Source organism: Streptomyces sp. DvalAA-43 (genome assembly GCF_900091725.1).
In the GTDB taxonomy this organism is placed as follows: Bacteria; Actinomycetota; Actinomycetes; order Streptomycetales; family Streptomycetaceae; genus Streptomyces; species Streptomyces pulveraceus.
This window is the reverse complement of sequence record NZ_FMBW01000044.1, coordinates 57672-512227: the sequence shown is the minus strand read 5'-3', so window position 1 is coordinate 512227 and position 454556 is coordinate 57672. Positions and strand designations below refer to the sequence as shown.

The 454556-nt window shown below is 71.3% G+C and carries 413 protein-coding genes, 8 tRNA genes, 1 other RNA gene, 5 pseudogenes and 1 riboswitch (2 of these 428 cut by a window edge); of the genes and pseudogenes, 161 read left to right on the top strand and 266 right to left on the bottom strand.

The genetic code is table 11. The annotated features are described in order from the left end of the window. Nucleotides 1-978: the 3' portion of an MFS transporter gene (locus GA0115234_RS19155; protein WP_093543206.1), read on the top strand. 324 nt of this gene lie to the left of the window's left edge; only the last 978 of its 1302 coding nucleotides appear in the window; its start codon lies beyond the left edge, outside the window; it ends in the stop codon at nucleotides 976-978. A gap of 42 nt (nucleotides 979-1020) precedes the next feature. Here the strand turns inward: GA0115234_RS19155 and GA0115234_RS19150 are convergent, their stop codons facing one another. Beyond that, nucleotides 1021-1251, bottom strand: coding sequence for a hypothetical protein (locus GA0115234_RS19150; RefSeq protein WP_093543204.1), 231 nt, complete (start codon nucleotides 1249-1251; stop codon nucleotides 1021-1023). A gap of 58 nt (nucleotides 1252-1309) precedes the next feature. Here GA0115234_RS19150 and map point away from each other — a divergent pair, with 58 nt between their 5' ends. Beyond that, on the top strand, nucleotides 1310-2167 hold the full coding sequence (gene map, locus GA0115234_RS19145; RefSeq protein ID WP_093543202.1) for a type I methionyl aminopeptidase: 858 nt from the start codon (nucleotides 1310-1312) through the stop codon (nucleotides 2165-2167). A gap of 264 nt (nucleotides 2168-2431) precedes the next feature. Next, nucleotides 2432-3094, top strand: a complete 663-nt coding sequence (locus GA0115234_RS19140; RefSeq protein ID WP_093543200.1) for a biliverdin-producing heme oxygenase — start codon at nucleotides 2432-2434, stop codon at nucleotides 3092-3094. A gap of 47 nt (nucleotides 3095-3141) precedes the next feature. Here GA0115234_RS19140 and GA0115234_RS19135 read toward each other — a convergent pair whose 3' ends face one another. From GA0115234_RS19135 to GA0115234_RS19125, 3 genes are all read right to left on the bottom strand, one after another. After that, nucleotides 3142-3828 (bottom strand): PhzF family phenazine biosynthesis protein, encoded by a 687-nt coding sequence (locus GA0115234_RS19135; protein WP_370804529.1) that lies wholly within the window; start codon nucleotides 3826-3828, stop codon nucleotides 3142-3144. Nucleotides 3829-3907: 79 nt separating this feature from the next. After that, entirely contained in the window at nucleotides 3908-5491 is a 1584-nt protein-coding gene (locus GA0115234_RS19130; RefSeq protein WP_093543197.1) for an HtaA domain-containing protein, read from the bottom strand. A 45-nt stretch (nucleotides 5492-5536) separates the two neighbouring features. After that, nucleotides 5537-6931: an HtaA domain-containing protein gene (locus GA0115234_RS19125; RefSeq protein ID WP_093543195.1), complete on the bottom strand. Its 1395-nt coding sequence runs from the start codon at nucleotides 6929-6931 to the stop codon at nucleotides 5537-5539. A 133-nt stretch (nucleotides 6932-7064) separates the two neighbouring features. On the opposite strand from GA0115234_RS19125, the gene GA0115234_RS19120 reads away from it, so the two are divergent. The 7 genes from GA0115234_RS19120 to GA0115234_RS19090 all read left to right on the top strand — a co-directional run bounded on the left by GA0115234_RS19120 (nucleotide 7065) and on the right by GA0115234_RS19090 (nucleotide 14578). Then, entirely contained in the window at nucleotides 7065-8144 is a 1080-nt protein-coding gene (locus tag GA0115234_RS19120) for a heme/hemin ABC transporter substrate-binding protein (RefSeq protein WP_093543193.1), read from the top strand. Between the two features lie 92 nt (nucleotides 8145-8236). Continuing rightward, nucleotides 8237-9244, top strand: coding sequence for a FecCD family ABC transporter permease (locus GA0115234_RS19115; RefSeq protein ID WP_370804532.1), 1008 nt, complete (start codon nucleotides 8237-8239; stop codon nucleotides 9242-9244). Further along, nucleotides 9241-10080, top strand: a complete 840-nt coding sequence (locus tag GA0115234_RS19110; protein WP_093543192.1) for a heme ABC transporter ATP-binding protein — start codon at nucleotides 9241-9243, stop codon at nucleotides 10078-10080. Before GA0115234_RS19115 ends, GA0115234_RS19110 begins: the two co-directional genes overlap by 4 nt. A gap of 191 nt (nucleotides 10081-10271) precedes the next feature. Further along, nucleotides 10272-11408, top strand: a complete 1137-nt coding sequence (gene efeO, locus GA0115234_RS19105; protein ID WP_093543190.1) for an iron uptake system protein EfeO — start codon at nucleotides 10272-10274, stop codon at nucleotides 11406-11408. Between the two features lie 20 nt (nucleotides 11409-11428). Continuing rightward, the gene (gene efeB / locus GA0115234_RS19100; RefSeq protein ID WP_093543188.1) at nucleotides 11429-12703 is read left to right on the top strand and encodes an iron uptake transporter deferrochelatase/peroxidase subunit; all 1275 of its coding nucleotides are present in this window, start codon (nucleotides 11429-11431) and stop codon (nucleotides 12701-12703) included. 32 nt (nucleotides 12704-12735) lie between these two features. Beyond that, the gene (efeU, locus tag GA0115234_RS19095) at nucleotides 12736-13707 is read left to right on the top strand and encodes an iron uptake transporter permease EfeU (RefSeq protein ID WP_093543186.1); all 972 of its coding nucleotides are present in this window, start codon (nucleotides 12736-12738) and stop codon (nucleotides 13705-13707) included. After that, nucleotides 13640-14578, top strand: coding sequence for a hypothetical protein (locus GA0115234_RS19090; protein WP_093543184.1), 939 nt, complete (start codon nucleotides 13640-13642; stop codon nucleotides 14576-14578). Before efeU ends, GA0115234_RS19090 begins: the two co-directional genes overlap by 68 nt. 82 nt (nucleotides 14579-14660) lie before the next feature. On the opposite strand, the gene GA0115234_RS19085 is transcribed toward GA0115234_RS19090, so the two are convergent. After that, entirely contained in the window at nucleotides 14661-15407 is a 747-nt protein-coding gene (locus GA0115234_RS19085) for a bifunctional DNA primase/polymerase (RefSeq protein ID WP_093543182.1), read from the bottom strand. A 107-nt stretch (nucleotides 15408-15514) separates the two neighbouring features. Next, nucleotides 15515-16165 (bottom strand): TetR/AcrR family transcriptional regulator, encoded by a 651-nt coding sequence (locus tag GA0115234_RS19080; RefSeq protein WP_093543408.1) that lies wholly within the window; start codon nucleotides 16163-16165, stop codon nucleotides 15515-15517. 169 nt (nucleotides 16166-16334) lie between these two features. On the opposite strand from GA0115234_RS19080, the gene ddaH reads away from it, so the two are divergent. Next, complete coding sequence (ddaH, locus tag GA0115234_RS19075; RefSeq protein ID WP_176729201.1) at nucleotides 16335-17150, top strand: dimethylargininase; 816 nt, start codon at nucleotides 16335-16337, stop codon at nucleotides 17148-17150. Between the two features lie 15 nt (nucleotides 17151-17165). Here the strand turns inward: ddaH and GA0115234_RS19070 are convergent, their stop codons facing one another. Continuing rightward, the gene (locus tag GA0115234_RS19070; protein ID WP_093543178.1) at nucleotides 17166-18161 is read right to left on the bottom strand and encodes a small ribosomal subunit Rsm22 family protein; all 996 of its coding nucleotides are present in this window, start codon (nucleotides 18159-18161) and stop codon (nucleotides 17166-17168) included. Between the two features lie 141 nt (nucleotides 18162-18302). On the opposite strand from GA0115234_RS19070, the gene GA0115234_RS19065 reads away from it, so the two are divergent. Beyond that, nucleotides 18303-19610, top strand: coding sequence for a hypothetical protein (locus tag GA0115234_RS19065; RefSeq protein ID WP_093543176.1), 1308 nt, complete (start codon nucleotides 18303-18305; stop codon nucleotides 19608-19610). A 136-nt stretch (nucleotides 19611-19746) separates the two neighbouring features. Here the strand turns inward: GA0115234_RS19065 and GA0115234_RS19060 are convergent, their stop codons facing one another. Then, the gene (locus GA0115234_RS19060) at nucleotides 19747-21069 is read right to left on the bottom strand and encodes a multidrug effflux MFS transporter (protein ID WP_093543175.1); all 1323 of its coding nucleotides are present in this window, start codon (nucleotides 21067-21069) and stop codon (nucleotides 19747-19749) included. A gap of 88 nt (nucleotides 21070-21157) precedes the next feature. Between GA0115234_RS19060 and GA0115234_RS19055 the strand changes: the two genes are divergently transcribed. Then, nucleotides 21158-22162: a Gfo/Idh/MocA family protein gene (locus tag GA0115234_RS19055; RefSeq protein WP_093543173.1), complete on the top strand. Its 1005-nt coding sequence runs from the start codon at nucleotides 21158-21160 to the stop codon at nucleotides 22160-22162. A 26-nt stretch (nucleotides 22163-22188) separates the two neighbouring features. Here GA0115234_RS19055 and GA0115234_RS19050 read toward each other — a convergent pair whose 3' ends face one another. After that, entirely contained in the window at nucleotides 22189-23817 is a 1629-nt protein-coding gene (locus GA0115234_RS19050) for an alkaline phosphatase D family protein (RefSeq protein WP_093543171.1), read from the bottom strand. A gap of 262 nt (nucleotides 23818-24079) precedes the next feature. Between GA0115234_RS19050 and GA0115234_RS19045 the strand changes: the two genes are divergently transcribed. From GA0115234_RS19045 to GA0115234_RS19025, 5 genes are all read left to right on the top strand, one after another. After that, complete coding sequence (locus GA0115234_RS19045; protein WP_093543169.1) at nucleotides 24080-24868, top strand: SDR family oxidoreductase; 789 nt, start codon at nucleotides 24080-24082, stop codon at nucleotides 24866-24868. A gap of 149 nt (nucleotides 24869-25017) precedes the next feature. After that, entirely contained in the window at nucleotides 25018-25485 is a 468-nt protein-coding gene (locus GA0115234_RS19040) for a lamin tail domain-containing protein (RefSeq protein ID WP_093543167.1), read from the top strand. Nucleotides 25486-25568: 83 nt separating this feature from the next. Then, a complete protein-coding gene (locus tag GA0115234_RS19035) occupies nucleotides 25569-26477 on the top strand; it encodes a PhzF family phenazine biosynthesis protein (RefSeq protein WP_093543166.1) in 909 nt (302 codons plus the stop codon). A gap of 203 nt (nucleotides 26478-26680) precedes the next feature. Further along, nucleotides 26681-27583 (top strand): glycosyltransferase family 2 protein, encoded by a 903-nt coding sequence (locus tag GA0115234_RS19030; RefSeq protein ID WP_093543164.1) that lies wholly within the window; start codon nucleotides 26681-26683, stop codon nucleotides 27581-27583. A 60-nt stretch (nucleotides 27584-27643) separates the two neighbouring features. Further along, nucleotides 27644-28009 carry a VOC family protein gene (locus GA0115234_RS19025; protein WP_093543162.1) on the top strand — a complete coding sequence of 122 codons (366 nt, stop codon included), beginning with the start codon at nucleotides 27644-27646 and terminating at the stop codon, nucleotides 28007-28009. On the opposite strand, the gene GA0115234_RS19020 is transcribed toward GA0115234_RS19025, so the two are convergent. Then, entirely contained in the window at nucleotides 27987-28892 is a 906-nt protein-coding gene (locus GA0115234_RS19020) for a metallophosphoesterase family protein (RefSeq protein ID WP_093543160.1), read from the bottom strand. The two genes, GA0115234_RS19025 and GA0115234_RS19020, sit on opposite strands and share 23 nt — an antisense overlap. Nucleotides 28893-29073: 181 nt before the next feature. Between GA0115234_RS19020 and GA0115234_RS19015 the strand changes: the two genes are divergently transcribed. Then, the gene (locus GA0115234_RS19015; protein WP_256088748.1) at nucleotides 29074-31500 is read left to right on the top strand and encodes a SpoIIE family protein phosphatase; all 2427 of its coding nucleotides are present in this window, start codon (nucleotides 29074-29076) and stop codon (nucleotides 31498-31500) included. Nucleotides 31501-31739: 239 nt separating this feature from the next. Then, complete coding sequence (locus tag GA0115234_RS19010; protein WP_093543156.1) at nucleotides 31740-34178, top strand: polysaccharide lyase 8 family protein; 2439 nt, start codon at nucleotides 31740-31742, stop codon at nucleotides 34176-34178. Nucleotides 34179-34479: 301 nt separating this feature from the next. Here GA0115234_RS19010 and GA0115234_RS19005 read toward each other — a convergent pair whose 3' ends face one another. Beyond that, the gene (locus GA0115234_RS19005; protein WP_237541508.1) at nucleotides 34480-35928 is read right to left on the bottom strand and encodes an MFS transporter; all 1449 of its coding nucleotides are present in this window, start codon (nucleotides 35926-35928) and stop codon (nucleotides 34480-34482) included. A 241-nt stretch (nucleotides 35929-36169) separates the two neighbouring features. Between GA0115234_RS19005 and GA0115234_RS19000 the strand changes: the two genes are divergently transcribed. From GA0115234_RS19000 to GA0115234_RS18940, 13 genes are all read left to right on the top strand, one after another. After that, nucleotides 36170-37096 carry an NADP-dependent oxidoreductase gene (locus tag GA0115234_RS19000; RefSeq protein ID WP_093543152.1) on the top strand — a complete coding sequence of 309 codons (927 nt, stop codon included), beginning with the start codon at nucleotides 36170-36172 and terminating at the stop codon, nucleotides 37094-37096. 176 nt (nucleotides 37097-37272) lie between these two features. Further along, complete coding sequence (locus GA0115234_RS18995; protein WP_093543150.1) at nucleotides 37273-37614, top strand: ArsR/SmtB family transcription factor; 342 nt, start codon at nucleotides 37273-37275, stop codon at nucleotides 37612-37614. A gap of 68 nt (nucleotides 37615-37682) precedes the next feature. Then, nucleotides 37683-39326: a SulP family inorganic anion transporter gene (locus tag GA0115234_RS18990; protein ID WP_237541548.1), complete on the top strand. Its 1644-nt coding sequence runs from the start codon at nucleotides 37683-37685 to the stop codon at nucleotides 39324-39326. Beyond that, nucleotides 39323-39766 carry an ATP-binding protein gene (locus GA0115234_RS18985; protein WP_093543146.1) on the top strand — a complete coding sequence of 148 codons (444 nt, stop codon included), beginning with the start codon at nucleotides 39323-39325 and terminating at the stop codon, nucleotides 39764-39766. Before GA0115234_RS18990 ends, GA0115234_RS18985 begins: the two co-directional genes overlap by 4 nt. A gap of 56 nt (nucleotides 39767-39822) precedes the next feature. After that, a complete protein-coding gene (locus GA0115234_RS18980) occupies nucleotides 39823-40173 on the top strand; it encodes a zinc ribbon domain-containing protein YjdM (RefSeq protein ID WP_305123102.1) in 351 nt (116 codons plus the stop codon). A 200-nt stretch (nucleotides 40174-40373) separates the two neighbouring features. Continuing rightward, complete coding sequence (locus GA0115234_RS18975) at nucleotides 40374-40730, top strand: ArsR/SmtB family transcription factor (protein WP_093543143.1); 357 nt, start codon at nucleotides 40374-40376, stop codon at nucleotides 40728-40730. A 486-nt stretch (nucleotides 40731-41216) separates the two neighbouring features. Beyond that, nucleotides 41217-42440, top strand: coding sequence for an aminotransferase class V-fold PLP-dependent enzyme (locus GA0115234_RS18970; RefSeq protein ID WP_237541506.1), 1224 nt, complete (start codon nucleotides 41217-41219; stop codon nucleotides 42438-42440). Continuing rightward, the gene (locus tag GA0115234_RS18965; RefSeq protein ID WP_093543139.1) at nucleotides 42425-43753 is read left to right on the top strand and encodes an ABC transporter substrate-binding protein; all 1329 of its coding nucleotides are present in this window, start codon (nucleotides 42425-42427) and stop codon (nucleotides 43751-43753) included. Before GA0115234_RS18970 ends, GA0115234_RS18965 begins: the two co-directional genes overlap by 16 nt. 5 nt (nucleotides 43754-43758) lie before the next feature. Then, on the top strand, nucleotides 43759-44715 hold the full coding sequence (locus GA0115234_RS18960; RefSeq protein WP_093543137.1) for a carbohydrate ABC transporter permease: 957 nt from the start codon (nucleotides 43759-43761) through the stop codon (nucleotides 44713-44715). Continuing rightward, nucleotides 44712-45527 carry a carbohydrate ABC transporter permease gene (locus GA0115234_RS18955; RefSeq protein WP_093543135.1) on the top strand — a complete coding sequence of 272 codons (816 nt, stop codon included), beginning with the start codon at nucleotides 44712-44714 and terminating at the stop codon, nucleotides 45525-45527. The genes GA0115234_RS18960 and GA0115234_RS18955 overlap by 4 nt, the downstream gene beginning before the upstream one ends. Nucleotides 45528-45532: 5 nt before the next feature. After that, nucleotides 45533-47386, top strand: coding sequence for a glycoside hydrolase family 36 protein (locus GA0115234_RS18950; protein ID WP_093543133.1), 1854 nt, complete (start codon nucleotides 45533-45535; stop codon nucleotides 47384-47386). A 58-nt stretch (nucleotides 47387-47444) separates the two neighbouring features. Then, a complete protein-coding gene (locus tag GA0115234_RS18945) occupies nucleotides 47445-48473 on the top strand; it encodes a LacI family DNA-binding transcriptional regulator (protein WP_093543132.1) in 1029 nt (342 codons plus the stop codon). Nucleotides 48474-48587: 114 nt separating this feature from the next. Then, nucleotides 48588-49115 (top strand): GNAT family N-acetyltransferase, encoded by a 528-nt coding sequence (locus GA0115234_RS18940; protein ID WP_093543130.1) that lies wholly within the window; start codon nucleotides 48588-48590, stop codon nucleotides 49113-49115. A 148-nt stretch (nucleotides 49116-49263) separates the two neighbouring features. Here the strand turns inward: GA0115234_RS18940 and GA0115234_RS18935 are convergent, their stop codons facing one another. The 8 genes and pseudogenes from GA0115234_RS18935 to GA0115234_RS18895 form a co-directional block, all read right to left on the bottom strand. After that, nucleotides 49264-49620, bottom strand: coding sequence for a hypothetical protein (locus GA0115234_RS18935; protein ID WP_093543129.1), 357 nt, complete (start codon nucleotides 49618-49620; stop codon nucleotides 49264-49266). 201 nt (nucleotides 49621-49821) lie between these two features. After that, nucleotides 49822-51030, bottom strand: a complete 1209-nt coding sequence (locus GA0115234_RS18930) for an NAD(P)/FAD-dependent oxidoreductase (protein WP_093543127.1) — start codon at nucleotides 51028-51030, stop codon at nucleotides 49822-49824. Continuing rightward, the gene (locus GA0115234_RS18925) at nucleotides 51027-51236 is read right to left on the bottom strand and encodes a ferredoxin (protein WP_093543126.1); all 210 of its coding nucleotides are present in this window, start codon (nucleotides 51234-51236) and stop codon (nucleotides 51027-51029) included. The genes GA0115234_RS18930 and GA0115234_RS18925 overlap by 4 nt, the downstream gene beginning before the upstream one ends. Nucleotides 51237-51271: 35 nt before the next feature. Further along, nucleotides 51272-52510, bottom strand: coding sequence for a cytochrome P450 (locus GA0115234_RS18920; protein WP_093543124.1), 1239 nt, complete (start codon nucleotides 52508-52510; stop codon nucleotides 51272-51274). A gap of 173 nt (nucleotides 52511-52683) precedes the next feature. Continuing rightward, nucleotides 52684-53166: a MarR family winged helix-turn-helix transcriptional regulator gene (locus GA0115234_RS18915; RefSeq protein WP_093543122.1), complete on the bottom strand. Its 483-nt coding sequence runs from the start codon at nucleotides 53164-53166 to the stop codon at nucleotides 52684-52686. A gap of 381 nt (nucleotides 53167-53547) precedes the next feature. After that, nucleotides 53548-53808, bottom strand: a pseudogene (locus GA0115234_RS18905) (hypothetical protein); the annotation flags it as partial. Between the two features lie 175 nt (nucleotides 53809-53983). Further along, nucleotides 53984-54385, bottom strand: an RNA gene (rnpB, locus tag GA0115234_RS18900) — RNase P RNA component class A. Between the two features lie 55 nt (nucleotides 54386-54440). Further along, entirely contained in the window at nucleotides 54441-55010 is a 570-nt protein-coding gene (locus GA0115234_RS18895; protein ID WP_093543119.1) for a Uma2 family endonuclease, read from the bottom strand. Nucleotides 55011-55189: 179 nt separating this feature from the next. Here GA0115234_RS18895 and GA0115234_RS18890 point away from each other — a divergent pair, with 179 nt between their 5' ends. Next, a complete protein-coding gene (locus GA0115234_RS18890) occupies nucleotides 55190-55945 on the top strand; it encodes a MerR family transcriptional regulator (protein ID WP_093543117.1) in 756 nt (251 codons plus the stop codon). After that, a complete protein-coding gene (locus GA0115234_RS18885; protein WP_093543116.1) occupies nucleotides 55942-56565 on the top strand; it encodes a hypothetical protein in 624 nt (207 codons plus the stop codon). Before GA0115234_RS18890 ends, GA0115234_RS18885 begins: the two co-directional genes overlap by 4 nt. Here the strand turns inward: GA0115234_RS18885 and GA0115234_RS18880 are convergent. Next, nucleotides 56510-57952, bottom strand: a complete 1443-nt coding sequence (locus GA0115234_RS18880; protein WP_237541504.1) for an RNB domain-containing ribonuclease — start codon at nucleotides 57950-57952, stop codon at nucleotides 56510-56512. The two genes, GA0115234_RS18885 and GA0115234_RS18880, sit on opposite strands and share 56 nt — an antisense overlap. A 177-nt stretch (nucleotides 57953-58129) precedes the next feature. Between GA0115234_RS18880 and yaaA the strand changes: the two genes are divergently transcribed. Next, nucleotides 58130-58930, top strand: a complete 801-nt coding sequence (yaaA, locus tag GA0115234_RS18875) for a peroxide stress protein YaaA (protein WP_093543114.1) — start codon at nucleotides 58130-58132, stop codon at nucleotides 58928-58930. Between the two features lie 97 nt (nucleotides 58931-59027). Next, the gene (gene eda / locus GA0115234_RS18870) at nucleotides 59028-59648 is read left to right on the top strand and encodes a bifunctional 4-hydroxy-2-oxoglutarate aldolase/2-dehydro-3-deoxy-phosphogluconate aldolase (RefSeq protein ID WP_093543113.1); all 621 of its coding nucleotides are present in this window, start codon (nucleotides 59028-59030) and stop codon (nucleotides 59646-59648) included. 134 nt (nucleotides 59649-59782) lie between these two features. On the opposite strand, the gene GA0115234_RS18865 is transcribed toward eda, so the two are convergent. From GA0115234_RS18865 to GA0115234_RS18850, 4 genes are all read right to left on the bottom strand, one after another. Continuing rightward, a complete protein-coding gene (locus GA0115234_RS18865; RefSeq protein WP_093543111.1) occupies nucleotides 59783-61051 on the bottom strand; it encodes a bifunctional RNase H/acid phosphatase in 1269 nt (422 codons plus the stop codon). Next, nucleotides 61051-61794: a zinc ribbon domain-containing protein gene (locus GA0115234_RS18860; RefSeq protein ID WP_202553893.1), complete on the bottom strand. Its 744-nt coding sequence runs from the start codon at nucleotides 61792-61794 to the stop codon at nucleotides 61051-61053. Before GA0115234_RS18860 ends, GA0115234_RS18865 begins: the two co-directional genes overlap by 1 nt. Beyond that, entirely contained in the window at nucleotides 61791-62633 is an 843-nt protein-coding gene (locus tag GA0115234_RS18855; protein ID WP_093543108.1) for a Nif3-like dinuclear metal center hexameric protein, read from the bottom strand. The genes GA0115234_RS18860 and GA0115234_RS18855 overlap by 4 nt, the downstream gene beginning before the upstream one ends. A 143-nt stretch (nucleotides 62634-62776) precedes the next feature. After that, complete coding sequence (locus GA0115234_RS18850) at nucleotides 62777-63817, bottom strand: ABC transporter substrate-binding protein (RefSeq protein WP_093543107.1); 1041 nt, start codon at nucleotides 63815-63817, stop codon at nucleotides 62777-62779. Between the two features lie 210 nt (nucleotides 63818-64027). Between GA0115234_RS18850 and GA0115234_RS18845 the strand changes: the two genes are divergently transcribed. Next, nucleotides 64028-65281: a hypothetical protein gene (locus GA0115234_RS18845; RefSeq protein ID WP_093543105.1), complete on the top strand. Its 1254-nt coding sequence runs from the start codon at nucleotides 64028-64030 to the stop codon at nucleotides 65279-65281. A gap of 373 nt (nucleotides 65282-65654) precedes the next feature. On the opposite strand, the gene GA0115234_RS18840 is transcribed toward GA0115234_RS18845, so the two are convergent. From GA0115234_RS18840 to GA0115234_RS18830, 3 genes are all read right to left on the bottom strand, one after another. Continuing rightward, entirely contained in the window at nucleotides 65655-66596 is a 942-nt protein-coding gene (locus GA0115234_RS18840) for a 3-oxoacyl-ACP reductase (protein WP_093543104.1), read from the bottom strand. Nucleotides 66597-66631: 35 nt separating this feature from the next. Continuing rightward, on the bottom strand, nucleotides 66632-67714 hold the full coding sequence (locus GA0115234_RS18835; RefSeq protein ID WP_093543102.1) for a Zn-dependent alcohol dehydrogenase: 1083 nt from the start codon (nucleotides 67712-67714) through the stop codon (nucleotides 66632-66634). Between the two features lie 118 nt (nucleotides 67715-67832). Beyond that, entirely contained in the window at nucleotides 67833-68705 is an 873-nt protein-coding gene (locus GA0115234_RS18830) for a MaoC/PaaZ C-terminal domain-containing protein (RefSeq protein WP_093543100.1), read from the bottom strand. A 274-nt stretch (nucleotides 68706-68979) separates the two neighbouring features. Here GA0115234_RS18830 and GA0115234_RS18825 point away from each other — a divergent pair, with 274 nt between their 5' ends. The 4 genes from GA0115234_RS18825 (at nucleotide 68980) to GA0115234_RS18810 (ending at nucleotide 73259) form a co-directional block, all read left to right on the top strand. Then, nucleotides 68980-69933, top strand: a complete 954-nt coding sequence (locus tag GA0115234_RS18825; RefSeq protein WP_176729200.1) for an ABC transporter ATP-binding protein — start codon at nucleotides 68980-68982, stop codon at nucleotides 69931-69933. Beyond that, nucleotides 69930-70652 carry an ABC transporter permease gene (locus GA0115234_RS18820; RefSeq protein WP_093543097.1) on the top strand — a complete coding sequence of 241 codons (723 nt, stop codon included), beginning with the start codon at nucleotides 69930-69932 and terminating at the stop codon, nucleotides 70650-70652. The genes GA0115234_RS18825 and GA0115234_RS18820 overlap by 4 nt, the downstream gene beginning before the upstream one ends. Before the next feature lie 47 nt (nucleotides 70653-70699). Beyond that, complete coding sequence (locus GA0115234_RS18815; protein ID WP_093543404.1) at nucleotides 70700-71938, top strand: sensor histidine kinase; 1239 nt, start codon at nucleotides 70700-70702, stop codon at nucleotides 71936-71938. A gap of 61 nt (nucleotides 71939-71999) precedes the next feature. Continuing rightward, nucleotides 72000-73259 carry a M48 family metallopeptidase gene (locus tag GA0115234_RS18810; RefSeq protein ID WP_093543095.1) on the top strand — a complete coding sequence of 420 codons (1260 nt, stop codon included), beginning with the start codon at nucleotides 72000-72002 and terminating at the stop codon, nucleotides 73257-73259. Between the two features lie 96 nt (nucleotides 73260-73355). On the opposite strand, the gene GA0115234_RS42345 is transcribed toward GA0115234_RS18810, so the two are convergent. Continuing rightward, complete coding sequence (locus tag GA0115234_RS42345) at nucleotides 73356-73502, bottom strand: hypothetical protein (RefSeq protein ID WP_161275614.1); 147 nt, start codon at nucleotides 73500-73502, stop codon at nucleotides 73356-73358. Nucleotides 73503-73831: 329 nt separating this feature from the next. Here GA0115234_RS42345 and GA0115234_RS18805 point away from each other — a divergent pair, with 329 nt between their 5' ends. Further along, nucleotides 73832-74473 (top strand): response regulator transcription factor, encoded by a 642-nt coding sequence (locus GA0115234_RS18805; RefSeq protein ID WP_176729199.1) that lies wholly within the window; start codon nucleotides 73832-73834, stop codon nucleotides 74471-74473. Nucleotides 74474-74519: 46 nt separating this feature from the next. On the opposite strand, the gene GA0115234_RS18800 is transcribed toward GA0115234_RS18805, so the two are convergent. From GA0115234_RS18800 to GA0115234_RS18790, 3 genes are all read right to left on the bottom strand, one after another. Then, nucleotides 74520-75953: an MFS transporter gene (locus tag GA0115234_RS18800; protein ID WP_176729198.1), complete on the bottom strand. Its 1434-nt coding sequence runs from the start codon at nucleotides 75951-75953 to the stop codon at nucleotides 74520-74522. Between the two features lie 41 nt (nucleotides 75954-75994). Next, on the bottom strand, nucleotides 75995-77206 hold the full coding sequence (locus GA0115234_RS18795; RefSeq protein ID WP_093543402.1) for a lipid-transfer protein: 1212 nt from the start codon (nucleotides 77204-77206) through the stop codon (nucleotides 75995-75997). Between the two features lie 69 nt (nucleotides 77207-77275). After that, nucleotides 77276-79456 (bottom strand): acyl-CoA dehydrogenase, encoded by a 2181-nt coding sequence (locus GA0115234_RS18790; protein ID WP_093543091.1) that lies wholly within the window; start codon nucleotides 79454-79456, stop codon nucleotides 77276-77278. A gap of 260 nt (nucleotides 79457-79716) precedes the next feature. Here GA0115234_RS18790 and GA0115234_RS18785 point away from each other — a divergent pair, with 260 nt between their 5' ends. Further along, nucleotides 79717-81513, top strand: a complete 1797-nt coding sequence (locus GA0115234_RS18785) for an MFS transporter (RefSeq protein WP_093543090.1) — start codon at nucleotides 79717-79719, stop codon at nucleotides 81511-81513. Here GA0115234_RS18785 and pepE read toward each other — a convergent pair. Both pepE and GA0115234_RS18775 read right to left on the bottom strand, forming a co-directional pair. Then, complete coding sequence (gene pepE / locus GA0115234_RS18780; RefSeq protein ID WP_093543089.1) at nucleotides 81476-82204, bottom strand: dipeptidase PepE; 729 nt, start codon at nucleotides 82202-82204, stop codon at nucleotides 81476-81478. The genes GA0115234_RS18785 and pepE overlap by 38 nt on opposite strands. Nucleotides 82205-82230: 26 nt before the next feature. After that, on the bottom strand, nucleotides 82231-83061 hold the full coding sequence (locus GA0115234_RS18775; RefSeq protein WP_093543400.1) for an IclR family transcriptional regulator: 831 nt from the start codon (nucleotides 83059-83061) through the stop codon (nucleotides 82231-82233). Between the two features lie 151 nt (nucleotides 83062-83212). Between GA0115234_RS18775 and GA0115234_RS18770 the strand changes: the two genes are divergently transcribed. From GA0115234_RS18770 to GA0115234_RS18740, 7 genes are all read left to right on the top strand, one after another. Then, nucleotides 83213-84166, top strand: coding sequence for a DUF1177 domain-containing protein (locus tag GA0115234_RS18770; protein WP_093543087.1), 954 nt, complete (start codon nucleotides 83213-83215; stop codon nucleotides 84164-84166). Beyond that, entirely contained in the window at nucleotides 84166-85557 is a 1392-nt protein-coding gene (locus tag GA0115234_RS18765) for a cytosine permease (protein WP_093543086.1), read from the top strand. Before GA0115234_RS18770 ends, GA0115234_RS18765 begins: the two co-directional genes overlap by 1 nt. Continuing rightward, complete coding sequence (locus tag GA0115234_RS18760) at nucleotides 85554-86885, top strand: M20/M25/M40 family metallo-hydrolase (protein WP_093543084.1); 1332 nt, start codon at nucleotides 85554-85556, stop codon at nucleotides 86883-86885. Before GA0115234_RS18765 ends, GA0115234_RS18760 begins: the two co-directional genes overlap by 4 nt. A gap of 213 nt (nucleotides 86886-87098) precedes the next feature. Further along, nucleotides 87099-87686, top strand: coding sequence for a class I SAM-dependent methyltransferase (locus tag GA0115234_RS18755; protein ID WP_202553892.1), 588 nt, complete (start codon nucleotides 87099-87101; stop codon nucleotides 87684-87686). 35 nt (nucleotides 87687-87721) lie between these two features. Continuing rightward, entirely contained in the window at nucleotides 87722-88660 is a 939-nt protein-coding gene (locus GA0115234_RS18750; RefSeq protein ID WP_093543399.1) for an N-acetylmuramoyl-L-alanine amidase, read from the top strand. Between the two features lie 190 nt (nucleotides 88661-88850). After that, nucleotides 88851-89675, top strand: coding sequence for a DUF5336 domain-containing protein (locus GA0115234_RS18745; protein ID WP_093543081.1), 825 nt, complete (start codon nucleotides 88851-88853; stop codon nucleotides 89673-89675). Nucleotides 89676-89798: 123 nt separating this feature from the next. Then, entirely contained in the window at nucleotides 89799-90806 is a 1008-nt protein-coding gene (locus GA0115234_RS18740) for an LLM class F420-dependent oxidoreductase (RefSeq protein ID WP_093543079.1), read from the top strand. Here GA0115234_RS18740 and GA0115234_RS18735 read toward each other — a convergent pair. From GA0115234_RS18735 to GA0115234_RS18705, 7 genes are all read right to left on the bottom strand, one after another. Beyond that, a complete protein-coding gene (locus GA0115234_RS18735) occupies nucleotides 90799-91362 on the bottom strand; it encodes a VOC family protein (RefSeq protein WP_093543077.1) in 564 nt (187 codons plus the stop codon). The two genes, GA0115234_RS18740 and GA0115234_RS18735, sit on opposite strands and share 8 nt — an antisense overlap. A gap of 4 nt (nucleotides 91363-91366) precedes the next feature. After that, nucleotides 91367-92443: a PHP domain-containing protein gene (locus GA0115234_RS18730; protein WP_093543075.1), complete on the bottom strand. Its 1077-nt coding sequence runs from the start codon at nucleotides 92441-92443 to the stop codon at nucleotides 91367-91369. A 122-nt stretch (nucleotides 92444-92565) separates the two neighbouring features. Continuing rightward, complete coding sequence (locus tag GA0115234_RS18725) at nucleotides 92566-93345, bottom strand: maleylpyruvate isomerase family mycothiol-dependent enzyme (RefSeq protein ID WP_093543073.1); 780 nt, start codon at nucleotides 93343-93345, stop codon at nucleotides 92566-92568. A 40-nt stretch (nucleotides 93346-93385) separates the two neighbouring features. Then, on the bottom strand, nucleotides 93386-93952 hold the full coding sequence (locus GA0115234_RS18720) for a hypothetical protein (RefSeq protein WP_093543071.1): 567 nt from the start codon (nucleotides 93950-93952) through the stop codon (nucleotides 93386-93388). A gap of 179 nt (nucleotides 93953-94131) precedes the next feature. Further along, complete coding sequence (locus tag GA0115234_RS18715; protein WP_093543070.1) at nucleotides 94132-95205, bottom strand: prenyltransferase; 1074 nt, start codon at nucleotides 95203-95205, stop codon at nucleotides 94132-94134. Beyond that, on the bottom strand, nucleotides 95202-95957 hold the full coding sequence (locus tag GA0115234_RS18710; protein WP_093543068.1) for a class I SAM-dependent methyltransferase: 756 nt from the start codon (nucleotides 95955-95957) through the stop codon (nucleotides 95202-95204). The genes GA0115234_RS18715 and GA0115234_RS18710 overlap by 4 nt, the downstream gene beginning before the upstream one ends. A 62-nt stretch (nucleotides 95958-96019) precedes the next feature. Then, on the bottom strand, nucleotides 96020-97351 hold the full coding sequence (locus GA0115234_RS18705) for a glycosyltransferase family 4 protein (protein ID WP_093543066.1): 1332 nt from the start codon (nucleotides 97349-97351) through the stop codon (nucleotides 96020-96022). A 231-nt stretch (nucleotides 97352-97582) separates the two neighbouring features. Here GA0115234_RS18705 and GA0115234_RS18700 point away from each other — a divergent pair, with 231 nt between their 5' ends. The 8 genes from GA0115234_RS18700 to GA0115234_RS18665 all read left to right on the top strand — a co-directional run bounded on the left by GA0115234_RS18700 (nucleotide 97583) and on the right by GA0115234_RS18665 (nucleotide 104600). Continuing rightward, nucleotides 97583-98194 (top strand): TetR family transcriptional regulator, encoded by a 612-nt coding sequence (locus GA0115234_RS18700; RefSeq protein WP_093543064.1) that lies wholly within the window; start codon nucleotides 97583-97585, stop codon nucleotides 98192-98194. A gap of 129 nt (nucleotides 98195-98323) precedes the next feature. Next, entirely contained in the window at nucleotides 98324-98674 is a 351-nt protein-coding gene (locus GA0115234_RS18695) for a DUF4190 domain-containing protein (protein WP_237541503.1), read from the top strand. 224 nt (nucleotides 98675-98898) lie between these two features. Next, entirely contained in the window at nucleotides 98899-100140 is a 1242-nt protein-coding gene (locus GA0115234_RS18690) for a substrate-binding domain-containing protein (protein ID WP_093543061.1), read from the top strand. A 3-nt stretch (nucleotides 100141-100143) separates the two neighbouring features. Then, nucleotides 100144-100935, top strand: a complete 792-nt coding sequence (locus GA0115234_RS18685; protein ID WP_218107184.1) for an ABC transporter ATP-binding protein — start codon at nucleotides 100144-100146, stop codon at nucleotides 100933-100935. Further along, nucleotides 100932-101678, top strand: coding sequence for an ABC transporter ATP-binding protein (locus tag GA0115234_RS18680; RefSeq protein ID WP_093543059.1), 747 nt, complete (start codon nucleotides 100932-100934; stop codon nucleotides 101676-101678). The genes GA0115234_RS18685 and GA0115234_RS18680 overlap by 4 nt, the downstream gene beginning before the upstream one ends. Next, entirely contained in the window at nucleotides 101678-102565 is an 888-nt protein-coding gene (locus tag GA0115234_RS18675) for a branched-chain amino acid ABC transporter permease (protein ID WP_093543057.1), read from the top strand. The genes GA0115234_RS18680 and GA0115234_RS18675 overlap by 1 nt, the downstream gene beginning before the upstream one ends. Then, complete coding sequence (locus tag GA0115234_RS18670; RefSeq protein WP_256088747.1) at nucleotides 102562-103716, top strand: branched-chain amino acid ABC transporter permease; 1155 nt, start codon at nucleotides 102562-102564, stop codon at nucleotides 103714-103716. The genes GA0115234_RS18675 and GA0115234_RS18670 overlap by 4 nt, the downstream gene beginning before the upstream one ends. Then, nucleotides 103713-104600, top strand: a complete 888-nt coding sequence (locus GA0115234_RS18665) for an alpha/beta hydrolase (protein ID WP_093543055.1) — start codon at nucleotides 103713-103715, stop codon at nucleotides 104598-104600. The genes GA0115234_RS18670 and GA0115234_RS18665 overlap by 4 nt, the downstream gene beginning before the upstream one ends. 40 nt (nucleotides 104601-104640) lie before the next feature. On the opposite strand, the gene GA0115234_RS18660 is transcribed toward GA0115234_RS18665, so the two are convergent. From GA0115234_RS18660 to GA0115234_RS18650, 3 genes are all read right to left on the bottom strand, one after another. Next, nucleotides 104641-106617, bottom strand: a complete 1977-nt coding sequence (locus tag GA0115234_RS18660; RefSeq protein WP_093543053.1) for a helix-turn-helix domain-containing protein — start codon at nucleotides 106615-106617, stop codon at nucleotides 104641-104643. Between the two features lie 30 nt (nucleotides 106618-106647). Then, complete coding sequence (locus tag GA0115234_RS18655; RefSeq protein WP_093543051.1) at nucleotides 106648-107454, bottom strand: 3-hydroxybutyrate dehydrogenase; 807 nt, start codon at nucleotides 107452-107454, stop codon at nucleotides 106648-106650. Between the two features lie 109 nt (nucleotides 107455-107563). Continuing rightward, on the bottom strand, nucleotides 107564-108550 hold the full coding sequence (locus GA0115234_RS18650) for an aldo/keto reductase (protein ID WP_093543049.1): 987 nt from the start codon (nucleotides 108548-108550) through the stop codon (nucleotides 107564-107566). A 235-nt stretch (nucleotides 108551-108785) separates the two neighbouring features. Here GA0115234_RS18650 and GA0115234_RS18645 point away from each other — a divergent pair, with 235 nt between their 5' ends. Further along, nucleotides 108786-110255 (top strand): extracellular catalytic domain type 1 short-chain-length polyhydroxyalkanoate depolymerase, encoded by a 1470-nt coding sequence (locus tag GA0115234_RS18645; RefSeq protein ID WP_093543047.1) that lies wholly within the window; start codon nucleotides 108786-108788, stop codon nucleotides 110253-110255. Between the two features lie 49 nt (nucleotides 110256-110304). Here GA0115234_RS18645 and GA0115234_RS18640 read toward each other — a convergent pair whose 3' ends face one another. The 7 genes from GA0115234_RS18640 to GA0115234_RS18610 all read right to left on the bottom strand — a co-directional run bounded on the left by GA0115234_RS18640 (nucleotide 110305) and on the right by GA0115234_RS18610 (nucleotide 116233). Beyond that, nucleotides 110305-111246 (bottom strand): urease accessory protein UreD, encoded by a 942-nt coding sequence (locus GA0115234_RS18640; RefSeq protein WP_370804528.1) that lies wholly within the window; start codon nucleotides 111244-111246, stop codon nucleotides 110305-110307. Then, nucleotides 111243-111884, bottom strand: coding sequence for an urease accessory protein UreG (ureG, locus tag GA0115234_RS18635; RefSeq protein WP_093543392.1), 642 nt, complete (start codon nucleotides 111882-111884; stop codon nucleotides 111243-111245). Before ureG ends, GA0115234_RS18640 begins: the two co-directional genes overlap by 4 nt. A gap of 142 nt (nucleotides 111885-112026) precedes the next feature. Next, nucleotides 112027-112725 carry an urease accessory protein UreF gene (locus tag GA0115234_RS18630; protein ID WP_093543045.1) on the bottom strand — a complete coding sequence of 233 codons (699 nt, stop codon included), beginning with the start codon at nucleotides 112723-112725 and terminating at the stop codon, nucleotides 112027-112029. Between the two features lie 55 nt (nucleotides 112726-112780). Next, entirely contained in the window at nucleotides 112781-114505 is a 1725-nt protein-coding gene (gene ureC, locus GA0115234_RS18625; RefSeq protein WP_093543043.1) for an urease subunit alpha, read from the bottom strand. Further along, nucleotides 114505-114918, bottom strand: a complete 414-nt coding sequence (locus tag GA0115234_RS18620; protein WP_093543042.1) for an urease subunit beta — start codon at nucleotides 114916-114918, stop codon at nucleotides 114505-114507. Before GA0115234_RS18620 ends, ureC begins: the two co-directional genes overlap by 1 nt. Before the next feature lie 18 nt (nucleotides 114919-114936). Continuing rightward, a complete protein-coding gene (locus GA0115234_RS18615) occupies nucleotides 114937-115242 on the bottom strand; it encodes an urease subunit gamma (protein ID WP_093543040.1) in 306 nt (101 codons plus the stop codon). 4 nt (nucleotides 115243-115246) lie between these two features. Next, complete coding sequence (locus GA0115234_RS18610; RefSeq protein WP_161275613.1) at nucleotides 115247-116233, bottom strand: urea transporter; 987 nt, start codon at nucleotides 116231-116233, stop codon at nucleotides 115247-115249. Nucleotides 116234-116744: 511 nt separating this feature from the next. Between GA0115234_RS18610 and GA0115234_RS18605 the strand changes: the two are divergent. From GA0115234_RS18605 to GA0115234_RS18595, 3 genes and pseudogenes are all read left to right on the top strand, one after another. Further along, a pseudogene (locus tag GA0115234_RS18605) lies at nucleotides 116745-117476 on the top strand (alpha/beta hydrolase); the annotation flags it as partial. Nucleotides 117477-117899: 423 nt separating this feature from the next. After that, on the top strand, nucleotides 117900-119663 hold the full coding sequence (locus tag GA0115234_RS18600; RefSeq protein ID WP_256088746.1) for an FG-GAP repeat domain-containing protein: 1764 nt from the start codon (nucleotides 117900-117902) through the stop codon (nucleotides 119661-119663). Nucleotides 119664-119785: 122 nt separating this feature from the next. Next, nucleotides 119786-120523 (top strand): formylglycine-generating enzyme family protein, encoded by a 738-nt coding sequence (locus tag GA0115234_RS18595; RefSeq protein ID WP_093543034.1) that lies wholly within the window; start codon nucleotides 119786-119788, stop codon nucleotides 120521-120523. Here GA0115234_RS18595 and GA0115234_RS18590 read toward each other — a convergent pair. The 3 genes from GA0115234_RS18590 to GA0115234_RS18580 form a co-directional block, all read right to left on the bottom strand. Continuing rightward, nucleotides 120477-120710: a ferredoxin gene (locus GA0115234_RS18590; protein WP_093543033.1), complete on the bottom strand. Its 234-nt coding sequence runs from the start codon at nucleotides 120708-120710 to the stop codon at nucleotides 120477-120479. The genes GA0115234_RS18595 and GA0115234_RS18590 overlap by 47 nt on opposite strands. Continuing rightward, nucleotides 120710-122170, bottom strand: coding sequence for an aldehyde dehydrogenase (locus GA0115234_RS18585; protein WP_093543031.1), 1461 nt, complete (start codon nucleotides 122168-122170; stop codon nucleotides 120710-120712). The genes GA0115234_RS18590 and GA0115234_RS18585 overlap by 1 nt, the downstream gene beginning before the upstream one ends. A 229-nt stretch (nucleotides 122171-122399) precedes the next feature. Further along, complete coding sequence (locus GA0115234_RS18580; protein ID WP_093543029.1) at nucleotides 122400-122912, bottom strand: hypothetical protein; 513 nt, start codon at nucleotides 122910-122912, stop codon at nucleotides 122400-122402. Nucleotides 122913-123129: 217 nt separating this feature from the next. Here GA0115234_RS18580 and GA0115234_RS18575 point away from each other — a divergent pair, with 217 nt between their 5' ends. After that, nucleotides 123130-124239: an MBL fold metallo-hydrolase gene (locus GA0115234_RS18575; protein ID WP_237541502.1), complete on the top strand. Its 1110-nt coding sequence runs from the start codon at nucleotides 123130-123132 to the stop codon at nucleotides 124237-124239. A gap of 60 nt (nucleotides 124240-124299) precedes the next feature. Here the strand turns inward: GA0115234_RS18575 and GA0115234_RS18570 are convergent, their stop codons facing one another. After that, on the bottom strand, nucleotides 124300-124860 hold the full coding sequence (locus GA0115234_RS18570) for a DinB family protein (protein WP_093543386.1): 561 nt from the start codon (nucleotides 124858-124860) through the stop codon (nucleotides 124300-124302). A 140-nt stretch (nucleotides 124861-125000) separates the two neighbouring features. Next, nucleotides 125001-125135: riboswitch (cobalamin riboswitch) on the top strand. A 109-nt stretch (nucleotides 125136-125244) separates the two neighbouring features. Between GA0115234_RS18570 and GA0115234_RS18565 the strand changes: the two genes are divergently transcribed. The 7 genes and pseudogenes from GA0115234_RS18565 to GA0115234_RS18535 all read left to right on the top strand — a co-directional run bounded on the left by GA0115234_RS18565 (nucleotide 125245) and on the right by GA0115234_RS18535 (nucleotide 132558). Next, nucleotides 125245-126519 (top strand): hypothetical protein, encoded by a 1275-nt coding sequence (locus GA0115234_RS18565; RefSeq protein WP_093543027.1) that lies wholly within the window; start codon nucleotides 125245-125247, stop codon nucleotides 126517-126519. A 20-nt stretch (nucleotides 126520-126539) separates the two neighbouring features. After that, the gene (locus GA0115234_RS18560; protein ID WP_093543025.1) at nucleotides 126540-127211 is read left to right on the top strand and encodes an SCO2322 family protein; all 672 of its coding nucleotides are present in this window, start codon (nucleotides 126540-126542) and stop codon (nucleotides 127209-127211) included. Then, nucleotides 127208-128365 (top strand): energy-coupling factor transporter transmembrane component T, encoded by a 1158-nt coding sequence (locus GA0115234_RS18555; protein ID WP_093543024.1) that lies wholly within the window; start codon nucleotides 127208-127210, stop codon nucleotides 128363-128365. The genes GA0115234_RS18560 and GA0115234_RS18555 overlap by 4 nt, the downstream gene beginning before the upstream one ends. Then, a pseudogene (locus tag GA0115234_RS18550) lies at nucleotides 128362-130090 on the top strand (ABC transporter ATP-binding protein). Before GA0115234_RS18555 ends, GA0115234_RS18550 begins: the two are co-directional and overlap by 4 nt. Before the next feature lie 11 nt (nucleotides 130091-130101). Further along, nucleotides 130102-130905: an ECF transporter S component gene (locus tag GA0115234_RS18545; protein WP_176729211.1), complete on the top strand. Its 804-nt coding sequence runs from the start codon at nucleotides 130102-130104 to the stop codon at nucleotides 130903-130905. A 320-nt stretch (nucleotides 130906-131225) separates the two neighbouring features. Then, nucleotides 131226-131666, top strand: coding sequence for an aggregation-promoting factor C-terminal-like domain-containing protein (locus tag GA0115234_RS18540; RefSeq protein ID WP_093543020.1), 441 nt, complete (start codon nucleotides 131226-131228; stop codon nucleotides 131664-131666). Nucleotides 131667-131859: 193 nt separating this feature from the next. Continuing rightward, nucleotides 131860-132558 carry a hypothetical protein gene (locus GA0115234_RS18535; RefSeq protein WP_141718444.1) on the top strand — a complete coding sequence of 233 codons (699 nt, stop codon included), beginning with the start codon at nucleotides 131860-131862 and terminating at the stop codon, nucleotides 132556-132558. Between the two features lie 94 nt (nucleotides 132559-132652). Here the strand turns inward: GA0115234_RS18535 and GA0115234_RS18530 are convergent, their stop codons facing one another. Both GA0115234_RS18530 and GA0115234_RS18525 read right to left on the bottom strand, forming a co-directional pair. Beyond that, a complete protein-coding gene (locus tag GA0115234_RS18530; RefSeq protein WP_093543016.1) occupies nucleotides 132653-133954 on the bottom strand; it encodes an alpha/beta hydrolase in 1302 nt (433 codons plus the stop codon). 149 nt (nucleotides 133955-134103) lie between these two features. Beyond that, entirely contained in the window at nucleotides 134104-135273 is a 1170-nt protein-coding gene (locus tag GA0115234_RS18525) for a steroid 3-ketoacyl-CoA thiolase (RefSeq protein ID WP_093543014.1), read from the bottom strand. A gap of 292 nt (nucleotides 135274-135565) precedes the next feature. Here GA0115234_RS18525 and GA0115234_RS18520 point away from each other — a divergent pair, with 292 nt between their 5' ends. Both GA0115234_RS18520 and GA0115234_RS18515 read left to right on the top strand, forming a co-directional pair. Beyond that, a complete protein-coding gene (locus tag GA0115234_RS18520) occupies nucleotides 135566-136846 on the top strand; it encodes a cytochrome P450 (protein ID WP_093543013.1) in 1281 nt (426 codons plus the stop codon). A 130-nt stretch (nucleotides 136847-136976) separates the two neighbouring features. Further along, complete coding sequence (locus GA0115234_RS18515) at nucleotides 136977-138011, top strand: AEC family transporter (protein WP_237541501.1); 1035 nt, start codon at nucleotides 136977-136979, stop codon at nucleotides 138009-138011. Nucleotides 138012-138127: 116 nt separating this feature from the next. Here the strand turns inward: GA0115234_RS18515 and GA0115234_RS18510 are convergent, their stop codons facing one another. After that, complete coding sequence (locus GA0115234_RS18510; RefSeq protein ID WP_093543385.1) at nucleotides 138128-140125, bottom strand: bifunctional glycosyltransferase 87/phosphatase PAP2 family protein; 1998 nt, start codon at nucleotides 140123-140125, stop codon at nucleotides 138128-138130. Between the two features lie 402 nt (nucleotides 140126-140527). Here GA0115234_RS18510 and GA0115234_RS18505 point away from each other — a divergent pair, with 402 nt between their 5' ends. Both GA0115234_RS18505 and GA0115234_RS18500 read left to right on the top strand, forming a co-directional pair. Continuing rightward, nucleotides 140528-141622: a DUF2330 domain-containing protein gene (locus GA0115234_RS18505; RefSeq protein WP_093543383.1), complete on the top strand. Its 1095-nt coding sequence runs from the start codon at nucleotides 140528-140530 to the stop codon at nucleotides 141620-141622. 43 nt (nucleotides 141623-141665) lie between these two features. After that, the gene (locus GA0115234_RS18500) at nucleotides 141666-142202 is read left to right on the top strand and encodes a GNAT family N-acetyltransferase (RefSeq protein WP_093543381.1); all 537 of its coding nucleotides are present in this window, start codon (nucleotides 141666-141668) and stop codon (nucleotides 142200-142202) included. 21 nt (nucleotides 142203-142223) lie between these two features. Here GA0115234_RS18500 and GA0115234_RS18495 read toward each other — a convergent pair whose 3' ends face one another. Continuing rightward, nucleotides 142224-144272 (bottom strand): MFS transporter, encoded by a 2049-nt coding sequence (locus tag GA0115234_RS18495; RefSeq protein ID WP_093543010.1) that lies wholly within the window; start codon nucleotides 144270-144272, stop codon nucleotides 142224-142226. A gap of 153 nt (nucleotides 144273-144425) precedes the next feature. Here GA0115234_RS18495 and GA0115234_RS18490 point away from each other — a divergent pair, with 153 nt between their 5' ends. Next, nucleotides 144426-145469, top strand: a complete 1044-nt coding sequence (locus GA0115234_RS18490) for a peptidoglycan-binding domain-containing protein (RefSeq protein ID WP_237541500.1) — start codon at nucleotides 144426-144428, stop codon at nucleotides 145467-145469. A 243-nt stretch (nucleotides 145470-145712) separates the two neighbouring features. Next, entirely contained in the window at nucleotides 145713-146375 is a 663-nt protein-coding gene (locus GA0115234_RS18485; RefSeq protein WP_093543007.1) for an HAD-IA family hydrolase, read from the top strand. A gap of 90 nt (nucleotides 146376-146465) precedes the next feature. On the opposite strand, the gene GA0115234_RS18480 is transcribed toward GA0115234_RS18485, so the two are convergent. Then, entirely contained in the window at nucleotides 146466-147200 is a 735-nt protein-coding gene (locus GA0115234_RS18480) for an ABC transporter permease (RefSeq protein WP_093543005.1), read from the bottom strand. A gap of 267 nt (nucleotides 147201-147467) precedes the next feature. Between GA0115234_RS18480 and GA0115234_RS18475 the strand changes: the two genes are divergently transcribed. From GA0115234_RS18475 to GA0115234_RS18465, 3 genes are all read left to right on the top strand, one after another. Continuing rightward, nucleotides 147468-148112: an HNH endonuclease family protein gene (locus GA0115234_RS18475; protein WP_093543003.1), complete on the top strand. Its 645-nt coding sequence runs from the start codon at nucleotides 147468-147470 to the stop codon at nucleotides 148110-148112. Between the two features lie 921 nt (nucleotides 148113-149033). Next, nucleotides 149034-149489, top strand: coding sequence for a DoxX family protein (locus tag GA0115234_RS18470; protein ID WP_093543001.1), 456 nt, complete (start codon nucleotides 149034-149036; stop codon nucleotides 149487-149489). A gap of 319 nt (nucleotides 149490-149808) precedes the next feature. Further along, nucleotides 149809-150480 (top strand): DedA family protein, encoded by a 672-nt coding sequence (locus tag GA0115234_RS18465; RefSeq protein WP_093543000.1) that lies wholly within the window; start codon nucleotides 149809-149811, stop codon nucleotides 150478-150480. On the opposite strand, the gene GA0115234_RS18460 is transcribed toward GA0115234_RS18465, so the two are convergent. The 3 genes from GA0115234_RS18460 to GA0115234_RS18450 form a co-directional block, all read right to left on the bottom strand. Then, on the bottom strand, nucleotides 150467-150691 hold the full coding sequence (locus GA0115234_RS18460) for a DUF2277 domain-containing protein (RefSeq protein WP_093542998.1): 225 nt from the start codon (nucleotides 150689-150691) through the stop codon (nucleotides 150467-150469). The genes GA0115234_RS18465 and GA0115234_RS18460 overlap by 14 nt on opposite strands. A gap of 86 nt (nucleotides 150692-150777) precedes the next feature. Beyond that, nucleotides 150778-151254: a DUF7144 family membrane protein gene (locus GA0115234_RS18455; protein ID WP_237541498.1), complete on the bottom strand. Its 477-nt coding sequence runs from the start codon at nucleotides 151252-151254 to the stop codon at nucleotides 150778-150780. Between the two features lie 141 nt (nucleotides 151255-151395). Next, complete coding sequence (locus tag GA0115234_RS18450; protein WP_141718443.1) at nucleotides 151396-152010, bottom strand: hypothetical protein; 615 nt, start codon at nucleotides 152008-152010, stop codon at nucleotides 151396-151398. A gap of 279 nt (nucleotides 152011-152289) precedes the next feature. Between GA0115234_RS18450 and GA0115234_RS44350 the strand changes: the two genes are divergently transcribed. Continuing rightward, nucleotides 152290-152364 carry a 50S ribosomal protein bL37 gene (locus tag GA0115234_RS44350; RefSeq protein ID WP_015034725.1) on the top strand — a complete coding sequence of 25 codons (75 nt, stop codon included), beginning with the start codon at nucleotides 152290-152292 and terminating at the stop codon, nucleotides 152362-152364. A gap of 87 nt (nucleotides 152365-152451) precedes the next feature. On the opposite strand, the gene GA0115234_RS18445 is transcribed toward GA0115234_RS44350, so the two are convergent. Then, nucleotides 152452-152523 (bottom strand) — tRNA-Val (locus GA0115234_RS18445). Between the two features lie 274 nt (nucleotides 152524-152797). Here GA0115234_RS18445 and GA0115234_RS18440 point away from each other — a divergent pair. From GA0115234_RS18440 to GA0115234_RS18425, 4 genes are all read left to right on the top strand, one after another. Then, a complete protein-coding gene (locus GA0115234_RS18440; RefSeq protein ID WP_161275615.1) occupies nucleotides 152798-153514 on the top strand; it encodes a DUF4097 family beta strand repeat-containing protein in 717 nt (238 codons plus the stop codon). 71 nt (nucleotides 153515-153585) lie between these two features. Next, nucleotides 153586-154953 carry a hypothetical protein gene (locus GA0115234_RS18435; protein WP_093542992.1) on the top strand — a complete coding sequence of 456 codons (1368 nt, stop codon included), beginning with the start codon at nucleotides 153586-153588 and terminating at the stop codon, nucleotides 154951-154953. A 238-nt stretch (nucleotides 154954-155191) separates the two neighbouring features. Next, nucleotides 155192-155782 carry a DUF4383 domain-containing protein gene (locus GA0115234_RS18430; RefSeq protein ID WP_093542991.1) on the top strand — a complete coding sequence of 197 codons (591 nt, stop codon included), beginning with the start codon at nucleotides 155192-155194 and terminating at the stop codon, nucleotides 155780-155782. 136 nt (nucleotides 155783-155918) lie between these two features. Further along, nucleotides 155919-156143: an FmdB family zinc ribbon protein gene (locus GA0115234_RS18425; protein WP_093542989.1), complete on the top strand. Its 225-nt coding sequence runs from the start codon at nucleotides 155919-155921 to the stop codon at nucleotides 156141-156143. Between the two features lie 79 nt (nucleotides 156144-156222). Here the strand turns inward: GA0115234_RS18425 and GA0115234_RS18420 are convergent, their stop codons facing one another. The 4 genes from GA0115234_RS18420 to GA0115234_RS18405 all read right to left on the bottom strand — a co-directional run bounded on the left by GA0115234_RS18420 (nucleotide 156223) and on the right by GA0115234_RS18405 (nucleotide 161648). Then, a complete protein-coding gene (locus tag GA0115234_RS18420) occupies nucleotides 156223-156882 on the bottom strand; it encodes an O-methyltransferase (RefSeq protein WP_093542988.1) in 660 nt (219 codons plus the stop codon). A gap of 77 nt (nucleotides 156883-156959) precedes the next feature. Continuing rightward, nucleotides 156960-157775, bottom strand: a complete 816-nt coding sequence (locus GA0115234_RS18415; RefSeq protein ID WP_093542986.1) for an HAD family hydrolase — start codon at nucleotides 157773-157775, stop codon at nucleotides 156960-156962. A 74-nt stretch (nucleotides 157776-157849) separates the two neighbouring features. Then, complete coding sequence (locus GA0115234_RS18410; protein ID WP_093542985.1) at nucleotides 157850-160441, bottom strand: phosphoribosyltransferase; 2592 nt, start codon at nucleotides 160439-160441, stop codon at nucleotides 157850-157852. A 43-nt stretch (nucleotides 160442-160484) separates the two neighbouring features. Beyond that, nucleotides 160485-161648, bottom strand: coding sequence for an HpcH/HpaI aldolase/citrate lyase family protein (locus tag GA0115234_RS18405; protein WP_093542983.1), 1164 nt, complete (start codon nucleotides 161646-161648; stop codon nucleotides 160485-160487). Between the two features lie 220 nt (nucleotides 161649-161868). On the opposite strand from GA0115234_RS18405, the gene GA0115234_RS18400 reads away from it, so the two are divergent. After that, entirely contained in the window at nucleotides 161869-162753 is an 885-nt protein-coding gene (locus GA0115234_RS18400; protein ID WP_093542982.1) for a TerD family protein, read from the top strand. Between the two features lie 139 nt (nucleotides 162754-162892). Here GA0115234_RS18400 and GA0115234_RS18395 read toward each other — a convergent pair whose 3' ends face one another. The 6 genes from GA0115234_RS18395 to GA0115234_RS18370 form a co-directional block, all read right to left on the bottom strand. After that, the gene (locus GA0115234_RS18395; RefSeq protein ID WP_093542980.1) at nucleotides 162893-163627 is read right to left on the bottom strand and encodes a TerD family protein; all 735 of its coding nucleotides are present in this window, start codon (nucleotides 163625-163627) and stop codon (nucleotides 162893-162895) included. 168 nt (nucleotides 163628-163795) lie between these two features. Further along, nucleotides 163796-164935, bottom strand: coding sequence for a DUF475 domain-containing protein (locus GA0115234_RS18390; protein WP_093542978.1), 1140 nt, complete (start codon nucleotides 164933-164935; stop codon nucleotides 163796-163798). A 67-nt stretch (nucleotides 164936-165002) separates the two neighbouring features. Continuing rightward, nucleotides 165003-165578 (bottom strand): TerD family protein, encoded by a 576-nt coding sequence (locus GA0115234_RS18385; protein WP_093542977.1) that lies wholly within the window; start codon nucleotides 165576-165578, stop codon nucleotides 165003-165005. A 208-nt stretch (nucleotides 165579-165786) separates the two neighbouring features. Continuing rightward, the gene (locus tag GA0115234_RS18380; protein WP_093543377.1) at nucleotides 165787-166362 is read right to left on the bottom strand and encodes a TerD family protein; all 576 of its coding nucleotides are present in this window, start codon (nucleotides 166360-166362) and stop codon (nucleotides 165787-165789) included. 146 nt (nucleotides 166363-166508) lie between these two features. After that, nucleotides 166509-166967, bottom strand: a complete 459-nt coding sequence (locus GA0115234_RS18375) for a peroxiredoxin (RefSeq protein WP_093542976.1) — start codon at nucleotides 166965-166967, stop codon at nucleotides 166509-166511. A gap of 255 nt (nucleotides 166968-167222) precedes the next feature. Further along, a complete protein-coding gene (locus tag GA0115234_RS18370; protein WP_093542974.1) occupies nucleotides 167223-167645 on the bottom strand; it encodes a DUF3052 domain-containing protein in 423 nt (140 codons plus the stop codon). Between the two features lie 471 nt (nucleotides 167646-168116). Between GA0115234_RS18370 and aceE the strand changes: the two genes are divergently transcribed. Further along, nucleotides 168117-170849, top strand: coding sequence for a pyruvate dehydrogenase (acetyl-transferring), homodimeric type (aceE, locus tag GA0115234_RS18365; RefSeq protein ID WP_093542972.1), 2733 nt, complete (start codon nucleotides 168117-168119; stop codon nucleotides 170847-170849). A 91-nt stretch (nucleotides 170850-170940) separates the two neighbouring features. On the opposite strand, the gene GA0115234_RS18360 is transcribed toward aceE, so the two are convergent. After that, complete coding sequence (locus tag GA0115234_RS18360; protein WP_093542970.1) at nucleotides 170941-171318, bottom strand: peptidase inhibitor family I36 protein; 378 nt, start codon at nucleotides 171316-171318, stop codon at nucleotides 170941-170943. A 184-nt stretch (nucleotides 171319-171502) separates the two neighbouring features. Further along, complete coding sequence (locus GA0115234_RS18355; protein WP_093542968.1) at nucleotides 171503-173113, bottom strand: MFS transporter; 1611 nt, start codon at nucleotides 173111-173113, stop codon at nucleotides 171503-171505. Between the two features lie 117 nt (nucleotides 173114-173230). Here GA0115234_RS18355 and GA0115234_RS18350 point away from each other — a divergent pair, with 117 nt between their 5' ends. From GA0115234_RS18350 to GA0115234_RS18330, 5 genes are all read left to right on the top strand, one after another. Next, nucleotides 173231-173896: a TetR family transcriptional regulator gene (locus tag GA0115234_RS18350; RefSeq protein WP_093542966.1), complete on the top strand. Its 666-nt coding sequence runs from the start codon at nucleotides 173231-173233 to the stop codon at nucleotides 173894-173896. Between the two features lie 288 nt (nucleotides 173897-174184). Next, the gene (locus GA0115234_RS18345) at nucleotides 174185-175396 is read left to right on the top strand and encodes an alpha/beta hydrolase (protein WP_093542964.1); all 1212 of its coding nucleotides are present in this window, start codon (nucleotides 174185-174187) and stop codon (nucleotides 175394-175396) included. A gap of 85 nt (nucleotides 175397-175481) precedes the next feature. Beyond that, nucleotides 175482-176435, top strand: coding sequence for a DUF4429 domain-containing protein (locus GA0115234_RS18340; protein WP_093542962.1), 954 nt, complete (start codon nucleotides 175482-175484; stop codon nucleotides 176433-176435). 118 nt (nucleotides 176436-176553) lie between these two features. Next, a complete protein-coding gene (locus tag GA0115234_RS18335; RefSeq protein WP_176729196.1) occupies nucleotides 176554-177903 on the top strand; it encodes a sensor histidine kinase in 1350 nt (449 codons plus the stop codon). Next, complete coding sequence (locus GA0115234_RS18330; protein ID WP_093542958.1) at nucleotides 177900-178583, top strand: response regulator; 684 nt, start codon at nucleotides 177900-177902, stop codon at nucleotides 178581-178583. Before GA0115234_RS18335 ends, GA0115234_RS18330 begins: the two co-directional genes overlap by 4 nt. A 24-nt stretch (nucleotides 178584-178607) precedes the next feature. Here GA0115234_RS18330 and GA0115234_RS18325 read toward each other — a convergent pair whose 3' ends face one another. The 3 genes from GA0115234_RS18325 to GA0115234_RS18315 form a co-directional block, all read right to left on the bottom strand. Next, nucleotides 178608-178988, bottom strand: a complete 381-nt coding sequence (locus GA0115234_RS18325) for a hypothetical protein (RefSeq protein ID WP_256088745.1) — start codon at nucleotides 178986-178988, stop codon at nucleotides 178608-178610. A gap of 69 nt (nucleotides 178989-179057) precedes the next feature. Further along, nucleotides 179058-180074, bottom strand: coding sequence for an aldo/keto reductase (locus tag GA0115234_RS18320; protein ID WP_093542955.1), 1017 nt, complete (start codon nucleotides 180072-180074; stop codon nucleotides 179058-179060). Further along, complete coding sequence (locus tag GA0115234_RS18315; RefSeq protein WP_093542953.1) at nucleotides 180074-180535, bottom strand: MerR family transcriptional regulator; 462 nt, start codon at nucleotides 180533-180535, stop codon at nucleotides 180074-180076. The genes GA0115234_RS18320 and GA0115234_RS18315 overlap by 1 nt, the downstream gene beginning before the upstream one ends. Before the next feature lie 494 nt (nucleotides 180536-181029). Between GA0115234_RS18315 and GA0115234_RS18310 the strand changes: the two genes are divergently transcribed. After that, nucleotides 181030-181851, top strand: a complete 822-nt coding sequence (locus GA0115234_RS18310; protein ID WP_093542951.1) for a serine hydrolase domain-containing protein — start codon at nucleotides 181030-181032, stop codon at nucleotides 181849-181851. On the opposite strand, the gene GA0115234_RS18305 is transcribed toward GA0115234_RS18310, so the two are convergent. Next, nucleotides 181811-182278: an ATP-binding protein gene (locus GA0115234_RS18305; protein WP_093542949.1), complete on the bottom strand. Its 468-nt coding sequence runs from the start codon at nucleotides 182276-182278 to the stop codon at nucleotides 181811-181813. The genes GA0115234_RS18310 and GA0115234_RS18305 overlap by 41 nt on opposite strands. Nucleotides 182279-182363: 85 nt before the next feature. Between GA0115234_RS18305 and GA0115234_RS18300 the strand changes: the two genes are divergently transcribed. Together GA0115234_RS18300 and GA0115234_RS18295 are read left to right on the top strand one after the other, a co-directional pair. Then, nucleotides 182364-183212: a helix-turn-helix domain-containing protein gene (locus GA0115234_RS18300; protein ID WP_093542948.1), complete on the top strand. Its 849-nt coding sequence runs from the start codon at nucleotides 182364-182366 to the stop codon at nucleotides 183210-183212. Next, nucleotides 183172-183435, top strand: a complete 264-nt coding sequence (locus GA0115234_RS18295; protein WP_093542946.1) for a DUF397 domain-containing protein — start codon at nucleotides 183172-183174, stop codon at nucleotides 183433-183435. Before GA0115234_RS18300 ends, GA0115234_RS18295 begins: the two co-directional genes overlap by 41 nt. Before the next feature lie 77 nt (nucleotides 183436-183512). Here the strand turns inward: GA0115234_RS18295 and GA0115234_RS18290 are convergent, their stop codons facing one another. Continuing rightward, nucleotides 183513-184796: an eCIS core domain-containing protein gene (locus GA0115234_RS18290; protein WP_093542944.1), complete on the bottom strand. Its 1284-nt coding sequence runs from the start codon at nucleotides 184794-184796 to the stop codon at nucleotides 183513-183515. 190 nt (nucleotides 184797-184986) lie between these two features. On the opposite strand from GA0115234_RS18290, the gene GA0115234_RS18285 reads away from it, so the two are divergent. Further along, complete coding sequence (locus GA0115234_RS18285) at nucleotides 184987-185577, top strand: GNAT family N-acetyltransferase (RefSeq protein ID WP_093542942.1); 591 nt, start codon at nucleotides 184987-184989, stop codon at nucleotides 185575-185577. A gap of 34 nt (nucleotides 185578-185611) precedes the next feature. Here the strand turns inward: GA0115234_RS18285 and GA0115234_RS18280 are convergent, their stop codons facing one another. Both GA0115234_RS18280 and GA0115234_RS41850 read right to left on the bottom strand, forming a co-directional pair. Next, nucleotides 185612-186181, bottom strand: coding sequence for a type 1 glutamine amidotransferase domain-containing protein (locus GA0115234_RS18280; protein ID WP_093542940.1), 570 nt, complete (start codon nucleotides 186179-186181; stop codon nucleotides 185612-185614). Between the two features lie 126 nt (nucleotides 186182-186307). Then, the gene (locus tag GA0115234_RS41850) at nucleotides 186308-186463 is read right to left on the bottom strand and encodes a DUF6131 family protein (RefSeq protein ID WP_093542938.1); all 156 of its coding nucleotides are present in this window, start codon (nucleotides 186461-186463) and stop codon (nucleotides 186308-186310) included. Nucleotides 186464-186712: 249 nt separating this feature from the next. On the opposite strand from GA0115234_RS41850, the gene GA0115234_RS18270 reads away from it, so the two are divergent. The 3 genes from GA0115234_RS18270 to GA0115234_RS18260 all read left to right on the top strand — a co-directional run bounded on the left by GA0115234_RS18270 (nucleotide 186713) and on the right by GA0115234_RS18260 (nucleotide 188641). Continuing rightward, nucleotides 186713-187675, top strand: a complete 963-nt coding sequence (locus GA0115234_RS18270; RefSeq protein WP_093542936.1) for an iron-containing redox enzyme family protein — start codon at nucleotides 186713-186715, stop codon at nucleotides 187673-187675. 92 nt (nucleotides 187676-187767) lie between these two features. Next, entirely contained in the window at nucleotides 187768-188451 is a 684-nt protein-coding gene (locus tag GA0115234_RS18265; RefSeq protein WP_093542934.1) for a HemK2/MTQ2 family protein methyltransferase, read from the top strand. Between the two features lie 19 nt (nucleotides 188452-188470). After that, nucleotides 188471-188641, top strand: coding sequence for a CDGSH iron-sulfur domain-containing protein (locus GA0115234_RS18260; RefSeq protein ID WP_093543375.1), 171 nt, complete (start codon nucleotides 188471-188473; stop codon nucleotides 188639-188641). Between the two features lie 31 nt (nucleotides 188642-188672). Here GA0115234_RS18260 and GA0115234_RS18255 read toward each other — a convergent pair whose 3' ends face one another. Further along, complete coding sequence (locus tag GA0115234_RS18255) at nucleotides 188673-189329, bottom strand: pirin family protein (RefSeq protein ID WP_093542932.1); 657 nt, start codon at nucleotides 189327-189329, stop codon at nucleotides 188673-188675. Nucleotides 189330-189585: 256 nt separating this feature from the next. On the opposite strand from GA0115234_RS18255, the gene GA0115234_RS18250 reads away from it, so the two are divergent. From GA0115234_RS18250 to fabF, 5 genes are all read left to right on the top strand, one after another. Then, a complete protein-coding gene (locus GA0115234_RS18250) occupies nucleotides 189586-190785 on the top strand; it encodes a PucR family transcriptional regulator (protein ID WP_093542930.1) in 1200 nt (399 codons plus the stop codon). Between the two features lie 89 nt (nucleotides 190786-190874). Next, nucleotides 190875-191789, top strand: coding sequence for an ACP S-malonyltransferase (locus GA0115234_RS18245; RefSeq protein WP_093542928.1), 915 nt, complete (start codon nucleotides 190875-190877; stop codon nucleotides 191787-191789). Nucleotides 191790-191802: 13 nt separating this feature from the next. Then, nucleotides 191803-192804: a ketoacyl-ACP synthase III gene (locus GA0115234_RS18240; RefSeq protein WP_093542926.1), complete on the top strand. Its 1002-nt coding sequence runs from the start codon at nucleotides 191803-191805 to the stop codon at nucleotides 192802-192804. A 63-nt stretch (nucleotides 192805-192867) separates the two neighbouring features. Then, nucleotides 192868-193116 carry an acyl carrier protein gene (locus tag GA0115234_RS18235; RefSeq protein WP_093542924.1) on the top strand — a complete coding sequence of 83 codons (249 nt, stop codon included), beginning with the start codon at nucleotides 192868-192870 and terminating at the stop codon, nucleotides 193114-193116. Nucleotides 193117-193193: 77 nt separating this feature from the next. After that, nucleotides 193194-194456: a beta-ketoacyl-ACP synthase II gene (fabF, locus tag GA0115234_RS18230; protein ID WP_093542922.1), complete on the top strand. Its 1263-nt coding sequence runs from the start codon at nucleotides 193194-193196 to the stop codon at nucleotides 194454-194456. A 72-nt stretch (nucleotides 194457-194528) separates the two neighbouring features. On the opposite strand, the gene GA0115234_RS18225 is transcribed toward fabF, so the two are convergent. After that, the gene (locus GA0115234_RS18225) at nucleotides 194529-195023 is read right to left on the bottom strand and encodes a DUF3145 domain-containing protein (protein ID WP_093542920.1); all 495 of its coding nucleotides are present in this window, start codon (nucleotides 195021-195023) and stop codon (nucleotides 194529-194531) included. 350 nt (nucleotides 195024-195373) lie between these two features. Here GA0115234_RS18225 and GA0115234_RS18220 point away from each other — a divergent pair, with 350 nt between their 5' ends. Continuing rightward, nucleotides 195374-196282, top strand: coding sequence for an SGNH/GDSL hydrolase family protein (locus GA0115234_RS18220; protein ID WP_093542918.1), 909 nt, complete (start codon nucleotides 195374-195376; stop codon nucleotides 196280-196282). An 11-nt stretch (nucleotides 196283-196293) separates the two neighbouring features. Then, nucleotides 196294-197286: an aldose epimerase family protein gene (locus tag GA0115234_RS18215; RefSeq protein WP_093543373.1), complete on the top strand. Its 993-nt coding sequence runs from the start codon at nucleotides 196294-196296 to the stop codon at nucleotides 197284-197286. Between the two features lie 62 nt (nucleotides 197287-197348). Here GA0115234_RS18215 and GA0115234_RS18210 read toward each other — a convergent pair whose 3' ends face one another. Then, nucleotides 197349-199820 (bottom strand): glycoside hydrolase family 3 protein, encoded by a 2472-nt coding sequence (locus tag GA0115234_RS18210; RefSeq protein WP_093542916.1) that lies wholly within the window; start codon nucleotides 199818-199820, stop codon nucleotides 197349-197351. A 151-nt stretch (nucleotides 199821-199971) separates the two neighbouring features. Between GA0115234_RS18210 and GA0115234_RS18205 the strand changes: the two genes are divergently transcribed. After that, complete coding sequence (locus GA0115234_RS18205; RefSeq protein WP_093542914.1) at nucleotides 199972-200568, top strand: TetR/AcrR family transcriptional regulator; 597 nt, start codon at nucleotides 199972-199974, stop codon at nucleotides 200566-200568. A gap of 120 nt (nucleotides 200569-200688) precedes the next feature. After that, complete coding sequence (locus tag GA0115234_RS18200; RefSeq protein ID WP_093542912.1) at nucleotides 200689-202680, top strand: flavin monoamine oxidase family protein; 1992 nt, start codon at nucleotides 200689-200691, stop codon at nucleotides 202678-202680. A 22-nt stretch (nucleotides 202681-202702) separates the two neighbouring features. Here the strand turns inward: GA0115234_RS18200 and GA0115234_RS18195 are convergent, their stop codons facing one another. The 3 genes from GA0115234_RS18195 to GA0115234_RS18185 form a co-directional block, all read right to left on the bottom strand. Next, nucleotides 202703-203542: an EI24 domain-containing protein gene (locus tag GA0115234_RS18195; protein WP_093542911.1), complete on the bottom strand. Its 840-nt coding sequence runs from the start codon at nucleotides 203540-203542 to the stop codon at nucleotides 202703-202705. A 114-nt stretch (nucleotides 203543-203656) separates the two neighbouring features. Next, complete coding sequence (locus GA0115234_RS18190; RefSeq protein WP_093542909.1) at nucleotides 203657-204085, bottom strand: organic hydroperoxide resistance protein; 429 nt, start codon at nucleotides 204083-204085, stop codon at nucleotides 203657-203659. Between the two features lie 89 nt (nucleotides 204086-204174). Beyond that, nucleotides 204175-205194, bottom strand: coding sequence for an NADP-dependent oxidoreductase (locus GA0115234_RS18185; RefSeq protein ID WP_093542907.1), 1020 nt, complete (start codon nucleotides 205192-205194; stop codon nucleotides 204175-204177). A 151-nt stretch (nucleotides 205195-205345) separates the two neighbouring features. Between GA0115234_RS18185 and GA0115234_RS18180 the strand changes: the two genes are divergently transcribed. The 4 genes from GA0115234_RS18180 to GA0115234_RS18165 all read left to right on the top strand — a co-directional run bounded on the left by GA0115234_RS18180 (nucleotide 205346) and on the right by GA0115234_RS18165 (nucleotide 209169). Continuing rightward, nucleotides 205346-205825, top strand: a complete 480-nt coding sequence (locus tag GA0115234_RS18180; protein WP_093542905.1) for a MarR family winged helix-turn-helix transcriptional regulator — start codon at nucleotides 205346-205348, stop codon at nucleotides 205823-205825. Then, nucleotides 205822-206382, top strand: a complete 561-nt coding sequence (locus tag GA0115234_RS18175; protein ID WP_093542904.1) for a hypothetical protein — start codon at nucleotides 205822-205824, stop codon at nucleotides 206380-206382. Before GA0115234_RS18180 ends, GA0115234_RS18175 begins: the two co-directional genes overlap by 4 nt. 151 nt (nucleotides 206383-206533) lie before the next feature. Continuing rightward, nucleotides 206534-207571 carry a rod shape-determining protein gene (locus GA0115234_RS18170; RefSeq protein ID WP_093542902.1) on the top strand — a complete coding sequence of 346 codons (1038 nt, stop codon included), beginning with the start codon at nucleotides 206534-206536 and terminating at the stop codon, nucleotides 207569-207571. Nucleotides 207572-207591: 20 nt separating this feature from the next. Then, entirely contained in the window at nucleotides 207592-209169 is a 1578-nt protein-coding gene (locus GA0115234_RS18165; protein ID WP_093542900.1) for a GAF domain-containing sensor histidine kinase, read from the top strand. Here the strand turns inward: GA0115234_RS18165 and GA0115234_RS18160 are convergent. Beyond that, nucleotides 209147-209578 carry an Lrp/AsnC family transcriptional regulator gene (locus tag GA0115234_RS18160; protein WP_093542898.1) on the bottom strand — a complete coding sequence of 144 codons (432 nt, stop codon included), beginning with the start codon at nucleotides 209576-209578 and terminating at the stop codon, nucleotides 209147-209149. The genes GA0115234_RS18165 and GA0115234_RS18160 overlap by 23 nt on opposite strands. 148 nt (nucleotides 209579-209726) lie before the next feature. On the opposite strand from GA0115234_RS18160, the gene GA0115234_RS18155 reads away from it, so the two are divergent. The 3 genes from GA0115234_RS18155 to GA0115234_RS18145 are packed head-to-tail and all read left to right on the top strand — an operon-like array spanning nucleotide 209727 to nucleotide 213768. Next, nucleotides 209727-210935 carry an MFS transporter gene (locus GA0115234_RS18155; RefSeq protein WP_176729195.1) on the top strand — a complete coding sequence of 403 codons (1209 nt, stop codon included), beginning with the start codon at nucleotides 209727-209729 and terminating at the stop codon, nucleotides 210933-210935. 36 nt (nucleotides 210936-210971) lie between these two features. Continuing rightward, on the top strand, nucleotides 210972-212426 hold the full coding sequence (locus GA0115234_RS18150; protein ID WP_093543369.1) for an acyl-CoA synthetase: 1455 nt from the start codon (nucleotides 210972-210974) through the stop codon (nucleotides 212424-212426). Beyond that, on the top strand, nucleotides 212419-213768 hold the full coding sequence (locus tag GA0115234_RS18145; RefSeq protein ID WP_093542896.1) for a carboxyl transferase domain-containing protein: 1350 nt from the start codon (nucleotides 212419-212421) through the stop codon (nucleotides 213766-213768). The genes GA0115234_RS18150 and GA0115234_RS18145 overlap by 8 nt, the downstream gene beginning before the upstream one ends. 45 nt (nucleotides 213769-213813) lie before the next feature. Here the strand turns inward: GA0115234_RS18145 and GA0115234_RS18140 are convergent, their stop codons facing one another. The 52 genes and pseudogenes from GA0115234_RS18140 to GA0115234_RS17880 form a co-directional block, all read right to left on the bottom strand. Further along, nucleotides 213814-215079 carry an MFS transporter gene (locus GA0115234_RS18140; protein ID WP_093542894.1) on the bottom strand — a complete coding sequence of 422 codons (1266 nt, stop codon included), beginning with the start codon at nucleotides 215077-215079 and terminating at the stop codon, nucleotides 213814-213816. 57 nt (nucleotides 215080-215136) lie between these two features. Beyond that, nucleotides 215137-217023, bottom strand: a complete 1887-nt coding sequence (locus tag GA0115234_RS18135; protein ID WP_370804527.1) for an ABC transporter ATP-binding protein — start codon at nucleotides 217021-217023, stop codon at nucleotides 215137-215139. Nucleotides 217024-218211: 1188 nt separating this feature from the next. Then, nucleotides 218212-218799: a DUF6349 family protein gene (locus GA0115234_RS18120; protein WP_093542888.1), complete on the bottom strand. Its 588-nt coding sequence runs from the start codon at nucleotides 218797-218799 to the stop codon at nucleotides 218212-218214. 51 nt (nucleotides 218800-218850) lie between these two features. Then, entirely contained in the window at nucleotides 218851-220500 is a 1650-nt protein-coding gene (locus GA0115234_RS18115) for a DUF4192 family protein (protein ID WP_093542886.1), read from the bottom strand. After that, entirely contained in the window at nucleotides 220497-221021 is a 525-nt protein-coding gene (locus GA0115234_RS18110; protein ID WP_093542884.1) for a hypothetical protein, read from the bottom strand. Before GA0115234_RS18110 ends, GA0115234_RS18115 begins: the two co-directional genes overlap by 4 nt. After that, nucleotides 221018-222025, bottom strand: a complete 1008-nt coding sequence (locus GA0115234_RS18105; protein ID WP_093542882.1) for an N-6 DNA methylase — start codon at nucleotides 222023-222025, stop codon at nucleotides 221018-221020. Before GA0115234_RS18105 ends, GA0115234_RS18110 begins: the two co-directional genes overlap by 4 nt. An 87-nt stretch (nucleotides 222026-222112) precedes the next feature. Then, complete coding sequence (locus GA0115234_RS18100; protein ID WP_093542880.1) at nucleotides 222113-222415, bottom strand: hypothetical protein; 303 nt, start codon at nucleotides 222413-222415, stop codon at nucleotides 222113-222115. A 62-nt stretch (nucleotides 222416-222477) separates the two neighbouring features. Beyond that, the gene (locus GA0115234_RS18095) at nucleotides 222478-223116 is read right to left on the bottom strand and encodes a hypothetical protein (protein WP_093542878.1); all 639 of its coding nucleotides are present in this window, start codon (nucleotides 223114-223116) and stop codon (nucleotides 222478-222480) included. Between the two features lie 299 nt (nucleotides 223117-223415). Then, nucleotides 223416-224045, bottom strand: coding sequence for a hypothetical protein (locus tag GA0115234_RS18090; RefSeq protein WP_256088743.1), 630 nt, complete (start codon nucleotides 224043-224045; stop codon nucleotides 223416-223418). Then, a complete protein-coding gene (locus GA0115234_RS18085) occupies nucleotides 224042-224869 on the bottom strand; it encodes a phosphoadenosine phosphosulfate reductase family protein (protein ID WP_256088742.1) in 828 nt (275 codons plus the stop codon). The genes GA0115234_RS18090 and GA0115234_RS18085 overlap by 4 nt, the downstream gene beginning before the upstream one ends. Then, complete coding sequence (locus tag GA0115234_RS43455) at nucleotides 224866-225366, bottom strand: hypothetical protein (RefSeq protein ID WP_237541496.1); 501 nt, start codon at nucleotides 225364-225366, stop codon at nucleotides 224866-224868. Before GA0115234_RS43455 ends, GA0115234_RS18085 begins: the two co-directional genes overlap by 4 nt. A 61-nt stretch (nucleotides 225367-225427) precedes the next feature. Continuing rightward, the gene (locus GA0115234_RS18080; protein WP_161275612.1) at nucleotides 225428-225775 is read right to left on the bottom strand and encodes an HU family DNA-binding protein; all 348 of its coding nucleotides are present in this window, start codon (nucleotides 225773-225775) and stop codon (nucleotides 225428-225430) included. A 160-nt stretch (nucleotides 225776-225935) separates the two neighbouring features. Continuing rightward, on the bottom strand, nucleotides 225936-226745 hold the full coding sequence (locus GA0115234_RS18075) for a hypothetical protein (RefSeq protein WP_093542872.1): 810 nt from the start codon (nucleotides 226743-226745) through the stop codon (nucleotides 225936-225938). A gap of 33 nt (nucleotides 226746-226778) precedes the next feature. Next, nucleotides 226779-227186, bottom strand: coding sequence for a hypothetical protein (locus GA0115234_RS18070; protein ID WP_093542871.1), 408 nt, complete (start codon nucleotides 227184-227186; stop codon nucleotides 226779-226781). A gap of 19 nt (nucleotides 227187-227205) precedes the next feature. Then, entirely contained in the window at nucleotides 227206-227934 is a 729-nt protein-coding gene (locus GA0115234_RS18065) for a hypothetical protein (RefSeq protein ID WP_093542869.1), read from the bottom strand. 31 nt (nucleotides 227935-227965) lie between these two features. Continuing rightward, nucleotides 227966-229456: a DNA cytosine methyltransferase gene (locus GA0115234_RS18060; protein ID WP_093543364.1), complete on the bottom strand. Its 1491-nt coding sequence runs from the start codon at nucleotides 229454-229456 to the stop codon at nucleotides 227966-227968. A gap of 214 nt (nucleotides 229457-229670) precedes the next feature. Continuing rightward, on the bottom strand, nucleotides 229671-230291 hold the full coding sequence (locus GA0115234_RS18055; protein ID WP_093542867.1) for a hypothetical protein: 621 nt from the start codon (nucleotides 230289-230291) through the stop codon (nucleotides 229671-229673). 90 nt (nucleotides 230292-230381) lie between these two features. Then, nucleotides 230382-230708 (bottom strand): hypothetical protein, encoded by a 327-nt coding sequence (locus tag GA0115234_RS18050; protein WP_093542865.1) that lies wholly within the window; start codon nucleotides 230706-230708, stop codon nucleotides 230382-230384. A 60-nt stretch (nucleotides 230709-230768) separates the two neighbouring features. Then, nucleotides 230769-231680: a helix-turn-helix domain-containing protein gene (locus tag GA0115234_RS18045; RefSeq protein WP_093542863.1), complete on the bottom strand. Its 912-nt coding sequence runs from the start codon at nucleotides 231678-231680 to the stop codon at nucleotides 230769-230771. An 84-nt stretch (nucleotides 231681-231764) separates the two neighbouring features. Beyond that, nucleotides 231765-232907 carry a PD-(D/E)XK nuclease family protein gene (locus GA0115234_RS18040; RefSeq protein ID WP_093542861.1) on the bottom strand — a complete coding sequence of 381 codons (1143 nt, stop codon included), beginning with the start codon at nucleotides 232905-232907 and terminating at the stop codon, nucleotides 231765-231767. Nucleotides 232908-232967: 60 nt separating this feature from the next. Continuing rightward, nucleotides 232968-233951 (bottom strand): recombinase RecT, encoded by a 984-nt coding sequence (locus GA0115234_RS18035; protein WP_093542859.1) that lies wholly within the window; start codon nucleotides 233949-233951, stop codon nucleotides 232968-232970. 15 nt (nucleotides 233952-233966) lie between these two features. Beyond that, nucleotides 233967-234311, bottom strand: coding sequence for a hypothetical protein (locus GA0115234_RS18030; RefSeq protein WP_093542857.1), 345 nt, complete (start codon nucleotides 234309-234311; stop codon nucleotides 233967-233969). Between the two features lie 110 nt (nucleotides 234312-234421). After that, the gene (locus tag GA0115234_RS18025) at nucleotides 234422-234625 is read right to left on the bottom strand and encodes a hypothetical protein (protein WP_093542855.1); all 204 of its coding nucleotides are present in this window, start codon (nucleotides 234623-234625) and stop codon (nucleotides 234422-234424) included. An 86-nt stretch (nucleotides 234626-234711) separates the two neighbouring features. After that, entirely contained in the window at nucleotides 234712-235284 is a 573-nt protein-coding gene (locus GA0115234_RS18020) for a hypothetical protein (RefSeq protein ID WP_093542853.1), read from the bottom strand. A gap of 154 nt (nucleotides 235285-235438) precedes the next feature. Then, nucleotides 235439-235885, bottom strand: a complete 447-nt coding sequence (locus GA0115234_RS18015; protein WP_093542851.1) for a tyrosine-type recombinase/integrase — start codon at nucleotides 235883-235885, stop codon at nucleotides 235439-235441. Nucleotides 235886-235967: 82 nt separating this feature from the next. Continuing rightward, a complete protein-coding gene (locus GA0115234_RS18010; protein WP_093542849.1) occupies nucleotides 235968-236213 on the bottom strand; it encodes a hypothetical protein in 246 nt (81 codons plus the stop codon). A gap of 325 nt (nucleotides 236214-236538) precedes the next feature. Then, a pseudogene (locus tag GA0115234_RS18005) lies at nucleotides 236539-237471 on the bottom strand (peptidoglycan-binding protein); the annotation flags it as partial. 148 nt (nucleotides 237472-237619) lie between these two features. Next, nucleotides 237620-238054, bottom strand: a complete 435-nt coding sequence (locus tag GA0115234_RS18000; RefSeq protein WP_093542844.1) for a hypothetical protein — start codon at nucleotides 238052-238054, stop codon at nucleotides 237620-237622. After that, nucleotides 238055-239161: a hypothetical protein gene (locus tag GA0115234_RS17995; protein ID WP_093542842.1), complete on the bottom strand. Its 1107-nt coding sequence runs from the start codon at nucleotides 239159-239161 to the stop codon at nucleotides 238055-238057. It abuts the gene before it with no gap. Further along, entirely contained in the window at nucleotides 239161-240087 is a 927-nt protein-coding gene (locus tag GA0115234_RS17990) for a hypothetical protein (RefSeq protein WP_141718442.1), read from the bottom strand. The genes GA0115234_RS17995 and GA0115234_RS17990 overlap by 1 nt, the downstream gene beginning before the upstream one ends. 13 nt (nucleotides 240088-240100) lie before the next feature. Beyond that, on the bottom strand, nucleotides 240101-241048 hold the full coding sequence (locus GA0115234_RS17985; protein WP_093542838.1) for a phage tail domain-containing protein: 948 nt from the start codon (nucleotides 241046-241048) through the stop codon (nucleotides 240101-240103). Beyond that, nucleotides 241048-245316, bottom strand: a complete 4269-nt coding sequence (locus tag GA0115234_RS17980; protein ID WP_093542836.1) for a phage tail tape measure protein — start codon at nucleotides 245314-245316, stop codon at nucleotides 241048-241050. Before GA0115234_RS17980 ends, GA0115234_RS17985 begins: the two co-directional genes overlap by 1 nt. Before the next feature lie 34 nt (nucleotides 245317-245350). Next, entirely contained in the window at nucleotides 245351-245578 is a 228-nt protein-coding gene (locus tag GA0115234_RS43450) for a hypothetical protein (protein WP_237541492.1), read from the bottom strand. A 113-nt stretch (nucleotides 245579-245691) separates the two neighbouring features. After that, on the bottom strand, nucleotides 245692-246246 hold the full coding sequence (locus tag GA0115234_RS17970) for a hypothetical protein (protein WP_093542833.1): 555 nt from the start codon (nucleotides 246244-246246) through the stop codon (nucleotides 245692-245694). 2 nt (nucleotides 246247-246248) lie between these two features. Then, nucleotides 246249-246905, bottom strand: coding sequence for a phage tail tube protein (locus tag GA0115234_RS17965; RefSeq protein WP_093542831.1), 657 nt, complete (start codon nucleotides 246903-246905; stop codon nucleotides 246249-246251). A gap of 134 nt (nucleotides 246906-247039) precedes the next feature. Then, nucleotides 247040-247483 carry a hypothetical protein gene (locus GA0115234_RS17960; RefSeq protein WP_093542829.1) on the bottom strand — a complete coding sequence of 148 codons (444 nt, stop codon included), beginning with the start codon at nucleotides 247481-247483 and terminating at the stop codon, nucleotides 247040-247042. After that, entirely contained in the window at nucleotides 247480-247908 is a 429-nt protein-coding gene (locus tag GA0115234_RS17955; RefSeq protein WP_093542827.1) for an HK97 gp10 family phage protein, read from the bottom strand. The genes GA0115234_RS17960 and GA0115234_RS17955 overlap by 4 nt, the downstream gene beginning before the upstream one ends. Continuing rightward, nucleotides 247908-248339 (bottom strand): DUF6093 family protein, encoded by a 432-nt coding sequence (locus GA0115234_RS17950; protein WP_141718441.1) that lies wholly within the window; start codon nucleotides 248337-248339, stop codon nucleotides 247908-247910. The genes GA0115234_RS17955 and GA0115234_RS17950 overlap by 1 nt, the downstream gene beginning before the upstream one ends. Further along, nucleotides 248329-248700, bottom strand: a complete 372-nt coding sequence (locus GA0115234_RS17945) for a hypothetical protein (RefSeq protein WP_141718440.1) — start codon at nucleotides 248698-248700, stop codon at nucleotides 248329-248331. The genes GA0115234_RS17950 and GA0115234_RS17945 overlap by 11 nt, the downstream gene beginning before the upstream one ends. A gap of 41 nt (nucleotides 248701-248741) precedes the next feature. After that, nucleotides 248742-249848 carry a hypothetical protein gene (locus GA0115234_RS17940; RefSeq protein ID WP_093542821.1) on the bottom strand — a complete coding sequence of 369 codons (1107 nt, stop codon included), beginning with the start codon at nucleotides 249846-249848 and terminating at the stop codon, nucleotides 248742-248744. 1 nt (nucleotide 249849) lies between these two features. Next, complete coding sequence (gene fxlM / locus GA0115234_RS17935; RefSeq protein ID WP_093542819.1) at nucleotides 249850-251940, bottom strand: methyltransferase, FxLD system; 2091 nt, start codon at nucleotides 251938-251940, stop codon at nucleotides 249850-249852. A gap of 18 nt (nucleotides 251941-251958) precedes the next feature. After that, a complete protein-coding gene (locus GA0115234_RS17930) occupies nucleotides 251959-253218 on the bottom strand; it encodes a lanthionine synthetase C family protein (protein WP_093542817.1) in 1260 nt (419 codons plus the stop codon). Then, entirely contained in the window at nucleotides 253205-256306 is a 3102-nt protein-coding gene (locus GA0115234_RS17925) for a lantibiotic dehydratase (protein WP_093542816.1), read from the bottom strand. The genes GA0115234_RS17930 and GA0115234_RS17925 overlap by 14 nt, the downstream gene beginning before the upstream one ends. Before the next feature lie 82 nt (nucleotides 256307-256388). Continuing rightward, the gene (locus GA0115234_RS17920) at nucleotides 256389-256568 is read right to left on the bottom strand and encodes an FxLD family lanthipeptide (protein ID WP_093542814.1); all 180 of its coding nucleotides are present in this window, start codon (nucleotides 256566-256568) and stop codon (nucleotides 256389-256391) included. A 37-nt stretch (nucleotides 256569-256605) separates the two neighbouring features. Further along, entirely contained in the window at nucleotides 256606-256737 is a 132-nt protein-coding gene (locus tag GA0115234_RS17915; RefSeq protein WP_093542812.1) for an FxLD family lanthipeptide, read from the bottom strand. Nucleotides 256738-256845: 108 nt separating this feature from the next. Beyond that, nucleotides 256846-257025, bottom strand: coding sequence for an FxLD family lanthipeptide (gene fxlA, locus GA0115234_RS17910; protein ID WP_093542810.1), 180 nt, complete (start codon nucleotides 257023-257025; stop codon nucleotides 256846-256848). A gap of 200 nt (nucleotides 257026-257225) precedes the next feature. Then, nucleotides 257226-257708, bottom strand: a complete 483-nt coding sequence (locus tag GA0115234_RS17905; RefSeq protein ID WP_093542808.1) for a DUF6082 family protein — start codon at nucleotides 257706-257708, stop codon at nucleotides 257226-257228. A gap of 3 nt (nucleotides 257709-257711) precedes the next feature. Continuing rightward, on the bottom strand, nucleotides 257712-258086 hold the full coding sequence (locus GA0115234_RS17900; RefSeq protein WP_093542806.1) for a hypothetical protein: 375 nt from the start codon (nucleotides 258084-258086) through the stop codon (nucleotides 257712-257714). Beyond that, the gene (locus GA0115234_RS17895) at nucleotides 258083-258577 is read right to left on the bottom strand and encodes a DUF6624 domain-containing protein (protein WP_176729194.1); all 495 of its coding nucleotides are present in this window, start codon (nucleotides 258575-258577) and stop codon (nucleotides 258083-258085) included. The genes GA0115234_RS17900 and GA0115234_RS17895 overlap by 4 nt, the downstream gene beginning before the upstream one ends. A gap of 246 nt (nucleotides 258578-258823) precedes the next feature. Next, nucleotides 258824-259216 (bottom strand): hypothetical protein, encoded by a 393-nt coding sequence (locus tag GA0115234_RS42340; RefSeq protein ID WP_176729193.1) that lies wholly within the window; start codon nucleotides 259214-259216, stop codon nucleotides 258824-258826. Beyond that, entirely contained in the window at nucleotides 259213-259737 is a 525-nt protein-coding gene (locus tag GA0115234_RS17885; protein ID WP_141718439.1) for a hypothetical protein, read from the bottom strand. The genes GA0115234_RS42340 and GA0115234_RS17885 overlap by 4 nt, the downstream gene beginning before the upstream one ends. Continuing rightward, the gene (locus GA0115234_RS17880; protein WP_093542803.1) at nucleotides 259734-260183 is read right to left on the bottom strand and encodes an ATP-binding protein; all 450 of its coding nucleotides are present in this window, start codon (nucleotides 260181-260183) and stop codon (nucleotides 259734-259736) included. The genes GA0115234_RS17885 and GA0115234_RS17880 overlap by 4 nt, the downstream gene beginning before the upstream one ends. 284 nt (nucleotides 260184-260467) lie before the next feature. On the opposite strand from GA0115234_RS17880, the gene GA0115234_RS17875 reads away from it, so the two are divergent. Further along, nucleotides 260468-261433: a helix-turn-helix domain-containing protein gene (locus tag GA0115234_RS17875; protein WP_141718438.1), complete on the top strand. Its 966-nt coding sequence runs from the start codon at nucleotides 260468-260470 to the stop codon at nucleotides 261431-261433. Then, nucleotides 261430-261690: a DUF397 domain-containing protein gene (locus GA0115234_RS17870; protein WP_176729192.1), complete on the top strand. Its 261-nt coding sequence runs from the start codon at nucleotides 261430-261432 to the stop codon at nucleotides 261688-261690. Before GA0115234_RS17875 ends, GA0115234_RS17870 begins: the two co-directional genes overlap by 4 nt. 157 nt (nucleotides 261691-261847) lie before the next feature. Here GA0115234_RS17870 and GA0115234_RS17865 read toward each other — a convergent pair whose 3' ends face one another. The 6 genes from GA0115234_RS17865 to GA0115234_RS44345 form a co-directional block, all read right to left on the bottom strand. Beyond that, nucleotides 261848-262186 (bottom strand): hypothetical protein, encoded by a 339-nt coding sequence (locus GA0115234_RS17865; protein ID WP_093542799.1) that lies wholly within the window; start codon nucleotides 262184-262186, stop codon nucleotides 261848-261850. Between the two features lie 68 nt (nucleotides 262187-262254). After that, complete coding sequence (locus GA0115234_RS17860) at nucleotides 262255-262548, bottom strand: hypothetical protein (protein WP_093542797.1); 294 nt, start codon at nucleotides 262546-262548, stop codon at nucleotides 262255-262257. Beyond that, nucleotides 262548-263597: a major capsid protein gene (locus GA0115234_RS17855; protein ID WP_093542796.1), complete on the bottom strand. Its 1050-nt coding sequence runs from the start codon at nucleotides 263595-263597 to the stop codon at nucleotides 262548-262550. Before GA0115234_RS17855 ends, GA0115234_RS17860 begins: the two co-directional genes overlap by 1 nt. 15 nt (nucleotides 263598-263612) lie before the next feature. Further along, nucleotides 263613-264029, bottom strand: a complete 417-nt coding sequence (locus tag GA0115234_RS17850; RefSeq protein WP_093542794.1) for a K structural protein — start codon at nucleotides 264027-264029, stop codon at nucleotides 263613-263615. Between the two features lie 103 nt (nucleotides 264030-264132). Then, nucleotides 264133-264840, bottom strand: coding sequence for a hypothetical protein (locus GA0115234_RS17845; RefSeq protein WP_093542792.1), 708 nt, complete (start codon nucleotides 264838-264840; stop codon nucleotides 264133-264135). Nucleotides 264841-264906: 66 nt separating this feature from the next. Next, the gene (locus GA0115234_RS44345) at nucleotides 264907-265443 is read right to left on the bottom strand and encodes a transglutaminase domain-containing protein (protein WP_161275611.1); all 537 of its coding nucleotides are present in this window, start codon (nucleotides 265441-265443) and stop codon (nucleotides 264907-264909) included. Nucleotides 265444-265541: 98 nt separating this feature from the next. Here GA0115234_RS44345 and GA0115234_RS17835 point away from each other — a divergent pair, with 98 nt between their 5' ends. After that, nucleotides 265542-266594 carry a nitrilase-related carbon-nitrogen hydrolase gene (locus GA0115234_RS17835; protein WP_093542788.1) on the top strand — a complete coding sequence of 351 codons (1053 nt, stop codon included), beginning with the start codon at nucleotides 265542-265544 and terminating at the stop codon, nucleotides 266592-266594. 29 nt (nucleotides 266595-266623) lie between these two features. Here GA0115234_RS17835 and GA0115234_RS17830 read toward each other — a convergent pair whose 3' ends face one another. The 10 genes from GA0115234_RS17830 to GA0115234_RS17785 form a co-directional block, all read right to left on the bottom strand. Continuing rightward, complete coding sequence (locus GA0115234_RS17830; RefSeq protein WP_093542786.1) at nucleotides 266624-268381, bottom strand: hypothetical protein; 1758 nt, start codon at nucleotides 268379-268381, stop codon at nucleotides 266624-266626. A gap of 40 nt (nucleotides 268382-268421) precedes the next feature. After that, nucleotides 268422-268793 (bottom strand): hypothetical protein, encoded by a 372-nt coding sequence (locus GA0115234_RS17825; RefSeq protein ID WP_093542784.1) that lies wholly within the window; start codon nucleotides 268791-268793, stop codon nucleotides 268422-268424. Continuing rightward, a complete protein-coding gene (locus GA0115234_RS17820; protein WP_141718437.1) occupies nucleotides 268775-269170 on the bottom strand; it encodes a hypothetical protein in 396 nt (131 codons plus the stop codon). The genes GA0115234_RS17825 and GA0115234_RS17820 overlap by 19 nt, the downstream gene beginning before the upstream one ends. Nucleotides 269171-269589: 419 nt before the next feature. Beyond that, a complete protein-coding gene (locus GA0115234_RS17815) occupies nucleotides 269590-271083 on the bottom strand; it encodes a terminase large subunit domain-containing protein (protein ID WP_093542780.1) in 1494 nt (497 codons plus the stop codon). Beyond that, entirely contained in the window at nucleotides 271080-271613 is a 534-nt protein-coding gene (locus tag GA0115234_RS17810) for a hypothetical protein (protein WP_093542778.1), read from the bottom strand. Before GA0115234_RS17810 ends, GA0115234_RS17815 begins: the two co-directional genes overlap by 4 nt. 25 nt (nucleotides 271614-271638) lie before the next feature. Then, nucleotides 271639-272541: a ParB/Srx family N-terminal domain-containing protein gene (locus GA0115234_RS17805; RefSeq protein WP_093542776.1), complete on the bottom strand. Its 903-nt coding sequence runs from the start codon at nucleotides 272539-272541 to the stop codon at nucleotides 271639-271641. Between the two features lie 2 nt (nucleotides 272542-272543). Beyond that, a complete protein-coding gene (locus tag GA0115234_RS17800; protein ID WP_093542774.1) occupies nucleotides 272544-273878 on the bottom strand; it encodes a putative antirestriction adenine methyltransferase in 1335 nt (444 codons plus the stop codon). A gap of 131 nt (nucleotides 273879-274009) precedes the next feature. Beyond that, entirely contained in the window at nucleotides 274010-274423 is a 414-nt protein-coding gene (locus GA0115234_RS17795) for a hypothetical protein (protein ID WP_093542772.1), read from the bottom strand. Nucleotides 274424-274573: 150 nt separating this feature from the next. Then, on the bottom strand, nucleotides 274574-274867 hold the full coding sequence (locus GA0115234_RS17790; protein WP_093542770.1) for a hypothetical protein: 294 nt from the start codon (nucleotides 274865-274867) through the stop codon (nucleotides 274574-274576). A 217-nt stretch (nucleotides 274868-275084) separates the two neighbouring features. Beyond that, the gene (locus GA0115234_RS17785) at nucleotides 275085-276254 is read right to left on the bottom strand and encodes a ParB/RepB/Spo0J family partition protein (protein WP_093542768.1); all 1170 of its coding nucleotides are present in this window, start codon (nucleotides 276252-276254) and stop codon (nucleotides 275085-275087) included. Between the two features lie 838 nt (nucleotides 276255-277092). On the opposite strand from GA0115234_RS17785, the gene GA0115234_RS17780 reads away from it, so the two are divergent. Then, nucleotides 277093-277626 carry a hypothetical protein gene (locus tag GA0115234_RS17780; RefSeq protein ID WP_141718436.1) on the top strand — a complete coding sequence of 178 codons (534 nt, stop codon included), beginning with the start codon at nucleotides 277093-277095 and terminating at the stop codon, nucleotides 277624-277626. Nucleotide 277627: 1 nt separating this feature from the next. Further along, the gene (locus tag GA0115234_RS17775; protein WP_093542764.1) at nucleotides 277628-278410 is read left to right on the top strand and encodes a hypothetical protein; all 783 of its coding nucleotides are present in this window, start codon (nucleotides 277628-277630) and stop codon (nucleotides 278408-278410) included. Here the strand turns inward: GA0115234_RS17775 and GA0115234_RS17770 are convergent. Then, entirely contained in the window at nucleotides 278407-279372 is a 966-nt protein-coding gene (locus GA0115234_RS17770; protein ID WP_176729191.1) for a zinc ribbon domain-containing protein, read from the bottom strand. The two genes, GA0115234_RS17775 and GA0115234_RS17770, sit on opposite strands and share 4 nt — an antisense overlap. A gap of 516 nt (nucleotides 279373-279888) precedes the next feature. Between GA0115234_RS17770 and GA0115234_RS17760 the strand changes: the two genes are divergently transcribed. Further along, on the top strand, nucleotides 279889-281778 hold the full coding sequence (locus GA0115234_RS17760) for a tyrosine-type recombinase/integrase (RefSeq protein WP_161275610.1): 1890 nt from the start codon (nucleotides 279889-279891) through the stop codon (nucleotides 281776-281778). Between the two features lie 151 nt (nucleotides 281779-281929). Here the strand turns inward: GA0115234_RS17760 and GA0115234_RS17755 are convergent. From GA0115234_RS17755 to GA0115234_RS17740, 3 genes are all read right to left on the bottom strand, one after another. Further along, nucleotides 281930-282003: transfer RNA gene (locus GA0115234_RS17755), tRNA-Ile, on the bottom strand. 233 nt (nucleotides 282004-282236) lie between these two features. Then, nucleotides 282237-282309, bottom strand: a tRNA-Asn gene (locus GA0115234_RS17745). Between the two features lie 5 nt (nucleotides 282310-282314). Continuing rightward, a tRNA-Asn gene (locus tag GA0115234_RS17740) sits at nucleotides 282315-282387 on the bottom strand. A gap of 193 nt (nucleotides 282388-282580) precedes the next feature. Here GA0115234_RS17740 and GA0115234_RS17735 point away from each other — a divergent pair. The 4 genes from GA0115234_RS17735 to GA0115234_RS17720 all read left to right on the top strand — a co-directional run bounded on the left by GA0115234_RS17735 (nucleotide 282581) and on the right by GA0115234_RS17720 (nucleotide 288238). After that, nucleotides 282581-282886 carry a hypothetical protein gene (locus GA0115234_RS17735; protein ID WP_093542754.1) on the top strand — a complete coding sequence of 102 codons (306 nt, stop codon included), beginning with the start codon at nucleotides 282581-282583 and terminating at the stop codon, nucleotides 282884-282886. A gap of 73 nt (nucleotides 282887-282959) precedes the next feature. After that, nucleotides 282960-284405 carry an FGGY family carbohydrate kinase gene (locus tag GA0115234_RS17730; RefSeq protein WP_093542752.1) on the top strand — a complete coding sequence of 482 codons (1446 nt, stop codon included), beginning with the start codon at nucleotides 282960-282962 and terminating at the stop codon, nucleotides 284403-284405. A gap of 168 nt (nucleotides 284406-284573) precedes the next feature. After that, entirely contained in the window at nucleotides 284574-286307 is a 1734-nt protein-coding gene (locus GA0115234_RS17725) for an ABC transporter ATP-binding protein (protein ID WP_093542750.1), read from the top strand. Further along, entirely contained in the window at nucleotides 286307-288238 is a 1932-nt protein-coding gene (locus GA0115234_RS17720) for an ABC transporter ATP-binding protein (protein WP_093542748.1), read from the top strand. The genes GA0115234_RS17725 and GA0115234_RS17720 overlap by 1 nt, the downstream gene beginning before the upstream one ends. 62 nt (nucleotides 288239-288300) lie before the next feature. Here the strand turns inward: GA0115234_RS17720 and GA0115234_RS17715 are convergent, their stop codons facing one another. The 5 genes from GA0115234_RS17715 to GA0115234_RS17695 all read right to left on the bottom strand — a co-directional run bounded on the left by GA0115234_RS17715 (nucleotide 288301) and on the right by GA0115234_RS17695 (nucleotide 294638). Next, nucleotides 288301-289386: an RNA polymerase sigma factor gene (locus tag GA0115234_RS17715; RefSeq protein ID WP_093542747.1), complete on the bottom strand. Its 1086-nt coding sequence runs from the start codon at nucleotides 289384-289386 to the stop codon at nucleotides 288301-288303. A 191-nt stretch (nucleotides 289387-289577) separates the two neighbouring features. Further along, complete coding sequence (gene dnaG, locus GA0115234_RS17710; protein ID WP_093542745.1) at nucleotides 289578-291485, bottom strand: DNA primase; 1908 nt, start codon at nucleotides 291483-291485, stop codon at nucleotides 289578-289580. A gap of 68 nt (nucleotides 291486-291553) precedes the next feature. Further along, complete coding sequence (locus GA0115234_RS17705) at nucleotides 291554-292813, bottom strand: NAD(P)/FAD-dependent oxidoreductase (RefSeq protein ID WP_093542743.1); 1260 nt, start codon at nucleotides 292811-292813, stop codon at nucleotides 291554-291556. A 223-nt stretch (nucleotides 292814-293036) separates the two neighbouring features. After that, nucleotides 293037-294347: a deoxyguanosinetriphosphate triphosphohydrolase gene (locus tag GA0115234_RS17700; protein WP_370804526.1), complete on the bottom strand. Its 1311-nt coding sequence runs from the start codon at nucleotides 294345-294347 to the stop codon at nucleotides 293037-293039. A gap of 75 nt (nucleotides 294348-294422) precedes the next feature. Continuing rightward, nucleotides 294423-294638, bottom strand: coding sequence for a hypothetical protein (locus tag GA0115234_RS17695; protein ID WP_093542740.1), 216 nt, complete (start codon nucleotides 294636-294638; stop codon nucleotides 294423-294425). A gap of 216 nt (nucleotides 294639-294854) precedes the next feature. On the opposite strand from GA0115234_RS17695, the gene GA0115234_RS17690 reads away from it, so the two are divergent. Further along, complete coding sequence (locus tag GA0115234_RS17690; RefSeq protein ID WP_093542738.1) at nucleotides 294855-295565, top strand: SanA/YdcF family protein; 711 nt, start codon at nucleotides 294855-294857, stop codon at nucleotides 295563-295565. Nucleotides 295566-295612: 47 nt separating this feature from the next. On the opposite strand, the gene GA0115234_RS17685 is transcribed toward GA0115234_RS17690, so the two are convergent. Beyond that, complete coding sequence (locus GA0115234_RS17685; RefSeq protein WP_093542736.1) at nucleotides 295613-296245, bottom strand: NADPH-dependent FMN reductase; 633 nt, start codon at nucleotides 296243-296245, stop codon at nucleotides 295613-295615. Nucleotides 296246-296331: 86 nt separating this feature from the next. Between GA0115234_RS17685 and GA0115234_RS17680 the strand changes: the two genes are divergently transcribed. Next, nucleotides 296332-297132 carry an aminotransferase class IV family protein gene (locus GA0115234_RS17680; protein ID WP_093542735.1) on the top strand — a complete coding sequence of 267 codons (801 nt, stop codon included), beginning with the start codon at nucleotides 296332-296334 and terminating at the stop codon, nucleotides 297130-297132. Between the two features lie 57 nt (nucleotides 297133-297189). Here GA0115234_RS17680 and GA0115234_RS17675 read toward each other — a convergent pair whose 3' ends face one another. The 4 genes from GA0115234_RS17675 to GA0115234_RS17660 form a co-directional block, all read right to left on the bottom strand. Beyond that, nucleotides 297190-298872 (bottom strand): ABC transporter family substrate-binding protein, encoded by a 1683-nt coding sequence (locus tag GA0115234_RS17675; protein WP_176729190.1) that lies wholly within the window; start codon nucleotides 298870-298872, stop codon nucleotides 297190-297192. A gap of 95 nt (nucleotides 298873-298967) precedes the next feature. Then, nucleotides 298968-301049: a dipeptide ABC transporter ATP-binding protein gene (locus GA0115234_RS17670; RefSeq protein ID WP_093542733.1), complete on the bottom strand. Its 2082-nt coding sequence runs from the start codon at nucleotides 301047-301049 to the stop codon at nucleotides 298968-298970. Further along, nucleotides 301046-301942: an ABC transporter permease gene (locus GA0115234_RS17665; protein ID WP_093542731.1), complete on the bottom strand. Its 897-nt coding sequence runs from the start codon at nucleotides 301940-301942 to the stop codon at nucleotides 301046-301048. The genes GA0115234_RS17670 and GA0115234_RS17665 overlap by 4 nt, the downstream gene beginning before the upstream one ends. A 61-nt stretch (nucleotides 301943-302003) precedes the next feature. Continuing rightward, nucleotides 302004-302987: an ABC transporter permease gene (locus GA0115234_RS17660; RefSeq protein ID WP_093542729.1), complete on the bottom strand. Its 984-nt coding sequence runs from the start codon at nucleotides 302985-302987 to the stop codon at nucleotides 302004-302006. Nucleotides 302988-303587: 600 nt separating this feature from the next. Here GA0115234_RS17660 and GA0115234_RS17655 point away from each other — a divergent pair. Both GA0115234_RS17655 and GA0115234_RS17650 read left to right on the top strand, forming a co-directional pair. Continuing rightward, nucleotides 303588-304379 (top strand): hypothetical protein, encoded by a 792-nt coding sequence (locus GA0115234_RS17655; protein WP_141718434.1) that lies wholly within the window; start codon nucleotides 303588-303590, stop codon nucleotides 304377-304379. Nucleotides 304380-304478: 99 nt separating this feature from the next. Further along, nucleotides 304479-305102, top strand: a complete 624-nt coding sequence (locus GA0115234_RS17650; protein WP_093542725.1) for a class F sortase — start codon at nucleotides 304479-304481, stop codon at nucleotides 305100-305102. Between the two features lie 24 nt (nucleotides 305103-305126). Here GA0115234_RS17650 and GA0115234_RS17645 read toward each other — a convergent pair whose 3' ends face one another. After that, complete coding sequence (locus tag GA0115234_RS17645) at nucleotides 305127-305915, bottom strand: sulfite exporter TauE/SafE family protein (RefSeq protein WP_093543358.1); 789 nt, start codon at nucleotides 305913-305915, stop codon at nucleotides 305127-305129. Nucleotides 305916-306076: 161 nt separating this feature from the next. On the opposite strand from GA0115234_RS17645, the gene GA0115234_RS17640 reads away from it, so the two are divergent. Further along, on the top strand, nucleotides 306077-307006 hold the full coding sequence (locus GA0115234_RS17640; protein WP_093542723.1) for an oxidoreductase: 930 nt from the start codon (nucleotides 306077-306079) through the stop codon (nucleotides 307004-307006). 56 nt (nucleotides 307007-307062) lie between these two features. Here the strand turns inward: GA0115234_RS17640 and GA0115234_RS17635 are convergent, their stop codons facing one another. The 4 genes from GA0115234_RS17635 to dusB all read right to left on the bottom strand — a co-directional run bounded on the left by GA0115234_RS17635 (nucleotide 307063) and on the right by dusB (nucleotide 313577). Continuing rightward, nucleotides 307063-307476 (bottom strand): VOC family protein, encoded by a 414-nt coding sequence (locus tag GA0115234_RS17635; RefSeq protein ID WP_093542721.1) that lies wholly within the window; start codon nucleotides 307474-307476, stop codon nucleotides 307063-307065. A gap of 153 nt (nucleotides 307477-307629) precedes the next feature. After that, entirely contained in the window at nucleotides 307630-308604 is a 975-nt protein-coding gene (locus tag GA0115234_RS17630) for an ArsR/SmtB family transcription factor (protein WP_093542719.1), read from the bottom strand. A gap of 451 nt (nucleotides 308605-309055) precedes the next feature. Then, nucleotides 309056-311803 carry a pyruvate, phosphate dikinase gene (ppdK, locus tag GA0115234_RS17625; protein WP_093542717.1) on the bottom strand — a complete coding sequence of 916 codons (2748 nt, stop codon included), beginning with the start codon at nucleotides 311801-311803 and terminating at the stop codon, nucleotides 309056-309058. Nucleotides 311804-312428: 625 nt separating this feature from the next. Then, nucleotides 312429-313577 (bottom strand): tRNA dihydrouridine synthase DusB, encoded by a 1149-nt coding sequence (gene dusB / locus GA0115234_RS17620; RefSeq protein WP_093542715.1) that lies wholly within the window; start codon nucleotides 313575-313577, stop codon nucleotides 312429-312431. A gap of 70 nt (nucleotides 313578-313647) precedes the next feature. Between dusB and GA0115234_RS17615 the strand changes: the two genes are divergently transcribed. Continuing rightward, nucleotides 313648-315132, top strand: a complete 1485-nt coding sequence (locus GA0115234_RS17615) for an MFS transporter (RefSeq protein ID WP_093542713.1) — start codon at nucleotides 313648-313650, stop codon at nucleotides 315130-315132. Here the strand turns inward: GA0115234_RS17615 and GA0115234_RS17610 are convergent. Continuing rightward, the gene (locus tag GA0115234_RS17610; RefSeq protein ID WP_370804525.1) at nucleotides 315105-316022 is read right to left on the bottom strand and encodes an MmyB family transcriptional regulator; all 918 of its coding nucleotides are present in this window, start codon (nucleotides 316020-316022) and stop codon (nucleotides 315105-315107) included. The two genes, GA0115234_RS17615 and GA0115234_RS17610, sit on opposite strands and share 28 nt — an antisense overlap. A gap of 101 nt (nucleotides 316023-316123) precedes the next feature. Here GA0115234_RS17610 and GA0115234_RS17605 point away from each other — a divergent pair, with 101 nt between their 5' ends. After that, nucleotides 316124-317593, top strand: a complete 1470-nt coding sequence (locus tag GA0115234_RS17605; protein ID WP_370804524.1) for an MFS transporter — start codon at nucleotides 316124-316126, stop codon at nucleotides 317591-317593. An 89-nt stretch (nucleotides 317594-317682) separates the two neighbouring features. Here the strand turns inward: GA0115234_RS17605 and GA0115234_RS17600 are convergent, their stop codons facing one another. Further along, nucleotides 317683-317910 carry a DUF6243 family protein gene (locus tag GA0115234_RS17600; RefSeq protein WP_093542708.1) on the bottom strand — a complete coding sequence of 76 codons (228 nt, stop codon included), beginning with the start codon at nucleotides 317908-317910 and terminating at the stop codon, nucleotides 317683-317685. Nucleotides 317911-318159: 249 nt separating this feature from the next. After that, complete coding sequence (locus GA0115234_RS17595) at nucleotides 318160-319542, bottom strand: glycine--tRNA ligase (protein ID WP_093542707.1); 1383 nt, start codon at nucleotides 319540-319542, stop codon at nucleotides 318160-318162. A gap of 209 nt (nucleotides 319543-319751) precedes the next feature. On the opposite strand from GA0115234_RS17595, the gene GA0115234_RS17590 reads away from it, so the two are divergent. From GA0115234_RS17590 to GA0115234_RS17575, 4 genes are all read left to right on the top strand, one after another. Further along, on the top strand, nucleotides 319752-320705 hold the full coding sequence (locus tag GA0115234_RS17590) for a metal ABC transporter substrate-binding protein (protein ID WP_093542706.1): 954 nt from the start codon (nucleotides 319752-319754) through the stop codon (nucleotides 320703-320705). Between the two features lie 38 nt (nucleotides 320706-320743). Next, nucleotides 320744-321526, top strand: coding sequence for a metal ABC transporter ATP-binding protein (locus tag GA0115234_RS17585; RefSeq protein WP_093542704.1), 783 nt, complete (start codon nucleotides 320744-320746; stop codon nucleotides 321524-321526). 2 nt (nucleotides 321527-321528) lie between these two features. Further along, entirely contained in the window at nucleotides 321529-322422 is an 894-nt protein-coding gene (locus tag GA0115234_RS17580) for a metal ABC transporter permease (protein ID WP_093542702.1), read from the top strand. Between the two features lie 65 nt (nucleotides 322423-322487). Then, the gene (locus tag GA0115234_RS17575; RefSeq protein ID WP_093542700.1) at nucleotides 322488-322922 is read left to right on the top strand and encodes a Fur family transcriptional regulator; all 435 of its coding nucleotides are present in this window, start codon (nucleotides 322488-322490) and stop codon (nucleotides 322920-322922) included. Between the two features lie 34 nt (nucleotides 322923-322956). Here GA0115234_RS17575 and GA0115234_RS17570 read toward each other — a convergent pair whose 3' ends face one another. The 4 genes from GA0115234_RS17570 to leuA form a co-directional block, all read right to left on the bottom strand. After that, nucleotides 322957-323778, bottom strand: coding sequence for an isoprenyl transferase (locus GA0115234_RS17570; protein WP_093542698.1), 822 nt, complete (start codon nucleotides 323776-323778; stop codon nucleotides 322957-322959). Nucleotides 323779-323813: 35 nt separating this feature from the next. Then, nucleotides 323814-324560, bottom strand: a complete 747-nt coding sequence (gene recO, locus GA0115234_RS17565) for a DNA repair protein RecO (protein ID WP_093542696.1) — start codon at nucleotides 324558-324560, stop codon at nucleotides 323814-323816. Nucleotides 324561-324604: 44 nt separating this feature from the next. Beyond that, nucleotides 324605-325282 (bottom strand): TerB family tellurite resistance protein, encoded by a 678-nt coding sequence (locus tag GA0115234_RS17560; RefSeq protein WP_093542694.1) that lies wholly within the window; start codon nucleotides 325280-325282, stop codon nucleotides 324605-324607. A 209-nt stretch (nucleotides 325283-325491) separates the two neighbouring features. Continuing rightward, nucleotides 325492-327279, bottom strand: a complete 1788-nt coding sequence (leuA, locus tag GA0115234_RS17555; RefSeq protein ID WP_093542692.1) for a 2-isopropylmalate synthase — start codon at nucleotides 327277-327279, stop codon at nucleotides 325492-325494. A gap of 294 nt (nucleotides 327280-327573) precedes the next feature. Here leuA and GA0115234_RS17550 point away from each other — a divergent pair, with 294 nt between their 5' ends. Further along, the gene (locus GA0115234_RS17550; RefSeq protein ID WP_093542690.1) at nucleotides 327574-328650 is read left to right on the top strand and encodes a M4 family metallopeptidase; all 1077 of its coding nucleotides are present in this window, start codon (nucleotides 327574-327576) and stop codon (nucleotides 328648-328650) included. Between the two features lie 46 nt (nucleotides 328651-328696). Continuing rightward, complete coding sequence (locus GA0115234_RS17545) at nucleotides 328697-328963, top strand: protealysin inhibitor emfourin (RefSeq protein ID WP_093542688.1); 267 nt, start codon at nucleotides 328697-328699, stop codon at nucleotides 328961-328963. A gap of 18 nt (nucleotides 328964-328981) precedes the next feature. Here GA0115234_RS17545 and era read toward each other — a convergent pair whose 3' ends face one another. The 9 genes from era to GA0115234_RS17500 form a co-directional block, all read right to left on the bottom strand. Further along, nucleotides 328982-329956, bottom strand: coding sequence for a GTPase Era (era, locus tag GA0115234_RS17540; protein ID WP_093542687.1), 975 nt, complete (start codon nucleotides 329954-329956; stop codon nucleotides 328982-328984). A 62-nt stretch (nucleotides 329957-330018) separates the two neighbouring features. After that, complete coding sequence (locus GA0115234_RS17535; RefSeq protein WP_093543356.1) at nucleotides 330019-330963, bottom strand: WxL protein peptidoglycan domain-containing protein; 945 nt, start codon at nucleotides 330961-330963, stop codon at nucleotides 330019-330021. Between the two features lie 83 nt (nucleotides 330964-331046). After that, entirely contained in the window at nucleotides 331047-332402 is a 1356-nt protein-coding gene (locus GA0115234_RS17530) for a beta-xylosidase (RefSeq protein WP_176729188.1), read from the bottom strand. A gap of 242 nt (nucleotides 332403-332644) precedes the next feature. Continuing rightward, entirely contained in the window at nucleotides 332645-332998 is a 354-nt protein-coding gene (locus GA0115234_RS17525; protein ID WP_093542682.1) for a cytidine deaminase, read from the bottom strand. Nucleotides 332999-333039: 41 nt separating this feature from the next. After that, entirely contained in the window at nucleotides 333040-333393 is a 354-nt protein-coding gene (locus GA0115234_RS17520) for an MmcQ/YjbR family DNA-binding protein (RefSeq protein WP_093542680.1), read from the bottom strand. Next, entirely contained in the window at nucleotides 333390-334682 is a 1293-nt protein-coding gene (locus GA0115234_RS17515; protein ID WP_093542678.1) for a hemolysin family protein, read from the bottom strand. The genes GA0115234_RS17520 and GA0115234_RS17515 overlap by 4 nt, the downstream gene beginning before the upstream one ends. Next, a complete protein-coding gene (ybeY, locus tag GA0115234_RS17510) occupies nucleotides 334679-335176 on the bottom strand; it encodes an rRNA maturation RNase YbeY (RefSeq protein ID WP_072483570.1) in 498 nt (165 codons plus the stop codon). The genes GA0115234_RS17515 and ybeY overlap by 4 nt, the downstream gene beginning before the upstream one ends. Before the next feature lie 9 nt (nucleotides 335177-335185). Beyond that, nucleotides 335186-336217 (bottom strand): PhoH family protein, encoded by a 1032-nt coding sequence (locus GA0115234_RS17505; RefSeq protein ID WP_093542676.1) that lies wholly within the window; start codon nucleotides 336215-336217, stop codon nucleotides 335186-335188. Nucleotides 336218-336359: 142 nt separating this feature from the next. Then, nucleotides 336360-337484 carry a carbohydrate kinase family protein gene (locus tag GA0115234_RS17500; protein WP_093542674.1) on the bottom strand — a complete coding sequence of 375 codons (1125 nt, stop codon included), beginning with the start codon at nucleotides 337482-337484 and terminating at the stop codon, nucleotides 336360-336362. A gap of 338 nt (nucleotides 337485-337822) precedes the next feature. Between GA0115234_RS17500 and GA0115234_RS17495 the strand changes: the two genes are divergently transcribed. Continuing rightward, on the top strand, nucleotides 337823-339178 hold the full coding sequence (locus GA0115234_RS17495; RefSeq protein WP_093542672.1) for an MFS transporter: 1356 nt from the start codon (nucleotides 337823-337825) through the stop codon (nucleotides 339176-339178). Here GA0115234_RS17495 and GA0115234_RS17490 read toward each other — a convergent pair. The 9 genes from GA0115234_RS17490 to hrcA all read right to left on the bottom strand — a co-directional run bounded on the left by GA0115234_RS17490 (nucleotide 339142) and on the right by hrcA (nucleotide 349962). Beyond that, a complete protein-coding gene (locus GA0115234_RS17490; protein ID WP_093542670.1) occupies nucleotides 339142-340134 on the bottom strand; it encodes an adenosine deaminase in 993 nt (330 codons plus the stop codon). The genes GA0115234_RS17495 and GA0115234_RS17490 overlap by 37 nt on opposite strands. 57 nt (nucleotides 340135-340191) lie before the next feature. Continuing rightward, nucleotides 340192-341100 (bottom strand): ribonuclease Z, encoded by a 909-nt coding sequence (locus GA0115234_RS17485; protein ID WP_093542668.1) that lies wholly within the window; start codon nucleotides 341098-341100, stop codon nucleotides 340192-340194. An 18-nt stretch (nucleotides 341101-341118) separates the two neighbouring features. Further along, complete coding sequence (locus GA0115234_RS17480) at nucleotides 341119-341478, bottom strand: histidine triad nucleotide-binding protein (RefSeq protein WP_093542666.1); 360 nt, start codon at nucleotides 341476-341478, stop codon at nucleotides 341119-341121. 328 nt (nucleotides 341479-341806) lie between these two features. Further along, nucleotides 341807-345052 carry a S41 family peptidase gene (locus GA0115234_RS17475; RefSeq protein WP_093543354.1) on the bottom strand — a complete coding sequence of 1082 codons (3246 nt, stop codon included), beginning with the start codon at nucleotides 345050-345052 and terminating at the stop codon, nucleotides 341807-341809. An 80-nt stretch (nucleotides 345053-345132) separates the two neighbouring features. Beyond that, nucleotides 345133-345615 carry a hypothetical protein gene (locus GA0115234_RS17470; protein ID WP_093542664.1) on the bottom strand — a complete coding sequence of 161 codons (483 nt, stop codon included), beginning with the start codon at nucleotides 345613-345615 and terminating at the stop codon, nucleotides 345133-345135. Nucleotides 345616-345840: 225 nt separating this feature from the next. Next, nucleotides 345841-346587 (bottom strand): 16S rRNA (uracil(1498)-N(3))-methyltransferase, encoded by a 747-nt coding sequence (locus tag GA0115234_RS17465; protein WP_093542662.1) that lies wholly within the window; start codon nucleotides 346585-346587, stop codon nucleotides 345841-345843. Next, nucleotides 346584-347660 (bottom strand): nitronate monooxygenase, encoded by a 1077-nt coding sequence (locus GA0115234_RS17460; protein WP_093542660.1) that lies wholly within the window; start codon nucleotides 347658-347660, stop codon nucleotides 346584-346586. Before GA0115234_RS17460 ends, GA0115234_RS17465 begins: the two co-directional genes overlap by 4 nt. Before the next feature lie 148 nt (nucleotides 347661-347808). Continuing rightward, a complete protein-coding gene (gene dnaJ / locus GA0115234_RS17455; RefSeq protein ID WP_093542658.1) occupies nucleotides 347809-348945 on the bottom strand; it encodes a molecular chaperone DnaJ in 1137 nt (378 codons plus the stop codon). Further along, nucleotides 348946-349962: a heat-inducible transcriptional repressor HrcA gene (gene hrcA, locus GA0115234_RS17450; protein WP_093542656.1), complete on the bottom strand. Its 1017-nt coding sequence runs from the start codon at nucleotides 349960-349962 to the stop codon at nucleotides 348946-348948. It abuts the gene before it with no gap. 199 nt (nucleotides 349963-350161) lie between these two features. Here hrcA and GA0115234_RS17445 point away from each other — a divergent pair, with 199 nt between their 5' ends. After that, nucleotides 350162-350884, top strand: coding sequence for an MBL fold metallo-hydrolase (locus tag GA0115234_RS17445; RefSeq protein WP_093542654.1), 723 nt, complete (start codon nucleotides 350162-350164; stop codon nucleotides 350882-350884). Nucleotides 350885-350916: 32 nt separating this feature from the next. Next, complete coding sequence (locus GA0115234_RS17440; RefSeq protein WP_093542652.1) at nucleotides 350917-351735, top strand: DUF3097 domain-containing protein; 819 nt, start codon at nucleotides 350917-350919, stop codon at nucleotides 351733-351735. A gap of 188 nt (nucleotides 351736-351923) precedes the next feature. Here GA0115234_RS17440 and hemW read toward each other — a convergent pair whose 3' ends face one another. The 4 genes from hemW to lepA all read right to left on the bottom strand — a co-directional run bounded on the left by hemW (nucleotide 351924) and on the right by lepA (nucleotide 359454). Then, the gene (gene hemW, locus GA0115234_RS17435; protein WP_093542651.1) at nucleotides 351924-353165 is read right to left on the bottom strand and encodes a radical SAM family heme chaperone HemW; all 1242 of its coding nucleotides are present in this window, start codon (nucleotides 353163-353165) and stop codon (nucleotides 351924-351926) included. Between the two features lie 70 nt (nucleotides 353166-353235). Next, the gene (locus GA0115234_RS17430; RefSeq protein ID WP_093542649.1) at nucleotides 353236-355161 is read right to left on the bottom strand and encodes an ATP-binding SpoIIE family protein phosphatase; all 1926 of its coding nucleotides are present in this window, start codon (nucleotides 355159-355161) and stop codon (nucleotides 353236-353238) included. A 186-nt stretch (nucleotides 355162-355347) separates the two neighbouring features. Then, nucleotides 355348-357237, bottom strand: coding sequence for an AMP-dependent synthetase/ligase (locus GA0115234_RS17425; protein WP_093542647.1), 1890 nt, complete (start codon nucleotides 357235-357237; stop codon nucleotides 355348-355350). Between the two features lie 342 nt (nucleotides 357238-357579). Next, on the bottom strand, nucleotides 357580-359454 hold the full coding sequence (gene lepA, locus GA0115234_RS17420) for a translation elongation factor 4 (RefSeq protein ID WP_093542645.1): 1875 nt from the start codon (nucleotides 359452-359454) through the stop codon (nucleotides 357580-357582). Nucleotides 359455-359669: 215 nt separating this feature from the next. Between lepA and rpsT the strand changes: the two genes are divergently transcribed. After that, entirely contained in the window at nucleotides 359670-359936 is a 267-nt protein-coding gene (gene rpsT / locus GA0115234_RS17415) for a 30S ribosomal protein S20 (RefSeq protein WP_072483588.1), read from the top strand. Between the two features lie 373 nt (nucleotides 359937-360309). Here the strand turns inward: rpsT and holA are convergent, their stop codons facing one another. After that, nucleotides 360310-361296, bottom strand: coding sequence for a DNA polymerase III subunit delta (gene holA / locus GA0115234_RS17410; protein WP_093542643.1), 987 nt, complete (start codon nucleotides 361294-361296; stop codon nucleotides 360310-360312). Nucleotides 361297-361529: 233 nt separating this feature from the next. Between holA and GA0115234_RS17405 the strand changes: the two genes are divergently transcribed. Both GA0115234_RS17405 and GA0115234_RS17400 read left to right on the top strand, forming a co-directional pair. Continuing rightward, nucleotides 361530-362534 (top strand): aldo/keto reductase, encoded by a 1005-nt coding sequence (locus GA0115234_RS17405; RefSeq protein ID WP_370804523.1) that lies wholly within the window; start codon nucleotides 361530-361532, stop codon nucleotides 362532-362534. A 47-nt stretch (nucleotides 362535-362581) separates the two neighbouring features. Beyond that, nucleotides 362582-362827, top strand: coding sequence for a hypothetical protein (locus tag GA0115234_RS17400; RefSeq protein ID WP_093542640.1), 246 nt, complete (start codon nucleotides 362582-362584; stop codon nucleotides 362825-362827). A gap of 109 nt (nucleotides 362828-362936) precedes the next feature. Here the strand turns inward: GA0115234_RS17400 and GA0115234_RS17395 are convergent, their stop codons facing one another. The 9 genes from GA0115234_RS17395 to GA0115234_RS17355 form a co-directional block, all read right to left on the bottom strand. Further along, a complete protein-coding gene (locus GA0115234_RS17395; RefSeq protein ID WP_093542638.1) occupies nucleotides 362937-363821 on the bottom strand; it encodes a YceI family protein in 885 nt (294 codons plus the stop codon). A gap of 187 nt (nucleotides 363822-364008) precedes the next feature. Continuing rightward, nucleotides 364009-366663 carry a ComEC/Rec2 family competence protein gene (locus GA0115234_RS17390; protein WP_093542636.1) on the bottom strand — a complete coding sequence of 885 codons (2655 nt, stop codon included), beginning with the start codon at nucleotides 366661-366663 and terminating at the stop codon, nucleotides 364009-364011. After that, a complete protein-coding gene (locus tag GA0115234_RS17385; RefSeq protein WP_093542634.1) occupies nucleotides 366660-367850 on the bottom strand; it encodes a ComEA family DNA-binding protein in 1191 nt (396 codons plus the stop codon). Before GA0115234_RS17385 ends, GA0115234_RS17390 begins: the two co-directional genes overlap by 4 nt. Before the next feature lie 142 nt (nucleotides 367851-367992). Continuing rightward, nucleotides 367993-368838, bottom strand: coding sequence for a DegV family protein (locus GA0115234_RS17380; RefSeq protein ID WP_093542632.1), 846 nt, complete (start codon nucleotides 368836-368838; stop codon nucleotides 367993-367995). A 179-nt stretch (nucleotides 368839-369017) separates the two neighbouring features. Continuing rightward, a complete protein-coding gene (locus GA0115234_RS17375) occupies nucleotides 369018-369755 on the bottom strand; it encodes a hypothetical protein (protein ID WP_093542630.1) in 738 nt (245 codons plus the stop codon). A gap of 160 nt (nucleotides 369756-369915) precedes the next feature. Further along, a complete protein-coding gene (gene leuS, locus GA0115234_RS17370) occupies nucleotides 369916-372789 on the bottom strand; it encodes a leucine--tRNA ligase (protein WP_093542628.1) in 2874 nt (957 codons plus the stop codon). A gap of 370 nt (nucleotides 372790-373159) precedes the next feature. Then, nucleotides 373160-373232, bottom strand: a tRNA-Ala gene (locus GA0115234_RS17365). Nucleotides 373233-373377: 145 nt separating this feature from the next. Continuing rightward, nucleotides 373378-373611, bottom strand: a complete 234-nt coding sequence (locus tag GA0115234_RS17360; RefSeq protein WP_073723092.1) for a hypothetical protein — start codon at nucleotides 373609-373611, stop codon at nucleotides 373378-373380. Nucleotides 373612-373786: 175 nt separating this feature from the next. Continuing rightward, nucleotides 373787-375238, bottom strand: a complete 1452-nt coding sequence (locus GA0115234_RS17355) for an MFS transporter (RefSeq protein WP_176729187.1) — start codon at nucleotides 375236-375238, stop codon at nucleotides 373787-373789. A 102-nt stretch (nucleotides 375239-375340) separates the two neighbouring features. On the opposite strand from GA0115234_RS17355, the gene GA0115234_RS17350 reads away from it, so the two are divergent. Then, nucleotides 375341-376216, top strand: coding sequence for a helix-turn-helix transcriptional regulator (locus GA0115234_RS17350; protein ID WP_161275609.1), 876 nt, complete (start codon nucleotides 375341-375343; stop codon nucleotides 376214-376216). A gap of 42 nt (nucleotides 376217-376258) precedes the next feature. Here the strand turns inward: GA0115234_RS17350 and GA0115234_RS17345 are convergent. The 7 genes from GA0115234_RS17345 to GA0115234_RS42330 form a co-directional block, all read right to left on the bottom strand. Then, nucleotides 376259-376331: transfer RNA gene (locus GA0115234_RS17345), tRNA-Ala, on the bottom strand. 128 nt (nucleotides 376332-376459) lie between these two features. After that, on the bottom strand, nucleotides 376460-377113 hold the full coding sequence (locus GA0115234_RS17340) for a histidine phosphatase family protein (RefSeq protein WP_093542626.1): 654 nt from the start codon (nucleotides 377111-377113) through the stop codon (nucleotides 376460-376462). Then, entirely contained in the window at nucleotides 377110-377541 is a 432-nt protein-coding gene (gene rsfS, locus GA0115234_RS17335; RefSeq protein WP_093542624.1) for a ribosome silencing factor, read from the bottom strand. Before rsfS ends, GA0115234_RS17340 begins: the two co-directional genes overlap by 4 nt. 114 nt (nucleotides 377542-377655) lie before the next feature. Next, a complete protein-coding gene (locus GA0115234_RS17330) occupies nucleotides 377656-379413 on the bottom strand; it encodes an LCP family protein (protein ID WP_093542622.1) in 1758 nt (585 codons plus the stop codon). A 19-nt stretch (nucleotides 379414-379432) separates the two neighbouring features. Then, entirely contained in the window at nucleotides 379433-380050 is a 618-nt protein-coding gene (gene nadD, locus GA0115234_RS17325; RefSeq protein ID WP_093542620.1) for a nicotinate-nucleotide adenylyltransferase, read from the bottom strand. Nucleotides 380051-380088: 38 nt separating this feature from the next. Beyond that, nucleotides 380089-380253 (bottom strand): hypothetical protein, encoded by a 165-nt coding sequence (locus GA0115234_RS42335; RefSeq protein WP_093542618.1) that lies wholly within the window; start codon nucleotides 380251-380253, stop codon nucleotides 380089-380091. A gap of 84 nt (nucleotides 380254-380337) precedes the next feature. Next, nucleotides 380338-380490 carry a hypothetical protein gene (locus GA0115234_RS42330; protein ID WP_176729186.1) on the bottom strand — a complete coding sequence of 51 codons (153 nt, stop codon included), beginning with the start codon at nucleotides 380488-380490 and terminating at the stop codon, nucleotides 380338-380340. A 111-nt stretch (nucleotides 380491-380601) separates the two neighbouring features. Between GA0115234_RS42330 and GA0115234_RS17315 the strand changes: the two genes are divergently transcribed. Then, nucleotides 380602-381750 (top strand): M48 family metallopeptidase, encoded by a 1149-nt coding sequence (locus GA0115234_RS17315; protein ID WP_093542617.1) that lies wholly within the window; start codon nucleotides 380602-380604, stop codon nucleotides 381748-381750. On the opposite strand, the gene GA0115234_RS17310 is transcribed toward GA0115234_RS17315, so the two are convergent. The 5 genes from GA0115234_RS17310 to proB all read right to left on the bottom strand — a co-directional run bounded on the left by GA0115234_RS17310 (nucleotide 381659) and on the right by proB (nucleotide 386969). After that, entirely contained in the window at nucleotides 381659-382804 is a 1146-nt protein-coding gene (locus GA0115234_RS17310; protein ID WP_093542615.1) for an SCO2583 family membrane protein, read from the bottom strand. The two genes, GA0115234_RS17315 and GA0115234_RS17310, sit on opposite strands and share 92 nt — an antisense overlap. Before the next feature lie 336 nt (nucleotides 382805-383140). Beyond that, nucleotides 383141-383755, bottom strand: coding sequence for an SCO2584 family spore wall biosynthesis protein (locus tag GA0115234_RS17305; RefSeq protein ID WP_093542613.1), 615 nt, complete (start codon nucleotides 383753-383755; stop codon nucleotides 383141-383143). 67 nt (nucleotides 383756-383822) lie between these two features. After that, complete coding sequence (locus GA0115234_RS17300; RefSeq protein ID WP_093542612.1) at nucleotides 383823-385106, bottom strand: glutamate-5-semialdehyde dehydrogenase; 1284 nt, start codon at nucleotides 385104-385106, stop codon at nucleotides 383823-383825. Between the two features lie 134 nt (nucleotides 385107-385240). After that, nucleotides 385241-385741, bottom strand: a complete 501-nt coding sequence (locus GA0115234_RS17295; protein ID WP_093542610.1) for a hypothetical protein — start codon at nucleotides 385739-385741, stop codon at nucleotides 385241-385243. A gap of 142 nt (nucleotides 385742-385883) precedes the next feature. Next, entirely contained in the window at nucleotides 385884-386969 is a 1086-nt protein-coding gene (gene proB / locus GA0115234_RS17290) for a glutamate 5-kinase (protein WP_370804531.1), read from the bottom strand. Between the two features lie 379 nt (nucleotides 386970-387348). On the opposite strand from proB, the gene GA0115234_RS17285 reads away from it, so the two are divergent. Next, a complete protein-coding gene (locus GA0115234_RS17285) occupies nucleotides 387349-389388 on the top strand; it encodes a glycosyltransferase family 2 protein (RefSeq protein WP_093542606.1) in 2040 nt (679 codons plus the stop codon). Nucleotides 389389-389462: 74 nt separating this feature from the next. Next, the gene (gene rfbC / locus GA0115234_RS17280) at nucleotides 389463-390062 is read left to right on the top strand and encodes a dTDP-4-dehydrorhamnose 3,5-epimerase (RefSeq protein WP_093542604.1); all 600 of its coding nucleotides are present in this window, start codon (nucleotides 389463-389465) and stop codon (nucleotides 390060-390062) included. Between the two features lie 73 nt (nucleotides 390063-390135). On the opposite strand, the gene GA0115234_RS17275 is transcribed toward rfbC, so the two are convergent. From GA0115234_RS17275 to GA0115234_RS17165, 23 genes and pseudogenes are all read right to left on the bottom strand, one after another. Further along, entirely contained in the window at nucleotides 390136-390930 is a 795-nt protein-coding gene (locus GA0115234_RS17275) for a methyltransferase type 11 (RefSeq protein ID WP_093542602.1), read from the bottom strand. A 155-nt stretch (nucleotides 390931-391085) separates the two neighbouring features. Continuing rightward, nucleotides 391086-391970 (bottom strand): dTDP-4-dehydrorhamnose reductase, encoded by an 885-nt coding sequence (gene rfbD / locus GA0115234_RS17270; protein ID WP_093542600.1) that lies wholly within the window; start codon nucleotides 391968-391970, stop codon nucleotides 391086-391088. Continuing rightward, nucleotides 391967-392953, bottom strand: a complete 987-nt coding sequence (rfbB, locus tag GA0115234_RS17265; protein ID WP_093542598.1) for a dTDP-glucose 4,6-dehydratase — start codon at nucleotides 392951-392953, stop codon at nucleotides 391967-391969. The genes rfbD and rfbB overlap by 4 nt, the downstream gene beginning before the upstream one ends. Continuing rightward, the gene (locus GA0115234_RS17260; RefSeq protein WP_093542596.1) at nucleotides 392950-394020 is read right to left on the bottom strand and encodes a glucose-1-phosphate thymidylyltransferase; all 1071 of its coding nucleotides are present in this window, start codon (nucleotides 394018-394020) and stop codon (nucleotides 392950-392952) included. The genes rfbB and GA0115234_RS17260 overlap by 4 nt, the downstream gene beginning before the upstream one ends. Nucleotides 394021-394157: 137 nt before the next feature. Further along, entirely contained in the window at nucleotides 394158-395330 is a 1173-nt protein-coding gene (locus tag GA0115234_RS17255; protein WP_202553836.1) for a glycosyltransferase family 2 protein, read from the bottom strand. A 195-nt stretch (nucleotides 395331-395525) separates the two neighbouring features. Beyond that, nucleotides 395526-397571 carry a hypothetical protein gene (locus GA0115234_RS17250; RefSeq protein WP_093542593.1) on the bottom strand — a complete coding sequence of 682 codons (2046 nt, stop codon included), beginning with the start codon at nucleotides 397569-397571 and terminating at the stop codon, nucleotides 395526-395528. Between the two features lie 132 nt (nucleotides 397572-397703). Next, nucleotides 397704-399203 (bottom strand): bifunctional cytidylyltransferase/SDR family oxidoreductase, encoded by a 1500-nt coding sequence (locus GA0115234_RS17245; RefSeq protein ID WP_093542591.1) that lies wholly within the window; start codon nucleotides 399201-399203, stop codon nucleotides 397704-397706. Between the two features lie 277 nt (nucleotides 399204-399480). Continuing rightward, a complete protein-coding gene (gene obgE / locus GA0115234_RS17240) occupies nucleotides 399481-400917 on the bottom strand; it encodes a GTPase ObgE (protein ID WP_093542589.1) in 1437 nt (478 codons plus the stop codon). 161 nt (nucleotides 400918-401078) lie between these two features. After that, on the bottom strand, nucleotides 401079-401336 hold the full coding sequence (gene rpmA / locus GA0115234_RS17235) for a 50S ribosomal protein L27 (protein WP_018103204.1): 258 nt from the start codon (nucleotides 401334-401336) through the stop codon (nucleotides 401079-401081). Nucleotides 401337-401350: 14 nt separating this feature from the next. Next, nucleotides 401351-401671, bottom strand: coding sequence for a 50S ribosomal protein L21 (gene rplU, locus GA0115234_RS17230; protein WP_030921216.1), 321 nt, complete (start codon nucleotides 401669-401671; stop codon nucleotides 401351-401353). A gap of 386 nt (nucleotides 401672-402057) precedes the next feature. Next, nucleotides 402058-406105 (bottom strand): annotated as a pseudogene (locus GA0115234_RS17225) (Rne/Rng family ribonuclease). Between the two features lie 231 nt (nucleotides 406106-406336). Next, on the bottom strand, nucleotides 406337-407119 hold the full coding sequence (locus GA0115234_RS17220; RefSeq protein WP_093542587.1) for a TIGR03936 family radical SAM-associated protein: 783 nt from the start codon (nucleotides 407117-407119) through the stop codon (nucleotides 406337-406339). A 122-nt stretch (nucleotides 407120-407241) separates the two neighbouring features. Next, nucleotides 407242-408432: a hypothetical protein gene (locus GA0115234_RS17215; RefSeq protein WP_093543348.1), complete on the bottom strand. Its 1191-nt coding sequence runs from the start codon at nucleotides 408430-408432 to the stop codon at nucleotides 407242-407244. An 83-nt stretch (nucleotides 408433-408515) separates the two neighbouring features. Then, on the bottom strand, nucleotides 408516-410441 hold the full coding sequence (locus GA0115234_RS17210; protein WP_093542585.1) for a TIGR03960 family B12-binding radical SAM protein: 1926 nt from the start codon (nucleotides 410439-410441) through the stop codon (nucleotides 408516-408518). Nucleotides 410442-410491: 50 nt separating this feature from the next. After that, nucleotides 410492-412012 (bottom strand): CYTH and CHAD domain-containing protein, encoded by a 1521-nt coding sequence (locus tag GA0115234_RS17205; RefSeq protein ID WP_093542583.1) that lies wholly within the window; start codon nucleotides 412010-412012, stop codon nucleotides 410492-410494. Nucleotides 412013-412063: 51 nt separating this feature from the next. After that, nucleotides 412064-413254: a rod shape-determining protein RodA gene (rodA, locus tag GA0115234_RS17200; protein WP_093542581.1), complete on the bottom strand. Its 1191-nt coding sequence runs from the start codon at nucleotides 413252-413254 to the stop codon at nucleotides 412064-412066. Further along, nucleotides 413254-415419 carry a penicillin-binding protein 2 gene (mrdA, locus tag GA0115234_RS17195; protein WP_093542579.1) on the bottom strand — a complete coding sequence of 722 codons (2166 nt, stop codon included), beginning with the start codon at nucleotides 415417-415419 and terminating at the stop codon, nucleotides 413254-413256. The genes rodA and mrdA overlap by 1 nt, the downstream gene beginning before the upstream one ends. A gap of 61 nt (nucleotides 415420-415480) precedes the next feature. Beyond that, entirely contained in the window at nucleotides 415481-416143 is a 663-nt protein-coding gene (mreD, locus tag GA0115234_RS17190) for a rod shape-determining protein MreD (protein ID WP_093542577.1), read from the bottom strand. Between the two features lie 11 nt (nucleotides 416144-416154). After that, complete coding sequence (mreC, locus tag GA0115234_RS17185) at nucleotides 416155-417207, bottom strand: rod shape-determining protein MreC (RefSeq protein WP_093542576.1); 1053 nt, start codon at nucleotides 417205-417207, stop codon at nucleotides 416155-416157. Nucleotides 417208-417387: 180 nt separating this feature from the next. Next, nucleotides 417388-418407, bottom strand: coding sequence for a rod shape-determining protein (locus tag GA0115234_RS17180; RefSeq protein ID WP_093542574.1), 1020 nt, complete (start codon nucleotides 418405-418407; stop codon nucleotides 417388-417390). Nucleotides 418408-418695: 288 nt separating this feature from the next. Next, entirely contained in the window at nucleotides 418696-419109 is a 414-nt protein-coding gene (gene ndk, locus GA0115234_RS17175; protein WP_072483627.1) for a nucleoside-diphosphate kinase, read from the bottom strand. Between the two features lie 96 nt (nucleotides 419110-419205). After that, the gene (locus tag GA0115234_RS17170; RefSeq protein ID WP_093542573.1) at nucleotides 419206-419565 is read right to left on the bottom strand and encodes a DUF4233 domain-containing protein; all 360 of its coding nucleotides are present in this window, start codon (nucleotides 419563-419565) and stop codon (nucleotides 419206-419208) included. Nucleotides 419566-419568: 3 nt separating this feature from the next. Continuing rightward, nucleotides 419569-421101 carry a bifunctional tetrahydrofolate synthase/dihydrofolate synthase gene (locus GA0115234_RS17165; RefSeq protein ID WP_093542571.1) on the bottom strand — a complete coding sequence of 511 codons (1533 nt, stop codon included), beginning with the start codon at nucleotides 421099-421101 and terminating at the stop codon, nucleotides 419569-419571. A 118-nt stretch (nucleotides 421102-421219) separates the two neighbouring features. Between GA0115234_RS17165 and GA0115234_RS17160 the strand changes: the two genes are divergently transcribed. The 3 genes from GA0115234_RS17160 (at nucleotide 421220) to GA0115234_RS17150 (ending at nucleotide 424674) form a co-directional block, all read left to right on the top strand. Next, complete coding sequence (locus tag GA0115234_RS17160; RefSeq protein WP_161275608.1) at nucleotides 421220-421936, top strand: response regulator transcription factor; 717 nt, start codon at nucleotides 421220-421222, stop codon at nucleotides 421934-421936. A 202-nt stretch (nucleotides 421937-422138) separates the two neighbouring features. Next, nucleotides 422139-423278 (top strand): non-hydrolyzing UDP-N-acetylglucosamine 2-epimerase, encoded by a 1140-nt coding sequence (wecB, locus tag GA0115234_RS17155; RefSeq protein ID WP_093542567.1) that lies wholly within the window; start codon nucleotides 422139-422141, stop codon nucleotides 423276-423278. A 49-nt stretch (nucleotides 423279-423327) separates the two neighbouring features. Beyond that, nucleotides 423328-424674, top strand: a complete 1347-nt coding sequence (locus GA0115234_RS17150; RefSeq protein WP_093542565.1) for a glycosyltransferase family 2 protein — start codon at nucleotides 423328-423330, stop codon at nucleotides 424672-424674. Nucleotides 424675-424747: 73 nt separating this feature from the next. Here GA0115234_RS17150 and GA0115234_RS17145 read toward each other — a convergent pair whose 3' ends face one another. Next, the gene (locus tag GA0115234_RS17145; protein ID WP_093542564.1) at nucleotides 424748-427369 is read right to left on the bottom strand and encodes a valine--tRNA ligase; all 2622 of its coding nucleotides are present in this window, start codon (nucleotides 427367-427369) and stop codon (nucleotides 424748-424750) included. Nucleotides 427370-427522: 153 nt separating this feature from the next. Between GA0115234_RS17145 and GA0115234_RS17140 the strand changes: the two genes are divergently transcribed. Continuing rightward, a complete protein-coding gene (locus GA0115234_RS17140; RefSeq protein WP_093542562.1) occupies nucleotides 427523-428566 on the top strand; it encodes a hypothetical protein in 1044 nt (347 codons plus the stop codon). A gap of 74 nt (nucleotides 428567-428640) precedes the next feature. On the opposite strand, the gene clpX is transcribed toward GA0115234_RS17140, so the two are convergent. The 5 genes from clpX to GA0115234_RS17115 all read right to left on the bottom strand — a co-directional run bounded on the left by clpX (nucleotide 428641) and on the right by GA0115234_RS17115 (nucleotide 433411). Further along, nucleotides 428641-429939: an ATP-dependent Clp protease ATP-binding subunit ClpX gene (gene clpX / locus GA0115234_RS17135; protein WP_093542560.1), complete on the bottom strand. Its 1299-nt coding sequence runs from the start codon at nucleotides 429937-429939 to the stop codon at nucleotides 428641-428643. 157 nt (nucleotides 429940-430096) lie between these two features. Further along, a complete protein-coding gene (locus GA0115234_RS17130) occupies nucleotides 430097-430777 on the bottom strand; it encodes an ATP-dependent Clp protease proteolytic subunit (RefSeq protein WP_093542558.1) in 681 nt (226 codons plus the stop codon). Nucleotides 430778-430857: 80 nt separating this feature from the next. Continuing rightward, nucleotides 430858-431463: an ATP-dependent Clp protease proteolytic subunit gene (locus tag GA0115234_RS17125; RefSeq protein WP_176729207.1), complete on the bottom strand. Its 606-nt coding sequence runs from the start codon at nucleotides 431461-431463 to the stop codon at nucleotides 430858-430860. A gap of 265 nt (nucleotides 431464-431728) precedes the next feature. Next, nucleotides 431729-433123, bottom strand: a complete 1395-nt coding sequence (gene tig / locus GA0115234_RS17120; RefSeq protein WP_161275607.1) for a trigger factor — start codon at nucleotides 433121-433123, stop codon at nucleotides 431729-431731. Between the two features lie 211 nt (nucleotides 433124-433334). Next, nucleotides 433335-433411: transfer RNA gene (locus tag GA0115234_RS17115), tRNA-Pro, on the bottom strand. 165 nt (nucleotides 433412-433576) lie between these two features. On the opposite strand from GA0115234_RS17115, the gene GA0115234_RS17110 reads away from it, so the two are divergent. Next, a tRNA-Gly gene (locus GA0115234_RS17110) sits at nucleotides 433577-433650 on the top strand. Between the two features lie 108 nt (nucleotides 433651-433758). Here GA0115234_RS17110 and GA0115234_RS17105 read toward each other — a convergent pair. Beyond that, nucleotides 433759-433953: a hypothetical protein gene (locus GA0115234_RS17105; RefSeq protein ID WP_093542552.1), complete on the bottom strand. Its 195-nt coding sequence runs from the start codon at nucleotides 433951-433953 to the stop codon at nucleotides 433759-433761. A 480-nt stretch (nucleotides 433954-434433) separates the two neighbouring features. On the opposite strand from GA0115234_RS17105, the gene GA0115234_RS17100 reads away from it, so the two are divergent. Next, nucleotides 434434-435585 (top strand): acyltransferase family protein, encoded by a 1152-nt coding sequence (locus tag GA0115234_RS17100; protein WP_093542550.1) that lies wholly within the window; start codon nucleotides 434434-434436, stop codon nucleotides 435583-435585. Between the two features lie 63 nt (nucleotides 435586-435648). Here GA0115234_RS17100 and GA0115234_RS17095 read toward each other — a convergent pair whose 3' ends face one another. Genes GA0115234_RS17095 through GA0115234_RS17085 form a run of 3 tightly spaced genes read right to left on the bottom strand, consistent with a single transcriptional unit; the run spans nucleotide 435649 to nucleotide 439481 of the window. Then, entirely contained in the window at nucleotides 435649-436155 is a 507-nt protein-coding gene (locus GA0115234_RS17095; RefSeq protein ID WP_093542548.1) for an HD domain-containing protein, read from the bottom strand. 9 nt (nucleotides 436156-436164) lie between these two features. Further along, nucleotides 436165-438639: an ABC transporter permease gene (locus GA0115234_RS17090; RefSeq protein WP_202553811.1), complete on the bottom strand. Its 2475-nt coding sequence runs from the start codon at nucleotides 438637-438639 to the stop codon at nucleotides 436165-436167. Continuing rightward, entirely contained in the window at nucleotides 438639-439481 is an 843-nt protein-coding gene (locus GA0115234_RS17085; protein WP_093543344.1) for an ABC transporter ATP-binding protein, read from the bottom strand. Before GA0115234_RS17085 ends, GA0115234_RS17090 begins: the two co-directional genes overlap by 1 nt. A 328-nt stretch (nucleotides 439482-439809) precedes the next feature. On the opposite strand from GA0115234_RS17085, the gene GA0115234_RS17080 reads away from it, so the two are divergent. After that, on the top strand, nucleotides 439810-441006 hold the full coding sequence (locus GA0115234_RS17080; protein WP_093542546.1) for a cation:proton antiporter: 1197 nt from the start codon (nucleotides 439810-439812) through the stop codon (nucleotides 441004-441006). A 228-nt stretch (nucleotides 441007-441234) separates the two neighbouring features. Here the strand turns inward: GA0115234_RS17080 and GA0115234_RS17075 are convergent, their stop codons facing one another. Next, nucleotides 441235-442380 carry a PP2C family protein-serine/threonine phosphatase gene (locus GA0115234_RS17075; RefSeq protein WP_093542544.1) on the bottom strand — a complete coding sequence of 382 codons (1146 nt, stop codon included), beginning with the start codon at nucleotides 442378-442380 and terminating at the stop codon, nucleotides 441235-441237. A 104-nt stretch (nucleotides 442381-442484) separates the two neighbouring features. On the opposite strand from GA0115234_RS17075, the gene GA0115234_RS17070 reads away from it, so the two are divergent. Then, a complete protein-coding gene (locus tag GA0115234_RS17070; protein ID WP_093542543.1) occupies nucleotides 442485-443717 on the top strand; it encodes a GNAT family N-acetyltransferase in 1233 nt (410 codons plus the stop codon). A 43-nt stretch (nucleotides 443718-443760) separates the two neighbouring features. Here the strand turns inward: GA0115234_RS17070 and GA0115234_RS17065 are convergent, their stop codons facing one another. Continuing rightward, on the bottom strand, nucleotides 443761-444570 hold the full coding sequence (locus tag GA0115234_RS17065) for an Fpg/Nei family DNA glycosylase (RefSeq protein WP_093542541.1): 810 nt from the start codon (nucleotides 444568-444570) through the stop codon (nucleotides 443761-443763). 96 nt (nucleotides 444571-444666) lie between these two features. After that, entirely contained in the window at nucleotides 444667-445155 is a 489-nt protein-coding gene (locus GA0115234_RS17060) for a ribose-5-phosphate isomerase (protein ID WP_072483643.1), read from the bottom strand. Nucleotides 445156-445426: 271 nt separating this feature from the next. Here GA0115234_RS17060 and GA0115234_RS17055 point away from each other — a divergent pair, with 271 nt between their 5' ends. Further along, entirely contained in the window at nucleotides 445427-446908 is a 1482-nt protein-coding gene (locus tag GA0115234_RS17055) for an amino acid permease (RefSeq protein ID WP_093542539.1), read from the top strand. Between the two features lie 71 nt (nucleotides 446909-446979). After that, on the top strand, nucleotides 446980-448290 hold the full coding sequence (locus GA0115234_RS17050) for an FAD-binding oxidoreductase (protein ID WP_093542537.1): 1311 nt from the start codon (nucleotides 446980-446982) through the stop codon (nucleotides 448288-448290). On the opposite strand, the gene GA0115234_RS17045 is transcribed toward GA0115234_RS17050, so the two are convergent. Continuing rightward, nucleotides 448271-448867, bottom strand: a complete 597-nt coding sequence (locus GA0115234_RS17045) for a biotin transporter BioY (RefSeq protein WP_093542535.1) — start codon at nucleotides 448865-448867, stop codon at nucleotides 448271-448273. The two genes, GA0115234_RS17050 and GA0115234_RS17045, sit on opposite strands and share 20 nt — an antisense overlap. Nucleotides 448868-449298: 431 nt before the next feature. Between GA0115234_RS17045 and GA0115234_RS17040 the strand changes: the two genes are divergently transcribed. Further along, complete coding sequence (locus tag GA0115234_RS17040; protein ID WP_093542534.1) at nucleotides 449299-450717, top strand: amino acid permease; 1419 nt, start codon at nucleotides 449299-449301, stop codon at nucleotides 450715-450717. On the opposite strand, the gene GA0115234_RS17035 is transcribed toward GA0115234_RS17040, so the two are convergent. Both GA0115234_RS17035 and GA0115234_RS17030 read right to left on the bottom strand, forming a co-directional pair. Then, complete coding sequence (locus GA0115234_RS17035) at nucleotides 450707-451411, bottom strand: histidine phosphatase family protein (RefSeq protein ID WP_093542533.1); 705 nt, start codon at nucleotides 451409-451411, stop codon at nucleotides 450707-450709. The genes GA0115234_RS17040 and GA0115234_RS17035 overlap by 11 nt on opposite strands. Before the next feature lie 61 nt (nucleotides 451412-451472). Then, complete coding sequence (locus GA0115234_RS17030; protein ID WP_093542531.1) at nucleotides 451473-452900, bottom strand: FGGY-family carbohydrate kinase; 1428 nt, start codon at nucleotides 452898-452900, stop codon at nucleotides 451473-451475. Between the two features lie 153 nt (nucleotides 452901-453053). Here GA0115234_RS17030 and GA0115234_RS17025 point away from each other — a divergent pair, with 153 nt between their 5' ends. After that, the gene (locus GA0115234_RS17025) at nucleotides 453054-454478 is read left to right on the top strand and encodes an ABC transporter substrate-binding protein (protein WP_093542529.1); all 1425 of its coding nucleotides are present in this window, start codon (nucleotides 453054-453056) and stop codon (nucleotides 454476-454478) included. Between the two features lie 3 nt (nucleotides 454479-454481). Next, nucleotides 454482-454556, top strand: partial view of a carbohydrate ABC transporter permease gene (locus GA0115234_RS44135; RefSeq protein WP_305123101.1) — the beginning only. It continues 903 nt past the right edge of the window; 75 of the gene's 978 nt are visible here — the first part of the coding sequence; the start codon lies at nucleotides 454482-454484; its stop codon lies off the right edge, out of view.

Genomic DNA, 454556 nt, shown 5'->3' with positions numbered 1-454556 from the left:
GTCAACGCGGCGCTGCCCACCCCGCTGCTCTGGCCGCTCTATCTGGTGGCGGCCGGGGTCTCCGCGCTCTCCGGGCTCCAGCGGCCCGCGCTGGACTCCCTGATGGCCCGGATCGTGCCGCACGAGCAGCTGACCGCGGCCGCCGCGCTGAACTCGTTGCGCTGGCAGTTCGGCGCGATCACCGGCCCGGCGGTGGCGGGGCTGGTGGTCGCCTACGCCGGGCACGCCACGGCGTACACGGTCACGGTGGCCACCTTCGCCGCCTCCGTGCTCCTGTGTCTGCGTCTGGCGCCCGCGCCGCCCGCCCGGGACAACACGAAACCGTCGCTGCGCGGCATCGTGGAGGGCGCGAAGTACGCCTGGAGCCGGCCGGTGCTGCTGGGGACGTACGCGGTCGACATGGCCGCGATGTTCTTCGCCTTCCCGAACGCCATCTTCCCGTTCCTGGCGGACGACCTGGGCGCCGACTGGTCGCTGGGCCTGATGTACGCCGCGGACTCGGTCGGCTCGCTGGTGCTGGGGCTGACCAGCGGCTGGACGTCGCGGGTGCGGCGGCACGGGCTGTTCGTGGTGTTCGGGGCCGCGGTCTGGGGGCTGGCGATCGCGGCGGCCGGGTGGTTCGGCAATGTGTGGCTGGTGCTGGTCTGCCTGGCGGTGGCGGGCGCGGGCGACATGCTCAGCGGCCTGGGCCGCTCCACGATCTGGAACCAGACGATCCCGGAGGAACTGCGAGGCCGGCTGGCGGGCATCGAGGTGCTCTCGTACAGCGTCGGCCCGCAGCTGGGTCAGGTGCGGGCCGGTGCGATGGCGGGCTGGACGGGGACCAGGGCGGCGATCTGGAGCGGGGGCGTGGCCTGTGTGGCCTCGGTCGCGCTGCTCACGGCAGCGCTCCCGAAGCTGCTCACCTACGACTCCGCGACGGACGAGGACGCGCTGCGCAGGCGGGAGGCCAGGGAGTCCCGGCCGTCCGCCGCCTGAGGAGCGGGCCCCCGGGGCGGGGGCCCGGTGCCGCGCCCCCGGTCACTCCTCCGGGTCGCGCGGTGTGCCCCCGTCGTGCCACTTGGGGTCGTTCTCCCACTCCAGGTTCCGCTCCTTGGCGGTGTCCATGGCGTGCTGCGCCTCCTCACGGGAGGTGTACGGCCCGAAACGGTCCTTGGCCGGGCACTCGGGGCCCTCCTCGACCTTGTGATGTTCCAGGCAGTAGTACCACTCGCCCGGCTTGCCGACCGTGCGCTTCTTGAACAGGGCCATCAGCGGCTCCTTCCCTCGGGGCCATGCTGCCCCAAGCGCGCTGGTTAGACTCGCTGACATGTCTGGCCAGTCGCTGCTCGTACCCGGGGAGATCACTCCCGTCCGCTCCGTGCCCGGAAAGATCCGGCGCCCCGAATACGTGGGCAAGCCGGGACCCACCCCGTACACCGGTCCGGAGGTCCAGGACTCCGACACGGTCGAGCGGATGCGCATCGCCGGCCGGATCGCCGCGCAGGCGATGGCGGAGGCCGCGAAGCACATCGCCCCCGGCGTCACCACGGACGAACTCGACCGAATCGCCCATGAGTTCATGTGCGACCACGGCGCGTACCCGTCGACGCTCGGCTACCGCGGGTTCCCCAAGTCGCTCTGCACCTCGCTCAACGAGGTGATCTGCCACGGCATCCCGGACTCCACGGTGCTGCGCGACGGCGACATCGTGAACCTCGATGTCACGGCGTACATCAACGGTGTGCACGGCGACAACAACGCCACGTACCTCTGCGGCGACGTGGACGAGGAGTCCCGGCTGCTGGTGGAGCGCACCGAGGAGTCGCTGAACCGGGCCATCAAGGCGGTCCGGCCGGGGCGGCAGATCAATGTGATCGGGCGGGTCATCGAGTCGTACGCCAAGCGCTTCGGCTACGGCGTGGTGCGGGACTTCACCGGGCACGGGATCAGCACCTCGTTCCACTCCGGCCTGATCGTCCCGCACTACGACAGCCCGCACGCGACCACCGTGATGCAGCCCGGGATGACGTTCACCATCGAGCCGATGCTGACGCTGGGCAGCCATGACTACGACATGTGGGACGACGGCTGGACCGTGGTGACGAAGGACCGCAAGCGCACCGCGCAGTTCGAGCACACGCTGGTGGTGACGGAGACGGGCGCCGAGATCCTGACGCTCCCGTAGCCCGCGCCCCCGAGCAGTTCCTCCCCGAAAGCGGCCGCCCACCGGGCGGCCGCTTTCGCGTACCCACCGTCACCCCCACTGCCCCGCGCGGAGACGGAAGCAGGCGTATCGTTTTTACCGACAGAGCGTCGGGAAGCAATTGACTTAGGTAAGCCTAAGTAGGAGGATCGAGGTGGTCGACAGCCTCCGCGGTCCCCGCGGTCGCTGCCGATATTTCCGTCTCTTTCCGGACATCCCGTCCCCCTCGGTCCCCGGAGGCCCGCCTTGGACGCAACCGCCACCACTCCCTTCTCGACGCTCATCCGCACCGCGTCGCACGAGCAGCACACCGAGGCGGAGACCTCGACCTTCATGAGCGACCTGCTGGGAGGGCGGCTCGGAGTGGACGCGTACACGCGCTACACCGAGCAGCTGTGGTTCGTGTACCGCGCCCTGGAGGAAGGGGTGCAGGCCCTGCACGACGACCCGGTCGCCGGTCCCTTCATCCGGCGCGAACTGCTGCGCACCGCCCAGCTGGAGCGCGATCTGGCCCATCTGCGGGGTGCGGACTGGCGCGAGGGCTTGGAGCCGCTGCCCGCCACGGCCGCGTACGCCGCCCGGGTCGCCGAGTGCGCCCGCGACTGGCCGGCCGGTTATGTCGCGCACCACTACACCCGCTACCTCGGCGACCTCTCCGGCGGCCAGATCATCCGTGACCGGGCGGAGAAGGCCTGGGGCTTCGCGCGCAAGGGCGACGGGGTCCGGTTCTACGTCTTCGAGGAGATAGCCAACCCCGCCTCGTTCAAGCGGGGTTACCGCGAGCTGCTGGACGCGGTGGACGCGGACGACCTGGAGAAGCAGCGGATCGTCGACGAGTGCAAGCGCGCGTTCGCGCTGAACACGGCGGTCTTCCGGGAGCTGGGCGAGGTGTTCCCGCTCAGCGCGTGACGCCTTGCGCGGCGCAGCGGGGTGACCGGTCCACCGGTCACCCCGCGTCAGCGCCGGGCGCGGACGGCGGCGAGTGACACGCGGCCCCCGACCTCCACCGTGCCGTCGGGCGCGGGAGCGGTGAGGATCTGGGAGCCGCGTCCTTGCGTGATGTTGAGGGCGCGCCCCAGCTCCGCGCTGAGCAGCAGCGCCGCCGCCCCCGTCGCCTCGTCCTCCACGATGCCGTCGTCGCGCCGGGGGAACGCCCGCGCCCTGACCCGGCCGGCCGCCTCGTCCTCCCAGGCCCATACGTACAGCCAGCCCTCCCCCGGGGGCGGCCCGGTGAGCGCCTCGACCTCGGCGGCGGAGCCGTACCGCTCCAGCGTGCGCGGGGGCGCCCACTCGGGGCGGGCGGTGATCCAGGTGAACTCGCCGTCCTGACGGGCGAAGACCTCCCCGACCGGCAGCTCCAGGACCTCCAGGTCGAGCAGCCAGGCCGCGCCGACGAGCGGATGCCCGGCGAACGGGAGGCGGAGCCCCGGGGTGTAGATCTCGACGTGTCCGCGCTCGGGGTCGTCGACGAACACCGTCTCGCTGAAGCCCAGCCTGGCGGCCAGCGCCTGCCGGGACGCCCGGTCCGGGTGGGCCCGGCCGTCGCGCACCACGCCGAGGGCGTTGCCGTGCCGGCCGTCGGGGCCGCAGAACACGCGCAGTACGTCGATGCCGGCGGTTACGTCGAAGTCGCTCTCGCTCACAGGGGGCATTCAAGCACCGCCCGGGTGGTGGCCGTTCGGCCGGTCCACCCGGGCGGTGCCGTCCCGGGACGCGGACGGGTCAGGCGGTACGGCGGCGGCGGGCCGCGATCACCACTCCGGCACCGGCCGCCACGACCACGCCCGAGGCGGCGATCAGGGCGCCCGTGGGGAGGTCGGAACCGGTGGCGGCGAGGGAGCCCGCGCCGCCGACGGAGCCGCCACCGACCGAGCCGCCCACGCTGCCGCCGGTGGCCGTGGAGCCGCCCGTCGAACCGGTGGTGCCCGCGGTGCCGGAACCGCCCGCGGCGCCCGGGAGTTCGGCGTCCTTGTCGAGGGCGACCGCGACGGTCAGCGCGTCGAGCTGCTCACCCGCCGGGTACATGCCGCCGAAGGCCTTGGTGCCGTCGGCGGTGAGGGCCGCCGGGACGGCCGAGAGGTTCACCACGCCATTCTTGGCGGCGAGCCGCCCCTTCGGCAGCTTCAGGTCCGCGACGGCCAGATTGGTGTACGTGGAGACCTTCTTGGTCGCGCGGTCCTTGGTGGAGACGTCGGCGATCAGGGTGCCCCGGGCGCCGTTCACCTGGATCTCCAGGCCGGTCAGGGAGAGGTCGAGGGTGTACGCGCCGTTCTCCTCGTGGCCCAGGAAGCGGACCTTGCCGTCGAATTCGGCGTTCAGGGTCTGCTTCGCGGCGTCGAAGTGGCCGGTCGCGTCGGGGAACCGGTAGCCGTCGCCGGACGCGGTGGCACCGGCCGTCGTCTCGATCCTGCCGTGGGCGATCGGGCCCGTGACGTACGAGCGGAAGGACTTCTTGACGCCCCAGTCCAGGGTGCCGCCGACGATCTCGCCGCTGTCGACGGCCGGTTCGTCGGTGGTGCTGTCCGAGGGGGACGTGGTCGAGGTGGGCTTTCCGGTCGGGTGGGTGGTCGGCTCGGTGGGCTTCGTGGTGGGCTTGCCGGTGGGCTCGGTGGTCGGCTCCGTGGAGGGCTTTCCGGTCGGTTCCTCGGTCGGCTTCCCGGTGGGCTCGGTGGTCGGGGCCGATACGGCCTTCACCGAGAGGGTGGCCGGGTCGAGCGCGTCGCCCTCCTTGTACTGGCCGTCGAACGCCTCGGAACCGGCCTTCGTCAGCGTCGCCGGGATGTCCTTGAAGACCATCGCGCCGCCCTCGCCCCGGCCCGGCTTCACCGCCGAGAGGTCGAGGTCCGCGAACCTCACGTCGTCGCGGGTGCCCTTGGGGGTCGTGACGTCGACGGTGATCGCGCCGCCGGTACCGGTCGTGGCGAGCTTCACGTCGGAGAGCGTGATGTCGAGAACGCCCCCGTGGGCGTAGAAGTTGACGCCGCCGCCGAAGGCGGTGTCGGTGCCGTGCGTGGCCGTGTCGTACGTGCCCTTGCCGTCGGCGAAGGTGAACACCCCGTTGCCGGGCGCCTGGACGGCACCGTCCTTGACGGTGATCTTCCCGCCGGAGAACGACGAGGCGAGGTACTTGCGGAAGGACTCCTTGACACCCCATTCCAGCGTGCCGTCCTTCAGCTCCAGCTCGGGCGCCGCGGTGGGCGCGCCGCCGTCGGCGGCGAGCGCCGGAAGGGCGAACACGGTGGCGCCGAGGGCGGCCGCCGTGGCGACAGCGGCGGTGAGGGCTATGGGACGGCGGGTGGCTGCCATGGTCGTTGATCTCCTCAGGAAACGGGGGGGGGGTGGGACGGGGGTCTATTCGGTGGTCCGGCGGGTGCCGCGGCGACGGGCGAGGTACAGCGCGCCCGCCGCGGCGACGAGCACGCCGCCGCCGAGGCCCAGGTACAGGCCGGTGCTGGAGTCGGCCGCCGCGGCCGCGGCGGGGGTGGCCTTCTCCGTGGCCGGGGCGGACGGCTCGGACGAGGGGTCGGGGGCGCTGCCCAGGTCGGGCAGGGCGGGCAGTTCGGCCCCGGCGTCGACGGCGACGGCCAGCGAGACCGGGTCCATCGCGGTGCCCGCCCGGTAGAGCGAGCCGAACGCCTTCGCGCCGTCGGCGGTGAGGGTGGCGGGGGCTTCGGTGAGGACGGCGAGACCGTCCTTCGGCGCGAAGTCCCTCGCGGTGAAGGTGATGAGTGGGACGCCCTCGCGCCGGTCGCCGTCGCTGTGGACGTCGGCCGAGAGCGTGCCCTTGCCCGCCTTCACCCGGACCGCGACGGACGACAGCTCCAGATCGAGCCCGTCGGCGCCGGTGAACCGGACGCTGCCCGCGAATCCGGCGTCCAGGCTCTGCTCCTCCGGGTCGTAGGTGCCCTTGCCGCGCGGGAAGCGGAAGAGTGCCCCGCCGTCCTGGGCTCCGTCGGCGAGGGTCCACTTCCCCTTGCCGATGGAGCCGGTGACGTACTCGCGGAAGGTCCGGCGGACCCCCCAGTCGACGGCGGCGTCCTCGAAGCGCCCGGCGGCCGCCGCGGTCTTCTTCGGCTGCGGCTTCTTCCCGGGGGACTTCGAGGGGGCCGGCTTCCCGGCCGGGGCAACGGTGTCCACGGAGAGGCTGACCGGGTCGAGCGGGGTGCCGGCCGTGTAGTAACCGGCGAACGCCTTGGCGCCCTGCGCGGTCAGGGTCGCCGGGATGTCGCGGAGGGCGACGGGGGTGGTACCGCCCTTCATCTCGATCCCGGACAGGCCGAGCGTCGCGAGCGGCACCTGGGCGGCCGAGGTCACCCGGCCGCTCCCCCGGTCCTTGCCGACCATGTCGGCGTACAGGGTGCCGCCGCCGCCCGCGATGCGGACGGTGGGGCGGCTGATGGTGAGGTCCAGTTCATGGCCGCCGTCGGACTTGCGGTGGCCGAGGAAGTGGACCCCGCCGCTGAAGGCCGAGGTGAAGGCCCCGGTCGCCGGGTCGTAGGAGCCGGTGGCGGAGTGGAACCGGAACTGGCTGCCGCCGACCGTGGCGGCTCCGCCGGTCAGGCTCCAACTGCCGTTCGCGATCGGGCCGGTGACATAGCTCTGGAAGGAGGACTTGATGCCCCAGTCCAGCCTGCCGCCCTGCACCGTACGGCTCGCCGCCTGCGCGGAAGCGACCGGGAGCAGGGCTCCCAGCACCGCCGTCAGAAGCATGACGGCAAGTGCGCGGGCAGGTCTGGACGGCAGCATGGAACCCCTCCGGAATCGAGAAACTGAGGTAAGGCTAACCTAAGCACTACGCGACATGTGGAGGGACCCCTTCCGCCACATTCTTCGCGGACCGTGACGAACCACCGCCGCACAACGACAGGAAGGTGCCCCCGTGCGCTTCTCGCAGGACTTCGCCCCACCGGGGCAGGCCGGCCGGCGGCCAGGGCGCGGGCGGGCCGGGGCCCGTCGGCCGCTCGGCGCCCTGACCGCCGCCCTCGCCCTGGCCCTCGTCCTGACCGGCTGCGGCGGCAACACGGACACCAAGGCCCCCGCCGCCGCTGCCGGTACCACCGCCGACCGGATCGAACCCCTCGCCACCACGCCGAAGCCGCGACTGCCCGTCACGGTGAAGTCGGCGGACGGCGCCGAGGTCACCGTCGCCTCGACGGACCGGATCGTTCCGCTGACCGGAGGGCTGAGCGAGATCGTCTTCACGCTGGGCCTCGGCAAGCAGGTCGTGGCCCGGGACATCACCGCCACCTTCCAACAGGCCGCGAAACTCCCCGTGGTGACCCGCGCCCATGACGTCTCGGCCGAGAGCGTGCTGTCGCTGAAGCCGACCCTCGTGCTCGCCGAGTCCACGACCGGCCCGGCGGAGGCCATCGACCAGATCCGGGATGCCGGTATTCCGCTCGTCGTCGTCGCACCGGCCAAGCAGCTCTCCGACGTCGGCCGCCGGATCGACACCGTGGCGGCGGCCCTGGGCGTACCGGACTCGGGCACCGAACTGAAGTCGCGCACCGAGTCACGTATCGACGCCGCACAGAAGTCCGTGCCCGCCCCGGCGGACGGACGGAAGAAGCCCCGGGTCGCCTTCCTCTATCTGCGCGGCTCGGCCTCGGTCTATCTGCTGGGCGGCCGGGAGTCCGGCGCGAGTTCGCTGCTCGAAGCGGCCGGGGCCGTCGACGCGGGCAAGGCGTCCGGGCTGAAGAAGGACTTCACCGCCATCACCAGCGAGGCACTCGCCAAGGCCGCCCCCGACGCCATCCTGGTGATGAGCAAGGGGCTCGAATCGGTGGGCGGTGTCGACGGTCTCGTGAAGATCCCGGGGGTCGCCGAGACCCCGGCCGGGATGGACCGGCGGATCGTCTCCGTCGACGACGGGGTACTGCTGAACTACGGCCCGCGCACGGACCGGGTGCTGAGCGAACTGATCGCACGGCTCTACCCGGAGGACGGGGCCGAGAAGTGACCACCGCCTCCACGGAACGGACCCGGGCCGACGACACCGCCGAGCCGGACCGGCCGACGACACCGAAACCCCGGCGCTCCTCGTCCTTCGCCCTGACCGCCGGACTGCTCGCCGCCCTCCTGGTGTGCTGCCTGCTCTCCGCCGGGCTCGGCGCGTACAGCATCCCGCTCGGCGACGTCCTCTCCTCCGTCCAGCACCGGCTGGGCCTCGGCGGGGCCGCGCTGGACCGGGTCGGCGAGAGCGTGCTGTGGAACGTACGGCTGCCGAGGGTCGTCCTCGCCCTGCTGGTCGGGGCGTCGCTGGGCTGCGCGGGCGCCCTGATGCAGGGGGTGTTCGGCAATCCGCTCGCCGAGCCCGGGGTGATCGGGATCTCCTCCGGTGCCGCGGTCGGCGCGGTCGCCTCGATCGCGCTCGGGCTGAACTTCTTCGGCAACTGGACCGTCACCGTCTGCGCGTTCGCCGCCGGACTCGCGACCGTGCTGCTGGTGTACGCGCTGTCGCGGTCGGGCGGGCGGACCGAGGTGGTGACCCTGATCCTCACCGGGATCGCGGTCAACGCCTTCGCGGGCGCGCTGATCGGACTGTTCATCTTCTTCGCCGACAACGCGCAGATCTCGCAGATCACCTTCTGGCAGCTGGGCTCGCTGGCCCAGGCGACCTGGCCCAAGGTGCTCGCGGTGCTGCCATGTGCGGTACTCGGACTGCTCGTCGCGCCGTTCCACGCCCGGAAGCTGGACCTCCTCGCGCTCGGCGAGCGGCCCGCCCGGCATCTGGGGGTCGATGTCGAACGGCTCCGGATCGTGCTGGTGCTCGTCGTGGCGCTGCTGACCGCCGCCGCGGTGGCGGTCGCCGGGATCATCTCGTTCGTGGGGCTGCTGGTGCCGCATCTGCTGCGGATGGCCAACGGCCCCGGTCACCGCTTCCTCGTCCCCGCCAGCGCGCTCGGCGGCGCCCTGGTCCTGGTGGTGGGCGATCTCGCGGCCCGGACCGTCGCCGATCCCGCCGAGCTGCCGCTCGGTGTGCTGACCGCGCTCTTCGGCAGCCCGTTCTTCTTCTGGCTGCTGCGCAGGACCCGTCGCAAGCAAGGTGGTTGGGCATGAGGGCCCTGAAGAATCCGTTCCGGGCACGGGGGCGGCTGCTGCCCTCCCCCGTCCCTCCCGGCTCCCCCGTCGCCGAGGCGCGCGGGCTGCGGGTGCTGCTGGGGCAGCGGCCGGTGCTCGACTCCATCGACCTGGCCGCGCACGCGGGCGAGGTGCTGGCGCTGGTGGGGCCCAACGGGGCGGGGAAGTCGACCCTGTTGGCGGCGCTGGCCGCCGATCTGCCCGCGGACGGCGGTGAGGTCCGGATCGACGGACGCCCGGCCTCCGGCTGGTCGGCCGCCGAACTGGCGCTGCGCCGGGCCGTGCTGCCGCAGTCCGCCGCGCTGTCGTTCCCCTTCCCGGTGGAGGACGTCGTACGGATGGGGCGGGCGCCGTGGGCCGGTACGGACCGGGCGGACGAGGACGATCCCGCCGTCGCCGCGGCGATGGCCGCGACCGAGGTCACCGAATTCGCCGCACGCCCCTTCTCCGCGCTGTCCGGCGGCGAGCGGGCCCGGGTCGCGCTGGCCCGGGTGCTGGCGCAGCGCGCCCCGCTGCTGCTGCTCGACGAGCCGACGGCCGCGCTCGATCTGCGCCACCAGGAGCTGGTGCTGAGGATCTGCCGGGAGCGGGCCGCCGCCGGGGACGCGGTCGTCGTGGTGCTGCACGACCTGGGCCTCGCGGCGGCGTACGCGGACCGGGCGGCCGTGCTGCGCGACGGGCGGATCGCGGTGGCCGGGCCGCCCGCCGGGGTGTTCACGGGCGAGCTGCTCGGCGCGGTCTACCGGCAGCCGGTCGAGGTGTTCCCGCACCCGCGGACCGGGGCGCCGCTCGTCGTACCGACCAGAGATCCTTGACCATCACTTGACCCTTCCATAGGAAGTCCATGGGTCGTCCGTGATCAGCCCGTTCCCGGGCCGCCGGGATGAGAGCTGAATCACTGCACGGGTGGGTATCGCTGAGGTAAGCCTCGGTTAAGTTAGGTCCGCCTCACCTGCCTTTGTCCCGATCTTCTCCCTCTTCTCCTTCGTCCTCATGTGGAGCCCGTATGCGAGCCGTTCGTTTCTCCGTCGTCACCGCTGCCGCCACGGTGGCCGCTCTGACCGCCGTCACGGGCTGCGCGCAGAAGAGCGACGGCAAGGGCGACGGCGCCGTGCAGGTCGTCGCGAAGGACGACTCCTGCGAGGTGTCGAAGAAGAAGCTGCCGGCCGGTCACATCGAACTGGCCGTGCAGAACAAGGGCTCCAAGGTCACCGAGGTCTACGTCCTGTTCCCGGACGACCGCATCGTCGCCGAGCGCGAGAACATCGGCCCCGGCACCAAGGCCACCATCACGGCCGAGATCAAGGCCGGTTCGTACGAGGTCGCCTGCAAGCCCGGCATGAAGGGCCACGGCATCCGGCAGAAGCTGGAGGTCACCGGCGCCAACGCGGCCAAGCGCAGCCCCGGGATGGACAAGGCCGTCGCGGAGTACCGCACCTACGTCCAGGCCCAGGCCGACGAGACGCTGCCCAAGGCCAAGAAGTTCACGGACGCCGTCGCCGCCGGTGACATCGAGGCCGCCAAGAAGATCTACGCGGACTCCCGGCTCGGCTGGGAGCGCACCGAGCCGGTCGCCGAGTCCTTCGGCGACATCGACCCGAAGGTCGACATCCGCGAGGACGGCCTGGAGGACGGCCAGAAGTGGACCGGCTGGCACCGCCTGGAGAAGGCGCTGTGGCAGGACAAGAAGCTGGGCGCCGAGGAGAAGGCCCTCGCCCCGGTCCTCTACAAGGACCTGGTCGACTGGCAGAAGCGGGTCGGCACGGCCGACATCACCCCGACCTCGATGGCCAACGGCGCCAAGGAGCTTCTCGACGAGGTCGCCACCGGCAAGGTCACCGGTGAGGAGGAGCGCTACAGCCACACCGACCTGATCGACTTCAAGGGCAACGTCGAGGGCGCCGAGAAGTCCTACGAGCTGCTGAAGCCGATCGCCTCGAAGAACGACGCGGCGCTGACCACCACCCTGGACAAGCGGTTCGCGGAGCTCAACACGCTGCTGGACAAGTACCGCGAGGACAAGGGCTCCTACGCGTTCACCTCGTACGAGAAGGTCGGCAAGGCGGACCGCAAGGAGCTGTCGGACGCGGTCAACGCGCTGGCCGAGCCGCTCTCCCGGCTCGCCGCCGCGGTGACGAAGTAACGAGCGGAAGGGCTTCGGGCATGTCCGATCAGACGCGGGCCGACGAGACCCCGCAGCAGACCTCCGGTTCCGCCCCGTCCCGCCGGGCACTGCTCGGCTGGGGCGGCGCGGGCCTCGCGCTGGGCGCCGTCGCGGCCGGTGGCGCGGTCGCCGCGGTGCACACGGGGAACGACCCGGTCCCGGCCGCGGACAGCGGTGCGGCCGTGCCGTTCCACGGCGCGCACCAGGCCGGTATCGCCACCGCCGTACAGGACAGGCTGCACTTCGCCGCGTTCGACGTGACGACCAAGGACCGCGCCGAGCTGATCGCGCTGCTCAAGGAGTGGACGCGGGCGGCGGAGCGGATGACGGCCGGGCACGCGGTCGGCGACGGGGCGTACGGCGGTCTCGCCGAGGCCCCGCCGGACGACACGGGCGAGGCGCTGGGGCTCAAGCCGTCCCGGCTCACCCTGACCATCGGCTTCGGCCCCTCGCTCTTCGCCAGGGGCCGGTTCGGCCTGGAGGACAAGCGGCCCGAGGCGCTCGTCGAGCTGCCGAAGTTCCCGGGCGACAACCTCGACGCGGCCCGCAGCGGCGGCGATCTCTGCGTCCAGGCGTGTGCGGACGACCCGCAGGTCGCGGTGCACGCCATCCGCAACCTCGCCAGGATCGGCATGGGCCGCACCGCGATCCGCTGGTCCCAGCTGGGCTTCGGCAAGACGTCCTCGACGACGCCGGACGCCCAGACCCCGCGCAACATGATGGGCTTCAAGGACGGCACCCGGAACATCGCCGGCACCGACACCGCCGCCCTGGACAAGCACGTGTGGGTCGGCGCGAAGGACGACGCGGGCTGGATGACCGGGGGTTCGTACCTGGTGGCCCGCCGCATCCGGATGCACATCGAGACCTGGGACCGCGCCCCGCTCCAGGAGCAGGAGGACGTCTTCGGCCGCGACAAGGGCGAGGGCGCCCCGGTCGGCAAGGCCAAGGAGCGCGACGAGCCGTTCCTGAAGGCGATGCTGCCGACCGCGCATGTGCGGCTCGCCCACCCGGACAGCAACGGCGGTGCGACGATCCTGCGCCGCGGCTACTCCTTCACCGACGGCACGGACGGCCTCGGCCGGCTCGACGCCGGGCTGTTCTTCATCGCCTACCAGCGCGATGTGCGCAAGGCGTTCATCCCGCTCCAGCGGCGCCTCGCCGCGCACGACGCACTCAACGAGTACATCCAGCACGTGGGTTCGGCGCATTTCGCCGTCCCGCCGGGCGTCCGCGACAAGGACGACTGGTGGGGCCGGGCGCTGTTCTCGTAACGGGACTCGAAGCAGAAAAGGAGAACCGAGACGTGTTCAGCAACTTCCTGATCGGCCTGCGCGAGGGCCTTGAGGCCAGCCTGGTCGTCTGCATCCTCATCGCCTATCTGGTGAAGACCGGCAACAAGAACAAGCTGGTACCGATCTGGACCGGTGTCGGGATCGCGATCGTCGTCAGTCTCGCGTTCGGCGCCGGGCTCGAATTCGGTTCGCAGGAGATGACGTTCAAGGCCCAGGAGGCGCTCGGCGGTTCGCTGTCGATCGTCTCCGTCGGTCTGGTCACCTGGATGGTCTTCTGGATGCGGCGCACCGCGCGCCACCTGAAGACGGAGCTCCACGGCAAGCTCGACGCGGCGCTCGCGATGGGCACCGGTGCGCTGGTCGCCACGGCGCTCCTCGCGGTGGGCCGGGAGGGCCTGGAGACCTCGCTGTTCGTGTGGCGTGCGGTGCACGCGGCGGACGACGGCTGGCACCCGATGATCGGCGCACTCCTGGGCATCGCGGCCGCCGTCGTGCTGGGCTGGCTGTTCTACCGGGGCGCGCTGCGGATCAACCTGTCGAAGTTCTTCACCTGGACCGGCGGCATGCTGGTGATCGTCGCGGCGGGCGTGCTCGCGTACGGCGTCCACGACCTCCAGGAGGCGGAGTTCATCGGGGGCCTGCACAACCAGGCGTTCGACATCAGCGCCACGATTCCGCCGGACAGCTGGTACGGCACGCTGCTGAAGGGCACCTTCAACTTCCAGCCCGACCCGACCGTTCTCCAGATCACGGTGTGGGCGCTGTATCTGATCCCCACCCTCGCGCTGTTCCTCGCCCCGGTAGGGTTCGGACGGTCAGAAAGGGCGACGGATCAGAAGGCGCGGAAAGCAACGGATGAGAAGTCTGAGGCCGGTTCGGCTGGTGACGGGGCTCGCGACGGCGACGGTGCTGTCGATGACGGCGAGCGGTTGCGTGACGGTGCACGGCGAGCTGGAAGTGGTGCCGGGGGCAACCAGGTCTGAGGCCGCGAAGGCCCTCTCGGATTTCACCACCGCGTACAACGCGGCGGACAAGGCCTACGACCCGGCCCTGGACGCGGGCCGGGTCACGGGCGCGCTCGGTGCGATCAACCAGGCCGGGCTGAAGGCGCGGCAGAAGAACCATCCGGACGGCAACCCGGACCACTCGCCGCTGGAGCTGACCGACGCCAGGTATCTCATCCCGAAGAAGGCCGGCTGGCCGCGGTGGTTCCTCGCGGACACCGACTCCAACCGCGACCAGGACCACGGGAAGCTGGACACCCGCTGGCTGCTCGTCTTCGTCAAGTCCGGGCCCGATGCCGGGTGGAAGGTCTCCTATCTGTCGGTCGTGGCCACCGCCCAGCTGCCCGCCTTCGCGAAGGACGGCGACGGCGGGGCCAGGCCGGTGGCCGCGGACAGCGCCGAACTGGCCGTGGCCCCGAAGGACTTGAGCACCCAGTACACCCAGTACCTGCAGAAGGGCACCCCGGACGTCTTCGCCCCCGGCACCGCCACCTCGGGCTGGCGGGAGGAGCGCCGGACCACCCGGCGGGCGGGCTTCTCGTACCAGTACATCGACCAGCCGCTGGACAGCGGCGCGTTCGGTCCGCTCGGCCTGGAGACGGAGGACGGCGGGGCGCTGGTCTTCTTCAGCAGCAAGCACTTCGAGCGGCAGACCGCGGCGAAGGGGCTGCGCCCGCCGCTCAACCCGGACGTGGAAGCGCTCCTGTCCGGTGAGGTGAAGTCCACCCTCACCAAGGAGCGGGTCTCCGGCGAGCTGGTGTACGTCCCGAAGAAGGGCTCGTCGAAGGGCGGCGGCAAGGTGGCCGTGCTGAACCGGCTGCCGGGCCTGACGGCGGCCAAGGGCTCATGACGGCGGCGCAGAACTCATGACGGAGCCGGGGCCGCCCCGGCTTCGGGAACGGCCCCGGTCATGACCGGTCGGGCGGGCGGCCTCAACGGCTCAGCGGCCACGCCACCGAGTCGTGGTCGAGCTCGCTCTGGTCCGCCGCGTCCGCGTACTGGGCGCAGGCGTCGGTGAGCGTCTCCAGCAGGGTCAGCGGATCGGGCAGCGGGTTCTCCGGCCCGCGCACCCACCGCACGTCCAGTTCACCGGGGAGCCGGGCCGGCGGCAGGAGCGCATAGCTGCCGCGGCAGTGCCAGCGCAGCCCGGGGTGCTCGTCCATGGTCTCGGGGTGGCAGTCCAGCTCGCACGGCCACCACTCGTCCTCGTCCTCGGGCGTGCCGCGGGTGGCGGTGAAGAAGAGCATCCGGTCGTCGCCGGAGCGGGCGACGGGGCCGACGTCGATGCCCGCGGCGAGGAGGCGTTCCAGCGCCTGGCTGCCCGCGGAGAGCGGCACGTCGAGAACGTCGTGGATCATGCCGGTCGCGGTGATGAAGTTGGCCTGCGGCTGGCTGCGGGCCCAGCGCTCGATCTGCGCCCGGTCGGTGGTGGACTGCGTCTGCCAGGCGAAGGAGATGGGGTGCCGGGCGGGGGTGGGACAGCCGATGCGTTCGCACGAACATCGGTATCCGACCGGATGGGCGGCCGGCGCGATCGGCATTCCGGCCTCGGCGACGGCCAGGAGCAGTGCCTCCCGGGCGGTGTCGTCGACCTCGCTCTGGTGCGGTTTGGGTCGGCGGCGAAGCCATTGGGAAAATTTGCTCTCTGAGCCGCGATAACGGCCGAAATCGGCGCCCATCTATCCCCTTACCTCAGCGTTGCCCTTGCCCATGGTCCCACCATCCTGCGCCTCGGGGGGCCGGACTTCCGAAGCGGGGTGCGGGCGACGCCGCCTTGAGCTGGACACTATGCACCTTCTTGTCGTGAAATGACGGGTGCGTCTCGGGGTGCCAGTCCGCGCACGGCATGGTCGACGATCGCGTCCGCGTACGCATGGGTGAGCGGGAGGGTGCGCAGCAGCCAGCGGTGGGTGAGCGGGCCGACGAGCAGCTCCGCGGCGGTGCGCGGGTCGATGTCGGCGCGCACCTGGCCCGCCTCCTGGCCGGCCCGCAGCCGGGCGGTGTACAGCTCGAACGAGGGGTCGAGCAGCTTCTCGACGAATACGGCGCCGAGCCGCGGGTCGACGATCCCCTCGGCCGCGAGCGCCCTGGTCGGCGCCTCGAAGGCGGGGTCGTTCAGCTCGTCGACGGTGGCCCGCAGGACGGCCTTGAGGTCGGCCGCGAGGTCGCCGGTGTCCGGGATCCCCTGCGCCGCGTCCGCGCCGCTCCGCCCGGCGGTCCGCTCGCCGAGGCCCAGGAAGGCCTCCAGGAGGACGTCCGCCTTGGACGGCCACCAGCGGTAGATCGTCTGCTTGCCGACACCGGCCCGCGCGGCGATGGCCTCGATGGTGGTCCTCGGGTAACCCACCTCCGCGACCAGGGCGAGCGCCGCGTCGTGGATCGCGCGGCGGGAGCGCTCGTTCCGTCGGCTGGCATCGGGCTGCCGGTTCTCTACCATGCCGGCCAATCTAGCAGCGGGACGAGGCGGTACGTATCGTCTCCCGGCCGCAGGGAACCACCCGTTCGGATCACTGCGCGCGGGGCCCCGGAGAGCGGACCATGGGCTCACGCACACACCCGTGCGATGTCCCCGGCAGGCAACCCCTGCCTTTCGTGAGGAGCCCTTCTTGCCTCGTGAAGCCGTTTCCCGCCGCTACCTGATGTGCGCGCCCACGCACTTCAGGGTGACGTACTCCATCAACCCCTGGATGGACCCCAGCAAGCCCGTGGATCTCCCCCTGGCCCAGACCCAGTGGGAGGACCTGCGCGACCGGTACCGCGCCCTCGGGCACACCGTGGAGCTGCTCGACCCCCGCCCCGACCTGCCCGACATGGTGTTCGCCGCCAACGGCGCCACCGTCATCGGCGGCCGGGTGCTGGGCGCCCGCTTCGCGTACCGGGAGCGGTACGAGGAGGCCGGGGCCCACCGCGCGTGGTTCCGGGCGAACGGCTTCACCGAGATCCATGAGCCGGACCACGTCAACGAGGGCGAGGGCGACTTCGCGGTCACCGCGTCGTACGTCCTGGCCGGGCGGGGCTTCCGGTCCAGTCCGCTCTCGCACGGCGAGGCGCAGGAGTTCTTCGGGCGCCCGGTGATCGGACTCGATCTGGTCGACCCGCGCTACTACCACCTGGACACGGCGCTGTCCGTGCTCGACGACGCGGGCGACGAGATCATGTACTACCCGGGGGCCTTCTCGCCGGGCAGCCGGTCGGTGCTGGCCCGGCTCTTCCCCGACGCGCTGATCGCCGGGGAGGCGGACGCCGCGGCGCTGGGCCTGAACGCGGTGAGCGACGGGCGCCATGTGCTGCTGCCGCAGGCCGCGACGGGGCTCTTCGATCCGCTGCGGGCGCGGGGCTTCGAGCCGGTGCCGATGGACCTGGGCGAGCTGCTCAAGGGCGGCGGCAGCGTGAAGTGCTGCACGCAGGAGCTGCGGGGGTGACCCGGCGGGTGGCCCTCAGGCGTTCCCGCCGGGCGGCCACTCGTCGCCCCACGCGACGTCCCGGGCGGCCCGGTACAGCTCGCCGTGCCGCTTGGTGACCGTGGCCCGCCGCAGGGCCTCGTCGCGGGTGCACAGGTCCAGCAGCACCTGTCCCTTGCGGATCTGCGGCTTGCGGATGACCCGCGCCCCGACGGGCTGGGCCAAGAAGCGGGTCGCCACCACATAGCTGAACTTCTCGTCCTCGTACGGCAGCGAGCCGCCCTTGACCTGCCGGTGCAGCGAGGAGCGGCTGACCCGGGCCGAGAAGTGGCACCAGTCCGTGCCCGGCTCGATCGGGCAGGCCTCGCTGTGCGGGCAGGGCGCGGCGACGCTCAGCCCGGCGGCGATCAGCCGGTCGCGGGCCTCGATGATCCGGGCGTAGCCGTCGGGGGTGCCCGGTTCGACGACCACGACCGCCTGGGCCGCCGCGGCGGCGGTGTCGACGAGGGCTGCCCGGACGTCCGCCGTCAGCTCCTTGAGCACGTAGGAGACGGTGATCAGGTCGGTGGGGGCGAGTTCGAGACCCGCGCCGATCCGGGCCCGGCGCCACTCTGCGGCGGTCAGGGCGGGAATGCCGGAGAGACCGGCCAGCTCACGGCCGAGGGCGAGTGCGGGCTCGGCCCAGTCCAGCACGGTCGTCCGGGGCCCCTCCCAGGCCCCCGCCACGGCCCAGCTCGCCGCTCCGGTGCCGCCGCCGATGTCGGTGTGGGTGGCGGGCGCCCAGTCGGGGGCGGCTTCCCGGAGCGCGGCGAGGGCGGACCGTACCGCCTCGAAGGTGGCGGGCATCCGGTACGCGGCGTACGCGGCGACATCGGAGCGGTCGCGGAGCACCGGCGCGTCGGTCGGGGTGGTCCCGCGGTAGTTGGCGATGAGCCGGTCGACGGCCTGGGCGGCCTGCTTGGGCGGCAGCCCGTCGAGCAGTCCGGCCAGCGTCGCGCGCAGGGCTTCCGCGGTGGGGAGGGTGGCGTTCACCGACGAATTGTAGGCAAAGCCGACCGAGTCGCCGCCGCCCCGGTATCCGCGCCGAACCGCACGGAATCCGAACTGCCGCGATGCCCGCGCCAGTTGCTACGCTGACCGCCGCGAGGTCGGGATTGCCCATCGAGGGGAACCATGAGACAGAAGATCGTGCGCCTGGTTCTGGTCGGCGGAGTGCTCGTGCTTGCTCTGCTTCTTCTCCTCGCCACCTGCGGCAGCGGTGAGAAGGCCGCGGACAAGCCGAAGAAGCAGGCCAGGAAGAGCGAGACCGGGGTGACCCAGCTCACCGTTCCCTCCGCGTACGCCACGGAGCGCGGCTGGGAGCTCATCGGGACCTCGCCCGACTACGCCATCTCCCGGACGACAGGCCGCCTCGCCTACCTGGTGCGGGAGTCGGAGACCAAGTACCAGCTGCGGACCATCGACTCCAAGACGGGCCGGGCCGGCTGGCACGGCGAGAGCTGGCGGCCCCCGTCGCCGCACCAGTTCCCGAGGCTCCTCCAGGTCACCGTCGACGACCACGAGTACTTCGTGACGTGGGCGTACGGGAAGGTCGGCGAGAACGCGCTGACCCCCGCCGACACCATCGTCTCGCTGGACGTCTACGACGTGGAGGACGGCTCCCGTCGACGGGTCGAGGTGCCGTGGAACTCCGTCCCGACGGTCTCCACCACCGGCCCCGGCATCCTCATCAGCGACGGCCGGACGAACAGCGCGGTGGTCGACCCGGTGACCGGCCGGGTGACGAACGTCACGGCGCCCGCGCTCAAGTACCCGAAGGACTGCAAGACCTGCAAGCAGCTCACCGAGGTGTGGGGGCTGACGCAGAAGGGTCTGCTGGTCAGCGGGTCCAAGGAGTTCTGGGTGCAGGGCGGCTGGTTCAGCCGCGATGTCGCCCCCAAGGGCACGGACAAGTTCAGCGGCATCCCGACGTCGGTGGTCCCGGGTCTGATCCTGGCGAAGTGGCAGCTCGCGAAGGGCGCGAAGCGTGCCACCACGCACGACATGTGGGCGGTGCACGACGCGGAGACCGGCAAGCCGCTGGCTTCGGTGGAGTGCAGCAAGCCCGCGATAAAGCCGGGCCAGTACCCGCAGCTCGTCTCAGCGCCCTCGGGCTCCTACCTGGTGGCCGGGCCGCTCGCGTTCGACCTGGCCACGAAGCGGGGGTTCTGCTTCGAGGGCGCGGACGGCACCAAGCCGCTGACGCTGGCGTCGGTGAACGACGAGGGCACCGCGTACGGCGCGGCGAGCGCACGCAACGCGGCGGATGTGCTGGCCGGCGGCGGCGCCCCGGTCGCGGTCGCCGTCCGGAGCGGCTCCACGGGCGCCCTGCCCTCGAACGTGATGGTCCCGGGCATGGAGACGTCGGACGGGGTCGGCCTGTTCCGCTGGACCGACGAGAAGGACCGGCCGCATCTGATCGGGTACCCGAGGTCGTCGTAGCGGCGCGCGGGCATCGCGGAGAGCGCCGAGAGGTGTCGCGGGGTCCGGGGCGGGGCGTCGGGGAAGCTCGTTCGGCCGGACCCGGTAAGCGGCGGGACCTGGGGCTGAACCACGGCCCCCGGTCCCGCCGCCCGTGTCACGAAGTCCGCTGCCAGGGCCGGCACAGGCCGAGGAAGCAGGCCATCGCGCCCACCGCGCACACCAGCTGGACCAGGGCCATCGGGACGGCCGTGTCCTCGCCCGCGATCCCGACGAGCGGGGAGGCGATGGCGCCGATCAGGAACGAGGAGGTGCCGAGCAGCGCGGAGGCGGACCCCGCGGCGTGCTTCGTACGCATCAGTGCCTGCGCGTTCGTGTTCGGCATCGCCAGCCCCATCGCCGACATCAGCACGAACAGCCCGGCCGCGACCGGGACCAGGCCGACCTTCCCGAAGACCCCGGACGTCATCAGCAGCAGCGCGGACGCGGCCAGCACGATGACCGAGAGCCCGAAGGCGAGCGCCTTGTCCAGGCTGATCCGGCCGACCAGCACCTTGCCGTTGATCTGGCCCACGACGATCAGGCCGACCGAGTTGATGCCGAAGAGCAGGCTGAACGTCTGCGGCGAGGCGCCGTAGATCTCCTGCATGACGAACGGCGACGCGCTCACGTAGGAGAAGAGGGTGGCGAAGGCGAGGCTGCCCGCGATCATGTAGCCGGTGAAGACGCGGTCGGCGAGCAGTCCGCGCATGGTACGCAGCGCGTCGCCGACCCCGCCGGTGTGCCGGTCCTGCGGCGGCAGCGTCTCGTGCAGCCACTTCCAGACGACGAGGGTGAGCAGCAGGCCCACGAGGGTGAGGACGGCGAAGATGCCCCGCCAGTCGGTGAAGCGCAGCACCTGTCCGCCGATCAGCGGGGCGACGATCGGTGCGACGCCGGAGATGAGCATCAGGGTGGAGAAGAACTTGGCCATCTCCACGCCGTCGTACATGTCGCGCACCACCGCACGGGCGATGACGATGCCCGCCGCACCGGCCAGGCCCTGGAGCAGGCGGAAGCCGATGAGGAGCCCGGCGGTGGGGGCGAAGACGCAGATCGCGGTGGCGGCGACGTAGATGATCATGCCGAGGAGCAGCGGCCTGCGCCTGCCCCACCGGTCGCTCATCGGCCCGACGACGACCTGTCCGAGCGCCATGCCGGTGAGGCAGGCGGTGAGGGTGAGCTGAATGGTCGCGGCGGGGGCGTGCAGGGACTCGGTGACCGCGGGCAGGGCCGGGAGGTACATGTCCATGGAGAGCGGCGGCAGTGCGGTGAGGCCGCCGAGGACGAGGGTGACGAGGAGTCCGGTGCGCCTGGCCGCCTGGGCGGCGGCCGGTTTCCCGGAGGGGGTGCCGGTGGCTCCGGGCTCGGTGGCCCCGGTCCCGGCGGTCGGTATGTCTGGGCGTTCCTGCTGGGCCGGGCTTGCGCCGCTCTCCGGCATTTGTCATCTCCATGTCGTTGAATCCGCATCTATGCTCTCAGCTCAGCCGGACTGGTCGGGACCTCTGTGGGGAGCAGGCATGACAGGCATGAGTGGCACTGTGCGGTGGGGTGTACTGGCGACCGGCGGTATCGCCGCGGCGTTCACCGAGGATCTCCGGTCGATGCCGGACATGGAAGTGGTGGCCGTCGCTTCTCGGACAGACGCCTCGGCGCAGGCGTTCGCGCAGCGGTTCGGGATACCCCGGGCGTACGGCAGCTGGGCCGCGCTCGCCGCCGACGAGGAGGTCGACGTGGTGTACGTCGCCACACCGCACTCGGCGCACCGGGAGGCGGCCGCGCTCTGTCTGGAGGCCGGGAAGCACGTGCTGTGCGAGAAGGCGTTCACGCTCAACGCCCGGGAGGCGGACGAGCTGGTGAAGCTCGCCCGGGACCGGGGCCTCTTCCTGATGGAGGCGATGTGGACGTACTGCAACCCGGTGATCCGGCGCATGACGGAGCTGGTGCGGGACGGTGCGATCGGCGAGATCCGCTCCGTACAGGCCGACTTCGGGCTGGCGGGCCCCTTCGGCCCCGGGCACCGGCTGCGCGACCGGGCGCTGGGCGGCGGCGCGCTGCTGGACCTCGGGGTCTATCCGGTGTCGTTCGCGCACCTGCTGCTGGGTGAGCCGGACCGGGTGCAGGCCGACGCGGTGCTCTCCCCCGAGGGTGTCGATCTGCACACCGCGATGGTGCTGGGCTGGTCGGAGGCGGGCGCCTCGGCGCTGCTGAACTGCTCGATCGTCGCGGACACCCCGCAGACCGCCGCGGTCACCGGCACGAAGGGCCGGATCGAGTTCCCGCGCGGCTTCTTCTACCCGGAACGGTTCGTGCTGCACCGGGCGGGACACGAGCCCGAGGAGTTCACCGCGGGGGCGGCCGGTGCGGGGCTGCGGGGCCTGCAGTTCGAGCAGGCCGAGGTGGTGCGGGCGCTGCGGGCGGGCGAGACGGAGTCGCCGCTGGTGCCGCTGGACGGCTCGCTCGCCGTGATGCGGACGCTCGACGCGGTACGTGACCGCATCGGCGTCCGCTACCCGGCCGACGACCTCGGCTGACCGGGACCGGCCGTCCGGGAGGGGCCTCACGCAGGGGTGAGGCCCTGGTTCCCGACCTCGGTGACGAAGGAGCCGGCCGTCGCGAGGGGCGCGCCGGGCGTGGTGACGGCGGACACCGTGCGGAAGTCGGCGCGCGCCCGCTCCCGGCCCAGGGTGACGACGGCGTATCCGCGCCGGCCGTTGAAGAACTTCATGTGCGGGTTGGCCTTCATCTGGTTGTTCCAGCTGCCGGGCTTGTCCGAACCGTCCTTGCCGCTGGTGATGGAGGTGGCGACGATCTCCGTGCCGACGGTGCGGGAGGCGGGGTCGTCGAAGTCCTTCTTCAGGTCGAAGCCGTAGCCGACGTGCACATCGCCGGTGAGCACCATCAGGTTGTCGACCCCGGCGGACTCGGCGCCCTTCAGGATGCGGCTCCGGGAGGCGGGGTAGCCGTCCCAGGCGTCCATGGACAGCTTGAAGGCGTCGGTGGGTACGTCGCGCCGCTGGGCGAAGTTGACCTGCTGCGGCACGACGTTCCAGGTGGCCTTCGAGGCCCGCCAGCCGTCGATCAGCCAGCGCTCCTGGGTGGCGCCGGTCATGGTGCGCGCCGGGTCCTGGGACTCCGGTCCGGGCGTCTGCCAGCCGTCGCCGTACGCCTGGTCGCTGCGGTACTGGCGGGTGTCGAGGATGTCGAACTGGGCGAGCCGGCCGAACTGCAGGCGCCGGTAGAGCCTCATGTCCGGTCCGGTGGGGCGCTGCGGGGCGCGCAGCGGCTGGTTCTCCCAGTACGCGCGGTACGCGGCGGCGCGGCGCAGCAGGAACTCCTCGGGCGGGACGTCGTTCTCGGGGATGTCGCCCGCGTAGTTGTTCTCGGTCTCGTGGTCGTCCCAGGTGACGACGAAGGGGTGCGCGGCGTGGGCGGCGCGCAGATCGGGGTCGGACTTGTAGAGGGCGTACCGCAGCCGGTAGTCCTCCAGCGTGACCGTCTCCCGGTTGTAGTGGGCGGGGAGCCTGCGGTCGGTGTACTTACGGGCTCCGCCGGTCGCGTCGACGGCGTACTCGTACAGGTAGTCGCCGAGGTGAAAGACGACGTCGACGTCCTCCTCGGCAAGGTGCTTGTACGCGGTGAAGTAACCGTCGTGGTACGCCTGGCAGGAGACGGCGGCCAGGCTCAGCTCGCTGGTGCGGGCGAAGCGGGCGGGCGCGGTGCGGGTCCGGCCGACGGGGCTGGTCCAGGTCCCGGTGCGGAAGCGGTAGTAGAAGACGCGGCCCGCGTCGAGGCCCTTGACCTCGACGCGGACGCTGTGGTCGAACTCCGGGTGGGCGGTGGCCGATCCGCGCCGCACGATGCGGGTGAAGCGCTCGTCGCGGGCGAGTTCCCAGCGCACCTGGACCCGGGCCCGGGGCAGTCCGCTGCCGGCCTCGTAGGGGCGCGGTGCGAGCCTCGTCCACAGCAGGACCGAGTCGGGCAGCGGGTCGCCGGAGGCGACGCCGAGGGTGAACGGGTCGTCGCCGATCTTCCTGACGTCCAGCTCGGCGGCGCTCGCGGTGCCCGCGGCGGGCAGGTTGACCGAGAAGGCGAGCGCGGCGGCGGCTCCGGTGACGGTGAGGAAGCGGCGGCGCCCGACCTGCCTGGCGGCCTCGCGCATCTCCTGCTGGTGCGATGAGTCTGTCATCTGACCCTCCCCTGGCTGGTGGTGTACGTGGGCAGTTCACCGGCTCAGCACATCGAGCGGCTGTCGTGCTCGCGTCGCTCGGGCGTCGCGTGGATGAGGATTGCGGCAGCAATGGGTCCGCGGGGACAAAGCACGCATCCGCGACGGGAGCCATGATCGTCCCCGGTGGCCGCCCGGAGGGTGAACGCGCCGCCCCACACGCCGCCTTGACCCCATGTGGCCTCACTCGCACCGCCGGAGGAAGGGCGTACGCTGCGGCCCCATGAGCAACAAAGTGTTGAATTCCGATGGGTTGGATTCCGGCGCGAGGACGGCCGTCGTGACGGGCGCGGGCTCCGGGATCGGCCGCGCGATGGCGCTCGCCCTGACCGGCGCCGGCTGGTCGGTGGCGCTCGCGGGCCGGCGCCCGGAGCCGCTCGCCGAGACCGCCGCGCTGGCCGGGGAGAACGCCCGGGTGATCACCGTCCCCGCCGATGTGTCACGCCCCGACGACGTGGCCGCGCTCTTCTCCTCGGTACGGGAGTGCTTCGGCCGCCTCGATCTGCTCTTCAACAACGCCGGTACGTTCGGCCCGCGTTCCGTCCCCGTGGAGGACCTCTCGGTGCAGGAGTGGCGCGCGGTGGTTGATGTGAACGTGACGGGCGCGTTCCTGTGCGCGCAGGCGGCGTTCCGGCAGATGAAGGAGCAGGACCCGCAGGGCGGCCGGATCATCAACAACGGCTCGGTCTCCGCCCACGCGCCGCGCCCCCACTCGGTCGCCTACACGACGACCAAGCACGCCATGACGGGGCTGACGAAGTCGCTCTCGCTGGACGGGCGTCCGTACCGGATCGCCTGCGGGCAGATCGACATCGGCAACGCGGCCACGGACATGACGGAGCAGATGCGGACCGGCGTCCTCCAGGCCAACGGCGCACTCGCGGTCGAGCCGGTGATGGCGGCGGCGGACGTGGCCCGGACGGTGCTGCACATGGCGGAGCTGCCGCTGGAGGCGAACGTGCAGTTCGCGACGGTCCTGGCCACGGCGATGCCGTACGTGGGGCGCGGCTGACGAGGCGGCCCGACGGACCGCCCGCCGGGGGGCGGTCGCCACCCGGACCACCGGATCCCGGGCGGAAGGCGCCCACCCGCATCCCGGAGTGCCGTGCGCTGCCCTTATGCTGACAGGCCTTCACCGGAACTCCACAGAAGGAACACGGCATGCGCATACGCACCGCGGCCCCCCTCGCCCTGGCGGCCGCCACCGCCCTGGCCGGCTCCCTGCTCGTCGTGGCCCCCGCCTCGGCCGCCGCGCACCAGGGCGGGCTGCACCTCGGCAAGATCCAGTACGACAGCCCCGGCAAGGACACCCGCAGCAACACGTCCCTCAACGCCGAGTGGGTGGACATCCACAACAACGGCAAGTCCAAGCTCCAGCTCAAGGGCTACAAGCTCAAGGACAACACCGGTTACACCTACACCTTCGGCAGCTACACCATCGGCGCGGGCAAGACCGTCAAGGTCCACACCGGCCGGGGCAAGAACACGTCGAGCAACGTGTACTGGAACCGCGGTTCGTACGTCTGGAACAACACCGGCGACAAGGCCCGGCTGATCAAGCCGAACGGCAAGCTCCAGGACTCCTGCTCCTGGACGAAGTCGAGCAAGGGCACCAAGAACTGCCACTGAGCGGGACGGCGGCGGCCGGGGCGCCGCCCCGGCCGAGCCCCGGGGCGGGAATGTCCCGGGGCTCGGCCGGGTTGACCTGCGGCATGAGCCAGAATTCAGGTGCCGAGGTCCTGCGCTACACCGCGTTCTCCGCCGATCCGGAGGGCGGCAATCCGGCCGGTGTCGTGCTGGACGCGTCCGGTCTCGACGACGCCGCCATGCTCGCCGTCGCGGCGGAGCTGGGCTACAGCGAGTCGGCGTTCCTGACCGGGCGGGACGAGCCGGGCAACGAGACCTCGCGGGTCGAGCCGGTCGGCGAGGGGGCACCCGCCGCCCGCCCGTACACCATCCGCTACTTCAGCCCGAAGGCCGAAGTCCCGTTCTGCGGCCACGCCACGGTCGCGACGGCGCTCGCGCTCGCCGAGCGCGACGGCCCCGGCGACCTGGTGTTCCGCACCCGCGCGGGCACCGTCCCGGTCACCGTCGCCCGGGAGGGCACCGAGCTCCGTGCCACGCTCACCAGCGTCGCACCGCACGTCCTGGACATCGCCCCCGGCGACCTGGCGGAGGCGCTCGCCGCCCTGGACTGGCCCGCCGCCGGTCTCGACCCGGCCCTGCCGCCCCGGATCGCCTTCGCGGGCGCCCGCCATCTGGTGCTGGCCGCCGCGACGCGTGAGCGGCTCGCCGACCTCGACTACGACTTCACTCGCCTCGAAGCGCTGATGCACCGGCTGGACCTGACGACCCTGCAACTGGTCTGGCGGGCGGCGCCGACGGTCTTCCACGTCCGCGACCCGTTCCCGGTCGGCGGTGTCGTCGAGGACCCCGCCACCGGCGCGGCGGCGGCCGCCTTCGGCGCCTATCTGCGCGCCGAGGGCCTCGTTCCCGACGCCGCGGTCCTCACCCTCCACCAGGGCGAGGACATGGGCCGCCCCGGCACGCTCACGGTCGAGCTGCGGGCGGGCGACGACCGGGTCCGGGTGAGCGGGACGGGCACCCGCATCGAGGGCTGACGGGCCGGGTGCGGCCGGCAGGCTGAGCATCGCGGACCAGCCGTTCCCGGCCGGGACGCGCGCGGCGCCGCGGCGCGCCCGCGCGCCCCGTCCCGGCCAAGGATCACGGGGCATGGCGGGGCGGCAACGGGTGGCTGAATAACGGGCGACCATCCCTTGCGACTACGATCACGGGCACCGCAGCGAGACCAGGAGTGCCGACCGTGTCCCAACCGCGCATCGCCGTATCCATCGTCACCATGGGCGATCGCCCGCAGCAGGTCGAGGCCCTGCTGGCCTCGGTGGCCGGGCAGGATGTCCGTCCGGCCCGCCTCGTCGTCGTGGGCAATGGATCGCCCCTCCCGGACTTCGGCGCGTTTCCCGGCCTGTCCGATCTGCCCGGCGGTGTGACGACGATCGAGCTGCCGGAGAACCTGGGCTGCCCCGGGGGCCGCAACGTCGCCCTGGCCAAGCTGGCGGAGTTCGGCGACGTGGACGTCGTCATCGAACTCGACGACGACGGGCTCCTGGTCGACGACGGGGTGTTCCGCAAGGTACGGGAGCTGTTCGCCGCCGATCCCCGGCTCGGCATCGTCGGCTTCCGGATCGCCGACGAACACGGCGAGACCCAGCGCCGTCACGTGCCGCGCCTGCGCGCCACCGACCCGATGCGGCGCGGACCGGTCACCGCGTTCCTCGGCGGCGGCCACGCCTTCTCGATGGAGATGCTCGCCCAGACGGGGCACTGGCCCGCGGAGTTCTTCTTCACCCACGAGGAGACGGACCTGTCCTGGCGGGCGCTCGACGCGGGCTGGAAGATCCTCTACGAGCCCGATCTGCTGCTCCAGCACCCCAAGACCTCCCCGGCCCGGCACTCCGTCTACTACCGGATGACGGCCCGCAACCGGGTCTGGCTGGCCCGCCGGAACCTCCCCCTCCCCCTGGTCCCGGCCTATCTGGGCATCTGGACCCTCCTCACCGTGGCCCGCACCCGGTCGGCGACGGGTCTGCGCGCCTGGGCCGGCGGCTTCGCCGAGGGCGTCCGTACCCCGTGCGGGCGAAGGCAGCCGATGCGGTGGCGCACGGTGTGGCAGATGACGAAACTGGGACGGCCGCCGGTCATCTGATCCGCGTCGGGTCCGCCGGTGGCGGGCGGCACGAAGTCAGTCCCGCGACAGGAGTTTCCGATGTCCGTCAGCAGAATCGTCCCCAACATCCGGACCGCCGACGGCCCCGCCGCCGAAGGGATGGAGCGGAGCGCGGAGTTCTACGGTCTGCTGGGCCTCCAGGAGGTCATGAACCACGGCTGGATCATGACGCTCGCCTCCGCGTCCGACCCCGCCGTCCAGCTCAGCATCATGGGGGCCGACGCCACCGCCCCGGTCACCCCGGACCTGAGCATCGAGGTGGCGGACGTGGACGCGGCCCACGCGGCGATGCGGGCGGGCGGCGCGGAGATCGTGTACCCGCTGCGCGACGAGGAATGGGGCGTACGCCGCTTCTTCGTCCGCGACCCCAACGGCCGGGTCGTCAACGTGCTGGGCCATCGCTGACGGACCCCGGACCGATGGCACCCCCGCCCTCGCCGTCGTACGGGAGGATCTGCCGCAGCAGCCCCCTGGGGTGGCCCCGCTTGCGCCATTCCCGCGGGTAGCCGATGGAGACCTCCTCGAACCGCACTCCGTCGTACCAGGTCGTCCGGGGAATGTGCAGATGCCCGTAGACCATCGCCGCCACGTTGAAGCGCCGGTGCCAGTCCGCGGTGAGCTCCGTGCCGCACCACTGGGCGAACTCGGGGTACCACAGGACGTCCATCGGCTCACGCACCAGGGGCCAGTGGCCGGCGACGACCAGCGGGATCTCCGGGTCGTGTGCCGCCAGGCGCCGTTCGGTCTCCGCCACCCGGGCCCGGCACCAGTCGTCGCGGCTCGGGTACGGGTCGGGGTGCAGCAGGTACTCGTCGGTGCACACCACCCCGGTGCGGCGCGCGTACGCCAGGGACTCCTCCTTGGTCGTCGTGCCCGGCGCCCGGAAGCTGTAGTCGTACAGCACGAACACGGGCGCGACGGCCACCGGCCCGTCGGGGCCGGGCCACAACGCGTACGGGTCCTCGGGGGTGGCCACCCCGAGGCTCCGGCACAGCTCGACCAGGTGCGCGTACCGCTCCTGGCCCCGCAGCCGGACCGGATCGCGCTCGGGCGTCCACAGCTCGTGGTTCCCGGGGGTCCAGATCACCCTCGCGAACCGGTCCGCGAGCAGCCGCAACGCCCATTCCACGTCCGCCATCCGCTCCGCGACGTCACCGGCGACGATCAGCCAGTCCTCGTCCGAACCGGGCCGCAGGGACTCCAGGATGGGGCGGTTGTCCGCCATACCCACATGGAGGTCGCTCACCGCCAGCAGCGAGCCGCGGCTTCCATCGGTGCGATCGGACATGAAGAACCTTCCCGCCGGGTGCCTGAACGAAATACTGCCCCACCGAGGGCCCGTCCGGTCGGTGCGCGGCGAGATCCCGGCCGTCGGAACTGGCGGCCGGGGTGAGCGGAGGCATGATGGAGACGTCCGCGGGCGCGGCGCGGGGCCGCCGGCAGGGCCGGGAAAGGGAGCTGAGGACCAGGTGGACGGCAAGACCCTCCCGGGCGTTCCCGGACACAGCGGGCTCCCGTTCGCGGACAGCGCGGCCGGGGCCCTGCTCGACGCGGACGGAGTGATCATCGGCTGGACGGCCGCGGCGGCGGAGCTGTTCACGCTCCCGGCCGAGCAGGTCTGCGGCCGTCCCGCCCTGGAGCTGCTCGCGGCCCCGGCCGTCGGTGGCGAACCACCGGCCGGACACCCGGAGGCCGCCTGGTCCGGCGAGGCCGTGGTGCGCACCGGCCGGGGCGAGGACATGGGCGTCGTCTTCCATGTGCTGCCGCTGGCGGCCGCCGACGGCGCGGGCCGGTACTTCGTGCTCTGGGCCCCGGCCGGGACGGTCGACCGCTGGCGGCAGGACCAGGCGTTCACCCGGGAACTCTTCCTGCAGGACCGGCTGGGGCTCGCCGTGTTCGACGCGGATCTGCGGCTGGTCAGGACCAACACCCATCTGCTGCCGTACACCGGGCTCCTGCCCGACCTGCGCCACCGGAGCCTGGGGGACTTCCTCCAGCCCGAGGGCGCCGCGGCGGTCGAACGACGGCTGCGCGAGGTGCTGCGGACCGGCCGGCCGCTGATCCTGTCGGAGGAGACGGTACGGACCATCGAGGATCCCGGCGACGGGGTGGTGATGGCCGTCTCGGCGTTCCGGCTCCAGTCGCCGGACGGGCAGGTCTTCGGCGTCACCGCGCTGTTCACGGACGTCACCGAGCAGCGCCGCTCCGACGAGCGCCTGGCGATCCTGCACCACGCCACCGCGGCCGTAGGCGGCTCGCTGTCGGTCGCCGGGACCGGCGAGGAACTGGCCGCCGTGCTGGTGCCCCGGCTGGCCGACCTCGCCGTGGTGGAGATCGCGGAGGCGGTGTTCAGGGGCGAGGAGCCGGCCCCCGGCGAGGACGGGCTGCTGCCGCTGCTCCGGACCGCGGCGGCCGGGGAGCGGGCGGCGGAGGTGCCGACCGGCTCCGTGGTCCCGGCCGATGCCGGCTGCGCCCCGGCCGTCGGGCACGCCCCGGCGTCGATGACCGCCCCGCTGCGGGCCCGGGGCATCTTCCTCGGCCGGGTGACCGTCCGGCGCGGCCCCGACCGGTCCGACTACACACCGGCCGACCTGGACCTCCTGTGCGAGATCGCCGCCCGCGCGGCGCTCGCCCTGGACAACGCCCGCCGCTACACCCGGGAGCACCGGGCCGCCGTCGGCCTGCAACGCAGTCTGCTGCCGCCCGCGCAGGCCGAGACCGCCGCCGTGACCACCTCCGGCTTCTATCTGCCGGCCGACACCGCCACCGGCGTCGGCGGCGACTGGTTCGACGTGATCCCGCTGTCCTCCGCCCGGGTCGCCCTGGTCGCCGGGGACGTGGTGGGCCACGGTCTGGCGGCCACCGCCACCATGGGGCGGCTCCGTACCGCCGTCCGCACCCTCGCCGATCTCGACCTGGAGCCGGACGAGCTGATGGTCCATCTCGACGACCTGGTCTCCCAGCTCCGCGACGAGCCCAACGAGCCCGGGGAGCCGGGCGGACCCACCGGACCCGGCGGACCCGTTCGGCCCAGCCGCCTCACCCGGTCGGACGGGGCGGACGGGGACGGGGCGGACGGCGGCCACCGGGCCGACCCGGTCGGCGCCACCTGTCTGTACGCGGTCTACGACCCGGTCTCCCGGAGCTGCGCGATGGTCTCCGCCGGACACCCGCCGCCCGCCGTCGTGGATCCGGACGGGACCGTCTCGTACGTGCCCCTGAACCCCGGCCCGCCGCTGGGCGTCAACGGCCTGCCCTTCGAGGTGGCCGAGGTCCGACTGACGCCCGGCAGCCTCCTCGTGCTCTACACCGACGGGCTGATCGAGGGACGCGACAGCGACCTCGACGAGGGCATGGCCGAGCTGCGCCGCCGGCTGTCCCGGCCCGGCGCCGCCAGCGCACCGCTGCGGGAGCTCGGCCAGGAGATCATCTCCACCCATCCCCCGCACCAACTCGCGGACGACGTCACGCTGTTGCTGGCCCGCACCCATGCGGTGCCGCCCGGGAACACCGCGGCCTGGCCGGTGGACGCCGACCCGGTCGCCGTCGCCCGGGTCCGGCAGGAAGCGGCCCGGCAACTGCGCGAGTGGGGGCTGGAGGAGCTCGTCTTCACCACCGAACTGGTGCTGAGCGAACTGGTCACCAACGCCATCCGCCATGCCGGCGGCCCGGTCGAGGTACGGCTGATCCGCGCCGGACAACTGACCTGCGAGGTCTCCGACCCCAGCGCCACCCAGCCCCGCATGCGCCGGGCCCTGCTCACCGACGAAGGCGGGCGCGGTCTGTATCTGGTCGCCCAGCTCACCAGCCGCTGGGGCAGCCGCTACACCCGGCGCGGCAAGACGATCTGGGCCGAGCAGCCGCTCCCCGACGCCCCGCACGGCCAGAGCGGCTGATCCGTCCGGGCCCTCGGTGACGCCGTACTCGCCGGCCTGGTCGCGGACGGACTCGTTCCGGCACCGGCCGACCAGCCGGGGCGGTCCCCCCGCGCAGCCTCGTCCAGCACGTCGTACTCCCCCGCCGGAAGGATGGGCCAGGGCTCGGGCGACCCCTTGAGTCCCCCAGCGCCCCCATGCTAGAAAACGCTTACCACTCTGGCATTCCCGCATGGGCTCACTCTTCCTCCGGAGCTTCGATGACAACTGCCTGGTCCCGTCGTGCCCTGCTGGCCACGGGCGGCGGTGCGGCGCTCGCCCTCGGCCTGCCGGCCGCCGCGTCCGCATCCGACTCCGCCTCCCCCTCGGCCCTCCCGAACGCCGCCGCTGCCGCCGACGCCGCCGACGAATTCGCCGCTCTGCGTGCGAAGTGGCGCGATCTGTATCTGGGAACCGGTTTCAGCCCGACCGCCGAGCCCTTCAAGTCCAAGCTCGCCGATCTCGGTACCCAGGCAACCGGTTACCACGCCACGATGGCCCCCGCGCGCGGCTCCCTCTGGCCGGACCTGGTCTACCTGGACCCCGATCCGGACACCGACACGGAGTCGTTCGGCTTCTCCGCCAACATGAACACCGGCTACAACCGGCTGCGCACCATGGCGGAGGCGTACTCCCAGCCCGGCACCGGGGTCACCGGCGACACCGGCCTGCGGGACGCGGTCATCACCGGCCTCGACCACCTCCACGCCGATGTCTTCAACGAGACGACCACGCGCTACGGGAACTGGTGGAACTGGCAGATCGGTGCGCCCCAGGCCCTCATGGACACCTGCGTACTGCTCCACGACGATCTGACGGACGCCCAGCGGGCCGCCTACTGCAAGGCGGTCGACACGTTCCTGCCCGACTCCGCCGTCGGTTCGTACACCGGCACCAGCACCGGCGCCAACCGGGTCGACCTGTGCCGCGGCATCATCCTGCGCGGCATCGTCGGCGCCGATGCCGCCAAGATCGCCCTGGCGGTCGCCGCGCTCTCGCCGGTCTTCCCGTACGTCACGACGGGCGACGGCTTCTATCCGGACGGCTCCTTCGTCCAGCACACCTCCATCCCGTACATCGGCGGCTACGGCGCGGTCCTCAACGACGGGCTCGGCCGGCTCTTCGCCCTGCTGCGCGGCTCGACCTGGGAGATCACCGATCCGGGCAGCCGTCAGTTCCTCGACACCATCGACGCGGCCATCGCCCCGTTCATCTACGACGGCCTGATGATGGACAACGTCTCGGGCCGGGGCATCACCCGCGTCGGGTCCAGCGACCACACCCGCGCCCACGGCGTCATGGCTTCCATCGTGCTGCTCGGCATGGGCGCCGGACCCGAGGAGAACGCCCGCTGGCGCGCCATGGTCAAGGGCTGGCTGAAGCGCGACTACCACGCCCCGGCGCTGAAGTCCGGCTCCCTGAGCCTGGTCAACACCGCCCGGTTGCAGACCCTGCTGGACGACACGGCCGTCACCGCGTCCCCGGAGCCGTCCGCGCACCACGTCTTCCACAACATGGACCGGGTCACCCACCGCCGCCGCGGCTGGGGCGCCGGTCTCTCCATGGCCTCGGCCCGGATCGCCCACTACGAGTTCGGCAACGGGGAGAACAAGCGCGGCTGGCACACCGGCTCGGGCTGGCTCCAGTGGTGGGGCGACGGCGCGGGTCTGGAGCAGTACTCGGACGCGTACTGGCCGACCGTCGACCCGTACCGGCTGCCCGGCACCACCGTCTCCCGGAAGAAGCTCACCGACGGGCAGGGCGGCGCCTGGGCCAACCCGAAGCCGGGCACGAAGTGGGTCGGCGGCACCGGGGACGGCGAGTTCGGCACCAGCGGCCAGCACCTCCAGGGCCTGGCGAGCACGATGCACGCCCGCAAGTCGTGGTTCTGGCTGGACGACTGCGTGGTCTGCCTCGGCTCCGGCATCACCTCCGCCGACGGCGCCGGTGTCGAGACGGTCGTCGACAACCGCTGCCTCGGCGCGAGCGGCACACCGCGGCTGCTGCTCGACGGCCGGGCCCAGCCCACCACCCAGGGCTGGACCACCACCCGCACCACCACCTGGGCCCATCTCGACCGGCACGCCGGATACGTCTTCCCCGGCGGCACCGAACTGCACGCGCTGCGCGAGGAGCGCACCGGGGCCTGGAAGGACATCAACGACGACGGCACCACCGCGCCCAACACCCGCCGCTACGTCACCCTCTGGCAGGATCACGGCACCGACCCGGCGGACAGCGGTTACGCGTACATCCTGCTGCCGGGCGCGAGCAGCGCACGCACCGCCGCCCGTGCGGCGGACACCGGCTGGCTCCAGATCCTCGCCAATGACGCCCGGCGCACCGGAATCCGCGTCCCCTCCCTCGGATTCACCGGCGTCAACTTCTGGGAGGCGGGCACGGCGGGCAAGGTCACGGCGAGTGCGCCGGTCTGCGTGCAGATCCACGAGAAGCGCGACGGCACCGCCACGATCTGCGTCTCCGACCCGTCCCGTACCGTCACCGGCCTCACCCTCACCTGGCGGCGGCCCGTCAAGTCCGTGCTGTCCAAGGCGGACACGGTGAGCGCCGTCCGGACCGGCTCGTCGGTGACCCTGACCTACGGCGACCTGAGCGGAAGCCGCGGCGCCACGCACACGGTGCGCGTCCGGGTGCGGTGATCGAGGGCGGGGCACGGAGCACGGGGTACGGGCCGGGCGTCGCCGGGAGATCCCGGACGCCGGGGTTGCGGTTGCCGCAGCGGCAGCTTCTACCGTCCTGACCAGGGCCGGCCCGGCGCAGGCTCGTCGGTCTCCCGCGCCCCCACGAGCGGCAGGGAGCGCTCAGGCTGCTCACCACCGCTCTGCCGGTCACCGCCCGACGGCCGGATGACGGGCGGGCGGCGTCCGCTGCCGGGGCGGACGCCCGCCCTAGGCGGCGGGCGCCGACCGGCCCCGGTCATCGGCGAACCGCCGCCCCCTTTCAGGCCGTGGCCCCTTCCGACGCGTCCCCGCCGTCCGCGCCCTCGGCTGCGGGTGCGGTGCGCAGGGTCAGCAGGGCGGCGAGGCCACCGGCCACGGCGAGGGCCGCGGCTCCGAGGAAGGCGGCGGAGAAGCCGTTGGTGAGGGCCACCGGGTCCCCGGGCTCACGGGCGCCCTGCGCGGCGGCGATCGCGGTCATGGCGGCGAGGCCGAGGGCGGAGCCGACCTGGTAGCTGGTGTTGACGATCCCGGAGGCGAGGCCGCCCTCCTCCGGACGGGCGCTGGAGAGCGCGGTGCCGAGCGACGGGATGAACGCCAGCGACATGCCCACCGCCGAGAGCAGCGAAGCGGGCAGGACGTCGACGAGGAAGTTCCCGTCCGGGCGGGCGAGCGAGAGCCAGAACATGCCCGCGCCGAGCGCGAACAGCCCGATGACGATGAGCGGCTTGGGGCCGAACCGGGAGATCAGGCGCGGCGCCAGCACGATCATCATGATCATGATGGCGACGGTCATGGGCAGCAGCGCGGAGCCGGAGGCGAAGGCGCCCAGTCCCAGGACCTGTTGCAGGTAGAGGTTGAGGAAGAACCACATGGGTATCCACGCGGCGGCCATGAGGAGCTGGGCGATGTTGGCACCGGCCAGGTTGGGCGCCCGCCAGATACCCAGCCGCATCAGCGGTTCGCGCCGCCGGGACTGGATCGCGACGAACGCGCCGATCAGCGCCGCGCCCGCCAGCAGAACCAGCCAGGTCTCGGCGGAGCCCCAGCCGGTCTCGGGGGCACGGACCACGGCGTAGACGGCGGCGGCCAGCCCCGCCGTGACGGTGACCGCGCCGGCCAGGTCGATCGAGCCGCGCCGTCCGGCGCCCGAAGGCATGACGGCGGGCGTGAGGGCCAGGACGATCAGGGCGACGGGGATGTTGATGTAGAACACCCAGGGCCAGCTGGCGTACTGGGTGATGACCCCGCCGAGGAAGACTCCGGCGGTGCCACCGGCCGGGGCAGCCGCGCCGTACAGCGCGAAGGCCTTCCCCAGCTCCTGGGGCCGCGAGCCGAAGAGCGTCATCAGCAGGGTGAGGGCGGACGGGGCGATCAGCGCGGCGCCCACGCCCTGCAGGGCCCGCCCGGTCAGCTCGACCCAGACCTCACCCGCGAGGCCCGCGGTCAGCGAGCCCGCGGCGAGGACGACCCATCCGGCGCTGAACAGGCGCCTGGCGCCGAGCAGGTCCGACAGCCGTCCGCCGAGCAGCAACAGCCCGCCGAAGGCGACGACATAGGCGTTGAACACCCACGACAGGTTCTCCTGGGAGAAGCCCAGGTCGGTCTGCATCTCGGGCAGGGCCACACCAATGATCGACGTGTCCATGATGACGATGAACTGGGCCAGAGCGATCAGCGCGAGCGCGGACCATCTCCGCGAATCGGTTGACGCGGCGGGTGGAGCCGACATGGCCATAGCAGGCGCTCCTATACGGGAGGGGGGTATCTATGGATCGCGAATATACCCCCTAGGGGTATCAATGGCCAGCACTCGGCAGCACCCGGCGGCGCCCGGCGGCACGGGACGGGCGAAGGAATCCGGCCGAAGTCGAATGACCCGCCGACCCTCCGTTCGATAGCCTGGCCACAGGAGTTGACAGAACGTCAGATACTCCGGCAATCAGATGCAACCCGTACGGAAAAGGGCAGTCATGACAGAGACGTATCGCGCCGTGGAGTTCTCGGAGTACGGAGGCCCCGAGGTCTTACGCGTGGTGGACCGCGAGATGCCCCGCCCGGGTCCCGGGCAGGTGCTGGTGGAGGTCCGCGCCGCCGGGGTGAATCCGCTGGACTGGCAGCTGCGCAGCGGGGCCGTCGCGGCGATGATGCCGGTGGAGTTCCCCTCGGTGCCCGGCGGTGACGTGGCCGGTGTCGTCGCGGAGACCGGTCCGGACGTGACCGACTTCGCCGCGGGCGACGAGGTCTTCGGTTCGATCGGTTCCGGCGGCTACGCCGCGTTCGCACTGGCGCCCGCGGCCCAGCTCGCGCGGAAGCCCGAGGGCGTGCCCTGGGAGGTCGCGGCCGGGCTGCCGGTGGCCGTCAACACGGCGTACCAGGTCCTCGCGGACCTCGGGGTGAAGGCCGGGGAGACCGTGGTCGTGGACGGGGCGGCCGGTGGCGTCGGTTCGGTGGCCGTACAGATCGCCAGGCATCTCGGCGCGACCGTGATCGGTACCGCCGGCGAGCACAACCACGCCTATCTGCGCTCGCTCGGCGCCGAGCCCGTGACGTACGGCGAGGGGCTGGCCGAGCGGGTTCGCGCCATCGCCGCGCAGGGTGTGGACGCGGCGTTCGACGCCGCCGGGAAGGGCTCGCTGCCCGCGCTCGTCGAGCTGACCGGCGGACCGGAGCGCGTGGTCACCATCGCCGATCACCGGGCGGCGGAACACGGAGCGCGCTTCTCCTTCGCGGGCCCCGACGCGATCCGCGAGCGCCTTGAGCGGGCGGCCGCACTGGTAGTGAGCGGCGGACTCACCCTGTCCGTGGCCCGGACGTACCCCCTGTCCCGGGCGGCCGACGCCCACCGGGAGAGCGCGGGCGGCCACGTGCGCGGCAAGCTGATCATCGTGCCGGACTGACACCGGTACGTCACGCACCGCACAACAGGCAGCACACAGCGGACCTCTCCATGAATCCACTAATTGCGAAATTCTGCAATTCACTACATGCTGTGGGTGGTCGCGCCCACAGGTAGCCGTGGGCGCGACCACCAGGGCGCCCCGGGAACCGGGGTGGTGAAGGGAGTCCGAGGACCGTGCCGGTTCCGCTGTACCAGGCCAAGGCCGAGTTCTTCCGGATGCTCGGACACCCGGTCCGCATACGCGTGCTGGAGCTGTTGCAGGACGGCCCGATGCCGGTACGGGATCTGCTGGCCGCGATCGAGGTGGAGCCGTCGACGCTCTCCCAGCAACTGGCCGTGCTGCGCCGCTCCGGCATCGTGACCTCGGTCAGGGAGGGCTCGACCGTGCTGTACGAGCTGTCCGGCGGGGACGTGGCGGAGCTGATGCGGGCCGCGCGCCGGATCCTGACCGAGATGCTGGCCGGACGGAACCAGCTCCTGGCCGAACTGCGGGAAGCCGAGGTCGCGACGGCGTGAGTACCGTGCTCGCCCGGTCATGGGACCGGGTCGCTTCCCTGCTGCCGGCCCGCGCCGACCTCGTGGTCATGGGCCGCGATCCGCGTCGGGATCTGCTCGCCGGTCTGACCGTGGCGATCGTCGCGCTGCCGCTCGCGCTGGGCTTCGGGGTCTCCTCCGGGCTCGGCGCCGAGGCGGGGCTGGCGACCGCCGTGGTGGCGGGCGCGCTGGCGGCCCTGTTCGGCGGCTCCAACCTCCAGGTGTCCGGGCCGACCGGGGCGATGACGGTGGTGCTGGTCCCGATCGTGGCCCAGTACGGGCCGGGCGGGGTGCTGACGGTCGGACTGATGGCCGGCGCCCTGCTGATCGTGCTCGCGCTGCTGCGGGCCGGACGCTGCATGCGCTACATCCCGGCGCCGGTGGTGGAGGGCTTCACGCTCGGGATCGCCTGTGTCATCGGTCTCCAGCAGGTGCCGAACGCACTGGGGGTGGCCACGCCGGAGGGCGACAAGGTCCTGGTGGTGACCTGGCGCGCGGTCGAGGAGTTCGTACGCGCCCCGAACTGGACCGCCGTCGCCCTCGCGGCGGGCGTGGCGGCCGTGATGCTGCTGGGCGCCCGGGTGCGGCCCACCGTGCCGTTCTCCATCGTCGCGGTGGTCGCCGCCACCCTCGCGACCCAGCTCTTCGACCTGCGCCGGGCCGCCCCGATCGGTGAGCTGCCCGCCGGGCTGCCCGCGCCCTCCCTCGGCTTCCTCGACCTCTCCGCGCTGGGGTCCCTGCTGGCCCCGGCCGTCGCGGTCGCGGCGCTGGCCGCGCTGGAGTCGCTGCTGTCGGCGACCGTCGCGGACGGCATGACGGTCGGTCAGCAGCACGACCCGGACAAGGAGCTGTTCGGGCAGGGCATCGCGAACCTGGCGGCCCCGCTGTTCGGCGGGGTGCCCGCCACCGCGGCGATCGCCCGTACCGCCGTCAACGTCCGGACCGGCGCGGGATCGCGGCTCGCCGCCCTCACCCACGCCGCCGTCCTGGCCGTGATCGTCTTCGCCGCCGCCCCGCTCGTCTCCAGGATCCCGCTGGCCGCGCTCGCCGGGGTGCTGCTGGCGACCGCGATCCGGATGGTGGAGGTCGGTTCGCTGCGGGCGATGGCCCGTGCGACCCGCTCGGACGCGATCGTGCTGGTGCTGACGGCCGCCGCCACGCTCGTGCTCGACCTGGTGTACGCGGTGATCACCGGCCTGGTCGTGGCGGGCGCCCTGGCGTTGCGGGCGGTCGCCGCTCAGGCCCGGATGGAGCAGGTCGACTTCAGGGCGGACCTGCCGGGCGAGCACAGCGAGGAGGAACACGCGCTGCTGGCCGAGCACATCGTCGCGTACCGGATCGACGGGCCGCTGTTCTTCGCCGGTGCCCACCGCTTCCTGCTGGAGCTGAGCGAGGTCGCCGACGTCCGGGTGGTGATCCTGCGCCTGTCGCGGGTGTCGACGATGGACGCCACCGGCGCCCTGGTCCTCAAGGACGCCGTGGAGAAGCTGAACCGGCGCGGCATCGCCGTGCTGATCTCCGGCCTCCGCCCCGGTCAGCGCCAGGCCCTGGAATCGGTCGGCGCACTGGACGTGCTCCGGCGGGAGGGCCGGGAGTACGCCACCACGCCCGAGGCCATCGCCGGGGCCCGCGCCCATCTGCGCCGGGCCGGGGTCCTGCCCGGCGCCCCTGATGCCGCGGAGGCCGTCCGGTGAGCGGTCGGCTCGACGCCCTGCCCCTGCGGCACGTGCTGACCCTGCCCGCGATGGGCCCGGCCGTACGGATCGCCCGCGAGACCACCGAGCAGGTCCTCACGGAGTGGGGCATCGTCCGGCACCATCCCGCCGTGGATCCGGCGCTGCTGATCCTCTCCGAGCTGGTCACCAACAGCGTCCGGCACGCGGCCCCGCTGTCCCCCAACCTCACCGTGATCTACGCGGCGGGCCAGGACACCTTCGCGTTCGCCGTCCACGACCGCCACCCGTACCAGCCCCCGTTGCTGTCGGCGGTCACCCGGACCGGCGGCGGACTGGGCACCGTCATGGAGCTCACCCTCGGCCTGGGCGGCACCGCGGTCGTCCGGGGCGACGCGGACGGCAGGGGCAAGAGCATCTGGATCACCCTCCCCCTGCGAACGCCCTCGCACAAAGCCTGATACGAACACCACACAGCACCGACCGCACACCTGAAACAAGGAAAACCATGAACGACGTGACCGAGACGCCGCCGCCGTGCCCCGAGTGCTCCGGCGTGTACACCTACGAGATGGGTGCGCTCCTGGTCTGCCCCGAGTGCGGCCATGAGTGGTCGCCCGCCGCCGAGCCCGCGGGCGAGGGCCCGGCCGCAGGCATCAAGGACGCCGTCGGCAATGTGCTCGCCGACGGCGACACCGTCACCGTGATCAAGACCCTGAAGGTCAAGGGCAGCCCGAGCGGCATCAAGGCAGGCACCAAGGTGCGCAACATCCGCCTCGTCGACGGTGTGGACGGCCACGACATCGACTGCAAGGTCGACGGGTTCGGCCCCATGCAGCTCAAGTCCAGCGTGGTGAAGAAGGCCTGACCCGCGTCTCCGGCCCGCCAGGGGCTGACGAGGACGGTTCCCGCGTTGATAATCTTGGCAATTCCCGAAGTCATCACGCCGGTGTGAGGGCGCGAGGATGTCCTCATGGTGAAGAGTCTTGGGTGGATGCGATGCACGGTGCACGCACGACAGCGGCCGTCCGGCATCCCGGCGGCCCTCGTGGGCGCGGGGCGGGTGCGGTGAGTACGCCGCTGTACCAGCTGAAGGCCGAGTTCTTCAAAACGCTGGGTCACCCGGTACGGATCAGGGTGCTTGAGCTCCTGAGCGAGCGGGAGCACGCCGTCTCCGAGATGCTGACCGAGATCGGCGTGGAGGCGGCCCACCTCTCCCAGCAACTGGCCGTCCTGCGTCGCGCCAACCTCGTCGTCCCCCGCCGGGAGGGCTCGGCCGTCTACTACTCGATGACCGATCCGCAGGTGGCGGAGCTGTTGCGGGTCGCCCGGAGCATCCTGTCCGGCGTACTGGCCGGTCAGGCCGAACTACTGGCCGACCTCAAGGCCGCCGAATCCGCCACCGGACGCCCCGAGACGTCCTGAGGCTGTCCCGCCGTCCCTGACGCCGCCCGCCCGCCAGGGATTCCAGGGCAGCCCTTGGACGACCCACGCCTCCGAAAGACCGGAAAGGGCTCTCCGACCCACGTCGGAGGGCCCTTTTCCGCGGGGCCGATCGAGCCGCGGCATGTCCGGAGTGCCGGCTCTCCGACCTGGGCCGACGATCCGGCATCTGCCGGGTGAAGCGCCGCAGGACGGCAGCGCTCGGCTCCCGTCGACGCGGAGCCCGTACCGGTGGACTGCCCGCCGCCCGCCGCCGGACCCCGCGCGCGGTCCGTGCGCGCGCGGTCCGTGCGCCGCCCGCCCGCGCAGGGTCTGCCCGCCCGCGCAGGGTCCGCCCTCCCCCGCAGGGCCGGCAGAGTCGTCGGAAAGCAGTTGTGTCCAACCTCTTGCCGGGTCCACCCGATCTCCCTAATGTGAACCTTCAAATTCCCAGGAAGCACGTACAGCACGCTCCGTTAGGGCAGATTTTTGAACGATCAAATCCATCAGCTCCCCGAAGCCGCCACCCATGCGGCTCCCGGTCCGACCCCCGGACCGGCTCCCGCCCGCGGTCCGATGGCGGGTTACCTCGACTACGCCAGGGTCGGCCCGCTCTCCCGCCCGGCCGCCGCCGCACTCGCCGACGCGACCGCGCTCGCCGCACGCGTCGACCCCGCCGACCTCGACCGGATGTTCGCCCTCGGCGACGCCGCCCTGGCCTCGGCGGCCCGGCTGCTCGACGCCCGTCCGCACGAAATCGCCCTCGCCCCGTCCACCAGCAACGGCCTGTTCACCGTGGCCGCCGCACTCCAAGGCCCCGGCACCGTCCTGGTGCCCCGTGGCGAGTTCCCCGCCAACCTCTACCCCTGGCTCCGCTTCTCCGGCCGCGGCGGGCCCGCCGTCCGTCTCGTCGACCCGGCCGGGCAGCGCCAGATCACACCCGACCTCCTGCGCCGCCACCTCACGCCCGATGTCACCGCCCTCACCGTCAGCGCCGTCGACTCGCTCACCGGCCACCTGGCACCGCTCGCCGCCCTCAAGGAGGTCCTCGGGCCCTCCCGGCTGCTGATCGTCGACGCCATCCAGGGCCTGGGCGCCGTCGCGCTCGAAGCGGATGCCGCCGACATCCTCGTCAGCGGCGGCCAGAAGTGGCTACGGGCCGGCTGGGGAGCCGCACTGCTCCTGATCCGCGACCGGTGCGCCGACCGCCTCGTTCCCGGACTCGGCGGCTGGGCCGGCGTAGCGGATCCCTTCGCGCCGCGGCATCCGGCGCCGCCGCTGCCCGGGGCCGCCGCCCACCTCGCCACCAACCCGGACTTCCCGGCCGCCGCGGCCCTCGGCGCGGCGATCGACGCCCTGGTCGGCCAGGGTGGACCGGCCGTCGTCGGCGGCCGCATCCGCGCCGTCCTCGGCGAACTGCTCGACCGTGCGCGCCGGGCCGGTGCCGAGGTCCTGCTGGACGGGCTCGGGCCCCAGGAGCGCGGCGGCATCGGCGCTTTCCGGCTGCCCGGTCATGATCCCGCCTCCGTCCACCGCGCCCTCGAAGCGGGCGGGGTCATCACCACCCGCCGCGACGAGTGGATCCGGCTGTCCCCCCACGCCTCGACCCCCGACGCCGCGGCGGACCTGCTCACCGAGGCGCTGCGCGCCGTCACCCGCCCCACGTCCCACTCCACGTCCCACTCCCAGGAGCCCATATGTCCCACCAACTGAGCCGCCGCCGTCTGCTCCAGCTCGCCACCGCCTCCGTCGCCGGACTCGGCCTCACCGCCTGCGGCGACAACGGATCGGGCAGCGCCGGAGACGACGGCGACAGCGGCAGGATCACCGTCTGGAGCTGGACCACCGCGGCCAAGGGCCTGCGCAGCGTCGTCCCCTCCTTCGAGCGGGACAACCCCGGCATCGAGGTCGACGTCCAGGACGTCGGCAACCCGGCCATCTGGGACAAGATCACCGTCGGCCTCGCCTCGGGCGGCAAGGGCCTCGCGGACGTCCTGCACATCGGCGTCGACTACCTGCCCGGCTACCTGGACAAGTTCCCCGACGGCATCGCCGACCTGTCCAGGCTCGGCGCCGACACGTACGAGGACGCCTTCGCCAAGGGGCTGTGGCCGACCGTCATGGGCAAGGACAAGGCCGCCCACGCCCTCCCGTGGGAGGTCAACCCGCTCGGTCTCTTCTACCGCCACGACCACTTCGAGAAGGCCGGTGTCGACCCCGACGGCATCGGCGACTGGAACGACATGATCGCCGCGGGGTCGAAGATCCTCGACGCCACCGGTGTCCGGCTGCTCGGGCTCGACAAGACCGGCGCCACCCAGGACATGGACTTCTTCCAGAACCTGATGCAGCTCCAGGACGTCTTCTACTTCGACCAGGACGGGAAGATCACGCTCGCCTCGCCGGCAGCCGTCGAGGCCCTCACCCTCATCAAGCGGCTCAACGACGCCGGTCTGATCGCCGACACCGCGGGCCAGGGCACCGAGAAGCGCCTGCTCGGCCAGGGGAAGCTCGCCACCTACGCGGAGGCGGCCTGGGCCGTGGAGTATCTGGCCTCCACGTTCCCCGAGCAGAAGGGGAAGTGGCGCTCCATGCAGCCGCCCGCCGCCGTTCCCGGGGGCAGGCGCAACGCCATCGTCAACTCCACCTACCTGGCCGTCTCCGGCTCCAGCACGCGCCGCAGGGCCGCCTGGCGATTCATCGAGTACGCGCTCACCGAACCCGCCCGGATCAACCGGATGTTCGCCTCCGGCGGTGTCTTCCCCGCCCTCAAGGCGGCGTACGACGACCCGAGGTTCAGCGCGCCGCACCCCTTCTACGGTGGCCAGAAGGTGCTGAAGCCCTTCGTCGCATCGCTCTCCGCCGATGCCCGGCCCACCAACTTCACCGGCGACTACGCCCGCGCCCTCAAGTTCGCCAGCGACGCCCAGAGTCAGGTGCTCATCAAGGGCGCCGACCCGGCCGACGCCCTCAAGAAGGCCGCCGAGCAGCTTGCCCAGCAGACCGGTCGGCAGCAGGCGGTCTGACCACCATGTCCCTCGCCCCGTCCGAACCCGCTCCCGCCACCGCCGCCCCGGCCGGCCGCGGCACCACCGACCGGCCCGGCCGCACCCGCCCGGACCGCCGTCGGCTGCTGACCCGTACCTCCGTCCCGTACCTGCTGATCATGCCCGCCGTGCTGGGTTTCGCGATCTTCAAGGCGTACCCCATCGTCGCGTCGCTCTGGATCAGCCTCACCACCGGCAACGGCGCCGGCCGGCACTTCACCGGGCTCGACAACTACCAACGCCTGCTGAACGACCCGCTGTTCTGGACCGCGCTGAAGAACACCGCGCTGATCCTGGTCGTCCAGGTGCCGCTGATGCTCGGCCTCGCCCTGCTCGTCGCCCTCGGCCTCGACTCCACCAAGGTCTGGCTGCGCCCGCTCTGGCGGCTCGGCGTCTTCGTCCCGTCGCTGACCGGTCTGGTCGCCGCGGGCGTGATGTTCTCCGTGATCCTCAACCGCGACGCCGGACTGCTGAACTGGGTCCTCTCCCTGTTCGGCATCGACCGGGTGAACTGGCTCGGCAGCCCCTTCTGGGCCCGCGTCGGCGTCGTCCTCGTCATCACCTGGCACTACACCGGCTACAACGCGGTGATCTACCTCGCCGGCCTCCAGGGCATTCCCCAGGAGCTGTACGAGGCCGCGAAGGTCGACGGCGCGGGACCGGTCCGCCGCTTCGTCTCCCTCACCCTCCCCCAGCTGCGCCCGATCCTGCTCCTCACCGTGGTGCTCTCCACCATCGGCACCCTGCAGCTCTTCGACGAGCCGTACGTCCTCACCGGCGGCGGCCCCGACAACGCCACCTTGACGGTCACCATGTACCTCTACAACAACGGCTTCAAATACTTCGACTTCGGCTACGCCTCGGCTCTCGCCTACGCGCTCGCGCTGATCGTGGCCGTGCTCGGCTTCCTGCAGGTCCGCCTGATGGGAGAGCGCAAGTGAAGCGCCGCAGCGTCCTTTTCACCCTGCTCCTCGCGGGCGCCTTCGGGCTCTGCGTCGGCCCGTTCTACTGGCTGGCCATGGCCGCCACGCAGAAGAACAGCGACGTGTTCTCCTGGCCGCCGAAGCTGCTGCCCGGCGGTCACCTCATGGAGAACCTCCAGGGGCTCCAGGATTCCATCGGGCTCACCCGCGTCCTGTTCAACACCGTGCTGGTGGCGGGCGTACAGACGGCGGGCGCGGTCGTCGTCTCGGTCCTCGCGGGCTACGCCTTCGCCAAGTTCGAGTTCCGCGGGCGCAATCTCTTCTTCGTCCTGCTGCTCAGTACCCTCGTCCTCCCCGACACGGTGATGCTCATCCCGATCTTCGAGATGATGATGAAGCTGGGCCTGATCGACTCCTACCAGTCCGTCATCCTCCCGGGCCTGGTCACCCCGTTCGGCATCTTCCTGATGCGGCAGGCGCTGCGCTCCATGCCCGACGAACTCCTGGACGCGGCCCGCGTCGACGGCGCGGGCGAACTGCGGGTGCTGTGGCGGATCGTCATCCCGGTCAACCGGCCGGTCATCGCGGCGCTCGCGCTGTTCGTCTTCCTCGGCGGCTGGAACCAGTTCGTCTGGCCGCTGATCGCGCTGCGCAGCCCCGACATGTACACGCTGCCCGTGGCCACCGCCACCCTTCAGGGCCTTGCGACCACCAACTACGCACAGGTCCTGCTCGCCGCCGCCATCGCCGCCATTCCCGTGATGGCCCTCTTCCTCGTCCTGCAACGCCAGTTCATCTCCGGCCTGCTGGCCGGGGCCACCAAGGAGTGACCACCATGACCACCGGAACACCCGCGGTCCCGCAGCAGCCCGTCCCGGCCTGGCGCCCGAACACACCGGCCGCGGCGGCCCCCGGCCCCGTCGTCCACCGGCAGCTCGCCACCGGGCTGCGCCACTCCGCCGGCACCCCGCTCACCGTCCACCTCACCGGGCTCGGCTGCGACCGGCTGGAGACCGCCGTCACCCCGGTCGGCGACGGCGTGGCCCTGATCGAGGTCACGGCGTCGGCAGCGGCCACCGTCCACGCCGAGTGGCGGATCCCCTGCGTCGGGGCCACCGCCTACTGGACCCCGGACACCAACGCCTCCCGCTGGCTGCCGCCGTCCTGGATCGCCCCCCGGACCGTCTCGCTCGCCCTGGGAGCCCCCGTCGCCAGTCTGGTCGGCGCCGACGACCGCGCCCTGTGCACCGCGGCCGCCGGCGAGACCGCCGCGCCCGTGCGCGTCGGTGCCGGTGTGGTGGAGGAGAGCGGCGAATTCGCCTTCTCCGTCGAACAGGACCTCACCCCGGGCGGGCCGCCGCTGCGGCTGCGGATCGACCTCGGCGGCCGCCACTTCGCCGCCACCCTGCGGGCCGTCACCGCCTGGTGGGCCGAGGGCCTGGACCACCCCGGCACCGCCCCCGCCGCCCGGATGCCCGCCTACTCCACCTGGTACAGCCTCCACCAGAACGTCGACACCGCCGCCGTCGAACGCCAGGCCGCCCTCGCCGCGGACGTCGGCTGCGAGAGCATCATCGTCGACGACGGCTGGCAGACCACCGACCGTGCCCGCGGCTACGGCCACTGCGGCGACTGGGAGCCCAACCCGGAGGCCTTCCCCGACCCCGCGGCCCACGTCGCCGAGGTCCACCGGCTCGGCCTCGCCTACCTCCTCTGGTACGCGGTGCCGTTCATCGGCCGGCACAACGACGCCTGGGACCGCTTCCAGGGCATGATCCTGCGCGAGGAGCCCCATCTGGACGCGGCCGTGCTCGACCCCCGCCACCCCGAGGTCCGCGCCTACTTGATCGAGAAGGTCTCCCGTGCCGTCGAACAGTGGGACATGGACGGTCTGAAGCTCGACTTCATCGACCGCTTCGCCGTCACCGACCCCCCGCCCGCCCCGGCCGGCGCCGACCGCACCGCCGTCCACGAGGGCGTGCTCCAGCTGCTCGCCGACCTCGACACCCGTCTGCGCCGCACCCGGCCGAACGTGATCGTCGAGCACCGGCAGCCGTACGTCAGCCCGGGGCTGTGGCCGTACGCCACCATGGTCCGCGCCACCGACTGCCCGCTCAGCCCCGCCGAGAACCGCCAGCGCACCGTCGACTGCCGACTCACCGCGGGCCCGCTCGCCGTGCACGCCGACATGATCACCTGGCACCCCGCCGAGACGCCCGAGTCCATTGCCGTCCACCTCGTCAACGCCCTGTTCTCGGTGCCGCAGATCTCCGTCGACCTCGCCGCCCAGAGCACCGACCAGCTCGCCACCCTGCGCTTCTGGCTCGGCGTCTTCCGCCGGTACGCCGATGTCCTCCAGCTCGGCACCCTGGAACCCGTGCGCCCGGACCTCGGCTACCCCCTGGTCGTCGCCCACGACGACCGCACCACCGTGGTCGCACGCTACGCGCCGCTGCCCGTCGCCCTTCCGGACCAGCACGCCGCGGACGGTCCGCGGACCCTGCTCGTCGCCAACGCGGACGGCGATCCCGTGGTGCTGCTGACCGCCACCCGACCGGAACGGACCCTCGCCCGCGTCCAGGACTGCCGTGGTGAGATCCTGTCGGAGACCGTGCTCGACCTCGTCGCCGGTGTGAACTCGGTGACCGTGCCGACCGGTGGCCTGCTCACCCTGACCCGCGAGCACTGACGACCGGGGGCCGGGGGCGGCCACCGGCCGTCCCCAGCCCGCCGACCACAGAGGAACGATGACCGCTCGCCAGGTGACCATCGAAGATGTCGCACACGCGGCCGGAGTCTCCCGCCAGACCGTCTCGAACGCCCTCAACGCACCCCACCGGCTGCGCGCCACCACCCTCGCCCGGGTCACCGCCGCCATCGACGAGCTCGGGTACCAGCCCGACCAGTCCGCCCGCAGTCTGCGCACCGGAACCCGCAAGGTCATCGGCTACCCCGCCCCCGCCGACAACCCCGCCGACCCCAACCCCCTGATGGGCGGCTTCCTCCAGGCGCTGGTGACCGCCGCCGACGCCGTGGGCCACCGCATCCTGGTGTTCCGCTCCGACCCCCAGCAGGGCGCCGGAGCAGTCGCCAGGTCGTTCAACGGCCTGATCGCGGCCCGCCAGGTCGACGGGTTCGTCCTCTCCGACGTCGTCCACGACGACCCCCGCGTCGATGTGCTCGCCGAGGCCGGTTTCCCGTTCGCCGCCTTCGGCCGTACCGCACCCGGCCGCCCGCAGAACTGGGTGGACATCGACTCCACAGCCGCCACCGCCGCCCTGACCGGACTCCTGCTCGACCAGGGCCACCGCCGGATCTGCTACCTCAACTCCGCCGCGTCCCTGCCCTGGCTCGCCGACCGCAGGGCCGGCTTCCTGCAAGCCGCGGCCGCCGCCCCCGACGGCGCCTTCGAGGTCGGTGTCCCCGACGACGACCCTGCCGCACTCTCCCATGCCGTGCAGCGCCTGCTCACCGGCCCCGACCGCCCGACCGCCCTGGTCTGCGCGACCGACTGGCTCGCCGTGACCGCCTACCAGGCCGTCCGCGCCGCGGGCCTCGCCGTCGGCGACGACGTCGCCGTCACCGGCTTCAACGACATCCCGCTCTGCGGGCTGCTCCAGCCCACCCTCACCAGCGCCCGCCTGCCCCTGGCCGCCATCGCCCACACCCTCGTCGACCGGCTGATCACCGCCGTCGAGGACCCCGCCGCCGTCCCGGCGAGCGGCCTGCTGCTTCCCGCGGAGCCGGTCGTACGCGGCAGCACACCAGAGCGGTAGCGGCAGCCGCCGACCGTCACCCGGCCCGGCGGCCCTGCGAGGGGCAGTACGGCCGACCACACCACTCGTCCGAGCCGTGCGAGATGCTCCCGGGCATCGTCGAGGAAGGCCGCCATGACCCATGTGATCGAAGCCCCCCGCGCCGAGGACGCCGAGTCCCTGGGGTCCGTGCAGTTGAGGGCCTGGCTGCAGACGTACCCCAACGAGGAGGCGGGGATAGACGAGAGATGGATACGCGAACACCGGGGCTCCGCCACCGCCGCGGAAGGGATCGCTCGGTGGCGGGAGTTCATAGCGGCAGCGGAACAACAGCCGGACCTGCTGTTCTGCCGAGTCGTCCGCACCGGAACGGAGATCGTCGGCTTCCTCTGCGGCCGCCGGGACGACGTGGTCACGCTCGGGCCGATGTATCTGCTGAACGAGGCACAGGGCGAAGGGGTCGGGGGGCGGATGATGAGCGAATTCCTGGCCTGGGCAGGAAGCGCACCCATGCGCCTGTGGGTCACCGAGTACAACGAGCGCGCGGTCCGCTTCTACGAGCGCCACGGATTCAAGGCCACAGGTGAACGGGAGATGTGGCGAGGACGGCTGCCCAACGTACGCATGGCCCGCAACTCCACGCCGGGTGACGACCTCGGCTGAGCCGCCCGGTCCCGGACTCGCTGCGACGTGGGGAACAGGACGGACGGCTTCGACCGGATCGGGATCGTCCGCGCACACGCACATATACACGTACACGTCATCGTGCATCTCCGGATCGAGGAGCGGACGTCCCGTGGAGGGCCAGCGGTCAGGTAACGGTCCATGGAACACGGCAGAGATGAGGCGCCATGCCCTCCGGACACAGATCCCTGATCACGGCCTTGCGGATCGCCCGCCATGTCTTCAAGGAGCACTCCAGCCGAACGCAAAGCTCGACCGGTTCCCGTGCACCGCTGCTCTCCCCGGGATGCTCCCAGGCCCACTGTTCCACCAGGAAGTCATATGCGTAGGCGGTCGTCATCCCACCCCCGAAGACCGTGTGCCCGACGGTCTCCCTGACGATCCGGGCGCTGCGGCACCCCACGGCCTCCTCGACGAGCCGCCTGGCCCACGCCAGCCCCTGCTCGTCGGCGTACAGGCCGAATCTCAAGGTGCGCGTCCTCATGGCATCAGCCCTTCACGGTCTTCTTCTCGGTGCGACGCTCCGCACCGTAGCCCTGGGGCATCCGGGCACGGCCGCGTTCCACCTGTTCACGAGGGACTTTGCGCGTACGGAGACGCTCTGCCCGGAACGCCCCCGCGACTTCGCCTGCCGGAGGGGCACGCGAGCCCGGCATGATCCAAACGAAGGGCCCCTGGAAGGGCCCTAGTTGTTCACGGTCGCCGGTCGGGGCGCGGGTGTGTCCGTGATGGCTGTCCACGACGCGTGTTCGGCGACCAGGCGGCGCAGCGTGCGTACTTGGCGGGGGGTGTTCCAGCCGAGTACGCCGACCACCTTCCCGTGGTGGCCGTAGGCGGCGGCGAAGCGTCCGTCGGCCGGGTTGCCGTGGAGGATCCGCATGTCCGCGTCGGGTGGGAAGATGCCGTACGCCTGGATCCTGGTGTCGTACTGGTCCGTCCAGAAGTAGGGCACGGGAGCGAATGGTTCGGTGTCGCCGAGCAGGTTGCCGGCTGCGGCCAGGGCCTGTTCGGTGGCGTTCATCCGGTGTTCCAGTCGCATGCGGGTGCCGAAGTGCGGGTTGTACCAGGAGGCGATGTCGCCGGCGGCGTAGATGCCGGGTGCGGCCTGGCACGATGCGTCGCACACCACGCCATCTCCCAGGCGCAGGCCCGAACCGGTCAGCCAGCCGGTCGCGGGCGTGGAACCGAGGGCCAGGACGACGACGTCGGCCGGCAGCGTGGTGCCGTCGCCGAGTTCCACTCCGGTGACGCGGCCGTCTGCGCCGCGCAGCCGGGTGACGGGCACGCCGCAGCGCAGGTGCGTGCCGTGGTCGCGGTGCAGGTCGGCGACGAGCGTGCCGATGCGGTCTCCGAACGGTCGGCGCACCGGGACGGGCTCCGGCTCGACCAGGGTCACCTCCAGGTTCATGGTCCGGGCTGCCGCGGCGACTTCGGTGCCGAGGAATCCGGCGCCGACCACGACCACCCGGGGCCCGGTGAGCAGGGCGGCACGCAGGCCGAGGGCGTCGTCGAGTGTGCGCAGGACGTGGACCCCGGCCAGATCGCTGTCGGGCAGGCGCCGGGGGGTTACGCCGGTGGCGATGACGAGTCCGTCGAAGCCGATGGTCTCGCGGTTGTCCAGGCGTACCTGGCGGCCCTCCGTGTCGAGGGCGGTGGCGCGCTCTCCGAGCCGCAGGTCGGCCTCCAGCCCCGCCAGGTCCTGCGGGGAGCGCAGGGTGGTCTGTTCGGGTTCCCAGGCGCCGGTGAGGATCTGCTTGGACAGCGGTGGCCGGTCGTACGGCGGAGGGGACTCCTCGCCGATCAGGGTGAGGTGGCCGCCCCAGCCCCGGCGGCGGAGGGTCTCGGCCGCGGTCAGGCCCGCGGCCGAGGCTCCCACGACGACGATCCGCTTCATTCCTCCTGCTCCTGTTCTTCCACCCAGATCACCTGGGCCGGACAGAGGACGGCGGCCTGGCGGACGTCGTCGGCCAGTTGCTCGGGCGGATGCTCGGTGAGCAGGACGACGATGCCGTCCTCCTCGCGCTGGTCGAACACGTCGGGCGCGCTCAGCACGCACTGGCCGGAGGCCACGCACTTGTTCTGGTCGACGGTCACCTTCATCGGATCCTCCTTCCCTGGGCGGCACTTGGCCGCTTTCACCAGGTCACGGGCAGTTCGTAGACGCCGTAGACGAGCCCGTCGTGTTTGAACGGGATCTCGTCGAGGTCCACCGCCAGTTGCAGGGCCGGGATGCGGCGGTACAGGGTGCTGTAGACGACCTGCAGTTCGACCCTGGCCAGCGGCTGGCCCAGGCACTGGTGGACGCCGAAGCCGAAGGCCACGTGATGGCGGGGGTTGCGGGCGATGTCGAGCCGGTCGGGGTCGGGGAAGCCGGCGGGATCGCGGTTGCCGATGTCGTTGGCGAGGATGACGCCGTCGCCGGTGCGGATGGTCCGGCCGCCGATCTCGATGTCCTCCAGGGCCACGCGGCGCCGTCCGCTGTGCACGATCGTCAGGTGGCGCAGGAGTTCCTCGACCGCCGAGGCCACGAGCCGCGGATCGCCGCTGTCGCGCAACTGGGCCAGCTGGTCGGGGTGCTGCAACAGGGCCAGGGTGCCCAGCGCGATCATGTTCGCCGTCGTCTCGTGCCCGGCGATCAGCAGCAGCATCCCCGTGTCGACCGCTTCACGCCGGGAGAGTTCACCGGCGCGGACCCGTTCGGCCAGCGTGGAGAGCAGGTCGTCTGCCGGGTGGGCGAGCTTGTCGCCGATTATCCCGTCCAGGTAGTCGACCAGCCGCTGGGTGGCGGCCCGCGCCTGCTCGGGTGTGGTGTCGCGCTTGATCAGCATCCTGCTGTTGGCCTGGAAGAAGCCGTGGTCGGCATACGGGACACCCAGCAGCTCGCAGATCACCAGCGAGGGCACAGGCAACGCGAACGCCTGGACGAGGTTCACCGGCTTCGGTCCGGCGAGCATGGCGTCGATCAGGCCGTCGACGATCTTCTGGATCGCCGGCCGCAGCGCCTCCACGCGCTTGATGGAGAAGGACGCGGTGACCATCCGGCGCAGCCGGGCGTGCTCCGGATCGTCCATCGCGATGAAGGCCCGCGACTGCGTCCGGCGCTCTTTCTGGCCCGGGCCTTGGTAGGGGTAGTGCGGGCGGGTACTGTCCGAGCTGATCCGCGGATCGCCCAGCAGCGTCCGCATGTCCTCATAGCGAGTGACCAGCCACGGGGTACTGCCGTCCCACAGCCGCACGCGGCTGATCGGAGCCTGGGCCTGAAGTGCGTACAAGTCCGGTGGCGGGTCGAACGGGCAGCCTGCCGCCCGGGGCATGGGGTAGTCCGGTAGCTCCGCCGACCGCGCATCAGCGCCGGGTGCCGAGGTAGTGCTCATACTTCTCCACCCTCTCCGGAAACTCGATCCATCCGATATCCGATAGATCTATCCGATATCCGATATGGGAGCAGGCGCCGGGACCGGGGCCCTGCACGCGTGAGGCGCGACGAGGCGGCGGAGCAGGTCGTCCTGCCTGTAGGACGAGACGCCCAAGAACACATCCCCGGGTTTCAGGAAGCCGTACCGCCACGAGTGGTGCGCAACTGCGGGGCTTCCCGGAGCGCGCGCCGGACGATGGGCAGGGCCGTGTGCATGGCCTCGCTCAATGCCCTCACGTCCTGCTCGGGCAACGCGGCCAGCAGTCCGGCCACCCGGGCATCCCCCGCCCTGCGACGCTCGGCCAGCAGCTCACGCCCGGCCTCCGTGATGCCGACGAGCCGGACGCGCCCGTCCTGGGGGTCGGCCACTCGCGACGCCAGGCCCTGGGCTTCCAGCCGCTGCACCAGCACGGTCATCGACGGCTGGGCGAGGCCCTCCGCCGCAGCCAGCACGGTCAGCCGGATCGGACCTTCCCGCTCCAGCCTGCTGAGCGTCGCGGCCGTGGTCAGACTCATGCCCTGCCAGCTCGACGAGAGCTGCCAGACCATCCCGGTGACCAGCTCGTGCAGCGCCGCCGCCACCTCCTGGGGACCCTCCTCAGAAGTCTCATCCATACCTCAATACATAGCACTCTCTATATAGAGAAAGCTATATACAAATGTCAGGACCGCCCGGAATTCTGGTCGGAACCCGGCGCCGAATCCGCAACACAACGTGCCCGCCCCGGCACCGAACCGGCCGACGGGGCTCCGTCGCTTCCGGGTCAGCCGGTCACCGGCGTGCGCACCATCACCGCGTACACGGGAGAGTCGTCGGAAGGCCTGGCCTCGTCCCGCTTCTCGTACCCCCCACCTCTCGTACAGGGCTTGCACCTTGGTGTGGGTGGAGTCGACGAGGAGCGTCACGAAGTCGATGTCGACCGACTGAATCAGTGCGTCACGCCCGCTCTGGAACGGCCTGGATACCAGGCGTCGTCGTGCTCGGCGCCGGACGGCTCAGACGGTCTGCTCAATGCCCTCGAAGATGTCCGAGTCCGTCTCCTGCCGCCAGGACGGCAAGTCGGCCCAGTCGGCGACGTACCCGGGCTTCGGTTCCTTGAAGTGCTTGAACATCTGAGCGGTCCAGCAGATCGCGACGAAGCGGCCCTTCTGCTCACGGGTGAGCCGTGCGGCGTGCCCTTCGCTGATCCTGATGAAGTCGCGCACCTGTCCGCACACAGCGGCGGCAGCCTCGCGCTCCTCCCAGGCGGGCGGCTGAACCGGAGCTCTCCCCGGTCCCGCCAACGCCCGACTCCGGAGCCACGGAACACGGCTGCCTTCGCATCCGTGAGGTCCGGTTCGAACCGGCACGACAACGGGGTGAGGCAAGGCCGGCCGATCCATACGAAAGGGCCCGCGATCTGCGAATACGCAGGTCATGGGCCCTGAGCGGCAGACGAGTCGGGCTATACGCCGGGTTCTGTCGCCCGGTCGCCTCGCGGCGGCCGGGGAGACGGCCATCCATCTAGGACCGGCATTGCTGCCGGTCTCGTGCGGTCTACCCGCGAACTTGGGCGGGCAGCCCTCGATCATTCGCGCAGGGCCGTCTTGCGACGGCCCCTCTTGACCTTGCTCCGGGTGGGGTTTACCTAGCCGCCTGAGTCACCTCAGGCGCTGGTGGTCTCTTACACCACCGTTTCACCCTTACCGAGGACCGAAGTCCCCGGCGGTCTGTTTTCTGTGGCACTGTCCCGCGGGTCACCCCGGGTGGCCGTTAGCCATCACCCTGCCCTGTGGAGCCCGGACGTTCCTCGGGGAGATCCGAGGATCCCCACGCGGCCGTCCGCCCGGCTCGTCTGCCGTGCCGACCATGCTACCCGTCCGGCGGGGGCGGCCGATCGGGGCCGGGTTCAGATGAGTTCCTCGGTCTCCAGGTCGAAGGCGAACGGTGCCGGGAGCGCGAGCCGCTTGCCGAACGGGACCGTGCAGTGCTGGCGGTAGTCATCGCCCTCCGGGTCGCTGAACAGCGTCAGCGAGGACTGCTCCCGGTCGACCAGGAGGTAGAGCGGGATGGGGCCGCGGGCGTAGCAGTGGCGCTTGTCCGCGCGGTCTGCCCGCGGCTTGGTCGAGGTGACCTCGACGACGAGGGCCACCCCGACACACGGCATCCAGGGTTCCGCTCCCCGGTACAGACGCAGCTCGGTGGGGGCGAAGGTGCCGCCGGGGATGACGTGGTTCTTGGGACAACGTCCGCCGCTTACCAGCTTCAGCCCCTTGTTCCCGGAAAAGTCCATATCGGTCCGGGCCAGCCTGATCACCTGCTTCATGATCAGGCTGATGCAGTCCTCGTGGTCCCCGTCCGGCGGCGGCGTCACGACAATTTCCCCCTCGATCAGCTCGGCCCGGAAGCCCTCCGGCGGATCCAGCGCCAAGAAGCCCTCCAGCAGGACGTCCGCCTGCGTGAGCAGCTCATGCGGCATGGCAGTCATGTCACGCCCCTTCCTCGGTCGCTCGCCGGATTGCGACATCGATGGACCCGCCGTCCGTGAGATGGGAGTACGCGCCTCGATCGTGGCACAGACGGGTGCGGAGTTGTCGGATACGGAGAGGCGCGGTGCGCGCTTGACCCTGCCGCAGCGTCAAGGTTTCTACTGGCTCCATGCGCATCGGAGAGATAGCCGCGCTCGTCGGGGTCACCTCGCGGGCGATCCGGCACTACCACCACATCGGGCTGCTGCCCGAGCCCGGACGCCGGGCCAACGGCTACCGCGTCTACAGCGTGCGGGACGCCGTGGTGCTGGCCCGGATCCGGCGGCTCACGGAGCTGGGGCTCGGGCTGGACGAGGTGCGGGACGTGCTCGCCGACGCGGCGGGGCACGAGCTCATGGAGGTGCTGGCCGGGCTGGACGCGGATCTGGCCCGGCAGGAGCGCGGGATCCGGGAGCGGCGGCGTCGGCTGGCGCGGTTGCTGGACGGGCCGGTCTGCGCCGAGGGGCCCGTGTCGCCCGCCCTCGCGGAGTTGCTGGGTACGGCGCCGGTGACCGGGTCTCCCATGGCTGCCAAGGACCGTGAGCATCTCGTACTGCTGGACACCACCGGTGTCGGCGGCGAGGTCTACGCCGCCCTGGCGCCGCTGGCCGCGGACCCGGCGCTGCACGCGTTGTACGAACGGCTGGACGCGCTGGCGGGGGCGGCCGTGGACGATGCCCGGATCGCTCCGCTCGCCGCCGAGCTGGGGGCTGCCGTGCCGGACGAGGTGCTGGCGGCGATCCCCTCGGACGGGCCGGTGATGACGGGACTGGGTGAGGCGCTGCTCGACGACTACGCGCCCGCGCAGGCCGAGGTGGTGCGCCGGGTGATGGCGGCCCTGGCGGAACGCGTGGCGGAGAGGACGGCGGGGAGGGCGGCGGGATGAGTGCGCGGCGTTTCGTCCGGCACGAGGCGCGTGCCCTGCACAGTCTCGGGCTGTGGGTGCTGCGGCGGCGTCACGCCGTACCCGAGGGAGCGCTCGCCGTCCCGTACACCGGGCCGCAGACGGCGATGATGTACGGGCTGCTGTTCGTCTCCGTGGTCGAGACGGTGATGCTGGCGCTGCTGGTCCCGTGGCCGGTCGTGCACGGGGTGCTGCTCGTACTCGATGTGTACGGGGTGGTGTTCGTCCTGGGAATGCAGGCCGCGTGCGTGACCCGGCCGCATGTGGTGGACGCCGACGGCGCGCTGCGGATCCGCTACGGCGGGCTGTTCGATCTGCGGATTCCCGCCGGTACCGTCGTCGGGGCGCGGGTCGAGCGGCGCTTTCCCGAGGGCGGTCCGGTGCGGCCGGGCGCGGACGGGGTGCTCGATGTCGTCGTCGGCGGGCAGACCACCGTGACCGTGGAGCTGGCCGCTCCGGTGGAGTTCGTGCGGCCGCTGGGGAAGCGGGGGCGGGCGCGGGTGGTCCGGTTCCACGCCGACGATCCGGGCGCGGCCGTGGCCGCGCTCACACGGGGGCGAAGAGCACCTTCGCCGAACCAGGATCCGCGCGGGCCAGCCTGACCCGCAGCCGCTCCCCCAGCGGGAGCCTCGCGTCGCCGCTCTCGATCCGGGCGACGACGGCCGGATCGTCGATGTGGACGGTGCCGGTGGTGGGTTCCCGCTCCGACACGTCGACCACGTAGGCGTCGAAGATCTCGCCGACCCGGTCCTTGAGCAGTGCGGCCTCGACCAGGTCGACGCACTCGCGCTCGACGGTGTTGGCCCGCCCGGTCCCCTCCGCCATCTCCTTCGGCAGGGCGGGCAGCGCGGCGCGTACCCACTCGGGCGGGTCCTGCTCCGCCACGGCGGCGAGGCACAGCTCGGCCGCGTACCGGTCGACGAGCCGGCGCAGCGGGGCGGTGCAGTGCGTGTAGAGGTCGGCGACGGCGGCGTGGACGGCGAGGGTGGGGAGTTCGCCGTGGCCGAAGACGGTGTAGCCGGCGCCGCGCAGCAGGGTGGTGCACTCCTGGAGGAACGCGGCGTGGTCGGCCCGCCTCGGGTCGAGGGAGCGGACGACCTGGGCGTACGGGACATGGTGCGGCCAGTCGATGTGCAGCGCCTCGGCGGAGCGGCGGAGCCGGGCCACGGCGCCGTCCGGGGCGACCGGCAAGGTGCGCAGGATACCGGTGCCGGTCTCGGCCATGAGGCGGGCGGCGGCCATGCCGGTCAGCAGGGAGAGCTGGGCGTTCCAGCCGTCGGCGGGCAGCGGGGCGCGGTATTCGAGGCCGTAGCCGCCGTCGCGTTCGACGATCTCCTGCTCGGGCACGTTGAGGGAGATGCCGCCGCGGGCGATCTCCTGTTCCTCGCGGAGCCGTCCGATCTCGCGGAGCAGGGCCAGGGGTTCCTCGGCCGTGCCGGTGTCGATCTGCCGCTGGACGCCCGCGTAGTCGAGTTTGGCGCGGCTGCGGACGAGGGCCCGGCGCACCGAGGTGGCGACGGCGGCGCCCTCGGGGTCGAGGTCGATCCGCCAGAGCACGGCTGGGCGGGTCCGCCCCGGCAGGAGGCTGGCGGCGCCCTCGGAGAGCAGGGTGGGGTGGAGCGGCACGTTGCCGTCGGGGAAGTAGAGGGTCGTCACCCGGCGGTGGGCCTCGGTGTCGAGCGCGCCGCCGGGGCGTACGAAGGCGGCGACGTCGGCGATGGCGTAGTGGACCCGGTAGCCGCGTCGGCGGCGTTCCAGGTACATGGCCTGGTCGAGGTCGGCCGAGGCGGGCGGGTCGATGGTGAGGAACGGCAGGTCCGTCGCGTCCTCGTGGTCCGCCACCGCCGGGTCCTTCGCCGCCCGCTCCGCCTCGGCGAGGACCTCGGGCGGGAAGGCGTCGCGGAAGCCGAGCCCGGTGCGCAGGGTGCGCAGGGACGCCCTCAGCGGGGTGTCGGCCGGCCCGGTCATACGGAGATGGCGGCGGGGCATGGACCGAGCGTATGGCGGGGCGGGGCGGGCGGCATCCCGGGCGGTCGGGTGGGGGCGGGTGGCGGTCCGGCCGGTCCCGGTCGCGGTCCGGGTGGCGGTCCGGCCGGTCCCGGTGTGCCCGTACGCTGGCGCGGGGGCCTGGTCCTGCCCCTCCTGTGCGTACGAAGGAGAACCACCGTGCTCGTGCTGTTGCCGCCCTCCGAAGGCAAGGCCGCCTCGGGGCGGGGGGCGCCCCTGAAGCCGGAGTCGCTCTCGCTGCCGGGGCTGGCCGGGGCGCGGGCGGCGGTCCTCGACGAGCTGGTCGAGCTGTGCGCGGCGGACCAGGAGAAGGCCCGCGAGGTGCTCGGGCTGAGCGAGGGGCTGCGCGGCGAGATCGCGAAGAACGTGGAGCTGCGCACGGCCGGGACGCGTCCGGCCGGGGAGATCTACACGGGGGTGCTGTACGACGCGCTGGACCTGGCCTCCCTGGACGCGGCGGCCAAGCGGCGGGCCGGGAAGTCGCTGCTGGTCTTCTCCGGGCTGTGGGGCGCCGTGCGGGTGGGCGACCGGATTCCTTCGTACCGCTGCTCGATGGGGGTGAAGCTGCCGGGTCTGGGCGCGCTCGGGGCGTACTGGCGCGACCCGATGGCGCGGGTGATGCCGGAGGCGGCCGGGGACGGGCTCGTCCTGGATCTGCGGTCCTCCGCCTACACGGCGGCCTGGAAGCCGAAGGGCGAGCTGGCGCAGCGCACGGCGAGCGTGCGGGTGCTGCACTCCCAGCTGGTGGACGGGGTGGAGAAGCGGTCGGTGGTCAGCCACTTCAACAAGGCGACGAAGGGGCGGATGGTCCGCGATCTGCTGGTCTCCGGCGCACGGCCGAAGGGGCCGGCGGAGCTGGTGGAGACCCTGCGCGGGCTCGGGTACGTGGTGGAGGCCGAAGCTCCGGTACGGGCCGGCCGGCCGTGGGCGCTCGATGTCGTGGTGACGGAGATCCACTGAGCCGTCGGCGGGCCACGGCCGGGGCACCGAGCCCCTCACGTTGCACCATACGCAACGCTCGTTGCGTACGGTGCATGCGTCGCGGCAAGATGAGCCCATGACCTCCTCTGTGCTGGACCTCGCCCCCGTCGTGCCCGTAGTCGTCCTGGAGGACGCAGCCGACGCGGTGCCGCTCGCGCGGGCCCTGGTCGCGGGCGGGCTCCCGGCCATCGAGGTGACGCTGCGCACCGCCGCGGCGCTGGACGCGATCGCGGCGATCGCCGCCGAGGTGCCGGACGCGGTGGTCGGGGCCGGCACGGTGATCTCCGTACGGAATGTCACCGACACCGTCGCCGCGGGGGCCCGGTTCCTGGTCAGCCCCGGCTGGACGGACAGCCTGCTGGAGGCGATGAAGGCGTCGGGGGTGCCGTTCCTGCCGGGGGTCTCCACGACGTCCGAGGTGGTCGCGCTGCTGGAGCGCGGGGTCACCGAGATGAAGTTCTTCCCGGCCGAGGCGGCCGGCGGCACGGCGTATCTGAAGGCGCTCTCCGCACCGCTGCCGCAGGCCCGCTTCTGCCCGACGGGCGGCATCTCCCCGGGCTCCGCCCCGTCCTATCTGGCACTGCCCAACGTCGGCTGCGTGGGCGGCAGTTGGATGATCCCGGCGGACGCGGTCGCGGCGAAGGACTGGGCGCGGGTGGAGCGGCTGGCGGGCGAGGCGGCGGCGCTGCGCGGCTGACGCCCCCGCCCGGCCCCGGCGGCCCCGGTCCGCCGGGCAGGTCCGGCGATGCCGCGAGCGTGCGGACCGGACGTCGCGCGGCGGACGGCAGCCCGGCGAACGGCCCTACCGCGGGCACGATCCGACGACCGGCCCTACCGCAGGTGCGAGGTGTCGTTCAGCACGCGGACCGACGCGTTGCCGTCCGCGTAGTACGCCACCGCCGAGACCGAGGCCGCCGAGAGCTCCATCCGGAACATGGCTTCCGGCGGGGCGCCGAGGGCCAGGCGGACCAGGGTCTTGATCGGCGTCACATGGGTGACCAGGAGGACCGTACGGCCCGCGTGGCGGGCGGTGAGGCGGTCGCGGGCGGCCGCCACCCGGCGGGCGACCTCGGCGAAGCTCTCGCCGCCGCCGGTGGGGGCCGCCTTCGCGGAGGCCAGCCAGGCGTCCAGGTCGGGGCCGTAGCGCTCACGCACCTCGGCGAAGGTCAGGCCCTCCCAGGCGCCGAAGTCCGTCTCGCGCAGGCCGTCCTCGATCCGGACCTCCAGGCCGAGCCGGGCCGCCACCGCGGCCGCCGTCTCGCGGCAGCGGCGCAGTGGGGAGCTGACGATCTCCTCGATCGTGCCGCGCTCGGCCAGCGACCGGGCGATGCGGTCGGCCTGGTGGCGGCCGGCCGCGGAGAGTTCGGGGTCGCTGCCGCCGCTGCCCGAGAACCGCTTCTCGGGGGTGAGGGCCGTCTCACCGTGCCGGAGCAGGACGAAGGTGGCGGGCGCGCCGAGATCGGGCGCCGCGCCCCAGCCGACCTGAGGCGCCGTCTTGGGGGCCTTGGCGGCCGCTCCCGGCCGGGAGGCCAGGGCCGCGCGGGCCTTCGCCGCGCCCGCCGCCGCGTCGCCGGGCGGGCCGGACACCGGAGGCAGGCCGGCGGTGGCCGAGGGCCGGGGGGTGTCGAGGGCGGCCGTGGACGCGGACGGCTCCCACTGCTCGCCGCGCTTGCCCGCGTCCATCGCCTCGTTGGCGAGCCGGTCGGCGTGCTTGTTCTTCTCGCGCGGGATCCACTCGTACGTGACGGCGGAGGCCGGCAGGATCCTGGCGGCCTCCGCGGCGAGCGGCTTCATGTCGGGGTGCTTGATCTTCCAGCGGCCCGACATCTGTTCCACGACCAGCTTGGAGTCCATCCGGACCCGTACCCGGAGCGCGCCGTCGGCCGAGGCGTCCGGCACCAGCGCCTTCGCCGCCCGCAGGCCCGCGATGAGGCCCTTGTACTCGGCGACGTTGTTCGTCGCGACGCCGATGTACTCGGCGGCCTCGGCGAGGGTCTCGCCCGTCACCGGGTCGATGACGACCGCTCCGTATCCGGCGGGTCCGGGGTTGCCCCGGGATCCGCCGTCGGCCTCGATGACGAACTGGCGCGGCTGGGTCATTACAGGCCCGACTCCGCCGTACGGACCAGGATGCGACGGCAGTTCTCGCAGCGCAGGACGGTGTCCGGGGAGGCCGCCTTCACGTCGTTGACCTCGGTGATGTTCAGTTCGAGGCGGCAGCCCTCGCAGCGGCGCTGGTAGAGGCGGGCGGCGCCGACCCCGCCCTGCTGGACGCGGAGCTTGTCGTACAGCTTCAGCAGGTCCGCGGGGACGGAACCGGCGACGACCTCGCGCTCCTTGGTGACGGTCGCGGCCTGCTCGTCGAGCTCCTTGGTCGCGGCGTCGCGGCGGGCGGTCGCGTCGTCGGCCTTGGCCTGGACGGCGGAGACCCGGTCGGACAGCTCGGTGACGCGCTCCTGGGCGGACTCGCGGCGCTCCATCACTTCGAGGACGACGTCCTCCAGGTCGCCCTGGCGCTTGGCCAGCGAGGTGATCTCGCGCTGGAGGCTCTCCAGGTCCTTCGGCGAGGTGACCGCGCCGGAGTCGAGACGCTGCTGGTCGCGGGCGGCGCGCTGGCGCACCTGGTCGACGTCCTGCTCCGCCTTGGTCTGCTCGCGGGCGGTGTCGCTCTCCTCGGTCTGCGAGGCGACCAGCAGGTCGCGCAGTTGCGCGAGGTCGCTGGTGAGCGACTCGATCTCGGCGTGCTCGGGCAGCGACTTGCGCCGGTGCGCGAGCTGCGACAGGCGTACGTCGAGGGCCTGGACGTCGAGAAGTCGGATCTGGTCGGCGGGCGCGGCGTTCAGTTGGGGGCTCCAGAAGAGTGGTGGGTGGTGGTGGTCCAGGGGTCGGTGACCTGCTTCGAGACATGGACCCGCAGGTCCCATCCGTGGCGGTCGGAAATCGCGTCGAGCTGGGCCGCGGCCTGTTCGCACCAGGGCCACTCGGTGGCCCAGTGCGCGGCGTCGATCAGGCCCAGCGGGGATTGCTGGACGGCTTCGGAGGCCGGGTGGTGGCGCAGGTCGGCGGTGAGGAAGGCGTCGACGCCCGCGGCGCGCACCGCGTCGAAGAGGCTGTCGCCGGAGCCGCCGCTGACGGCGACGGTGCGCACCGTCGCCGAGGGGTCGCCGGCGAGCCGGATACCCTGCGCGGTGGCGGGCAGCCGGGCGGCCGCGCGGGCGGCGAACTCGGCCAGGGTCTCGGGGTGGTCGAGCACGCAGATCCGGCCGAGGCCGCGTCGGCCCCCGGGGTCGGACGGGTCCGGTACGAGCGGGCCCTCGACGCGCAGGTCGAGCGCGCCGGCCAGGGCGTCGGAGACGCCCGGGTCGGCGGTGTCTGCGTTGGTGTGGGCGACGTGCAGCGCGATGTCGTGCTTGATGAGGGTGTGCACGACGCGGCCCTTGAAGGTGTCGGCCGCGACCGTCGTCGTACCCCGCAGATAAAGGGGGTGGTGGGTGACGATCAGCTGGGCGCCGAGCCGGATCGCCTCGTCGGCGATCTCGTGGACGGGGTCGACGGCGAAGAGCACGCGGTCGACGACGGCGTCCGGGTCTCCGCAGACGGTACCGACCGCGTCCCAGCCTTCGGCCCGCTCGGGCGGCCAGAGAGCGTCGAGCTCGGCGAGGACATCAGACAGACGGGGCACAAGCAAAGGCTACCTGCCCGCCGTACCCCGTCGCCCAGGGCTGTGGCAGTCCGTGCGGACCGCCACAGCCTGCTCGGCACCCGTCGCTTCACGAGGCCGGCCACGGCCCGCTCGCGACCGTCGCTTCACGAGGCCGCCGAGGACTACTTCACGAGGTCGGCGCGGAGGTCGTCGAGGACCAGGTCGGCCGCCGTGACACCGAGGCCGAGGTACCAGGTCTCGTCGGAGACGTCCTTCGCCCGGCCCTCCTTGACGGCCTTGAGGTTCTTCCACAGCGGGTTGGCCTGGGTGGTGTCGCGCTTGGTGGCCTTCACGTCGCCGTAGACGCCGGTGAAGATCCAGTCGGCGTCGGCCTCGTCGATCTTCTCCGGGCTGATCTCGGCGGCGAGGTCGTCGATCTGCTGGTTCTTGGGCCGGGGCAGACCGGTGTCCTCAAGGATGGTGCCGATGAAGGAGGCCTTGGCGTAGAGGCGGATGCGGTCCGGCAGGTAGCGGACCATGGAGATGGTCGGCTTCTTCGGGCCGATGTCCTCGCCGAGCTTCTTGGCCTTCGCCTCGTATGCGCCGAGCTCGCTCTCCGCCTTGGCCGTCCGGTCCAGCGCGGCGGCGTTGAGGAGGTAGTTCTCCTTCCAGGTGAAGCCCGGACGGATGGAGAACACGGTCGGCGCGATCTTGGAGAGCGCGTCGTACTTGTCGGCGGCGCGCAGCTGGCTGCCGAGGATCAGGTCGGGCTTCAGGCCGGCGATCGCCTCAAGGTTGAGGTTGTTGATCGTGCCGACGTTCTTGGGGTCGCCCGCGTCCTTCTTCAGGTACGAGGGAATGGCCGCGTCGCCCTCGGAGGGGGCGTAGCCGACCGGCTTCACACCCAGCGACACGACGTTGTCGAACTCGCCGACGTCCAGCACGACCACACGCTTGGGGGCGGACTTGATCTCCGTCTTGCCCATGGCGTGGGTGAGAGTGCGGGGGAACTGTCCGGCCTTGGCGTCCGTCCCGTACGCCGCCGTCTTCTTCGCGGCGTCACCGAAGTCCTTGCCGCCCGTGGCGACGGCCGCCTTCTTGTCGCCGCCGTCGGACTTGGCCGAGCCGCCGGAGCCCCCGTCGTCGCTCCCGCAGGCGGAGAGGGAAAGGGCGGCGGCCACCGCCAGGCCGACTGCGGCGGTACCGCGGCGACGAAGGGACATCTCTTGCTCCAGTTGTGACGAAGGTTGCGACGAACACACCAATAGTGCTTAGGGCTGCCTAACCTTACTCATTGGTCTCATGACCAGCACAGCCACCCCCTCCCCCACAGGCGAACCCGGGCATCGCCACCCTTATGTGTGAAGTGGTGGGTCTCGCGTTGTCCGGCAGGAAGTGCGAAAACTACCTTCGGTTACCGGAGGTGACCAGCCATGACTGCCTGTGCCATCGAGAACGGGACCGCGGGGGCGACCGGGACCGCCGGGGACGGCCTGCCGGACGGACCGGACGGCCCCGCCACGCCCCTCGGGGCGCCCCCCGTCGCGCCCGTGTTCACGATCGCCGCGGACGGTTCGTACGCGGCCCGGCTCGCGCTCGCGGACGTGGCGGCGGAGGCGTCCGACGAGGGCGGCGGGGCGTGGTTCGTGGAGCGCTGGACGCTCGACGGGCCCGAGCCCTACGCCGTACCGCTCCCCCTCGACCAGCCGGAGGAGCCGGACTCCGAGGTGCTGCCGCTGGCCGACGGGCGGGTGCTGATCCGGCGCCGGGTCGCGGACCGGCACACGGTGTCGCTGCTCTACCCGACCGGCCCCGGGACCGGTGAACTCCCGCTCGGCGCCGTGGCCTGCCCGGATCTGACCCTGCTGCCGCCGTCGCCGGACGGGGTGAGCGCGTACGCGCTGTCGGCCGGTGCGCACTCCACCTCCGTCTGGCAGGTGGCGGGCGGCGCCTTCGGCCCCGAGCCGGTCGCGGAGGTTCCGGGGCGCTGCTCCGGTGGCGTCTGGCTGGACCGGGCGGGCCGGATGCTGGCCCTGGACCGGGAGATGCCGGGCGGCGGCCCGGTCAAGGCGGTCGCCGTGGACCTGGAGCGGGGCGGCGAGGTGACGCCGCTCCTCCAGATCGCACCGGACAGCAACGACCGGCTGCTGCTCGCCGACCCGGACAGCGGACTGCTGCTGCTCCGCTCGGACGCGCCGGGGCACGACCGGCTGGGGTGGGGTGTGCTCGGCAGCTGTCTGCCGGTGCGCTTCCCGGAGTGCCTGCGCCCGGCCGATGTGGCGGTGACGCCGTTCGCCGTGCAGCCGGGCCAGGTGCTGACGCCGGAGAGCTGCGCGGTGGCGCTGCGGATCGACGGGGCGGCGGGCAGCTGGGTCGGGGTGTGGCGCCCGGCGGGGCGGCGGCTGCATCAGTTCGCCGCCCCCGAGGGGTGGCAGGCCGGCCGCGGGGTGTGGGCCCGGGACGGTGTGCTCAGGCTGCCGTACGCCGACGGGAACGTGGCGTGCGGGGTGGCGCTGCTGGAGGCGCCGGTGGACGACGAACCCTGCGTACCGGCGTCGGCGGAACCCGGCGCGGAAGCCGGTGCGGAAAGCGGTATGCAACCGTCCGGCGCCACCGCGCCTCTATCCGTGTGCAAGCCGGTTCCACTGGGACAGGCGCCTCTCACGGGGCGCATGACGCCTGGTTAAAATCTGGACCCGGGCTACGCAGCCGTACCCGGCGGTCGCCTGCGGTGACCGCTCCGTGTCGCGGTTGGCGATCGGCCTGGTGACACACACGTAAGCGATCGCAACGGGGTGACTTCCCACATGTCTCAAGCCCGAACCGACCCGACCCAGACGCGTCCGCAGGACGCGGACCGGGCCGAAGCCGGCGGCTACGGAAAGCACCGAGGGGGTGAGTCGATGGACGACACGTCTGCAGAGCCGCACGGCCGCCACCGCCGCCCCTCCGAGGGGGACCGCCGGGCGGCCTGACCGCGCGGTACAGCGACGGGGGACGGGTGGGCCCCGGCAGCCGGAAACGGCCGCCGGGGCCCGCCCGTTTCCCCCGGCGTCCTCGTCAGCCCCGCTTGAGCCCGAGCACCTCCGCCGCGGCGAAGGTCTCGTTCGGCGGGCGGTCCTCGTAGTACGGCGAGACCAGCTCGTCCAGTTCGTCGAAGGAGAACGTCTCCTTCGAGGAGTCGAACTTCGCCACGACCCTGGGGCGTTCGACGATCGCGACCATCCCGCCGTGCACCACGAGCAGCTGCCCGTTGACCTTGGCGGCGGCAGGCGAGGCCAGATAGCCGACCAGCGGCGCGACATGCTCGGGGGCGAGCGCGTCGAGCCGGCCGTCCGCAGGCTCCTGGAAGCCCGCGAAGACGTCCTCGGTCATCCGGGTGCGGGCCCGCGGGCAGATGACGTTGGCGGTGACCCCGTACCGGGCCAGGGCCAGGGCCGTGGAGGTGGTGAGGCCGACGATGCCGCCCTTGGCCGCCGCGTAGTTCGGCTGGCCCGCCGAACCGGCCAGGAACGCCTCCGACGAGGTGTTGACGATCCGGCCGTGAACCGGGCCGCCGGACGCCTTGGAGCGGGCGCGCCAGTGGGCGGCGGCGAAGTGCGTGGTGTTGAAGTGACCCTTGAGGTGGACCCTGATGACGGAGTCCCACTCGTCCTCCGTCATCGAGAAGATCATCCGGTCGCGCAGGATGCCCGCGTTGTTGACCAGGATGTCGAGCTTTCCGTAGGTGTCGACGGCCAGCTCCACCAGGGCGCGGGCCTGTTCGTGGTCGGAGACGTCGCCGAGGTGGGCGATCGCCCGGCCGCCCGCGGCCCGGATCTCCTCGGCGACCTCCTCGGCGGGAGTCGCGGACGCCTCGCCGGAGCCGTCGCGGCCCGGCTGCCCGTAGTCGTTGACGACCACGGACGCGCCCAGCCGCGCCAGTTCCAGCGCTTCGGCGCGGCCGAGGCCGCGGCCCGCACCGGTGACGATCGCGGACCTGCCGTCCAGGGGAAGTGACATCGGAATCTCTCCAGTCCTCTCGGGAGGGGCGGTGGTCAGAGCTCGATGCAGGTGCGCAGCGACTCGCCGGTCCGCATCTGGTCGAGTGCGTCGTTGATCCCGTCGAGCCGCACCCGGTGGGTGATCATCGATTCGAGGTCGATCCGGCCGGCCCGCCAGAGCGCGATGGCCCGTTCGTACGAGCGGAGCACATCGCCTCCGCCGTACATGGAGGGCAGGATCCGCTTCTCGTCGAAGAACAGCTCGAACATGTTGACCTGGAAGTTGTCGTCCATCGCGCCCGCGCCGACGATGCACAGGGTGCCGCCGCGCCGGGTGTTCTCGTACGCGGTGCGTGCGGTGGCCGACTTGCCGACGACCTCGAAGACGTAGTCGAAGCCCTCGCCCGCGGTGACCCGCTGTTTGGCGTCGGCGAACTCGTCGGGCGACACCGCCTCGGTCGCGCCGAACCGCAGGGCCGCCTCGCGCCGGGAGGCGACCGGGTCCACGGCCACGATCTGGGCGGCGCCCTGCACCCTGGCGCCCTGGATCGTGGAGATGCCGACGCCGCCGCAGCCGATCACGGCCACCGACGAACCCGCCTCCACCTGTGCGGTGTTGATGGCCGCGCCGAGTCCGGTGGTCACCCCGCAGCCGATCAGCGCGGCGATCTCGAACGGCACGTCGTCGGGGATCGGCACCGCGCAGCCCGCGCCGACGACGACCTCCTCGGTGAAGGTGCCGGTGCCCGCGAAGCCGAATACGTCGGAACTTCCGCCGGAGCGCTTGAAGTTGGGGGTGCCCGCGTTCATGAAGCCCGCCAGGCAGAGCTGGGTCTGGCCACGCTTGCAGGACGGACACGCCCCGCAGGCGGGCAGCCAGCAGACCAGCACCCTGTCCCCCGCGCTCAGCCCGGTGACGCCGTCACCGACGTCCAGGACCTCACCGGCGCCCTCGTGGCCCGGGATGAACGGGGCGGGCTGTGGCAGTACCCCGTTCATCGCGGAGATGTCGGAGTGGCAGAGCCCGGTGGCCCTGATACGGAGCCTGACCTTGCCGGGGCCGAAGCCCACCGCCTCGACGTCGTCGAGGACCTCCAGTTTGTCCTGGCCGATCTCGTGCAGTACGGCTGCGCGCATGGTGCGGCTCCCCTCATGGGCCGGTGGAACGTGGGCCGGTGGTCCTCTTGGTGTCGGTTCTCGTTCTTTTTCAGGCGTGTTCGAGTTCAGGAGAGGTCGGGGTCAGGAGAGGTCAGGTTCAGGAGTGGTCGACGAAGGTGTCGCCGAGGACCATGGCGTTGTCCCGCTCCACGGCCCTCACTTCGACCCGTACCTGGTTCTCCGCGGTCCACATCCCGATGCTCAGGGTCTCGCCGGGGAAGACGATCCCGGCGAACCGGGTGCGGTAGGAGCGGATACGGGTCACATCGCCGCCGAGGACCGTGTCGGTGACGGCCTTGAGCGTGATGCCGTAGGTGCACAGTCCGTGCAGGATCGGCCGGTCGAAACCGGCGCGCGCGGCGAATTCCGGGTCGGCGTGCAGCGGGTTCCAGTCCCCGGAGAGGCGGTACAGCAGCGCCTGGTCCGGCCGGACGGGCCGCCGCACGCTGTGGTCCGGGGCGGTCTCGGGATACGCGACCCGCTCGGAGGGTCCGCGTTCACCGCCGAAGCCGCCCTCGCCCCGGACGTAGATCTGGGCGTCGTTGGTCCACAGCGGGCCCTCGTCGTCGGCGGCCTCGCTGCGCAGCACCAGCACGGCCGCCTTGCCCTTGTCGTACACCGCGGCGATCTTCGAGGTCTGTACGGCGCTGCCCCGCACCGGGATCGGCCGGTGCACCCGTACGCTCTGCCCGCCGTGCAGGACGGCGGCGAGGTCGATGTCGATGCCGGGCGCGGCGAGTCCGCCGAAGCCGCCCATGCCCGCGCCCGCGACGGTGGCGAAGGAGGGCAGCACCTGGAGCCGGGACTCCAGTGTGTAGCGCAGCTCGTGGGGGTCGACGGCGGGGTCGGCACGGTCCGGGTCGGAGCCGGCGCCGATCCCGAGGTGGTAGAGCTGGACATCCTTGTGGTCCCAGCCGATCCGGGTGGAACGGGGTTCGGCGGCGAGAGCCTTTTCGGCATCAATGGGCATGGGAGAGCCGCTCCTTGATGGTGGGGAGACCTCGGCGCGGCCGTCCGCACCGTCGGCCGCACCGAGGTCGCGCGGGACCGGCCGCGACGCCTGTTCTAGAACGCGTTCTAGCCGATGAACCCATGTATAACGCAGCGCCCAGCCGTTGTGAAGACTGCTGCTGACGTGGCGTCAGATTCCTCCGTGGGGCGGTACCCGGCCATGACATATGTCATGACGAAGTCCGTACACACACCTCTGCCCGGTCCCCCGGCGCCCTCGTAGCGTCGTTCCCATGAGACGGACAACGGGGAACGAAGCCGCGGTGGTCCTCACCGGGGCGGTCAAGACCTTCGGCCGGGCGGGGGGTGTCGTGCGGGCCGTGGACGGGATCGACCTGTCCATCGGACGCGGCGAGACCGTCGCCCTGCTCGGCCGCAACGGCGCGGGAAAATCCACCACCATCCGGCTGCTGCTGGGCCTCGACCGGCCGGACTCCGGCACGGTGCGGGTGCTGGGCCGGACCGCCGAGCGCGCGGTACTGGACGGCCTGGTCGGGGCCATGCTCCAGGACGGGCGGCCCATCCAGCGGGTCACCGTCCGCGAGCTGATCGCCTTCGTCGCCTCGACCTACCCGAGGCCGATGCCGGTGGCCGAGGCGCTCGCCCTGGCGGGTGTGAGCGCATACGCGAACCGGCGCATCGACAAGCTCTCCGGCGGCCAGACCCAGCGCGTCCGCTTCGCCGTCGCGCTGGCCGGCAATCCGGAGCTGATCGTCCTGGACGAGCCGACCGCCGCCCTGGACGTGGAGGCGCGCCGCACGTTCTGGGAGTCGATGCGGGCCTACGCCCGGCGCGGCAACACCGTCCTGTTCTCCACCCACTACCTGGAGGAGGCCGACGAGAACGCCGACCGGATCGTCGTCGTCGACCGGGGCCGGATCGTCGCGGACGGCTCCGGCGACGCGATCAGGGGTTCGGCCGGCAGCAGCCTCGTCTCCTTCGACCTGGCGGGCGGGCCGGCCGAGGGCCTGGAGCTGCTGCCCGGCGTCATCGCCGTGGAGGTCTCCGGGGACCGGGCGCTGCTGCGCACCGACGACTCGGACGCCACCGTGCGCGAGCTGGCCCGCCTCGACGCGATCCGCGGCCTCCAGGTCTCCCGGGCCACGCTGGAGGACGCCTTCCTCGCCCTCACGGCTCCGGCCGCCGCCGTGCCCGTACCCGCTTCCGAGACGGAGACCGTCCGATGACCCGCTACATCGTGCTCGAAATCCGCCGGACCCTGCGCGACGGCTCCTTCCTGATCTTCGGGACCGGGATGCCGGTGATGATGTACCTGCTCTTCACCAACATCGGCGGCGGCGGGGGCGTCGACGGCTGGAAGACCGCCTCGATGGTCGGCATCGCCGCGTACGGGGCGCTGAGCTCCGCCATGTCGATCGGTACGGGTGTGGCCTCCGACAAGCAGCTCGGCTGGCTGGAACAGCTGCGGGTCACCCCGCTCGCCCCTTCGCGGGCGGTCGTGGGCCGCGCGATCAGCGGTTCGGTGACGGTCCTGCCGACGATCCTGACGGTGCTGCTGGCCGGCGGGCTGGTCAACGGGGTGCGACTGGACGTCTGGCAGTGGATCACGCTGGTGCTGCTGTTGTGGATCGGCGCGCTGCCGTTCACCCTGCTCGGCCTCGGCAACGGCTACCGGCTGACCCCGCAGAGCACCGGCGTGGTCAACGTGGCCTGTCTGATGGGCTTCGCGATCGTCGGCGGGCTGTGGTTCCCGCTGGAACTGCTGCCCGGGTGGCTGCGCTCCATCGGCAGGTTCACCCCGGCCAACCGCTTCGCCGACCTGGGCTGGGCGACCACCGAGGGACACGCACCCGGCACCGGCACCATCGCGGTGCTCTGCGGATGGCTCCTGCTGTTCGGTGCGTACGCCGTGATCTCGTACCGTCGGTCCGCAAGGACCGTGTGACGGGGGAGGACCGAGTGACGGCAGAGGACTGTGTGATGGGAGAGGACATGGCCGGCAACCGGACGGGCGCGCGGCCGGGCTTCCGGTGGAGGCGCCGTCGCAAGGGGCGCGAGGAGCGGCGCCCCGGCCCGCCCGGCCCGTACGCCCTGCTGCCCTGGCTGCTGATGGGCCTGGGTTCCTTCTCCAACCTCTTCCAGGGCGAGGCACCCAACCCCTGGCTCGGCGGTCTCGGGCTCTTCGCCTTCAACTCCCTGTACGTCTCCGTGGTGTTCCGCGGCTTCGACAAGCGGAAGCGCGAGAGCCCGGTGTCGTACTGGCTGCTCGCCGCGATGGCCGCCGTCACACTCGCGCTGGCGATCGGTTACGGCGGGAGCTGGCTGCTGTTCTTCCCGCTGCTCTCGCTGGCCTGCGGCACCATCCTGCGCAACCGGCAGCTGGCGGTCGGCATGCTCTCGGTCGCCGCGGTCGCCACCGCCGTGGCGGTGTGGCGCGGCGAGGGCGGCACGGATCCGTGGACGATCGGTTACGGCACCTTCATCTCGGGTGCGGTGACCGCCGCGATCCTCACCCTCGCGGAGACCGTGATGGAACTGCGCGCCACCCGGCAGGAGCTGGCCCGTAGCGCCGTCGAGAAGGAGCGGCTGCGCTTCTCCCGCGATCTGCACGATCTGCTGGGCCACACACTCTCCGTGATCGTGGTCAAGTCGGAGGCCGCGCGCCGGCTCGCGCCGCACGACATGGACGCGGCGCTCACCCAGGTCGCCGACATCGAGTCCGTCGGCCGCCAGGCCCTCACCGAGATCCGGGAGGCCGTCACCGGCTACCGCGAGGGGAGCCTGGCCACCGAGCTGGACCGGGCCCGGTCCGCGCTGACCGCCGCCGGGATCGAGCCGGTGCTCCGCCGCTCGGGACCACCGCTCGCCCCGCAGACGGAGGCGCTGCTGGGCTGGGTGGTGCGGGAGGCCGTCACCAATGTCGTACGCCACTCCCGTGCGACCACCTGCTCGTTCGTGCTCGAAGGCACGGCCGAACGGGTCCGGCTGACCGTCACCGACGACGGCAGCGGCCCCGATCCGGACGCCCCGGCCACCCCCGGCATCGGCGGCACCGGGCTGACCGGGCTCACCGAGCGCCTGGCCGCGTCGGGAGGCAGCCTCAGGGCGGGCCCGGCGCCGGGGCGCGGCTTCGTGGTCACGGCGGAGCTGCCGGTGGACGGGCCGGGCCCGGCGGAGGAGGAGACCGGGACGCCGCAGTATCACCGGCCGGTCCGGATGCCGGGGGCATGAGCGGGCAAGGACCGGGGACGGGGCTGTCCCCGGAACCGGGAGCGGGGCATGATCGCCCCTTGTGAAGGACGACTCGGACGCCAACTGCCCCCGGTGCGACGCCGTGCTGACGACACCCGACGACCGGTTCAGCACCTGGTGCGCGGCCTGCGACTGGAACGTCGATCCGCTCGGCCGCGAAGGGCCCAAGAGCCGGGCACGTGAACTGGCCCGCCACGCAAGCGTGTTCCGCCGGACCATGGCGGACGGACCGGACGTCGCGCCCTCGGGTGCCGCCGCGTACGGCGCACTCGTGCTCGCCACCGCCGTCAATCTGGCCACCGCGGCCCTGGTGGTCACGGGGGTGTGGCTGCTGTTCACCGGCACCCTTCCGCAGCGGGTCCTGGGTGCCGTCGAGCTGCTGGCCGCGGTGCTGCTGTTCCCGCGCCCGGCGCGGCCGCCCAGGCACACCGCCGGCCCGGCCACCGCACCCGCGCTGCACGCGGTCGTCGGGCGGATATGCGCCGAACTGGGCACCCGGCCACCGGATTTGATCGCCTTCGACGCTGGGTACGGGTCCCGCTGGACGGCCGTCGGACGGCGTCGCCGCCGGGCACTCGTCCTGGGCCTGCCGCTCTGGGAGACCCTCACGACGGATCAGCGGCTCGCCCTGCTCGTCCGCGAACTCGCCCATGTGGCGGACGAGAGGCTGCCACGCGCCCGCTGGATCCGTTCGGCCCTGGACTCGCTCACGGGCTGGGAGGACCTCCTCAGGCCCGATCCCGCGCGCTCGGGCGCGGCGCCGGACCCGCGCCATTCCCTCGCCTCCGGCGGGCGGGCGAGCAACATCGCCCATGTGGGCGAGATGTTCGCCCGCCCGCTGCTGGGGCTGCTCGCCCAGGGCGCGCACCTGCTCCATGCGCTCCTGCGAACGCTGGACGGCCGCTGCGTCGACCAGGCGTACCGGGCGGACCGGACGGCCGCCCGGATCGCCACGGCCGCTTCTACCGAGGGGCTGTTGCAGGCCCTGTTGCTGGAGGAACCGGCCGCCCTCGCGCTGCAGCGCCTCGCCCGGCGCGGCGACGACCCGTGGGAGGCGCTGCGCGACTACCTCGCCTCGGTACCGGACAGCGAGCGGGCACGTCGGCTCCGTCTCTCGGAGCTTCGGGGCGACGCGTCCGGCAGCAGGTACCCGCCCACCTGCCTGCGCATCCGGTTCGTCCGCGCACTCCCCCGCACGGAGCCGACCGTCACCATGAGCGGCGCCGAGGCCCGGACGGTCGATCTGGAGCTGGCCGCCATCCGGTCGTCGATCGGCAGGGAATGCCGGCAGAACGCGTAACGGCCCGGCTCGTCCGGGACATCGGCCGGCTCGGGTCGCGCGCCACAGGTGCCCGCGTTTCCCGAGACGCTGCGAGCATGCGGCGAAGCCTTGCGCTCATCGACTGGTCCACCATGCGGTGCCACTGCCGATTGCCGTGGTCGTCAGGGTGATCAGCCAGGCGGGGATGCGCTGGACGGTCACGTGCAGGGGCCCCAGACGCAACTCGAAGTAGGGCGGCGGGACGGGCCGACGGCTGTTCACCTGGTCTCCCCATGTGCGGCGCGGGTGGGCGGTGCTCACATATTCAAGTGCCCGTAGGGGTGGCGTACTACCTGGCGCACCCTGGCGTAAGAGGGCTGGCGTTTTGGTACGACTGTCCGCTTATCTGCTTGCCATGGAATTCCGCGTCGCGGAGATCCCCCCGCTCCCCATGCCGGGGGGCGTGACGGTCGTCCTGTCCTCCCGCGGCGCTGCGGTGGCCCTGCGGATCGCGGTCCGGGCTGTTCGGTCCGGGAGGCCGGGCAGGACTTCTGCCTGTCCGCGAGCCGCGGAACGCGCCCCAACAAGCCGTCCGTCCTACCCTCTTACCCATGACCGAGATGCCGCAGGACCACCGCCCGGTAAAGTCCGTGAGAGTCCTCCTCGCCGAGGACCAGGGCATGATGCGGGGCGCGCTCGCGCTGCTGCTCGGCCTTGAGCCGGACATCGAGGTCGTGGCGCAGGTGGCCGCCGGGGACGAGATCGTGGACGCCGCGCTGCGCTCCCGCCCCGATGTGGCGCTGCTGGACATCGAACTGCCGGGCCGCAGCGGTCTGGACGCCGCCGCCGATCTGCGCGAGGAGGTGCCGGACTGCCGGGTGCTGATCCTCACCACGTTCGGCCGCCCCGGCTATCTGCGCCGGGCGATGGAGGCCGGGGCGGCGGGGTTCCTGGTCAAGGACGGCCCGGTCGAGGACCTCGCCACCGCGATCCGCCGGGTGCTGGGCGGGGAGACGGTGATCGACCCAGCGCTGGCCGCCGCCGCGCTCAGCGCCGGGCCGAGCCCGCTGACCGCGCGGGAGCGGGACGCGCTGAACGCCTCGGTGGACGGGGCGACGGTCGCCGACATCGCGGCGAAGCTGCATCTGTCCGAGTCGACGGTGCGGAACTATCTGTCGTCGGCGATCGGCAAGACGGGGACCCGCAACCGGATGGAGGCGGTGCGGGCGGCGCGGCAGCAGGGGTGGTTGTAGCGCCCGCGGGCGCCGGGTCTCAGCGCCGGGCCCGCGGCCCCGTGTCTCAGCGCCGGTCCGACCGGTGGCGGGGCAGCCAGAGCGCCATCAGCAGCAGTCCGCCGAGCAGGACCGCGCCGGACGTCCGGAAGGCGAGCGCGAAACCGGCCGTGAGCTCCTCCGGGCCGGTGCCGCCCGCGGTGCGGGCCGCCGCGACGGTGGAGAGCACGGCGAGACCGAGCGCACCGCCCATCGTGCGGGAGGTGTTGACGAGGCCGGAGACCAGGCCGGATTCGCCGGGGGCCGCGCCGGCGAGGGCCTGCGAGGCGAGCGGGGTGGACGCCAGCCCCGTACCGGCCGTCATCAGGACACCGGGCAGACAGACCGAGGTGAGGTACGCGCCGTCGGCGCCCATCGTGGACTGCCAGCCGAAGCCGGCCGCGGCGATCGCCGTGCCGATGAGCGCCAGGTTCTTCGTGCCGGTCACGGCCATCACCCGGGGGGCGCACTTCGAGCCGAGGACGATCGCCAACGACGTGGGCATCAGGGCGAGTCCGGCCTCCAGCGGGCTGTAGCCCAGTACGGCCTGGGCGTACACGGTCATGAAGTACCACATCGAGAACGTCGCCGAACCGATCACGAGCATCGCCGCGTTGGCCGACGCCACCGCCCGCGCCCCGAGCGCCCGGAGCGGCATCAGCGGCACCGCTGTCCGGGCCTCCACCACCACGAAGACGCCCAGCAGGGCCACCCCGCCGAGCAGCGGGGCCAGGGTCGCCGTCGCGGTCCACCCCGAGGCCTCGGTCTGCACGATGCCGTAGGCGACGCAGGCGAGGCCCGCCGTGACGAGCACCGCGCCGGGGAGGTCGATCCGCCGCCGCTCGCCGGTCCGGCCCTCCGAGAGCCGGACGGCGGCACCGGCCAGTACGAGCACTCCGATGGGCACATTGATCAGCAGGACCCAGCGCCAGGAGAACAGATCGGTGAGCACCCCGCCGATCAGTCCGCCGGCCGCACCGCCGCCCGCACCGACGGCCATCCAGGTGCCGATCGCCTTCGTCCTGGCCGGGCCCTCGGGGACGGTACCGGTGAGCAGGGTCAGGGTGGCGGGGGCGAGCACGGCGGCGCCGAGTCCCTGCGCGGCGCGCGCGGCGAGCAGCTGCCAGCCATCCTGGGCGAGCCCGCCGGCCAGGGAGGCGGCGGTGAACAGGCCGAGGCCTATGAGGAACATCCGCTTGCGGCCGTATATGTCGGCGGCGCGCCCGCCGAGGAGCATGAATCCGGCGAAGGCGATCGAGTAGGCGTTGAGCACCCACTGGAGTCCGGCGGGGCTCATCCCGAGGTCGGAACGCATGGACGGCAGAGCGACGTTGACGACGGACACATCGAGCACGACGAGGAACTGACCAGTACAGGCGGCGAGCACCGCCGCCCAGGTGTGGGTCCTGGTCTTCCGCTGTCGCGGCGGCGCGGGGGTCGTGACGTCGGTCATGCCCGTCATACTCGCACCCGCGCCCCGCCGCCTCGCATCGATATTCGGGCCTACCTGCGCAGCAGCGTCACCACCGCCGCTCCGCCGAGCCCGATGTTGTGGGCCAGGCCGGTCCGGGCGTCCTTCACCTGCCTGTTCCCCGCCTCGCCCCTGAGCTGCCAGGTGAGTTCGGCGGTCTGGGCGATGCCGGTGGCGCCGAGCGGGTGCCCCTTGGAGATCAGCCCGCCGGACGGGTTGACCACCCAGCGGCCGCCGTACGTGGTGGCGCCGGACTCGACGAGCTTCCCGGACTCGCCCTCGCCGCACAGCCCGAGCGCCTCGTAGGTGAGGAGTTCGTTGATGGAGAAGCAGTCGTGCAGTTCGATGACGTCCAGATCGGCGGCCGAGAGCCCGGAGGCCTCGTACACCTGCCGGGCGGCGTCCCGCGACATCGGCAGGCCCACCGCGTCGATGCAGGTCCCCGAGGCGAAGGAGTCGCCGGTGTCGGTGGTCATGGCCTGGGCGACGATCTCCACCGCCCGGTCGCCCAGTCCGTGGCGCTCGACGAAGCGCTCCGACACCACGACGGCGGCGGCCGCGCCGTCGGAGGTGGGTGAGCACTGGAGCTTGGTCAGCGGGCGGTGGATGGTCTTCGCGGCGAGTATCTCCTCGACCGTGTACGGGTCCTGGAACTGGGCGTACGGGTTGTTCACCGAGTGCCGGTGGTTCTTGGCACCGACGGCGGCGAGCTGCGCCTCGGTCGTGCCGTACCGCGCCATGTGCTCGCGGGCCGCGTTGCCGAAGATCTGGGCGGTGGGCGGGCTCATCTCGAAGCCGTGGGCGGCGGCCATGATCCCGTAGTGCCGGGCCACCGGCGATGTCTTGAAGTCGGCGGCACCACCGTCCGCGCCACCGCCGCCGAGGGCGCCGCGCGTCATCTTCTCGAAGCCGAGCGCGAGGACGCAGTCGCTGCCGCCGCCCTCGACGAACTGCCGGGCCATCATCAGAGCGGTGGAGCCGGTGGCGCAGTTGTTGTTGACGTTGTAGACGGGGATACCGGTCAGGCCGAGTCCGTAGACCGCGCGCTGGCCGGCGGTGGAGGGCTGGAAGCAGTAGCCGACGACGGCCTGCTGGATCTGCTCGTACGCGAGAGGGGCACCGGCGAGGGAGGCATCGGCGAGCGCGGCCGTCCCGGCCTCCTTCGCCATGTCCCAGTACTGCCAGTCGCGTGTCTCGGGCTTCTCGAACTTCGTCATCCCGACGCCGACGACGTACGCCTTCATGAGCTTCATGGGCTTCGCGTGCTGGGTGGGCTTCATGACACGTCCCTTCGATTCGGTCGCGCGGGAGGCTCAATCGCGCGGGAGGCCGAGGATGCGCTCGGCGACGACGTTGAGCTGTACCTGGGTGGTGCCGCCCGCGATGGTCAGGCAGCGGGACATCAGGAAGCCGTGCAGGACCCTCTCCCCCGGCCCCTCGCCGGCCGCGCCCGCCGGGCCGAGCAGTTCGAGGGCGAGTTCGGCGACCTTCTGCTGGTGGGTGGTCTGGACGAGCTTGCGGACGGAGGCCCCGGCGCCGGGTTCGAGCCCGGAGACCTGCCGCATCGTGGTCCGCAGTCCGATGCAGCCGAGCGCGTGGGCCTCGGCGGCGAGTGCTCCGATGCGGGCGCGGCAGGCGCCGTCGAGTTCGCCGGAGCGGGCGATCAGCGCCTCCAGGCCGGTGTCGAAGGTCATCTGGTCGGCCATGTGGACGCGTTCGTTGCCCAGGGTGTTGCGGGCGACCCGCCAGCCGCCGTCGGGCTCGCCCACCACGGCGTCGGCGGGCAGCAGCACGTCGTCGAAATACACCTCGTTGAAGAGGGAGTCGCCGGTGATCTCCTTCAGCGGCCGGATGTCGATGCCGGGGGTGTTCTTCATGTCGACGAGGAAGTAGCCGATCCCCTGGTGCTTGGGGGCGTCCGGGTCGGTCCGGGCGAGCAGGATGCCGTGGTCGGCCCATTGGGCGGCGCTCGTCCACACCTTCTGGCCGTTGATCCGCCAGCCCTCCTCGGTCCGCTCCGCCCGGGTGCGCAGCGAGGCGAGGTCGGATCCCGCGCCGGGCTCCGAGAACAGCTGGCACCACAGGAGTTCGCCGCGCAGGGTGGGCAGGAGGTAGCGCTCCTGCTGCTCGGCCGTGCCGTGGGCGAGGAGCGAGGGCACCACCCAGGTGGCGATCCCGAGGTCGCTCAGCTTCACCCCTTGTTCGGCCAACTCCTGCTGGATGGCGAGTTGTTGTACGGGGTCGGCGTCCAGACCGTAGGGGGCGGGGAGGTGCGGGGCGGCGTAGCCGGTCGGGGCGAGGGCGCGGCGGGCGGCCTTCGGGTCGAGGCCGCGGGCGGTGGCGACGGCGTCGCGTGCCGCGGTCCGGTGGGCGGCGGCCCCGGCGGGGAGTTCGAGGGCGAGGGCGCGGCGCGCGCCGCCCTCGGCGAGCCGGACGGCCCGCAGCCGGTGGCTGTCGCCGGTCCCGAGCAGCTGCCGGGCCACCAGGGCCCGGCGCAGATACAGATGGGCGTCGTGCTCCCAGGTGAAGCCGATGCCGCCGAGGATCTGGATGCAGTCCTTGGCGCAGCCGTACGCGGCGTCCAGGGCGTCCGAGGCGGCGAGGGCGGCGACCATGGACCGTACGTCCGGGTCCTTCTCCTCGTCGGCGGCGCGGGCCGCGTCCCACACCAGCGCGCGGGCCCGTTCGACCCGTACGAGCATGTCGGCGCAGAGGTGCTTGACGCCCTGGAACTGCCCGATGGGGCGGCCGAACTGTTCGCGGACCTTGGCGTGTTCGGCGGCGGTGTCCAGCGCCTTGGCCGCGGTTCCGCAGGCTTCGGCGGCGAGGAGGACGGCGGCGAGGTCACGGACGCGCGCGGTGTCGGTCCGTACCAGGCGGGCGGCGGGAACGAGCACCGCCTCGGCGTGGATCTCGGCGGTGGGCCGGGTCGGGTCTGCGCCCTGGTGCGGGCGGGCGGTCAGCCCTTCGGTGGCGGCGTCGACGGCGAACCAGAGGGTGCCGGTGGCCGATTCGGCGGGGAGGAGGAGCAGGTCGGCGTCGGCGCCGGAGAGGACGGGCGGTGCGGTGCCGTCGAGCAGATGGCCGTCCTCGTGCTCGACGGCGGTGAGGGTGCCGGGGCCGAGCGCGACGGCGCCGACGCGCGTACCGGCCGCGAGGTCGCGCACCAGTCCGTGCGGTCCCGCGCCGTGCAGTACGGCGGAGGCGAGGGAGCTGGACAGGCAGGGGCCGGGGAGCGTGGCCCGGCCCGCCTCTTCGAGGACCACGGCCAGGTCGAGGAGGCGGCCGCCCCCGCCGCCGTGTTCCTCGGGCAGATGGACGGCGAGCAGGCCCTGTTCCGCGAGCCCGTCCCAGTACCCGGGGCGCACGCCGGGCGTGGCCGGGACATCCGCGTCGAGCAGTGCGCGGATCTCCTGCGGTGGTACGGCGCGCGCCAGCCAGCCTCGTACGGCGTGCGCCAACTCCCTGTGTTCTTCGGTGATTCCGATGCCCATGCGGATCCTCGCCGGTCGCAGCCACTGGAACGGCGCAAGAGTAGAACACGTTCCATTCTGACGGAAGGTCAGATGCTGTCCGGATCTCCGCGCGTTCCGGGCCGAGTGCGCCGTCGTGCCCCGTTCGTACGGCGTTCACCGGAATACCGTGGGCGCACGGAAGGTTTCACCCTGCACACACTTGGCGGTCGGCGCTGTCCGCCCGCGCCGCCCGCATGCCTCTTCCAGAATCTCGATCACGCCGCCCGGAGGCCGCACGCATGCCACAGACGACGAACGAACAGCACGCCGGGGAGCTGCCCGATCCGCGCCCGCGCAAGGCGGGCGGCGGTGTCGTCCCCGTCCTCGCCTTCGCGGGTATCACCGTCGCGGTGATGCAGACCCTCCTCGTCCCCGTCATCAAGGATCTGCCCGCCCTGCTGCACACCGATCCGTCCGACGCCACCTGGGTGATGACCGCGACGCTGCTCGCCGGGGCCGTCTCCACCCCGATCATGGGGCGGCTCGGTGACCTCAACGGCAAGCGGAAGATGCTGCTCGCCAGCCTCGCCGTGATGGTGATCGGCTCCTTGATATGCGCCTTCACCGACGATCTCGTGATCATGATCGTGGGACGCGCCCTCCAGGGCTTCGCCATGGGCGCCATCCCGCTGGGCATCGGCATCATGCGCGACGAGCTGCCGCGCGAGAAGCTCGGCTCGGCGATGGCCCTGATGAGCTCCTCCATCGGGGTCGGCGGCGGCCTGGCGCTGCCCGCCGCCGCGCTGGTCGCCCAGCACTCCGACTGGCACACCCTGTTCTTCGGCGCGGCCGGTCTCGGTGTGCTGTCGATGGCGCTCACCGTCCTGTTCGTCCCGGAGACCACGCTGCGCGCCCCCGGCCGCTTCGACCTCGTCGGCGCGCTGGGGCTCTCGCTCGGCCTCGTCTGTCTGCTGCTGCCCATCACCAAGGGCAGCGACTGGGGCTGGACCTCGGGCAGCACGCTCGGACTGATCGCCACCGCGCTGGTGATCCTCGTCCTGTGGGGGCTGTTCGAGCTGCGCAGCCCGGCCCCGCTGGTCGATCTGCGGACCACGGCCCGGCGCGAGGTGCTGCTCACCAACCTCTCCTCGATCATGGTCGGGGTCGCCTTCTACGCCGTCTCGCTGGTCCTGCCGCAGCTGCTCCAGCTCCCCGCGTCGACGGGGTACGGTCTCGGGCAGTCGATGGTGGTCGCGGGGCTGTGCGTGGCGCCGCTCGGTCTGACGATGATGCTCGTCGCCCCGCTGTACGCCCGGCTGTCCGCCCGCCGGGGCCCCAAGGTCTCGCTGATGCTCGGCATGCTGATCATCGCGATCGGCTACGGGGCGGGGCAGGGGCTGATGAGCGCCCCCTGGCAGACCGTGGTGATCGCGGTCATGCTCGGGGCCGGCATCGGGCTCGCGTACTCCTCGCTGCCCGCGCTGATCATCGGGGCCGTCGACCCCTCCGAGACCGGTGCGGCCAACGGTCTGAACACCCTGATGCGGTCGATCGGCACCTCGGTGTCGAGTGCCGTGATCGGCATGGTGCTGGCCAACACCTCGGTGCGCACGGGCGGGGTGTCGCTGCCCTCGATGGAGGGGTTCCGGATCTCGTTCCTGATCGCGACGGGTGCGGTGCTGATCGGGCTGGTGCTGGCCGCGTTCCTGCCGTCGCAGCGCGACGCGATGCGCCCGGCGCTGCTGGCGAGCAGTGACGACGACGCCCCGGCCCCGGTGCCGGGCGCCTCCCGCCCGGTCGCCGGTTCGGGCGGCTTCCGCGGCCGGGTGCTGGACGCGGACGGCGCCCCGGTGGCCCGCGCCAATGTCACGCTGATCGACCACCGGGGCCGGCAGGCCGGTCTCACCGTGGCGGACGCGGACGGCCGCTACACGCTGACCGCCCCGCACGGAGGCGCCTATGTGCTGGCCGGGTCGGCCACCGGCTACGCGCCGTGCGCCCGCCCGGCCTCCTACCTCGGCGACGGCCTGCCGGTCGACGCCGATCTGGTGCTGGCCGTCAGCGCACCGGAGCGTCGAACCGCGGTGCCGTCGTGAGCAGATGAGAGACGTCCGAGCCCACCGGAAGCTCCTGCGGCAGCGCGCCGCGGGTGAAGAGCCGGGCGGGCCGGGCACCCTGGACCCGGGCCTGTCGTCCGTCGACCCGCAGCCATGAGCCCTCGCGCAGGCCGAGCACCGGCACGTCGTTCTCCTCCAGGAATTCGGTGAGCCGCTCCTCGCGGGTCTCGCCCTTGTGGGTGCTGTCCGGGTCCGGGTCCAGATAGTGCGGGTTGATCTGGAACGGGACGAGGCCGAGCGTCTCGAAGGACGGCGGCTGCACGATCGGCATGTCATTGGTGGTGCGCAGGGTGGGCGCCGCCATGTTGGTCCCCGCGCTGGCCCCCATGTACGGCAGCCCGTCGCGTACCGCCTCGGTCACGGCGTCCCGCAGACCGGTCCGGTACAGGGCGCTCAGCAGCCGGAAGGAGTTGCCGCCGCCGATGAACACGGCGTCGGACGCGGCGAGTTCGGCGACCGGGTCGGCGTTCTCATGGACCCCGCGGACGGTGATCCCGGACGGTTCGAGGGCCTCGCGGACGCGCGCGGTGTAGGCGGTGTAGTCGGCGAGCGCGTAGGGCACGAAGGCCAGCCGGGCGCCGGAGGGCAGGAACGCGGTGACGGTGTCGAGGGCGTGTTCCAGGTAACCCCGGCCGTACTGGGTGGAGTTGGAGAGCAGCAGCAGATTCATCGGGTTCCTCTTGGTTCTCTTCCTGGTCATCGGTCGGTACGGGGACGTCGGGCGCGGGACTTCGGGCGCTGCGGAGGGTGGGTGAGCCGCCGCTCCAGCAACTGCGCCGCGTGGCGCAGCGCGTCGAGCCGGTCGTCCGGCGCCTCCCGGAACAGCTCTTCGGCGCCGCCGAGGCTGAGGCTGCCGTACGGTTCGCGCCCGAGGAAGACCGGTACGGCCACGGTCGCGATGCCGGTGTCGTACTCGCCGACCGTGAAGGCGTACCCCTGGGCGCGGACCTTGAGGAACTCCTCCTCCAGCCGGTCCGGGTCGGTGACCGTCCGGTCGGTGAAGCGGGCCATCGGGCGGCCCCGGAAGAGCCGGTGGCGCTGTTCGTCGGGCAGGTACGCGTAGTACGACTTGCTGGTCGCCCCGGCGTGCGCCGGGTAGAGCTCGCCGACCAGCGGGTAGTAGCGCAGCGGCCCGGCCTCGCCCTCCTCGGCGGCGACGCACCGCATGTGGAAGCTGTCCGGCAGGCAGAACAGCACGGTGTCGCCGGTGACCCGGCGCAGCTCCTCCAGGACCGGGCCGGCCAGCAGCTCCAGCGATCCGGAGCGCTCCCAGAGCCGGCCCAGGCGCAGCACGGCGGGACCGATCCGGTAGCGGCGGGTGACCGGGTCGGAGACCAGGAAGCCGCGCCCGGCGAGGGTGGCCAGCAGCCGCTGGGCCACCGAGGTGTCCCAGCCGAACTCCTCGGCGACCTCGGTGACGCCCCAGTCGGGCCGGGTCCGCTCGAAGGCGAGCAGCACGAGGAGCGCCCGGTCGACGGTTTGCAGGGCTCCGGCGGGGGTGCGCCGGTCCAGATCGAAGTCCGCCATCGTCATCTCACCATTCAGACCTGAATTGCAAATAACGGGAAACAGTTGCGTTCAACGCTATCCGATCCCGAATGTGGCCTCAGCACCCCGCCCCGCGCTTCCCCCCGTCGAGCGCCGGCCCGGGTGCCCGGATGAGCGAGAAAGGCCCCCCATGTTGAAGTACGTGCTGGACATCGTCGATCTGCTGGACGATCCCCAGGTCAATGGCAAGACGGTGGTCGAGTACCTCGACTCCGTGAGCGGGACCGAGGGCTCGTCCGCACAGGTCACCACGGTCGTCGGCGAGCAGGGCTCGACCGACTTCGTCATGGTCCGCATCCCGGGCGCCCGAGGGCGTACCTCCGGGGGCGACGCCCGCACGCTGGGCGTGGTGGGCCGGCTCGGCGGCATCGGTGCCCGGCCCGAGGTGACCGGCCTGGTCTCCGACGCCGACGGCGCCGTCTCGGCGATCGCCACCGCCGCCAAGCTGCTCGACATGCGCCGCCGCGGCGATGTGCTGCCCGGCGATGTGATCGTCGCCACCCACATCTGCCCGAACGCGCCGACCGAGCCGCACGACCCGGTGCCGTTCATGGGCTCGCCCGTGGACATCGCCACCATGAACCGCCACGAGGTGACCGGCGAGATGGAGGCCGTGCTCTCCATCGACACCACCAAGGGCAACCGGATCATCAACCACAAGGGCCTCGCCCTGTCGCCCACCGTCAAGGAGGGCTGGGTGCTCCGGGTCAGCGAGCGGCTCGGTGAACTTCTGGCCGTGGTGACCGGTGAGCCGTTGGTCACGTACCCCGTGACCACGCAGGACATCACCCCGTACGGTAATGGGGCACACCACATCAATTCGATCCTTCAGCCCGCCACCGCGACGGCCGCCCCGGTCGTCGGCCTGGCCATCACCTCGGCCGCCGCGGTGCCGGGCTGCGGTACGGGCGCGAGCCACGAGGCGGACATCGCGTCCGCCGCCCGCTACGCCGTGGAGGTCGCCAAGGCCTACGGCAGCGGCCACCTGGACTTCCACGACGCGGTGGAGTTCGACAACCTCGTCAGCCGTTACGGGTCGCTGGCTCACCTCCAGACCCTCGGCCGCACACCCCAGGAGTCCTGATGGCAGCCACCCCGCAGGCCGAGACCGTGGCCCCCGAGACCAAGGCCATCGGCAGCGACGACTACGCGCTCTCGCGCGTCCCGCGCGACAAGCGGTTCGGCTTCTGGTCGATGCTGCTCCAGTGGCTGGCCCAGTCCGGCTCGATCTCGCAGTTCACCCTCGGCGCCACCATCGGCGTCGGCATGACCTTCGGGGACGCCTTCCTCGCCTTCACGCTCGGCGCGGTGATCCTGGAGATCGTGATCTTCGCGATCGGCCTGGCCGGTATGCGCGAGGGCCTGGCGACTCCGATGCTGACCCGCTGGGTCGGCTTCGGCCGCAACGGCTCGGCGCTGGTCAGCTTCGTCATCGCGGTCAGCCTGGTCGGCTGGTTCGGCGTCCAGAACACGATCTTCGGCAACAGCGTCTCGGCGCTGGTCGGCGGCCCGTCCTGGATGTGGTGCGTGCTGGCCGGCATCGCCATCACCGCCCTGGTGATCTTCGGCTTCAAGTACATGGCCGTCTTCGCCAAGATCGTCACGCCGCTGTTCTTCGCGATGGTCGCCTGGTCGATCGTCTCGACGCTGAAGGACCACTCGCTCAGCGAGCTGATCCACTCGCCGCCGCCCGGCCAGACGATCCCGCTCGCCGTCGCCGCCACCGCCATCGCGGGCGGCTACATGACCGGCGCGATCGTTTCCCCGGAGATGACCCGGTACAACCGCAAGGGCTCGCACGTCTTCCTGCAGAGCGCCTCGTCGATGATCCTCTCCGAGTACATCGTCGGCCTGACCGGTGTGCTCCTGGGTCACCTGGTCAAGAGCAACGAGGTCTCGCACATCGTTCTCTCCACCTCCGGCGCCTTCGGCGTCATCGTGGTCCTGATGTCCACCGCCAAGATCAACGACTGGAACCTGTACGGCTCCTCGCTCGGCGTCGTCAACTTCTTCCAGGTCGTCTTCGGCAAGCGGATCCACCGCGGCGCGGTCACGATCGTCCTCGGCATCGCGGGCACCGTCCTGTCCGCGGTCGGGATCATGACCCACTTCACCGAGTTCCTCTCCATCCTCGGCGTCGCGATCCCGCCGATCGGCGGCATCATCGTGGCCGAGTACTGGGTCGTGAAGAAGATGCGCAAGCCGCTGGACGAGACCCGGGAGTCCGAGACCCTGCCGAGGACCTCGCCCACCTGGGTGCCGATGTCCATCGCCATCTGGATCGCGGCGTTCTGCGTCGGCAAGTTCTACGACGGCGGCATACCGGCCCTGAACTCGCTGGCCACCGCCTTCATCCTGTACAGCGTCCTCGGCCTGCTGGGCTGGGTGAAGCCGTACGGCACCTCCACCCTGGACGACGAGGACGACGCCTCCGCCCCCGCCGCCCCCGCCACGACCCCTGTGGGAGCAGCATGAGCACCCCCGACCCCACCACCCCCTCCCTCGTCCCGGCGTCCGCCGAGGCCCAGGAGGAGGTCATCGAACTCTGCGCCGAACTGATCAGGTTCGACACCTCCAACCCCACCAGCAACGAGCGCGCGAGCGCCGACTGGGTGGTGGGCCGGCTCGCCGAGGTGGGCATCGACTCCGAGCTGGTCGAGTCCGCCCCGGGCCGCGCCAGTGTCATCGCCCGGATCGCGGGCGCCGACCCGGAGCGCGGCGCCCTCCTGGTCCACGGCCACCTGGACGTCGTCCCGGCCGACGCCTCCGAGTGGCAGGTCCCGCCGTTCTCCGGCGAGATCCGCGACGGCTACCTCTGGGGCCGGGGCGCGATCGACATGAAGGACACGGTGGCCGTCATGCTGGCCACCGCCCGCCACTTCGCCCGCACCGGCACCAGGCCCTCGCGCGACCTGGTCCTCGCCTTCCTCGCCGACGAGGAGGCGGGCGGCAAGTTCGGCGCCCACTGGCTGGTCGAGCACCGCCCGGAACTGTTCGCCGGGGTCACCGAGGCGATCGGCGAGGGCGGCGGCTTCTCCTTCGCCATCGACGACACCCGCCGCCTCTACCCGATCGAGAACGCCCAGCGCGGCATGGCCTGGATGGAGCTGACCGCGACCGGCCGGGCCGGCCACGGCTCGTCCCCCAACGACGAGAACGCGGTCACCGACCTCGCCGAGTCGCTCACCCGCATCGGCCGCGAGACCTTCCCGATCCGGCTGATCGAACCGGTCCGCGCGCTGCTGGAGGAGGCCGCCCGGCTCTACGGTGTCGAGTTCGACGAGAACGACATCGAGGGCAGCCTCGCGAAGCTCGGGCCCGTCTCCGACTTCATGCAGGTGGTACTCCGCAACTCCGCGAACCCCACCATGTTCAACGCGGGCTACCAGACCAACGTCATCCCCGGAAAGGCGACCGCCCGGGTGGACGGCCGCTTCCTGCCCGGCCACGAGCAGGAGCTGATCGACACCATCGACAAGCTGCTCCTCCCCTCGGTCACCCGGGAGTGGGTCAACCACGACATCGCGCTGGAGACGACCTTCGACGGCCCGCTGGTCGACGCCATGTGCGCGGCCGTGCGCGCCGAGGACCCGGACGGCCACCCGGTCCCGTACTGCAACCCGGGCGGCACCGACGCCAAGGCCTTCACCCACCTCGGCATCCGCTGCTTCGGCTTCAAGGGCCTCAAGCTCCCGCACGACCTGGACTACGGCCGCCTCTTCCACGGCGTGGACGAACGCGTCCCGCTGGAGGGCCTGCGCTTCGGCGTCCGCGTCATGACCCGACTCTGGCAGAGCTGCTGACCTCCACGTCACCCCCTGCCAGGGGCGCCCCGACCCGGGCTCACCCCACGTACGCCCCCGCCGACACCTTCGGCGGGGGCGTACGGCACGATGGGGCGCCGCCGAAACGCGTAGTCCCGAAACCGTTCCCACCAGGAGGAACCCGTGCCCGCCGAGTCCGCCGTCGAGCCGTCGCCCGAGATTCTCGCCGCCTTCCAGGCCGCCAAGGGCTTCATGCCGGTGGGCGAGGGGCTCGCCCTGTACGCGGCTGCCGCCGGGGCCGCCGCTCTGGGGCTGCCGGTCCTGGAGGTCGGCACGTACTGCGGGCGCTCCACGATCCTGCTCGCCGACGTGGCGCGGGCGGCCGGTGTGACGGCGCTCACCGTCGACCACCACCGCGGCAGCGAGGAGCAGCAGCCCGGCTGGGAGTACCACGACCCGACCGTGGTGGACCCGGAGGTCGGCCGGATGGACACGCTGCCCACCTTCCGCAGGACCCTGCACGCGGCGGGTCTGGAGGACCACGTCGTGGCACTGGTCGGGCGGTCTCCGCAGGTCGCGGCCGTCTGGGGCGGGAAGCTCGGCTTCGTCTTCATCGACGGCGGTCACACCGACGAGCATGCGAACGGTGACTACGAGGGCTGGGCGCCGCATGTCGCCGAGGGCGGGCTGCTGGTGATCCACGATGTGTTCCCGGACCCCGCGCACGGCGGCCAGGCCCCGTACCGCGTCTATCTGCGGGCCCTGGCCTCCGGTGCGTTCACCGAGGTCTCGGTGACGGATTCGCTGCGGGTGCTGCGGCGGACCGGCGCAGGGATCTGAGGCGGGCCGTCCGGAGGCCCGGATAGCATCGCGTGGTGCCGTACGACGAGAGTGTTCCCCCCACCCGGCGCCGCCGGACCCTGCTCGCCACCACCGCGCTCGCGGCCGTCTGTCTGAGCGCCGCGGGCTGCGGTGCGGGCGATGTCGGTGCCGGAGCGCCGGCCCGGCCCGGTCCGGGCGGCGACGCCGCCGCATCACCGTCGGCCCGGCCCTCGGACCCGCCCTCGAAGAGCGCTCCGGCGCCGGAGCGGACGTCGCCCTCCCCCACCCGGTCCACCCCGCCCGCGGGCGGCAACTCCGGCCCGCTGTCGGGAAAGACCGTCGTCATCGACCCCGGCCACAACCCCGACAACCATCTGCACACCCGCGAGATCAACCGCCAGGTGGACATCGGCACCACGCACAAGGAGTGCGACACCACCGGGACGTCGACCGACGCGGGGTACGCCGAGGCCCGGTTCACCCTCGATGTGTCGCACCGGCTGCGCACACTGCTCCGGGCACAGGGCGCGAAGGTCGTCCTGACATACGACGGCGACCGTCCGTACGGGCCGTGCGTGGACGAGCGGGCCCGGATCGGCAACCAGGCGCGGGCCGACGCGGTGGTGTCGGTGCACGCGGACGGCTCCGCGGTCGGCAACCGGGGTTTCCATGTGATCCTCCCCGGGCCGGTACGGAGCGGCGCGGCGGACACCACGAAGATCGTCGATCCCTCGCGCGACCTCGGCACCCGTATCGCCGGGCTATTCGTCCGCGCTACCGGAAGCGCTCCCTCCAATTACATCGGTGGCAATACCGGATTGGACGTTCGCAAGGATCTGGGCGGACTTAATTTGTCGACCGTGCCCAAAGTGTTCATCGAATGCGGCAATATGCGTGATCCGAAGGATGCCGCCCTGCTCACCAGCTCGGGCTGGCGCCAGAAGGCGGCACAGGGCATCGCGGACGGCATCAGCAGCTATCTCAACGGGTAGCAAGGGGTAGTTCTGAGGCGAAATTGGGGGGATGTGCGTCCGGCGTCCGGGCAGGGACACAACGCGTCCGGGCAGGCGATAGATTCATCCGTACGATGGGGGCCGCCCCGAGCTTCGTGCCGTGCCCGCCGTATCCGTACAGGCGGCAGCGACGACCGCCCCGACGAGACGACCGACTAAGGACCTTCACGTGAATATCCGCTCCCTCACTCGAGGCGACGGCGTGGTGATCGGAGCAGCGGTCGTGCTGTTCATCGCCTCTTTCCTCGACCTCTACGGCTTCGACTGTCCCGCGGGCATCAACTGTTCCCGCTACAACGCCCCGAACGCCTGGGACTCCCTCGGGCTCCTGATGAGCGTCTACCTGGCCGGGATCATCGCAGCGGCGCTGGTCATCGTGGGCCGCGCCACCCCGGGCCGCAAGGTGGTCGGCTTCGACCTCGGTCAGTTCGGTGCCGCGCTCAGCATCTTCGCGGTGTGGACGGTCTTCTGGACGATCATCGACGGCAGCAACACGGGCGCCGGACTGATCCTCGGCCTGCTCGCCGCGATCGCGCTCGCGGGCGGCGCGGTCGCCACCCCGCTGGTCCCCGCGCTCAAGGCCCCGCTGATGAGCGCCTCCGGCCCGAAGGTCGTACAGCCGCAGTACGGCGGCCAGCCGCAGCCCGGCCAGGGGTACGGCTACCCCGGCGCCCCGCAGCCGTCGTACGGCGGCCAGCCGGGTCAGCCGGGTCAGCAGCAGCCGTACGGTGCGCAGCCCGGCCAGCCGCAGCCGGCGCCCGGCCCGCAGGGTTCCGCCGCGGACACGCCGGCCGGTGACTTCACACCGTTCTGGTTCGCGGTGCCGGTGGCCCGCCCGCTGTACGGGGAGGACGGTTCGCCGTCGCCGATCGCCGAACTGGCGCCCGGCACCTGGTACCTCGCGGTGGAGCAGCGCGGTCCGGGCCTGATCGCCCAGACCCAGGACGGCCGTCGCGGTGTGCTCCAGGACACCACGGGCATCCAGCGCGGCTGATCCCGCGCCCCACGGCAGTACGAGAGCGGCCCTCCGCCCCTTCCGGGCGGGGGGCCGCTGTCGTACCCTCCGTCGTGCGTCACATTGTTGACGCTTCGTCAGAAATGCTGGGAGGCGGCGGAGATGAGGCTCGGACTCGCGCTCGGGTACTGGGGCCGGGGCCCGGACCCCGCCCATCTGGAGCTGGCCCGGCGGGCCGAGAAGCTGGGGTACGCGTCGGTGTGGACGGCGGAGGCCTGGGGGTCGGACGCGTTCACCCCGCTGACCTGGATCGCCGCGCACACCTCCCGGATCCGGCTGGGCACCGGCATCGCGCAGATGGCGGCGCGCACCCCGACCGCGACCGCGATGCACGCCCTCACCCTGGACCATCTCTCCGGCGGCCGGATGATGCTCGGCCTCGGGCTGTCCGGCCCCCAGGTGGTGGAGGGCTGGTACGGGCGGCCGTTCCCGAAGAGCCCGCTGACCGCGACCCGGGAGTACGTCGACGTCATCCGCCAAGTGCTGCGCCGCGAGGCCCCCGTGGAGCTGGACGGCCAGTTCCACTCCCACCCGTACAGCGGCCCGGACGCCACCGGGCTGGGCAAGCCGCTGAAGCCGATCACCCATCCGCTGCGGTCCCGGCTGCCGGTGCTGCTGGGGGCGGAGGGGCCGAAGAACATCGCACAGACGACCCGGATCGCCGACGGCTGGCTGCCGCTGTACTGGTCGCCGATGCGCACCGATGTGTACGAGGCCTCGCTCACCGACCTTCCCGACGGATTCATGATCGCGCCGATGGCCCGTGCGCGGGTCTGCGACGACGTCGCCGAGGGGCTGCTGCCGGTGAAGGCGATGCTGGGCTTCTACATCGGGGGGATGGGGCACGCGGCCCGCAACTTCCACGCCGATCTGATGGCGCGGATGGGTTTCGAGGAGGAGGCGCGACGGATCCAGCGGCTCTTCCTCGAAGGCCGCAAGGAAGAGGCGGTGCTGGCGGTGCCCGACGCGTTCGCGGACGAGATCTCGCTCGTCGGACCGCGCGAACGGATCGCGGAGCGGCTGGAGTTGTGGCGCAAGGGGCCGGTCACCGATCTGCTGGTGACGGCACCGGACCCACACACGCTGCGGGTGCTCGCGGAGCTCAACTGAGGGCTGGAGGTCTGGCCGGGTCGGTGGGCCAGGTGCCGGTCGTGGTGGCGCCGGGTGCGGTGTGCCGCCAGGGCTGGGGGTCGGGGTACGTGAGGAGTTGCAGGGTGCTGCCCCACGGGGTGCGCAGATAGGCGAACCGGTTGTGCTCCCCCGCCTCGGGGCCCGGCAGCGGCTGTGCCTCGGCGAGCAGCGAGGCGCCCGCGGCCACGCAGTCCCGTACGGCCGCGTCCAGGTCGTCCGCGTACAGCGCCACGTGCTGCCAGCCGAAGTCGCAGGGCAGTGCCGGGGGTTCGCGGCGGGGGCCCTGGAACTCGAAGAGCTCGATGCCCGGCCCGCCGCCGGGGAGCGCCAGCATTCTGATCGCCAGCTGCTGGGTGCCCGCCGGGACGCCGAGCCGCCGCTCGACGTCGGGCCCGCCGTTCGGTCCGTCCTGGCGGCGCAGGGTGTCGTAGCGCACCTCGGCGCCGAAGGCCCTCGCGAGGAAGAGGGTCGCGGTCTCCAGGTCGGGGACGGTGACCCCGATGTGGTCGATGCCTCGCACGCTGGTGGCCGTCATGGTTTCACCGCTCCTGTCCCGGGGCTGCGCCGACGGCCCCGTCCGCCCCGGAGCGGGCCCGCTCCGGGGTCGTGCGCCCGCGCGACCAGGCCAGGAGGCGGTCGGCCGGCCATGTGGTGACGACGCGTTCCGCCGGAACCCGGCACTCCTCGGCGCGGGCGCAGCCGTGGATCTGCCAGTCCAGCTGTCCGGGCGCGTGGGCGTCGGTGTCGATGGCGAAGAGGGTGCCCGCCGCGACGGCGCGGCCCAGCAGCGGGCGGGGCGGGTCGAGCCGTTCCGGCCTGCTGTTGATCTCCACCGCGGTACCGGCCTCCGCGCACGCGGCGAAGACCGCCTCCGCGTCGAACCGGGACTCCGGGCGCTTGCGTTCCGCGATCAGCCGCCCCGTGCAGTGCCCGAGGATGTTCGCCTGCGGGTGGCGGACGGCCGCGAGCAGGCGCCGGGTCATCGGGGCCGGGGCCATCCTCAGCTCGGAGTGGACGGAGACCACCACGACGTCCAGCCGTTCCAGCAGCTCCTCCTCCTGGTCGAGCGAGCCGTCGGGGAGGATGTCGCACTCGATGCCGGTGAGCAGCCGGAAGGGCATCCACCGCTCGTTGAGCTCGGCGACCGCCGCCAGCTGTCGGCGCAGCCGGTCGGGGGTGAGCCCGTTCGCCACGGTCAGCCGGGGCGAGTGGTCGGTGAGCACCGCCCACTCGTGGCCCAGCTCCGCCGCGGTGCGGCCCATCTCCTCGATGGGGCTGCCGCCGTCCGACCAGTCGGAGTGGAGATGGCAGTCGCCGCGCTGGAGCGCGCGGAGGTCCTCGCCGCCCTCGGCGGGGCGGGCGGCGGCCTCCGTCTCCAGCCGTTCCAGATAGCCGGGCACCTCCCCGGCCAGCGCCTCCCGGACGACCTGTGCGGTCTTGGGCCCGATGCCCCTGACCGCCTCCAGTGAACCGGCCGCCGCCCGCCGGGCCGCCTCCCCGTCCGCCATCGCGGCCACCGCACCGGCGGCGGTGCGGAAAGCGTGCACGCGGTGGGTGTCGGCCCTGCCGCGTTCGAGCAGGAAGGCGATCCGTTCCAGGGCGCGGACGGGCTCCATCGGCACCTCCACGGGGCCGCCGGACAGTGCGTACTGTTGCCGCCGGGACAGTGCGTACCGTTTCTGTCCCCTCCAGCTTCGCGCAGCCCGGCCCGGCCCGCACAGCGGCGCCGGGTGGCCGCTCAGCCGAACACGGTGTGCTCCAGCCAGAAGTCCAGCAGCTCCGTGTCACCGAGCACCTCGACCCGGTCGCCGTCCGCCGCCAGTCGCCGGTTGAAGACCAGCATGATGTCGGTGAGCGAGCCGCGGAGCGACACGGCCGCCTTCTCGTGGGAGCGCCGCCAGGCGAAGCCGTCCTCGCCGAATTCGATCAGCCACTCGGCGCCCGGCGCGTCCGTGGCGTGCAGATGGATGGAGCCACCCGCCCCGCCGGTCAGCTCGGCGGCCCGCTTGTCGCCCGCGGCCCGTACGAAGGCGACGATCTCCAGCCACTCCTCGATCGTGTCGGCGGCCAGCTCCGGCGCCACTTCGTATCCGGTGCGCGCGGTGAGCGCGGCGTCGGCGTGGTGGACGATCGTCTCGTGCGCCATCCGGCGCGCCCAGAAGCCCGTGCTGCCCTCCCACGCCCAGGACCACACCTCCTCGTCCGGTCCCGCGGCCCGCAGCGCCTCGACGGTGCGCGCCGCGCCCTCTGCCAGCCAGGCGTCGAGCGTGGCCGGATCGTCGCTGCCGGGTGTGCTCTCCGGCACCTGGTCCGGCGAGATCGCCCCGGTGGCGCGGGTCCGTACGATCTCGCCGACCCAGCGGTGGGCGCCGCCGACGTGGACGGCGAGCTCGCGCAGGGTCCAGTCGGGACAGCTCGGGACGGTGGCGCCGAGGTCCGCGCCACGGATCGTGGCCCTCAACGCGTCGGTGCGGGCGATGATTTCGTCACAGTAGAGGTCATGACTGAGTCGGCTCATACCATGCACTCTAGTTCGATCTTCACTTCAACCCCATTGATTACCCGCCGAGTTGTGAGGTGGTGGGCACCTTGTCCTTCACGTCGGCACCCGCGCTGCTGCCGGCCGACTTGATGTTGTTGATCACGCTCTCAAAGGCGCCGATGTCGCCCTCGCCCGCCTCGCCCTTGCGGAGCTTGGTGCCGAGCCCCTTGAGCGATTCGATGCCCGCCGTCAGCGGGGCGACCGCCTTGGACAGCAGTGGATCACCCTTGGCGTTGGTCACCGCCGCCTTCAGCCGGTTGTAGGTGAAGCCGCCCGCGAGTCCGGCCTTGACCAGGGCGAACGTACGCCCGTCCGCGCCCTTCTTGAACTTGCCCGCCCGGTACGGCTTCACGATCCACTGATAGGTCGCCCCGGCCGCGAGCCCCGCGTTGGTGACGAACCGCGTCTTGGCGAACTTCTGCGCCTCGGCCGACGACGTACCACTCGGGGACGCGGAGCTGCTCGCACCGCCCTTGTCGCCGCCGCCGCACCCGGTGGCGCCCACGACCAGGGCGCAGGACAGCAGCAGCGGGACGAGCAGACGGCGGAGCGGTACGGAACCGGTCGCGGCGGAACTGGGCACAGCGGGCCTCCCTGGCCGGGCACATCGGGCGAGCTCTACGGGGAGTGACGGTCTTGGCCACTCTCGGTAAGGTTCGCCCGGCCCGGTCCGCCGTGCCACTCGGGAAACGCCGTCCGGGTCTGCCGCTGCCTGTCTGCCCCTGCCGGTCCGCCGCTGCCGGGCAGGCCCCCGCACCGGCCCTAACGGCAGCAGTCCGGCTCCAGCCCGCGCGGCAGGTGCTCGCCGCCGAAGACCGCCGTGGTCGCCTCGTCGCCGCCGAGCGCGGCCACGGCCAGCAGCAGCGAACCGGCCGTCCAGGTGGTGAGCTCCTGGGGCCAGAAGGCCCGGTCGCCCTCGAAGACGTATCCGGTCCAGTACATGCCGCCCTCGGCGCGCAGGTGCTGGATGGACTGGAGGATCTCCAGCGCCCGGTCCGACTCGCCCATCACCCAGAGGGCCAGGGCGAGTTCGCAGCTCTCGCCGCCGGTCACCCACGGGTTGGGCAGCACACAGCGCACCCCGAGGCCGGGGACCACGAAGCGGTCCCAGCTCTCCTCCATCCGCTTCTTGGCGGCCGTTCCGGTGAGCGCGCCGCCGAGGACCGGGTAGTACCAGTCCATCGAGTAGCGGCTCTTGTCCAGGAAGCGTTCCGGGTGGTTGCGGATGGCGTGGCTCAGCGCGCCCGTCGCCAGCTCCCAGTCGGGCTGCGGCTCCTCGCGTCGTTCGGCGATGGCGAGCGCGCAGCGCAGTGCCTGGTGGATGGAGGAGCAGCCGGTCAGCAGCGCGTCCTCGACGGGGGTTCCGTCGGCCTCGCGCTTCCAGCCGATCTGGCCGCCGGGCCGCTGGAGCCGCAGCACGAATTCGACGGCGGCGAAGACGGTCGGCCACATCCGGTCGACGAACGCGTCGTCGCCGGTGGCGAGGTAGTGGTGCCAGACGCCGACGGCCACGTACGCGCAGAAGTTGGTCTCCAGCGAACGGTCGGTCGGCCGGTCCGGGTCGCCGTCCTGGTACGCGGCGTACCAGGAGCCGTCCTCGTTCTGGTGGCGGGCCAGCCACTCGTAGGCGCGCGCCGCGGCGGCGTGCTCGCCCGCCGCGTCGAGGGCCATGGCGGCCTCGGTGTGGTCCCACGGGTCGAGGTGGTGGCCGCGGAACCAGGGCAGGGCGCCGTCCTCGCGCTGCTCGGCGAGGAGGGCGGCGACGGTCTCGGCGGCCTGCTCGGCGGTGAGCACCCCGGGCAGTACGAGGTGTTCGGTCTGCTCGGGAACGGTCACGCCTCGGCCTTGGTGACGTCCTCGGCGGCGGCCACGGGCAGGTGCGGCTTGGTCGCGTACGCCACGAAGCTCTTGCCGACGACGGGGTTGAGGAGCTGCTCGGCGACCCGGGTCGCCATCGGCTTCTTCATGATGTCCCAGACCAGCAGCTTGTGGTACGCGCGCACCGGCAGCGCCTTGTCGTTGTCGACGCCGAAGGCGCACTTGAGCCACCAGTAGGGCGCGTGCAGGGCGTGCGCGTGGTGGGTGCCGTACGGCTTGAGGCCGGCGCCGCGGATCTTGCCGAGGAGTTCGTCGGCCTTGTAGATGCGGATGTGGCCGCCCTCGACCTCGTGGTACGCGTCGGAGAGCGTCCAGCAGACCTTCTCGGGGCCGTAGCGCGGCACGGTGATCGCGATCCGGCCGCCCGGCTTGAGGACCCGGACCATCTCGGCGAGCACGCCCTTGTCGTCGGGGATGTGCTCCATCACCTCGGAGATGATCACGACGTCGAAGGACTCGTCGGGGAACGGCAGGTTGAGCGCGTCGCCCTCCATCGCGGTGGCGGTGGCGCCCTCGGGGGCCTCGCCGGCCTCCTTCATCGCGGCGAACCACTTCGCGACCTCGCGGATCTCCTCGCCGTTCTGGTCGAGGGCCACGACCTGGGCGCCGCGCCGGTAGCACTCGAAGGCGTGGCGTCCGGCGCCGCAGCCCAGGTCGAGCACTCGGTCACCTGCGGCGAGCGGGAAGCGGGTGAAGTCCACGGTCAGCACGAATGCCTGCTTTCGCGGTCGAGGGGGTCAGGGGGCGGGGACGACGGGAGCGGGCTGCGGGTTCAACGACGGCCGCCGGGACGCCTGGCACCGGACCGGGCGGCTATCGCCTCGCGGTAGAGGGCGGCGGTGCCGAGGGCGGCCTGCTTCCAGGTGAAGCGGGAGAGCACCCGGTCGCGGCCCGCGGCACCGAGCCGGGCCCGCAGCCCCGGGTCGCCGAGCAGCCGGGCGAGCGCGTCGGCCAGCGCCCCGGCGTCGGCGGGCGGGACGGCCAGGCAGGTCTCGCCGTCCGGGCCCGCGACCTCGGGGATCGCACCGCCGGTGGTGGCGACGAGCGGGGTGCCGGTGGCCATGGCCTCGGCGGCGGGCAGCGAGAAGCCCTCGTACAGCGAGGGGACACAGGCGATCTGGGCACCGCGCACCAGGTCGACCAGTTCGGCGTCGCTGATGCCCTTGACGAACTCGACGGCGTCCTGGAGCCCGTGCCGCTCGATGGCCTGGGCGACCGGTCCGTCCTCGGCCCGCTTGCCCACGACCACGAGGTGCGCCCGCGGGTTGCCGGCACGGAGCTTGGCGAGCGCCTCGACCAGGTGGACGAGGCCCTTGAGGGGTACGTCGGCGCTGGAGGTGGTGACGATCCGGCCGGGCACCTCGGCGACCGACGGGTCGGGCGACCAGAGGTCGGTGTCCGCGCCGATGTGCACGACGTGGATGCGGCCTGGGCGCACCCCGAGGTGGTCGATGATCTCCTGCCGGGAGGAGCCGGAGACGGTGAGCACCGACGGCAGCCGCCGCGCGACCCGCTTCTGCATGCGGGTGAAGCCGTACCAGCGGCGCACGGAGGCGCGTCGGCGGCGGCTCTCCGCGGCGTCCAGATCCAGCTGCCGGTCGACGGTGATGGGGTGGTGGATCGTGGTGACGAGCGGGGCGCCGAGGTCCGCGAGCAGCCCGTAGCCGAGCGTCTGGTTGTCGTGGATGACGTCGAACTCGCCGCGCCGGGCGGCGAGATGACGGCGGGCGCGCAGGCTGAAGGTGAGGGGTTCCGGGAAGCCGCCGGTCCACATGGTGGCGACCTCGGCGGCGTCGATCCAGTCCCGGTACTCGCCGCGCCTCGGGGTGCGGAACGGGTCGGGCTGGCGGTAGAGGTCCAGGCTCGGCAGCTCGGTGAGCGGGACGCCCTCGTCGAGCACCGGATAGGGCTGGGCGCCGATCACCTCGACGCTGTGGCCGAGGCGGGCGAGCTCGCGGGCGAGGTGGCGTACGTAGACACCTTGGCCGCCGCAGAAGGGGTTGCCCTTGTAGGTGAGGAGTGCGATGCGCAACGGGCGGTCGTCGGCGGTGCCGGACGTGTCGCCGCCCGTGCGGGGGCCCGACTCTATGGCCTCAGCGGTCACACTCGGCCCCCTTCTCACTGCGTGTTCGCCGGAGCGTAACCGCTCACGCTAATCTAGAACAAGTTTCAGACTGGATCGTTCAATGAGCTACGAATCTACCGGCAGGTAGCGTCGGTGCAACGGCCGGATCAGGTGATTCGCGCCACCACCGGGCGCGCTGGCATGCTGTGCGCCCCCGGGAGACCGAGCGCCTCCCTGCCGGTCGCGGACAGAAGCCAGGGATGGGGACACATGACAGCCGAAGCCAGGCCGGCATCGCCGCCCCTGACCGAGCGGCAGGAGGCCCGCCGCCGCCGCATCCTGCACGCCAGCGCCCAGCTCGCCGGCCGGGGCGGCTTCGAGGCGGTGCAGATGCGCGAGGTCGCGGAGGAGGCCGGGGTCGCCCTGGGCACGCTGTACCGCTACTTCCCGTCCAAGATCCATCTGCTGGTCGCCACCATGCAGGACCAGTTGCAGCACATGCACACGACGCTGCACAAACGCCCCCCGGCCGGTCAGGACCCGGCGCAGCGGGTCGCCGACACCCTAATGCGGGCGTTCCGCGCGCTCCAGCGCGAGCCGCACCTGGCGGACGCGATGGTGCGGGCGCTGACCTTCGCGGACCGCAGCGTCAGCCCGGAGGTGGACACCGTCTCGCGGATCACGACGGCGATCATCCTGGACGCGATGGGGCTGGAGCACCCGACGCCGGAGCAGCTGTCCGCGGTCCGGGTCATCGAGCACACCTGGCACTCGGCGCTGATCACCTGGCTGTCGGGGCGGGCGTCGATCGCCCAGGTGAAGATCGACATCGACACGGTGTGCCGGCTGATCGACGTGACGAAGCCGTCGGACACGGCCTGAGGGCTGCCCCTTAGCACATTCGGGGGCCGCTCCGCAGCGTTTTCATTACATACCTCTCACCGTTCCGACCGAAAGAACCACAAGCCGCTCCTTACCATGGTCATGACCAGCACCGATGGAGAGGAAGACATGGCTGACCAGTCAGGCACCACAGGCGGCACGGCGTGGACCCAGGCCCCGGGCGGACCGGGATACGGCGTCCAGCCGCCGGCCGGCTACGGATACCCCGGTGGCGCCCCGCTGCCCAGCGGCAAGGCGACCGCCTCGATGGTGCTCGGCATCCTCGGCCTGCTGCTCATCCCGATCATCCTGCCGGTCATCGCGCTCTGCCTCGGCATCTCGGCCAAGCGCATGGCCGACCGGGGCCAGGGCGGCGGCCGGGGCCAGGCGGTCGCGGGCATCGTGATGGGCTGGATCGGCATCGCCTTCGCCCTGCTCGGCGTGACCGTGGCCACGATCCAGGGCATCAGCGCGATGTGACGGGCCACCGCCAAGAACCCGCGCACCCCTCACCGCGAACCGCGCACCGGCCGCGCAGGAGAACCGTACGATCCGGTTCCCCTGCGCGGCTTTCGCGTTCCGGGCCCATGTGCGGCCCCCACATGCGCACCGCGTCAGGTGGGGCACCCGGCACCATGTCGACGCGGGCACGGTGTTCATACGGTTCGGCGACATCACAGGAACACGCCGAGGAGCCGGTCACCATGCGTCGCAGAGCCACGGGCAGCCCCCGTCACCGCAGATCCCTCTCCACCGCCGTCGTGCTGGCCGCCGCCGGTCTCCTGCTCGCCGGGTGCACCGCCGCCGGGAAGGCGGGCGAGGGCGATTCCGGCGGGGACGCGAAGGGCCGGGCCGTCGAGGTGGGCCTGGTGTACTCCCGGACCGGGCTCCTCGCGGACTACGGGAAGCAGTACCGCGACGGGTTCATGGCGGGCCTGGACCACGCCACCCACGGCACCCGCGAGGTGGCCGGGCACCGCATCGAGGTCACCGAGCAGGACGACGCGGGCGACCCGGGCAAGGCGGTCGCCGCGGCCAAGAACCTGATCGGCAAGGGCTACAAGGTGCTGGCGGGCACCACCGACTCCGGGGTGGCGCTCCAGATGGCGCCGCTCGCCGCCCAGAACAAGGTGCTGTACATCAGCGGTCCGGCCGCCACCGACGCCGTGACCGGCATCAACGACTACACCTTCCGGTCGGGCCGGCAGTCCTACCAGGACATCCTCACCGCCGGGACCATGCTCGGCGAGGCCAGGGGCAAGAAGGTCACGGTGCTGGCCCAGGACTCCACGTTCGGCCAGGCCAATGTCGCCGCCGTGAAGGCCGTCCTCGGTGCCGGGGGCGCGGAGGTCGGCTCCGTACTGGCTCCGCCCGGCGCCACGGACCTGACCCCGTTCGCCCGGCAGGTGAAGGCGGGCCGGCCCGATCTGGTCTTCGTCGCCTGGGCCGGGTCGACCGCCCCGGCACTGTGGACCGCACTGGACCAGCAGGGCGTGCTGGAGGCGGGCAAGGTCGTCACGGGCCTCGCCGGAACGGCCTCGTACCCGGTCTTCGGCGACGCCGGTTCCAAGGTGTCGTTCCTGGCGCACTACTTCCCCGGCGCGGCCGGCGGCAACGCCGTGGAGAAGGCCATGCTCGACTCGGTCACCAAGGCCGGCGGCACCCCTGACCTGTTCACCCCCGACGGCTTCACCGCCGCGCAGATGGTGGTGCGCGCGATCGAGAAGGGCGGCGCCACCGACACCGCCGCCATGGTGAAGGCCCTGGAGGGCTGGACCTTCGACGGGGTGAAGGGCAAGGAGCAGGTCCGGGCCGCGGACCACGCCCTGGTGCAGCCGATGTTCGTCGCGAGGCTCAGGGGGAAGGGCGCCGGGGCCCGGCCCGAACTGGTGACCACCGCGCCGATGGACGCGGTGGCGCCGCCCGCGAAGCCCTCGGCGGGCTGACCCGTGACCGTACCGGACACCACCGCACCGCACGCGGCCGGAGCACCCGGCACCACCCCGGTGCTCCGGCTCACCGGACTCGGCTGGGGCGTCGGCGGGGCGACCATCGTCGAGGACGTCTCACTGAGCGTCCACGAGGGCGAGTTCCTGGCCTTCATCGGCCCCAACGGGGCGGGCAAGACCTCCCTGTTCAACCTGATCAGCGGGCTGACCACGGCCACGGCCGGGACCATCGAGCTGGACGGCACGGACATGACGGCCAGTCCGGCACACGCACGGGCGCGGCGCGGGATCGGCCGCACCTTCCAGACCTCCAGCCTCTGGCCGGCGATGAGCGTGGCCGACCACGTCCGGCTGGCCGCGCAGGCGGCCCGGGGCGGCTCCTACCGGCTGTGGCGGCGGGCGTCCCGCTACACCGCCGAGGTGGACGGCGTACTGGAACGCACCGGCCTCGGCCACCGGGCACGGGCGACGGCGGCCGAGCTGTCGCACGGCGAGAAGCGGAAGCTGGAACTCGCGGTGCTGCTGGTGGGCGAGCCGCGGCTGATGCTGCTCGACGAGCCGATGGCCGGGGTCAGCGCGGAGGAGGTCCCCGCGCTGACCGAGCTGATCCGTACCCTGCACCGGGACGAGGGCCGCACCGTCCTGATGGTCGAGCACCACATGGACGTCCTGCTGGGGCTGGCCGACCGGCTCGCCGTGATGCACCACGGCAGGCTGCTGGCGCTGGACACCCCCGGGGCCGTGACCGCCGACCCGGCCGTCCAGCAGGCCTACCTCGGGGAGGGGCTGTGACGACCGGGCCCCTGCTCGCCGTACGGGACCTGCGGGTCCTGATCGGCGGCCGGCACATCCTGCACGGCGTCGACCTGGACGTCGCCCGGCACGGGGTGACCGCGCTCCTCGGCCGCAACGGCGCCGGGAAGACCACGACCGTACGCGGTGTGCTCGGCCTCGTCCCGCGCACCGGCAGCGTGCGGCTGGACGGCACGGAGACCGTGGCGCTGCCCACCCATGCCGTGGTGCGCCTCGGCATCGGCTACGCCCCCGAGGACCGGGGCGTCTTCGCCTCGCTGACCGTCGCGGAGAACCTGCGCCTGGCCGAGCGGCCCGGCGCGGACGGGCCCGCCTACGGACTCGTCCACGAGCTGTTCCCGGAACTGGAGCGCCGGGAGCGGCAGTTGGCGGGGACGCTGTCCGGCGGGCAGCAGCAGATGGTGGCGATCGGCCGCACCCTGCTCAATGGCAACCGCCTGATCATCGCCGACGAACCCACCAAGGGCCTGGCGCCCAAGGTGGTCACCGAGGTCGCCCAGGTGCTGGAGCGGGCCGCCGAGGCGGTGCCGGTGCTGCTCGTGGAGCAGAACCTCGCCGTCGTGCGGCGGCTGGCCCGGCAGTGCGCGGTGCTCGCCGACGGCCGGACGGCCCACCAGGGACCGGCCGCCGACCTGCTGGGCGACGCGGAGACGGCCCGGCGGCTGCTGGGCGTCGGGCACGGACCGGCCGCCGAAGCACCGTCCCGGGAGGCGGATTCCTGATGTCCACCGTCGTACTGCTCACCATGACCGGACTCGGTCTGGGAGCCCTCTACTTCCTGATCGCCTCGGGCCTCTCGCTGATCTTCGGCCTGATGGACGTGCTCAACTTCGCGCACGGGGCGCTGCTGTCCATCGGCGCGTACGGCACCTGGTGGGCGGCCTCCGGCCATCTGCCCGGCGCCGGTCCCGGCAGGGCGGGCTTCGCCCTCGCGGTCCTGTTCGGTACGGCGGTGGGCACCGCCGCCGCCGTGCTGCTGGAACTCGCCGTCGTCCGGCCGCTCTACACCCGGCCGCGCGAGCAGGTCCTCGCCACGGTCGGGGTGGGGCTCGCCGTCCCCGCCCTGCTGTCGGGGATCTGGGGTTCGGACGCCCGGACCTTCCCGGGGCCGAAGGCACTGTCCGGGACCTTCGGCCTGTTCGGTGCCCAGGTGCCGGTCAACCGGCTGGTCCTGGTCGCGGCGGCCGTCGTGGTGCTGGTGGCGCTGCGGCTCTTCCTCGGCCGGACCCGGCACGGTCTGGTCGTACGGGCCGGGGTCGAGGACCGGGCGATGGTCACCGCGCTCGGCATCGACGTACGGAAGGCGTTCACACTCGTCTTCGCGATCGGCGGCTGCGTGGCCGCGCTCGGCGGGGCGCTCGGCGGCCTGTACTTCGGCTCGGTCGACCCGCGTCAGGGCACCTCGCTGCTGATCTTCGCGTTCGTCGTGGTGGTCACCGGCTCCATGGGGTCGGTGAGCGGCGCCGCCGTGGCGTCCGTCGTCATCGGCCTGGTCCAGCAGTTCGCCAACTACTACACCGCAGCGGGCCTCGGCGACCTGGCCGTCGTCGTCCTGCTCGCCGCGCTGCTGCTCGTACGGCCGCGCGGACTGACCGGGAGGCTCGCGTGAGCACCGCCACCGAGACACACCACCGCACCGGCGGGGACCGCGCCTCCGCGCGCGCCTCCGGGCTCACCGCCCGGCGGCTGCGCCGCTGGTGGCCCGCCGCCGCCCTGCTGGTCCTGGCCCTCGCGCCCTTCAGCGCGCTGCCGCTGCCGGGACTCCTGGACGGCCCGCCGGGCAGCCCGGGAAGCCTGCAACTCCTCGCCACCTGCCTGCTGTTCGGCGCACTGGCCACCGGCTACGACCTGCTGCTCGGCCGCACCGGGCTGCTCTCCTTCGGGCACGCGCTCTACTTCGCGGCGGGCAGCTACGCCACCAACACGTTCCTGCTGGAGGCGGGCCTCCCGTTCGCCGTGTCCGCGCTGCTCGGCGTCGGCTGCGGGATCGTGCTCGCGCTGGTCCTGGGGTCGGTGAGCCTGCGGGTCACCGGCATCGGCTTCTCCATGGTGACGCTGGCCTTCGCCCAGGCGGGGTCGATCCTGGCCGCCCGCGACCCCGGCGGGCTGACCGGCGGCGAGGAGGGCCGGGCCGCCCCCGCCGAGTTGCTGCCGTCCGGGCTCGTCGGCATCGGGAACACCGCGAACCTCTACTGGCTGGCGCTCGCCTATCTGGTCCTGACCCTGGCCGTCGTCCACCGGGCGGTCAACTCCCCCACCGGACGCGTCTGGGAGGGCATCAAGGAGAACGAACGCCGGGTGGAGGTGCTGGGGCTGAAGCCGTACGGGTTCAAGCTCACGGCCTTCGTCCTGGCGGGCGCCCTGGCCGCGCTGGGCGGTCTGGTGCACCTGCTGCTCACCGGCGGTTCGACCCCGCAGACCACCACCTCCGACTTCACCCTGTCCCTGCTGGTGATGGTGGTGCTGGGCGGATCGGGCACCCGGTGGGGGCCGATGGCCGGCGGCATCCTCTACACCTGGGCCGATCACCGGCTCGGTGATCTGGCCGGGTCGGGCGCGGTCGCCGGACTGCCGGCGGTGCTGCGGGTACCGCTCTCCCAGCCGCTGTTCCTGCTCGGTGTGCTGTTCGTGGCCGTGGTACACCTGCTCCCCGGCGGCCTGGCCCGGCTGCCGGCCCGGTTGCGCGCGGCACGCCGTACGCCCGCCGCCACCGGAACGGCCGAAAGCAGCGATTCCCGGAAGGAGAACGGACACCCGTGATCGCGTACGAAGAGGTACGAGTCCCCGTCACCGGGGGAGAGTTGGCGGTGCTCCGGTGGCCGGCCCGGGAGCCCGGGGCGCCGGTCGTCGTCGCCCTGCACGGCATCACGGCCAACGCGCTGTCCTGGGGTCCGGTGGCGAGGCTGCTGGACGGCCGCGTCACCCTGGTGGCGCCGGATCTGCGCGGCCGGGCCGGGAGTTCGGCACTGCCGGGCCCGTACGGGATCGCCGCGCACGCCGACGACGCGGCCGCGGTGGCCTCGGCGCTGGGCGGACCCGGCCGGGTGGTGCTGGCGGGGCATTCGATGGGCGCGTTCGTGGCGGCGCTGGCCGCCGTACGGCACCCGGAGCGGTTCGGGCCGCTGCTGCTGGTCGACGGCGGCATCGGCTTCCCCGCCCCCACCCACCTCTCCCCGGACGAGCTGCTGACCGCGGTGATCGGCCCTGCCATGGACCGGCTGTCGATGACCTTTCCCGACCGGGCCGCGTACCGCTCGTTCTGGCAGGCGCACCCGGCGTTCGCGGGGGCCTGGTCGGACGAGGTGGACGCGTACATCCAGCGCGATCTGACCGGGGAGGAACCCGCACTGCGCTCCAGCTGCCGGATCGAGGCGGTGCGCGCCGACGGTATCGGGCTCTTCGGCGAGGAGGTGCTGGCGGCGGTGCGGGAGCTGCCCGTTCCGGCGACGCTGCTGTGGGCGCGGCGCGGCCTGATGGACGAGGAGCAGGGGCTGTACGACGAGGGCCGGCTCGCGGCGGCGGACCTCGGGGGCACGCGGGTGACACCGGTCGCGGTCCCGGACGTCAACCACTACACGCTGCTCACGGGGGACGCGGGCGGCGGGGAGATCGCGCGGCGGCTGGTGGAGCTGTCCGGCGCCTGAGGGGTGGCCCGCGCCGGGGCGGGCAGGCGGCCGGGCGGGCCTACCGTTCCCGGCCGCCCGCCAGCAGGTGCAGTCGCAGGGCGAGTTGCAGCTCCAGGGCCCGGCCCGGCTCGTTCCAGCCGCGGCCCAGCAGCACCTGCACCCGGTCCAGCCGCTGCACCACCGTGTTGACGTGCACGTGGAGTTCGTCCTTGGCGCGGACGAGGCTGCCGCCGGATCCGAAGTAGGCGCCGAGGGTGCGCACCAGGTGGGTGCCGCGCCGCGCGTCGTACTCCAGCAGCGGTCCGAGCGTCGCCGTGACGAAGCCGTCGACATCCTGCGCGTTGCCCAGCACCACGCCCAGGAAGCCGAGTTCCTCGACGCAGGCGCCCTCCCCCGTGCGCCCGAGGACCCGCATCGCGCGCAGACAGCGGGCCGCCTCCCCGTACGCGGCGGCCAGCTCCCGGGCGCCGCGCGCGGGGCCGGTGGCGGCGACGGTGACCGGGGTCTGGGCGAGCTGGCCGAGCTGGGCCGCCGCCGCGCGGGCCGCGTCCCCCGGGGCCGGGCCGGAGTCACCGGCCGCCACCAGCAGCACCACGCTCCCGGCGTGCTCCGCGCTCACCCCGTGGGTGTCGCCGCCGAACAGATAGCGCACCGCGGCGGGGGCCAGCCGCTCCCGGGTGCCGCCCTCGGCCACCAGCAGCAGATGCGGGCGGTCGAGGTCGATGCCGAGGCGTCGGCCGCGTTCGGCGAGTCCGGCCGGGTCGCGGTCCGCGTCGGTCAGCAGATCGGTGATCAGCTCGCCGCGGATCCGGTTCTCGGTCTCGGCGACCGTGCGCCGCAGCAGCAGGAGCAGGCCGGTGACCACCGAGGCCCGTTCGAACAGCCGCCGGTCGGAGTCGTCGAGCTGTCCGCGCCGGTGCAGGACCAGTCCGGCCAGGAGTTCCCGTCCGGCGAGGACCCCGCAGATCCAGCGGCCGTCGCGGTGCACGGCACGGGCGCCGGTACGGGACTCCTCGGCGGTCTCGGCCAGCCACCCCGCGTCCATGCCGTCGGCGGCGAAGGCCGCGCCGTCGGGCCGGACGGCCGCCAGCGGGCGTCCGGCCGGGTCGTGGATGGTGAGCGGGGAGTCCAGCAGTCCCGCGACCGCCGCCGCGACGTCCTTGACGTCCCCGCCGCGCAGCACCAGGTCGGTCAGCCGGTCGTGGGACTCCTCGGCCCGGCGCATGGCCGCCGAGTGGGCCCGTACCGCCGCATTGGCCTCGGCCAACTCGGCGTTGGCGCCCGCCAGTTCGTCCAGTGCGGAGCGGGTGTCGGCGAGCGCGCGGGCGGTGTCGATGGCGATCGCGGCGTGTGCGGCGAGCGAGCAGAGCAGCGCGACCTCGTCGGGGCTGAAGACGCGGGGCGAGCGGTCGGCGGCGAAGAGGACGCCGATGACCTTTCCGGTGCCGCCGCGGCTGGAGCCGAGGAGCAGCGGCACGCCCAGGATGGCGACGAGCCCCTCGTCCAGCACCCCGGCGTTGATGTTGCGGGTGTGGTGGAAACGGTCGTCGGTGCGGTAGTCGTGGGTCGCGTACGGGCGTGCGGTCTGCGCCACCAGCCCGCCCAGCCCGTGGCCGAGCTCCAGCCGCAGCCGCTGGAAGAGCACCGACACGGACCCGTCGGTGACCCGCATGTAGGTGTCCCCCGCCTCCTCGTCTGGGAGGGTGAGATACGCCGTGTCCGTACCGAGCAGCATCCTGGCCCGGCGGACGATCGCCTTCAGTACCTCGTCCAGGTCGCGGGAGGCGGCCAGGTCGCCCGCGGTGTCGAAGAGCGCGGTGAGCTGGAGTTCGCGGCGGCGGTGCTGGCGCAGCGCGCCCCTGATCCGCAGGGCGGTGGCGGTGGCCCGCTCCACCTCCGCCAGATCGCCCGCGGGCACGCCGGCGGCACGGGCCTGCGAGGAGACGGCGCCCAGCGTCTCGGCGGGGGCGTCGTCGGCCAGCAGGTCGAGCAGGCGGCGCAGATGGGGGGCGGCGGAGGCGGGCGGTTCAGACATGGGCGGCCGGTATTCGTCGGGGGCGGGCGGTCAGTTGGCGGTCCAGCCGCCGTCCATGGAGAGCGAGGTCCCGGTGATGTGCCCGGTGCCCGGACCGCAGAGCCACAGCACGGCCCCGGCGACGTCGTCGGGCTCGATCAGCCGTTTGATCGCACTGCGTTCCAGCATGACCCGGCCCACCACCTCCTCCTCGGAGATGCCGTGCGTACGGGCCTGGTCCGCGATCTGGTTCTCGACCAGGGGGGTGCGTACGTAGCCGGGGCTGACGCAGTTGCTCGTCACCCCGTGCTCCGCCGCTTCGAGCGCGACCACCTTGCTGAGTCCCTCCAGTGCGTGCTTGGCCGTCACATAGGCCGATTTGTAGGGGCTGGCCCGCAGTCCGTGCACGGACGAGATGTTGACCACGCGCCCCCAGCCGCGTTCGTACATGCCCGGCAGGGTCCGGCGCAAGATGCGGAACGGGGTCTCCACCATGACGCGCTGGATCAGTGCGAAGCGGTCCGGGGGGAACGCGTGCACGGGCGCGACGTGCTGGAGCCCGGCGTTGTTGACCACGATGTCCACGTCGGCGGGCAGGGTGTCCACCACGTCGGGGACGGCGAGGTCGACCACCCACGCCGTCCCGCCGATCGCCTCCGCCAGGCCCCTCGCGGCGTCGGCGGCCTTGTCCACCACGTGCACCCGGGCACCGGCGGCCGCCAGGGCCTGGGCGCAGGCCCGCCCGATCCCGCTCGCGGCGCCGGTCACCAGGGCGGTGCGTCCGGCGAGGAACGGGTCCCCGGACGGCGGGACGGTGAGCGGGGCGGGCCCGGGGCCGGGGCGCTGAGGAGTCTCCATGGCCGTCACCGTAGGGAGAACCGGGGCCCCTGTCACACGGGGCCGGTGCACACACCGCCGGGCACCGGCATGGTGGTGACCCACATGGGGCGGGCCGGGCGGCGGGCCGTCAGTGTGCCGCGTCCAGTGCCGCCCGCTGCTCCGCGGTCAGCTCCAGCTCCACCGCGGCCAGGCTCTCGTCCAGCTGGGCCACCGAGGAGGCGCCGACCAGTGGGACGAACGGGATCTCGCCGCCGATGAGCCAGGCCAGGACCACCTGGTTGACGGTCGCCCCGGTCTCCTTCGCGACCGCCCGCAGCGCGGTCTGCCGGGCGGGGGTGCCCGGGTGGTCGAACTCCGGTCCCAGCGGCTTGTCCGCGCGGACGTAGGCCCCGGCCAGCAGCGGGGAGTAGGCCACCGGCACGAGCTCGGGCTCGGCCCGCAGATAGCTCAGCAGGTCCCCGGAGGTCACGCCCTCCTGTCCGTCGGGCGAACGCCAGGAGGGCTGGTCCGTGCGGCGGCGGAGATAGCTGTGGTGGTACTGGAGCACCTCGTAGCCCGGCACCCCGGTGTCCGCCGCGATCCGGCGGGCGCGGTCCACCTGCCACGCCCAGTGGTTGCTCACCCCGAGCAGTCCGACGGTGCCCTCGGTGACCAGCTCCCCGAAGGCCCCGACGGTCTCCTCCAGGGGGACGTCCCGGTCCTGGACGTGTGCGTACAGCAGGTCCAGCTTCGCCATGCCGAGGCGTTCGAGGCTGCGTTCCGCGGACTCCCGGACCACTGCGGCGGAGAGGCCCACGATGCCCTGGGTGAAGTCGGTGGCGGGGACGCTGGGCCGGGCTCCGAGCTTGGTGGCGATGACGATCTCGTCGCCGACGCCCCGGCTGCGGCGCCAGCGGCCGAGCAGTTCCTCGCTCTCCCCGCCCCGGGTGCCGTTGACCCAGAACGCGTAGTTGTCGGAGGTGTCGATGAAGGTGCCGCCCGCCTCGACGTACCGGTCGAGGATCGCGAACGAGGTCGCTTCGTCGGTGAGCGTGCCCATCAGCATGGCGCCGAGGCTGAGCACGCTCACCTCCCGGCGGGTGGCGGGGTTGGTGCCGATGGTGCGGTATCGCATGGCGGGTCCTCTCCCAATGGCCCGTCTCTGTACGGGCGTTGACCGGGAGTCTGCGTCTTGGAGTGCACTTCATGGCAAGCGGCCACAACGGCGGGGCCGCACACTGCCGGGTGCGGGGTGTGTCCGCCGGGCCCATGGGCGGGTACGTCGCGGCGTCCTAGCGTCCGCCCCACAGTCGCTGCCCGCGCTGTCCGACAAGCCGGAACGGCCCCGCTCCCCCACCCAGGAGGCACCCGTGCGCCCATCGATCCTGCGACGTCTGCTGCGGCGTGTCGCCGCCGCGGCCGCGCTCGCCCTCGTCGCGGCGACACTGAGCACGGCCGCCGCCGTGCGGCCGGCCGCGGCCGCCGGCGGTCTGCAGCAGGTCACCGGCTTCGGCTCGAACCCGGGCAACCTCCAGATGTACGCGTACGTCCCGGACAGGCTGCCCGCGAACGCGCCGCTGGTCGTCGCCCTGCACGGCTGCACCCAGACCGCGAACGGCTACTACACCTCCTCGGGCTGGCCGAAGTACGCCGATCTGTGGGGTTTCGCCGTGGTCTTCCCGCAGACCACGGCCGCCAACAACGCGCTCTCCTGCTTCGGCTGGTTCGATCCGGCCGAGGACGGCCGGGGCAGGGGCGAGGCCGCCTCGATCGTGCAGATGGTGGAGTACGCGAAGCAGCGGTACGGCTCGGACGGCCGCCGGGTGTACGTCACCGGCCTCTCGGCGGGCGGCGGCATGACGGCCGATCTGCTGGCCGCGTACCCGGACGTGTTCGCGGGCGGCTCGGTGGCCTCGGGGCTGCCCGCCCAGTGCGCGACGAGCCAGGCGGGCGCGTCCGGCTGCCAGACGGGGCCGCAGAAGCTGACGCCCGCGCAGTGGGGCGACAAGGTGCGCGGCGCCTATCCCGGGTATGCGGGGCCCTGGCCCCGGGTGGCGATCTGGCAGGGCACCGCCGACTACACCGTGTACCCCGCCAACGCCACGGCCCTGCGCGACCAGTGGACGGACGTCTGGGGCATCGGGCAGACCCCGTCGGCCACCGACAGCCTCCCCGGCGGCACGACACGCAGCGTGTACGACGACGCATCCGGGAACCCCGCGGTGGTGACGTACTCCGTCGCCGGGATGGGCCACGGTCTGGCCGTGAGCCCCGGCTCGGGCACCGAGAGCTGCGGCGCGACGGGCGCGTACTTCCTGAACGCCCTCTGCTCGACGTACCACACCGGTGTGTTCTGGGGCCTGGACCAGAGTGTTCCCGGTGGCGGGGAACAGCTGCCCGCCCCGTCCGGGCTGCGGGTCACGGCCGTCACGGCGGACAGCGTCTCGCTGGCCTGGGACACGGTCGCGGGCGCGGGCGCGTACGCGGTGCACCGCGACGGCGTGAAGGTCGCCACCACCGCCTCCCCCTCGTACACGGACCCGGGTCTCACCGCCGGTACGGCGTACCGCTACACGGTGGCGGCGGTCGACGGAGCGGGCACGCCCGGTACCACCTCGGCCCAGGTGACCGCGACCACGGCCGGCGGCGCACCCGCGCGGTGCTTCACGGCGACCAACTACGCGCAGGTGGCGGCGGGCCGGGCCCGGACGGCGGGCGGATATGTGTACGCCAACGGCTCGGACGAGAACATGGGCCTGTACAACGTCTTCGTCACCCACACCCTGAGGGAGTCGCCGCCCGGGTACTTCGTGATCGCGGACACCGGCTGCACGGCCTGAGAGGTGTCGGGCCCGGGTGTCCGCCCGGCGCGGCCCGGTCTCGCCGCGGTCACGTCTTGCGCAGGTCCGGGGCCGGAACGCCGATGAGCAGCCGCCGCACCGCGTCCCACACGGCGCGCATCGCGCGGGTGAGGGCGGGCGGGTCGCTGCCGACGACCCGGACCCACGCCCCGCAGTCGTCGGGCAGGGTGCTCGCCCCGAAGGCCAGGCCGGTCGGGGCGAGCGCCTCGTGGAGCGCGTCGGCGACCCGGTCCGCGGGGGCGAGCGGGGTGACCGCGTACAGGGTGGCCATCAGGTCGTGGTCCCCGAAGACGGCGGGTCCGGTGACCGGGCCGGGGCCCCGCGGATCGAGGCGGACGGTGTCCACGGCCAGGAGCGTCCCGTCGGGGCGCCGGACCTCCAGGTCGCTGAAGAGCATGCGGTAGGCGTGCCGTTCGCCTCGGGCCAGCCGTCCGGCCGCGATCGTCTCGCCCAGCAGCACGGTGGCGGTCGGGTCGACGGTCACCCGGGTGTGCTGGTAGAGACGGGCGTCCCGGAAGGGAATCAGGGGGTCCGGCAGGTATTCGACGTAACTCCCTTCACCGACCGCCAGGTTGACGGTCTGGGTCGCGTGGTCGAACTCCATCCGGTGCACCTTGGTGGCGGCCTGGGTGGTCAGGTGGACCGAGGTGCCGGGGCCGCAGTCGATGTCGATCCGGTTGCGGTCGGCCTGGATGATGCCGCCGCCGGTGGACATCAGATAGGTCACCGGCAGGTCGGGCCGCGCCGGGTCGATGTACAGCGGGCGCATGATCTGGAGCGGTGACTTCTGGTACCGGTGGACGAGTTCGGTCCGCCCGCCGGCCTGTGCGTAGCGCAGTTCGAGCAGGCCGACCTTGCCGGGGCGCCCGGCGGCCAGGGTGTCCGGGGTCCCGGTGAGGTCGAGCATCCGGGCCGGTACCCGACGGGGTTCGTAGTGCGCGGGATCCAGCCGCGCGGGCGCCTCGGTCATGCGGAGGCCGTCTCCTGGGCGGCTTCGTGGGACAGGAGGAAGTCGGCGATGGTGCCGAGGCCCTCCCCGGTGAGCGAGTTGGTCAGCACCACCGGACGGCCGTCCCGGACGCGGTGGGCGTCCGACTCCATGACGGCGAGATCGCACCGTACGTAGGGGGCGATGTCCACCTTGTTGATGACGAGCAGTTCGCACTCGGTGATGCCCGGACCGCGCTTGCGCGGCATCTTGTCGCCCTCGGCGGTGTCCAGCACGAAGAGGAACAGGTCGACCAGGGCGGGGCTGAAGGTGAGGGTCAGATTGTCCCCGCCGCTCTCGAAGAGCAGGGTGTCCACCTCGGGGAAACGCTCCAGGAGCTCGTCCGCGGCGGCCTGGTTCATCGTCGGGTCGTCCCGTACGGCGGTGTGCGGGCAGGCCCCGGTCTCCACGCCGACGATCCGGTCCGCTTCGAGTATCCCGGCCAGGGTGCGGCGCACATGGGCGGCGTCCTCGGTGGTGAAGATGTCGTTGGTGATGACGGCGGGGGTCCGGCCGCGCTCGATCAGCAGCGGGACGAGCGCCTCGATCAGGGCGGTCTTGCCGGAGCCGACCGGTCCTGCGACACCGACGCGCAGCACGCCGTCCTTCGGCCGCCGCATCAGCTCGTCGTGGTCGTGGTGGTGGTGCCTGGCCTGCATGGGGTCGTGCATGGTGGTCCTTGTCCTGGTGGTGTGGGTGCGGTGGAAGGGGTACGGGGGAAGGCGGGCCGGGGTCTGTCCGGCCCCGATCCCCTGACGGGCCTCAGCTGGCGAACAGCCTTGCCTCGGCGCGCTCGTGGCGGCCGGCCATGACGTCGGCCACCGGGACGCAGCCGCCGATGTCGGGCAGTTCCCGGTCCAGGGCCGCGTCGACGGTCTCCTCGATGACCGGGGCGGCCCCGTGCAGGACGACCTGCGCGCGGCGGTGGTCGGTGAGCCGGAGCCGCATGGCGGCCCCCACGAAACTGGCCGCGAAGGCGAACAGTTCGCAGGTGACCGCCTGGCGGACTGGCAGCCCGTTGCCCGCGTGGACGACGGCGGCGACGACCGGCTGGCAGCCGCGTACGGCGCCGTCCCGGTAGAGGCCCCGGTACCGCTCGATCGGCGCGGTGCCGTACACCTCGTCGGCCAGGTCCAGCAGCTGCCGTCCGGTGCGGACGGCGGCCTGCCGGGCCTCCCGGCCCAGTTTGGTGGCGTGCAGCCGCTGTTCCACGGCCACCACCTCGTCCCAGTCGTCGGCGGTGACCGCACGGTGGGCGAGCGCGAGGGCGGTGGCGTCGGCCGGGCCCACGCTGTGGCGCAGCAGGTCGTGCAGGAGCGCCGGCAGGCTCGACGGGGTGACCGCGCGGGCCTGCTGGAAGCCCTCCAGGCCGTGCGAGAGCGTGTAGTAGCCGCTGGGGAAGGCCGAGTCGGTGAGCTGGAGCCCGGTCAGCAGGGCCGGGATCGGTATCGGGTCGTTCACACCGGGGTTTCCGTTCGGGCGGGTCGTCGGACGACGTCGTGCGTTCGGGCCGTCGTCAGACGATGTAGAAGAGGTGGTTGAGCGGGAGCCGTTCGGCCGGCTCGATGGTGGCGGGCTCCCCGTCGACGGTGACCTTGTACGTCTCCGGGTCCACCTCGATGCGCGGCAGCGCGTCGTTGCGCACCATGTGCTGCTTGCCGATGGTCCGGCAGCGCTGCACGGGCTCGATCCGCCGTTGCAGGCCCAGTTCGCCGGGGACCCCGGCGGCGATGGACGCCTGCGACATGAACGTCACCGAGGTGCGCTGCTTGGCGCGGCCGTGGGTGCCGAACATCGGCCGGTAGTACACCGGTTGCGGTGTCGGCAGGGAGGCGTTGGGGTCGCCCATCAGGGCCCAGTTGACCATGCCGCCCTTGATGATCAGCTTGGGCTTGGCGGCGAAGGAGTGGATCGGCCAGAGCACGATGTCGGCGAGCTTGCCGGGCTCCAGGGAGCCGATCACGTCCGCCGCGCCGACCGCCCGCGCGGGGTTGATCGTCAGCTTGGCCAGGTAGCGCAGGACCCGTGCGTTGTCGTTGCGGGAGCTGTCCTCCTCCAGCGGACCGCGCATCTCCTTGCAGTGGTGCGCGGTCTGGAAGGCGCGGACGAAGGACTCGCCGACCCGGCCCATGGCCTGGGAGTCCGAGGAGAAGATGCTGATGACCCCGAGGTCGTGCAGCACGGTCTCGGCCGCGATCGTCTCGGCGCGGACCCGGCTGTCGGCGAACGAGACGTCCTCGGGGATGTCCCGGGACAGGTGGTGACAGACCATCACCATGTCCAGCAGCTCGTCCACCGCGTTGACCGTGTACGGCAGGGTGGGGTTGGTGGAGGCCGGCAGCACGTTGGCCTCGCCCGACACCCGGATGATGTCGGGGGCGTGGCCGCCGCCCGCGCCCTCGGTGTGGAAGGTGTGGATGGTCCGGCCGTCGATCGCCGAGAGGGTGTCCTCGTAGAAACCGCCCTCGTTGAGGGTGTCGGTGTGGATGGCCATCTGGACGTCGTACTCGTCGGCGACCCGCAGCGCGGTGTCGATCGAGGCGGGCGTGGCGCCCCAGTCCTCGTGCACCTTCAGCCCGGCGGCTCCGGCCTCGACCTGCTCGCGCAGCGCCTCGGGCAGGCTGCCGTTCCCCTTGCCGAGCAGCCCCACGTTGACCGGCAGGTCCTCCACGGCCTCCAGCATCCGGTGGATGTTCCAGGGGCCGGGGGTGCAGGTGGTGCCGTTGGATCCGTCGGTGGGTCCGGTGCCGCCGCCGAAGAAGGTGGTGATGCCGTTGGACAGGCCCTCCTGGGCCTGCTGGGGCGCGATGAAGTGGATGTGGGTGTCGACGCCGCCGGCGGTGGCGATGAGGTGCTCGCCGGATATCACCTCGGTGCCGGGGCCGATGACGAGCTTGGGGTCGACGCCGCTCTGGAGGTGCGGGTTCCCCGCCTTGCCGACGCCGACGATCAGGCCGCCGCGGACCCCGATGTCGCCCTTGACCACGCCCAGGACCGGGTCGAGGACCACGACGTTGGTGATGACGAGGTCCAGGGCGCCCTCGCGGTTGAGCGCGGACGGGTCCTGGGCCATGCCGTCCCGGATGGCCTTGCCGCCACCGTAGACGGCCTCCTCGCCGTAGGAACCGGCGTTGTGGTCGTACTCGACCTCGACGACCAGGTTGGTGTCGGCCAGGTGGAACCGGTCGCCCACGGTGGGGCCGAACAGATCCGTGTACTGCTTGCGCGGGATGATCGCCATCAGATCCGGTCCCCTTCGTTCTTGGTCTCGGTGCTGTCGGCGTCGGAGTGGACGAAGCCGAGTTCCGCGGCACGGCGGAGCGCGTCGCGCTTGGTGTCCGGGGCCGACAGGCCCCCGTTGACGAGTCCGGCGAAGCCGGTGAGCCGGCCGGTGCCGGCGAAGGCGCACAGCTGCACCTCGCGGGTGTCGCCCGGCTCGAAGCGCACGGCGGTCCCGGAGGGGATGTCCAGGCGCATGCCGTAGGCGGCCTCGCGGTCGAAGCGCAGCGCGCGGTTGATCTCGAAGAAGTGGTAGTGGGAACCGATCTGGACGGCCCGGTCACCGGTGTTGGCGACGGTGAGCGTGGTCCTGGCCCGGTTGGCGTTGATCTCCACGGGTTCGTCCCCGTAGAGGTAGTGGGCTCCGCCCGACATCTGTGTCTCCTCGGTCTTTCAGGCGCTGATCGGGTCGTGGCAGGTGACCAGCTTCGTTCCGTCGACGAAGGCCGTCTCGACCTGGAGGACGGTGAGCATCTCCCGTACGCCGGGCATCACGTCGTCGCCGGAGACGACCGTGCGGCCCAGCTCCATGCACTCGGCGACGGTGTGGCCGTCGCGCGCGGCCTCCAGGACGGCCTCGGTGATCAGGGCGGCGGCTTCGCTGTAGTTGAGCTTGGTTCCCCGGTCCCTGCGGCGGCGGGCCAGGTCCGCGACCACGTAGACATGGAGTTTGTCGATTTCCCGCGGTGCGAGGTTCATGACGTCACGTCTGCTTTCTCGAAGGTGCTTTCTCGACGGAGAGCCCGGGGCGGCCCAGAGCCGGACCGGCCACCAGGAAGAGCCAGGTCGTCACGGTGAACGGCCAGGTGAAGGGGGTTGTACCGGCGGACTGGGCGAAGGCTTCCCAGGCGGCGGCGAAGGGGACCGAGGCGACGACGGCGAGCGCGGCGTACCCGGCGGTCCAGGGGGTGAGGGGCAGGAAGGCGGCCGCCAGGGCGATCGCGCAGAGCACCGCGTTGTAGCCGTACAGCCCCTCGGTGATCGAGTCGGCGGGCAGCCCCGCCGCACAGGCCGTCACGAGCGCCAGAGCACTGGCGCCCACCGCCGCGAGCGCGGCGATCCGGGAGGCGACGAGGAGCCCGGCCAGCACGATCAGGCCCGCGTACCACTTGTCGAGGAAGAAGATCTGGCCGATGTTGGCGCAGAGCGCGCGCCAGACCTCGGCGGCGGTCAGCTCCGTGAACCCCGGTACGCGCGCGGACACCCCCGCGGAGACCGGGCCGTTGGACAGGGCGACCGTCAGGGCGCTGACGACCAGGCAGTACGGGGCCGTCAGCACGGGCAGCCCGAGCGGTGCGAGCAGCCGGCCCGCGGCACCGCTCAGCACCGTGCAGGCCGCCGCCCCGAGCACGACGAGCACCGCGGTCTGCCACGAGGCGCCGAGCCGGACGACGAGGGCGACGCCGGTGAGGCAACCGCAGTAGCCCTGGAGCCCCTGCGCCATGCCCTTCCGGTCGGCTCCGAGCAGAACGGCGGCGCCGGTGGACGCGGCGGTACCGAGCAGCCCGAACACCCCGAGCCGCCACCCGCCGACGAAGAGCGCGACCGCGAACAGCAGCCCGGACCACGGACTGCCGACGAGCACCACCTGCGCGATGCCGCGCAACTGCGCCGCCCCGGCCCGGGGAACAGCCCCTCCCCCGGGAAATACCCGGCCCCGTATTCGCACCGCCTGTTCTGCTGCGGGCACGTCTTCTCTCCTTTGAGCATGACGAATGAGGGCACGCCGAATTCATCCACACCGTCCGCATTCCGGAGATGTGGATCTTGGTCAACAATCTGTTGAGACGGTACGCCCGAAGGCGGCACGGGAGCGCCGACAGGAGAGAGTCACGCGGTGCACCCACTCCCCCACCCTCGGCGATACACCCAGTTCAGAACCCCAATGAGCCACCCCGGCAACCACCTGACGCCCGCTTCGCCACGGAATTCTTGGCCAGGGGTTGAACATTCCACATCCACTTTTTGACCGAACGATAAGCCCCGCAAAGCCACTTCACCCCTTTCCTCAATCCCCGAACGCCAAGCACCCCCCACACACACTCACCGCAGCCGCTTGTATCATGCATGCATAAAATTCGACAAGAAATCTGGGTTAATTTCCGGCGCAATGGGATCACCCCGGCACCCCTCGCGGGAACCCGGCGTACGCCGTACCCCCTCCCACCGGGACGGAGGCCGTCCGTGAGTGAATGGGCGGCATGCTCTCCGACTTCACCCACGACCACGACGGTGAACGGCTCAGCGGTGTGTACGGCGGTGAGCCGTCCGGGGGCACCGCCGTACTGCTGCACGGCGCGGGCACCGGCAGCAAGGAGCGACTGCTGCCGCTGGCACGGGAGTTCGTGGCCCACGGCTGCCGCGCGGTCGCCTTCGACTTCTCCGGGCACGGCGAAAGCACCGGGAAACTCGGCGAACTGAGCCTGCGTCGAAGGTTCGAGCAGGCCATGTCCGTGATCGAGGCCCACGCGGGACCGGACGCGCCGCTGGTCCTGGTGGGGTTCAGCATGAGCGGGCAGACGGTGGCCGACCTCGCCCGGCACTACGGGGACCGGGTGGTGTCGCTGGGGCTGTGCGCGCCCGCCGTGTACGCCGCTGAGGCGTGGAACGAGCCCTTCGGGAACGGGAACGGACGGTTCAGCGGGATCATCCGGCGGCCGGACAGCTGGCGGGAGGCGCCCGCGCTCGACGCGTTGCGGGCGTACGAGGGCCGGGCGGTGCTCGCCGTACCGGGCACGGATGAGGTGATCCCGCCCGCGGTGACCGAGGCGGTACAGGAAGCGCTGGCCGCGCGCGCCCGGTACACCCGGTTCGACCTGCCGGACGCCTCGCACCAGCTGGGCCTGTGGTTCCGCGAACACGGCGACGAACGAAGGGAGTTCGTGGCGGCGGTACTGACCGGCCTCGACGACCGGGGCTGGACGGCGACGCGCGCGTAGGCGGCCGAGCGGCGGACCTTCACATCACCCACGTCAAGAAGCGGGAAACCATCGACGCTCATGCGCCAGCCTCAGAGGGAAATATGGGAACTTTTATCCCATTTTTACAGTAGATGGCACGCCCTCAACGGGCACTTTCAAGCCATGCATCCTCGACCCGGATAGCCGTCAACGACACGCTGCATCCATATTCCTCACGTTTTCTACACGCCCTAAGGTGCATATCGACCAGGCCAGAAGGGGGTCTCACTCATGCGATGTCCCAGAGGGAAAAATAGACAAATAAATAAGAAGAGCGCGACCGCTTCGCTTGCATGTGCACTGGTGCTCGCGCTTGCGCTCGCGCAGCACGCGGAGGCGTCCGGCGGCTCACCGGACAGAGGAACGCCCGGAAGCAACCAGTCTCCCGTCCTCGACGTGACGTCCGGAGTCACGGAGCCCGCGGGCAATGAGCGGCCCGACATCACGCCCGGCCTCCGCGCGGCCGATGGCTCGGACACGTACGGCCGGGAGAAGTCCGACGCCGAATCGGCGGTGCCGTCCACCGGGCACAACACCGTGCCCGACGTCCCGACCGGCCTGGACACCAGCCCCGGCTCGGGCGGCTGCCCGACCTCGGCCCCGTTCGTCTCCATCGGCAACACGGACGTGACGCTCAACGCCGAGATCGGCGACCCCGACGGCGGCACGCTGAACGCCCGGTTCGACCTGTGGGCGACGGGCCATCATCCCGACGAAGACCCCGACGGGGCCCTGATCGTCAGTGCCGAGGTCTCGGCGACTTCCGGGACAGCGGCCTCGCTCAGGGTGCCGAAGGACACACTGCGGCAGTACCTCACCGTCGCCGACGGCAACTTCTCCTGGCGGGTCCGGGCGCAGGACAGCACTTCCCACTCCGCGTGGGCACCGGCCGCCGACGGGCCCGGATGCCGGTTCGTCTTCGACCCCGACCGCCCGAGCGCACCGCCGACCGTCAAGTCGACCGACTTCCCCGATGCTTCCGAGGGCCGACCGCAGGAGACGGGAGAGGTCCGGAAGCCCGGCACGTTCGTCGTCGGCGACGGCGGTGTCGACGACGTGACGTCGTACGAGTACTGGACGGACTGGGCCTCCGGCCCGCGCTCCGTCGCGCCCACCGCCGACCTCGACGGCGACGGGAGGAAGGACGGCGGGATCACGCTCGTTCCGCCGACGGCCGGACCGCACACGCTGAACGTCCGCAGCCTCGACGCCGCCGGGAACCGGTCGGACCTCACCCAGTACCGATTCTGGGTCGACGGCCCCGCAGCCCCGGACGGGCCCGGAGACCTCAACGGCGACGGAGTCGCCGACCTCTACGGTGTACGCGCCAACGGCGAACTGGTGCTCTACCCAGGCCAGGGGGACGGCCGCGTCGGAGCTGCCACCGTGGCCGCGAGCACCGACTTCGACGGTGCCACCCTCACCCGTCGCGGTGACTGGACCGGGGACGGCTACGAGGACCTGATCGCCGCGCTTCCCGGCGACGGCGGGAAGTCGCTGTACCTGTTCCCCAACAACGGAACGGGCTTCGCCTGCACGAGCCCCGGCGAACAGGCCGACGAGCAGTCGCCGCCCTGTACCGAGGGCACACAGCAACTCCAGGTGTTCGACGAGCGGAACAACCACTGGGCAGCGGCCGACCAGATCCTCGCGATCGGAGACGTCGACGGGCCGCAGGACACCGACGGCGACGGCACGGCGGACGCTCCGGGCTTCCCCGACCTCCTGGTCAAGGAAGGCAACCGGCTCTGGCTGTACTTCGGCTCCCCGGCCCACTACCTCGACATGGACCGGGACCCGGTCCTGCTCGGTGAGGGCCCCTGGGCCGACTACGACCTCGTCGCGCCGGGTGACCGCACCGGGAACGGGCACGTGGACCTCATCGCCCGCGACAGGAACACCGGTCAGCTGCGCCTCTTCGAAGGCACGGGGTACTCCGGCGAGGGGCTCGGTTCCGAGTCGGCGTCCGTCGTCCTCGACACCGGCTGGTCCCCCACCGACCGGCCGCTGCTCACGGCCGCCCCGGATGCGGGCGGAGATTCCGGGGCCGGTCTCTGGGCGACCGGGAGCGATGACCGGCTCCGCTTCTACCCGGACGTCCCGGGCAGCGGGGTCACCGTGGGCACCGAGGGCCGGCTGGGCCTCCAGGCGCTGAGCTGATCCCGACAGCACGGAATCGAGGGGCCGGCCCGTACCGGATGCGTTCCGGTACGGGCCGGCCTCGTGCGGGGACGCGCCGGCGCCCGTCCGGTTCCCGGGCGGCGACGCTAAGGTCCCTGGTCATGGACGCGCATACGGGCACGGGAACCGAACTGGTCGACATCCCGCCGGGAACGGTGACGCTGACGGACCGGCGGACGCGGCGCAGTTGGGCGGTCGGACTGGCCCCGTACCGACTCGCGTCCGTCCCCGTCACCCAGGACCTGTACGCACACGTCACCGGCCTTCGCCCGAGCGCCGCGCGCGGGGACCGGCTGCCCGTCGAGTCCGTGTCCTGGTGGGACGCGGTGCGGTTCTGCAACGCCCTGTCCCTGCGCGAGGGGCTGGCGCCCGCGTACCGCCTCCCGGCCGACGAGGACGACAACATCGAGTGGGACGCGGCCTCCGAGGGCTACCGGCTGCCCACCGAGGCCGAGTGGGAGCACGCCTGCCGCGCCGGCACGACCGGGCCGCGCCACGGGGAGCTCGACGAGATCGCCTGGTACCGCGACAACGCACACGACCGCGTCCACGAGGTGCGCGGCAAACTCCCCAACGCGTGGGGCCTCCACGACATGCTGGGCAACGTCTGGGACTGGTGCTGGGACGTCTACGACGCCGAGGTGTACGGCACCTACCGGGTGCTGCGCGGCGGCGGCTGGTTCGACGAGCACTGGAGCTGCCGCGCCTCCGCCCGCCGCCGCAGCCACCCGACGTTCCGCGTCGACGATGTGGGCTTCCGCCTCGCCCGCTCGGGCACGAGCTGCCCGCCGCCTACTCCTCCGGCGGGAACACCACCTCGTCCGAGCCGCTCAGGGTGATCGTGATCGCCTCGACCGGGCAGCCCTCGGCGGCGGTGAGGACCTTCTCGTCGGCGTCGGTCTCCGCCTCCACCGGGCGGGACTGGCGGGCGGAGTCCAGCGCGAACCGGCCCGGGGCGTGGTTCACGCACATCCCGGAACCGATGCAGACCCCCCGGTCGACCTCGACGGCCCAGCGGTCCCCCATCACGCCTCCCCGTATCCGGCCGGCAGGTGGATCATCTTGTGCTCGAAGTACTCGCCGTACCCCTCGGGGCCGAACTCCCGCCCCAGGCCGGAGTTCTTGTACCCGCCGAACGGGCCGAGCATGTCGAGGCTGAAGGTGTTCACGCTGTACGTGCCCGTCCTGACCCGGCGGGCGATGTCGATGCCGTGTCCGGTGTCGGCGGTCCAGACGCTGCCGCTGAGGCCGTAGTCGGAGTCGTTGGCGATCCGTACGGCCTCGTCCTCGTCGCCGTACGGCAGCAGGCAGATGACGGGGCCGAAGATCTCCTCGCGGGCGATGCGCATGGAGTTGTCGACGTCCCCGAAGAGGGTCGGCTCGACGTACCAGCCGCGCTCCTGGGACGCCGGACGGCCGCCGCCGGTGAGGATCTTGGCGCCCTCGTCCTGCCCGATCCGGATGTAGTCGAGCGAGCGCCGCTGCTGGCGCTGGGCGACGAGGGGGCCGAGTTCGGTGGCGGGGTCCAGCGGATCGCCGACCTTCAGCGCACCCGCCGCGGCGGCGAACGCCTCGGCCGTCTCGCCGTAGCGGGAGCGCGGCACGAGGATGCGGGTCTGGGCCACGCACGCCTGGCCGTTGATCATCCAGGCGAAGGGGACGATGCCCGCGACGGCGGCGTCCAGATCGGCGTCGGGGAGGATCACGGCGGCGGACTTGCCGCCCAGCTCCAGGGTGACCCGGGTGAGGTTGCGCGCGGCGACCTCCATCACCCGGCGCCCGGCGGCCACGGACCCGGTGAACGACACCTTGTCGATGCCGGGGTGCCCGACCAGGTACTCGCTGACCTCGCGGTCGGCCGGGAGGATCGACAGCACCCCCTCCGGCAGCCCGGCGTCGGCGGCGATCTCGGCCAGGATGTAGGCGTCCAGCGGGGATTCGGGCGAGACCTTGAGCACGGCGGAGCAGCCGGCCAGCAGCGCGGGGGCGAGCTTGGCGGCGGCGGTGAACTGCGGCACGTTCCACGGCACGACGGCCGCGACCACCCCGACGGGCTCCCGGCGCACCAGCAGCGGCCCGAGCGCCCCGGTCCGCCGCTCCTCGTACGGGAAGTCGCGGGCGACGGTGATCGCCGAGTCCCACACCATCATCGCGGCGAGCGCCTGCACCATGACGCTCGATGTGTACGGGGTGCCGTTCTCCGAGCTGATGACCCGGGCGATCTCCTCGTACCGCACGGCGAACCCGTCCTTGATCCTGGTCACCACCGCGATCCGCTCGTCCAGGCTCATCCGCGCCCAGGGTCCCTCGTCGAACGCCCGCCGCCCGGCGGCGACGGCCCGGTCCACATCCGCCTCGCAGGCGTGCGGCACCCGGCCGATGACCTGTTCGGTGTGGGGCGAGACGACCTCGATCACGTCCCGGCCCAACGGGTCGACCAACTCCCCGCCGATGAACAGTTTTCCGTGTTCGACAAGCTCGGTCATGGCTGCTGCCTCCCGCGGCCCGGCGCGTTGCCCGGATCGGTACCCGACCCGGCATCTGACTCTGTGTCAGAACTGATACCAGTTCCAGTTCCAGGAGTCCACGGCCGCGACGGTGTCCGCCCGGGTCACCAGCGGATCGGTTCCGCGACCGCCTTGCGCAACGCCCTTTCGCGCAGGCTCGCCTGACGGCACATCATGGAAATGGTCGGCACGGGGGGAGGCGAGGCGTTCAGCGGCGATGTCCCGGGTACGCCGGGTCGTTGGTGATCTCTACTTTCTGGGGCGCTTCACGGGGGAAGGTCCAGATCCGGCCGGCGGTACTGACCGCGGTCACCGCGGTGTCGTCCAGGGTGACCCGGGAGAACGGATTGGACCAGCTGGAGACGGCGAGCCATTCCAGGGTGCTCCCGTCGTCGTCCCGGGTCAGCGCGACCCAGCCGATGGATCCGTGGTGGGCCGATTCTCCCGCCCAGGCACGGCTTCCCCCGTAGGTGTGCGTGGCGAGCGCGGAGTCGACCTCCACCCAACCGTCGGTGCTCCACTCGGTCGCGCGCAGCACCTCGTTCCAGTGCCAGCTCTCCGCCCGCGGATCGTCGGGCCGGTCGGGCACCTGCATGACCAGCAGATCCATCACCGCGAGAGAGCCGTCGGCGAACACGATGCAGTCCCCGTCGGGCGCCTCCCGGTCACGCCATCGCCGGCTCACCTGCCGGGCCATGGATGTCGTAGCCGCATCGTTCATGCGCGGCATTCTCCCACGGAGCATCGCGCGAGCCGCGCCGCAAGAGATGGTCGACCAGGGCTACTACTGAAACAAGTTCTCGTTACAGTGGAGGCGACGCAGCCGGCCCTGCTGATGACGTTCACTGCGCCGACGTGATCGCCGTACACACGCGACAGGTCCCGTCACGTCCTCGCCCGTGACACAGCTCAACCGTGCAGATCCATGGAGGCAGTTGATGTCGGAGCAGTCCAAGGAAGCGATCCCCCACCCCGCCGGAGCGGGGCGTCCCCTCGCTGGACCACGGACGGCCCAGGTGACCGACCACGGCGGGGGCGTGCACAGCATCAAGGTGCCCATCCCGGACAATCCGCTCGGCCACACCCTCGTACACGTCCTGGACACCGACCGCGGGCCGGTCCTGATCGACACCGGGTGGGACGATCCCGAGGCGTGGGACACGCTCGGCGCCGGACTCGCCGCCGTCGGTACGGAGATGGCGGAGATCCACGGGGTGGTCATCACCCACCACCACCCCGACCACCACGGGCTCTCCGGGCAGGTGCGGGAGGCCTCGGGGGCCTGGATCGCCATGCACGCGGCGGACACCGCGATCGTGCGCCGCACCCGCGAGTCCGAACCCGGCAGGTGGCTGACGTACCTCGCGGCCAAGCTCACCGCGGTCGGCGCGCCCGAGGAGCACCTCGCGCCGTTGCGGGCCGCCGCGGCGGACGGGGGCCGCACACGGACCCTGCCGGGGTCCCGGGCCGCGCTGCCGGACCGGGAGATCGTGCCCGGCGAGCTGCTCGATCTGGCCGGGCGCAGGCTGCGGGCGATCTGGACCCCGGGGCACACGCCGGGGCATGTGTGCCTGCATCTGGAGGAGGAGCATCCGGCGGATCTGCCGGGCCGTGGGCGACTCTTCTCGGGCGATCATCTGCTGCCGGGGATCAGCCCCCACATCGGGCTGTACGAGGACCCGGACGACGCGACGGCCACCGACCCCCTCGGCGACTACCTCGACTCGCTGGAGCGCATCGGCAGGCTCGGGGCCGCCGAGGTGCTGCCCGCCCATCAGTACGCCTTCACCGATGCGGCGGGGCGGGTACGGGAGCTCCTCGGCCATCACGAGGAGCGGCTGACCGGGCTGCTCGGGCTGCTGGCGGAGCCGCTGACGCCGTGGGAGCTGGCCGAGCGGATGGAGTGGAACCGGCCCTGGGAGCAGATCCCGCACGGCTCCCGGAACATCGCGGTCTCGGAGGCGGAGGCACATCTGCGGCGGCTGGTGAAGCTCGGGCGCGCGGAGGCGGTGCCGGGCAGCGAGCCGGTGACGTACCTCGCGGTATGAGCGGTGAGCCGGGCGGGGCGGGCCGTCCTGTCCCGCCCCGCCCGGCTCACCGCCCGTACCTCACTGGCCCACCCTTCCGTCGATGCACTCGCGCAGCAGGTCGGCCTGCCCGCAGTGGCGGGCGTACTCCTCTATCCGGTGCACCAGCAGTTCCCGGACCGAGATCCGGTCCTTCCCCAGCCGCTCGCCCAGGTCCTGGTACCCGGCGAGCACGGCGTCGGTGGCGGCCTGCTCGCGCTCCAGGTCGGCGTAGGCGGCGTCGACCACGGCCTGGTCGGCGACGGCTCCGTCGAAGTCCGCGTCCCGCTTGCCGTACAGCTTCGGCAGCGGTTCACCGTCGGTGATCCAGTTGCGCCAGTCCCGTTCCACCTCGGCGAAGTGCCGGAGAAGACCGAGCAGCGACAGCGTCGACGGCGGGACCGACCGGCGGGCCAGCTGCTCCGCGTCCAGGCCGTCGCACTTCATCCGCAGGGTCAGGCGGTAGTCGGTGAGGAAGTCCTGGAGCGTCGGGAGCTCGCCGTCCGGGCTGTCGCCGTCCTTGTTGCGGGGGTCGTCGTCCGGGTCGGCCCACATGTCGGGGTAGACGGTCGCCTGGCTCCAGCGTGCGGGGTGATCATTCATGCGGGACATGGTCATCCGTGCGGGGCCGGGCCCGCCAGTGGGTTTTCCGCATGGCCGCCCGGCCGCGTGGCCGCATGGCCCCGTGGCGACCAGGCCTCCCGGCCGCCCCGGCCGAAGCCGCCCCGGGGTCCGTCCGGAACCGCCCGGTAGAGTGTGCGGGTCGTCATCATGCCCGTTCAGGGGGAAGCCGGTGCGAATCCGGCACTGACCACGCAGCCGTGAACCGTCTCGGAGACGGTGAGCCGGAATGCCCTGTCCGCGGTCGTGACCGGCTCGCACCACCGATTCCCGGTGGTCGGCACCGTCGAGGTAATACGGAGCCGGAGCCTGGTGCCTGAGCGTGCCTGTGCCCGGTTCGTCCCACAGGAGAGGCCCCCGCCCGCCATGACCGTACGCCGCAGCGCAGCAACGCTCGCCGCCACCGCCGCCGTGCTCTGCGCGGCCGCAGCGCCGGTCGCGGTCGCCGCGCCGTCCCCGTCGCCCTCGCCGTCCGCCGCGCTGCCCGCCGGGCTGTACGGCACGAAGGACCCCACCTACGACGGGGTGTGGCGGCAGTCGATGGCGTTCCTCGCCCAGCGGCTCGAAGGTGTCACCCCGGCCGGGAAGTCGGTGGACTGGCTGATCGGCCAGCAGTGCGCCAACGGCGCCTACGCCGCGTTCCGGCCCGATGTCTCCAAGCCGTGCGACGCGAAGACGGTGCTGGACACCAACGCCACCGCGGCCGCCACCCAGGCGCTGGTCGAGGTCGGCGGCCACCGGGACATCGTGAACAACGGGGTGCGCTGGCTGAAGTCCGTGCAGAACGAGGACGGCGGCTGGGGCTACACCGCCGGCGCGCCCAGCGATGCCAACTCCACCTCCCTGGTGATCGGCGCCCTCGCCCGGCAGGGACAGCGGCTCGCGGACATCACGACCCCCGGCGGCAAGACCCCCTACGACCCGCTGCTCGCGCTCGCGATCCCGTGCGGCGGCAAGGACGGCGGTGCCTTCGCGTACCAGCCCGACAAGAAGGGGAAGCTCACCGCGAACGCGGACGCCACGGCGGCCGCCGTGCTCGGCACCATGGGCAAGGCGATGGCCGTCGGGAACAACGCCGCGGGCAAGGCGCCCGCCTGCCACCCGGGCTCCGGCCTCACGCCCGAGCAGGCCGCCCAGAACGGCGCCCACTACCTCGCCGGCGCCCTCGCCGGGAGCGGCCACCTGAACCAGGCGCCGATGCCGGGTGCCACCGACACCACCCCCCAGCCCGACTTCGGCAACACCGCCGACGCGGTCGTCGCGCTGTCCGCCTCCGGCCACCAGGACGAGGCGGCCGGGGCGATCGCCTGGCTGGAGAAGAACTCCACGGACTGGGCCGGGCAGAACGGCCCCGCCGCGTACGCCCAGCTGATCCTGGCCGCCCACGCGACCGGCAACGACGCCCGCGACTTCGGCGGCGTCGACCTGGTCGCCCGGCTGAACGCGGCTGGCCCCGAGCCCGCCGCCGTCGTCACGCCCGACCCCTCCGCCGACACCGGGTACGAGGCCACCGAGAAGGACCAGGTCCACAGCGGCGACGATGTGATCGGGGGCGTGTGGTGGTACATCGGCATCGCCCTCGTCCTCGCCGCGATCGCGTTCTTCCTGATCAGCGGCCGCCGGAAGAACAGGCAGCTGTGAGGCGGGCGGGACAGGCGGCTGTGGGTCGGGCGCCCAGGGCCACCGCGCTGCTGGTGGCCCTGGGCGCCGTCCTGGCCGTGCTCGGCGCGGGACCGGCCCAGGCGGCCGGCTACCGGTACTGGTCGTTCTGGGAGGGCTCCGGCTCCGGCTGGACGTACGCCACCCAGGGCCCGTCCCTGGTCCGGCCCGACGACGGCGCGGTGGAGGGCTTCCGGTTCTCGGTGAGCGAGGACTCCCAGGACTCGGCGAAGCCACGCCGCGCCCCCGGCTTCGCGGAGATCTGCGCGGACACCCCGGCCAAGGACGGCACCAAGCGGATCGCGCTCGTCATCGACCCGGGCACGGCCTCGGACGCCCCGGCCGGTGAGACACCGCCCGCGCCGCGCACCGCGTGCGCGCGGGTGAGCCCCGACGCCAGTGCGGCCGAGGCGCTCGCCGCCGTGGCCAAGCCCTTGCGGTACAGCAGCGACGCGATGCTCTGCGCCATCACCGGCTACCCGGCCTCGGGCTGCGGCGAGCAGGTCTCCGGCGACGGGCACGCCACGCCCGCCGCGTCCGCACCCGCGTCACCGGCCGCCACCGGCTCGGGCGGTTCCGGCGGTGGCCCGTCCGCCGGGGTGCTCGTCGGCATCGGCGCCGTTCTCCTCCTCGGCATCGCCGCGGTCGTGCAGGCCCGCCGCCGCCGCGGATGACCGCCCCGACCGGCGCCGCGGTCCTGGCGCGCCGCCGTCCGCTGCGCGCCCCCGAGGCGACCCGGAGCAACGCGCTGCCCGCCGGCGCCTGGTGGCTGTGGGCGCTCGGCCTGGCCACCGCCGCCTCCCGGACCACCAATCCGCTGCTGCTCGGGCTGCTGGTGGGGGTGGCCGGCTATGTGGTGGCGGCGCGCCGCACGGATGCCCCGTGGGCCCGTTCGTACGGGGCGTTCATCAGGATCGGACTGTTCGTCATCGGCGTGCGGCTGGTCTTCTCCGTCTTCCTCGGTTCGCCGATCCCCGGTTCCCATCCGCTGTTCACGCTCCCCGAGGTGCCGCTGCCCGGCTGGGCACAGGGGGTCAGGATCGGCGGCCGGGTCACCGCCGAGCAGCTGCTCTTCGCGCTGTACGACGGGGCGAAACTGGCCACGCTGCTGATCTGTGTCGGCGCGGCGAACTCGCTCGCCAATCCGGCCCGGCTGCTGAAGTCGCTGCCGGGAGCGCTGTACGAGGCGGGCGTCGCCGTCGTCGTCGCGATGACCTTCGCGCCGAACATGGTCGCCGATGTGATGCGGCTGCGCACCGCGCGCCGGCTGCGGGGCCGTCCGACCGGTGGCATCAAGGCGGTCCTCCAGATCGGGCTGCCGGTCCTGGAGGGCGCGCTGGAGCGGTCGGTCGCGGTGGCGGCGTCGATGGACGCGCGGGGGTACGGGCGCACCGCGCAGGTCCCGCCCGCTGTCCGGCACACCACGAACGTCCTCACCCTCGGCGGGCTGCTCGGCGTGTGCGCCGGTACGTACGGGCTGCTGGCCGCGCAGGGCGCCGGGTACGGGCTGCCGCTGCTGATCGCCGGGCTCGTCGCCGCGATGGCCGGGCTGCGGCTCGGCGGGGCCCGCTCGGTCCGTACCCGCTACCGGCCCGACCGGTGGGGTGCGCGGGCCTGGCTGGTGGCGGGTTCGGGGGTCGCGGTGGCGGTGGCGATGATCTGGGCGGGCGGGGTCCTCGGGGAGGCGCTGCACCCCGGGGTGGTGCCGCTGGTCGCGCCGGTGCTTCCGCTGTGGCCCGCGGCGGCGGTGCTGATCGGGCTGCTGCCCGCGGTGGTGGCGCCCGTGCCGCCGTCGGCGGGCGACCCGTATTCCAAGGAGTTCCAGTGATCCGGTTCGAGCAGGTCTCGGTGCGCTACGAGGGAACGGAGCACCCCACCCTGACCGGGGTCGATCTGACCGTTCCCGAGGGCGAGTTGGTGCTGCTCGTCGGCCCGTCCGGGGTCGGCAAGTCCACGCTGCTGGGTGCCGTGTCCGGCCTGGTGCCGCACTTCACCGGCGGCACGCTGAGCGGCCGGGTCACGGTCGACGGGCGCGACACCCGTACCCACAAACCGCGTGAACTCGCGGATCTGGTCGGCACGGTGGGCCAGGACCCGCTCTCCCACTTCGTCACCGACACGGTCGAGGACGAGCTGGCGTACGGCATGGAGTCGCTGGGGCTCGCCCCCGACGTGATGCGGCGGCGGGTCGAGGAGACCCTCGACCTGCTGGGGCTCGCCGGGCTGCGCGACCGGCCGATCGCCACGCTCTCCGGCGGCCAGCAGCAGCGGGTCGCGATCGGCTCCGTGCTCACCCCGCACCCGAAGGTCCTGGTCCTCGACGAGCCGACCTCCGCGCTGGACCCGGCGGCGGCCGAGGAGGTCCTCGCCGTGCTGCAACGGCTGGTGCACGACCTGGGTACGACGGTCCTGATGGCGGAGCACCGGCTGGAGCGGGTCGTCCAGTACGCGGACCGGGTGATCCTGCTGCCGTCGCCGGGCGCCGCCCCGGTCATGGGCGCGCCCGCGGACGTCATGGCCGTCTCTCCGGTCCACCCGCCGGTCGTCGCGCTGGGCAGGCTGGCGGGGTGGAAGCCGCTGCCGCTCTCGGTCCGCGACGCGCGGCGCCGGGCGGCGGACCTGCGCGCGCGGCTGGCGTCGGTGCGCCCGCCCGCCCCGGAACCGGTGTCCGCTCCCGCCCCGGATCCGGTGGCCGCTCCCGCCCCGGCCGCCTCCCCCGTGCCGGCGCGGCGCCCTGGCCCGGCTGCTGGGCCGCGGCGCGCGCACCGCCGACGTTCCCGGGCCGGTCGCCGGTGCCACGGCCCGGGTCGAGCGGCTCGGCGTACGGCGCGGGCGCGTCGAGGCGCTGCGCCGGGTGACGCTCACCGTCGCCCCCGGCGAGACCGTCGCCCTGATGGGGCGCAACGGCGCGGGCAAGTCCACCCTGCTGGCCACGCTCGTCGGCATGGTCGAGCCCACCAGCGGCACCGTCCTGGTCGGCGGCCGGACCCCGCACCGCACCGAGCCGCGCGAGATGGTGCGCCGGGTCGGTCTGGTACCGCAGGAGCCACGCGATCTGCTGTACGCGGACACCGTCGCCGCCGAGTGCGCCGCGGCCGACGGCGACGCGGGCGCCGCCCCGGGCAGCTGCCGGGCGCTGGTCTCCGAGCTGCTGCCGGGCGTGCCGGACGACACCCACCCCCGTGATCTCTCCGAGGGCCAGCGCCTCGCGCTCGCCCTGGCCGTCGTGCTCACCGCCCGGCCCCCGCTGCTGCTCCTGGACGAGCCGACCCGCGGCCTGGACTACGCGGCGAAGGCCCGGCTGGTCGGGGTGCTCCGGGGTCTCGCGGCCGACGGGCACGCGATCGTGCTGGCCACCCACGACGTGGAGCTCGCCGCCGAGCTGGCGCACCGGGTGGTGATCCTCGCCGACGGGGAGATCGTCGCGGACGGGGAGACCCGGCAGGTGGTGGTGTCGTCCCCGGCGTTCGCCCCGCAGACCGCGAAGATCCTCGCCCCGCAGGAGTGGCTGACCGTGCCGCAGGTGCGCGCCGCGCTGGGAGAGCCGTCGTGAGCGGGCGCCGGATGCGGCCGGTACGGCTCGGGCCGCGTGCGCTTGCCGCGCTCGTCCTCGTCAGCGCGATCGGGGTGATCGCGTTCGGCTGGCCGCTGCTGGCCGACCCCGGTGCCGGGCTGGCGCACTCGCGGGACGCGCCGTGGCTGTTCGCCGCGCTGCTGCCGCTGCTGGTCGGGGTGGTCGTCGCGATGATCGCGGACTCCGGCCTGGACGCGAAGGCGGTGGCGATGCTGGGGGTGCTGGCCGCGGTCGGCGCGGCGCTGCGCCCGCTGGGGGCGGGCACGGCGGGGCTGGAGCCGATGTTCTTCCTGATGGTGCTGAGCGGCCGGGTGCTCGGGCCGGGCTTCGGCTTCGTGCTCGGCTCGGTGACCATGTTCGCCTCCGCGCTGCTCACCGGCGGGGTGGGGCCGTGGATGCCGTTCCAGATGCTGTCGATGAGCTGGTTCGCGATGGGCGCGGGCCTGCTGCCGGGCCCGGACCGGCTGCGCGGGCGGGCCGAGCTGCTGACGCTGGCGGGGTACGGGTTCGTGGCGTCGTTCGCGTACGGCACGGTGATGAACCTGTACGGCTGGACGATGGTGCCCCCGGCCGGCTCGGGCATCTCGTTCCACGCGGGCGACCCCCTGGCGGACAACCTGGTCCGCTTCCTCGCGTACTGCGTGGCCACCTCGCTCGGCTGGGACCTGGGCCGGGCGGTGCTCACCGCGGTACTGACGCTGGCCGTGGGTTCGCCGCTGCTGAAGGCGCTGCGCCGGGCCACCCGCCGCGCCAACTTCGAGGCCCAGGTCACATTTGACGCTCCCCGCGAGTGAGGGCCCCCACAGGACCTTGGTCCACCACTACCGGAGGTAGTAGCCGCCCCGGGCCGGGCCCCGCGCCCGCGCGCCGACGCCGACCTGCCACGATGCCTCCGGGGCGGCCGGGGCGGCCCGGGTCCTTCGGGTCCGGGTGCTAGGCGGGCTCGTACCCGGGGTCGTTGCGATGGTTGAAGGCCGCCGCTAACACTGGATGAGTCGCCGAGCACCGCAGGGTCCGCCGAACCGGACCGCGGTCGACGAAGACCGGTCCACCCGCACCACCGCACGATCCGGACCGGCCCGCGACTCCCCCGTACCCGACGTTAGGTCTCTCTGTGTCGTTCGCCCGTAACCTCCTCGCCAAGCCCCGCACCGCCCGCCGCAAGTCCGCCGTCGCCGGCGCCGCCGTGCTCCTCGGCGCCACCGGCCTGGGCCTCGGCGTCACCCCGGCCATGGCCGCTCCGGCCGCCGCGCCGACGACCGTCGCGGCGAGCGCGCAGGCCACGGCGAAGTCGATGATCGGCGACGCCGCGCAGTACCAGTGCTTCAGCAACATCGTCCAGCACGAGAGTGGCTGGAACCACACCGCCACCAACGCCTCCTCGGGCGCCTACGGTCTCGTGCAGGCCCTGCCCGGCTCGAAGATGGCCTCCGCCGGTGCCGACTGGCAGACCAACCCCACCACCCAGATCAAGTGGGGCATGGACTACATGAACTCCCGCTACGGCAGCCCGTGTGCCGCCTGGTCTTTCTGGCAGTCCAACGGCTGGTACTGAGCCGGCATCCGGACACCCCGCGCGAAGGCCCCGACCACCGGTCGGGGCCTTCGCCGTGCCCGGCCACGGCCCGGTCACCCGCCGGGCGGCAGGGCGCCGGACCTCACTTGGCCAAATAATTACCCGTTAGTCCATTTAGGCGCTTTTGGCTCACCCCTCCGTTCCCAGCGGCCACCGGCGCGTTGTCACTCTCGTGGAACCACGAGAATTCTGGGAGCGGAACACCGTCCTGGCGGAAGCTTTCTGCGCCAGCGACGAACGCATGCGCCAGGCACAGGCGTTGCTGGACGAGACACAGGCGGAGCGCAGTAGAACGCTGGCCGCCTTCGCCGTCACGGTCGGTGACGACGGATCGATCGCGGACTTGATGGGCCTGAACGAGCGCGAAGTGCGATTAGCACGACGGACCGTCGGCCGCAGTGACGCGCGGAACCTCGCCGAGAAACTCCTGAGCCGGTCCCAGTCGGCGGCGGGCGGTGGGGCGGCGGAGCCCTCCGCGCCGGAGAGCGCCGTACCGCAACCGGCCGACGAGGCCCTGCCCCAGCCCCCGGAGGCACCGCAGCCGGCAGCGTCCACGGCTCCGGCCCTCATCCCGGCGCCGTCACCGCCGGCCGAGGTGGAGCACCCCGTCGTCTGGTCGCCGAGCATGGACTCCGTGCTGCTGTGGAGCTGGGAGTCGGGCCTCGACCTCCAGACGGTGGCCGCCGAACTCGGCCTGGAGGTGCGCGCGCTGCTGATGCGCGTCCAGGAACTCGCCAACAACGGGCTGCTCACGCTCGCGACCCCGGTCGCCGAAGTGAGCCGGTCCGGGCGGCACCGCCGCCACCACGAGGAGGGCTACGCGGCGCTGTTCAGCCCGACCGCCACCTTCCCCACCCATGTGCCGTACTGATCGCACACCCCCGTCGCCCCGGCGACCGGGCCCCGGCCGGACGCCCGGCCGGGGTTCCCCCCACCCCGCCCGTCCCGCCCCACCGGTCCCGCGCTCAGCGCCGCGCGGCCACCGTGTCGAACCAGCGGACGATCTGCGGACCCGACTTCATGTACGTGGTGTTGTGGTCGGCCGAACCCTGGTCGACCACCGGGGCGTCGACGCCCCGGGCGGCCAGATCGGCGGCGCAGTCGCGTGCGTTGGCGATCGGGACATCGGTGTCGCCGGACGAGGAGTAGAGCCGTACCGGAACGTCCGGCTTCCAGGCGCAGTTGCCGTCCTGGGCGCGCGCCGCTTCCAGCAGACCGCCGGTGAGGTGCTGGAGCCGGCGGTAGTAGTCGTCGGTGAGCAGCTCCTTCAGCGTCGCGGGCAGCGCCGGGATGATCTCCTCCTCGGTGTGGTGGGTGTCGAAGAGATCGTCGACGATGTCCGCGTAGGGCTTCCGGAACGCCTCGGAGGTGTTCTTGTAGAGCGGGTGCAGTCTGCTCTGCGCGGTGAGGTAGTACGACATGTAGAAGACGGCGCTGGTGTCGTTGACCCGGCCGTCGAAGAGGGCGGGCGTCTCCGCGTTCTCGATGTCGTAGGGGCCCGATACGGGGGCGAGGGCCCGGAGTCTGAAGTTCCGGTCCACCCCCTTGTCGAGCGCCCTGCCCAGGGCCATCGCGACCTGGCCGCCCTGGGAGAAGCCGCTGGCGTACACCTCGCCGGTGAGCGGCCGGTTCAGGCGCTGCGCGGCGGTGCGGGAAGCCCTCAGCATGTCGACGGAGGCGGTGACGGCGGACTTGGTGTCCATGTACGGGTGGCGGCCGGGGCCCTTGCCGAGGCCCAGATAGTCGGGTGCGGCGACGGCACGGCCCGCCGAGGCGTGCAGGTACGGGGCGAAGCGGCCGAAGTCCTCGCCGACGGAGGGCGCGTAGTCGCGGTGGGCCATGGTGCCGTGGGTGTCGGAGACCAGGTCGAGCCGGTGCGGTCCGCCCTTGGGGAGGGCCAGGAGACCGGTCGCGGTGGTGGGTGCGCCCTGCGGGGTGACGGTGCGGTAGGTGAGGCGGTAGGCCCGCAGTCCGTGGCGGACGGTGCCGGTGTCCATGCCGCCCGAGGCGAGGAACCGGGCGACGTCCGCGCGGTCGAGGTCGGCCACGGGGGTGATGCCCAGGAGGGTGCCTCTGCCGTGCGCGGTCGCGGAGTGCGCGGTCGCGGAGTGCGCAGCCGCGGGTGCTCCCGCGGGCTGCTGCGCCACGGCGGGCGCGACGCCGAGGGCGGCGAGCACCAGCACCGCGGCGGCCGCGGTCGTCCGGCGGTCGATGCGCCGCTGCTTGCGCGAAGTCCGCTGTGCGGTCGGGGCGTTGTTGTTTTCCATGACCGCGAAACTATGCGGCGGCGCGCCGCTCCGACATCGGCGTGGGCCCCCGCCCCGGGGTGCACCTGACACCACCCCCGGGCCGGGGGGCGACCTGTCTCTCGGAGCCGGGGGTCGGCCTGCCCCTAGCCGCTGGACGGTCGTCCCGGTCAGAGCCGCTGGATGATCGTCCCGGTCGCCAGCGCGCCGCCCGCGCACATCGTGATGAGCGCGAACTCCTTGTCGCGGCGCTCCAGTTCGTGCAGCGCGGTGGTGATGAGGCGGGCGCCGGTGGAACCCACCGGATGGCCGAGGGCGATGGCCCCGCCGTTGACGTTGACCTTTTCGAGGTCCTGCTCGAAGACCTGGGCCCAGCTCAGCACCACGGACGCGAAGGCCTCGTTGATCTCGACGATGTCGATGTCCTTGAGCGACATCCCGGCCTTGCCGAGCACCGCGCGGGTCGCGTCGACCGGCCCGTCGAGGTGGAAGTGCGGGTCCGAACCGACCAGGGCCTGGGCGACGATCCGGGCGCGCGGCCGGAGCTTGAGGGCGCGCGCCATCCGCTTGGAGGCCCACATGATCGCGCAGGCGCCGTCGGAGATCTGCGAGGAGTTGCCCGCGGTGTGGATGGCGGTGGGCATGACCGGCTTGAGGCGGCCGAGCCCCTCCATGGTGGTGTCGCGCAGCCCTTCGTCCCGGTCGACCAGGCGCCACATGCCCTGTCCGGCCGCCTGCTCCTCCTCGGTGGTCGGCACCTGGACGGCGTACGTCTCCCGTTTGAACCGTTCCTCGGCCCAGGCGACGGCGGCCCGCTCCTGCGAGATCAGCCCGAGCGAGTCGACGTTCTCCCGGGTCAGTCCGCGCTTGCGGGCGATGCGCTCGGCGGCCTCGAACTGGTTGGGCAGGTCGACGTTCCACTCGTCGGGCCAGGGCTTGCCCGGTCCGTGCTTGGAGCCGCTGCCCAGCGGCACCCGCGACATGGCCTCGACACCGCAGCTGATGCCGATGTCGATGACCCCGGCCGCGACCATGTTGGCCACCATGTGGGAGGCCTGCTGCGAGGAACCGCACTGGCAGTCCACGGTGGTGGCGGCGGTCTCGTACGGAAGGCCCACGGCGAGCCAGGCGTTGCGGGCCGGGTTCATGGACTGCTCGCCGGCGTGGGTGACCGTGCCGCCGACGATCTGTTCGACGCAGTCGGCGTGGATGCCGGTGCGGCCGAGGAGCTCTCGGTAGGTCTCGCCCAGCAGATAGCCGGGATGCAGATTGGCGAGCGCGCCTCCGCGCTTGCCGATGGGGGTGCGTACGGCTTCGACGATGACGGGTTCCGCGGCCATGAGCTCGTCCTCTCCTCGCACTTCCGCAGGGGCGTCCCGGCGCCCGCGGGTGGAACTAGTACGCGTTCTAGTTCTGCAAGCAGTCTTATGAGGCTTACCCCCGGTACGCAAGAGGCCTGCACGTACCTTGCGTCCGCTTCATACCAGCCCCATGCCGACCCCACTCACTCTTCACGCAACAGAACGGACCACCGCTCTTGCCAGTTGTAGAACTCGTTACTACCTTTCCGTCAACATCTGATGGGCCGTCAGGCGGTGTCCGGGCGGCCCTCGGACCGACCTGGAGATGCCGATGCCCTGCCCCCATCTGCCCGAAGGGTTCGACTTCACCGATCCCGATCTGCTCCAATCCCGCATTCCGCACCCGGAGTTCGCACAGATGCGGCAGACCGCGCCGGTCTGGTGGTGCACCCAGCCGACCGGCATCTCCGGTTTCGACGACGCGGGCTACTGGGTCGTCACCCGGCATGCGGACGTCAAGTACGTCTCCACCCACCCCGAGCTGTTCTCCTCGAACCTCAACACCGCGGTCATCCGCTTCAACGAGTCGATCAGCCGGGACCAGATCGACGTCCAGAAGCTGATCATGCTGAACATGGACCCGCCCGAGCACACCCGGGTCCGCCAGATCGTCCAGCGGGGCTTCACCCCCCGGGCGGTACGCTCCCTGGAGCAGGCCCTTCGCAGCCGCGCCCGCTCGATCGTCGAGACCGCGCTCGCCTCCGCCGACGCCGACGGATCGTTCGACTTCGTCACCAACATCGCCGTCGAGCTGCCGCTCCAGGCGATCGCGGAACTCATCGGCGTACCGCAGGAGGACCGGTCCAAGCTCTTCGACTGGTCCAACAAGATGGCCGCGTACGACGATCCCGAGTACGCGATCACCGAGGAGGTCGGCACCGAGGCAGCCATGGAGATCGTCTCGTACTCGATGAATCTGGCGGCCACCCGCAAGGAGTGCCCGGCCAAGGACATCGTCTCCCAGCTGGTCGCCGCGGAGGGCGAGGGGAACCTCTCCTCCGACGAGTTCGGCTTCTTCGTGATCCTGCTCGCCGTCGCCGGGAACGAGACCACCCGCAACGCCATCAGCCACGGCATGCACGCCTTCCTCACCCACCCCGACGAGTGGGAGCTCTACAAGCGCGAGCGCCCGGAGACGACCGCCGAGGAGATCGTCCGCTGGGCCACTCCCGTGGTCTCCTTCCAGCGGACCGCTACCCAGGACACCGAACTGGGCGGACAGCGGATCAAGAAGGGTGACCGGGTCGGGCTGTTCTACTCGTCGGCCAACAACGACCCCGAGGTCTTCGAGAACCCGGAGGCCTTCGACATCTCCCGCGATCCCAATCCGCACCTCGGCTTCGGCGGCGGCGGTCCGCACTTCTGCCTCGGCAAGTCCCTCGCCGTGATGGAGATCAACCTGATCTTCAACGCGATCGCGGACGTGCTGCCCGATCTGCGGCTGGTCGGCGAGCCCCGGCGGCTGCGCTCGGCGTGGCTCAACGGGATCAAGCAGCTCCAGGTCAGTACGGCCGCGAGCACCGCCGGTTCCGGTACCGCCGCCGGGAGCTGACCGCTTTCGCCGGTTGTGGACGACGGGGGCCTCCTTCCTCACGCCCCGGCCCCCGTCGTCCGTACCCGGCACCACATGCCGTCGAACCCCCGAGCGGGAGGCGCACAACGGCGCGAGGATCATGACGGGCATGTCTGCCCTGCTCTCCGCCTTCGCCCCCATCTGGACGCTCACCGCGATCGGGTACGCGGTCGGCCGCAGCGGTCTGCTGGGCGACCGGGCGGAGGCCGTGCTCGGCCGGTTCGTCTTCCATGTGGCCATGCCCGCGGCCCTGTTCACCATGGTGTCCGGGGCACGGCCGGCCTCCTTCGCCAACCCCTCGATGGTGGCCTTCGCCGCGGGTACCGCGCTGGTCTGCGGCCTCGGGTTCCTGGCGGCCGGGCGGCTCTTCGGCCGGGGCACGGCCGACCGGGCGATCGGCAGCATGGCGTCGGGCTACGTCAACTCCGCCAATCTCGGCATTCCGGTGGCGGTCCAGGTGCTCGGTGACGCGTCGTTCGTCGCCCAGATCATCCTGTTCCAGGTCCTGTTGGTCTCCCCGGTGATCCTGACCCTGCTGGACGCGGGGACGGACACGGGGGCAGGGACAGGGCCGGGCTCCGGGAAGCGCGTGGTGGTCCGGCGGATGCTGACCATGCCGGTCCGCAACCCCATCATCATGGCCTCGCTGCTCGGGCTGGCCGTCTCCGCGCTCGGGCTGCGGCTGCCGCACGCCCTCGCCCACTCCTTCGACCTGCTGGGTGCCGCCGCCGTGCCGACGGCCCTGATCACACTGGGCTTCTCCCTGAACGCCCGCCCGTCCGCCGACGGTTCGGCGGAGGCGTTGCCGGACGCGGTACCAGGGGCGGACACGCCGGACCCGGCACCCCGGGCGGGCGCCGGGCGTACGGGGCGTGCCGAGGTCGTCGTGACGGTGGCGCTCAAGACGCTCCTCCAGCCCCTGATCGCCTTCGTCGTCGGCGGCCCGCTGCTGGGTCTCCCGGAGCACCAGCTCCTGGCCGTGGTGCTCTGCTCGGCCCTGCCGACCGCTCAGAACGCCTTCATCTACGCCCAGCAGTACGGACGGGACACCCGGGTGGCCCGCGATGCCGTGGTCGCCTCGACGGTGGTCTCCATGGCCACGCTCTCCCTCGCCACCTGGGCCCTGGGAACGACGGGTTCCTGAGCCGTTCGAGTGGCGGACCGGGGCGGACGGGCGGATGCTGGTCGGGCGGCGATCCACGCCGAAGGGGTGCCAGGACGAGTTGTTCGTCCCGGCACCCCTTCGGCCCTTCCGCACCCTCAGAGCTGCTTGCCGCCCACCGGGTCGTCCGTCGCTCTCGGCATCTGCACCGGCACCTGCACCGGCAGCGGCGCCGCCAGGTCGTCCTGCGGCTTCGCCGCCGCCGGTACGGCCGCCGGCCGCAGCTTCCGGGGCCCCGCCAGCAGATGGGTGAGCCCGAAGCCGAGCGCGACCACGGCTGCTCCGCCCACCGCGTCCAGCACCCAGTGATTGGCCGTGGCGATGATCGCGGAGACCGTGAAGAGCGGGTGCAGCAGCCCAAGTACCTTCATCCACGCCTTCGGGGCCAGCAGGAAGACGACCACACCGCACCAGAGCGACCAGCCGAAGTGCAGCGAGGGCATCGCCGCGTACTGATTGGTCATCTCGGTCAGGCTTCCGTAGTCCGGCTTCGCGAAGTCCTGGACGCCGTGGACCGTGTCGATGAAGCCGAGCCCCGGCATCAGGCGTGGCGGGGCCAGCGGGTAGAGCCAGAAGCCGACCAGCGCGAGCAGCGTGGCGAAGCCGATGGTGCTGCGGGCCCAGCGGTAGTCCGCGGGGCGGCGTACGTAGAGCACCCCGAGGATCACCAGCGGCACGATGAAGTGGAAGGTCGAGTAGTAGTAGTCGAAGAAGCCCCTCAGCCGGCCGATGTTCACGACCGCGTGGTTGGCCCAGTGCTCGATGTCGATGTGCAGCCACTGTTCGATGGAGTGGATCTGGCGGCCGTGGTGTTCGGCGGTGGCGCGGCCGGCCGTGGCCGCGAGCCTGACATGGGCGTACGCGGAGTACACGACCCTGATCAGGAGCAGTTCCAGCAGCAGGTTGGGCCGGCTCAGCACCCGCCGCCAGAACGGCAGCAGCGGGACGCGGCTCCAGCGGGCCGGGACCGGGGCGGCACGGTCCGCGGGAACGGGGTGCTGCCAGTGCTCCGAGGTACGCGGCAGGAACGGCACGGCGCAGGCCGCGGCGAGCGCGACGATCAGCAGCACGTTGTCGCGTACGGGGAAGACCGCCTCGATGTTCGGCAGCAGCACCGTCCCCGGCAGCGTGAGCACGAGGACCACGACCGCGGGCCAGACCAGCCGGTCGGAGGCCCGCTTCCCGACCCGGCCGACCACGGCGAGCAGCACCCACAGCAGCTGGTGCTGCCAGGCGGTCGGCGAGACGGCGACCGCGACGCAGCCGGTCACGGCGACGGCGAGGAGCAGCTGCCCGTCCCCCGCGTACCGCGCGGCGCGGCGCAGCCCGAGGAAACAGACGGCGGCCGCCAGCACCACGTACAGCGCGATCTCCAGCGGGCCCGCGAGACCGGACCGGAGCAGGGCGCCGTGCAGGGACTGGTTGGCGAGGCCGTCCGCGGTGCCGCCGAGCCCGGCGCCCGCGACATGGTGCACCCAGTACGTCCATGAGTCGCCCGGCATGACGGCCCAGGCGAGGGCGGTGCAGGCGGCGAACGCCGCGCCGCCGGTCACCGCGGCCCGCCGGCGTCCGGTCAGCCGGAACAGCACGGCGAAGAGCAGCACGGTCGGCTGGAGCGCGGCCGCCAGTCCGATCAGGAGGCCCGGGGCGCGTTCCCCGCGCACCACGAAGCAGCCCAGCAGCACCAGCAGGACCGGCAGGATGCTGGTCTGCCCCAGGTACAGCGCGTTGCGGACCGGCAGCGAGACCATCAGCAGGCTGATCGCGACGGGCGCGGCCAGCAGCGCGGTACGGCGGGACACCGGCCCCGGCAGCGCACGGGCGGCGACGATGCCCAGCGCGGCGACGAGCAGCAGCGAGCCGAAGGTCCAGACGACGCCCAGGTTCTGTTCCGCGGCGCGGGCCAGCGGTTTCAGCACCAGCCCGGCGAACGGGGTTCCGGTGAACCGGTCGCTGTCGTACAGCGAGCCCGTCACATGCAGCACGCCGTTCTCGCCGATCCAGGTCTCCAGATCGGTGAGCCGTTCGCCCGGCGGCTGTCTCAGCACCACCGCCATCTGCCGTACGGCCAGAGCGGCCACAACCAGCCAGAGCAGGGCACGGGCGGTCCCGGTCCTCGCTCCCGTCGCCGCGTCCCCGCCCACACTGTGCTCCGCATTCGCCACGCTGCGCCGACCCTCCCGCCGATCCGGCACCCGTCCCTCGATCCGGGCGTCTCCGAAACCATCGCATTGCACTACGAGATAGACCCAATCGACCCCCTTTTCACCTGAATATCATCCGATTTACGATCGAAAAAATGTCCGAAAGTACGGGTGTGTCGGGCCACTGGAAGCGGAAGTACGGCCGGAACCGGAACTCGGGTTCGTACGTCCTCCCCCGTGTTCGTCGTTCACGGGGGAGGCAGGCGGTACATGCGGCACACAGGGGTGAAGCGGAGCACGCGGGGTGACGGTGGCGGGCGCGCGTGGACGGCGCGGGCGCTCTCCCTGCTGCTGATGCTGGTGTCACTGCAACTGGGGTCGCTGATCAGCCCGGCGTTCGCCTGCGGCTGCGGGGCGATGATCCCGGGCGGGGAGACCCGGGTCTCGGTCGACCGGGAGACCTCGGTGGTCGGCTGGGACGGCCGGACCGAGCAGATCGTGATGCGGCTCACGGTCCGCGGGAACGCCCCCGAGGCGGCCTGGATCATGCCGGTGCCGCACCGCGCGAGCGTGGAGCTCGGCGATCCCGGTCTCTTCTCCGAGCTCTCCGCCCTGACCTCGCCGGAGCTGGTGACCAGGCACTACTTCTGGCCCCGCGCCCACGACTGGCCGTTCGCCGGCTCCTCCGGCGTCGGGGACGGGGCACGGGCTCCTGCGGCCGGGGCCCCGTCGGTCGAGGTGGTCGGCCGGGAGCGGCTCGGCCCCTTCGACGTGGCGCGGCTGGCCGCGAACGACCCGGAGGCGCTGCGGAAGTGGCTGGAGGACAACGGCTTCGACCTGCCCGACCGGCTGGCGACGGCGCTGAAGCCCTATGTCGACCAGGGGTGGGAGTACGTCGCGATCCGGCTCGCTCCCCGCGAGGGCCACAACCCGCTCGGCGGCACGCTCGACCCGCTGCGGCTGCGCTTCGCCAGCGACCGGCTGGTCTACCCGATGCGCCTGTCGAAGCTGGCGTCGACCCCGCAGCAGCTCGGCCTGTACGTCCTCGCCGCGCATCGGATGGAGCCGCGCGGCCCGATCGGCGGCGATACGCCGGAGGTGACGTACGCGGGCCGGATCGATCCCCGCTCGACGACGGGGGACACGGACGCGCTCGACGGGCTGACGGGCGGGAAGCCGGTGTTCCTCACCGCGATCGAGCAGTCGTTCCCGCACCCGGAGCGGATCGGCGGCGATCACGAGCTGCGCGCGGCCGACGCCGACACCCCGTACCGGCGCCAGGTGTACGAGAACCGGCTGCTGACCGTGGTCGGCACCCCCGCCTGGGTGCTGTCGCTGCTCGCGGCGGTGCTGCTGGTGGCGGCCGTCGTGGTGCTGCTGGTGCTGAGGGCCGGGCGGCGGGCGGTGCGGGAGCGGCCGGAGGGACCGGAAGGGCCCGCCGCCCGGTGAAATCGTTGGCCGCCTTGGTCGTGCTCAGGTCAGAATGGCCGGCATGACCTGGACGTTGGCCCCTGAACCGTTCGACTCCCCCGATGCCTCGCTGCTGCGCCGCGACTACTACGACGAGGTCGCCAGCCGCTACTGGGGGCGGCCCGCCACCGCCGAGGAGATCGACGAGGGGCTCACCGACGACGGGGCCGACCGGCTCGTCCCGCCCACCGGCCAGTTCGTCGTCGGCCGCTTCGACGGCGAGGCGGCGGCCTGTGCCGGGCTGCTGGTGGTGGACGCGGACACCGCCGAGCTGACGCGGGTGTTCGTACGCCCCGGACACCGGGGCACGGGCGGCGGCGGACTGCTCCTGGCGGCCGTCGAGGAGGCGGCCCGCGCCTTCGGCATCCGCACGCTCCGGCTCGACACCCGCAACGACCTGGTAGAGGCGCGGGGGCTGTACGCCAAGCACGGCTACCGGGAGGTCCCGGCGTTCCACCGGCGGAACCAGTACGCGGAGCACTGGTTCGCGAAGGAGCTGCCCCCGACGCCCTCGGTATCCGAGGCAGCCACGACGCCCTCGACGCCCGCGGGGCCGTAGCGCGGTTCAGGCACGCACGGTTCAGGCCGCGTGGTCCCGCTTCGGTTCGGGGCTGTGCGGTCGTTCCTTGCTCGACCCGTTCGTCTCGGCGGTCAGCTCCTCCACGAGTCTGACCAGATCGGTCGGGCGGTCCGGCCCCCACCAATCACCCAGCAGCTCGGCCATGGACTCCTCCCGGGCGTCCGAGAGCTTCACCACCACTTCCGATCCGGCCTCGGTGAGCACCAGCTGTACGCCCTCGCGCCGCACCAGCCGGCGTTCCTCCAGCTGGCGTGCCGCGTCACTGATCACCCGCAGCGGCACGGGGGCGATGTCGGCGAGCATCGCCGGTTCGACCGTGCCGTGCCGTTTGATGCGCAGCAGCATCCAGCTCGCCGCGGGCAGCAGGTCGTACCCCGCCCTCTTGGTGATCTTCACATAGATCTCGCGGCGCCCCGCCCGGGTGGCGAGCACCGAGAGCGCGCGGGCGCATTCGTCGTACGAGGACCGCTCGACCGGGTTCGACGCCAGCGTCTCGCTCACCTCCGGAGCCGTCACCGAGCCACGTAGTTTGTCCTCCTTGAGGAACCAGGCGAAGACGAAGGCGACCAGTACGACGGGAGCCGCGTACAGGAACACGTCCGTGATCGATGTCGAGTAGGCGTGGAGCACCGCGGGCCGCAGCGTGGGCGGCAGTTGTCCGATGGCGCGCGGGTCGGAGGCCAGTCCGTTCGCACCGGCGCCGGGGGGCAGTGCGTGGCCGGCGAGCGCCGCGGCGAGTTTGTCGGTGAGCCGGTTGGTGAAGATCGTGCCGAAGACGGCGACACCGAACGAGGCACCGATGGAACGGAAGAAGGTGGCCCCGGAGGTGGCGACACCGAGATCCTCGTACGTGACGGCGTTCTGCACGACCAGCACCAGGACCTGCATCACCAGGCCGAGCCCCGCGCCGAAGACGAAGAAGTAACTGCTCATCACCCAGGTGCTGCTGGTCTCCGTGAGCCGGTGCAGCAGCAGGAGCCCGATGGCGGTCAGACCGGTGCCCGCGATCGGGAAGACCTTCCAGCGGCCGGTGCGGCTGACGATCTGACCGGAGGCGGTCGAGGTGAGGAGCAGCCCCAGCACCATCGGGAGCATGTGCACACCGGACATCGTCGGCGAGATGGAGTGCACCACCTGGAGGAAGGTCGGCAGGTAGGTCATCGCCCCGAACATCGCGAAGCCGACGACGAAGCTGATGACGGCGACGAGCGTGAAGGTCCTGATCCGGAAGAGCTTCAGCGGGATGACGGGTTCGGCGGCCCGGCGCTCCACGTACACGAAGGCGATCAGCAGCAGCACGCTCAGCACGGAGAGGCCGATGATCTGTGCCGAGCCCCAGGCCCAGGTGGTGCCGCCGAGCGAGGCGACGAGCACCATGCAGGTGGCGACGGCGGCGATGAGGAAGGTGCCGAGGTAGTCGATGGTGTGTTTCGTGCTGCGGACCGGGATGTGCAGTACGGCGGCGATCACCAGGAGCGCCACGACGCCGATCGGCAGGTTGATGTAGAAGACCCACCGCCAGGTGAGCTGCTCGGTGAACAGACCGCCGAGGAGCGGCCCGAGGACGCTCGTCGCACCGAAGACCGCCCCGAACAGGCCCTGGTACTTGCCCCGTTCGCGCGGCGGGACGAGATCGCCGACGATCGCCATCGAGAGCACGATGAGGCCACCGCCGCCGAGTCCCTGAAGGGCCCTGAAGCCGATGAGCTGCGGCATGTTCTGGGCGATGCCGCAGAGCGCCGAACCGATGAGGAAGATGACGATGGCGGCCTGGAAGAGCTTTTTGCGGCCGTACTGGTCGCCGAGCTTGCCCCAGAGCGGGGTCGCGGCGGTCGACGCCAGCAGATAGGCCGTGACCACCCAGGAGAGGTGTTCCAGCCCGCCGAGGTCGCTGACGATGGTGGGCAGCGCGGTGGCGACGATGGTCTGGTCGAGCGCGGCCAGGAGCATGCCCAGGAGCAGTGCCCCGATGGCCACGAGGATCGACCGCCTGGAGCGCTCTCCGCCGGGGGCCTCGGCCGGTGCCGGGGGGCTCAAATGCTGGGCCATGGAACATCTCCTCGGGTCCGCTACATCCCTATCCTGGCCTTTCCGTGCCGTTATGGCCTGCTGAGCAGGGCACGCCGGGAGCGCGCTGCATAATCGCAGGGCAATCAAGGGGAGGGGCCCACAATGACCGGACATATATGCCCGGAGTGCGGTATGGACAGCGGACCCGGCGGAAGAACCGGGGCCCGTTCCGCGTGCGGCTGCGGGCAACCGGCCGCCGAGCGGCACCGGGCCGCCGAGCAGCACCGGGGCGCCGAGCAGTACCAGGCCGCCGAGCAGCACCGGGTCGAGCGGTCGGCGGTCGGCAGGGCGGAGATCGCGGCCGCCGAGGACTTCGATCCGCTGCGGATACGGCCGTACGTGACGCTGGGGAACGACACTGTTCCGGCCGCCGAGGAGGAGCGTCCGGACAGGCCTGGGTCGCGTCTTCCCGTGGAAGAGGGAGCGGGGGCGCGCCTTCCCATGGAGGATGCGGCAACGACGATGCCGCTGTTCCTGGGCCGGGATCCGGCGGACCGCCCACTGCCGGACACCGCCGGCCCGGCCGATCCGTCCGGCCCCTTCGACGACCAGGAGCCCGAACCGTCGCACCGTCGCCGTCCCTTCGCGGCCGCCGCGGTCGGAGTGGCCCTGATCGCCGTGGTGGGCGCTGCGGCCTTCGCGAGCGGGCTCCTCGGCGGAGGCGGCAACGGGGACGCGGACCAGCGGCAGGCTCTGCCCGGCACGGTGGCCGATGTCCCCGGGGCGAGCGTCCGCGCGACGGAGCCGACGGCCTCCGTACCGCCCTCGCCCTCCGCATCGGCTCCCGCGTCGCCGTCCGCACCCGCCTCGGCCTCGGCCTCGCCCTCGGCAAGCACCTCGCCGTCCTCCTCCGCGTCCCCGGCCTCCTCACAGCCGCCCTCGCCCTCGCCCTCGCGGACCACGAGCGGTTCACCGTCGGCCGCGCCGCCCGCATCCCTGGCCGGAGCCGCGCTGCACCCCGGCGACCAGGGCCCCGAGGTGGCCGAGCTGCAACGCCGCCTGGCGGAGCTGTGGCTGTACCCCGGGCGCGACGACGGCACCTACTCGGACCAGGTCGAGCGCGCGGTGAGGGTCTATCAGTCGTACAAGTTCATCGAGGGCGACCCCTCGGGGGTGTACGGCCCCCACACCCGCCGCGCCCTGGAGGCGGAGACGACGGGCCGGGGCTCCTCCTGAGACCAGGGGCGGAAGAGGCCGAGGCTCCCTTGAGGCCCAGGGACGGAAGGGGTCCGACCGCCCGGATCGGAAGGGATTGGCTTTCTCGGACATGTTTTTGTATCGTGATGGAACAAAGTAGCCTCCGCCCGCCACCCCCTGACCGGCGGGCGAGGCTGCTTGTTCTCTTTCCCGCGTCTTGCTCTCCTTCCCGCGTCCGCGTCCCCCGGCGCCTGCGCTTCCCCCCCGTTCTGGAGCCCGCCCATGCCGGCCACCGTCCTCACCGCCCGCGCCCTCCTCCTGGACATGGACGGCACCCTGGTGAACTCCGATGCCGTAGTGGAGCGCTGCTGGCGGCGCTGGGCGCTGCGCGAGGGGCTGGACCCGGAGGCCGCGCTCAAGGTCGTCCACGGGCGGCAGGGGTACGCCACCATGGCGGTGCTCCTCCCGGACCGCCCGATGGAGCAGAACTACGCGGACAACCGGGCCATGCTCGCCGAGGAGACCGCCGACACCGACGGCGTCGTGCCGGTCGGCGGCGCCCCCGCCTTCATGGACGCGATCGCCGCACTCCCGCACGCCCTGGTCACCTCGGCCGACGCGGCGCTGGCCCGGACCCGGATGACCGCGTCGGGTCTGCGGATGCCCGAGATCCGCGTCACCGCCGAGAACGTCGGCGCCAGCAAGCCGGACCCCGAGGGCTTCCTCAAGGGCGCGGCCGAGCTGGGCTTCGACCCGGCGGACTGCATCGTCTTCGAGGACTCGGAGGCGGGCATCGCGGCGGGCCGGGCGGCGGGCATGCGGATCGTGGGCGTCGGCCCGCGCGCCGCAGCGCTCTCCCCCGACGCGCACGTCGAGGACCTGACGCAGGTCCGGGTGGAAGCGGCACCCGACGGCTCGATCCGCCTGCACATCAGCGCCCGATAGCCCCACGGACGGCCCCGGCCGCTCACCCACCCGCCTCGCTCGCCCCGCTCACCCTGCCGCGACCGCCCGCACCGGCCGGCCCGACCGCCCTCACTCCCGGTGCAGCCGGCCCCGCGCCACGAGTTCGAGCACCGTCGTGACGGCCACCGCCTGCACGGCCATCAGGGCTACCAGTACGAACAGCTGCACGGCCCCCGCCTGCACCGGCGAGGCGCCGCCCAGCAGCATGCCCACGAAGGCGCCCGGCAGGGTCACGAGCCCCACCGTCCGGGTCTGATCGAGCCCCGGCAACAGCGCGTCCGCCGCCGCGGGCCGGGCGATCTCCATCCGCGCGTCACGGTCGAGCAGCCCGAGCGCCATACCCGCTTCCACCTCCCCGCGCCGGGTCGTCAGCTCATCCAGCGCCCGCCGCCCGCCGAGCACCGTCGCGGTCAGCGCACCGCCGATGAGGATGCCGGTCACCGGGATCAGCGCGATGCCCCGGACCGGGAGGAGTCCGGTGAGCAGCAGCAGGGCGACCACCGGCACGACCCCCGCCGCGATCGGCAGCGCCGCCCACCACCAGGTGCCGTTGCGGGTGACCCGGCGCCCCGCGGTCCGTACCGCCACGGCGTACATCAGCGCCATGAACGCGAGCAGCGGCGGCAGCGCATGGACCACCCAGCCGATGAGCAGGGAAACCGCGGCGAGCTGGACCGCGGCCCGCAGTCCGGCCAGCAGAATCTCGCGCGACCGGCCGAGCGAGGCCAGCGCGGCGACTCCGGCCGCCGCCGCGAGCAGCACGGCGAGCACGACCCCGAGCGTGATGTTGACCGGTAGCAGCACGCCGCAACCCTACGACCGGCCCGGCTCGGACCACCCGCGCGAATCGGCCGCGGGCGCCCACGCATTGTCGCCGCGTCAGCCCGTACGCCCGCGCAGATGCGGACGTACGCCCCCATGCTCCAGCCCTGTTGGTCAGAACTCTTGATGTGACGTGGCCATGTCGCCACTCTGTTACCTGGCGCCCACCCCACGGAAACCTGGCGCCGTCACGATGGCCGGGCCCCACGGGTCACCCGTCCAAGGTCCCCCCACATCAAGGGAGTTCGCATGTCTGGTGTCTACGCGCGTCGCATCGCCGTCGTCGCCGCATCCGCCGCCTTCGCCGCAACCACCGGCCTGCTCACCGCGCCTTCCGCACAGGCGGCCATGCCCACCCCGGTCTCCGCTTCGACCGCCCGCACCTATCTGAGCGAGCTGACCGTCGCCCCCGAGGGCTCGTCGAGCGGCTACAGCCGCGACAAGTTCCCGCACTGGATCACCCAGTCGGGCGCCTGCAACACCCGCGAGGTCGTCCTCGAACGCGACGGCACGAACGTGGAGACGAACTCCAGCTGCGCCGCCGTCAGCGGCAGTTGGTACTCGGAGTACGACGGCGCCACCTGGACCGCCGCGTCCGACCTGGACATCGACCACATGGTCCCGCTCGCCGAGGCCTGGCGGTCGGGCGCCAGCAGCTGGACCACCGCCCAGCGGCAGGCGTACGCCAACGACCTGACGCGCCCGCAGCTCATCGCGGTCACGGACAACGTCAACCAGGCCAAGGGCGACAAGGACCCGGCCAAGTGGATGCCGCCGCGGGACGCGTACAAGTGCACGTACGCCCGCGCCTGGGTGCACGTGAAGCACTACTACGACCTGACCGTCGACTCGGCCGAGAAGAGCGCGCTGCAGTCCATCCTGAACAACTGCTGATCCACACAACGGAGTCGGGCCCCGGCAGGGCCCGGAACGAGGAGCCCTGAGAGCTCCCTGGCGGAACCGCCGGCCTCCCCGCGCCGCTTCCGCGTCGTCCCGCCCCACCCTGCCCCGCCCCCGCTTCCGCGTCGTCCCGCACCGTACGGAGCCGTGCACACCGCACGGCTCCGTACTTGTGTGCGCGAGCGCACAAGGGTGCATGGCAGCGCACGGGGACGCCCGAGGCGACCGGGAGCGCCCGAAGCGCACCCGGAGGCGCCCGGGACGGCGCGAGAGGGAGCCCCGGACCGCCGGTCCCACCACCTGAGCCACCGACGCATTTTCGGCCGAGTACGGCCCCGCGTTGGCCGACACGCGCACGGCCCGCGCGCTCGACCATCAGCGACGCCCGACACTCGACGCCGAGGAGACCCGCCGGGACCGCGAAGAGGCCCCGCCCGCCCTCTCCGCCCGCCCGGCTCCCCCGACCACCCCTCGCCGCCACGGCTCCCACCGTCATTGGTCCACCCCACAGAACCGCGGAGCGCGGCGTCATGCCGCGGCGAACGCGGCGGGCCCGAGGGGCGCCGGGCGCACTCCGGCCGCCGACCGCGACGGGACGGCGGATCCGCGGACCGCTCGCGGCACGAGCGGACGGGCGCATCACCGGCCCAGTGGTACAGGAGCGGCGGATCTCGGTCCGGCGACCAGCCCGCGCCCCACCCCCGCATGGCCGGAAAGCTGCGCTGCCATTGGTTCAGGCCAAGGCCATGACAGGAGGTACACAGCTTGCGGCAGCACCGGACCGGAGGCTGACCGACAACCACGGGGCGGCTTTCAGCCAGTCGACATAATGTTGAACTTGCAAGCATTGGTGAGGTTTCCCTAATCTGAGCCACTCAGTCGGTTCACGTCCCCACCAGACCGAAGGAGCCCCCCATGCAGACACACCTGAACCAGGCCCGGCCGTACGCGCTCGGCCTCTTCCGGATCGTCGTAGGCCTGCTCTTCACCTCCCACGGCGCCGCCTCACTCTTCGGCATCCTCGGCGGCACGATGGGCGGCGGCTCCATACCCGCCGGCACCTGGCCCGGCTGGTACGCGGCGGTCATCCAGTTCGTCGGCGGCATCCTCGTGATGCTCGGGTTCGGCACCCGTACCGCCGCCCTGATCTGCTCCGGCTCCATGGCGTACGCGTACTTCAAGGTCCACCAGCCCGAGGCGCTGTTCCCACTGCAGAACGGCGGTGAGCCCTCGGCCATCTTCTGCTGGACCTTCCTCCTGCTGGTCTTCACCGGCCCCGGCGCACTGGCCGTGGACCGGCTCTTCGGCCGGGGCGACACGGCACACGAAGAGGACCGCACATCCGAGCAGGCACCGCCGGTCACGGTCTGACCCGCACAAAGAGCGCCCCACCCGCCCACGGACCGCTCCCCACCCCGATCCCGACCCCATCCCCGGGCCGCACTCCTCACCCCACTCCCCGGGCCGCTCCCGGGACCGTTTCCCTGGCCCGAGCCGGTCGTTCCTCACGTACATCCGGGCGTGCGCCCGGAACCGAGGCTTCCCATTTCTGGGTGTACGTGAGGTTCCCAACATCACTCGTATTTATGGATCACCGGATGAACGCCAGGCGTACGCTGTACAGCTGACCCTGCCGCTCCTGCCGCTCCCCTGCGACGTCGCGGCGTTGTTCCGAATCGGGGAGTAGTAGGTGCTTGAGAGTGTGGGCGCGCTGACCAGCAGCCCATGGATCTACGCCGTGGTCGCCCTCTCGGTGCTCCTGGACGTCTTCCTGCCCCTGCTGCCCAGCGGGGTGCTGGTGATCACCGCCGCCACGGCGGCCGCCGCCGGTTCGACCACCGTCGCGGGCGCCGGCGCCGCCGGGCAGGTCACCGAGGTCCCCTCGCTCCTTGCCCTGATCCTCTGCGCGGCCACCGCCTCGGTGCTCGGCGACCTCGTCGCGTACCGGCTGGCCTGGCGCGGCGGGGAGCGCCTGGACCGGGCCATCGCCCGCTCCCGCCGCCTCACCTCCGCGCAGGAACGCCTCGGTGCCGCCCTCGCCCGGGGCGGCGGCATCCTCGTCATCATCGCCCGCTTCGCCCCGGCCGGACGCTCGGTGGTCTCCCTGGGCGCGGGTGCCGCGCATCGCAAGGTCAAGGAATTCCTGCCCTGGTCGGCCCTGGCGGGCGTGGCATGGGCCGGTTACAGCGTGGGCCTCGGCTACTTCGGCGGTCAGTGGCTCGGCGCGACCTGGGTGGGCACGGCCGTCTCGGTCCTCGCCCTGTTCGTGGCGGGCGCCCTGGCCGCGTACCTCATGCGCCGCCCGGCAGCGGAAGCGGCCGCCGCGGCTTCGGCGACCGCCACGGCTCCTACGGCGTCCTGACCGCACCCCGTATCTCCAGCCCGTCCAGCAGTCTGACGGTCGCCTCGGTGATCTCGTCGACGGCCTGGTCGAACACCTGCTGGTTGTGCGCGGCCGGGGCGCGGAAGCCGGACACCTTGCGGACGAACTGCAGGGCGGCGGCCCGGACCTCCTCCTCGGTGGCCTCTTCGGGGATGGCGGGCGGACGAAGGGTCTTGATACTGCGGCACATGTCTCCAGTGTGAACCGCACCACTGACAACCGCCCGCCTCGGACGACCGCCGGATGACCGCCTCGGACGCCCGCCTCGGGCGACCCTCAGATGACCGCCTTCGAACGGTCCGTGCACAGGGCCCAGATCACGAACACGTCGATGGCGATGGAGACGATCGCCCAGATCGGCTGGTACGGCAGCCAGATGAAGTTGACGATCAGGCTGATGGCGGCGAGCACCACACCCGTGGCGCGGGCCCAGCCGGCACCCTTGAGGATGCCCCAGCCGACGATCCCGAGCACGATGCCGAGGATGAGGTGGATCCATCCCCATGAGGTCACATCGAACTTGAACGTGTAGTTCCTGACGTGCGCGTAGACATCGTCGGTGGCGATCCCGGTGATCCCCTTGATCACTCCGAGGACACCGTCGACGAGCAGCAGAACACCGGCGAAGATGATCCCGCTGGCGGCCCAGGGGTTGATGTCCCCCTGATCGCGGTCGATGTTTCCCTGATCGGGGTTGATGCCCCCCTGACCGGGGGAACCCGCCGGACCGGGCGTGGGCGCTGCGTGTGCCATCGAAACTCCTTGGCCGGATCGGGACTGCGGGACAGAACCGACCCTGCCCGGCACCTGTCGGCGCAACCACTCGGACGCACCCGTACGGGTGACGGCCCGGACCGCGGCCCGCGGAGCCGGGGAACGGCTCCGCAGCCGTCGCTACGACGAGGGAAGCCGCGTCACCTTCGACACCTTGCACGTCATCTTGCCCGGCACCTTCCCGAGCCCCTGGGCCTTCTGCACCGACTTCCGCCCGGCCGCCAGATCGGTCGCCGTGGCCAGTCCCGAGGCCCGGCGCGTACCCTCGCCGTCCACGAATTCCACGGACACGATGTAGGACGCCTGGGTGTCGGAGTGGTTCACGATCTCCACATCCGCATCCGGCCACTCGGTCAGCGAGTCCACCTCGCACCGGGTGATCCGCACATCCCCCGTGGCGTCCGCACCGTCGAGGGCCGGCAGCTCCGTAGGGACATCGGAGGCATCACCCGGCGCGGGCTCCCCTTCCGCAGCGGGTGTGCCACCCTTCGTCGCCTCCACCGCCGACGGCTTCGACTTCGCCGACGACGACCCCCCGCCCCCGCTCGTCACGGCGACGAGCACGCCGAGCGCCAGCAGGACGGCCACCCCGCCGACCACGGACAGCGTGACGATCAGCCCGGTACGGGACTTCCTCGGCGGCTGCGGATACCCGTACGCCGCGGTAGCGGGCTGCGGCCAGTGCTCGTACGGCGACGAGGACGGCGGCTGAGCAGGCGGCCCGGCCTGAGGCACCTGGTTCTCCTGACCCGGCTGAGGCTCCTGACCGGGCTGGGGCGGCGGATAGCCGTACGACATATATCCCCCCTGGGACGGTACTGACGTGAACAGGCCACGTTACGGCGAGCCGGGGCTCGCCTCTCCCGCAGGGGGAGGCTCAAGGACTACGGACAGGAACGGCGACGCGCTCCTCCCGACCGCAGAGGACGTGTCCCCCGCCGACCGCTGATGCGACAGAGACGGGCCGAACCTAAACTGACGAAGGCACGAAACCCCAGGTGAGGGAGGCATCTCATGGCCAAGCGAGGAAACAAGCGCCGCGCCCGCAAGAAGAAGAACGCCAACCACGGCAAGCGCCCCAACGCCTGATCCGTACCCGTCACGGAGTCAGAACCTAAGCATGAGGAAACCCCAGGTCGGCTGAGGCTTGACCTGGGGTTTCTCTTTTTGAACCGGTGGGCGCGGACGGTTTCGAACCGCCGACATCTGCTTTGTAAGAGCAGCGCTCTACCCCTGAGCTACGCACCCGTGGATGAGGCAACAGCGTACATGGACTACGGCCCGTGGTCACAAACGGTGCCCGGCGGCAGCGGAGGGGTGATGGTGGTCGGGGAGGTGGGGGTGCGGGCTCGTACGGGGGATATCCCTACCCCGCGTACGGTAGCCCTCCGGATTCTGGCCGGGGCGGAGAGGTACGTACGGTGAAGCCGCAACGTCGGGAGCATCCGTCGTACGACCTGGGGGAAAGATCATCGTGGCAGTCCGTAGCCGTACTTTCATCGCGTCCGGTGGCGCCGTGCTCATGGCGCTCGCGCTTGCCGGTTGTGGCAGTGCGGACGTGGGCGACGCGCCTGCCGAGCACAAGTCGTTCGCGCTGAGCGGGAAGACGCTGACCATCCATTCCGGGCAGTCGTCGCTGGAGCTCGTGCCGGCCGATGTGCGGAAGGTCGAGGTGACCCGCCGTGTCGACGGTTGGGTGGTGCTCGGGAACGGGCCCGATCCGCGGTGGGAGATGGAGAACGACACCCTCACGCTCCAGGTGAAGTGCAAGGCGTTGGTCAGCAACTGTGACGCGCAGCATCAGGTGAAGGTGCCGCGCGGGGTGGCGGTGGTCGTCGAGGGGGACAACGGGAGGATCGTCGCCTCCGGCTTCCGTACCCCGCTCACGCTCGGCGCCGACAACGGCAGGGTGACCGTGCGGGACTGCACCGGGCCGCTCAAGCTGTCCAGCGACAACGGCGGCATCGTCGGCGAGCGGATATCGGCCAAGTCCGTCTCGGCCCGGTCCGACAACGGCCGAATCCAGCTGGGGTTCGCCGCCGCGCCGGATCTCGTGGACACCGCGAGCGACAACGGGGGGATCACCATCGATCTGCCAGCCGGTTCCGTGCGGTACGCGGTGGACGTCTCCGCCCGCAACGGGAACACCTCGGTGGACGCGCCGCGCAGCGCCGGCAGCAGTCATGTGGTGAAGGCCCGGAGCGACAACGGCCAAGTCACGGTCCGAAGCGTGAACTAACCGGCCCGTGTGTTCGTCCTTACCTGGTGGGAGAATGTACCGGGCAGGGCGAAACGGCACGGGAGAGGGATGTGACGGCGACAGACGCGCAGCCGCGGGCGGGAGCGGGTGGGATTTCCGCCGTCAGGGACGTCTTCGTGCTGATGCTGTTGCCGGTGCCGCTGCTCGCCGCCGCGCTGCCCGCCGCCTTCGCCGGTGGCGGTACGAGGCGCTGGTTCGGCGGGCGGGGGGAGAGTCAGCGCGCCGAGGCGCAGGCCGCGAAGGATGCCGCCGCCTCCGCCTTCTACGAGCTGGACACGGCCCAGCGCGATCTGCGGATCTCGATCGAGACGATCACCGCGGTGGACAGCTCGCCCGCCGCGCGCAAGGCCGTGGACGACTTCGCCGCCCTGGGCCGACGGATCGACGAAGCCAGTCATACGTACATCACCGCGGTCGACGCACACGACCTGGACCGGGACGATCTGGAGCCCTCGGTCGCCGCCCGCGCGCGGGCCGAGCTGGCCACGGCCAAGGACGAGCTGGTACGGGTCAAGGCCGAGCTGGACCGGTTCGGCCAGGGGCTCGGTCCGCTGCTGGGCAGTGCGGAGACGCAGCTCGCCCGGCTCGCGCCCGCCGTGGAGCGGGCCCGGCAGGCGCTGCTGGGTGCGAGCAACGCTCTCGATGCGGTGCGCGCGTCCGGTCTGCGGGCGGACGATCTCGCCGCCCGGCTGGCGGCCCTCGCTCCCGAGCTGACCAAGCTCAACCAGGGCGCCGGCCGGCACGGTGTTCCGGAGACCCTGCAGCGTGCCGACCGGGTGTTGCGCGATGCCGAGGCGGTGCGGTCCGAGGCGGCCGGGCTGCCCGGCCGCGCCGCCGAGATCGACCACCGGCTCGTATCGCTGCGCACGCGCGCCCAGGCGTTGACGACCCGGGCGGGTTCGGTGGAGCCGGTGCTGAGCGAGTTGCGGCGGCGTTTCTCGGCGGCGTGCTGGCAGGACCTCCAGCCCGTGCCCGAGCAGGCTGCCGTCAATGTGCGGCAGGCCGAGGAGAAGCTGAAGGAAGCCGCCCAGGCGCGGGACGAGCAGCGGTGGGCCGATGCGACGTCCCGGCTGAGCACGGTCCGCGCCTTGCTGAACGCCACGGACGAGGCGGTGTCCGCGGCCGGTGACCGGCTGCACCGGCTGGACGACGTGGCCAAGGACCCCCAGCAGGAGATCCAGCGGACCCGGTTCGCGGTCCGGGACGCGCAGCGCCTGGCCATGGCCGGTCGCAGCACGCCCGATCCGCGCCATGCCCGTCCGCTGGACGATGCCGTGGCCCGGCTGGATCGCGCCGTCGCCGGGCTCGACGGGCGCCATCCCGACTACTGGCACTTCCTGACCGAGACCGAGGCCGTCCGCCAGACGGCCGCGCACGTGGTCTCCGAGATCCGTGAGGAACGCGGAGCCGGCGCCTGAGCCGGGCCGAGCTGAACTGAGTGGTACGAAGTCGGCGGCCGAGCTGAACTGAGTGGTACGAAGTCGGCGGCTGGGCTGGGCCGAGTTGCGTTGTACGAGGTCGGTGCCCGATCTTTCTGTAGGGCCCGGCCACCTCCGTGCGTACACGCTCGGCTGTGGGCTCCGTACGCGTTCTCCGGCGCGCGGCGGCCACGCCTTGGGCGGATCCTGGTAGTACGCCCGAAGGAGGCCGACCGACATGGCCACCCACGTACTGCACGCCACGGGCCGACGGTCTCCCCGTCGCCGCAAGGCCACCCGGCTCGACCAGCATCTGCCGGTCGATCATCGGCTCAGTCAGGTCTATCGGGTCGGTGCAGGGCTGATGGGGCTGGTGCTGCTCGCCTTCGGTGTGCTGGGGCTGATCAACAAGATCGGCTTCTTCAGCACCGGCGGAGCCACCGTCGCGGGCCTCAACACCAACGGCGCCCTGAGCGTCCTGTCCATCTGCGTCGGCCTGCTGCTGTTCATAGGGATGGTGATCGGGGGCAACTTCGCCTCGACGCTCAACATGATTCTGGGCGTCGCCTTCATCCTCAGCGGCTTCGTCAATCTCGCGCTGCTGGAGACCGAGTACAACTTCCTCGCCTTCCACCTCCAGAACGTGCTGTTCAGCTTCGTGGTCGGCCTGATGCTGATGGTCTTCGGGATGTACGGGCGGGTCAGCGGCGGTCTTCCGCACGACAACCCGTACTGGCGGGCCCGGCACCCCGAGGAGGCCGAGCGGGAGGCACGGCTGACCCGGAAGGCGGCCACGTCGCCGATGCCGGCCGTCCGGCGCAGCCCCTGAACCGGTGCGGCCTCTGAGGCGGCGCAGCCCCTGAACCGGTCGTGGATCCCGGCCCCGTTTCGCTTTCTGCCGCCGCTCCTGACCCGCCGCCCGTCGTGCCTGTTTCCGGCGGACCGGTGACGGTTAGCCTGGGGCCATGCCTCGTTACGAATTCCGCTGCCGCTCCTGCGGAGACACGTTCGAACTCAGCCGCCCGATGGCCCAGTCCTCCGACCCGGCCTCCTGCCCCGCCGGGCACTCCGACACCGTGAAGCTGCTCTCCACCGTGGCCGTCGGCGGGTCGTCCGCCAAGTCCGCGCCCGCCGCCCCGTCGGCCGGTGGGGGCGGAGGCGGCTGCTGCGGTGGGGGTTGCTGCGGCTGAGGGCGGGCGGCCCCGGTGGTCCGGGGCCGCTGCCGGGGCCGGACCACCGGGGCCGCTGTCGGCTGCCGCTGCCTCTCCTCTACCGCTTACGGGAAAGCGTCAGGCCGTCCGACACGGTCAGCAGCACGCTGTCCATCCGCGGGTCGGCGGCCACGTGCTCGTTGAACTCCTTGATCGCCGCCGCTCCGCCGGTCGCCCCCGGGTCGGTCACCCTGCCGTGGAAGAGCACGTTGTCCGTGACGACGAGACCGCCCTGCCGCATCCTCGGCACCAGCTCCTCCCAGTACGGGATGTAGTTGGCCTTGTCCGCGTCCAGGTAGGCGAGGTCGATGTGCGGCTCGGCCGGCATCGCCCGCAGTGTGTCGAGCGCGGGGGCGATCCGGAGCTCGATCCGGTCCGCGACGCCCGCCTTCTCCCACGCCTCCCGGCCGTAGGCGGTCCACTCCTCCGAGACGTCGCAGGCGATCAGCCGTCCGTCGACGGGCAGCGCCTGCGCCATCGACAGGGCGGAGAAGCCGGTGAACGTCCCGACCTCCACGATGTGCCGGGCCCCCGTCAGCCGTACCAGGAAGGCGAGCAGCGGCCCCTGCTCCTCGGCCGACTGCATCCCGGCGTGCTCGGGCAGCCGTGCGTACGTGGTCTCGACGAGCTCGCGCTGCACCGCGTCGAGCGGCGGGTTGTGCGCCAGCATGTACGCGTACAGCTCGTCCGTGATCTTGGTTTCGTTGCCCTTGGTCATCCCGCGCTCCTCGTGCGTCGATCGGCCGGCACGCCTGCGTCCGACATCCGGACGATCTTCCCTCGCCGCGTCCGGCGTCAGGACGATCTTCCCTCGCCCGCGGCCCGGAGGAAGTGCCGAAGGATCTCCTCACCCGCTGCCACGCCCTGCGCGGCCGTGACCTCGGTGTGCGGGGCGCTCCAGCCGGTATCGGCCAGTTCGCCGTGGGCCGGGCGCCAGGCGCGGTCGGCGGCGAGGAGCAGATCGGCGTCGAGGAGGCTGTCCCCGGCGGCGAGGGTGAGCGTGGCGCCGGTGCGCCGGGCCACCTCGGTCATGGCGGCGCTCTTGGTGAGCGGGCCCGGAACGGCGTAGATCTTGCGGCCCTGGAGGGAGACCGTCCAGCCACGCGTCCGCGCCCACGTGCCCAGTTCCTCGACCCAGCCCTCGGGCAGCAGCGTGCGTTCCACGACGAGATAGGCGAAGAGGTCCTCGGCGACCCGTTCCTTGAGCAGCCAGGCGGGGTCGGCCGCGGCCAGGAGGTGGGCGCGGACCTCGGCGAGGGAGGCGCACTCGTCGGCGAGCCTGCGGGCCACCCGCCGCTGCCAGTCGGGGTCGGACTCGCCGTCGACGAGCAGGTGTCCCCCGTTGGCGCAGATCGCGAAGCGCGGTGCGGGGCCGGGCAGCTGGATGCGTCCGTACTGCTCGCGGGTGCGGGTGGTAGTCGGGACGAAGACCGTGGCGCGGGCCAGCTCGTCGAGCAGCGCCGCGGCCGTCTCCGTCAGGTAGGAGAGCGGCTTGTGGTCGTACACCTCCACGCAGAGCAGCCGGGGGGCCTCGGCGTCCGGCATGGTGAGGCGGAGCGCCGCCGCGGAGTAGATCAGGGTGCGGTCGAGGTCGCTGGCGACGAGCGTCACGGGGGCGGCGGCCGGACCGGAAGCGGAAGCGGATGCCGTAGCGGTAGCAGATGTGGTCGGGGGCGTCGACGTGGTCACTGCGACTCCACCGCCTTGCCGTCCGCGCCGGTCGCACCCCTGGTGTACTTCGGGTGGATCAGACCGACGCAGCTGTACGGGAGTTCGTCGACCTCCTCCACCGGTACGCCCCGCTGCTCGGCCAGCAGCCGGATGTGTTCGAGGTCCGCGCCCGCGCCGCGCTTGGCGAGGATCTTCCACGGGACGCGGCGCAGCAGCACCCGGGTCGTCTCGCCGACGCCCGGCTTGACGAGGTTCACGTCATGGATGCCGTACTCCTCGCTGATGCGCTCGACGGCGGCCCAGCCCTCCCAGGTGGGCGCGCGGTCGGCCGCGAGCAGTTCCTTGACCTCGGCGTCCACGGCGTCGACGACCTCGTCGAAGTGGGCGGCGACAGTGTCGAGGAAATGGCCGGACACATCGGTGTCCGCGAGCTCCCGGTAGAATTTCGCGCCGTGGAAGTCCTCGGGGCCCACCAGGTCGGAGCGGAGGACGGTCCGCGAGATCAGCCCGGAGACGGTGGAGTTGAGGCAGGCGGAAGGGATGAGGAAGTCCTCGCGGGTGCCATAGGTGCGGACGCAGCCGCCCGGGTCGGCCAGAACCGCGATCTCGGGGTCGAAGCCCTCGAACTCGGCGAGCGCCGCCGACAGTTCACGGGTGATCGCGCCCTTGCCGGTCCAGCCGTCGACGAAGACCACGTCCGCCGGGTCGTGGTGGGCGGCCAGCCAGCGCAGGGCGTTGGCGTCGATGCCGCGGCCCCGCACGATGGAGACGGCGTAGTGCGGCAGATCGACTCCGTGCCGGTGCCGGGCCCAGCGGCGCATGAGGACGCCCACGGGCGTGCCGGCCCTGGCGAGCGAGACCAGGACCGGGCGGGGGGTGCGCTCGGCGAGGACCGTCTCGGTGACGGTGCCCACGGCGCGGGCGACGCGGGCGGCCGACAGCTCCAGCGCCGCCTTGAACAGGCTCTGGTAGTGGGCGGACGGCTGGTACTCGACGGGCAGCGACTCGGCGTAGTGCGCGCCACCGCTCTGTATCGCCTCCTCGCGCTCCTCCGTGGGCGCCTCCAGCTCGGTGTCCGAGAGGTCCTGGAGCAGCCAGCCGACCTCGTCCGGCGCGTAGGAGGAGAAGGCGGGGCCGCGGAGGGGCTCGGGCAGCACGGGGGGTTCCTGCCGTTCGGTGGGGTCCGCCGGGGGGTGCGACGGGACGTACGAGGGGACGACCGCGAGCACCACGTGGCCGGTGTGCGCGGCGAGCTGCGCCAGCAGCCCGTCGGGGGCGTGGAGTCCGGGGGTGTCGGCGGTGGAGTCGACGACGAGTACCACGGCGTCGAAGCCGGCGCCCGCGACGTTGTACGCGTACCGGTCGCCGGGCCCGTCGGCCGGGTCGTCGTGGGCCGGGAAGACCAGCCGGGTCCGTATCGCGTAGCCCGGGTCGTCGACGGCGAGGACGGGGGAACGCGTGGTGGTGGAGTAGCGCACCTCGGCGTCGGTGCGGTCCTCCAGGGCCGTGCCCAGCCGCAGGGGGGCGTACATCAGCTCCTCGAAGCCGAGGATCAGTACGCGGCGGGCGTCGTCGCCCAGCGCTTCGGCGATACGGGCGGCCATGGCGGGGAGGGCCTGCTCCAGGACTGCCCGATGGGCGGGGGTGAAGCCGTGCCGTCCGCCGTCGGGCACGCCGGCGGGCCACTGGAGGTCCACCCGGGCGCAGGGCCGGGACCCCTGCCCGGCGACCGGCCGGGGAGCGGCGGAACCCGCCCCGTCATGCGCGGCCGAACCGCCCCCGTCGTGTGCGGCGGAACCCGCCCCGTCATGCGCGGCGACCAGTGCCCGGCCCTTCTCCAGGACGCCCTCCGGGAGGGTCACCGTGCCCGAGCTGCGCGCGACGAGGTCGACGCGGGCGCCGATCTCCGCGGCGAACTCGGCCAGCCGCCCCCGGTCGGCCGGTGACCGCATGTCCACCAGGGCGACGATGGCGTAACGGCTCCGCGGATACCGCTCGTGCAGGGCGCGGATGGTGTTGAGCACGGTGTTGCCCGTGGAGAACTCGTCGTCCACCAGCACCAGCGGCGCATCGGAGACAGCGCCCGGCAAGGGTGCCGGACCGAGGTCGCCCGCCAGCAGGTCCGGGTCCTCCGGGAGCAGCAGATGGGAGGTGGCGTGCGAGTGGGACTCCTCGAAGCCGCCCGCCCGCGCCACGCCCTCGACGGGGCGGCGCGTCGAGTGGAGGTACGGCGCCACGCCCAGCCCGTCGGCGACCGCGTGGCCGAGACCGGTGGCCGTCTCCGCGTAGCCGAGCACGACGGCCCGGCGCGCCTCGGCGTCACCGAGCAGCGCGCGCACCTTCCGGCCGAGCTCGAATCCGGCGCCGTACACCACGGAGGGCTTCTGCGGCACGTGCTTGCCGAGCACGTTCGACACGAGGAGGTGGGCCCGCTTGGGGTTGCGGCGCAGGGCGAGGCCCAGCAGGTCCTTCAGCTCCCTGTCGCCGTCCGGCTTCCCGTCACCGACGAGCTCGACGCCCAGTCGCTCCGCCACCCAGCTGCCCGACCACACCACGTTCGCCGTCTCCTTCTCTGCCGTCGCCGTTCGTCCGGCTCTGCCGTTCATCCCGCGCCCACTCGGCGGGACACGCTCGTGCCCCGCCCCGCGCTCATTCGGCGAGACCGGCGGCCAGCAGCTCCACGAAGCCGACGTCCTGCCTGGCCACGCCGAAGACCTCGGCCCGCAACAGGGTCCGCTCGGCCCAGGCGCGGTGCGGCTTCACCTCGTTCATCTTGTTCGTGTACGCGGAACGCATGACGCCACCGCCGCCGCGCTCCGGCCGCAGGATGTCCTCCGCGTCGCTGAACTCCTCGTGGCTGACCACGGACAGCGCGTGCACGGGCGCGACGTGCGACGGGTGGATGCAGGTCTTGCCGAGCAGGCCGTTGGCCCGGTCGAGCTCGATCTCGCGCAGCAGGCCGTCCAGATCGTGCTCGATCAGCGCCGTGCGCAGCTCCTCGGCCCGGCCCGCCAGGAAGGGGCTGCTGCGCAGCTGGGGTTTGAACATGCGCTCCTGGAGCCGGAAGTACTCCCACACCGGTCCGGTGATCGTGAAGCCGGTGCCGTCCGAGCGGCCCAGCACATTGACCACGTCGGCGATCACGGAGCCGACGATCTGCACGTCGTACGCCGTCATGTCGGGCGCCCTGCGCAGTCCGTACGCCGAGCAGAAGTCGGTGACGCCGAGCCGCAGTGCGAGCACCCGCTCGCGGTACTTGTCGACGGTGCGGGCTATTCCCTGGAGCGTCGCCACGCGGGTCTCCAGATGCAGCAGCTCGGGAGATTCGAGAACGGGCATCGCGAACAGGCGCCGCCCGCACGCCCTCTCGGCGTCGGCGAGCGCTTCCATGAAAGGAACGCCACGGTCTTCCGTGAACTTTGGAAGTACAAAACCGGACAACATCCGGCCGGTGGCGCCGAGCCGGTGCACCAGGTCGCCTATCTGGCCCGGCTCCCGGACCCGGATGAAGAGCAGCGGCAGATCGGCATCGCGCGCGTCGAGCTCGGCGAACTGTCTGACCAGGTTCTCCTCGGCGTCGACGACCTCGGAGTCGTCGATCGAATCCTCCAGGCACAACACCATGGAGACCACACCGCGCCCGGCCTGCTTGATGACGTCGTCGGCGAGTCTCGGCCGGGTGGCCGGGCTGTACAGGGTCGCCCCCAGGGCAGCCGCGAGCACCCGGGCCGGGGAATCCGGACCGAACTCGCAGGGCTCCTGGAAGAACAGGCCCTCCCTGACAGCGGGCGCGATATGCCCGAAATGACGCATGTAACTCCCCCGAACTGCCTGACCGGCCGGACAATGCATGGCCGGTAATAGTACGTACGATCGGGTGTCAAGAGTTCCCCACGTGCATGAATTCCGGGTAACTCGTCCATTTCCCGACGGGTGCGAGCGCCGCGGACCCCGTGCTTCCGCTACGACACCGGGACACCCGGTACGACCCCCGCGTTGTCCGCGCGGCCGACCAGCAGGCAGGATGACCGGCATGACGCACGCGATGGTGAAAGGCTCGAACGTCCCTCTGGACGCCATGGCCGTACGGGCCGTGCTGCGCTGGACCCCGGGCACCGGAGTTCCGGACGTGGACGCCTCGGCACTGCTGCTCGGAGCCGGTGGCCGCGTGCGCTCGGACGAGGACTTCGTCTTCTACAACCAGCCCCGCCACCCCTCCGGCCTGGTACGACGGCTGCCGAAGCGGAGCGTCCCCGAGGGGCTCACGGACACCATCGAGGCCGATCTGGCCGGGCTCGACGCCTCGGTCGAGCAGGTGGTCGTCGCCGCGTCCTCCGACGGAGCCGCATTCGCTCAGGTGCACGATCTGCGCATCCTGCTGTACGACGCGGCGGCGGCCGACGGGGATCCGCTCGCGGTCTTCGACGTGCGGCCGGAAACCGGCGAGGAGACGGCGATCATCTGCGGCGAGCTCTACCGCCGCGGCGATGGCTGGAAATTCCGGGCCGTGGGACAGGGCTACCCGACCGGGCTGGTCGGTCTGGCGACCGCCTTCGGCATCTCGGTCGACGAGACCGCGGCCGAACCGGAGCCCGCCCCGTCGCACGCGGCGGCTCCCGCGCCCGAGCCGATGATGGCGCCCGGGTTCCCGCCCGCACCCGACTTCCCTCCGGCCGCGCCCGACTTCCCCCTGGCCGCGCCCGGCCCGGACGCGCAGACCACGGTCCAGCACCAGCAGCCCGCGTACGGCTATCCGCAGCCCGCCGCGGCCCGGCCCGCTCCCCAGCCCGCGTACGGCTACCCACAGCCCGCCGCGCCGCCGGCCTACGGCTATCCGCAGCCCGCCGCGGCCGCGGCGCCCGCGCCGGACCCGAATTTCGTGCTGCCGCCGCAGGGACCGCAGTTCGTGCGGTCCTGAAGAGGTCCTGAAGAGGTCCTGAAGAGGTCCTCAGGGCTTCCTCAGGAGGTCCTGAAGAAGTCCTGGGGAAGGGAAGAACGGCCCCGGACCGCTCCGCAGGCGCCGCTGCCCCCGTGGAGGCCACGCTCCCGGGCGTCGCTCAGGTCCGGGTCTTGTAGCCGCGCCCCCACTGCATGCCGAAGCCGTACAACCGGTCCAGCTCCGACTGGAACCCGTACACGAACTTCACCTCGCGCCGCACGATCAGGTCGCCCTTGACGTTGTCCACCGTGAACACGGCACAGGAACGGGCCTCCGGGGCGTGCTCGTCGAGTTCGATCTCGATCCGCGGGCCGTTGCCCGGGTAGAGCGTCACCTTGGCGTGCGTACGGTCGAAGGCCGGCGTCTGGTCGTAGATGTAGACGAAGAACAGCAGCCGTTTGATCTGGTCGCGCTGGTCGAGATTGACGTAGACGGTCTCACCCGACGGCGCCCCGAAGCGGTCGTCCCCGCTGAGCCGGATGTACGGCGGCGCGTTCAGGTCGCCGATGAGGTTGCCCAGCGGCTGGACCACACCCTTGGTGCCGTCCTTCAGCTCGTACATGCAGCCCAGGTCCAGGTCGACGTTGACCATGCCCTGGGTGTGGGCCTGGACCACTTCGGGCTTGAAGAGCGACAGGGGCCGCAGCAGCCGGCCGCTCTGGCGCGAACGGCCCATGATGTCCGACGTGCGCATCTGCCAGGAGAGGTTGACCCGCAGATTGCCGGTCAGCGCGCCCTGCTTGGTCAGCGAGATCGTGGAGTGCCGACGCGAGAGCACGATGGAGCTCGTCGCCGAATTGCCCGACTCGAACTGCGCCTCCCGCCGCGGCCGCAGATTGTCCCAGAACGCCATCCCCAACCCCCACACATGTAGAAAAGTGCCCCGGCCCGCGGCCGCCCCGGCTCTCGCCGGGGACGCCCACATCACTGCGGGGCGGCCGCGGGGCCGGGCCCGGATGTCTCCGGAGAACCGTTGCCTCACGGACCGCCCCGCTGAGAGCGTTCCTCAATCCCTACCGGGTCACACCCCGGACGGGACTTCCGCCTTGGAACCCGCGTCGCCGCCCTCGGCCTCCAGGGCCTTGTTGCGCCGGACCGAGGACCAGAAGGACCAGGCGATCAGCACGACACCGACGAGGCCGGTGATGAGCTCGTTGATCTGGTACTGGATGGTGACGAGCAGGATCACGGCCAGCGCGCCGATGGCGTAGTGGGCGCCGTGCTCCAGGTAGACGTAGTCGTCGAGCGTGCCCTGACGGACCAGGTAGACCGTGAGCGAACGGACGTACATGGCGCCGATACCGAGGCCGAGGGCCATCAGCACGATGTTGTTGGTGATGGCGAAGGCGCCGATGACACCGTCGAACGAGAAGGACGCGTCGAGCACTTCCAGGTAGAGGAACATGAAGAACGCGGCCTTGCCGGCGAGTACGACCGCCGAGACCTTCTTGCCGCTCTTCTTCGCTTCCTCCTCGGCCTCGTTCTCGCGCTCTTCCTCCTCCTCCAGCTTGTCCTCGAAGAAGCCGGAGAGACCACCGACGATGAGGTACGTGATCAGACCGGCGACACCGGCGAGCAGGACCGTTTCGGCCTTGTCCGCGTGACCGCCGCCGTGCTGGTGCGCGTTGGTCGCGAAGGTCATGGCCGCGATCAGCAGCACGATCAGCGCGATGCAGACCGACAGCATGTCGACCTTGCCGAGCTTGGCGAGCGGACGCTCGATCCAGCGCAGCCACTGGATGTCACGGTCCTCGAAAATGAAGTCGAGGAAGATCATCAGCAGGAACATGCCACCGAAGGCGGCAATCGCCGGGTGGGCGTCCGTGACCAGTTCCTGGTAGCGGTCGGGCTGGTTGAACGAAAGGTCGACCGCTTCGATCGGCCCCAGTTTGGCGGTGATGGCCACGATCACGACGGGGAACACCAGCCGCATACCGAAGACCGCGATGAGCACGCCGACCGTGAGGAAGATCTTCTGCCAGAAGGCATTCATCTTCTTCAGGATTCCGGCGTTGACCACCGCATTGTCGAAGGACAGCGAGATCTCCAGGACGGAAAGAATCGCAACGACCCCGAAGGCTTCCCACCCCCCGTAGATCACAGCTGCGACCAGGCCGAGCGCGGTAATCGCGAACGACCAGCCGAAGGTTTTCAGAAGCACTGGCTACCCCATCGTGTATGTAACGGGTCTCCCGCGAGTACGGGGCTCCCCCGCGCCGTGCGCGGCTTTACGAAACGTTGACCCCGAAGTCTAGAGCGATGCCGCGCAGACCGGACGCGTACCCCTGTCCCACTGCGCGGAACTTCCACTCGCCGTTGTACCGATAGAGCTCGCCGAAGATCATCGCGGTTTCCGTCGAGGCGTCCTCGCTGAGGTCGTATCGCGCGAGTTCCTGACCGTCCGCCTGGTTGACCACGCGAATGAACGCATTGCTGACCTGGCCGAAGGTCTGGCCCCGGTTGTCGGCGTCATGGATGGAGACCGGGAAAACGATCTTGTCGCAGTGCGCCGGTACCTGGGTGAGGTTCACGATGACCGATTCGTCGTCGCCCTCGCCCTCGCCCGTGAGGTTGTCGCCGGTGTGCTCCACGGAGCCGTCGGGGCTCGTGAGGTTGTTGTAGAACACGAACCACTCGTCGCCGAGCACTCGGCCCGACTGGCACAGCAGTGCGCTGGCGTCGAGGTCGAAGTCGGCGCCCGTGGTGGACCGTGCGTCCCAGCCGAGCCCGACCAGCACCTGGGTGAGGTTGGGTGCGGCCTTGGAGAGGGAGACATTGCCTCCCTTGGCGAGCGTGACGCCCATGGTGTGTGTCCTCCCCGAGTCGTTGAACCGTCTGCCGGGCCCGTCGGGCCGTTGGAAGCCCCGGGCCGTCCGTCGCGGACCCGTCGGGCCGTTGGAGCCCCGGGCCGTCTGTCGAGCGCGTCCGGCGCCGCACAGGAGTGCGGCGCCGGACGGATTCATGCGGGCGTGACCGGGCCGCGCCCAGGTGGCCCGGCCCGGTCGCGCCTTCTCAGACGTTGACGCCGAAGTCCTGCGCGATGCCGCGCAGCCCCGAGGCGTACCCCTGACCGATGGCGCGGAACTTCCACTCCGCCCCGTTGCGGTACAGCTCGCCGAAGACCATGGCCGTCTCCGTCGAGGCGTCCTCGCTCAGGTCGTAGCGGGCCAGCTCGCTGTTGTCGGCCTGGTTGACCACGCGGATGTACGCGTTGCGCACCTGGCCGAAGCTCTGCTGCCGGGTCTCGGCCTCGTAGATCGAGACCGGGAAGACGATCTTGTCGACATCGGCCGGGACGCCGGCCAGGTTGACCTTGATGACCTCGTCGTCGCCCTCGCCCTCACCGGTGAGGTTGTCACCGGTGTGCTCGACGGAACCGTCGGGGCTCTTGAGGTTGTTGAAGAAGACGAAGTTACCGTCGCTGCCGACCTTGCCCGCGGCGTTCGTCAGCAGGGCGCTGGCGTCGAGGTCGAAGTCACCACCGGTGGTGGTGCGGGCGTCCCAGCCGAGACCGACGACGACCGCGGTCAGGTTGGGCGCGGCCTTGGTCAGCGAGACGTTGCCGCCCTTGCTGAGGCTGACTCCCACGAGTCCTCCCATTGGGTTCCTTGGGGGCCGGCGGGCGCCGGCGCCTCCACGTTGCGTTGGCATCCGATCAACGACTGGATCCTAGTGACCGGTTCCCGGCGAAGCAGGCTTTTCGCCGGGTCACCCGCGGATCAGCCGTTACCGGCTCAGAGCGCGTCGAGCGCCTTGATGTACTCGTTGAGGTCGCGTGCGTCGGGCAGACCGTTGACGACGGCCCAGCGCACCACGCCCTCCTTGTCGATGATGAAGGTGCCGCGCACCGCGCAGCCCTTCTCCTCGTCGAAGACACCGTAGGCCCGCGAGGTCTCGCCGTGCGGCCAGAAGTCGGAGACCAGCGGATACTCCAGGCCCTCCTGCTCGGCGAAGACGCGCAGGGTGTGGATGGAGTCGTTGGAGACGGCGAGGAGCTGGGTGTCGTCGTTCTCGAACTTCGGCAGTTCGTCGCGGAGCGCGCAGAGCTCACCCGTGCAGACGCCCGTGAAGGCGAACGGGTAGAACAGCAGGACGACGTTCTTCTCGCCGCGGAAGTCGGAGAGCTTCACGGTCCGGCCGTGGTTGTCCTTGAGCTCGAAATCCGGGGCCTTGGTGCCGACCTCGATCGCCATGAAAAGCGTCCCTTCGCTACGTTCACCGGGCTGGGCCGTCCGGGTGGCTCCCACCCTACGCAGAGCCCGCGGCGGGCCATGCAGCGCCCGCACGGGACACCCCGGCGCTCCCGGCCGCCCAGCGGCTCGCACGAAGGCCGCGATCACCCGGCGGCTCATACGAAGAGGTCGCGGTCACCCGCCGGCTCATACGAAGGCCCCCGGCGGCGCGGTGCCGTCGGGGGCCTTCAGGGCGAAATGCGTGGCGAGCGTGGTTCAGCGCTTGGGCGTGGCCAGACGGCTGCCCGCCCAATCCTTGCCCGCGTTGACGCTCCTGGTCTGGGAGAGACCGGCCGTCTGTGCTGCCTCGTTGATGTCGCTCGGCTCGACGTATCCGTCACGGCCGGTCTTCGGCGTCATCAGCCAGACCGTACCGCCGTCCTCGAGCAGACCAATGGCATCCACCAGCGCGTCCGTAAGGTCGCCGTCCTCGTCGCGGAACCACAGCAGGACGACGTCTGCGACGTCGTCGTAGTCCTCATCGACGAGATCCTGGCCGATTGTGGCCTCAATGCCCTCACGGAGCTCCTGCTCGACGTCGTCGTCGTAGCCGATCTCCTGGACCACCTGTCCGGGCTCGAACCCCAGGCGTGCTGCCGGGTTGGTCCGCTCCTCCGCGTGGTCCGCGGTCGCGCTCACGGGTTGCCTCCTGATCATGTTTCGGAAAATGCATCAGCCACGCGCGTGCGCGGGGCGTTGGCCGTAGTCCACACGGGAGCGGCGGATCGCGCAAGTACCCGGCGTGCGAGACCGCCTAAACGGTGACGTTCCCTGCCACGTCGCCGCACTGTCGGCGGGCCCCCTGCGGGGGCCCTGCGCTTCCTTCCACACCCTTTACGTCCTTCCACAGCTTATGCCGTTTCGGTCCGCCATTCGGAGTCGAACATCCTTTGGGAACGCCTGGACGGGTTGGGCGTATGGTTGCGGTTTGGCCCGGACCATCCCCGCGCGCCGTACGCGATGTCTCACCACACGGCGGTTACCCCCCGGTAGAGATGACGTTTACGCCCTCGCGGTACACGATGGTGATGGCGTACTTGCATACATCCCGGGGGCATGTTCTCCCTCCATCAGGCCCCGTAGAGCACCACCGAACAGCGAAGGAACAGCGTGGCTTCCGGATCCGATCGCAACCCGATCATCATTGGCGGCCTGCCGAGCCAGGTCCCGGACTTCGATCCCGAAGAGACCCAGGAATGGCTCGACTCGCTCGACGCCGCGGTCGACGAGCGAGGCCGCGAGCGGGCCCGTTATCTGATGCTCCGGCTCATCGAGCGGGCGCGCGAGAAGCGCGTCGCCGTGCCGGAGATGCGCAGTACGGACTACGTGAACACGATCGCCACGAAGGACGAGCCGTTCTTCCCCGGCGACGAGGAGATCGAGCGCAAGGTCCTCAACGCGACCCGCTGGAACGCGGCCGTGATGGTGTCGCGCGCCCAGCGCCCCGGGATCGGGGTCGGCGGCCACATCGCCACCTTCGCCTCCTCGGCCTCGCTGTACGACGTGGGCTTCAACCACTTCTTCCGCGGCAAGGACGACGGCCTGGGCGGCGACCAGATCTTCTTCCAGGGGCACGCGTCCCCGGGCATCTACGCCCGCGCCTATCTGCTCGACCGGCTCAGCGAGGCGCAGCTCGACGCCTTCCGCCAGGAGAAGTCGAAGGCGCCCAACGGCCTGTCCAGCTACCCGCACCCGCGGCTGATGCCGGACTTCTGGGAGTTCCCGACCGTCTCGATGGGCCTCGGCCCCCTCGGCGCGATCTACCAGGCCCGGATGAACCGCTACATGGAGGCGCGCGGCATCGCCGACACCTCCAAGTCCCACGTCTGGGCCTATCTGGGCGACGGCGAGATGGACGAGCCGGAGTCGCTCGGCCAGCTCTCCATCGCCGCCCGCGAGGGTCTGGACAACCTCACCTTCGTGGTCAACTGCAACCTCCAGCGGCTCGACGGCCCGGTGCGCGGCAACGGCAAGATCATCCAGGAGCTGGAGTCGCAGTTCCGCGGTGCCGGTTGGAATGTCATCAAGCTGGTCTGGGACCGCTCCTGGGACCCGCTGCTCGCGCAGGACCGCACGGGCATCCTGGTCAACAAGCTGAACACCACGCCGGACGGCCAGTTCCAGACGTACGCCACCGAGTCGGGCGCGTACATCCGTGACCACTTCTTCGGGGACGACCCGCGGCTGCGCGACATGGTCAAGGACATGACCGACGACCAGATCCTGCACCTGGGCCGCGGCGGTCACGACCACAAGAAGGTCTACGCGGCGTACGCGGCGGCCAAGGCCCACAAGGGCCAGCCGACGGTGATCCTGGCGCAGACGGTCAAGGGCTGGACCCTGGGGCCGAACTTCGAGGGCCGCAACGCGACCCACCAGATGAAGAAGCTCACGGTCGAGGACCTCAAGCGGTTCCGCGACCGGCTGCACATCCCGATCACGGACAAGCAGCTGGAGGACGGCCTGCCGCCGTACTACCACCCGGGCCGTGACTCGGAGGAGATCCAGTACATGCACGACCGCCGCAAGGGTCTGGGCGGTTACGTCCCGACCCGGGTGGTGCGTGCCAAGCCGCTGGTCCTGCCCGAGGACAAGACGTACGCGACCGCGAAGAAGGGTTCGGGTCAGCAGTCGATCGCCACCACCATGGCGTTCGTCCGCATCCTGAAAGACCTCATGCGGGACAAGGAGATCGGCAAGCGTTTCGTGCTGATCGCGCCCGATGAGTACCGCACCTTCGGCATGGACGCCTTCTTCCCGAGCGCGAAGATCTACAACCCGCTGGGTCAGCAGTACGAAGCGGTGGACCGTGATCTGCTGCTCGCGTACAAGGAGTCGCCGACCGGTCAGATGCTGCACGACGGCATCTCGGAGGCCGGCTGCACGGCGTCGCTGATCGCCGCCGGTTCGGCGTACGCCACGCACGGCGAGCCGCTGATCCCGGTGTACGTCTTCTACTCGATGTTCGGTTTCCAGCGCACGGGTGACCAGTTCTGGCAGATGGCCGACCAGCTCGCGCGCGGCTTCGTGCTGGGTGCGACCGCCGGACGTACGACGCTGACCGGTGAGGGTCTCCAGCACGCGGACGGCCACTCGCAGCTGCTCGCCTCGACCAACCCGGGCTGTGTCGCGTACGACCCGGCGTTCGGGTACGAGATCGCGCACATCGTCAAGGACGGTCTGCGGCGGATGTACGGCGAGAACAGTGAGGACGTCTTCTATTACCTCACCGTCTACAACGAGCCGATCCAGCACCCGGCCGAGCCGGAGAACGTGGACGTGGAGGGCATCCTCAAGGGTGTCTACCGCTTCAAGGCGGCCGACCGGGGCGAGATCCCGGCCCAGATCATGGCGTCCGGTGTGGCGGTCCCGTGGGCCGTCGAGGCGCAGCGGATCCTCGCCGACGAGTGGAACGTCCGGGCGGACGTCTGGTCGGCGACCTCCTGGAACGAGCTGCGCCGCGAGGCCGTGGACGTGGAGCGGTACAACCTGCTGCACCCGGAGGAGGAGCAGCGCGTCCCGTACGTGACGCGGAAGCTCTCCGGCTCCGAGGGTCCGTTCGTGGCGGTCTCGGACTGGATGCGTTCGGTGCCGGACCAGATCGCGCGCTGGGTGCCCGGTGCGTACCAGTCGCTGGGTGCGGACGGCTTCGGCTTCGCCGACACCCGTGGTGCGGCCCGCCGGTTCTTCCACATCGACGCGCAGTCGATCGTCCTCGCGGTGCTCACCGAGCTCGCGAAGGAGAACCGGATCGACCGCTCGCTGCTGAAGAAGGCCATCGACCGGTACGAGCTGCTGGATGTCACGGCGGCCGAGCCGGGCGCGGCCGGCGGCGACGCGTAGCCGCGACGGACGACGTGTGAAGGGCGGCGGGACCGGGAGGTCCCGCCGCCCTTCGGCGTCCGCGGCCGGTGCCCGGTGCTCCGGCCCTCGGTCAGTTCTCCCAGATCTTGAAGGCCCTGACCTGGTACGGGGACCGGGGCACCCAGGTGCCGCCGCCCGGGTAGGTCTCGAACTCGCCGGTCTCGGCGCACTCCGCCGACTGGTACGTGGTGACGGGGCGGCCGGTGCGGTTGGCGAGCGCCTGGACCTTGCTGCCCCTGGGCAGCGGGACGCAGCTCTCGATGTCGGTCGTGGACAGCTCGTGGGTCCGGCGGGTGCCGGTGAAGTCCGGCTGGTCCCAGAGGCAGAGCTGACCGGCCGCACAGGAGCCGAGCCCGACGGGCGCGGAGTGGGCGGCGGTCTGTGGGACGAGCGCGGTGGCGGCGAGCGCGGCTGCGGCCAGGGTGGTGGTGAGGACGGTCGTGCGCATGGAAGTACCCCCGTGGTGGTGCGAATCAGTTGCACGCACCCTGACCTGCGCGGCAATGCCCGGGGAAGGGGCCGGGGAGTGCGCCACCCGGATAGGCGACAGCCCCGCCGGACGGGTCCGGCGGGGCTGTCGTACGCGCCGCGTTGACGGGTGGGCGCGGGGCCCGGGTCATCGGGGCGGGCGGTCAGATGTGACCGCCGCCCATGCCCGCCTCGGCGTTCGCACCGCGCTTGGTGAGGGTGGCGACCAGCGCGGCGACCACCGCGACGACACCGGCGACCATGAACGCCGTGCTCATCCCTGACACGAAGGTGTCATGGGCGACGCCCGCGATCTTCCCCGCGATCTCCGGCGGGACGTTCCCGTCGACCGGCGGGATGCCGACCTCGACGGCCGAGGACGCCTGGTCCAGCTGCTGCGGGCTGAGCGGCGGGAGCTCCGCCGCCTTCCAGTTGTCGGCCAGCTTGGAGTCGACCTGGGAGGCCATGACGGCGCCGAGCACCGCCGTGCCGAGGCTGCCGCCGACCTGCATGGCGGCCTGCTGGAGGCCGCCGGCGACGCCGGAGAGCTCCATCGGGGCGTTGCCGACGATGACCTCGGTGGCGCCGACCATCACCGGGGCGAGGCCGAGGCCGAGCAGGCCGAACCAGATCGACATGGTCAGGGTGCCGGTGCCGATCTCCAGCTGGGACATGCCGAACATGGCGACCGCCGTGCACACCATGCCGCCGACCAGCGGGACCCGCGGGCCGAACTTGGTGATCATGGCGCCCGCGAGCGGCGAGGCGACGATCATCATGCCGGTCAGCGGCAGCAGGTGCAGACCGCTGTCGACGGGGCTCAGCCCGTGCACGTTCTGGAGGTAGAAGGTGACGAAGAACAGCCCGCCCATGAACGCGAAGGCCATCAGCACCATCAGGACCGCGCCCGCGGACAGCGGGACGGAGCGGAACATCGCCAGCGGGATCAGGGGTTCCCTGACGTTCTTCTGCGAGAGGGCGAAGACCACGAACAGGGCCACGGCGGCGCCCAGGAAACCGAGCGTCTTGTAGTCGCCCCAGCCCCATTCGGAGCCCTTGATGAGTGCCCAGATCAGGCAGAACATCGCCTGCGACAGCAGCACGATGCCGCCGATGTCGAAGGAGCGCGGCGCGTTCTCGGCGCGGTGGTCCTTGAGGATCACCAGGCCCAGCAGCAGCGCGATCACACCGACCGGCACGTTGATGAAGAAGACGGACTGCCAGCTGACGTGCTCGACGAGCACGCCGCCGAGGATCGGACCACCCGCGGTCGAGGCACCGATCACCATGCCCCAGATGCCGATCGCCATGTTCAGCTTCTCGGCCGGGAAGGTGGCGCGCAGCAGGCCGAGCGCGGCGGGCATCAGCAGGGCGCCGAAGAGGCCCTGGAGCACCCGGAATACGATCACCAGGGCAACGCTGTCGGACAGGCCGATGGCCCCGGACGCCGCGGCGAAGCCCACGACGCCTATGAGGAAGGTCTGGCGGTGACCGAACCGGTCACCGAGTTTGCCCGCGGTGATCAGGGAGACCGCGAGGGCGAGCATGTAGCCGTTGGTGATCCACTGGACGTCTGCGAGCGAGGCGTTCAGATCGTGCTGGATGGCGGGGTTGGCGATCGCGACGATCGTGCCGTCGAGCGCGACCATCATCACGCCGATGGCCACGGAGAAGAGCGTCAGCCAGGGGTGGCCGCGCAGCCCCTTGGCAGGTGCGGGAGCGGCGGTTTCCTGCGGCTCCCGCGACGCCTTGTCGACGGTGGTCTGACTAGTCATGCCCGGGACATTAGTGTCAGTCGCTGACAGTTGACAAACCATTTCACAAGTCGGTAACTGTCACGTAGCTCACAGGTACGCTGAGCTGGACAAAGCAGGAGAAAGAAGGCCAGTTAAGTGACCGATGGGCAGCGGGCCGCGTATCCGACCGGACTGCGCGAACGGAAGAAGCGACGCACCCGGGACGCCCTGTTGCACGCCGCCCTCGACCTCTTCACCACGCAGGGGTACGAGCGGACCACGGTCGACGAGATCGTCGACGCCGTGGAGGTCTCCCAGCGCACCTTCTTCCGCTACTTCGCCTCCAAGGAGGAGGCCGCCTTCGCCATCCAGGAGATGGTGGAGTCGCACTTCCTCGCGCAGCTGCGCCGGCGCCCCGCCGCCGAGGCCCCGTTCGAGGCGATGCGCAACGCGGTCCTCTGCGCCTGGAACAGCCTCGGCGAGGTGATCGAGGAGACCGTCACGGTCGAACTCCACATGCGTACGTACCGGATGATCGAGTCGACGCCCTCGCTGCTCGCCGCCCACCTGCGGCGGTGCAGCGATCTGGAGAACCAGGTCGCGCTGCTGATCGCCGGGCGCGAGGGGCTCGATGTGGACGAGGACCCCCGGCCGAGGGTCGCGGTGGCCGCGTTCTGCGGGGTGATGCGGGTGTCCGGGCAGCTCTGGGGGCGGGGCCGGGACTCCGATGTGGATTCGCTGCGCGCCCTGACCGAGGCGTACCTGGACCAGCTCGGGCCCGCACTGGCCGGCGACTGGCGGACGGGACGCGGCGCGCAATAGCCGCGCGGGCGGGGTCCGGCGCAACATGGCCGCGCGGACGGGATCCGGCGCGCAATGGCCGCGCGGGCGCCCCTCAGGTGTGCCGCACGCCTCAGAGCCCGGCATGACCGACTTCACAACAGCCGTGCCCCGGCGGCCACATGCGACCTCCCGGGACCACTTCGCGCACCTGAGCGTGCGGGTGACGACCACACAGCGTGAAGAGTGCGCGCCCGAATTCCCCGCAGCCGAGTGATGTGTGTCACCCTCTTCACGGCTGTCGTCGCGCGTCTCCTAATGTGGGCCTGAGTGACTTCCTTCGACTCCTCCCCCACGCTCACCGCATGGCGCGCGCTGCTCGCCGTCGCGGTCGTGTTCGTGATGCTGGCGACCACTGGCTGGACCGCCGTACGTCACCAACCCTCCGACGAGCCACGCACGATCGCACTCGCCGCCTGGGCGCGGGGCCGGGTGGCGGGTCATGCGCTGCCGGACGCCGATGCCCCGCCGTACCGGCTGGCCCACTTCTTCGCCACGCTGACGGCCGCGCAGCGCACCGCGCTCGCCGACAAGTACCCCTTGGTCGTGGGCAATCTGAACGGCGCCCCGGTCACCCTGCGCTACCGCGCCAACCGGCGGGCCGTGGCGCAGGCGCGGCAGGTCGAGCAGCGACGCATGCACGATGTGCGGCTCTCCCCGGACGGCCGCGCCGAGGCGGTCCGCCGGATGAACCGTCTCGATTCGATGCTCGCCCCCGGCCGCCACTTCCTCGCCTTCGACCCGTCCGGGAAGGGCCGCGCCGCCGAGGTGTTCGGCAGTCTCGACCGGGCCGACCGGATCTCGGTGATCGTCCCCGGCGTCGACACCAGCCTGCTGACGCTGGAGCGGTCCGCGCCCAAGGTGAACGCCGCCCCGGTCGGCATGGCGAAGTCGCTGTACGCGGCGGAGCGCGCCGCGTTCCCCAGGACCCGTACCGCCGTCATCGCCTGGGCCGACTACACCTCGCCCGCCGGCATCGGCATGGACGCGGCCCTGGGCAACCTCGCCGAGCGCGGGGCGGTGCGGCTGAAGGCCCTGGTGGAGGCGCTGCCCGGCGATGCCCCGGTCTCGCTGTTCTGCCACAGCTACGGCTCGGTGCTGTGCGGGGTCGCCGCGCATGAACTGCCCGCCAGGGTCGGCGACATCGCGGTGGCCGGCAGCCCCGGCATGCGGGTGGAGAACGCCGCGCAGTTGCGTACCGGGGCCCGGGTATGGGCGACGCGGGACCGGGACGACTGGATCCAGGACGTGCCGAATCTGGAGCTCGGCGGCCTGGGACACGGGGCCGACCCGGTCGACCCGGGCTTCGGCTCGCGCATCGTCTCGGCGGGCGACGCGCTCGGGCACAGTGGCTATTTCGAGCCGGGCACCGAGAGCCTCGGCAACTTCGCCGCCATCGGCGTGGGTGCCTACGCGTCGGTGAGCTGCGCGGCCTCCGACAGCGGCTGCCACGAACGAATCACCGGAAGCCAGGGCATCTGACGAGCGCGGGGCCCTGGTGGACCATCGAATCGCAGCCTGCGCCGAGGAGGGACGTACGAGGCAAGTGCCGCATACGATGAGGCACATGGGTGATGTGCTGGCCGGAATTCATGCCACCTGGGAGTTCGACACCGACTCCGTGCTCATCCGCTTCGAACGGGGAATCCGCACGCCGAAGCTCTTCCAGAGTCTGCGGGAACGACGCGTCCCGCACGCGGCGCTGTCGTCGGTGACGCTGACCCCGGGCAAGCGGGGCACGGTGGTCCTGCATGCCGTGCCGAGACCTGGTGCCGATCCGCTGGTCGAGGCTGCGGCGGGGCAGCTGAAGGACGGCTGCGATCCGTACCGGCTAGTGCTCCCCGCCGAGCGTGAGACGCTGGCCGAGTACTACGCGGACGAGCTGCGGGCCCGGCTCGGCCCGGACGCGACGGAGCCCGCCGAGCGGTTCCTGGTCGCGGCACCCGAGGCGCCGATGCAGTTCAAGGCGTACGACGGCCGGGCCGGTTTCGACGGGCAGCGGGTCTCCTTCCGCTGGTTCTGGACGGGCGCCTCCACGGCGAAGTGGAAGGCCGGCGACCAGACCTTCCCGGTGACGGAGCTGAGCGGGGTCGAGTGGCGCTCGCCGGAGGCGTTCGAGGGCTATCTGCGGCTGGTGCCCAGGGGCCTGGAGAACGCGGCCCCGGAGCCCGCCCGGAGCGGTGGTGGTGCGGGCCTGGTGACGGACCCGGGCGCGGTGCGGTGCCCGCACCCGATGACGCCCCGCCCCTCCCGGGCCGATCAGGACCCGGCCGCGGTGGTCTTCGGCCTCGGCTACGGCCCGGTGCACGAGTCGCTGCCGTTCGCCGCGGCCGTGCTGGAATCGGTGCGCAGGAACCATTCAGCTGCCGCCGTGCCCGCCGCCGTCCTGGCGTCCGCGGGGCGGCGCGACCCCGCGGACATCGCGGAGCGGATCCGGCACCTCGGGGAGCTGCACCTGGCCGGGCTGGTGACGGACGACGAGTTCAGCGCCAAGAAGGCCCAGCTGCTGGCCGAGTTGTAGGGCCTCGCCGCCGGTCGGCCCGATCGGCCCGTAGTACCCCCGTACGAGAAGCCCGGTGGCGAACCGGAACCCCGGTATGACGCCACCGGGCCGGGCCGCTGCCTACGCTGAGGCGGCCATGACCACTTCCCCGCCCCATGCCCCGCCCCCCGGGGCGCCGCCGCGCCCCCAGCCCGCCGCCGACGGGCTGGTGAGCGCCGCCCGCCGCAATCTGCGCGAGATCACCCACGGGCTCTCCCACCCGTCCCATCCCCCGGTCCCCCCGCTCGCGAACGCGTCCAGACGGTGGCGGAGGCTGCTGCCGTACGCGGCCGTCCTCATCCTCACGGCGATCTTCGTCCCGGTCACGCTCAATGTGCTGACCAACGAATACGGCATGGCCGAGGGGCTGGCCGGGCTGCTGACCGTCGCCCAGACGGCGCCGCTGCTGATGCTGGCGCACCGCCCGTTGCAGGCGTGGTGGATCGTCTTCCCCGCCGACATCGTGGGGGCGCTGGTACTGCTGCGGTACGCGGACCCGCAGATGAGCATCTGGCCGTGGCCGCCGCCGACGCTGATCTGCTACCTCTTCGTGATGCTGGCGGTGGCCCTGCGCGAGACCCGCCGGACCGCGATCTCCGTCTGGGCGCTGACCTCCGTGGCGAGCCTGGTCCTGCACCTGGGCGGCACGGACCGCAGCAACGGCACCGCGGGACTGCTTCCGGCGTTCGGCGCGGTGTTCATGGTGATCGGTGCGGTGGTACGGGAACGGGGCGACGCACAGCGCCGGCTCGCCGAGCAGGAGACCATCAGCGAGGCCGAGCGGGCGCAGCGCACACTGCTGGAGGAGCGCACCAGGATCGCCCGGGAACTGCACGACGTGGTGGCGCACCACATGTCCGTGATCACGGTCCAGGCCGACTCCGCGCCGTACCGGATCAGCGACCTGCCCGAGCAGGCGCACGAGGAGTTCGCGGCGATCGCCGCGAGCGCGCGGGAGTCGCTGACGGAGATGCGGCGGCTGCTGACGGTGCTGCGCAGCGACGGCGCGGAGGGCGAGCGGGCCCCGCAGCCGGGTCTCGACCGGGTGCAGCAGCTGGTGGAGGCGACGGTGCGGGCGGGGCTGCCGGCCGAACTCTCGCTCCCCGCCCGGCTGCCGGATCTGCCGCAGGCGGTGGATGTGTCGGCGTACCGGATCGTGCAGGAGGCGCTGGCCAACGTGATCCGGCACGCGCCCGGCGCGCGGACCCGGATATCGGTCACCTCCGACGGCGCGCATCTGACCGTCCTGGTGGTCAACGACCGGGCGGAGCAACCCGATTCGCCGTTGGAGACGTCCGGCACGGGGCACGGCCTGGTCGGGATGCGTGAACGCGTACGGTTGACCGGCGGCACGCTGGACACCGGACCGCTGCCGGACGGCGGCTTCCGGGTGGCCGCGCGGCTGCCGCTGACCCCTGCCACGCCCGAGGCCCCGGAGGACTCTTGACCATCCGTGTGATCATCGTCGACGACCAGGCCATGGTGCGGGCGGGGTTCGCGGCGCTGCTCTCGGCGCAGAGCGACATCGAGGTGGTCGGTGAGGCGCCGGACGGGCGCCAGGGCGTCGAGGTCGGCCGCAGCACCCGCCCGGACGTGGTGCTGATGGATGTCCGGATGCCGGAGATGGACGGCCTGGCGGCGGCCCGTGAGCTGCTGAACCCGCCGCTGGGGGTGGTGCACCGGCCGAGGGTCCTGATGCTCACCACGTTCGACGTGGACGACTACGTGTACGAGGCGCTGCGCGCCGGGGCGTCCGGCTTCCTGCTGAAGGACGCGCCGCCGGCCGACCTGATCTCGGCGGTGCGGGTGGTCGCGGCGGGCGAGGCGCTGCTCGCGCCGTCCGTGACGCGCCGTCTGATCGCGGACTTCGCCCGGCAGGGCCCGACCGGTGCCACCCGGAGCGGCCAGTCGCTGCGGCTGAACGGGCTGACTCCGCGCGAGACGGAGGTGCTGGAGCTGATCGCGCGGGGCCTGTCCAACCAGGAGATCGCGGGGAAGCTGGTGCTGGCCGAGCAGACGGTGAAGACGCATATCGGCCGGGTGCTGGCCAAGCTGGACCTGCGGGACCGGGCGCAGGCGGTGATCTTCGCCTACGAGGCCGGGGTGGTGGTGCCGGGCGAGGGGTGAGGTCGCCGCTACTTGGCCACTCGACTACTTGTCGAAGACGAACATGATGTTGTTGTCGTCCAGGTATTTGATGTCGATCTCGCAGCCTTTCTGCACCCGCGACGAGTAGAAGGCGGACACCGTGTCGCTGCCTTCCACCTGCTTTGTCACACCGTTCTCGGTCCAGGAGAGCCGGTACTTTATGTTGGCGGATCCGCCGTCGTTCGAGCCGAGGAAACGCACGTCCTCGACCAGCGCCCGGATGTCCCGCCCCTGTGACCGGATCCTGCTGTCGCGTCTGAAGAGATGCACGATGTAGGAAATGCTGCCGCCGACGAGAACAACGGAAACAACGACGACGAATAGCATGGCCGCGCCCCTCGCATAAACATTGCCGTACCGCAGGTCGCCACCATCATTCACCACGGCGCCGTAGCCCGGGGCCGTGGGGTGCGGCGGGCCCCGGGCTACAGGGCCTGTCCACTCGCGACTTGTCTACTCGCGCGCGGCGGACGTCGAGCTCATGTCCGGGTACCTGTCCCCGGCCACCAGCCCGGCGATCGGCTCCAGCTGTGCCAGCTCCCCGTCGCTCAGCGTGAGCCGGGTGGCGGCCACGTTCTCCAGCAGCCGGCTGCTCTTGCGGGTGCCCGGGATCGGCACCACGGTCAGCCCGTGCACCTGGGCCCGCTGCTGCACCCAGGCGAGTGCCACCTGCGCGGCCGACACCCCGTGCGCCGCCGCGATCTTGTGGACGGGCTCCAGCAGGGCGGCGTTCTTCTTCGCGTTGTCGCCGGTGAAGCGGGGCTGGAACTGCCGGAAGTCGCCCTTCGACAGGTCCTTGGCCGCGTCCGTGAACGCCCCGGTCAGGAAGCCCCGGCCGAGCGGCGAGTACGGCACGACGGTCACCCCGAGCTCGACGGCGGCCGGTACGGCGCTGCGCTCGATGTCCCGGCTGAAGAGCGACCACTCCGACTGGAGGGCGGCGATCGGGTGCACCGCGTGCGCCTCGCGCAGCTCCGCGCCGGTCACCTCGCTCAGCCCGAGCTGCTTGACCTTGCCCTGCTGGACCAGCTCCGCCATGGCCCCGACGGACTCGGCGAACGGGACGGCCGGGTCGCGGCGGTGCATGTAGTAGAGGTCGATGACATCGGTGCCCAGCCGTCGCAGGCTGTCCTCGACGGCCTTGCGGATGTACGCGGGGTCGTTGCGCACGCCCCGGTAGTGCGGGTCGTCGTCCTTGCGCTCTATGGCGAACTTCGTGGCGAGCGTGATCTCGTCCCGGTGCGCCCCGACGAACGGGGCGAGGAAGGTCTCGTTGGCGCCGCTGCCGTAGATGTCCGCGGTGTCGAAGAGGGTGACGCCCGCCGTCAGCGCCGTCTCCAGGGTCTCGCGGGCCGAGGACTCGTCGGTGTCCCCGTAGAACTCGCTCATGCCCATGCAGCCGAGCCCCTGTACGCCGACCTGAGGGCCGCCGTTGCCGAGCTCCACGGTGGTGATCTTGTCGTCAGTCATCAGGCACAGGGCCTTTCCGGCGCCCGCCGGGCGCCCGCATAGAAGTCGATCTTGTGGTCGAGCACGGCGAGGGTGTCCTGGAGCTCCGCGATCCGCGACCTCACGTCGCGGCGGGTCGCCTCAAGCAGCTCCTGCCGTTCCTCGAAGGTGTGCTCGCCCTCGCGCAGCAGCTCCGCGTACCGGACCATGTCGGCGACCGGCATCCCGGTCAGCCGCAGCTTGCCGACGAAGGCCAGCCAGTCCAGATCGCGGTTGGTGAACCGGCGCTGGCCGGTGTGGGACCGGTCCACGTGCGGCATCAGCCCGATCCGCTCGTACCAGCGCAGGGTGTGCGCGGTGAGCCCGGTGAAGGCCACGACCTCACTGATGGTGTACCGGTCCTGCCCCTCGGGACGCGGATGCGCCTGCGGGGCCGCGGCGCAGACGTCCACCTTCGTCGAAGTGCTCTCCATCACCGTCATGCCCTCCACGCTAGAACCTTGGAGTGCACTCGAAGCAAGCGCAATCGGGGACGGGTTCCGGCGACGGCCGGACCATCCGGTGAGATCAGCCCAGCGGTCGCGACGAACTCGGCCCGGACCGCCGGGCGCCTACGGTGTCAGGAGGCGACGGACCGTGACGCCCTCCTCTTCGGCGGCGAGGATTCTGATCCCTGAACCACCGATCGATCGGTAGTGGAGCACCACCAGCCCGCCTCGCCGGCTCGGCTCCGCCTTCACGAAGGCTGCCTCGGGACGACGACCGGGCCGCGAGATAGCCGTATGAATGCAATGCCGGAGCGAGCGGCGGCCGGCTTCCCCGTGAACCATGCCCTTTCTGTCGGTGATCTCCGCCCAGGCAACCCTGCAAGACATCCACCGCGGCCGTACACGGTCCTGTGCCGATTTCGGAAGGCGGCCAGCCGGCCCCGGCACCACTGCGGCGCACCCGAATACCGCCCGTTACGCTCGTACGCATGCAGAGCCTGGCGATGATCGACAACTGGCCCGTTCCCACCGCGGCGGCTGCCGTCGTACGAGCGGACGGCACCGTTCTCGGTACGCACGGCCCGGCCGCGCACCGCTTCCCGCTCGCCTCCGTCACCAAGCCGATCGCGGCCTACGCGGCGCTGGTGGCGTACGAGGAGGGCGCGGTCGAGCTCGACGAGCCGGCGGGGCCGGAGGGGTCCACCGTCCGGCATCTGCTGGCGCACACCAGCGGGCTCGCCTTCGACGAGCACCGGACGACGGCCGCGCCCGGCACCCGCCGCCTCTACTCCAACGCGGGCTTCGAGGTGCTCGGCGACCACATCGCCAAGGCCACCGACATCCCGTTCTCCGAGTACGTGCGCCAGGCCGTGCTGGAGCCGCTGGGCATGACGGCCACCACGGTGGACGGCTCGCCCGCCAAGGACGGTGTCTCGACCGTCGACGACCTCGTCCGGTTCGCGGCGGAGCTACAGGCGCCCCGCCTCCTGGACCCGCGTACGGTGCTCGCCGCGCAGACCGTCGTACACCCCGGCCTGAAGGGCGTACTGCCCGGCTACGGGCACCAGAACCCCAACGACTGGGGCCTCGGCTTCGAGATCCGGGACTCCAAGTCCCCGCACTGGACGGGCGGTTCCTCCTCCCCCGCGACCTTCGGACACTTCGGGCAGTCGGGGACGTTCCTGTGGGTCGACCCGGTCGCGGGCGCGGCGTGCGTCGCGCTGGCCGACCGGGCCTTCGGCCCGTGGGCGGTGGAGGTGTGGCCCCCGTTCACGGACGCGGTGCTCTCGGAGCTCCGTTCCGGTCGCTGAGCGGCGCCTTCGCGGCCGTGCACTCGAACCACACCGTCTTGCCGCACCCGTCCCGGCGCGGCTCCACGCCCCACCGGTCGGTGAGCGCGGCGACCAGCACCAACCCCCGGCCTCCCTCGTCGAGTTCGTCCCCGACGACCATCCTCGGCATCTTCGGGCAGCCATCCGCGACCTCCACCCGCAGGCCCCCGGACGGGAGCAGGAAGATGAACGTCTGGCAGCGGCGGCCGGGCACGTGCCGCACCACGTTCGCGATCAGCTCGGTCAGCGCCAGCTCCGCCGCGTCGGCCACGTCCAGGAGCCCCCAGCCGGTGAGGTAGAGGCGCAGGATGCGGCGGAGATGCCGCGCGGAGTGCTCGCCCACCGCGAAGTCGGCGTGATAGGTCGGTTCCGCGCTGACCGGCGGCGAGGCAATTACGTGATTCATGTCACCAGGATGCAGTGGCTTGATTACGCTCGGCTACGTACGGAAACGAACGCCGTGAGGCGTTGAACACCGGAGGTGCCCCGCCGTGGCCAACATCCAGACGCTCGACCCGAGCGCTTCCCCATTGGACTACTACGGCTGGGAATTGCGCCGCCAGAGAGAGGCGGCCTGCCTCAAGCAGGGGCAGCTGGGCGACATCATCTTCTGCACCGGATCCTTGATCGGCCAGGTCGAGACCACGAAGAAGGTGCCCACCCGCGACTTCTCCGAGCGCGTGGACGCGGCGCTTGCCACGGACGGAATGTTCTCGCGGCTGATCGGCCTCGTTCTACGCAGCCAACTGCCCGCCTGGTTCCAGCCGTACGCGGACATGGAGGCCAAGGCCGCGTACATCTCCACGTACCAGTCGCAGGTGGTGTACGGACTGTTGCAGACGGAGGAGTACGCGCGGGCAGTGCTGGCCACCGGCATGCCGGACGACCTGGAGAACCTGGTGGCGGCCCGGATGGAGCGACAGCGCATCCTGGAGCGGGAACACCCCCCGCTGATCTGGGTCATTCTCGACGAGGCCGTGCTGCACCGGCCGATCGGCGGCCGGGACGTCATGCGGAGGCAACTGCTCCACTTGTTGGAGTTCGCCGACCACCGCTGGATGCGGATTCAGGTGCTGCCCTTCGCGGCCGGTGAACACACCAGCCTGGATGGCTCGTTCACCACCATGCGCTTCGAGAGCGACCCCGACATCGTCTACACGGAGGACATCGTCTCCGGCCATATGACCGCCAGCCCTGACACCGTCAGGGAAGCCGCGCTCCGTTACGCTCATTTGCAGGCCACGGCCCTCCCCGTCGAGGAGTCCGCGGCGCTGATCACCCGCGTGATGGAGGAGTGTTATGGAGACCGGCCACGACTTGAGAAACGCGCGGTGGCGTAAGTCCAGTTACAGCGGCAGCACCGGCGGCGAATGCGTCGAGTGCACCGTCACCGGCGGCGCGGCCTGGCGTAAGTCCAGTTACAGCGGCACCAACGGCGGCGACTGCGTGGAAGTGGTCGACGGCCTCCCCTGCGCCGTCCCCGTGCGCGACAGCAAGAACCCGGACGGCCCCGTCCTGATCGTCGGGGCGAGCGCCTGGCGGGCCTTCGTGGGCACGCTCTGAAGCCGTCCGAAGCCTGAACGGCGAAGGGGGCCAGGGACGACGACCGACCGTCGTCCCTGGCCCCTTCGTCATCGTCGTCAGACGAGCGGTTCGATCATGTGGGTCCGGCGCTGGGAACGCGTGGCCGCGCTGCCCGACCAGGCCGTCCGGTTCGGGTCGAGACCCACGCCGTTGGCGAGGCCGAGACGGGCGACCACGGCGTTGTGCTCGATGCAGGCCTGCTCCAGGGGGGCGATGAAGTTGTTCTGGAGTTCGGCCGGTGTGACCGCCGCTCCGGCGCTGACCTTCGCCTCGATGAAGTCGTAGACGTGCTCCAGCTGTTCGGAGCGGGGCGTGATGGCGCCGTCCTCGGTGAAGTTGAGGTCCGGTCCGCTGTTGCCCGGGTCGTCGTTGCGGTCCCCCGGTGCGGGGCCGAGCGCGAAGTTGGCCGGGACGTTCTTCAACGCCTTGGACACGGAGGCGGGCTGGGTGCTGTTGGTGGTGAACGCGGTCGGGGCGAGCGGTGCCAGGGCCGTGACGACGGAGGTCAGCTGGGCCGGGGTGAGGAGCCCGGCGAACTGTTCGAGCAGTGACTTGGGCACGATGTGGTGCAGGGTGTGCACGAGCGCGTTGCCCGGGTTGGCCGCCTTCTCCGCGGCCAGGGCGTTCTTCGTCGGGTTGTTCTTCCAGTCGCCCGCGCGCTGGACCGCCGTCCCGGCGGTCGACGGCGCCTGCGACGCGGGCTGCTCCCGGTCTCCGGACGCCCCGGCCCGCAGCGGTGCGGACATGACCCGGCGGGCGTTCCGTTCCGCGGCCCGCTCAAAGGTGTCCGAGGGGTCGGAGATCCGCAGGCCCGCGCCGTTGTCGGTGCCGGAGACCGCGCCCTGCCGCTGCTGGATGACATGGGTCAGCTCATGGGCGAGGGTGTGCTTGTCGCCGCCGCCCGTGCCGACGACGACATGGTGGCCGGAGGTGTAGGCGCGGGCGCCGACCTCGGCGGCGGAGGCCCGTGCGGTGCTGTCGTCGTGAATCCGTACGTCGGAGAAGTCGGCGCCGAGCCGGGTCTCCATTTCTTCCCGTAGCCCGGCGTCCATGGGCCTGCCACCGCCGCGCAGGACGTCATGGACGGCGGAACGCTGCACGTCGTGGTGGTGCTCGTGCTCATGCCGCCGCTCGTGCTCGTACTGCTGCTCCTCGGGCTGTGCCGAGGGATGCCCCGCCTGCCGGAGCAGCTGGACGACGACGGCGTTGCCCAGGCTGCTCTGGAGGGCGAGCGGCAGCTGTCCGGGGAGTTCGTCCCTCTCCGGCCGTCTCTCCGGCGTGCGCGCGCGAGCGGAACCGGCGGCGGGACCATGGGTACGGTCGGAGTCTCGTGCGCGCATCAGAAGCCTTCCGGGAGGGTGCACATGGGGGCCGACTCCATCACTACGCGGAACGGGCCGGTGCGGGCCAGGTACACAAGGGCAGAATCGGTCGGCCCGCCGGACAGAGGGGCATGGCCGACGCGTCCGCCCGGCCCGTCCCGCGCACAACGGGGTACGGCGGCCCGGGAACCCGCTACCCTCCTCGGCCATGGCCGACCTTGTCCGCGCTGCCGCCGCCGATGTCCCCGCGCTCGCCTCCGTACTCGCCAGTGCCTACGCCGAGGATCCCGTCTGGAGCTGGCTGATGCCGCGCGACCGGGACCGGCGGCTGCGGCTGCTGTTCACCGCGCACCTGGCCCAGCAGGTCCCGGCCGGGCGCGTCTGGACCGACCCGGAGCGCACGGTGGCGGCGGTGTGGGCGGAACCCGGGCAGTGGAAGCTGCCGACGACGTACCTACTGCGCAACGCGGGACCACTCGTACGCGCGACAAGGGCCCAGCTGCCGCGTACGGCCGGGCGGTTGTTCGCCATGGAGCACCGCCACCCGGCCGGTCCGGAGCACTGGTACGTCGAGTACATAGGCACCCGGGCGGACGCGCGGGGCACCGGGCGCGGGGCGAGGGTGCTCGGCGGGCTGCTGGAGCAGGCGGACGCGGACGGGCGGCCGGTCTTCCTGGAGTCGAGCAACCGCCGCAATCTCACCTTCTACCAGCGGCACGGCTTCGCCGTGCACGAGGAGATGACCTTCCGGGCAGGGCCGCCGATGTGGTCGATGTGGCGCCGGGACGGCGGCCGGTAGCCCGGAGGCGGACGGAATGACCCGGGGCTCGCGCTCACCGGGTGTCCACCGTGAGAGCCGCATCCACCTCGCGGAGGAATGGTTCCAGGTCCCCCGGGTTGCGTGAGGTGATGAGCGGCCAGCCCCGGCCGTCGTCCGTGACGACCGGCTCGTCGGTCCATTCCCCTCCGGCGTTACGGATGTCCGTCTTCAGCGAGGGATAGGACGTCAGCTTCTTTCCCGCCACCACCTCCGCTTCGACCAGGGCCCACGGCCCGTGGCAGATGGCCGCGACGGGCCGCCCGGACGACGCGAAGGAGCGGACGATACGCGTGGCGGCATCCTGCTGGCGCAGGGCGTCGGCGTTCAGGGTTCCGCCGGGAATCAGCAGCAGATCGTAGGCGGCCGGATCCACATCGGCGAGAGTGAGTCCGGGCCGGACCGTCTTCCCCGGTTCCTTGTCGCCCACCAGCGTCCGGACCTCGTCCATGGACACCGCGGCGACCGCCACTTCGGCGCCCCAGCCGCTCAGGTGCTCCTGAGGTACCAGAAGCTCGTCCTGTTCGACGCCGTAGTTCGTGACGATCGCCAGCACTTTTCGTTTGCTCACGTCATCGCCAGCCATTCCTGGTCCCTTCCGAAGCGGCGTCCTGGTCTTCCCGGCGGGTCGCGCCGTATACGGCGAGCGCGTCCAGGGCCGCGCGCCTCGTTGTGGTCCATGGGCAGGTGCGCCTTTCCGGGCACAGGGGCACTACCAGTAGTGCCTGCGTCCCGCGACGGCGTGTCCCATGCCGCCCAGGATCCAGAGGATCAGGCCGATGACGGCCAGAATGATCCCGATGGTCCACAGGATGGAAATCCCGGTGACGAAACCGATGACGAGCAGAATGACTCCGACAATGATCACAACACGCTCCGTTCTCGTGTGTGTCCCTCTTCCACTCTGTCCTCCCTGGGCCGTCGCGGCAACTGCCCGGAAATCCGCTCGGAGTTTCACGCCTGCTCGTCCCAGGTGACCGGGGGTGGTGAATGACGTCGGCTCCCGCGCCCAGGGCGCCGAGGATGCGGGAACCTCCGCGCACGGGGACCATCGATGGGGGGTGTGGTTGCTCCGCCCCGAACCGCACGCGGCCCCCGAACGGCCGGAGGGAGTGCGATGCCCGAGAGCCATGGCATGCCGACCCTGCCGCGCGGCAGGGGGCCGTTGTCGTCCGCGGTCTCCGGAGCCCTGCTGGGCGGCTCCGCACTGCCCGACAGCGCCATGGCGGACCTGGCCGATCCGTTCGGTGAGGATCTGCAACTGGCGCTGTACACCTGTTACGAATTGCACTACCGAGGCTTCGGCGGAGTCGATCCGGCATGGGAATGGGACACGTCCCTCCTCTCGGTCCGCGCTTCGCTGGAGGACCGCTTCCTCACCGCCCTGCGGCGGGACGCGGCCGCACGGCAGCCTCTGGCCGGTCTCCTGGCGGATCTGGTGACAGAGCCCGCCGGCCCGGGTGGAGTGCCTCGATTCCTCGCGGAGCGCGGCACCTTGGACGACCTCCGCGCCTACGCGAGACAGCGTTCCCTCTACCACCTGAAGGAAGCGGACCCGCACGCCTGGGTGCTGCCGCGGCTCACGGGACGCGCCAAGGCCGCCATGGCCGCCGTGGAGTTCGACGAGTTCGGCGGCGGCCGGGCAGACCGTGTACACGCCCGGCTGTTCGCCGACCTCATGACCGACCTCGGGCTGGACAGCCGGTACGGCCACTACCTGGACAGCGGATACGCCGAGATGCTCGCCCTGGTCAACGCCATGTCGCTGTTCGGACTGCACCGAAGGATGCGCGGGACCCTGGTGGGGCACTTCGCCGCCGTCGAGATCACCTCCTCCCCGGCCTCCCGGCACCTCGCACGGGCCATGGCACGCACCGGCGCCGGACCGGCGGCGGAGCACTTCTACGACGAGCACGTCGAAGCCGATGCCGTACACGAACAAATCGTACGGAACGAGGTGATCGGTGGGCTCCTCGACGAGGAACCCCGGCTGGAGCCGGACATCGCGTTCGGCATCGCCGCCACCTCCTTCCTCGAAGACCGACTCGGCCGGCGGTTCCTCACGGACCGGGGAGCGTGACGGACCGCTCGCACCCACCACGGCGGGAGCCGCGGCGGCGGCGACCGGAGCGGTTCGCACTTCCCACAAGGGGTGAAGGCAGGTGAAGGCACATGGACGACGGACCGGACGCCACACGCCCGCTCTCGCAGCCCTTCCTCGTCACGCTGCCCGGCGTCTACGCGCCCCAGCACGACACGCAGTTGCTGATGGCCGCGCTGGAACAGGAGGACATCGGGCCCGAGACCGCCGTACTGGACATCGGTACGGGCAGTGGGGCACTCGCCGTGCGGGCCGCTCAGCTGGGAGGCAGGGTGACGGCCGTCGACATCGCGCCCCAGGCGGTCGCCGCCGCACGCCTCAACGCCATGCTGCACCGTCGCCGCATCACCGTGCGCCGCAGCGATCTGCTCTCCGCCGTCAGCACACGCCGCTACGACCTCGTGCTGTGCAACCCGCCGTACGTTCCCGCCCCGGACGCCACACCGCGCGGCGCCTCTCGTTCCTGGAACGCCGGGAGCGACGGCCGGGCGGTCATCGACCGCCTCTGCTCGGGGGCGCCGTCGGTGCTGCGGCGCGGCGGGGTCCTGCTGATGGTGCACTCCGGGCTGTGCGACACCGGCACCACCCTGGACCGGCTCAAGGGCGTGGGGCTGGACGCCGTCGTCCGCAGCCGGGTGCGCGTCCCTTTCGGCCCCGTACTGCTCTCCCGCATCCGCTGGCTGCGCGAGCGCGAGCTGGTGGACACCGACGAGACGAACGAGGAGTTGGTGGTCATCCGTGCCGAACGCCCGTGATTCACAGCGCCGCATCACCATGACGGAACGCGGCCCCCTCCTTGTGGAGGGACCGGTGGAAGTCACCACCCCCGACGGGGCCGTGCACACCTCGGACCGCTTCGTCGTCGCCATCTGTACGTGCCGACGCAGCCGCATCCTCCCCTGGTGCGACACCAGCCACCGCCGCCGCACCGGACCGGCCCGATAGCCCCCGGCCGATCCGGACGGCGGCCGGCGGCTCAGGCCGACAGCTCCCAGACCAGCACCTCGGCCGCCCCGGTCGCCACCAGCTCCGGGCCCGGTTCGCCGCTGATCCGTACCGAGTCGCCCGACGCCAGCTCCGCGTCCCCGACGCGCACGTCGCCGCTCACCACATGGACGTACACCCGCGCCGCGTCCGGCAGCGCCGTGCGCTCCCCCGCGTCCAGCCTGTGCACATGCAGCGTCGCACCGGCCGACGGGATGGTGTACGGGCCGGAGCCGGCCAGGCCGGAAACGACCGTGTACGCGGGCCGGCCGCCCGGTTCGAGCGGTGACAGCCACATTTGAATGAACGTCAGCGGGGCGTCTCCGTCATTGCGTTCGACGTGTCTTACGCCGGACGCGGCGCTGAGATGCTGGAGATCGCCGGGCCGTACGGTCGTGGCGTGACCGGTGGAGTCGCGGTGGGTCAGCTCGCCCTCGACGACCCAGGTGACGATCTCCGTATGGCTGTGGGGGTGTTCCTCGAACCCCGCGCCGGGCTCCAGCCGTTCGGAGTTGCACGCCATGATCACGCCGAAGCGCAGGTTGTCCGGGTCGTAGTGGCTGCCGAAGGAGAAAGCGTGCCGGGACAGGATGCCGGTGTCCTGGCCCCCGCCCGGGTAACGGTCTTCGGCGCGGTGTACGGAAATCACCTGCCCACGGTAGCCCGGCCGGAGCCCGCCATGATCCACCTGCCGGTGCGCGACGCCATCACCCTGCCGGTGCGCGACGCGATCACCCTGCCGGAGCGTCAGGCGATCGCCTGCCGGAACACGGCGCTTCACCCTGTCCCGGCGCGGCACGATCCCGTTGACGCGGCGCGGCGGTCCTCCGGCCCCTACCCGCCGGTACGACCCGCGGTCGCCCCGGCTCTCCGTGCCCGTCGCCCGATAGGGCAATCTTGTCTCCGTGCCCCGACCCGATCCTGAGCATCCCGATGCGAACGCCGCCCACCTGCACGCCGCGACCCTGAAGCGCCTGGAACAGTCCTCCGGCCGGCTCGCCGCGAACGCGATCGCCCGCATGGACGAGTCGCTGCCGTGGTACCGGGCGATGCCACCGGAGAACCGGTCCTGGATCGGACTGGTCGCCCAGGCCGGTATCGCGGCTTTCACCGAGTGGTTCCGGCATCCGGAGACCCCGCAGGCCATCTCCACCGATGTGTTCGGCACGGCTCCGCGCGAGCTGACCCGGGCGATCACCCTGCGGCAGACCGTCGAGATGGTGCGGACGACGATCGAGGTCATGGAGGCCGCGATCGAGGAGGTCGCCGCGCCCGGCGACGAGTCGGTACTGCGCGAGGCACTGCTCGTCTACGCGCGCGAGATCGCCTTCGCGACCGCCCAGGTGTACGCGCAGGCCGCCGAGGCGCGCGGCGCCTGGGACGCCCGGCTGGAATCGCTCGTGGTGAACGCGGTGCTGTCCGGCGAGGCCGACGAGGGTGCCGTGTCACGCGCCGCGGCGCTCGGCTGGAACTCCCCCGAGCACGTCTGCGTGGTGCTCGGCACCGCCCCGGACGGCGACAGCGAGCTGACCGTGGAGGCGATCAGGCGGGCCGCCCGGCACGCGAAGCTCCAGGTCCTGACCGGGGTGCTCGGCAACCGCCTGGTGGTCATCGCGGGCGGCAGCGACAACCCGCTCCAGGTCGCGAAGGCCCTGATCGGCCCGTACGCGGCGGGCCCGGTCGTCGCCGGACCCGTGGTGCCGGACCTGCTGGCGGCCACCCGGTCCGCGCAGGCCGCTGCCGCCGGGCTCAAGGCGTGCGGGGCCTGGCAGGACGCGCCACGCCCGGTGCTCGCCGACGATCTGCTGCCGGAGCGGGCGATGGCGGGCGACCCCGCCGCACGGGACCAATTGGTGGAGGAGATCTACAGACCGCTGGAGGAAGCGGGCTCCGCGCTGCTCGAAACACTGAGTGTGTATCTGGAGCAGGCGAGCAGTCTGGAGGGCGCGGCCAGAATGCTCTTCGTCCACCCGAACACCGTGCGCTACCGGCTCCGACGTGTGACAGACGTCACCGGATGGTCACCGTCCGACGTCCGCTCGGCCTTCACGTTGCGGATCGCCCTGATCCTGGGGCGCTTGGCCGCGAGAGATCCTCAGTCCTAGACTTTTGTCGGACATCAACAATTCCCCATACGGTTCTTCGTCCCTGTCCCCACGGGTGTTCCGGACCGTTCACAAGAGAGAGTGTGAGGGTGCTCGTACTCGTCGCTCCCGGCCAAGGCGCTCAGACGCCCGGCTTCCTGACTCCCTGGCTCGACCTCCCCGGTGCCGCCGACCGCATCGCGGCCTGGTCCGACGCCATCGGGCTGGACCTCGCCCACTACGGCACCGAGGCCGACGCGGACGCGATCCGTGACACCGCGGTGGCGCAGCCGCTGCTGGTCGCCGCCGGTCTGCTGTCCGCCGCCGCCCTTGACGCGTCCCCGAACGTCGTCGCAGGTCACAGCGTTGGTGAGATCACCGCCGCCGCCCTCGCCGGAGTCATCGGCGACGAGGCGGCGCTCCGTCTCGTACGGACCCGCGGGCTCGCCATGGCCGAGGCCGCCGCGGTCACCGAGACCGGTATGGCGGCGCTGCTCGGCGGCGACCCGGACGTGTCGGTCGCGCACCTGGAGAAGCTCGGGCTGACCCCGGCGAACGTCAACGGGGCCGGTCAGATCGTCGCCGCGGGCACCGCCGCGCAGATCGCCGCGCTGGTCGACGACGCGCCCGAGGGCGTGCGCCGCGTGGTGCCCCTCAAGGTCGCCGGCGCCTTCCACACGCATCACATGGCCCCCGCCGTCGACCGGCTGCGCGAGGCCGCCGCCGCGCTGACGCCCGCCGACCCCGTCGTGACATATGTCTCGAACGCCGACGGGAAGGCCGTCGCCACCGGCGACGAGGTCATCTCCCGGCTGGTCGGCCAGGTGGCCAACCCGGTCCGCTGGGACCTGTGCATGGAGACCTTCAAGGAGCTGGGCGTCACGGCCCTCATCGAGGCGTGCCCCGGTGGCACCCTGACGGGCCTCGCCAAGCGCGCGCTGCCCGGTGTGCAGACGCTCGCGCTCAAGACCCCCGACGACCTCGACGCGGCCCGTGCGCTCATCTCCGAGCACGCGGGCGCCTAAGGAGCCCGAGAGAATGTCGAAGATCAAGCCCAGTCAAGGGGCCCCGTACGCGCGGATCATGGGTGTCGGCGGCTACCGCCCGACCCGGGTCGTGCCCAACGAGGTGATTCTCGAAAAGATCGACTCGTCCGACGAGTGGATCCGTTCGCGCTCCGGCATCGCCACCCGCCACTGGGCCTCCGAGGAGGAGACCGTGGCCGTGATGTCCGTCGAGGCGTCCGGCAAGGCCATCGCGGACGCCGGGATCGCGCCCGAGCAGATCGGCGCCGTGATCGTCTCCACCGTCTCGCACTTCAAGCAGACCCCGGCCATCGCGACCGAGATCGCCCATCTGGTCGGCGCGGGCAAGCCCGCCGCCTTCGACATCTCGGCCGGCTGTGCGGGCTTCGGCTACGGGCTGACCCTCGCCAAGGGCATGATCGTCGAGGGTTCGGCGGAGTACGTGCTGGTCATCGGCGTGGAGCGGCTCAGTGACCTCACCGACAAGGAGGACCGCGCGACGGCCTTCCTGTTCGGCGACGGCGCCGGCGCGGTCGTCGTCGGCCCCTCCAAGGTGCCCGCCATCGGCCCGACCGTCTGGGGCTCCGAGGGCGACAAGTCCGAGACCATCAAGCAGACCGTGGCCTGGGACGAGTTCCACGCCGAGCGTCCGGAGAAGTTCCCGGCCATCACGCAGGAGGGCCAGGCGGTCTTCCGCTGGGCCGTCTTCGAGATGGCGAAGGTCGCCCAGCAGGCGCTGGACGCGGCCGGGATCGCCCCGGAAGACCTGGATGTCTTCATTCCGCACCAGGCCAACATGCGGATCATCGACTCGATGGTGAAGACCCTGAAGCTGCCGGAGCACGTCACGGTCGCCCGCGACGTGGAGACCACCGGCAACACCTCCGCCGCCTCGATTCCGCTCGCAATGGAGCGGCTTCTGGCGACCGGTCAGGCGAAGAGCGGCGACACCGCGCTCGTCATCGGCTTCGGGGCGGGTCTCGTCTACGCCGCAACGGTCGTTACCCTCCCCTAGGCACACCGGGCCGTTTCGGCCCGCACGCCCCAACCTGCAGATAAACATCGAAGGAGCGCCAACATGGCCGCCACTCAGGAAGAGATCGTCAAGGGTCTCGCCGAGATCGTCAACGAGATCGCCGGTATCCCGGTCGAGGACGTCCAGCTGGACAAGTCCTTCACCGACGACCTGGACGTCGACTCGCTGTCCATGGTCGAGGTCGTCGTCGCCGCCGAGGAGCGCTTCGACGTGAAGATCCCCGACGAGGACGTCAAGAACCTCAAGACGGTCGGCGACGCTGCCGACTACATCCTCAAGCACCAGGCCTGATCAAGGCCGGCTCTGTGTCGCCACCCGGCGGTGGCGCCGCTGATTCACGACCCTCTACACGTGGAGAAGATTTTCCAGTGAACTCGACCAATCGCACCGTGGTCGTCACCGGTATCGGCGCAACCACTCCGCTGGGTGGCGACGCGGCGTCGACCTGGGAAGGTCTGATGGCCGGTCGTTCCGGCGTCAAGCCGCTCCAGGGCGAACGTTTCGCCGAGCTGCCCGTCCGGATCGCCGCCCTCGCGGCTGTCGACCCGGGCGACGTCCTGCCCCGCCCGCTCGCCCGCAAGCTGGACCGCTCGGCGCAGTTCGCGCTGATCGCGGCCCGTGAAGCCTGGGCGGACGCCGGTTTCACCGGCAAGGCCGGCGAGGACGAGAAGGTCCAGCCCGACCGGCTGGGCACGGTCATCGCCTCCGGCATCGGCGGCGTGACCACCCTGCTCGACCAGTACGACGTGCTCAAGGAGAAGGGCGTACGCCGCGTCTCCCCGCACACCGTGCCCATGCTCATGCCGAACGGCCCGGCGGCCAACGTCGGCCTGGAGGTCAACGCCCAGGCCGGTGTGCACACGCCGGTCTCCGCCTGCGCCTCCGGCGCCGAGGCGATCGGGTACGCCGTCGAGATGATCCGCACCGGCCGTGCCGACGTGGTCCTCGCCGGTGGCACCGAGGCGGCGATCCACCCGCTGCCCATCGCCGCGTTCGCCAACATGATGGCGATGTCCAAGAGCAACGAGGAGCCCGAGAAGGCCTCCCGTCCGTACGACACGGGCCGTGACGGCTTCGTCCTCGGCGAGGGCGCCGGCGTCGTCGTCCTGGAGTCCGCGGAGCACGCCGCCGCGCGCGGCGCGAGGATCTACTGCGAGGTGCTGGGCCAGGGTCTGTCCGCGGACGCCCACCACATCGCGCAGCCCGAGCCGACCGGCCGGGGCATCGCCGCCGCGATGGAGAACCTGCTGGACCAGACGGACCTCAAGCCGTCCGAGGTCGTGCACCTCAACGCGCACGCCACGTCGACGCCGCAGGGCGACATCGCGGAGCTGAAGGCCCTGCGCAAGGTCCTGGGCGACGACCTCGACCATGTCGCGATCTCCGCCACGAAGTCGATGACCGGTCACCTCCTCGGTGGCGCGGGCGGCGTCGAGACCGTCGCGACGGTCCTGGCGCTGCACCACCGGATGGCTCCGCCCACGATCAACGTGGAGCACCTCGACGAGTCGGTCGAGGCGGACATCGTGCGCGACACGCCCCGGCCGCTGCCGGAGGGTTCGATCGCCGCGATCAACAACTCGTTCGGATTCGGCGGCCACAACGTGGTGCTGGCGTTCCGCAGCGTCTGATCCCGCTCCTGTACGACGAAGGCCCGCCTCCCCTCCGGGGAAGGCGGGCCACGTCCGTTTCCGGAGGCGGGCTCAGACGACCTGGTGCAGCCACCGGACCGGCGCGCCCTCGCCCGCGTGGCGGAAGGACTCCAGCTCGTCGTCCCACGGCTTGCCGAGCAGTTTGGCGATCTCGGCCGCCAGGTCGCTCTCGCCCCGCACCGACCGGGCCAGCGCGGCCCGCAGCCGGTCCTCGGGCACCAGGATGTCGCCGTGCATGCCGGTGACGGCGTGGAAGATGCCGAGGCCGGGCGTCGAGCTGTAGCGCTCGCCCTCCGAGGTGGGGCTCGGCTCCGCCGTCACCTCGAAGCGCAGCAGGTCCCAGCCCCGCAGCGCGGAGGCGAGCTTGGAGGCCGTGCCGGGGCGGGCCTGCCAGGAGAATTCGGACCGCCAGGTACCGGGCGAGGCGGGCTGTCTGATCCAGTCCAGTTGGACCCGCACACCGAGGACACCGCCCACCGCCCATTCGACATGGGGGCAGAGCGCGCGCGGTGCGGAGTGAACGTACAGAACTCCACGTGTCGTCACCGGGACCTCCAGTGTGGGACGAAGTTCGCCTTCCCCAGCGGTCTCGCGCCCGTACCGTCTCTTCTCGGCCGGATCCCGAGGTTGTCATCAGTAAACAGCATCGGGCTGAAACTCCTGAAAAGGGACAGTATGTGACGTGATGTGATTTCCGGAAAGCCACCCGAGTGGAGCCGAGTGGGGGACGGCGCCGCTGGTTCGACGAGGAAAAGCTACCGCGCGGCGAGGCCCCAGGTGTGACGTACGGTCGGTCCTGGGCCCCTCATTCGCTCAGCTTTCACCCGCCGGGGCGCCCGGACCTTTTGACCGGTGCCACCAGGGGTTGCCGGGGGCATAACCGAGGGGACCAGAGGATGCAGGATCGTTCCGCCCGCCACCGTTCGCGTACCTCGGCCGCCGTCCTGGCGGCGCTCTCACTGCTCGGCACGGCCGTGCTGACCGGTTGCGACTCCGGCCCTGAGGGGACGACGAAGGGGGCGGCCGCACAGCCTTCTCCCAGGCCAGGCCCGGTCTGGGACCGCGAGCCCGGGTCGGTGGCCGCGGTCGGCGACTCCATCACGCGCGGCTTCGACGCCTGTTCGGTGCTGGCGGACTGCCCGGAGGTGTCCTGGGCGACCGGCACGGACAGCCAGGTGCGCAGCCTCGCCGTGCGGCTGCTCGGCGAGTCGGGTGCCGCCTCGCACAGCTGGAACCACGCCGAGACGGGGGCCAGGGTCGCGCAGCTGCCGGAGCAGATGGCGCTGGCCGCGAAGGAGAGACCCGATCTGGTGACGGTGATGATCGGCGCCAATGACGCCTGCCGGGACTCGGCCCGATACATGACGCCGGTGGCTGATTTCCGTGCGTCGTTCGAGGCGTCGATGCGTCAGCTGCGCTCCGGGGCGCCCAAGGCGCAGGTGTACGTGTCGAGTGTGCCGGACCTCAAGCGGCTCTGGTCGACGGGGCGCGGCAACGCGCTGGGCAAGCAGATCTGGAAACTGGGGATCTGCCGGTCGATGCTGGGCGACGCGGACGACATGGGTGCGGGGGCGACGGCCCGGCGCGCGTCGGTGCAGGAGCGGGTCGTGGCGTACAACGAGGTGCTCCGGGAGGTCTGCGCCAAGGATCCGCGCTGCCGCTACGACGGCGGGGCGGTCTTCGCCTACCCGTTCACCGGCAAGCAGCTCAGCCAGTGGGACTGGTTCCATCCGGGGCGCGACGGGCAGGCGCGACTGGCGGAGATCGCGTACCGCAATGTCACCGCCGCCCGGCCCCCGGCGTAGGGTCCGTGATCATGGTCACTGGTTCGGGCACGGCGATACGCACGGAAGACTTCGGCACCCTCGCGGACGGCACCCCCGTGCACCGCTGGACGCTGGAACGGGACGGCACGCGGGTGCGGGTGCTGACGTACGGCGGCATCGTGCAGTCGGTGGAGGTGCCGGACCGGGACGGGGCGCGGGCGGGTGTCGCGCTCGGTCTGCCGGACCTCGCCGGGTACCAGGCGTTCCCCGGGCCGTACTTCGGCGCACTGGTCGGGCGGTACGCGAACCGGATCGGCGGGGCGCGTTTCGAACTGGACGGGCGCACGCACCGGCTCACGCCCAACGAGGGGCGCAATCAGGTGCACGGCGGCGCCAGGGGCTTCGACAAGCGCGTGTGGCGGGCGCGGGAGGTGGCGGGCGGTGTGGAGCTCTCGCTGGTCTCCGAGGACGGCGAGGAGGGCTTCCCGGGCCGTCTCGCGGTATCGGCGGCCTACACCCTGGACGAGGGCGGGGCGCTGCGGATCACGTACCGGGCGACCACCGACGCCCCGACGGTGCTGAACCTGACGAACCACACGTACTGGAACCTCGCGGGCGACGGCAGCGGCAGCGCGCTCGGGCAGGTGCTGCGGATCGCGGCCGGGCGGATCACCCCGGCGGACGCCGAGTCGCTGCCCACGGGCGCGTTCCTGCCGGTGGAGGGGACCCGGTTCGACTTCCGTGAGCCGGTGCCGGTCGGCGCGGGCTACGACCACAACTTCGTGCTGGACGGCACGGGCCCGGCGGCCGAGCTGTACGACGCGGCCTCGGGGCGCGTGCTGACGGTGACCACGACGGAGCCGGGGCTCCAGCTCTACACGGCGGACCACTTCGACGGACGGCCGTTCGGCCCGTGCGCCGGGATCGCGCTGGAGACCCAGCACTTCCCCGACTCGCCGAACCGGCCGGAGTTCCCGAGCACGGTGCTGCGGCCGGACGAGGAGTTCGTCTCGACGACCGTGTACGGATTCACGGTGCGCTGACGGCACGGCAGGGGGCGGGACGGGACGGCAGGGGACGGGATCCGCCTCCTGCCGTCCGGCCGCTACCGCTCGATGTCCACGGTCGCCGTCAGGCGTACGTCACCGAGCGAGCGGGCCGCCTGCACCTCGTAGCCGCCGGGGACCGCGACCCAGTCGTACGCCTCCTCGTCCCAGATCTCGTACGCGCGCCGCTCCAGCGCGATCACCGCTTCGGCGCTCTCGCCGGGCGCCGCCTCGATCCGTGCGAAGCCGGCCAGCCAGCGGGCCGGGCGCTCGGCGGTGTCGTCCCGGGGCGCAAGGTAGAGCTGGACGGTCTCGGCGCCCGGCCGGGTGCCGGTGTTGCGGACGCGGACGGTGACGGAGTCCGGGCCCGCCGTCAGGCTCTCGTACTCCCAGGTGGTGTAGCCGAGTCCGTGGCCGAAGGGGTACGCGGGCGCGGTGCCGGCCTTCTCCCAGGCCCGGTAGCCGACGAAGACGCCCTCGTCGTAGTGGAGTTCGCCGTCGGTGGGGACGGTGTTGGAGACCGGGACGTCGGCGAGCGCGGCCGGCCAGGTGGTGGGGAGGCGTCCGCCCGGTTCCGCGGCGCCGAGCAGGACGTCGGCGAGGGCGTGGCCCGCCTCCTGGCCGGGGAACCAGGCGAGCAGCACCGCGGCGACCTCGTCACGCCACGGAAGCTCCACCGGGGAGCCGGAGTTGACGATCACGACGGTGTTCGGGTTGGCGGCGGCGACGGCACGGACCAGGTCGTCCTGATGGCCGGGGAGCCTGAGGTCGGTGCGGTCGAAGCCCTCGGACTCGACGCGTTCGGTGGTGCCGACGACGACGATCGCGGTGTCCGCGGCGCGGGCCGACTCGACGGCCTCCGCGATCAGCTCCTCGGGGTCGCGGCGCGGGCCGAGGTGGCAGAGGGAGAACGAGACGCCGAGGACCGGCTGGTCGTCGCCCAGGGTCTCGGGGACCTGCCGCAGCGAGACCTCGACGGGTTCGCCCGCGGTGAGGGTGATCCGGCCGCGCTCCAGCGGGTTGCCGAAGAAGGCCTCGCCGGGGTCGGCGGATCCGGTGACCCGGTGGATCCCGTCGTACAGGGTCTCGCCCGCGACGGTGAGGGTGAGCGCGCCGGTGCCGCGGGTGCCGAAGACGTGCTCGCCGCTGTCGCGCGGGACGAAGGTGCCGGTGATCTCGACGGTGTGCAGGGTGGAGCGGGTGACGCCTTCGGGGAGGTCGTCACCGATCCACTGGACGGTGCCGCCGCGCAGCGGTGCGGAGCCGATGACGGTGCCGGACGCGTCGTAGCAGACGGCCCTGACCTCGAAGCCCTTCTCGGCGGGGGTGAGTTCGGTGTTGGGGTCGGCGCCGACGCGGAAGTCGACGGTGCCCTCGGGGAGGGCGGCGACGAGGCCGTCCAGCGGGGTGACGACGTGGTGCGGGAAGACCTGGGCGGAGCCGCCGCCGAGGACCCGGGCGTCGCGGGCCAGCGCCCCGCTGACCGCGATCCGGCGGACGGCCGCCGGGTCGACGGGGAGGGCGGCGCGTTCGTTGCGCACCAGGACGAAGGAGCGGCGGGCGATCTCGCGGGCCAGGGCGTCGCCGTCGATGTCGTCGGGGCGGTCGGCCTCGGCGACGACGGGCGGGGCGCCGTCCAGGATGCCGACGCGGGCGGCCAGCCGCAGCACATTGCGTACGGCGCCGTCGACGACGGACTCCTCGACCTCACCGGCCCGCACGGCGTCGGCGAGCGCCTCGCCGTACACGGTCTTCGGGCCGGGCATCGCGACGTCGAGGCCGCCGTCGGCGGCGGCGACGGTGGAGCGGGCGGCCAGCCAGTCGGAGACGATGTAGCCGTCGAAGCCCCATTCGCCGCGCAGCACCGCGTTCTGGAGGTAGCGGTGCTCGGTCATGGTGGAGCCGTTGACCCGGTTGTAGGCGGCCATGATGCCCCACGGGTGGGCGTTCTTGACGATCCGCTCGAACGGGGCGAGGTAGATCTCGCGCAGGGTGCGCGGGGCGACGATGTTGTCGACGGTGAAGCGGTCGGTCTCGGCGTCGTTGGCGACGAAGTGCTTGACGGTCGTGCCGACCCCGCCGTCCTGCACACCGCGCACATAGCCGGTGCCGATCTCGCCGGTGAGGTACGGGTCCTCGCTGTACGTCTCGAAGTGGCGCCCGCCGAGCGGGGACCGGTGGAGGTTGACGGTCGGGGCGAGGAGGACGTGCACCCCCTTGCGGTGGGCCTCCTGGGCCAGCAGCCGGCCGGCCCGGCGGGCCAGGGCCGGGTCCCAGGTCGCGGCCAGCGCGGTGGGCGAGGGCAGCGCGACGGACGGGTCGTCGGCGCTCCAGGCGACGCCCCGGACCCCGATCGGGCCGTCGGACATCACCAGCGAGCGCAGCCCGATGGCGGGGAGCGCGGGCAGCGACCACATGTCCTGGCCGGCCAGCAGCCGCGCCTTGTCGTCGAGCCCCAGCGCGGCGAGCGCAGCGTCGACCACGGCCTCGCGGGCCGCATCGGGGTGGGTGGGTGTGGACGCGTCTGCCACGGCCGTTCCTCCTCGTCGGATTCTGGACTGAATGCCTCCATACTGGCCCACCACAGGTAGGTCAGTAGGTTTCGTTATCCCTCTGTGACATATGGGGATGGCGTACGGTCCCAGTGCGGGGTCGACGGAGCACCGAAAGGGGCCGGGGCGGATGGTGCGGGCCAGGAGCACGGAGCGGCGGGCGGAGATCGTCCGGGCCGCACTCGAAGTGATCGCCGAGCGTGGCTACCGGGGCGCCTCGCTGAGCGCGGTCGCCGAGCGGGTCGGCCTCAGCCAGCAGGGGCTCCTTCACTACTTCCCGACCAAGGAGGCGCTGCTCGTCGCCGTGCTGGCGGAGCGCGACCAGTGGGACACCGGGGGCTCCGCCCGGGGCGACGGCGTCTGGCGGATCGAGCTGCTGGCCTCGCTGGTGGAGTACAACGCGATGCGGCCCGGCATCGTCCAGACGTTCTCGGCGCTGCTCGGCGAGAGCGTGACGGAGGGTCATCCGGCGCGGGAGTTCTTCACCCGCCGCTACACCCAGGTCCGGGCGAGCATGGCGGCGATACTGCGCGCGGAGTACGGCGAACGGCTGCCGGGCGGGCTGACTCCGGAGCGCGCGGCGCCGCTGCTCGTGGCGGTGCTGGACGGGCTCCAGTACCAGTGGCTGCTGGACCCGGATTCGGTGGACATGCCCGCGGCGTTCGTGGACTTCCTGGCGCTGTTGCAGCCGTCCGAAGCGGCGGCCGCGGAGAACCCGTCATCATGACATCGCCTCTGGCGACGCACGGCGGAACCTGATCAACTCAGGCCCCCTGCGGGTGATTTCGGAATGGTCTACGCGCGTCCGGGCGCAGGGCACCCTCCGGGGCGCCCCACTGTTGACCGCATGACTACCCAGCCCACCGGGCCCGCCACCGGCCACTCCGCGCAGCCCGCCGAGCCCGCCGGCGGCCTGCCCTCCACCGGCCTGCCCTCCCGCCGCACCCTGCTCACGGGCGCCACCGCCGGCGCCGCCTTAGCCGTCGCCGCCGCGTCCGGCACCGCGCGTGCCGTCGCGCCCGGCGCCACCAGTTCCCCCGCCGCGCCCGCCCCCGCGGCCACCGGCTCGGACTGGAACGCCTGCCTGACCGTCGCCCGCGCCATCCTCGTACGCGACGAACAGGACCGGCCACTGGTCCCCGGCTACCGCGACATCCTGCTCTCCAAGGGCCTGCCGCGCAGCCGCAAGGCCCCCAAGAAGGTGCTGATCGTCGGCGCGGGACCGGCCGGGCTCACCGCCGCCCATCTGCTCCGGGCGGCCGGGCACACCGTCACCGTCATCGAGGCCAACGGCAACCGCGTCGGCGGCCGGATCAAGACCTTCCGCCGGGGCGGCCACGAGAAGGCGAAGGCACCGTTCGCCGACCCGAAGCAGAACGCCGAGGCGGGCGCGATGCGCATCCCCGACAGCCATCCGCTGGTCACCGGCCTCATGGACGGCTTCGATCTGAAGCGCCGCCCCTTCTACCTGGTGGACGTCGACGCCGGGGGGAAGCCGGCCAACCGCACCTGGATCCACGTCAACGGCATCCGGATGCGCAAGGCCGACTACGCGGCGAAGCCCCAGGCGGTCAACCGGTCGTTCGGGGTCCCCGCCGCGTTCGAGAACAAGCCCGCCGCGGCGATCGTGCGGGACGCCTTCAAGCCCGTACGGCAGGAGTTCGAGGGCAAGGAGGGCCGGGAGCTCGTCGAGGGCTGGGCGCGGGTCATCCAGCGGTACGGGCACTGGTCGATGTTCCGCTTCCTGACCGAGGCGGCCAGGCTCGACGAGCGCACCATCGACCTCATCGGCACCGTCGAGAACCTCACCTCCCGGCTCCATCTCGCCTTTGTGCACAGCTTCATCGGCGCCTCCCTGATCAGTCCGGACACCGCGTTCTTCGAGCTGCCGGGCGGCACGGGCGTCCTCGCCGACGCGATGTACGAGCGGGTCAAGGACCTGGTGCGGCTGGACCGCCGGGCCACCAGGATCAGCCACGGCACCGACGGCGTGGAGGTCGAGACGGTCTCCGAGGGCCGTGACGGCAGGCCGGTGGTGCGTCAGACCTTCCGCGGCGACCGGGCGATCATCACCGTGCCGTTCTCCGGGCTCCGCCACATCCCCGTCACGCCCGCGCTCTCGTACGGCAAGCGGCGCGCGATCACCGAGATCCACTACGACGCGGCGACCAAGGTGCTGCTCGAATTCAGCCGCCGCTGGTGGGAGTTCGAGGAGAAGGACTGGAAGCGGGAGCTGGAGCGGATCAAGCCCGGTCTCTACGACGCCTACCGGCTGGGCAAGGCCCCGGCCGACGGCTCGCTGCTGGGCTCCCACCCCTCCGTGCCGCCCGGCCACCTCCCGCCCAACCAGCGCGTGCACTACGCGGCGTACCGGGCCACCGCCCGCAACCAGCCCGAGGCGCCGCACGTCATCGGCGGCGGATCGGTCACCGACAACGCCAACCGCTTCATGTACCAGCCCTCCCACCCGGTCGAGGGCAGCGCGGGCGGGGTCGTCCTCGCCTCGTACAGCTGGGCCGACGACGCGCTGAAGTGGGACTCGCTGGACGACGACGAGCGCTACCCGCACGCCCTGGGCGGGATGCAGGACGTGTACGGGCAGCGCGTCGAGGTCTTCTACACGGGCGCCGGAGCCACCCAGTCGTGGATGCGCGACCCGTACGCGTACGGCGAGGCGTCGGTGCTGCTGCCGGGCCAGCACACCGAGCTGCTCGCCGATGTGCGCTCGGTGGAGGGGCCGCTGCACTTCGCCGGCGACCACACCTCGGTCAAGCCGGCCTGGATCGAGGGGGCGCTGGAGTCGGCGGTCCGGTCGGCGCTGGAGGTACACAGCAGCTGACCCGTGCCGGGACGGGCGTCGCTCAGTGGGCCGCCGGGCCCGGGGTGACGCCCGCGACGGCCGTGACGCCCGCGCTCGCGTCCTCGCCGTCGCCGCCGTTCTCGCCGTCGCCGCAGTCCTCGTTCTCAGGTCCCACCAGGTCGCGCGCCAGCAGCGTGGCTCCGGCGACGGCGCCCGGCATCAGGAACACGGCGACGAACGGGACCAGGAAGGCGAGGCCCAGCGGTACGCCGAAGCCGAGGGTCAGCAGACGGCGGCCGCGCAGCAGGGTGAGCCGGTCCTTCAGGACCATGCCGCGGCGCTGGAGCGCGACGGCGGTGAGCTCCTCGGCGAGGAAGTAGCCGGTGACGCAGAAGCCGAGCACCGGGACGACGGTCTGGCCGAGGACCGGGACGAATCCGAGGGCGAAGAGCAGCAGCGAGTACAGCCCCACCCGCACCAGGACGCGGACGCTGTCACGGGCGGAGATCCACAGCTCCCGCCAGAGCGGCAGCCCGGACTCGGGGACCTCGCCGCCCTCGGTGCGGTCGACCTCCTCGGAGAGCGACTCGTAGAAGGGCTGGCCGACCAGCAGCGTCACGGCGGTGAACGTGATCACGGCGAGGAAGAGCCCGAAGCCGAAGACCAGCACGGTCAGGGTGGTGCGGAGCAGGCCGAGCCAGGGCGAGGACCAGTCGTCGGCGAACGGCGTCGCCCGGTCCACCAGGTCGTCGGCGCCGTAGCCGAGGCCGACGAGCGCCGCCGCGTACAGGACGAGGGTGATGAGTCCGGGCAGCAGCCCGAAGCCGAACCACCGTCCGTGCCGGCCGACCCAGCGCTGTCCCTGTACCAAGTAGCCGAAGCCCGCCCCTAGATCACGCATGGCGTCAGCGTACTGGTGGGGAGGGGTACGGCCGGACGGGCCGTCGCCGCGAACACGGCCGGGGGCCGCACCCCTGCGCGGGGTGCGGCCCTCGGTGCGCTGCGAGCGGGGCGGTCAGGCGACCGACAGCCCGACCTTGATGTTGCCTCGCGTGGCGTTCGAGTACGGGCACACCTGGTGGGCCTTCTCGACGAGCGACAGCGCGGTGGCGGTGTCGACGTTCGGGATGGTGGCACTGATCGCCACCTCCAGGCCGAAGCCGCCCTCGGCCGTCTTGCCGATGGAGACCTCGGCGGTCACCGTGGAGCCGGAGATGTCGGCCTTCTCCTGGCGGGCCACCACGCCCAGCGCGCCCTGGAAGCAGGCGCTGTAGCCGGCCGCGAAGAGCTGCTCGGGGTTGGTGCCCGCGCCGCTTCCGCCCATGGCCTTGGGCGGGTTGACGATGACGTCGAGGTTGCCGTCGTCGGACGAGACGCGGCCGTCACGGCCGTTCTCGGCGGTGGCGACAGCGGTGTAGGCAACGGTTATGTCCTGAATGGTCATGCTGAGGATTCCTCCTGCTGTGCGCCGCGACTCGCGCCCACGATCGCGACGGCCTGGGGATGAGCCTAACGGGTGTGCCGGGGCGGCTGTCAGGCGAGGGAGACGATCATCTTTCCGGTGTTCTCGCCGCGCAGCAGGCCGACGAAGGCGTCGAAGCCGTTCTCGATGCCCTCGACGAAGGTCTCGCGGTACTTGAGCTCGCCCGAGGCCAGCCAGCCGGCGACGTCCTGGACGAACTGCGGCTGGAGCGCGGCGTGATCGCTGACGAGCATGCCCTGGATGCGCAGCCGCTTGCCGATGACGAGGGCGAGGTTGCGCGGGCCGGGGGCCGGCTCGGTGGCGTTGTACTGGGCGATCATTCCGCACACGGTGACGCGGCCGTGCACGTTGAGCGAGGAGATCGCCGCTTCGAGGTGCTCGCCGCCGACGTTGTCGAAGTAGACGTCGATGCCGTCGGGGGCGGCCGCGCGCAGCTGCTCGACGACCGGTCCGTCGTGGTAGTTGAAGGCCGCGTCGAAGCCGTACTCCTCGACGAGGAGCTTCACCTTCTCGTCGGATCCGGCGGAACCGACGACCCGCGAGGCGCCCTTGATCCTCGCCATCTGGCCGACCTGGCTGCCGACCGCACCGGCCGCGCCGGAGACGAAGACGGCGTCGCCCTCCTTGAAGGAGGCGACCTCGAAGAGGCCCGCGTAGGCGGTGAGCCCGGTCATGCCGAGCACGCCGAGGTAGGCGGAGAGCGGGGCGATCGAGGCGTCGACCTTCACGGCGTGCTCGGCCGGGACCTCGGCGTACTCGCGCCAGCCGAGGCCGTGCAGGACGTGGTCGCCGACCGCGAGGCCCTCGGCGTTCGAGGCGATGACCTCGCCGACCGCTCCGCCGTCCATGGGGTGGTCGAGCTTGAAGGGCGGGGTGTACGACTTCACGTCGTTCATCCGGCCGCGCATGTACGGGTCGACCGAGAAGTGCAGGTTGCGGACGAGGACACGGCCCTCGCGGGGCGCGGTGACCGGGGCCTCACGCAGCGCGAAGTCCTCGGCCTTCGGCCAGCCGTGGGGGCGGGCGACGAGGTGCCATTCGCGGCCGGACGTGGGAAGTGCTGCTGACATGGGCTCGGGTTCTCCTCAATGTCCTACGGAGTGGGGGAAGCTCCGGCCGGGGCGGTCGCTGCCGCACCGGGGAGCCGAAATGCTTCATGTAGTGAAACAACCATGCTCCTGAATATTTCACCTTGTCAAGCAACCGGCTATCCTGAGTGTCATGGCCACCCCCCGCACAGACCCTCTGACCCTCGAAGTCGTCGAGCTCATCGGTACCGTCGTGGCGCGCTACTACGAGGAGTACGACGAGGCGGCGGCAGCCCACTCGCTCACCGGCGCACAGGCAAGGGTGCTCGGGCTGCTCTCGCTGGATCCGATGCCCATGCGCCGGATCGCCCAGAAGCTGAAGTGCGAGCCGTCGAACGTCACCGGCATCGTCGACCGGCTGGAGACGCGCGGCCTGGTGGAGCGCAGGCCGGATCCGGCCGACCGGCGGGTGAAGCTGGCCGCACCGACGGAGCTGGGCGCCCGGACGGCGCGGCAGCTGCGCGACTCCCTCACCTTCGCCCGGGAGCCGCTGGCCGAGCTGTCGGAGGAGGACCGGACGATGCTGCGGGACCTGCTGCGCCGGATGCTGGGCGAGCCGGGACCGTCCGCCGGACAGGCCCCGGACCGGGGTGTGGAACCGTTGGGTCCATGACCGCGCCCTTCGGCCCACGTGAGTTCCAGCTCGTCCTGCTGCGCCGGATGGCCGACCACCAGCCCGGCCTGGTCGAGGAGGCCCGGCAGGAGCTGAGCGCCTCGGCCGCCGAGATGCGGGAGGCCAACCGCCGCTGGCAGGCCATGGTGCGGGCGCCCGGCGGACGGGGCTCGCTGCGCCGCTACCGCTCGGTGCTCGGCGAGCCCGCCTCGTCCGTACGCCGCACGATCGGCGACCTGGAGTGCGACGCGCTGCGGTGGCCGGTGCCGCTCTGGCCGGACCTCCGGTTCGAGGTGATGGTCGCGCCGGGCGGCGCGGTGTGGAACGAGTGGCTGGTCCGGGCGCCGGGGGCGCCGGGCCCCGAACTGCGCACGGTCGAGGATCTGCGCCCCTGGTCGGGCACGGTCGACGAGGTGGCGCGGGCCTTCCCGCCGGCCCGTCCGATGGAGGGCGGCGCGCCGACCCGGTGGGCGCTCGCGATCACCGCGCCGGGCACGGGCGAGCCGTATGTCGCCGAGTTCACCTGGGGACTGTTCCAGCGGCTGCTGCCGGGCTGATTCCCGCACCCCGCCCTTTTCTGTCGGCCCGTCAGCTCGATTCCCCCCTACGGCTCATCCCAGCGCGCGCCGCGACTCCGAACGGCGCACGATGCGAGAGAGAAACCGGCTGCCGCCGGTGCCACCGTCCGTGCTCTCGGGAGACCCTGCCGTGACCGTCAGTCTTGAGCAGTTGCGCCGTTGCCATGTCGCCGTCGACCTCGGGGCTGCCCGGACCCGGGTGTACGTCAAGGGCCTCGGGCTCGTCGTCGACGAGCCGAGCGTCGCGGCGGTGAACACCCGTACCGGGTCGCTCATCGCCGTCGGCGCGCTCGCCGAACAGATGACCGGGCGTACCCCCGGCTACATCCGGGTGGCCCGCCCGGTCACCGGAGGAACCGTCGTCGACATCGAGATGGCCCAGCGCATGCTGCGCCATCTGCTCGGCGAGAAGCTCCGCCGCCAGCTGCGCCGCAAGCCCCGGCTGCGGGCCGCCGCCTGCACCCCGCACGACAGCGATCCGCTCGCCCAGCGGGCCGCCGTCGAGACCCTGGTCGGGATCGGTGCCCGGCGGGTCGAGCTGGTCGACACCCTGATCGCGGCGGCCGTCGGCTGCGGGCTGCCGGTCGAACAGCCGACCGCCACCATGATCATGGTGTGCGGGGCCGCGACCACCCAGATCGCGGTGCTCTCGCTCGGTTCGATCGTGAGCGCCGTGCGCATCCCCGTCGGCGGCGACGCCATCGACCACGCGGTGGTCCAGCACCTGCGCCAGCACCATGCGCTGATGCTGCCCAGCCAGTCCGTGCGCCCGCTGCAACTGGCACTCAGCGGCGGCAGCCTGACCTCGCAGGGGCCCGCCACGACGGAGATCCACGGCCGTGACGTGGCGACCGGCCTGGCCCGCTCGGTGCAGGTGGACACCGCCGCCATGCGGCAGGCCATCCACGCCCCGCTCACCGCGGTCCTGGACGGGCTCGGCACGATCCTGCGCGACTGCCCGCCCGATCTGGTGGCCGACCTCGTGGACTGCGGGATCATGATGGTCGGCGGCAGCGCGCTGCTGCCCGGCCTCGACCAGATGCTGCGGAACGCGACGGGCCTGCCGGTGCACATCGCGGAGCGGCCGGATGTCTGCGCGGTGCTGGGGCTCGGTGCCATGCTGGACGGAAAGATCGAGCCGACGGTCCTCGACCCGCTCGCCTGCTGAGCACCACGGGGGTGCGGTGTATGACCGAAGAAACGGCGGACGCGGCCGCGGGGCCGCCCGGCGAGGCGGCCCCCGTACCGGAGAAGCCCCCGCTGTCGCTGCTCCTGGAGGCGGTGCTCAGCGTCGGCTCCGATCTCGAACTGCGGGCCATGCTCCAGCAGACCGTGGACACCGCCACGGAGCTGACCGGGGCCCGGTGCGGCGCGCTCGGGGTCCTCGACCCGGAGCGCGGCACCATCGGCGAGCTGTACACCGCGGGGCTCGACGACGCCGAGGGGCAGCGGACCGGCCCGTTCCCCTTCCGGTGCCCTTGCCCGTTCCCGGACGGGTGCCCGGAGCCCTCGCCCCGCGAGGATGCGGCCGACGGGGTGCCGCCCGGCCATCCGCCGAGGCGCTCCGTCCTCGGGGCGCCGATCCGGGTCCACGACCAGGACTTCGGCACACTCTGCCTCACCGGGAAGCACTCCGGCGGCTTCACCGACTCGGACGCGGTGGTGCTGAGGGCGCTGGCCTCGCAGGCCGGCATCGCGATCGCCAACGCCCGGCTGTACGAGGCGGCCCGGCAGCGGGAGCGCTGGATCGAGGGGGCGGCCGCCGTCACCACCGCGCTGCTGACCGGCGGGAGCGCGGCCGACGCGCTGATGACCGTCGCCGAGGGGGCCAGGGCGCTCGCCGACGCCACTGCCGGGGTCATCCTCCAGCCGAACGAGGCGGGCGGGATGGAGATCGTCACCGCGTCCACACTCGACGACCCGGCCGGGATCGTCGGTACAGCCATCGAGCCCGGCTCCGCGGTGTTGACCCAACTACTGGGCGGGGAACCGGTGTTCATCGAGGACTCGGCGACCGATCCGCGGATGACGACCCATGTGCGGTCGCGGTTCGGCCCCAGCATGATGCTGCCGTTGCAGAGCGGCGGACGGCTGATCGGCACCCTCGCCCTGCCCCGGCGGCGCGGCGACCGCCCGTACACGGCCGTGGACCGGCTGCTGGCCACGCAGTTCGCCTCCCAGGCCGCGCTCGCGCTGGTGCTGGCGGACGCCGGGCACGACCGGGAACAGCTCGCGGTCTACGAGGACCGGGACCGGATCGCCCGCGATCTGCACGATCTGGTGGTCCAGCGGCTGTTCGCGACCGAGATGATGCTGGAGTCGACCCGCCGCCGGGCCGCCGCCCCGGAGACGGACGAGCTGCTGGGCCGGGCCGTGGACGAGCTGGACTCCACCATCCAGGAGGTACGGACGGCGATCTTCGCCCTTCAGCAGCCGCCCGCCGAGGCCCCCGCCACCTTCCGCGGCCGGGTGCTGCGGGAGACCGGGGGCGCCGCCGTCCTGCTCGGCTTCCCGCCGTCGGTGCACTTCACCGGGGCGGTCGACGCGCTGGTCCGGGACCCCGTGGACCGGCAGCTGCTCGCCGCGCTGCGCGGCGCCCTCGCGGCCGCGCACCGGCGGGCAGGCGTGTCGGCGATCGATGTGGAAGTGGACGCGACGGCCGAGCTGCCGGACGGGCGGGCCGCGGTCCGGCTGACGGTCGCCGACGACGGGCGCGAGGAGGACGGCTCGCGCCCGTCGCCCGTCATCTGGCGGGCGCCGCTCTGAGCGCGACCCTGGTGTTGGAGTGGGCGACCCCTGCCTCCCGCTTGAGCCTGCGCAGCAGCCCGTCCAGGGCCACGGTGTCGGCGACGGTGGCCCGTACGAGATAGTCGTGGCCGCCGGTCACATGAACCACTTCGGTGATGCCGGGCAGGGCGAGCACCGCCCGTTCGAACACCTCGTTCGTCGTATCGATCCGCAGCGTCACATCGATGAAGACGACGAGCCCGGTACGGGTGTCGGCGGCCGGGTCGATGATCACGGTGAAGCCGCGGATGACCCCGTCCCGGCGCAGCCGGCGCACCCGGTCGGCCGCCGCGTTGGCGCTGAGCCCGACCCGTACGCCCAGATCGCGGTACGAGATCCGGGCATCCTCCTGGAGGATGCCGAGGATTTCTCTGTCCAGACGGTCCATACTGCGATTGTCGCAGCTTTGTCCGGTTCGTGACTGGGCACACCGCGTCCGGCCGTACCCCTCCCCCGTTCCCGGGCCCCCGGCCCGGGGTGACCCGCTTGGCGCATTCCGGCAGGCCTGCGGCCTGCGCCCGCCCTTGACTGAAGGCGTGGATACCGCCGTCAAGCAGCCCCCCGCCACGGTCGACGCGCCGTCCTCGGCCGCCTATCGCAATCTCGTGATGGCCACGATCGGCTTCGGTCTCACCTTCTGGGCCTGGAATCTGATCGCGCCGCTGTCCGGGGAGTACAAGGAGCGGCTGGGGCTGAGCTCGTTCGAACAGTCGCTGCTGGTGGCGGTGCCGGTGCTGGTCGGTTCGCTGGGCCGGATCCCGGCGGGCGCGCTCACCGACAAGTACGGCGCACGGCTGATGTTCCCGCTGGTCTCGGCGCTCACCATCGTGCCCGTGCTGCTGCTGATCCCGGCGCGGGACTCCTACGGGGCGATGCTCGCGGTGGGCTTCTTCCTGGGCCTGGGCGGCACCACGTTCGCGATCGGCATCCCGCTGGTCAACTCGTGGTTCCCGCCCGCCGAGCGGGGCCTCGCGCTCGGGGTGTTCGGCATGGGCATGGGCGGGGTCGCCCTGTCCGGGTACTTCACCCCGAGGATCGCCGGGCACGGCGACAACCTGCCCTACCTGGTGGTCGCGGCGGCGCTCGTGGTGTACGCGGCGCTGGCCGCCGTACTGATCACCGACCGTCCGGGCCGCCCGGTGCCCACCGACTCGCCGGCCCACCGGCTGTCCGCCGCCGGGCGGCTGCGGGTCACCTGGGAGCTGTCCGCGCTGTACGCGATCGGCTTCGGCGGAATCGTCGCGTTCGGCGTCTACCTCCCCACGTATCTGAAGACCTGGTACGACCTGTCACCCACCGACGCCGGTACGAAAGCCGCCGGGTTCGCCCTGGTCACGGTCATTTTCCGGCCGATCGGCGGCTGGCTCTCGGACCGCGTCCACCCGGCCGTGGTCACGGCGGCGGCGCTGGGCCTCGCCGCGCTGATGGCGATCATCCAGGCCTTCGACCCGCCGCTGGCCCCGGGCGGCACGATCGCGCTGCTCTGCATGGCGGCGGGTCTGGGCACCGCGAGCGGCAGCGTCTTCGCCCTGGTCTCGCAGGTGACGCCGCAGGCGAAGGTGGGCAGCGTGACCGGGATCGTCGGCGCGATGGGCGGGCTGGGCGGCTTCGTGCCGCCGCTGGTGATGGGGGCGATCTACAGCGCGAAGGGGTCGTACTCGATCGGCTTCATGCTGCTGTCGGACCTGGCGCTGGCGGGGTGCGTCTACGCGTACGGCCGCATGCGGGGACTCCGGCGGGAGTAGGGTCCGGCGCCCGGGACAGCCCTTAGGGTGCGGTGGGTGACTCCTCTTCTGTGTGCGCCGGATGACGGTTCGACCCGGGAAGCCACCCGGTTCGGCGACGACACCATGACCTACGAGCGGCTGGCCACCGCCTCCACCGCGCTCGCCGCGCGGATCGCCGGGGCCGGGCGGGTCGCCGTCTGGGCCACTCCCACGCCCGCGACGGTGGTCGCCGTCGTGGCCGCGCTGCGTGCCGGGGTACCGGCCGTTCCGCTCAACCCGAGGACGGGAACGCGTGAACTCGCCCACATCGTGGCCGACAGCGAGCCGACCGTGGTGCTGGCCGGGGCGGGCGACGCGCTCCCGCCGGTGCTGGAGGCGCTGGAGCGTATCGACGTCGACACGGCTGGTGAGGGCGCCCGCCCCACGCTGCCCGAGCCCTCCCCCGAGTCCCCCGCGCTGATCGTCTACACCTCCGGCACCACAGGACCGCCCAAGGGCGCGGTCCTGCCGCGCCGGGCCATCGCCGCCTCGCTCGACGCGCTGGAGGACGCCTGGCAGTGGACCGGCGACGACGTGCTCGTCCACGCGCTGCCGCTCTTCCATGTGCACGGACTGATCCTGGGTGTGCTCGGGCCGCTGCGCCGGGGCGGCTCGGTGCGGCACCTGGGCAGGTTCTCCACCGACGGGGTGGCCCGGGAGCTGTCGTCCGGCGGCACCATGCTCTTCGGCGTACCGACGATGTACCACCGGCTGGCCGAGGCCCTCTCCGGTCCGGGGGCCGGAGAGCTGGCGAAGGCACTGGCCGGGGCCCGGTTGCTGGTGTCCGGGTCGGCGGCGCTGCCGGTGCACGACCATGAGCGGATCGCGCGGGCCACCGGCCGCCGGGTCATCGAGCGGTACGGCATGACGGAGACCCTGATGAACACGGGCGTCCGGGCCGACGGCGAACCCCGCCCCGGAACGGTCGGCGCGCCCCTGCGCGACGTGGAGCTCCGCCTGGTCGAGGAGGACGGCACCGTCCTCGCGGACGACGGCACCGGCCCCGACGCCATCGGCGAGATCCAGGTGCGCGGCCCGAACCTCTTCACCGGCTATCTGAACCGTCCCGACGCCACGGCCGCCGCGTTCACCGACGACGGCTGGTTCCGCACCGGGGACATGGCCACCCGGGACGCCGACGGCTATGTGCGGATCGTCGGGCGCAAGGCCACCGACCTGATCAAGAGCGGCGGATACAAGATCGGCGCAGGGGAGATCGAGAACGCGCTGCTGGACCACCCCGGCGTCCGTGAGGCCGCCGTCACCGGGGAGCCGGATCCGGATCTGGGCGAGCGGATCGTCGCCTGGGTGGTGCCGGCCGACCCGGCCGCGCCGCCGTCCGGGGACGAGCTGGCGGACCATGTGGCCGCCCAGCTCTCCCCGCACAAGCGCCCGCGCACGGTCCGTTACCTGGAGGCGCTGCCCCGCAACGACCTCGGCAAGATCATGAAGCGGTCGCTCCATGCCTGAGCGGCTGAGTGCGAGAGCGGCGATCGCGGCCGTCACCACCGAGTTCGAGGAGCTCGGGGACGCCGCGCCCGGCCGTGACGGCGCCGACGACGGCCCCCTCTCCTGGGCCGGGTACGCGGACTCCCGGGCCCGCGCCACCGCCCGTACCGGCGAGGAGGAGTCCGTCGTCCACGGGATCGCCTCCGTCGGCGGCCGGCGCTGTGTGCTGGTCTCGTTCGAGTTCGGCTTCCTGGGCGGCTCGCTGGGGCAGCGCACCGGGGACCGGCTGGAGGCCGCGTACGACACCGCCCGGACCCGGGCCCTGCCGCTGGTCTCGCTGATCGCGACGGGTGGCAGCCGGATGCAGGAGGGCATGGTCGCCCTGACCCAGCTCCAGCGGGTGGCCCGCGCCTCGGCCCGGCTGCGGGCGGCGGGCCCCGCGCAGCTCGCGGTCCTGCGCGACCCGACGACGGGCGGCGGCTGGGCCACGCTGGGCGCGGGCGCCGATGTGATCCTGGCGCTGCCGGGTGCCCAGGTCGGTTTCGCCGGTTCCCGGGTACGGCCCCCGGACGCGGACCCTCACGCGTACACCGCCGAGGGCCAGCTCGCCGCGGGGCAGATCGACGCCGTCGTCCCGCCCGGGGAGCTCCCGGAGACGGCGGCGCGCTGGCTGCGGGCGCTGCACGCCCAGGGCTCCCCGGCGCTTCCCGCGCCCGTGCCGGACGCCCTGTCCGCCACCGGTCTCCCGGCGAGCGGCTGGGACGCGGTCCGGCAGGCCCGCTCGCCCGCCCGGCCGCGCGCCCAGGCGTATCTGGACGCCTATTTCGACCACCGGCTCCCGCTCGTCGGCGACCGCTGCGGGGGTACGGACCCGGGGCTGCTCTGCGGCTTCGGACGGCGCGGCGACCGGTCGATCGCGTATGTGGCGCAGTGCGGCACCGCGACCCGCCCGGCCGGTTACCGTGCGGCGGTGCGGGTGATCCGGCTGGCCGACCGGATCGGCGTTCCCGTGCTCACCCTGATCGACACCCCGGGTGCGGCGAACGACGCGGAGGCGGAACGGGCGGGCGCCGGTGCCGCCATCGCCGACGCCTTCGCGGCGATGGCGGAGGTCCGGGTCCCCGTCACCACCCTGGTGATCGGCGAGGGTGGTTCGGGCGGCGCGCTGGCGCTCGCGGCGCCGGGGAACACCCATGTCACCCGGGACAGCTACTTCTCGGTGATCGCGCCCGAAGCGGCGGCGGCGATCCTGAAGCGCGCCCCGGACGAGGTGCGTGCCACGGCCGGCCAGCTGCGGCTGCGCCCGCAGGACCTGGTGGAACTGGGCTTCGCCCGCTCGGTGGTGGGGCCGCGGCGGACGTGAGGCGGGGCCGGGGCCATGCCCCGGGGTGAGACGCGGGCGGGTCCGTCACGGCTGCGGGTCCCGCGCGTCGTACCGGGCGAACCCGCGCCAGCGCAGCGCCAGCAGGGCCACGGCGACGACACAGGCGATCCCGCCGCCGGTCACCGCCAGGCCGGGCGAGGTCAGGTCGGCGACCGATCCGGCCAGGAAGTCGCCGAGCCTCGGCCCGCCAGCCACGACGACGATGAACACGCCCTGGAGCCGCCCGCGCATCTCGTCCGGCACGGCCGCCTGGAGCATGGTGTTGCGGAAGACCATCGAGGTGGTGTCCGCGCACCCGGCGAGGGCCAGGAAGAGCAGTCCAAGCCAGAGCTGCCGGGTCAGGCCGAAGACCGCGATGGCGGTGCCCCAGCAGCCGACGGCGAGCAGCACGGCGAGCCCGTGCCGCCGGACGCGCCCCAGCCAGCCGGAGAACACCCCGCCGAGCAGCGCCCCGAACGCCGGGGCGGCGACCAGCAGTCCGGTGGTCCTCGCGTCCCCGCCGTACCAGAGGACGGCGACGACGGGGAACAGCGCCCGGGGGTTGGCCAGCAGCATGGCGCACAGGTCGGTGAAGAAGGTCATCCGGAGATTGGGCCTGGTGCCCAGGAAGCGCAGCCCGTCCATGACGGAGGCGCGCTTGTCCCGCACGCCCTCCTCCCGCTGCGGCAGCATGGCGGGCAGCCGCCACATCGCGTAGAGCGCGGCGGTGAAGGTGACGGCGTCTACGGTGTACGCGGCCCGGTAGCCCCACCAGCCGACGACGAGCCCGCCGAGCATCGGCCCGACCAGCGTTCCGGTGGTGCTGGTCATGGAGTTGAGCGCGTTGGCGGCGGGCAGCTGCTCGGCCGGCAGCAGCCGGGCGATCATCGAGCTGCGGGCCGGTGCGTTGACCGCGAAGCAGGCCGCCTGGAGCGCGACGACCGCGTACAGCAGCCCCACCTGCTCCACCCCGGCGACGGTGAGGGCGACCAGCGCGACGGAGAGCACGAACGACCCCGCGGAGCTGGCCAGGCCCAGCTTGCGCCGGTCGACGGTGTCGGCGACGGCCCCGCCGAAGAGCCCGAAGACCACCATCGGCAGGAACGAGCAGAAGCCGATGAGCCCGACCGAGAAGGCGGACCGGGTGATGTCGTAGACCTGGAGCGACACGGCGAGCGAGGTCATCCCCTGCCCGATCCAGGAGACCGTGTTCCCGAACCAGAGCCGCCGGTAGTCGGGGGAGCTCCGCAGGGGCGTCAGATCGGCGAATATGCGGGTGCGAGGGGCGGGTTCTTCCGCTGTTTCGGTCACAGCGGATGGTAACGACCGGGTCGGAACCCGCCGTTCGCGCGCCGTGCCGCCGGCCGGCTACCTCCAGTGGCTCCCCGGCGGCCGGGCGGCCTTGTACACGGTTCCGTTGTGCGGTCGGGCGCCACCGTGTTCGAACAGCGTGGCGTACAGGCCGCTCCTGCCGAGGAGTTGGGTGTGCGTGCCGGACTCCACCAGCCGCCCCTCGTCCAGGACGAGGATGCGGTCGGCGTCCGCGGCCAGGGCCAGGTCGTGGCTGATCACGATGGTGGTACGGCCCTCGGCCAGCCGTCGCAGCGGTTCGAGGATGCGCTCCGCGGCCAGCCGGTCCAGCCCGGTGGTGGGCTCGTCGAGGATGAGGACGGGTGCGTCGCGCAGCATGGCGCGGGCGATGGCGATCCGCTGCAACTGGCCGCCGGAGAGCCGGGAAGTGCCGGTGGCAATGACGGTGTCATATCCCTCCGGAAGCGCCTCGATGAACGCCTCGGCGTCGGCCGCCCGCGCGGCCCGCACGACGTCGTCGTGGCTCGCGTCGGGTTTTCCGCAGCCGATGTTCTTCTCGATGGTGTCGTGCAGGACCAGCGTGTCCTGCGGCAGCAGCGTGACGTTCTGGCGGAGGTAGGTCAGCGGCAGCCGGTCCACGGACTCGCCGTCCAGCAGTACGCTGCCGGTGTCCGGGTCGTAGAACCTCAGCAGCAGCGACGCCAGGGTCGACTTGCCCGCACCGCTGGGGCCGGTGATGACCAGCAGTTCGCCGGGACTCGCGGTGAACGAGAGGTCCCTGAGCACCATCTCGCTGTTGCCGGGGTAGTGGAAGAACACCTGGCGCGCCTCCACCTCGCCGAGCGCCCGCTTCCGCGGCGGCTCGGGCACGGAACCGGCCGGGTCGGTGACGGCGGGCTCGGTGTCGAGGATCTCCAGCAGTCGTTCGGCGCCCGCGGTCGCGGCGGTGGCCGTCAGTCCGAGCTGGCCCAGCGAGCGGATCGGCGGGTACAGGTAGCCGATGAAGGCGGCGAAGGCCAGGAGCTGTCCGAGGGTCATCCGGCCGGCCGAGATCTCCCAGGCGCCCAGGCCGATGATCGTCAGCACGCACACCGTTTCGAGGACCTCGATGAACTGCTCGTAGAACTCGGTGAGGCGCACGGCCCTCACCGCGGTCCGCAACCGGACCCGTGCCTTGCCGAGGAGCCGGTCCTCCTCGTCCTTCCGCCTGTTGTACGCCTGCGTCAGGACGACGTTTACCAGCGTCTCCTCGACCACCGCCGTGATGGCGCCGTCCGCGGCGCGGCCGCGCCGGGACACGGCGCGCAGCGGCCCGGCGAAACCGCGGGTCGCGATCACGAGGATCGGCACCATGACGAAGGTGGCGAGAGCCAGGTCCCAGCGCAGCCAGATGGCGGCCGCGGCGTAGAAGAGGGTGCCGAACAGCGCGGACGCCGCTCCGACGATGCCGGAGACCACGAGTGCCTCGATGGCCTCCACGTCTCCGGTGAGCCGCTCCACCAGGTCACCGCGGCGATTGCGCTGGTAGAAGTGCGGCGGGAGCACCTGGAGGTGACCGAACACCCTCGCCCGCAGTCGCAGCACGAAACGTTCCGCGGTCCAGACGGCGAGCGAACTGCCCAGGTACCCCACCACGGCACCGACGACCGCCACGGCGAGCCACTGGAAGGCGGGCTTCCAGAAGGCACTGACATCGCCGCTCTGCAGCGCCTTGTCGGTGAGTTCGGCGAAGAGCAGGACAGTGACGGTCTCGGCGAGGGCGGCGAGGACCGCGCAGAGGAAGATGAGGACGAGCCAGCGCCGGTCGCCCTTGGTCAACGGCCAGAAGCGCCGGAAGGACATCAGGATGCTGACGGGGTCGGTACGGATCGGAACATCCGATACCGGGTCGTCGGGCGGCTCTTCGATGGGGTCGGAACGCTTGAGCAAGCTGTGAAAGCGCATGGACATCACATCACCGAGGTGCTCGGAAGGGATCTGGCCATGGAAAGGGCCCCAAAAAAGCGAGGCGGACCCGCGCGGAGTGCGCGAGCCTGCCTCGGGTTGGGGTCAGGGGGTCGGGGTGACGGGTGTCAGCAACCCCAGCGACCACCTCGGCCGTAGCCGTAGTCGTCGAAGTAGTCACCGAAGCCGCGTCCACGACCGCCGTATCCACGGCCACCGTATCCACGACCACCGCGTCCACGGCCGCCGAATCCGCCACGGCCACCACGACCGCCGCGACCGCCGCCGCCCCTGTAATCGAAGATGCTACGAACCTTCATCTTCGTCTCCTTTGGAGGAGTTCACTGTGCCGCTCCTTGCTCTTGCTGCGGCACTTTCGACACTACGTCCGACCACTGGGACCAACAAGTCGTAGAAGCCGTAATCAAGAACTAAAAGTGCCGAAATACCATAATCCTCCGGAGCGTTGTCATAAGTGACTCTCCGGCACACCCGGGCGGGACGGTCAGGGGTGAAACACGCGCCGCGTCTCGGGCAAGGCCACCACCGTGCGGTACGGCCACCACGGGGCCGCCCGCAATCGGCGCCACTCGTACGGACACTGACGCACCGACGCGCTGACGCATCGGCGGACAACGGACCGGGCCCGACCGGACTCCCCCGGCACGACCCGCCGGGCCGCGGCGCGGCCACTTGATCTTGCAACGGGGCTATGGTGAGGGCCCCCACGGCATCCGTGAGGGCCCTCGTGCCTACGTATACGCAGGTCATAACGTTTCTGCCGGACATCGGCAGTGGGGCGGGTGGGACTCGAACCCACGGCCGACGGATTATGAGTCCTTTGCGGATCTTCCGATCCCCCCGGCACCTTGCCGCGATCTTCCTGTTTTCGCAGGTCAGCGACCTGCAACCATTCTAGCCGTGAGCCGGCCTTCCTGATCCTTCCGGGTCCTTCCGTCCCCTGAGTGTCCCCTGGGGGCCCTCCGAGAACTGTCCGGGTGCCTGGTGATCTGAGAGTCCGGCGGCATCGCCGCAGGTTGCGCAGTACGGGCGGGCGAGGATCTGAACTCACACGCAGCGGAGTGCCTTACCGGCGAAGCGGGCTTCCGCCCCCTGTGCCCGGGGGTGGAGCGGAGCGGCTTTTCGCAGGTCAGCCGCCGTTCTCCAGCGTAGCGCGCAGTACCCCGTTCAGGCTGCCTCCGCGCTGCTGAAGTCGAGGGGCAGCACATCTGGGATCGCCGTGACCGTGTCGTTCCTCCTGGGCGGCTGGACGGCGAGGTCGTAGCCGCCGCCCGGTGCTGCTCCGGGCCGGTGCCGCTTTTCGATCCCGGTCCGGACTGTACGAACGGGTCCGCCTCGGTCGAACCACCCGTCCGGGTAGAGGCGCTGGACGTGCGTGAGCCAGCGGCGTCCTTGGTGCTCGGGTACGGCCGGGAGGTCGCGCCAGCCGGGGTGGGTGTGGTCGTGGGCGTCCTCGACGGCCTCGTCCGTACGGCGACGGTCGGGGCCCTCCCAGGTGCAGCCGAGGCACGCCCCGCGGTGGAGGTAGGGCCAGGTCTCGCCGGTTCCGTCGGGGGCCGGCCGTTCCCAGGAGCGGGCGAGGACGGTGGGCCGGTGGTCGGAGGTGGGCTCGGGTGGCGTGCGCTGGCTGAAGCCGGGCTGGCCCCAGTCGATGCGCCAGATCGGCCGGGAGTTCGTGGCCTTGTCCCAGAAGTGGGGCAGGTATGCGGTGTGGCGGGCGACTGCGCCGCGCGGTTCGTCGGAAGGGGTGGGCATGAGGTCTCCGGGTGGGGGCGGCCCCGGCGAAGCGCCGGGGCCGCCGTGGGGTCAGAGGTTGTCGAGGTCGGCGCGGCCTGCGGCGAATCGCTGGTCGGCTGCGCGGAAGATCGCCAGGAACTCGTCCTGGTCGTATTCGGAGCGGATGCCTTCGAGCATGTGCTTGGCGAGCCTGTAGTGGGGGTCGATGTCGAGGGCGTCCGAGAAGGCGTGGCTGGCGGTGACGGTGTCGTTCTGCCGCCAGGCGACCCAGCCGAGGAGGGCGAGGAGCGGCGGGGCCTTGTCGGTGTGCGGGGGTACGCAGCGTCGGGCGAGGTAGCCCCACAGTTGCCGTTCGACGGGGAGGTCGTTCTCGTCGCCGGTGGACAGGGCGGCGTCTCGGGCTCTGGGGTCCTGGAGGCCGAGGATGATGCGGGCGGCGATCTCGTCCATGAGCTGCGGGGGGCCGTTGCGGAAGTCGGCCAGGGCTCCGCCGATGACGTCGATCGTCCCGTAGCGGGCGAGGAGTTGTCCGCGGTAGGTGCTGGACTGCGCGGCGTGGTACTCGGTGGCGGTGTCGAGGGCTTCGCGGTGGCGGTGCGCCGTGCTGTCGGTGACGGGGCTGTACTCGCTGGCGACCTGGACTGCGTGCTGGACGTGTGCCATGCGGTGGTCGTAGGTCTCTCGGACGGCGGTACGGAAGTCGCGGGGGTCCTCGCCGTCGATGGTGCCGTGGAGTACGCCGACGGCCAGTTCGTATTCGGGGTCGGTGGTGAGCGCGTCGCGGAGGGCGAGCCGGGCGGCGATGAGGTCGCCTTGCCGCCAGGCGACGAAGGCGTACAGCGTCAGTGCGGGGACGGCCTCCTGTGTGAATGGCTCGGCGCAGTGTCGGGCGAGGTAGGCCCACAGGTTTCGGGCGTGGGGAAGGTCGTCGTCGTCCGTGTGCGCTATGCCGGCATCCACGGCGCCGTCGTCGTGCAGACCGACGATGAGCTGTGTGGCCAAGTTGCGGTTGAGGGTGGTCGCTCCGGCCCGGAATTGGCTGACGGCCGCCTCGATCTGGGCGCAGGTCGAGGTGAGTGTGGAGTCGCGTCCGGCGCTGGTCGCGCACCGGGTGTTGAACTGGTCGACGGCCGTGTCCAGGGCCTTGAGGAAGTCGACGTCAGCGGGGGCCGCCGCCCGGAACTCCTTGACGATGTCGCGGGTGCGAGGGCCGGGGGTGCGGCCGAGGCGGGCCATCTGTGCTGCGACGCTGGTGGGGTCGTCGGCAGATGGGAGCGGTTCGCCCTCGCAGCATCCGTCGGTGGTGCACTCGTAGGCCCACCAGCGGTTCGCGACCAGGCCGATGGTCTGGAGGACGCAGGCGCGCTCGTTCAGGAGGGTGCTCGTGATCCAGTCGGTGACCGGTGCGAGGAGCGCGGCGGTGTCCCACGGGGTCTCGTTGGGGCGCGGGTCGCGGCAGAGGTAGACGATGACGCCTTGGTCGGGGTTGTGTCCACGGTCGTGGGCGTACGCCACGAACTGGCGGGCGGCGAGTTCGGCGGTGTCCTTCCACTCGGCGGGGTCGTCGGGCAGGGGGCACGTCATGCTCGGGCCGTCGGTGAAGTTCTCGCCGGGGGCGTGGAAGGCGATGCTGTCGTCGGGGTAGTGGCCGAGGAGGTACGGCAGGATCTCGGCGAGGTTGGGCAGGCTGGTGACCTGCACGGTGTTGTCGGGGCTCACTTCTGGGTTCCTTCTGTGGTCGGGGTGGGGTCGGACTGGCCGATGCGGGCGGGTGGGGGCGGGGCGGGGATGCCGCGCGGCTTGTTGGTCAGGGCAGGGAGTAGGCGGTCTCGGACGAGTGCGCCGAGGTCAGTGGCCAGGGCCTTGCTGGTCCGCGTGTTGAGGACGGCGTGCCAGGTGCGGCCGGGCTGGAGCCGGGCGTCGCGGGCGGCCTGTGCCTCGGCCTGTTCGGCGGCGGTCGCGGTGTCGGGGAGCGGGGGCAGGTCGGGGCCTGCGGTGATCCAGGTCTGGATGGCGAAGCCGCGGGACTGGATGCGCAGGCCGACGCTGTGACCGTCGGGGTGGAGGTAGAGGGCTTTGCGGTCGGGGGTGTCGGTGTCCTCCTTGCGCCAGGGCGGGTCGAGGGGCGGGGCGATCTGGTCGAGGGGCGGTACGTCGATCTCGTCGCGGGGCGCGGCGAAGGCCGGGCGTCGGCGGCGTACGACGGGCGTGGTGCCGGGGCGGTCGAAGGTGCCGGTCACGCGACGGGCTCTTTGCTGGGCATCAGCTCGTCGACCAGGTCGAAGGCGCGGCGGACCGCGGCGAGCGAGTGGGCGGCTTCTAGGTGCCGGTCGCGCTCCTCGAAGGCTTCGAGGGCTTCGGCGCGGGTCTTGGCGTAGTCGTCTTCCGGCGCGAGCGAGTCGGCGCAGCCGATGAGGCAGCGCGGACCGAGGTCCCAGATGATCGCGTTCACGGCGGCGCATCCGGCCGACAGCGCGTCGATGTCGTTGCCGTACCAGTGGAAGTCGTGCGGGTCGAGGCCGAGGTCGCGCAGTCGGACGGCGACGGAGCGGAACATCGTGCCCGAGCCGATGGCGGGTTCGCGGAAGGACATGCCCGGCTTCGCGAAGTCCTTGTCGACGGTGATGTTGGCCATCAGGTCGGTGATGCACGCCGGCGTGTGGTACTCGCCGCGCCACTTCTTGTCGCTCTTGTGCCGGAGGCCGGTGAGCAGGGGGCTGAGGACGTCGGCTTCGGAGCGTCGCCAGACGTCGTCGTGGCCGGTGAGGTCCATCAGGCCGGTGTTGATGGCGGCGCGGGTGACGGCGTGGACGGCGCGGAGCTGCTGCTTGTCGGGCTCGGGGTTCCAGGCCCAGTCGTGCAGGCGTATCGCGCGGTTGATGAGGTCGGGTCGGTTGATCCAGTGGCCGAGGTAGATCTCCTTGAGGAGCTGCGGGAGGTCTTCGGGCGCGAGGTTGAGCACCCAGTCCGCGAGTCCGGGGAGGTTGCGCAGCAGGGAGAGCCCGGCGACGGTGCCCAGGGGGACGTCGATGCTGCTGCCGCCGAAGGACTGATACCAGGCGTCGAGGACGTTCTCGGCGATCTTCCGGGCGTGCTCGTGCGGGTCGCGCGGGGCGGCGTAGCGGCGGGCTGTGATCTTGCCGGTGGTGCGGGCCTTGGACTTGGGCGGGGGCTTCTTCGCCCACGAGGGGGCGGGCCGTGCGGCGGTCGGGGCCGCGGCACGGGGCAGGAAGTCGTCGCTCACGACGGCGGAATCCTTTCTGCGGGCGCGCATGGGACCGCCCCGGTGCGCGGTGCGCGGCCGGGGCGGTGAGCGGGTGTGAGGGGAAGGTCAGCCGGTGTGCTGGAGGGAGCTGAGCGTGGCGAAGATGCCGCGTACCTCGATGTCGTAGGCCGCGTTGGGGTATCCGGCCTGGCGCAGTCCGCTGATGAGGAACATCAGGGCGGCCTCGTCCTTGTCCATGTCGCTTATGAGCTGGTCGAAGGTGGCGTCGCGCAGCTCGTCGGGGCGGTACTCGTACCCCTGGCGGAGGGTCTTCTCGATGTCTTCGAGGGTCGCGGCGGTCTGCTTGTCGGTGAGGCCGAGGAGCGTGGACCAGGACGCGAGCGTGACGTCGTCTACGGGGAGCTTCATGAGGGTGGCGCCTTTCAGGTGGGGCCGTGCCCGGCCGCGCGAGCGGCCGGGCACGGGCGGGGTCAGGAGGTGGGGGCGGCGGGGAACGGGTTGTCGCGGTGGCTGGGGTGGCAGACGGCGTACAGGCCGCCGGGGAGGCGTTCGGTGATGACGCCCCACCCGGCCCAGCGCATGACGGCGAGGTAGCCGAGGTCGCCGCCCGCGAATCCGGTCCGGCCCTTGGCTCCGGGGTCGGGCGCGATGAACAGGAAGCCGGGCAGGTGGCCGGTGGTGTCCGGCAGGACCTGGAAGCCGGGGTGGAGTTCGTGGACACCGTCGGTGTGGATGGGCGGGAGCCCGGCGGCGGTCAGGATGCGGATGGCGTCCCGGACCTGCGGGTGGTCGTGGTACTCGGGCAGCGTGCCGATCCCGGTGTGGATGGGCGGCAGGTACGGGGCGATGCCGACGCTGGCCTTGTAGATGTCCATGAGGAGCAGGGCGTCGTCGCGGCGGCCGGCTCGGCGCATCGCGATGTTGGCGACGATGGCGATGGAGTGCCGGTTGTGGGTGAAGACGCGGCGGAACTGCTCGATGGTCATGCCGGTGTTGGCCTGGATGTGGTTGAAGGAGCGGCACGCCAGGCGCAGGCCCTCCGCGACGTGTTCGGGTTCGAGTCCGATCTGTTTGGCGAGTTCGAGGACTCCGGTGGAGTAGGTGTTCATCTGGGTCTCCAAGAGGACGCTTTCGCGTATGGGTGCGCCCCCGGCGGTTGGCCGGGGGCGCGGGGTGTGTTCGGGGTGGTGGTTAGCGTCGGCCGCCGCATCCGGCGTGGCCGCAGCCTCCGCAGAAGCCGCCGTTGTTGCACTCGCAGCCGCATCCGTGGTGCTGGTGGGGCTTCACTCCAACTCCCTTCTGGGTTCGGGCATTTCCCGAATTCCTTACTTATATCTTAATGGCAAATACCCCAGAAGCAAGGTATGGCCGACGGAATGCGAATTGATTTCCCGCAATTCAATTCCCTTTAATTCGCAGCCGGGGGAATGAGATCCGGCCAGCGGACGGCCTCCAACGCGCGGCGGTGCGAGTCGGGCACCGGCACGGTCGGGTAGCCCAGCCAGTCCAGGCCCATCGCCGCGAGGATCGTCGCGTCGGCCTGGTCGTACCGGCCCGGCCCTTCGCACTCGACGCCGTACCGCTCGACCGCCACCGAGCGCACCATGCCCTTCGCGACGCGAGAGCGGTCCTTGCGCGGCCACTCCTGCGCGGGGTTCGCCCGGCCGGTCGCGTAGATCGTGCGGCCGTGCGGCGTGACGACGGCGTACGGGATGCGGTTGCGCCACAGGTACTGGGTGACCAGCCACCACAGCCCGGCCAGCTCGTGGTGCCCAGCCTGCCCGCCCTGCGCGTACGCGGCGCCCTCGACCACCACCAGGTCCGCGCCGTCCTTCACGCTGAGCGCGATGGCCGCCACCAGCCAGTCCAGCCGCTCGTGGCTGCGGCGGCGTCCGGGCCGGTAGGCGTACGCCCAGTTCGTACCGGCGACGCCGGTCGAGGTGAGCGACAGGTCGAGGCCGACGACGCGCGGCTGCCACTCCCCCTTCTCCTGGACACTGGGAAGGGTCACCGGGGCGCTCTGGAGTTCGGCGGTCACGCGGAGCCTCCCGCGCGCCGGATGACCTCCGCCATCGACAGCTCCCGGCGGAACGGAACGCCCATCTCCTTCTCCAGATCGGCGTACTCACGGGCCAGCTCGGGCCGGAGCCGGGCCGCGCACTCCAGGTCGGGGACGGAGGCCAGGACGCACAGGCTGCACGAGAGCCGCGACATGCCGGCGTCGTACGCCCAGTGGTACGGCAGCCCGTTCTCCCGGATGCGCTGCCACACCTCGGCTTCGCTCCAGCGCAGCACCGGGTACCACTGGGTCACCGTGCGCCGACCGTTGCTGGCCCGGCGGTCGACCTCAACGGCGGGCCGCCGGGCGCGAGCGCGGGACTCCTGTCCACGGAAGCCCATGACGTGCACGATCCGCGCCGGGCGGCCCAGGGGGCCGAGGTCCTTCACCTGCTCGGTCATGAACCGGCGGGCCACCCCTCGCTTCTCCGACGTGCAGAACCGGGTCATGAGGTGCGGGAACTGCCCGCGGGCCCGGATGCGGTGGACCAGCGACGGCCACTTCGTCATGCGGCGGACCTCGAACGGCAGCCCGTAGTGGGCCGCTTGGCGGCGCGCCAGGTCCACGGTGCCCGGCCACTCCACGCTGTGCCCGCGCGGAGTGCGGCCGAGGTCGATGTGCAGAACGACGATGCGGTCGCGGACCCCGGCCTCGTCGGCCCGGCGCACCCCCTCGTCCATCGCGACGATGCTGTCCTTGCCGCCGCTGTTGCTGAAGATCAGGCGGTCGGCGGACGCGAGGTCGGGAAGGGGTTCGGCACCGAGCACGGAGCGGGCGCTAAGCAGTTCGATCTGGGCGTTCACTCGGCGTCCCCGCGATTCGCGGCGCGGTGCCGGGTGATCAGCCGCTCGGCCTCCTCGACGGCCGTCCCCTTGTGGCGGTCGATCCACTCGCCGTCGTAACTGCCGACCGGCCCCCACAGGTACCAGCCGGTGTCGTGGTAACCGTCCCTCGGATTGCGGCGGCGGTGCCCCAGCTCCCACCAGCCGTCGCGCCAGCGCAACATGCGCTTCGCGGTCGGGTCCGCCACCCATCCGGCACGCTCCGCCAGGGACTGGAGGCGGGCGATGTCCGTGCGCAGCGTCGCCGCTTCGGCGGCGGCGTCCAGGTCGCGCACGGCCGCGTGCTCGGGACCGTTCGCCTCCGGTGCGGATGTGCCCGGACGCAGGCCGAGCCGCTGCACGGCTTGGTCCCGCTGCCGGGCGACGCGCCGCAGCAGGTTCGCCGCGCCGGTTATGCCGCGGGCTTCCAGCCATTTCGCGGTGGCGTCGATCTCGACGCCCACAGAAAGGTCGTTCATCTGTCGTGCTCCTTGGGCGGGGCCGCCCAGCGTGCGCCGGGCGGCCCCTGGTGTGCGGGCGTTACGGGCGGGCGGTGCTGGAGGCGGGCGTCTTCGGGTCCTTCTGAATGCAGTTGCCGGATTCGGGCATCTGTCGGCGGCCCGCCACGAGGTCCTGGAACCGAGTGCCGGGCCGGAACCTCACGACGCGGGTCGGAGCCACAGTCATCTCGCTCCCGGTACGCGGGTTGCGGGCGGTGCGGCCGGGCAGGGCCTTGGGCAGGAGCGTCCCGAAACCGGTGACGGAGACGGCTTCACCGCGGGCTACGGAGCGCACCACGGCGTCGAGCACGCTTTCCACGGCGACCGTCGCCTCCGCTCGGCTGCCGATCCTGTCCGTGACGGCATTGATGAGCTGGGCCTTGTTCACTGGGCATTCCTCTCGGATCTCTCGCTGTGCCGCAGGAGTTGAGGAGCGGACGCGCCACGCGGCGGGCAGGGGGCTGAGCCCGAACCCGAGGTCCTCGTCGTGGTCGCACACCGCAGCATGAGGTTGCTCTACGGGTTGCATAAATGTCATCTACCTTTGGTCAGTCGGGGAGCCGGATCAGCAGGTTTCCGCCCACGAGCACCTGGGAGATCGGCACGGCGACGGCCGCGCAGTCGGCGGAGACGAGCATCAGCTCCTCGCCGGGGGCGGGACGGGCGGGCACCACCCAGGCCGTTCCGGTGTGGTCCGCGTACCGCGCCCCCACCTCGAGGAAGGCCCCGGCGAACAGGAACAGGCGGGTGCGCAGCGAGGAGGACCAGCCCGCGCCGGGCGTCGGACCGTCCCAGGTGTGGGGAGCCTGGAGGCCGAGGAAGTCGTCTCCGGCCGTCACCACCGTGCCCACCGGGCCCAGGGAGCGGAACTCGATCGCCTCGCCGCCCGCGCCGGCGTTCCCCCACAGCGCGAGGTCGTCGGCGGTCATCTGCACCGGGCGGCCGACGGCCAAGGGGTGGTTGCGGGCACCGAGCGCGAGGCGCAGCAGGGCGCGCCAGGGAAGGCGGCTGGAGTGGCAGGCGGCGGGCACGGTGATCTCAGCCACGCCTTCGCTGAAGCGGAGCTTCTGGTGGCCGCCGCTGGTGATGTGCTCGACGGTGATGTGGTCGGAGGACTCCAGCCAGGCGCGGAGCGCGGCGGCGTCGTCGTAGCCGACGGGGGCCGTCCACGCGTCGCCCGTGACGGCGGTGCGGGCGACGGCGAGGGTCCGTTCACCGCATCCCACAGCGTGCAGGTGGCCGGGGGTGCAGTCGAGGACCAGGGTGTCGAGGTCGTGGGTGTCGTCGTCCGTCCGGAAGCGGTGCGGGGCGACGCGGTCGAGGATGGCCGCCAGGTCGCGGGCCTTGATGGTGAACATTCTTTGTCTCCGCAGGAGTTGTAGGGGTGGTGATCAGGTTCCGGTGGCGCGCTTGCGGGCCCGGCGGGCCTGCTGGGCGAGCCGTCCGGCTTCCCGGCACAGGGAGCAGGCGCGCTCCCCGCGCCGGTTGTGGGCGCGGGCCCCGGCTTCGGTGCCGTGGGTGATCGGGCGCCGCCCCCGCTCGCGCAGCTCGGCGGGCTGCGCGTCGTCGCAGGTCGCCAGGACCTGCCCGTCGCGCCAGAGGCGTCCGCCGCATATGCCGTCGAACAGGCTCGCGCTCGGCAGAACCAGGTCGATGCACTGCGCGCGGAACGGGCAGTCCCGGCAGACGGTGAGGAGGGCGACCAGCGGCTCCGTGGGGGCTTCGGCCGTCGTCTCCTCGGGCGTGAAGCGGAAGTCCCCGGCGCAGGGGGCCTCACTGACCCACCCGTTGCCGCTCATCTGCTCCTCCTCCCGGCGCTCAGGCGGTCGGCGGCAGCGGCATCAGGTACACCTGATCGCTGGTGCTGATGCCGAACGGGTGGGCGTAGTCGCCGGGCAGCGGCATCAGGTGCCGGTCGGCCAGAGCGGGCAGGGCGAGCACCTGGGCGAGCAGCCCGGCGATGGCCGTGTCGCAGTCGGCCGACCACCGCGGGCGCGGTGTGCGCGCCGGGCCGCCGTCGTCGTCGACGCCGTGGAAAACCTCGATGACCCGACCGGCCGCGCGACCGTCCACGACGAGCGCGGTCGCCTCCGGGTGGTACTCGCGGACCAGCTCGGCCACGCGGGCGGCCCGGTCCGCCGGAGGCAGCTCCAGCAACCACGAGTTGCCGTCGGAGGCGGTGTTGCGGTGCACGGACGCCCACGCCGGAGAGCAGTGCGGGGCAAGGGCGGTCTGTACGTCGGACTCGATCTCGTCCGCGATGTGGTCGAGCGGGTGCTCCTCCTCGCCTTCGCGGTTGTCCCACAGCCAGGGGCAGGCGCTGAGCGGGCTGGGCTCTGCGCCCAGGACGCCGTGCAGGTCGAGGGTGCGGGAGCCGTAGAAGGCGAATGTCACGTAGACCGCCTCAGGGCAGGCGGCGCGGATCTTCGCGGTGATGTGGTCGAGCACCGCGAGGCAGTACGCCTTCTCGGTACGCAGGCGCTCGGAATGTAGTTCCTCGCGCTGTCCGGCGAGGATGGCCAACTGGTCGTGTGCTGCCGGTGTCATGGCAGGGGTGTCCCTTCTTCTGTGGGTGGGTTCAGGCGAGGACGGCCTTGAGGCGTTCACCGATCCAGCGCGCGACGTTGACGCTGACGGCGTTGCCGGCCTGCTTGGTCTGGGCGGCCTTGGAGCCGACGACCTCGTACGTCCCGGGGAACCGCTGGGCCGAAAGCTGCTCGCGGGGCTGGAGCATCCGGAAGTAGCAGTCCTCGATGGCGGGCGCGCTCCGTACGACGGCGGCCGAGTCGCGGGTGGCCAGGGTGTGCAGGGGCTCCCCCGCCGTCTTCGGCGCGGCCTTGCGGTACGGGATCACCAGCGTGTTGCGGGCCCGGGTGCGCACGTCGCCGTCGGGTACGACCAGGCCGTGATGGCGGGCCGTGGCAATGGTGCTCAGCGGCGCGTCGATGGACGCCGCATCGCAGTTGTTGCGGAACTCCACGATGAACGGGTCCACGGTGACGAGGGCTTCGCTCTCGCGGGTGGTGCGAGTGCGCATCGGCTCGGCGGCCGAGGACGCGGTGTCGTTCCACGAGCCGCCGACCGGCACCAGCAGGGCTTCACCGAGCTTGGACGTACGAGTCGGTAGCGGCCGGGTGTGCGGGTCGAAGGCGCGGGCAGTGCCGTCCTTGCCATGCGTCAGCGTGACCACGGACGGGTCGTACGGGAACTTCTCCAGCCCGGCCGCGATCCTCTTCATGGTGTTGGGCACCAGCGGCTTGGCCCGGTCCCCGATCCGCTGGCCGATGTCGTCCCACATGATCACGTCGGAGGCAGGCCGGACGTACGGCTCCACCAGCGCGCGGCCGCAGCGGGTGTTCGGGCACCGGTAGTCGTACTGGACGCCGTACTTGCCCACCTTCACCTGCGGGTCTCGCCAGCTCTGTCGAGCCTTGACGTCCCGCCCGCACGCGAAACAGTGCGCCAGCGGACGCGGCGCGAGATCGGGGCGACGAACCCCGGTGAGGGTGAAGACCAGGTACACGCGGTCACGCCACTGCGGGGCGTGCGGGTTGGTCTCCGAGCCGATGTGCGCGGAGGAGACGGAGACGATCTGGACGCGGTAGCCGAGCTTCTTCATACCGTCGATCCACACGGGGAACAGCAGCCAGTCGGTGACGAACTCAAGGACGTTCTCCACGACGACGGCGGGGAACCGTTTCGCCTCGGCAGCGCGCAGCACGCACCAGGCGGTCACGCGGGTCATCTCGAAGGCTTCCGGAGGCAGTTCGCGCCACTGCTCCTCTTCCTCGAACAGGGCGTCCTGCACCGGGTCGGGACGCTTGCGGCCGCCGGCGGGGCTGATCTCGGTACAGATGACCGAGGCCCACAGCACCAACGCCCTCGGGAGCCAGCGCATGGGGTAGTTCTGGATGTCGGCGCAACGCGCCTCTGCGGTCGGGTGGTTGAGCCCGAAGGTGTCGACGGAGGTCTGCCAGTGGTTGATGCCGAGGATGGGGTCGAAACCGGCTTCCCACAGGCCGGTGGCGTCTCCGCCCGCTCCGCAGAGCAGGTGGATGGATCGGGGCACGGTGGTGATCTCCAAGAGGTGGGAGGGGCCGCCCGGCCCGGTGCGCGGGCCGGGCGGCCGTGAGTCAGGACTGGTCGGTGGCGCGTAACGCGCGGTGGTGGCGGCTGTCCTCGATGCCGAGGGCGGTGAACCCCAGCAGTCCGAGGGCGCACACGGTCAGCAGCCAGATCACCGGTCCGCGCCCCCGGTGGGGCGCGGTGCGCGGCGCGGCCGGTCAGTCATTGCTGCGGGTGACGCGGACGGTGGCGATGTGCCCGGCGTTCTCGAACAGCGCCATCGGGTAGCCCTCGCGCTCGGGCCGCTGCCACACGCGGCGGTAGCCCTCGTGGCCGGTGAGCCGCCACGACCACTCCGCGAAGCGGGCGACGGCGGTGGCCGGTTCCTCGATCCCGGCCGTCTGGTTGTGGTTCGCGCCGTACGGAGCCGTGTGCGTGGCTGACACGATCAGCCGGGGTGCCCGGCCGGGAACGTCGAGACCGTCGATGCGCGCCATGAGCGGGATGAGGCTGGTGCCGTGGTGGCGCTGCGGGCCGTTCGGGGTGGAGTCGTACAGGACGGTGTGCGTGCTGGGGTCCTCCACGCCTTGGCGGACGGCGGTCCAGCCGGTCACCTCGGTCGCGTCGACGGGCAGGCTGTGCTCCGAGGCGATGATCACCTCCGTGCCGTCCCGCAGGTCGGCGCGCACGGTGAACTCGCCGCCGCAGGTCTCCACGTCGGTGACCCAGCCCGCGTAGCGCAGCGGCGTGATGACGTGGCCGTAGTTGTGGAACAGCCGCTGCCACAGAGGGTCGTTGAGGCGGTTGTGATCGGGCAGGGCCGCGATGGTGGTGGTCATGATTCTGGTCTCCAAGAGGGTGTGCACGGCGGGCGCACAGAATGAGCGCCCGCCGTTTAGAAATGTCACCTATCTGAGGTGAAGCGGGATTCAGACGGCGGGCAGTTCACTCCGGGCGAGGATCTGCACCGACCACATGCGGCCGCCGCGCGTGACGGCGCAGCCGATCATGCGGCCCTCGTGGGGCAGGACGAAGCCGCTGCCGCCCTCCTGCTTGGCCAGCTCGGCGACGAGTTCGCGGACGCCGTGCTCGGCGCACTCGGCGGAGCAGTAGAGGCCGTCACCGAGTCGCGGAGGAAGGTGGGGGCCGTGGATCACTTCCGCGACGACGAGATAGGCGTCGGGGGCGGGGGCGAGTGCTGATGAGGTCAAGTCGGTCTCCAAGAGGTCGGTGAGTTCGGCCAGTTCCGAACTCATGCTTATATCTTAATGGCGTACACCGGGGCGTCAATGTTGGTGATCTTGCGAACGCCCCTGCTATCTGCGGGAGTTGTGGAACTTCTCGCGCCCCATCCGGCTGAGTGCGCGCACCCGCTGGCGGGCCTCCTCCACGGCTGCGGGGTCTGTCCCGGCCACCCGGCGCTCCTGCTCGGCGAAGAACTCCCGTAGCCACTCCTGCTGCCCGCGATGGGTCCGGTCTGCTTCCTCACGCCGTGCCTCCTCGCGCCCGGCACGCGGGTTGGTGCCGCAGCCCCGGCAGTTCGCCACCGGCTGCTCGTGCTTCGGGCAGCCGGTCCGCTGCTGCGCTCTCTGCCCCGCCCCCGGCTCCCCTGCGGCGTCAGCCGTGGGGGTAGGGGGGTTAGGAAGAGAAGAGGAAGAAGGTGGAAGAGAAGGGGTTTCCCCAGGGGAACCCGCCCGGTTTCCCTGCGGCAACCCACTGGGTTCCCCCACGGCAACCCTGCCCTGACCCGATTCAGGGTTCCCCTGGGGCAACCCTGGTTCGACAGCGGCCTCGGCAGCGGCCCGCGCCTCTTCCCGCGCGGCGACGTCCTGCTGTGTACGGGCAGCCGCCGACGGCTTTCGGCGCGGGGCCTTCCTCGCCAGTCGAGGGTTCTTCGGAGCACGCTGCTGCGCACGCCGACGCTCGATCAGCTCCTCCGTGGACGGGATGGGCGGCACGCCGTACGGGAAGACCCTGTACTCGGCACGCAGGCCGACCCGGCCGACCGTGACCCGCTCGACCAGGCCGAGGCCGACGAGCTGCGTGACCACCGTGACGACGGTCTTCTCCCCGACGCCGGCCCAGGCCATCATCCGCTCCAGACCCGGCCGAGCGAGCCGGGTCTGGTCGTCGGCTGAGTCCGCGATCTTCATCAGGACCGCCTTCTGCGTCTGGTTGATCACCTCCTTCGGCAGGTAGGCGGCCACAACCATCAGTTGGATGCTCACCGGCACCTCTCCGTGTCGCGTCCTGCTCGTGCCGTCTGGAGGCGTGGGCGGGACACGGCGGTCCCGCCCACGCCGACTGGCGTCTCAGGACTTCTTGCTGGCGGTGACGTTGATGCTCACCGCGGTTCGCCGGTCGTGGTCGAGGCGTGTCGGCACGGGGACGCCGACTTCCTTGAGCGTCGCCTTCATGGCCGTCACGTCCGGCGCCATCGGGACCTCCAGTCCGGCACGGCGGTACAGCGAGACCATCGCCTCGACGTCATCGACCTTGGTCGGGTTGCCGCCGCTCCACTTCAACGCGTTGTCGCCGTAGACGCCCGGCTCGGAGCCGTCGAGCTTGGCGCGCAGGAACTTCTGCTTCTCCTTGAGCGGCTTGATCTGCTCGGAGACCTCGGCGTACTCGGCCAGCGCCTCGGCGCGCTCGGCGTCGTCGTGGATGAGCTGGCTCTGCGGCGAGCGCCCGGCGACGAGCGGCCCCCAGCACGCGGTGCGGAACGGGCAGTGATCGCAGATCGCGGAGATGCCCGGCCCCTGGAACGTGCGCGGCAGCTCCTCCGGGGAATCGGCGGAGCGCACCTGCTGGACCCACCAGCGGGCTCGGCGTGCACGGTCGGCGTCGTAGGCGATCTCCTGGACGTAGTCGTCGCCGTTGTCGCGGTTGATGAACCGGAACCGGATGCGCGCCACGGGCAGGGGCCCGAGGTAGGCGAGCTGGCGCTGTCCCCGGACGCTGGCGAAGCCCTCGCTGCCGAGCAGGTCGGCGTACAGGTACACCTGCCGCAGCTCGGCCTCGCTCGCGCCGTACCGCAGGACGTTGTCCCATTGGTAGGTGCTCTTGGTCTTCACGTCCTCGACGGTCGTCTCCTCGGCCGGGAGCACGGGGCGCAGCCGCTTCGGGAGCCGGGCCGCGGTCGTGGCGTCGAGCTGGACGGCGTCGATGTGACCCCGGACGGTCTTGTCCTCGACGCGGCGTTCGACGAGCCATCCGTACTCCTCGCGGGCGGCCTCGAGTATCCCGGCGTGCAGCCAGGTCCCGAGGATCGCCTTGCGCTTCTCGCCGACGTCGGTGGGAGTGCGGCCGTGCAGGAGGTATCCGGCCCGGCGGGCGCACACGGTGTCGCTGGCGCCGAGCTTGGTCTGCTGAGAGCGTGGACGGCGCGAGTCCGCCGCGTGCGCGGCGGGCCACAGGCTGACCGGCCGCTCCGGCGCGATGGCCAGGGTGGTCATGGTGTTCTCCAAGAGGATGGGGGTGCCGCCCGACGACGGGCGGCACCCGGTGTCGTCAGGTCAGGAGGCGGCGCGGCCGGGCTCGGCCTTCTTGCGCGGCTTCCGCTTCGCCGGAGCCGGAGCCTCGTCGGAGTCGCCGACGTCCGGCTCTGCCGGAGGGTTCGGCTTCTTCTCGGAGCGCGCCCGCTTGCGCGCCGGGGGCTTCGGCGTATCCGCGTCCTCGTCGCCTGCGGCCGGAGCCTTCGCGGTCTCGGCCTTCGCGCCGTCGCCCGAGTCGTCGCCCGCTTCCAGCCCTGCGGCGGCGCGCAGCCGCCGCGTCGCCTCTTCCGCCTCGCGCACGACGGCTTCGGCGTCGGCCCGCTCCATCTCCTCGTCCACGTACACGCCGGACAGGTCCTGCGGGGCCGCCATGCGCAGCGAGCCGGCCTCGGCGCACTTACGCAGCATGTGGGCAGGCATCTGCTGCCACATCTTCGCGACGACGTACGCGCCCTGCTTGCGGTCGTAGTACGTCGGCGCGAACTCGTCCCACCGGGCGATCATGGGGAACCGGCTGGTTCCCCGGAGCACGGTGACCTTGACCGCCGACGGGTACGCCTTGGACAGCCAGACGTCGTGGGCGTTGCCCTCGGAGTCGTAGTAGACGGTGTCCTCGTAGGAGATGGACTCTCCGGCTTTCGCCGCCGCCCGGTGGGCGACGGTACGGAAGCCGTCGATGCCGGTCTGGATGGTCCAGGTCTTCTCGGGCTCGTCGGGGTTGTCGGCCGCCTTCCAGTTGGTACGGCCGATCATGTAGATCTGCCGCGCGAACGGGTCGAGGCCGGTCCGCACGCAGTAGTGGAAGAACATTGCCAGGTGGCCGCGCGGGGCGGCGGCCAGGCCGGGGCTGATCAGGGCCAGCGTCGAGAGCTGCTTGTGGTCGAACTCGTCCTGGTCGGCGCGCAGGACGATGGCGCTGGGCCGGACAACCGTGCTGGCGGCCGGGGCCTTGTCGACCACCGTGCCCTCCACGGCGGCGGGCTCGGCAGGTGGTTCGTCGGTCACGTCTTCTCCAAGAGGTCAGTCGGTCCGCAGGCTGCGGACCTCGAATGCGCGAGCCCACTCGGGGTGGCGCTCGATGAGCAGCCGGACGTACCGGCTGCGGTAGTTGTTGTTGAGGCGGAACTCGTCGCCCTCGGTCGCCGTGACGTAGCGCCAGCGCAGGACCTCGAAGAGCATCCCGATGCCGACGCGGCGTGCACCGCGCTTGAGGTAGTCGGCGGTCAGGGTCTCCAGGGCCCGGAGAACCCAGGGGTTGAGCTGGTGGAACGTCTCGAACTGGGCCTGTATCGAGGCGGGCTGGCCTTCCGGCTGCCGCACGGTGTGGATGACCAGACCCGGAAGCTCGTCTTGGACGGATGCCACGCCAACCCCCTGATGGTGACCGACTTCAAGAATGTCACCTATCTTGCGGGCTGGCGATCAGATGATCAACCCCGCCGAGACTGAGCGCGACTTCACGCCCTCAACTCCGTTCAGGCGCAGGCCCGCTCAGCCTCCGCCTCCATGCGAGCCTCGCGGGACTCGTTGGCCGTCGAGATCTCACGCAGCGACCGGACCGCAAGGTTGGAGTCCGGATTCTTCGCGACGTACAGCACGAGGGCGCCTTCCAGGACCAGGACCTCACTCGCCTTCATGATCGCAATCTCGTCGCCGCCGGGCGTCACGATGAACTGCACTACTGCCTCCTTCAAACTGCCGCCCCGTGATGGGGATTACATATATCTTATTGGCAATTCGGGACAAAGTACAGTGTTTGCGCAGGTCAGGAGCCCTTCCGGGCGTGGCGGCCGCGGGTGAGAACCTGGCTGCCCGGACCGTCGTAGGTGCCATTGCGCAGGGCGGTGACCACGGCCTCGTTCACGTCCCACGGCAGGCTCCGCGCGGTCTCGCGCAGCATCTGGGCGGCGTCGAGGACGGTGTCCAGCATCCAGAGCATCGAACCGGACAGCAGCCAGTCGTGCTCGGGGAAGCGCCCGCTCCCGATCGTCGTGGCCAGAGTCCCCTGCGCGGGCAGGCCGAAGATCTGGATGATCTCGTGCTGGCCGACGATCGGCGGCAGCTCGGCGGCGGTGCGCGGCTCCCACCCTTCGCCCTGCTCCGCGATGATCCGCGCCTTCGCGTCGTGATCGACCTGTCGGAAGCGTGCGGTCGTCGCACCCCAGCCGGCCGCGAACCCGAGCGGCCAGTACCGTACGCCGCTGATGACGACGGCGGTCGACGGGTCGAGCACGCTGCCGCGGCTCGGGGAGAGCCACTGCGCGACCTGCTTCGGATCGACGCGGTACAGCCTGGCGAACTCCTGGTGCCCGACCAGATACGGCTTGCGCCGACTCATCCCGTCCTCCGCTGTGCCGTCCTGGATGCCGGGGGAAGCGTAGCCGTACGTGGGCGCCCGCGTGCGGGGCGGCGGTCGCTGCTATGGTGGCCGCGGTCTTTCCAAGAGGACCAACGGCCCCCGCTTCGGCGGGGGCCGTGTGCGTTGCCGCGCACTACGCGGTCTTCTCCTCCGTCTGCCTGGCGGTGGTGCTGCGCCGGGCTCGGTCCCGCTCCTTGAGCTGTCGGGTGAACCGCAGAGCGTGGAGGGTGCGCCCGCCGGTGGCCGCACGGTACGCCTCCGCCACCTCGGCCCTGGTCAGCCGGTGACCCTGCACGGTGAACAGGGGCCCCTCGGTGCGCGTCCCGATCAGCTCGCGCAGCACGCCGGCTGCCGCCGCGGTGATCCCGGTCTCGAAGAGGTCGCCTTCCGTCGAGTGCCGGATGACGATGAGCCGGTCGTCCAGCTCGGCGTCCGGCACGTCGAGTGCCAGGACCTCGTCGGGTCGGACTTCCGACTCCCACAGAAGCTGCCACACCGCGCGGATGGCGAGCGAGACCGTCGAGTCCGCCAGCGCGGTGTCCACCTCCAAGTCGGAGACGTGCAGGTACGTCGTATCCATCAAGACCCCCAGGCCGCAGAAACAGTTCGCCTCACCCTACGAACCGTGTCGGACACGGGCTCTGGACAACCGATCCGTCGGATCACGTACGGATCAGGCTGACGACGGTGAGCACCACCGCCGTGATGCTCGCCAGGACGGCGACGGTCGGCAGCGGCCACCTGGTCTTCTCCAGCGCCGCGACCCGCGCCTCCAGCTCCTCCAGAGCCTTGTCGGTCTGGTCACTTCTCTGGACGAGGAGCGCGAGCTGGCCGTCCATCCGCGCGAAGCCGACCTCCAGCGCCGAACGGAGTTCGGCCAGGGCGAGAGCGACTTGTCCCTCGGGCACGAGGTCCTCCTCTCTGCTCACCGGGGCGTCAGTGCTTCGGCGTGGCGGGGTCGCGGTTGAGCGTCAGCCACGACGCCGTGCCGGGCCTGCCGAGGACCGTGCCGAGCGTGGACTTCAGCGCGCTGAGCGCGGCGGGTATCGCGGAGACCGCTGCGGCCTGCCACGCCGAGAGGGACACCATGTCCGTCGTGCTGGAGGCGGCCATCAGGCCCAGGAGGGACTGGAGGTAGGTGGCGACGGTGCGCTCCGCGACGTCGGCGAGGGCCTGCGGCATGGGGTCGTGCTCCTGGTTCGGGGTGGTCGGATTCTGTTCGGGAGCCCCGGCCTGGTGCGGGACGCGCAGGTCCGCCCAGGTCTCGGGGCCGGGGATGCCGTCGGCGTCGGCGCCGTGGTGGCCGCGCTTGATCTGGTAGGCGGCGTACGAGCGTCGGTGCGCCTCGTTCCACACCTGGCCCGGCGGGGAGTCGTAGGAGTCGCAGCCCTCCGCGACCAGCCGTTTCGCCATCGCGGCGATCACCGGGGAGGACCGGCCCTCGCGGAAGAACTCCTTGCCCGGGTACGCCGCGTACTTCGGCGTCGGCTTGGGCTTCGGATCAGGCTTGGGGTCCGGCTTCGGCTTCGGCTTCGGCTTCGGGTCAGGCTTGGGATCGGGCTTCGGCTTCCCGTCGTCCTTGAGGTGGCGGGCGACGCGGGCGCGGAAGTCGTCCATGTCGATGCCGCCCGGGTCCGGCTTTCCGGGTTGCCATTCCTTGTGGCCGATCACGCTGTGCTGGTTCCAGCCGTGCGCGCGGCAGATCGCCGCCGCTGCCCGCGCCATCGCGTCCAGCTGTGCCGACGGCCACGGCTGGCCCCCGGTGTTGATGCACTCGAAGCCGTAGAAGTGGCGATTCCCGTCCGTATCGGCTTCGTTGTCGCGCGGGAGGGTCTTCTTCTCCGCGATGACCGCGAGCAGGACGTCGGTGTCCCCCATGCCGGCGTGGTTACAACGCCCGTATCCGACGAGGTGGATGGTGCCGGACCGGTCGATCACGCCGTGGCAGAGCGGGCCGGGCAAGTCCTGATACCCGGTCCGGCACAGCTCCACCATGTCCTTCTCGGAGCTGTACGGCCCCGTGTGGTGGATCATGATCCCGTTCGCGGGGCCCCAGTTGCCGTGCGTGTTGCGGTTGTGGGTGCGCCACTTCCCGTGCTCGACCACGCCGAGCCCGGCGCCCTTCAGTACGGACAGGAACCTGTCCGCGCTCAGCGGTGTAGACACGCGCTTCGCCCATCTCCCCTGCGCCGGATGGCAGTCGGCCGTGGCCGCCGAAGCGGTCCGGTCCCTCGGGAGTGCGAAGCGGGTGGAGGGTCACCCAGGTCGTCATGCTACCGGCGGCGCACCGGGCCGCAGCCGGTGCGCCGCTCGGTCAGGCGTCGTCGCGGTCGGTACGGATCGACGTGCTGTCGAGGCTGATCCAGGTCGCACGGACCGTGCCCCCGCCCTGGACACGTAGCCGCACCATCCCCTTCACGTCGATGTCGAGCTGGAGGGGACGCCGCGCGTCGGAGGCGACGTCGACCGTGCGCGGAGCCTCGGGCCAGTACCCCTCGGGCAGCAAGGCAACGAGCTGTTCGTCGGTGGCCCGGCCGCCTTCAAGCCCGACCCGGCCGCAGAACTCCGTCGTGTCCCACAGGTTCGCCCGGAACTGCGGCGGCTGCTCCTCGTCCGGGACAGAGGTGTCCCCGGTGAGCGGAAGGTCCCTCCACTCCGGGTACGGGGCGCGGCGGGCGCGCTCCAGCGCGGTCACCCGCCGCTCCAGCTTCGCCATGCGGCGGCCGAGGACGGCGATCGTGTCCGGCATCTACTGCTCCGTTCCTTCGTCGCCCGCCTCGTCCTCGGGCTTGTTCGTACGCTCCAGCTTCAGCGTCACGCGCTCGGGGGTCTCGCCCTCGCCCGGCCGTACGGTCCACCCGACGATCCGGCACCAGCCGTCGAACTCGGTGTGCGGCTCGAACAGGCGGATGCGTACGTCGTCCCCGACCCGCAGGGCGTGGATCGGGGCCGCGGGGTGGTCGATGATCTCCAGTTCGGTCAGCGAAGGGAGTACCTGGCGGGCCAGCCGTTCGCGGCGGGTGCGCTGCTTCAGCTTCGCCTCGTCCTTCTCGCTGGTCTCCAGGACGTGCTCCAGGCGCAGGCGGCCGTTGCGCTCGCCGTCCACGACGACCTTGCGCTTCTTGCCCTCGCCCGCGCCGAGCCCGATCACCCACTGGGCGTAGGCGTCGGCGTCCTTGATGACGTGCGGCGTGCCGACGACGTTCGCGCCGGTGGTGAACGTCAGGTCCTCGCGCCGCCGGCCGAGGCGCGGCGCGCCGAGGAGAATGCGCCGCTCGGCCCGGCGCCCGCGCCAGGCCACGGTCTCCGACCACTCCAGGCCGTCATCGATCTCGGCCATCTCGTCCACCATCTCGCCAAGGTTGCGCGGATCGGTCTTGGCCGTGGTGTACGGGTCCTTCGCCGTGCCGGTCTTCGCCTCCGACTTGGTGTCGTCCACGACCACTCCGAGGTCACCGTCCGGCTGGTCCTGGGCGTACGCCCACACGTCGCGGATGACCTGGCACGGGTCGGCTTCGATGTACGGGCCGCGGCCGTCGAGATTGCCGTGCAGGTCGAAGCGTTTATGCAGGTAGCTGGTGAACCCGGAGGCTTCGACCGGGAGGGTGTTGCCCTCCGGCTCGGCGCGCCACAGGACCCCGCCCCAGTCCAGGCGGGCGTCGCGCTCGACCAGGAGCACGGTGTCGCCGGCGTCGAGCGTGTCGCTCAGCGCGCGGCGGAACGAGGTCGGCAAGGTCGCCTTCAGCGAGCCGGGCCCGGATATCTCCGGGCCGTACTCGACTTCGCCGAGCGGGAGGTTCCAGTGCAGGACGTCGCCGGTCGAGGCCCGCGCGACGATGTAGCGGTAGTCGGCCATCACGCGGGTCCTTCCGTGAAGGCGACGTCGAGCACGGCCGTCGTTCCCTTGGCCACCGTCAGCTTGCCGTCGCCGTACTTGTCGTTCTGGTTGATCTCGACGGCCAGGTGCTGGCGGGTGCCGCGGTAGGCGGGCGGCACGGCGAGCGTGTCGGCCAGGGTCGCGGAGGAGCGGCGGGTGGTGGTCCCGTCGTCGTCGACAACGGTCGGCTTCGCGGCGCGTTCCCCGAGGCGGGTGCGCAGCTCGGCGTACACCGAGCCCGCCTCCGCGCGCAGCCCAGACAGCGTGACGACGACGGTGGCCGTCGTCGCCCAGGCGGGAACGTCAAGATCCCAGGCGGCTTCCTGCGGCCATGCCGCCCACTGGCCGTGCTTGCCCGGGACCTCCTCGGTCTTCGTCGGGTGCACGGTGCGCAGGATGCGCTCGGTGCGCGGGTTCGCGACCTGCCGCAGATCGGTGATCATCTCGGCGGTGATCGACGCGGTGTTGCGCGGCAACGCGACCCGGGCCAGGGCGAGGCCGGTCATCCCTTCGGGTACGGCGGAGGCGTCGGCGGCCACACCCTGGACGACGTGGAAGTAGCCGATCTCCTGGGTGCGCGGGTCTCGGCCCCCTTCCCACTCGGGGTCCTCGATCCGCAGGACGACCAGGTCGGTGCGCGCGAACGGGCCGGTCGGCTCGACGTCCACGCGGGCGTCACCGATGTTGCTCTGGGTGTAGGCCCCCTGCCACGGGCGGGCACCGTGGATGAGCGCCGAGCCGTCACCGACGCGGACGCCCGGACCGGGCGTCTCCAAGGGCCGGACCTTCAGGTCCTCGCTCTCCGCGACGCCCTGCCGGCCGCGGGCGAGGTCGCGGATCATCAGGCGCATCGCGCGGGCGGAGTGGTCGGCCCCGCGCACCATCATGGGGGGTTGCAGCGTCACGAGTGCTCTCCGTTCACAGGGTGGTGTACGCGGACCGCCACGCCACCTCGAGGCGCGCGGTGCCGGACGGGTCGGTCGCGGTCCACGCGATCTCGGAGCGGCCCGGCGGCAGGGTGAACAGATCGAGGCGGCTGGCGGGGCCCAAGGAGTTGGCGACGTTGACGGTGCCGTTGCGCAGCGCCCAGCAGGTGTTGGGCCGGGTCTCCAGCTCCACCCACTCGCCCTCGCGCAGCGACAGGTCGAGTTCGAGGACGCGGCGGGTGACGGTGTTCCAGATCCGTGGCCGGGTAACCGGGCCGTGGACGCGCAAGCTCGGGTACGTCGAAGCGTCCCCGTGGTTGGTGACCCATCCGGGCCGGTCGTCGGCCGGGTGGTGCTCCGGGTCGGCAGTGCGACGGCAGACGGCGGGGCCGCCTATCGCCTCGTCCACCGTGCGGTCGGTGTCCGTGTGGGCGGCCTGGTCGAGGCCGAGCGTGAGCGTCGACAGCTCGTCGTCGTACCAGCGCGGGTTGTCCAGGCCCACGAACTCGATGTCCAGGGGTATCCACCCGTGCACGGCGGTGGCAGAGCTGGTGGCCTCCACACGGCGAAGTCGCCCGTACAGACGCCGCGTTGAGTGTCCGGGCCACCGGCCGCGCAGTACATGGCGGCCGTCCGGGTTGGTCCGGGCTGCGGGGTCGTCCAGCGCCCGTTCCAGGCGGGCGAGAATCTCGGCGGCCTTCACCGGGTCGCCGGGCGTCTTGATGCCCGCTTCGAAGCGCAGGGGGCGCGGCCCGTAGAAGTCGCGGCCCGGCGCGGTGCCGTCGCCGTTGGCGTTGTCGGCATCCTGCGACCGGGTGGCCGGGGAGCCCAGACCTTCGATATTCCCGACCGGGACGAGACTGCCGGTGCCGAGGACGACGCCGCCAATCTCGTACTGAAACGGGGCCAGTTCGGGGTTCTTGTTCGGTGCTGTGGTCATCACACTCTCCCGCCCCGCTGCGCGTTGCGCAGGGTGCGCATCATCTCGGTGCCGATCTGCTCGGGGGTGGCGGAGCTGTCGGAGACGGTGACCGGCATGGAGCCGATCAGCGGCTGCTGCTCGCGCACGACGACGACTTGGACCCGGCCGCCGGCGCGGGCGTCGACCACGCGGGTGCGGGCATGGTCGCTGCCGGTGCGCAGGTCGAAAGAGCGGACGACACCCGCCATCGCCGCGACGCTGCGGGCGCTCTTGAAGGAGCTGGCGAGCATCGGGCTGTAGTCGCGGCCGCGGGCGTTCCGGACGCCGCCGTTGGCATACCACTCGACCTGGCCGCCGAACCGGTCGACCACGGTCTCCACGATCGCCTTGCTGCGCTCGCGCTTGGCGGCGGCCAAAGGCACGTATGCCTCCCCGCCGGTCTCTCGCTCACCCCATATGCGGTAGCTCCCGGCCGGGGCGATCTGCGCGACGTGCTTCTCGCGGCGCGGTCCGCCGGTGACGCCGCCGTCCGCGTAGTAGTCGACGACCGCGCCGTCCGCGTGCTTCTTGGCGGCGCGGGCCTGGGCCTCGGCCTGGCGTCGGATGGCATCTGCGGTGTCGCTGTTGGACTGCCGGAGCTGGTCGAAGATCGTGACGTGCCGGGTGGTGACCGTGACCTCCTTGCCACGCAGGGCGTTGATGCGCGCCTGGATGGAGTCAGCGGCCTTGCGCGGCCCGCCCGTGGGCAGCGTGACCTTCACGTTCTTTGAGCCTGGGACCTTCTCGATCTTGAAGCCCAGCGCCTCCAACTGCTTGCGAGCCTCGGCCGTCGGCGCACGTACGACGACGGACTTCGCACCGGGCGTCGCGCGGATCTTCGCCTGCACGCCTTCCAGGCTCTTGATCGCTGCGGCGGTCGGCGCGGAGACCTTCACGTTCTTGCTGTTCGGGGTGCGGCCGAGCTTGTCGATCAGGGTGTCGAGGTTCTTCTTCGCCCCGGCGGTCGGCGCGCTGATCTTGATCTGCCGTGTACCGGGCACCGTCTTCACGGTGAAGCCCAGGCTCCTCAGCTTCTTCTGCGCTCCGTCGGACAGCGAGTCGACCTTGATCGTCTTCGCGTTCGGCAGCCGCTGGAACTCTGCCTGTACGGCGATGAGGTTCGCCAGGGTGCTGTCCATGCCCTTGGTCTGGAGCAGCAGCGACACCTTCGACGGCAGCAGGCCGAGGCTGTCCGCGACGCCTTCGGCCTGGGTCTTGGTCAGCCCGTAGCCGCGGGCGGCCTGGATCGCCTCGGACCGGGCCCGGCTCATCTGCTCGCGGGCCTTCGCGAGCGCGGCCGGCAAGTCCTCGCCGTTGCGCTGGGCCAGGTCGAAGGTCGCCACGCTCGCGTCGGCCGCCGCGTCGGAGAGCGCGGTGAGCTGGGTGTAGAGGCCCTGCCCGTTCCGGGTCGTCGTGTTGAGGGTCTTGTCCTCGTTCACGAGCTGCTTGCCGCCGTACCCTTGACTGCGGTCGACGTTCTTGCTGCCGTCCTTCAGGTCGAGGACGGCCGAGTTCACCTTGGCCTCGGCGGCCTGGAGGGAGATCTGGCCGCCAGACAGCAGATCGAGCGCGGACTTCAGCGACCGGGTGCGGGTGTCGGCGTCGGCCGTCTGGTCGGCCAGCCCGCCGACGGCCTGCTTCAGCCGGTCGTACGCCGAGGTGCCGTCCCCAGCGCCCTTCGTGGCCTTGGCCAGGTCCTTGGCGTTCTTCAGCGCCCCGGCCATCTCACCCTTGACGGACCCGAGCGCGTCGGCGGCGTCCTTGTACTGCTGGCCGACCTCGGAGTAGTCCTGGACGGTCGCCTTGCCTCCGGCGGTGTCCTTCCACACCTTGTGCTTGTCGGCCGTGGCCTGGAGCTGCTTCTGCAGCGCGTCCAGCGAGGTGCCCTGCCCGAGGTACGCGTCCGTGAGTGAGGCGAGGGGCACTCCAGCCTGGTCCATGACCTTGGCGAGCTGGCCCTGTTCCGTCTTCGTGTCCAACAGGGACTGGGCTGCCGCGTTGCGGACATTGCTGTCGATCTGCCCACCGGACTCGCGCAGCGCGGACGTCAGCGTGGAGACGCGCTGCTGGTGCTCGGCCGCAGCCTGGGCGGCCTTCTGCTGCCGTGCGGCGAGCAGCCCCAGACCGACCGAGACACCTGCCATGACGACGCCGAACGGTCCGCCGAGCGCATTGGTGACGCCGCCGAGAGCGGACCGCAGTCCCGATCCGGCCGCCCTACCGATTCCGTTGAGCGTGCCGGTGAAGGTGACTCCGGCACCGTTCGCGCTGCGGAACGCCGAAGTCATGTTGCCGAGGAACCCGGATCGGGCCTGGACGGCGGCCCATGCCGCGCCGTACCTAGACAGCGCGACACCGGAGGATGCTGCCAACGACTGCTGGACGCGCATCTGTTGGTTGAACGCGGCGATGCCCGAACGGGCGGGGTCGGACATGGTGGTCGCCATGTTCGTCAGCGCCGGCTGGGCACGGCGGAACAGCAGCATGGCCAGGGCGGCGGACTGGATCGGTCCCGGCAGCGCACTGAATGCGCTGACCAGACCGCCGACGACGTGACCGATCGGGACGAGGACCAGGGACAGACCCGAGACCGCATCCATCGCGAGGTTGGCGACGGTGGCGATGATGTCGAGCGTCCCGGCCGCCGCGCCGCCTTCCTCCCCGAGGCCGGAGACGGCGTCCAGGATCGGCTCCGCACCGTCGGCGGCGTTCGACAGGACGTCTCCGAGGGTGCGACCTGCGTTGATCAACAAGTTGAGGCCGGTGGCGAGGGAGTGCTCGCCGATGTCCTTGAGCGGACCGACGAGCTGTTCGGCCTCCTCGATGAGTCCGCTGAGGCCGTCCTTCGTCTGCGCCTTCAGCTCCGGGCCGAACAAGGTGGCGATGTTCCTCCCGTACTCCAGCGCCGTCGTCAGGTACGGCGTGGCCCCGGACATCCCCCGGGTGAGTAGTCGGGTCACCCACTCCAGGCCGGGGGCCATCCCCTCGTACAGGGCGATGCCGGTCTGCCGGGCCTGGGTGCGCAGTTGGGTCATCGCACCGGCCAGGCCCTCACCGCGCGAGGCGGTGATGGAGGCGGCCGAGCCGGTCTGCTCGACCGCCATCGACAGCGCGTCGAAGGACTCGGTGCCCTGGTGGGCAAGCGCGACCGCGCCACTGAGCGCAGGCTTGCCGAACGCGCGGGTGACACCAGCAACGAAGTCCTGCTGGTTCATTGAGTGTTCGGCCTTCGACAGGCCCTCGATCACCGTGCGCAAGCCTTTGAAGCGGCCCTGCGCGTCCCAGGCTTCGATCCCGAGGTCGCGCAGAGCGCCCTTCATGATCGGCGTCGGCGCGGAGAGGTTAGCGAAAATGCCGCGCAGGCTCGTGCCCGCCGTCTGCCCGAGGATGCCGGACTTGCCGAGCATTCCGACGGCGGCGGCCGTGTCCTGGAGGGTGACGCCGAGCGCGTTCGCGACCGGGCCCGCGTACCGCATCGAGTAGTAGATGTCGGTGATCGAGCCCGAAGCGTTGTTGGCCGTCGCGGCGAGGGTGTCGGCCGCGCGGGACGCCTGATCAGCACCAAGACCGTACTGATCCATGATGTCACCGAGATACTTTGCCGACGTGGCGGCGTTGACGTCGGCCGCCGCGGCAAGCTGAAGCGAGGCGCGTACGGAGTCGATCGACTGGTCCGCACGGAAGCCGGCCTTGCTCAACTCGACCATGCCCTCGGCGGCGTCCGCCGACGTCGAGGTGGGCAGCGTCAGGTCGTTGCCGAGTTCACGGGCAACGTCGGCGGCCCGCTTCATCTGTCCGGCGGTCGCGTCGGTCACCGCGCGGAAGAGGTTCATCTGCCGCTGGTAGCGGTTGCCCTCCTCGATGACCTCGCCGGTGCCGAGGACGAGCGCGCCGCCCGCCAGCATGTTGGTGGCGGACACGCCGCGCCGACCGGCACCGGCGGTCGCCCGCTGGAGACGGGACATCGACCGGGCGCCGTCGTCTCCCGCCGAGCGCAGCGCCGCGCGGGCGGCTCCGGCGCGGGCGGTAATCCGATTCAGCTCACCGACGGCACCGCGGGCGGAACGATTCAGCGCGGCGAACTGCGAAGCGAGGCGGACCCCGTTGGCGTCCAGGCGGGCCAGGGACCGGTTCGCGGCATCGGTCCGGTCCCCCAGGGTCCGCATCTGTGCGGAGGCAGCACGGGTTCCCGCGATCAGGTCGCGGACCTCGGCGCGCATCGCGACCGTGAGGGTGAACCCGGCCACCGCTGGCGGCCTCCTTACATACGTGCGGGGTGGATCAGGGGCGCGGCTCGTACTGGTCGCGCGGGAGGAGCTGGATCTTCACGCCGTAGCCAGACCGGTCCTGGGGGACGTGATCGCGCTCCTGCTCGATCAGCTCGCAGCCAGGGCAGCGCAGGGTGTCGGTGACGTAGGCGTGGGGGTCGCCGCCGCGGGTGCGGTCCCACTCCTCCAGCCGCGTGCGGCACTCCGGGCACACCGACCGCTGCCAGTCCGCCCAGGCCAACGCCTTCGCCCGGTCGAGGTCGGACCAGCGGCCGTCACCGCCCAGGAACTGCGAGTGCGGGATCTGGAACCGCTCGCACAGCTCCAGCTCCGCGCGCAGGCCGGCATCACGGCTCAGCCTTTTCCCAGCTCGACCCGGCTCTCCTGCTGGACCTGCCAGGCCGCATCCCACAGGGCGTTCGCGTCCGGCGCCGACCAGCCGTTCAGCAGCTCCTGGGCCTCCTCGCGGCTCATGCCGTCCACGGAGGCCGCCGCCACCAGGGCGGCGGGGAAGGTGTCGGCGTTGAAGATCGCCCCCTCCTCCGCCTGCTTCTCAGTGGGCGGGTGCTCGGAGATCAGGTCCTCCAGCACCGGGCGCGGCAGGGCGCGGAAGGTCAAGAACTCCGACGCGGCATCGAGCGCGGCAAGGGCCTGGTCGCGCGCCGATTCGGCGTCGGCGGCCTGGCGCTCGGCCAGCTCGTCACCGGGGTTGGCCTCGGCAACGAACCGAGCACGGCGAGCGGCCTGTTCGGCCTCGTCGTACCGCTGGCGCAGCTCGTTGTCGTCGCAGACGCGGAGCCGATTCTGCGCCTTGCGCCGACGGCGGAGGCGGTCCATCTTGGCCGCCCAGGCCCCCTCCGCCGGGGTGGCGGAGGGGGTGGGGCGCTTGGCCTGTGCGGGGCGCGACACGATCAGCCCTCGTCGGCGTCGTGCTCGCGGACCGTGGCCTCGGTCTCGGTCTTCGTCTTGGTGGTGCTGACCACGGTCACGTCGACGTGGTCACCGTCGTGGTCGCCGTGGTGATGGCCGTGACCGTGGTCGTCGTCGCAGTCCTCGTCCGGCAGCGGACGGGGCTGCGCCTTCGGCACGGGGCGGTCGAGCGACGGCTCGTCGGTGATCGTGAAGTCCACCTTGAACTTCGCCGCCTCATTACCGGTCGAATACGTCGCGGCGCGGGTGGCGACCTGGACGGGGAAGACGTCGACCGAGCGGGAACCGGGCAGGTCACCCTTGCGGAGCAGGACGACGTAGCCCTTCGCGCCCTTGGGGAGCTGCTGCTCGATCGCGTCGGAGAACCGGTCCTCGTAGAACGTCAGGCTGGAGTTCTCCGCCTTGTCGTTGCCCGGGATCGAGGAGTTGAACGTGCTCCCCATGTCCGGGGTCTCCACGGGGTCGTTCTCCAGGGCCCAGCCCTCGATGTCCGAGACGGCATCGGTCAGGACGAAGGCACCGTTGATCTCTCGACGGCTCGGGTACTTCGGATCGTTGAGATCCGGCACCCAGAGAATCTTGGAGATGCCGCGCCGCAGAAATCGGGTCTGGGTGTTCTTCTTCGTGCTCGTGGACACAGGTCCGCTCCCACTTCTGGGGCAGCGTCCCGTGCCGAGGCCCTGCCCCTTGATGATCAAAGGGGGTTCGCCTGGCCTGGTGGGGCTCAGCGTCCGCGCGGGCCTCCGCGGTGAGGATCAGAAGAAACGATTCTTCATGCTGGTGTCACGGTGATCGTGACCCGTTGCACGTAGGACACGATAGCGCCTGCCGCCGACACCGAGGGCTCGCCGCCTGCGTCATAGGTCAACTCCCGGTCGATCACACGGGCTTCGGGAATCAGCAGGTCATGGGCCCACCCACCATCGGTCCGGCCAACGACGCCGTTGCGCACGCGGTCCGCCAGCCACTCGACCTGATCGCCCCGTTCCCCGACCGAGGTGATCTGGTACGACCAGGCCGCATCCGCGTGCCAGTCCCACAGCGGCGGCCCCCCGAACTCCGCCGGCAGCGAGTCGAGGACGGTGTACGGGGAGGCGGCGGGCTCCCACCCCGACTTGCCCTCGACGCGGGGAAGCTCACCGATGCCGCACGGGCGGCCGGTGGTCTTCTCCACGAGGGCGGCGAGCGCGCGGGTCACCGGAAGGCGGTCGGTCACGGCAGCACTCCGTCGGCCAGGGCCTGGATGAACGCCGGTTCGGTCTGCCGGAAGGCGGGCTCGACGTGGGGGAACGGCGGCTGCCGGTAGTGCCGTCCGAGCGAGTCCACGCCGACGAAGCCGTACTCCAGCCGCCTCGACTGCGGAGCATCGGAGAACACCTCAGCCGTCACCTCGCCGCCCCCGGTGCGCATCCGCACGTCCCATGAGGCGCGGTACTGCCCGGTGATCACGTTCGGGCCGGGCCGACCGCTGGCGTTCCGCTGGACGCGGACGCGCAGCAGCATGGCGTGGTGCCGCGTGATCGTCCGCGTCCGGGCGCGGGTCGCCGGACCCATCCGGGCCAGCGCGGCGGCCAGCGCGATCGGGTCGCGGAACGCGGTCGCGTCCGGATGTGCGTTGGGGTGCGGGTTCGCCGTCGCCATCAGTCGATCACCTGCACTCGGACGATGCGCACCACGCTGTAGGTGCCCACCGACTCGTCGGAGAACCGGAAGCGGCGGCCTACCAGCTGAGGGTCGCGGGGGCCTCCGGGCCGCACGGACCCGGCGACCCGGACCACGTCGTCGCGCCGGAGTGCCGGAGCATCGATCGGCAGCACGGCCTGATAGTCGGTGGTCGGCGGCTCGACGGCGACCGACCCGCCGACCGGCTGGGTGATGGCTGGGCGGCCGAACGGCATCACCGCGCCGAGCCCGTTCCAGACCAGCTCCTCGTCCGGCGCGGGCGGCACCAGTCTGCCGGTGATCTCGTCCAGCACGTCGTCCGTACGGCCCGCGCTGTCCCGCCACACCTCCAGCTTGTCGTCGAGGATGCGGGCGACAACGCGACGAGCGCCGTCCACGTCAAAGGCCACGAGCCCACTCTCCGAGCTGGGTGAGCATGGCCTTCGTCAGGGAGCACGGTTCCGTGCCGAGGTCGGGGCGAGCGAGCGCGGCCCGCTCCAGTGCCTCCGGGTCGATCGCGTCGAGGAACACGGCCGCGGCCGGGCCCGGGTCAGGAAGGTCGGCCACCGCGACGCGGGCGGTACCGGACCACTGGGCATCGTTCCGGTCCGCGACGTGCAAAAGGACCTCCGGCTGCTCGCCCGCGAGGTGGCTAATCGAGTACGCCTTGACGGCACTTGGGTCCACCTGCTTGCCGTCGATCGTGACGTCGGCCCTACCTCCGTGAGCGGTGATCTGCACGTGGTGCTGGGAGTTGTCGTCGTGTTCCATTCAGCCGACGCTATGGCCGGTGTCGGACAGGCCGACGGCCATCACGAGTCGGCGGTGAGCTGCTGAGCTACGTGCCGCTCAGTCACGTTGGCGCTGGCCGTGACCGCGTCCAGGAGTTCCCTCTCCAAGGGGGCAGGGATGTGCCCTTGGCCGAGGCCGGCGGAGGCGACTGCGGCCGATAAGGACTGGTGGTCGTCGTGGCTCATCTCCTGACGGCACACGGGATGAGCCAGGAGATCACGCGCGACGTATCCGTCCCCGGACGTCGTTGCCTCGTGGGTGAGGCGGCGCAGTGCTTCGGCCTGCCGTGTATGCGGGGAGAGGTCGAGGATGGCCAGTCCGACGCGGCAGCGGAAGACGGCGAGCTCGGGAGCCGTGTCGAGTTCGAGGTAGTGCTTGACCATCTTCTGGACAGGGCGGTCCGGGCGTCTTCCGGCGGCGGCGAGGCAGAGCACGGCGAGGCAGGCGGCGACTGGGTGTTCCCAGCTCTCCGCCAGGGTGGTCTTGTTCAGGAACCCCAGTGCTTCGAGGGGCTGCCCGGCGAGGCAGCGGGCGAGCACTTCCACCTGCCGCCCGTCGAGGAGACGTTGACCGACGCCGCGGTGCTGCTCGCTGTGCGCCCGCGCACGGTCCCATTGGCCTGTTGCGACGAGCGCGCGGGTTCCGTCGCCGAGGAGGACGGCCCACAGCCACTGGCACACCTGTTGGTGATCGGCTGTCGAGGTCGTGAGGTGCTGGAAGGACGTGGGACGACCGTCGATGACCGCTTCCGTCTGCGATCTCACCGCTCGGTTCAAGGAGTCGAGCAGGTGGTACGCGCCGGGCCCGTCGCCGTCGCGGATGCGTAGCCGGGCCAGGTTGACCAGGGGTTCCAGGGCGTACCGGGCTTCCTGCGCGCCCAGGGGTTGAGCGCGCAGGAAGACCTCGGCGTGACGCCAGCACAGAGCGCCCGCCAGGTCCGGCATACCGCAGTCGCTCGCGATCAGCGCCGCCTTGTTCAGGGCGACGGTCGCGGAGGTCACGTTGCCGTCGCGCTCGGCGGCGGCTGCGAGGTCGGTGATCTCGCGGACCCGTTCAGCGAGGGGCGGGCATGCTGGACGTGGACGGGCAACGAGCGGAAACCGCTTCGCTATCTGGCTGACGTCCATGTCACTGCCATTCGATGACGATGCGGTTCAGCGGGTTGTCGAAGGCGAAGCGGCCGGGCTTCGGCGCGAGCGGGGCCGCGTCGAGCGGCTGGATCTCGAACTCGACGTCGAGCGCGCGGAAGTCCTGGTCCCAGGTGCGGACCTGGTCCGCGACGTCTCCGGCGAGGGCTTCGGCGTCGGGACCGTGGCCGATGACGCCGAACTCGTACAGGGTGGCGCCGTCGGGTGCCTTCTTCGCGTACGGGCGTCGAGTGAGGTAGGTGAGTGTGCCGCCCTCGAAGACCGCGGTCGAGGACGGGTAGGGCGCGGTGACCAGACCCTTCTCGATGGCCTCGGCCCTGGCAGGCATCCGGCTCAGGCCGTTCGGCATGGCGCACGCGAGCCACAGCTCCAGGTACTCCGCCGACTCCGGGCCCCGGAAGGTGACGTCGGTCCACGCCTCGGCGCGCGGCTGGCGGAAGATGTCGCTCAGGGCGTCCGCGTCGACCTTCTGGTCTCCGTTGGTGACCAGGGTGACGGTGTTGTCGGGGTCCAGGGGAACGAAGACGCGCGGGTCGTCGGCGATGCCCCTGCGCAGCGGCATGAACGTGTTCATCTGGCTGCCGACGCTGCGCCAGGCCCCGTCCTTGTTCTCGAACGCGATCGAGCGGGAGACGCTGCCGCGCAGGCGCAGCGGCGTGAGGAGCCGCCCGCCGGGGGCGAGCTGGTCGAGCCAGGCGTGCGGAACGCCGTGCGCGCCGACGGTGGCTTCGATCCGGTCGTACGGCGCGTTGGGGGCGTGGCCCACGGCTCCGTCTCCGAGGATCACTTCCACGTTGTGGATATCGGCGGCGGCCAGTCCGCCGCGTGCTCCTTCCACGATGTCCTCGTCCACGTCGATCGTGGTGACGTGCCCTGTCTCGCCTACGAGGTAGCCGAGGAGTCCGGCGTTGAAGCCGGTGCCGGCCCCCAGCTCCAGGACCTTCTGGCCGGGTTCGACGTCGAGCTGTTCCAGCATCATGCCGACGATGTCGGGCTGGGAGGCGCAGCTGATGGACGCGCCGGACTCGTCGAACTTCGTGTCCACGGGGGCGTTGCCGTACGCCTTCACCAGCGGGGCGTTCGGGACGAAGAGGTGGCGGGGCACGGTCCGCATGGCCTCCTCCACGCGGGGTGTGCGCACGCACCCCGTCTCGACCAGATGGTCGATCAACTGGGAGCGCAGACGGTCGGCGGAAGGGGCTTCGATGGTGTCACTGTTCACCCCGTTGACCGTAGTGCTCGACGCCTCCTCAGCTCGGGTGGACGCGGCGTTGTCGCTCGTTCCCATGACTACCTCTTTCGCAAGCGTTGACAAGGTGTGCTGGTCCTCCGCAGGGAGGCCCAGGCGGTTCCAGTGGAAGATGCCGTGATGGGCGATCACGGCCCGCAGCCCTCTTTCCAGGCGGCCCTGGCGGTTGAGGTCGGCGAGCTGCTGGCCGAACCACTCGAAGGTGGCTATCCACTCGGCCAGCGGCGCGAGTCGGCCCTGGGTGACGCTGCGGCTGGTGGTGCTGACGTCGACCGTCATCAACCGGTGGACAGCGGCCCGGTGCCGTTGCGGACTGCGGATCTCGTCACCGGGGCGTTCGGCCGCGATCCTCGCCCAGACGTCGCCCTGCTCGTACCAGTCGAGTCCCGCCGCTCGCATCGCCACGCTGAGCAGGAGGACCGCCAGCTCGCGGCGGCCGAGCTGGGGGCCGCTGGCTGTCTGCTGGCGGGCCGCCTCGTCCAGCAGGTGACGGCTGTCGTAGTGGAACAGGGTGTGGGCGATCTTCATGCCCGCCGGACCGCCGAAGGCCGTCTCTTCCGGTTCGTAGATGCCCGGCGTCCAGGAGGCGAGCACGCCGGCGTGGACCAGCTCGTCCAGGGCAGCGTCCAGGCCCTTCGCGGAGTCCGGGCCCGCAGGGCGGTACCGCAACCGCCACCAGGGGTGCTTCCGCAGGAAGGACCACTGGGCCAGTTCCGACTCCTGGGCGGTCAGCACCGGGAGCAGATGCTCCACGGCGGTGGCCTCCGCGCGGCTCCAGTCGGTGAACCGGATGAGACGTTGCGGCCATTCGTCCGCAGCCATGTTCCCTCTTTTCACAGGCTAGTTGGTCAGGAAGCAGGTGTCCCACCCGGACGCGGACGGCGTTCCGGTGTGGAAGGCGTTCAGGGCGAGGGCGGTGCCTGCGGCACCTTCGAGGAGTCCGATGTCGCCGCCGCCCGGAGAGTCGATGAGGGAGTCCACCAGCGTGCTGGGCGCGGTGTCCGTGATCGGGGCCAAGAGCCGGGGCAGGCATTCGGTGAGGCCGGGGGTGAGGGCGTCGGCGGCAGTGAGTTGCGTGATGTGCGCCAGGCCCGCGAATCCGTGGCACAGGGAGACGTCCACGGTCGCGCCGAGTTGGCCGGGGTCGGTCATGGCCCGCAGGAGGGCGAATTCGGCGGCGCGTTGGCGTACCGGGTCGTTGAGGGCCAGGGCGGCGAGCTGCTGGGCGCGGGCGAATCCGGCAGTGCCGTAGCACCAGGACGGCCGGGAGGGTCCGGGGCCGGTCGTGCCGGAGCGTAGCTGCTCGCGGGTGATCCAGTACGGCCACCACGGTCCGGCTGGGCCGTCCTGCTGCCAGTGGTCGAGCCAGGTCAGGATTCGGGTGATCGCGTCGAGTTGGCCGTCGACGGTGAGACCGCGGCGGGCCGCGAGGGAGAGCACGGCGAGGGGGCCGCCGATGCCGTGGGCGACGCCGTTGTTGGCGTGCCCTTCCGGATACTCCGGGGAGGCCGTGCCGGAGGGGGCGAGGTGGCTCCACCAGCCGGGCAGGAGTTCCCCGTCGTGCTTGACCGGCTCGGTCAGCCGGACCAGGTAGGTCAGGATCTCGCGGAGGAGGTCGGTGTGCACGTCACGGTGCAGCAGGAGCCCGCCCATCCCGCTCAGGCCGCGGATCGCGTCGAATTCGGCCAGCGCCGCCATCTCGCCTCGGTCCATGCGCGTATGGGCGTCCGCGAGCCGTTCCCGGATCGCAGTGGTGACGTACCAGTCGAGGGTGTCCAGGGCGCGGGCGTAGCGTCCGGGGCGGTCGGCAGCGGCGCGCAGGGCGAAGGTGAGCGCGGGTGCCCCGTAGTAGAGGTGGCTGTCCGGGCCGCCGACGGTGGGTTCGGCTGCGGCGCAGGCGAGCCAGTCGTGGGCGCGCTGCCACGGCCCTTGGTCGGTGCGGGCCCGCTCGATGTGCAGGAGCGCGACACCGACCGCGCCGTGCGCGAGCGACTGCGGCCACCAGCCCTGGCGGTGATGCAGCCCCCGTACGTCCTGCGGCGAGGCGAGCCGCTCGGCGATCGTGTCGGCGGCGGCCCGCGCGCTGTCACGCAGGTTCATGGTGATCTCCTCGGTGAGTCCAGGCCATTGCGGCGGCGTGGGCCAGCCGTACGCACGTCCGCTCGTCGTCCTTGTCGATGCCGACGGCGCGGATGTGGTGGGCGTGCAGCAGCGAGTCGAGAACGAGGTCCGGGTCGATGCCACAACCTGACGCGTCCAGCTTCTGCCGGTAGCGGGCTACGGCCGCGTCGCGCTGGCTCCAGGCGCTGACGACGGCAGCGCCGCCGAGGGCCGCGCGCAGGGCCGCCCAGTCGTCGGTCGGATCGGCCAGGCGTACCGCCTGACCGCGCACAGTCCGGTCCAGGGGGCGCGGGTCGGTGATTCGGCCGTGGGTGATCATCCAGTCCATGCCGGCCGCGGTGCTGCCGGTGAAGGCGGAGGCGAGGGACACGAAGTTCGCTGCGGCGAGGACCTGCCGGTGCGGGCGGGGGTTCTGGGCGAACTGGACGGCCAGGGCTCGGGAGTCGGCGGCGAAGGCGTCCTCGGCCAGGCTCATCAGCGGTCCGGTACCCCACCGGCCGGTCTCCGGGTAGGAGGTCGCGAACTGCATCTCGGTGAGGAGACCGGCGCGGCGCAGTCCGTTAGCCCAGGCACTCACGCGTTGCGCGGTGAGGGGGAAGTCCTGCTCGCTGGGGACCGCGATGCGCAGGCGCAGGTGCCAGCGGGGGTCGCGGTAGCGCATGTACCACCAGGTCGGCGGCGTGTCCCACTGGCCGAGCAGCGCGGGAAGGTGGTCGGCCAGGATCTCGGGCTGTCGTTCGACGTGCCCGTACAGCTTGACCAGCAGCCAGGAGGCGGTGCCCGGAAGGTGACCGTGCTCGCGGGTGATGAGCTGGTCGGCGGCCACGGGTGGGACGGCTGGCCACTGCGGCGGGCGGACGGCCGTCATCGGAGCGATGATCTCGTGTGCCCGTCCGTCGAACCAGCCCCCGTCGGATTCCGCTTCCGCCAGGTCGGCCGATTCGTGGGTGTCCAGGTGGGCGCGCAGCAGCGCGAGGTGCGCGCGTTCGGAGAGGTCCAGTGGCAGGAGCTGGTCGCCTTCGGCCAGCGCGATGTCGTCCGGAACTCGGCGGCGCGTGCGCCACTCGTCGGCCGCCTTGTGCCACTCCTCCCAGGCGGCATGGCGGTCGGGCAATTCCGACCGGTCCAGTCGCCACCTGGCCGGGGAGAGGATCGCGCGCCCGTAGCGCACGCGCGGCAGGTACGGCAGGGCGGTGGCGGACGCCCAGGGGAAGACGGTCAGGACGGCGGTCTGGGAGCGGCTGATCTCGGTGAGGAAACGCGCGAGCGGCGGCGTGTGGCCGCGCAGGTCCAGAGCGTGCAGCGTCATGGGGTCCAGCAGGCACGCGCGGGAGAGGGAGACGAGGTAGAGCCTGCGTCGGTCGCAGCCCACGGCGAGGTCGTCGAGCGTGATGGTGCGCGCATCCACCGGACGGTGCTCGGCCAGGCTGATGACGGCCGGCAGGAGTTCGGCAACGCGGGTGACGTTGGTGTCGCCTCGGTCGAGAGGAGCGAAGGAGACCTGCGTGGGCACCGAGCCGGTCGCGTTGACCGGTAGCTCCTCCAGCATGGCGGCCGCGCGGGCCTGGTCGTCTGGTGCGAGCAAGCCGAGGCTTCGGCCGATCGTGGTGCCGATCCCGCGGGAGGGGGCGATGCCGTGGAGGGCAAAGTCCCCTCTCTCCAGAGCCTCTTGTGACGTGGCGCGGATCTGAAAGCGCAGCTCCGTGTGGGCCGGTGCCTGCGGGGCGTCTCCGTCTCCGACCGTCAGCGTGCGGATCAGGTCCTCGTCCAGGACGATTTCGTCGCGGCCGTCGAGAACGGCCGCCTGGGCGAGGGCGAGCAACCGCTGTTCACGGGAGGTCAGGGCCTCACGCTGTTCAGGTTCCCTGTCGCGGTATCCGGCCGGGAACCCGAGGCCGACGTCCGGGTCCACCAGGTCCCTGACCGGGACGAGCGAGTTGATGCCGTACCGCTCGAAGAACCGGTTGTGGAAGTCCTTCCACGCCGGAGTGCCGAAGGGGTACGCACTCAGCCGGGCCAGCACCGTGGCGGCCTCCTCCGCCTCACGGGCAACCTGCCGGGGCAGAGTGAGGGAGCAGTCCATGCGCAGATCCAGCGTGAACGGCTGGGCCTTGACCGTGCTCAACGTGGTCATCTTCTGCCGCAAGGCGGTACGCAGTCGCCGACCGTCGGCCGGGGCGAGTACCTGATTGTGCTGGGCGATGGCATCGCGGACCGTTCGCACATGGGCCACGAGGTCCGTGGTCGACGGCGCGTCGGCGGCTTCGGCCTGCTCGACCAGGTGGCCCAGCGCATCGAGGGTGGCAGAGGGCGCGTGCAGGCTGCTGATGAGCACGCCGCGCTCGACCAGGCTGCCGACGAGCCCTTCCACCCGCTCAACGGGAACGTCGGGGAACTCGGCCCGCATCAGTTCGACCACCGCGCGGACGGGGACGGGCGAGGCGGCGGCGTCGACGGCGATGCGTACGGCGCTGGTGTATCGGAGGGATACTTCGGCCGCCGGGCTCTCCTCCGTGCGGCGTGAGCGGGGCGGGTAGGGGACGATGAGCCGATCACCCCGTACGAATGCGGTGTTGTTGGCCATCACATGCAGATGCCGCAGGAGGTCGGGGTCTTCTTCCAGGCGGGCGGTCAGGTCCGCGATCCAGTCGCCGTCGGCACGTACGACGGGACGGTGCCACTCGCCCCAGGACCATCCCGGCCGTTCCCCGAACGAGGCGGGCGCGACGCCGGCGAACAGACCGTTCGGGGTCGCTCGGCCCGTCATGCGCAGCACATACCGCATGACCGACACCACGGTGCGGCGGAGCTGACGCGTATCGGGGCTGGCCGCCGAGCACAGGGTCTCAACCTGTTGCGCGAGCAGGGGGCTGGCCTGCTCGATGGAGTCGGCGGCCTCGGACAGCGACCAGATGTCGCGCAGCCACGTCTGCCACCGCACCTTCCGGGCCGGGGTGTCGTCGGTGAGGTCCGGCCACGCGGGAAGCGGCAGCCTCGAGTAACGGGCGGCGCGCACCAGCGCAACATCCGCGCACCGGTACAGCGGGCCGTCCTTCCTGGAATCCATGCACCCTCCCTGGTGGTGGCGTTCTGGGGTGCCAGCCCGCGCGGCGGAAGGCCGCGCGGGCTGGCGTATCGGCGCGCCGAGGTCAGGCCACGTTGGTGGCGCAGGACCCCTGGCAGCTCGGCTTACAGCCGTCGTCCGTCAGGTTGATCACCGTGGCGGAACCGTCGCCGGACTCCAGGACGCTGACGTCCAGGTCGAACGCGTCCCCGTCCACCGTCGCGGACGGAGACTGCGCCTGGCCCTTGATCGTGTTCGCGTTCATACGGGTCTCTCCCTACTCGTCGTGCGGCGGAAGACGATCAGGCCACGTTGGTGGCGCACGGGCTGGAGCAGGTGCTGCCGCAGCCGTCGTCGGTGAGGTTGATCAGCGTGGCCTGTCCCTCGCTGGACTCCAGGACACTGATGTCGAGGTCGAACTGGTCGTTCTCCATGTGTTGTTTCCTCCGTAGTCGAGCGCGGCTCCGATCGAGCCGCGGGGTACGTGCCGCGTGGGCGGCGCCGGCACGGCATGGGCACCTTGCCGGTGGTCTGGTGTGCGGTCAGGAGCCGCTGGAGATGCACGCGCTGCTGCCGCACGTCGCGGCGCAGCCGCCGTCGGAGGCGGTACTCGCCTCCACCGTGCCCCCCGACACGACGACGCTGATGTCGAGGTCGAACGGGCCCTGCGCGGCAGAGGCCGGAACGGTCCTCGCGCGCTGGTCGATCACCCTGGGAGCCATGTGGACCCTCCTGATTCGATACGTGGATCTGCGGGATTCGGGGTGTTGCAGTGCGGCCGGTTCTGCCCGCCGGACGGTAGCCGTGCGGCTGCCCCGGTCGAGCTGTTCTCGGCCACCTCTCGCGTGACGCAAGTCGGTACCTGCGAGAGGAGTTGGCGACGGACACAGCACTTGAGAGGCGCAGCATCCGAGGTATGCCGTCAGGCGTCGGTCGAGGTGGTAGTCGCCGGGGTCTGGCGCTCCCGAGCGACACGGTCGAAGGCGGCCGTGAACGCCAGTGCGCGCCCGTCCCTGGCTGTCGCCGCCTCCTCAATGCGCAGTCCGCGGAACCGGTCCCAGTACGCGCGGATCGCCTTGTTCTTCATGAGTTCGGAGGCGAAGAGGTCCCGCTGTTCGTCGGTGACCAGTCCCAGCCGGTCGCGCAGGCTGAAGGCGCAGAGCTGCCGGTTGGCGTGCATGAGCTTCATGTACTCCTCGGGGTCCACGTCCTCCGGCGCCCACAGCTTGGCGAGGTCGTGGTTCGTGGACACCTGGGAGAGCCAATCCATCTGGACGCGGGCAGCAGCGACCTCGATCTTCTCGCCGTGGTGCCGTTCCTGCTGGCGGACGCGTGCGACGCCGACGGCGGTGACGGCAGCGGAGATGGCCGTGCCCGCGAGTACGGCGGCGGTGGTCAGCTTCACTTCTCAAAGGCCCTTTCGGTGGCGGGGAATAGCGGTGTTCTGGACCGGACTGCTCGCGTCCAGCGCCCGTTGCAGTCCTTGGACGAGACGGGCGAGGTTCTGTGCTCGGTGGACGACAGAGGCCACGGTCCTGGGCAGCATGGGCAACAGCGGTTCCAGCGGCAGGCCCAGGCGGCGATCTGCCTCCCCGAGCACCGGCGGCTGCCTCCCCGAGGTGAAGGCCGCCCGCACGTCCGCACGTAGCTGCTCGCCCAACGAGTTGAGCTTGTCCACAGCGGCCCTGGCCTCGCACATCTTTGGCCAGGCTGAGCCGGACGCCCCCCACTCCAGGACCTCGATGGCCAGCGCCGCCTCGTCGGCGTGGCCTATGTCCGTCACGCGGCACGGGCCAGCTCGGCGGTGCGGGTGACGTCTCGGTCATCATCACCGGTCGGCTCCTCGTCATCCGCCGGTATGGACGGCTCACTCGACAGCCGACGGCGCAGACCCTCCAGTGCGATGTCGGCGGCCGGGAGACCGATCTCGGCGCGGATTCGGTCGAGGGCCGCAGGGTCGCGGACGGGAAGCCGTTCGGGCCCGCCCTGCCCGAGCCGGTACTGGGTTCCGTAGAACTGAGGGTTGCCGGCGTTGACGAGGCACCTGTCGTGGAGATGGGCCCACTGTCGAACGCTGGCGGTGCCACGCTCAACGGCGTTGGCCATCTGTCGCGCGGCTACACGTTGAATCTCCGTCTGGGTGTCAGCGTGCAGAGCGATCTGCCAGGCCGCCGTTGCGCCCTCCTGGCCGACGAGAGGAACATCGGGCCAGCCGTGATCAGCGATGATCCGTCGCAGGACCGTGGCGTTCGCGTGGTCCCTGTGCCGTCCCATGCCGATCTCCTGATCGGAGGGGGTAGTACGGGCCAAGCGGGACCAGTGAACCCGCGCGGCCCGGACGCGGTCGATCAGCTCAGTGGCAAGGTCCTGGCGGTGCGGGACGGAGGCGTTCATGGTGCTCCGACTGTCGTGGCAGCGCAGACGATCACGTCGCATCCCCTGCGAGGTTGAGTAGTTGAGGGCGTGCCGTACATCTGAGGCAGCTCGTGGAACCTGCTCGGGCGATCAGGGAGTGCTCGGTCACGGAGGCGTCCCGCTGGCACCGGCAGTGGCTAACTCCCTAATGGGCGGGCGCGATGCCGTTCTCGGACAGATGCTCAGCAGCGGTAGGACCGATACCGGATACGCGGTCCACGTCCACTTCGTCGCTGGAGTGGCCGCAGTGAAGGTGTAGGGCTTGCCGCGCCGCAGCTCGATCACGGCCGCTTCAACTGCTCGGTGATCGCCCAGCCATCCCCACACGGCGTGGAAGGTCTCGCGGTCCAGGGCCACGCTGACGGCGCGGACGGACTCACGCACCCACTCGACGGCGATGCCCGGCGAGTCTGTGATGACGTCGTTCAGCACAGCCGAGCCAGCCCCGGCACCGCTGTGGTCCGCATGACACCAATACGTGCGCGGCAGATACTTCATGCCCGGCCACCGCCCGTTCCCGGTGACGGGCTGATGGCGAGAGCCTCTTCCGGCTCGTCATCGCTCAGCTCGTCCAAGAGGTCAAGAGCAACCATCGCCATCAGACGAAGATGCGCCTGGCTCGCCGCGAACTCACAGACAATGCGCGGTGTTTGCCGCCTCAGATCCCTTCCCCGGTTGATGAGATCCGCGACGTTCGGGTACGGAGGCTCCCACTCGCGCTCTTCTGCGATGCTCACGAGGTGGCCGAGCATCCGGTCCAGGCGCGTCACGGACCGGCCAAGCGCGTGAATCGTTCCGCGGTCGCGCGTCGGTGCGGTGCAGCGAAACAGCCCACGTCGCTGCTTCCGCTGGCGCTTTGAGCCAGCCACTCCCATCGGACCCTCATCCGCTCCGAGAGCCGCGTTTAAGTCGTTGTCCAAGTCCTCGTCGCGGAGGAAGGAGTCGCGCAGCGAACTGATGAATCTCCTTGCGCCGACACTGAACTCGTTCACCGGACGGCGGCTCGGCGTTGGGTTCACGCTGCGGCCTCCTCAGTGGAGGGACGCAGTTCGACCCAGACGTCTTTCCCGGTAGGCGTGGCCTCAGCGCCCCAGTCGTGGGCGGTCGTGCTGAGCAGCCACATGCCGCGCCCACTGCCGGAGTCCCACTTCGGCATTCGCACCTCGGGCAACTGCGAGCTGGTGTCGCTGACCGTGATGCGCACCCCGTACGGCGTCGGCTCAAGCAGCAGCTCGCAATCACCCCCCGCGTGGTGGTGAACGTTGGCCAGCATCTCCGTCACGCACATGACCGCCTCGTCGATAACCTCCGGCCACCCCCAGCAACGGATGTGGGCAGCGAAGATGCGTCGGATGGCGCCCAGACGTTTCGGGTCCGGGGTCAACTCCTGCTGGTACGGCTGCCCGCGAAGCGGGCGTGCGTCGGCGCAAAGTTGACGATCTGCGCGATCGGTCGTCTTCGTCATCGTCCGGCACCTGTCACAGTTGGCGGTACGTGAGGCTGTGGCCGAAGCGCGCCGCTACGATCAGAGATGTCCGACGAGTGACGGCTCGTCGGCTTCTCGCAGCAGCGCGTTCGGGTTCACCGCGCAAGCTCCTCCCCCCTCTACGAGGCAGGTTCCTCGGCGGCTCAACCAGCCTTGCGCACACACCAATTAACATTCAAGGGAGCCTGCGCATGTGAGTACGTCAGCGTCCACATTGGCAAGTGCCTCGTAACCGACAGAGGGTGTTGCACGGGAGGCAGCGCGTGCCAGACTCCGAACTGAAGCCCTTGTCGGCAGGACAGATACTCTGTCCTGCCGGGCTGGGGCCTCGATCCGACGAACAGAACACCGAAGTGAGGGGACAGGTGGGCGCACGACGAGGACCGACATACCTGCGGGTCATGCTCGGCAAAGAACTCCGCGCTCTACGCGAGCGCGTACCAGGTCGGACCGCCGAAGGGGTTTCAACGGCTCTGGGCTTCTCACGCTCGAAGATCAGCCGAGTGGAGGCCGGCGACATCCCGCTGCCCAAGCTCGGGGACCTCGAAAAGCTATTGGACTACTACGAGGTCCGGGACCTGGACGACCGCGCCGAACTGCTCAAGATGCAGCGAGACTCCTTGAGCAAGGAGCCCTTCACCTCGTACCGCAATCTCCTGCCCTCGGGCATGCCGATGTACCTCGGACTGGAGCGAGATGCGATCAAGGTCCGGGGGTACGAGAACAACGTGGTGCATGGACTCCTCCAGGAGAAGTCCTACGCGAAGGCTCTCGGAGCGTCCGCGAAGGTAGTGGAGGAGCGGACTACCGAGTTCGTCGAGCAAGGGGTCCGGACGCGTATGGAGCGCAAGAACCTCATCTCATCGGGCGACGCCGAGGTACACATAATTCTGACAGAGAGCACGCTGCGCACGGTCGTCGGTTCGCCTGACGTGATGCGTGCGCAGTACGCGGAGATCATCCGCCTCAATGACCTGGACAACGTTGAGGTCCAGATCATCCCCGAAGACCTGCCCACCTACCGAGCAGCGTTCAACTTCACGGTTCTGGAGTTTGTGGACCTCGGCCCGGTGGTTCAGAGTGACAGCGCCAAGGCCACGACCATGTGGTCGAAGGACTCGGATGTGGGGCAGTACCAGCGGCAGTTCGATGCCATGGTGAAGGCGGCGCCGGGACCGAATCAGACGCCGCAAATTCTGCACGCCCTCGAAAAGAAACTGTGGACATGACTCATCAGAACCGCTTCCCCGTCTCCACGGACCTGGCGTCCGAGGAGGAATGGACGAAGTCCTCGTACAGCTCACAGGACAACGGCAACTGCGTCGAGACAACCGTCAATTCGGCGACCATCACCGAGTCTGGCCTGGTCGGAGTGCGTGACTCCAAGGCGAAGGGCGGCCCCGCCATCGCCTTCACCCACGCAGCCTGGACGGGATTCGTCGGTCTTCTGCACTCGGGAGAAGGCGACTTCGGCGTGGTCGACTGATCAGCCCTTTGGATGCCGAGTGGTCCTCCCCAGGGCATGTGGGGAGGACCACTCCGCATGTAGGCACCACCTTGACTGACGGTTCTTTCGGCCGCCAGCCCGCATCGCAGAGAGACCCGGCGTCGCGGGAGGGTCTATGCCGACTCCGGCCCTGCGCCTAGCGGTAGCGACGGACGGGAACCAGTTGCGTGGTCGCCAGGATCGTCACCGCGTCCTCCGCCTCGTCACCCTCTCCTGGCTCGTCAGGAGCCGGGCTCTGCCGTACTCCTTCGATCTGTCTCTCGATCCCGCGAAGGTTCTCCTGGAGGTCCATCGTCACGACCCCGTCGACGGTGACCTTCAGCGGGTCCGCGAGGAGCTTCGCGCGCCGCTCGCCCAGTACCTCCAGCGCCACCGCGCGCACCGACCGCAGCCGGAAGTAGCGGCGCTCCAGGTCGGCCGGATCGGTGTCCGGCCCGAGCTGCGCGAGCAGCCACGACCGCTGGAACTCGTCCACCCGCTACTCCTTCCACGCGGCGCGGCCCGCCACCGGGCTGTCCCCGGCAGCGGGCCGCCTCGAGTTCGTCACGACGACGCGGACGCCGACCGGCCTCCGCCCCGCCTCGATGACGCGGACTTCTTCGCGCCGCCTCCGCCGGCCGCCGCCTCCTGACCGTCGGCCTCGTCGGCTGACTGCTCCGACTTCTCGACCGAAACCAGCTCGTCGCCGTCCTCCGGCAGTTCTTCCCACGCGTCCGGGTTGGTGATCAGCACGGCCACCTCCTGGTCCGGGCACTCGCCCGGCAGCAGGATCAGCTCCTCCCGCGAGGACGGGTCCTGTACGTACACCGCGGCCTTCAGCCGCCCGCGGCCCGCCATCACAGGACCTTCGCCACGATGTGGGCGTCCGGGGTGTGCATGACGGGCATCCCGACCGCGGCGCCCTTGGTGTAGATCTGCACGGGGTCGTCCTGGACGCCTCGGGTGATGATCAGGCCCGGCGCGTCCTCGCGGACGATCTCGGGGTTCGTGCCGCGCGAGAGGACCAGGCCCTCGGCGGTGACCCCGTACATGGTCTGCGCCCACTTCTCCCGCTCCGGTGGCACCAGAATCCACAGGTCCTCGGGCAGCACCTTGCGGGGCTTGCCGTCGACCCGGACCTGCGCCTTGTAGAACGTGATCGGCGGCAGCGAGTAGTTGCCGCGCACCACGTTGATCTGCTGCGGGGTGAGCGTCGCCGTCGGCGTAGTCGACGGACTCACGCTCCCGTAGTACGCCGCCCTGTACGCGTTGTTCGCCGCCAGGTACGAGAACGCCTTCCGGCTCGTGATCACCAGCTCCGGTTCCGGGGCGCCGATGTCGTCGAGCTGCTGAATCCACCGCAGTTCGTCCGCGATCGGGTCGGAGGCCGGGTCCGACCACGGGATACGGGCGACCGGCCGGTTCTCCACCGGCACGCCCCAGTCGACTTCGAGGGTGAGCCCGTTCTCCTGCTCCAGCTCGAACTTGCCGTCCGCGAGCACGTCGCCGGCGGCCAGCTCCAGCCGGGAGCGGATGGCTTCGACATGCCGCTCCACGTCGTCGTACAGCAGCTCGATCAGCCGGTCCTGATCGGAGCCGTGCGACGCCTCCAGCAGGATCTGCTCCTGCTCGGAGACGACGAGCTTCTGCCCCAGCGGAGGCAGCGCGCCCTCGCGGGAGGTCTGCCACGCCTCACGGGTCGCGAACGGGACGGAGGCGTTGAACGCCCGGTACTTGGCGACGTTGACGTAGCGGCCGGAGTCCTTGGTCCGCCACTTCACCTCGCGCAGCTCGACGGTCGGGAAGATCGTCTGGGTGAGGAGGAAGTCCTTCGGGGACGGGATCGCCCTGGCGAACGTCGTCAGGTCCATGACCGAGACGTCCTTGAGGAGGTCCTGAATCGTCACAGCTCAGGCCCCCGCTCAGACGAAGCGGATCTGGGCGGCACGCGGGTGCCACACGAGCTGGGACACGTCGATGCCGCCGGGGACCTTCGACGCCTTGACCGCGCCGTGCCACAGGAGGGCGGCCGGGACGCGGGTCTGGCCCGGAGCGAACGGGGCCTCAGCGATCACGAAGCCGCGCAGGATCTGGCGGCCGCAGTGGGCGTCCGGGTCGTACGGGCCGTAGAGGCCGGACTCCGCAACGCGGCCGACCGGCACGCCGGACAGGACGCGGCCGTACGGGTCGCAGCCGTCGCCGCACACGTAGTGCGTGCCCTCGCAGAACAGGTTCAGGTCGAGGGTGATGGTGTCGACGGAGTCGGTGCCGTGCAGGGAAGCCAGCCACTCGCGATTGGCGGTGGTGTACTCGGACTTCGAGACGGGCTGGATGGTCATGTGCGTGTCTCCATGGACGCTGCGGTGACTTCCGCACACCGCCCACGGAGGCGGTGACGTCCACGAAGTTGCGGGGCGTGGTCCCCTGGATGCGGGCCCGGAACTACCGGGCGGCTGTGTCGCTGAACTCGGGTATCAGGCCCCGGCGCTTGGCCATCTCCAGCCCTGCGGAGCCGGGCTTGGACACGGGCGTCGTACGGGTCGGGCCGCGTCCGGCCGGTGCACCGGCGGGAGCCGCCGGCACCGGGGTACGGACCTCCCCGAACAGCTCGGGACGGCGGGTACGCAGGGCTTCGGCCGCCGACTGGATCTGCGCCTCGTCGGCGTCTTCGTCGTCCACGGCCAGCAGACGCTCGGCGTCCACCAGGTCATCGCCCTCGGCACCGAGGGCGACCAGCGCGGCCCGGCGAAGCGCCGCACGCTCGCGCTCGGCGGCCAGCTCCTCCCGACGCGCCGCCTGCAACTCACGCTCCTGCGCGGCCTGTTCGCGGCGTTCGATCTCCGACAGCGCGGCCTGCTCGGCCTCCCGCTGCGTGGTCACGAACTCGGTCAGTGCCTTGGGATTGTCGAACCCGAGTGTGCTCAACAGCCGCTTGATGGCCGCGCGTTCGCCCTGGGCCTTCTCGCGGGTGAGCATCTTGCCCAGTCGGTCCTGGGAGAACGTGACCTGCTGCTCCTGCCCGCCGTCGTCGTTGGCGTCATCGAGCTGGTCGTTCGTCTCGTCCTCCGAGGAGGCACCGAGGATGGGATAGATCGGCCGTCCGTCACGGCGGTGGCCGACAGGACGGCGAGGCGGCAGGGGCCGGACCATGCATCTCCTCCAGAGCGCGCCCCCGCGCTGCCGATCAGTGTAGCCACCACTACCGACACGCCCCGCTCAGGCTTCGCCCGCAGCCCGAACATCGCGCAACCACCGATTGAACGCGGTGCGGTACGCGGGGCCTCCTGGGTCGGGCCCCGTCCCGTGGCCTCTCGGCATAGGCGGCGGTCCTTCACCCGGACGCCACAAAGGTCCGGCAGGCTCACAGGCGGGAGCGGTATCCGTCGCCCCGTCCCACTGTCCGACGGTGAAACCCACAGCCGCCAGAGGCGGATCGAACGTCGCGTCCACCATCACCCACCGTCCCGCCAGCCACACTTCGACTGCCGTGTGCACGTCCTCACGAGAACGGAGCCCGTACACCTCGTCGGGTCTCGGCGGCAGCAGATAGAGCCAGCGAACGGGGCGTGCCACCAAGCCCTGTGCGCGGAGCCCAGCGAGCAAGTACCCGGCCTTCGCCAGGCAGTCTCCACGGCCGACCACGAGCAGCGACTCACCGTCGTGCGCACCGTCCGTCGCGTACGGCACTGCCCTCACCTGCTCATACAGCCGCACACGCCCCTCTTCGGATGATTCCCTCCTGGAAACCTGCACCGGCACCCCCTCATCGCTGACTACCTCGATACCCTCCGGCGCAACTTCCGTTGTCCGACTGCCCTCGCAGGATGGCGTCGAACAAGGAGGCCACACCCATGACGATCAACCCGTACACCGCGGTCGGACTCATCCCGGAGATCACCGAGATCCAGGACCGCGACGACATCGCCACCAACCTGGACCACCTGTACTCGCTCACCCGAACCGCCGTCGCCCTCGGCGGCCTGGACCACCCTGTCCGTCTGGTCGCCCTGCCCGAAGGCGCGCTCCAGGGGTTCACCGACGAGATCCACGACCTCGACCACGCCACCTACGCCCGCACCTGCGCGATCACCCTCCCCGGAGCGGAGAGCGAAGAACTCAGCCGCTGGGCTCGCGAGTTCGGCGTCCACATCATGGCGCAGGCCAAGGCCCTCCACCCGGCCTTCCCCGACCGGTACTTCAACATCGGCTTCGTCATCGCCCCGACCGGCGCGATCGTCCTGCGGCACTACAAGCTCACCCCGCTACCGCCGATGGAACACAGCCTCAGCCCGCACGACGTCCTCGACCAGTGGACCGAGCTGAACGGCAACGGCCCCGACGCCTACTGGCCCGTCGCGGACACCGCCATCGGCCGCCTCGGCGTCATGATGGCCAACGAGGCGTCCTACCCGGAGAACGCCCGCGGTCTCGCTCTCAGCGGGTGCGAGATCGCCTACCGCACCAGCTACCCGCTGCCCGGCGTCGCCTCCGACGCCTTCGACATCCAGAACCGGGCCCGCGCCCTCGACAACCTCATGTACGTCCTCGCCCCCAACCCGGCCTCCTACACCGGCGGCGACGGGCAGCGCGTCGACTTCTTCGGGGGCCGTTCCACGATCACCGACCACGCCGGCCGCACTGTCGGCCACCTCGACCACGGCGGCGTCGCCTCGTTCGTCACCGCCACCATCGATCTGCCTGCCCTGCGCCGACAGCGCACCACCGCCGCGTGGACGAACTGGCCCAAGGACCTGCGCACCGAGCTGTACCGCGCCCTGTACGACCAGCGCATCTACCCGGCCAATCTCTACGCCGACCGACCGCCGTACGACCACGCCGAGTACCGCGAGAACGTCACCGAACCCCAGATCGAGCTGATGCGCGCACGCGGCATCTGGCGCTGACTCCCCGCCCACGCACCCCGGCGTCCGCGTCACCGGCCCGAGCCCACCGGCTCCCGCTCGCTCTCCCTCTTCACCGACTTCCGCTCCTCGCCCGCGCCCGGACCAGCGTCGTCTGCCTGGTCCTCCTCATCCTCGTCGCGCCCGCGCCGCGCAGCCGCCTCCGCCATCCGCACCTCGGCCTCCTGCTGCGCCTTCGCCCGGATGCGCTCCACCTCCTGCGAGGCGTCCTTGATCGGGTACCCGGCCTCCAGCAGCATCGTCACCGCCGTCTCCAGCGACAGCACCCCGGCCCCGTACGCCTTCACGACCTCCTCCAGCACCGCCCCGCGGTCGGTCGGCGTGTGCGGCGCCCATGCCAGGCGTGCCGTCAGCGTTTCCCCGGCCGTCCAGCCTTCTGCCCGCCCGGCCTGGTACAGCCTCTGCACCATCTTGAACAGCAGCCGGTACTTGTGCTCCCTGGCCAGCCGCATCATGCCGATCAGCGCATCCAGCGGCCCCAGCGCCAACTTCAACGCGTACCCCGACGGCACCTCCGTGGCGTCCAGCGTCCCCAGCCCGGCCGCCGTCACCCGCGAGTTGGAGGCGATCCGCTCCAGCAGGTGATCCACCCGCGCCCGCAACTCGGCCAACTGCGGCGACGTGTCCAGGGCATCCATCCGGCCCGTCTCACCGAGCTGCCACACCGCCCCGGCCTTCACCTCCAGTTCCTGCGGCCTGCCCGTCGCCCGGTCCACCGGCAGCCGCGCACCGGCGAGACCGATGATCGGCGTGCCCGTAGTCGCGGACGCCGCCGAGCCGTCGGAGTCCGTGGCCGCCAGCTCATCGAGCGCCTGTAGAACCCGAGCGAGCACGGACCGGCCCCAGTGCTCGCCGCCGTCCGGGATGGTGTTCGCGATGTGCACCACCGGCACGAAGTCGATCAGCAAGTCGAGCCGGTTCAGCTCCGTGCCGTCCGCGCCGAGCCGGAAGCTCGCCTTGCTCATCGGCAGCCGGTCCAGCGTCTCGCCGTTCTTCAGGTCCTCCAGCAGCCACTCCGCGTCCGTGAGGTAGCACGTCACGTTGGACGCCCGGCCCGGCTCCCACGGATATGTCCGCGCCCCCGCCAAGCCCTCCTCGTCTCCCTCGGAGATCGGGCCCAGCTCGTACGTCACCCGACGGACCCGCGCCTTGAGTCCGGCGTCGTCGTCCGCAGGCAGCTCCCACGCCAGATGCACCCGGGTCGGGAAGTCGTCGTCCGCGTCGTCGTCCCACTGCGGGAAGAAGAACCCGGGGTCGTACACCCTGAGCGTCGGCCGCTGCTTGTCCGGGTTCCACGCCAGCACCATCACGCTGTCCCCGAGGAGCACCGCTGCCCGCTCGGCCTGCTGGACCCGGAACGTCAGCAGCTCCTTGTCCGCCCACGCCCGCAGCCGCTTCTGCACGGCGGCGGCCTCCGCCGCGCCCGGCGTCGGCGTCTGTTCGTCGGCGTGCTCAGCGCCCTCAACCGAGACCTTCTGCTCCGAACCGAGCAGGTAGCCCAGCGCCGTGTCCACGAGGTTCGCCGCGTCGCCCAGCTCCCGACGCTCCAGTGCGCTCTCATCGCCGCCGAAGGCCGCGAGCTGCCCGGCCTGGTTGTTGTCGTACGACGCCAACACCTTGTACGCGGCCAGCCGCCGCAACTCGTGCGATGGCATCCACGTCTTGGCCAGTTCCGGAAACGCGCGGCTACCGGGGCGGCCGGCCTCAGCGACCACCGGCTTGTAGTTCAGCCACGACCACGCGTCGATCACCAGTTGGCGCAGGCCCACGTCCACTCCAGGAAGTTCGGCCCCGCGCCGTCACATCAGCCTAAGCGTCCCCGTCCATCCCGCTCACCTGCGCGATACCCTCCAGTGCAGCCGCGTCCCGCTCGGCCTCTCCGGCCACCTGATCGAGCAGAAGCAGCAGCTCGGCCACCCCGCCGGATTCCTTGACCACAGGCCGTGCCAGCTCCCACGCCTCCAGCACCGCAGCCTGAACCGCCGGGGTGAACACGCGCCGGTCCTCGGCCTCCAGCCGGAACTGGATACGCCCACCGCCATGCACCGCCCACATCCGCAGCAGCCCCGCCGACAGGTCCCACTCCGTGGCGGTCATCTCCGAGCGCATCCGGTCGAGCCGCCTCGTCAGCTCCTTCCTGGCCTCCGTACTGCCGTCGGCCATCACCAGGTCACCGGGCACTTGTGGTCGGTGAGGATGCGCTTCGACTCGGCGTCCATCGGCTTCAGCTCGCTCTTCCAGGACGCGCGGCGCAGCTTCAGCGAAGGCTCGGGCTTGCCATCCACCACCCAGCCCCCGATCTCGATCTCCTGTGCATCGCGGCCCGGATCACCGACGCGGGTGGTCGTCAACGTCGCTTCGAGGGCGTCGAACTCCGTGCCCTTCAAGCACTTGAACTGCCGACTCGCCGCCGTCACCGGATCGACGTACCCAGGCGGCCTCGGCCCGTACGACGGCACCTCCGCCGCCGGAGCGGGGTCACCCTCCGAGCAGCCGCTGACGGCCCAGGCCCCGACCACCACCAACACCACGCCCGCTATCGCAGCACGGTTCACCATTCGCCCCTCGTCTCAGACGGCAAGTCAACCGGCAGTCTGACCAGGCGTAACAGCAGGCGTAAGACGATTGCCGAGACTTGCGGGCGTTTCCCGAGAACTCCCGCAGAATTGCCAGAAGTTGCGGAACCAAACACCCAGATCATGCCCTTAGGTGCAGGAATGATCCATATGTGCTTGCGTCCGGACGCACACCCCGCCAGCACGCAACCCGAACCCCAGAACAACCCAAACAGCGGGTGAACCACCCACGCCCACGGTGACAACGCCCGTTCCTCGCCACGCCGTTCGTCGTTACCCCGACATGCGCTCCCTCCACGCCCCCGACACGCCACCCGCGCCCACCGCACAACTCAACGGCGCCTACTGGCTCAGCGGCTCGCCGCTCCACAACCCCAAGGAGTGCATGTGGTGCTCCCAGCTCACCGGCGACCGCTCAACCGCTGATCGTTCCCGCCCCGTGGAGGCGGCATCGCCGGATCGAGGAACAGGTCCCACAACGCCCACACCGCCGAGTCCAACAGGTCCGGCGAGTCCTCCGTCTCACCCTGACCGACGAACGTGGTCATCTGCTCCTCCAACTCAGCGAACACCCGCGCCGGACCGACGTGCGACACCCGAGCCTGCTCGTACAACTGCGCAGCCGGAGCCGCCCGCGCCCGCTTCCCCCGCGTCGCATGAACGATTCGCCAGTTCACCGTCGGGTCCACCTGCTCCAGCAGCGCGGGCAGGTAGTCGCCGCCGTTGTTCGCCTCGATGACCACGCAGTCCGCGCGGTGCTCGTGATACAGCTGCGCGGCCCGCTTCATCGCCTGCGTCGGCGTGTACCGGTCCTGCTCGGCGTGCAGCAGATACCCGCGCGGCCGGTCGTCCCCGAACATCGACTCCACCGGGAAGCCGCGCCCGGCCACGGTGAAGGCCGTCATGTCGGCGTTCTCGTGGCTCTTGGTCGCCGGGTCCACGGCCACCACAACCCGCTGAAGGTCGGGCAGGTGCTCGGGGCGGGGCCTAAAGCCCTCGACCTCCAGCATCCAGCCCTTCCACAGCGCGCCCTCCACGTCCTCGAGTAGCTCCCCGGACAGCTCCTGCCGTCCCAGGCGCGTGCCGGCGTACTCCTCCTCCAGCTCCTCCCGGGCCGCCATGCTCAGGTTCGCGTCGTTCTCCCGCATGTGCCCGCGGGTCAGCACCACCCGAGGCGGCGCACCGCCTTCCCGGTGCTTCTTCTCCTGCGCACGGCCGCGCTCGACGAGCCGCTTGACGTGAGGGAGCGGCTTCGGCGTCGTGGAGATCACGACCTGCGGAGCGTCCGCCTCGCGCAGGCAGAACCAGATCATGTCGTAGACCGCCTGCGCCACGATCCGGTTCCAGGCCGCGTACTCGTCCAGCCACGCCTTGTCGAACGCCCACCCGCGCAGGTTGTCCGGCGTCTCCGCGCCGAACCCCCTGATGACGGTCCCGTTGGTCAACCACAGCGTCGTCTCGCCCAAGCCGGACTTGTACTTGACGATCTCCTCCGGCGGGAACACCGACAGCAACCCGCTCTTGGGGGACTCGAAGCAGATGTCGCGCACCAGCGTGGCGTTCTTCGCCACCACCGCGATCTGCTGCCCCGGCGTCCTCGCCCAATCCCGTACCGCCTCCGCCGCCGTCCGCGACTTCCCCCAGCCACGGCCCGTGAGCAGCATCCACACCGTCCACAGCCACAACGGCCGCCGCTGCGCCGCACGAGCATGGTGGTGCAGCCACCCCGGATGGGGCAGCCCGTCGCAGTCCGGGACCTCGCACGCCCACCGCCGCGCCGACACCTCATCGGCCCGCACCAGCGCGGCGACCTCGGCCCGAAGCTGCTCCTCGCTCATCACCGACGGGTCCGCGAACCCCTCGACCAAGCCGCGCTTGGCCCGGCCCCGGCTCACGAACCGCCCTCCGACAGCCGCCGCTCCAGCTCCCGGCGCAACTGCTCCATCCGGGCCCGGCGATCCTCGTCCGACAGCCCGGCCACGTCCGCACCCTGGTCCCCGTCCTCGGCGGGCCCGGTCACCGGTGCCTCGCCCACGGCGCGCCGCTCGATCTCGGTGGCGACCTGGATGTAGCGCAGCAGCTCCGAAGGCGACAGCTCCCGCGGGTCGAGGGTCTGCAACCGGGCAACGGCCTTGCTCTGTGCAGCCTGTGCCAACTTCGCGTGCCTGCGGGCGATATCCCGCTGCGCCTGCGCCAGCTCAGCACGGAACTCCCGGTCCTGGTCCCGGTCGTACGCCATCGCCCGCATTACCCATGCGAACTGCCGCGACCACCGGCCCACCAGCGCGCGGGATTTATCCAACTCCCGTGCCACCTTCGTGACACTGCGCGCCGGGCCGAGATCGCGGTACACGGCGAACGCCTCGAACGCCTGGGGCGACTCCCCGCTCTGCCGTTCCCAGGGCTCCACGGTGCCCTCGGCCACCGCTCACCTCCTGGCCGACGGCCGTCTAGTTGCTCTGGGTGGCCAGGACTTCCAGCGCCCGCCACGGCTCGTCGGCGGGCACGGTGCCATCCCGAACCATCCGGTCGATCGCCGCCCGTACGACGGCCGCCGTCTCCACCGGCAGATCGCGCACGCCGAACACCGACTCCAGCGGCGCAGTCCCCGCCCGCGTCGGCTCCCCGGTGTCCGCGTCGAACCAGCCCTCGGCCAACTCGCCCAGGTGCCGCTCGAACACCGCGAGGATCACCCCGAGCGCGGTCGCGGAGTTGCCGATCTTGTACGCGGCCCGGGAGGTCTCCAGCGCATCGAGCACCGGCTCGTACTGCTCCAGCCCGGCCACCCACCGCTCATCCGCCGTCGCCGTGGAGCGGGCCGCGTCGAACGCTGCCTCTGCGCGCTCCAGCTCGGCGGGCAGGAACATGAACTGCACGGACGCGAAGTCGAGATTCGCCTCGCCCAGAGAGGCGACGTCCACCTTCTCCAGCAGGTCAAGCGTCTTGTCGTCCAGGCCCGTGTACTGCCGCCACTCCACGTTCTCCAGCTCGTCGTACAGCTCCTTGAGGATCGCCGGATCGTCCTGACCCGCAATCGCGTTGTGCGAGAGCTGGAGCGCGATCTGCCGCTGCCGGGGCAGCGGCTCGTCTATCTGCATCCACCAGATCGTGGACAGGCCGGCCTCGACCGCGGCGAGCGTGCGGTGGTTCCCGGACAGGACGACCAGCCGTCCCGTCTCCCGGTCGTTCCACACCAGCGGCGTCGAGGTCAGGTGCCCGTCGCGCTCGATGTTCGCGACGAGCTGCCGGAACTGCTCGTGGGGCAGGAACCTCGCGTTGTGGTCGAGGAGCGTCAGCGTGCGCGGGTCGCCCTGCACCATCTGCGGCGGGGCAAGCGGAATGGACTCGGTCATGGTCAGACTCCCGTCTTCGTCGTCGGGGCGCCCCACCGCTTCACCCACATCTGAAGGGCTTCGGCCAGCGTGTGCTGGCCCATCGGTCCCTGGTACTGGAGCTGGAATCGCCAGCCGTCCTCGTTCGACGGGCTGCGCTTGTTCAGCCGCAGCAGCCCGCGGTACTTCATCGACACCGGGTTGTTGCTGAACGCGGTCGTCGCCACCCGCCGGATGCGCCGCGAGAACGCCCGCTGGCACAGCAACTGCGTCTCGGCGCTCATGGCCGCCATCACGATGAGCTTCGACAACCGTGGGTAGTCCGTCGGCGCGACCGCGAAGTCCGAGAGCACGTACGCCTCGTCCGGGGTGAACGTGCTCGGGGCCATCGCGAACACGCCCAGCAGCCGCCCGCCGCCGTCGCGCACCGCGACCGCCAGGTTCGCCGCGCCCGGAGCGATCCTCGGGTTGAGGTAGCGGGAGCGCAGCGCGTTGAACTGGCCCGGCTTCAGCAGGCTGAGCGAGAGCGGGCCGACCAGTTCCTCGCCTTCGCGCAGGCGCGGGATCTTCACCGGGTCGATCGGCTGGCGCGGGGCGACGATCCGCGTCCGGGCCTCGCTGGCGTACACGTAGAAGGGAGCGGCGCGCGGCGTCGCCTTGATCACGCCGCGCAGGTACGGCTGAAGCTCGGGCACGCTGTGGTTCGAGGCCGTCAGCCAGTACGGCCGGTCCGTGATCGCGCCGAGCACGCTGACCACGTCGTCGTCCGACAGCGGCTCGTACTGCGGTGCGTCCCAGGTGAAGTGAGCTTCCAGCGGCTCGTACAGCTTCTCGTAGCCGCCGCCGTAGAAGGGAGGGAAGGAGCACACGGGAGCGTCGCCAGGGACCTTCTGGAGCCAGGAGCGCACGTCCTCCACCTCGTACGAGGCCAGTTCGACGTCCGAGCCGGACAGCCGCTCCACGGTCTCCGCGTGCTTGGCCTTCCACTGCTCCCGGTAGGAGCGCACCACCCGCTCGTGCCACAGCCCTTCGCGGCCGACGCTGGCCAGGAACCGTGTGCCGAGCATGAGCGTGGCCACGGTGCCGACACCGTCGTCCAAGGAGTCCGCGAGCCAGCCGAGTTCGTCCGCGCTCTCCTCGCGGAGCCGGATGCCGACCGGCTGCCGGGTGAGCCACCGGCCGACCGCGCTGGTGTAGATGGACACGTCGGAGGAGTGGAGGCCGAAGCCCATGCCGGCCAGCGACCGTTCGATGGTGAAGTTCCCGCAGCACGGGACGTACACCGGGCCGCTTGGCCACAGGCTCGCCGTCTCGCGCACGATCGAGCGCATCGGGCCCGGGATGGTGCCCTGGAACATCTTCGCCTCCCAACGAACGACAACGCCCGGCCTCGGCGGGGTGCCGGGCCGGGCGCTGCGCTGGAACCTACATCAGGAGCACGCAGCCCCTTGGAATCATGTCACCTATCTCAGGAGCGCGGTTCCGACGCTCACATCAAGGTTCCCTGCTGGTAGTGGTCGTCCTCCATCGGGGACAGTTCCCGCACGTCGTCCCCGGTGCGGTCCTTCCACCACGCCGCGAACGTCCGGCGGTGGCACCACAGGCCCGGCTTGGCCAGGTCCTCGAAGCAGAGCAGCACCAGGCGGTGGTCGCCCTCGGCGTCCGCGATCTGCTGGAGGCGCGCCGCGATCCGCTCGGGGCCGAGCTGATCGAGGTCGCTGCGGTACGCCTTTGTGAACTCGGGCTCGGGCGCGTGGAGGTAGTCGCGACGTGGCGCGAGCTCCCGCACCGAGTGGGTGAGGGAGTAGGGGAGCTTGAACCGGACGCCGCCCAGGGTGATGCGCACCGGCACTCCTTGCGGGGGCTGGAACTCCTGGATCCGGTTGGTGAACAGGGTGAGCACTCTTGCTTCCTTCCTTACTGCTGATCCCCCCGGCCGTGGTGGCGTGACGCTGGCGGCCGGGGGCTTGCCGGCCCCGCCCGTGTCCGGGAGCGGGGAGCCGGAGGGCGCCGGACCCACGGGGGAAGTCCCTGTGGGTCCGGGCCAGTCTGTTTACTCGTCCGTGTAGACGTAGCGGGTTCGGGCCGCCAACTGGACGATGAGGTCGAACTCCACCGGGCCTTGCTCACAGTTGGCCGTGAACCGGATGACCCGGTTGGTCTCGTTGGCGTACGAGGAGGCCGTGGTCTCTTCGACGTCCCCGATCACTTCCGACGCAGGGCCGGGTACGAGTTCCCGCGCTTCCGCCATGAGGGAGGAGAGGTGGTCCGTGATCTGCCGGATCGCCGGGTGGGCCGAGTGGGACTGCCAGTCCACGTATTCCGGCCTGACCTGAGAGAGGTCCACAGGGACTGTTTCCTTTTCTGTCATTTCCAGATCTCCATTCTCGGAGGGAATTTCCCTTTCCCGTACTTATATCTTATGACAATTGCAATTCCATGAACATGGATACGGAAAGGGATTCACATGAAAGCGGGCGCAGCCGGAACTTCCAGCTACGCCCACCCCGCCCTCCGGGAAGGGGAGGAGGGGGCGCGGGCTCCGCCGCGCCCCCTCCTCTTTCCTACTTCGCCGCCGCGTCGGCCTTCTTGGCGGGCGCCCGGCGGGCGGCGGGCTTGGCGGGCGTGGCCGTCTTCGCCGCAGGCTTGGCGGCGGGCTTGGCGGCGGGCTTGGCGGCCGCAGACTGGGCCGCCTCAGGCTTGGCCGCCGCCTTCTTCGCCGTCGGCCGCGGCTTGGGCGCGGGCTTCGCGGCCTCGGCCTCTTCCGGCTTGGCCTCGGGCTTCTTCGCCGCCGCCTCCTGCTGGACCTCGACAGCCGCCTTGTTGAACGCCTCGGCCTGAGCCCGCTGTATGCCCTGCGCCTTGGACAGCAGGTTCCGCACCATCTGGACCTTGGCGTACAGGCGACCGACAACCCGCAGGTGGCGGGCGAGGTCGTCACCGAGGATGACGGCCAGGTCCTCCGGCTTCTTCTCGGCCAGCTCCTCCAGCAGCGGGATCAGGACCTCTTCGGCCTTGCCGAGTCCGTCCTTCGCCTTGGCCTTGGCCTTCTTCTGCTTCTCCTGCTCCTCGGCCGTCGGGGCCTTCTCGCCGGTCAGGGAGGTCTGGGCCTCCATCATCTTGAGGCCGTTGGCGAAGTGCTGCGCCTCCGCCTCGGAGTCGAAGTCGCCGCGCACGTAGCGCATCGCCGCCACCATCTGGTTGGCCGGGTTGAGCTGGGCGATGTGCCAGGCCAAGTTGCTCTTGATCTGCTTCTGGTCGACCATCTCGGCCACCTCGGGCCGCAGGGTCAGCAGGCCGAGCCGCCAGGTGATGTGCGTCTCCGTCTTCCCGAACTGCTTGGCGATCTTGCCCGGCTCCCACCCGGCCGCCTTGAGGTCGGCATACGCACCGGCCTCCTCCATGATCGTCATATCCGCGCGGTTGACGTTCTCCGCGATGCTGAGGACGTACGCCTCTTCCTCGGTGGCCCCCTCGACCAGCTTCGCCGGGATGAACTCCAGGCCGGCCGCCTGGCAGGAGCGCCAGCGCCGCTCGCCCGCGATCAGCATGTAGGGGACCTTCGCGCCCTCGACCGGCCGGACGACGACCGGCTGGAGGAGGCCGTTGGCCTTGATGCTGTTGGTCAGCTCGTCCTGCGCCTCCTCCGAGAAGAACTTCCTCGGCTGCTCCGGGTTGGGAGCGATCTCGCTGACCTTGAGGTTGATGAACTCAATCTTGTTGGTGTCGGTCATTTCCCCGCGCCTTCCGTTAAGGTGTTTCCCTTTGTTCTTACACTTATATCTTAATGGCGAATACCGCCAAAGCAAGTTCAGAACTCTTTTAATTCAAAGGAATTCAGAAAAGGAATTCGGGGCGCATTTGTATTTCTCATTCGGTGCGCGAACGCGAGAGGGCCCGCCGCGACCGAACGGTCACGACGGGCCGACTCCCGTCACGCACCCCGACGACCGCACCGGACGGCCGACTCCTCGCCGGGCGGGGCGCGGGGGGTCGGCCACCCGGCGAGGAGTAGGGAAGGACGCCGCTCACGCGACGCTGCCAGGCGGGCTCCTGCGGCTGCTGTACCCGCCCGGCACGACAGAACGTACAGCAGCTCATCAAGAATGTCACCTATCTCGATCGGCAAGGGCTTGTCGCCCTCATCGCGGGGTTAGGGCTCACCCCCGCCGCCACCGGTACCTCGTTTCGCCCGTCGCATGAACGCCATCTCCTCGACCGCCCTCCGTGCGACGTCCCGCGCCGCCTTGCCCGGCACGCCTCTCAGAACCCGCGGGGCCTCCTTCGCAATCTCGGCAATCCGGCGCTCGTCAACCTCGGACATGAAATGCGGTTCCTCCCGTGCACGGCGTGCGCGCCGCTCCGCCCGCCCTGATGCGACTCCCTCGGGGCGCCCGCCACTGGCAGGCGCAGGGGAGCGCAACCGGTGCCCGCTCACCGGTCGTCGCTCCGCCGAGAAACTGTGCGACAAACCCTATAACCCTCGCGACCTGCGATGTAGTGTGATCTTCGCGGTTGTTACCGGTCGGTCACACCCGCCGGGAGCATACGACACAGCCAGAGATGACGGACATGGCAGACACCCACGACACCGGGCAGGCACTGAGCCTTCGAGCGAAACTCCTCGCCCTGTTGAGGCTGCGCCGAGACGGCGACGGCTTCACGCCCAGTGCGCGGGACATCTCCAAGGCCACCCGAACTGGGTCCGGGCCCGCCCTCTCTCACAGTCAGGTGAACAGCCTGCTCAACGGGTCCAGCGGCAACCCCACTGCCGGCACCCTCGGCTCGGTGGCCAGCGCCCTCGGCGCTCCCGCCGCCTTCCTCCTACAGGGGGCCGAGTGGGACGACCTGACGGCGCTCACCGTGTTCGTGTCGAGACCCGAGGCACGCGAAGTCCTGCGTTTAATGCAGGGTCTTGAAGTGCAGGACATTCTTGCAATCAGATCACGGCTCCAGGAGATCCGTCGTCAACGAGGACTGTCCGAAGACGTCCCGACGATCCCCCCACCTCCCCCCGGCGTCGACCAGCCCCGCGAGGGGCGACCGCGCCGTCTGAGCCTGCACGACGCCGCTGAGCGGGCAGCGGACTACCTGGAAGGACGCTGACGTGGACGGCCCGATCTTCGGCCTGTGCTCCGTGCTCACATTGCTGAGCACAGCCATCGCCCTCTGTCGAGCCGTCGCGCAGCGCAGACGCAACATCGACGTGTTCCGCGCGGCGCGGCGCGCGCACGTCATGGCGCTGGGCAGCAGCTTCGTCGGTTCCACGCTCGCGGTCCCTGCTGTGGCCGAGGTCGTGGACCGGGCGACGATGACCGAACTGTCCTCTCTCATCTCGGACATCGCGGCCATCATCTTCTGCGCGAGCCTCCAGGTCATGATCATCGACTGGGAGTACCGCGACCTGCCGCACGACGTCAACATCGCCTGTCGCGTCGGCTTCGTCGTCGTGGTGTCCGGCCTGCTCATCTGGCAGTTCCGCCGCACCAACCCGTCGCGCCTCGACGTCGACCTGTCCACGTCGTACGCCGAGTTCAACGACGTGCGCACCTACCTGATGACGTACCTCGGCTTCTTCGCGGCGGCCGGGGCCGAAGTGGCGATGCGCGCCACCAGACTCGCCCGCGGTGTCTGGCAGCAGGGTCGCGCGGCTGCCGCCGGCCTGGCCGTGACGGCGGCCGGGGCAACGTTCGGGACGCTGTACGCGGTGAGCCGAGGCGGCTACATCCTCGCGTACGAGAACGGCTTCGCCTGGCCCCTGGCGCTTGACAACGTAATCAGCCCGGCGCTCGCGGGGCTGTCCATCACGGGCATCGCGGCGGGGCTGTCGATGGCCGTCCTCAGAAACAGCCGACGGCCTGTGGCGCCCCGCCCCAGCCTCAACGTCTAGGCGGAGCGCGGCCCCTGCTCAACGGCGTCCCACTGTCGCCAGGTGAAGGCCACCCGGTCCGCGTCCACGGTGCGCGAGCCCCTGGACGCGGCCGGGTACACAGCGATCTGTTCCAGGAGCAGGACGACCAGCCCCTTCTTCGCCTTCAACGGGGCGTGCGTCCACCAGCGAACGAGATCGGGGACCGAGCCCACGGGGACGTGCTCGACCTGCTTCAGGTGCCGGGCCTCCGTGGACTTCTCCCGGATCAGCCTCGTCAGCTCCCTGTCGGCCGCCTTGAAGGCCGGGAGCGACATGCCCGATCCGGCGGCGTAGTCCTTACCCAGCTTCTCCTGCCGTCGGCGGGCCGAAGCGACCTGCTTGTCCAAGTCGGCTGCCTGGGAGAGCAGTTCCTCCCGTGCAGCGCCGATCAGCTCCGCCACCTCCGGCTTGGCCAGCTCGCCCAGGACCTGTTCCGATACGTACGTCTCGTACAGGTCGGCGTTGATGCGGACCTTGCCGCAGCCGTCCGGATGCTGCTTCGTGGGCGGAGGGCAGCGGTGCCCACGGGCTCCAGCGTTCGACGGCGACGCCCCCAGGGTGGTGCCGCACAGGCCGCACACGCTGAGAGGCCCCGACAGCAGGTACTCCCGTTGGTCGGCACGCTCCTTGTCCGGCCTCATGGCACGGATCTCCATGAACTCATCGACCTCGATGATCCGGGGACCTCCGCTGTCGACCAGCTCGCCGTCCTCGGTCTCCCTCAAACCGGCGATGGCCGGGTGATAGAGCACACCGGCCAGAACATCGGGCTTGAACGGATTGCCCAGCGTGGTGACGTAGCCCGCCTCGGTCATCCAATCCGTGATCGCATCGAACGCCTGTCTCGCGCGACGACGCGAGGCGGCGGCCCGGATTCCCTCGGCCTCCGCCTCGCGTACGCGCTGGTACGCCATGTCCTCAAAACCGTAGAGCCTTGGCATCTTCTACCCCTCTACCCGACCCCCTACATGTACTAATTTACCAGCGAGATAGGTCACAGTGCTGATAGAACAACGAACACCTCAGAATCGTGCATATGTCGTGATCATGGACTCACCTCCGCGCGAGGCTCGACGCCCAGCACCCGCCACAGTTCAGCGGTAGGAACTCGGACCGTGCCCCCGAGGGGCAACGTCCTGACAGGGAACGTGCCCCGTCGTACCAGTTCGTACGCCTTGTCCCTGCCAATGCCCAGCGCGCGACCGGCCGTTGTGATGTTCACCGTTGCCGGGAGGGCTAGCAGCTCCTCCAGTCCCATCGCGCCGGTCGGTCCGCCCGCTTCCTGAGCAGCCATGTCGTTGGTCGCCTGTCTCCCCCGCGCCAACTGGAAAACGACTTTACAGCAGTGTCCGACAGCCCCAGCAAGATCGAATGAGATCACGCCAGACACGTACGGATTCGTACGACACCGATGGCTGGCTGTGACCCAATCAACAGCCGACAGCAGGGGACGCGGGATGTTCGAGCCGAGCTACTACCGGCGCTGCCAGTGCAAGGGACCGCTCACGGACAAGGACGGCAAGCCGGTCCTCGACTCCGACGGCAACCCCAAGATCGGAGACATTGGCCTGTCCTGCCCCAAACTCGGGAAGGGGCACGGCACCTGGTACTTCTACTTCGAGGCCGAGCCCGGCGAAGGCGGCAAGCGCGCACGGGTCCGTCGCGGCGGCTTCAAGAAGCTCGACGACGCCAAGACCAAGGCCAAAGAGCTGTACGACGCCGCGTCCGCCGGCACCGACGTGCTGTCCGACGAGAAGTGCGCCGACTACTTCCTCCGATGGATCAAGGCGAAGAAGTCACTGGCTCGCACCACCGTCCACGGCTACGAGGAGCACATCACCAACTACCTGATCCCTCACCTCGGCCACATCAAGCGCCGCGACCTCAAGGTCCGCCACCTGGACAAGATGTACGACGCGATCGAGAAGGAGAACGCCGAACGCATCCTTCACCGACTCCGTATCGACCAGCTCCAGAAGGACCGCGACGCCGCCCACCAAGCCTGGGTGAGGACCGCGGGCTACGCCAAGAAGGAGGAGCGGCGGATCACTCGCCGGGCCTTCCTGGATGCCAACGCTGCGCTGCGCGAGGGTAAGAAGGGACTACGGAAGCCGACGTCGGCGGCGACCATGCACCGCATCAACGACACGCTCTCCTCCGCCCTGTCCTGGGGCATCAAGCGCGAGCAGGCGTTCCCCAGGAACTGGGCGAAGCTCGTGGAGCTTCCTGCCGTCACGCGCCCCAAGCCGCTCGTCTGGACGCCTGAGCGCGTGGAGCACTGGAAGCGCACCGGTGAGCGGCCCGGCCCAGTCATGGTCTGGACGCCGCAGCTCACCGGCGAATTCCTCGACTTCGTCATGACCGACTGGCTCTACGAGCTGTGGCACAGCTTCATCTTCCTCGGCCCCCGCCGCGGCGAGATGGCCGCTCTACCGTGGACAGAGGTGAGCACCGACGCCCTATGGCTACGGATCTCCCAGCAGATCGTGGAGGTTGCCTACAAGCTGTACGGCGAAGCACCGAAGGCCGACAGCGTTCGCACCCTGTCCCTGAGCCTGGAGTCCGGCGAAAACCTCGTCAACGTCCGGGCGAAACAGGACCGGATGCGAGAGGAGTGGGGAGACGCCTACGTCGAGAGCGGCCGGGTCTGGACGCACGAGAACGGCGAGGAGCTGCACCCCGACTGGATATCGCGACGCTTCGCCCGCCTGGTGGAGCTGTCCGGCCTACCGCCGGTCCGCCTGCACGACCTGCGCCACCTCGCCGCCACCCTCGCCCTGCTCGCGGGCCACGACATCAAGGTGGTCCAGGAGAAGCTGGGCCACTCGTCACGCCAGATCACCTCCGACACCTACACCAGCGTGCTGCCCGAGATGATGCGGGCCGAGGCCGAGTCGGTCATGGCCGTCGTCCCCCGCGACATCCCCTTCGAGGAGCGCACCGCGCTGACCATCCCCGAGACGGCTTGGCAGAACGGCGTCGCCGTCTTCTTCGCCCACGGCGCTCGGCAGTCTGGCGACACCTGGGCGGTCGGAGCACAGCCGCAACCCGGAGCAGACGTCCTCGGGGTGATCAGCCTCGCCGGCCGGGGCCAGGACGACGCCGCCAACGCGGCCGTGAGGTGGATACGGGACCACTCCACCGCCAACGAACTGGAGCTGGTCCGGGTGGAGAACTTCAACGACCAGTACCCGGAGGAGCAGCGGGCGGACTTCTCCCTCGTGCGCTTCACCGTCGCCCGGACCGAGTCACCGGACGCAGCAGAGTGGGCGTTGCCGACCGGGCTGCCCCCGGCTGCGATCCGGCCCGCTCGCAAGGCTCCGAACAGGCGACGGAAGGCCGCGTAAGGGGGGCTTCTGTCCCCTGAGCCGTCCCGTGTCCCCTGTGTGTCCCCTGGATCTTGGTCCGAACGATTGAACGGGGGTCGCCACCTTGGAGTGGCGCCCCCCGTTCTCACGTTTCCGCAGGTAGAAACGGTTCTCTGGAAGAACCTTGCGGTGGGGCGGGAGGGACTCGAACCCTCGGCCGACGGATTATGAGTCCGCTGCTCTAACCGGCTGAGCTACCGCCCCTTTTCGGCGTGGCGCGTACAAGTGTGCGCGCCGTCTGCCGCAGCATAGCCGGTCATACGATCTCTCGCTCCGGATGGTCGGCTTCGCATGACCATGAAGACCTCGCCGCCCGCCGTCCGGTTCCGAACGGAGCGAAGTACACGCGAAAGAGTCACATGCATCCCACACGCAACTCGGTGAGGATCGTTGCCGGGCACACGAAAAAGGACCCCGTGGGGTCCTCTTCCGTTCCGCTCCCCCGACTGGACTCGAACCAGTAACCCTCCGGTTAACAGCCGAATGCTCTGCCAATTGAGCTACAGGGGATCGCGCTCCCCCGACTGGACTCGAACCAGTAACCTGCCGGTTAACAGCCGGCTGCTCTGCCAATTGAGCTACAGGGGATTGCTGCGTGTGCACCGAACCCTACCTGCCTGGCTGCTGCCGGGCGGCGCGCGTTCGCTGCGACACATACATTAGCGCAAGCAGGGGGGTGCTTTGCCAATCGGTATCCCCCGGGGTGATCTCCGGTGCCCGCGGGTAGGCGGGCAGCACACGTCGCACTGAGCGTCGCACTGAGCAAGGAAGGGTGGCAGCCATGCGGTACCGGCTCACGTTCATCGCCGGACTGGCCCTCGGATACGTGATCGGGACACGGGCCGGGCGCGAGCGCTACGAGCAGCTGAAGAAGTCCGCGCGCCAGTTCGCCCAGAACCCGGCCGTGCGCAATACCGCCGAGTCCGCGGCCCAGAGCGGCCGTGACCTGGCCGGTAAGGCGTACCACGCGGTGAGCGAGAAGGTCGGCGAGAAGGTACCCGCGCCGGTGGCCGACCGGGTGCGCTCGCTGCGCGAGCGCGGCCGCGGCCGCCACGGCGAGGACGACTGGGGCACCAGCAACACCTGACGGCACCGCGCCGCCCCACCACTGCCGCACTACCGGTACGGAGAAGCTCCGGCGGTGCGGCAGAATCCTGGGTATGGGGATAGTCGCCGGCTTGGACAGTTCTTCCGCCTTCACACACATCGTCGTCTGCGATACGGACACCGGCGCCGTGCTGCGCCGGGGGTTCGCCGCGCACCCCGTCGAGGCCAAGGCCACCGAGGTCGACCCGCAGGCCTGGCTGCTCTCGCTCGGCGAGGCCGCCACCGGCGGGCTGCTCGAAGGGGTGCAGGCCATCGGCGTCTCCGCCCAGCAGCACGGCCTGGTGCCGCTGGACCACCAGGGCAATCTGGTCCGTCCGGCGCTGCTCGGCAACGACCGGCGGGCGCAGGCCGCCGCGGCCGATCTGGTCGACGGGCTCGGCGGGCGGCAGCCCTGGGCCGAGGCGGTCGGCTCGGTGCCGCAGGCCGCGCAACCGGTGGCGAAGCTGCGCTGGCTGGCGCGGACCGAGCCGGAGTCGGCCCAGCGGGTGGCCGCGGTGCTCCAGCCGCACGACTGGCTGGTCTGGCAGCTGCTGGGGCGTCCCGCCCGGCGGACCACCGACCGGGGTGCCGCCTCCGGCACCGGCTACTGGTCGGCGGACAGCGGTTCCTACCGGCCCGATCTGGTGGAGCTCGCGCTCGGGCACCAGGCCGCGCTGCCCGAGGTGCTCGGCCCCGCCGACGCGGCCGGGACGACGCCCGAAGGGCTGCTGATCTCCGCGGGGACCGGCGAGACGATGGCGGCGGCGTTCGGGCTCGGGGTCGGGATCGGCGACGCGGTGGTGTCACTGGGGGCGTCGGGCTCCGTCATGGCGGTGCACCACGAGGCGCTGGCCGATCCGTCCGGGATGATCACTTCGTTCGCGGACGCCACCGGGAAGCACCTGCCGGTGGTGTACACGTCCAACGCGGTACGGGCGCTGCGCGGGACCGCCGAGATGCTCGGCGTGGAGGGCCTCGACGAGCTCTCCACGCTGGCGCTGAAGTCCACCCCGGGCTCGTCCGGGCTGGTGCTCCTGCCGTATCTGGAGGGCGAGCGGACGCCGCGTCTGCCGCACGCCGCGGGAACGCTCTGCGGACTGCGGCGGGAGTCGATGAAGCCGGAGCATCTGGCGCGGGCGGCGTTCGAGGGGATGCTGTGCTCGCTGGCCGACGCGCTCGACGTGCTGCGCGGCCGGGGCGTCGAGGTGCGCCGGGTGTTCCTGCTGGGGGCGGCGGCGGAGCTGCCCGCCGTGCGGGGCCTCGCACCGGCGCTCTTCGGTACGCAGGTGGTCGTGCCGCAGCCCGCCGAGTACGCGGCGCTGGGCGCGGCCCGGCAGGCCGCCTGGGCGCTGGGGGTCTCGCAGGGGACGGCCGATCCGCTCACGCCCCCGGCCTGGCAGGGCGCCGCGGCGCAGGTGCTGGAGCCGGGCGAGGAGCTGGCGGTCGGGCAGGCGGTGCGCCAGCAGTACACGGCGACGCGGGACCAGATCCATCCGGGAGCGTTCGACTCGGCGAGCTGAGCCGTCCCGCTGCGCGACAGGGCCGGGTACGCGGGTGGAAGTAACCCCCTCCACTTGTGTACTCGGTCTGTTTTTTGACCTGGTCTTGAGTAAAATCGCTCGCAGTGGCGCCCCCCGGTGCCGGAAAATGGGTCGACTCCCGACCTCTGCCGACTCCGAGAGACACGCGTGCTCATAAAACTCCTGCGGGCCTATCTCGGTCCGTACAGAAAACCCATCCTGCTGCTGGTCTTCCTCCAACTGCTGCAGACCTGCGCCAGCCTCTACCTCCCCACCCTGAACGCCGACATCATCGACAACGGTGTCGTGAAGGGGGACACGGGCTACATCCTGGAATTCGGCGGCATCATGATCGCCGTCAGCATCGGCCAGGTGGTCTGCAACATGGGGGCCGTCTACTACGGCGCCCGTACCGCCTCCGCGCTCGGCCGCGACGTCCGGGCGTCGGTCTTCGACCGGGTGCAGTCGTTCTCGGCACGTGAGGTCGGACGCTTCGGGGCGCCCTCACTGATCACCCGTACGACCAATGACGTCCAGCAGGTCCAGATGCTGGTGCTGATGACGTTCACGCTGATGGTGTCGGCCCCGATCATGTGCGTCGGCGGCATCATCATGGCGCTCGGCCAGGACGTGCCGCTCTCGGCGGTGCTGCTCGCGGTGGTGCCGGTGCTCGGCATCGCGGTGAGCCTGATCGTCAAGCGGATGCGGCCGCTGTTCCGCACGATGCAGGAGCGACTCGACACGGTGAACCGGGTGCTGCGCGAGCAGATCACCGGCAACCGGGTCATCCGCGCCTTCGTCCGCGACGGCTACGAGGAGAAGCGGTTCCGCGGCTCCAACACCGAGCTGACGGACGTGGCGCTGTCCACGGGCCGGCTGATGGCGCTGATGTTCCCCACCGTGATGACGGTCGTGAACGTCTCCTCGATCGCCGTGCTCTGGTTCGGTGCCCACCGCATCGACAGCGGCGGCATGGAGATCGGCGCGCTGACCGCCTTCCTCGCCTATCTGATGCAGATCGTCATGTCGGTGATGATGGCGACCTTCATGTTCATGATGGTGCCGCGCGCCGAGGTCTGCGCGGAGCGCATCCAGGAGGTCCTGGAGACCGAGTCCAGCGTGGTCCCGCCCGTCAAGCCGGTCCGCAAGCTGCTCGCCCACGGTCACCTGGAGGTGCGCGGCGCGGACTTCCGCTACCCGGGCGCCGAGGAACCGGTGCTGCGGGCGGTGGATCTGGTGGCCCGCCCCGGCGAGACCACCGCGATCATCGGGTCGACGGGCAGCGGGAAGTCGACGCTGCTCGGTCTCGTACCGCGGCTGTTCGACGTGACGGACGGCCAGGTGCTGGTCGACGGCACGGATGTGCGGACGCTGGAACCGACGCTGCTGGCGAAGACCGTGAGCCTGGTGCCGCAGAAGCCGTATCTGTTCTCCGGGACGGTCGCGACGAACCTGCGGTACGGAAACCCGGACGCGACGGACGAGGAGCTGTGGCACGCGCTGGAGGTCGCGCAGGCCAAGGAGTTCGTCACCGCGCTGGAGCACGGTCTGAACGCGCCGATCTCGCAGGGCGGCACCAATGTCTCGGGCGGGCAGCGACAGCGGCTGGCCATCGCCAGGACGCTGGTGCAGCGGCCGGAGATCTATCTCTTCGACGACTCGTTCTCCGCGCTCGACTACGCCACCGACGCCGCGCTGCGCGGGGCGCTCTCGCACGAGACGTCCGAGGCGACCGTGGTGATCGTGGCGCAGCGGGTGTCGACCATCCGCGACGCGGACCGCATCCTGGTGCTGGACGAGGGCCGGGTCGTCGGCGCCGGCACCCATCACGAGCTGATGGACGGCAATGAAACGTACCGGGAGATCGTGCTCTCCCAGCTGACGGAAGCGGAGGCCGCGTAATGGCCGGGCCTGGCGGACGCATGATGGCGGGCGGGGCGCCGACCGACCGGTCCATGGACTTCAAGGGGTCCTCGAAGCGGCTGCTGAAGCGCTTCGCGGCGGAGAAGACCGCCCTGTACGCGACACTGGCGGCCTCGGTGCTGAGCGTCGCCCTGTCGGTGGTCGGGCCGAAGATCCTCGGCCGGGCGACCGACCTGATCTTCGCCGGGGTCGTCGGCCGGCAGATGCCGCAGGGGACGACCAAGGAACAGGCCGTCGAGGGCCTGCGCAAGAGCAACAGCGGCCTCGCCGACATGCTCTCCGGGGTGGACTTCATCCCGGGTCACGGCATCGACTTCGGTGCGGTGGGCGACGTACTGCTGGTGGCGCTGACGGTCTACGTCGGCGCGGGCCTGCTGATGCTGGTGGCGACCCGGCTGTCGATCCGGATCATCAACCGGATCATCTTCCAGCTGCGCGAGGACATCCAGACGAAGCTGTCGCGGCTGCCGCTGTCGTACTTCGACCGGGCCAAGCGCGGCGAGGTGCTCAGCCGGGCGACGAACGACATCGACAACATCTCGCAGACGATGCAGCAGACGATGGGCCAGCTCATCAACTCCCTGCTCACCATCGTCGGCGTGCTGGTCATGATGTTCTGGGTCTCGCCGCTGCTGGCGCTGGTCGCGCTGGTGACGGTGCCGCTCTCGGTGGTCGTGGCCACCAAGGTCGGCAAGCGCTCGCAGCCGCAGTTCGTGCAGCAGTGGAAGGTGACGGGCAAGCTCAACGCCCACATCGAGGAGATGTACACCGGGCACACCCTGGTGAAGGTCTTCGGGCGGCAGGAGGAGTCCGCGAAGGACTTCGCCGAGCAGAACGAGGCGCTGTACGAGGCCGGTTTCAGGGCGCAGTTCAACAGCGGGATCATGCAGCCGCTGATGATGTTCGTCTCCAACCTGAACTATGTGCTGATCGCCGTCGTGGGTGGCCTGCGGGTCGCTTCGGGGTCGCTGTCGATCGGTGATGTGCAGGCGTTCATCCAGTACTCGCGGCAGTTCTCGATGCCGCTGACCCAGGTCGCCTCGATGGCGAACCTGGTGCAGTCGGGCGTCGCCTCGGCCGAGCGGATCTTCGAGCTGCTGGACGCCGAGGAGCAGGGCGCCGACCCCGCGCCCGGTGAGCGCGAGCGTCCCGAGGAGCTGCGGGGCAGCGTCTCGCTGGAGAAGGTGTCGTTCCGCTACGCCGCGGACAAGCCGCTCATCGAGGACCTCTCGCTGAACGTCGAGCCCGGTCACACGGTCGCGATCGTCGGGCCGACGGGCGCCGGCAAGACCACGCTCGTCAATCTGCTGATGCGGTTCTACGAGGTCACGGGCGGCCGGATCACGCTGGACGGGGTCGATGTGACGAAGATGTCGCGCGACGAGCTGCGGCAGGGCATCGGCATGGTCCTCCAGGACACCTGGCTGTTCGGCGGTTCCATCGCGGACAACATCGCGTACGGGGCGTCCCGCGAGGTCACCCGCGAGGAGATCGAGGAGGCGGCGAAGGCGGCCCACGCCGACCGCTTCATCCGTACCCTGCCGGACGGCTACGACACGGTGATCGACGACGAGGGCTCCGGCGTCAGCGCGGGCGAGAAGCAGCTGATCACCATCGCGCGGGCGTTCCTGTCCGACCCGGTGATCCTGGTGCTCGACGAGGCGACCAGCTCCGTCGACACCCGTACGGAGGTGCTGATCCAGAAGGCGATGGCCCGCCTGGCCCACGGCCGTACGAGCTTTGTGATCGCGCACCGGCTCTCCACCATCCGGGACGCCGACGTCATCCTGGTGATGGAGAACGGCTCGATCGTCGAACAGGGCACGCACGAGGAGCTGTTGGCCGCCGAAGGCGCCTACGCCCGGCTGTACTCGGCGCAGTTCGCGCAGGCGGTCGCCGAAGTCGACTAGGAGCACCGCCCGTTCGGTCCGAGGGCCCGTGCCGCCGTCCGGCGGTGCGGGCCCTCGCGCCGTCAGTCGAGGTAGCCGCGGAGCTGGTCGGCGAAGGCGTGGTCGCGCAGCTTGCCGAGGGTCTTGGACTCGATCTGGCGGATGCGTTCGCGGGTCACGCCGAAGATCCTGCCTATCTCCTCCAGGGTGCGGGGCCGCCCGTCGTCCAGCCCGTAGCGCAGCTGGACCACCTTCCGCTCGCGCTCGCCCAGGGTGGAGAGCACCGCTTCCAGGTGCTCGCGCAGCAGCAGGAACGCGGCGGACTCGACCGGGGACGCGGCGTCGCCGTCCTCGATCAGGTCGCCGAGGGCGACGTCGTCCTCCTCGCCGACCGGGGCGTGCAGCGAGACGGGTTCCTGGGCGAGGCGCAGGATCTCGCCGACCCGCTCCGGGGTGAGGTCGAGCTGGTCGGCGACCTCCTCGGCCGTCGGCTCGTAGCCGCGCTCCTGGAGCATCCGGCGCTGGACGCGTACGACACGGTTGATCAGCTCGACGACATGGACCGGGACCCTTATGGTCCGCGCCTGGTCGGCGAGGGCGCGGGACATGGCCTGGCGGATCCACCAGGTCGCGTACGTCGAGAACTTGTAGCCCCGGGCGTAGTCGAATTTCTCGACGGCCCTGATCAGCCCGAGGTTTCCCTCCTGGACCAGATCAAGCATGGTCAGCCCGCGTCCCACGTAGCGTTTGGCGACGGAGACGACGAGGCGGAGGTTGGCCTCGATGAGGCGGCGTTTGGCCATCCTCCCCATGACCACCAGCCGGTCGAGGTCGACGGCGAGCCGGGTGTCCGGGTCCGGGGTGCCCGCCAGCCGTTCCTCGGCGAAGAGCCCGGCCTCGACCCGGCGGGCGAGCTCCACCTCGTCGGCGGCGCTGAGCAGGGGAATCCGGCCGATCTCGCGCAGATACTGCCGGAAGAGGTCGGAGGACGGACCGGCGGTCTCCGGCCTGCTCCGCGCCTCGGGCGCCGGGGGCGACTCCTCCATGGGCGCCTCGTTCGGCTCGTTCGGTGTCGGCGGCTCCACCGCGGCCTCCGGATGGTGCACGGCCCGGTTCTGCGCGGGTATGGCCGAGACGTGCTCGGGTTCGGTCAGGGTCCGGGTCTGCACGGGGGCGACCTCCAGGTGATCGCTGCCGGACCGCGGGGATGGAGGACCACCGCTCGGTGGACCGGCCGCGCTCCGATGTCTCAGGCACCGCCCCCAGTGTGGGGGAAGACACATCGCCGCCACGAGGGGCGTGCGGTGACTTTCTGAGCCCGGTCCGTGACCGGTCGGTTACGCGGACGGCCCGGGGCCGGTCAGAGCGCGTCGGCTCCGTTGATGCGCAGGGACTCGGCGTACTTCTGGAGGACCCAGACCTCGTTCTGCGCGGCGGCCAGGTGGTCGGGGGCGACATTGGTGCCGAGCCGGGCGAGGCTGCCCTGCACGTCGTCGATCCGGCGGTCGACGGCGCGCAGCCGGACCTGGACGAGCTGCTCGCCCGCGTAGGCCTCGTCGATGGACTTGCCGTGGATGACCTCGACCGCCAGCTCGGTGACCAGTTTGCGCACCGCGTCGTTGGGGGTCGCGTCGAGCACCTGGACGAGGTATTCGCGGGTCTCGGCGACGCCCATCTCGGCGCCGCCGGCCTCGGCGATGCACTGGCGGACCGCGGCGTACGGCGGGGCGGTGAACTCGTCCACCCCGTAGGCGTCGAAGGCCGGGGAGACCAGGGCGGGCTTCTGCAGGGCGAGCTTGAGCAGCTCGCGTTCGGTGCGGTGGGCGGGGCTGCGGAGGTTGAGCGCGGGGCCGGAGGGGGCGACGGGGGCCTGGACCTGCTGGTGCTGCGCGGCGGCGCGGGAGGAGGGCCGGGCGGATCCGCGCTGGTCGCCCCGGCCCCGGGCCCACTGGGCGAGCTGGTTGACCCGGTGCACGACGTACTCCTGGTCCAGGATGCCGACGAAGCCGGCGAGCTGGACGGCGACCTCCCGCTGGACGCTGCCCGTCTTGATCTTGGCGACGACGGGGGCGGCCTCGTCGAGCGCGGCCGCGCGGCCCGCCGGGGTCTCCAGGTCGTAGCGGGCGACGATCTGGCGGAGCGCGAACTCGAAGAGCGGGGTGCGGGGTTCGACCAGGTCGCGGACGGCCTCGTCGCCCTTGGCGAGCCGCAGATCGCAGGGGTCCATGTTGTCCGGGGCGATCGCGATGTACGTCTCGGCGGCGAACTTCTGGTCGTCCTCGAAGGCGCGCAGGGCGGCCTTCTGACCGGCCGCGTCGCCGTCGAAGGTGAAGATCACCCGGGCGCTGCCGTTGTCCATCAGGAGCCGGCGGAGGATCTTGATGTGGTCGCCGCCGAAGGCCGTGCCGCAGGTGGCGATGGCGGTGGTGATCCCGGCGAGATGGCAGGCCATGACGTCGGTGTAGCCCTCGACGACCACGGCCCGGCTGGCCTTCGCGATGTCCTTCTTCGCCAGGTCGATGCCGTACAGCACCTGGGACTTCTTGTAGATCGCGGTCTCGGGGGTGTTGAGGTACTTCGGGCCGTTGTCGTCGTCGCGGAGCTTGCGGGCGCCGAAGCCGACGATGTCGCCGGAGGTGTCGCTGATCGGCCACATCAGCCGGCCGCGGAAGCGGTCGATGGGGCCGCGCCTGCCGTCCTGGGAGAGGCCGGAGGCGATCAGCTCCTTGTCGCTGAAGCCCTTGCCGCGGAGATAGCGGGTGAGGTGGTCCCAGCCCGCCGGGCTGTAGCCGATGCCGAAGTGGGCGGCGGCGGCCTGGTCGAAGCCGCGCTCGGCGAGGAACTTCCGGCCGATCTCGGCCTCGGGGCCGTCCAGCTGCTCGGTGTAGAACTGGGCGGCCGCCTTGTGTGCCTCGACCAGCCTGATGCGCTCGCCGCGCTGGTGGGAGGGGTTGTACCCGCCCTCCTCGTAGCGCAGGGTGATGCCCGCCTTGGCGGCGAGCCGCTCGACGACCTCCGCGAACGTCAGATGGTCGATCTTCTGCACGAAGGCGATCGTGTCGCCGCCCTCCTGGCAGCCGAAGCAGTGGAAGAGACCCTTGCTCGGGCTGACCTGGAAGGAGGGGGACTTCTCGTCGTGGAACGGGCAGAGGCCCTTGAGGTTGCCACCGCCCGCGTTGCGCAGCTGGAGATACTCGGAAACGACGGCGTCGATCGGGACCGCGTCCCGTACCGCCTTCACATCGTCGTCATTGATCCTGCCTGCCACGGGTGAAGTCTACGGGTGGGGTACGACAGCCGTGCCACGTGCCGAGGTGATCCGTGGAACCCGGGGGCTCAGCCCAGGGACTCCAGCGGTACGGACGGGTCCGCCAGCGCGTCCGGGTCGATCTGCCGGCCGGACCGGATCAGCCCCTGCACCGTCTCGGTGACGTCCCACACATTGACGTTCATCCCGGCCAGTACCCGGTGGTCCTTCAGCCAGAAGGCGATGAACTCGCGCTTCCCCGCGTCGCCCCGGATGACCACCTGGTCGTAGCTGCCCGGCGGTGCCCAGCCCGAGTATTCGAGGCCGAGGTCGTACTGGTCGGAGAAGAAGTACGGCACCCGGTCGTAGGCGACCTCCTGGCCGAGCATGGCGCGGGCCGCGGCCGGGCCGCTGTTCAGCGCGTTGGCCCAGTGCTCCACGCGCAGCCGGGTGCCGAGCAGCGGATGGGCGACGTTGGCGACGTCACCGGCCGCGTAGATGTGCGGGTCGCTGGTGCGCAGCGAGGCGTCGACGGCGATGCCGCCGCCGTCCGCGCGGGGGGCCATGGCGAGCCCGGCGGTCTCGGCGAGGGCGGTGCGGGGCGCGGCGCCGATCGCGGCGAGCACGTCGTGGGCGGGGTGCTCCTCGCCGTCGTCGGTGCGGACGGCGAGGACCAGGCCGTCCTGGCCGATGATCTCGGTGAGGCGGACGCCGAAGTGGAAGCGGACCCCGTGGTCGCGGTGGAGATCGGTGAAGATCTGGCCGAGCTCGGGGCCGACGACCTGGTGGAGCGGGGTCGGCTCCGGTTCCATGACGGTGACCTCGGCGCCGTACCCGCGGGCCGCCGCCGCGACCTCCAGGCCGATCCAGCCGGCCCCGGCGATCACCAGATGGCCGTTGTCGCGGCCCAGTGCGGCCAGTACGTTGCGCAGCCGGTCGGCGTGGGCGAGGCGGCGCAGATGGTGGACGCCTGCCAGGTCCGTGCCCGGTACGGGGAGGCGGCGTGGCTCGGCCCCGGTGGCGAGCAGCAGCTTGTCGTAGTGGACGACGGTGCCGTCGCCGAGCTGTACGGCGTGGGCCTTCCGGTCGAGCGAGGTGACCGGCTGTCCCAGGTGCAGCTCGATCTCGGCGCCCGCGTACCAGGCGGGCTCATGGACGAAGACGCTGTCCCGGGCCTCCTTGCCGGACAGATAGCCCTTGGAGAGCGGGGGCCGTTCGTAGGGATGGTCCCGTTCGTCGCCGAGCAGGATCACCCGGCCGCTGAAACCCTCCGTGCGGAGTGTCTCGGCCGCCTTCGCTCCCGCCAGTCCTCCGCCGACGATGACGAACGTCCGATGTGCGTCGACCACTTGATGCCTCCTCGGTGCTTGCTGCGCTCCGCCGCCACCTGCGAGCGTCCCGCACGCAGTGTGATGACGAAAGAGGGTGTACCCCGATCAGGTCAGACCCCGGGGCCCGACCGGCCCAGTCTGCGCGGCGCGGCCCGCCGGACGGGGCACGGCTCGCAGACAAGGCGGAATCGGGACGGATCCCTCGCCGGGGGCGGGTCCCACGGCCAGGGGCGGGAGCCGGTCATCGGCGGCGTGTGGTGAGTGCCTTGTGCAGCGAGCGGGCCGAGGCATCGGTGAGCGCGGCGATCTGGTCGACCAGGACGCGCTTGCGGGCCCGGTCGTCGCGGGCGGCGTCGAACAGGGCCCGGAACTGCGGTTCCAGCCCCTCCGGGGCGCGCGCGGTCAGTGCGGCGGCCAGCTCGGCGATGACGATCCGCTGGTCGGCGCGGATCGCCTCCTGTTCGGCGCGCTGCATGACGTAGCGGTCGGCGACCGCCTTGAGCACGGCGCACTCGGTACGGGCCGCGCGGGGGACGACCAGCTCGGCGCCGTAGCGGCCGAGGCGGCCGAGCCCGTACGCCTGCCGGGTGCCGCTCTCGGCGGCGAGGCAGAACCGGCCGATCAGCTGGCTCGTCGCGTCCTTCAGCCGGGCCTGGGCGAGGGCGGATCCGTCGTAGCCGTGCGGCCACCAGTCCTGGGCGATGAGCCGGTCCAGCGCGTCGGCCAGCTCCTGGGGCTCGGTGTCCGCCGGGACGTAGCGGCCGATGGCGACCGCCCAGATCTCGTTCCGCTCCGGCTCGGCGTAGAGGCAGTTGGGGTCGATGTGCCCGGCGTGCAGCCCGTCCTCGAAGTCGTGCACGGAGTAGGCGACGTCGTCGGACCAGTCCATGACCTGGGCCTCGAAGCACTTGCGGTCCTTCGGCGCCCCCTTGCGGGCCCAGGCGAAGACCGGCAGGTCGTCCTCGTACACCCCGAATTTCGGCGAGCCGGGGTCGGTGGGGTGGGCGCCGCGCGGCCATGGGTACTTGGTGGCGGCGTCCAGGGCGGCCCGGGTCAGGTTGAGCCCGACGCTGACCGGCTCGCCGGTGTGGGTGTCGGGCACGAACCGCTTCGGTTCGAGCCGGGTCAGCAGGCGCAGCGACTGGGCGTTGCCCTCGAAGCCGCCGCAGTCGGACGCGAAGTCGTTGAGCGCCTGCTCGCCGTTGTGCCCGAAGGGCGGGTGGCCCAGGTCGTGGGCGAGGCAGGCCGTCTCGACCAGGTCGGGGTCGCAGCCGAGCGCCGCTCCGAGCTCGCGGCCGACCTGGGCGCATTCGAGGGAGTGGGTGAGCCGGGTGCGCGGGCTGGCGTCCCAGGCATGGCTGCGGGTGCCCGGGGTGACGACCTGGGTCTTTCCGGCGAGCCGCCTGAGCGCGGCGGAGTGCAGCACGCGGGCCCGGTCGCGCTGGAACGCGGTGCGGCCGGGCCGTTTGTCCGGCTCGGTGTCCCAGCGCTCGGCGTCGGCCGCGCCGTAGGGGCCCGTGCCGTGGTCCTGTGTGCCCTGAGTACCGTCCATGCCGTCCATGGTTCCGACAGTAAACGGCCGGACCGACAAAGAAGGCCCGGTCGGCCGCCCGGAAATATCCGTTCATCAGGTTTTCTTTCGCCGGGCCGCCCGCTCCGCCGCCGCGTGCCACCACCCCGGGGGCGAGGGAGCCGTGGGGCGGGAGGTGGGCTGGTCCGGATGGAGGCCCAGGGGGCGCAGTGCCGAGGCGCGCGCACGGACCGTGATCCAGCCGCGCCAGTGACCGTCCGGGCCCGGGGCGCAGGCCAGGTCGCAGTGCAGTTCGCCGGCGGGTATCGGCATCCAGTCGATGCCCCGGTCCCGCAGTCAGGCCCGCGCGGCGGCCGCCGGATGCAGGGCGCCCTTCAGGTTCTCGTAGGCGGCGATGGTCACCCAGTCGTCCTCGGTATCCGTTCCGTTCATGGCATTCATCCTGCCCGTTCGAGAACCCTTTCGGCCCGCGAATCGTCTGATCATGCGGAAAGACGGAACACGGCACGGAAACGGAGGGGGGTTCCCATGCGGGTGAAGTGGCCGGAACGGCAGCTGCTCGGGCGGTTGCGGCCGCGGTGGCCGCGGACGCGGCGTGGGCAGCGGCGGGCCGTGCAGGGGGTGATGGCCGCGTGTGTGCTCGCGCTGGCGCCCTCGGCCTGGACGTACACCGTCGCCGACGCCCGGATCAGGACGACCGCGGACGCGCCCGCGCAGCAGGTGGCCATGGTGTTCGGGGCGGGGCTCTGGCAGGGCAGGCCGACGCCGTACCTCGCCAACCGGCTGAAGGCCGCCGCCGAGCTGTACCGGGACGGGAAGGTGAAGGTCGTGCTCGTGACCGGTGACAACAGCCGGAAGGAGTACGACGAGCCGGATGCCATGCGCACCTATCTCCGGGAGCACGGGGTACCGGACGAGCACATCGTGAGCGACTTCGCCGGGTTCGACACCTGGGACTCCTGTGTGCGGGCCAAGAAGATCTTCGGGGTCGACCGCGCGGTGCTGGTGAGCCAGGGATTCCACATCCGCCGGGCGATCGCGCTGTGCCGGTCCGCGGGGATCGACGCGTACGGCGTGGGGGTGGACGCCGTCCACGACGCGACCTGGTACTACGGCGGGACGCGGGAGGTGTTCGCGGCGGGGAAGGCGGCGCTGGACGCCGTGTTCAGGCCCGATCCGCACTTCCTGGGGCCGCGGGAGTCCGGGATCGGGGAGGCGCTGGCGGCGCACGGGCGGTAGCCCCGGGGCGGGCCCGGGGCCACCGGTGTGGTCGCGGTGCCTCCGGGTCAGGCGTCGTACGGGCGCACGGCCTTGGCGTCGCGCAGGGCGTGGCCCCACCAGATCAGCTGGTCGAGCAGGACCTTGGCCGCCGCGTCGCAGACCGCCGGGTCCCGGTGCCTGCCCGCGTCGTCGAAGAGGGCGCCCGCGTTGTGGAACGACACGGTCTCGCGGATGCCGACGGTGTGCAGCTCCGCGAAGACCTGCCGCAGGTGCTCGACGGCGCGCAGCCCGCCGGAGACCCCGCCGTACGAGACGAAGGCGACGGGCTTGGCCTGCCACTCGGCGCGGTGCCAGTCGATGAGGTTCTTCAGCGGTGCCGGGTACGAGTGGTTGTACTCGGGGGTGATGACGACGAAGGCGTCGGCCGCCGCCAACCGGGCGGAAACGGCGGCGAGTCGGGCCTGTGCGTCGGCGTCGGGCCGGTAGGAGAGGGCGATCGGGAGGTCGAGTTCCGCGACGTCGATCAGATCGGTCTCGATGCCGGGGTGGGGGTCGGTGTGCGTGAGGAACCAGCCGGCGACGACCGGGGCGAACCGTCCCTCGCGGTTGCTGGCGAGGATGACCGCGACCTTCAGGGGCGCGGCGGACGGGGTCGCGGGGCCGGTGGCAGGAATCGTGGGAACTGTGGTGAGGTCCATGCGAAGAGGCTCGTATGTCAACCATGGTTGAGGTCAAGCCTTCCGGCGGCCCCCGCCGACGGGCGTCGCGGCATACGGTGGACGGCATGACGACTCCCCCGCCCGCGCCCTCCCCGTACACCGAGTTCGACGGACGTCCGGCCACCGAGGCGGACCTGCGGATTCCGGCCTTCCTCGGCTATGGACACTTCACGGCCATGCAGGTCAGGGACGGAAAGGTACGCGGCCTCGACCTGCATCTGGCCCGGCTGGACGCTGCGAGCCAGGAGCTGTTCGAGCGTGGCCTGGACGGGGACCGGGTCCGCGCACTGGTCCGGCACGCGCTGGACGGGGCCGGGGTGCGGGACGCCTCGGTCCGGGTCCACGGCTTCCTGCCTTCGGAGGACGCGGAGACGACCGTCATGGTCACGGTGCGGGGACCGGCGCGGAAGTCCGCCGAGCCGCACGGCCTGATGTCCGTCCCGTACGCCCGCACGGTGCCGCACATCAAGCGGCCCGGCGAGTTCGGCCAGACGTACTATGCGCGGCTGGCCACGCGCGCCGGGTTCGACGAGGCACTGCTGACCCTGCCGGGCGGCGTGGTGACGGAGGGCGCGATCACCAACATCGGTTTCTGGGACGGCACTTCGGTCGTGTGGCCGGACGCCCCCTGCCTGCTCGGCATCACGATGGCACTGCTGGAACGGGAACTGCCCGGCGCGGGGCTGGAGTCCGTACGCCGTCCGGTGACGCTGGAGGGACTGGGCGCGTTCCGGTCGGCCTTCCTCACCAACTCGCAGGGCATCGCGCCGGTCCGGCGGATCGACGACACGGAGTTCGTGGTGGACGAGGAGTTGATGAAGCGGATCGGGCAGGCGTACGAGGGCGCTCGGTGGGACACGATCTGACGCGTCCCGCCCCGGTGCGGTCGGGCGACCGTACCGGGGCGGGCCCGCGGGTGCGGGCTACTTCTCCCAGCCGACCGTCTCCGGCAGCGGGCTGTAGAAGATGGTGGCGCCGACGTTGGCCAGGCCCTTCTTCACGCTGTAGGTCGAGGGGCCGCTGAACAACGGCAGGAAGGCGTACTGCTGGAGCGCCTTCCGCTCGACCTTGTTGACTGCCGCGACCTGCTCGTCGAGGTCCGCGATGTCGGCGGTGGCCCGGATCTCCTTGTCGAGCTCCGGCGTACCGGAGCCGGTGATGTTGGAGTCGCGGTCCGAGCAGTAGAAGTCGCACAGGTAGCGGGCACCGAACGGGTCCATGGAGCGGTTCCCGGACAGGAAGAGGTCGAACCTGCGCTCGCTGAGGATCTTGGAGAAGTCGGCGGAGTCGGCCTTCTTGGTGACGACCTTGACGCCCACCGGCTTCAGCATCGCGGTGAAGGCACCGGCGACGGCCTTGTCCAGCGGCTCGTCGCCGAGGATCGTGTAGCCGACTTCGAGCTTCTTGCCGTCCTTGACCCGGATGCCGTCGCTGCCGGGCTTCCAGCCCGCCGCGTCGAGCGTCTTCTTCGCCTCGTCCGGCGAGTACTTCAGGACGGCGGAGACATTGTCCTGGTAGCCCTTCTGGAAGCTGTACAGCACCGCCGAACCGGGCAGCGGCTCCTTGTAGTCGAGCCCCTGGAACTGGATCTTCGCGATCTGGGAACGGTCGATGCTCTCCTGGATGGCCTCGCGGACGGCCGTGTCCGCGAGGTTGGCCGACTTCGTGTTGAAGTAGAGCGAGTACTCGAAGGGGCTGCCGCCGCTGCGGATCTCCGTCCCCTTGAGCCCCTTGATCTGCTTGAGGCTCTCGGCGTCGACGGCCGAGGTGTAGTCGAGCTGCCCGTTCTTGAAGGCGTTGACCGCGGCGGTTGACTCCAGGTTGACGTAGACGCGCTTGTCGAGCTTGCCCTTCTTGCCCCACCACTTCGGGTTGCGGACGAAGGTGATGCCGCCCGAGTGGGTGTCCCACTCGCCGACCGTGTACGGGCCCGCGCCCCACTCCGGGTGGGCCTTCTTGACGTACGCCTTGTTGAAGTTGGCGACGGTGGCCGCCTTGGGGTGCAGGAAGGTGGTGAACAGGGTCGTCCAGGAGGCGTTGACGCCCTTGAACTCGATGACGGCCTGCTTGGCGTTCGCGCCCTTGTGGACCGAGGAGATCTGGTCGTAGCCGTCGGTGGACGAGGCGTCGAAGGCCTTGTCGGAACCGTTGTTGGCCTTCCAGGTGGCCTCGATGGCGGTCCAGTCGATGGGGGTGCCGTCGTTGAAGACGGCCTTCTCGTTGATGGTCAGCGTGACCTTCTGCCTGCCGCCCTCGACCGCGACCTTCACATCGCTGTAGTAGTCCGGGTTGTACTGCACCTCGCCGGTGGGCGAGTACGTGATCGCGTCGGCGTTGTACCAGGACCAGACCCGGGACGCGGTCAGGGTGGCGTTGACGTTGAACGGGTTGCCCTGTTCGTCGAAGGTCCCGGCGGTGGTGTAGGTGCCGCCGTCCTTGATCCGGTCGTACGGAACCGGGTTGTAGTCGGCCGCGGCCGAGGCGGCCTTGGGGGTGTCCTTGCCCGCCGCGCCGGCCCCGTCCTTCCCGGAGGAGGCGTCGCACGCGGTGGCTGCGACCGAGACGGCGGCGACGAGGGCGATGGGCAGGGCCAGTCTTGCGCGCATGGCGGAAGGGCTCCTTCTTGTTCGGTGGAGGCAGGGATGAGCTGTGTGTACGGGTGGGAGCGGCGCCGGTGGCCCCGGAAACGTCGTGCGCGGGCTCAGACGGCGTGACAGGCGTACTGGTGGCCGGGGCGTCCGGCCACCGCCGTAGGCTCGGGGCGCTCGGTGCGACAGCGCCCGCGCACCTCCTCGTCGGCGAGGCGGTACAGGGGGCAGCGGTCGACGAACACGCAGCCCGCGGGGGGCTGGGTGGCGCTCGGCTGCTCGCCCTGGAGCACGACGCGTTCGCGGGCGCGTTCGCGCTGAGGGTCGGGCACCGGGATCGCCGACAGCAGCGCCCGGGTGTACGGGTGCCGGGGGTCGGAGAAGATCGACTCCGTGTCCCCGGTCTCGACGATGTGCCCGAGATACATCACCGCGATCCGGTCGGAGATGTACCGGACCACGGCCAGGTCGTGGGCGACCACCAGGTAGGCGAGCCCGAGTTCGCGCTTGAGCCGGGCCAGCAGGTTGATCACCCCGGCCTGCACCGACACGTCCAGGGCCGAGAGCGGCTCGTCGAGGGCGAGGAGTTTCGGCTCGGTCGCCAGGGCCCTGGCGATGCCGACCCGCTGGCGCTGACCGCCGGAGAGCGCGGCCGGGAAGCGGCCGCTCACCGAGGCGTCCAGGCCGACCAGGGCCAGGAGTTCATGGACCCGGGAGCGGATCGACTCGCGGTCCCGCCCGATGGCCTGGAGCGGTTCGGCGAGCAGCTGGAAGACGGGCAGCCGGGGGTTCAGGGCCCCCAGCGGGTCCTGCATGACGATCTGTACGTCCTGCCGCAACTCCCGTACCCGGGCCGCGGAATCGACCGTGCCGATGTCGGTGCCGGCCACCTCGATGCGCCCGCCCTCGGGCCGCTTCAGCCGCAGGACCTCCAGCAGCGTCGTGGTCTTGCCGCTGCCCGATTCGCCCACCAGCCCCAGGGTCTCCCCGGCCCGCAGCTCGAAGCTCACCCGGTTGACGGCGTGCAGCGTGCCGACCCGGCGCTTGAGGAGGGCGCCCTTGGTGACGGGGAAGGTCTTGACGAGGTCCTCCACCCGGAGCACCACCTCGCCGGTGGCCTCGGGCCCGGACCCGCCCGGACCGTCGTCCGGCCCGGTGTCCCCGGCCGGGTCCAGGGTGCCGTCGGCGATCTCGTCCGCGCGCAGGCAGGCCACGTGCCCGTGCCCGGTGATCTCGCGCAGGGCGGGTTCGTCGGCCCGGCACGCGTCCTGGGCGACGGCGCAGCGGCTCGCGAAGGGGCAGCCGCCCGGGAGGTCCACCAGGGCGGGCGGCTCCCCGCCGATCGGGACCAGCGGCCGGTGGACCCCGCTGTCCACGGTGGGCACGGCGGCGAGCAGCCGAGCGGTGTAGGGCATCGTCGGCCGGCGGAACAGCTCGTCGACGTCGGCCCGTTCCACGAACCGGCCCGCGTACATCACGGCGATGTCGTCGGCGTGGCCGGCCACGACCCCGAGGTCGTGCGTGATGAGGACGAGCCCGGCCCCGGTCTCCTGCTGCGCCAGCCGCAGCACGTCCAGGATCTGGGCCTGCACGGTGACGTCGAGGGCGGTGGTGGGCTCGTCCGCGACGAGCACCGACGGCTTGTTGGCGATCGCCATCGCGATGACGACGCGCTGCCGCATCCCGCCGGAGAACTCGTGCGGGAACGACTTGGCCCGGCCCCGCGGGTCGGGGATGCCGACGAGATCGAGCAGTTCGACGGCCTGTTCCCAGGCCGCCCGCTTCGTCAGGTCCTGGTGGACCCGCAGGGCGTCGGAGAGCAGTCTGCCCACGGAGAAGATCGGGGTGAGCGCGGAGAGCGGGTCCTGGAAGACCATGCCGATGGAGCTGCCCCGCAGCGCGGAGAGCTCCTTGTCGCCGAGGCCGATCAGATCGCGTCCGCCGAGCAGCACCTGGCCCCGCAGTTCGGCGGAGGGCGGCAGCAGGCCCATCACGGCCATCGCGGTGGCCGACTTGCCCGAGCCGGACTCGCCGACGATGCCGAGGGTCCGGCCCGGCAGGAGGTCGAAGTCGACGCCGCGGACCGCCTCGACGGGTCCGGCCTCCGAGGGGAAGGTGATCCGCAGGTCCCGCACCGAGAGCACGGGGGTGGCGTCGGTGGGCGCCGGGGTCGCTGCCAGGGTGGTGAGCGTCATCGTCGGCCTCCTGCCGCACCGGTCACGGACGTGGGGTCGAGGGCGTCGCGCAGCCCGTCGCCGACGAAGGTCATCGACACGGTGAGCAGCACGACCAGGCCCGCGGGGAAGGCGAAGAGCCACGGGGCGCTGGTGATGGTGCCCGCGCCGTCCGCGAGCATCGTGCCGAGCGAGACGTCCGGGGTCTGGACGCCGAATCCGAGGAAGGACAGGGCGGTCTCGCTGAGTACGGTCGCGACGACGCCGAGCGTCAGGTTGACGATCAGCAGCGAGCCGAGGTTGGGGATGATGTGGCGCAGGATGATGCGCGGCGCGCTGATGCCCATGAACTCGGCGGCCGTCACGTAGTCCCGTTCCCGCAGTGATGTCGAGACGGACCAGATGACCCGCGCGGTGGACATCCAGCCGAACACGGTGAGCACGACGATGAGGACCCGCCAGTCCCCGGCCAGGCGGTGGGAGACCAGCGCGAGGATCAGGAACGAGGGCACGACCAGCAGGAAGTGGATGACGGCGAGGGTCGCCTTCTCCACCCGGCCGCCGAAGTACGCGGCGCTGGAGCCGATGACCGCGGCGACGACGACGGTCAGGACGGAGACGCTCACGGCGATCGCCAGGGAGCGCTGGAGCCCGTGCACGGCGGAGGCGTAGACGTCGTTCCCGCCCTGGTTGGTACCGAACCAGTGGGCGGCGCTCGGTGGCTGGGTGAGGGCGGCGAAGTCGGCGTCGGAGTACGCGTAGGAGGTGAACAGGGAGCCGAACGCGCTGAACAGCACCAGCAGTACGAAGATCACCACACCGACGACGGCGAGGCGGTTGCGCAGGAAGCGCCGCAGGTAGAGCCGGCCGAGGCCGAGGTCGGGCGCGTTCTTCTTCCCCCCGGGTGCGGTCACTCGTGCCGCCGGGTCCGGTGTCGCCCCGGACGAGGCGTCGGTCGTCACATCTGTGGCCACGTCAGTTCACCCTCACTCGGGGGTCGAGGAAGACGGTGGCGATATCCGCGAGGATCGCGCCGATCGCGGTCAGGGCGGCGGCGAAGGCAGCCGTCGCGACCGTGCCGTGCACGTCGTTCTTGCTGATGGTCTGGATGAAGTAGCGGCCCATGCCGTTCCAGCCGAAGATCGTCTCGGTGATGACGGCGCCGGTGAACATGGCCGGGATGCTGAACGCCACGGAGGTCGCCGTAGGGATGAGCGCGGCGCGCAGGGCGTGCCTGCGGATCGCCTTGGACCGGGTGAGCCCGGTGGCCTGGGCGGTACGCACGAAGTCCGCGTTGATGGTGTCCAGCAGCAGCGAACGCTGCGTCAGGTGGTAGCCGACATAACCCATCAGCGTCAGGCTCAGGGTCGGCAGGATCAGATGCAGCAGACGGTCGCCGATCGTCGGGAACAGCCCTTCGACGCCCGGGGAGTTCTCCCCGGCGACGTAGAGGAAGTGCAGCCCGGCGTTCTGGTTGAGCCAGATGGCGACGAAGACCACGGCGAGCGCGGCGACGGACGTCGGGATGTTGAACACCGCGATGGACACGGCCTGCGAGATCCGGTCGGCCCAGCCGTACTGCCGCGACGCGGTGTACACGGCCAGCGTGACGCCGATGACCACGGACAGGATGGTCGCGATGATGACCAGTTCCCCGCTGATGAGCGCCCGGTAGCCGATCTCCCCGTTGACGGAGACGCCGGTGGGCGACTTGCCCCAGTCGAAGTGGAACACCACCGAGGTGAACCAGTCCCACCACCGGTGCAGCAGGGGTTCCTGCGGGTTCAGGTTGTACGGCGCGAGCGCCCGGTCGATCTGCTCCTCGGTACGGACCGGGCGCAGCTCCTTGAAGTTGGACCGCGGGTCCAGGAACCAACTGGCCAGGAAGTACGTGGCGTTGGTCGCGACCACGATCATCAGGAGCCAGCCGGCCGCCTTGCGGATCACATGGCGCACCATGCCCGGCACCTCCTCCCCGCACGTGGGAGACGCACCTCAGGGGTGCCGGGTCGAGGGGGCGTGTGCATGTGCGGCGAGGGCTTTCTGAGTACGGAACGTGAGCACGAATGTGCGAACGCCAGCCTGGTCCGCACCTACGGGCCGGCACCAGCCTTTGACCGCTCTTGCCATGAGCTCGACATACTGCCGCAGCAATTGACCAGCGAATGTGACGGAGCGCGTGCGAGCGAATCCACTCCGACACGAATCCGCCCCCATCGGGCCCAGGGGGGGCGGGCCCGATGGGGGCGGTGGCCGGGGGCGGCCTCGTACACCGTCCCGTGGGGGGTGAGAGACGTGTGCCCGGCACTCGCGAGGTCATGCATGTGATGTACGCCACTCTCCGCCGGGGCTCCGTCACCCGATCGGCACCGGGGGGCACAGGACCGACCCCAGCCGCTTCGATCACTGCCGTGACCTGCGCGATTGCGTCTTGGCAAGGAGGCCGCGCCGGTCCGTTCGAGTGAAAGCTGACTCGGTGTCAGCAGGCATGGGCGGCGGACCGCCCGTTAGCTCGGGGTCAGGACACACCTACTCGCGCCATCGCCGGAGGAACCCCCCATGCGTCCTGCCCGTCTAGTGACCGGTACCGCCGCGTCCGCGGTCACCATAGCCACGCTCGGCCTCTTCGCCGCCGGGCCCGCGTACGCGGGTGATTCCGGCACGCTACGGGCCGGCTCGGCCGGGACCGCGTCACGGACGCTGACCGGCGGTCCCGGGGCACGGCTCACCGACGACGAAGCCCCGGGCGACGAAGCCGGATCCGGGCCCGACTCGGGCTCCGGCACGGACGGCCCGTTCAGCCTCGACACCCTTTCCGGTCTCGACGCGCCGTCGCTGCTCGACTCCGTCGGCGGGGGCGACGCCTTCTCCGGACTCGGTATATCGGGCGGGCGCGACAACCCGTCCGGGGACGAGGACACGGACCGCGGCCAGGACTCCGGCCGGGGCGAGGACTCGGGCCGGGGCCAGGGCACGGACCGCGGCGAGGACTCGGGCGGGCGCGACAGCTCAGGCGGCCGCGACGACTCGGGCGGCCGCGACAGCTCGTCCGGGCGCGATTCGTCGGACGGGCGCGAGAGCTGGAATCCGTCCGACGACGAGGGTTCGGGCAAGCACGACGGCCCCTCGTCGGGGCACGACAGCTCGGGCGGACGCGACAACTCCTCGTCCGGGCACCGCCCCGGGGACGGCCCCACCGGTCCCACCGGGCACGTCAAAACCGGAGTCGGCGGCAGCGTCCGATCCGACACCACCCAGATCGCGGCGGGCGCCGGCGTACTCGCCGCGACCGCCGTCGGCGGAGCCTGGCTCCTGCGTCGCCGGGCGAGCGGCACGCAGGGAGCCGGCTGACGGAGCCGGATTCACGGCTCCGTACCGCCTGGTTTCCGTCCCGGTGGCCCTGCGCCACCGGGACGGGACCATCCCCATTCCGTCACCCGGAGGACGAACGTGTCCCAGAAGGCCAAGGGCTGGCTGCTGGTCATCGCGGCGCTGGCCGGTGTCTGGCTGATCCGGAACGGCGCCGGCACCCAGCTGGTCCCGCCCCGGCCGACCGCCGCCCAGGCCTTCGCCGCCGGCCCGGTACCGCAGCCCGGGTCCCCGGTCGCCGACCCGCTGAAGCCTTCGGCCCCCGTACGCATCCGTATCCCGAGCATCCGGGTGGACGCCCCGATGATGCGGCTCGGCCTCGGGCCCGACGGCAGTCTCGACGTGCCGCCGGCCGGGGACCGCAACATGGTCGGCTGGTACCGGGACGGCACTCCCCCGGGCTCCCGGGGCAGCGCCATCGTCGCCGGTCACGTGGACAACGCGCAGGGGCGGTCGGTCTTCTACGACCTGGGCGCGCTGCAGAAGGGCAGCACGGTCGAGGTGGTCCGCCAGGACGGCCGCACCGCCGTCTTCTCGCTCGACGCGATCGAGGTCTACGAGAGCGACGACTTCCCCGACCGGCGGGTGTACGGCGCCTCGTCCTTCGCCTCGCTGCGGCTGATCACCTGCGGCGGCGGCTTCTCGAAGAAGACGGGCTACGCGGGCAATGTGGTGGCGTACGCGCATCTGACCGCCGTCCGCTGAACCCGGCCGCCGGGCGTGCGCCGCTCAGGCCGTCCACTGGTCGAAGGCCAACTTCGCGACCAGCGAGAACACCACGACCAGCAGCACCCAGCGGACGAACCCGCTGCCCTTGCTGAGCGCCATCCGCGCCCCGACGATCGCGCCCGCCAGGTTGAACACCGCCATCAGCCCGGCCAGCTGCCACAGCACGCTGCCCTGGTAGGCGAACATCGCCAGCGCGCCGGCGTTGGTGCAGACGTTGACGATCTTGGCGGTGGCGGACGCCGTCACCAGGTCGAGATGGAGCACCGCGGTCAGCGCCAGCACCAGGAACGTTCCCGTGCCGGGGCCGAACAGCCCGTCGTAGAGGCCGATGCCGCCGCCGACCAGCACGATCGCGGTGACGGTACGGGCCCGGGTGACCCGGCGCCGCACACCGTCGTCCGGGTCCGTGCCGAAGGACGGCCGCAGCATCACGAACGCCGCGACGGCCAGCAGCACGACCATGATCACCGGCCGGAGCACCTCGCTGCTGATCCCGGCCGCGAAGAACGCGCCGGTCATCGATCCGGCCAGCGCCGCGAGCCCGATCCGCAGCGCGGTCCCGACCTTCACGGGTGCCTTGCGTACGTACGCCACGGCGGCGCCCGAGGTGCCGACGATCGCGACCGCCTTGTTGGTGCCCAGCACCTGCGCGGCCGGGACGTGCGGCAGGCCCAGGAGCAGCGCGGGCAGCAGGAGCAGTCCGCCGCCGCCGACCACCGCGTCGATCCAGCCTGCCGCGGCTGCCGCGAGACAGAGGACGGCCAGGGTGGTGAGGGCTATGTCGGGCATGATCATGACCCTAAGGACGCGGTCCCTGTCCCGTCCAACCCATTGAGCCAAACCTGAGCTTCCCGAGCCGGTGCGCGCCCGCGCGCACGGCGCGCACCGGCCGCCCGGTCCGCTCCAGCCCAGCCGGTCCGGGCGGCGCACCGCGACCGTACGCTGGGCGCATGAGCCACGGCTGGAACGCGAACGACATCCCGGACCAGAGCGGCCGTACGGCCGTGGTCACCGGGGCCAACAGCGGCATCGGCCTGAACACCGCGCGGGAGCTGGCCCGGCACGGTGCGCGGGTCCTGCTCGCCTGTCGCGACGAGACGCGCGGCAGGGAGGCCGAGTCCCGCATCCGGAAGGCGGTGACCGGCGCGGACGTGGCGTTCGTCCCGCTCGACCTGGCCGATCTGGACTCGGTGCGCGCGTTCGCCGCGACGCACGCGCCCGCCCGGCTCGATCTGCTGATCAACAACGCGGGCGTGATGGCCCTCCCGTACGGGACGACGGCCGACGGCTTCGAGCGGCAGTTCGGCGTCAACCACCTCGGGCACTTCGCCCTGACCGGGCTGCTGCTGCCCCGGCTCCTCGACACCCCCGGCGCGCGGGTGGTGACCGTCTCCAGCGGGCTGCACGCGCTGTCCGACATCGACATGGGGGATCTCAACAGCGAGCGGAGCTACCGGCGCTGGATCGCCTACGGCCGCTCGAAGACCGCCAATCTGCTCTTCGTCCACGAGCTGGCGCGGCGGCTCACGCGGGACGGCTCCCGGCTGGTGGCCGCCGCCGCGCACCCGGGGTACGCGGCGACCAATCTGCAGTCCGCCGCCGCCCGGATGGAGCGCCGCAGGGCGGCGGAGCGGGTCTTCGAGCTGGGCAACCGGATCGTCGCCCAGCCCGCCTCGGCCGGTGCGCTGCCCACGCTGTACGCGGCCACCGCGCCCGGCGTGCGCCCCGACTCGTTCACCGGTCCGGGGCTGCTGGGCTGGCGCGGGGCGCCCGCCCCGTCCTGGCGGGCGGGCTGGACGCGCGACGATGTGACGAGCGAGCGGCTCTGGGTGGCGTCCGAGCAGCTCACGGGGGTGACGTATTCGGGCCTCGCCCCCTGAGAGCCTGTCGGGTGACGGGCGGCCGCGCCCCGGCCATCGGCCGGTTGCCGACGGACTCAGCCCTGCTGACCCTGGACTGCGGCGGGGTCCATCCACATGACCTCCCAGATGTGGTGGTTCGGGTCCTGGAAGGAACGGCCGTACATGTGGCCGTAGTCGATCGTCTCGTTGGCGGGCGACCCGCCGGAGGCGAGCGCGGTGTCGACCAGCTCGTCGACCTTCTCCCTGCTCTCGGCGCTCAGGGCGAGGATGACCTCGGTGGACTTCGAGGAGTCGGCGATCTCCTTCTTGGTGAACTCCTTGAAGCGCGGCTCGCTGAGGAGCATCGCGAAGATGGTGTCGCTGATGACGAGGCATGCGGTGTTCTCGTCGCTGAACTGCGGGTTGCAGGAGAAACCCAGCTTGCCGAAGAAGGCCTTGGTCGCTTCGAGGTCCTTGACCGGCAGGTTGACGAAGATCATCTGAGGCATGGTCGCTTCGCTCTCTCTGTTGTTCGAACGCGTACGACAGGTAGACGACGGGGCAGCACGGAACTCATCGCTGCCCACGAAAGAATTTTCGCCGCTCGAAGCCCAGCTCGCCTGTCGCCGCGTCCGGCCCAGCCCCATAGGTCAGGTGGCCGCTCAGGACAGGGCGAGCGGTGCGCCGCCCCGGAGCAGCGATCCGCCCAGCGGCGTCAGCGTGTGCAGCACCGAGCCGCCGTGCCGCAGGGTGTGGATCAGGCCCGCCTCGCGCAGCACACAGGCGTGCTGGCTCGCCGAGGCGAGGGAGACCCCGGCGCGGAGGGCGAGCTCGCTGGTCGTGCAGCCGTTCCCTATGGCGCTCAGGACCGTCGACCGGGTGGTGCCGAGGAGGCGGCCGAGCCAGGGGCCCGGCTCGGCGAAGACCGGAGCGCAGGAGTGGGTGACCGGGTAGACGAGGACCGGCGGGAGCCGTGGGTCGCGGTAGACGACCGGGGTGACGCGGCAGAAGAAGGACGGCTGGAGCAGCAGCCCCCGCCCGTCCAGATGGACTTCCCGGTCGACGGGGTAGTCCGCCTCCAGCACGGGGGCCCGCCAGCGGATCATCGGCGGGAGGGAGGCGAGCAGTTCGTCCGCGCCGCCGTCCAGCAGGGCGCGGCCGCGCACGGCGCGGTCGGCCTCGACGCTGGCCCGGATGTGCGGCCAGTACGGCTCGATCGCGGCGCGGTGGTAGCTGCGCAGCGCGCCGACGAGCCGGCCGAGCGGTTCGGCGCGGGCGTCCGGGAAGCGGCCCGCGTCGCGGCGTCCGGCGCCGAGCAGGGCCAGTTCGGCCATGACCCGGGCGGGCGGGGTGCCGCGCAATGCCTCCATTCCCGCGTCGATGCCGTACGGCTCGCCGTTTCCCTGAGAAGGCGTCAGAAAGTCCGGGAAATAGCCGCGCGGTGGAATCACCGCGGACAGCAGGCGTGCTTCACCATTCAACCGACGCCGGGTTTCCGTACGCCATTTCCCGAACACCGCGGAACCGCGCCGGTCCCTCAGTCGGTGGAAACTCAGAGCGGTTTCCCACAACGCGTCCGGCCGGGTGGCCATCCGCACCTTGGAAAGGTCCACTCCGGACATATGGATACGCAGCACCGGGCCCCCACCTGTTGCACCTGCAATTACCCCCACCCCAGGGTAGGTGATCCGTAACAGCACGTCACCACGGGGTTTCGGCCAGAGGTGAAACGCCTCGCACCGGCCCGCACTCACCCGAAAAGCTGTACGACGTCGGGCACGAATCCGGCACCACCGGAAGGGCGAGTGAAGGCCGTGGGGGGTTTCGCGCGCCTGGCGGCGGTGGACGACCGGTGCGGCACCGTGCTCGATGGGGGTAACCCGGGTGCGGTCCATGGATGGGGATCCATGGACCGCATCCCGGTCCGTTCCGGACTCTATTTCTTTGCGTACTGAACGAACCCTGTCCCATGGGTGAAGAAAAGGAACAAGGCCGAACAACGATTTCCCCAGAACAAAACGAGACGGCGGCACCCCCGCACAGGGTGCCGCCGTCTCCGGGGAGTGGGCCAGGGGGTCCGGTACCGGATCAGCGGCTGTCGCTGCCGGCCGAACCCGCCGCCGCCCGGCCCGCTTCGAGCCGCGCGACGGGGATGCGGAACGGGGAGCAGGACACGTAGTCCAGGCCCACCTCGTGGAAGAAGTGCACCGACTCCGGGTCTCCGCCGTGCTCCCCGCAGACGCCGAGCTTCAGGTCCGGCCGCGTGGCCCGGCCGGCCGCGACGGCGCTGCGGACCAGCGAGCCGACACCGTCCTTGTCGATCGTCTCGAACGGCGACACCCCGAAGATGCCCTTCTCCAGGTACGCGGTGAAGAACGAGGCCTCCACGTCGTCGCGGGAGAAGCCCCACACCGTCTGGGTCAGGTCGTTGGTGCCGAAGGAGAAGAACTGCGCGGCCTCGGCGATCTGACCGGCGGTCAGCGCGGCGCGCGGCAACTCGATCATCGTGCCGATGGTGAGCTTGAGCCGGGTACCGGTGGCGGCCTCGACCTCGGCGATGACCTGGTCGGCCTCCTCGCGGACGATCTCCAGTTCCTGGACCGTGCCGACCAGCGGGATCATGATCTCGGCACGCGGGTCGCCCTTGGCGTTCTTGCGCTCGGCGGCGGCCTCGGCGATCGCCCGTACCTGCATGGCGAACAGGCCGGGGATGACGAGCCCGAGACGGACCCCGCGCAGACCGAGCATCGGGTTCTGCTCATGCAGCTTGTGCACGGCCTGGAGCAGGCGCAGATCGTTCTCGTTGGCGTCCTTGCGGGACTCGGCGAGCGCGACGCGCACCGACAGTTCGGTGATGTCGGGCAGGAACTCGTGCAGCGGCGGGTCGAGCAGCCGAACGGTGACGGGCAGTCCGTCCATCGCCTCGAACAGCTCGATGAAGTCGGCCTTCTGGAGCGGGAGCAGCTCCTCCAGCGCGGTCTCGCGCTCGGCGTCGGTGTCCGCGAGGATCAGCTTCTCGACCATCTCGCGGCGCTCGCCGAGGAACATGTGCTCGGTGCGGCACAGGCCGATGCCCTGGGCGCCGAACCGGCGGGCGCGCAGCGCGTCCTCGGCGTTGTCGGCATTGGCCCGCACCCGCAGTCGGCGCACCCGGTCCGCGTACGCCATGATCCGGTGCACGGCGGCGACCAGCTCGTCGGCGTCGTCGGCACCGGCGTGCATCCGGCCCTCGAAGTACTCGACGACCGGGGACGGCACGACGGGGACCTCACCGAGGTACACCTTGCCGGTGGAGCCGTCGATGGAGACGACGTCGCCCTCCTCGATGACCCGGCCGCCCACCGTCATCCGGCGGCGCTTGGTGTCGACCTCCAGGTCCTCGGCGCCGCAGACACAGGTCTTGCCCATGCCGCGGGCGACGACGGCGGCGTGCGAGGTCTTGCCGCCGCGCGAGGTCAGGATGCCCTCGGCCGCGATCATGCCGTCGAGGTCGTCGGGGTTGGTCTCGCGGCGGATCAGGATGACCTTCTCGCCGGACCGGGACCACTTGATGGCGGTGTACGAGTCGAAGACCGCCTTGCCGACCGCCGCGCCGGGCGAGGCGGCGATGCCCCGGCCGAGGAGCTCGGTGGCGGCCTCGTCGTCGAAGCGCGGGAACATCAGCTGCGCGAGCTGCGCGCCGTTGACCCGCTGGAGCGCCTCGGCCTCGTCGATCAGGCCCTGGTCGACGAGCTGGGTCGCGATCCGGAAGGCGGCACCGGCGGTGCGCTTGCCGACCCGGGTCTGGAGCATCCACAGCTGGCCGCGCTCGATGGTGAACTCGATGTCGCACAGGTCCTTGTAGTGCGTTTCGAGGGTTTCCATGATCTGCATCAGCTGGTCGTACGACTTCTTGTCGATCGACTCCAGCTCGGCGAGCGGCACGGTGTTGCGGATACCGGCGACGACGTCCTCGCCCTGCGCGTTCTGCAGGTAGTCCCCGTACACGCCCTGGTGGCCGCTGGCCGGGTCACGGGTGAAGGCGACACCCGTGCCGGAGTCGGGGCCGAGGTTGCCGAAGACCATCGAGCAGACGTTGACGGCGGTGCCCAGGTCGCCCGGGATGCGCTCCTGGCGGCGGTAGAGCTTGGCCCGGTCGGTGTTCCACGAATCGAAGACGGCCTTTATGGCCAGGTCCATCTGCTCGCGCGGGTCCTGCGGGAACTCGCGTCCGGCGTCCCGCGCGACGATCTTCTTGAACCGCCCGACCAGCTTCTTCAGGTCGGCCGCGTCCAGATCGACGTCGACGGTGACGCCCTTGGCCTCCTTCGCCGCCTCCAGCGCCTCCTCGAAGAGGTCGCCGTTGACCCCGAGGACGGTCTTGCCGAACATCTGGATGAGGCGGCGGTAGGAGTCCCACGCGAACCGCTCGTCGCCGGCCTGGGCGGTGAGACCGGCCACGGACTCGTCGGAGAGGCCGATGTTGAGGACCGTGTCCATCATGCCGGGCATCGAGAACTTCGCGCCGGAGCGGACCGAGACCAGCAGCGGGTCGTCGGCCTGGCCGAGCTTCTTGCCCATCCGCGCCTCAAGGGCGTCGAGGTGCGCGCTGACCTCGGCGCGCAGCTCCGTCGGCTCCTCACCGCTTTCGAGGTAGACCTTGCACGCCTCGGTGGTGATGGTGAATCCCGGAGGGACGGGGAGCCCGAGGTTGGTCATCTCGGCGAGGTTCGCACCCTTGCCGCCGAGGAGGTCCTTCAGATCCTTGTTGCCCTCGGTGAAGTCATAAACGAACTTCTCGCCCTCAGGCCCCCGGGATTCCGGGTTGGTTACGTGGGGATCTTTGTTTTCCGACACGGGTCTCGACTCCTCGAGGACGCGGTGGCTGCCCTGACGGCGAGGAACATACCCAGATCGAAGGCGTCTGGGTACGTCCACTTGCGCGTCATGAGGCCTCAACCACCCGTCCGCCAGCACATCGAAAGTGATGCGCACTTTCGCCCGATCGGAGCCATATCTTCACTTCTTGAACGAATAAACACGCAGAGCCATGAATCTCCGTCAGTTCGGTCACGCTCCGCACGGGAAGCGTCGATCGATCAAAATGGAGACCCCTGGCACCGAGTGCCATCATTTGAGAAGTCAAGCTCCTGATTTTGCGCTCATCTGAGCGCAACGACTCTCAGGGTGGCGAGAATCACTCTACGGCCGACGCTCAGATGTCACCATCCGGACGCCTGACCGGCAACCGACCGTTATCCAATGATCACCGAGATGGCACAGGAGCGAACGGATTCACCGCCCGGCGCCCCCAGTCGGCCCGTTCGAGCTGCCCATCGGCCGAACCGTCGCCGGATCCGGCCGAATATGGCGCTCAGATGAGCGGGATAAAGAAGAGGCACGCGGTGCCTGTGGCGCCGCGTGCCTCGAAAGGGTCCAGCACGGAAAGAGTCCGGAGGCCATGAGCCCCGGCGGACCCGCCTCAGCCGCCCGAGGTGTCCAGCTCCGCGTCCGGGCTCACGCCCGCGCAGTCGTACGGGTCCTTCAGCCAGCCGTCCGGCAGCACGACACGGTTGTTGCCCGAGGTACGCCCGCGCGGCCCGTCCGCACCGTCCGGCCACGGCTGGTCCAGGTCGAGCTCCCGCAACTGCCCGCCCAGTTCCTCCAGCGACGAGGTGACCGCGAGCCTCTTGCGCATCTCCGAGCCGACCGAGAAGCCCTTGAGGTACCAGGCGACGTGCTTGCGGAAGTCGATCACGCCGCGCGTCTCGTCGCCGATCCACTCCCCCAGCAGCGTCGCGTGCCGCAGCATCACCTCGGCGACCTTCCGGAGCCCCGGCGCCTGCCGCGTCTCCGTACCCTCGAAGGCGCTCACCAGGTCGCCGAAGAGCCAGGGGCGGCCCAGGCAGCCCCGGCCCACGACCACGCCGTCGCAGCCCGTCTCGCGCATCATCCGGCGGGCGTCGTCCGCGCACCAGATGTCGCCGTTGCCGAGGACGGGGATCTCGGGGACGTGCTCCTTGAGGCGGGCGATGGCGTCCCAGTCGGCGGTGCCGCCGTAGTGCTGGGCGGCCGTCCTGCCGTGCAGGGCGACGGCCGTGACCCCCTCCTCCACCGCGATCCGGCCCGCGTCCAGATAGGTCATGTGGTCGTCGTCGATGCCCTTGCGCATCTTGATGGTGACCGGCAGGTCGCCCGCGTGGGAGACGGCCTGGTGGAGGATCGCGCGCAGCAGCGGCCGCTTGTACGGGAGCGCCGAGCCGCCGCCCTTGCGGGTCACCTTGGGGACCGGGCAGCCGAAGTTCAGGTCGATGTGGTCGGCGAGGTCCTCGTCGACGATCATGCGGACGGCCTTGCCGACGGTGACCGGGTCCACTCCGTACAGCTGGATCGAGCGCGGGGTCTCGCTCGCGTCGAAGTGGATCAGCTGCATGGTCTTCTCGTTGCGCTCGACCAGCGCCCGCGTGGTGATCATCTCGCTGACGAAAAGACCCTTGCCGCCGGAGAACTCCCGGCACAGGGTGCGGAACGGGGCGTTGGTGATGCCGGCCATGGGGGCGAGCACCACCGGCGGCTGCACCGTGTGCGGGCCGATCCGGAGCAGCGGGAGCGAGGGGGCGAGCGTGGTCATTGCTCCATTGTCGCGTACCGGGCAGCGGACTCCGGCAGCAGCATTCGTTAGTTAACCGTACTATCCATGTATGCCCGAGCTCAGTCACCGCCGACGGCAGTTGGTGCTGGCGATCTGCTGCATGAGTCTGCTGATCGTCAGCCTCGACAACACCGTTCTCAACGTCGCCCTGCCCTCCATGCAGAAGGAACTGCACGCCACCGTCGCCGGCATGCAGTGGACGATCGACGCCTACACCCTCGTTCTCGCCTCGCTGCTGATGCTCGCGGGCTCCACCGCCGACCGGATCGGGCGCCGGAAGATCTTCAAGATCGGGCTCGTCCTCTTCACCCTCGGTTCGCTGCTCTGCTCCGTGGCGCCGAACCTGGAGTCGCTGGTGGCGTTCCGGATGCTGCAGGCGGTGGGCGGTTCGATGCTCAACCCCGTCGCGATGTCGATCATCACCAACACCTTCACCGACCCGCGCGAGCGTGCCCGTGCCATCGGGGTGTGGGGCGGTGTCGTCGGCATCTCCATGGCGGCGGGCCCGGTGGTCGGTGGTCTGCTGGTGGACTCGGTCGGCTGGCGGTCGATCTTCTGGATCAATCTGCCGGTCGGCGTGGCCGCGCTGCTGCTCACCTGGCGGTATGTCCCCGAGTCCCGCGCCCCGAAGCCGCGCCGCCCCGACCCGGTGGGCCAACTGCTGGTGATCGGGCTGCTCGGTTCGCTGACGTACGCGATCATCGAGGCGCCCTCCTCGGGCTGGACCTCGGCCCGGATCCTGGTGTTCACCGCGCTCGCCGTGTGCTCCCTGATCGGGCTGCTGCTGTACGAGCCCCGGCGCGCCGAACCCCTCATCGATCTGCGGTTCTTCCACAGCGCCCCGTTCAGCGGCGCCACCGTCATCGCGGTCTGCGCCTTCGCCGCGCTGAGCGGGTTCCTCTTCCTCAACACCCTCTATCTCCAGAACGTGCGCGGGCTGAGCGCGCTGCACGCCGGTCTGTACATGCTGCCGATGGCGGCCCTGACCTTCGTCTGCGCGCCGCTGTCCGGGCGGCTCGTCGGCAGCCGGGGGCCACGGCTGTCGCTGCTCGTGGCGGGCGTGGCCATGACGGCGTGCGGGCTGCTGTTCGCCGTGCTCGACGCGGAGACGGACAACGTCCTGCTGTTCACCGGCTATGTGCTCTTCGGCCTCGGCTTCGGCATGGTGAACGCGCCGATCACCAACACGGCCGTCTCCGGGATGCCGCGCTCGCAGGCCGGGGTGGCGGCGGCGGTCGCCTCGACCAGCCGGCAGATCGGCGGGACGCTCGGGGTCGCCGTGATCGGCGCGGTGCTGGCGGCGGGTGTGGCGGGGACCGGCTCGCCGCGCGGCGCCGGGTACGCGACGGCCTTCGTGGACGCGAGCAAGCCCGCCTGGTGGATCATCGGCGGGTGCGGGCTCTGCGTCCTGCTGGTGGGGGCGCTGACCAGCGGGCAGTGGGCGCGGGAGACGGCCCACCGGACCGCGCGGCGGCTGGAGAAGCCGACGGGCGCCCCGGCCGGAGGTCAGGCGTCGGCGGGCTCCAGGGCCTGAAGGAGCTGGAGGCGCTGCCTGGTCTCCTCGTCGGCGGGGGCGTACGTCACCATGCGCGGACCGCTCGACGGGCCGAGCCACAGATCGGTGTGTTCGAGGCGGAGCAGCCCGACATGGGCGTTGCGGAAGATCTTGGTCCGGCCGCCCGTGGCCACCACCTCGTGCCGTGCCCAGATCTCCCGGAACTCCTCGGACGACTCCTCCAGCCGCCTCAGGAGCGCCTTCCAGGCGGGCTCGGCCAGATGCTCGGCCATCGCCCGGCGGAACTTGGCGGCCATCAGCCGGTTCACCTCGGGCAGGTCGACGATGGAGGAGCGCCACTGCGCGTTGGTGTAGGCGAGGATCATGCAGTTGCGGTCCTCGGGGGCGACCGTGTCCAGATCGCAGAGCAGCCTGCCGTACGTCCGGTTGTACGCGAGGATGTCGTAACGGCTGTTCTGGATGCAGGCCGGGATCGGGTCCAGCTGCCGCAGCATCTCGCGCAGCCCGAGCGTCACGCTCGGGCAGTCCGTGCCCGGGGCCGGGTCGATGGCACCGGCGAGCGAGAAGAGATGACCGCGCTCGCTGCGGTCGAGCAGCAGGGCGCGGGCGAGGGCGTCGAGCACCTGGGGCGAGACCTGGATGTCGCGGGCCTGTTCCAGCCAGGTGTACCAGGTGACCCCGACTGCGGAGAGCTGGGCGACCTCCTCGCGGCGCAGCCCGGGGGTGCGCCTGCGGCGGCCCCGGACCAGGCCGACCTGCTCGGGGGTGATCCGCTCGCGGCGGCTGCGCAGGAAGTCCGCGAGTTCGTGCCGCCGGACGTCGGGCTCGGAGGGCCCGGCCGGCCCCGGAGCCGACGGGAACCCCGGCACCACGCGCACATCGGGCAGATCGCTCGCCATCGTCCTCATGCCTCCAGCCTGCCGAACCGCCCGGCGCTCTGCCAGGTGCTGCTTGTACCAGGATAAAGACACTCTGGTACCAGGCTGAGAAGACGGCGATTCTCGATGACGTGAGTGAATCAACTGTACGAACGGAAGCCATCGCCCCCGCCGGGACCGTGGTGCGGCACGACCACCCCGCTCCGGTGCTCGGCACGCTCGGGCTGTTCACCGTGCTGCTCGGCGCGGCGCTGCCGCTCATCGACTTCTTCATCGTCAATGTCGCGCTGCCGACGATCGACCACGATCTGGACGCGGGCCCCGCCCTGCTCGAACTGGTCGTCGCGGGCTACGGCCTCGCCTACGCCGTACTGCTCGTCCTCGGCGGCCGGCTCGGTGACATGGCCGGGCGGCGCCGGCTCTTCCTTCTGGGCATCGCCGCCTTCGGCATCACCTCGCTCGCCTGCGGGCTCGCCCCGGACGCCTGGACGCTCGTGGGGGCGCGGGTGGCGCAGGGCGCGGCGGCCGCGCTGATGCTGCCGCAGGTGCTCGCCACCATCCAGGCGGCCACCTCGGGGGACCGGCGGGCCCGCGCGATGGGCCTGTACGGGGCGACGGCCGGGCTCTCCATGGTCGCGGGCCAGATCCTCGGCGGTGTCCTGGTCGCGGCCGCGCCGCTGTCGTCGGTGTTCGGCGAGAGCGCGGGCTGGCGCTCGGTGTTCCTGGTGAACGTGCCGGTGGCGGCGGTGGGGCTGGTGCTGGCCGCCCGCGCCGTGCCGGAGACCCGTTCGGACCGGCCCGCGCCGGTCGACGTACCGGGCACGCTGCTGCTGGCCGTGTCGCTGGTGACGCTGCTGGCCCCGCTGACGGAGGGGCGCGCGGCGGGCTGGCCGGTGTGGACCTGGGTCTCGCTGGCGCTGTTCCCATTCGCCGCGTACGCCTTCTACCGGGTGGAGCGGCGGGCCGACCGGCTCGGGCGGATGCCGCTGGTGCCGCCGAGCCTGCTGCGGCTGGAGTCACTGCGGCGCGGGCTGACGCTGGTGGTGCCGTTCTCGATCGGCTTCGGCGGCTTCATGTTCGTGATCGCGGTCGCCCTCCAGCAGGGGCTGAAGCTGGGCCCGGCCGCGGCGGGCCTGTCGATGGCGCCGATGGCGGTGGCGTTCTTCGTGGCGTCGCTGGCCGGCCCGCGGCTGATCCTGCGGTACGGCAGCCGGGTCGTGACGGCCGGCGGGCTGATCCAGGCGGTGGGCGTGCTGGTGCTCGCGCTCACCGTGTGGCGCGAGTGGTCCGGTCTCGGGATGCTGGGGCTGATGCCGGGGGTGGCGATCGCGGGGTTCGGGCAGGGGCTCCAGCTGCCCGTCCTGTTCCGCATCGTGCTCTCCGACGTACCGGCCGCGCGTGCCGGGGTGGGCGGCGGGGTGATGACCACGACCCAGCAGGCCGCGCTGGCCCTGGGGGTGGCCACGCTCGGCACGCTGTTCCTCTCCCTGGTCCCGGGGGCGGGGATGCGGGACGCGCTGGCCGTGACGCTGCTGGTGCAGCTGGCCGCGGTGGCGCTGACGACGCTGCTCAGTCTGCGGCTGCCGCGCAGGGTGGCGTGAGCACGGGGCGGCGACGGGGCACGGACAAGTGCGTGGGCCCGGATCACGGGGTGATCCGGGCCCACGGTCGTACGGGTGATGAGGGGGCGTCAGCTCTGCGCCGGGGCGTCCTGCCCGGCCGCGTCCGGCTGCGCGGCGTCGTCCGAAGCGGACTCCGGCTGCGCGCGCTCGCGCATCTTGCGCAGCAGCTCCTGCTTCTGGTCGGCGGCCGCCTTGCGGTCGGCGTCGCGCGCGGGGCCGGCGCCCTGCTGTTCGGCCCGGGACAGCTTCTTGCGCTGTCCGCCCACACCCAGCAGGTTGTTACGGCTCTTGGCCATGGCGTTCTCCCGTTCGTTGTGCGAAGTGAGGTCTGAGACGACCTGGAATCGGTCCGGTGGGCGGCGGGTGGTCGACCCCGCCGCGCTCTCACTCGTAGATCTGGAAGAACGAATACATGGGGGGAACCGTACCCCGCCCCGCCTCGCCGTCGCACCAGGTTTCCGGCCGGGCGGCCCGCCGGTGCCGCGGTACGGCGGAGCCCCGGCCCCCCGCACGGGGACCGGGGCTCCGCCCGAGGGCGCGGTGGATCAGCAGCCCAGCAGACGGGAGCCGAGGTAGGCCTGGATCTGGTCCAGGGAGACGCGCTCCTGCTTCATGGTGTCGCGCTCGCGCACGGTCACCGCGTTGTCGTCGAGGGTGTCGAAGTCGACGGTGACGCAGAACGGCGTACCGATCTCGTCCTGGCGGCGGTAGCGGCGGCCGATGGCGCCCGCGTCGTCGAACTCGATGTTCCAGTTCTTCCGCAGGTCGGTGGCGAGGCCCTTGGCCTTCGGCGAGAGCTGCGGGTTGCGGGACAGCGGCAGGACGGCGACCTTGACCGGCGAGAGGCGCGGGTCGAGACGCATCACGGTGCGCTTCTCCATGACGCCCTTGGCGTTGGGCGCCTCGTCCTCGATGTAGGCGTCGAGGAGGAAGGCGAGCATGGCACGGCCGACACCGGCCGCGGGCTCGATGACGTAGGGGGTCCAGCGCTCGCCGGCCTCCTGGTCGAAGAAGGTCAGGTCGGTGCCCGAGGCCTTGGAGTGCGCCTTGAGGTCGTAGTCCGTGCGGTTGGCGACGCCCTCCAGCTCGCCCCACTCGCTGCCGCCGAAGCGGAAGCGGTACTCGATGTCGGCGGTGCGCTTGGAGTAGTGCGAGAGCTTCTCCGCCGGGTGCTCGTACCAGCGCATGTTCTCCTCGCGCATGCCGAGGCCGGTGTACCAGTTCCAGCGCTGGTCCATCCAGTACTGCTGCCACTCCTCGTCCTCGCCCGGCTTGACGAAGAACTCCATCTCCATCTGCTCGAACTCACGGGTCCGGAAGATGAAGTTGCCCGGAGTGATCTCGTTCCGGAAGGACTTGCCCACCTGGGCGATGCCGAACGGCGGCTTCTTGCGCGAGGTCTGCAGCACCTGGCCGAAGTTGGTGAAGATGCCCTGGGCGGTCTCGGGGCGCAGGTAGGCGACCGAGCCGGAGTCCTGGGTCGGGCCGAGGTGGGTGGAGAGCAGGCCGGAGAACTGCTTGGGCTCGGTGAAGGTGCCCTTGTTGCCGCAGTTGGGGCAGTTGAGCTCGGCGAGGCCGTTCACGGGCGGCTTGCCGTGCTTCTCCTCGTACGCCTCCTCCAGGTGGTCGGCGCGGAAGCGCTTGTGGCAGGAGGTGCACTCGGTCAGCGGGTCGCTGAACGTGGCGACGTGACCGGAGGCGACCCACACCTCGGGGGCCAGGATGACCGACGAGTCGAGTCCGACCACGTCCTCGCGCGAGGTGACCATGTAGCGCCACCACTGGCGCTTGAGGTTCTCCTTCATCTCGACGCCCAGCGGCCCGTAGTCCCAGGCGGCGCGCTGGCCGCCGTAGATCTCACTGCACGGGTAGACGAAGCCACGGCGCTTGCTCAGGCTGACGATGGAGTCGATCTTGTCGGCGGCCACGGTGCTCTCTTCATTACGACGACGAAAACTGGACAGGGAAGGGCGCGAATCGCCTCGGCGGGGGGTGGTGATCAGGAGACGACGGGCGAATGCTTCAGATTACCGGCGGGCACGCCCTCTGGATCAAATCGGTACCGGCGCCGTCGGCCGCAAAGTCATCTCATCAGCCTTGTTGACAATCGTTTCCAGTTTTGTTGAAAATGACTGTCATGAACGTAAGCCGCCTCATACCCACCGCCGCCGTCGCCGGAGCAGCCGTCCTCGGCCTCACCGCCCTCACGGCCTGTTCCTCCTCCGACGCCGCGGACCGCAAGAACGGCGACAAGCTGGACGTGGTGGCCTCGTTCTACCCGATGCAGTTCCTGGCCGAGCAGATCGGCGGGAAGCACGTCTCCGTCACCACGCTGACCAAGCCGGGTGTCGAGCCGCACGACCTGGAGCTCAGCCCGCGGCAGATCGGCGGACTCACCGACGCCGACTTCATCCTGTACCTCAAGGGCATCCAGCCCGCCGTGGACGACGCCATCGGCCAGTCCGGCGCGAAGCACGTCGTCGACGCCGCGAAGCTCACCGCGCTGGAGGACCACGGCACCGAGACCGGCGCCGACGAGCACGGTCACGAACACCACGACGGCGAGGCCGGAGCCGACCCCCACATCTGGCTGGACCCGGTGAAGTACGCCGAGGTCGCCAAGGGCGTCGGGAAGGCCCTGGAGAAGAGCGACCCGGGCCACGCCGCGGACTACCGGAAGAACACGGACGCGCTGGTCACCAAGCTCGACGGCCTGAACACGGCGTACGAGAACGGGCTGAAGAACACCGCCACGAAGACGTTCATCACCACCCACTCCGCCTTCGGATACCTCGCCGAGCGCTACGGCCTCACCCAGGAGGGCATCGCCGGCGTCGACCCCGAGGCCGAGCCCAGCCCCGCCCGGCTCAGCGAGATCCACGCCATCGCGGAGAAGAACAAGGTCACCACCGTATTCTTCGAGACGCTCGCCAGCGACAGGACCGCGAAGACCGTCGCCAAGGACACCGGGCTGAAGACCGGCGTCCTGGACCCGCTCGAAGGAATCACGGACAAGTCCAAGGGCACCGACTACATCGAGGTCATGCAGTCCAACCTCGCCGCCCTGGAGAAGGCGCTCGGCGCGAAGTGACCCTCGAAACACCCGCCACAGCAGCATCGGAGGCGCTCATGCCCGAGACCGGGAGCACCACGACCGACCCCGTCATAGCCCTGCGGGGCGCCACCGCCACCCTCGGCGCGCGCCCCGTGCTGCGCGGCATCGACCTGACCGTCCACCGCGGCGAGGTCGCCGCCCTGCTCGGCGCCAACGGCTCCGGCAAGTCGACCGCCGTACGCTCCGCCATCGGCCAGGTCCCGCTCACCGGCGGCTCCGTCGAACTGTTCGGCACCCCGCTGCGCCGCTTCCGCGACTGGGCACGCATCGGTTACGTGCCCCAGCGCACCACCGCGGCCGGCGGCGTCCCCGCCACGATCCGCGAGGTCGTCGCCTCCGGGCGGCTGTCCCGCACGAAGCTGGGCCTGCTCCGCAGGGCCGACCGGGCCGCCGTCGACCGCGCCATCGGGCTCGTCGGCCTCGCCGACCGGGCCGGGGACTCGGTGGACGCGCTCTCCGGCGGACAGCACCAGCGGGTGCTGATCGCCCGCGCGCTGGCCGCCGAACCCGAGCTGCTGATCATGGACGAGCCGATGGCCGGCGTCGACCTGGCCAGCCAGGAGATCCTCGCCGCGACCCTGCGCGACCAGGTCGAGGCCGGTACCACGGTGCTGCTCGTGCTGCACGAGCTCGGCCCGCTGGAGCCGCTGATCGACCGCGCGATCGTGCTGCGCGACGGCTGTGTGATGCACGACGGGCCGCCCCCGAAGGCGCTGGGCCAGCACGCCCTGCCCGGACACGACCACGTACACCCCCACGCGGCCTCCGAGCCCGTCCGGACGGGACTGCTGAGCTGACCATGGAATTCCTCGACCCTCCCTTCATGCAGCGGGCCCTGCTCGCCGCCGTGCTCGTCGGTGTCATCGCCCCCGCCGTCGGCATCTACCTCGTCCAGCGCCGCCAGGCCCTGATGGGCGACGGCATCGGCCACATCGCGATGACCGGTGTCGGTCTCGGCTTCCTGCTCTCCACCAGCCCGGTCTGGATGGCCACGGCGGTCGCCGTGGCCGGCGCCGTAGTGATGGAGCTGATCCGCTGGTACGGACGCACCCGCGGCGACATCGCGCTGGCCATGCTGTTCTACGGCGGCATGGCGGGCGGTGTGATGCTGATCCACCTCTCCGACACCGGCTCCAACGCCAACCTCACCTCGTACCTCTTCGGCTCCCTGTCCACGGTCTCCTCCGAGGACATCACCTCGATCTGCGTACTGGCCGCCTTCGTGCTGCTGGTGACCCTGGGGCTGCGCCGCCAGCTGTTCGCGGTCAGCCAGGACGAGGAGTTCGCCCGGGTCACCGGGCTGCCGGTGCGCGCGCTGAATCTGCTGGTCGCCGTGACGGCGGCGGTGACCGTCACCGTCGCGATGCGGGTCGTCGGGCTGCTGCTGGTCAGCGCGCTGATGGTGGTGCCGGTCGCGGCCGCGCAGCAGATCACCAGGTCCTTCAAGGTGACCTTCGTACTGTCGGTGGTCATCGGCACGGCGGTGACCCTGGCCGGCACCGTGACCTCGTACTACCAGGACGTACCGCCCGGCGCGACGATCGTGCTGCTGGCCATCGCGGTCTTCGTCGCCCTGACGCTGCTGGCGACCCCGCTGGCCAGAAGCCGCGCACGCCGGAGCGAAGCGGCGTCCGAGGAGTGCACCCTGGAGGTACCGGCCTCCCGTCCGGCCCCGGACTCGCTCCGCGTTTGACCATGACGCCCGGACGGGCTGGCACAATGGCCCGACACAAGTACGGGCGACACGAGGAGGCTGCTGTGGCGACGGCGCCGATCAGTGGAACGAACGCGGCCCCGGTACGCGGCCGGTCGACCCGGCAGCGGGCGGCGGTGGCAGCGGCGCTCGACGAGGTGGACGAGTTCCGCAGCGCCCAGGAGCTGCACGATGTGCTGAAACACCGCGGTGACTCGGTCGGGCTGACCACCGTCTACCGCACCCTCCAGTCCCTCGCCGACGCCGGCGAGGTCGACGTGCTGCGCACCACGGACGGCGAGTCCGTGTACCGGCGCTGCTCGACCGGGGACCACCATCACCACCTGGTGTGCCGGATGTGCGGCAAGGCCGTGGAGGTCGAGGGCCCCGCGGTGGAGCAGTGGGCCGAGACCATCGCCACGCAGCACGGCTATGTGAACGTGGCCCACACGGTGGAGATCTTCGGTACCTGCGCGGAGTGCGCGGACACCCAGAAGTGACGGTCCGGGGGCGATGCCCCCGGACCTCTGCCGCTCAGCCCGTCGGCTCCTTCGCCGCCTCCACCGCACCTCCGAAGCGCCGGTCCCGCTGGGCGAACTCCAGGCAGGCCCGCCACAGGTCGCGGCGGTCGAAGTCCGGCCAGAGCACGTCCTGGAAGACCATCTCGGCGTAGGCGCTCTGCCAGATCAGATAATTGGACGTGCGCTGCTCCCCGCTGGGGCGGACGAAGAGGTCGACGTCCGGCATGTCCGGGTAGTAGATGTACTTCGCGAAGGTCTTCTCGTTGACCTTGGACGGGTCCAGCTTCCCGGCCGCGACGTCCTCGGCGATGCGCTGCGCCGCGTCGGCGATCTCGGCCCGGCCGCCGTAGTTGACGCAGAAGTACAGCGTCATCCTGTCGTTGTCCTTGGTCTGCTCCTGGGCGACCTGGAGCTCCTGGACCACGGACTTCCACAGCTTGGGCATGCGGCCCACCCAGCGGATGCGGATGCCCAGCTCGTCCATCTCGTCACGGCGGCGGCGGATCACGTCCCGGTTGAAGTTCATCAGGAACTTCACCTCCTCCGGGGACCGCTTCCAGTTCTCGGTGGAGAACGCGTACAGCGAGAGGTTCTTGACGCCCATCTCGATGCAGCCCTTGAGCACGTCCATCACGACGCCCTCGCCGACCTTGTGGCCCTCGGTGCGCGGCAGGCCGCGTTCCTTGGCCCAGCGGCCGTTGCCGTCCATCACGACGGCCACGTGCTTGGGCACCAGCTCGCCGGGGATCTTCGGAGGCGTGGCCCCGGAGGGGTGCGGCTCCGGGGTCTTGTAGTCGCGCCGGTTACGGCCGCCGAGCATCCCGCGTACTGCCATGAACTGTCTCGCTCCCTGTGCCTGATCTGCCGTGGTCATTTCTCTACGTACCGCAGTGAGCGGAGCCCGCGCTCCAGATGCCAGTGCAGATAGGCGGACACCAGCCCGCTCCCCTCCCTGACATGACGTGCCTCGCATGCGTCCGCCGTCTCCCAGTCGCCGCTGAGCAACGCGCTCAGCAGGGCGACGGCCTCAGCCGAGGGTACGACGCTGCCGGGCACCCGGCAGTCGCCGCAGATGACACCGCCCGCAGCGACGGAGAAGAACCGGTTCGGTCCGGGCATTCCGCACCGGGCGCAGTCCCCGAAACTGGGTGCGTAGCCGTTGACGGCGAGCGAGCGCAGCAGGAACGCGTCGAGGATGAGATGCGGCTCGTGCTCGCCGCGGGCGAGGGTCCGCAGCCCGCCGACGAGCAGGAGGTACTGCTGGACCGCGGGCTCGCCCTCGTGGTCGGTGAACCGCTCGGCGGTCTCCAGCATCGCGGTGCCCGCGGTGTAGCGGGCGTAGTCGGTGACGATGCCGCCGCCGTACGGGGCGATCGTCTCGCTCTGGGTGCAGAGCGGCAGTCCGCGGCCGATCAGCTCGCTGCCCCGGGCGAAGAACTGCACGTCGACATGGGAGAAGGGTTCCAGCCGGGCGCCGAACTTGGACTTGGTGCGCCGCACCCCGCGGGCGACGGCGCGGACCCGGCCGTGGCCACGGGTCAGGATCGTGATGATCCGGTCGGCCTCGCCCAGCTTCTGCGTGCGCAGCACCACGCCGTCGTCCCGGAACAAGCTCATACGACCATTGTCCGGTACGGGGACGGCTTACCGGCCCCGGGCGGTCAGGAGGGGGTGCGCGCCGCCTCGGCGAGCAGCCGGGCCGTGTCCTGGGCGCAGAGCTGCAGCGCGCCGCCGATGGTGGTCAGCACCTCGCGCTCCGCCGGTCCGTAAGGGCCGTCGGCGAGCGCGATCCTGGCGCCCTGGAGCAGGATCGATTCGCGTCCGGCGGGGGCCAGATGCGGGGCGAGGGGTTCCAGCGCCTCGTGGAGTTCGATGGCGAGGGCCGCTCCGCACGCGTCGGCCGCGGGGTCGAAGGCGGAGCCCTGGCCGGTGTCGGCGGCGAGCACCTCGACGACGGTGCAGAGCTGCTCCTCGGTGCAGTCGTCGAATCCGGCGCCGCGCACGGTGGCGGCCGCGGCCTCCAGCACCGTACGGGAGGTGGTGCCGCCGGCCGCGAGGACGCCGAGCGTGACGGTGTGGACGGCGTCCCGGAGCATGGCGGAGAGCCGGGTGGTGGTGGGGTGGTCGAGCGAATCGGTACCGAAGTGCTCGCGGCAGGCGGCGCATTCGACGACGGGTCCGGCGGTGCCGCGCGCCAGCATCGGCACGCCGAGCACCGTGAACCGCCGACGGCCGGTGAGCCGCCGGTAGTTGCGGTCGCCGCCGCAGCCGGGGCAGAAGAACTCGCCGTCGCCGACGGGGTCCCAGATGGTGCGGATGCCGCAGATACGCAGCTTCATGGCGCGTTGTCCCAGGGCTGACCGCACGTCGCACACCTCCGTAACGCTCCGGCAACATTGCCGTGTGGACGTGATGTTAACCACAGTCGTGATGTGGCGTCAGCACCTCGCTCGTCACAACCGTCCGGAGATGGCCGAACCCCGCCCCCCCCTGGTGCGGGTGGACGGGGTTTTCGGCCGTGCGCCGGCGGCCCTTTCCGGGCGCCGGATCAGCGGGTGGCGCGGTTGACCGCGGAGACGACCGCCTTCAGCGAGGCCCGCGTGGTGTTGGCGTCGATGCCGATGCCCCACAGGACCTTTCCGTCGATGGCGCACTCGATGTACGAGGCGGCCTGGGAGCTGGCGCCCTCGCTCATGGTGTGCTCGGTGTAGTCCAGCAGACGGGCGTCGATGCCGATGGCCTGCAGCGCTTCGAAGAACGCGGAGATCGGTCCGTTGCCGGTACCGGTCAGTACGGTGTCCGCGCCGTCCACGGTCGCCTCGACGGTGATCGTGTCCTGGCCGTCGGAGCCGGTCGTGGTCTGGCCGGTGCGCAGCTGTACGCGGCCCCAGGCGTTCTCCGGGTTGGGCAGGTACTCGTCGCGGAACGTGGACCAGATCTGGGTCGGCGTGACCTCGCCGCCCTCGGCATCCGTCTTGGCCTGAATGATCCGGGAGAATTCGATCTGCATCCGGCGCGGCAGGTCCAGCTTGTGGTCGTTCTTCAGGACATACGCGATTCCGCCCTTGCCGGACTGCGAGTTGACCCGGATGACGGCCTCGTAGCTGCGGCCGACGTCCTTAGGGTCGATCGGCAGGTACGGCACCGCCCACTCGATGTCGTCGACCGTCTTGCCCTGGGCGGCCGCGTCGGCCTCCATGGCGTCGAAGCCCTTCTTGATGGCGTCCTGGTGGGAGCCGGAGAAGGCGGTGTAGACCAGGTCGCCCGCGTAGGGGTGGCGCGGGTGGACCTCCATCTGGTTGCAGTACTCGCTGGTGCGGCGGATCTCGTCGATCTGCGAGAAGTCGATCTGCGGGTCGACACCCTGCGAGAACAGGTTCATGCCCAGCGTGACCAGGTCGACGTTGCCGGTGCGCTCGCCCTGGCCGAACAGGCAGCCCTCGATGCGGTCGGCCCCGGCCATGATGGCCAGCTCGGCGGCGGCGACGGCGGTGCCGCGGTCGTTGTGCGGGTGGACCGACAGGCAGACGAACTCGCGGCGCGACAGATTGCGCGACATCCACTCGAACCGGTCCGCGTGCGTGGACGGCGTCGAACGCTCCACGGTGGCGGGCAGGTTGAGGATGATCTCGCGGCCCTCCTCCGGCTGCCAGACGTCACAGACCGCCTCGCAGACCTCCAGGGCGAAGTCCAGCTCGGTGTCGGTGAAGATCTCGGGGCTGTACTGGTAGCCGAAGGTCGTCTCCGGGCCCAGCAGCTTCTCCGCGTACTCCATGACCAGCCGGGTGCCGTCCACCGCGATCTGCTTGATGTCGTCCTTGGAGCCGCGGAAGACGACCCGGCGGAAGGTGGGGGCCGTCGCGTTGTACAGGTGCACGGTGGCGCGGTGGGCGCCGACGAGGGACTCGACGGTCCGCTCGATCAGGTCCTCGCGGGCCTGCGTCAGGACGGAGATCGTCACGTCCTCGGGGATCGCGCCCTCTTCGATGATGGAGCGGACGAAACCGAAGTCGGTCTCGCCGGAGGACGGGAAGCCGACCTCGATCTCCTTGTAGCCCATGCGTACGAGCAGATCGAACATCTCGCGCTTGCGGGCCGGCGACATCGGGTCGATCAGGGCCTGGTTGCCGTCGCGCAGGTCGGTGGAGAGCCAGCGGGGCGCGACGGTGATCCGCTTGTCCGGCCAGGTGCGGTCGGGGATGTCGACGGCCTCGTAGGTGCCGTACTTGTGGATCGGCATCCCGGACGGCTTCTGCAGCTGAGTCGCGTTGGTGACCGGCGTGGGCCGGCCGACGGCGGTCTCAGCGGAGGTCTGGGCGGAATGTGCGTCGGTCATGGCGTACGGCTCCTCGGGGTCCAACGAGTGGGACGGCCGACTGTGTCGCTGCAACACCAGACTCCGCGGGGAGGGGGTCGGCCTACGACTACAGGCCCTCGCCGCGGCAGCTAAGAAGAAGCAGCCCGAAACGCATGATGCGACGAGACTAACCGAGAGGCGCCTGATGCGTCCGTCCCGTATCAGTATGCGGGACCGGGTGCGGGAAACGCCCAACAGTGACCGATCACTCCATTTCGTCAATCCTGATCGCAACCAGTGACATCGCGATTACCTGGTGCCACAGTCGGTGGTATGCAGCCTCAGTCACAGCAGGGGTTCCACCCCGTCTTCTGCACCATCGTGCCGCCTCACCTCCTCGACAAGCTCTCGCAGTCCGACAACCCCGACCTCGCCGGGCCCTCCCGTCGCACCCTGGAGGGCGACGCCGCCCGCCGCACCCGCCGCCAGATGGCCACGGTCGTCACCGTGCCCGCCTCCCCCGCGGCCGCCGGGGAGGCCTCCGACAAGCCCGACCGGACGCTCTACGACTGCCGCCACCGCACCCACCTCCCGGGCACCAAGGTCCGCGCCGAGGGCCAGGAGCCGACGAAGGACGCGAGCGTCAACCGCGCGTACGCGGGGCTCGGCGCCACCTTCGAACTGCTGCTCAAGGCGTACGGCCGCCGTTCGATCGACGGCAACGGGCTGCCGCTGATCGGTTCCGTGCACTACGACCAGAAGTACAACAACGCCTTCTTCGACGGCGAGCAGATGGTCTTCGGCGACGGCGACGGCGTGGTCTTCCTCGACTTCACCGTCGCCATCGACGTGATCGGCCATGAGCTGACCCACGGCCTGACCCAGTACACCGCCAATCTGAGCTACTACGGCCAGTCCGGCGCGCTCAACGAGTCGGTGTCGGACGTCTTCGGCTCCCTGGTGAAGCAGTACACCCTGGGCCAGACCGCCGAACAGGCCGACTGGCTGATCGGCGCCGGGCTGCTGGCGCCCGGCGTCCAGGGCGTCGCGCTGCGCTCGATGAAGGCACCGGGCACGGCGTACGACGACGACGTGCTGGGCAAGGACCCGCAGCCCGCCAAGATGGAGGACTACATCCACACCAGCGAGGACAACGGTGGGGTGCACCTCAACTCCGGCATCCCGAACCGCGCGTTCTACCTGCTGGCGACGGCGCTCGGCGGCAATGCGTGGGAGCGCGCCGGCCAGCTCTGGTTCGATGTGCTCACAGGTGGTCAACTGGCCGTGGACGCGGACTTCGCGTCCTTCGCCCGGCTGACGGTCGCCGCGGCCCGCAGCCGCTTCGGCGAGGGCGACGAGGCCGAGGCCGTCCTGAAGGCGTGGTCGGAAGTGGGCGTACCGACCTCGTAGGCGATCCGGCCCCTTGCCCAGCCCGCCCGGCGTTGGAGGACACCCCATGCGGATTCAGGTCAGCAGGACCGGCGGTTTCGCCGGCATCGCCCGCCACCGCGAGGTCGACACCGCCGGGCGGGACGACGCCCCGGAGTGGGAGGCACTGGCGGAATCGGCGCTCGCGGCGGGCCATGCCACCCCACCCAGGGGCGTGCCGGACGGCTTCCGGTACCAGATCACGATCGGCGACCGCACGGTGCACTGCGCGGACCCGAGGCTGACCGACGCCCAGCGGGCCCTGGTCTCACGCGTCCTGAAGGAGGGCGCGTGAGACCGGACGGGGCAGGGCTCAGAAGCCCAGCTTGCGCAGCTGCTTGGGGTCGCGCTGCCAGTCCTTCGCGACCTTCACATGGAGATCCAGGAAGACCGGCGTGCCGAGCAGGGCCTCGATGTGCTTGCGCGACTTCGTGCCGACGTCCTTCAGCCGCTTGCCCTTCGGGCCGATGATGATGCCCTTCTGGCTGGGGCGCTCGATGTAGACGTTGGCGTGGATGTCGAGCAGCGGCTTGTCCGCCGGCCGGCCCTCGCGCGGGATCATCTCCTCCACGACGACCGCGATGGAGTGCGGCAGCTCGTCCCGTACGCCTTCGAGCGCGGCCTCGCGGATCAGCTCCGCGACCATGACCATCTCGGGCTCGTCGGTGAGGTCGCCCTCCGGGTAGAGCGGCGGACTCACCGGGAGCAGCGGGGCGATCAGGTCGCCCAGCAGGTCGACCTGGGTGTCCTTGACCGCGGAGACCGGAATGATCTCCGCCCACTCGAAGCCGAGCTCTTCGCCGAGGCGGGACACGGCGATCAGCTGTTCGGCGAGCTGCTTGGAGTCGACCAGGTCGGTCTTGGTGATGATGGCGATCTTCGGGGTCTTCTTGATGCCCGCGAGTTCCTTGACGATGTACTTGTCGCCGGGGCCGAGCTTCTGGTCGGCGGGCAGGCAGAAGCCGATGACGTCGACCTCGGCCCAGGTGGTCCGCACGACGTCGTTGAGCCGCTCGCCCAGCAGTGTGCGCGGCTTGTGGAGGCCGGGAGTGTCGACCAGGATCAGCTGCGCGTCGTCGCGGTGCACGATGCCGCGCACGGTGTGCCGGGTGGTCTGCGGCCGGTTGGAGGTGATCGCCACCTTCTGGCCGACCAGAGCGTTCGTGAGGGTGGACTTGCCCGCGTTGGGGCGGCCCACGAAGCAGGCGAAACCGGCCCGGTGGGGGGCTTCGCCCGCGGCCTGCTGCGCAGCGGCATCTGTGTCAGGTCGAACGCTCATGGCGCCCATTGTCCCCGATCCGGGCGGCCCCGCCGCACCAAGGGCCGCGGCGGGGCCTGTCGGATGACGTCTCAGGCGGTGCGGGCACGGCTCCGGCGGGCCCGGATCCACAGCCCCGTACCCCCGCCGACGGCCACCAGCAGGATGCCGGCCATCAGCCAGGGCAGGGCGAAGTACCCGACGGCGGCGGACTCGCGCGTGTCGCGGGCGCTCGCGGTCAGCCGGATCTCGCCCCACTCCAGCTGGGGCGCGCCGGCCCACCGCTCGGTCAGCCGGACCTCCTGGCGGGGCAGCAACTCGGCGGGGATCCGCTTCAGGTCGCGGGCGAGCAGGGTGCGGCCGAAGAGCCCCTCGGCCTTGAGGGCGACCTTGGGGCTGAGAGTGACATTGCCCCGGTTGTGGAGCGTGTACGAGATGACGGCCCGGCTCTTCCCGGTGCCGGGGACCAGCGGCTGGGTGTGCTCGACCCGGATGTCGTCCACGGAGAGCGCGGGCACGGTCGGCCCGTTGACCCGCAGGTAGATCCGGGCGCCGACCGCCTTCTGGATGCCGACGGCGACGGCACCGGCGTCGGCCGGGTCGATGCGTTCGTCCAGCGCGACGAGCGCGCCGGGGTGGTCGCCCGGTTCGGCGTCCTCGGGGACGGCGATGGTGACCGGGACGGTGACCGAGCCGTGCGGCCCCACGGTGACCCGGTCGCGGCCGGTGCTCGCCCAGGCGCCGACCGAGCGCTGCCGCTCGTCCAGGGACCGCACGGCGAACCCGCCGTCGCGTGCGGTGTTGTAGGCGTCGGCCGCGTACAGCCGGAAGGTCTGTGCCCGGCCCGTCTTGTTGGTGACGGTGACCTTGTCATGGAGCGTGGCGCCGGGGTCGGCCGACAGGTAGAAGTACGGGCGCTGACCGGACCGGGCGGTGGCCGGGTAGACCGACCAGCTGCCGTTGTCCGCGGCGTGGGCGGCGGGCGCGCCGACCAGCAGGAGGGCGCCGGTCAGGAGGAACAGGTAGATGGTACGCACGGTGCGGTACCCCCGGGTGGTGGTCGGGTCGGGCGGTCCGGGCGGGTGCGCGCCCGGTCCGCCGGTTGCTCGGGAGCGCTCGGTCACGTGAGGGTGAGGGTGAGCACGCCGGAGTACGCGCCGGGGGCGGTGTACGCCGGTACGGTCAGCGCGAGCCGGGCGTCGACGGTGAACTCGCCGCCGGTGAAGGTCCCGTTCGGCGTGGACGCCAGCGTGGCGCCCGCGCTGCCGACCGGGCCCTGGGAACCCGCCGCGCAGGTGCTCGGGCTGCCGGGCTTCGTCGCGCAGACCGGGGTCCAGCCGAGTGCGGACGCGTCGATCGTCGCTCCGCCGGGCCCCTTGAAGTCGGTGACCTTTCCGGTCAGGGACCAGCCCGCGGGGCCGCCGCGGTAGTCCTCGACCGTGACCGTCCGCAGGGAGCCCCGGGAGGCGCCGCCGCGGCCGAAGTCGACGGCCGACATCTCGACGGTGTCCCCGGCCTGGACCATGGAGAGCGTGCCCGCCCGGACGGAGGTCCTGAGCTGCTGGCTGCCGTCCGGGATGTCGCCGCCGCCACCGGTGACGGTGTAGGCCTGCGGGCCCGCGCCCTTGGCCGGGTCCCAGCTTCCGCCCTCGTAGGCGACGATGCCGGTGGTCGCCGGGTCGTCGACGGTGAGCGTGCCGCTGAAGCCGCCCGAGCCGTCCGCCTTGGCGGTGGCCGTGTCGGCGGTCGCCGCGTCACCGGCCCGGCCCGCGAGGGTGATGTCCGCGCCAGGGGTGAACTTCGACCCGGTGACGGTGACCGCGTCGCCCGCCTTGCCGGACGCGGCCCCGAGCTGGATGGCACGCTCGTTGACCTGGCCGCCGCCGTCCGTCGCGATGATCGTCTCGGAGACGGGGGCGGGCGGGTCCGTCACCGTGCAGGGGGTGTCCAGCTCCATGATGTAGCTGGTGTGGATGTTGTAGTCGCCCGGCGACAGCGTGATCCGTCCGGGCGCCGTGACCGTGAAGGTGCCGGTCATCGAGAAGGACGGGAAGGCGCCCTTGCCGGGGACCGGGTCGTTCTTCTTGGGGCCCGCGACGGTGACGCTCGCGCTCTGCGCACCGCCGACGGTGACCTTGCCGGTGGGCGTCATGATGTCGGCGGGCAGCGCCAGATCGACCGGGTTGCTCGCGGCGGCCGCGACGACGGTGTAGGTGACCGTGACCGTGTCGCCCACCTTCGGGGCGGCGTTGTCGACGGTGATCTCGGCCCTCGTGGTCCCGTCGATCGGAGGGATGCCCGCGATGGCGGGCGGGATGCAGTGGGTGGGGAAGTCCACTGGCACCGAGGCGGTGGCCATGGCCTGCGCGGGGCCCGCGAGCCCCCCTCCCCCGGCCACGACGAGCGCGCCGACGCCCAGTGCGGCGGCCCAGCGGCGGCCGCGCCCCGGACGTCCTCGGGCGCCGGATCTTCGCATGCTGATTCTTCGTACGGTCGGACGCATGGAGCCCCCTCCTGCGGATGCGGCGCAGCGGCTCTCCGCGCCGACGGGGGCCCATTGACGGCTCCGGCCCCGAAGAAGTCAAGGGCAACGGAACGCCTGGGCTGATGACCCATCAGATAATGTCAAGATCCCTGCTCCCCGCGCCCGGTACGCGAAACGCCCCGCAGCCGGTCGGCCGCGGGGCGTTCGTGCCCGGTGTACGGATCGCTCCGGCGTCAGCCCGCCGTCACGCTGACCCGCAGCGTGCCGTCGGGTCCGGCGAGCAGGACCGGGGTGTCCGGGCCGCCCAGGTCCCGTACCGCGGCACGGTCCTCGTCCGACGGGGTCGCGGCCTCGGAGACGACCGCGGCCGCCTCCAGGGAGGTGGCCCCGCTGGCCACGGCCATCGCCACCGCGGTCTGCAGCGCGCTGAGCTTCAGCGACTCCAGCCGTACGGTGCCCGCGACATAGGTGCGTCCGGTCTCGTCCCGTACGGCCGCGCCCTCCGGCACACCGTTGCGGGCGCGGGCGCTGCGCGCCAGCGTGACGATCTTGCGGTCCTCGGGGCCGAGGTCGGTGCTCTCAGTCATGTGCCGAGCATACGAACCGGGCGCGCCCGCCCGCGCACCGGCTACGCCCGGTCCAGCCGCAGCCGGTCCGCCTTCGGCAGCCCGGCCACCACCAGGTCGTAGGAGTCCTCGATCAGCTCGCGGAGCACCCGGTCGGGCACCCCGGAGACCGTCACGGTGTTCCAGTGCCGCTTGTTCATGTGCCAGCCCGGCACCACCGCGTCGTACTTCTCCCGCAGCCGCACCGCCTCGTCCGGGTCGCATTTCAGGTTCACCGTCAGCGGGCGGGCGTCCAGCGTGCTGAGCGCGAACATCTTGCCGAGCACCTTGAAGACGGAGGCCCCGGGGCCGAACGGGAACTCCTCGGTGCTCGCGTTGAACTCCAGGCAGAACGCCCTCAGCTGCTGCGGAGTCATCCCTCGTCCTCCCCCTGCGGTGCCACGGGCTCCACCAGCACCGTGACGATCTTGTTGCGGCGGCCCGCCGGGGACTCCGCGGTCAGCCGCAGCCGGCGGCCGTCCGGCAGGTCGACGAGGGCCGACGCCCCGGCGATCGGGACCCGCCCCAGCGCCTTGGCCAGCAGTCCGCCGACGGTCTCCACGTCCTCGTCGTCGTACTCGTCGAGGCCGAACAGCTCGCCGAGGTCGCCGATGTCGAGGCGCGCGGTCACCCGGAAGCAGTCGTTCTCCAGCTTCTGGACGGGCGGGAGTTCGCGGTCGTACTCGTCGGTGATCTCGCCGACGATCTCCTCGAGGATGTCCTCGATGGTGACGATGCCCGCCGTGCCGCCGTACTCGTCGATCACGACGGCGACGTGGCTGCGGTCCTGCTGCATCTCGCGCAGCAGGTCACCGGCGTTCTTGGTGTCGGGCACGAAGGCCGCCGGCCGCATCGCCGTGGAGACCAGATCGGCCTCGGACTCGCGGTTGATGTGGGTCTTGCGGACCAGGTCCTTGAGATACACGATGCCGACGATGTCGTCCTCGTTCTCCCCGGTGACCGGGATCCGCGAGAAACCGGAGCGCAGGGCCAGGGTGAGCGCCTGCCGGATGGTCTTGTAGCGCTCGATGCAGACCAGGTCCGTCCGCGGCACCATGACCTCGCGCACCAGCGTGTCGCCGAGCTCGAAGACGGAGTGCACCATGCGGCGCTCCTCGTCCTCGATCAGCGACTCCGCCTCGGCGAGGTCGACCATCGCACGCAGCTCGGCCTCGCTGGCGAACGGGCCCTTGCGGAAGCCCTTGCCCGGGGTCAGCGCGTTGCCGATGAGGATCAGCAGCTGCGGGATCGGACCCATGACCCTGGCCAGCGGCAGCAGGACGTACGCCGCGGCCGTGGCCGTGTTCAGCGGGTGCTGGCGGCCGATGGTGCGCGGCGACACGCCGATGGCGACGTAGGAGACGAGGACCATCACGCCCATGGCGACGGCCAGCGCCTCCCAGGTCTCCGGGAGTTCCTTCAGGCAGGCGTACGTGACGAGCACCGCGGCCGACATCTCGCAGGCGACCCGCACCAGCAGGGCGACATTGAGATACCGGGTCGGATCCGCCGCGACCTGCTCCAGCTTCCGGCTGCCGCGCCGCCCGGAGCGGACCGCCTCGGCGGCCCGGAAGCTGGAGACCCGGGCGATGCCCGCCTCCGCGCAGGCGGCCAGCCAGCCGACGACGACCAGCAGAACGGCACCCAGGACGAGAGGAACGCTCACGACACGGTGGGGGCGGGCGACGGGCCGGTCAGGCCGTGCTCGGCGCGCCAGCCGTCGACGATCGCGGCCTGGAGGCCGAACATCTCGGCCTTCTCGTCCGGCTCCTCGTGGTCGTACCCGAGGAGGTGCAGCACGCCGTGGACGGTGAGGAGCTGGAGCTCCTCGTCCATGGAGTGCCGGGTCTCCGCGTCCTCGCCCTGCTTCTTGGCGACCTCCGGGCAGAGCACGATGTCACCGAGGAGCCCTTGCGGGGGCTCCTCGTCGTCCTTGGCCGGCGGACGCAGCTCGTCCATCGGGAAGGACATGACATCGGTCGGGCCCGGGAGGTCCATCCACTGGATGTGGAGCTGTTCCATGGCGTCGGTGTCCACCACGATCACCGAGAGTTCGGAGAGCGGGTGGATCCGCATCCGCGCGAGCGCGTAGCGGGCGATGTCGAGGATCGCCTGCTCGTCGACCTCGGTTCCGGACTCGTTGTTGACGTCGATCGACATGGTGCGCTGCTACTGCTTCCCGTTGTGGCCGGCTCTGCTGTCGTACTTCTCGTACGCGTCGACGATACGGCCGACGAGCTTGTGCCGGACGACATCCTGGGAGGTGAGCCGGGAGAAGTGGACGTCCTCCACGCCGTCCAGGATCTCCTGGACCTGGCGCAGACCACTCTTGGTGCCGTTCGGCAGGTCGACCTGGGTGACGTCACCGGTGATGACGATCTTCGAGTCGAAGCCGAGCCGGGTCAGGAACATCTTCATCTGCTCGGCGCTGGTGTTCTGCGCCTCGTCCAGAATGATGAACGCGTCATTCAAGGTCCGGCCGCGCATGTATGCCAGCGGCGCCACCTCGATCGTGCCCGCCGCCATCAGCCGCGGGATCGAGTCGGGGTCCAGCATGTCGTGCAGCGCGTCGTAGAGCGGGCGCAGATACGGGTCGATCTTCTCGTAGAGCGTGCCGGGCAGGAAGCCGAGCCGCTCGCCCGCCTCGACCGCGGGCCGGGTCAGGATGATCCGGTTGACCTGCTTGGACTGAAGGGCCTGGACGGCCTTCGCCATGGCGAGATAGGTCTTGCCGGTACCGGCGGGGCCGATGCCGAAGACGATCGTGTGCTTGTCGATCGCGTCGACGTACCGCTTCTGGTTGAGCGTCTTGGGGCGGATCGTGCGACCGCGGCTGGAGAGGATGTTCTGGGTGAGCACCTCGGCCGGTGTCTCCTCGCCGTCCCCCTCGCCGCTCTCCGTCGCCCTGAGCATGGCGATCGAGCGTTCCACTGCGTCCTCCGTCATCGGCTGACCGGTGCGGAGCACCAGCATCATTTCGTCGAACAGGCGCTGGATCAGGGCGACTTCCGTCGCGTCTCCGGCGGCGCTGATCTCGTTTCCCCGGACGTGGATGTCGGCCGCCGGGAAGGCCGTCTCGATCACGCGCAGCAGGGCGTCGCCGGATCCCAGAACGGTCACCATCGGGTGGCTGGCGGGGACGGTGAAGCGGGCTCGCGCCTGCCTCGGCGCAGGGGTCTGGGCTGTGGGTGTCTGAGTCATGGGCCGGCTCTGTGGCCTGCACATACCTCCCGTTGCAAGGTTCTCGCCGATCGACAACCTCTCGGATTACCAAGCCTACGACTCCGCACCGACAACACCGAGAGCTTTTTCGCACACGTTCGCGAACGGCTGCGCGCGGCCGTCAGACGGGGTGCCGGAAGCCGATCGTCGGGACCGCCCGGCGCAGCGGCCAGGGCCGGGCGGCCGCGGGCAGCAGCTCCTCCAGGAAGGCGTACCGCTGGAGGGCGGCCGGGTCCTGCTCGGCGAAGGTGCGGACCCGCTGCCACCAGGCGGCGACCTCCGCCCAGCCCGGCGCCGACAGCGATCCGCCGAACTCCTGGACCGAGAGCGCCGCGGTCAGTCCGGCGAAGGCCAGCCGGTCGGCGAGCGGCCAGTCCGCCAGGGTGCCGGTGACGAAACCGGCGACGAAGACGTCGCCCGCGCCGGTGGGGTCGAGCGCCTCGACCTCGATCGCGGGCACCTCGGCGCTCGCCCCGGTCGCCGCGTCCACCGCGTACGCGCCCTCCGACCCCAGGGTGACCACGGCGAGCGGCACGCGTTCGGCCAGGGCGTGGGCGGCGGCGCGCGGGCAGTCGGTGCGGGTGTAGCGCATCGCCTCCTCGGCGTTGGGGAGGAAGGCCTGGCAGTGCTCCAGGTCGGCGAGGGCGTCCAGGTCCCAGCGGCCGGTCTCGTCCCAGCCGACGTCGGCGAAGATCCGGGCACCGTTGCGGGCGGCGACGGCGACCCATGGTTCGGTGCGGCCGGGGGCGAGCGAGGCGACGGCGGCGCGGGCCCGGGGCGGGCAGCGCGGGAACGGCGGTTCCCCGGTGGGGACGGCGGTGCCGTGGGTGCCCTCGGGGCCGGGGGCCTCGTGGCCGTGCGAGACCATCGTCCGCTCGCCCTCGTACGCCATCGAGACGGTCACCGGCGAGTGCCAGCCGGGGACGGTGTGCGACATGGACAGGTCGATGCCCTCACCCTGCTCCAGGGCGTCCCAGCAGTACTCCCCGTAGTGGTCGTCGCCGAACGCCGCGGCCAGCGAGGTGTGCAGCCCCAGCCGCGCCAGGGCGGTCGCCATGTTGGCGACGCCGCCGGGGCTGGAGCCCATGCCGCGCGCCCAGGACTCGGTGCCGCGCACCGGGGCGCTGTCCAGGCCGGTGAAGATGATGTCGAGGAAGACCGTGCCGGTGAGGAAGACGTCGCAGTCCGGGTCCTGCGGGGCACGCAGCCCGTCCAGTGGGTCGATACCTGGATTGTCCGTGCTCACTGTGCACTCCCCGGTCGTGGCAGATCTGGCCAGTGTGCCCGATCCGACGACGTAACCGGAGAGTGCGCGCCGCCGCTTCCGGAGGGCTCGTTCCGGCGCCCCGCACGCGGACACCGATCCGCGTAAACAAACGCTGCTACCCGCGCTCCCCGAACCCAAACTCGCATGTGACTCAGATCACATCAGGGCGGCTTTCGGACGACTGGCCGTGGTTGATACAAATTGGCCCGCGAGCCCCTTCGGCGACAGTTACCGACAAGTGGCCCGAATTCCCCGTATTTTCTGCTTCACCCTCCCCTGCCTTCCCTGCCGTCTCCGGCATGTCTTCAGGAACGCCCATGTCCTCGCGCCCTCGCGCCGCGTGGCCCCTGGTCGCCGTGTTCACCGCCGGCTACCTCGCCGCCTATCTGCTCCCCACCATCGTCGGGCGGCTCTCCGTCTATCTCGGCCTCAGTACGGCCCAGGCCGGCCTGGTCGGCAGCGCCCTCCTGCTGAGTTCGGCGACCGCCGGCTTCACGCTGGCGGGCCGGGTCGAGACGTACGGGCCGCGACGGCCCGCCCGGATCGGACTGGTGCTGGCCATGGCGGGGTACGGCTGCGCCGCCCTGGCCGGGTCGGTGCCGCTGGTGGTCATGGGCGCGATGATCGGGGGCTTCGGCTCCGGTACGGCGACCGCGGTGGCCGCCTCGGGCATCGCCGCCCAGCGCGACCCGCACCGGACCTCGTCGCTCGGGCTGCTCAGCGTCTCCGCGACGGCGGGCGCCCTCTATCTGACGATCCCGCACCTCGGCGGCGGCCACCGGCTGCCGTTCGCCTCGATCGCCCTGGTCGCCCTGCTCGTCTGGCCCGCCACCGGGCGGCTCGGCGGCTCCACGCCCGCCGGTCCCGCCGCCCCGGTCGCCGGCCGGCTGCCGCACCGCCGCTCCGGCCTGGTCCTCGCGGGCGGCATGCTCGTCTGGTCCATGGCGCAGAACGCGCTGTGGGGCGTCAGCAGCCGGATCGGCGTGGCCCAGGTCGGGCTCTCCGAGGTCACCATCGGCGCGGTGTTCGCGGCCGCGCTCGGCGCGGGACTGCTCGGGGTGATGGGTGCGGGGATGCTGGGCGCCCGGCTCGGCCGGGCGGTGCCGATCGGCCTGGGCACCATGATCATCGCGGCGAGCATCGTGCTCAGCTCGTCGGCCGGGAACCTCGGCCAGTTCGCGACCGGCGAGATCCTGTGGAACACCGTCTACCCGGTGGTCCTGTCGTATCTGATCGGCCTGGCCGCCTCCCTGGACGTGCGCGGCCGCTGGGCGGTCCTCGCGGGCTCCGCCTCGTCCGTCGGGGTGGCCTGCGGGCCGGTCCTCGGCAGCGTGCTGTCCGAGCAGGCCGGATACCCGGTCATGGGCCTGGTCCTGGGCGCCGTCACCCTGCTGGTCGCGGCCCCGGTCACGGCCGTCGCCCTGCACACCGGTGGCCGCCCGCTGGTGCCGGGTTCGGTACGCCGCCGGGGCGGCGCACCGGCCGCGCTGCTCGCCGTCACCACCGGAGCGGTGCCCGGCGCGGTGCCCAAGCTGGGCGCGCCCGAGCAGGCCGTCACGGAGATCAGCCTGCCCGTGCGCCGCAGGCGCCCGGTCCGGAACGCGTTCCGGACGGCGGGCCCGGCGGGCGGTGCCGGTCAGTCGAACGCGTACGCCTCGACCTCGGACAGATAGCGCGCCCGGCGCTCCTCGTCGTGGTCGAGGAAGGCCGCCTCGAAGGAGTTGCGGGCCAGCGTGCGCAGCTGCTCGTGGTCCAGGGCGAGCGCCTCACGGACGGCGTGGAAGGTGTCCCCGACGTACCCGCCGAAGTAGGCGGGGTCGTCGGAGTTCACCGTGCAGAGCAGCCCGGCGGCCATCATCGCCCGCAGCGGGTGTTCCTCCAGGGTGTCGATGGCGCGCAGCCGTACGTTGGACAGCGGGCAGAGGGTGAGCGGCACCCGGTCCGCGACCAGCCGCTCCACCAGCTCCGGGTCCTCCATGCAACGCAGCCCGTGGTCGATGCGCTCGGCCCCGAGGACGTCCAGCGCCTCCCGGATGTACTCGGGCGGGCCCTCCTCCCCGGCATGGGCGACCCTGCGCAGCCCGAGCGCCCCGGCCGCCTCGTACACCTCACGGAACTTGACGGGCGGGTGGCCGACCTCCGCCGAGTCGAGGCCGACCGCGCTGATCCGGTGCAGATACGGCTTCGCCGACTCCAGGGTCTCCATCGCCGACTCGGCCGACTCGTCGCGCAGGAAGCACATGATCAGCTGGGTGGAGATGCCGTGCTTCTCCTCGCTGCGGTCCAGCGCCCGGCCGAGCCCCTCGACGACGGTGCCGATCGGGACGCCGCGCGCGGTGTGCGCCTGCGGGTCGAAGAAGATCTCCGCGTGCCGGACGCCCTGTGCGGCGGCGCGGGCGAGATAGGCGTCGGCGAGCTCCTCGAAGTCCTCCTCGGTCCGGAGCACCGCCATCAGCGCGTAGTACAGGTCCAGGAAGCTCTGCAGGTCGTCGAAGAGGTAGGCGGTGCGGAGCTCTTCGGTGTCCGCGTACGGCAGCCGCACGCCGTTGCGCGCGGCGAGCGCGAAGGCCAGCTCGGGTTCGAGGGTGCCTTCGATGTGGAGGTGGAGTTCGGCCTTGGGGAGGTGCACGGGTTTTCACGCTCACAGACGGTGGTGCTGATGCGGTGCTGATCGGTGCTGTCGTGTTCAGGGGTGCCGCTTGGGCACGGGGACCCGGCCGAGGTCCTGGGCGACGGTCAGTTCACCCTCGAACCCCGCCGCGCGGGCCTGGTTCTCGAAGACGGCCGGGTCGTCGTACCGCTGCGAGAAGTGCGTCAGCACGAGGTGCCGTACGCCCGCGTCCCGGGCCACCCGGGCCGCCTGTCCGGCGGTCAGATGGCCGTGGTCGGTGGCGAGCCGTTCGTCCTCGTCGAGGAAGGTCGACTCGATGACCAGCAGATCGCAGCCCTCGGCGAGCACCCGCACGCCGTCGCAGAGCCTCGTGTCCATGATGAACGCGAACCGCTGACCGCGCCTGCGCTCGGAGACGTCGTCGAGCGTCACGCCGCCGAGGGAGCCGTCCCGCTGGATCCGGCCGACGTCCGGCCCCTTGATGCCGTGCTCGGCGAGTTTCGCGGGCAGCATGCGGCGCCCGTCGGGCTCGACGAGCCGGTAGCCGTACGACTCGACGGGGTGCGAGAGCCGGTGGGTGCTGAGCGTGTACGCGTCGGTGGTGGCGAGCACCCCGTCGGCGGCGACCGGGGCCTCGGTCAGCTCGACGGACTCGCGGTAGGCGGTGGCGTACCGCAGCCGCTCGAAGAAGTGCTGCCCGCTCGCCGGGTAGTGCGCGGTGACCGGGTGCGGGACCTGGTCGAGGTTGATCCGCTGGATCACCCCGGCCAGGCCCAGCGAGTGGTCGCCGTGGAAGTGCGTGACGCAGATCCGGTCGATGTCGTGCGCGGCGACCCCGGCCCGCAGCATCTGGCGCTGGGTGCCCTCACCGGGGTCGAAGAGGATGCCCTCGCCGTCCCAGCGCAGCAGATAGCCGTTGTGGTTGCGGTGTCTGGTCGGGACCTGGCTGGCGGTGCCGAGGACCACGAGTTCACGTACGGACACGGTGTGCGATCGGCCGTTCTAGCCGGGGGGCCACTGGAGGCCGCGGCCGCCCAGGACGTGGGCGTGCGCGTGGAAGACGGTCTGGCCCGCGCCGGAGCCGGTGTTGAAGACGACCCGGTAGCCGGTGTCCACGATCTTCTCGTCGGCGGCGACCTGCCCGGTCTCACGCAGGACGTCGGCGGCGATCGCCGGCTCGGCGGCGGCGAGCGCGGCGGCGTCCGGGTGGTGGACGCGGGGAATGACGAGTACGTGGGTGGGGGCCTGCGGGTTGATGTCCCGGAAGGCGACGGTGGTTTCGGTCTCGCGGACGATGGTGGCCGGGATCTCACCCGAGACGATCTTGCAGAACAGGCAGTCGGGCTGCGGTTCTCCTGCCATGGGGCGGCTCCTCGGTAGAAGGTCACGATTACGGTGGCGGCGACGGTGGCGATGATCGCCGTACGGCATGCTATCGGGCCGCCTGCGAGGGACCTTGCCCCCTCCGGCGGACATCCCGGCCCCTCGGGGGCCTCTTCAGCCCCTCCGGCGGACATCCCCGGCCACCCCGGCGGAGATCTCGGCCACCTTCGGCGGACATCCCCAGCCCCTCCGGTGTTTGAGGAGCGGGGGTCCGGGGGCAGAGCCCCCGGTTACGGGAAGGGGCGGGGCAGGGGAACAAGCCCGCCGCAGGCGCACCCCGCAGCGGACACCCACCGCACCCCGCCCCCTACGCCTCCGGCAACACCGGCAACTCCGGCGCGCGCACCGCCGGCGTCTCCGCCAGCGACGCAAGCGCGATCCGGATCGCCTCGTCCAACTGCGGATCCCGCCCCGCCACATGGTCCTGCGGCGCCATCACGACCTCGACATCGGGATCGACCCCGCGGTTCTCCACGTCCCAGCCATAGCCCTCGAACCAGAACGCGTACTTGGGCTGGGTGACCAACGTCCCGTCCACCAGCCGGTACTTGCTGTCGATGCCGACCACACCGCCCCAGGTCCGGGTGCCGACGACCGGCCCGATGCGCAGCGCCTTGATCGCGGCGTTCACGATGTCGCCGTCCGAGCCGGAGAACTCGTTGGCCACCGCGACCACGGGGCCGCGCGGCGCGTCCTGCGGGTAGCTGAACGGCCGCATACCGCGCGGCACGTCCCAGCCGACGACACGGCGGGCGAGCTTCTCCACGATCAGCTGCGAGATGTGGCCGCCGCGGTTCTCCCGGACGTCCACGACCAGCCCCTCACGGGCCACCTCGACGCGCAGATCGCGGTGGAGCTGCGCCCAGCCCGAGCCGACCATGTCGGGGATGTGGAGATAGCCGAGGCGTCCGCCGGACCGCTCGTGCACATGGGCCCGCCGGTCGGCGACCCACGCGTGGTAGCGCAGCGCCTCCTCGTCGGCGACCGGTACGACGACGACATGACGGGGGTCGCCGCCGCCCGCCGGCGAGACGGTCAGCTCGACCGGCTTGTCGGCCGAGCCGGTGAGCAGCGGTCCGGGCCCGGCCACCGGGTCGACCGGGCAGCCGTCGACGGCGAGGATCACATCACCGGGGCGTACCGCCACCCCGGGCGCGGTGAGCGGCGAGCGGGCCTCCGGGTCGGAGGTCTCGGACGGCAGGATCCGGTCGATGCGCCAACCGCCCTCGTCCGTACGGGAGATGTCCGCACCGAGCAGCCCCTGGCGGGCCGATTCGTCGCGCCATCCATCGGACGGGATCACATAGGCGTGCGAGGTGCCGAGTTCCCCGTGGACCTCCCAGAGCAGGTCCATCAGGTCGTCGTGGGTGGCGACCCGCTCCAGCACCGGGCGGTAGCGCTCCAGGACTCCGTCCCAGTCGAGGCCGCCCATGTCGGGGCGCCAGAAGTTGTCCCGCATGATGCGCCCGGCCTCGTCGTACATCTGGCGCCATTCGGCGGCGGGTTCGAGGATCCGCCGGATCCGGGAGAGGTCGACGGTGACGCCGCCGTCGCTGCCGCCGTCGTCGTCATCGGCCGCGACATGGCTGTCGGACGGCACGACGCGCAGCTTGCCCCGGGTGTGCAGGACGAGCCGCTTGCCATCCCCGCTGACCGCGAAGTCCGAGACGCCCGAGGCGAGTTCCTCGCAGCGCAGCTTCTCCAGGTCGTACCGCTCCAGGACGGTCTCGGGCCGCCCGGAGTCGGGGGTGGCGGCGCTCGTGCCGAGCACCCCGGTCACCGGGTGGTTCAGCCACAGCAGCCCGTCCTTCGCGGCGCGCAGTGTGGAGTAGCTGCCGGCCTCGACGGGCAGCGGCACGATCCGGTCGGCGAGCCCTTCGAGGTCGATCCGGGTGACGGGCAGCGCGGTCGGGTTGTCCTGATCGCCCTCGCCGCCGCCCTTCTCCTTCTCGGTCGGGCGGCCGTGGCGCTGCGGCCCGAACGGGGAGGGCGTGGTGGCGGCGAGCGTCAGCAGATACGGGCGGCAGGTGCCGAGGAACGCCAGGTCGAAGACATGGGCGTCGTAGACCGGGTCGAAGGACCGCTCGGAGAGGAACGCCAGGTGCTTGCCGTCGCCGGTGAACGCGGGGGCGAAATCCCGGAAGCGCAGCGGTGTGGCCTCGGCGACCGACAGATCGGCGAGGTGCGCGAGCTTGAGCAGGCTGAGCGGACCGGGCCCGGGGTGGGACCAGGCGAGCCAGGAGGAGTCGGGCGAGAAGACGAGGCCGGAGGCGTCGCCGTGCTCGCTGCGGTCCACCTCGTGGACCTCGCCGCTCTCCCGCTCGACGATCAGGATCCGCCCGTCGTGCGCGGCGACGGCGAACCGGCTGCCGTCGGGGGCGGGGACCAGTTCGAGGACCCTGCCGATGCGGCCGGCGGCGAGGCGGCGCGGTACGGCGCCGGGGGCGGTGCCGGTGGCGGGGGCGCACTCCAGGGCGTCGTCGCCCTCGGCGTCGGTGACCCAGACGGCGTGCTGGTCGCCGTCGGCCTGGAAGGCGCGGGGCAGTCTGGCCCGTACGCCGGGTTCGACGGCGAGTGCGCGGGCCGGGCCCCCGCGGTGGGTGACCCAGTGGACGGCGCCGCGCGTCCCTACGGCGCTGCCCCGGCCGGTACGGTCCGGGGAGGCGGCGTCGAGATGGCTGCCGGCGTGCACGGGGTGCGGCTGGAGGTCGGCGCGCTGGCCGCCGAGCCGGATGTCGAGGCGGCGGGGTCCGTCGCCTCCGAGGCCGTCCAGCAGCCAGAGTTCACCGGCCGAGGCGTAGGCGACGCGGGTGCCGTCGGAGGTCGCGTGGCGGGCGTAGAAGCCCTCGACGCCGGTGTGGCGGCGCAGGTCGGAGCCGTCCGGGAGCGAGGAGTAGACCGCGCCGGCGCCCTCGTGGTCGGAGAGGAAGGCGATGCGCCCGCCCACCCACATCGGGCACTCGATGTTCCCGTCGAGCTCCGCGTGGAGCCGTACGAACTCCGCCGGGCCGTCCGCCGCCGCGGGCTCCTGCTCGATCCACAGCTTGCCCGCCGTGCCGCCCCGGTAGCGCTTCCAGGTGGCGGCCTCGCGCCCCATGGTGACCGAGAGCAGCAGGACCCGGCCGCCGGGCCCGTACGCGACCGAGCCGACCGGCCCGTACGGCAGGGTCCGCGCCGGTCCGCCGTCGACCGGGAGGGCCCTGGCCCAGGTGCGCCGGAGCGAGGCCTGTCCCTGGGCGCTGACGACCAGCACCTCGCCCCCGGGCGTCCAGCCGTGGACGGCGGTCCGCGCGTCGCCCCAGTAGGTGAGCCGCTCGGAGGGTCCGCCGTCGGCCGGGGCGATGTGCACCTCGGGTGCTCCGTCCCGGGTGGACGTCCAGGCGACCCGGGTTCCGTCCGGCGATATCCGCGGGTGGGTGACCGGCCGGTTGTCGGCGCTGACGCGCCAGGCCCGGCCGCCGTCCAGCGGCGCCAGCCAGACATCGTCCTCGGCGGTGAAGGCGATCGAATCGCCCTGGACATGGGGGTATCGGAGGTAGGCAGGCTGCGTCACATCGGTCACCCTAGGCCGCGGTCCTGTTCCGCGTAACCGGGTTGGCCGGAGTCCGACGGGCCGCCGCGCGCCGGACGGACTCACTTGCCCAGGGGCGTTTCGGTCACCGTCACCGTGACCGTGACGGCCGGCCGGACGGCGGCGCCGCCACCGGCCGGCAGCGGATTCAGCACGGCGGTCGAGGGGGCGGCGTCGCAGTTGCCGAGCACGTCCGCCCGGAAGACGTCCTTCCCGCCCGTCCTCGCGGTCAGGTCCCCCCGCACGCACCGCCCGCCGAGCTCCTGGGTCACCTTGCCGGTGAGGGTGATGGTCTCTCCCTTCCCGGTCCTGCCGTTGCAGTCCACGTTCGCGACCCGGCGCACGGTCGCGGCGGGCGACGCGCCCCACGCCCGGTCCCCGTCGGCTCCGGCGGTACAGCTCAGCCACTGCACATCGACCCCGTTGCGCTCCAGCGCGCCGGTGCCGACCCGGCCGGTGGTCACCGCGATGGACGCGGAATTCAGCCCGTTCGCGGGCTCACAGGCGGTGACCCCGGCCACCGCCGCGACCACGAGTGCGGACACGGCCAGAAAGCGCCGTTCCCGTCCCTGACCCCATGCCCTTGATGTCCACATACGGGCAGCTTCCCACCGTTACCCACCGGACGGTAACGGCGTGCGGTCGCACCAGGGGGCGCCGCCGGGGCGCACGAAAGAACTCCGGCCGACCGGCAGTTGCCGACCGGCCCCACGAACAGCGGCCCGACTCACGACCAGCGGCCGGTCTCGCAACCAACGACCGGACCTCTCTCACGACCAGCGGCCGGTCCGCCCCAGCAGCAGTGCCGTCGCCGCCGTGCCCGCCGTGGAGGTGCGCAGCACGCTCGCCCCGAGCCGGCAGGTCCGGGCGCCCGCGTCGGCGAAGAGCGCCAGCTCGTCCGGCGACACACCGCCCTCGGGGCCGACGACCAGCACGATCTCGCCCCGGTCGGGGAGCGGGACGGTGGCCAGCGGCTCGCTGTCGTGTCCCCGGTCCTCGTGCAGGACGGCGGCGAAGTCCGCCGTGGCCAGCAGCGCGGCGACCTGCTTGGTCGTCATCGCGTCGGCCACGTCGGGGAAGCGCACCCGGCGGGACTGCTTGCCCGCCTCCCGGGCGGTGTTGCGCCACTTCGCCAGGGACTTGAGGCCGCGGTCACCCTTCCACTGGGTGATGCAGCGCGCCGCCTGCCAGGGCACGATCGCGTCGACGCCGGTCTCCGTCATCGTCTCCACGGCGACCTCGCCCCGGTCGCCCTTGGGCAGGGCCTGGACGACGGTGATGCGGGGAGCGGGCAGGGGCTCCTCCCGGATCCCGGTCAGATCGGTGACGACGAGCCGGTCCTTGCCCTCGGCGGCCAGGACGGTGCCTTCCGTCCAGTGGCCGCGCCCGTCGGTGAGCACGACGTCCTCACCGGCGCGCAGCCGCTTCACCGACACGGCGTGCCTGCCCTCGGGCCCCTCCAGGACGAACCCGGGTCCGCCGGGGACCTGTTCGACGACGAAGACCGGTGCGGTCACTGCGTACTCCCTGTGCTCACTGCCGTCCGTGCGGCGTCCAGTTCTTCGGCGAGCAGCCGGACCAGCCGGCCTGCGGGCAGCTCGCGTGCCATCCGGTGCCCCTGGCCCGCCCAGAGGGCCATGCCCTGCGCGTCCCCGGCCTTCGCCGCCGCCTTGCGCAGCCCGGCGGTCAGATAGTGGACCTGCGGATAGGCGGCGGGGGCGTACGGGCCGTGCTCGCGCATGAACCGGTTGACCAGACCGCGGGCCGGGCGGCCGGAGAACGCCCGGGTCAGGGCGGTCCGCACGAACAGCGGGTTGGTCAGGGCCTGCTTGTGCAGCGGGCTCGCCCCGGACTCGGGGCAGGCGAGGAACGCCGTACCGAGCTGCGCCGCCTCGGCGCCCGCGGCGAGCACCGCGGCGATCTGGGACCCGCGCATCAGCCCGCCCGTCGCGACGATCGGGATCTGCACGGTCTCGCGGACCTGGGCGACCAGCGAGAGCAGTCCGATCCCGGCACCGTCGGCCTGCGGGTCGTCGCGGTGGGTGGACTGGTGGCCGCCCGCCTCGACGCCCTGGACGCAGACCGCGTCGGCGCCCGCCCACTGGGCGGTCTGGGCCTCCTCGGGCGTGGTCACCGTCACAAGGGTGTACGTGCCGACACCGGCGAACGCGTCGAGGGTGTCACGGGTCGGGCAGCCGAAGGTGAACGAGACGGCCGGGACCGGGTCCTCCAGGAGGATGGCCAGCTTGGCCTCGTAGCCGTCGTCGCCCCCGCTGGCGTCCGGGTCGCCGAGCGGGGTCTCGTACCAGGCGGCCTCGCCCGCGAGCTGGTGCCGGTACACCTCGACGGCGCTCGGGTCGGCGAGGGCCGGCTGCGGCATGAAGAGATTGACGCCGAAGGGCTGACCGGTCAGCCCTCTCAGCTGTTTGATCTCGTGGTACATGCCGTCCGCCGTCTTGTACCCGGCGGCGAGGAATCCGAGCCCGCCCGCCTCGGAGACGGCCGCGACGAGCTGCGGGGAGGACGCGCCCCCCGCCATCGGGGCCTGAACGATCGGATACCGGCAGAGATCGGTCAACGCGGATGACATGACCGCATCGTGTCACGTCCCGCGCGGCCCGGGGAGCGCGGGACGGGGTCCGCTTTGTACTCAAACGCCGGACGGGCTCTGCGCTCAAACGCCGGACGGGCCCGCCGAGCGGGCCCGTCCGGCGTCCGGAAAGGGTGCGGCAGACCGCTCAGCGGCCGTTGAACGCGTCCTTAAGCCGGGAGAACAGCCCCTGCTGGCCGGGCTGGAACTGGCCGGTGGGCCGCTCCTCACCCCGCATCTTCGACAGCTCCCGCAGCAGCCGTTCCTGCTCCGGGTCCAGCTTCGTCGGAGTCATCACCTCGACGTGCACGATCAGATCGCCGCGCCCGCCGCCCCGCAGATGCGTGATGCCGCGTCCGTGCAGCGGGACCGACTGGCCGGACTGGGTGCCCGGCCGGATGTCGACCTCCTCCAGGCCGTCGAGCGTCTCCAGCGGCACCTTGGTGCCGAGCGCGCCCGCCGTCATGGGGATGGTGACCGTGCAGTGCAGATCGTCGCCCCGGCGCTGGAACACCGCGTGCGAGAGCTCGTGGATCTCCACGTACAGATCGCCGGCCGGGCCGCCGCCGGGGCCGACCTCGCCCTCGCCCGCGAGCTGGATGCGGGTGCCGTTGTCGACACCGGCGGGGATCTTCACGGTGAGCGTGCGCCGCGAACGGATGCGGCCGTCGCCGGCGCACTCCGGGCACGGGGTCGGCACGACCGTGCCGAAGCCCTGGCACTGCGGGCAGGGCCGCGAGGTCATGACCTGGCCGAGGAAGGACCGGGTGACCTGGGAGACCTCGCCGCGGCCGCGGCACATGTCACAGGTCTGGGCGGAGGTGCCGGGGGCGGCGCCCTCGCCGCTGCACGTCGTGCAGACGACGGCCGTGTCGACCTGGATGTCCTTGGTGGTGCCGAACGCGGCCTCGGCGAGATCGATCTCCAGACGGATCATCGCGTCCTGGCCGCGCCGGGTGCGCGAACGGGGTCCGCGCTGCGACGTCGTACCGAAGAACGCGTCCATGATGTCGGAGAAGTTGCCGAAGCCACCCTGTCCGAATCCGCCCGCGCCACCGCCGCCGGAGGCGGACAGCGGGTCGCCGCCGAGGTCGTAGACCTGCTTCTTCTGCGGGTCCGACAGCACCTCGTAGGCGGCGTTGATCTCCTTGAACCGCTCCTGGGTCTTCGGATCGGGGTTCACATCCGGGTGCAGCTCGCGAGCGAGCCGACGGAATGCCTTCTTGATCTCGTCCTGAGATGCGTCGCGGCGTACGCCGAGTACGGCGTAGTAGTCCGTGGCCACTTACGACTCCGCCAGGATCTGTCCGACGTAACGTGCCACTGCGCGTACCGCTCCCATCGTTCCGGGGTAGTCCATGCGGGTCGGTCCGACCACGCCGAGTTTGGCGACTGCCTCGTCGCCCGAACCGTAGCCGACCGCGACGACGGACGTGGAGTTGAGCCCCTCGTGGGCGTTCTCGTGCCCGATACGTACGGTCATGCCCGAGTCCTTGGCCTCGCCGAGCAGCTTCAGCAGCACGACCTGTTCCTCCAGTGCCTCCAGCACCGGCCGGATCATCACCGGGAAGTCGTGCCCGAAGCGGGTGAGGTTGGAGGTGCCGCCGATCATCAGCCGCTCCTCCGTCTCCTCGACGAGGGTTTCGAGCAGGGTGGAGAGCACGGTGGACACGGTTCCCCGGTCCTCGCTCTCGAAGGATTCCGGCAGGTCCTGCACCAGCTGCGGGACGTCCGCGAAACGGCGTCCGACGACCCGGCTGTTGAGCCGGGCCCGCAGATCGGCGAGAGAGGTCTCGCCGAACGGGGCGGGGCAGTCGATCATGCGCTGTTCGACCCGGCCGGTGTCCGTGATGAGCACGAGCATCAGCCGGGCGGACGCCAGCGACAGCAGTTCCACATGCCGCACCGTCGACCGGGTCAGCGAGGGGTACTGCACGATGGCGACCTGCCGGGTCAGCTGCGCGAGCAGCCGTACGGTGCGGCCCACGACGTCGTCGAGGTCGACCGCGCCGTCGAGGAAGTTGTGAATGGCCCGGCGCTCCGGCGACGAGAGGGGCTTGACCCCCGCGAGCCGGTCGACGAAGAGCCGGTAGCCCTTGTCCGTCGGGATGCGTCCGGCACTGGTGTGGGGCTGGGCGATGAAACCCTCGTCCTCCAGCACCGCCATGTCGTTGCGGACGGTCGCCGGGGAGACCCCCAGCTTGTGCCGCTCGGTGAGCGCCTTGGAGCCGACGGGCTCCTCGGTGCCGACATAGTCCTGGACGATGGCGCGAAGGACTTCGAGTCTGCGTTCGCTGAGCATCGCGCACACCTCCAGCTGTGTTTCCTCGGTGGTTCTCGGGTCGTTCCTGTGTCCCTGCCCAGGAATCCGCCTGGCACTCTGTCATCGCGAGTGCCAGCAATCCCCCGGCCAGTGTACGGCGGCCGAGTGGGGGCCTAGCAAGGGCGACCGGCCACGCTACCGCGAGACCTCGCGAGCCGTTTGCCGATAGCGTCCCGGTATGGATGCCTCTTGGGAAGAGTTCGGGTGGGAGCGACTCGGTCACGGAGTGGGCCGGCGGCGCCTTCCGGGGTGGGACGCGACGGTCGCACTGGTGGCCGGAGCGGACGGCGTGCTGCTCTTCGACACCGGATCGACGCTCCGTGAGGGCGCCGAGGTGCGGTCCCAGGCCCAGGCCCTGTTCGGCCGGAGGGTGACGCATATCGCACTCAGCCACCCCCATTTCGACCATGTCCTGGGCACCGCCGCATTCTCCGGCACCGAGGTGTACGGGGCGGTCGGCCTGGCGGAACTGCTGGAACGGGGGAAGGCGGAGCTGCACACCTCGGCGGTACGTCACGGGGTCACCGAGCACGACGCGGCGGAGGCCGTCGACGCGCTGGTGTCACCGCACCACCAGGTGTGCGGCGAGTGGACGCTCGGCCTGGGCGGCGGGCGCGAGGTGGTGCTGGCCGACGTGGGCCCCGCGCACAGCGGCCACGACCTGGTGGCGGTGGTCCCCGGCTCCCCCGCGATCGTGCTCTGCGGCGACCTGGTCGAGGAGTCCGGCGAACCGCAGGCGGGCCGCGACGCCTACCCGTCCCGCTGGCCGGCCGCGCTGGACCGGGTGCTGGAGCTGGGCGGCGAGGACGCGGTGTACGTACCGGGGCACGGGGCGGTGGTGGACGCCGCGTTCGTCCGGGCCCAGCGCGAACAACTGGCCGTACGCTTCGGCGTGTCGTGACCCGAGGGCCCTGGCCGTCCTATCGTCGTCCGATGCGCAGCTACCAGCCGGACCTGACCCCGCCGTGGAAGAGGTCCGCCCCCGTTCCCGAGGTCCCCGCCGAGCCCGATCTGGTCGTGGAGGAGGTCTCCACCGGATTCTGCGGTGCGGTGATCCGCTGCGAGAAGACGGCCCAGGGTCCGACGGTGACCCTGGAGGACCGCTTCGGCAAACACCGGGTCTTCCCGATGGAACCGCGCGGCTTCCTGCTGGAGGGCCGGGTGGTCACCCTCGTCCGCCCCTCGGCGGCCGGCCCCGTGCGCCCCGCCCGTACGGCCTCGGGTTCGGTCGCGGTCCCGGGGGCGCGCGCCCGGGTCGCGCGGGCGGGCCGGATCTATGTGGAGGGGAGGCACGACGCGGAGCTGGTCGAGCGGGTCTGGGGCGACGACCTGCGGATCGAGGGCGTGGTCGTGGAGTACCTGGAGGGCATCGACGACCTCCCCGCCATCGTGCGCGACTTCTCCCCCGGCCCGGACGCCCGGCTGGGCGTGCTGGTCGACCACCTGGTGCCCGGCTCCAAGGAGTCCCGGATCGCCGCCCAGGTCTCGGACGCGAACGTGCTGGTGCTCGGCCACCCCTACATCGACGTGTGGGAGGCGGTGAAGCCGTCCTCGGCGGGCATCGCGGCCTGGCCGGTGGTACCGCGCGGCCAGGACTGGAAGACCGGCGTGTGCCGCGCGCTCGGCTGGCCGGAGAACACCGGCGCGGCCTGGCAGCGGATCCTGTCCACGGTCCACTCGTACCGGGACCTGGAACCGGCCCTGCTGGGCTCGGTGGAACACCTGATCGACTTCGTGACGGCACCGGAGTAGGGGCCGTCCATTCCAGCCCCTCCGACGAAACTTCCAGCCCCTCGGGGGCCTCTTCAGCCCCTCCGGCGTTTGAGGAGCGGGGGTCCGGGGGCATAGCCCCCGGTTACGGGAAGGGGCGGGACAGGGGAACAACCCCGCCGCAGGCGCACCCCGCAGCGGGCACCCCCACCACACCCCACGCCCCGCCCTCAGTCCACCAGATCCCGCACCACCGCATCCGCCAGCAACCGCCCCCGCAGGGTCAGCACCGCCCGCCCCCGCTCGTACGGCCCGTCCTCCAGCAGCCCGTCCGCCAGCGCGCGCCGGGACGCGGCCAGCCCGGCCGGGGCGAGCAACGACAGCGGGCAGCCGTCCGCGAGCCGGAGCTCCAGGAGGATCCGCTCGACCCGCCGGTCCTCCTCGGAGAGGACCTCGCGCCCGGCCCCCGGCGACCGCCCCTCGGCCAGCGCCTGCGCGTACGCCCCCGGATGCTTCACGTTCCACCAGCGCACCCCGCCGACATGGCTGTGCGCCCCGGGCCCGGCGCCCCACCAGTCGGCCCCACGCCAGTACAGCTCGTTGTGCAGGCACCGGCCCTCGGGCGTACGGGCCCAGTTCGACACCTCGTACCAGGCGAAGCCCGCCGCGGCCATCGCCTCGTCGGCGATCAGATAGCGGTCGGCGTGGACGTCGTCGTCCGTCATCGGGACCTCGCCGCGCCGGATCCGCCGTGCCAGCTGCGTCCCCTCCTCGACGATCAACGCGTACGCCGACACATGGTCCGGCCCCGCGCCGATCGCCGCGTCCAGCGAGGCCCGCCAGTCGTCGTCGGACTCCCCCGGCGTGCCGTAGATCAGGTCGAGGTTGACGTGCTCGAAGCCCGCCGCACGGGCCTCGGCGACACAGGCCTCGGGCCGCCCCGGCGTGTGCGTACGGTCCAGGATCTTCAGCACGTGCTGCCGGGCGCTCTGCATCCCGAACGAGATCCGGTTGAAGCCGCCCGCCCGCAGCTCGGCGAGGTACGCCGGACCGACGGACTCCGGGTTGGCCTCGGTGGTGATCTCGGCGTCGTCAGCGAGCCCGAACTCCTCGCGGATCGCCCCCAGCATCCGGACCAGGTCCGCGGCCGCCAGCAGGGTCGGCGTACCGCCGCCGACGAAGACCGTCCGGACCGGACGCGGATCGTCGCCCAGGACCTTGCGGGCCTGGCGGACCTCGCCGATCAGATGCTCGGCGTAGTTGTCCCGGGAGGCCAGCGCGCCGCCGGAGCCGCGCAGCTCGGTGGCGGTGTAGGTGTTGAAGTCGCAGTAGCCGCAGCGGGTCGCGCAGTACGGCACGTGCAGGTAGAAGCCGAGCGGCCGGTCGGCGGCGCCTTCCAGGGCATGGCGGGGCAGCGCCCCGTCGTCGGGTACGGGTTCACCATCAGGCAGTACGGAAGGCATACCGCCCATTGTCGCTCGCCGCCGGGGAACCCCGGGCCACGCCCGTGATCACGGCGGCCGCCCGCCCCGGGAGCGGGCCTCACCCCGCCTGGAGCACCAGCAGCGCCAGATCGTCGTCGGGCGGCCGCTCGGCGAATTCGTGCACGGCCCGCTTGATCCGGTCCGCGATGCCGTCCGCCGACAGCCCGGTGCAGTCGGCCAGGGCTCGGGCCAGGCCGTCGCCGTCGTCGAACATCAGGGTCCCGGAGCGCCGCTCGGTCACTCCGTCCGTGACGCACAGCAGGCTGTCGCCGGGCGCCAGATCGAAGCTCTGGCTCTCGTACGCGACGTCGTCGAAGATCCCGAGCAGTATCTGCGGCTCGGCGGCCGGGCGGACCTCGCCGTCGGGCCGCAGCAGCAGCGGCAGCGGGTGGCCGGCGCTGGCCAGGGTGCAGTGGACACCGCCGCCGGGCAGCGGTACGAGTTCCCCGTACAGCAGGGACAGGAAGCGGGACTGTCCGGTGTCCGCCGTCTGCTGGCCGCCGGCGGCGGCCACCATGAGGGCGGCGGCCTCGGCGGCCTCCATCGCGTCGTCGAGGAGCAGCCGGTTGAGCCGGTCCAGGACCTCGCCGACGCCGAAGCCCTCACGGGCCAGCAGCCGCAGCCAGGGCCGGGCGAGGCCGGTGACGACGGCGGCCTCGGGGCCGCTGCCCTGCACATCGCCGAGCACGAAGCACCAGCGGTCGCCGGGGCACGGGAAGATGTCGTAGAAGTCACCGCCGACGACGCCGTCGTCGCTGGGTTCGTACACCAGCGAACTGGAGACGCCGGGTATGTCGGCGACCTTGCCGGGCAGCAGTGCGCGCTGCAGGATGCGGCTGATGGTGGCCTGTCGGGTGTACTCGCGGGCGGCGCCGACGGCGAGACCGACCCGGCGTACGAAGTCCTCGATGAGCGCGGTCACTTCGTCGGGGACGCGGGTGAGCCCCTCCCGGCCGAGGAGTACGGCGCCGAGGGTCCGGCCGCCGGAGGTGATCCGGTAGGCGAGGGCGGACACGACGGGCTCGTCGGTCTCCCCGTGCTCCTCCTCGCCGCCGGGCCAGGGCATGGAGACGGGCCCGGTGCCGACCCTCTCGGGGAGCCGGATCGGGTCCTGCTCCAGCAGGGTGCGCAGCTGTCCGGTCTCGGCCTCGTCCCGGTGCCAGACGCTGGCGAGCCGGGGGACGGCCGAGGGGCCGCCGTTCTCGGGTTCCAGCCAGATCGCGCACCAGTCGGCGAGCCTGGGCACCAGTAATTGCCCGGAGAGCGCCGCCACGATGTCCTCGTCGAGCTGGCCGGCGAGCAGGTCCGAGGCCTCGGCGAGGAAGGAGAGCGCGCCGCGGCCGGCCCAGTCCGCGTCGTCGCGCAGCGCGCGCCGGGCGGTGGGGGCGAGCAGCTCGGCCGCGCGCAGTCCCTGCTGGAAGCCGGGATCGGCCGCCGGTTCCGGGAACGGGTTCCAGTTGTCCACGGGAAGCCGGGCCCAGACGGTCTTGAGGCCGGTGCGGTAGGTGATGCCCCAGCGCTCGGCGAGGGTGCCGACGAGCTGGAGCCCGCGGCCGTAGTCGGCGGGGTCGTCGGGGCCGTTGAGGCCGGCGCCCTCCGCCGCCTCGGCCGCGCTTCCGGTCTCCGGGCGGTCGCTGCGCACCGCGCGGGCCGGGTGGTGGTCCGAGACCTCCAGTACCAGGGCCGCGACCTCGTCCTCGGTGGCCTCCTCCAGCCGGGCGAGCAGTTCCACCGTGGTCCCGGCGTGCACGACCGCGTTGGTGACCAGCTCGCTGACGACGATCTCCGCGTCCTCCGCCACCCGCTCGCTGAAGCCCACCGCCGTCGGCAGCCCGAGCCCGGTCCACTCGTCGAGCGCGGCCCGGACGAACCGGCGGGCGGCGGAGGGCGCGAGGAGGTTTCCGGGCAGGGACGTATGGGCGGCCGGCCGCGCGTCCGCACGGCCTGCGGGAATACCGGGACGCTGAACGATGTCCCGCTGCAAGGGAATGGGCCCCACGGCGCAGCTCCTGACCTGTGCTCGCTCTGTTTGTTCTCGTTGCTGTCTGTCTGTTCTCGTTGGGCGGCGCTGACGACACCGACAGAGTGACAGATGGACCAAGCCCATAAGCAGCGAGTTGCCGAAGTGAGCGGAGAAAATGGGCGGGGCGGAACGCCGTGGGGACAGGCCCTATGCCTCGCGGGTCCCCGCGTACATGTCGTCGATGAGGCCCTTGTACGCGCGCTCGACGACCGGCCGCTTCAGCTTGAGGCTGGGCGTCAGCTCGCCGTGCTCGATGTCGAGGTCACGGGGCAGCAGCCGGAACTTCTTGATGGTCTGCCAGCGCTGCAGCCCCTCGTTGAGGCGCTTCACATAGCCCTCGATGAGCGCGACGGCCTGCGGGGAGGCCACCACTTCGGCGTACGGCTTCCCGCCCAGTCCGTTCTCGGCGGCCCAGCCGAGGATGGTCGGCTCGTCGAGCGCGATCAGGGCGGTGCAGAAATTGCGGTCCGCGCCGTGCACCAGGATGTTGGAGACGAACGGGCAGACCGCCTTGAACTGTCCCTCGACCTCCGCCGGGGCGATGTACTTGCCGCCCGACGTCTTGATCAGGTCCTTCTTGCGGTCGGTGATCCGGAGGTAGCCGTCCACGGACAGCTCGCCGATGTCGCCGGTGTGGAACCAGCCGTCCGACTCCAGCACCTCGGCGGTCTTCTCCGGCTGCCCGTGGTAACCCTCCATCAGACCGGGGCCGCGGAGCAGGATCTCGCCGTCGTCCGCGATCCGTACCTCGGTGCCGGGGAGCGGCTTGCCGACGGTGCCGGTGCGGTAGGCCTCGCCCGGGTTGACGAACGAGGCGGCGCTGGACTCGGTGAGGCCGTAGCCCTCCAGGATGTGGATCCCGGCACCCGCGAAGAAGTAACCGATGTCGGGGGCGAGGGCGGCGGAGCCGGAGACGCAGGCGCGCAGCCGGCCGCCGAAGGCCTCACGGATCTTGGCGAAGACGAGGGCGTCGGCGACCTTGTGCTTGGCCCCGAGCGCGAACGGTACGGAGGCCGTGCCGGTGTGCCGGAAGTTGTCCTGCGAGACCTTCGCGTACTCACGGGCGACGCCGGCCGCCCACTGGAAGATCTTGTACTTGGCCCCGCCCCCGGCCCGCGCCTTGGCGGCGACGCCGTTGTAGACCTTCTCGAAGATACGGGGCACGGCGGCCATGTACGTCGGCTGGACCACCGGCAGGTTCTCGATGATCTTGTCGACCCGGCCGTCGACGGCGGTGACGTGGCCGACCTCGATCTGGCCCGAGGTGAGGACCTTGCCGAAGACGTGCGCGAGCGGCAGCCAGAGGTACTGGACGTCGTCCTTGGTGATCAGCCCGGTGGAGACGGTGGCCTTGGCCATGTACGACCAGTTGTCGTGCGGCAGGCGTACGCCCTTGGGGCGGCCGGTGGTGCCCGAGGTGTAGATCAGGGTGGCCAGCTGGTCGGCCGTGATGGCGGCGACCCGCTCCTTGATCGCCTCGGGGTGCTTCGCCAGGTGCTCGGCGCCGCGGGCCTCCAGATCGGCGAGGGTGAGCACCCAGCCGTCGGGGTCGCCCCCGGCGGGTCCGGCGCCCTCGGGGTCGATGACGACGACATGGGCGAGGTCCGGCAGCTCGGCGCGGTGCTCGCGGGCCTTGGCCAGCTGGGCGGCGTCCTCGGCGATCAGCACCCGGCTCTCGGAGTCGGAGAGGATGAACGCCGACTCCTCCGCGTTGGTCGAGGGGTAGATCGTGGTGGTGGCGGCACCCGCGCACATCACGCCGAGGTCGGCCAGGATCCATTCCACCCGCGTGCCGGCGGCGAGCGCGATCCGCTCCTCCGGCCGCACCCCCAGCACGATGAGCCCTGCCGCGATGGCGTAGACCCGCTCGGCGGCCTGCGCCCAGCTCAGCGACTTCCACTCATCGGGCCCCTCGCCGGAGGCCGGGGGGACGGGGTAGCGGTAGGCCTCCCCGTCCGGGGTGGCCGCCACGCGGTCGATGAAGAGGTTCGCCACGGAGGGCGGTCGGTTATCGATCAAGGTCAGTGTGTCGCTCACGACGTCCTCCGGGCCTGCGGCAGTGCTTCACGACCGGCTGCTGGTTGCTGCTGATTCCTGCGGGTGTCTGCGTGCTTGATCCTGCGGTGCTTGTTCTGCGTGGCTCGCTCCGCTGTCCTGCGGGTTCGTCCCGGGCGGGGCTTGTTTAACTGGTGAGTAACTACGAAGCCGTGATCAGGGTAGAGCGCCCGGGTCCACCGCGTAAGAGGCAACGGGCCGCCGCTTGATAACAAACGGGCCCCCACGCCGCAGGGTGCTGCGGCACAGGGGCCTGTTCGGGCTACCACCGGGTAGGGGCGGGGGCGGAGCCGGACCTCGGGTTCCGGCGACGCCCGCGGCGGGCTACTTCTTGCCCTTGCCTTCCCCACCCGACTCGTCGGTGGACAGCACGGCGATGAAGGCCTCCTGCGGCACCTCCACATTGCCGACCATCTTCATCCGCTTCTTGCCCTCCTTCTGCTTCTCCAGCAGCTTCCGCTTACGGGAGATGTCACCGCCGTAGCACTTGGCGAGGACGTCCTTGCGGATGGCGCGGACCGTCTCACGGGCGATGACCCGGGAGCCGATGGCGGCCTGGATCGGCACCTCGAAGTTCTGCCGCGGGATCAGCTCGCGCAGCTTGGCGACGAGCCGGACGCCGTACGCGTACGCCTTGTCCTTGTGCGTGACCGCGGAGAAGGCGTCGACCTTGTCGCCGTGCAGCAGGATGTCGACCTTGACGAGCTGGGCGGACTGCTCGCCGGTGGGCTCGTAGTCGAGCGAGGCGTAACCCCGCGTCTTGGACTTCAGCTGGTCGAAGAAGTCGAAGACGATCTCGGCGAGCGGCAGGGTGTAGCGGATCTCGACCCGGTCCTCGGAGAGGTAGTCCATGCCGAGCAGGGTGCCGCGCCGCTGCTGGCAGAGCTCCATGATCGCGCCGATGAACTCGCTGGGGGCCAGGACCGTGGCGCGCACGACGGGCTCGTGCACCTTGTCGATCTTGCCCTCGGGGAATTCGCTCGGGTTGGTGACGGTGTGCTCGGTGCCGTCCTCCATCTCGACGCGGTAGACCACGTTGGGGGCGGTGGCGATGAGTTCGAGGCCGAACTCGCGCTCCAGCCGCTCCCGGATCACGTCGAGGTGGAGCAGTCCGAGGAAGCCGACGCGGAAGCCGAAGCCGAGGGCCGCGGAGGTCTCCGGCTCGTACACCAGGGCGGCGTCGTTGAGCTGGAGCTTGTCCAGCGCCTCGCGCAGGTCCGGGTAGTCCGATCCGTCCAGCGGGTACAGGCCCGAGAAGACCATCGGCTTGGGGTCCTTGTAGCCGCCCAGCGCCTCGGTCGCGCCCTTGTTCAGGGAGGTGATGGTGTCACCGACCTTGGACTGCCGGACGTCCTTCACCCCGGTGATGATGTAGCCGACCTCGCCCACACCGAGGCCGTCGGCCGGGGTCATCTCCGGGGAGGAGACCCCGATCTCCAGCAGCTCGTGGGTGGCGCCGGTGGACATCATCCTGATGCGCTCGCGCTTGTTGAGCTGGCCGTCGACGACACGGACGTACGTGACGACACCGCGGTACGAGTCGTAGACCGAGTCGAAGATCATCGCGCGGGCCGGGGCGTCCGCCTGGCCGATCGGGGCCGGGACGTCCCTGACCACCCGGTCGAGCAGCGCGTCCACGCCGACGCCGGTCTTCGCGGAGACCTTGAGCACGTCCTCCGGCTGGCAGCCGATGAGGTTGGCCAGCTCCTCGGAGAACTTCTCGGGCTGCGCGGCCGGCAGGTCGATCTTGTTGAGCACCGGGACGATGGTGAGGTCGTTCTCCATCGCCAGGTAGAGGTTGGCGAGCGTCTGGGCCTCGATGCCCTGCGCGGCGTCGACCAGGAGGACCGTGCCCTCGCAGGCGGCGAGCGAGCGAGAGACCTCATAGGTGAAGTCCACGTGGCCCGGGGTGTCGATCATGTTGAGGACATGGGTGCGGCCCTCGCCCTCGCCCGTGGTGGGCGCCCAGGGCAGACGCACGGCCTGGGACTTGATGGTGATGCCGCGCTCGCGCTCGATGTCCATCCGGTCGAGGTACTGAGCGCGCATCTGCCGCTGGTCGACCACGCCGGTCAGCTGGAGCATCCGGTCGGCAAGGGTCGACTTGCCGTGGTCGATGTGCGCGATGATGCAGAAGTTGCGGATCAGCGCCGGGTCGGTACGGCTCGGCTCGGGCACGTTGGTAGGAGTCGCGGGCACGCAGGGTCCTGATTCTTGAGACGCCGAACGCCGTGTCTCGGGTCGATGTCGGTTCGGTCGGATCGATACGTAGCCTCCATCGTCCCATGGTTGCGGGGCGGAGACCGGTTTGGGCCGGTCGGAGCGGGGCTGGTACCGTTGACAGCTGTGCCTCGCGACTCTCTCAGGCCGTGGGGCGCACATCGAAGATCCAACGAACCTGAAAAGGCTCTTTCGTGGCGAACATCAAGTCCCAGATCAAGCGGAACAAGACGAACGAGAAGGCGCGCCTGCGCAACAAGGCCGTCAAGTCCTCGCTCAAGACCGCTATCCGCAAGGCCCGTGAGGCTGCCGCCGCCGGTGACGTCGAGAAGGCCACCTCGGCCGCTCGCGACGCCTCCCGCGCGCTCGACAAGGCCGTCTCGAAGGGTGTCATCCACAAGAACGCCGCCGCCAACAAGAAGTCGGCGCTGGCCTCCAAGGTTGCCTCCCTCCAGGGCTGAGCATTCTGATGTGATCGCCGGGACGGACCCAGCGGGCCCTCTCTCCCGCTCCTGACCGGCACCCCGCGCCGCACACCGAACCTGCGTTCGCCACGCGGGTGCGGCGCACCAAGCGTGAACCGAAGCCCCGGCCCCGCTCTCCCCAGAGCGAGGACCGGGGCTTCGGCGTGTGCGGTGCCGCCTGGGCCGGCGTCGAGGGCTGCCCGGCGCGGGCCCGGCCCGTGCGCGGGGCTCGGGCGTGTGCACGCGCCAGGCTTCGGCGCATGCGCTGCCGCCTGACGGGAGCTGTCCGGGCGGGCCCGGATCCGTCAGGCGACCGGCCCGTACGGACGAAGCCGGTTGCCTGACGGCACCGGCCCCGGGTCCGGGCGCGCTACCGCCCCGACCTCGCCGCCCGCGCCACCGCCACCACGGCCTTCTCCAGCGCGTACTCCGGATCGTCGCCGCCGCCCTTGACGCCCGCGTCCGCGTCCGCGACCGCCCGCAGCGCCAGGGCCACCCCGTCCGGCGTCCAGCCACGCATCTGCTGCCGCACCCGGTCGATCTTCCACGGCGGCATGCCCAGTTCACGGGCGAGGTCCGCGGGCCGGCCGCCGCGGGCCGAGGACAGCTTTCCGATGGCCCGTACGCCCTGTGCCAGCGCGCTCGTGATCAGCACCGGCGCCACTCCCGTCGACAACGACCAGCGCAGCGCCTCCAGTGCCTCCGCGGCGCGCCCCTCCACCGCGCGGTCGGCGACCGTGAAGCTCGACGCCTCGGCACGGCCCGTGTAGTAACGGGCGACGACCGTCTCGTCGATGGTGCCCTCGACATCCGCGACGAGCTGCGAGACCGCGCTCGCCAGCTCCCGCAGATCGCTGCCGATGGAGTCGACCAGCGCCTGGCACGCCTCGGGCGTCGCCGAACGCCCCAGCGCCCGGAACTCCGACCGTACGAACGACAGCCGCTCGGCCGGCTTGGTCGTCTTCGGGCACGCGACCTCCCGCGCCCCCGCCTTGCGCGCCGCGTCCAGCAGGCCCTTGCCCTTGGCACCGCCCGCGTGCAGCAGCACGAGGGTGATCTCCTCGACCGGATCGCCGAGATACGCCTTGACGTCCTTGACCGTGTCGGCGGAGAGGTCCTGCGCGTTGCGCACGATCACCACCTTGCGCTCGGCGAAGAGCGAGGGGCTCGTCAGCTCGGCGAGGGTGCCGGGCTGGAGCTGGTCGGAAGCGAGGTCGCGAACGTCCGTGTCGGGGTCGGAGGCGCGGGCCGCCGCCACCACCTGCTGCACGGCGCGGTCGAGGAGCAGGTCCTCCTGGCCCACGGCGAGGGTGAGGGGGGCGAGCGGGTCGTCGGTGGAATTCCTTCTGGTGGCCATCGCCGTCCAGCATCCCATGCACCACTGACAGCCCCTGGACTCCCTGCCCGCCACCCCCACGCACGCGGACACCGGGACACCACCGGGGGCGGCATGGCGATGCCGGGCATCCATCCGACTCCGGAAACCGTGGGCTTCCGAGAATCATCGCTCGACGAATCGGAAGATTCTCTACGCTGATACGATCCCGGCCACCACACAGAATCCGGCGAATATCAGAAAAGGACCAGAAAATGAACTCGGCAGATATGGAAATTCCTCGCCGCCGACTGGGACGTACCGGGCTGGAGGTTTCCGCCCTCGGGCTCGGGTGCATGGGAATGAGCCAGACCTATGGGTTACCGGACGACAAGGAATCGATCAGGACGATCCACCGCGCTCTCGAACTCGGCTGCAATTTCTTCGACACCGCGGAGGCGTACGGCCCGTTCGTCAACGAGGAACTCCTGGGCAAGGCGCTGGGGAGCCGCCGGGACGGCGCGGTGGTCGCGACGAAGTTCGGCTGGGAGTACGAGGGCACTCGGCGCGGCGCGCTCAACAGTCGGCCCGAGCACATCCGGCGGGTGGTCGACGAGAGCCTGCGGCGGCTGGGCACGGACCGGATCGACGTCCTGTATCAGCACCGGGTGGACCTGGAGGTGCCGATAGAGGACGTCGCGGGAGCGGTCGGCGAGCTCGTCGCGGACGGAAAGGTGCTGCACTTCGGCCTCTCGGAGGCCGGCCCCGGCACGATCCGGCGGGCCCACGATGTCTGGCCCGTCGCGGTGCTGCAGACGGAGTACTCCCTGTGGGAACGCCATCTGGAGCAGGAGATCCTGCCGGTGATCCGAGATCTGGGCATCGGTCTCGTTCCCTATTCTCCGCTGGGTCGCGGATTCCTGACCGGCACGGCGGTCCGCGCGGAGGAATACCCGGAGAACGACTACCGCAGGCATGATCCGCGATTCCAGGGAGACAATTTCAGGATCAATTCCGCGGCTGCCGACGTGGTCCGGGACATCTCCCGCGGGCGCGGCGCGACCCCGGCCCAGGTGTCGCTCGCCTGGCTGCTGCACCAGGGCGACGACATCGCGCCCATCCCGGGCACGAAGCGCAGGGCGACGCTGGAGGAGAATCTCGCGGCGACGGAGATCACGCTCGGCCCGGACGAACTCCGCCGCCTGGACGCGGCGCTGCCGCCGTCGGTGGTCGCCGGTGGCCGATACCCCGAGAGCGTCATGCACATGAACGGTCGCTAGCCCCCGCCCTCGCCGGTTCGGCGTATCCGGTACGGGAGAATGGCCAGGTGAGCGATGTGAGACATGTGCTGGTGCTGCCCGACCGCGATGCCGCGGAGGAGGTGGCCCAAGAGCTCGGCGACCGCTTCGGGGTCGCCGAGGAGCCCCAGCTCGTACGCGATGCGCTGGCCGGCGAGGACGATGCCGAGGACGCCCAGTGGCTGGTGGTCGTGGAGGACCCGGCGGGGCGACTGGACACCTCGGCGCTCGACGCCTTCGCCGCGGAGTACGAGGGCTGGCTCGAAGCACCCTGACACCCGATCGCCCCGATCCGCGACCCGCTGGGCAGGGCCGACCAGGCAGGTCCGGGCCGGCCAGGCAGGTGCGCGGGCGGGCAGGCAGATGCGCGGGCGGGCGGTGGGCTCAGCTCCTGGGGACGATCTGGATGTCCATGTCGATGGAGATGCTGGAGCCCACGGCCGCGATGCCGCGGGCCAGCATGGTCTGCCAGGTCAGGGTGAAGTCCTCGCGATGCAGTTCGGTGGTGGCCCGGCAGGCGGCGCGGGTCTCGCCCTCCAGGCCGCTGCCCAGGCCGAGGTACTGGGTGTCCAGCGTGACCGTGCGGCTGACGCCGTGCAGCGTGAGCGCACCGGTCACGCCCCATCGGGTGCCGCCCCGATGGACGAAGCGCTCACTGTAGAACTCCATCGTCGGGTAGCGCCCGACGTCGAGGAAATCGCTGGAACGCAAGTGGTCGTCGCGCATCTGGACGTTCGTGTCGATCGACGCGGCATCGATGATCACGTGCATGGCCGAGTCCTCCATGCGGTCGGCGATCCGCACCGCACCCGCGAAGGTGTTGAACCGGCCGTGAATGCGCGCAAGTCCGATGTGCCGGGCCGTGAAGCCGATCTGCGAGTGCATCGGCTCGACCTCCCACTCCCCCGGAGCCGGAAGCTGCGGGGGCACGGCCAGCTGAAGGGTCACATCACCGAGGCTCGCGTGACCGCCCTCGGCCACCGTGGCCGAGCCGTGGAACGGAGTGAAGCCCTCGGCCGTGACGGCCAGCCGGTACTCACCGGCCGGGACAGTGGCGAGCACATTGCCGAACGGGTCCGTCTCACCGCCGAACACCTTGCGGCCCGCGCCGTCCGTGACCGCGAACTCGGCCAGCGGCACGATCTCGTTGACGGGGTCGAGCACGCGGCAACTGAGCAATCCGGCGGAGCGCGGTACCTCAAGTCCGGCAAGGGCGTTGCCCTGCGCGGCCCCTGCCGCTCGTCTGCCGTTCAGCCAACGACCGAACATCTTCCACCTTCCCCCGGGAACGATTCACCTTGGGGCCCGGCGGCTGGACGTCTCTGTCGGAGCAGCGGCCCACCGACGAGCATGCATTCGATCACCATTGTGGCGTTCGAGGCAAACAGAGCGGCTCGCAGTGGCTTGGGTAGAGGTGTTACCGAAGGTCCGAATTGATCACTCCGCCTGAGGGAAGTCATGACCGGCCCACCGCACGCAACCCCGCCCCGGCACCGGTCACGGCGATCGCACCGTCGGTGTCCGTACGCAACACCACCGCGCCGCCCGCCCTGAGCGCATCGACGGTACGCGTGGCCGGGTGACCGTACGGGTTGTCCCTGCCCACGCTCACCAGGGCGATCCTCGGGTGCACGCTGCGCAGCAGGGCGGGGTCCTGATAGGGCGAGCCGTGATGGGCGACCTTGAGCACGTCCACCCGAGGCAGCGCGGGATATCTGCGCAGCAGCCCTTGCTGGGACGGTGGTTCGAGGTCGCCCATGAGCAGCAGGGTCAGCCCGCCGGTCCGGACGTACAGGGTGACGCTGGCATCGTTCGGCTCCAGCGGTACGGGCCCGGCGCCCGAGGCCGGGCCCGTACCACCGGCCCCGGTCGCGTTCGCGGGCCAGAGGACCCGCCAGTCGAGCGCCCCGATCCGGCGGTGTTCCTCCGGGGCGGCCCGGACCAGGGGCACACGCGCCCCGGCCGCCGTCCTCCGTACGAACGCGACCTGTTCCGGAGGCTCGTCCAGGCTCGTCGTCTCGATCGCGCCCACCGCCCTGCCCCGCAGCACACCGGGCAGGCCCCGCACATGGTCGGCGTGGAAGTGTGTGAGGACCAGGAACGGCACCTCGGTGATGCCGAGGTCATGGAGGCACCGGTCGACGAGAGAAGGATCGGGCCCGGTGTCGACGACCACCCCCGCGCCGTCCCCCGCGGCCAGCACCAGGGCGTCCCCCTGTCCCACGTCGCACATCGCGAACGCCCAGCCCGGCGGCGGCCATCCGGTCAGCACCCGGGTGAGCGGCACCGGGCGCAGCACCGCGAGGACCAACAGCAACGCGGCCGCCGAACAGACCCACGGATGGCGCACGATCCGCCGGGCGAGGAGCACCACCAGAGCGGTCAGCGCGGTGAGCAGCACCGCCCCCTTCGTACCGTCGGGCCAGTCGAGCTCCGCTCCGGGCAGGGCCGCCCCGGTCCGGGCCACCGTCGCGATCCAGCCGGTCGGCCACCCCGCGATCCGGGCGAACAGCTCCGCCACCGGCATGGCCACCGGCGCCAGGGCGAGCGCGGCGAACCCGAGGACCGTGGCCGGAGCCACCGCGAACTCGGCCAGCAGATTGCACGGGACCGCTACCAGACTCACCCGGGAGGCGAGCAGCACGACGACCGGCGCGCACACCGCCTGCGCGGCGGCCGCCGCGGCCAGTGCCTCGGCGAGCCGGGGCGGAACCCCGCGCCGTCGCAGCGCATCGCTCCACTTCGGGGCGATGGTCAGCAGGGCGCCGGTGGCCAGCACGGAGAGGATGAAACCGTAGCTGCGCGCCATCCACGGGTCGTAGAGCACCAGCAGCAGAACGGCGGCGGCCAGCGCGGGAATCAGCGATCTGCGCCGCCCCGTGCCGATGGCGAGCAGGGTGATCAGTCCGCAGGCCGCTGCCCGCAGAACGCTCGGCTCGGGTCGGCAGACAAGGACGAAGGCCAGTGTGAGCCCGCCGCCGAGCAGTGCCGTCAGCCTCAGCGGGATCCCCAACCGGGGCGCCAGGCCCCGGCGTTCGGCGCGAAGCGCGGTGCCCGGCGGCCCGATGAGGAGAACGAGCAGGATCGCCAGGTTGGCACCGGAGACCGCCATCAGGTGGGTGAGATCGGCGGCCTTGAACGCCTCGTGCAGTTCGGGGGTGACCCGTGAGGTGTCGCCGACCACCAGGCCCGGCAACAGGGCCCGCGCATCGGGTTCGAGCCCTTCGGTCGCCTGCCGCAGGCCGCCCCGCAGCGCGCCTGCCGTGCGCTGGAGGAGAGAAGGAGGCCCCATGATGCGAGGCGGGTTCTTGCCCTCGGGCCGCAGTACGGCGGCGCTGCGTTCCCCCTCGTGCAGGGGTGGCGCCAGCCTGCCGGCGATGCGCAGGTGTGTGGAGGGAAGCAACTGCCGCCACTGGCCCGTCGATCCGCCGGGCATGACGATCAGCAGGACCGGCGTCCTCAGGCTGGTGACCGCACCGTCGGGGCCGGTCAGCCGGGTGATCTCGGCGTCCACGAGGAGCGAGGCGGGCGTGCTGTGGTCGCCGCGCACCCGGGGCACGGTCTGCCGGACGTCGGACGTCACCACCACCTCCGCCTCGACCCGTTCGAACCGCTGGGCCAGCGCATGGACCGGCCCCTGCCGCACGTCCGCGCCGTGCAACCCGGCCGATGCGGCCCCGGCCGCCGCGCAGAGCAACGCCGCGGCGGTGGCGGTGGCGGTCACCCTGGCCCGTGGCCGCCACCGACCACGTACCGCGACCCCGCTCTCACCCTTTTCTCCTCCCCCTTCTCTCTCTTCCTCGGCCTTGTCCTCTTCTCCGTGCCCGTTCTCGTCCTCGCCCTCTGTCGGCTCTCCCCCGGAGTTGGCCGGCGCCCCGCGCAGCGCACGGTTCGCCGAGGCTCCGGACATGGCCAGGAGCACCATGGCCGCGCCCACGCACAGCACCACGCCCGTGATGGTCCACGGCCCCGGTGCGATCAGCGCCAGAGCTGCTCCGGCCCAGGCCGCCATGGCCGGAGGGACGAGGCGGAGATCGACCGGGCCCTCCTGCCGCGGTTCGGAGGCTCCCAGCCGACGGCCCGACGCCGCGTGAACGTCCTGACGGCTCATGGCCCCACCAAGGGTTGGAGGTCGGCGAACCGGCGGTCACCGATCCCGTTGACCTCACGCAGTTCATCGATGGAACGGAAACCGCCGTGCTGCGCGCGGTAGTCGACGATGTGCTGGGCGAGGACCGGGCCGACGCCGGGCAGCGTTTCCAACTGCTCGACGGTCGCGGTGTTGAGGCTGACCGGGCCCGCCGGAGAACCTCCGCCGCCGCCCGGGGCGAGTGCTCCCGCCCCGCCGACGGCCGAGGGGCCGGGAGGGACACCCACCACGATCTGCTCTCCGTCCATGAGCACCCGCGCCCGGTTGAGCCCGGTCAGGTCGGCTCCCTCCCGAACGCCACCCGCCGCACGTAACGCGTCGGCGACCCTTGCACCGGAAGGCAGTTGACGGATTCCGGGCCTTCGTACCTTTCCGCTCACGTCGACGACGATGTGTCCGCCCGGCCCCGTCGCGGGCGGCGATCCCGGCGACGGCTCCGGCGCTTCGGCACCGTCCGGCGATGGCGTCGACGTCGATGTCCGGGCATGCGCGGCTTCGTTGACCGGATCGGGCGCGCGCACCGAGTGCGGACGCCCGGACCAGAAATGCACCGCGGCGAAGACTCCGGCCGCGACCAGGACAACGGCCAACGCGGCGAGCGTCCTTGGCTCCAGACCGCACCTGAGCTGTAGCCACACCGGAATCCGCTCCCGCAGCGCGGGGGCCAGTCTCTCCCACCCCCGAACCGGCTGACCGGAGACCGGAACCGCGACCGATGACGCCCGCCCGGACGCGGGAACGGCACCCCCGGCTCCGGCCGAGCCAGAGCTAGGACCAGAGCTAGAGCCAGGGCCCAACACTGCAGTCGTGGTCGGTGGCGAGACCGGAGCCGGCCCCTGAGCCAGCCCCGAAATCGACCCCGGACCCGGGCCCTGCCCCGGAGCAACCCCCAGCACGGGCCGCGCGACCCGTCCGCCGTACGCACCGGTCATGAGGGCATCCGCCCGACAGCGCGCAGCCACGGCTGCAGCGTTCGTACGCTCACGCGACGACCGCCGTCGACCGGGCCCGAGGCCCGGACCCGAGCCTGGTCCGGTACCGGAGCCCGGCCCGTTGCCGGGGCCGCTGCGAACACGGCCGTCCGAGGCCGGGGCGCGGCCGGGGCCGCTGCCGCTTCCGTTGGTTGCACGATGTGATCGGGGAGCCATGCCTCACGACGGTAGGCACATCCGCCCGAACCCGCTGAGCAGGATCAATTCCGGTGGACAACCCACCAGTTGTGGATAACTCGGCCACCCCGACGGGTGACACGCGAGCGACCGGTCGCGCCGACCGACCAAGGCCGGCGCGTCAGTGCGGCGAGACCACTGCCCCGAGCAGACCGGGTCCGGTGTGCGCGCCGATCACCGCGCCCACCTCGCTCACATGCAGATCGACCAGCCCCGGCACCCGCTCCCGCAGCCGCTCGGCGAGCCGCTCGGCCCGCTCGGGTGCCGCCAGGTGGTGCACGGCGATGTCCACGCGTTCGTCACCCGCCCGTTCCGCGACGATCTCCTCCAGGCGCGCGATCGCCTTCGAGGCCGTCCGCACCTTCTCCAGCATTTCGATATGGCCGCCGTCGAGCTGGAGCAGCGGCTTCACGGCGAGTGCCGATCCCAGCAGCGCCTGCGCGGCGCCGATGCGGCCGCCACGGCGCAGATAGTCCAGCGTGTCCACGTAGAAGTACGCGGAGGTGTTCGCGGCCCGCTTCTCCGCGGCGGCGACCGCCTCGTCCAGGCTTCCGCCCGCCTCCGCCGTCTCCGCCGATGCCAGGGCACAGAATCCGAGGGCCATGGCGACCATCCCGGTGTCCACCACCCGAACCGGAACCGGGGCGTCCTTCGCCGCGAGCAGAGCGGCGTCGTACGTGCCCGAGATCTCGGCCGAGAGGTGCAACGAGACAACGCCGGTGGCCCCGCCCTCTGCCGCCGCACGGTACTCGGCGGCGAACACCTCCGGACTGGGCCGCGACGTGGTCACGGGACGACGCTTCTGGAGCGCCACCGCGAGGGAACGGGCCGAGATCTCGGTGCCGTCCTCCAGAGCCTGATCACCGAGGACGACGGTCAGCGGCACCGCGGTGATGCCGTGCCGCTCCATCATCTCGGGCGGCAGATAGGCCGTGGAATCGGTGACGATCGCGACATGGCGGGACATGAGCGGGAGGTTACCTGGCGAGTCCATGTCTCGGCAGTCCGACCCCGGCCGAATGATCTCTCCTGATCTCTTCGGACCGCATCCTGCCATCACCGGTCGCCACCAGTCGTACTAGATCGTCACCGATCACCGTCGGTCGCTACCTGTCACGACCCGCCACCGCCTGTCCCCGAAAGGCCTCAGTTCGTCGTTTCGGGCCGGGCCGTCTTCTGCCACGGGTATCCGGTCTGCAGTCGCGGATCCGGAGCCGTGATCGCCTGAGCCGCACCGTCGACCGGCCCACTCCCCGGCTCCCGCCCGCGCTCCTGCCCCTGTACCTGCCCACCCGCATCGCCCTGTGGCCGGCTCTCCCCCCGGACCGGCTCGTCCGTCTCCACCGTCCAGTGCCGAAGCGCCCCCGCCTCCACGTCGATCTGCGCGCTCAACGCGTCCAGTCCGTCGTCGGTGAACTTCCGTGCCCTGTCACGCGCCGCCCACCGCAGCGAGTCCGCGGAATGCGTGATCCGTTCCGTACGCTGCTTCAGGCTCGGCAGCAGCGAGGCGACGGTCGCCCGGTCGGGCTCGCGCTCCAGCTTCTTCAGCTCTTCGTCCAGCTCCCACCCGTGCACACTCAGCCGCTCGAAGAGGCCCAGCGACTCCGAGAGCGAGGCGTCCTCGGCTACTCCCACCTGCAACGCCTCCTGCGTGGCCCGCATGGAGGTGCGCAGGGTCAGCCGCAACTGCGCCAGCTCTCCACCCACGCCCACCTGGCCGTAGCTCTTCGCCCGCAGCGTGGTCTCCTCGACGGTACGGCGCGCCTGGGCGATCGTACGGTCCACGCCGCGCTTCGCCGCGCCGATGGCCTTGACGCCCACGTACACGCCCAGGGCCACGAACGCGAAGAAGAGCAACCCCAGAATCAGGATCACGGATTCCATGAGCGCCCCTCGGATGTCGTTTCGGCTGCCGGTCCCAACCTCTCCACCGTAAACGGAAAGGGCAGGCCGAGGGTTCCACAGGAACCCCCAACCTGCCCGTAGGGGAACACCCCCACCACCGCGCGGGCGCGGTCGGCGCCTCACACGGGGCGCCGTGCCATCACGCCGGAACGATGTTGACCAGCTTCGGTGCCCGCACGATCACCTTGCGGATGCCCGCCCCGTCCAGCGCCGCCACCACGGCCGGGTCGGCCAGGGCCAGCGCCTCCAGCTCCTCGTCCGTGATCGACGGGGAGATCTCCAGGCGTGCCTTGACCTTGCCCTTGACCTGCACGACACAGGTCACGGTCTCGTCCACGACGTACGCCGGGTCGGCGACCGGGAAGTCCTGGTGCACGACCGACTCGGTGTGGCCCAGCCGGCGCCACAGCTCCTCGGCGATGTGCGGTGCCAGCGGCGCCACCAGCAGCACCAGCGACTCGGCGACGGACCGGGACAGCGGGCCGCCCGCCTTGGTCAGGTGGTTGTTCAGCTCGGTGACCTTGGCGATCGCCGTGTTGAAACGCATTCCGGCCATGTCCTGGCCGACACCGTCGATCGCCTTGTGCAGCGCGCGCAGCGTCTCCTCGCCCGGCTCCGCGTCGACCACGGTGACCTCACCGGTCTCCTCGTCGACGACATTGCGCCACAGCCGCTGCAGCAGCCGGTACTGGCCGACGACGGCGCGCGTGTCCCACGGCCGCGACACGTCCAGCGGGCCCATCGCCATCTCGTACAGGCGCAGCGTGTCCGCCCCGAACTCGGCACAGATCTCGTCGGGCGTGACGGCGTTCTTCAGGGACTTGCCCATCTTGCCCAGGACGCGGCTGACCTTCTCGCCCTGGTAGTAGAACGTTCCGTCGCGCTCCTCGACCTCGGCCGCCGGGACCGCGATGCCGCGGCTGTCCCGGTAGACGAACGCCTGGATCATGCCCTGGTTGTACAGCTTGTGGAACGGCTCGGCGGACGAGATGTGCCCCAGGTCGTGCAGCACCTTGGACCAGAAGCGGGCGTACAGCAGGTGCAGGACGGCGTGCTCGGCGCCGCCGACGTACAGGTCGACACCGCCGGTCGGCTGCCCCTCGCGCGGGCCCATCCAGTACTGCTCGATCGCCGGGTCGACCAGCTTCCGGTCGTTGTTCGGGTCCAGGTAGCGCAGCTCGTACCAGCAGGATCCGGCCCAGTTGGGCATGGTGTTGGTCTCACGGCGGTACTTCTTCGGACCGTTTCCGTCGCCCAGGTCCAGGGTGACGTTGACCCACTCGGCGTTCCGGGACAGCGGCGTCTCGGGCTGGGTGTCGGCGTCGTCGGGGTCGAAGGTGCGCGGAGAGTAGTCGTCGACCTCCGGCAGCTCCAGGGGCAGCATCGACTCGGGCAGCGGGTGGGCGATGCCGTCCTCGTCGTAGACGATCGGGAAGGGCTCGCCCCAGTAGCGCTGGCGGCTGAACAGCCAGTCACGCAGCCGGAAGTTGACGGTGCCCTCACCGACCCCGTGCGCCGTCAGCCACTCGGTGATCTTCGCCTTGGCCTCGACGACACCCAGGCCGTCCAGCGAGATCTCGTCATTGGCGGAGTTGACCAGCTTCGCGTCGTACGAGCCGAAGGCGTCGTCCCACGTCGACGGGTCCGTGCCGCGGTCGTCCGACGGCTCGACGACACAGCGCATCGGCAGTTCAAAGGCGCGCGCGAAGGCGAAGTCGCGCGCATCGTGCGCCGGTACGGCCATGATCGCGCCGGTGCCGTACCCCATCAGGACGTAGTCGGCGATGAAGACGGGAACCTTCTCGCCGCTGACCGGGTTGGTCGCGTACGCGCCGGTGAAGACACCGGTCTTGTCCTTGGCCTCGGCCTGCCGCTCCACGTCGGACTTGGCGGCGGCCTGCTTGCGGTACGCGGCGACGGCCTCGGCCGGGGTGGCGTACCCGCCGGTCCACACAGCGTGGGTACCGGCGGGCCAGGCGGCCGGAATGATCTGCTCGACCAGCTCGTGCTCGGGGGCCAGCACCATGTAGGTGGCGCCGAACAGGGTGTCCTGGCGGGTGGTGAAGACGGTGATGCTGCCGGCGCCGTCGACCGGGAAGTCGACGCGGGCGCCTTCGGAACGCCCGATCCAGTTGCGCTGCTGCAGCTTGATGGCCTCGGGCCAGTCCAGCCCGTCCAGGTCGTTCAGCAGCCGGTCGGCATAAGCGGTGATGCGCATGTTCCACTGGCGCAGCTTGGCCTTGAACACGGGGAAGTTGCCGCGCTCGGAGCGGCCGTCGGCCGTCACTTCCTCATTGGCCAGTACGGTGCCCAGGCCGGGCGACCAGTTGACGGGCGCGTCGGAGGCGTACGCCAGGCGGTACCCGCTCAGGACGTCCGCACGCTCGGCGGCGCTCAGCGCGTTCCAGTCACGGCCGTCCGGGGTGGGGCGTGCGCCGCTCTCGAACTGCGCGACCAGCTCGGCGATCGGGCGGGCCCGGTCGGCCTCGGTGTCGTACCAGGAGTTGAAGATCTGCAGGAAGATCCACTGGGTCCACTTGTAGTACTCCGACTCGATCGTGGCGAACGAGCGGCGCTTGTCGTGGCCCAGGCCCAGCCGGCGCAGCTGGGAGGTCATGTTCTCGATATTGGCCTCGGTGGAGACCCGCGGGTGCGTGCCGGTCTGCACCGCGTACTGCTCCGCGGGCAGGCCGAAGGCGTCGAAGCCCAGGGTGTGCAGCACGTTGTGCCCGGTCATCCGCTGGTGGCGGGCGTACACATCGGTGGCGATGTAGCCCAGCGGGTGACCGACATGCAGGCCCGCACCCGAGGGGTACGGGAACATGTCCATGATGAACTTCTTCGGCCTGGCGGCCAGCTCCGGATCGCCCGCCAGGTCACCGGTCGGGTTCGGCGCCTCGTAGGTGCCCTCGGCGTCCCAGAAGTCCTGCCAGCGTGCCTCGATGTCGGCGGCCATCGCCGCCGTGTAGCGGTGCGGCGCAGCCGTCTCGGCTGCGGAATTCGTCTCGCTCATGATCCTCAAAGCTCCATCGATCGTCATCTGCCGGCGCCCATGTCTACGGACACGCGTCTACGGAAACGAAAAATCCCCTCGCACAGGAGGGGACGCCGCGCCGATTCCGACCAGGCATTCTCACCGGTCGGGACTGATCAGCGCGGCTCGCTAAGCAGAAGGCGTACGGCACGCATGGCGTCAGGGTACCGCACGGGCCCGGAACCGGTCCGGGCGAGACCGGACCACGACAGGGTCACGGAAGTGGCCGTACGGCGCCCTTCCGGCCTTTCCGCAGGTGGGACGGCGGCGGGCCAGGGGAACCGGCGTACCCGCACAGAACGGGAAGCGGGTCACCCTGTGTGGATGACCCGCTTCCCGTTCTTCACTGTGGAGCTAAGGAGAATTGAACTCCTGACCTCCTGCATGCCATGCAGGCGCTCTACCAACTGAGCTATAGCCCCGTGCTGTTTTCCGCCCGGTCTCCCTGGCGACATCGAGAACATTACCGGTGACCCCGCCGGTCCACCAAATCGATTCCCGGCCGTACCGATTTGACCGATTCTGCGGCATCGCGACGGTGACCGACCGCACCGGCGCCGGAGGGGGTCAGGCCGTGGCGAAGGAGTAGAAGCGCTTGAGTGTGCAGTGCTCCTCCAGCAGCCGGCCGTAGATCGGCTCCCCCTCCAGCTCCCGGTACGTCTCGATCGGGTCGCCCTTTATGATCAGCGCCCGCGCGCACTCCTCGCACCAGTACTGGTAGTCCGGATTGATCGGATCCATGTCCCTGACGATGGGCGTGCCACTGCCGCACCAGTCGCATTTCCGCCTGTGTGCACCCATGGGTCAGCTCCGGCTTTGGCCGTGAGTTGCGGGGAATCCGGGAACAAGGGGCAGGTCCGCGACCTCGTGGCGGCTCGCAGGCATCGCGCTCCTCCCGTTCGGTCCGTCGCCCCCTCCGGCGCTCCGATTCTGCCATGACCCCGCAAGAGGGGAAGCCCGCCGGAGTTCCGGCCGCTCACCGACGCCGTACGAGACCCGCCGCGACCCCTGCCGCGGCGGCTACGGAGAGCGCGAGGGCGCACACCCACAACGCCTGCCCCGACCCCTGCGCCCCTTGCGCATCAAGGCGGTTGAGGTAGAGCGTGCCGAACGCGGCGACCCCGGTCAGCTGACCGAGCTGGGTGACCGTCACCAGTACGCCGCTCGCGTCGGCCGCGTCCTTGGGACGTACGTCCGCCAGCGCCCTCGTGAGGGTGGGGCTGAAGCCCAGCGCCAACCCGACGCCCATCACCACGAAGGCGGCGTACAGCGCGGGTCCGCCGTCGCCGCCGTCGCGCAACAGCAGCCCGACCGCCAGGGAGGCGGCCGCCACGAGCACGAACCCGCCCGGCACCAGGACCCCTTGGAGAGCCGTCGGCCACCGTCGCCAGGTCAGTCCGGTCACGCCGAACACCAGCGCGGTCGGCGCGAACATCAGCCCCGCGCGCAGCGGCGAGTGGCCCAGGCCGCCCTGGACGTGCAAGGTCATCGCGAAAAGGAAGCCCGCGTTGATCGCCATCACCAGAAGAATGCGGAGCGCGGCTCGGGCGATGCCGGGAACGCGCAGCACCCGGGGCGCGATCAGGGGCGCACCACCGCGCGCGGCCAGCCGTGACTCGTATCCGGCGAAACCGGCGAAGAACACCGCGGAGACGGCCGGACAGACCCGGGACCAGAACGGCCGGCCCAGCTCCTGCCCGAGCACCAGGGGGACGGCGAGCAGGGTGACGGCGGCGGCGAGCAGCGCCATTCCCGGCAGGTCGAGCCCGCGGGCGCGTGCCTGGACCCTGCCGGGCGCGTCACGCGGCTCGCGCGGCAGGACCCGGATGCCGAGCACCAGCAGGACGAGCCCGATCGGCACGTTCACCAGGAAGACCGGCCGCCAGCCCGCGCCGAACAGATCGGCGCTGACCAGCACCCCGCCGACCACCTGCCCGGCCGCCGCCCCGACGGCGAGCACCGCGCTGTAGGCGCCGAGCGCCCGGACCCGTGCCTCGCCGGTGAAGTGGCGCTGGATGAGGCTGAGCACCTGCGGGATCATCACCGCCGCGGCACCGCCCTGCACCAGCCGGAAGGCGATCAACTGCCCGGTCCCCGCGGCGAGTCCGCAGGCGAGCGAGGCGACGGTGAAGACGCCGAGCCCGGCCAGGTGGGCCCGGCCGTGTCCGAACAGGTCGCCGAGCCGCGCGCCGGTGATGAGCAGCACCGCGTACGTGATGGTGTAGCCGGCCACGACGAGCTGCAACCCGGCTCCGGAGGCACCGAGTTCGCTCCGGATCGTCGGGGCGGCGACATTGACGATGAAGATGTCGAGCAGGGCCATGAACTGAGCCGCCAGCACCAGGGCGAGCACGCGCCCGGGGCGGTTGTCAGTGATGGAGTCTTTACTGGTTGCGGAACGAGGAGTTGCTTCGTAGGCCGTCGTCATGACATCGAGCCTGGCCCCGGCCGCATACGGGTAACGAGAGCCCGCTGATGCTGGTACCGACAGCACCTGGCAACTCCCCGGCGGGTCACGGAGCATGGGGGTGTGACAGCGGTGACGACACATCAGGCGGCACCTGCGGCAGGCCGGCACCGGCGGCGTCCGGAGCTCGCGGCCTTTCTGCGCAATCGCCGGGCACGGGTGACACCCGCCGACGTGGGCATGGCACCGGGGCTGCGCCGCCGCACCCCGGGCCTGCGCCGCGAGGAGGTCGCGCAGCTCTCCGGCGTCGGCGTCACCTGGTACACCTGGCTGGAGCAGGGCCGTCCGATCAACGCGTCGCCACAGGTGCTGGACGCCGTGGCGCGCACGCTCCGGCTGGACGCGTCGGAGCGCGAACACCTCTACCACCTGGCGGAGGTGGCCTGCGCACCCGGCAGACAGTCCGACGCCATCGAGGTGGGGCCGGAGATCCAGGGCATCATCGACGCGCTCGATCCGCACCCCGCCGTGGTCTACAACGCCAGATACGACATCCTGGCCACCAACCCCGCCTATCGCGATCTGTTCGCCGTCCCCGACATGGTGGGAACGGGGATACGCAATGTGCTGTGGACGCTGTTCACCGTGTCCGAGGAGGCCTGTCCCGTCGTCCACCGGGCGCAGGAGCTGCCGATCATGGTGGCGACGCTGCGGGGCGTGTACGGGCGCCATACGGGCGAGCCGGCCTGGGAGTCGTTCGTCGAACAGCTCTCGACCGCCAGCCCGTACTTCGCCGAGCTGTGGCGCAGCGGGGACGTCGCCCCGCCCGGCCCTCGGGTGAAGACCTTCCGGCACTGGGCGGTGGCCGGGGAGATACGGATGACCTCGGTGTCGCTGTCCGTCAACGGACTGCCGGAGTGCCGGATCGTGGCGTACACCCCGGCCGACGGGAAGAGCGGGGAGCGGGTCGCCGCGTTGCGGCGGCGCCGGGAGGGATGAACGCGAAGATCCCGCCCCCTGCCGGGGACGGGATCTTGACTGTGGAGCTAAGGAGAATTGAACTCCTGACCTCCTGCATGCCATGCAGGCGCTCTACCAACTGAGCTATAGCCCCGCTGTTCGCTGTGTTTCTCTGCGTTTCCGCGCTGCGAACAAGAAGAACTTTAGCCTGTGACCTGCCAGAAAGCGAAATCCGGCCGAGGGGCCCTGGGCCCCGTCCGACCGGGAGCCCCGGGACGGCCCTCAGGTGTCGTCGCCGAGCACCGCTTCGGGCAGCGTGCCGGCGTTGTGCTCCAGCAGGCGCCAGCCCCGCGCACCCTCGCCCAGCACCGACCAGCAGCAGTTGGAGAGCCCGCCGAGCCCTTCCCAGTGGTGCGCCTCCAGGCCCAGCAGCCGGCCGATGGTGGTGCGGATGGTGCCGCCGTGGCTGACCACGACGAGCGTGCCGTTCTCGGGCAGCTTGTCGGCGTGGCCGAGCACGACCGGGGCGGCCCGGTCGGCCACCTCGGTCTCCAGCTCGCCGCCGCCGCGGCGCACGGCCTCGCCCCGCTTCCACGCGGCGTACTGCTCGCCGTACTGCCCGAGGATCTCCTCGTGGGTGAGGCCCTGCCAGGCACCCGCGTACGTCTCCCGCAGTCCCGCGTCGTGCGCGACTTCGAGGCCGGTGATCGCGGCGAGCTCGGCGGCGGTGGCCGCGGCCCGCTGGAGATCGGAGGCGACGATCGCATCCGGCTTCAGCGAGGCAAGCAGCCGGGCGGACCGCTGGGCCTGTCCGACTCCGGCCTCGGTGAGCGCGATGTCCGTGGAACCCTGGAACCTGCGCTCCAGATTCCATGCCGTCTGGCCGTGGCGCCAGAGGACGATCCTGCGGCCCCTGCCGCTTCCGCTGCCGTTCAGCTCTGCTCACCTTCCGTGCTGCCGGTCAGCCGGGCGTGCTCCTCGGCCTTGCCCCGGGTCTTGACGGCGTCCTCGGGAAGCGGGATCTCGGGGCAGTCCTTCCACAGGCGCTCCAGCGCGTAGAAGACACGCTCCTCGCTGTGCTGGACGTGGATGACGATGTCGACGTAGTCGAGGAGGATCCAGCGGGCGTCGCGGTCGCCCTCGCGGCGTACCGGCTTGGCGCCGAGCTCCTTCTGGAGCCGCTCCTCGATCTCGTCGACGATCGACTTGACCTGGCGGTCGTTGGGGGCCGAGGCCAGCAGGAAGGCGTCGGTGATCGACAGCACGTCGCTGACGTCGTACGCGATGATGTCGTGCGCGAGCCGGTCGGCGGCCGCCTGGGCGGCGGCGTTGATGAGCTCGATGGAGCGGTCCGTGGCGGTCACATGCAGGCTTTCGTCGGCGGTCAGATCGACCTCTAGGGTCTCACGGACCGCCGACAGCCCACGCAGCGATTGTTCCCGGGCCGGATCGACATCATCCGGGCGGCCGGGTGCGGGTCATTTGATCTTGTAGTCCTGGCCGAGCAGGACGGACACGTCCACGTTCGCGGCGGGCTTGCCCTGCTTCACCGCGTCCGTCGGCAGCCCCAGGGTCTTGGCGACCTGCGTCGCCTTCTCCTTGTCCGCCGCGGTCTTGTAGAGGACCTCGGACAGTGACGCGGTCCCGGCCGTCGCACCGCCGACGAAGTCGTAGCCGCCGTTGATCAGCTTGATCTGTGCGGACTGCGTGCTGTCCGGGTTCCCGGTGGCGTTCTTGATGCCGACCCGTACCGCCGCGTCCGCGGCCGGAGCCTTGACCGTGCCGCCCAGGATGTCCTTGACGACGCTCTCGGTGGCCTCGTCGGTGAGCGATCCGTCGGCCTGCACCGGCAGCAGCGCCGTCTTGTAGTCGCCGACCTTGGCGTGCTGGGCGAGCTTCGCCAGGGAGGCCCCCAGGTCCTTCTCGGGGAGCGAGGGGTCGAGGATCTGCGCCAGCGTCTGCACGGTGACCGTGGCGGCCTTCGGGTCGTCCGAGATCTTCCGCAGAACGCCCCGCACGACCTCCCCGAACCGCGTGAGCTGCTTCGTCTCGGCCTCGCCCGGCCCCTGGTAGGTGGCGTACGCGACGGCCATCCGACCGCTCAGGGTCTGCGCCTCGCCCTTCTTCACCAGAGGGGAGGCGCCCTTCTTCGTGTCCGGTACATCGGTGTCGGTGTCGACCTCGATGTTGCCGACCAGATCGACCAGGGTCTCCAGGTACGGGGTGTCGAGCCGCCATGTGCCGCTGATGCCGGTGCCGAGCAGGGTGCTGAGGGAGTCGCGGGTGCCGGAGGTGCCGTCGTCCTTGACGGACTTGCCGAGGGTGGTCGTGACGCCGTCGTCGTCGGCGACCGCGAGCGAGTTGGGGAGCAGGATCGTGGTGCCCTTTTTGGTCGTCACATTGTCGACGAGCAGCGCCGTCGAGGTGCCGCCCTTCTTGGTGTCACGCAGGTGGACCACGATGACGTCCCGCTTCTGCGGGCCCGTCGATGCCGTGCTGTCCTTGTCCGATCCGGACAGGCCCGGGATCTTTCCGGCGGACCAGAGGTAGCCGACGCCGCCGACCACGACCAGGGCCACCACGACTATGAGCGCGACCATGCGGTTGCGCCCGCGACGCCGTGCCTCCTCGCGCCGCTCGCTGCGGCTCTCGGTGAACTTCAGCCAGTCGATGACGTCTTCGGAGTCCTCGTCGGGCTCCTCGATGAAGGAGAACTGCTCGGTGCGGTAGTCGCGGTCGGAGCGGCGCTGCCCGGGGACGGCCGCGTCCGGCTCCGCGCCGGAGCCGGGCTCGGGCGCGGGTGCCGGCTCGGGTTCCGGCGGGGCCGGAGCGGGTGCGGGCGGGGACGGCTGCGCGGCCGCCTGCTGCGGGATGTTCCACTGCTGGGTGGTGTCGACCGCGGCGGGCTGCCGGCCGGTGTCGTAGCCATAGCCCTCATAGCCGCCGTACGCCTGCTGCGGGGACTGCTGGGGCGGTTGCTGCGGCGCGTACGGGTCGTACGCCTGCGGCTGAGGCTGCTGGGGTTGGGCGTACGGGTCGTAGCCGTACCCCTGATCGGCCTGCTGCGGCTGCTGGTGAGTCTGCTGGGCCTGCTGCGGCTGCTGAGGCGCGTACGGGTCGTAGGCCTGCGGCTGTGCGTGCTGCGGCTGCTGGTACACCGGCTGCCCGTACTCGTCGTAGCCGATGATCTGCGGCTGCTGGTAGTACGGATCGTACGGGTTCTGTCGGTCGTTCACCGGTGCCCCTCTGCGTCGCTCATTCGCCGCGGTACAGCTGGCGTTTGTCGATGTAGCGGACCACACCGTCCGGCACCAAGTACCAGACCGGGTCCCCCTGCGCGACCCTCTCACGGCAGTCCGTCGACGAGATCGCGAGCGCGGGTACCTCCACGAGGGAGACCCCGCCTTCCGGCAGCCCGGCGTCCGTGAGGACATGCCCCGGCCGTGTCACACCGATGAAGTGGGAGAGCGAGAACAGTTCGTCGGCGTCCCGCCAGGTGAGGATCTGGGAGAGCGCGTCGGCACCGGTGATGAAGAAGAGGTCCGCGTCGCCGTGGATCGCGCGCAGGTCCCGCAGCGTATCGATGGTGTACGTGGGTCCGTTGCGGTCGATGTCGCTCCGGCTGACCGAGAACTGGGGGTTGGACGCCGTCGCGATGACCGTCATCAGATAACGGTCCTCGGCCGGGGAGACATGCTTGTGGCTCTTCTGCCACGGCTGCCCGGTCGGTACGAAGATCACCTCGTCGAGGTGGAACTGGGCGGCCACTTCGCTGGCCGCCACCAGGTGTCCATGATGAATCGGGTCAAACGTCCCGCCCATCACGCCGAGTCGGCGCTTTCCGCTGCCGGTAGGCACTTCCTGCTCTCCCATGCGTGCAGAGCCTACTGGCACAGCTGTACGCCTTTGCCTCAGCGGTCGCGGTTGAAGCGAGTGGTGATCCAGAGCAGGAGCAGCAGCACGACGAACGCACCGCCTCCGGTCAGATACGGGCTGAGGCTTTCGTGGTTGCCACCGTGCTCGCCGCCCTCGGAGGCGAGGGTGACCAGCTGGTGCGCGGTGCTCGTGAGGCTCATCTTCGGCAGGACCTATCGATCGGGAGTCGGAAGGAAGACGTCGCGCACATCGTATGCGTGCGTCCCGGGCACGCTCACGCCGACTCAGTCGTTCTTGTCGTCGTTGCGGTATCCGCGGAGCAGGAACCAGGCCAGCAGTGCGGCTCCGACGAGCGAGGCGAGCAGCACGATGCGAAGCGTGTTGCCGGGCCCCTGCTCCCCGGACGCGGCGGCGAGCAGAGCAACGGTGTGCGGCATGTCGGGCGTCTCCTCAGTTATCCACAGCCCCCCGCACACCGTAGCCCCAGCACCTACGCTGGGGATTGTCAGGGGGGCGAGCGAAATCTCGTACGAACAGGGGGCCCATTCATGACCGAACGCAGCCACGAGAGCCACGAGAACGTGCCGAGCAGGCAGCGCAGGCGTTTCGCGGGCATCTCGTCCCGGGCCTACGAACACCCGGCGGACCGCTCGGCCCTGGTGGCCCTGCGCAAGCTGACCGGTTTCGACACGGTCTTCAAGACACTGAGCGGTCTGCTGCCCGAGCGCAGTCTCCGACTGCTCTTCCTCTCCGACTCCGTCCGGGTGAGCGACGCCCAGTTCACCCATCTCAACGACATGCTTCGGGACGCCTGTTACATCCTGGACCTGGAGAAGGTCCCGCCGATGTACGTCAACCAGGACCCGCAGCCCAACGCCATGTGCATCGGCCTCGACGAGCCGATCATCGTGGTGACGACGGGGCTGGTGGAGCTGCTCGACGAGGAGGAGATGCGGGCCGTCATCGGCCACGAGGTGGGTCACGCGCTCTCCGGCCACGCGGTGTACCGCACGATCCTGTTGTTCCTCACCAATATCGCGCTGAAGGTCGCCTGGATCCCGCTCGGCAACGTGGCGATCATGGCGATCGTGACGGCACTGCGCGAGTGGTTCCGCAAGTCCGAGCTGTCGGCCGACCGGGCCGGGCTGCTCGTCGGCCAGGACCTTCAGGCCTCGATGCGCGGTCTGATGAAGATCGCGGGCGGCAATCACCTGCACGAGATGAACGTGGACGCCTTCCTCGCCCAGGCCGACGAGTACGAGAAGGGCGGCGATCTGCGCGACTCGGTGCTCAAGATCCTCAATCTGCTGCCCCGCTCGCACCCGTTCACCACGGTGCGCGCGGCCGAGCTGAAGAAGTGGTCCGAGACCCGCGACTACCAGCGGATCATGGACGGCCACTACCCGCGACGCGACGAGGACAAGGACACCTCGGTGACCGACTCCTTCCGGGAGTCCGCGGCCCACTACGCGGACACGGTGCGCTCCAGCAAGGATCCGCTGATGAAGCTGGTCGGCGACATAGCGGGGGGCGCCGGGGACCTGGGCGGCAAGCTCCGCGACAAGTTCACCGGCCAGGGCGGGAGCCCGGCCGGCAAGGGCGGCACTACGGACGGCTCCACGGACTCTGCGAGGCCGGAGGAGCCTCGGGACCCGGAGGAGGGGCCGGGGAGCGGGTCGGGGCCTGCGGGGAGCTGACCGCCAGGGTCCCGCAGAGGGCGGCCGTGGGCCGTCCCGTCGCGTACGGGTCGGTCCCCGTGGGGCCGCGGGACACGGCGCGCTGCCCGGCGAGCAGGGGCCGCAGCGCACCGGTGGTGTCCGCCGGGCACGACTGCGGTCCGGCCTGGACGTAACTGGTGCGCACCTCCAGCCGGTGCAGCCGCAGGTCCTCGCGGTCGAAGCGGAAGTGCATCTCGCGCCGTACGGTGAAGAGCGAGTCACCGCCCGTCTGTTGGGGGCCCGCGGCGGCGGGGCGGAGCACATAGGTGAAGGTGTGGTCCGACACCACCTCCAGCGTGTCGGACCCCTCCTCCCTGTAGCTCAGAGTGCCCCGGGCCCTGATGTCCGACCCGGCCAGCGCCACCTTCGCCGGGTCGAACCGCACCAGCCACCCGGCCACGGCGTGCTCCCCGTCGTCCTGCGACCGGTTCATGCTGCGCTCGAACTGGGCCGTCTGGTCCGGGTCCAGCAGCAGTTCCACCGGGCGCGCCGTGGCGCCGGTGAGCACATCGGGGTCGAGCGAGGAGGCCACCAGATAGTCCTTGACCGTGGTCAGGGCGCTCGCCACCTGGCTGTCCGAGAAGTCGTCCGTCCGCCGGATCGCCGGCAGATTGATGCCTGCGGCACCTTTTCCGAACTGTGCGGCGGGGCTCTTGGCGAGCAGCGCCTCAGGGGTTCCGCCCGGTACGGCGCCCAGGGGCGCCAGGGGCACGACGGTCGACGTCAGCGGCTCGGCCCGTCTGCCGACGGGCGCCTGGTAGGGGTGGCGCAGGCCCATGAACACGGCCGTCCCGAAGGCCAGGGCGATCAGGAGCATCAGGGCGATGGCGGCCCTGGATCCAGTGCGCCAGTGCCGGGCCGGCAGGCTGCGTACGGCAGGGGCGTGGTCCTCCATGCGCTCCTGCGCGGAGAATTCCTGCAACCGGGCAGCCCGCACGAACGACTCGTCGAAGACGAGTGACCGGTACTCGTCCTCGCTGCCGCCCGTCGGACTCCCGGGCGGACCTTCTGGTGGTTCTCCGCGGTCTGCCATGACTTCTCCCGACTCCACGTCACCGACCGGGGCCGAAACGCTTCGCTCTGCTTCGGCCGAATGGCTTCGGACAGGGCCTGCCCGTCATGAGTTCGTATGACGTCGCACGACTGCGCATGTACGGACGAGTGAGAAGCCCCCTCGCGAGAGGGGTCATACCTTCAGAGTAGGTCGATTACGACCGGGGTAAACGCCCAGCCGCGAGAGAACTGCGGGAGAACCACGGGAGAGCCGCGGGAGCACCGGCCGGGGGTGCGGGAGAGCAGCGGCAGCAGCACCGGCCGGGAACTCCGCCTCAGTCCGCCGGAGCCCGGCGGGCCCGGCCGGGCCCGCCTCTCAGTCCGTGCGGGGGATCGAGGACACCGTGGGGCGCGGATAGCGCGTGGCGGCCGGTGGAGTGGCGCCCGGGACGGAGCCGGGGACACCGTCCACACCGCTGTCCACGCCCGTCGTGGCGGGCGGCGGGACGGGCTCCTGGCGGCTGTTGCCCGAGGTGTTGCGGTAGACGGCGCTGAAGGCCAGCGCGACCATGCCGATGCCCATCAGCACGGCGAGCAGCCAGGCCACCGGCCGATGCCAGCGCGCCGCACCCCGGTAGGGCCACAGAGCGCCGCCGTGGCGCCCGTAGGGGCCGCTGCCGTACGCCTCGCCCTCGGGGTCCAGCGGGTCGCCGTAGGCGCTCTCGCGCCCGTACACGCCGGGGCCGTACCCCTCGTCGTAGAGGTCGTCGTCCAGGGGGCCGCCGCCTGCCGACGCCAGGGACGCCTCGGCCTCGGCGCGCGCCTGGGCGGCTGCCAGCAGCCGCTCGACGGCGGTCGGCTCATGGATCTCGGCGGCCCGGACGAAGTCCTCGTCGAACACCACGGAGGCGAAGTCCTCGTCCGCGCCCCCGCGGTCGTCGTCGGGCTCCCAGCCGTCCGGGAACGGCCTGCCCCCCACGTCGTCCGGCACGGCTTCAGACTAGCCCCGCCGGGTCGTTCTGGGCAGGGAGCCCGCAACATTCACCGGACCCGGAAGGTCACCGCACATGGCCGTCGCCCGTGACGATGTACTTCGTCGAGGTGAGCTCCGGCAGCCCCATCGGGCCCCTGGCGTGCAGCTTCTGCGTGGAGATGCCGATCTCGGCGCCGAAGCCGAACTGGCCGCCGTCGGTGAAGCGGGTGGACGCGTTCACGGCCACCGTGGTGGAGTCCACCAGCTGGGTGAAGCGGCGCGCCGCGGCCTGGGAGGTGGTCACGATCGCCTCGGTGTGGCCGGAGGACCAGAGACGGATGTGCGCGACGGCCGCGTCCAGCGAATCCACGACGGCCGCGGCGATGTCGTAGGAGAGGTACTCGGTCTCCCAGTCCTCCGGCGTCGCCTCCACCACGGTGGCCTTGGAGCCCTCGGCGTACGCGAGCACCCGCTCGTCGCCGTGCACGGTGACGCCCGCGTCGGCCAGTGCGTCCAGGGCGCGCGGCAGGAACCGCGCGGCGACGTCCTGGTGGACCAGGAGCGTCTCGGCCGCGTTGCAGACGCTCGGGCGCTGCGCCTTGGAGTTGATCAGGATGTCCACGGCCATGTCGAGGTCGGTCTGCGCGTCCACGTAGACATGGCAGTTGCCGGTGCCGGTCTCGATGACCGGCACGGTGGACTCCTCGACCACCGTGCGGATCAGCGAGGCGCCGCCGCGCGGGATGAGGACGTCGACGAGGCCGCGGGCCCGCATCAGTTCCCGTACGGAGTCCCGGTTCTCGCCCGGGACCAGTTGCACCGCGTCGGCCGGGAGCCCGGAGCCGCCCACCGCGTCGCGCAGCACCCGCGCGAGCGCGACATTGGAGGAGTACGCGGAGGACGAGCCGCGCAGCAGGACGGCGTTGCCCGACTTCAGGCAGAGGGCGGCGGCGTCGACCGTCACATTGGGCCGGGCCTCGTAGATGATCCCGACCACGCCGAGCGGCACCCGGACCTGTCGCAGGTCGATGCCGTTGGGCAGGGTCGAGCCGCGGACGACCTCCCCGACCGGGTCGGGCAGCGCCGCCACGTCCCGCACATCGGCGGCGATGGCGCGGATCCGCTCCGGGGTGAGGGTGAGCCGGTCGATGATCGACTCGCTGGTCCCGGCCTCACGGGCGCGGGCGACGTCCTCGGCGTTGGCCGTGACGATCTCGCTCGTCCGCACCTCCAGCGCGTCCGCGATCGCCAGCAGTGCGTCGTCCTTCGCCGCGCGCGGCAGCGGCGCGATGTCGGCGGCGGCGGAGCGTGCCCGGTAGGCGGCCTGGGCGACCGGGGACATGTTGTCGTACGGCGAGAGCGTGGTCATGCCCGCAGGGTAGTGCGCACACTGCGGGCATCCGTCGCTTATCCCGTGATGCGAGACGACCGGGCCTCCGGAAACCACCGCGCACGCGGGCCGGCCGTCGACGCGGAACGACCGCCCCGTAAGCCGGTCCCCGCTCAGTACGGATGCACTCCGACCGGGGCGGCCGGGGGCGGCCCGTACCCCTCGGCGACGCGCTGGTGGTACGTCTCGCGGTCGATGACCTCCAGGCCGACGATCTTCCAGGGCGGCAGCTTGGCTGTGGAGCGGTGTTCGCCCCACAGCCGCAACGCGACGGCCGCCGCGTCGTGCAGATCCCGGGCCTCTTCCCAGTAGCGGATCTCCGCGTGGTCGTTGGCGTACCGGCTGGTCAGCAGGAAGGGATGGTCGTGCGCGAGCTGTTCCAGCCCGCGTCTGACCTCCTTCAGGGGAATGGCCGCTCCCGAGACGCTGAGAGTGATGTGCCACAGCTTCGACGGGGTGCGTTCCTCCTTCACCACCGTCTGCTCGGGCCGGGTGGTCCGGCCGTCCCCTCTGTCCGTGGTCCGGCTCCCGTCGAAGTCGGCACCTGCTCCGACGCTGGTCAGGGCCCGGCCACCCGTTCCTCGGGGCGGCGCCCCCGGGCGCGCTCGTCTCACCGGCGGCCTCCTGTGAATGCGTTTACTGTGCTGTCCCCGCTGTTTCCCCGGTACAAAGTTGACCAGTCCGCAGCCGGGGATGGGGCGGTTTTCGTGAAGGTCTCTGCCCCGATACTGGACTTTCAGCCCTTTCAGGGGTTTGTCAGGAGTGCAGTACGACCAGATCGTCCCTGTGTACGACCTCGCGCTCGTAGGCCGGACCGAGCTCCCGCGCCAGGTCCCGGGTGGAGCGGCCGAGCAGCTGAGGGATCTCCTTGGCGTCGAAGTTGACGAGTCCGCGGGCCACGGGCCGGCCTTCGAGGTCGCGCAGTTCCACCGGGTCACCGGCGGTGAACTCGCCCTCGACCGAGGCGATTCCGGCGGGCAGCAGCGAGCTGTGGCGTTCGACGACCGCCCGCACGGCCCCGTCGTCCAGGGTCAGTGAGCCCTGCGGGGTGGAGGCGTGGGCGAGCCAGAGCAGCCGGTCCGCCGAGCGGCGTCCGGTGCGGTGGAAGTACGTGCCGGTGTCGCGTCCGGCCAGGGCGTCGGCGGCCCGGCTCGCCGAGGTGAGGACGACGGGGACCCCGGCGGCCGTGGCGATCCGGGCGGCCTCGACCTTGGTGACCATGCCGCCGGTGCCGACGCCCGCCTTCCCGGCGCTGCCGATGGTGACGCCCGCGAGGTCCTCGGGGCCGGTCACCTCGGCGACCCGCGAGGTGCCCGGGGTGCTGGGGTCGCCGTCGTAGAGGCCGTCCACGTCCGAGAGGAGGACCAGCAGGTCCGCGCGGACGAGATGGGCGACGAGCGCGGCGAGCCGGTCGTTGTCGCCGAAGCGGATCTCGTCCGTGGCGACGGTGTCGTTCTCGTTGACGACCGGGAGCGCGCCCATGTCCAGGAGCTGGTCGAGGGTGCGGCAGGCGTTGCGGTAGTGGGCACGGCGGCTGGTGTCGTTGCCGGTGAGCAGCACCTGGCCGACGCGTACGCCGTACCGTGCGAAGGAGGCGGTGTAGCGGGCGACGAGCAGTCCCTGGCCGACGCTGGCGGCGGCCTGCTGCCTGGCCAGGTCCTTGGGCCGGCGCAGCAGTCCGAGCGGGGCGAGCCCGGCCGCGATGGCACCGCTGGAGACGAGCACGATCTCGCGCTCCCCGCCGCTGCGCACCTTGGCCAGCACGTCGACGAGCGCGTCGACACGGTCCGCGTCGAGGCCGCCCGCCGCGGTGGTGAGGGATGAGGAACCGACCTTGACCACGATCCTGCGGGCCTCTGTGACGCCCTGCCTTGCCCCTGACACGTACATCCCCAATGACTCGGCCTCGCCGGACCTCGCAATCTACGCGAGCGGCGGATCCGGCGCCCGTGCGTTCCGCCCTCTGGACCGCTGCGGAGTTCCGCCCTCCGCTCGCCGGCCGCCCCCGCGCAGATACCGAATGGCCTGCGGATCCCCGGGCGGTTTCCGCATACTGTCGGCAGAATCACGCTCAGGCGGTATAGGAAACCAACGGGACGCCTGGACCATCTACTAGCCGATAGGGTGCGGCGGGTGGCTTCCTGAATGCCCGTTCCCAGCGGTTCAGGCCCCGTATCCGCCGCAGGCCAGAGGGACTTCCAACAGACATGGGACAGCAGCAATGCCAGTCAAAGTAAGTGTCGTCATTCCTGTATACAACCCGGGCAAGTACATCGACCCCTGCATCGACTCGCTGCTGCGACAGACCCTCCCCGCAAGGGAGTTCGAAGTTCTCTTCGTCAACGACGGCTCGACGGACGACACGTGTGAGCGACTGGAGAAGCTGGCCGGCGAGCACCCGCATTTCCGTGTCATCACCATCCCGAATTCCGGCTGGCCCGGAAAGCCCCGCAACATCGGTGTGGACGAGGCGAAGGGCGAGTACGTCCAGTTCGTCGACCAGGACGACTACCTCGCGTCCGGCGCCCTGGAGCAGTTGTACGACATGGGCAACCGCAACGGTTCGGACATCGTCATCGGCAAGGTGGCGAGCAACTTCCGCGGCGTCCCGCAAGGCGTGTTCAAGAAGAACCGCGAGAAGTGCACCCTGCAGGACGCACCCCTGTACGACAGCCTCACGCCGCACAAGATGTTCCGTACGGAGTTCCTCCGCGAGAACGGCATCGCCTACCCCGAGGGCAAGCGCCGCCTGGAGGACCAGCTCTACATGATGCAGGCGTACTTCCCCGCCAAGGTCGTCTCGATCCTCGGCAGCTACACCTGCTACTACTACTCCCGGCGGGACGACGGCCAGAACGCCGGATCCGCGAAGATCATCCCGTCCGGCTACTACGGCAACCTCCGTGAGGTCCTCGACGTCGTCGTGGCCAACACCGAGCCCGGCGAGTTCCGGGACAAGCTGCTGCGCCGCTTCTACCGCGTCGAGATGCTCGGCCGGCTGAGCGAGCCCGCCGTCCTCAAGTACGACCCCGAGTACCTCGACGAGATGTGCGACGCCGTCCAGGGCCTGGCCGCCGACTTCATGGACGACGGGGTGCACGACGGACTCGGCCCGGTGCTCCGGCTGCGCTCCACGCTGCTGCGCGACAACGACCGCCAGGGCCTCGTCCAGGTGTCCCGCTTCGCCGCGTCGGTCAAGGCGGCGGCCCGGCTGGAGGAGTTCGCCTGGCGGCCGGACGGCAGGATCGACCTCACCATCAGCGGCCGGCTCGTGCACGGCGAGGACCGGGCCCCGTTGAAGCTGCTGCGCCGGGACGGGCGTTACTTCCTGCACCCCGACATCACCGAGGGCCTGCTGCCGGACGGCGAGCTCCTGGACGTCACCGACGACATCTCCGGCTTCTCCGCCGAGCTGTCGCTCCGCAACCGCGAGACCGCCGTCGAGTGGCCCTGCCCCGCGAGCTTCACCACCCGGGTCGAGGAGCTCGGCGACGACATCTGCGAGGTCGTGCTGCACGGCAGCGGCCAGATCGGCTCCGAGGCGGTCAAGGGCCGCGGCCGGGTGTCACGCGGCTTCTGGGACGTCTGGGTGCCGCTGCGCGGTCTCGGCCTGGTCCGCAAGGCCCGGCTCGGCGCCGACCGCGCCCCGGAGGTGGACGCCGCCTGTGTGCCCGCCTCGCTGGGCTCGCCGGCCCGCGCCGTCATCCCGTACTTCACCCACCCGCACAGCAACCTCACCCTCGATGTCGCCCGCCGCGCCAAGAAACTGGCCGAGTACCTCGAAGGCCGTCCGGTCCGGCGCTCCCCGGGCAGCCGTACCGAGCTGCGGCTGGATCTGTTCACCACGTCCGCCACCGCACCCTCGGAGACCACGCTGGTCCTGAGCCCGGCGGACGGTTCGGACGGGCCGTCCCACCAGCTGCGCACCAGGCTGCGCCCCATCGACGGCCGGGCCCACCTCGCCGTGCCCGGCCGTGCCCCGGGCGTCGCCCCCGGCGCCTGGAAGCTCGCGGTCCGGCTGGACGGCGACAAGGACCCCGCGCTCCACCTCTGCGACGTCACCGTGGCCAGGGGCGGCCGGATCACCGTCTCCCCGAGCCTGCCCGCGATCCCCTCCGAGGTCATGCGGGAGATCGCCGGCCGGCGCAGGAAGGCGATGCTGCGCCGCGCCCTGCGCGCTGTCGGCGGTCCCCTCGTGCGCAGGCTTCCGGCCAAGAGCCGCAAGCGGGCGCGCCGGCTCGCCGCCCGGTTCACCGGCTGACCCGCGCCCCGCGTCTCCGTACCCTTTCCACCCGTACACACCGGCAACGAGCAACACGACAAGGACGTGATCGCATGCGGCAGCTCTCCATCGCAGGGGCCTGGGTGCACGAGCCCAAGGTCTTCCCGGACAGCCGCGGCAGCTTCCACGAGTGGTTCAAGGCGTCGGAGCTCGGCGAGGCCGTCGGGCACACGCTGCGGCTGGAGCAGGCCAACTTCTCCGTCTCCAGCCGGGGAACGCTGCGCGGCGTGCACTTCGCCGATGTGCCGCCGAGCCAGGCGAAGTACGTCAAGTGCGTGCGCGGCGCGGTGCTCGACGTCATCGTGGACATCCGGGTCGGCTCCCCCACGTACAAGCAGTGGGAAGCCGTCCGGCTCGACGACGCCGACCACCACTCGGTCTACCTCGCGGAGGGCCTCGGGCACGCCTTCATGGCACTGACGGACGACGCCTCGGTCGCCTATCTGTGCTCCGAGGGCTACGCGCCGGGCCGCGAGCACGGCATCAACCCGCTCGACCCCGAGCTGGGCATCGAGTGGCCGCAGGGGATCACCCCGCTGCTCTCCGACAAGGACGCCGCGGCGCCCTCGCTGGCCGAGGCCGAGGCGCAGGGCCTGCTGCCCTCGTACGCGGCGTGCCAGGAGTACTACGCGCAGCTGCGCGCCCGCGGCTGAGTCCCCGGGCGGGTACGCCGAAGCCCCCGTGGTCGGTACGGATCACGGGGGCTTCGGCGTCGTCAAGGTCCGGTCAGCCCGTCACGGCCTCGATGCGCGAGCGCAGCGGCGCGAACGCGGAGCGCGGGCGGCGCAGGTTGCGGGCGCGGGCCAGGGCCGGCCAGAAGTCGGCGCGGAGCAGCGCCTCGGGCCGGACCGCGTTCTTGCGGACCAGCACCTCTTCGGGCACGTCCTGCGGATCGGGTACGACGAACTCCTCGATGATCTTTTCGTACGCGTTCGTCAGGATGTCGTTGTCCGGGTCGGCGCCGAACACGGCGACCACGCCGGTCGGTTCCGTGTCCACCTCGACGACCACCAGGTCGGGGCGGTAGCGGCGCAGTACCTGCACCACCTTGTACACATCGCCGGTCCAGAACTTGGTGTGCCGGTCGCGGGCCGCCTCGTCGACATCGCGCGGCAGCATGTCGTCCAGCACGATCACGCTCGACCAGCGGGAGTGCTTCTCCACGTTCATGAAGTCGCGCAGGGCGTACTCGAAGAGGTGCATGCCGTCGATGAAGGCGAGTTCCAGCTTGGGGTCCCCGCCGAGGAGGTTGAGCGGATCGCGGCGGGCGAGGGCGCGGAACGGGTTGCGGCCGTTGCGCAGGTGCAGCAGCGGGTCCTTGCGGGCGAAGAAGTCGTCGCTCGTCGCCTTGACCAGGTGGACGTCACAGCTGATGTCCGTCACGACCCGGAAGGCGGGGTCGACGGCGACGGAAGGAACCCGCGAGAGGGCCAGGCTTCTGCCGTCGTTGACCCCGATCTCCAGATAGTTCCGGGGACGGTAGATGCGGTGCAGATGACGTAGGAAGTCGTGGCGGTTCACGTGGAGCAGCCCTTCGCTGAAACCAACTGGCCTGGTTCCCGGCGAAGTTACCTTATGACCGCACTATGTCGTAAGCGTTCTCCCCCATGTAAACCCGTGTTTCAAATATCTTTGGAATTTGACGAGATCTGATCACCCGTATGATCAATCGATGATCATCGTCGCTCCGCCGCGACAAGCGCCGGGAACGCTTCCGCCAGCGCCTCCCGCCACTCCCTGACCGGCTCGATACCGGCCACGGCCCAGCGGTCGTGGCCCAGCACGCTGAACGCGGGCCGGGGGGCCGGCCGTACGAAGGCCTCGCTGGTCGTGGGACGGACCCGCTCCGGATCGGCGCCGAGCAACCGGAAGATCTCCCGGGTGAAGCCGAACCAGGTCGTCTCGCCGCCGCTGGTGCCGTGGTAGACACCGGCGGGCGCGGTGCCCGCGAGGGCGGCCTGCCCGAGCCGGACCAGCCGGTCGGCCAGATCGACGGTCCAGGTGGGCTGGCCACGCTGGTCGTCCACCACGTCGAGGGTGTCCTTGACGCCCTCCAGCTTGATCATCGTACGGACGAAGTTTCCGCCGCCCGCGCCGTACAGCCAGGCGGTGCGGACCACGTAGCCGGTCTCCGGCAGGGTGCTCAGCACGGCCTGTTCGCCGGCCAGCTTGGTGCGGCCATAGGCGCCGCGCGGCCCGGTCGGGCCGTCCTCGGCGTACGGCTCGACGCCGTCCCCGGCGAAGACGTAGTCCGTGGAGACCTGGAGGAGCACGGCGCCGTGCTCGCGGCAGGCCTCGGCGAGGACCGCCGGGCCCGTGCCGTTGACCCGCAGCGCGGCGTCCTCCTGGGACTCGGCGTCGTCGACCGCGGTCCAGGCGGCACAGTTCACCACGACGGCCGGGCGGTGCTTCTCGAAGGCCGCCCGCACCGACCCGGGCTCGGCGATGTCCACGGCCGCCCGGTCCGCGGCGACCGCGGTGACGTCCTCACCGGCGAGCCGGGCCAGGACGTCCTGGCCCAGCATCCCGGCGGCTCCGGTGACCAGCCAGACGGCGCTCACAGCGCGGCCCGGTCCTTCAGCGGCTCCCACCAGGCGCGGTTGTCGCGGTACCACTGCACGGTCTCGGCGAGGCCGGTACGGAAGTCCTTGCGGGGCTCGTAGCCGAGCTCCTCGTGGATCTTGGTGCAGTCGACCGAGTAACGGCGGTCGTGGCCCTTGCGGTCCTCGACGTAGGTGACGCTGGTGTCCCAGTCGGCGCCGCAGGCGTCCAGCAGCAGGCCGGTGAGCTCCTTGTTGGAGAGCTCGGTGCCGCCGCCGATGTTGTAGACCTCGCCGGCCCGGCCCTTGGTGCGGACGAGCTCGATGCCCTGGACGTGGTCGTCGATGTGCAGCCAGTCGCGGACGTTGGCGCCGTCGCCGTAGAGCGGGACCGTCCTGCCGTCCAGCAGGTTGGTGACGAAGAGCGGGATGACCTTCTCGGGGAAGTGGTGGTGCCCGTAGTTGTTGGAGCAACGGGTCACCCGCACGTCGAGGCCGTGGGTGCGGTGGTACGAGAGCGCGATCAGGTCGCTGGAGGCCTTGGCCGCGGAGTACGGCGAGTTGGGCGCCAGCGGGTGGGTCTCGGGCCAGGAGCCCTCGTCGATCGAGCCGTAGACCTCGTCGGTGGAGATGTGCACGAAGGTCTTGACGCCCGCCAGGTACGCGGCGTGGATCAGCGTGTGGGTGCCCACGACGTTGGTACGGACGAACTCGGCGCCGCCGTCGATGGAACGGTCCACATGCGACTCGGCGGCGAAGTGCACCACCTGGTCGTGCTCGGCCATCAGCTTGGCGACCAGCTCCGGATCGCAGATGTCCCCCTGCACGAACCGGAAGCCGGGGTGGTCGCGCACCTCGTCCAGGTTGGCCGGGTTGCCCGCGTAGGTCAGCTTGTCGAGCACGGTCACGGCGATGTCGCCGGGGCCCTCGGGGCCGAGCACCGTACGGACGTAGTGCGAGCCGATGAAACCGGCGCCGCCGGTCACCAGGATGTTGGTGGTCATGAAGAGATCTGCACCTTGCTGTGGTCGCCGAGCACAAGTCGGTGGGCGGACGGGGATCGGGGCGCGGGGGTCACTTCGACGTCACGGCCGATGAGCGACGCCTCGACGCGGCGGACTCCGGCGATGGAGGCGCCCCGCAGGACGATGGAGTACTCGATCTCGCTGTCCTCGATGCGGACGTCCTCCGAGACCGAGGTGAACGGGCCCACGTACGCGCCGCTGATCACCGAACGGGCGCCGATGATCGCGGGGCCGACGATGCGGCTGCCGCTGACCTTGGCGCCCGCCTCGATCCGCACCCGGCCGATGATCTCGCTGTCCTCGTCGACCTCGGCGTCCTCGTGGAACGGCTCGACGGACTCCAGGACGGTCCGGTTGACCTCCAGCATGTCGGTGACGTTGCCGGTGTCCTTCCAGTAACCGTGGATCGTGGTGGAGCGCACGTCGCGCCGCTGGTCGATCAGCCACTGGATGGCGTGCGTGATCTCCAGCTCGCCGCGCCAGGACGGCTCGATCGAGCGGACGGCCTCGTGGATGGCCGGGGTGAAGAGGTAGACACCGACGAGCGCCAGATCGCTCTTGGGGACCTTCGGCTTCTCCTCCAGCGCCGCGACCCGTCCTTCGGCGTCGAGCTCGGCGACGCCGAAGGACGTCGGGTTGGGCACCTGGGTCAGCAGGATCTGCGCATCGGGCTTGTCCGCGCGGAACTCCTCCACCAGACCGGTGATCCCACCGACGATGAAGTTGTCGCCGAGATACATGACGAAGTCGTCGTCACCCAGGAAATCGCGGGCGATCAGCACCGCGTGGGCGAGACCGAGCGGCTCGTCCTGCGGGATGTACGTGACCTCGATGCCGAGCGCGGACCCGTCGCCGACCGCCTCGCGGATCTCGGGCGCGGTCTCGCCCACGATGATGCCGACCTCGGTGATGCCCGCTTCCGCGATGGCCTCCAGCCCGTAGAACAGCACGGGCTTGTTCGCCACGGGCACCAGCTGTTTGGCCGAGGTATGCGTGATGGGACGCAGGCGGGTGCCGGCCCCTCCGGATAGTACGAGAGCCTTCACGTGACCAGTCCCCAAGGTGATCTGTCGGTCCTGTCGCGGGCGCGATGTCCAAGCGACCTTACCGACCCTCTCTCTGCGTTTTCGGGTGAATCCGTCCGACCGACCCGTCCGTGGTACGTCCGGCGGGTGAAGGGACGTTACGCCGCGTTCAGCCGCTTCTTCCATCGCCGCACGTCACGGCGCATCCTGCCGACCACCCGCCGGGACAGCGAGGGCCGAGGGGCGACGGCCTTCGGCGCTTCGATGCGCTTGCCGTCGTGCCAGTCCGGCACGGTGACCTCGTAGTTGGAATCGGCCAGACGGGCCGACTTGTCGCGGAAGTGCGGGTACGCGAGGTAGAGCTTCCGGCCGTCGCGCGACTTGACCACGTCCGGGACCGTCTTCGCCCGGACGTACCGCACCATCTCGATGAGCAGGTCCATCCTGCCCTGCGCCACACAGGCGAGACGCAGCCGCTCGGGCACCTTGATCAGCCGGGCGACGCCGTCGTTCCAGTACGTCTCCATGAGTGGAGCCGCGAGTTCCATCTTGTGCCGCCGGACTTCCTCGGAATCCTTGAGCACAACAGGGCCGAACTGCTGGAGCGTCCCGACCGTGAAGGGCCGGACCATCAGGAAATCCCGTTTCGGACCCGCGGGCTCGATCCGGTGAATCAGCGCCATCATGGCGCGCATCGAGTCGAAGCGCCATACATAAGTGCCGCTCTTCGTGACGTGCTTCCCGTCGTCACGGCCCACCAGGTAATAGCAGACGTAATTGGAGATCACCGAGACCCCGGCGCCGCGCAGATATGTCTCCATCGTGAAGAGGGCGTCCTCTCCGGTTTTGAGATTCTCGTCGAATCTCAGGGAGAGCCGCTCCAGGAGTTCACGCCGGAAGAGCTTCTGCGCACTCAGGGTGTAAATGACCTTGGAGTTGTAGACGTCGACACGTTCCTTGGTGGCCCCCCACATCGACTTCGGCGCCCCCCGGTTCACGCCGACCACCTTGCCGAGCACCACGTCGGTGCCCGCCCGGTCGGCCATGGTCACCATCCGCTCCAGGGCCTCGTCGCCGAAGTAGTCGTCGGCGTCCAGGAAGAACACATAGCGGCCGCGGGCCAGGCCGAGACCCACATTGCGCGGCCCGCTGGGACCACCGGAGTTCTTCTGCCTGATGACTCTGGTCGGGACCTTCGACCTCGCGGCGAATTCTTCCAGGTACTCGCCCGTGCCGTCGGTGGAGCCGTCGTCGACCGCGACGATTTCGATCCGGTCGGCACCGATGGTCTGTGCTTCCACCGATTCGAGACAGCGGATGAGGTAGGGCATCGCCTCATATGCGCCGACAACCACGGTCACGTCAGGAATTTGCGTCTGGTTCACACAAACAGAAGACAGTCACCCCGGTCCGTTGGTTGCCTGTCGCCACGCGGCCAAATGGTGACACTCATCACAAAGGCCCGGCACAACCCTTTGCGGGGTATGCCGGGCCTTACGCGATCGGGTAATGCAAATGGTCGACTTCTAGCCACCCACGGGTTCGCCCAGGCTCTTCGCCACTCCGGCATTCCGGGCGTCGGACTTGGCCGCGAGCGCCGTCACGGCCCTGTCGAACTGCACGATCGAGGTGGGCTCGTCCGGGCCGAGGAGGTACTGCTTCAGCTCACGCCTGGCCTCCGCCAGGGTGTCCGCGGCCGGGTCCGTCACCGCGGCGAGCAGGGCATCCAGCTCGGCCGCCGAGTTGGACAGGATCACCGCGGCGCGCACCGCGGTGTTCTGCCGGCGGAACTCGTCCTCGCCCAGTTCGGCCGAGTCCGTGACCGCGTACGGCTTGCCGCTCGCGATGAAGTCGGACACCACGCTGGAGATGTCCGAGACCATGGCGTCCGACTCGTTGAAGCAGTCGTACAGCCGCATCTGGGCGCCGGTGATGACCCGGTGCTCCCACCAGCCCTGCGCACGCCAGGACGCCGCGTTCCACTCGTCCTTGAGCCGCGCCGTCTCGGCCTCGCGCGCCGGGTCGGCCAGCGAGTCGCGGGACAGCTCCGCCTCGTCCCGCGCGGTGCGCCCGCCGCCGGCCAGCTCGGCCAGCCGTGCCTCGATACGGGTCAGCTCGGCCCGTGCCGCGGCCTGCTCGCCCTGGAGCGCGGCCGACTGCTCGGCCCAGCGGGGGTCGGTGGCGCGCCGGGCGGCGGCCTGCTCGATCATCGCGGTGATCCGCAGGTGCACCGCCTTGGCCTTGGCGCTGCGGGTGCCGGTGAAGGGGTGCGGCTTGTACAGCAGCCGGACCGGCTGCTCGGCCTCCAGCAGCCGCCTGACGATGTTCTCGCCGGCCAGCAGCAGGGAGGTGTTGCCCGGGTTGTCGTCCCAGCCCTCCCAGGTGGGCGCGTACAGCACGGTCGGGATCGGGTTGTTCTGCGTGCCGGACCAGGAACGGATGGTGGCCAGCTGCGGGCGGCCCACCTCCACGATGTCCTCGTCGCGGACACCGACATCGGCCAGCGCGTAACGGTCGCGGCCGGCCCGGCCCGCGGTCCACACCTCGTCGTAGACCTTGCTGTACGGGTTGACACTGGCGATCTTGTCGCTGTCGCCGTGGCCGATGAAGACGTGCTTCATGGTCGGCACCCGGAGCAGGTGGATGTTCTTGCCGACATTGGCCGCGTAGAGCGCGACCCGTACCGACGAGAGGTCCAGGTTCATCAGGTGCACACCGCCGGGCACACAGAGCACCGGCACGGAGGTGGTGGCGAGCTGCGGCACGATGTTGCGCTCACGCAGCAGGATCATCGGCCGCCCGCCGAGCTGGGCCATCGTCTCCAGCCACATGTTGGCCTGGTAGGCGGAGTCCTTGGAACCGGAGAAGTACAGCAGCACGGTCGGCCGGTACTCGGCTAGCCAGTCGCCCACCGCGTTGAGGACCTTGGTCTCCGGCGGTACGAGCCGGCTCGGCCGGACGTACGGCAGCAGCGCCACGAGGTAGCAGACGGCGAGCACGAGCGTGAGGCCGAGACCGATGTACGCGAAGGCCTCCTTGCCGGTCTCGATCGCGACCAGCACACCCACCATCGAGAAGACGTCCAGGTGCAGCATCTTCTCCGCGGGCCTGCTCATCAGGCTCTGCGGCGGGGCGTCCGCTATCCGCACCGACGCCAGGTCGATGTTGCGGGTGACGACCGGAAGCTTACGGCGCAGCCGGACAAGGGTGACCATCGCGCTCTGCGGGGCCTGGAGTCCGTAGAAGGCCAGCAGACAGGCGACCGTCACGTAGAAGAGCGTCTCCTCGCCGTATCCCATGCGGGACAGCAGCAGGATGAGGAGCAGCTGCCGGACCAGGAAGCGGATCGAGAGCCCTGCCCGGACGGCGGCGAGCCGGTTGATCAGGTAGCTGCCGCAGTGGTGCAGATACCGGTCCGCGAGATAGGTGACCGCGGTGGCCGCGGCGAAGAACCAGAGATTGGGGATTATTGCCGCGAGCATTATGCACGGGAACCCCAGAGCCACCAGGAGCGCGGCGGCCAGCTCCGAACCGCTGCCCACCCGAGCCAAGCGCATGGCTTTCGAAATCACGAAGTACCGCTCCCGAGGGTGCCGACTTTTTACCTTACAAGGGGAATGTGAAGGCTGAGCTTCACGAATTCGGACCCCTGCGGTGCGCACATGGCGACTGCAGGGGTCCGAATAGTCGATTGTCAAGCAGTATTACACATCGGCCTGTCGGTCCAGGACAGCGGCAAGCGCCTGCTCGAATCCGGATGCTTCGGAGGCGCCCCGGGTCGGGTCCTGCTGGCGTACGTCGATGACATGGCCGGTCATCTCGGAGAGCAGGACGTCGAGCGAGGTCCTGGCCACCGCCTCGGAGGAGAGCAGCGTGCCCGCGGGCTCCGCGCCGAACGCCTTGGTGCGCATCGGGGTGGCGGTGCGCTCGGGGTTCACGCAGTTCACCCGCACACCGTCGGCCGCCCACTCGTCCGAGAGCGCCTGGGTGAGGTTGACCATGGCGGCCTTGGTGGACGAGTAGAGGCTGTACTCCGCGCGGCCCCGGGTGTAACTGCTGGAGGTGTAGAGCAGCAGCTGGCCCTTGGTCTCGGCGAGGTACTTGTACGCGGCGCGGGCGATCTGCACGGGCGCCAGGTAGTTGACGTTGAGCGCTTCCTGGATGGTCGCGGTGTCCGTCTCGGCGAGCTTGCCGATGCGGAGCACGCCCGCGGTGTTGATCACGTAGTCGACCCGGCCGGTGTCGGCGTACGCCTTGGAGAGCGCGTCGTCGATGTGCTCGGGGTTCTCCACGTGCGTACCGGTGGTGGAGCGGCCCAGGGCGTAGACGGTGGCACCGTAGGACTCGGCGAGCGTCGCGATGTCCGCGCCGATGCCGTACGAGCCGCCGAAGACGACGAGGGTCTTGCCGGTGAGCAGCTCGCGGTAGGCGGCGTCGTCGGTCGGCTGCGGAACGGCCGTGGAGGCCAGCTGGAAGAGCTTGTCCGCGATGAAGACGTCGACCGGCTGGGTCACCTTCATGTTGTACTCGTCGCCCGCCACGACGTAGATCGGTACGTCGGGGAGGTACTTCAGCACGACCGAGCAGTCGTCGGTCGCCTGGAAGTTCGGGTCCCCCGCGGCGACCTCGTACGCCCGGCGGATCGTGGAGAGCTTGAAGGCCTGCGGCGTCTGGCCGCGGCGCAGCCGGGAGCGGTCGGGCACATCGGTGATGAACTCGCCGTCGCCGCCGTGGGTGCGGGTCACGATGATCGTGTCCGCGGACGGGATGGCGACGTCGACCGCCTGGTAGCGGTCCAGTGCGTCGACGCAGTCCTTGATGACGCGCTGCGAGAGCAGCGGGCGCACGGCATCGTGGAAGAGGACGTTGCGGTCCTCGCCCTCGGCCAGGCCCTCGCCGAGCGCCTCGATGGCGCGCTCGGTGGTCTCGTTGCGCGTGGCGCCGCCCTCGATCACCCTGGTGACCTTGGTGAGCCCGGCCTTGGCGACGATCTTCTCGATGTCGGGCACATAGCCCGGGGCCATCAGCACGATGACGTCGTCGATGGAGTCGGCCTGCTGGAAGATCGACAGTGTGTGCTCGATGACAGCCTTGCCTGCGATCTTCAGCAGCTGCTTGGGAATGGACAGACCCACGCGCTGGCCGGTGCCGCCGGCGAGCACGACTGCTGTGGTTCGGGCTTTGACTATGTGCTGAGCAGACACAGACGACCTACCTTGCGAGGGCTGGGAGATACCGCGATGGTTGCACTCTCCGTTACCGTCTCGCAAGGTGGACGTCGGCCACCGCATGCCGTATCGAAACCTTTTGTTGCCTTGCGATCAGGGCGAATACCGGAATCTACGCTTCCCGGCCAGGTGACCGACGCCACACGAGTGAGCGGCATGATTCACCCTTGAGCGGGTTCGGTTCCCCCGGACGTATGACGCGGAGAGCGTGCACGGCCGCCGGAAGACGCGCTTCCGGCAGCCGTCGCCCCGTCTAGAACGGGTTGAACTCGTCGAACTCGCGCTGCGCCTCGTCGCGTTCCGACTCGCGGTCGCGCCGGCGCTGCGCCGCCGGGCGCGGTGCTTCGAGCCGGTGGTCCTCGCCACGACGGCCGAGCATCTCCGCGCCCGCCGCCAGGGTCGGCTCCCAGTCGAAGACGACCGCGTTGTCCTCGGCACCGATGGCGACGCCGTCGCCGGCTCGGGCACCGGCCTTCACCAGCGCGTCCTCGACGCCGAGACGGTTGAGCCGGTCGGCCAGGTAGCCGACGGCCTCGTCGTTGTTGAAGTCGGTCTGGCGCACCCAGCGCTCCGGCTTCTCGCCGCGCACCCGGTAGATGCCGTCCTCCTCCAGCGTGACGGTGAAGCCCGCGTCGTCGACGGCCTTCGGGCGGATGACGATCCGGGTCGCCACCTCCACCGGCTTGGCCGCGCGCGCCTCGGCGATGATGCCGGCGAGCGCGAAGGAGAGCTCCTTGAGCCCGGTACGGGCGACCGCGGACACCTCGAAGACGCGGTAGCCGCGTGCCTCCAGGTCCGGGCGGATCATGTCGGCGAGGTCCTGGCCGTCCGGGATGTCGATCTTGTTGAGGACGACGATGCGGGGCCGGTCCTCCAGACCGCCGTACTGCTTCAGCTCCTCCTCGATCGTGTCGAGGTCGGAGACCGGGTCGCGGTCGGACTCCAGCGTCGCGGTGTCCAGCACGTGCACCAGCACCGAGCAGCGCTCCACGTGCCGCAGGAACTCCAGGCCGAGGCCGCGGCCCTGGCTGGCGCCCGGGATCAGGCCCGGGACGTCGGCGACGGTGTAGACGGTGCTGCCCGCGGTGACCACGCCGAGGTTCGGGACCAGGGTCGTGAAGGGGTAGTCGGCGATCTTCGGCTTGGCCGCCGAGAGAACGGAGATCAGCGAGGACTTGCCCGCGCTCGGGTAGCCGACCAGCGCGACGTCGGCGACGGTCTTGAGCTCCAGGACGATGTCCCGGGCCTCGCCGGGCTCGCCGAGCAGCGCGAAGCCGGGGGCCTTGCGCCGGGCGGAGGCCAGCGCGGCGTTGCCGAGGCCGCCGCGGCCACCCTGTCCGGCGATGAACGTGGTGCCCTGGCCGACCAGGTCGGCGAGCACATTGCCCTCGCGGTCGAGCACGACCGTGCCGTCCGGCACCGGCAGGACCAGGTCCTGGCCGTCCTTGCCGGAACGGTTGTCGCCCGCGCCGGGCTGGCCGTTGGTGGCCTTGCGGTGGGGGTGGTGGTGATAGTCGAGGAGCGTGGTGATCGCCTGGTCGACGACCAGGGTCACATCGCCGCCACGGCCGCCGTTGCCGCCGTCCGGACCGCCGAGCGGCTTGAACTTCTCACGGTGTACGGAGGCGCAGCCGTGGCCTCCGTTACCCGCGGCGACATGCAGCTCGACGCGGTCCACGAAGGTGGTCATGGTGGGAACCTCCAGTTACATACATGCAGAAATGTCTCACTCGTGCTGTCCCCACGGAGGAGAAAGCCGTCTCTCATGGGAGAAACACGCGAAAGGCGGACCCGCTTCCCGTACGGGAAGTGAGGTCCGCCTCCGCAGAACCGCTCGACGAGCGCCGAAGATCAGCCGGCGATCGGAACGATGTTCACGACCTTGCGGCCACGGTGCGTGCCGAACTCGACCGCACCGGCGGCGAGCGCGAACAGCGTGTCGTCGCCGCCACGGCCGACGCCCGTGCCCGGGTGGAAGTGGGTGCCGCGCTGGCGGACCAGGATCTCACCGGCGTTGACGGCCTGACCGCCGAAGCGCTTCACGCCGAGCCGCTGAGCATTGGAATCGCGCCCGTTCCGGGTGGACGATGCGCCCTTCTTGTGTGCCATGTCTCCTCAGTCCCTTACTTCGCAGCCGCGGGGATACCGGTGACCTTGATCGCCGTGTACTGCTGACGGTGACCCTGGCGACGGCGGTAGCCGGTCTTGTTCTTGTAGCGAAGGATGTCGATCTTCGCGCCCTTGTGGTGGTCCACGACCTCGGCCTGGACCTTGATCCCGGCCAGCACCCACGGGTCGCTGGTCACGGCGTCGCCGTCGACCACGAGCAGGGTCGAGAGCTCGACCGTGTCGCCAACCTGGGCAGTGGAAATCTTGTCAACCTCAACGATGTCACCGACAGCAACCTTGTGCTGGCGGCCACCGCTGCGCACGATGGCGTACACGCGGATCTCTCTCTCGCTCGGAACGAAGCCCCTGATGCCAGCCGCTCACACGGGCCGGGGCCCGAGGTGATCCGAATGGACGAGCGGCCTCTCACCTGTGATGGGAGGGGGTTGCTCAGGGACAGGCGCATGGAAACACGCCGAAGGGCAAGGTTACGGGCCGCCGTCCGGAGGGTCAAACCGGGTCCTGTCTCCTTCCCCACCGCTCCCCCGTTCATTCCTGCCCGGCCGCCCGTGCTTCCGCCGCCGACGCGGTCACAGGGGTCCTGGCGGACCGGAACGGCCGGTGGGCCACACCCCGGACACGGGTGTGGCCCACCGGCCGTCGTACCGCTCCGTACGGCCGTGGAGGATGCCTCCGCGGCCGTACGGGGTCGCCCTGCCGGCTACGCCTCGGCGTCGGCCGAGACGGCGGGCTTCGACGACTGCTCCGCGGCGACCGCCTTCTTCGTCGCCGCCTTCTTGGCCGTCGTCTTCTTCGCGGCGGTCTTCTTGGCGGCCGTCTTCTTGGTGGTGGCCGCCTTCTTGGCGGTGGCCTTCTTGGCGGTCTTGCGGGCCGCCTTCTTGACCGGGGCCTCCGCCTCGGCCGGCTCGGCCGCCTCTGCCTCGGGCTTCGGCTCGGTCGAACCGGTCACCACGACGACCTCGGCGCCGTCCGCTCCGGCGGGCGAACCCGCGGGGGCGGTGACCTTGCGGGTCACCCGGCGACGCGCACGCGGCGGGGCGGCCTCGGGGGCCACCTCCTCGGGTGCGGCCTCGGGCTGCGCGGCCTCGGCGACGGGTTCCGGCTGCTCGACCGGCTCGGCCCGGACCGGCTCGGCCGGGACCTGCTCGGCCGGGACCTGCTCGGCCTGGGCGGGCGAGCCCGCCGGGGCGGTCGCCTTCCGGGTCGCCCGACGGCGCGTACGGCCCTGGGGGGCCTCGGCAGCGGGAGCCTCCTCGACCACCGGGGCCGGGGCCTCGGCGACCGGCTCCGGCGCCACGGCCGGCTCGGGCTCAACGACCACGACCTGCTCCGGCTCGGCGTCCTGGACGGCAGCGGCAGCGGCCTTGGGGGCACCGGCCGGGGCCGTCGCCTTACGGGTCGCACGGCGTCGGCCACGGCCGCGCGTGGCGGCCGCCTCGGCCTCGGCCGGGCTGCTGTACAGCTCCTCGTCCGGGACGAACTCCGGCTCGGGCAGCGCCACCGGGGCGGCCACCTCGGCAGCCAGCTCGGCCTCGGTCTCGACCTCTGCCACGGCCTCGGTCTCGGCCACGTGCTCGTGGTCCGCACCGCCCCGGCCGCGCTTCTTGGAACGCTTGCCGTTGCCGCCGCCACCGACCGAGGTCGGCTGCTCCATGTGCACGATCACGCCGCGCCCGTTGCAGTGGACACAGGTCTCGGAGAAGGACTCCAGCAGACCCTGGCCCACCCGCTTGCGGGTCATCTGGACCAGGCCCAGCGAGGTGACCTCGGCGACCTGGTGCTTCGTACGGTCGCGTCCCAGGCACTCCAGCAGGCGCCGCAGCACCAGGTCCCGGTTGGACTCCAGCACCATGTCGATGAAGTCGACGACGACGATGCCGCCGAGGTCGCGCAGCCGCAGCTGGCGCACGATCTCCTCGGCCGCCTCCAGGTTGTTCTTGGTGACGGTCTCTTCCAGGTTGCCGCCCTGGCCGGTGAACTTGCCGGTGTTGACGTCGACGACGACCATCGCCTCGGTCTTGTCGATCACCAGCGAGCCGCCGCTCGGCAGATAGACCTTGCGGTCCAGCGCCTTCATCAGCTGCTCGTCGATCCGGTAGGTCGCGAAGATGTCGACCTCGGAGGTCCACCGCGACAGGCGGTCCGTCAGATCGGGCGCCACCTGCGAGACATAGCCGTAGATGGTCTCCCACGCGTCGTCGCCGCTGACGATGACCTTGGAGAAGTCCTCGTTGAAGATGTCGCGGACGACCCGGACGGTCATGTCCGGCTCGCCGTAGAGCAGGGTCGGCGCGTTGGAACTGCCGGTGCTCTTCGCCTTCTTCTGGATGTCCTCCCACTGCTGCTGCAGCCGCTCGACATCGCGGCGCAGCTCGTCCTCGCTGGCGCCCTCCGCGGCGGTGCGGACGATGACGCCCGCGTCCTCGGGGACGATCTTCTTGAGGATGGTCTTCAGCCGGGCCCGCTCGGTGTCGGGCAGCTTGCGGCTGATGCCGGTCATCGAGCCCTCGGGCACGTAGACCAGGTAGCGGCCGGGCAGCGAGACCTGGCTGGTCAGGCGGGCGCCCTTGTGGCCGATCGGGTCCTTGGTCACCTGGACGAGGACGGACTGGCCGGACTTGAGCGCGGTCTCGATCCGGCGCGGCCCGTGGGCCATGCCGAGCGCCTCGAAGTTCACCTCACCGGCGTAGAGCACGGCGTTGCGGCCCTTGCCGATGTCGACGAAGGCGGCCTCCATGGACGGCAGGACGTTCTGGACCTTGCCCAGGTAGACGTTGCCGACGTAGCTGGTGGCCTGCTCCTTGTTGACGTAGTGCTCGACGAGCACGTTGTCCTCAAGGACGCCGATCTGGGTGCGCTCGCCACTCTGGCGGACGACCATGACCCGCTCCACGGCCTCGCGGCGGGCCAGGAACTCGGCCTCGGTGATGATCGGGACGCGACGGCGGCCCTGCTCACGGCCCTCGCGGCGGCGCTGCTTCTTGGCCTCCATACGGGTCGAGCCCTTGATGGACTGGACCTCGTCGAAACCGGTGCCGGGCTCCCGCTCTTCCTTCTTGCGGGGCTCGCGGACCTTGACGACCGTACGCTCCGGGTCGTCCGTGCCGTTGTCGGCGTCGGCGGAGACATCGCCGCTGCGACGACGACGACGGCGACGGCGACGGCTGCTGCTCGATCCGGCGGCGGAGGCCTCGTGCTCCTCGTCCTCCTCCTCGGAGTCCTGAGCGCGCTCCTGCTCGTCCTCGGCGTGATCGGCGGCCTCGTCGTGCTGCTCCGCGGCCTCGTCACCCTCGTTGGCCTCGCCACGACGGCGGCGACGGCCTCCGCGACGGCGACGGCGCGAGGGCCGGTCCCCGTACTCGTCCGTCTCGTCGCCCTCGTGCTCGGCGTCGGCCTCGGCCTCGTGCTCAGGCTCGGGCTCCTCCTCGGCCTGCTCCTCCGCCACGGGGGCGGCGGCCTGCTCGGGCTCGGCGGCCTCACCGCGACGGCGGCGACGGCGGCGCGAACCGGCCTGCGGCGCGGCCTCGGCGGCCGGGGTCTCGACGGCGGCCGTCGGCTCCTCGACCGTCTCGGTCTCCTCCTCGGCCTCGGCGTCGGCCTCGATCTCGACCTCGGCGTGGCGCGACGCTGCGGCGGCCGCCGCAGCGGTCTCCGGGGTCTGGAACATCGGCTCGGCGAAGACCGGCGCCTGGAACACGGCCACGGCGGGACGTGCGGCGCGACGGCCCTTGCGTACGGGCTCCTCGGCCTTGCCGGTGAACTCCGGCCGGCCTGCGGCGGCGGTGGCCCGGCGGCGCTGACGGCCGCGCGGTGCGGCGTCCTCGGCCTCGGCGGGCTCGGCGGCGGGCTCCTCCGCGGCGGCCTCGGGCAGACCCTGTGCGGTCTCCTCGGCCTCATCGGCGGCCTTCGGCGCACCGGCCGGAGCGGTCGCCTTGCGGACCGCACGACGACGACCGCGCGGGGCCTCGACGGCCTCGGCGGTGGGCTCGCTGGTCTCGGCGGCTGCTTCCTCGGCGGGCACGACGGGCGCGACGGCGGCCTGCGGCGCACCGGCCGGAGCCGATGCCCGGCGCCGGGAGCGGGCACGCGGCGCGGCGGGCTCGGGCTCGACGACCGGCTCGGGCTCGACGGCGGCCGGTGTCTCCGCCACGATCTCCACGGCCTCGGCGGCCTGCGGCGCACCCGCCGGAGCGGTCGCCTTGCGGACCGCACGACGACGCGTACGGGCGGGTGCGGCCTCCGCCTCCGCGGGGGCCTCGGGCTCGGCCTCGGCGACGGGGGTGGCGGTCCCGGTGACCTCGGCGGCCTGCGGCGCACCGGCCGGAGCGGTCGCCTTGCGGACCGCACGACGACGCGTACGGGCGGGCGCCGCCTCCGCCGGGGCCTCGGCCACGGGGCTCGGGTTCGGCGCTCACTGCGGGCTCCACCACTTCGGCGGCCTCGGCGGCCTGCGGCGCACCGGCCGGGGCCGTCGCCTTGCGGACCGCACGACGACGCGTACGGGCGGGCGGCGCGGCCTCGTCCGACGCGGCGCTCGCGGCGTCGGCGGGCTTGCTGTCCGCCCCTGCGGCGTCAGCGGCCGGTATGGCCGGCGCGGCCGCTTCCGCGGCTGTGCCCTGCGCGTCCGCCACCGGCGGACCGGCCGGGCGGGACGCGGCGCGGCGCCTGCGGCGCGGCGGCAGCTTGTCGCCGGGGGCGTTGTTCTCTTCGGCGTTCCCGGTCGTGCCGGGTTCGTTGGACTGGGGCATGCGGGCGGTTCTCCCGTCAGGCTCCCGGGCGCCGCGTCTGATTCCGGTCCGGCACGGTCCGCGTGAGATACGCGGCTCCGCCGTCCGGGGCGCGGGCGCCGCACGGGAGCTCAATGTCTGGCTCGCCGGTTCCGTACGCGTGGTGCGTACGGCCTGGCGAAAGTCTTATGGGTCATCGCGCGGCCCGAACCGGATGGCTCCCGGGTCGAAGGCTGCGCTGCAACGACCGCCTTACGCGGAACCTGCACCTTCCGGCGCCGTCGCGACGGCGGTCCCGGCGGCCGTCTGTGGAGCGGCCGGGGCTGCCTCGCGGTCGGGCGCGAGCGGGTCGGTCACCGTGCCGGACTCCTCGTCGAAGAGCCCCTGCGCCAGCCTGGTCACCGCTGCGGGGACCGGCGGCGCCAGGTCGGCCACAACGTGAAGACCGGACAGGACGTCGTCAGGTCGCACGGCAGGTGTCACGTGCCGAACAACCAGCCGCAGTATCGCACAGGGCTTGTCCCCGGGCCTATCAGCCTGTGGATCAAGGGCCTGCAGGTCGACCACGGCGGCGCGGGCGTCGAAGGTGCGCATGCCGTTCTTCCCGCGGCGCTGGACCTCGACGGTCTCCGCCTCGTCGAAGGCGGCCACGGCCGCGGCGGCGTCCGCCACGGTGACCCCGTCGAGCCGCAACTCCCAGACGGAGGCGGTCAGCCGGTCGGCGAGACCCGAGGTACGGGCCTCCACGGCGTCGGTGATGTCGAGGCCGTCCGGCAGGGAGTCGTTGAGCAGATCCCGCAGGACGGCCGGATCGCGGGCCTCGGTGAGGGCGATCTCCAGGAACTCGGCCTCACTGCCCGTGCCGGTCGGGGCGGCGTTGGCGTACGACACCTTCGGGTGCGGGGTGAAGCCTGCCGAGTAGGCCATGGGCACCTCGGAGCGGCGAAGGGCCCGCTCGAAGGCACGCTGGAAGTCACGGTGGCTGGTGAACCGGAGGCGGCCGCGCTTCGTGTAGCGCAGTCGGATGCGCTGCACTGCCGGTGCGGGCGGCGGGCCTTCGGGCTGTCGCTTGCCCAGTGGTTCTTCTCCTCGGTGCGGGGCGGGCGTGGTGGCACGCCGCCCTCGAAATGCGGGTGGCCCGGGGCGTCCGGTCCGGGTCACCCGCACCCGGCGTCTTGCTTTCCGGGCGAGGAGACCTCTGATGCGGGCGCCGCGCTGGGCACAGTCGTTGTACTACCCAGAGTACGCGCAAGGGACCTCCCCGGTTCCCGGGGCTCGGGCGCCCCCGGCCCGCCGACCAGCGCACGCCATGCGTCGCGGCGCGCCTGGCGTACGGTCTCGCGCGCCGAGCGCAGCGCCGACCGGGCCGCGCGCCCGGCCTCGACGGCTCCCCTCTTGGCCGGGGCCCAGATCCGGTCGCGCAGGAAATGCCCCATCGGTGTGCAGACCGTGCGGTGGACCCAGGTCACCGGCGCCACGACCAGATACCGGGCCAGCCAGGCAATGGCCCGCCCGACGGCCCGAGAGATGTACCCCGCGATGCGCCAGGCGACGCCGAGGGCCTCGGCGATCTCCCGGCCGACCGGGGCCAGGACCCGCCGGTACAGCCACCGGAGCGGAGCGACCACCAGGGTCGCGACCAGCCACCCCGCCGCCGCCCACAGACCGGCCCCGGCCGCCGCGACCCCGCGTCCCAGCAGGTCGAGCAGCCAGGTGATGCCATGGCCGAGCGGGGTGAGCGCTTCCCGGTACAGCCAGGCCGACGACCGTACGACCAGGTGCTCGGCCAGCCAGGCGGCGGCGAGCGCGAGTGGCACCAGGACATACCGCCACAGCCCGGCCACCGGGAGGACGAGGAGCACCGTGAGCACCTGGCCGACGACCGCCCGGATCCCGCGTCCGGCAGGCACGAGCACCGCCCGGTACACCCACCGCACCCCGTGCCCGAGCGGGGTGAGCACCGACGCGTACAGCCACACCACCGGCACCACCAGCCCGTACCGCGCCCCCGGCACCACCGCATACCGCCACAGCGCGACCCACGGCCACACGAAGACCGCCGCCGCCAGCCACAGCAGCGCATGGCCGAGCGGGGTGAGCACCGACGCGTACAGCCGGCCGGCGGGGATCACCACCAGTGTCCCGAACAGCCAGGACAGGGCACGTCCCAGCGGACGCAGCAGCGCCCGGTCGACGGCGCGGCCCGCCACCACCAGGGCGTCCCAGACCATCCGCACCGGCAGCACGACGACCAGCACCACGATCCGCACCGGGATCCGGATCAACGTGGTCAGACAGCCTTCGCCCGCCTCGTACCGCGCGGGGGCCTGGTGCTTGCCGTAGTCCATGCCGTACATGACGCGAAGGCCCGGTCCGGAGTTTCCCGGACCGGGCCTTCGTCACGCGGCTGTCACCAACCCGGCCGCGGCGGCTACTTCACCACCGACAGCGGCAGCAGCTTCTTGCCGGTCGGGCCGATCTGGATGCTGGTGTCCATCTGCGGGCAGACGCCGCAGTCGAAGCAGGGGGTCCAGCGGCAGTCCTCGACCTCGGTCTCGTCGAGTGAGTCCTGCCAGTCCTCCCAGAGCCAGTCCTTGTCGAGGCCGGAGTCCAGGTGGTCCCAGGGCAGGACCTCCTCGTAGGTCCGCTCGCGGGTGGTGTACCAGTCGACGTCCACGCCGTACTCGGGCAGCGCCTTCTCGGCGGCGGTCATCCAGCGGTCGTAGCTGAAGTGCTCGCGCCAGCCGTCGAAGCGGCCGCCGGACTCGTAGACCGCGCGGATGACGGAGCCGACGCGGCGGTCGCCGCGCGAGAGGAGGCCCTCGACGATGCCGGGCTTACCGTCGTGGTAGCGGAAGCCGATGGAGCGGCCGTACTTCTTGTCGCCGCGGATCTTGTCGCGGAGCTTGGTGAGCCGGGCGTCGGTCTCCTCGGCGCTCAGCTGCGGGGCCCACTGGAACGGCGTGTGCGGCTTGGGCACGAAGCCGCCGATGGAGACGGTGCAGCGGATGTCGTTCTGGCCGGAGACCTCGCGGCCCTTGGCGATGACGTTGACCGCCATGTCGCCGATCTGGAGCACGTCCTCGTCGGTCTCGGTGGGCAGGCCGCACATGAAGTACAGCTTCACCTGGCGCCAGCCGTTGCCGTACGCGGTGGCGACGGTACGGATGAGGTCCTCTTCGGAGACCATCTTGTTGATGACCTTGCGCATCCGCTCGGAGCCGCCCTCGGGGGCGAAGGTGAGTCCGGAGCGGCGGCCGTTACGGGTCAGCTCGTTGGCCAGGTCCACGTTGAACGCGTCGACGCGGGTGGAGGGCAGCGAGAGGCCGATCTTGTCCTCGGTGTACCGGTCGGCGAGTCCCTTGGCGATCTCGCCGATCTCGGTGTGGTCCGCGGAGGAGAGCGAGAGCAGGCCGACCTCCTCGAAGCCGGTCGCCTTGAGGCCCTTCTCGACCATGTCGCCGATGCCGGTGATGCTTCGCTCCCTCACGGGGCGCGTGATCATGCCGGCCTGGCAGAAACGGCAGCCGCGGGTGCAGCCGCGGAAGATCTCGACGGACATCCGCTCGTGGACGGTCTCGGCGAGCGGGACGAGGGGCTGCTTGGGGTAGGGCCACTCGTCGAGGTCCATGACCGTGTGCTTGGACACGCGCCACGGCACGCCCGACTTGTTGGGCACGACGCGGCCGATGCGGCCGTCCGGGAGGTACTCGACGTCGTAGAAGCCCGGGACGTAGACGCCGCCGGTCCTCGCGAGGCGGAAGAGGACCTCCTCGCGGCCGCCGGGGCGGCCCTCGGCCTTCCAGGCGCGGACGATCTCGGTGATCTCCAGGACGGCCTGCTCGCCGTCGCCGATGACCGCGCAGTCGATGAACTCGGCGATCGGCTCGGGGTTGAACGCGGCGTGGCCGCCGGCCAGCACGATCGGGTCGTCCACGGTACGGTCGCGGGCCTCCAGCGGGATGCCCGCGAGGTCCAGGGCCGTGAGCATGTTGGTGTAGCCGAGCTCGGTGGAGAAGCTCAGCCCGAAGACGTCGAACGCCTTGACCGGGCGGTGGCTGTCCACGGTGAACTGCGGGACCTTGTGCTCACGCATCAGCTCTTCGAGGTCCGGCCACACGCTGTAGGTGCGCTCGGCGAGGACGCCCTGGCGCTCGTTGAGCACCTCGTAGAGGATCATGACGCCCTGGTTGGGGAGCCCGACCTCATACGCGTCCGGGTACATCAGTGCCCAGCGGACGTCGCATTCGTCCCACGGCTTGACGGTGGAGTTGAGCTCACCGCCGACGTACTGGATGGGCTTCTGCACATGCGGGAGCAGAGCTTCGAGCTGTGGGAAGACCGAATCGACAGACATCGCGCACTTTCGAGAGCCGGCAAGGGTGACCATCAAGCGTACCCCGATGCTCAGCCTCCCAGTGCCGCCCGCAGCTTCGCCCGGGACGCCCGCTCCCACACCTCCGGCAGCTCCCGCTCCCGGGCCTCGGCGGCCGCCGCCTCCCGCCCGTGGAGCACTCCCCAGGTGAAGGAAGGCTCCCCCGCCGCGTGCGCCTGGACGGCCAGGGTGCGCAGCGCCTCGCGGGCGACCACGCTGTCCTGGTGGTCGCCGAGGAGGCTCTGTACGGCCTTCATCCGATTGGCGAACCGCTTGGCGGGCCTGCCGAGCGCGGGCCGGGCCGCCTCCGCCGCGTACCGGGCGCGTTTGGCCGCCTTGCGGGCCTCGTGCAGGGCCACGTCCCGGTCGTGGCCGGGCGGGAGCTCCAGGGCGTGGCCGACGCGGGCGGCGAGGCGGCGGTACTCCTTCAGCACGGCGCGGGGCAGCGCGCGCCCCGGGGCGCGCGAGGCGGCGGGCAGCAGGGGCGGGGCGGCGAGCAGGGTGTCCAGGCTCTCCAGGAGTGCCAGGTACCGCTTCCCGTCGAGCACGGCGACGGTACGGCGGCGGGAGCCGTTGCGGCGGGCCACCGACCAGATCCGGAGCCGCCCGCGGACCGGGCCGAGGACCAGGGTGCGGGGCAGGCCGTCGAGGCGGGCGCGCAGCCGGGCGTCGAGCACTTCCTGGTCGCGGTCGATGCCGAGCTCGGCGGCCAGCCACTTCAGCTCGTCGCCGACCGGGTCGGTGACGCCCCGGTCGAGGATCTTCCGGTACGTCCGCAGCACGCTGCGCAGCCTGCGGGTGGCGACCCGCATCTGGTGCACGGAGTCGGGCAGGTCGCGGCGCACGGCGGGGTCGAGGGCGACGATCGCCTCGGCCTGGTGCCGTACGTAAGCGAGGACGTGGTCGCCCGCGGTGCGCGGCCGGGGCCTGTCGGCGGGGCTCGTACTCCGCTCCGGCGCGGTCTCGGCGAGTGCCCTGGCCAGCTTGGACGGGGAGGCGGACGGGCGGATCCCGGCCTTGCCCAGCCGGTGCTCCACGGCGTCGAGGAAGGCGGGGTCGCCGTCGTCGGCGAGTTCGGCCTCGATCTCGGTCCAGGCGGCCGTGGCGCCGCCGCCCGTCAGCCGTTCGGCCCGCACCCGGTCGACGCTGATCTCGGCGAGCAGGGCGCCGTCGGCGTCGAGGAGGTGGTGGACGTCGCGGGCGGAGAGCAGCCGGACGACGGGGACGAGGGCGCGGTCGCGGACCCGGGAGCGCAGCAGCCCCGCGAAGGAGCGCGGCAGGGTGTCGGAGAGGGGTTCTCGCAGCTCGTCCCGGATGCCGGAGGCGACCGGGAACTTGAGGTGCCAGCCGGCGTCGCCGCCGCCGGTGCGGCGGCGCAGGGTGAGGGAGTCCGCCGCGAGCCGGAGGTCCTCGGTGTCGTAGTAGACGGCGTCCAGTTCGGCGACGCCGAGGTGGGCGACCGCGAAGACCCCGGCCACCCGGCTCAGGTCCGGGAGCCGGGTCTCCGTGGTGGCTTCGTACTTCCGCTCGATCTCACGCTTCGAGTCCGCCATGACCCGAATCTAGACGTGTTGTCCGCGCATGGGCAGTGCTCGCGTACCGGCTCAGGCGCTTATCGGCCGTTGCACCCTGATCGACTGGAGCAGCCCGACGGCCACCCAGACGGCGAACATCGAGGACCCCCCGTACGACACGAACGGCAGCGGGAGCCCGGCGACCGGCATGATGCCGAGCGTCATCCCGATGTTCTCGAAGGCCTGGAAGGCGAACCAGGCGATGATCCCGGCGGCGACGATCGTGCCGTACAGCTCGGTCGTCTCGCGGGCGATCCGGCAGGCGCGCCACAGGACGACGCCGAGCAGGACCAGGATCAGCCCGGCGCCGAGGAAGCCGAGCTCCTCGCCCGCGACGGTGAAGACGAAGTCGGTCTGCTGCTCGGGGACGAACTGGCCGGTGGTCTGGGTGCCGTGGAAGAGCCCCGTCCCGGAGAGGCCGCCGGAGCCGATCGCGATACGGGCCTGGTTGGTGTTGTAGCCGACGCCCGCCGGGTCGAGCGCGGGGTTGGCGAAGGCGGCGAACCGGGCGATCTGGTACTCGTCGAGCAGACCGAGCTGCCAGATCGCGATCGCGCCGGCCACGCCCGCGCCGAGCAGGCCGCCGATCCAGCGGTTCGACGCGCCGGAGGCGAGGAGCACACCGAGCACGATGACGACCATGACCATCACGGAGCCGAGGTCCGGCATGCCCATGACGACGGCCATCGGGACGGCCGCCAGGCCGAGGGCCTTGGCGACGGTCCGGTGGTCGGGGTGGAGCTGGTCGCCCGCGTCGACGCGCTCGGCGAGCAGCATCGCCATGATCAGGATGATGGTGATCTTGGTGAACTCGGACGGCTGGAGCGAGAAGCCGCCGCCGATGATGATCCAGGCGTGCGCGCCGTTGACGGTGGCGCCGAGCGGGGTGAGCACCGCCAGCACCAGGATCACCGAGAGCCCGTAGAGGATCGGGACGGCGCCGCGCAGGGTGCGGTGGCCGAGCCAGATCGTGCCGACCATCAGGGCGAAGCCGATGCCGGTGTTGAGGGCGTGCCGGAAGAGGAAGTAGTACGGATCGCCGTGGGTGAGCGAGTCGCGCCCCCGGGTCGCCGAGTAGACCAGCAGCGAGCCGATGAAGGAGAGCGCGAGCGCGGACCCGAGCAGCGGCCAGTCCAGTTTGCGTACCACGGAGTCGCGGGCGGTGAGTTTGCCCCAGGCGGAGCGCTCGGGAGCGTACCGCTGGACGGAGAAGCCTGCCATCAGTCGCGCCTCCCCAGGGCCGCGGCGAGGGTCTGTCCGTCCGGGGCCGGTGACGGGGCGGGACGGTAGGGCTTGATCTCCGGGGACTCGATCGAGCCGTCCTGCTGGATCTTGGGCAGCGACTTCTGCGGAGTGGGCAGCAGCGCCTTCTTGAGGTCCTGCTTGCCGGAGGCGTCGAGGCCGTAGAGGGAGTCGAAGATGTGGCGCACGGCGGGCCCGGACGCACCGGAGCCCGTACCGCCCTGGGAGATCGTCATGACGACCGAGTAGTCCTTGGTGTATGTGGCGAACCAGGAGGTCGTCTGCTTGCCGTAGACCTCGGCCGTACCCGTCTTGGCGTGCATCGGGATCTTGTCCTGCGGCCAGCCGCCGAACCGCCAGGCGGCCGAACCGCGGGTCGCGACGCCCGCGAGGGCGCCGTCGATCTCGTTGCGGGTCTTGCGGGTGAAGGGCAGCTTCCCGTGCGACCTGGGCTTGATCTCCTGGACGCTCTTGCCGTCGCCGCTGACGATCGCCTTGCCGACGGTGGGGTCGTAGAGGGTGCCGCCGTTGGAGATCGCGGAGTAGATGGTGGCCATCTGGATCGGGGTGACGAGCGTGTCGCCCTGGCCGATCGAGTAGTTGACGGAGTCACCGGCGCGCATCTTGTCGCCTTCGAGGCAGTTCTCGTACGCGATCTGCTCGACGTACGTGCCGCCCTTCTTGCCCTGCTTGCACCAGGCGTCCTTGTTCGCCTTGAAGAAGTCCTGCTTCCACTTGCGGTCGGGGACGCGGCCGCTGACCTCGTTGGGGAGGTCGATGCCGGTCTCCTTGCCGAGGCCGAACTGGTGGGCGGTCTTGTAGAACCAGTCGTTGGGGTGCTTCTTGGGGTTCATCCCGCCGTCCTTCAGCCACTCCTTGTGCGCGATGCCGTAGTACACGGTGTCGCAGGAGACTTCGAGGGCCCGGCCGATGGTGATGTCGCCGTAGCCCTGGGACTCGAAGTTCTTGAAGGTCTGTCCGCCGACGTTGTACGAGCTGGGGCAGGGGTAGCTGCCGTTGAAGGGGTAGCCGGCGTTGACCGCGGCGGTCGAGGAGATGACCTTGAAGATCGAGCCGGGGGCGGCCTGGGCCTGGATGGCCCGGTTCAGCAGCGGGAAGTTGGAGTTCTTGCCGGTGAGCTTGGCGTAGTCCTTGGCGGAGATGCCGCCGACCCAGGAGTTGGGGTCGTAGTCGGGCAGCGAGGCCATCGCGACGACGCGGCCGGTCCTGGCCTCCATGACGACGACGGCGCCGGAGTCGGCCTTGTAGTTCTCGCCGGTGTTCTTGTCGAACGACTGGCGGGCCACCTTCATGGCGTCGTTGAGCTCGTACTCGGCGACGGCCTGGACCCGGGCGTCGATGGAGGTGACGACGCTGGAGCCGGGCTCCGCCTCGTCGTTCTTCGCCTGGCCGATGACCCGGCCGAGGTTGTCGACCTCGTAGCGGGTGACCCCGGCCTTGCCCCGCAGCTCCTTGTCGTAGGTGCGCTCCAGGCCGGAGCGGCCGACCTGGTCGGAGCGGAGGTACGGCGAGTCGGTGTTCTGGGCCTTGGTGATCTCCTCGTCGGTGACCGGCGAGAGGTAGCCGAGGACCTGCGCGGTGTTGGCCTTGCCGGGCGCCGCGTACCGGCGTACGGCGGTGGGCTCGGCGGTGATGCCGGGGAAGTCCTCGGCGCGTTCGCGGATGGTGAGGGCCTGCTGGGTGGTGGCCTCGTCGGTGACCGGGATCGGCTGGTACGGCGAGCCGTTCCAGCAGGGCTGCGGCGTCTTGGAGTCGCAGAGCCGGACCTTGTCGAGGACTTCCTTGGGCTTCATGCCGAGGACGTCGGCGAGCCGGGTCAGGACGCTCTTGCCGTCGTCCTTCATCTTCATCAGCTCGGTGCGGCTGGCGGAGACCACCAGCCGGGTCTCGTTGTCGGCGAGGGGCACGCCGCGCGCGTCGAGGATCGAGCCGCGGACGGCGGGCTGGACGACCTGCTGGACGTGGTTGTTCTTCGCCTCGTCGCTGTACTCCTGACCGTTGCGGATCTGGAGGTACCACAGGCGCCCGCCGAGGGTGAGCAGCAGGGAGAAGACGAGGACCTGGATGACGACGAGACGGATCTGGACCCGCTGGGTCCGGCCGGTCTCGGGGATGTTGGTCACGGGGCGCCCCCGGTGGTGGTCGGGGCGGAGGTGCGCGGGGTGTCCCGGCTCTGGTGCGGACTCACAGTCGCTTGACCCCCTTGATGCGTCCGGCGCGGGCCGCGCGGTTGCGGGCGGCCTTGACGCGCAGTCCGCCGCGCTGGCTGCCGATCCGCAGTCCGGTGCCGGAGGCGAGCCAGCCCGCGGCCACGTCCCCGCCGCCGGAGGTGTCGGCGAGCGGGTCGTTCACGGTGCGTCTGGCGACGGCCATGACCAGGGGTACGACGAAGGGCGCGAGGAGCAGGTCGTAGACGGCGGCGGTGAACAGCAGGCTGCCGAGGCCGACATGACGGGCCGCCGTGTCCCCGACGAGCGCGCCGACCAGCGCGTACAGCAGGGTCGAGCCGATCGCCGCGGCGACGACCCCCAGCATCGGGACCATCGCCGACTTCAGCTGCCCGTTCTCGGGCTTCGCCAGCCCGGCGAGGTAGCCGATGACGCAGAGGACCAGCGCGTAGCGGCCGGCGGCGTGGTCGGCGGGCGGTGCCAGGTCTGCGAGGAGTCCCGCGCCGAAGCCGATGAGGGCGCCGCTGACGTGCCCGTACACGAAGGCGAGGGAGAGGACGACGAGAAGCAGCAGGTCGGGCACGGCGCCGGGGAGCTGGAGGCGGGCGAGCACGGAGACCTGGACGACGAGGGCGACGACGACCAGGACCACGGAGAGCAGAATCCGGTTCAGACGCATGGGAATCAGCTCTACCTCTGCTCGTTGACCGCGGTGCCGGTGTCCGGTGTGGTGTCTTGAGTGCCGTTCGGGTCGGGGTTGTTGCTGGGGTCCGGGCTCTCGTGGATGTTCCCGACGACGTTTCCTTCGGGGTCGACGATGTCGCCGTTGGGCGAGATCGTGACGGTGACGGTGGGCGTGGGCTTCGGCTTGGCGGGCTTGGCCGGCGGCTTCGGCAGGACCATGTCACGGGGGTCCTCGCGCGGGGCCTGGACCACGACGCCGACGATGTCGAGCTTGGTGAAGCCGACGTACGGACGGACGTAGACGGTACGGGTGAGGCCGCCGCCGGACGGGTCGACCCGGACGACCTCGCCGACCGGGACGCCGGGCACGAAGGGCTTGTCCTTGCTGGAGCCGAAGGTGACGAGCCGGTCGCCCTTCTTCACCTTGGCCTTGCCGTTGAGGAACTGGACGGACAGCGGCCGGGAGCCCTGGCCGGTGGCGAAGCCGAGTTCGTCGGTCTTCTCCATCCGGGTGCCGACGGTGAAGTCGGGGTCGTTGGCCAGGAGCACCGTGGAGGTGTCCGGGCCGACGGTGGTGACCCGGCCGACCAGGCCGTCGCCGTTGATGACGGTCATGTCGCGCTTGATTCCGTCGTTGGAGCCCGCGTCGATGGTGACCGTCCAGGAGAAGCCCTGGGCCGCTCCTATGGCGATGACCTCGGCGCCCTTGATGCCGTACTGTCCGGCGGCCGACTTCTTCAGCATCCGGTCGAGCTCACGGACCCGGTTGCGGTTGCGGTCGTCGCTGCCGAGCTTCGTCTTGAGCGCGGCGTTCTGCTGTTCCAGCTCGGCGATCCGGTTGTGCCGTGTCCCGGAGTCGCGTACCGCCCCTATGGCGTTGCCCACCGGGTCGACGGCTGCCGCGACGCCGTTCTCCACCGGCCCGAAGGCCGCTGCGGCGGCCCGCCGGGCGCCGTCCACCGGTGACTCCTCGCCCCCGCGGATATCCACCGTGATCAAAGCGAACGCGATGGCGATCAGCAGCACCAGGAGCAGCCGGCTCTCTCGTGTGTCCCTCACGTGCGGCGGCCGTGCCTTCCTCGTCGGAATATTCGTGCCTGTATATCAACGATCGGCCGTACGGAGCGGCAGCGTTCCGTACGGCAGACCGCCGTGTTGTTCACCCGCGGGATCGTTCACCCGCAGCGCCGTTCACCCGCGGGGCCGTTCACCCGCAGCGCCGTTCACCTGCGGGGCCGTTCACCTGCGGGGCTGGGCGTCCAGTACCTGCTGGAGGGCCTCGAACTCCTCGACGCACTTGCCGGATCCGAGGGCCACCGAGTCCAGCGGGTCCTCCGCGATGTGGATCGGCATGCCGGTCTCGCGGCGCAGCCGCTCGTCCAGCCCGCGCAGCAGCGCGCCGCCGCCGGTGAGGACGATGCCGCGGTCCATGACGTCGCCGGAGAGCTCCGGCGGGCACTTGTCGAGCGTGGTCTTCACGGCGTCGACGATCGCGTTGACCGGCTCCTCGATGGCCTTGCGGACCTCGGCGGCCGAGATGACCACGGTCTTGGGCAGCCCGGAGACCAGGTCGCGGCCGCGGATCTCGGTGTGCTCTTCCTTGTCCATGTCGTACGCCGAACCGATCGTGATCTTGATCTGTTCGGCGCTGCGCTCGCCGAGGAGGAGCGAGTACTCCTTCTTGACGTGCTGAATGATCGCGTTGTCCAGCTCGTCACCGGCGACCCGGATGGACTGGGCAGTGACGATTCCGCCCAGCGAGATGACCGCGACCTCGGTGGTGCCGCCACCGATGTCGACGACCATGTTGCCGGTGGCCTCGTGGACCGGCAGCCCGGAGCCGATGGCCGCCGCCATGGGCTCCTCGATGATGTGCACCTGGCGCGCACCGGCCTGCGTCGACGCCTCGATGACGGCGCGTCGCTCGACTCCGGTGATGCCGGAGGGCACACAGACGACGACCCGCGGGCGGGCCAGGTAGCGGCGCTTGTGGATCTTCAGGATGAAGTAGCGGAGCATCCGCTCGGTGATCTCGAAGTCGGCGATCACGCCGTCTTTCAGGGGCCGTACGGCAACGATGTTGCCCGGTGTACGCCCGATCATCTTCTTGGCCTCGGAGCCGACCGCCAGGATGCCGCCGGTGTTGGTGTTGATGGCCACGACGGACGGCTCGTTCAGAACGATGCCGCGCCCCCTGACGTACACCAGCGTGTTGGCAGTCCCGAGGTCGATAGCCATGTCACGGCCGATGAACGACATTGAGTTCCCCTTGTTCCCCATGAGGATGCGTCGGGCCTTCCAAGAAAGCGATATGGCTTGTTCTGGTCGGCGAGGTGAGCGCGGCGGGCGTGGAAGATTCCATCGTAGTGCTGCAATGACGGACACCGCGCGAGGGTCCTTCGCCATTGTGGGCGGAACGGGTGGCCGTTCCACTCATGGTGACGTTACGTCGGAGGGATGCGTTCCCGCGATCCCGGACCCTATACCGAAGGGCGACCGAATTAATTCGGTCGCCCCAGGACTGAGCGCTGTTCGGCCGATAGCGGGTCAGGCGATTCCGGGGAAGAAGAGCTTCAGTTCCCGCTCCGCGGACTCCTCGGAGTCCGAGGCGTGGATGAGGTTCTCCCGGGTGATCGTGCCGAAGTCACCACGGATGGAGCCCGGCGCGGCGGCGATCGGGTCGGTGGGGCCGGCCAGCGTACGGATGCCCTCGATGACCCGCTCGCCCTCGGCGACCAGCGCCACGATCGGGCCGGACTGCATGAACTCGACCAGCGGCTCGTAGAACGGGCGGCCGACGTGCTCGGCGTAGTGCTGCTCCAGCGTGGCGCGGTCGAGGGTGCGCAGCTCCAGTGCGGTGATCCGCCAGCCGGCCTTGCGCTCGATCCGCCCGACGATCTCGCCGACCAGTCCGCGCCGGACAGCGTCGGGCTTGAGGAGAACGAGGGTGCGCTGGGTCATGGTGTGCGGCTCCTTGCAGGCATGCGGGTGCGGTGAACCGAGGCTACAGGGGTACGGAGCCGGGCCGGCGCCCGGGTTTGGCCACCGGACGGCGGGTCAGCGGGCGGCCGGTGCCTCGGCCGCCTCCTGCGCCGCCGCCCAGCGGGCCTTCGCCTCGTCGATCTTGCGGCCGTAGTGCACCGAGGCCCACCACAGGCCGGCGAAGACCACGCCGAGGATGAACATCATCGGGACGACGAAGCCGCTCAGCACCAGGGCGATCTGGAGCACCCAGCCGAGCTGTACGCCGCCGGGGCGGGTGATCATCCCGCAGAGCAGTACGGAGAGCAGCATGCCGATGCCGCAGACCGTCCAGACCGTGGCATGGGTCAGATCGTCCGACTTCATGGCGACGAGTCCGGCGAAGCCGATCACGAAGAACTCGCCGATCAGCGTGGATGCACAGAGCGTACGCATGGGTCAGCGCCTTCCCAGAAGCAGCCGGGCCTCGCCGACCGTGATCACGGAACCGGTCACCAGGACACCGGCGCCCGCGTACTCGTCCTCCTCCTCGGCGAGGGTGATCGCCGCCTCCAGGGCGTCGTCCAGCCGGGGCTCCACCTGGACGCGGTCCTCGCCGAAGACCTCGACCGCGAGGGCGGCCAGCTCGTCGACGTCCATCGCGCGGGGGGTGGAGTTCTCCGTGACGACGACCTCGGCGAAGATCGGCTCGAAGGCTTCGAGGAGTCCCTTGACGTCCTTGTCGGAGCTGGTGCCGACCACTCCGATCAGCCGGGAGAAGCCGAACGCCTCGGAGATCCCGTCGGCGGTGGCGCGGGCGCCCGCCGGGTTGTGCGCCACGTCCAGGACGACGGTGGGGCTGGAGCGGACGACTTCGAGACGGCCGGGGGAGATCACCGAGGCGAAGGCCCGGCGGACCGTGTCGACGTCGAGCGAGCCGGGCTGCTCGGCGCCGATCCCGAAGAACGCCTCCACCGCGGCGAGCGCCACCGCGGCGTTGTGCGCCTGGTGGGCGCCGTACAGCGGGAGGAAGACCTCGGTGTACTCGGTGGCCGCGCCACCGAGGCCGCGCAGCGTCAGCAGCTGCCCGCCGACCGCGATCTCGCGCGAGACGACACCGAACTCCATGCCCTCGCGGGCGACCGTGGCGTCGACCTCGACGGCCTTCTTCAGCATGACCTGAGCGGCGTCCACCGGCTGCTGGGCCAGGACGACCGTGGCGCCCTGCTTGATGATCCCGGCCTTCTCACCGGCGATCTCGGCGGGCGTGGTGCCGAGGCGGTCGGTGTGGTCCAGCGAGATGGGGGTGACGACGGCGACCGAGGCATCGATGACGTTCGTCGCGTCCCAGCTGCCGCCCATGCCGACCTCGACGACCGCGACGTCGACCGGTGCGTCGGCGAAGGCCGCGTAGGCCATGCCCGTCAGCACCTCGAAGAAGGAGAGCCGGTACGGCTGCTGGGCGTCGACCATCTCCACGTACGGCTTGATGTCCTCGTACGCCTCGATGAACCGCTCGGGGGCGATCGGGGAGCCGTCCAGGCTGATCCGCTCGGTGATCGACTGGACGTGCGGCGAGGTGTAGCGGCCGGTGCGCAGGTCGAAGGCGCCGAGCAGCGCCTCGATCATGCGGGCCGTGCTCGTCTTGCCGTTGGTCCCGGTGATGTGGATCGAGGGGTAGGCGCGCTGCGGATCACCGAGCACGTCCATCAGCGCGGCGATGCGCGCGACAGACGGCTCCAGCTTGGTCTCGCCCCAGCGTCCGGCGAGCTCCTGCTCCACGGCGCGCAGCGCCTTGTCCACCTCGGGGTCGGCGGGGCGGGCCGGGACCTCGTCGCCCTGCGGCGGCCCGGAGCGGGTGCGCAGCGTGCGGCTCCCGGCCTCGATCACCGCCAGGTCGGGGTCGCGCTGGGTCTCTTCGTCGACGATCTCCGCGAAGGCGTCGTCGGAATCGGAGGGGTCGTGCCGGTCGGAAGGGCGGGGCTCACTCACGGGGCCAGTCTACGGATGGGCACGGACATCGCACGCAGCGCCCGGGGGGCGGGGACGCATCACCCCGCGCCGGGACCGCTGTCGGCATGTCGCGCCGGGCGGGCGCATGGTGGGAGGTGTGCCCTCCCGTCCGCTGATCCTGATCGCCGCGCCCGACGGCCTGCACCCGGCACTCGCCCGGCTGACCTCCGGCCCGCAGTACCGGACGATGGTCGTCCACACGGGCGAGAACGTGCTGCGTGCCCTGTACGAGTACCGCCCGGACGGCCTGATCCTCAGCCTCCGGCTGCCCGGCCTCGATCCGTGGGAGGTGCTGAGCCGGGTGCGTGACATGAGCGATCTGCCGATCGCGGTGGTGGACCTGACGTACCGGGTGGCGGACGCCGCCCGCGCCCTGGAGGCCGGGGCCGACGACTATCTGACGGCCGAGCTGCCGGACCGGCTGCACCTGCCGTTGCTGCGGGCCCGGCTGCGGCGCGCCACCGACGCCCCGCCCGGAACCGCGCCCGTCGTCGAGGACGGGCTGCTCACCCTGGACCTGGGCACGCACGAGGCCGTCCTCTCGGGGCACCGGCTCGACCTCACCCCGATCGAGTTCGACGTGCTGCTGACGCTCGCCCGCCACCCCGGGCAGGTGCTCTCCGCGGACCGGCTGCTCCGGACGGTGTGGGACGTGCCGGCGGGCAGCGACGCCTCCCGGGTGAAGTACACGGTGCTGCGGCTGCGCCGGAAGATCGCCCGGACGACCGGTGCGCCGGCGCCCATCGAGACCGTACGGGGCGTGGGGTACCGCTATCCCCCGGCGGCCGGTCCGCAGCGGCCCGGTCAGGACTGAGGTCCGGCCGGGCCCCGGGCAGGAGGACCCGCCGTCCGGCGGCCCCCGCGGGTACAAGGTCCCGGACCCAGGTCCCCACCGGCGCGGACCGGCCTCGCCGCACCCCGGCTGCAACCCGCGTACACCCGTTCTGCCACCGCCGTCGTCCAGTCTGGGCCTCCCCCACCAGGCCGGGAACGGCGAGAAGGAACAGAGAACACCCATGCACAGCGCACTGCCCGCCCGTTCCGTCGCCGTGGTCCTGGGCACCCGGCCCGAGCTGGTGAAGCTGGCGCCCGTCATCCACCGGCTCGGCGACGCCACCCGGCTGATCCACACCGGCCAGCACTGGGACGACGCCATGTCGGGCCGCTTCCTCCAGGAGCTGGGGCTCCCCCGCCCCGAGGTGCTCGCCGAGGTCGGCGGCACCTCGCGGGCCGTGCAGATCGGCCGTTCGCTGGAGCAGCTGGACGCGCTGTTCACCGGGGACCGGCCCGCCGCCGTCGTCGTCCAGGGCGACACCAACGCCACCCTGGCGGGCGCCCTGGCCGCCAACGCGCGTGCCATCCCCCTCATCCACGTCGAGGCCGGACTGCGCAGCCACGACCCGGCGATGCCGGAGGAGCACAACCGGGTCCTCGTGGACGCGGTCTCCGACGTGCTCTGCGCGGCGACCCCCGAGAACCGGGCGAACCTGCTCGCCGAGGGCGTCGGCGCCGACCGGATCTCCGTCACCGGCAACACCGTCGTCGAGGCCGTCCGGCGCCATCTGCCCGACGACGGGCGGCGCTCCGCGCTGCTGGCCCGCCACGGGCTCGTCCCCGACCGCTACGTACTGGCCACCGTGCACCGCCCGGAGAACACCGACGGCCCGGCGACGCTGCGCACCGTCCTCACCGAGCTGGCCGCCCTCGCCACCGACGAGGTCCCGGTCCTGCTCCCCCTCCACCCGCGCACCCGCGCCCGCGTCGAGGCGGAGCGGCTGGACGGGCTGCTGGCCGGAATCCGGGTCCTGGAGCCGCTCGGCTACGGGGACTTCCTGGCGCTGGCCCGCCACGCCGCGCTGCTGGTCTCCGACTCGGGCGGCATCCAGGAGGAGTGCACGGTGCTGGGCCGCCCGCTGATCGTGGTCCGCCGCTCCACCGAGCGTCCCGAGGCGATGGCCCACTTCGCCGCCCTCGTGTCCCCCGGCCCGGAGCTCGGCCGGCTGGCGCGGCTGCGGCTCGCGGAGGGCGACCGGGGGCTGCGACGGCTGGCCGGGCTGCCCAGCCCGTACGGCGACGGCCGCGCCGCCGAGCGGATCGCCCGGCTCGTCGCCACGGCCGCCGGGTCCGCCCGGTCCGCCACGGCGCTCGCCGCCTGATCCGCCTTCCCGCCGTCGTACTTCCCGCCGTCGCAAGGAGGCAGCCCCAGTGCTCGTCGTCTACCCCTTCGCCCTCCTGCTGGGCTTCCTGCTCTACTGGGCCGGGGCCCGCTGGGCGTACCTGCGGCGTCCCCCGGTCGTGCCGGGCGACGCCGCCCTGCTCGACTGGCACTTCTTCGTGCCGTGCCGGGACGAGGAGGCGGTCGTCGGTACGACCGTGGCCCGGCTGCGCGCCGACTTCCCGGCGGCGGCCGTCTGGGTGATCGACGACGACAGCGAGGACCGCACGGGCGCCGTCGTCGCGGCGCTCGCCGACGACGACCCGCGGGTGCATCTGGTCCGGCGCCGCCGTCCGGACGCCAGGACCGGGAAGGGCGCCGCGCTCAACGCCGCGTACGACCGCCTCGGGGCGTTCCTGCCGGAGGGCACCGACCGTTCGGGGGTGGTCGTCTGTGTCGTGGACGCGGACGGGCAGCTCGACCCGCGCGCCCTGGAGCTGGTGTCGGGCCCGGCCGCGTTCGGCGATCCGGATGTCGGCGGGGTGCAGATCGGGGTACGGATGCGCAACGCGGCGGACCGGCGCCCCTTCCCGGAGCGCGGGCGCCTGGTGAACGCCGCGGCCCGGGTCCTGGTGCGGGTGCAGGACATGGAGTTCGCGGTCTCCAACGCCGGTATGCAGCTGCTGCGCAACCGCACGGGCTCCACCGGCCTCGGCGGCAACGGCCAGTTCACCCGGCTCAGCGCGCTGGACCGGATCGGCGAGGCCGAACGCCGCCCGTGGCGGCAGGGGGCACTCCTGGAGGACTACGAGCTGGGCCTCCACATGCTGCTGGCCGGCTACCGCACCACGCATGTCGCCGACACCTGGGTCTCCCAGGAGGCGCTGCCCAGCGCCCGCCGGCTGCTGACCCAGCGCACCCGCTGGGCGCAGGGCAACCTGCAGTGCGTGCGCTACGCGCCCCGGATCGTCTCGTCCCGGCACATCCCGGGACGCGGGGTGCTGGAGACCCTCTACACCTTCGTCCAGCCGTTGGCCCATCTGGTGACCCTGGCGCTGACCGTGCTCGTCCTCGGGGCGCTCGCCGTCGGTGCGGTCCGGGGGCAGGGCTCGGACGCGGCGGCCCTGCTGGACCAGTGGCCGCTGATGCTGGTGCTGGCCGTGGTGTCGATCGCACCGTTCGTGCTGTGGGGTCCGGTCTACCGCCGGGACCACGCCCCCGACGCCTCGTTCGCGAGGTCGCTGCTGTGGGGTCTGGCGCTGTGGCTGTACGCGTACCACCTGTTCATCGTCTCGGCGCGGGCCTTCGCGCGCATGCTGCGCGGCCGCAACGGCTGGGCGAAGACCCGGCGCAACGCGGAGCCGGTGACCGCGGGCCCGGTGGCGCTGGAGTCCTGACCCGTACGCGGAAACGGGCGAAGCCCCCGCACCCCTGGTCGGTCAGGGGTACGGGGGCTCCGTGCTCAGGTGATCAGCTCTGCGGCAGGTTCGCCAGCTGACCGGAGATCCGCTCGATGTCGGCCTCGGCCTTGGCGAGCCGGCCGCGGATCTTGTCGACCACGTTGTCCGGGGCCTTGCCGAGGAACGCCTCGTTGGAGAGCTTGCCGACCGCCTGGGCCTTCTCCTTCTCCGCGGCGCCCAGGTCCTTCGTCAGGCGCTTGCGCTCGGCCTCGACGTCGATGGTGCCGGAGAGGTCGAGGGCGACCGTGGCCCCCGCGACGGGCAGCGACGCGGTGGCGTGGAAGCCCTCCTCGGCGGGCTGGAGCCGCAGCAGCTGGCGGATGGCCGCCTCGTGCGGGGCGAGCGGCGTGCCGGTCAGGGTGAGCTGGGCCGGGACCTTCTGGCCGGGCTGCAGACCCTGGTCGGAGCGGAACCGGCGGACCTCGGTGACGACCTGCTGGACGAGCTCGATCTCCCGCTCGGCCGCGTCGTCGCGGAAGCCGGAGTCCTTCGGCCAGTCGGCGATGACGACGGACTCCCGGCCGGTGAGGGCCGTCCAGAGCGTCTCCGTGACGAACGGGACGACCGGGTGGAGCAGCCGCAGCATCACGTCGAGGACCTCGCCCAGGACCCGGCCCGAGACCTCGGCCGGGCGGCCGCCGCCGAAGAACGTGGTCTTGGACAGCTCGACGTACCAGTCGAAGACCTCGTCCCAGGCGAAGTGCCGCAGCGCCTCGCTGAGCTTGGAGAACTGGAAGTCGTCGTAGTACGCGTCGACTTCGGCGACGGTCTTGTTGAGGCGGGACAGGATCCAGCGGTCGGTCACCGACATCTCGTCGGCGGACGGCAGCTCGCCCTCGATCGTCGCGCCGTTCATCAGGGCGAAACGGGTGGCGTTCCAGATCTTGTTGGAGAACTTGGCGGAGCCCTGGACCCACTCCTCGCCGATCGGGACGTCGACGCCGGGGTTGGCACCGCGCGCCAGGGTGAAGCGGAGCGCGTCGGAGCCGTACTTGTCCATCCAGTCCAGCGGGTTGACGACATTGCCGAAGGACTTCGACATCTTCTTGCCGTGCTCGTCGCGGACCATGCCGTGCAGGACGATCGTCTCGAAGGGCGGGACGCCGTCGTTGACGTACAGGCCGAACATCATCATCCGGGCGACCCAGAAGAAGAGGATGTCGTAGCCGGTGACCAGGACGGAGTTCGGGTAGAACTTCGCGAGGCTGTCGGTCTGTTCGGGCCAGCCGAGCGTGGAGAACGGCCACAGGCCGGAGGAGAACCAGGTGTCCAGGACGTCGCTGTCCTGCGTCCAGCCCTCGCCGGTGGGGGCCTCGTCGTCCGGTCCGACGCAGACGACCTCGCCGTTCGGGCCGTACCAGACGGGGATGCGGTGGCCCCACCAGAGCTGGCGCGAGATCGTCCAGTCGTGGAGGTTGTCGACCCAGTCGAAGTACCGCTTCTCCATCTCCTGGGGGTGGATCTTGACCTTGCCGTCGCGGACGGCGTCACCGGCCGCCTTGGCGAGCGGGGCGACCTTGACCCACCACTGGAGGGAGAGGCGCGGCTCGATGGTGGTCTTGCAGCGCGAGCAGTGACCGACGGAGTGGACGTACGGACGTTTCTCGGCGACGATCCGGCCCTCGGCGCGCAGGGCGGCGACGATCGCGGAACGGGCCTCCAGCCGGTCCAGCCCCTCGAACGGGCCGGGGACGGTGATGACCGCGCGCTCGTCCATGACCGTGAGGAACGGCAGGTCGTGGCGCTTGCCGATCTCGAAGTCGTTGGGGTCGTGGGCGGGCGTGACCTTCACGGCGCCGGTGCCGAACTCCGGGTCGACGTGGTGGTCGGCGACGACGGGAATCGTGCGGTCGGTCAGCGGCAGCTTGATCTGCCGGCCGACGAGGTGCCGGTAGCGCTCGTCGTCGGGGTGGACGGCGACGGCCGTGTCACCGAGCATCGTCTCGGCGCGGGTCGTCGCGACGACGATGGTCTCGTCGCCCTCCCCGTACGTCATGGAGACGAGCTCGCCGTCGTCGTCCTGGTACTCGACCTCGATGTCCGAGATCGCGGTCAGACAGCGCGGGCACCAGTTGATGATGCGCTCGGCGCGGTAGATCAGACCGTCGTCGTACATCCGCTTGAAGATGGTCTGGACGGCGGTGGACAGGCCCTCGTCCATGGTGAAGCGCTCACGGGACCAGGCGACGCCCTCGCCGAGCCGGCGCATCTGGCCGGAGATCTGGCCGCCGGACTCGTTCTTCCACTTCCAGACGCGCTCGACGAAGGCCTCGCGGCCCAGGTCGTGGCGGGACTTGCCCTCCTTGCCGAGCTCGCGCTCGACGACGTTCTGGGTGGCGATGCCGGCGTGGTCCATGCCGGGCTGGTAGAGCGCCTCGAAGCCCTGCATGCGCTTGCGGCGGACCAGGGCGTCGATCAGCGTGTGCTCGAAGGCGTGCCCGAGGTGCAGGCTGCCCGTGACGTTCGGCGGCGGGATGACGATGGAGTACGGCGGCTTCTCGCTGTGCTCGTCGGCCTCGAAGTAACCCCGCTCTACCCAGCGCTCATACAGCTTCCCCTCTACCTCGGCCGGTGTGTACTGGGTCGGCAGTTCGGGGTTGCTGGCTGGCGTCTGCTGAGAGTTCTCGGTCACGGGGGACAGTTTAGGGCCGTCACAGTCGTGCGCTGAAACGGGATTGTTCGGTAACGGTGTGCCTCCCGGTGCTCCACGCGGGTGGACCTTCCGCCAGGATGTTCGGAACGCATAAGCATTCCGATGAGCTTTTCCGAACAGGGGACACCGCAGATGAGCTACAACCAGCCGGGCCCGTACGGCGGCCAGCCGCCCCAGGGCCAGCCCGGACCCTACGGTGGCCCGCCCCAGGGCCAGCCGCCGTACGGCCAGCAGCCCCAGGGCCAGCCCGGACCGTACGGCCAGCAGCCGGGCCCGTACGGTCAGCAGCCCCCGCAGGGCCAGCCCGGTTACGGCTACCCCCAGCAGGCCCCCCAGGGTGTCCCGCCCCAGCAGCAGCCCCAGCCGGGCTACGGCTACCCCCAGGCCCAGCAGCCCGGCCCGTACGGCCAGCAGCCCCCCACTCCCCCGTACGGCGGCCAGCCGCCCTACGGCGCGATGCCCCCGGCCGAGCCGAAGAAGAAGACCGGCCTGATCATCGGCGGCGTCATCGTGGCGCTGGCGGTCATCGGGGGCGGGGTGTACTTCCTGACCTCGGGCGGTGCCAGCAACAGCGACGTGGCGGACTCCACCAAGGGGTACAAGCTGACGCCGGCTGCGACGCTGGACGGCTACAAGAAGAACAGCACCGCGGCGCAGGAACCGTCCGGTCCGGCGACCGGCTCGCAGAAGACGCAGCTCGAAGGGCTCGGCTTCAAGAACCCCCAGCAGGCGGGGGCCTCTTACATGTCGGGTTCCCAGGAGAACCAGCTCAGCATGAAGACCGTGACCCTCCAGGGCTTCTGGGGCGAGGTCACCGATCCCGCGAAGATCATCGACAGCTCCTTCTCGGACACCGAGAAGAACATGAAGAAGTCCAACGAAGGCGTGGACTACTCCCTCGTGGGCAGCCCCAAGGCGGTGAAGCCGGCCGGGTTCGACGGAGCACTGATGAAGTGCCAGGACATCAAGGCCGTCAACAGCAAGGGCGACGGAAACGTGCAGGGGGCGGGGCCCAAGGAATTCACCGCGCCCATCTGCGTGTGGGCCGACTACAGCACGGTCGGCGTGGTCATCGGTATCGACCTCGGTCAGGCCATGGCCGGCAAGGGCATGCCCCAGGACGATGTGGCCGCCCTGGCCGCCAAGCTCTACAACACCTCCCGCACCAAGATCTGACCGCACCGCAACACGGAAGGGGCGCCCGCCAGTTCACCTGGCCGGGCGCCCCTTCCGTCTGTGTGCGTCTGCCGCTACGCGGACTTCTCGTGCCGCCCGCCGTCGCCCTTGCCGATCGTCCGCGGCTCGCGCGGGACCAGCGTCGGGTTCACGTTGTTGCGGACGACGTCCGCCGTGATGACGACGCGGGCGACGTCCTTGCGGGACGGCACCTCGTACATCACGGACTGGAGGACCTCTTCCATGATGGCCCGCAGGCCACGCGCGCCGGTGCCGCGCAGGATCGCCTGGTCGGCGATGGCCTCCAGGGCCGGGCGGTCGAAGTCCAGCTCGACGCCGTCGAGTTCGAACAGGCGCTGGTACTGCTTCACCAGCGCGTTGCGCGGCTCGATGAGGATCTGGAGCAGCGCCTCGCGGTCCAGGTTGTGGACCGAGGTGAGGACGGGCAGCCGGCCGATGAACTCCGGGATCATCCCGAACTTCACCAGGTCCTCCGGCATGACCTCCTGGAACTGGTCGCTCGCCTCGATCTCCCGCTTGGAACGGATCGTGGCGCCGAAGCCGATGCCCTTGGCACCCGCCCGGGACTCGATGATCCGCTCCAGACCGGAGAAGGCACCGCCCACGATGAACAGCACGTTCGTCGTGTCGATCTGGATGAACTCCTGGTGCGGGTGCTTCCGGCCGCCCTGCGGCGGTACGGAGGCGGTGGTGCCCTCCAGGATCTTCAGCAGGGCCTGCTGGACGCCCTCGCCGGAGACATCGCGGGTGATCGACGGGTTCTCGCTCTTGCGGGCGACCTTGTCGATCTCGTCGATGTAGATGATCCCGGTCTCGGCCTTCTTGACGTCGTAGTCCGCGGCCTGGATCAGCTTCAGCAGGATGTTCTCGACGTCCTCGCCGACATAGCCGGCCTCCGTCAGCGCCGTCGCGTCGGCGATGGCGAACGGGACGTTGAGCATGCGGGCCAGCGTCTGCGCGAGCAGCGTCTTGCCGGAGCCCGTGGGGCCCAGCAGCAGGATGTTGGACTTGGCCAGCTCGATGGCGTCGTCCCGGCCCTGGGCGCCGCCGTTCTCACCCGCCTGGACCCGCTTGTAGTGGTTGTACACAGCGACCGAGAGGGCCTTCTTCGCGGGCTCCTGCCCGACGACGTACCCCTCGAGGAACTCGTAGATCTCGCGCGGCTTGGGGAGTTCCTCCCACCGCACCTCGGAGGTCTCGGCGAGCTCCTCCTCGATGATCTCGTTGCAGAGATCGATGCACTCGTCGCAGATGTACACACCGGGTCCCGCGATGAGCTTCTTCACCTGCTTCTGGCTCTTTCCGCAGAACGAGCACTTGAGCAGGTCGCCGCCATCACCGATGCGTGCCACGAGGTGCTTCCCCTTCGCCTGGGAGCAGCTTGGTTCAGCGGCTCCTGGTGCCTCTATCCGACGGTACCTTGCCTTGGCCCCCGTTCGGGCCCCCCTTGGCACGGTTCACACCGCCGATGCGGTGCGAACCCGCCGTGCCAAGGGGCGAAGGCCGACGTCAGGCGGCCGTGGCCGCCTGCTTGCGGGTCGACACGATCTGGTCGACGAGACCGTAGGCGAGGGCGTCCTCGGCGGTCAGGATCTTGTCGCGCTCGATGTCGTCGCGGATCTTCTCGATCGGCGTGGTGGAGTGCTTGGCCAGCATCTCCTCCAGCTGGGTGCGCATCCGCAGGATCTCGTTGGCCGCGATCTCCAGGTCGGAGAGCTGCTCACGGCCGGTCTGCGAGGACGGCTGGTGGATCAGCACCCGGGCGTTGGGCAGCGCCATCCGCTTGCCGGGCGTACCGGCGGCGAGCAGCACGGCCGCGGCGGAGGCCGCCTGGCCCATGCAGACCGTCTGGATGTCCGGCTTCACGAACTGCATCGTGTCGTAGATCGCGGTGAGCGCGGTGAACGAGCCGCCGGGGCTGTTGATGTAGATCGAGATGTCCCGGTCCGGGTCCATCGACTCCAGGCACAGCAGCTGCGCCATGACGTCGTTGGCGGAGGCGTCGTCGATCTGTACGCCGAGGAAGATCACGCGCTCCTCGAAGAGCTTCGCGTACGGGTCGTACTCACGCACGCCCTGCGAGGTGCGCTCCACGAAGCGCGGCACGATGTAGCGGTTGTCCACCTGCGGGCCGGTGTAGAGGCCGCTCGCGGAGGCGCCGGAGAAGTTGTTCATATGGGTGTTCACCATCCTGGTGGCGTTCTGTGGCTGGGTGTCTCGGCGTACGAGAGGTGCGCGGGGCGGTGGGGCCGGATCCGGTGGGTACCGGATCAGGCGCCGGTGCCGCCGCCGCCCGGAACGCCCGATGCGATCGTGATGATCTCGTCGATGAGGCCGTACTCCTTGGCCTCCTCCGCGGTGTACCAGCGGTCGCGGTCGCCGTCGCGGATGATCGTCTCGACGGTCTGGCCGGAGTGGCGGGCGGTGATCTCCGCCATCCGCTGCTTGGTGCGCAGCAGGTACTGGGCCTGGATCTTGATGTCCGAGGCCGTACCGCCGATGCCGGCCGAACCCTGGTGCATGAGGATGTCGGTGTTCGGGAGCGCGAAGCGCTTGCCCGCGGTGCCGCCGGTGAGCAGGAACTGGCCCATCGAGGCCGCCATGCCCATACCGATGGTGACCACGTCGTTCGGGATGTACTGCATGGTGTCGTAGACCGCCATGCCGGCCGTCACCGAGCCGCCGGGGCTGTTGATGTAGAGGTAGATGTCCTTGTCCGGCTCGGCGGCAAGGAGGAGCAGCTGCGCGGTGATCTTGTTGGCGATCTCATCGTCGACCTGCTGGCCGAGGAAGATGATGCGCTCGCCGAGCAGCCGGCTGTAGACCTGGTCACCGAGGCCTCCACCGAGGGACGGCTCTCCGGCGGCGTAGGGCATCAGATTCGTCACGTATCCACCTGCTCGTCTCTGACGGCTCCGGCCGTCTCAGCGTCTTCGTACCGGGTGGGCGGGGGCTCCCCTGCCCTTCCTATTCATGGACCCTAACGCGCAGGTAGGACAACGCCATCCCGCTTCCGCAACTGTTCGCTCGGAGCGCAAGCTCCGCAGTGGGCACAAGGGTTGTGGGGCACCGTACGCCATACGACGACGGGCTCCGGACGCAGCGGCGTCCGGAGCCCGTCGTTCGGGTTCAGCGCGAGGCTCAGGCCTCGTTCTTCTCCTCGGCGGCCTCGGTGGTGCCCTCGGCGGCCTCTACGGCCTCGATGGCCTCCTCCGCCGCGTCCTCGTCGTCCTCCAGCTCGACGAGCTCACCCTTGGTGTCGACGACCTTGGCGGCCTCGACGACCACGGCCAGCGCCTTGCCGCGGGCGACCTCGCCGACGAGCATCGGCACCTGGCCGCCCTCGACGACGGCCTGGGCGAACTGGTCGGGGCTCATGCCGGAGGAAGCGGCGCGCCGCATGAGGTGCTCGGTGAGCTCCTCCTGGTTGACGTTCAGCTTCTCCTTGTTGACGATCTCGTCCAGGATGAACTGGGTCTTGATGCCCTTGATCGCCTGCTCGGACGTCTCGGCGTCGAACTCCTCGGCCGTCTTGCCCTGGATCTCCAGGTACTTGTCGAGGGTCAGACCCATCTGGCCGAGCTGGTGGTGCTCCAGGTTGTGCTTGCGGGTCTGGACCTCGTCCGCGAGCAGCTTCTCCGGGATCGGGACCTCGGCGAGCTTGAGCAGCTCGTCCAGGACGCGCTCCTGGGCCTGGGTGGCCTGGTCGTACTGCTTGGTGTTCTCGAGGCGCTTGCGGCTGTCCGCCTTCAGCTCGTCGAGGGTGTCGAACTCGCTCGCCATCTGGGCGAACTCGTCGTCCAGCTCGGGGAGCTCACGGGCGGCGACGGTGGCGACCTTGACGGTGACCTCCGCTTCCTTGCCCTCGGCGGAGCCGCCCTTCAGCTCGGAGGTGAAGGTGGCCTCGCCACCCGCCTCCAGGCCGGTGACGGCGGCGTCGATGCCGTCGAGGAGCTCTCCGGAACCGATGGTGTACGAGACACCCTCGGCCACGCCGTCCTCCAGGACCTCGCCGTCGACCTTGGCCTCGAGGTCGATCGTCACGACGTCGCCCTCGGCGGCGGCGCGCTCGACCGGGTTGGTGGAGGCGAAGCGCTCGCGGAGCTGCTCCACGGCCTTCTCGACGTCCTCGTCGCTGACCTCGAGGGCGTCGACGGTGACCTCGATGCCGGAGTAGTCCGGGATCTCGATCTCGGGGCGTACGTCGACCTCGGCGGTGAAGGACAGCAGCTCGCCGTCCTTCAGCTCCGTGATGTCGACCTCCGGCTGGCCGAGGACGTTGAGCTCACCCTCGTTGACGGCCTCGGTGTAGAACTTCGGGAGCGCGTCGTTGACGGCCTCCTCCAGCACCGCACCGCGGCCGAAGCGCTGGTCGATGACCCGGGCAGGGATCTTGCCCTTGCGGAAGCCCTTCACCGTGACCTGCTGGTTGATCTTCTTGTACGCCGCGTCGAGGCTGTCCTTGAGCTCCTCGAAGGGCACCTCGATGCTGAGCCGAACCCGGGTCGGGTTCAGGGTCTCCACGGCGCTCTTCACGGTTCGGTCTCCTTGTGGCTGACTTCTTGGGGTTCTGCTCCGCCGCACGGGAGGCGGCTTCGCGGACCGAGCCCGGTACATCAGACACACGGGCACGCATTTTGCATAGTAACGGCAAGGAGTCGGACTCCCACAATGCGATCTTGCCCGTGGTCTGCGATCTTGCGGGTGGTCCCGGGATCCTGCTGGGGATGATCCCTGGTCTTGCCGGTGGTCGGGGTGGCCGGATTCGAACCGACGACCTTCCGCTCCCAAAGCGGACGCGCTACCAAGCTGCGCCACACCCCGTCGGTGCGACACGTAGGGTACATGCCGTCAGGCAGTGCACCGGCCGCTTTGCGCGGACGGCACCGAACGCGACACCGGTGGCCGCAATCGGGTGTGCGGGCAGCGCCCGTGACCCGCTACGATGCTTCACGTGCCGCCGGTCCCCCGGACCTGCGGTGCAGCTGTGCGGGCGTAGCTCAATGGTAGAGCCCTAGTCTTCCAAACTAGCTACGCGGGTTCGATTCCCGTCGCCCGCTCCATGCTTGGGCCCGGTCTCGGCGAATTACTCGCCGGACCGGGCCTTTTGCGTGCTGCCCGAGTGGTGCCGGGCCGCCCGCACCGGAGGGCGGGCGGCCGGATCGGCCAGGTCAGAAGGAGATCTGGTTGATGGTCTCGGCTATCGAGTTCATGAATCTGTTGATCGACGGCGCTATGCCGGTCGACGCCAGGAAGAAGCCGAAGAGCACCGCGACGATCGCCGGTCCGGGCTTGATGGAACCGCCCCGGATCAGGACCACCAGGATGATCGCCAACATCAGCACCACAGACAGTGAAATGGCCACGACTGATTCACACCCTTGGTCGGTCCGCCTTGCCGGCCCGGAGAGGTGCGGCCGAGCACTCCTCCGTCCCGTCCATCGTGCCACCAACTCCCCTGTGGTCGCTGCCAGGTGACGGATCGCACTGACGGGATCGCGCCATCCTTGCGCCCCGCGCGCGCCAGGGGCGCACAGCCGCACAGGGGGGTCGCACCGGGCCCGGCCGATGCCCCGCATATCTGTGAGCCGCCTGTGAATCATGAGACCGCAATGAATGTGCCAATGTGATGGTTTCCATATCCGCACACTTCATTCACATGCAATTCCAAGGTTAAGTGCGATGAAATTCACGCTCCACAACACCCTTCCGATATGCCCTATTTAAGGCGGATGAATCGGTGCATAGCGGGCGGTTGCCGGTGGTTTCGCTTTCGATTGGGCGGGAACACGCGATATCCCCGAGCCGTTTTACGAATTCCAATCGAGGCGTCTAAGGTGCATAAGATGTTCCACGCTCCGAACGTATTTCAGAGGGCCCCGATCCCAGCGGCGACCCGGGAGTCGGAGCCCAGACCCCGAGGGACGACCGCCACCGCGGCACCCCCCGCGACGGAGGTGAACCGGCCTCCGTCGGCCGCACCGGCGAAGCGGCGCGACGCCTACTTCGACAACGTCAAATATCTGGCCATCGTGCTCGTCGCGGTGGCGCACTCGTGGGAACCGGTGATGGACGGCAGCCGGACCGCCCGCGCGCTGTACATGGTGGCGTACACCTTTCACATGCCGGCGTTCATCATCGTCTCCGGCTACTTCTCCCGCTCGTTCGACATGTCCGCCGCCAAGGTGAAGCGCCTGATCACCGGCGTCGCCGTGCCCTACATCGTGTTCGAGACGGCGTATTCGCTGTTCAAGCGGTTCGCGGACGGATCGGGCGATACCTCGATCAGCCTGCTCGACCCCTGGTACCTCACCTGGTTCCTGGTCGCGCTGTTCGTCTGGCGGATCACCACACCGGTGTGGCAGTCGCTGCGCCATCCGCTGCCGGTCGCGCTCGTCGTCGCCGTGCTCGCCTCCCTCACCCCGTCGATCGGCGACGATCTCGATCTCCAGCGCGTTCTGCAGTTCCTGCCGTTCTTCGTGCTGGGGCTCCGGCTGAAGCCCGAGCACTTCGAGCTGGTGCGCCGGCGCGAGGTGCGGATGCTCGCGCTCCCGCTGTTCGCCGGGGCCCTGGCCTTCGCGTACTGGGCGGCGCCGCGGATGCAGCTGGGCTGGTTCTACCGCAGCAACAGCGCGCAGGAGATGGGCGCCCCGTGGTGGTCCGGTGCCGTGATGACGCTGGCGATGTTCGGCTGCGCGCTGCTGCTCACCATCGGCTTCCTGTCCTGGGTGCCGCGCCGCCACATGTGGTTCACGGTGCTCGGGGCCGGGACGATCTGCGGCTATCTGCTGCACGGCTTCCTGATCAAGGGAGCCGGGTACGCCGGGGTGTTCGACGTCTACGACTGGCTCTCGGCGCCCGCCGGACTGGTCCTCGTCTCCGTGGTCGCGGCCGTCGCGGTGACGCTGATGTGCACGCCGCCGGTGCGGCGGGTGCTGCGCCCGGTGACGGAGCCGGACATGGACTGGGCGTTCCGGCGGGACTCGGCCCGGCTCTGAGGCCGGGCGGGCGGGGATCAGTGCGTCGCTCCGGCGGATGGACCGGTCGCCCTGGCGGATGGATCAGTCCTTCGCCGTGTTGGCTTGAACCGATTGCTTGACGGGCGATTGCCCCGGGGTGAGTCCCAGCAACCTCCGTACCAGCGCATACTTCTCGGTCAGCCGGGTACGGGTCGCCGGTTCCAGCACGGCGAGGCGGGCCGGGTCCGCGTTGTGCGCCAGGTCGGACTCCTTGATCAGCAGGGCGCCCGGGGTGTCCAGGATGCGCCGGGTGTACGCACGGAGGTCCTCGCCGTCATGTTTGGTGACGGCGAGGACCATGTACTTCACCTGCTGCGGCAGCGCGGCCTCGGCCAGCCACCGCGCCGACAGCGCGTCGTCCTCGATCGCGTCGTGCAGCCAGGCCGCGGCGATCTGTTCGTCGCTGCCGCCCCTGGCCCGCACCCCTTCCGCGACGGCGGCGAGGTGTTCGGTGTAGGGGCGTCCCGCCTTGTCCCGCTGCTCGGCATGGGCCTCGCGGGCGATCGCCTCTACGTCGGCCAGGGTCAGGTGTGCGCGCGGTGCGGTCATGGACCGACTCTACGGACGGGCGGCCGTCGTGCGCAGGGCCGCACGGGCCGGGACCACCGCGGCGAGGAGGCCGAGCCCGATGGTCACGGCGACGAAGGTGCCGTACAGGAGCGGTGGGATGTACGGCGACTCGCCCGTCAGGCCCCTCATCATCGGGAAGAGCGTGGCCAGTGCGATGGCGGTGCCGAGCGCCGCGCCGGCCACCGTGACCAGCAGGGCCTCCCAGCGGATCATGCCCATGACCTGACGGCGGGTGGAGCCGACCAGGCGGAGCATGGTCAGTTCGCGGCGGCGGTCGAGGACGGTCATCACCAGGGTGTTGACGGCGGCGATCGCGGCGAACCCGCCGAGCACCGCGGCCATGACCGTGTTGGCCCAGGCGCTGAGTTCGCGGTCCTCGTCCTGCGCCGCGGCGTAGCCGGAGGCGTCGGTGACGGTGCCGAGCGCGCTGAGCTTCCCGGCGGCGGCGGGGGTGGCCCGTACCAGGATGTCGGCGGCGTACGGCGAGGTCATCCGGGACTTCAGGTCGGCCGCGGGGAGCGTGACCAGGCTGGTGCCGAGGCCTCGGCCGTAGACCGCGACGACCTTCGGGTTCGCCCGGGTGCCGTCCGGCAGCCGCAGGGCGAGCCGGTCGCCGGTGCGCAGGTCCGCCGTGTCGGCGAGCGTGGTGTCCACGGCGACGGTCCCGGGCCGCAGGGCGGCGAGGGAGCCGGTCCTGACGTCGAGGTCCTGGACCCTGGCGAGCTCCTTGCCGGAGCCGATGACGCCCTGCGCGGAGGCGCTCTGCGGCACCGGACCGTCGCCGCCGGGCACCAGGACGGAGGTGCGGATCAGCCCGACCGCGGTGGAGACGCCGGGGGTGGCCGCGGCCCGTTCGGTCGCGTCGGAGCCGAGTCCCGCCGGGGCGGTGACGATGTGGTCGGCGGTGATCGCGTCGCGCTGCTGGTGTGCGGTGACCCGCTCCTGGCTGGTCTGCATGAAGACCAGCGTCGACGAGAAGGCCATGGCGAGCACGATCGGGGTGATCGCGGAGGCCAGCCGTCGGGAGTTGGTACGGGAGTTGGCGGCGGCCAGCGAGCCGGACGCGCCGGCGGCGCGCAGCGGGATCCCGATGACGGTGGCGCAGATCCGGGCGATCACCGGGCCGAGCAGCCCGACCGCGAGCATGAAGAGCATGACGACGCCCATGGCCGCGTTCGCCGAGTCCCCGCCGGAGGTGGAGGCGGCGACGCCCGCGAGGGCCCCGCCGCCGACGAGGGCGGCGATGCCGAGCGGGGTGCGGATCACGCCGAACGGGGCGCGTTCCACGGCCGTCTGGGCGAGGGCGAGTCCCGGCTTCAGCTTGGCGGGGCGCCGGGCGGCGAGGTAGCCCGCGCCCAGCGCGGTGAGCATGGTGGTGCCGACCGCGATGGCCAGGGGCAGCCAGGAGATGCGCAGGGCGACGGAATCGAGGACGGCTCCCCGGTCCTGGAGCTGCCCGGACCACCACAGGGCCAGGGCGGTTCCGGGGAGGCAGCCGAGGGCTCCGGCGAGCGGGGCGACGAGCAGGGACTCCGTGGCGATGGTGCGGCGCAGCTGGCGCGGGGTGGCGCCGATGGCGCGCAGCAGGGCGAACTCGCGGCTGCGCTGGCCCACGGAGAGGGCGACCGTACCGGCGGCGGTGAAGACGGCGACCATGGTGGCGACGCCGCCGAAGGAGACGCCGAGGCCGAAGAGGATCTCCTTGGTGCTCGCGAGGGCCGGGGTCTCGACGGCGCCCCGGTCGTCGCCGGTGTGGACCTGGGCCGTGGCGGTGTGGCCGACGGCCGCGCGGACCTGGCCGGCGAGGCTGTCGGTGGCGGTGCCCCGGTCGGCGAGCACGGCGATGGCGTCGATCCGGCCGGGGTGGCCGGAGAGCTGTACGGCCTGCCGGTCGGTGAACCAGACGGTGGCGGCGGTGGCGGTGGTGCCCGAGACCCTGAACTCCCGTACGCCCGCGGGTGTGTCGAGGGCGATGCTGTCGCCGGTCCGGCTCCCGGTGCCTGCGGGGACGACGACTTCACCGGGCCCGGGTGCCTCGCCGGTGACCAGCCGGGTGCCGGTGAGGGCGGTGGAGCCCCAGCCGTGTGCGGTGAGGGGGGTGCCGTCGTGTCGTACGGAGTAGGTGACGTCCCCGATCGCGGTGGCCGCGCCGGGGGCGGAGGCGGCCCTGGCGACCAGGGATTCGGGCAGCCGCGCGGTGTCCGGGAGGAGTACGTCGGTCTCCTCGGTGCTGTCGCCGCTGCCGGTCCTCAGGTGGATCTTCTGGTCGGCGGCGACCACCACGGGGGCCTTCGCGTAACGGTCGGCGGGTACCGAGGCACGCAGGCTGGTCTCCGTCAGGATGCCGCAGGCGGAGACGATGGCCGCGGCCATCAGGAGCGCGACGAAGGTCCCGATGAACGACGAGGGCTTGAAGCGGACGGCCGCGCGGGCGAGGCCGTTCGGGGCGTGCGGGATGAACATCAGGCTGCTGCTCCTGCGTGGGCGGGGGCGGTCCGCGCGGTCAGTGCGGTCATCCGGGCGGCGATCTGCGCGGCGCCGGCGCGCGGGAGGCTGTCCGCGATCGCGCCGTCGGCGAGGAAGAGGACCTGGTCGGCGTAGGCGGCGGCCGCCGGGTCGTGGGTGACCATGACGACGGTGGCGCCGAGGCCGTCCACGGCGCTGCGGAGCAGGGTGAGGATCTCGGCGGCGGTGGTGGTGTCGAGGGCGCCGGTCGGCTCGTCGGCGAAGATCACGTCGGGCCGGGTGACCAGGGCGCGGGCGACGGCGACGCGCTGCTGCTGGCCGCCGGAGAGCTGGCCGGGGCGGCGGTCGCCCTTGTCGCCGAGGCCGACCCGGGTGAGCATCTCGGTGGCTTCGCGGCGGCTGCGGGCGGAGCCGGTGCGCTGTCCGGCCAGGCGCATGGGCAGGACGACGTTCTGTTCGACCGTCAGGGACGGCAGCAGGTTGAAGGCCTGGAAGACGAAGCCGAGGCGGGTGCGGCGCAGTTCGGTGAGCCGGTTCTCGCTCATGCCGGTGATCTCGGTGCCGCCGAGGCGTACGGAGCCCTCGGTGGGGCGGTCGAGTCCGGCCGCGCACTGGAGGAAGGTCGACTTGCCGGAGCCGGACGGTCCCATGACGGCGGTGAAGCTGGCGCGCGGGAGGGCGAGGTCGATGCCCCGCAGCGCGTGGACGGCGGAGCCGCCCCGGCCGTACTGCCTGCGGACGCCGCGCAGTTCGACGGCGAGGTCCGAGGGCCCGGATCCCTGGCGGGTGTCCGTGTACTGCTCGTCCCGCGCGCGCTGCCTGGTGCGTCGCAGCCCCATGATGTCCGCCTTCCGTTGCTCATCGGCCGCTTCTTCGACCACGACTCGAACCTACGGATCGGGGCGGGTGCGGAACATGGCGGCTGCTGGCGGATCGGGGGTGGGGAAAACCCCAGGTCGTGCCGGGGGCAGGCGGGCGGCGGCGGGCGGGGTACCGGCGTTTCCCCGGGCGATTCCCGAGTGTTCTCCCGGGAGATCCCCGGGCGATTCCCCAGGTGGAACAGTTGCAACGTCAATCGTTCGGTAAACTAATTACTGACGCTTCCTTGACGTTCTCTTGACCTAGCGAAGGACCGGGCTCATCGGACACGCAGACACGCTCATCGCCATGGGCGGCGCCTTCCTGGCCGCCGCCGTTCTCGCCCGCGTCGGCAGCCGCATCGGACTGCCGACCATCCCCCTGTTCATCCTGGCCGGAATCCTGCTCGGCCCGCACACACCCGGCATCGTGCTCGTCGCCGACCCGCACGAACTGGAGATGCTCTCCGCGCTCGGCCTGGTGCTGCTGCTCTTCTACCTCGGCCTGGAATTCCACCTCGACGACCTCAAGACCGGCGGCCGCAAGATGGCGATCGCCGGCGGCACCTATCTCGCCCTGAACGTCGGCGCCGGGCTCGGCTTCGGCTTCGCGCTCGGCTGGGGCACCTCCGAGGCGCTGGTCCTCGCCGGTGTGCTCGGCATCTCCTCGTCGGCCATCGTCACCAAGGTCCTGGTCGACCTGGGCCGGATCGGCAATCCGGAGACCAAGCCGATCCTCGGCATCATCGTGGTCGAGGACGTCTTCCTCGCCCTCTACCTGGCCGCGCTCCAGCCCATCCTGTCGGGCGCCGACAGCCTCTCCGCCGCGGCGGTCGACGGCGGCAAGGCCTTCGGCTTCCTGCTGCTGCTCGCACTGGCCGCCCGGTTCGGCACCCGGGTCATCGGCAGGCTGATCAACACCCGTGACGACGAACTCCTCGTCATCTCCTTCCTGGGCGCCGCGGTGTTCGTGGCGGGCGTCTCGGAGTGGTTCGGGGTCGCGGACGCCATCGGCGCGTTCATGGTCGGCCTGATGCTCGGCAGCACGACCTCCGGCGAGCGCATCCTCAAGCTGGTCCACCCGCTGCGCGACGCCTTCGGCGCGATCTTCTTCTTCGCCTTCGGGCTCTCCATCGACCCGGGCGACCTGCCGACCGTGCTGTGGCCGGTGCTGGCCGCCGTCGCGGTGACCCTGGCCATGAACGTCCTCGCCGGGCTCGCCGCCGCGAAGGTGTACGCGTTCGGCCCGCAGGCCACGGCGAACATCTCCACCACGCTGGTGGCGCGCGGCGAGTTCGCCCTGATCCTCGCCACGATGGCGGCGGCCGCCGGGTTGGACGAGCGGCTCTCCCCGTTCATCGCGGGCTATGTGCTCCTCCTCGCGGTTCTCGCACCGCTGGCGGCCGGGCGCTCGCACTGGCTGGCCCGCGTCCTGCCGGGCGGGCGGGGCCGGGGCGAGGGCAGTGACAGCGAGGACGGCGCCGGAAAACTCCCGGTCCCGGCCTGAACCGACTCCCGCGGCGCTCCGGGTACGGGGAACGGGCCTTACCGGCCCCCGTACCCGGCAACGCCGGCGTCCACGTTCCGGTGATGGACGGACCGCCGTTGACCCGCGCCCGGTTCGGTCCGTTTACGTACGGTTCAGTATCTGCGCAACCCGTTTACGTACGGTTCGGTATCTGCGCGACACCGTCCGCGTACGGTTCAGGATCTGTGCACGCCGCCCGCGTACGGTTCAGGCCGTGCGCGACAGCAGCAGCAGTGCCCGGTCGTCGTTGACGTCCTTGGCGCAGGCCTCGATCAGGTGCCAGGCCGCGCCCTCGAATCCGGTGGCGACATAGCGGTCGGCCTCACCGGTCAGCCGGTCGATGCCGTCCGCGATGTCGCGGTCCGACGCCTCGACCAGGCCGTCCGTGAAGAGCATCAGTACGTCGCCGGGGGCCAGCGACCCCTTCACGGCGTCGAACTGCGCCCCGTCGTACACCCCCAGCAGCGGCCCCTCGGCCGCCTTCTCCTCCCACTGGCCGCTGCCCGAGTGGAGCTGGAGGGCGGGCGGGTGCCCGGCCGACAGGAGCTCGTAGTCGCCCGATTCGAGGTCCAGGACCAGATGGATCGAGGTGGCGAACCCCTCGTCCCAGTCCTGGCGCAGCAGATAGCCGTTGGCCGCCGGGAGGAAGCCGTGCGGGGGCAGCGAGCCGAGCAGGCCGCCGAAGGCCCCGGACAGCAGGAGGGCGCGGGAGCCCGCGTCCATGCCCTTGCCGGAGACATCGGTGAGCACGGCCTCCAGGGTCCGCCCGCCGTTGGTGCGGGCGGCGACGACGAAGTCCCCGGAGAAGGACTGCCCGCCCGCCGGGCGCAGCGCCATCTCGCGGTGCCAGCCCTGCGGCAGCCGGGGCAGGGCGCTCTGCACCCGGATACGTTCGCGCAGGTCGAAGAGCATGGTGCCGCCGCGCCGCCACGGCACGCCGACCCTGGCCCGGAACTGGGCGAGGACCAGCCCGAAGAAACCGCAGGCCGCGACGACCAGGACGATGCCTGGGGTCACCCGGGCCGGGCCGTCGCCGTACGGGCCCAGTCCGACCGACTCCACGATCAGGGCGGTGGCGGCGGTCGCGTACAGGCCCAGCAGGCTGGCCGGGCGCAGCAGCAGGCCGCCCGCGACGATCGGCAGGACGAGTGCGGCCGGTGAGCACCAGGTCGGATCGAGGAGTGTGGCGGTGGTGATGGCGGGAATGGTCAGCAGGAGGCCGACCAGCGCGATCCAGTCCGAGCCGTCGCCGCGGAAGTAGTCGACCCCGGACTTGCGCAGCGCGATGCGTGCCCGGTGCGCCGATTTCCGCAATCGGGCCGGGTACGTGTCTGCTCCTGCGCGACGGGCCATTGCCGGGACCCTATCTACCCGGCCGCCCGAGGTGCAGGGGGACCCCGTGACAATGCGTTCGAAATCGGTTCGCTCTGCCGCCGCGCCCCTGGTAGGCATGGCCCATGACTACTGAGCTTCGCGTACTGCGTCCGTCCGAATGGAACCAATGGTTCGAGTGTCTTGAGCTGGCGTTCGGCGGAGACCCGGAGACCCCCGAGGAGCGCGAGCTGTTCGAGCAGCTGACCGAGCACGAGCGGTCGCTCGGCATCTGGGACGGTGACGACGTGGTCGGCACGGCGGGGGCGTTCAGCTTCCGGGTCGCGGTGCCGGGCGGGGCGCTGGTGCCCGCCGCCGGGATCACGATGGTGAGCGTCGCCTCCACCCACCGCAGGCGCGGGCTGCTGACCTCGATGATGCGCCGCCAGCTGGACGACATCCGCGCGCTGGGCGAGCCGTTCGCCGTGCTGACCGCCTCGGAACCGGCGATCTACGGCCGGTTCGGATACGGCGCGGCCTCGAAGCAGATGTCCCTGACGATCGAGAAGGACCGGATCCGGCTGGACGTGCCGCCGGGCACGGACGAGGTGCGGCTGCGCCACGCGAAGCCGGACGAGGCGATGGCGGCGTGCGAGAGCGTGTACGAGCAGCTGGTCTCCGGCCGCCCCGGCGTCCCGGCCCACGGGCCCGGCTGGGAGCGCAAGCCCATGATCGACCCGGTCTCCAGCAGGCAGGGCTCCTCGGCGCAGCAGTGCGTGCTGGCGGAGCGGGACGGAGAGCTCCTCGGTTATGTGACCTACCACATCAAGCCGGAGTGGGAGCCGGCCGGTCCCAAGGGCACCGTCGTGGTCAACGACCTGGCCGCGCTGGACCCGGCGGTGTACGCGGCGCTGTGGCGGTTCGTCTTCGACATCGACCTGATGAGGACGGTCGTGGCCCGCAACCGGCCGGTCGACGACGCGGTGCTGCACCTGGTGTCGGACGTGCGGCGGTGCAACATCCTGGTCCGCGATTCGCTCCATGTCCGCCTGGTGGAGCTGGGGGCGGCGCTGGAGGCGCGGACGTACCGGGGCCCGCTGGACGTGGTGTTCGAGGTCGAGGACGCGTTCTGCCCCTGGAACGAGGGGCGTTGGCGGCTCACCGCCGACGAGAAGGGCGTCGCGTCGTGCCGGCGCACCGAGGACCCGGCCGATCTCGCGCTCACGGTACGGGAGTTGGGTTCGGCGTATCTGGGCGGCGAGTCGCTGAGCTCGCTGGGGCTGGCCGGGCGGGTACGGGAGCTGCGGGCGGGCGCGCTGGCCCAGGCGTCGTCGGCGTTCCTGTCGGACACGGCCCCGTGGCTGCCCCGGGGGTTCTAGCGGCTCTCCGAGGGCTGTCCCGTGCTCCCCGGCGGGACGGCCCTCAGGCCTTCTGGCACCCAGGGCACCAGAAGAGATTGCGGGCGGCGAGGTCGGCGGTGCGGATCTCGCCGCCGCAGATGTGGCAGGCCTGGCGGGCCCGGCGGTAGACGTACACCTCGCCGCCGTGGTCGTCGACGCGCGGCGGGCGCCCCATGGCCTCGGGCAGGTGCTCGGGGCGGACGGTGTCGATCCGGTTGTTCCGTACGCCCTCGCGCATCAGCACCGCGAGGTCCGCCCAGATCGCGTCCCACTCCCCGCGCGTGAGGTCCCTGCCGAGGCGGTACGGGTCGATCCCGTGCCGGAACAGCACCTCCGCGCGGTAGACGTTGCCGACCCCCGCGACGACCTTCTGGTCCATCAGCAGGGCCGCGACGGTGATCCGGCTGCGCGAGATCCGCAGCCAGGCCCGCTCGCCGTCCTCGTCGCTCCGCAGCGGGTCCGGTCCGAGGCGGTCGTGTATCGCGCGCTTCTCCGGGTCGGTGATCAGCGCGCAGGCCGTCGGGCCGCGCAGATCCGCGTGGTGCTCGTCGTTCAGCAGGCGCAGCCGGACCGTGTCGGTGGGCGGCGGGGCCGGGACCGTACCGAATCCGAGCTTGCCGAACAGGCCCAGGTGGATGTGGACCCAGCCGGCGCCCTCGAAGCCGAGGAAGAGGTGCTTGCCGTGGGCGTCGACATCGGTGAGGGGCCTGCCGTCGAGCAGCGCGGCACCGGCGGAGAACTTGCCCTGCGGGCTGCTCACCCGCACGGGCCGCCCGGCGAACCTGCCCCGGTGGTCCGCCGCGAGGCGGTGGATGGTGTGTCCCTCGGGCACGGTGGCGGCTCTCCTCGGTGGGACTCGGTGGGATACGGGCGGCGCGGAGAAATGGCTGTGCCGCCGGGGGTACCGGCGGCACGGGGGTGGGGGCGGTCAGCCCTGCTGCGGGTGGTGGGCCGGGATCGGGGGGAGCTCGCCGGTGGTCTCGTACGCCGTCAGCATCTCGATGCGACGGGTGTGACGCTCCTCGTTGGAGTACGGGGTGGCGAGGAAGATCTCGACGAACTTGGTGGACTCCTCCACCGAGTGCATCCGGCCGCCGATGGCGACCACATTGGCGTTGTTGTGCTCGCGGCCCAGTGCGGCGGTCTGCTCGCTCCAGGCCAGCGCGGCACGGACGCCCTTGACCTTGTTGGCGGCGATCTGCTCGCCGTTCCCCGAGCCGCCGATCACGATGCCGAGGCTGTCCGGGTCCGCGGCCGTCCGCTCGGCGGCACGCAGGCAGAACGGCGGGTAGTCGTCCTGGGCGTCGTAGATGTGGGGGCCGCAGTCGACGGCCTCGTGGCCCTGGGCCGTGAGCCACTCGACGAGGTGGTTCTTGAGTTCATAGCCGGCATGGTCCGAGCCGAGGTACACGCGCATGTATCCGAGTGTGGCACGTGCGACGCGGGGTAGCCGCCATCGGGGTCGGAACGTTCCGGCCGGTCCGCCGGGGAGCCGCGGCGGACCTCCTGTGATCACGATGTGCGGGTCGCGTGTGAGCGGGGCCACTCCGGCAACGATCCGGTCAACGTTCCGGAAGAAAGGGTTCCGTTTCTGCCCTTCGGCGGGCTTCAATGCATCACTCGCTGCCGCACCCCACTGCCGCGGCCGGGCACGCACCGCGTGATCCGAGAACGTAAGGATTCGATCCATGACGTCGCAGACGACTACGGCCGGGCCGGGCCGCCGGCCCGACGAGCCGGACCGGTCGAACGGGCCGGACACTCCGGACTCCCCCCACTCCTCCGACGGTCTCCAGGCGGGACTCAAGAACCGTCATCTCTCGATGATCGCCATCGGCGGAGTGATCGGCGCGGGCCTCTTCGTGGGCTCCGGCGCCGGTATCGCCGCCGCGGGACCGGCCATCCTGCTGTCGTACGCCCTGGTCGGCCTGATGGTCGTCTTCGTGATGCGGATGCTCGGCGAGATGGCCGCGGCCCGCCCCAGCTCGGGCTCCTTCTCCGCCTACGCCGACCAGGCGCTGGGCCGCTGGGCCGGTTTCTCGATCGGCTGGCTGTACTGGTTCTTCTGGGTCGTGGTGCTCGCCGTCGAGGCCACGGCGGGCGCCAAGATCCTGGAGGGCTGGGTGCCGGGCGTCCCGCAGTGGGCGTGGGCGCTGATCGTGATGGTGGTGCTGACCGCGACGAACCTGGTCTCGGTCGGTTCGTACGGCGAGTTCGAGTTCTGGTTCGCCGGGATCAAGGTCGTGGCGATCGGCGCCTTCGTGGTCGTCGGGCTGCTCGCCGTCTTCGGGGTGCTGCCCGGCTCGGACAACCCCGGCGCGGGCTTCGCGCACCTCACCGACAGCGGCGGGTTCTTCCCCGAGGGGCCGGGCGCGATCCTCACCGGTGTGCTGATGGTCGTCTTCTCCTTCATGGGCAGCGAGATCGTCACCCTCGCCGCCGGTGAGTCCGAGAACCCGCAGCGCGCCGTCCAGAAGGCCACCAACAGCGTGATCTGGCGGATCGCGGTCTTCTACCTGGGCTCGATCCTCGTCGTGCTCACCCTGCTGCCGTGGAACGACCCGTCGATCGTGAAGGACGGCAGCTATGTCGCCGCCCTGAACTCCATCGGCATCCCGCACGCCGGCCAGGTCATGAACGTCATCGTCCTCACCGCCGTGCTGTCGTGCCTGAACTCCGGCCTCTACACCGCCTCGCGGATGGCCTTCTCGCTCGGCGGCCGCGGGGACGCGCCGAAGGCGTTCGCCCGGACGAACAAGCGGGGCGTGCCGCAGGCGGCCATCCTGTCCTCGGTCGTCTTCGGCTTCGTCGCGGTGTTCTTCAACTACCAGTGGCCCGACACCGTCTTCCAGTTCCTGCTGAACTCCTCCGGCGCGGTCGCCCTGTTCGTCTGGCTGGTCATCTGCTTCACCCAGCTGCGGATGCGCGGCATGATCCTGCGCGAGTCGCCGGAGAAGCTGGTCGTACGGATGTGGCTCTTCCCGTACCTGACCTGGGCGACCATCGCGATGATCTCGTTCGTCCTGGTCTACATGCTCACCGACGACAGCGGGCGCGAGCAGGTGCTCCTCTCGCTGCTCGTCGCGGCGCTGGTGGTGGCCGTCTCGCTGGTCCGCGAGGCCAGGAACCGCAGGAACGGCACGGCCGCGAAAACGCCCACCCATACCTGACGGCCGTTGTCAGGTTTACCGGAAAGGCTCTCCCCGCAACGCCATCGAGCGAGCGATCGGAGAGCCTTTCCATGACCACCGCCCCTGCCCCCGCCGGTTTCCAGACCGGTTTCGCGGTCCGGCCCGACCTGGTCGTCGAGGCCGCCCACGCCGACGACGTACGGACCGCCGTGGCCCACGCCGCCGCGCGCGGACTGCGGGTCCATGTCCACGCCACCGGCCACGGGCTGCCCGGGGCCGTCGAGGGCGGGGTCCTGATCAGCACCCGCCGGATGGACTCCGTCGTGATCGACCCGGTCCGCCGCACCGCCCGGATCGGCGCGGGCACCACCTGGGCGCAGGTGATCGAGGCCGCCGCACCGCACGGGCTCGCCCCGCTCAACGGTTCGTCCCCGTCGGTCGGCGCGGTCTCCTACACACTCGGCGGCGGGCTGGGGGTGCTGGCCAGGGAGTTCGGCTACGCGGCCGACCAGGTGCGCGCGCTCGACGTGGTGACGGCCGACGGGGTGCCGCGCCACGTCTCCCCGGACAGCGAGCCCGAGCTCTTCTGGGCGCTGCGCGGCGGCGGCCACCGCCTCGGCGTGGTGACCGGCATGGAGATCGGCCTGGTCGGGGCCGCGCGGCTGTACGGCGGCTCGGTCGCCTTCGACGGGGAGGCGGCCGGGACGAGCGCCACCGAGGTGGCCGGCCGCTATCTGGAGTGGGCCGGGACCCTGCCCGACACGGTGACGTCCTCGCTGGCGGCGCTCCAGTACCCCGACATGCCCCAGCTGCCGGAGCCGCTGCGAGGGCGGTACGTGGTCTCGGTGCGGGTCGCGTACACCGGCAGCGCGGCCGAGGGCGAGCGGCTGGTGGCGCCGCTGCGGGCGATCGGGCCCGTGCTCGCGGACTCGCTGCGGGAGATGCCGTACACCGACAGCCACACCATTCACAGCGATCCGCCGTTCCCGCACGCCTATTACGGCGACAGCGTGGTGCTCGGCGATCTGGACGGGGGGAGCGCCGCACGGGTGCTGGAGCTGACCGGGCCGAAGGCCCCGATGATGACCGTGGTCCAGATCAACCACCTGGGCGGCGCGCTCGCCGCACCGCCCGCCGTCGACAACGCGGTGCCCTACCGCGAGGCAGGGTTCCTGGTGCGGCTGCTCTCACCGCTCGACGGCACGGACGTGGCCTCGGTACGGGCCCTGTACGCGGAGGCCGCCGAGGGGCTCGCCCCGGCCGCCCTGGGCCGTTCGCTGAACTTCTCCTTCGGCGGCGGGGACCGGACCGAGGGCTTCCACGACGCGCGGACACGGCGGAGGCTCGCCGGTCTGGTGTCGCGTCACGACCCGGCGAGCCTCTTCGGGGGGAGTTACGGCGTCAGCCCCGGCGGCCGATGAGCTTCCAGGCGGCAGGCAGCGCGCCCATGGCCAGCGCCGCCTTCAGCGCGTCGCCGAGCAGGAACGGCACCAGGCCGGCCGCGATCGCGGCGCTCGCCGACATGCCGGTGACCAGTGCCAGGTACGGGACGCCGACCGCGTAGATGATCGCGGAGCCCAGCACCATCGTGCCCGCGGTGCGCAGCATGGAGCGGTCGCCGCCGCGCCGGGCGAGGCCGCCGACCACGGAGGCGGCGAGCAGCATGCCGAGGACGTAGCCGAAGGAGGGGAAGCCCATTCCGGAGGCGCCCTCGGAGAACCACGGCAGGCCCGCCATGCCCACCAGCGCGTACACCGCGAGGGAGAGGAAGCCGCGGCGGGCACCGAGCGCGGTGCCGACGAGGAGCGCGGCGAAGGTCTGGCCGGTGACCGGGACCGGGGAGCCGGGGACCGGCACGGCGATCTGGGCGGCGATGCCGGTGAGCGCGGCGCCACCGAGGACCAGGGCCGTGTCGACGGCGTAACGGTGCCTGGCGGCGGGCAGCAGGTCGGCGAGGACCGCTCCGGTGCGGGCAGGGGCGGCGGCAGCAGTGCTCATCGGGACTCCGCGGGGGTGAGGGCAGGTGGGGGACAGACTGAGGCCGACGTTAGCCCACGGGTTAACGCCCGATCACCATCCGTGGCCCACAAAGCGACGACCGAGGCCTTGGTGGGGTTCACACAAAGGCCGGTACGCAATCACGCGGTGGCGTGACACTCGTCACTGAGGTGGGGGCGGAGCGGCTCGGATTCGGCGGGGAAGCGCCACCGGGAGGGACTGTAGGGTCTCACCAATTCCACACGGGCCCCCTGCCGACTCCGTACCGGCTCCGGCCCGGATCGGCCGGCGGCGCCCTCCCCGTGTCCGGGTGTGCACCTTGTGTGAGCATCGTGCCCGTATAGCGGACAACGGTTCCCCGTCGCCGGGGCGCGTGCCCAGACTGTCCGCGCACGTCCCCCCACGTATCACCTACCGAACAGAGCTTGTTCATGTCGCGGAATTCCGTGTCTCCCCCCACCGGCTCCCCGGCCGCCGTCTCCGACGCCGGGGCCGATTCGGCTCTCACCCACGGGCTCAAGCAGCGCCATCTGTCGATGATCGCCCTCGGCGGTGTCATCGGCGCCGGACTCTTCGTCGGCTCGGGCGCGGGCATCGCCGCCGCCGGACCGTCGATCATCGTCGCGTACGCCGTCTCCGGGCTGCTGGTCATGCTCGTGATGCGCATGCTCGGCGAGATGTCGGCGGCGAACCCGGCCTCCGGCTCCTTCTCCGTGCACGCGGAGCGGGCGATCGGGCCGTGGGCGGGGTTCACCGCGGGCTGGGCCTTCTGGGTGCTGCTCTGTGTCGCCGTCGGCCTGGAGGGCATCGGCGCCGCGAAGATCGTCACCGGCTGGCTGCCCGGCACCCCGGAGTGGGCCTGGGTCGCGCTGTTCATGGTGGTCTTCCTGGGCACCAACCTGGCCTCGGTGACGAAGTTCGGCGAGTTCGAGTTCTGGTTCGCCGCCCTCAAGGTCGTGGCGATCTCGCTCTTCCTGGTCCTCGGCGTACTGGCGATCCTGGGCGTGCTGCCCGGTACGGAGGCCCCCGGCACCGCGAATCTCAGCGGTGAGGGCGGCTTCCTGCCGAACGGCTCCGAGGGCCTGGTGATCGGACTGCTCGCCTCCGTCTTCGCGTACGGCGGTCTGGAGACCGTCACCATCGCCGCGGCCGAGTCCGAGAACCCGGTGCAGGGGGTCGCCAGGGCCGTGCGGACGGCGATGTGGCGGATCGCGCTCTTCTACGTCGGCTCGATGGCGGTCGTCGTCACCCTCGTCCCGTGGGACGACCCGAAGGTCGTGGAGGTCGGCCCGTTCTACGCGGCCCTGGACCACCTCGGCATCAGCGGCGCGGCCGAGATCATGAACGTGGTCATCCTGATCGCCCTGCTCTCCGCGATGAACGCCAACATCTACGGCGCCTCGCGGATGGCCTGTTCGCTGGTCGGCCGCGGCCAGGGCCCGAAGCGGCTCGGCCGGATCTCCTCGGGCGTCCCGCGCACCGCGGTCCTGGTCTCGTCCGTGTTCGGCTTCCTGTGCGTGCTGCTCAGCTACTGGCGCCCCGACGACGTGTTCCCGTGGCTGCTCAACATGATCGGCGCGGTGATCCTGGTCGTCTGGATCTTCATCGCCGTCTCCCATCTGATCCTGCGCACCCGGCTGGAGCGCGTGGCGCCGGAGCTGCTGGTGGTACGGATGTGGTTCTTCCCGTTCCTGACGGTGGTGGCGCTCCTCGCCATGGCAGGCATCTTCTTCCTGATGCTCCGCCAGCCGGACACCCGTGACCAGCTGGTGGCGACCGGCGCGATGACCCTGGTGCTCTGCGCCGTCGGTGTCGTACGGCAGCGGCGGGCGGCGTCCGTCAAGGGCTGACGCCCGGTACGGGGGGCGCGTCCGGGGCTCCGGGGGCGCCGGGAGCCTCCGGCGCGCAGGGCACGTTGAGCGTGTCCGGCGCGCAGGGCACGTTGAGGGAGAGCAGCGCACCGCCCTGCTCCCCGATCCTCAGCTCGCTCACCGCCCCGTTCAGCAGCCGGGGGAAGACCCGGCGGTAGGCGCCCAGCGGGATCGACAGCAGTTCGCACAGGACCAGCCGCAGCAGGGTGTTGTGCGCGACGACCAGCACCCGCTGCCCCGGATGCCCCGCCGCGATCCGGCGCAGCGCCGCCGCTCCCCGGGCCGCCGCGGCCCGGGGGTCCTCGGCCCCGGGAAAGGGATGGGCCACCGGGTCGGCGCGGTACTCCCGGGCCCGCTCCGGCTGCCCGGCCGCGAATTCCGCCAGGGTGCGCCCCTCCACCTCGCCGAAGTCGCATTCGCGCAGCTCGTGTGCGCGCCGGGGGGTGAGGCCGAGCGCCTCGCACGCGGGGCGCGCGGTCTCGATCGCCCGGCTGAGCGTGGACGTCCAGATCGCGTCGACGCCGTTCCGGGCCGCCCAGTCGCCCAGCTGCCGGGCCTGGCGGCGGCCCTCGTCGGTGAGGGCGATGTCGCTCACCCCGGCGTAGCGGTTCTCCGCGTGCCAGACGGTCTGCCCGTGACGGGCGAGCAGCAGGGTGGCCGGGCTCCTGGTCATGGTCTCTCCGTTCGAGTTCGAGTTCGAGTTCGGGTTCGGTTCCGGGTCCCGTTCCGGGGCGTCATGGCCGCTCCGTTCGGGTCCGGGCGTGGGCGGCGACCGGGCCGGGGAGCCAGCCGCGTCGCTCCAGTTCGTCCACCAGAGTGAGGTACGGCTCGGTGTACCACGCCGTGCGCACCGGGTGCGGGTGCAGCACGTGGCGCAGCCGCACCATCGCACCCGCCGTCCTGATCAGGCTGGTCCCGGGCCCTGCCCCGTACGCGGCGAGGATCGCCATGCCGAGGGCGGGCTCGCTGTACCGCGGGATGGCCACGGGCCGGCCCAGGATGTCGGCGCGCAGCCGGCTCCAGTAGCCGCTGCGGGCCGCGCCGCCGGTGAGGGTGAGCCGACCGTGGTTCTGGGCGCCGAGCAGGTCGAGGTAGTCGAAGCAGAGCCGTTCGACCAGGCCCACGCCGGTCAGCAGGGCCAGCCAGTGCTCGGCCTCGGAGGCGGGCTCGCCGAGCAGGAACCCGGTGGCCTCCGGTGCCACGAAGGGGAACCGCTCCCCCGTCGCCACCAGCGGATACGCCACCACCCGCGCCGGCTCGTGGGCGCGGGCCAGCGCGTCCATGCGGATCGGGTCCACCGCCGGGAAGGCGGCCGTCAGCACCCCGCCGCCGACCCCGGAGGCCCCGCCCGGCAGCCAGCTCCCGTCCGGCGCGCGATGGTTGTAGACGACCCCGGCCGGGTCCTCGACCGGGGACGAGGTGACCCCCTTGAGGACCAGCGTCGTGCCGAGCACCGCGTTCCAGGAGCCGACGTTGAGCGAGCCGGAGGCGAGCTGCGCCGCGCACCCGTCCGTCATCCCGGCCACGATGGCGGTGCCCGCCGGGATCCCGGTCTCCTCCGCCGCCACCCGCCCCACCTCACCGATCCTGGTGCCCGGCCGCACCACGTCCGGGAACAGCCCGTCGGGCAGGCCCAGCCTCCCGAACCTCCGCCGCGGCCAGTCGTCCCGCTCCAGGTCGTAGCCGGTCTTCAGGGCATGGCTGGAATCGGTGGGCAGCGGCGTCCCGGCGAGCCGGGCCAGGACCAGATCGGCCTGGTGCATCACCCGTACGGCGTCGCCCGCCCCTCCCCCGTACTCCGTCAGCAGCCACATCACCTTGGGCAGCGCCCAGCTCGGCGGGGCCTTCGCCCTGGCCGCCTCCGCGACGGCCCGCCCGTCGTCGTACATCACCCCCGGGGTCAGCGGCCGCCCCTCCCGGTCGCCGAGCAGCACGGTGCCGGAGGTGGCGCAGACGGCGAGCGCACGCGGGGCGGGGCAGTCGCGCAGCGCCTGCCGGGTGGCCGCGCACACGGCCGTCCACCAGTCGGCGGGCCGCTGCTCATGCCGTACGCCATCACGTCTGCCCGTGAGCGGGGCCGAGCCGCTGCCGAGGATCTCGCCGCGGTCTCCTGCCACCACCGCCCGGACGCTCTGCGTGCCGAGATCGATGCCCATCCACATATCGGTCCCCTCTGTGAAGTTCTCACTCTGCACCGAGAATTTCCGTTGCGCGAGGGATTGACGGCCAACTTCCGTTGTTCCAAGCTCTGTTAACCAGTCGATTCAACGTGTGAACGCCCCCACCCATCTCCGGCCGGACCGTGGAGGTCACGGATGGACATGCACGCGCACGACCGGCGGCGGTTCCTCGCCCTCGGCGCGGCCACGGCCGCGTCCGCCGCCCCGCTGCTGACCGCCTGCGGCACGGGCTTCGGCGGCGGGACCAAGAGCGACGGCTCCGCCGCCGACGACGTGACCGGCTCCTTCGACTGGAAGCGGGCCGAGGGCAGAACGGTCAAGGCGCTGCTCAACAAACACCCGTACACCGACGCGCTGATCGCCGACCTGAAGGCGTTCACCGGGAAGACCGGGATCAAGGTCGAGTACGACGTCTTCCCCGAGGACAACTACTTCGACAAGCTCACCGTCGACCTCTCCAGCGGACGCGCCTCCTACGACGTGTTCATGCTCGGCGCGTACATGGTGTGGCAGTACGGGCCGCCGGGCTGGCTGGAGGATCTCGGCCCGTGGATGCGCAATTCCTCGGCCACCGGTCCCGACTGGGACCAGGAGGACTTCTTCCCCAACCTCCTCGCGGCCGACCAGTGGTCGCTGAAGGCGGGCGCGCCGCTCGGGCGGGGCGGGCAGTACGCGCTGCCGTGGGGCTGGGAGACCAATGTCGTCGCGTACAACACCGAGGTGTTCCGGAAGCTGGGCCTGAAGCCCGCCGAGACCTTCGACGAGCTGCGCGAGGTCGCCGGGGCGATCACCCGCCGGGCGCCGGGGGCGGGCTTCGACGGGATGTACGGGGTCGCGGTGCGCGGCTCGCGCAGCTGGGCGACGATCCATCCCGGCTTCATGACGATGTACGCCCGCAACGGCCTGAAGGACTTCACGGTCGAGGGCGGGAAGGTGAAGCCCGCGATGAACTCCCCGGAGGCGATCGCGTTCACCCGGGACTGGGCGGAGATGGTGAGGAAGGGCGGGCCGCCGTCCTGGACCTCGTACACCTGGTACCAGTGCTCCAGCGACCTCGGGGCGAAGAAGGCGGGGATGCTCTTCGACGCGGACACCGCCGCCTACTTCCAGGCGGTGAAGGGGGCCTCCCCCGCCTCCGGGAAGATCGCCTTCCACCCCGGCCCCCAGGGCCCCGGCGGCTCGCTCGACACCAATATGTGGATCTGGTCGCTCGGCATGAACGCCAGGAGCCGCGACAAGTCCGCCGCCTGGCTGTTCCTCCAGTGGGCGACCGGCAAGGAGCACCTGCGCAAGGCCGCGATCGAGTACAGCCACATCGACCCGGTGCGGAAGTCGATCGGCCAGGACGCCGCGTACAAGGACAAGATGCGGGGCTTCCCGGGGTTCATCGAGACCTTCGAGGCGGTCGTCGACCGGACGCGGATCCAGTTCACCCCGCAGGAGCAGTTCTTCGACGCGACGACCAGCTGGGCCGCCGCGCTCCAGGAGATCTACGGCGGGAAGAACGCCTCGTCGGTGCTGAACGGCCTGGCCGGCGACCTGGCGTCGAAGGTCGGCTGACCGGTGCCGGGACGCACGGCCCCCGCGCCGGTGGCCGACCACGGGGCGGCCGCCGGGACGGAGGAGGCCAACGGGAAG

Coding starts and splice junctions, on each gene's coding strand:
- GA0115234_RS18340 (WP_093542962.1), top strand. CDS start 175,482: ATGGGTGATGTGCTGGCCGGAATTCATGCCACCTGGGAGTTCGACACC.
- GA0115234_RS18965 (WP_093543139.1), top strand. CDS start 42,425: ATGTCCCACCAACTGAGCCGCCGCCGTCTGCTCCAGCTCGCCACCGCC.
- GA0115234_RS17170 (WP_093542573.1), bottom strand. CDS start 419,565: ATGCGTACGCTCTGTGCATCCACGCTGATCGGCGAGTTCTTCGTGATC.
- GA0115234_RS18590 (WP_093543033.1), bottom strand. CDS start 120,710: ATGGGGGACCGCTGGGCCGTCGAGGTCGACCGGGGGGTCTGCATCGGT.
- GA0115234_RS19085 (WP_093543182.1), bottom strand. CDS start 15,407: ATGGGCGCCGATTTCGGCCGTTATCGCGGCTCAGAGAGCAAATTTTCC.
- GA0115234_RS18650 (WP_093543049.1), bottom strand. CDS start 108,550: ATGCGATACCGCACCATCGGCACCAACCCCGCCACCCGCCGGGAGGTG.
- GA0115234_RS18520 (WP_093543013.1), top strand. CDS start 135,566: ATGCCCTGCCCCCATCTGCCCGAAGGGTTCGACTTCACCGATCCCGAT.
- GA0115234_RS17735 (WP_093542754.1), top strand. CDS start 282,581: ATGCGGTACCGGCTCACGTTCATCGCCGGACTGGCCCTCGGATACGTG.
- GA0115234_RS17530 (WP_176729188.1), bottom strand. CDS start 332,402: ATGCGAAGATCCGGCGCCCGAGGACGTCCGGGGCGCGGCCGCCGCTGG.
- GA0115234_RS18050 (WP_093542865.1), bottom strand. CDS start 230,708: ATGAGTTCGGAACTGGCCGAACTCACCGACCTCTTGGAGACCGACTTG.
- GA0115234_RS17640 (WP_093542723.1), top strand. CDS start 306,077: ATGAGCCACGGCTGGAACGCGAACGACATCCCGGACCAGAGCGGCCGT.
- GA0115234_RS17860 (WP_093542797.1), bottom strand. CDS start 262,548: ATGGCGGGCCGCGGGCGGCTGAAGGCCGCGGTGTACGTACAGGACCCG.
- leuA (WP_093542692.1), bottom strand. CDS start 327,279: ATGACCGACGCACATTCCGCCCAGACCTCCGCTGAGACCGCCGTCGGC.
- GA0115234_RS17090 (WP_202553811.1), bottom strand. CDS start 438,639: ATGTTCATCCCGCACGCCCCGAACGGCCTCGCCCGCGCGGCCGTCCGC.
- GA0115234_RS17440 (WP_093542652.1), top strand. CDS start 350,917: ATGCGCAGCTACCAGCCGGACCTGACCCCGCCGTGGAAGAGGTCCGCC.
- GA0115234_RS17685 (WP_093542736.1), bottom strand. CDS start 296,245: ATGGACCTCACCACAGTTCCCACGATTCCTGCCACCGGCCCCGCGACC.
- GA0115234_RS18790 (WP_093543091.1), bottom strand. CDS start 79,456: ATGGGCATCGGAATCACCGAAGAACACAGGGAGTTGGCGCACGCCGTA.
- GA0115234_RS17505 (WP_093542676.1), bottom strand. CDS start 336,217: ATGACTCAGACACCCACAGCCCAGACCCCTGCGCCGAGGCAGGCGCGA.
- GA0115234_RS18725 (WP_093543073.1), bottom strand. CDS start 93,345: ATGAGCCGACTCAGTCATGACCTCTACTGTGACGAAATCATCGCCCGC.
- GA0115234_RS18355 (WP_093542968.1), bottom strand. CDS start 173,113: ATGACTAGTCAGACCACCGTCGACAAGGCGTCGCGGGAGCCGCAGGAA.
- GA0115234_RS42335 (WP_093542618.1), bottom strand. CDS start 380,253: ATGAGCCTCACGAGCACCGCGCACCAGCTGGTCACCCTCGCCTCCGAG.
- GA0115234_RS17040 (WP_093542534.1), top strand. CDS start 449,299: ATGTCGCGGAATTCCGTGTCTCCCCCCACCGGCTCCCCGGCCGCCGTC.
- GA0115234_RS18305 (WP_093542949.1), bottom strand. CDS start 182,278: ATGAATCACGTAATTGCCTCGCCGCCGGTCAGCGCGGAACCGACCTAT.
- GA0115234_RS18385 (WP_093542977.1), bottom strand. CDS start 165,578: ATGGGCGTCACGCTCGCCAAGGGAGGCAATGTCTCCCTCTCCAAGGCC.
- GA0115234_RS17355 (WP_176729187.1), bottom strand. CDS start 375,238: ATGACGACGGCCTACGAAGCAACTCCTCGTTCCGCAACCAGTAAAGAC.
- GA0115234_RS17085 (WP_093543344.1), bottom strand. CDS start 439,481: ATGGGGCTGCGACGCACCAGGCAGCGCGCGCGGGACGAGCAGTACACG.
- GA0115234_RS18815 (WP_093543404.1), top strand. CDS start 70,700: ATGGCCGGCAACCGGACGGGCGCGCGGCCGGGCTTCCGGTGGAGGCGC.
- GA0115234_RS43455 (WP_237541496.1), bottom strand. CDS start 225,366: ATGAACGACCTTTCTGTGGGCGTCGAGATCGACGCCACCGCGAAATGG.
- wecB (WP_093542567.1), top strand. CDS start 422,139: ATGCACAGCGCACTGCCCGCCCGTTCCGTCGCCGTGGTCCTGGGCACC.
- GA0115234_RS19150 (WP_093543204.1), bottom strand. CDS start 1,251: ATGGCCCTGTTCAAGAAGCGCACGGTCGGCAAGCCGGGCGAGTGGTAC.
- GA0115234_RS18430 (WP_093542991.1), top strand. CDS start 155,192: ATGGCCACCCACGTACTGCACGCCACGGGCCGACGGTCTCCCCGTCGC.
- GA0115234_RS18895 (WP_093543119.1), bottom strand. CDS start 55,010: ATGCCGCATGAGCTGCTCACGCAGGCGGACGTCCTGCTGGAGGGCTTC.
- GA0115234_RS18570 (WP_093543386.1), bottom strand. CDS start 124,860: ATGAATGATCACCCCGCACGCTGGAGCCAGGCGACCGTCTACCCCGAC.
- GA0115234_RS19130 (WP_093543197.1), bottom strand. CDS start 5,491: ATGGCAGCCACCCGCCGTCCCATAGCCCTCACCGCCGCTGTCGCCACG.
- GA0115234_RS17920 (WP_093542814.1), bottom strand. CDS start 256,568: ATGAACGCGAACACGATCAAGGGCCAGGCGCAGTCTCCGTCCGCGACG.
- GA0115234_RS18960 (WP_093543137.1), top strand. CDS start 43,759: ATGTCCCTCGCCCCGTCCGAACCCGCTCCCGCCACCGCCGCCCCGGCC.
- GA0115234_RS17690 (WP_093542738.1), top strand. CDS start 294,855: ATGCGGGTGAAGTGGCCGGAACGGCAGCTGCTCGGGCGGTTGCGGCCG.
- GA0115234_RS17445 (WP_093542654.1), top strand. CDS start 350,162: ATGGATGCCTCTTGGGAAGAGTTCGGGTGGGAGCGACTCGGTCACGGA.
- GA0115234_RS18740 (WP_093543079.1), top strand. CDS start 89,799: ATGAGGCTCGGACTCGCGCTCGGGTACTGGGGCCGGGGCCCGGACCCC.
- GA0115234_RS17495 (WP_093542672.1), top strand. CDS start 337,823: ATGTCCTCGCGCCCTCGCGCCGCGTGGCCCCTGGTCGCCGTGTTCACC.
- GA0115234_RS19125 (WP_093543195.1), bottom strand. CDS start 6,931: ATGCTGCCGTCCAGACCTGCCCGCGCACTTGCCGTCATGCTTCTGACG.
- GA0115234_RS18565 (WP_093543027.1), top strand. CDS start 125,245: ATGACCGTACGCCGCAGCGCAGCAACGCTCGCCGCCACCGCCGCCGTG.
- GA0115234_RS18265 (WP_093542934.1), top strand. CDS start 187,768: ATGGACGACGGACCGGACGCCACACGCCCGCTCTCGCAGCCCTTCCTC.
- GA0115234_RS18690 (WP_093543061.1), top strand. CDS start 98,899: ATGCGTCGCAGAGCCACGGGCAGCCCCCGTCACCGCAGATCCCTCTCC.
- GA0115234_RS18495 (WP_093543010.1), bottom strand. CDS start 144,272: ATGGCCCAGCATTTGAGCCCCCCGGCACCGGCCGAGGCCCCCGGCGGA.
- GA0115234_RS18095 (WP_093542878.1), bottom strand. CDS start 223,116: ATGAACACCTACTCCACCGGAGTCCTCGAACTCGCCAAACAGATCGGA.
- GA0115234_RS18165 (WP_093542900.1), top strand. CDS start 207,592: ATGACCGAAGAAACGGCGGACGCGGCCGCGGGGCCGCCCGGCGAGGCG.
- GA0115234_RS17550 (WP_093542690.1), top strand. CDS start 327,574: ATGCAGCCTCAGTCACAGCAGGGGTTCCACCCCGTCTTCTGCACCATC.
- GA0115234_RS42340 (WP_176729193.1), bottom strand. CDS start 259,216: ATGAAGTATCTGCCGCGCACGTATTGGTGTCATGCGGACCACAGCGGT.
- GA0115234_RS17660 (WP_093542729.1), bottom strand. CDS start 302,987: ATGGTGCGCCATGTGATCCGCAAGGCGGCCGGCTGGCTCCTGATGATC.
- GA0115234_RS17520 (WP_093542680.1), bottom strand. CDS start 333,393: ATGACTCCGCAGCAGCTGAGGGCGTTCTGCCTGGAGTTCAACGCGAGC.
- GA0115234_RS18260 (WP_093543375.1), top strand. CDS start 188,471: ATGACGGAACGCGGCCCCCTCCTTGTGGAGGGACCGGTGGAAGTCACC.
- GA0115234_RS17030 (WP_093542531.1), bottom strand. CDS start 452,900: ATGTGGATGGGCATCGATCTCGGCACGCAGAGCGTCCGGGCGGTGGTG.
- GA0115234_RS18755 (WP_202553892.1), top strand. CDS start 87,099: ATGCCGGTGGGCGAGGGGCTCGCCCTGTACGCGGCTGCCGCCGGGGCC.
- pepE (WP_093543089.1), bottom strand. CDS start 82,204: ATGAATCTGCTGCTGCTCTCCAACTCCACCCAGTACGGCCGGGGTTAC.
- GA0115234_RS19025 (WP_093543162.1), top strand. CDS start 27,644: ATGTCCGTCAGCAGAATCGTCCCCAACATCCGGACCGCCGACGGCCCC.
- GA0115234_RS18525 (WP_093543014.1), bottom strand. CDS start 135,273: ATGGCCGCGGAACCCGTCATCGTCGAAGCCGTACGCACCCCCATCGGC.
- fxlA (WP_093542810.1), bottom strand. CDS start 257,025: ATGGCTCCCAGGGTGATCGACCAGCGCGCGAGGACCGTTCCGGCCTCT.
- GA0115234_RS18660 (WP_093543053.1), bottom strand. CDS start 106,617: ATGTCTGAACCGCCCGCCTCCGCCGCCCCCCATCTGCGCCGCCTGCTC.
- GA0115234_RS17635 (WP_093542721.1), bottom strand. CDS start 307,476: ATGCCTCAGATGATCTTCGTCAACCTGCCGGTCAAGGACCTCGAAGCG.
- hemW (WP_093542651.1), bottom strand. CDS start 353,165: ATGGGCGGTATGCCTTCCGTACTGCCTGATGGTGAACCCGTACCCGAC.
- GA0115234_RS17480 (WP_093542666.1), bottom strand. CDS start 341,478: ATGGCAGGAGAACCGCAGCCCGACTGCCTGTTCTGCAAGATCGTCTCG.
- GA0115234_RS18825 (WP_176729200.1), top strand. CDS start 68,980: ATGAGACGGACAACGGGGAACGAAGCCGCGGTGGTCCTCACCGGGGCG.
- GA0115234_RS18615 (WP_093543040.1), bottom strand. CDS start 115,242: ATGAACCTCGCACCGCGGGAAATCGACAAACTCCATGTCTACGTGGTC.
- mreD (WP_093542577.1), bottom strand. CDS start 416,143: ATGCGTCTGAACCGGATTCTGCTCTCCGTGGTCCTGGTCGTCGTCGCC.
- GA0115234_RS18320 (WP_093542955.1), bottom strand. CDS start 180,074: ATGACTGACGACAAGATCACCACCGTGGAGCTCGGCAACGGCGGCCCT.
- GA0115234_RS17930 (WP_093542817.1), bottom strand. CDS start 253,218: ATGAACCTGCGTGACAGCGCGCGGGCCGCCGCCGACACGATCGCCGAG.
- GA0115234_RS18940 (WP_093543130.1), top strand. CDS start 48,588: ATGACCCATGTGATCGAAGCCCCCCGCGCCGAGGACGCCGAGTCCCTG.
- GA0115234_RS17570 (WP_093542698.1), bottom strand. CDS start 323,778: ATGGCAGTACGCGGGATGCTCGGCGGCCGTAACCGGCGCGACTACAAG.
- GA0115234_RS17785 (WP_093542768.1), bottom strand. CDS start 276,254: ATGACCGACACCAACAAGATTGAGTTCATCAACCTCAAGGTCAGCGAG.
- GA0115234_RS17390 (WP_093542636.1), bottom strand. CDS start 366,663: ATGAGCCGTCAGGACGTTCACGCGGCGTCGGGCCGTCGGCTGGGAGCC.
- GA0115234_RS17045 (WP_093542535.1), bottom strand. CDS start 448,867: ATGAGCACTGCTGCCGCCGCCCCTGCCCGCACCGGAGCGGTCCTCGCC.
- GA0115234_RS18580 (WP_093543029.1), bottom strand. CDS start 122,912: ATGAACGATGCGGCTACGACATCCATGGCCCGGCAGGTGAGCCGGCGA.
- GA0115234_RS18730 (WP_093543075.1), bottom strand. CDS start 92,443: ATGGAGCCCGTCCGCGCCCTGGAACGGATCGCCTTCCTGCTCGAACGC.
- GA0115234_RS18515 (WP_237541501.1), top strand. CDS start 136,977: ATGTCTGCCCTGCTCTCCGCCTTCGCCCCCATCTGGACGCTCACCGCG.
- GA0115234_RS17560 (WP_093542694.1), bottom strand. CDS start 325,282: ATGAAGCTGCGTATCTGCGGCATCCGCACCATCTGGGACCCCGTCGGC.
- GA0115234_RS17050 (WP_093542537.1), top strand. CDS start 446,980: ATGACCACCGCCCCTGCCCCCGCCGGTTTCCAGACCGGTTTCGCGGTC.
- GA0115234_RS18490 (WP_237541500.1), top strand. CDS start 144,426: ATGGACAGCGGACCCGGCGGAAGAACCGGGGCCCGTTCCGCGTGCGGC.
- GA0115234_RS18135 (WP_370804527.1), bottom strand. CDS start 217,023: ATGCGCTTTCACAGCTTGCTCAAGCGTTCCGACCCCATCGAAGAGCCG.
- GA0115234_RS17205 (WP_093542583.1), bottom strand. CDS start 412,012: ATGGCGGACTCGAAGCGTGAGATCGAGCGGAAGTACGAAGCCACCACG.
- GA0115234_RS18775 (WP_093543400.1), bottom strand. CDS start 83,061: ATGGCGGACTTCGATCTGGACCGGCGCACCCCCGCCGGAGCCCTGCAA.
- GA0115234_RS18770 (WP_093543087.1), top strand. CDS start 83,213: ATGTTGAAGTACGTGCTGGACATCGTCGATCTGCTGGACGATCCCCAG.
- GA0115234_RS17360 (WP_073723092.1), bottom strand. CDS start 373,611: ATGGGTGCACACAGGCGGAAATGCGACTGGTGCGGCAGTGGCACGCCC.
- GA0115234_RS18935 (WP_093543129.1), bottom strand. CDS start 49,620: ATGAGGACGCGCACCTTGAGATTCGGCCTGTACGCCGACGAGCAGGGG.
- recO (WP_093542696.1), bottom strand. CDS start 324,560: ATGAGCTTGTTCCGGGACGACGGCGTGGTGCTGCGCACGCAGAAGCTG.
- GA0115234_RS17095 (WP_093542548.1), bottom strand. CDS start 436,155: ATGACCGCACCGCGCGCACACCTGACCCTGGCCGACGTAGAGGCGATC.
- GA0115234_RS18395 (WP_093542980.1), bottom strand. CDS start 163,627: ATGGCGTTCTGGGACAATCTGCGGCCGCGGCGGGAGGCGCAGTTCGAG.
- GA0115234_RS17080 (WP_093542546.1), top strand. CDS start 439,810: ATGGGCGGCGCCTTCCTGGCCGCCGCCGTTCTCGCCCGCGTCGGCAGC.
- ureC (WP_093543043.1), bottom strand. CDS start 114,505: ATGGCGATCATCCCGCGCAAGCAGTACACGGATCTGTTCGGCCCCACC.
- GA0115234_RS18100 (WP_093542880.1), bottom strand. CDS start 222,415: ATGAAGCTCCCCGTAGACGACGTCACGCTCGCGTCCTGGTCCACGCTC.
- GA0115234_RS17215 (WP_093543348.1), bottom strand. CDS start 408,432: ATGGACTACGGCAAGCACCAGGCCCCCGCGCGGTACGAGGCGGGCGAA.
- GA0115234_RS17545 (WP_093542688.1), top strand. CDS start 328,697: ATGCGGATTCAGGTCAGCAGGACCGGCGGTTTCGCCGGCATCGCCCGC.
- GA0115234_RS17720 (WP_093542748.1), top strand. CDS start 286,307: ATGGCCGGGCCTGGCGGACGCATGATGGCGGGCGGGGCGCCGACCGAC.
- efeB (WP_093543188.1), top strand. CDS start 11,429: ATGTCCGATCAGACGCGGGCCGACGAGACCCCGCAGCAGACCTCCGGT.
- GA0115234_RS19050 (WP_093543171.1), bottom strand. CDS start 23,817: ATGACAGACTCATCGCACCAGCAGGAGATGCGCGAGGCCGCCAGGCAG.
- GA0115234_RS18675 (WP_093543057.1), top strand. CDS start 101,678: ATGTCCACCGTCGTACTGCTCACCATGACCGGACTCGGTCTGGGAGCC.
- GA0115234_RS18000 (WP_093542844.1), bottom strand. CDS start 238,054: ATGCCGGACACGATCGCCGTCCTCGGCCGCCGCATGGCGAAGCTGGAG.
- GA0115234_RS17955 (WP_093542827.1), bottom strand. CDS start 247,908: ATGGCGACGGCGAACCCGCACCCCAACGCACATCCGGACGCGACCGCG.
- GA0115234_RS18950 (WP_093543133.1), top strand. CDS start 45,533: ATGACCACCGGAACACCCGCGGTCCCGCAGCAGCCCGTCCCGGCCTGG.
- GA0115234_RS18375 (WP_093542976.1), bottom strand. CDS start 166,967: ATGGCGATCGAGGTCGGCACCAAGGCCCCGGATTTCGAGCTCAAGGAC.
- GA0115234_RS17870 (WP_176729192.1), top strand. CDS start 261,430: ATGACTCATCAGAACCGCTTCCCCGTCTCCACGGACCTGGCGTCCGAG.
- GA0115234_RS18555 (WP_093543024.1), top strand. CDS start 127,208: ATGACCGCCCCGACCGGCGCCGCGGTCCTGGCGCGCCGCCGTCCGCTG.
- GA0115234_RS18120 (WP_093542888.1), bottom strand. CDS start 218,799: ATGCCCACCCCTTCCGACGAACCGCGCGGCGCAGTCGCCCGCCACACC.
- GA0115234_RS18845 (WP_093543105.1), top strand. CDS start 64,028: ATGACTGCCTGTGCCATCGAGAACGGGACCGCGGGGGCGACCGGGACC.
- GA0115234_RS18425 (WP_093542989.1), top strand. CDS start 155,919: ATGCCTCGTTACGAATTCCGCTGCCGCTCCTGCGGAGACACGTTCGAA.
- GA0115234_RS18145 (WP_093542896.1), top strand. CDS start 212,419: ATGCCTGAGCGGCTGAGTGCGAGAGCGGCGATCGCGGCCGTCACCACC.
- GA0115234_RS18765 (WP_093543086.1), top strand. CDS start 84,166: ATGGCAGCCACCCCGCAGGCCGAGACCGTGGCCCCCGAGACCAAGGCC.
- GA0115234_RS18990 (WP_237541548.1), top strand. CDS start 37,683: ATGGGCCGCGATCCGCGTCGGGATCTGCTCGCCGGTCTGACCGTGGCG.
- eda (WP_093543113.1), top strand. CDS start 59,028: ATGACCTCCTCTGTGCTGGACCTCGCCCCCGTCGTGCCCGTAGTCGTC.
- GA0115234_RS17800 (WP_093542774.1), bottom strand. CDS start 273,878: ATGTTCCAGGGCACCATCCCGGGCCCGATGCGCTCGATCGTGCGCGAG.
- GA0115234_RS17255 (WP_202553836.1), bottom strand. CDS start 395,330: ATGCCCTACCTCATCCGCTGTCTCGAATCGGTGGAAGCACAGACCATC.
- GA0115234_RS19060 (WP_093543175.1), bottom strand. CDS start 21,069: ATGCCGGAGAGCGGCGCAAGCCCGGCCCAGCAGGAACGCCCAGACATA.
- rfbB (WP_093542598.1), bottom strand. CDS start 392,953: ATGACCACCAACATCCTGGTGACCGGCGGCGCCGGTTTCATCGGCTCG.
- GA0115234_RS19040 (WP_093543167.1), top strand. CDS start 25,018: ATGCGCATACGCACCGCGGCCCCCCTCGCCCTGGCGGCCGCCACCGCC.
- GA0115234_RS18335 (WP_176729196.1), top strand. CDS start 176,554: ATGACCACTTCCCCGCCCCATGCCCCGCCCCCCGGGGCGCCGCCGCGC.
- GA0115234_RS18655 (WP_093543051.1), bottom strand. CDS start 107,454: ATGGAGACTCCTCAGCGCCCCGGCCCCGGGCCCGCCCCGCTCACCGTC.
- GA0115234_RS18020 (WP_093542853.1), bottom strand. CDS start 235,284: ATGAGTCGGCGCAAGCCGTATCTGGTCGGGCACCAGGAGTTCGCCAGG.
- GA0115234_RS18805 (WP_176729199.1), top strand. CDS start 73,832: ATGACCGAGATGCCGCAGGACCACCGCCCGGTAAAGTCCGTGAGAGTC.
- GA0115234_RS42330 (WP_176729186.1), bottom strand. CDS start 380,490: ATGCCGCACACCGTTGCTCTGCTCGCCGCCGCGTCCGGGGAGCAGGGG.
- GA0115234_RS18215 (WP_093543373.1), top strand. CDS start 196,294: ATGGTCACTGGTTCGGGCACGGCGATACGCACGGAAGACTTCGGCACC.
- GA0115234_RS18405 (WP_093542983.1), bottom strand. CDS start 161,648: ATGCGTCATTTCGGGCATATCGCGCCCGCTGTCAGGGAGGGCCTGTTC.
- GA0115234_RS17945 (WP_141718440.1), bottom strand. CDS start 248,700: ATGGAACACGACGACAACTCCCAGCACCACGTGCAGATCACCGCTCAC.
- era (WP_093542687.1), bottom strand. CDS start 329,956: ATGGGCGCCATGAGCGTTCGACCTGACACAGATGCCGCTGCGCAGCAG.
- GA0115234_RS17820 (WP_141718437.1), bottom strand. CDS start 269,170: ATGGTGAACCGTGCTGCGATAGCGGGCGTGGTGTTGGTGGTGGTCGGG.
- GA0115234_RS17590 (WP_093542706.1), top strand. CDS start 319,752: ATGAACGTAAGCCGCCTCATACCCACCGCCGCCGTCGCCGGAGCAGCC.
- GA0115234_RS17695 (WP_093542740.1), bottom strand. CDS start 294,638: ATGCCGATACCCGCCGGCGAACTGCACTGCGACCTGGCCTGCGCCCCG.
- GA0115234_RS17925 (WP_093542816.1), bottom strand. CDS start 256,306: ATGGATTCCAGGAAGGACGGCCCGCTGTACCGGTGCGCGGATGTTGCG.
- fxlM (WP_093542819.1), bottom strand. CDS start 251,940: ATGGCTGCGGACGAATGGCCGCAACGTCTCATCCGGTTCACCGACTGG.
- GA0115234_RS18015 (WP_093542851.1), bottom strand. CDS start 235,885: ATGGATACGACGTACCTGCACGTCTCCGACTTGGAGGTGGACACCGCG.
- efeO (WP_093543190.1), top strand. CDS start 10,272: ATGCGAGCCGTTCGTTTCTCCGTCGTCACCGCTGCCGCCACGGTGGCC.
- dusB (WP_093542715.1), bottom strand. CDS start 313,577: ATGACCACGCTCGCCCCCTCGCTCCCGCTGCTCCGGATCGGCCCGCAC.
- GA0115234_RS18075 (WP_093542872.1), bottom strand. CDS start 226,745: ATGTTCACCATCAAGGCCCGCGACCTGGCGGCCATCCTCGACCGCGTC.
- GA0115234_RS19065 (WP_093543176.1), top strand. CDS start 18,303: ATGAGACAGAAGATCGTGCGCCTGGTTCTGGTCGGCGGAGTGCTCGTG.
- GA0115234_RS17585 (WP_093542704.1), top strand. CDS start 320,744: ATGCCCGAGACCGGGAGCACCACGACCGACCCCGTCATAGCCCTGCGG.
- GA0115234_RS18485 (WP_093543007.1), top strand. CDS start 145,713: ATGCCGGCCACCGTCCTCACCGCCCGCGCCCTCCTCCTGGACATGGAC.
- GA0115234_RS18290 (WP_093542944.1), bottom strand. CDS start 184,796: ATGCGCGCACGAGACTCCGACCGTACCCATGGTCCCGCCGCCGGTTCC.
- GA0115234_RS18220 (WP_093542918.1), top strand. CDS start 195,374: ATGCAGGATCGTTCCGCCCGCCACCGTTCGCGTACCTCGGCCGCCGTC.
- GA0115234_RS18195 (WP_093542911.1), bottom strand. CDS start 203,542: ATGCGTGATCTAGGGGCGGGCTTCGGCTACTTGGTACAGGGACAGCGC.
- GA0115234_RS18760 (WP_093543084.1), top strand. CDS start 85,554: ATGAGCACCCCCGACCCCACCACCCCCTCCCTCGTCCCGGCGTCCGCC.
- GA0115234_RS18930 (WP_093543127.1), bottom strand. CDS start 51,030: ATGAAGCGGATCGTCGTCGTGGGAGCCTCGGCCGCGGGCCTGACCGCG.
- GA0115234_RS18695 (WP_237541503.1), top strand. CDS start 98,324: ATGGCTGACCAGTCAGGCACCACAGGCGGCACGGCGTGGACCCAGGCC.
- GA0115234_RS17285 (WP_093542606.1), top strand. CDS start 387,349: ATGCCAGTCAAAGTAAGTGTCGTCATTCCTGTATACAACCCGGGCAAG.
- holA (WP_093542643.1), bottom strand. CDS start 361,296: ATGGCCACCAGAAGGAATTCCACCGACGACCCGCTCGCCCCCCTCACC.
- nadD (WP_093542620.1), bottom strand. CDS start 380,050: ATGGGAGAGCAGGAAGTGCCTACCGGCAGCGGAAAGCGCCGACTCGGC.
- GA0115234_RS19035 (WP_093543166.1), top strand. CDS start 25,569: ATGAGCCAGAATTCAGGTGCCGAGGTCCTGCGCTACACCGCGTTCTCC.
- GA0115234_RS18865 (WP_093543111.1), bottom strand. CDS start 61,051: ATGACCCAGCCGCGCCAGTTCGTCATCGAGGCCGACGGCGGATCCCGG.
- GA0115234_RS17760 (WP_161275610.1), top strand. CDS start 279,889: ATGTTCGAGCCGAGCTACTACCGGCGCTGCCAGTGCAAGGGACCGCTC.
- GA0115234_RS18190 (WP_093542909.1), bottom strand. CDS start 204,085: ATGACCATTCAGGACATAACCGTTGCCTACACCGCTGTCGCCACCGCC.
- GA0115234_RS18360 (WP_093542970.1), bottom strand. CDS start 171,318: ATGCGCACGACCGTCCTCACCACCACCCTGGCCGCAGCCGCGCTCGCC.
- GA0115234_RS17460 (WP_093542660.1), bottom strand. CDS start 347,660: ATGTCATCCGCGTTGACCGATCTCTGCCGGTATCCGATCGTTCAGGCC.
- GA0115234_RS18835 (WP_093543102.1), bottom strand. CDS start 67,714: ATGCGCGCAGCCGTACTGCACGAGATCGGCCAGGACAAACTGGAGGTC.
- GA0115234_RS17940 (WP_093542821.1), bottom strand. CDS start 249,848: ATGGACGTCAGCCAGATAGCGAAGCGGTTTCCGCTCGTTGCCCGTCCA.
- GA0115234_RS17055 (WP_093542539.1), top strand. CDS start 445,427: ATGACGTCGCAGACGACTACGGCCGGGCCGGGCCGCCGGCCCGACGAG.
- rpmA (WP_018103204.1), bottom strand. CDS start 401,336: ATGGCACACAAGAAGGGCGCATCGTCCACCCGGAACGGGCGCGATTCC.
- ureG (WP_093543392.1), bottom strand. CDS start 111,884: ATGCGGCGGCCGAAGGACGGCGTGCTGCGCGTCGGTGTCGCAGGACCG.
- GA0115234_RS17655 (WP_141718434.1), top strand. CDS start 303,588: ATGCGTCCTGCCCGTCTAGTGACCGGTACCGCCGCGTCCGCGGTCACC.
- GA0115234_RS18795 (WP_093543402.1), bottom strand. CDS start 77,206: ATGAAGGCGTACGTCGTCGGCGTCGGGATGACGAAGTTCGAGAAGCCC.
- GA0115234_RS19055 (WP_093543173.1), top strand. CDS start 21,158: ATGAGTGGCACTGTGCGGTGGGGTGTACTGGCGACCGGCGGTATCGCC.
- GA0115234_RS18830 (WP_093543100.1), bottom strand. CDS start 68,705: ATGCCCATTGATGCCGAAAAGGCTCTCGCCGCCGAACCCCGTTCCACC.
- GA0115234_RS17385 (WP_093542634.1), bottom strand. CDS start 367,850: ATGGCTCCCCGATCACATCGTGCAACCAACGGAAGCGGCAGCGGCCCC.
- GA0115234_RS18185 (WP_093542907.1), bottom strand. CDS start 205,194: ATGTCAGCAGCACTTCCCACGTCCGGCCGCGAATGGCACCTCGTCGCC.
- GA0115234_RS18800 (WP_176729198.1), bottom strand. CDS start 75,953: ATGACGGGCATGACCGACGTCACGACCCCCGCGCCGCCGCGACAGCGG.
- GA0115234_RS18530 (WP_093543016.1), bottom strand. CDS start 133,954: ATGGAAAACAACAACGCCCCGACCGCACAGCGGACTTCGCGCAAGCAG.
- GA0115234_RS18945 (WP_093543132.1), top strand. CDS start 47,445: ATGACCGCTCGCCAGGTGACCATCGAAGATGTCGCACACGCGGCCGGA.
- GA0115234_RS19005 (WP_237541508.1), bottom strand. CDS start 35,928: ATGTCGGCTCCACCCGCCGCGTCAACCGATTCGCGGAGATGGTCCGCG.
- GA0115234_RS18235 (WP_093542924.1), top strand. CDS start 192,868: ATGGCCGCCACTCAGGAAGAGATCGTCAAGGGTCTCGCCGAGATCGTC.
- GA0115234_RS17405 (WP_370804523.1), top strand. CDS start 361,530: ATGAACTCGGCAGATATGGAAATTCCTCGCCGCCGACTGGGACGTACC.
- GA0115234_RS17210 (WP_093542585.1), bottom strand. CDS start 410,441: ATGTCTGTCGATTCGGTCTTCCCACAGCTCGAAGCTCTGCTCCCGCAT.
- GA0115234_RS17645 (WP_093543358.1), bottom strand. CDS start 305,915: ATGCCCGACATAGCCCTCACCACCCTGGCCGTCCTCTGTCTCGCGGCA.
- GA0115234_RS17025 (WP_093542529.1), top strand. CDS start 453,054: ATGGACATGCACGCGCACGACCGGCGGCGGTTCCTCGCCCTCGGCGCG.
- GA0115234_RS18420 (WP_093542988.1), bottom strand. CDS start 156,882: ATGACCAAGGGCAACGAAACCAAGATCACGGACGAGCTGTACGCGTAC.
- GA0115234_RS18295 (WP_093542946.1), top strand. CDS start 183,172: ATGGAGACCGGCCACGACTTGAGAAACGCGCGGTGGCGTAAGTCCAGT.
- GA0115234_RS18200 (WP_093542912.1), top strand. CDS start 200,689: ATGACTACCCAGCCCACCGGGCCCGCCACCGGCCACTCCGCGCAGCCC.
- obgE (WP_093542589.1), bottom strand. CDS start 400,917: ATGACCACCTTCGTGGACCGCGTCGAGCTGCATGTCGCCGCGGGTAAC.
- GA0115234_RS19000 (WP_093543152.1), top strand. CDS start 36,170: ATGACAGAGACGTATCGCGCCGTGGAGTTCTCGGAGTACGGAGGCCCC.
- GA0115234_RS18735 (WP_093543077.1), bottom strand. CDS start 91,362: ATGACGGCCACCAGCGTGCGAGGCATCGACCACATCGGGGTCACCGTC.
- GA0115234_RS18820 (WP_093543097.1), top strand. CDS start 69,930: ATGACCCGCTACATCGTGCTCGAAATCCGCCGGACCCTGCGCGACGGC.
- GA0115234_RS17070 (WP_093542543.1), top strand. CDS start 442,485: ATGACTACTGAGCTTCGCGTACTGCGTCCGTCCGAATGGAACCAATGG.
- GA0115234_RS18890 (WP_093543117.1), top strand. CDS start 55,190: ATGCGCATCGGAGAGATAGCCGCGCTCGTCGGGGTCACCTCGCGGGCG.
- GA0115234_RS17995 (WP_093542842.1), bottom strand. CDS start 239,161: ATGGCCGACTACCGCTACATCGTCGCGCGGGCCTCGACCGGCGACGTC.
- GA0115234_RS18410 (WP_093542985.1), bottom strand. CDS start 160,441: ATGAACGGCAGAGCCGGACGAACGGCGACGGCAGAGAAGGAGACGGCG.
- rodA (WP_093542581.1), bottom strand. CDS start 413,254: ATGGCAGGCTTCTCCGTCCAGCGGTACGCTCCCGAGCGCTCCGCCTGG.
- GA0115234_RS17610 (WP_370804525.1), bottom strand. CDS start 316,022: ATGAGGACGATGGCGAGCGATCTGCCCGATGTGCGCGTGGTGCCGGGG.
- GA0115234_RS17770 (WP_176729191.1), bottom strand. CDS start 279,372: ATGCCAAGGCTCTACGGTTTTGAGGACATGGCGTACCAGCGCGTACGC.
- GA0115234_RS18595 (WP_093543034.1), top strand. CDS start 119,786: ATGGACGCGCATACGGGCACGGGAACCGAACTGGTCGACATCCCGCCG.
- leuS (WP_093542628.1), bottom strand. CDS start 372,789: ATGAGCGAGACGAATTCCGCAGCCGAGACGGCTGCGCCGCACCGCTAC.
- GA0115234_RS18925 (WP_093543126.1), bottom strand. CDS start 51,236: ATGAAGGTGACCGTCGACCAGAACAAGTGCGTGGCCTCCGGCCAGTGC.
- GA0115234_RS18240 (WP_093542926.1), top strand. CDS start 191,803: ATGTCGAAGATCAAGCCCAGTCAAGGGGCCCCGTACGCGCGGATCATG.
- GA0115234_RS17035 (WP_093542533.1), bottom strand. CDS start 451,411: ATGACCAGGAGCCCGGCCACCCTGCTGCTCGCCCGTCACGGGCAGACC.
- GA0115234_RS18500 (WP_093543381.1), top strand. CDS start 141,666: ATGACCTGGACGTTGGCCCCTGAACCGTTCGACTCCCCCGATGCCTCG.
- GA0115234_RS18180 (WP_093542905.1), top strand. CDS start 205,346: ATGGCCACCCCCCGCACAGACCCTCTGACCCTCGAAGTCGTCGAGCTC.
- GA0115234_RS17600 (WP_093542708.1), bottom strand. CDS start 317,910: ATGGCCAAGAGCCGTAACAACCTGCTGGGTGTGGGCGGACAGCGCAAG.
- GA0115234_RS17315 (WP_093542617.1), top strand. CDS start 380,602: ATGACCGAACGCAGCCACGAGAGCCACGAGAACGTGCCGAGCAGGCAG.
- GA0115234_RS18640 (WP_370804528.1), bottom strand. CDS start 111,246: ATGACCGAGGCGCCCGCGCGGCTGGATCCCGCGCACTACGAACCCCGT.
- GA0115234_RS17730 (WP_093542752.1), top strand. CDS start 282,960: ATGGGGATAGTCGCCGGCTTGGACAGTTCTTCCGCCTTCACACACATC.
- GA0115234_RS17525 (WP_093542682.1), bottom strand. CDS start 332,998: ATGACTGAGAGCACCGACCTCGGCCCCGAGGACCGCAAGATCGTCACG.
- GA0115234_RS17615 (WP_093542713.1), top strand. CDS start 313,648: ATGCCCGAGCTCAGTCACCGCCGACGGCAGTTGGTGCTGGCGATCTGC.
- hrcA (WP_093542656.1), bottom strand. CDS start 349,962: ATGCTCAGCGAACGCAGACTCGAAGTCCTTCGCGCCATCGTCCAGGAC.
- GA0115234_RS18205 (WP_093542914.1), top strand. CDS start 199,972: ATGGTGCGGGCCAGGAGCACGGAGCGGCGGGCGGAGATCGTCCGGGCC.
- GA0115234_RS17780 (WP_141718436.1), top strand. CDS start 277,093: ATGGCAGACACCCACGACACCGGGCAGGCACTGAGCCTTCGAGCGAAA.
- GA0115234_RS18440 (WP_161275615.1), top strand. CDS start 152,798: ATGGCGCTCGCGCTTGCCGGTTGTGGCAGTGCGGACGTGGGCGACGCG.
- GA0115234_RS18455 (WP_237541498.1), bottom strand. CDS start 151,254: ATGGCACACGCAGCGCCCACGCCCGGTCCGGCGGGTTCCCCCGGTCAG.
- GA0115234_RS17125 (WP_176729207.1), bottom strand. CDS start 431,463: ATGCCCTACGCCGCCGGAGAGCCGTCCCTCGGTGGAGGCCTCGGTGAC.
- GA0115234_RS19045 (WP_093543169.1), top strand. CDS start 24,080: ATGAGCAACAAAGTGTTGAATTCCGATGGGTTGGATTCCGGCGCGAGG.
- GA0115234_RS18785 (WP_093543090.1), top strand. CDS start 79,717: ATGCCACAGACGACGAACGAACAGCACGCCGGGGAGCTGCCCGATCCG.
- GA0115234_RS17300 (WP_093542612.1), bottom strand. CDS start 385,106: ATGACCACGCTCTCGCCGTACGACAACATGTCCCCGGTCGCCCAGGCC.
- GA0115234_RS18885 (WP_093543116.1), top strand. CDS start 55,942: ATGAGTGCGCGGCGTTTCGTCCGGCACGAGGCGCGTGCCCTGCACAGT.
- GA0115234_RS17140 (WP_093542562.1), top strand. CDS start 427,523: ATGAGCTACAACCAGCCGGGCCCGTACGGCGGCCAGCCGCCCCAGGGC.
- GA0115234_RS18065 (WP_093542869.1), bottom strand. CDS start 227,934: ATGACACCGGCAGCACACGACCAGTTGGCCATCCTCGCCGGACAGCGC.
- GA0115234_RS17680 (WP_093542735.1), top strand. CDS start 296,332: ATGACGACTCCCCCGCCCGCGCCCTCCCCGTACACCGAGTTCGACGGA.
- GA0115234_RS18700 (WP_093543064.1), top strand. CDS start 97,583: ATGACAGCCGAAGCCAGGCCGGCATCGCCGCCCCTGACCGAGCGGCAG.
- GA0115234_RS17915 (WP_093542812.1), bottom strand. CDS start 256,737: ATGGAGAACGACCAGTTCGACCTCGACATCAGTGTCCTGGAGTCCAGC.
- GA0115234_RS17845 (WP_093542792.1), bottom strand. CDS start 264,840: ATGGTCCGGCCCCTGCCGCCTCGCCGTCCTGTCGGCCACCGCCGTGAC.
- ybeY (WP_072483570.1), bottom strand. CDS start 335,176: ATGTCGATCGACGTCAACAACGAGTCCGGAACCGAGGTCGACGAGCAG.
- GA0115234_RS18620 (WP_093543042.1), bottom strand. CDS start 114,918: ATGTCGGGCGGAGCCCACTACCTCTACGGGGACGAACCCGTGGAGATC.
- GA0115234_RS18270 (WP_093542936.1), top strand. CDS start 186,713: ATGCCCGAGAGCCATGGCATGCCGACCCTGCCGCGCGGCAGGGGGCCG.
- GA0115234_RS17395 (WP_093542638.1), bottom strand. CDS start 363,821: ATGTTCGGTCGTTGGCTGAACGGCAGACGAGCGGCAGGGGCCGCGCAG.
- GA0115234_RS17580 (WP_093542702.1), top strand. CDS start 321,529: ATGGAATTCCTCGACCCTCCCTTCATGCAGCGGGCCCTGCTCGCCGCC.
- GA0115234_RS17180 (WP_093542574.1), bottom strand. CDS start 418,407: ATGTCGTTCATCGGCCGTGACATGGCTATCGACCTCGGGACTGCCAAC.
- GA0115234_RS18840 (WP_093543104.1), bottom strand. CDS start 66,596: ATGTCACTTCCCCTGGACGGCAGGTCCGCGATCGTCACCGGTGCGGGC.
- GA0115234_RS18160 (WP_093542898.1), bottom strand. CDS start 209,578: ATGGACCGTCTGGACAGAGAAATCCTCGGCATCCTCCAGGAGGATGCC.
- GA0115234_RS18285 (WP_093542942.1), top strand. CDS start 184,987: ATGGCCGACCTTGTCCGCGCTGCCGCCGCCGATGTCCCCGCGCTCGCC.
- GA0115234_RS19090 (WP_093543184.1), top strand. CDS start 13,640: ATGACGGCGAGCGGTTGCGTGACGGTGCACGGCGAGCTGGAAGTGGTG.
- ndk (WP_072483627.1), bottom strand. CDS start 419,109: ATGACCCAGCGCACCCTCGTTCTCCTCAAGCCCGACGCTGTCCGGCGC.
- GA0115234_RS17675 (WP_176729190.1), bottom strand. CDS start 298,872: ATGCGCGCAAGACTGGCCCTGCCCATCGCCCTCGTCGCCGCCGTCTCG.
- GA0115234_RS18280 (WP_093542940.1), bottom strand. CDS start 186,181: ATGGCTGGCGATGACGTGAGCAAACGAAAAGTGCTGGCGATCGTCACG.
- GA0115234_RS17130 (WP_093542558.1), bottom strand. CDS start 430,777: ATGGTGAACACCCATATGAACAACTTCTCCGGCGCCTCCGCGAGCGGC.
- GA0115234_RS18880 (WP_237541504.1), bottom strand. CDS start 57,952: ATGCCCCGCCGCCATCTCCGTATGACCGGGCCGGCCGACACCCCGCTG.
- GA0115234_RS18545 (WP_176729211.1), top strand. CDS start 130,102: ATGCGGCCGGTACGGCTCGGGCCGCGTGCGCTTGCCGCGCTCGTCCTC.
- GA0115234_RS17835 (WP_093542788.1), top strand. CDS start 265,542: ATGACGATCAACCCGTACACCGCGGTCGGACTCATCCCGGAGATCACC.
- GA0115234_RS17075 (WP_093542544.1), bottom strand. CDS start 442,380: ATGGCCCGTCGCGCAGGAGCAGACACGTACCCGGCCCGATTGCGGAAA.
- rfbC (WP_093542604.1), top strand. CDS start 389,463: ATGCGGCAGCTCTCCATCGCAGGGGCCTGGGTGCACGAGCCCAAGGTC.
- GA0115234_RS17060 (WP_072483643.1), bottom strand. CDS start 445,155: ATGCGCGTGTACCTCGGCTCGGACCATGCCGGCTATGAACTCAAGAAC.
- GA0115234_RS18505 (WP_093543383.1), top strand. CDS start 140,528: ATGCTGGTGTCACTGCAACTGGGGTCGCTGATCAGCCCGGCGTTCGCC.
- GA0115234_RS17985 (WP_093542838.1), bottom strand. CDS start 241,048: ATGACCACAGCACCGAACAAGAACCCCGAACTGGCCCCGTTTCAGTAC.
- GA0115234_RS17895 (WP_176729194.1), bottom strand. CDS start 258,577: ATGGGACGGCACAGGGACCACGCGAACGCCACGGTCCTGCGACGGATC.
- GA0115234_RS18400 (WP_093542982.1), top strand. CDS start 161,869: ATGACGCACGCGATGGTGAAAGGCTCGAACGTCCCTCTGGACGCCATG.
- GA0115234_RS17805 (WP_093542776.1), bottom strand. CDS start 272,541: ATGACCGAGTCCATTCCGCTTGCCCCGCCGCAGATGGTGCAGGGCGAC.
- GA0115234_RS18055 (WP_093542867.1), bottom strand. CDS start 230,291: ATGACCACCACCATCGCGGCCCTGCCCGATCACAACCGCCTCAACGAC.
- GA0115234_RS18315 (WP_093542953.1), bottom strand. CDS start 180,535: ATGACGGTGATGGAGAGCACTTCGACGAAGGTGGACGTCTGCGCCGCG.
- GA0115234_RS18175 (WP_093542904.1), top strand. CDS start 205,822: ATGACCGCGCCCTTCGGCCCACGTGAGTTCCAGCTCGTCCTGCTGCGC.
- GA0115234_RS17375 (WP_093542630.1), bottom strand. CDS start 369,755: ATGGAATCCGTGATCCTGATTCTGGGGTTGCTCTTCTTCGCGTTCGTG.
- GA0115234_RS17670 (WP_093542733.1), bottom strand. CDS start 301,049: ATGACGCTCACCACCCTGGCAGCGACCCCGGCGCCCACCGACGCCACC.
- GA0115234_RS19020 (WP_093543160.1), bottom strand. CDS start 28,892: ATGTCCGATCGCACCGATGGAAGCCGCGGCTCGCTGCTGGCGGTGAGC.
- GA0115234_RS18915 (WP_093543122.1), bottom strand. CDS start 53,166: ATGGATGAGACTTCTGAGGAGGGTCCCCAGGAGGTGGCGGCGGCGCTG.
- GA0115234_RS18850 (WP_093543107.1), bottom strand. CDS start 63,817: ATGTCCCTTCGTCGCCGCGGTACCGCCGCAGTCGGCCTGGCGGTGGCC.
- GA0115234_RS18310 (WP_093542951.1), top strand. CDS start 181,030: ATGCAGAGCCTGGCGATGATCGACAACTGGCCCGTTCCCACCGCGGCG.
- map (WP_093543202.1), top strand. CDS start 1,310: ATGTCTGGCCAGTCGCTGCTCGTACCCGGGGAGATCACTCCCGTCCGC.
- GA0115234_RS18920 (WP_093543124.1), bottom strand. CDS start 52,510: ATGAGCACTACCTCGGCACCCGGCGCTGATGCGCGGTCGGCGGAGCTA.
- GA0115234_RS18585 (WP_093543031.1), bottom strand. CDS start 122,170: ATGACCGAGCTTGTCGAACACGGAAAACTGTTCATCGGCGGGGAGTTG.
- GA0115234_RS18460 (WP_093542998.1), bottom strand. CDS start 150,691: ATGTGCCGCAGTATCAAGACCCTTCGTCCGCCCGCCATCCCCGAAGAG.
- GA0115234_RS17850 (WP_093542794.1), bottom strand. CDS start 264,029: ATGACCATCCAGCCCGTCTCGAAGTCCGAGTACACCACCGCCAATCGC.
- GA0115234_RS17380 (WP_093542632.1), bottom strand. CDS start 368,838: ATGTCCCGCCATGTCGCGATCGTCACCGATTCCACGGCCTATCTGCCG.
- GA0115234_RS19110 (WP_093543192.1), top strand. CDS start 9,241: ATGAGGGCCCTGAAGAATCCGTTCCGGGCACGGGGGCGGCTGCTGCCC.
- GA0115234_RS18475 (WP_093543003.1), top strand. CDS start 147,468: ATGTCTGGTGTCTACGCGCGTCGCATCGCCGTCGTCGCCGCATCCGCC.
- GA0115234_RS19010 (WP_093543156.1), top strand. CDS start 31,740: ATGACAACTGCCTGGTCCCGTCGTGCCCTGCTGGCCACGGGCGGCGGT.
- GA0115234_RS18040 (WP_093542861.1), bottom strand. CDS start 232,907: ATGACCACCCTGGCCATCGCGCCGGAGCGGCCGGTCAGCCTGTGGCCC.
- GA0115234_RS19080 (WP_093543408.1), bottom strand. CDS start 16,165: ATGGTAGAGAACCGGCAGCCCGATGCCAGCCGACGGAACGAGCGCTCC.
- GA0115234_RS17100 (WP_093542550.1), top strand. CDS start 434,434: ATGTTCCACGCTCCGAACGTATTTCAGAGGGCCCCGATCCCAGCGGCG.
- GA0115234_RS18070 (WP_093542871.1), bottom strand. CDS start 227,186: ATGAGCGGCAACGGGTGGGTCAGTGAGGCCCCCTGCGCCGGGGACTTC.
- GA0115234_RS18470 (WP_093543001.1), top strand. CDS start 149,034: ATGCAGACACACCTGAACCAGGCCCGGCCGTACGCGCTCGGCCTCTTC.
- GA0115234_RS17700 (WP_370804526.1), bottom strand. CDS start 294,347: ATGGACGGTACTCAGGGCACACAGGACCACGGCACGGGCCCCTACGGC.
- GA0115234_RS17880 (WP_093542803.1), bottom strand. CDS start 260,183: ATGACGAAGACGACCGATCGCGCAGATCGTCAACTTTGCGCCGACGCA.
- GA0115234_RS17310 (WP_093542615.1), bottom strand. CDS start 382,804: ATGGCAGACCGCGGAGAACCACCAGAAGGTCCGCCCGGGAGTCCGACG.
- GA0115234_RS18575 (WP_237541502.1), top strand. CDS start 123,130: ATGTCGGAGCAGTCCAAGGAAGCGATCCCCCACCCCGCCGGAGCGGGG.